Source organism: Syntrophobacter fumaroxidans MPOB (assembly GCF_000014965.1).
Lineage (GTDB): Bacteria > Desulfobacterota > Syntrophobacteria > Syntrophobacterales > Syntrophobacteraceae > Syntrophobacter > Syntrophobacter fumaroxidans.
This window is the reverse complement of record NC_008554.1, coordinates 1484386-1945758: the sequence shown is the minus strand read 5'-3', so window position 1 is coordinate 1945758 and position 461373 is coordinate 1484386. Positions and strand designations below refer to the sequence as shown.

At 59.8% G+C, this 461373-nt stretch carries 387 protein-coding genes, 6 tRNA genes, 3 pseudogenes and 1 CRISPR repeat array (2 of these 397 cut by a window edge); of the genes and pseudogenes, 153 read left to right on the top strand and 243 right to left on the bottom strand.

The annotated features are described in order from the left end of the window. Both SFUM_RS08255 and SFUM_RS08250 read right to left on the bottom strand, forming a co-directional pair. On the bottom strand, window positions 1-114 hold the start of the coding sequence (locus SFUM_RS08255) for a ribonuclease J (protein WP_011698454.1). Its footprint begins 1572 nt before the window's first position; only the first 114 of its 1686 coding nucleotides appear in the window; the start codon lies at window positions 112-114; its stop codon lies off the left edge, out of view. 33 nt (window positions 115-147) lie between these two features. Further along, a complete protein-coding gene (locus tag SFUM_RS08250; protein ID WP_011698453.1) occupies window positions 148-882 on the bottom strand; it encodes a lysophospholipid acyltransferase family protein in 735 nt (244 codons plus the stop codon). A 570-nt stretch (window positions 883-1452) separates the two neighbouring features. On the opposite strand from SFUM_RS08250, the gene SFUM_RS08245 reads away from it, so the two are divergent. Next, complete coding sequence (locus SFUM_RS08245) at window positions 1453-1953, top strand: single-stranded DNA-binding protein (protein ID WP_041440172.1); 501 nt, start codon at window positions 1453-1455, stop codon at window positions 1951-1953. Window positions 1954-3545: 1592 nt separating this feature from the next. Next, entirely contained in the window at window positions 3546-4058 is a 513-nt protein-coding gene (locus tag SFUM_RS08240; protein WP_041440170.1) for a hypothetical protein, read from the top strand. A 323-nt stretch (window positions 4059-4381) separates the two neighbouring features. On the opposite strand, the gene tatA is transcribed toward SFUM_RS08240, so the two are convergent. From tatA to SFUM_RS08200, 8 genes are all read right to left on the bottom strand, one after another. Continuing rightward, a complete protein-coding gene (tatA, locus tag SFUM_RS08235; RefSeq protein ID WP_011698449.1) occupies window positions 4382-4576 on the bottom strand; it encodes a twin-arginine translocase TatA/TatE family subunit in 195 nt (64 codons plus the stop codon). A 16-nt stretch (window positions 4577-4592) separates the two neighbouring features. Beyond that, window positions 4593-4997 carry a hypothetical protein gene (locus SFUM_RS08230; RefSeq protein WP_011698448.1) on the bottom strand — a complete coding sequence of 135 codons (405 nt, stop codon included), beginning with the start codon at window positions 4995-4997 and terminating at the stop codon, window positions 4593-4595. After that, the gene (hemA, locus tag SFUM_RS08225) at window positions 4982-6367 is read right to left on the bottom strand and encodes a glutamyl-tRNA reductase (protein ID WP_011698447.1); all 1386 of its coding nucleotides are present in this window, start codon (window positions 6365-6367) and stop codon (window positions 4982-4984) included. The genes SFUM_RS08230 and hemA overlap by 16 nt, the downstream gene beginning before the upstream one ends. 8 nt (window positions 6368-6375) lie before the next feature. After that, window positions 6376-7197, bottom strand: coding sequence for a cytochrome C assembly family protein (locus SFUM_RS08220; RefSeq protein ID WP_041440169.1), 822 nt, complete (start codon window positions 7195-7197; stop codon window positions 6376-6378). After that, window positions 7134-7907, bottom strand: a complete 774-nt coding sequence (locus tag SFUM_RS21625) for a precorrin-2 dehydrogenase/sirohydrochlorin ferrochelatase family protein (RefSeq protein WP_011698445.1) — start codon at window positions 7905-7907, stop codon at window positions 7134-7136. The genes SFUM_RS08220 and SFUM_RS21625 overlap by 64 nt, the downstream gene beginning before the upstream one ends. Window positions 7908-8234: 327 nt before the next feature. Continuing rightward, entirely contained in the window at window positions 8235-9206 is a 972-nt protein-coding gene (locus tag SFUM_RS08210; protein ID WP_011698443.1) for a polyprenyl synthetase family protein, read from the bottom strand. 216 nt (window positions 9207-9422) lie between these two features. After that, entirely contained in the window at window positions 9423-10757 is a 1335-nt protein-coding gene (gene rimO, locus SFUM_RS08205; protein ID WP_011698442.1) for a 30S ribosomal protein S12 methylthiotransferase RimO, read from the bottom strand. Window positions 10758-10997: 240 nt separating this feature from the next. After that, window positions 10998-11927: a hypothetical protein gene (locus SFUM_RS08200; RefSeq protein WP_011698441.1), complete on the bottom strand. Its 930-nt coding sequence runs from the start codon at window positions 11925-11927 to the stop codon at window positions 10998-11000. A 430-nt stretch (window positions 11928-12357) separates the two neighbouring features. Here SFUM_RS08200 and SFUM_RS08195 point away from each other — a divergent pair, with 430 nt between their 5' ends. Next, on the top strand, window positions 12358-12582 hold the full coding sequence (locus tag SFUM_RS08195; protein WP_041440167.1) for a hypothetical protein: 225 nt from the start codon (window positions 12358-12360) through the stop codon (window positions 12580-12582). 103 nt (window positions 12583-12685) lie between these two features. Here SFUM_RS08195 and rplQ read toward each other — a convergent pair whose 3' ends face one another. The 46 genes from rplQ to SFUM_RS07980 form a co-directional block, all read right to left on the bottom strand. Then, on the bottom strand, window positions 12686-13141 hold the full coding sequence (rplQ, locus tag SFUM_RS08190; RefSeq protein WP_011698440.1) for a 50S ribosomal protein L17: 456 nt from the start codon (window positions 13139-13141) through the stop codon (window positions 12686-12688). Window positions 13142-13143: 2 nt separating this feature from the next. Then, window positions 13144-14151 (bottom strand): DNA-directed RNA polymerase subunit alpha, encoded by a 1008-nt coding sequence (locus SFUM_RS08185; protein ID WP_011698439.1) that lies wholly within the window; start codon window positions 14149-14151, stop codon window positions 13144-13146. A 123-nt stretch (window positions 14152-14274) separates the two neighbouring features. Beyond that, complete coding sequence (gene rpsD, locus SFUM_RS08180) at window positions 14275-14901, bottom strand: 30S ribosomal protein S4 (RefSeq protein ID WP_011698438.1); 627 nt, start codon at window positions 14899-14901, stop codon at window positions 14275-14277. Between the two features lie 63 nt (window positions 14902-14964). Continuing rightward, window positions 14965-15357: a 30S ribosomal protein S11 gene (gene rpsK / locus SFUM_RS08175; protein ID WP_011698437.1), complete on the bottom strand. Its 393-nt coding sequence runs from the start codon at window positions 15355-15357 to the stop codon at window positions 14965-14967. A gap of 12 nt (window positions 15358-15369) precedes the next feature. Continuing rightward, window positions 15370-15744: a 30S ribosomal protein S13 gene (gene rpsM / locus SFUM_RS08170; RefSeq protein WP_011698436.1), complete on the bottom strand. Its 375-nt coding sequence runs from the start codon at window positions 15742-15744 to the stop codon at window positions 15370-15372. 14 nt (window positions 15745-15758) lie between these two features. Beyond that, on the bottom strand, window positions 15759-15872 hold the full coding sequence (rpmJ, locus tag SFUM_RS22460; RefSeq protein ID WP_083763990.1) for a 50S ribosomal protein L36: 114 nt from the start codon (window positions 15870-15872) through the stop codon (window positions 15759-15761). A gap of 41 nt (window positions 15873-15913) precedes the next feature. Then, window positions 15914-16135 (bottom strand): translation initiation factor IF-1, encoded by a 222-nt coding sequence (gene infA / locus SFUM_RS08165; RefSeq protein WP_011698435.1) that lies wholly within the window; start codon window positions 16133-16135, stop codon window positions 15914-15916. A gap of 90 nt (window positions 16136-16225) precedes the next feature. Continuing rightward, window positions 16226-16972, bottom strand: coding sequence for a type I methionyl aminopeptidase (gene map, locus SFUM_RS08160; RefSeq protein WP_011698434.1), 747 nt, complete (start codon window positions 16970-16972; stop codon window positions 16226-16228). A gap of 14 nt (window positions 16973-16986) precedes the next feature. Next, window positions 16987-17628, bottom strand: coding sequence for an adenylate kinase (locus SFUM_RS08155; RefSeq protein ID WP_011698433.1), 642 nt, complete (start codon window positions 17626-17628; stop codon window positions 16987-16989). Window positions 17629-17725: 97 nt separating this feature from the next. After that, window positions 17726-19033 carry a preprotein translocase subunit SecY gene (gene secY, locus SFUM_RS08150; protein WP_011698432.1) on the bottom strand — a complete coding sequence of 436 codons (1308 nt, stop codon included), beginning with the start codon at window positions 19031-19033 and terminating at the stop codon, window positions 17726-17728. A 3-nt stretch (window positions 19034-19036) separates the two neighbouring features. Beyond that, window positions 19037-19495, bottom strand: a complete 459-nt coding sequence (rplO, locus tag SFUM_RS08145) for a 50S ribosomal protein L15 (RefSeq protein ID WP_041442085.1) — start codon at window positions 19493-19495, stop codon at window positions 19037-19039. Window positions 19496-19535: 40 nt separating this feature from the next. After that, a complete protein-coding gene (gene rpmD, locus SFUM_RS08140; protein ID WP_011698430.1) occupies window positions 19536-19718 on the bottom strand; it encodes a 50S ribosomal protein L30 in 183 nt (60 codons plus the stop codon). 93 nt (window positions 19719-19811) lie between these two features. Then, a complete protein-coding gene (gene rpsE / locus SFUM_RS08135; protein WP_011698429.1) occupies window positions 19812-20312 on the bottom strand; it encodes a 30S ribosomal protein S5 in 501 nt (166 codons plus the stop codon). A 32-nt stretch (window positions 20313-20344) separates the two neighbouring features. Continuing rightward, window positions 20345-20716, bottom strand: coding sequence for a 50S ribosomal protein L18 (gene rplR / locus SFUM_RS08130; protein ID WP_011698428.1), 372 nt, complete (start codon window positions 20714-20716; stop codon window positions 20345-20347). A gap of 20 nt (window positions 20717-20736) precedes the next feature. Beyond that, a complete protein-coding gene (gene rplF / locus SFUM_RS08125) occupies window positions 20737-21276 on the bottom strand; it encodes a 50S ribosomal protein L6 (RefSeq protein WP_011698427.1) in 540 nt (179 codons plus the stop codon). A 67-nt stretch (window positions 21277-21343) separates the two neighbouring features. After that, on the bottom strand, window positions 21344-21742 hold the full coding sequence (gene rpsH, locus SFUM_RS08120) for a 30S ribosomal protein S8 (protein ID WP_011698426.1): 399 nt from the start codon (window positions 21740-21742) through the stop codon (window positions 21344-21346). A gap of 28 nt (window positions 21743-21770) precedes the next feature. Next, window positions 21771-21956, bottom strand: a complete 186-nt coding sequence (locus tag SFUM_RS22455; protein ID WP_011698425.1) for a type Z 30S ribosomal protein S14 — start codon at window positions 21954-21956, stop codon at window positions 21771-21773. A 14-nt stretch (window positions 21957-21970) separates the two neighbouring features. Next, on the bottom strand, window positions 21971-22510 hold the full coding sequence (gene rplE / locus SFUM_RS08115) for a 50S ribosomal protein L5 (protein ID WP_011698424.1): 540 nt from the start codon (window positions 22508-22510) through the stop codon (window positions 21971-21973). A gap of 40 nt (window positions 22511-22550) precedes the next feature. Then, on the bottom strand, window positions 22551-22880 hold the full coding sequence (gene rplX, locus SFUM_RS08110; RefSeq protein ID WP_011698423.1) for a 50S ribosomal protein L24: 330 nt from the start codon (window positions 22878-22880) through the stop codon (window positions 22551-22553). A gap of 19 nt (window positions 22881-22899) precedes the next feature. Then, a complete protein-coding gene (rplN, locus tag SFUM_RS08105; RefSeq protein WP_011698422.1) occupies window positions 22900-23268 on the bottom strand; it encodes a 50S ribosomal protein L14 in 369 nt (122 codons plus the stop codon). Window positions 23269-23320: 52 nt separating this feature from the next. After that, a complete protein-coding gene (gene rpsQ / locus SFUM_RS08100; protein ID WP_011698421.1) occupies window positions 23321-23584 on the bottom strand; it encodes a 30S ribosomal protein S17 in 264 nt (87 codons plus the stop codon). A gap of 11 nt (window positions 23585-23595) precedes the next feature. Next, window positions 23596-23796: a 50S ribosomal protein L29 gene (gene rpmC, locus SFUM_RS08095; RefSeq protein WP_011698420.1), complete on the bottom strand. Its 201-nt coding sequence runs from the start codon at window positions 23794-23796 to the stop codon at window positions 23596-23598. Next, complete coding sequence (gene rplP / locus SFUM_RS08090) at window positions 23793-24209, bottom strand: 50S ribosomal protein L16 (RefSeq protein WP_011698419.1); 417 nt, start codon at window positions 24207-24209, stop codon at window positions 23793-23795. Before rplP ends, rpmC begins: the two co-directional genes overlap by 4 nt. Before the next feature lie 113 nt (window positions 24210-24322). Beyond that, window positions 24323-24949 carry a 30S ribosomal protein S3 gene (gene rpsC, locus SFUM_RS08085; protein ID WP_041442082.1) on the bottom strand — a complete coding sequence of 209 codons (627 nt, stop codon included), beginning with the start codon at window positions 24947-24949 and terminating at the stop codon, window positions 24323-24325. Window positions 24950-25072: 123 nt separating this feature from the next. Beyond that, a complete protein-coding gene (gene rplV / locus SFUM_RS08080) occupies window positions 25073-25405 on the bottom strand; it encodes a 50S ribosomal protein L22 (RefSeq protein ID WP_011698417.1) in 333 nt (110 codons plus the stop codon). Next, window positions 25405-25692, bottom strand: coding sequence for a 30S ribosomal protein S19 (gene rpsS, locus SFUM_RS08075; protein ID WP_011698416.1), 288 nt, complete (start codon window positions 25690-25692; stop codon window positions 25405-25407). The genes rplV and rpsS overlap by 1 nt, the downstream gene beginning before the upstream one ends. A 130-nt stretch (window positions 25693-25822) precedes the next feature. Next, complete coding sequence (gene rplB / locus SFUM_RS08070) at window positions 25823-26644, bottom strand: 50S ribosomal protein L2 (protein ID WP_011698415.1); 822 nt, start codon at window positions 26642-26644, stop codon at window positions 25823-25825. 150 nt (window positions 26645-26794) lie between these two features. Continuing rightward, entirely contained in the window at window positions 26795-27088 is a 294-nt protein-coding gene (locus SFUM_RS08065) for a 50S ribosomal protein L23 (protein WP_011698414.1), read from the bottom strand. Continuing rightward, window positions 27085-27708, bottom strand: a complete 624-nt coding sequence (gene rplD, locus SFUM_RS08060) for a 50S ribosomal protein L4 (RefSeq protein ID WP_011698413.1) — start codon at window positions 27706-27708, stop codon at window positions 27085-27087. The genes SFUM_RS08065 and rplD overlap by 4 nt, the downstream gene beginning before the upstream one ends. A gap of 40 nt (window positions 27709-27748) precedes the next feature. Continuing rightward, complete coding sequence (gene rplC / locus SFUM_RS08055; RefSeq protein ID WP_011698412.1) at window positions 27749-28381, bottom strand: 50S ribosomal protein L3; 633 nt, start codon at window positions 28379-28381, stop codon at window positions 27749-27751. A gap of 41 nt (window positions 28382-28422) precedes the next feature. Then, complete coding sequence (gene rpsJ, locus SFUM_RS08050) at window positions 28423-28731, bottom strand: 30S ribosomal protein S10 (RefSeq protein ID WP_041442080.1); 309 nt, start codon at window positions 28729-28731, stop codon at window positions 28423-28425. 72 nt (window positions 28732-28803) lie between these two features. Further along, window positions 28804-29997, bottom strand: a complete 1194-nt coding sequence (gene tuf, locus SFUM_RS08045; protein ID WP_011698399.1) for an elongation factor Tu — start codon at window positions 29995-29997, stop codon at window positions 28804-28806. Between the two features lie 211 nt (window positions 29998-30208). Continuing rightward, window positions 30209-30679, bottom strand: coding sequence for a 30S ribosomal protein S7 (gene rpsG, locus SFUM_RS08040; protein ID WP_011698410.1), 471 nt, complete (start codon window positions 30677-30679; stop codon window positions 30209-30211). 93 nt (window positions 30680-30772) lie between these two features. Further along, the gene (rpsL, locus tag SFUM_RS08035) at window positions 30773-31144 is read right to left on the bottom strand and encodes a 30S ribosomal protein S12 (RefSeq protein ID WP_011698409.1); all 372 of its coding nucleotides are present in this window, start codon (window positions 31142-31144) and stop codon (window positions 30773-30775) included. Between the two features lie 274 nt (window positions 31145-31418). Next, window positions 31419-35474: a DNA-directed RNA polymerase subunit beta' gene (gene rpoC, locus SFUM_RS08030; RefSeq protein ID WP_011698408.1), complete on the bottom strand. Its 4056-nt coding sequence runs from the start codon at window positions 35472-35474 to the stop codon at window positions 31419-31421. A gap of 98 nt (window positions 35475-35572) precedes the next feature. Further along, entirely contained in the window at window positions 35573-39685 is a 4113-nt protein-coding gene (rpoB, locus tag SFUM_RS08025) for a DNA-directed RNA polymerase subunit beta (protein ID WP_011698407.1), read from the bottom strand. A 195-nt stretch (window positions 39686-39880) separates the two neighbouring features. After that, window positions 39881-40264: a 50S ribosomal protein L7/L12 gene (gene rplL / locus SFUM_RS08020; protein WP_011698406.1), complete on the bottom strand. Its 384-nt coding sequence runs from the start codon at window positions 40262-40264 to the stop codon at window positions 39881-39883. Window positions 40265-40288: 24 nt separating this feature from the next. Beyond that, on the bottom strand, window positions 40289-40810 hold the full coding sequence (rplJ, locus tag SFUM_RS08015) for a 50S ribosomal protein L10 (protein ID WP_011698405.1): 522 nt from the start codon (window positions 40808-40810) through the stop codon (window positions 40289-40291). 254 nt (window positions 40811-41064) lie between these two features. Next, window positions 41065-41769 carry a 50S ribosomal protein L1 gene (rplA, locus tag SFUM_RS08010; protein WP_011698404.1) on the bottom strand — a complete coding sequence of 235 codons (705 nt, stop codon included), beginning with the start codon at window positions 41767-41769 and terminating at the stop codon, window positions 41065-41067. A 52-nt stretch (window positions 41770-41821) separates the two neighbouring features. After that, window positions 41822-42244, bottom strand: a complete 423-nt coding sequence (rplK, locus tag SFUM_RS08005) for a 50S ribosomal protein L11 (protein WP_011698403.1) — start codon at window positions 42242-42244, stop codon at window positions 41822-41824. A gap of 43 nt (window positions 42245-42287) precedes the next feature. Next, entirely contained in the window at window positions 42288-42818 is a 531-nt protein-coding gene (gene nusG / locus SFUM_RS08000; protein WP_041442078.1) for a transcription termination/antitermination protein NusG, read from the bottom strand. Window positions 42819-42880: 62 nt separating this feature from the next. Continuing rightward, complete coding sequence (gene secE, locus SFUM_RS22450) at window positions 42881-43228, bottom strand: preprotein translocase subunit SecE (protein ID WP_011698401.1); 348 nt, start codon at window positions 43226-43228, stop codon at window positions 42881-42883. A gap of 151 nt (window positions 43229-43379) precedes the next feature. Next, window positions 43380-43529: a 50S ribosomal protein L33 gene (gene rpmG / locus SFUM_RS22445; protein WP_011698400.1), complete on the bottom strand. Its 150-nt coding sequence runs from the start codon at window positions 43527-43529 to the stop codon at window positions 43380-43382. 30 nt (window positions 43530-43559) lie between these two features. After that, entirely contained in the window at window positions 43560-44753 is a 1194-nt protein-coding gene (tuf, locus tag SFUM_RS07990) for an elongation factor Tu (RefSeq protein WP_011698399.1), read from the bottom strand. A gap of 145 nt (window positions 44754-44898) precedes the next feature. Next, window positions 44899-44975: transfer RNA gene (locus tag SFUM_RS07985), tRNA-Thr, on the bottom strand. Between the two features lie 165 nt (window positions 44976-45140). Continuing rightward, a tRNA-Tyr gene (locus SFUM_RS07980) sits at window positions 45141-45225 on the bottom strand. A 417-nt stretch (window positions 45226-45642) separates the two neighbouring features. Between SFUM_RS07980 and SFUM_RS07975 the strand changes: the two genes are divergently transcribed. The 5 genes from SFUM_RS07975 (at window position 45643) to SFUM_RS07955 (ending at window position 49958) form a co-directional block, all read left to right on the top strand. Continuing rightward, window positions 45643-46350 (top strand): transglutaminase-like domain-containing protein, encoded by a 708-nt coding sequence (locus SFUM_RS07975; protein ID WP_011698398.1) that lies wholly within the window; start codon window positions 45643-45645, stop codon window positions 46348-46350. Beyond that, on the top strand, window positions 46347-47231 hold the full coding sequence (locus tag SFUM_RS07970; protein WP_011698397.1) for an SDR family oxidoreductase: 885 nt from the start codon (window positions 46347-46349) through the stop codon (window positions 47229-47231). Before SFUM_RS07975 ends, SFUM_RS07970 begins: the two co-directional genes overlap by 4 nt. 290 nt (window positions 47232-47521) lie before the next feature. Next, on the top strand, window positions 47522-48379 hold the full coding sequence (locus tag SFUM_RS07965) for a DUF3592 domain-containing protein (protein WP_011698396.1): 858 nt from the start codon (window positions 47522-47524) through the stop codon (window positions 48377-48379). A gap of 335 nt (window positions 48380-48714) precedes the next feature. Next, window positions 48715-49092: a hypothetical protein gene (locus SFUM_RS07960; RefSeq protein ID WP_011698395.1), complete on the top strand. Its 378-nt coding sequence runs from the start codon at window positions 48715-48717 to the stop codon at window positions 49090-49092. Window positions 49093-49241: 149 nt separating this feature from the next. Next, window positions 49242-49958 (top strand): M48 family metallopeptidase, encoded by a 717-nt coding sequence (locus SFUM_RS07955; RefSeq protein WP_011698394.1) that lies wholly within the window; start codon window positions 49242-49244, stop codon window positions 49956-49958. Window positions 49959-50032: 74 nt separating this feature from the next. Here SFUM_RS07955 and SFUM_RS07950 read toward each other — a convergent pair whose 3' ends face one another. Continuing rightward, on the bottom strand, window positions 50033-51157 hold the full coding sequence (locus SFUM_RS07950) for an acyltransferase family protein (RefSeq protein WP_011698393.1): 1125 nt from the start codon (window positions 51155-51157) through the stop codon (window positions 50033-50035). A gap of 320 nt (window positions 51158-51477) precedes the next feature. Continuing rightward, window positions 51478-52668 carry a citrate synthase gene (locus SFUM_RS07945; RefSeq protein ID WP_011698392.1) on the bottom strand — a complete coding sequence of 397 codons (1191 nt, stop codon included), beginning with the start codon at window positions 52666-52668 and terminating at the stop codon, window positions 51478-51480. A gap of 886 nt (window positions 52669-53554) precedes the next feature. On the opposite strand from SFUM_RS07945, the gene SFUM_RS07935 reads away from it, so the two are divergent. From SFUM_RS07935 to SFUM_RS07925, 3 genes are all read left to right on the top strand, one after another. Then, window positions 53555-54478, top strand: a complete 924-nt coding sequence (locus tag SFUM_RS07935; RefSeq protein WP_011698390.1) for an AEC family transporter — start codon at window positions 53555-53557, stop codon at window positions 54476-54478. Between the two features lie 178 nt (window positions 54479-54656). After that, window positions 54657-55337, top strand: a complete 681-nt coding sequence (locus tag SFUM_RS21620; RefSeq protein WP_011698389.1) for an HAD family hydrolase — start codon at window positions 54657-54659, stop codon at window positions 55335-55337. A gap of 436 nt (window positions 55338-55773) precedes the next feature. Beyond that, a complete protein-coding gene (locus tag SFUM_RS07925; protein ID WP_011698388.1) occupies window positions 55774-57285 on the top strand; it encodes a cation:proton antiporter in 1512 nt (503 codons plus the stop codon). 298 nt (window positions 57286-57583) lie between these two features. Here the strand turns inward: SFUM_RS07925 and SFUM_RS07920 are convergent, their stop codons facing one another. The 4 genes from SFUM_RS07920 to SFUM_RS07900 all read right to left on the bottom strand — a co-directional run bounded on the left by SFUM_RS07920 (window position 57584) and on the right by SFUM_RS07900 (window position 61389). After that, the gene (locus SFUM_RS07920; protein ID WP_011698387.1) at window positions 57584-57973 is read right to left on the bottom strand and encodes a cache domain-containing protein; all 390 of its coding nucleotides are present in this window, start codon (window positions 57971-57973) and stop codon (window positions 57584-57586) included. A 451-nt stretch (window positions 57974-58424) separates the two neighbouring features. After that, window positions 58425-59600: a CaiB/BaiF CoA transferase family protein gene (locus SFUM_RS07915; RefSeq protein WP_011698386.1), complete on the bottom strand. Its 1176-nt coding sequence runs from the start codon at window positions 59598-59600 to the stop codon at window positions 58425-58427. Between the two features lie 262 nt (window positions 59601-59862). Continuing rightward, window positions 59863-60483, bottom strand: coding sequence for an arylesterase (locus SFUM_RS07910; protein ID WP_011698385.1), 621 nt, complete (start codon window positions 60481-60483; stop codon window positions 59863-59865). A 360-nt stretch (window positions 60484-60843) separates the two neighbouring features. Then, complete coding sequence (locus SFUM_RS07900; protein WP_011698384.1) at window positions 60844-61389, bottom strand: Ros/MucR family transcriptional regulator; 546 nt, start codon at window positions 61387-61389, stop codon at window positions 60844-60846. 215 nt (window positions 61390-61604) lie between these two features. On the opposite strand from SFUM_RS07900, the gene SFUM_RS23115 reads away from it, so the two are divergent. Next, window positions 61605-61766, top strand: a complete 162-nt coding sequence (locus tag SFUM_RS23115; protein ID WP_153307207.1) for a hypothetical protein — start codon at window positions 61605-61607, stop codon at window positions 61764-61766. Window positions 61767-62236: 470 nt separating this feature from the next. On the opposite strand, the gene SFUM_RS07895 is transcribed toward SFUM_RS23115, so the two are convergent. After that, on the bottom strand, window positions 62237-63154 hold the full coding sequence (locus tag SFUM_RS07895) for a bile acid:sodium symporter family protein (protein ID WP_150109463.1): 918 nt from the start codon (window positions 63152-63154) through the stop codon (window positions 62237-62239). 380 nt (window positions 63155-63534) lie between these two features. Between SFUM_RS07895 and SFUM_RS07890 the strand changes: the two genes are divergently transcribed. Continuing rightward, window positions 63535-64272, top strand: a complete 738-nt coding sequence (locus tag SFUM_RS07890; protein ID WP_011698381.1) for a FadR/GntR family transcriptional regulator — start codon at window positions 63535-63537, stop codon at window positions 64270-64272. Window positions 64273-64334: 62 nt separating this feature from the next. Continuing rightward, a complete protein-coding gene (locus tag SFUM_RS07885) occupies window positions 64335-65096 on the top strand; it encodes a sulfite exporter TauE/SafE family protein (RefSeq protein ID WP_011698380.1) in 762 nt (253 codons plus the stop codon). 319 nt (window positions 65097-65415) lie between these two features. Here SFUM_RS07885 and SFUM_RS07880 read toward each other — a convergent pair whose 3' ends face one another. Then, entirely contained in the window at window positions 65416-65697 is a 282-nt protein-coding gene (locus SFUM_RS07880; RefSeq protein ID WP_041440158.1) for a hypothetical protein, read from the bottom strand. 649 nt (window positions 65698-66346) lie between these two features. Here SFUM_RS07880 and SFUM_RS07870 point away from each other — a divergent pair. Beyond that, on the top strand, window positions 66347-66685 hold the full coding sequence (locus SFUM_RS07870) for a hypothetical protein (protein WP_011698377.1): 339 nt from the start codon (window positions 66347-66349) through the stop codon (window positions 66683-66685). Window positions 66686-66846: 161 nt separating this feature from the next. Beyond that, window positions 66847-67107, top strand: coding sequence for a hypothetical protein (locus SFUM_RS22925; protein WP_011698376.1), 261 nt, complete (start codon window positions 66847-66849; stop codon window positions 67105-67107). Window positions 67108-67112: 5 nt separating this feature from the next. Here SFUM_RS22925 and SFUM_RS07865 read toward each other — a convergent pair whose 3' ends face one another. The 5 genes from SFUM_RS07865 to SFUM_RS07845 all read right to left on the bottom strand — a co-directional run bounded on the left by SFUM_RS07865 (window position 67113) and on the right by SFUM_RS07845 (window position 71076). Then, window positions 67113-68171 (bottom strand): diguanylate cyclase domain-containing protein, encoded by a 1059-nt coding sequence (locus tag SFUM_RS07865; protein WP_011698375.1) that lies wholly within the window; start codon window positions 68169-68171, stop codon window positions 67113-67115. 540 nt (window positions 68172-68711) lie between these two features. Then, window positions 68712-69056, bottom strand: a complete 345-nt coding sequence (locus SFUM_RS07860; RefSeq protein WP_011698374.1) for a hypothetical protein — start codon at window positions 69054-69056, stop codon at window positions 68712-68714. 8 nt (window positions 69057-69064) lie between these two features. Continuing rightward, window positions 69065-69568 carry a MauE/DoxX family redox-associated membrane protein gene (locus tag SFUM_RS07855; RefSeq protein ID WP_011698373.1) on the bottom strand — a complete coding sequence of 168 codons (504 nt, stop codon included), beginning with the start codon at window positions 69566-69568 and terminating at the stop codon, window positions 69065-69067. Beyond that, window positions 69565-70491, bottom strand: a complete 927-nt coding sequence (locus SFUM_RS21615; protein WP_011698372.1) for a cyclic nucleotide-binding domain-containing protein — start codon at window positions 70489-70491, stop codon at window positions 69565-69567. The genes SFUM_RS07855 and SFUM_RS21615 overlap by 4 nt, the downstream gene beginning before the upstream one ends. Before the next feature lie 6 nt (window positions 70492-70497). Next, window positions 70498-71076 carry a TlpA family protein disulfide reductase gene (locus SFUM_RS07845; protein WP_011698371.1) on the bottom strand — a complete coding sequence of 193 codons (579 nt, stop codon included), beginning with the start codon at window positions 71074-71076 and terminating at the stop codon, window positions 70498-70500. A gap of 694 nt (window positions 71077-71770) precedes the next feature. Between SFUM_RS07845 and SFUM_RS21610 the strand changes: the two genes are divergently transcribed. Both SFUM_RS21610 and SFUM_RS07835 read left to right on the top strand, forming a co-directional pair. Continuing rightward, window positions 71771-72661, top strand: coding sequence for a hypothetical protein (locus SFUM_RS21610; protein ID WP_011698370.1), 891 nt, complete (start codon window positions 71771-71773; stop codon window positions 72659-72661). A 98-nt stretch (window positions 72662-72759) separates the two neighbouring features. Beyond that, window positions 72760-73587: a hypothetical protein gene (locus SFUM_RS07835; protein WP_011698369.1), complete on the top strand. Its 828-nt coding sequence runs from the start codon at window positions 72760-72762 to the stop codon at window positions 73585-73587. Between the two features lie 193 nt (window positions 73588-73780). On the opposite strand, the gene SFUM_RS21605 is transcribed toward SFUM_RS07835, so the two are convergent. From SFUM_RS21605 to SFUM_RS07820, 3 genes are all read right to left on the bottom strand, one after another. Continuing rightward, the gene (locus tag SFUM_RS21605; RefSeq protein WP_011698368.1) at window positions 73781-74080 is read right to left on the bottom strand and encodes an NfeD family protein; all 300 of its coding nucleotides are present in this window, start codon (window positions 74078-74080) and stop codon (window positions 73781-73783) included. Window positions 74081-74173: 93 nt separating this feature from the next. Continuing rightward, window positions 74174-74719, bottom strand: a complete 546-nt coding sequence (locus tag SFUM_RS07825) for a hypothetical protein (protein ID WP_150109462.1) — start codon at window positions 74717-74719, stop codon at window positions 74174-74176. 535 nt (window positions 74720-75254) lie between these two features. Further along, the gene (locus tag SFUM_RS07820) at window positions 75255-75740 is read right to left on the bottom strand and encodes a peroxiredoxin (protein WP_083763987.1); all 486 of its coding nucleotides are present in this window, start codon (window positions 75738-75740) and stop codon (window positions 75255-75257) included. Between the two features lie 581 nt (window positions 75741-76321). On the opposite strand from SFUM_RS07820, the gene SFUM_RS21600 reads away from it, so the two are divergent. The 3 genes from SFUM_RS21600 to SFUM_RS07800 all read left to right on the top strand — a co-directional run bounded on the left by SFUM_RS21600 (window position 76322) and on the right by SFUM_RS07800 (window position 80373). Then, a complete protein-coding gene (locus tag SFUM_RS21600) occupies window positions 76322-77539 on the top strand; it encodes an STAS domain-containing protein (RefSeq protein ID WP_011698366.1) in 1218 nt (405 codons plus the stop codon). A 3-nt stretch (window positions 77540-77542) separates the two neighbouring features. Continuing rightward, window positions 77543-79465, top strand: a complete 1923-nt coding sequence (locus SFUM_RS22440; protein WP_011698365.1) for an ABC transporter substrate binding protein — start codon at window positions 77543-77545, stop codon at window positions 79463-79465. A gap of 95 nt (window positions 79466-79560) precedes the next feature. Continuing rightward, window positions 79561-80373 (top strand): ABC transporter ATP-binding protein, encoded by an 813-nt coding sequence (locus SFUM_RS07800; protein WP_041440155.1) that lies wholly within the window; start codon window positions 79561-79563, stop codon window positions 80371-80373. 196 nt (window positions 80374-80569) lie between these two features. Here SFUM_RS07800 and SFUM_RS21595 read toward each other — a convergent pair whose 3' ends face one another. The 18 genes from SFUM_RS21595 to SFUM_RS21585 form a co-directional block, all read right to left on the bottom strand. Next, on the bottom strand, window positions 80570-82198 hold the full coding sequence (locus tag SFUM_RS21595) for an AAA family ATPase (protein ID WP_011698363.1): 1629 nt from the start codon (window positions 82196-82198) through the stop codon (window positions 80570-80572). A gap of 444 nt (window positions 82199-82642) precedes the next feature. Next, window positions 82643-85501, bottom strand: coding sequence for a hybrid sensor histidine kinase/response regulator (locus tag SFUM_RS21590; protein WP_011698362.1), 2859 nt, complete (start codon window positions 85499-85501; stop codon window positions 82643-82645). A gap of 155 nt (window positions 85502-85656) precedes the next feature. Next, window positions 85657-87546 (bottom strand): tetratricopeptide repeat protein, encoded by a 1890-nt coding sequence (locus SFUM_RS07770; protein WP_011698361.1) that lies wholly within the window; start codon window positions 87544-87546, stop codon window positions 85657-85659. A 40-nt stretch (window positions 87547-87586) separates the two neighbouring features. Further along, window positions 87587-88546, bottom strand: a complete 960-nt coding sequence (locus SFUM_RS07765; protein ID WP_011698360.1) for a type II secretion system F family protein — start codon at window positions 88544-88546, stop codon at window positions 87587-87589. Between the two features lie 133 nt (window positions 88547-88679). Continuing rightward, entirely contained in the window at window positions 88680-89645 is a 966-nt protein-coding gene (locus tag SFUM_RS07760) for a type II secretion system F family protein (RefSeq protein WP_011698359.1), read from the bottom strand. A 20-nt stretch (window positions 89646-89665) separates the two neighbouring features. Next, the gene (locus tag SFUM_RS07755) at window positions 89666-91072 is read right to left on the bottom strand and encodes a TadA family conjugal transfer-associated ATPase (protein WP_011698358.1); all 1407 of its coding nucleotides are present in this window, start codon (window positions 91070-91072) and stop codon (window positions 89666-89668) included. Between the two features lie 80 nt (window positions 91073-91152). Further along, on the bottom strand, window positions 91153-92322 hold the full coding sequence (locus SFUM_RS07750) for a CpaE/TadZ family protein (RefSeq protein ID WP_011698357.1): 1170 nt from the start codon (window positions 92320-92322) through the stop codon (window positions 91153-91155). A 69-nt stretch (window positions 92323-92391) separates the two neighbouring features. Next, window positions 92392-93675 (bottom strand): TadG family pilus assembly protein, encoded by a 1284-nt coding sequence (locus SFUM_RS07745; protein ID WP_011698356.1) that lies wholly within the window; start codon window positions 93673-93675, stop codon window positions 92392-92394. A 40-nt stretch (window positions 93676-93715) separates the two neighbouring features. Continuing rightward, complete coding sequence (locus tag SFUM_RS07740; protein ID WP_011698355.1) at window positions 93716-94198, bottom strand: TadE/TadG family type IV pilus assembly protein; 483 nt, start codon at window positions 94196-94198, stop codon at window positions 93716-93718. 326 nt (window positions 94199-94524) lie between these two features. Further along, window positions 94525-94866 (bottom strand): hypothetical protein, encoded by a 342-nt coding sequence (locus SFUM_RS07735; RefSeq protein ID WP_011698354.1) that lies wholly within the window; start codon window positions 94864-94866, stop codon window positions 94525-94527. Between the two features lie 56 nt (window positions 94867-94922). Beyond that, complete coding sequence (locus SFUM_RS07730) at window positions 94923-96371, bottom strand: type II and III secretion system protein family protein (protein WP_011698353.1); 1449 nt, start codon at window positions 96369-96371, stop codon at window positions 94923-94925. 51 nt (window positions 96372-96422) lie between these two features. Continuing rightward, window positions 96423-97301 carry a Flp pilus assembly protein CpaB gene (cpaB, locus tag SFUM_RS07725; RefSeq protein ID WP_011698352.1) on the bottom strand — a complete coding sequence of 293 codons (879 nt, stop codon included), beginning with the start codon at window positions 97299-97301 and terminating at the stop codon, window positions 96423-96425. A gap of 53 nt (window positions 97302-97354) precedes the next feature. Continuing rightward, window positions 97355-97918, bottom strand: a complete 564-nt coding sequence (locus SFUM_RS07720; protein WP_011698351.1) for an A24 family peptidase — start codon at window positions 97916-97918, stop codon at window positions 97355-97357. A gap of 435 nt (window positions 97919-98353) precedes the next feature. Next, entirely contained in the window at window positions 98354-98569 is a 216-nt protein-coding gene (locus SFUM_RS07715) for a Flp family type IVb pilin (RefSeq protein WP_011698350.1), read from the bottom strand. A gap of 171 nt (window positions 98570-98740) precedes the next feature. Next, a complete protein-coding gene (locus SFUM_RS07710) occupies window positions 98741-98914 on the bottom strand; it encodes a Flp family type IVb pilin (RefSeq protein ID WP_011698349.1) in 174 nt (57 codons plus the stop codon). Window positions 98915-99158: 244 nt separating this feature from the next. After that, window positions 99159-100553 (bottom strand): sigma-54-dependent transcriptional regulator, encoded by a 1395-nt coding sequence (locus SFUM_RS07705; protein ID WP_011698348.1) that lies wholly within the window; start codon window positions 100551-100553, stop codon window positions 99159-99161. Continuing rightward, window positions 100546-102021, bottom strand: coding sequence for a two-component system sensor histidine kinase NtrB (locus SFUM_RS07700; RefSeq protein ID WP_011698347.1), 1476 nt, complete (start codon window positions 102019-102021; stop codon window positions 100546-100548). Before SFUM_RS07700 ends, SFUM_RS07705 begins: the two co-directional genes overlap by 8 nt. Before the next feature lie 867 nt (window positions 102022-102888). Further along, window positions 102889-103554, bottom strand: coding sequence for a methyltransferase family protein (locus SFUM_RS21585; RefSeq protein ID WP_011698346.1), 666 nt, complete (start codon window positions 103552-103554; stop codon window positions 102889-102891). A gap of 795 nt (window positions 103555-104349) precedes the next feature. On the opposite strand from SFUM_RS21585, the gene SFUM_RS07690 reads away from it, so the two are divergent. The 3 genes from SFUM_RS07690 to SFUM_RS07680 all read left to right on the top strand — a co-directional run bounded on the left by SFUM_RS07690 (window position 104350) and on the right by SFUM_RS07680 (window position 106292). Next, complete coding sequence (locus SFUM_RS07690; RefSeq protein ID WP_011698345.1) at window positions 104350-104730, top strand: PilZ domain-containing protein; 381 nt, start codon at window positions 104350-104352, stop codon at window positions 104728-104730. Window positions 104731-104751: 21 nt separating this feature from the next. After that, on the top strand, window positions 104752-105492 hold the full coding sequence (locus tag SFUM_RS07685; protein WP_011698344.1) for a tetratricopeptide repeat protein: 741 nt from the start codon (window positions 104752-104754) through the stop codon (window positions 105490-105492). Window positions 105493-105719: 227 nt separating this feature from the next. Then, window positions 105720-106292, top strand: coding sequence for a J domain-containing protein (locus SFUM_RS07680; protein WP_011698343.1), 573 nt, complete (start codon window positions 105720-105722; stop codon window positions 106290-106292). A gap of 424 nt (window positions 106293-106716) precedes the next feature. Here SFUM_RS07680 and SFUM_RS07675 read toward each other — a convergent pair whose 3' ends face one another. The 17 genes and pseudogenes from SFUM_RS07675 to SFUM_RS07600 form a co-directional block, all read right to left on the bottom strand. Then, complete coding sequence (locus tag SFUM_RS07675; protein WP_011698342.1) at window positions 106717-107559, bottom strand: bile acid:sodium symporter family protein; 843 nt, start codon at window positions 107557-107559, stop codon at window positions 106717-106719. Between the two features lie 39 nt (window positions 107560-107598). Beyond that, window positions 107599-107958, bottom strand: a complete 360-nt coding sequence (locus SFUM_RS07670; protein ID WP_150109460.1) for a SpoIIAA family protein — start codon at window positions 107956-107958, stop codon at window positions 107599-107601. Window positions 107959-108083: 125 nt separating this feature from the next. Then, window positions 108084-108989, bottom strand: a complete 906-nt coding sequence (locus SFUM_RS07665) for a DUF1269 domain-containing protein (RefSeq protein WP_011698340.1) — start codon at window positions 108987-108989, stop codon at window positions 108084-108086. Between the two features lie 30 nt (window positions 108990-109019). Next, complete coding sequence (locus SFUM_RS07660; protein ID WP_011698339.1) at window positions 109020-110774, bottom strand: aldehyde ferredoxin oxidoreductase N-terminal domain-containing protein; 1755 nt, start codon at window positions 110772-110774, stop codon at window positions 109020-109022. Next, a complete protein-coding gene (locus SFUM_RS07655; RefSeq protein WP_011698338.1) occupies window positions 110771-111214 on the bottom strand; it encodes a 4Fe-4S binding protein in 444 nt (147 codons plus the stop codon). Before SFUM_RS07655 ends, SFUM_RS07660 begins: the two co-directional genes overlap by 4 nt. 185 nt (window positions 111215-111399) lie before the next feature. Then, a pseudogene (locus tag SFUM_RS22435) lies at window positions 111400-111540 on the bottom strand (histidine phosphatase family protein); the annotation flags it as partial. A 139-nt stretch (window positions 111541-111679) separates the two neighbouring features. Further along, window positions 111680-113272, bottom strand: coding sequence for an aspartate:alanine exchanger family transporter (locus SFUM_RS07650; protein WP_011698336.1), 1593 nt, complete (start codon window positions 113270-113272; stop codon window positions 111680-111682). A gap of 170 nt (window positions 113273-113442) precedes the next feature. After that, window positions 113443-114888, bottom strand: a complete 1446-nt coding sequence (gene pyk / locus SFUM_RS07645) for a pyruvate kinase (RefSeq protein ID WP_011698335.1) — start codon at window positions 114886-114888, stop codon at window positions 113443-113445. A gap of 70 nt (window positions 114889-114958) precedes the next feature. Then, window positions 114959-115507, bottom strand: coding sequence for a GNAT family N-acetyltransferase (locus SFUM_RS07640; RefSeq protein WP_041440143.1), 549 nt, complete (start codon window positions 115505-115507; stop codon window positions 114959-114961). 104 nt (window positions 115508-115611) lie between these two features. Beyond that, window positions 115612-116847, bottom strand: a complete 1236-nt coding sequence (locus tag SFUM_RS07635; RefSeq protein WP_011698333.1) for an acetate kinase — start codon at window positions 116845-116847, stop codon at window positions 115612-115614. Continuing rightward, window positions 116844-118943 carry a phosphate acetyltransferase gene (gene pta, locus SFUM_RS07630; protein WP_011698332.1) on the bottom strand — a complete coding sequence of 700 codons (2100 nt, stop codon included), beginning with the start codon at window positions 118941-118943 and terminating at the stop codon, window positions 116844-116846. Before pta ends, SFUM_RS07635 begins: the two co-directional genes overlap by 4 nt. Before the next feature lie 76 nt (window positions 118944-119019). Further along, the gene (locus SFUM_RS07625; RefSeq protein WP_011698331.1) at window positions 119020-121071 is read right to left on the bottom strand and encodes a glycogen debranching protein; all 2052 of its coding nucleotides are present in this window, start codon (window positions 121069-121071) and stop codon (window positions 119020-119022) included. 122 nt (window positions 121072-121193) lie between these two features. After that, entirely contained in the window at window positions 121194-123692 is a 2499-nt protein-coding gene (locus SFUM_RS07620; protein ID WP_011698330.1) for a glycogen/starch/alpha-glucan phosphorylase, read from the bottom strand. A gap of 317 nt (window positions 123693-124009) precedes the next feature. Next, the gene (fbaA, locus tag SFUM_RS07615; protein WP_011698329.1) at window positions 124010-125044 is read right to left on the bottom strand and encodes a class II fructose-bisphosphate aldolase; all 1035 of its coding nucleotides are present in this window, start codon (window positions 125042-125044) and stop codon (window positions 124010-124012) included. 57 nt (window positions 125045-125101) lie between these two features. Next, window positions 125102-126115, bottom strand: coding sequence for a type I glyceraldehyde-3-phosphate dehydrogenase (gene gap / locus SFUM_RS07610; RefSeq protein WP_011698328.1), 1014 nt, complete (start codon window positions 126113-126115; stop codon window positions 125102-125104). A gap of 15 nt (window positions 126116-126130) precedes the next feature. Further along, entirely contained in the window at window positions 126131-126691 is a 561-nt protein-coding gene (locus SFUM_RS07605) for a GAF domain-containing protein (protein WP_011698327.1), read from the bottom strand. 226 nt (window positions 126692-126917) lie between these two features. Then, window positions 126918-127163 carry a hypothetical protein gene (locus tag SFUM_RS07600; protein ID WP_011698326.1) on the bottom strand — a complete coding sequence of 82 codons (246 nt, stop codon included), beginning with the start codon at window positions 127161-127163 and terminating at the stop codon, window positions 126918-126920. A 967-nt stretch (window positions 127164-128130) separates the two neighbouring features. Between SFUM_RS07600 and SFUM_RS21580 the strand changes: the two genes are divergently transcribed. The 12 genes from SFUM_RS21580 to SFUM_RS23490 all read left to right on the top strand — a co-directional run bounded on the left by SFUM_RS21580 (window position 128131) and on the right by SFUM_RS23490 (window position 146422). After that, a complete protein-coding gene (locus SFUM_RS21580) occupies window positions 128131-131370 on the top strand; it encodes a sigma 54-interacting transcriptional regulator (protein WP_167321326.1) in 3240 nt (1079 codons plus the stop codon). A gap of 326 nt (window positions 131371-131696) precedes the next feature. Continuing rightward, window positions 131697-132035, top strand: coding sequence for a putative quinol monooxygenase (locus SFUM_RS21575; protein WP_011698324.1), 339 nt, complete (start codon window positions 131697-131699; stop codon window positions 132033-132035). A gap of 370 nt (window positions 132036-132405) precedes the next feature. Beyond that, complete coding sequence (locus SFUM_RS07580) at window positions 132406-133710, top strand: DUF3300 domain-containing protein (protein ID WP_011698323.1); 1305 nt, start codon at window positions 132406-132408, stop codon at window positions 133708-133710. Between the two features lie 92 nt (window positions 133711-133802). Continuing rightward, a complete protein-coding gene (locus SFUM_RS07575; RefSeq protein WP_011698322.1) occupies window positions 133803-134819 on the top strand; it encodes a DUF2950 domain-containing protein in 1017 nt (338 codons plus the stop codon). A gap of 248 nt (window positions 134820-135067) precedes the next feature. Then, window positions 135068-136312 (top strand): cation:proton antiporter domain-containing protein, encoded by a 1245-nt coding sequence (locus SFUM_RS07570; RefSeq protein WP_041440133.1) that lies wholly within the window; start codon window positions 135068-135070, stop codon window positions 136310-136312. 44 nt (window positions 136313-136356) lie between these two features. Next, window positions 136357-137100 carry a potassium channel family protein gene (locus tag SFUM_RS21570; RefSeq protein WP_011698320.1) on the top strand — a complete coding sequence of 248 codons (744 nt, stop codon included), beginning with the start codon at window positions 136357-136359 and terminating at the stop codon, window positions 137098-137100. A gap of 157 nt (window positions 137101-137257) precedes the next feature. Beyond that, window positions 137258-138526 carry an efflux RND transporter periplasmic adaptor subunit gene (locus tag SFUM_RS07560; RefSeq protein WP_011698319.1) on the top strand — a complete coding sequence of 423 codons (1269 nt, stop codon included), beginning with the start codon at window positions 137258-137260 and terminating at the stop codon, window positions 138524-138526. A gap of 5 nt (window positions 138527-138531) precedes the next feature. Then, window positions 138532-141699, top strand: coding sequence for an efflux RND transporter permease subunit (locus SFUM_RS07555; RefSeq protein ID WP_011698318.1), 3168 nt, complete (start codon window positions 138532-138534; stop codon window positions 141697-141699). 2 nt (window positions 141700-141701) lie between these two features. Continuing rightward, complete coding sequence (locus SFUM_RS07550) at window positions 141702-143144, top strand: efflux transporter outer membrane subunit (protein WP_011698317.1); 1443 nt, start codon at window positions 141702-141704, stop codon at window positions 143142-143144. A 163-nt stretch (window positions 143145-143307) separates the two neighbouring features. After that, a complete protein-coding gene (locus SFUM_RS07545) occupies window positions 143308-144750 on the top strand; it encodes a patatin-like phospholipase family protein (protein ID WP_011698316.1) in 1443 nt (480 codons plus the stop codon). 95 nt (window positions 144751-144845) lie between these two features. Beyond that, window positions 144846-145673 (top strand): DUF2092 domain-containing protein, encoded by an 828-nt coding sequence (locus SFUM_RS07540; protein WP_011698315.1) that lies wholly within the window; start codon window positions 144846-144848, stop codon window positions 145671-145673. Further along, window positions 145670-146422: a hypothetical protein gene (locus tag SFUM_RS23490; RefSeq protein ID WP_011698314.1), complete on the top strand. Its 753-nt coding sequence runs from the start codon at window positions 145670-145672 to the stop codon at window positions 146420-146422. The genes SFUM_RS07540 and SFUM_RS23490 overlap by 4 nt, the downstream gene beginning before the upstream one ends. 745 nt (window positions 146423-147167) lie before the next feature. On the opposite strand, the gene SFUM_RS07530 is transcribed toward SFUM_RS23490, so the two are convergent. From SFUM_RS07530 to SFUM_RS07515, 4 genes are all read right to left on the bottom strand, one after another. Next, window positions 147168-148583: a DEAD/DEAH box helicase gene (locus tag SFUM_RS07530; RefSeq protein ID WP_011698313.1), complete on the bottom strand. Its 1416-nt coding sequence runs from the start codon at window positions 148581-148583 to the stop codon at window positions 147168-147170. Between the two features lie 96 nt (window positions 148584-148679). Then, window positions 148680-148901, bottom strand: coding sequence for a hypothetical protein (locus tag SFUM_RS07525; protein WP_011698312.1), 222 nt, complete (start codon window positions 148899-148901; stop codon window positions 148680-148682). 17 nt (window positions 148902-148918) lie between these two features. After that, window positions 148919-149203 (bottom strand): RNA recognition motif domain-containing protein, encoded by a 285-nt coding sequence (locus SFUM_RS24115; RefSeq protein ID WP_049766320.1) that lies wholly within the window; start codon window positions 149201-149203, stop codon window positions 148919-148921. A gap of 185 nt (window positions 149204-149388) precedes the next feature. Beyond that, window positions 149389-149589: a cold-shock protein gene (locus tag SFUM_RS07515; protein WP_011698310.1), complete on the bottom strand. Its 201-nt coding sequence runs from the start codon at window positions 149587-149589 to the stop codon at window positions 149389-149391. 592 nt (window positions 149590-150181) lie between these two features. Between SFUM_RS07515 and SFUM_RS23110 the strand changes: the two genes are divergently transcribed. The 12 genes and pseudogenes from SFUM_RS23110 to SFUM_RS07475 all read left to right on the top strand — a co-directional run bounded on the left by SFUM_RS23110 (window position 150182) and on the right by SFUM_RS07475 (window position 163139). Then, entirely contained in the window at window positions 150182-150328 is a 147-nt protein-coding gene (locus tag SFUM_RS23110) for a hypothetical protein (RefSeq protein WP_153307206.1), read from the top strand. Between the two features lie 238 nt (window positions 150329-150566). Further along, the gene (locus SFUM_RS23105) at window positions 150567-150725 is read left to right on the top strand and encodes a hypothetical protein (protein WP_153307205.1); all 159 of its coding nucleotides are present in this window, start codon (window positions 150567-150569) and stop codon (window positions 150723-150725) included. 247 nt (window positions 150726-150972) lie between these two features. Continuing rightward, window positions 150973-154059, top strand: coding sequence for a PAS domain S-box protein (locus SFUM_RS21560; protein ID WP_011698309.1), 3087 nt, complete (start codon window positions 150973-150975; stop codon window positions 154057-154059). Beyond that, window positions 154059-154520, top strand: a complete 462-nt coding sequence (locus SFUM_RS07505) for a response regulator (protein WP_011698308.1) — start codon at window positions 154059-154061, stop codon at window positions 154518-154520. The genes SFUM_RS21560 and SFUM_RS07505 overlap by 1 nt, the downstream gene beginning before the upstream one ends. A gap of 258 nt (window positions 154521-154778) precedes the next feature. Continuing rightward, on the top strand, window positions 154779-156260 hold the full coding sequence (locus tag SFUM_RS07500) for an FAD-dependent oxidoreductase (RefSeq protein ID WP_011698307.1): 1482 nt from the start codon (window positions 154779-154781) through the stop codon (window positions 156258-156260). A gap of 18 nt (window positions 156261-156278) precedes the next feature. Further along, complete coding sequence (locus tag SFUM_RS22430) at window positions 156279-156623, top strand: cytochrome c3 family protein (RefSeq protein ID WP_011698306.1); 345 nt, start codon at window positions 156279-156281, stop codon at window positions 156621-156623. Window positions 156624-156991: 368 nt separating this feature from the next. Continuing rightward, window positions 156992-157265 (top strand): annotated as a pseudogene (locus tag SFUM_RS24185) (IS1634 family transposase N-terminal domain-related protein); the annotation flags it as partial. 136 nt (window positions 157266-157401) lie between these two features. Continuing rightward, entirely contained in the window at window positions 157402-157740 is a 339-nt protein-coding gene (locus tag SFUM_RS07490) for a type II toxin-antitoxin system RelE/ParE family toxin (RefSeq protein WP_041440127.1), read from the top strand. After that, window positions 157733-158848 carry a helix-turn-helix domain-containing protein gene (locus SFUM_RS07485; RefSeq protein ID WP_011698303.1) on the top strand — a complete coding sequence of 372 codons (1116 nt, stop codon included), beginning with the start codon at window positions 157733-157735 and terminating at the stop codon, window positions 158846-158848. The genes SFUM_RS07490 and SFUM_RS07485 overlap by 8 nt, the downstream gene beginning before the upstream one ends. A 282-nt stretch (window positions 158849-159130) precedes the next feature. Continuing rightward, a complete protein-coding gene (locus SFUM_RS07480; protein ID WP_041440122.1) occupies window positions 159131-159331 on the top strand; it encodes a hypothetical protein in 201 nt (66 codons plus the stop codon). Beyond that, entirely contained in the window at window positions 159328-159909 is a 582-nt protein-coding gene (locus SFUM_RS24110) for a SprT family zinc-dependent metalloprotease (RefSeq protein WP_011698301.1), read from the top strand. Before SFUM_RS07480 ends, SFUM_RS24110 begins: the two co-directional genes overlap by 4 nt. Next, on the top strand, window positions 159906-163139 hold the full coding sequence (locus tag SFUM_RS07475) for a DEAD/DEAH box helicase family protein (RefSeq protein WP_011698300.1): 3234 nt from the start codon (window positions 159906-159908) through the stop codon (window positions 163137-163139). Before SFUM_RS24110 ends, SFUM_RS07475 begins: the two co-directional genes overlap by 4 nt. Before the next feature lie 489 nt (window positions 163140-163628). On the opposite strand, the gene SFUM_RS07470 is transcribed toward SFUM_RS07475, so the two are convergent. The 5 genes from SFUM_RS07470 to SFUM_RS21555 form a co-directional block, all read right to left on the bottom strand. Next, window positions 163629-163700: transfer RNA gene (locus tag SFUM_RS07470), tRNA-Thr, on the bottom strand. A gap of 1007 nt (window positions 163701-164707) precedes the next feature. After that, a complete protein-coding gene (locus SFUM_RS07455; protein WP_011698298.1) occupies window positions 164708-165247 on the bottom strand; it encodes a GNAT family N-acetyltransferase in 540 nt (179 codons plus the stop codon). Window positions 165248-165941: 694 nt separating this feature from the next. Beyond that, window positions 165942-167837 (bottom strand): B12-binding domain-containing radical SAM protein, encoded by a 1896-nt coding sequence (locus SFUM_RS07450; protein WP_011698297.1) that lies wholly within the window; start codon window positions 167835-167837, stop codon window positions 165942-165944. Between the two features lie 5 nt (window positions 167838-167842). Next, window positions 167843-170287, bottom strand: coding sequence for a replication restart helicase PriA (priA, locus tag SFUM_RS07445; protein ID WP_011698296.1), 2445 nt, complete (start codon window positions 170285-170287; stop codon window positions 167843-167845). Between the two features lie 4 nt (window positions 170288-170291). After that, window positions 170292-171668 (bottom strand): M23 family metallopeptidase, encoded by a 1377-nt coding sequence (locus SFUM_RS21555; protein ID WP_049766318.1) that lies wholly within the window; start codon window positions 171666-171668, stop codon window positions 170292-170294. A 347-nt stretch (window positions 171669-172015) separates the two neighbouring features. Between SFUM_RS21555 and SFUM_RS07435 the strand changes: the two genes are divergently transcribed. From SFUM_RS07435 to SFUM_RS07400, 7 genes are all read left to right on the top strand, one after another. Then, window positions 172016-172291 (top strand): YHS domain-containing protein, encoded by a 276-nt coding sequence (locus tag SFUM_RS07435; RefSeq protein WP_011698294.1) that lies wholly within the window; start codon window positions 172016-172018, stop codon window positions 172289-172291. Window positions 172292-172583: 292 nt separating this feature from the next. Further along, a complete protein-coding gene (locus SFUM_RS07430; RefSeq protein WP_011698293.1) occupies window positions 172584-174410 on the top strand; it encodes a hypothetical protein in 1827 nt (608 codons plus the stop codon). 772 nt (window positions 174411-175182) lie between these two features. After that, on the top strand, window positions 175183-175455 hold the full coding sequence (locus SFUM_RS07420; protein ID WP_011698292.1) for an HU family DNA-binding protein: 273 nt from the start codon (window positions 175183-175185) through the stop codon (window positions 175453-175455). A gap of 49 nt (window positions 175456-175504) precedes the next feature. After that, a complete protein-coding gene (locus SFUM_RS07415; protein WP_011698291.1) occupies window positions 175505-176299 on the top strand; it encodes a nucleoside phosphorylase in 795 nt (264 codons plus the stop codon). A gap of 163 nt (window positions 176300-176462) precedes the next feature. Then, on the top strand, window positions 176463-178490 hold the full coding sequence (gene ligA / locus SFUM_RS07410) for an NAD-dependent DNA ligase LigA (RefSeq protein ID WP_041440114.1): 2028 nt from the start codon (window positions 176463-176465) through the stop codon (window positions 178488-178490). A gap of 34 nt (window positions 178491-178524) precedes the next feature. Beyond that, a complete protein-coding gene (locus SFUM_RS07405) occupies window positions 178525-178818 on the top strand; it encodes an acylphosphatase (protein WP_011698289.1) in 294 nt (97 codons plus the stop codon). A 2-nt stretch (window positions 178819-178820) separates the two neighbouring features. After that, on the top strand, window positions 178821-179150 hold the full coding sequence (locus tag SFUM_RS07400) for a hypothetical protein (protein WP_150109459.1): 330 nt from the start codon (window positions 178821-178823) through the stop codon (window positions 179148-179150). 120 nt (window positions 179151-179270) lie between these two features. On the opposite strand, the gene SFUM_RS07395 is transcribed toward SFUM_RS07400, so the two are convergent. From SFUM_RS07395 to hpt, 4 genes are all read right to left on the bottom strand, one after another. Further along, entirely contained in the window at window positions 179271-179561 is a 291-nt protein-coding gene (locus SFUM_RS07395; RefSeq protein ID WP_011698287.1) for an HU family DNA-binding protein, read from the bottom strand. Window positions 179562-179598: 37 nt separating this feature from the next. Beyond that, window positions 179599-180870: a serine--tRNA ligase gene (serS, locus tag SFUM_RS07390; RefSeq protein WP_011698286.1), complete on the bottom strand. Its 1272-nt coding sequence runs from the start codon at window positions 180868-180870 to the stop codon at window positions 179599-179601. A gap of 190 nt (window positions 180871-181060) precedes the next feature. Further along, window positions 181061-181807: a DUF3426 domain-containing protein gene (locus SFUM_RS23485; RefSeq protein WP_011698285.1), complete on the bottom strand. Its 747-nt coding sequence runs from the start codon at window positions 181805-181807 to the stop codon at window positions 181061-181063. Between the two features lie 77 nt (window positions 181808-181884). Beyond that, window positions 181885-182412, bottom strand: coding sequence for a hypoxanthine phosphoribosyltransferase (gene hpt / locus SFUM_RS07380; RefSeq protein WP_011698284.1), 528 nt, complete (start codon window positions 182410-182412; stop codon window positions 181885-181887). Between the two features lie 273 nt (window positions 182413-182685). Between hpt and SFUM_RS07375 the strand changes: the two genes are divergently transcribed. Continuing rightward, complete coding sequence (locus SFUM_RS07375) at window positions 182686-182904, top strand: NifU family protein (RefSeq protein WP_011698283.1); 219 nt, start codon at window positions 182686-182688, stop codon at window positions 182902-182904. 50 nt (window positions 182905-182954) lie between these two features. On the opposite strand, the gene SFUM_RS07370 is transcribed toward SFUM_RS07375, so the two are convergent. The 21 genes from SFUM_RS07370 to fadR form a co-directional block, all read right to left on the bottom strand. After that, a complete protein-coding gene (locus SFUM_RS07370) occupies window positions 182955-183428 on the bottom strand; it encodes a 23S rRNA (pseudouridine(1915)-N(3))-methyltransferase RlmH (RefSeq protein WP_011698282.1) in 474 nt (157 codons plus the stop codon). Between the two features lie 29 nt (window positions 183429-183457). After that, the gene (locus tag SFUM_RS07365) at window positions 183458-184210 is read right to left on the bottom strand and encodes a TlyA family RNA methyltransferase (RefSeq protein ID WP_041440112.1); all 753 of its coding nucleotides are present in this window, start codon (window positions 184208-184210) and stop codon (window positions 183458-183460) included. After that, the gene (dxs, locus tag SFUM_RS07360) at window positions 184167-186107 is read right to left on the bottom strand and encodes a 1-deoxy-D-xylulose-5-phosphate synthase (RefSeq protein ID WP_011698280.1); all 1941 of its coding nucleotides are present in this window, start codon (window positions 186105-186107) and stop codon (window positions 184167-184169) included. Before dxs ends, SFUM_RS07365 begins: the two co-directional genes overlap by 44 nt. 102 nt (window positions 186108-186209) lie before the next feature. Continuing rightward, entirely contained in the window at window positions 186210-187103 is an 894-nt protein-coding gene (locus SFUM_RS07355; RefSeq protein ID WP_041440110.1) for a polyprenyl synthetase family protein, read from the bottom strand. A gap of 222 nt (window positions 187104-187325) precedes the next feature. Beyond that, window positions 187326-187580 carry an exodeoxyribonuclease VII small subunit gene (locus SFUM_RS07350; RefSeq protein ID WP_011698278.1) on the bottom strand — a complete coding sequence of 85 codons (255 nt, stop codon included), beginning with the start codon at window positions 187578-187580 and terminating at the stop codon, window positions 187326-187328. 145 nt (window positions 187581-187725) lie between these two features. Beyond that, window positions 187726-189138, bottom strand: coding sequence for an exodeoxyribonuclease VII large subunit (gene xseA, locus SFUM_RS07345; protein WP_049766317.1), 1413 nt, complete (start codon window positions 189136-189138; stop codon window positions 187726-187728). Window positions 189139-189206: 68 nt separating this feature from the next. Beyond that, on the bottom strand, window positions 189207-190250 hold the full coding sequence (locus SFUM_RS07340; protein ID WP_208597121.1) for an ABC transporter permease: 1044 nt from the start codon (window positions 190248-190250) through the stop codon (window positions 189207-189209). A gap of 78 nt (window positions 190251-190328) precedes the next feature. Beyond that, complete coding sequence (locus SFUM_RS07335; protein WP_011698275.1) at window positions 190329-191327, bottom strand: ABC transporter permease; 999 nt, start codon at window positions 191325-191327, stop codon at window positions 190329-190331. Window positions 191328-191505: 178 nt separating this feature from the next. Beyond that, complete coding sequence (gene nudC / locus SFUM_RS07330) at window positions 191506-192525, bottom strand: NAD(+) diphosphatase (protein ID WP_011698274.1); 1020 nt, start codon at window positions 192523-192525, stop codon at window positions 191506-191508. A gap of 108 nt (window positions 192526-192633) precedes the next feature. Next, window positions 192634-194313, bottom strand: a complete 1680-nt coding sequence (locus SFUM_RS07325; RefSeq protein WP_011698273.1) for a peptide-binding protein — start codon at window positions 194311-194313, stop codon at window positions 192634-192636. 576 nt (window positions 194314-194889) lie between these two features. Further along, the gene (locus SFUM_RS07320) at window positions 194890-195132 is read right to left on the bottom strand and encodes a hypothetical protein (protein WP_150109458.1); all 243 of its coding nucleotides are present in this window, start codon (window positions 195130-195132) and stop codon (window positions 194890-194892) included. A gap of 193 nt (window positions 195133-195325) precedes the next feature. Beyond that, complete coding sequence (locus tag SFUM_RS07315; protein WP_041440109.1) at window positions 195326-195637, bottom strand: hypothetical protein; 312 nt, start codon at window positions 195635-195637, stop codon at window positions 195326-195328. 172 nt (window positions 195638-195809) lie between these two features. Next, window positions 195810-196157 carry a hypothetical protein gene (locus SFUM_RS22910; protein ID WP_011698270.1) on the bottom strand — a complete coding sequence of 116 codons (348 nt, stop codon included), beginning with the start codon at window positions 196155-196157 and terminating at the stop codon, window positions 195810-195812. A 399-nt stretch (window positions 196158-196556) separates the two neighbouring features. After that, window positions 196557-196745: a hypothetical protein gene (locus tag SFUM_RS07310; RefSeq protein WP_041440107.1), complete on the bottom strand. Its 189-nt coding sequence runs from the start codon at window positions 196743-196745 to the stop codon at window positions 196557-196559. Window positions 196746-196916: 171 nt separating this feature from the next. Beyond that, window positions 196917-197348, bottom strand: coding sequence for a type II toxin-antitoxin system VapC family toxin (locus tag SFUM_RS07305; protein WP_011698269.1), 432 nt, complete (start codon window positions 197346-197348; stop codon window positions 196917-196919). Then, window positions 197348-197587 (bottom strand): type II toxin-antitoxin system Phd/YefM family antitoxin, encoded by a 240-nt coding sequence (locus SFUM_RS07300; protein ID WP_011698268.1) that lies wholly within the window; start codon window positions 197585-197587, stop codon window positions 197348-197350. The genes SFUM_RS07305 and SFUM_RS07300 overlap by 1 nt, the downstream gene beginning before the upstream one ends. Window positions 197588-197880: 293 nt before the next feature. Then, a complete protein-coding gene (locus tag SFUM_RS07295; RefSeq protein WP_041440106.1) occupies window positions 197881-198669 on the bottom strand; it encodes an SAM hydrolase/SAM-dependent halogenase family protein in 789 nt (262 codons plus the stop codon). A 249-nt stretch (window positions 198670-198918) separates the two neighbouring features. Beyond that, entirely contained in the window at window positions 198919-200964 is a 2046-nt protein-coding gene (locus SFUM_RS07290) for a 3-hydroxyacyl-CoA dehydrogenase NAD-binding domain-containing protein (RefSeq protein ID WP_011698266.1), read from the bottom strand. Window positions 200965-200990: 26 nt separating this feature from the next. Next, complete coding sequence (locus tag SFUM_RS07285; protein ID WP_011698265.1) at window positions 200991-202184, bottom strand: thiolase family protein; 1194 nt, start codon at window positions 202182-202184, stop codon at window positions 200991-200993. 289 nt (window positions 202185-202473) lie between these two features. Next, window positions 202474-204333 carry an acyl-CoA dehydrogenase gene (locus tag SFUM_RS07280; protein ID WP_011698264.1) on the bottom strand — a complete coding sequence of 620 codons (1860 nt, stop codon included), beginning with the start codon at window positions 204331-204333 and terminating at the stop codon, window positions 202474-202476. A gap of 92 nt (window positions 204334-204425) precedes the next feature. After that, window positions 204426-205013: a fatty acid metabolism transcriptional regulator FadR gene (gene fadR, locus SFUM_RS07275; protein ID WP_041441987.1), complete on the bottom strand. Its 588-nt coding sequence runs from the start codon at window positions 205011-205013 to the stop codon at window positions 204426-204428. Between the two features lie 203 nt (window positions 205014-205216). Between fadR and SFUM_RS07270 the strand changes: the two genes are divergently transcribed. Then, on the top strand, window positions 205217-206824 hold the full coding sequence (locus SFUM_RS07270; protein WP_011698262.1) for an MBL fold metallo-hydrolase RNA specificity domain-containing protein: 1608 nt from the start codon (window positions 205217-205219) through the stop codon (window positions 206822-206824). 37 nt (window positions 206825-206861) lie between these two features. On the opposite strand, the pseudogene SFUM_RS07265 reads toward SFUM_RS07270, so the two are convergent. Beyond that, window positions 206862-208040: pseudogene (locus SFUM_RS07265) on the bottom strand (MFS transporter). Between the two features lie 750 nt (window positions 208041-208790). Here SFUM_RS07265 and SFUM_RS07260 point away from each other — a divergent pair. The 6 genes from SFUM_RS07260 to SFUM_RS07240 all read left to right on the top strand — a co-directional run bounded on the left by SFUM_RS07260 (window position 208791) and on the right by SFUM_RS07240 (window position 214769). Continuing rightward, window positions 208791-210455, top strand: coding sequence for an FAD-dependent oxidoreductase (locus SFUM_RS07260; RefSeq protein WP_011698260.1), 1665 nt, complete (start codon window positions 208791-208793; stop codon window positions 210453-210455). Window positions 210456-210562: 107 nt separating this feature from the next. Further along, window positions 210563-210910 carry a cupin domain-containing protein gene (locus SFUM_RS07255; RefSeq protein ID WP_011698259.1) on the top strand — a complete coding sequence of 116 codons (348 nt, stop codon included), beginning with the start codon at window positions 210563-210565 and terminating at the stop codon, window positions 210908-210910. A 3-nt stretch (window positions 210911-210913) separates the two neighbouring features. Next, complete coding sequence (locus SFUM_RS07250) at window positions 210914-213079, top strand: PocR ligand-binding domain-containing protein (protein ID WP_011698258.1); 2166 nt, start codon at window positions 210914-210916, stop codon at window positions 213077-213079. Between the two features lie 61 nt (window positions 213080-213140). Then, window positions 213141-213926: an enoyl-CoA hydratase/isomerase family protein gene (locus SFUM_RS07245; RefSeq protein WP_011698257.1), complete on the top strand. Its 786-nt coding sequence runs from the start codon at window positions 213141-213143 to the stop codon at window positions 213924-213926. 88 nt (window positions 213927-214014) lie between these two features. Then, a complete protein-coding gene (locus SFUM_RS23915) occupies window positions 214015-214143 on the top strand; it encodes a hypothetical protein (protein ID WP_279614598.1) in 129 nt (42 codons plus the stop codon). A gap of 272 nt (window positions 214144-214415) precedes the next feature. Next, the gene (locus tag SFUM_RS07240) at window positions 214416-214769 is read left to right on the top strand and encodes a hypothetical protein (protein WP_011698256.1); all 354 of its coding nucleotides are present in this window, start codon (window positions 214416-214418) and stop codon (window positions 214767-214769) included. A gap of 163 nt (window positions 214770-214932) precedes the next feature. Here SFUM_RS07240 and SFUM_RS07235 read toward each other — a convergent pair whose 3' ends face one another. Beyond that, window positions 214933-215733, bottom strand: a complete 801-nt coding sequence (locus SFUM_RS07235; protein WP_011698255.1) for an inositol monophosphatase family protein — start codon at window positions 215731-215733, stop codon at window positions 214933-214935. A gap of 429 nt (window positions 215734-216162) precedes the next feature. On the opposite strand from SFUM_RS07235, the gene SFUM_RS07230 reads away from it, so the two are divergent. From SFUM_RS07230 to SFUM_RS07220, 3 genes are all read left to right on the top strand, one after another. Further along, window positions 216163-216867, top strand: a complete 705-nt coding sequence (locus SFUM_RS07230; RefSeq protein WP_244148105.1) for a flavodoxin family protein — start codon at window positions 216163-216165, stop codon at window positions 216865-216867. 166 nt (window positions 216868-217033) lie between these two features. Beyond that, window positions 217034-218830 (top strand): ABC transporter ATP-binding protein, encoded by a 1797-nt coding sequence (locus SFUM_RS07225; protein WP_011698253.1) that lies wholly within the window; start codon window positions 217034-217036, stop codon window positions 218828-218830. Between the two features lie 77 nt (window positions 218831-218907). Then, window positions 218908-220716, top strand: a complete 1809-nt coding sequence (locus SFUM_RS07220; protein WP_011698252.1) for an ABC transporter ATP-binding protein — start codon at window positions 218908-218910, stop codon at window positions 220714-220716. Window positions 220717-220927: 211 nt separating this feature from the next. Here the strand turns inward: SFUM_RS07220 and SFUM_RS07215 are convergent, their stop codons facing one another. Both SFUM_RS07215 and SFUM_RS07210 read right to left on the bottom strand, forming a co-directional pair. After that, window positions 220928-221626, bottom strand: coding sequence for a DUF554 domain-containing protein (locus SFUM_RS07215; RefSeq protein ID WP_011698251.1), 699 nt, complete (start codon window positions 221624-221626; stop codon window positions 220928-220930). After that, window positions 221623-222930 carry a M48 family metallopeptidase gene (locus SFUM_RS07210; RefSeq protein ID WP_011698250.1) on the bottom strand — a complete coding sequence of 436 codons (1308 nt, stop codon included), beginning with the start codon at window positions 222928-222930 and terminating at the stop codon, window positions 221623-221625. Before SFUM_RS07210 ends, SFUM_RS07215 begins: the two co-directional genes overlap by 4 nt. 250 nt (window positions 222931-223180) lie before the next feature. Here SFUM_RS07210 and SFUM_RS07205 point away from each other — a divergent pair, with 250 nt between their 5' ends. Together SFUM_RS07205 and SFUM_RS07200 are read left to right on the top strand one after the other, a co-directional pair. Next, window positions 223181-223378: a rubredoxin-like domain-containing protein gene (locus SFUM_RS07205; RefSeq protein WP_041440102.1), complete on the top strand. Its 198-nt coding sequence runs from the start codon at window positions 223181-223183 to the stop codon at window positions 223376-223378. A 457-nt stretch (window positions 223379-223835) separates the two neighbouring features. Then, complete coding sequence (locus SFUM_RS07200) at window positions 223836-224258, top strand: hypothetical protein (protein WP_011698247.1); 423 nt, start codon at window positions 223836-223838, stop codon at window positions 224256-224258. Window positions 224259-224435: 177 nt separating this feature from the next. Here SFUM_RS07200 and SFUM_RS07195 read toward each other — a convergent pair whose 3' ends face one another. From SFUM_RS07195 to SFUM_RS07110, 18 genes are all read right to left on the bottom strand, one after another. After that, window positions 224436-225245, bottom strand: a complete 810-nt coding sequence (locus tag SFUM_RS07195) for a FliA/WhiG family RNA polymerase sigma factor (protein WP_208597118.1) — start codon at window positions 225243-225245, stop codon at window positions 224436-224438. Between the two features lie 22 nt (window positions 225246-225267). After that, window positions 225268-226170 carry a MinD/ParA family protein gene (locus SFUM_RS07190; RefSeq protein ID WP_150109455.1) on the bottom strand — a complete coding sequence of 301 codons (903 nt, stop codon included), beginning with the start codon at window positions 226168-226170 and terminating at the stop codon, window positions 225268-225270. A 1299-nt stretch (window positions 226171-227469) separates the two neighbouring features. Beyond that, the gene (gene nusB, locus SFUM_RS07185; RefSeq protein WP_011698244.1) at window positions 227470-227925 is read right to left on the bottom strand and encodes a transcription antitermination factor NusB; all 456 of its coding nucleotides are present in this window, start codon (window positions 227923-227925) and stop codon (window positions 227470-227472) included. A gap of 112 nt (window positions 227926-228037) precedes the next feature. Next, a complete protein-coding gene (gene ribH / locus SFUM_RS07180; protein WP_011698243.1) occupies window positions 228038-228502 on the bottom strand; it encodes a 6,7-dimethyl-8-ribityllumazine synthase in 465 nt (154 codons plus the stop codon). Further along, on the bottom strand, window positions 228489-229727 hold the full coding sequence (locus SFUM_RS07175; protein ID WP_011698242.1) for a bifunctional 3,4-dihydroxy-2-butanone-4-phosphate synthase/GTP cyclohydrolase II: 1239 nt from the start codon (window positions 229725-229727) through the stop codon (window positions 228489-228491). The genes ribH and SFUM_RS07175 overlap by 14 nt, the downstream gene beginning before the upstream one ends. 245 nt (window positions 229728-229972) lie before the next feature. Then, window positions 229973-230635, bottom strand: coding sequence for a riboflavin synthase (locus SFUM_RS07170; protein WP_011698241.1), 663 nt, complete (start codon window positions 230633-230635; stop codon window positions 229973-229975). A 20-nt stretch (window positions 230636-230655) separates the two neighbouring features. After that, window positions 230656-231783: a bifunctional diaminohydroxyphosphoribosylaminopyrimidine deaminase/5-amino-6-(5-phosphoribosylamino)uracil reductase RibD gene (gene ribD / locus SFUM_RS07165; protein ID WP_049766315.1), complete on the bottom strand. Its 1128-nt coding sequence runs from the start codon at window positions 231781-231783 to the stop codon at window positions 230656-230658. Window positions 231784-232022: 239 nt separating this feature from the next. Beyond that, window positions 232023-233258 carry a serine hydroxymethyltransferase gene (gene glyA, locus SFUM_RS07160; RefSeq protein WP_011698239.1) on the bottom strand — a complete coding sequence of 412 codons (1236 nt, stop codon included), beginning with the start codon at window positions 233256-233258 and terminating at the stop codon, window positions 232023-232025. Between the two features lie 256 nt (window positions 233259-233514). Next, a complete protein-coding gene (rpiB, locus tag SFUM_RS07155; protein ID WP_011698238.1) occupies window positions 233515-233955 on the bottom strand; it encodes a ribose 5-phosphate isomerase B in 441 nt (146 codons plus the stop codon). 41 nt (window positions 233956-233996) lie between these two features. Next, entirely contained in the window at window positions 233997-235253 is a 1257-nt protein-coding gene (gene fabF / locus SFUM_RS07150; RefSeq protein WP_011698237.1) for a beta-ketoacyl-ACP synthase II, read from the bottom strand. A gap of 83 nt (window positions 235254-235336) precedes the next feature. Continuing rightward, complete coding sequence (gene fabG / locus SFUM_RS07145; protein WP_011698236.1) at window positions 235337-236080, bottom strand: 3-oxoacyl-[acyl-carrier-protein] reductase; 744 nt, start codon at window positions 236078-236080, stop codon at window positions 235337-235339. Window positions 236081-236593: 513 nt separating this feature from the next. Next, a complete protein-coding gene (locus SFUM_RS07140; protein WP_011698235.1) occupies window positions 236594-237793 on the bottom strand; it encodes an electron transfer flavoprotein subunit alpha in 1200 nt (399 codons plus the stop codon). Further along, complete coding sequence (locus SFUM_RS07135) at window positions 237790-238581, bottom strand: electron transfer flavoprotein subunit beta/FixA family protein (protein WP_011698234.1); 792 nt, start codon at window positions 238579-238581, stop codon at window positions 237790-237792. Before SFUM_RS07135 ends, SFUM_RS07140 begins: the two co-directional genes overlap by 4 nt. A 28-nt stretch (window positions 238582-238609) precedes the next feature. After that, window positions 238610-239779: an acyl-CoA dehydrogenase family protein gene (locus tag SFUM_RS07130; protein ID WP_011698233.1), complete on the bottom strand. Its 1170-nt coding sequence runs from the start codon at window positions 239777-239779 to the stop codon at window positions 238610-238612. Between the two features lie 68 nt (window positions 239780-239847). Next, the gene (plsX, locus tag SFUM_RS07125) at window positions 239848-240909 is read right to left on the bottom strand and encodes a phosphate acyltransferase PlsX (protein ID WP_011698232.1); all 1062 of its coding nucleotides are present in this window, start codon (window positions 240907-240909) and stop codon (window positions 239848-239850) included. Between the two features lie 32 nt (window positions 240910-240941). Beyond that, window positions 240942-241124 (bottom strand): 50S ribosomal protein L32, encoded by a 183-nt coding sequence (gene rpmF / locus SFUM_RS07120; protein WP_011698231.1) that lies wholly within the window; start codon window positions 241122-241124, stop codon window positions 240942-240944. A gap of 232 nt (window positions 241125-241356) precedes the next feature. Next, on the bottom strand, window positions 241357-241911 hold the full coding sequence (locus SFUM_RS07115) for a YceD family protein (protein WP_011698230.1): 555 nt from the start codon (window positions 241909-241911) through the stop codon (window positions 241357-241359). A gap of 99 nt (window positions 241912-242010) precedes the next feature. After that, complete coding sequence (locus SFUM_RS07110) at window positions 242011-242520, bottom strand: hypothetical protein (protein WP_011698229.1); 510 nt, start codon at window positions 242518-242520, stop codon at window positions 242011-242013. Window positions 242521-243292: 772 nt separating this feature from the next. Here SFUM_RS07110 and gltX point away from each other — a divergent pair. Then, window positions 243293-244699, top strand: a complete 1407-nt coding sequence (gene gltX, locus SFUM_RS07105) for a glutamate--tRNA ligase (protein WP_011698228.1) — start codon at window positions 243293-243295, stop codon at window positions 244697-244699. Window positions 244700-244915: 216 nt separating this feature from the next. Here gltX and SFUM_RS07100 read toward each other — a convergent pair whose 3' ends face one another. After that, a complete protein-coding gene (locus SFUM_RS07100; protein ID WP_011698227.1) occupies window positions 244916-245332 on the bottom strand; it encodes a hypothetical protein in 417 nt (138 codons plus the stop codon). Window positions 245333-245830: 498 nt separating this feature from the next. Then, on the bottom strand, window positions 245831-245989 hold the full coding sequence (locus SFUM_RS23100) for a hypothetical protein (RefSeq protein ID WP_153307204.1): 159 nt from the start codon (window positions 245987-245989) through the stop codon (window positions 245831-245833). A 54-nt stretch (window positions 245990-246043) separates the two neighbouring features. Between SFUM_RS23100 and SFUM_RS21550 the strand changes: the two genes are divergently transcribed. Next, window positions 246044-246865, top strand: coding sequence for a TorF family putative porin (locus SFUM_RS21550; protein ID WP_011698225.1), 822 nt, complete (start codon window positions 246044-246046; stop codon window positions 246863-246865). 290 nt (window positions 246866-247155) lie between these two features. Here SFUM_RS21550 and SFUM_RS07090 read toward each other — a convergent pair whose 3' ends face one another. Beyond that, on the bottom strand, window positions 247156-247476 hold the full coding sequence (locus SFUM_RS07090; protein ID WP_011698224.1) for a hypothetical protein: 321 nt from the start codon (window positions 247474-247476) through the stop codon (window positions 247156-247158). A gap of 486 nt (window positions 247477-247962) precedes the next feature. On the opposite strand from SFUM_RS07090, the gene lepA reads away from it, so the two are divergent. The 4 genes from lepA to SFUM_RS07065 all read left to right on the top strand — a co-directional run bounded on the left by lepA (window position 247963) and on the right by SFUM_RS07065 (window position 256277). After that, entirely contained in the window at window positions 247963-249759 is a 1797-nt protein-coding gene (gene lepA / locus SFUM_RS07085) for a translation elongation factor 4 (protein WP_011698223.1), read from the top strand. Then, window positions 249752-250867: a radical SAM family heme chaperone HemW gene (gene hemW / locus SFUM_RS07080; protein WP_011698222.1), complete on the top strand. Its 1116-nt coding sequence runs from the start codon at window positions 249752-249754 to the stop codon at window positions 250865-250867. Before lepA ends, hemW begins: the two co-directional genes overlap by 8 nt. Before the next feature lie 558 nt (window positions 250868-251425). Next, a complete protein-coding gene (locus SFUM_RS07075) occupies window positions 251426-252997 on the top strand; it encodes a class I adenylate-forming enzyme family protein (RefSeq protein ID WP_011698221.1) in 1572 nt (523 codons plus the stop codon). A gap of 925 nt (window positions 252998-253922) precedes the next feature. Beyond that, window positions 253923-256277 carry a DUF6600 domain-containing protein gene (locus tag SFUM_RS07065; protein WP_011698219.1) on the top strand — a complete coding sequence of 785 codons (2355 nt, stop codon included), beginning with the start codon at window positions 253923-253925 and terminating at the stop codon, window positions 256275-256277. A 313-nt stretch (window positions 256278-256590) separates the two neighbouring features. Then, window positions 256591-261633: direct repeats of the CRISPR family, unit length 36 nt; unit sequence GTCTCAATCCCCTCAAATCGGGGCTCTGTCTCCGTC. 566 nt (window positions 261634-262199) lie between these two features. Here the strand turns inward: SFUM_RS07065 and cas2 are convergent. From cas2 to csx20, 6 genes are all read right to left on the bottom strand, one after another. Further along, window positions 262200-262478, bottom strand: a complete 279-nt coding sequence (cas2, locus tag SFUM_RS07060; protein ID WP_011698218.1) for a CRISPR-associated endonuclease Cas2 — start codon at window positions 262476-262478, stop codon at window positions 262200-262202. Between the two features lie 47 nt (window positions 262479-262525). Continuing rightward, complete coding sequence (cas1, locus tag SFUM_RS07055) at window positions 262526-263578, bottom strand: CRISPR-associated endonuclease Cas1 (RefSeq protein WP_011698217.1); 1053 nt, start codon at window positions 263576-263578, stop codon at window positions 262526-262528. Window positions 263579-263727: 149 nt separating this feature from the next. Beyond that, window positions 263728-265353: a CRISPR-associated primase-polymerase type A1 gene (locus tag SFUM_RS07050; protein ID WP_011698216.1), complete on the bottom strand. Its 1626-nt coding sequence runs from the start codon at window positions 265351-265353 to the stop codon at window positions 263728-263730. A 64-nt stretch (window positions 265354-265417) separates the two neighbouring features. Further along, a complete protein-coding gene (locus SFUM_RS07045; protein WP_011698215.1) occupies window positions 265418-266875 on the bottom strand; it encodes a tetratricopeptide repeat protein in 1458 nt (485 codons plus the stop codon). A gap of 298 nt (window positions 266876-267173) precedes the next feature. After that, window positions 267174-268520 carry a TIGR02221 family CRISPR-associated protein gene (gene csx2 / locus SFUM_RS07040; RefSeq protein ID WP_041440094.1) on the bottom strand — a complete coding sequence of 449 codons (1347 nt, stop codon included), beginning with the start codon at window positions 268518-268520 and terminating at the stop codon, window positions 267174-267176. Then, window positions 268510-268902 (bottom strand): CRISPR-associated protein Csx20, encoded by a 393-nt coding sequence (gene csx20, locus SFUM_RS07035; RefSeq protein WP_011698213.1) that lies wholly within the window; start codon window positions 268900-268902, stop codon window positions 268510-268512. Before csx20 ends, csx2 begins: the two co-directional genes overlap by 11 nt. A gap of 512 nt (window positions 268903-269414) precedes the next feature. Between csx20 and cas6 the strand changes: the two genes are divergently transcribed. The 10 genes from cas6 to SFUM_RS06980 all read left to right on the top strand — a co-directional run bounded on the left by cas6 (window position 269415) and on the right by SFUM_RS06980 (window position 281628). Then, complete coding sequence (gene cas6, locus SFUM_RS07025; protein WP_049766313.1) at window positions 269415-270446, top strand: CRISPR system precrRNA processing endoribonuclease RAMP protein Cas6; 1032 nt, start codon at window positions 269415-269417, stop codon at window positions 270444-270446. Window positions 270447-270465: 19 nt separating this feature from the next. Continuing rightward, window positions 270466-273012 (top strand): type III-A CRISPR-associated protein Cas10/Csm1, encoded by a 2547-nt coding sequence (gene cas10, locus SFUM_RS07020; RefSeq protein ID WP_011698211.1) that lies wholly within the window; start codon window positions 270466-270468, stop codon window positions 273010-273012. A gap of 17 nt (window positions 273013-273029) precedes the next feature. After that, the gene (csm2, locus tag SFUM_RS07015) at window positions 273030-273542 is read left to right on the top strand and encodes a type III-A CRISPR-associated protein Csm2 (protein ID WP_011698210.1); all 513 of its coding nucleotides are present in this window, start codon (window positions 273030-273032) and stop codon (window positions 273540-273542) included. 14 nt (window positions 273543-273556) lie between these two features. After that, window positions 273557-274282 (top strand): type III-A CRISPR-associated RAMP protein Csm3, encoded by a 726-nt coding sequence (gene csm3, locus SFUM_RS07010; RefSeq protein WP_011698209.1) that lies wholly within the window; start codon window positions 273557-273559, stop codon window positions 274280-274282. A 4-nt stretch (window positions 274283-274286) separates the two neighbouring features. Next, window positions 274287-275225 carry a type III-A CRISPR-associated RAMP protein Csm4 gene (gene csm4 / locus SFUM_RS07005; RefSeq protein ID WP_011698208.1) on the top strand — a complete coding sequence of 313 codons (939 nt, stop codon included), beginning with the start codon at window positions 274287-274289 and terminating at the stop codon, window positions 275223-275225. Next, window positions 275222-276394, top strand: a complete 1173-nt coding sequence (gene csm5, locus SFUM_RS07000) for a type III-A CRISPR-associated RAMP protein Csm5 (protein ID WP_011698207.1) — start codon at window positions 275222-275224, stop codon at window positions 276392-276394. Before csm4 ends, csm5 begins: the two co-directional genes overlap by 4 nt. Before the next feature lie 407 nt (window positions 276395-276801). Beyond that, window positions 276802-277263: a hypothetical protein gene (locus SFUM_RS06995; RefSeq protein WP_011698206.1), complete on the top strand. Its 462-nt coding sequence runs from the start codon at window positions 276802-276804 to the stop codon at window positions 277261-277263. Continuing rightward, window positions 277263-278327: a hypothetical protein gene (locus SFUM_RS06990; protein ID WP_011698205.1), complete on the top strand. Its 1065-nt coding sequence runs from the start codon at window positions 277263-277265 to the stop codon at window positions 278325-278327. The genes SFUM_RS06995 and SFUM_RS06990 overlap by 1 nt, the downstream gene beginning before the upstream one ends. Window positions 278328-278560: 233 nt before the next feature. After that, window positions 278561-279511 (top strand): hypothetical protein, encoded by a 951-nt coding sequence (locus tag SFUM_RS06985; RefSeq protein ID WP_150109454.1) that lies wholly within the window; start codon window positions 278561-278563, stop codon window positions 279509-279511. After that, on the top strand, window positions 279508-281628 hold the full coding sequence (locus SFUM_RS06980; RefSeq protein WP_011698203.1) for a hypothetical protein: 2121 nt from the start codon (window positions 279508-279510) through the stop codon (window positions 281626-281628). The genes SFUM_RS06985 and SFUM_RS06980 overlap by 4 nt, the downstream gene beginning before the upstream one ends. A 227-nt stretch (window positions 281629-281855) precedes the next feature. On the opposite strand, the gene SFUM_RS06975 is transcribed toward SFUM_RS06980, so the two are convergent. From SFUM_RS06975 to SFUM_RS06940, 7 genes are all read right to left on the bottom strand, one after another. Beyond that, on the bottom strand, window positions 281856-283184 hold the full coding sequence (locus SFUM_RS06975) for a CaiB/BaiF CoA transferase family protein (protein ID WP_208597117.1): 1329 nt from the start codon (window positions 283182-283184) through the stop codon (window positions 281856-281858). 42 nt (window positions 283185-283226) lie between these two features. Further along, the gene (locus SFUM_RS06970; protein ID WP_011698201.1) at window positions 283227-284561 is read right to left on the bottom strand and encodes a CoA transferase; all 1335 of its coding nucleotides are present in this window, start codon (window positions 284559-284561) and stop codon (window positions 283227-283229) included. Window positions 284562-285049: 488 nt separating this feature from the next. Then, the gene (locus tag SFUM_RS06965) at window positions 285050-285571 is read right to left on the bottom strand and encodes a peptidylprolyl isomerase (protein ID WP_011698200.1); all 522 of its coding nucleotides are present in this window, start codon (window positions 285569-285571) and stop codon (window positions 285050-285052) included. 282 nt (window positions 285572-285853) lie between these two features. After that, window positions 285854-288457, bottom strand: a complete 2604-nt coding sequence (locus tag SFUM_RS21545) for a PAS domain S-box protein (protein WP_049766312.1) — start codon at window positions 288455-288457, stop codon at window positions 285854-285856. A 26-nt stretch (window positions 288458-288483) separates the two neighbouring features. Further along, on the bottom strand, window positions 288484-289464 hold the full coding sequence (locus SFUM_RS06955; RefSeq protein ID WP_208597116.1) for a transporter substrate-binding domain-containing protein: 981 nt from the start codon (window positions 289462-289464) through the stop codon (window positions 288484-288486). Window positions 289465-289543: 79 nt separating this feature from the next. Continuing rightward, entirely contained in the window at window positions 289544-290461 is a 918-nt protein-coding gene (locus SFUM_RS06950; RefSeq protein ID WP_011698197.1) for a hypothetical protein, read from the bottom strand. Between the two features lie 321 nt (window positions 290462-290782). Then, window positions 290783-291979, bottom strand: coding sequence for an SAM-dependent methyltransferase (locus SFUM_RS06940; RefSeq protein ID WP_011698195.1), 1197 nt, complete (start codon window positions 291977-291979; stop codon window positions 290783-290785). Between the two features lie 211 nt (window positions 291980-292190). On the opposite strand from SFUM_RS06940, the gene SFUM_RS06935 reads away from it, so the two are divergent. The 16 genes from SFUM_RS06935 (at window position 292191) to SFUM_RS06865 (ending at window position 317102) form a co-directional block, all read left to right on the top strand. After that, window positions 292191-293663 (top strand): fused MFS/spermidine synthase, encoded by a 1473-nt coding sequence (locus SFUM_RS06935; RefSeq protein ID WP_011698194.1) that lies wholly within the window; start codon window positions 292191-292193, stop codon window positions 293661-293663. A 186-nt stretch (window positions 293664-293849) separates the two neighbouring features. Further along, window positions 293850-294833: a DUF6599 family protein gene (locus tag SFUM_RS06930; protein ID WP_011698193.1), complete on the top strand. Its 984-nt coding sequence runs from the start codon at window positions 293850-293852 to the stop codon at window positions 294831-294833. 9 nt (window positions 294834-294842) lie between these two features. Beyond that, complete coding sequence (locus tag SFUM_RS06925) at window positions 294843-295841, top strand: DUF362 domain-containing protein (protein WP_011698192.1); 999 nt, start codon at window positions 294843-294845, stop codon at window positions 295839-295841. An 18-nt stretch (window positions 295842-295859) separates the two neighbouring features. Then, on the top strand, window positions 295860-297797 hold the full coding sequence (locus tag SFUM_RS06920) for a 4Fe-4S binding protein (RefSeq protein WP_011698191.1): 1938 nt from the start codon (window positions 295860-295862) through the stop codon (window positions 297795-297797). A gap of 49 nt (window positions 297798-297846) precedes the next feature. After that, window positions 297847-299073, top strand: a complete 1227-nt coding sequence (locus tag SFUM_RS06915; protein ID WP_011698190.1) for an aldo/keto reductase — start codon at window positions 297847-297849, stop codon at window positions 299071-299073. A gap of 271 nt (window positions 299074-299344) precedes the next feature. Then, window positions 299345-299953 (top strand): sigma-70 family RNA polymerase sigma factor, encoded by a 609-nt coding sequence (locus tag SFUM_RS06910; protein ID WP_011698189.1) that lies wholly within the window; start codon window positions 299345-299347, stop codon window positions 299951-299953. A 1-nt stretch (window position 299954) separates the two neighbouring features. Beyond that, the gene (locus tag SFUM_RS06905; RefSeq protein WP_011698188.1) at window positions 299955-301352 is read left to right on the top strand and encodes a DUF2275 domain-containing protein; all 1398 of its coding nucleotides are present in this window, start codon (window positions 299955-299957) and stop codon (window positions 301350-301352) included. A 314-nt stretch (window positions 301353-301666) separates the two neighbouring features. Then, a complete protein-coding gene (locus SFUM_RS06895; RefSeq protein WP_011698187.1) occupies window positions 301667-304105 on the top strand; it encodes a VIT domain-containing protein in 2439 nt (812 codons plus the stop codon). Window positions 304106-304549: 444 nt separating this feature from the next. After that, on the top strand, window positions 304550-305626 hold the full coding sequence (locus SFUM_RS06890) for a DUF1786 domain-containing protein (protein ID WP_041441947.1): 1077 nt from the start codon (window positions 304550-304552) through the stop codon (window positions 305624-305626). Between the two features lie 272 nt (window positions 305627-305898). Beyond that, a complete protein-coding gene (locus SFUM_RS06885; RefSeq protein ID WP_011698185.1) occupies window positions 305899-307947 on the top strand; it encodes a hypothetical protein in 2049 nt (682 codons plus the stop codon). 527 nt (window positions 307948-308474) lie between these two features. Beyond that, on the top strand, window positions 308475-309764 hold the full coding sequence (locus SFUM_RS22420; protein WP_011698184.1) for a DNA cytosine methyltransferase: 1290 nt from the start codon (window positions 308475-308477) through the stop codon (window positions 309762-309764). Next, window positions 309761-311347, top strand: a complete 1587-nt coding sequence (locus tag SFUM_RS06880; protein ID WP_011698183.1) for an ATP-binding protein — start codon at window positions 309761-309763, stop codon at window positions 311345-311347. Before SFUM_RS22420 ends, SFUM_RS06880 begins: the two co-directional genes overlap by 4 nt. Next, window positions 311295-313460 carry a Z1 domain-containing protein gene (locus SFUM_RS06875; protein ID WP_049766311.1) on the top strand — a complete coding sequence of 722 codons (2166 nt, stop codon included), beginning with the start codon at window positions 311295-311297 and terminating at the stop codon, window positions 313458-313460. The genes SFUM_RS06880 and SFUM_RS06875 overlap by 53 nt, the downstream gene beginning before the upstream one ends. Beyond that, window positions 313429-314433, top strand: a complete 1005-nt coding sequence (locus SFUM_RS22415) for a PD-(D/E)XK motif protein (RefSeq protein WP_083763979.1) — start codon at window positions 313429-313431, stop codon at window positions 314431-314433. The genes SFUM_RS06875 and SFUM_RS22415 overlap by 32 nt, the downstream gene beginning before the upstream one ends. A gap of 3 nt (window positions 314434-314436) precedes the next feature. Beyond that, a complete protein-coding gene (locus SFUM_RS24105) occupies window positions 314437-314883 on the top strand; it encodes a very short patch repair endonuclease (RefSeq protein WP_083763978.1) in 447 nt (148 codons plus the stop codon). A gap of 131 nt (window positions 314884-315014) precedes the next feature. Continuing rightward, entirely contained in the window at window positions 315015-317102 is a 2088-nt protein-coding gene (locus SFUM_RS06865; protein WP_011698181.1) for a molybdopterin-dependent oxidoreductase, read from the top strand. Between the two features lie 69 nt (window positions 317103-317171). Here SFUM_RS06865 and SFUM_RS21540 read toward each other — a convergent pair whose 3' ends face one another. The 13 genes from SFUM_RS21540 to SFUM_RS23095 all read right to left on the bottom strand — a co-directional run bounded on the left by SFUM_RS21540 (window position 317172) and on the right by SFUM_RS23095 (window position 336631). Further along, complete coding sequence (locus tag SFUM_RS21540; RefSeq protein WP_011698180.1) at window positions 317172-318947, bottom strand: DVU_1551 family NTP transferase; 1776 nt, start codon at window positions 318945-318947, stop codon at window positions 317172-317174. After that, entirely contained in the window at window positions 318944-319984 is a 1041-nt protein-coding gene (locus SFUM_RS06855) for an XdhC family aldehyde oxidoreductase maturation factor (RefSeq protein WP_011698179.1), read from the bottom strand. Before SFUM_RS06855 ends, SFUM_RS21540 begins: the two co-directional genes overlap by 4 nt. Next, the gene (locus SFUM_RS06850; RefSeq protein WP_011698178.1) at window positions 319981-321309 is read right to left on the bottom strand and encodes a DVU_1553 family AMP-dependent CoA ligase; all 1329 of its coding nucleotides are present in this window, start codon (window positions 321307-321309) and stop codon (window positions 319981-319983) included. Before SFUM_RS06850 ends, SFUM_RS06855 begins: the two co-directional genes overlap by 4 nt. Next, window positions 321306-322718, bottom strand: coding sequence for a radical SAM (seleno)protein TrsS (trsS, locus tag SFUM_RS06845; protein WP_011698177.1), 1413 nt, complete (start codon window positions 322716-322718; stop codon window positions 321306-321308). Before trsS ends, SFUM_RS06850 begins: the two co-directional genes overlap by 4 nt. Beyond that, the gene (locus tag SFUM_RS06840) at window positions 322715-323161 is read right to left on the bottom strand and encodes a DVU_1555 family C-GCAxxG-C-C protein (RefSeq protein ID WP_011698176.1); all 447 of its coding nucleotides are present in this window, start codon (window positions 323159-323161) and stop codon (window positions 322715-322717) included. The genes trsS and SFUM_RS06840 overlap by 4 nt, the downstream gene beginning before the upstream one ends. A gap of 26 nt (window positions 323162-323187) precedes the next feature. Next, window positions 323188-323982 (bottom strand): DVU_1556 family methyltransferase, encoded by a 795-nt coding sequence (trsM, locus tag SFUM_RS06835; protein ID WP_167321324.1) that lies wholly within the window; start codon window positions 323980-323982, stop codon window positions 323188-323190. Then, on the bottom strand, window positions 323969-324181 hold the full coding sequence (locus SFUM_RS23290) for a DVU_1557 family redox protein (protein ID WP_041440082.1): 213 nt from the start codon (window positions 324179-324181) through the stop codon (window positions 323969-323971). The genes trsM and SFUM_RS23290 overlap by 14 nt, the downstream gene beginning before the upstream one ends. Further along, window positions 324178-326508, bottom strand: a complete 2331-nt coding sequence (locus tag SFUM_RS06825; protein ID WP_011698174.1) for a pyridine nucleotide-disulfide oxidoreductase/dicluster-binding protein — start codon at window positions 326506-326508, stop codon at window positions 324178-324180. The genes SFUM_RS23290 and SFUM_RS06825 overlap by 4 nt, the downstream gene beginning before the upstream one ends. A 301-nt stretch (window positions 326509-326809) precedes the next feature. Next, entirely contained in the window at window positions 326810-329548 is a 2739-nt protein-coding gene (locus SFUM_RS06820) for a molybdopterin-dependent aldehyde oxidoreductase (RefSeq protein WP_011698173.1), read from the bottom strand. 502 nt (window positions 329549-330050) lie between these two features. Next, complete coding sequence (locus tag SFUM_RS06815; protein WP_011698172.1) at window positions 330051-331484, bottom strand: aldehyde dehydrogenase family protein; 1434 nt, start codon at window positions 331482-331484, stop codon at window positions 330051-330053. A gap of 36 nt (window positions 331485-331520) precedes the next feature. Next, window positions 331521-332765, bottom strand: a complete 1245-nt coding sequence (locus tag SFUM_RS21535; protein WP_011698171.1) for a Calx-beta domain-containing protein — start codon at window positions 332763-332765, stop codon at window positions 331521-331523. Between the two features lie 215 nt (window positions 332766-332980). Continuing rightward, complete coding sequence (locus SFUM_RS06805) at window positions 332981-333880, bottom strand: M28 family peptidase (RefSeq protein WP_011698170.1); 900 nt, start codon at window positions 333878-333880, stop codon at window positions 332981-332983. A 231-nt stretch (window positions 333881-334111) separates the two neighbouring features. Continuing rightward, window positions 334112-336631, bottom strand: coding sequence for a DUF6600 domain-containing protein (locus tag SFUM_RS23095; protein WP_049766308.1), 2520 nt, complete (start codon window positions 336629-336631; stop codon window positions 334112-334114). A gap of 581 nt (window positions 336632-337212) precedes the next feature. Here SFUM_RS23095 and SFUM_RS06795 point away from each other — a divergent pair. Next, window positions 337213-338601: a D-alanyl-D-alanine carboxypeptidase family protein gene (locus tag SFUM_RS06795; RefSeq protein ID WP_083763975.1), complete on the top strand. Its 1389-nt coding sequence runs from the start codon at window positions 337213-337215 to the stop codon at window positions 338599-338601. Between the two features lie 366 nt (window positions 338602-338967). Here SFUM_RS06795 and SFUM_RS22400 read toward each other — a convergent pair whose 3' ends face one another. Beyond that, entirely contained in the window at window positions 338968-339207 is a 240-nt protein-coding gene (locus tag SFUM_RS22400; RefSeq protein ID WP_244148103.1) for an FmdB family zinc ribbon protein, read from the bottom strand. A gap of 323 nt (window positions 339208-339530) precedes the next feature. Here SFUM_RS22400 and SFUM_RS06790 point away from each other — a divergent pair, with 323 nt between their 5' ends. After that, entirely contained in the window at window positions 339531-340406 is an 876-nt protein-coding gene (locus tag SFUM_RS06790) for an Mrp/NBP35 family ATP-binding protein (RefSeq protein WP_011698166.1), read from the top strand. A gap of 18 nt (window positions 340407-340424) precedes the next feature. After that, the gene (locus SFUM_RS06785) at window positions 340425-342386 is read left to right on the top strand and encodes a transketolase (protein ID WP_011698165.1); all 1962 of its coding nucleotides are present in this window, start codon (window positions 340425-340427) and stop codon (window positions 342384-342386) included. Here the strand turns inward: SFUM_RS06785 and SFUM_RS06780 are convergent. From SFUM_RS06780 to amrB, 4 genes are all read right to left on the bottom strand, one after another. Continuing rightward, window positions 342340-343173, bottom strand: a complete 834-nt coding sequence (locus tag SFUM_RS06780) for a zinc dependent phospholipase C family protein (protein WP_041440079.1) — start codon at window positions 343171-343173, stop codon at window positions 342340-342342. The two genes, SFUM_RS06785 and SFUM_RS06780, sit on opposite strands and share 47 nt — an antisense overlap. 224 nt (window positions 343174-343397) lie before the next feature. Continuing rightward, window positions 343398-343940: a hypothetical protein gene (locus SFUM_RS06775; RefSeq protein ID WP_011698163.1), complete on the bottom strand. Its 543-nt coding sequence runs from the start codon at window positions 343938-343940 to the stop codon at window positions 343398-343400. A 176-nt stretch (window positions 343941-344116) separates the two neighbouring features. Continuing rightward, entirely contained in the window at window positions 344117-344680 is a 564-nt protein-coding gene (amrA, locus tag SFUM_RS06770; protein ID WP_011698162.1) for an AmmeMemoRadiSam system protein A, read from the bottom strand. Window positions 344681-344702: 22 nt separating this feature from the next. After that, on the bottom strand, window positions 344703-345620 hold the full coding sequence (gene amrB, locus SFUM_RS06765; RefSeq protein WP_244148102.1) for an AmmeMemoRadiSam system protein B: 918 nt from the start codon (window positions 345618-345620) through the stop codon (window positions 344703-344705). A 280-nt stretch (window positions 345621-345900) separates the two neighbouring features. On the opposite strand from amrB, the gene SFUM_RS06760 reads away from it, so the two are divergent. Beyond that, window positions 345901-346674 carry an RNA methyltransferase gene (locus SFUM_RS06760; RefSeq protein ID WP_011698160.1) on the top strand — a complete coding sequence of 258 codons (774 nt, stop codon included), beginning with the start codon at window positions 345901-345903 and terminating at the stop codon, window positions 346672-346674. Between the two features lie 4 nt (window positions 346675-346678). On the opposite strand, the gene SFUM_RS06755 is transcribed toward SFUM_RS06760, so the two are convergent. Both SFUM_RS06755 and SFUM_RS06750 read right to left on the bottom strand, forming a co-directional pair. Continuing rightward, window positions 346679-346870 carry a CooT family nickel-binding protein gene (locus tag SFUM_RS06755; protein WP_011698159.1) on the bottom strand — a complete coding sequence of 64 codons (192 nt, stop codon included), beginning with the start codon at window positions 346868-346870 and terminating at the stop codon, window positions 346679-346681. Window positions 346871-347036: 166 nt separating this feature from the next. After that, the gene (locus tag SFUM_RS06750; protein WP_167321322.1) at window positions 347037-349616 is read right to left on the bottom strand and encodes a DUF3536 domain-containing protein; all 2580 of its coding nucleotides are present in this window, start codon (window positions 349614-349616) and stop codon (window positions 347037-347039) included. Between the two features lie 368 nt (window positions 349617-349984). On the opposite strand from SFUM_RS06750, the gene SFUM_RS06745 reads away from it, so the two are divergent. After that, the gene (locus SFUM_RS06745; RefSeq protein ID WP_011698156.1) at window positions 349985-351151 is read left to right on the top strand and encodes a DegT/DnrJ/EryC1/StrS family aminotransferase; all 1167 of its coding nucleotides are present in this window, start codon (window positions 349985-349987) and stop codon (window positions 351149-351151) included. A gap of 48 nt (window positions 351152-351199) precedes the next feature. Here SFUM_RS06745 and SFUM_RS21525 read toward each other — a convergent pair whose 3' ends face one another. Next, complete coding sequence (locus SFUM_RS21525; protein WP_011698155.1) at window positions 351200-351778, bottom strand: SAM-dependent methyltransferase; 579 nt, start codon at window positions 351776-351778, stop codon at window positions 351200-351202. Window positions 351779-352205: 427 nt separating this feature from the next. On the opposite strand from SFUM_RS21525, the gene SFUM_RS06735 reads away from it, so the two are divergent. Both SFUM_RS06735 and SFUM_RS06730 read left to right on the top strand, forming a co-directional pair. Continuing rightward, complete coding sequence (locus SFUM_RS06735) at window positions 352206-352607, top strand: RrF2 family transcriptional regulator (protein ID WP_011698154.1); 402 nt, start codon at window positions 352206-352208, stop codon at window positions 352605-352607. 217 nt (window positions 352608-352824) lie between these two features. After that, the gene (locus SFUM_RS06730) at window positions 352825-353766 is read left to right on the top strand and encodes a universal stress protein (RefSeq protein WP_011698153.1); all 942 of its coding nucleotides are present in this window, start codon (window positions 352825-352827) and stop codon (window positions 353764-353766) included. A 122-nt stretch (window positions 353767-353888) separates the two neighbouring features. On the opposite strand, the gene SFUM_RS06725 is transcribed toward SFUM_RS06730, so the two are convergent. Continuing rightward, complete coding sequence (locus tag SFUM_RS06725) at window positions 353889-354344, bottom strand: CoA-binding protein (protein ID WP_011698152.1); 456 nt, start codon at window positions 354342-354344, stop codon at window positions 353889-353891. 522 nt (window positions 354345-354866) lie between these two features. Here SFUM_RS06725 and SFUM_RS06720 point away from each other — a divergent pair. Beyond that, the gene (locus tag SFUM_RS06720) at window positions 354867-356531 is read left to right on the top strand and encodes a DNA recombination protein RmuC (protein ID WP_011698151.1); all 1665 of its coding nucleotides are present in this window, start codon (window positions 354867-354869) and stop codon (window positions 356529-356531) included. Between the two features lie 159 nt (window positions 356532-356690). Here SFUM_RS06720 and SFUM_RS06715 read toward each other — a convergent pair whose 3' ends face one another. Continuing rightward, window positions 356691-356891, bottom strand: a complete 201-nt coding sequence (locus SFUM_RS06715; RefSeq protein ID WP_041440075.1) for a hypothetical protein — start codon at window positions 356889-356891, stop codon at window positions 356691-356693. Between the two features lie 408 nt (window positions 356892-357299). Here SFUM_RS06715 and SFUM_RS06710 point away from each other — a divergent pair, with 408 nt between their 5' ends. The 4 genes from SFUM_RS06710 to SFUM_RS06690 all read left to right on the top strand — a co-directional run bounded on the left by SFUM_RS06710 (window position 357300) and on the right by SFUM_RS06690 (window position 362997). After that, window positions 357300-358562: a CoB--CoM heterodisulfide reductase iron-sulfur subunit A family protein gene (locus SFUM_RS06710; protein ID WP_011698150.1), complete on the top strand. Its 1263-nt coding sequence runs from the start codon at window positions 357300-357302 to the stop codon at window positions 358560-358562. 5 nt (window positions 358563-358567) lie between these two features. After that, entirely contained in the window at window positions 358568-360784 is a 2217-nt protein-coding gene (locus tag SFUM_RS06705; protein ID WP_011698149.1) for an FAD-dependent oxidoreductase, read from the top strand. Between the two features lie 146 nt (window positions 360785-360930). Continuing rightward, window positions 360931-362088: a 4Fe-4S dicluster domain-containing protein gene (locus SFUM_RS06700; protein ID WP_011698148.1), complete on the top strand. Its 1158-nt coding sequence runs from the start codon at window positions 360931-360933 to the stop codon at window positions 362086-362088. Between the two features lie 681 nt (window positions 362089-362769). Next, window positions 362770-362997 (top strand): transcriptional coactivator p15/PC4 family protein, encoded by a 228-nt coding sequence (locus SFUM_RS06690; RefSeq protein WP_011698147.1) that lies wholly within the window; start codon window positions 362770-362772, stop codon window positions 362995-362997. A gap of 371 nt (window positions 362998-363368) precedes the next feature. On the opposite strand, the gene SFUM_RS06685 is transcribed toward SFUM_RS06690, so the two are convergent. The 9 genes from SFUM_RS06685 to fdnG all read right to left on the bottom strand — a co-directional run bounded on the left by SFUM_RS06685 (window position 363369) and on the right by fdnG (window position 373812). Next, window positions 363369-363608, bottom strand: a complete 240-nt coding sequence (locus SFUM_RS06685; protein ID WP_041440071.1) for a MoaD/ThiS family protein — start codon at window positions 363606-363608, stop codon at window positions 363369-363371. Window positions 363609-363897: 289 nt separating this feature from the next. Continuing rightward, the gene (gene minE / locus SFUM_RS06680) at window positions 363898-364176 is read right to left on the bottom strand and encodes a cell division topological specificity factor MinE (RefSeq protein WP_011698145.1); all 279 of its coding nucleotides are present in this window, start codon (window positions 364174-364176) and stop codon (window positions 363898-363900) included. Window positions 364177-364192: 16 nt separating this feature from the next. Beyond that, on the bottom strand, window positions 364193-364984 hold the full coding sequence (gene minD, locus SFUM_RS06675) for a septum site-determining protein MinD (protein WP_011698144.1): 792 nt from the start codon (window positions 364982-364984) through the stop codon (window positions 364193-364195). 71 nt (window positions 364985-365055) lie between these two features. Next, complete coding sequence (gene minC, locus SFUM_RS21520) at window positions 365056-365718, bottom strand: septum site-determining protein MinC (protein ID WP_011698143.1); 663 nt, start codon at window positions 365716-365718, stop codon at window positions 365056-365058. Between the two features lie 295 nt (window positions 365719-366013). After that, window positions 366014-366628 (bottom strand): 5' nucleotidase, NT5C type, encoded by a 615-nt coding sequence (locus SFUM_RS06665; RefSeq protein WP_011698142.1) that lies wholly within the window; start codon window positions 366626-366628, stop codon window positions 366014-366016. Then, complete coding sequence (locus tag SFUM_RS06660; protein ID WP_011698141.1) at window positions 366625-368529, bottom strand: bifunctional acetyl-CoA hydrolase/transferase family protein/GNAT family N-acetyltransferase; 1905 nt, start codon at window positions 368527-368529, stop codon at window positions 366625-366627. Before SFUM_RS06660 ends, SFUM_RS06665 begins: the two co-directional genes overlap by 4 nt. Before the next feature lie 417 nt (window positions 368530-368946). Continuing rightward, the gene (locus tag SFUM_RS06655; protein ID WP_011698139.1) at window positions 368947-369849 is read right to left on the bottom strand and encodes a formate dehydrogenase accessory protein FdhE; all 903 of its coding nucleotides are present in this window, start codon (window positions 369847-369849) and stop codon (window positions 368947-368949) included. A 156-nt stretch (window positions 369850-370005) separates the two neighbouring features. Next, on the bottom strand, window positions 370006-370737 hold the full coding sequence (locus SFUM_RS06650) for a 4Fe-4S dicluster domain-containing protein (RefSeq protein ID WP_011698138.1): 732 nt from the start codon (window positions 370735-370737) through the stop codon (window positions 370006-370008). A gap of 3 nt (window positions 370738-370740) precedes the next feature. Further along, entirely contained in the window at window positions 370741-373812 is a 3072-nt protein-coding gene (fdnG, locus tag SFUM_RS06645; protein WP_150109450.1) for a formate dehydrogenase-N subunit alpha, read from the bottom strand. A gap of 960 nt (window positions 373813-374772) precedes the next feature. Here fdnG and SFUM_RS06635 point away from each other — a divergent pair. Then, on the top strand, window positions 374773-375120 hold the full coding sequence (locus tag SFUM_RS06635; RefSeq protein ID WP_011698135.1) for a hypothetical protein: 348 nt from the start codon (window positions 374773-374775) through the stop codon (window positions 375118-375120). Between the two features lie 307 nt (window positions 375121-375427). Here SFUM_RS06635 and SFUM_RS06630 read toward each other — a convergent pair whose 3' ends face one another. The 3 genes from SFUM_RS06630 to SFUM_RS06620 form a co-directional block, all read right to left on the bottom strand. After that, the gene (locus tag SFUM_RS06630; RefSeq protein WP_011698134.1) at window positions 375428-376717 is read right to left on the bottom strand and encodes an adenylosuccinate synthase; all 1290 of its coding nucleotides are present in this window, start codon (window positions 376715-376717) and stop codon (window positions 375428-375430) included. Window positions 376718-377326: 609 nt separating this feature from the next. Further along, on the bottom strand, window positions 377327-378175 hold the full coding sequence (htpX, locus tag SFUM_RS06625) for a zinc metalloprotease HtpX (RefSeq protein WP_011698132.1): 849 nt from the start codon (window positions 378173-378175) through the stop codon (window positions 377327-377329). 176 nt (window positions 378176-378351) lie between these two features. Beyond that, window positions 378352-378813: an Hsp20/alpha crystallin family protein gene (locus SFUM_RS06620; protein ID WP_049766306.1), complete on the bottom strand. Its 462-nt coding sequence runs from the start codon at window positions 378811-378813 to the stop codon at window positions 378352-378354. A 424-nt stretch (window positions 378814-379237) separates the two neighbouring features. Between SFUM_RS06620 and SFUM_RS06615 the strand changes: the two genes are divergently transcribed. Both SFUM_RS06615 and SFUM_RS21515 read left to right on the top strand, forming a co-directional pair. Continuing rightward, window positions 379238-380983 (top strand): proline--tRNA ligase, encoded by a 1746-nt coding sequence (locus tag SFUM_RS06615; protein WP_011698130.1) that lies wholly within the window; start codon window positions 379238-379240, stop codon window positions 380981-380983. A gap of 216 nt (window positions 380984-381199) precedes the next feature. Then, entirely contained in the window at window positions 381200-381703 is a 504-nt protein-coding gene (locus SFUM_RS21515) for an EF-hand domain-containing protein (RefSeq protein WP_011698129.1), read from the top strand. 24 nt (window positions 381704-381727) lie between these two features. Here SFUM_RS21515 and tilS read toward each other — a convergent pair whose 3' ends face one another. Together tilS and SFUM_RS06600 are read right to left on the bottom strand one after the other, a co-directional pair. After that, the gene (gene tilS, locus SFUM_RS06605; protein ID WP_011698128.1) at window positions 381728-383140 is read right to left on the bottom strand and encodes a tRNA lysidine(34) synthetase TilS; all 1413 of its coding nucleotides are present in this window, start codon (window positions 383138-383140) and stop codon (window positions 381728-381730) included. A 104-nt stretch (window positions 383141-383244) separates the two neighbouring features. Further along, entirely contained in the window at window positions 383245-384060 is an 816-nt protein-coding gene (locus SFUM_RS06600; RefSeq protein WP_011698127.1) for a hypothetical protein, read from the bottom strand. Window positions 384061-384334: 274 nt separating this feature from the next. Here SFUM_RS06600 and SFUM_RS06595 point away from each other — a divergent pair, with 274 nt between their 5' ends. The 6 genes from SFUM_RS06595 (at window position 384335) to SFUM_RS06565 (ending at window position 390595) form a co-directional block, all read left to right on the top strand. Further along, complete coding sequence (locus SFUM_RS06595) at window positions 384335-385240, top strand: phosphoribosylaminoimidazolesuccinocarboxamide synthase (RefSeq protein ID WP_011698126.1); 906 nt, start codon at window positions 384335-384337, stop codon at window positions 385238-385240. Continuing rightward, entirely contained in the window at window positions 385224-386222 is a 999-nt protein-coding gene (locus tag SFUM_RS06590) for a ParB N-terminal domain-containing protein (RefSeq protein ID WP_083763971.1), read from the top strand. The genes SFUM_RS06595 and SFUM_RS06590 overlap by 17 nt, the downstream gene beginning before the upstream one ends. Window positions 386223-386256: 34 nt before the next feature. Then, window positions 386257-387369, top strand: a complete 1113-nt coding sequence (locus SFUM_RS06585) for an SPL family radical SAM protein (RefSeq protein WP_150109449.1) — start codon at window positions 386257-386259, stop codon at window positions 387367-387369. Between the two features lie 218 nt (window positions 387370-387587). Then, window positions 387588-388772: an acyl-CoA dehydrogenase family protein gene (locus SFUM_RS06580; RefSeq protein WP_011698123.1), complete on the top strand. Its 1185-nt coding sequence runs from the start codon at window positions 387588-387590 to the stop codon at window positions 388770-388772. Between the two features lie 264 nt (window positions 388773-389036). After that, window positions 389037-390089 (top strand): hypothetical protein, encoded by a 1053-nt coding sequence (locus tag SFUM_RS06570; protein WP_011698122.1) that lies wholly within the window; start codon window positions 389037-389039, stop codon window positions 390087-390089. Then, window positions 390086-390595 (top strand): DciA family protein, encoded by a 510-nt coding sequence (locus SFUM_RS06565; protein WP_011698121.1) that lies wholly within the window; start codon window positions 390086-390088, stop codon window positions 390593-390595. The genes SFUM_RS06570 and SFUM_RS06565 overlap by 4 nt, the downstream gene beginning before the upstream one ends. 564 nt (window positions 390596-391159) lie before the next feature. Here SFUM_RS06565 and uvrC read toward each other — a convergent pair. Continuing rightward, the gene (gene uvrC, locus SFUM_RS06560; protein WP_011698120.1) at window positions 391160-393193 is read right to left on the bottom strand and encodes an excinuclease ABC subunit UvrC; all 2034 of its coding nucleotides are present in this window, start codon (window positions 393191-393193) and stop codon (window positions 391160-391162) included. A 1004-nt stretch (window positions 393194-394197) separates the two neighbouring features. Here uvrC and SFUM_RS06550 point away from each other — a divergent pair. The 5 genes from SFUM_RS06550 (at window position 394198) to SFUM_RS23735 (ending at window position 399403) form a co-directional block, all read left to right on the top strand. Continuing rightward, window positions 394198-394274: transfer RNA gene (locus SFUM_RS06550), tRNA-Pro, on the top strand. Window positions 394275-394753: 479 nt separating this feature from the next. Next, window positions 394754-395389, top strand: a complete 636-nt coding sequence (locus tag SFUM_RS06545; RefSeq protein ID WP_011698119.1) for a hypothetical protein — start codon at window positions 394754-394756, stop codon at window positions 395387-395389. Window positions 395390-395640: 251 nt separating this feature from the next. After that, the gene (locus SFUM_RS06535; protein ID WP_011698118.1) at window positions 395641-396060 is read left to right on the top strand and encodes a VOC family protein; all 420 of its coding nucleotides are present in this window, start codon (window positions 395641-395643) and stop codon (window positions 396058-396060) included. Between the two features lie 491 nt (window positions 396061-396551). Further along, entirely contained in the window at window positions 396552-398090 is a 1539-nt protein-coding gene (locus tag SFUM_RS06530) for an SDR family oxidoreductase (protein WP_011698117.1), read from the top strand. 404 nt (window positions 398091-398494) lie between these two features. Then, window positions 398495-399403, top strand: a complete 909-nt coding sequence (locus SFUM_RS23735; RefSeq protein WP_011698115.1) for a cache domain-containing protein — start codon at window positions 398495-398497, stop codon at window positions 399401-399403. A 90-nt stretch (window positions 399404-399493) separates the two neighbouring features. On the opposite strand, the gene SFUM_RS06515 is transcribed toward SFUM_RS23735, so the two are convergent. From SFUM_RS06515 to SFUM_RS06470, 10 genes are all read right to left on the bottom strand, one after another. After that, window positions 399494-400693: a hypothetical protein gene (locus tag SFUM_RS06515; RefSeq protein WP_011698114.1), complete on the bottom strand. Its 1200-nt coding sequence runs from the start codon at window positions 400691-400693 to the stop codon at window positions 399494-399496. 453 nt (window positions 400694-401146) lie between these two features. Next, window positions 401147-401692 (bottom strand): hypothetical protein, encoded by a 546-nt coding sequence (locus tag SFUM_RS06510; protein ID WP_011698113.1) that lies wholly within the window; start codon window positions 401690-401692, stop codon window positions 401147-401149. Window positions 401693-402015: 323 nt separating this feature from the next. Then, window positions 402016-402963 carry a PdaC/SigV domain-containing protein gene (locus SFUM_RS21505; RefSeq protein ID WP_011698112.1) on the bottom strand — a complete coding sequence of 316 codons (948 nt, stop codon included), beginning with the start codon at window positions 402961-402963 and terminating at the stop codon, window positions 402016-402018. A 239-nt stretch (window positions 402964-403202) separates the two neighbouring features. Continuing rightward, window positions 403203-403715, bottom strand: a complete 513-nt coding sequence (locus tag SFUM_RS06500) for a deoxycytidylate deaminase (protein ID WP_011698111.1) — start codon at window positions 403713-403715, stop codon at window positions 403203-403205. A 289-nt stretch (window positions 403716-404004) separates the two neighbouring features. Beyond that, on the bottom strand, window positions 404005-404631 hold the full coding sequence (locus tag SFUM_RS06495; protein WP_011698110.1) for a metallophosphoesterase family protein: 627 nt from the start codon (window positions 404629-404631) through the stop codon (window positions 404005-404007). Between the two features lie 367 nt (window positions 404632-404998). Beyond that, a complete protein-coding gene (gene cysQ / locus SFUM_RS06490; RefSeq protein WP_353743163.1) occupies window positions 404999-405814 on the bottom strand; it encodes a 3'(2'),5'-bisphosphate nucleotidase CysQ in 816 nt (271 codons plus the stop codon). Between the two features lie 36 nt (window positions 405815-405850). Further along, entirely contained in the window at window positions 405851-406819 is a 969-nt protein-coding gene (locus SFUM_RS06485; RefSeq protein WP_011698108.1) for a class I SAM-dependent methyltransferase, read from the bottom strand. Between the two features lie 45 nt (window positions 406820-406864). Then, window positions 406865-407986 carry an Sfum_1244 family protein gene (locus SFUM_RS06480; RefSeq protein ID WP_011698107.1) on the bottom strand — a complete coding sequence of 374 codons (1122 nt, stop codon included), beginning with the start codon at window positions 407984-407986 and terminating at the stop codon, window positions 406865-406867. Window positions 407987-408233: 247 nt separating this feature from the next. Further along, window positions 408234-408557, bottom strand: a complete 324-nt coding sequence (locus tag SFUM_RS06475) for a 3'-5' exonuclease family protein (RefSeq protein ID WP_011698106.1) — start codon at window positions 408555-408557, stop codon at window positions 408234-408236. A gap of 12 nt (window positions 408558-408569) precedes the next feature. After that, window positions 408570-409034 carry a hypothetical protein gene (locus SFUM_RS06470; RefSeq protein WP_011698105.1) on the bottom strand — a complete coding sequence of 155 codons (465 nt, stop codon included), beginning with the start codon at window positions 409032-409034 and terminating at the stop codon, window positions 408570-408572. 725 nt (window positions 409035-409759) lie between these two features. Here SFUM_RS06470 and yajC point away from each other — a divergent pair. From yajC to secF, 3 genes are all read left to right on the top strand, one after another. After that, the gene (gene yajC, locus SFUM_RS06465) at window positions 409760-410104 is read left to right on the top strand and encodes a preprotein translocase subunit YajC (protein WP_011698103.1); all 345 of its coding nucleotides are present in this window, start codon (window positions 409760-409762) and stop codon (window positions 410102-410104) included. 194 nt (window positions 410105-410298) lie between these two features. Then, window positions 410299-411900 (top strand): protein translocase subunit SecD, encoded by a 1602-nt coding sequence (secD, locus tag SFUM_RS06460; RefSeq protein WP_011698102.1) that lies wholly within the window; start codon window positions 410299-410301, stop codon window positions 411898-411900. Between the two features lie 32 nt (window positions 411901-411932). Next, a complete protein-coding gene (gene secF / locus SFUM_RS06455; RefSeq protein ID WP_011698101.1) occupies window positions 411933-412988 on the top strand; it encodes a protein translocase subunit SecF in 1056 nt (351 codons plus the stop codon). A gap of 167 nt (window positions 412989-413155) precedes the next feature. Here secF and SFUM_RS06450 read toward each other — a convergent pair whose 3' ends face one another. The 14 genes from SFUM_RS06450 to SFUM_RS06390 form a co-directional block, all read right to left on the bottom strand. Beyond that, window positions 413156-414097: a universal stress protein gene (locus tag SFUM_RS06450; protein ID WP_011698100.1), complete on the bottom strand. Its 942-nt coding sequence runs from the start codon at window positions 414095-414097 to the stop codon at window positions 413156-413158. Between the two features lie 336 nt (window positions 414098-414433). Further along, window positions 414434-415216, bottom strand: a complete 783-nt coding sequence (locus SFUM_RS06445) for an MBL fold metallo-hydrolase (protein WP_011698099.1) — start codon at window positions 415214-415216, stop codon at window positions 414434-414436. A 243-nt stretch (window positions 415217-415459) separates the two neighbouring features. Then, window positions 415460-416680 (bottom strand): M16 family metallopeptidase, encoded by a 1221-nt coding sequence (locus SFUM_RS06440; RefSeq protein ID WP_167321321.1) that lies wholly within the window; start codon window positions 416678-416680, stop codon window positions 415460-415462. A gap of 196 nt (window positions 416681-416876) precedes the next feature. Next, window positions 416877-418976: a polyribonucleotide nucleotidyltransferase gene (pnp, locus tag SFUM_RS06435; protein ID WP_011698097.1), complete on the bottom strand. Its 2100-nt coding sequence runs from the start codon at window positions 418974-418976 to the stop codon at window positions 416877-416879. A 58-nt stretch (window positions 418977-419034) separates the two neighbouring features. Further along, on the bottom strand, window positions 419035-419298 hold the full coding sequence (gene rpsO / locus SFUM_RS06430; protein ID WP_041440055.1) for a 30S ribosomal protein S15: 264 nt from the start codon (window positions 419296-419298) through the stop codon (window positions 419035-419037). Between the two features lie 158 nt (window positions 419299-419456). Next, entirely contained in the window at window positions 419457-420455 is a 999-nt protein-coding gene (gene truB, locus SFUM_RS06425) for a tRNA pseudouridine(55) synthase TruB (protein WP_083763967.1), read from the bottom strand. Further along, entirely contained in the window at window positions 420452-421432 is a 981-nt protein-coding gene (locus SFUM_RS06420; RefSeq protein ID WP_011698094.1) for a DHH family phosphoesterase, read from the bottom strand. Before SFUM_RS06420 ends, truB begins: the two co-directional genes overlap by 4 nt. Continuing rightward, window positions 421425-421778, bottom strand: a complete 354-nt coding sequence (gene rbfA / locus SFUM_RS06415; protein ID WP_011698093.1) for a 30S ribosome-binding factor RbfA — start codon at window positions 421776-421778, stop codon at window positions 421425-421427. The genes SFUM_RS06420 and rbfA overlap by 8 nt, the downstream gene beginning before the upstream one ends. Before the next feature lie 87 nt (window positions 421779-421865). Further along, entirely contained in the window at window positions 421866-422159 is a 294-nt protein-coding gene (locus SFUM_RS06410) for a DUF503 domain-containing protein (protein ID WP_041440053.1), read from the bottom strand. Between the two features lie 19 nt (window positions 422160-422178). After that, the gene (gene infB / locus SFUM_RS06405) at window positions 422179-425067 is read right to left on the bottom strand and encodes a translation initiation factor IF-2 (protein WP_011698091.1); all 2889 of its coding nucleotides are present in this window, start codon (window positions 425065-425067) and stop codon (window positions 422179-422181) included. A gap of 168 nt (window positions 425068-425235) precedes the next feature. After that, entirely contained in the window at window positions 425236-425481 is a 246-nt protein-coding gene (locus SFUM_RS24100) for a YlxR family protein (RefSeq protein WP_353743162.1), read from the bottom strand. 21 nt (window positions 425482-425502) lie between these two features. Then, window positions 425503-426852 carry a transcription termination factor NusA gene (gene nusA / locus SFUM_RS06400; RefSeq protein WP_011698090.1) on the bottom strand — a complete coding sequence of 450 codons (1350 nt, stop codon included), beginning with the start codon at window positions 426850-426852 and terminating at the stop codon, window positions 425503-425505. 71 nt (window positions 426853-426923) lie between these two features. Then, window positions 426924-427430 (bottom strand): ribosome maturation factor RimP, encoded by a 507-nt coding sequence (rimP, locus tag SFUM_RS06395; RefSeq protein ID WP_011698089.1) that lies wholly within the window; start codon window positions 427428-427430, stop codon window positions 426924-426926. Window positions 427431-427653: 223 nt separating this feature from the next. After that, window positions 427654-427729 (bottom strand) — tRNA-Gly (locus SFUM_RS06390). A 577-nt stretch (window positions 427730-428306) separates the two neighbouring features. On the opposite strand from SFUM_RS06390, the gene dnaE reads away from it, so the two are divergent. The 4 genes from dnaE (at window position 428307) to SFUM_RS06370 (ending at window position 435816) form a co-directional block, all read left to right on the top strand. After that, window positions 428307-431801 carry a DNA polymerase III subunit alpha gene (gene dnaE, locus SFUM_RS06385; protein ID WP_011698088.1) on the top strand — a complete coding sequence of 1165 codons (3495 nt, stop codon included), beginning with the start codon at window positions 428307-428309 and terminating at the stop codon, window positions 431799-431801. A 157-nt stretch (window positions 431802-431958) separates the two neighbouring features. Next, entirely contained in the window at window positions 431959-432417 is a 459-nt protein-coding gene (locus tag SFUM_RS21500; RefSeq protein ID WP_011698087.1) for a DNA polymerase III subunit chi, read from the top strand. Window positions 432418-432917: 500 nt separating this feature from the next. Next, window positions 432918-434471, top strand: a complete 1554-nt coding sequence (locus tag SFUM_RS06375; RefSeq protein ID WP_011698086.1) for an acyl-CoA carboxylase subunit beta — start codon at window positions 432918-432920, stop codon at window positions 434469-434471. A 163-nt stretch (window positions 434472-434634) separates the two neighbouring features. Continuing rightward, window positions 434635-435816 (top strand): M20 metallopeptidase family protein, encoded by a 1182-nt coding sequence (locus tag SFUM_RS06370; protein ID WP_011698085.1) that lies wholly within the window; start codon window positions 434635-434637, stop codon window positions 435814-435816. Between the two features lie 71 nt (window positions 435817-435887). Here SFUM_RS06370 and SFUM_RS06365 read toward each other — a convergent pair whose 3' ends face one another. Then, complete coding sequence (locus SFUM_RS06365) at window positions 435888-436178, bottom strand: Dabb family protein (protein ID WP_041440047.1); 291 nt, start codon at window positions 436176-436178, stop codon at window positions 435888-435890. Between the two features lie 29 nt (window positions 436179-436207). Beyond that, a complete protein-coding gene (gene selB / locus SFUM_RS06360) occupies window positions 436208-438136 on the bottom strand; it encodes a selenocysteine-specific translation elongation factor (protein ID WP_011698083.1) in 1929 nt (642 codons plus the stop codon). 270 nt (window positions 438137-438406) lie between these two features. Between selB and SFUM_RS06355 the strand changes: the two genes are divergently transcribed. The 20 genes from SFUM_RS06355 to SFUM_RS06255 form a co-directional block, all read left to right on the top strand. Next, complete coding sequence (locus tag SFUM_RS06355) at window positions 438407-439594, top strand: aminotransferase class I/II-fold pyridoxal phosphate-dependent enzyme (protein ID WP_011698082.1); 1188 nt, start codon at window positions 438407-438409, stop codon at window positions 439592-439594. A gap of 208 nt (window positions 439595-439802) precedes the next feature. After that, window positions 439803-441125, top strand: a complete 1323-nt coding sequence (locus SFUM_RS06350; RefSeq protein ID WP_011698081.1) for a homoserine dehydrogenase — start codon at window positions 439803-439805, stop codon at window positions 441123-441125. A gap of 24 nt (window positions 441126-441149) precedes the next feature. After that, the gene (locus SFUM_RS06345; RefSeq protein WP_011698080.1) at window positions 441150-442373 is read left to right on the top strand and encodes a cofactor-independent phosphoglycerate mutase; all 1224 of its coding nucleotides are present in this window, start codon (window positions 441150-441152) and stop codon (window positions 442371-442373) included. 101 nt (window positions 442374-442474) lie between these two features. Further along, window positions 442475-442900, top strand: a complete 426-nt coding sequence (locus SFUM_RS06340) for an acyl-CoA thioesterase (RefSeq protein WP_041441878.1) — start codon at window positions 442475-442477, stop codon at window positions 442898-442900. Window positions 442901-442996: 96 nt separating this feature from the next. Beyond that, window positions 442997-443767, top strand: a complete 771-nt coding sequence (hisA, locus tag SFUM_RS06335) for a 1-(5-phosphoribosyl)-5-[(5-phosphoribosylamino)methylideneamino]imidazole-4-carboxamide isomerase (RefSeq protein ID WP_011698078.1) — start codon at window positions 442997-442999, stop codon at window positions 443765-443767. Further along, on the top strand, window positions 443764-444213 hold the full coding sequence (locus SFUM_RS06330; protein WP_011698077.1) for a GatB/YqeY domain-containing protein: 450 nt from the start codon (window positions 443764-443766) through the stop codon (window positions 444211-444213). Before hisA ends, SFUM_RS06330 begins: the two co-directional genes overlap by 4 nt. Window positions 444214-444448: 235 nt before the next feature. Then, on the top strand, window positions 444449-446254 hold the full coding sequence (gene dnaG, locus SFUM_RS06325; RefSeq protein ID WP_011698076.1) for a DNA primase: 1806 nt from the start codon (window positions 444449-444451) through the stop codon (window positions 446252-446254). Window positions 446255-446266: 12 nt separating this feature from the next. Further along, a complete protein-coding gene (gene rpoD, locus SFUM_RS06320; RefSeq protein WP_011698075.1) occupies window positions 446267-448066 on the top strand; it encodes an RNA polymerase sigma factor RpoD in 1800 nt (599 codons plus the stop codon). Window positions 448067-448328: 262 nt separating this feature from the next. Further along, window positions 448329-448401, top strand: a tRNA-Ile gene (locus SFUM_RS06315). 201 nt (window positions 448402-448602) lie between these two features. After that, entirely contained in the window at window positions 448603-449442 is an 840-nt protein-coding gene (locus SFUM_RS06310) for a Nif3-like dinuclear metal center hexameric protein (RefSeq protein ID WP_011698074.1), read from the top strand. A gap of 92 nt (window positions 449443-449534) precedes the next feature. Beyond that, on the top strand, window positions 449535-450281 hold the full coding sequence (locus tag SFUM_RS06305) for a zinc ribbon domain-containing protein (RefSeq protein WP_011698073.1): 747 nt from the start codon (window positions 449535-449537) through the stop codon (window positions 450279-450281). Window positions 450282-450442: 161 nt separating this feature from the next. Further along, on the top strand, window positions 450443-451396 hold the full coding sequence (locus SFUM_RS06300; protein WP_011698072.1) for a ribose-phosphate diphosphokinase: 954 nt from the start codon (window positions 450443-450445) through the stop codon (window positions 451394-451396). Between the two features lie 108 nt (window positions 451397-451504). After that, a complete protein-coding gene (locus tag SFUM_RS06295) occupies window positions 451505-452815 on the top strand; it encodes a uracil-xanthine permease family protein (protein ID WP_011698071.1) in 1311 nt (436 codons plus the stop codon). Beyond that, on the top strand, window positions 452812-453276 hold the full coding sequence (locus SFUM_RS06290) for an NUDIX domain-containing protein (RefSeq protein WP_011698070.1): 465 nt from the start codon (window positions 452812-452814) through the stop codon (window positions 453274-453276). The genes SFUM_RS06295 and SFUM_RS06290 overlap by 4 nt, the downstream gene beginning before the upstream one ends. Then, the gene (fdhD, locus tag SFUM_RS06285) at window positions 453273-454184 is read left to right on the top strand and encodes a formate dehydrogenase accessory sulfurtransferase FdhD (protein ID WP_011698069.1); all 912 of its coding nucleotides are present in this window, start codon (window positions 453273-453275) and stop codon (window positions 454182-454184) included. The genes SFUM_RS06290 and fdhD overlap by 4 nt, the downstream gene beginning before the upstream one ends. A gap of 18 nt (window positions 454185-454202) precedes the next feature. Continuing rightward, window positions 454203-455348, top strand: a complete 1146-nt coding sequence (locus SFUM_RS06280; protein WP_011698068.1) for a cysteine desulfurase — start codon at window positions 454203-454205, stop codon at window positions 455346-455348. Window positions 455349-455460: 112 nt separating this feature from the next. Further along, window positions 455461-455916, top strand: a complete 456-nt coding sequence (locus SFUM_RS06275; protein ID WP_041440039.1) for an N-acetyltransferase — start codon at window positions 455461-455463, stop codon at window positions 455914-455916. A 177-nt stretch (window positions 455917-456093) separates the two neighbouring features. Beyond that, a complete protein-coding gene (gene secA, locus SFUM_RS06270) occupies window positions 456094-458616 on the top strand; it encodes a preprotein translocase subunit SecA (protein WP_011698066.1) in 2523 nt (840 codons plus the stop codon). Beyond that, window positions 458561-459817 carry a bifunctional glutamate N-acetyltransferase/amino-acid acetyltransferase ArgJ gene (gene argJ, locus SFUM_RS06265; protein ID WP_083763963.1) on the top strand — a complete coding sequence of 419 codons (1257 nt, stop codon included), beginning with the start codon at window positions 458561-458563 and terminating at the stop codon, window positions 459815-459817. Before secA ends, argJ begins: the two co-directional genes overlap by 56 nt. A 408-nt stretch (window positions 459818-460225) precedes the next feature. Then, window positions 460226-461373: the 5' portion of an ArnT family glycosyltransferase gene (locus SFUM_RS06255; protein WP_011698063.1), read on the top strand. The gene runs 640 nt beyond the window's last position; only the first 1148 of its 1788 coding nucleotides appear in the window; the start codon lies at window positions 460226-460228; its stop codon lies beyond the right edge, outside the window.

The window sequence follows — 461373 nt, the reverse complement described above, 5'->3', positions numbered from 1 at the left end:
GACGATGGTGTCCTCGTATTCCAGCACCATCATATTGAGGCCGATTTCACCGAGTCCTCCGAGGGGAATGATCTTGAGAGCGGATGGTTGCACGTCTTCCTGCTTCTGCATCATGATGTTTCAGTCACTCGTAAAGGATAGGGCTCCCTAAAACGTCGCGGTACCTCCCTCTTCGGTGGTCAGGTATCGACGGATGGCTTCTCTGACCTCCTCGATCAACAGGTCGCGTTCCTTGGTCGTCGCGCCGGCCGTCGGGATCGGATCTCCGATGGTCATCCGGACGACCCCCGGATGAATGACCCACTTGTCCTTCCTGGGAACCACCCGGTGCGATCCGCTGATGCTGATGGGAACAATCGGCTGCTGGGATTTAATGGCGAGGATGAAGCCTCCTTTCTTGAAATCCTTCAAGACACCGTTCTCACTCCGGGTGCCCTCAGGGAAGATCACGATGGAAACCCCGCCTCTGACCTTGTCCGCAGCCTGGTTGATGCTTTCGAACGCCTTGCGGTGATCGGAACGATTGATGGGGATGTACCCGGTGGCTTTCATCGCCCTTCCCATGACGAAAAGGCGAAACAGCTCTTCCTTGGCCAACCATCGAAATTGCACGGGGAGCTTCCCCAGAACGACGAAAATATCAAACAGGCTTTGATGATTGGCGGCATAGATGCACGGCCGCTCGGGTCTGAGGCGCTCCAATCCGTGCACGTCGACCTCCACTCCGGCTACCCGCAGATTCAGATTGCCCCAGAACCTGGCGACGAGATGCGACCAGTTGCCCGTTCTGTCGAGCTTGGAGCAGGCGATGGCCGCCAGGCCGAGCACGATCGTGTCCACAAACAGTAAGACATGGAAGAATATGGACCTGATCCTCTTCATCGATCGGATTGCCCTACTTCCCGGTGGATTCCCGCTTCCGGAACAGCGCCCCGGCCCCTCCAACGGCCTGCGTAGAGTGCACGGCAGTCCCGCAAAATGCGGAGTCGCCAGGGATCGTCATTGAAAACAAACACTTGCAGCGCATTGCCCAAGGCAATGTAAGCTTTCTTCCGTTTCGAGTCAACAAAACAATTTCACAATGCACGCCGGCTTCCCTCAACCCCTTCACGCGAGCGAGCCGTATGGCTTCCGGGTCCTGTTACGCCCGCGGGGGCATGCTTGCCTTCTCTGCACGCCGAGCAGTGAAGCTCCGGTGCTGCGAGGGAGCAGAATCTCGCGATGGGAGTGCAGGCTTTCCGCCTCGCTCCGCGCAGAACCACGATCGTTTGATGTCCTTAATTTATCATGGATCTCGCCGACCCGGTATCATCAATTACCGGCAGACCTTCTCACGACAAATCGGAGGGCTAAAATCTTGTCCCGTGTTCGGAGCTTGTGCTATAGGTAAAAATCGACTTGCTTCGATTGCCCATTTGTGCGGGTTTGAACGCTTTGGAGAAAGGGAAGAAAATGGCAAAGGGAACGGTCAACAAGGTTATCCTGGTAGGCAGACTCGGAGGAGATCCCGATGTCCGGTATACTCCCAATGGGATGGCGATCGCAAAGTTCAACCTGGCGACGAATGAACGAGTGCCCGCGGGCGAAGGAAACTGGGAAGACCGTACGGAATGGCACCGTATCGTGGTCTTCGGAAAACTCGCCGAGACATGCGGCAACTATCTCAGCAAGGGGCGCCTGGTGTATATCGAGGGCAGCCTCCGAACGCAGCAATGGGAGGATGCCCAGGGAGTGAAACGCTACACCACGGAAATCGTCGCCCGTGATATGACGATGCTTGGCGGAGGAGCCGGAGAGGGGCAGCAGTCACAGGGACAGTACGGCCAGGGCCAGCAGGCGCAAGGCCAGAGCCAGGGAAAACCTCAGTCGAGTCAGGGCGCAACGGGTCGTTCCCGCGCGGACGAGCTTCCGCCGCATCCCGGAGGGGGGCCGGACGACGACATCCCCTTCTGACAAGCGATGCCACGGCATTCATGAGCTCCAAGCCGAGAATCCTAAGGGTTCCCGGCTTTTTTCGTTAATCCGTGGTTGAGGTCAAGGGCTGCGATCGTCTTTTCAGCGTAGGCGGGAATCCGGATGGTCAAACGCGTTGCGGGGGCAGGCTCGATAACGGGGCGATGAACCGGGGCAACCAGGTTCGTGTGACGGCAAAACCATGAAGGTCAAAACCCGAGCTTTTCGATGAGAATTCCCAGGCCCGGGAACACGACAAAGCCGCATAAGAACAGGAGTAGCAGCGCGGCAGCCGAAGAGAATACGGATCGGATCATGCTCACCCGGAATTCTTCATTCAATATCAGAATAAAACATATTATTGAATAAATACTGCATAAAATATCCAGAAGTGTGTAATTGATTTCACTATATATAAGAAACATTCTTATTATACGAACTAATATTATTACAAATGATAAATTTATAAATGGAATTGAAAAATCAACAAAGGATATTTTTGATTTAATCTTTGAAATATTATATATAGTATATAAAAATATAGCTGTAATAATTAACGAATTTACAGGATGTCCTAATGGTACATATATAAGTTTGAACAAGTATGTTTGGATCGGTAGGGATGAATGTTCAAACAATTCGAATATATTATAGGGATCAATGGTGTCGCGCTTATAGATTGAATAAGAAATAATATAAAGAATAAAAACGGAATAGGTTATTATTTTATTATTATAAGCAGTGCGACTGAATTTGTGAATGGGAAACAAGATAGTCATGGGCTGTCTCTTAATGGATCGAAAGAATCCGGTGAATGAATATCGGCAGATCGCCGGGGAATCCGTCGCCCGCACAGACACGAGTGAAGCTCTGCGCGTGCGGATTCCGGGGAACGGTGGCGAGCGGCGTCAAAGCAACGGCACACCGCTAGGTTGAACCCGCGCACACTGGTGCGTAACCGGCGGGAGGCCTACACACGGAACCTGCGGAGCGATGCTGCCGAGGCCGCTTCCTTCTCCCAAGCCATTCTATCACGAAAGCGTTCAAAAACGGTTCCCTTGTCGGTCGGGATATCGAAATGATCCTGGTATTGACTCATTTTTCCGGCCTTTAGCTCTCCATCCGGATGTCGCCGGTGACCGGCGAATACCGGCCGCCCCGCTCCTCCGGCATTTCTTCCAGCCTTACGGGGGTATCTTGCCCGGCCCATGAGGTGCGGCCGACCGGCGTGCATCGCACGATGCCCATGGCCGGAGCGAAGCGTGTTCCATTACAGGCGGAAGTCGGCAGATTTGTGAACAAGCTTTAATTGTTGCTTTGCACGGTCGGCTGCCGTTAAATGATGAGGATCAAAAGGCGGTATGCGCCACGCCGTCTACGGGCGTCGGAAACCGGTCCGGGCGGACCGCTGGAACGGACGACGGCCCCGTGCGCGGCGAGAGTGTCGTTTCGGGCGTTTCCTGAGAAAATGACGGTCCGATGATGCACGGGGGATGTCGCGCAGTGCAAATCGTCTCGGACGGCGGAATCAGCGTCAGGCGGGGAGACGGATGCAACGACTGCAACACTCAAATACTAAAGGGAGACCGATCATGATTCGACTGCCGAGGGGTTTCAAGTCTTTGCTGGTGGTGTCTTTTCTGTCTTTGACCGTGCTGTGTCTGGCGGGAACCGCGCACGCCACATGGTACTGGACTCACGGCCACAGCGGCCATGTTCAGGACCCGAGCACCGTCACCACGGCTGTTCCGCGCGCCACGGGACTCGAGATCAGCATGTACGACAGCACGGCATGGGTGCACTATGCGGTTCCGACCGTGGGTGACACCACGCAAGGCGCAAAGAAGATCAGGGTCCGGTTCAACATCGTCGGTGGAATGGACAGCAGAATATCCGCAGTCAAGGTCTACAACGGCAATGAATTGATCAACACCTTCACGGTGAACTGGCACACGCCCGGCTGGCAGACCATGACGCTCGATCTGGGTGCGATCAGGTTGTTCCCCTATGGAATGGGTATATCGCTGCAGCTCTCGGCAGGTCCGGATTCGCTCACGGACAGTATCATCATCGGCGGTGCGGGAGCTAATTTCGTGGCGAAGTAGGGGATACACGAATGGAAGCCGGAAGGTGAGCCGGTCGTGGAGGCCCGACCCGACCAGGCATCGGGGGGCGTGGCGGCGACGGCGAATGGATGCCGGCCCGCGGGAGGAAAGTCGGCGGGTCTTCACGCCGCCTGCACGGGCAGCCTTTCTTCCGTCTGGCTGTATCCCTCATCAGCGGTATGTGAACCGTTGTCTTGGGACGGGTCGGATAGCCCCCGGGCGCATCGGGGCGGGGAAACCCGGCGTATTGCGGCTCCCTCCGGTCGATATGACTTCCCCCGGCGCGTCGGGACAGGGCGCACAACAGTATGGAACCGGCAGAGCTATTTCTTCTCTTCCAGCTCTTCCGGTTTTTTTTCGCCCGTTGCGGCCGATTCCAGCTCGCTGGTCGCCTTTCTGAAATTCTTGATGCCCTTTCCGAGACCCGCCCCCAGTTCCGGAAGCCTTCCGGCTCCGAAGATAATGAGCACGATCACCAAAATGACGATGAGTTCCGGCATTCCGATTCCACCGATCATAACACTGCTCCTTTTTTCATTTTCTCAGCAACTCTTCCACTTCCTCGAGGAGTTGCAGAAATTCTCTGGACTGCCTGTACTGGTCCAGGCACTTCTGGTGTTCGAGCCAGCTTCCCCAAGCCTTCATCCAGACTTCGTTGTGCCAGTAATACCGGGGGGTGGTCTGCTTTCCGCTCTTGCGTTCCCGGTATTCTTCATATTCCTCCCGGCAGTTCACGCAGAATCCGTAGGGAGTCGCATACCTGCCGGCTTTCTCGCCATGCGTTTCGGCCAGTTGCGCCCCACACTTAGCACATTTGAGCATACAACGGGTACACTGAAAAACCTTCTTGAGGGCATCGATTTTTCGCTGGCGCAGACTCAAATCCCGCACCGACTTCAAGTCCTGCGCCTTCTTGCCGAACTCTATGATTTCCGCCATGGGGATTCCTTATCCGGTTCAAAGGTTTTCAGCAGAGTGCCGTCATTGCCGGCCGATGCCATCTGGACAGTGACGGCGGGCGCTTCCTCGCCGTCGTCACCATCGGCAAGGTTGAACAACTGTTGCGTGTAATCGACATACATGTCCTTGGTGCTGCGGTCGGCTTTTTTCTTCAGAAACACGATGGGGTCGTGCAGCAGCTTCTTGACGATCGCCTCCGTGAGCGCCTCGACGGCAAGCCGATCCTTTTCACTCATGTGGGGAAGGTGCGAGAGGGTTCTCTGAAGCTCGGACCGCCGGATCGTCTCGGCTTTCTCACGCAAAGCGACGATGGTCGGGACCACGTTGAGCGTGGCCATCCACTCCTGGAACTTCAACGTTTCCCCGGCAATGATGTGTTCCGCTCGTTCGGCTTCTCTTTTGCGTTCCTCGCGATTGAGGTCGATGACTCCCTGCAGGTCGTCGATGTCGTACAGGTACACGTTGTCGATTTCGTTGATTTTGGGATCGATGTCCCGCGGTACCGCAATGTCGATGAAAAACAAGGGCTTGTTGCGTCGCTCGCGCATCCTTGCCCTGACATCATTGTATTTGAGGATCGGTTCCGGCGCTCCCGTGGAGGAAAGCACGATGTCCGTATTCTTCAACGCGTTCAGAATGTGGTCGAAAGGCGTGGTTTCGGCCCGGAAACGTTTTGCCAGATCGACCGCCCGCTCGAGGGTGCGATTGGCGACCACCATGTGCCGAACCCCTTGGGCGAGCAAGTGTTCGGCGGCCAGTTCCGCCATTTCGCCGGCGCCGATGAGTAAAACGCGTTTATCCTGCAGGCTGCCGAAGATCTTCTTGGCCAGTTCCACGGCGGCATAACTGATGGACACGGCGTTTGAACCGATGCAGGTCTCCGACCGAACTCTCTTGGCCACCGAAAAGGTCTTGTGGAGCAGACGATTGAGTATGACCTTGACGGTGCGCCATTCCGTCGCTTCCCGGTAGGCGCTCTTGAGCTGTCCGAGAATCTGGGGTTCTCCCACCACCATGGAATCGAGGCTCGAGGCAACCCTGAAGACATGGCGCACCGCTTCCATGCCTCTGAATGCGTACACGTGGTTTTCCACGCCTTCGGTGGAATCCAACCCAAGATAGGTTCGAAGCAAAGCCGTCACCTCCCTGAGCCCTCCATCCCGGTCCCTGCAGGTGAACAGGAACTCGACACGGTTACAGGTCGAGAGGAACAACAACTCATCGACATTCTCCAGGCGCGGCAGCAGACGAAGCGGGTTGACTTCCTGCCGGCATGCCACGGCAAGCCTTTCCCGCATCTCCACGGGCGCCGTCTTATGGTTCATGCCTAGAAGGATAATGTGGCACATCTCTCAAACTACCTGACCGAAGCGGAATGGTGTCCCGCCAGGAGCAGATTCGCTCCCAGAAAAGTGACGAGCACCGCTGAAAAACCAAAAATCGCCAGCCACGCGGCCTTCCGCCCTCTCCACCCGACGGTCAGCCGTTCGTGCAAGAGGAACGCGTAAATGCACCACGTCACCAGCGAGAGAATCTCCTTCGGATCCCAGTTCCATGGAGAGTTCCAGACCATGCTGGCGTAGGCGAACCCCGCAACGAGACCGCACGTCATCAGGGGGAACCCTGCGATGAGGCAATAGTGGCTGATGGTGTCGAGCCGCTCCAGCGAAGGGAGCCTCGGATACAGAAAGCCGAAGCTCTTGCTCTTGATCTGCCGTTCCTGCAGCAGGTACATGACCCCGACGCTGAAGGCGAGGGCGAACAGCGCATTGGCCACGAAAAGGCAAGTTACGTGAAGAATCACCCAGCCGCTCTTGAACAGCTCGCTTTTGGGAACCATGCTCGCGGGCAGGAGCCTGGACGCCATCATGAAAATAACCGCCAGCGGGGACACAAAGGAGCCGAGGATCCGGAGTTGAAGCTTCAACTGGATGGCGAGGTAGACGACCACCAGCATCCAGGCAAAGAACGAGAGGGCTTCCTGACTGCTGGTCACCGCCAGTTGGCCGATCTGATATGACCGGAGCAGGATTGCGGCCCCGTGAAACATCGCCCCCACGAGCAGCGTGAACCAGCACACCCGGTGGATGACTTCCCTGTCCCGGAAAAGATAGATCAGGTAGCCGATGGTTCCGGTGGCGTAGCACAGGGTTGCGATGACGAGGAAAAGGGTTTCCATAACTCATCCAGCAGTGCGTTCAGCCCTTCGATGCCGAGCCGGGGGCCGCATACGTCCTGAAGGCCCCGAAGTATTTCTCCACGCCGCCCCTCCTGAATCCAGCTCAATATCGGGAGCGCGGCAATCGCCCGAAACAGCCTCTGGTTCTCGGAGCTTTCCAAGCCCATGGACTGTATGACTTTTCTCAGATATCCCATCAACCGGATGTAGGGGCCCCATTCCGGGCCGAATTCCTTTTCCAGTTTTTCCCTGATTTCCCTCGCGAGGGCCGGGCTGGCGCCTCCGGTGCTCACCGCCAGATTCAGCGCCCCGCGCGTGACCATCGACGGCACGATGAACGTCCCCATCTCCGGATCGCTCGCCATGTTGCACCACAGCTTCCTTGCCCGGGCATCCGCGGATATGCGGCGGTTGAGCTCCACATCGCTCGTGGCCGCAAAAACAAGGTCGACGGCGTCAAGACATCCGGGCTCATAGTCCCTGCCGATCCATCGCACCCGGGTCCCGTCGCAACGCTCCTCCAGCCGGCAGGTCAAATCCTTCGCCACGATGCGAATCACCGCCCCAAAACGCAACAACCCGGCAACCTTGCGTTGAGCCACTTCGCCCCCGCCGATCACCAGGCACACTCTGTCCTCGAGAGACACAAAAATCGGATAAAACCTGTTCTCGTCGTCTATCTCCGTCCCCCGCTCCACCCGGATTCGCATCGAGTCGTCTCAACCACGCATCGGACCGGGCAATATCCATTCATCAATTTGCATGGGATATCGCCGAGCTTCAGCCCGGCAGGCCCGCTCGACCCACGTGGTCTCAAACGCGCACCGTCAATTTAACATCAAACCCACTCCGAAACAAGGTTGCAGGGCATTGCACAAGATACTGTTCTGCGGGGGAATGTATCCGGGGGATGGGGGATATAAGGCCGGACGCACCGTTGCCTGGAACGGAGCTTTTCCTGCACGCCGGAAACCAGGCATGCATCCATTGGCGTGCGGAACGCTGCGAGATGAGATGGCCCGGCTCGACCGGTACTTTCACATGCGCCGACAGATCACATAATCGGCAATATCCGACAACAGGTCACGAGTCGGGTGAGGGGGAAATATGTCGAGCGCCTGCTTTGCCGTCTGGATATGCCGGGAAGCCAGACGCAACGTGTAATCCAGTCCCCCGGACCGGGTGACCAGTTCCTTGATTTCGGCAAAGTCCTCTTTGCGGAGCTGTTCGGAACTGAATACTTCGCGCAGCCTGGCCCTGTCCCCGGGTTTTCCGTTTCTCAGGGCGCAGATCAGAGGGAGAGTCGCCTTTCCCTCCTGAATGTCGTTGCCGACGGGTTTCCCCAGTTCCTTCACATCTCCCGTGTAATCCAAGGTGTCGTCCACCAGCTGGAATGCGATCCCTAAATTGTGCCCGTAGGTCTTGAGGGCTTTTTCGCGCTGCACGTCGTTTCCGCCGAACAGCGCCCCGATCTGGCACGCAGCGCTGATAAGCACGGCCGTCTTGCGTGTGATGACCTCGATGTATTCCTCTTCGGATATCTCGATATTGTCCGCATGGACCAGTTGCAGGACTTCGCCTTCGGACATCCTGGTCGTCGCCTCGGACAAGACTTCGAGCATTCTCAGGCTGTTATATCCCACCGTAAGGTGGATTGCCTTAGAATAGAGGAAATCTCCCACCAGCACGACCGCCTGGTTCCCCCAGACCGTATTGGCAGCGGGACGGTTGCGGCGGAACTTGGCGTGGTCCACCACATCGTCGTGCAACAGACTTGCGGCATGAATGAACTCGAATACGACCGCCAGGGAGGCATCGTGACTGCCCTGGTAACCACACAGCCGAGCCGAGAGAACCAGGAGAAGGGGGCGCAATCGCTTCCCGCCGCTTCCCATGATATAACGGCCCACCACCGAGATCAAAGGTACACTGGTGGTCAGCAGAAGCTCGATTTCTTCTTCGATCCTCCGTAGATCCGGTTGAATTCGCGAGATAATACTTTCTTTCATGCTCACAAGGTTCGGGGGAAATTCGCTGGAGGCAGCAGAAGAATTCACAGTTGGTATGCTCGCTCGATCCATAGGAATGATGAATTTCCGTAAACGATGGACGTTATCCATCCATGACAAAAGATATAGTAGAAACACTCGCTTAATAACGAAAAATTGCGCCGTTGTCAAAGCGTTTTACTCGCCGCCCACAGGGTCCGGGGATGTCACCCGGATCTATGACGCCGAAAGAAGCTCCGCTTCAACATCATAATCGTGAGCGGCAGTCACCCGGCATCGCATGATTTCTCCAGGTGTGCCGATTCCGTCGGTGATCAGCACGGTGCCGTCCGCTTCCGGCGCCTGAACCGCCAGGCGGCCGGTCAACAGCAGATCGGTTTCGGGATGAAACCCTTCAACCAGGACGGGCAGCACCCGCCCCACCAGCGATTCGAGGCGACGGCGGGAGATGCCTCGCTGCAGCTCCAACAGGACCTTGCGTCGCTCCTGTGCAACATCCGGCGGGACCCTGTCCGGCATTCTCGCGGCACGAGTGCCCGGCTCGGGTGAAAAGGCGAAGACTCCAAGGTGCTCGAACCCCGTGCATTCCACAAAGGCGGTCAACGCCTGGAAATCCGCCTCGGTCTCGCCCGGAAATCCAACGATCAACGAGGTGCGAAGCGCCACCCCCGGAATCCCGCTTCGGATGGCGTCCACGATGCGTTCCGGATCGGTTCCCGATCGGCCCATGCTCGCCAGTATCCTCGGCACGCAGTGCTGCAGCGGAATGTCAAGATAGGGAACCACCTTGCGTGACTGAGACATCGTGCGAATCAACTCGGGAGTTATCCTGTCCGGATAAGCGTAGAGCAGCCGCACCCATTCCAACTTCTCGATCTCTTCGAGGGATTCCAGGAGACTGACGAGGGCGTGCTCCTCACCCCTGTCACTGCCGAATGCCGTCGTGTCCTGGGCGACAATGTTCAATTCCTTGGCGCCGCAGGCAACGAGTCGATGCGCTTCCCGGAGAATGTCGACCGCCCGCCGGCTTCTGTATGGTCCCCGAAGTCGGGGTATCAGGCAGAAAGCGCAACGGTTCCCGCAACCCTCGGCAATCTTCACGTAAGCCGAGCTGCGTCCCTCCACCAGATGACGGTCGGCGCCGTTGTCCACATGATCCGGGAAAGCGATTCGGAGCCGCTCGGAGCTTCCGGCTTCATGGTCGCGGATGAAGGACTTCAGCGCATGGCAGTGGGACGTGCCCAGAAACAAATCGACTTCCGGCAGCAGTCCGAGCAGCTTCTTTCCGTACCGTTGTACCATGCAGCCCGCAACAACGAGTTTTTCGCAGCTTCCGGAGGCCTTGTATCCGGCCAGTTGCAGAACGGTGTCGATGGATTCCCGGACCGCGCTTTCGAGAAAGCCGCATGTATTGACCAGGATCAGTGCCGCCTGCGACACTTCCGGGGTCATTTCGTAGCCCAGCTCAATAAGCTGCGAGACCATGGATTCACTGTCGACCAGATTTTTTGCGCAACCCAGGCTGACCAGTGCGGCAGACTTGCTCACCATTTCCGACGGTTGTCCTTCCCGAAAACACCAGCGGCGCAATTCCCACATAAGCCATGGAGCCGGCCAGGAACCCGGCGGTCGTTCCGACTCCCTGAACGCATGAAAAACGCTTCCTTTCCTCTTCAACGGAAGGCGCGCAGCGGGGCGAACCCTATTGCGGGGTAGGGCGCATCACCTTTCCCCGGCGCAACGCCGGAGGTCACGTCACCCTTCGGTACCGACAAACCGTGCCGGTCCAGGCTATCCGGAAAATGAAAGCACCGTGAGACGATCGATTCCATAGAAGACGAGCAGATCGAACGCCGCGACCCCGAACGCCAAACCGACCTTTCGGGCCGGTCCGAGCTTCGCCCATGTCGCAACCGTGAAGCAGTACATAGCATAACATTCCACGGCGAACGGCGGAAAGCCCAAAAAACCCAGCAAGGGCATTTCGAACACTTTGAGGCCGCCAACAAACGGAACCGTGTACACCCACCTGGAACCCGCCCAGTAATTCCACAGCTCCCACAGCAGACCGCACAACAATCCCGATGCGAGCAGGAGAAAAAAGTGCCGCGGGGATCCGTTTTCCCAGTCCCGCAAGAGTGAACCCGCGCCGGTGCGATGATTGCGAGGTTCCAAGAGAAATATGAAAGCACCCCAGACGAGCGGAAAGAAATACCTGGGCCAGAGGAGGGGCAGAATGCCGCAGGCGAGCCCGAGGGCCGTGAGCGTCCGGTAGAGTTTCTGCGGGGCCCGTAGCGGACGACAGCGCAGATTCTTCCACAAGCCGCAGCGCTCAAGGAGATCTCGTGCCGTGAACAGTCCCGGCAGGACTGTGGCATAAGCGATCGTATAACCCAGCAGGCGAACCGTGGTCATGGAGGGAAGATTCTCATAGTGCCAGTTCTGAAGACGGAAGTTGAATGCCTCAAAGATCAGCCAAACCGTGACGGAAACCGGCAGCAGCCGGACAAAATCCAACGGGTTGTCGAAGAGGATGGCGCGTCCCCATCGACGATACAGGACTGACTGAAAAAACAGAATGACGCTCCACCAGGCGAACGAGTAGTACCAGGTATGAAATGGTTCCACATTACGCAGCATCTGGCACGTGGCCAGAACAAAGACAGCCGAAGCGCAAAGCATCACCATTCCGGAAACAAGCTTTTTCGTGACGACTGCCATCCCTGCCGACCTCCCACGAAGGATTGGGCCGGTATCCGCAGTGGGGAACAACGGCACAAACCGGTGGAATGACCCATGAAAAAAACCGTCGGAGAACTGTAATCTCTTGTGCGACGGGATCCGATCTTTGCAGTGGGCAGGAAAAGGATGCTCTCCTGCACGGGCTCGGAACCGTCGGCCGGAGAATCCCCGGCACGGGCCGCTCGATTAGCCGAAACCGTTTGATTTCGCCTGCCGTAATGTTTAATCTTATAAGGTTAAGAAGGCAATATTCCAAGATGCAGTGTCGACCAGCCCGGGGGGGACATCCGTCTGTGTAGGGTGAGTTCTTATTCGGAGAATTCAGGCTTGCTCCCGATCCCACGAACATGGTCTGTCAACGGGGAACATTCTCCTGGAACGTTATTGGCTTGTCAAGGAGATGATCAGCATGGCAAGAGATAGAGTTGCTCGCGGACACATGGCGCAAACGGAGAAGAACGGCAAGAATTCTCCATCTCCGGCACAATGCAAGGAAGGGAAGGGCGTGCGCAATTTTGCCTGCCAGAACTACGATGCCTGCCTCGACAAGGCTGCCAAGGGGATGTGGAGTGGTTTTACGTGCAGGGAGTGCCCCCAGTACTCTCAGAAAGAGGACGAGCCGTCCCCGCAGTAAACGGTTGAGAATCCGCGAAACGCGAGACGAAATAACCCGGTGGGTCTTCCCACCGGGTTATTTCGTTTTGATGCTGCTCAAAAGCGCCTGCCGCGGAAATCCGCTAGTCTTGCGCCTTTTCTTCTGAAGCCGGGGTGGCGGAAGCCTCTTCGGCCTGGACCGGAGCGGGCTTCTTGGCCTTCTCCTTCCTTGGCGGCTGCTTTGCTTCCGTGATGAGCTCGATGAGACACATCGGCGATGCGTCGCCACGCCGGTATCCCGCCTTGACGATGCGCGTATATCCACCAGGACGGCTCTGATAACGGGGACCCAACTCGGCAAAGATCTTCTGGACGGTTTCCTTCTCCCGGACGCACGCCATCACCTGGCGTCGCGCATGAAGATCTCCGCGTTTTCCAAGAGAAATCATCCAATCGGCCCATCGGCGCAGTTCCTTGGCCTTCGGCAAGGTGGTGAAAATGCGCTCGTGCTGCAACAAGGAAGTCACCATGTTTCTGAACATGGCAAGGCGATGGCTGGTCGCACGGTTGAGCTTTCTGCCGGAAACTCCATGACGCATGGCTATTCCTGTTCCTTTCTTCTGTTCTCAATGTCATCTCGACTGGGGAAATTCTCCAGCTTCATGCCCAGCGAAAGACCCATTTCCGTGAGAATTTCCTTGATTTCGTTCAAGGATTTGCGACCGAAATTCTTGGTCTTGAGCATTTCCGCTTCGGTCTTCTGGACCAGCTCTCCGATATAGCGGATATCCGCATTCTTCAAACAGTTGGCGGACCGCACGGAAAGCTCCAGTTCGTCGACGCTGCGGAAAAGGTGATCGTTGAACACGGGCTCCGCGCGAACCTCCTCCTCGGTCGTTTCCATTTCCTCTTCAAAGTTGATGAAAATCGTCAACTGGTCTTTCAGGATTTTGGCAGAGTAGGCAAGCGCATCGTCCGGTTTGACGCTCCCGTCCGACCATATCTCCATGGTGAGCTTGTCGTAGTCGGTAATCTGAGCGACTCGAGCCTGGGTCACCGTATAGCTGACCTTTCGGATGGGGGAGAAAATGGCGTCGATGGGGATGGTGCCGATGGGTTGATTCTCTTCAATGTTGCGGTCGGCAGGCAGGTATCCCTTTCCTTGCTTGACCGTGAGCTCCATGCGCAGCCTGGCGTCTTTTTCCAGCGTACAGATATGTTGTTCCGGGTTGAGCACCTCGACGTGAGGCCCCCCCTGGATGTCTCCCGCGGCGACTTCACCTTCGCCGTCCTTTTCGATGACCACCAGCCGCGGGCCGTCGGAATGCATCTTGAACCGCACTTCCTTGAGGTTGAGGATGACATCGGTGACGTCTTCAAGCACCCCCGGAATCGTGGAAAACTCATGCAGTACGCCGTCCACCTTGACACTGGTGATGGCGGCACCCTGTAGCGAAGACAGGAGCACTCTCCGGAGAGCGTTCCCCAGCGTAATGCCGAACCCTCGTTCCAGCGGTTCGCATTCGAACTTGCCGTATGTGTTGGGCAGGCCTTTTGTTTCAACTTCCAAGCGCTTTGGTTTTATGAGTTCGCGCCAGTTCCTTTGCATAGTTTGTCCTCGTCAAGAGATGGCACTGCGGAGTTATCCCTTTCAAGGGAAAGCGAAAACCGGTTCAAAGACCCTCTCTCGAAGCCCCTAACCGGTCAACGCCAACGGACCACATCCACGGTCTTACTTCGAATAGAATTCGACGACCAGTTGCTCCTGCACGGGCAGATTCATCTCTTCTCTGGTCGGGAGGGTCTTGAATACGCCCTCATACTTCGCCTTATCAAGTTCCAACCAGGGCGGAAGCCCTCGACGGGGCATGGCTTCCATGGCTTCATTGATCATCTGCAACTGCCGGCTGCCTTCGACGACACTCACCGAATCGCCGGGACGAAGCAGGAAAGAAGGAATGTTGACCTTCTTGCCGTTCACCAGAAAATGGCTGTGCCGAACAAGCTGCCTCGCCTGAGCACGGGAGCTTGCGAATCCGAGTCGATACACCGTGTTGTCGATTCGCCTTTCCAAGAGGGTCAGGAAGTTGGTCCCGGTGACCCCTTTCTGCCGGTCCGCGTGCTTGAAGTAGGTCTTGAACTGCTTTTCAACAAGGCCGTACATACGCCTGATCTTCTGCTTTTCGCGCAACTGAAGCCCGTAGTCGGAGAACTTGCCCCTCCCCTGACCATGCTGACCGGGAGGATAGTTGCGGCGTTCGACGGCGCACTTGTCAGAATAACAACGGTCGCCTTTCAAATAGAGCTTCATGGTTTCTCGTCGACAGATCCGACAAGATGAGTCCGTATAGCGAGCCAAGTTGAGTTCCTCCTCTTCTCTTCTATGATGAGAGTGACAAACACCTCGCCAGTGAAGGGATCCTTACACTCGACGCCGTTTGGGAGGACGGCAGCCATTGTGCGGAATAGGGGTGACATCCTTGATGACGGTGATATTGAAACCGGCTGCCTGCAGAGCCCGAAGCGCAGCCTCGCGGCCGGACCCGGGGCCTTTGACGTAGACCTCGATGTTCTGCACGCCGTGCTCCATGGCCTTCTTGGCGGCGATTTCGGCCGCCACCTGGGCGGCAAACGGGGTGCTCTTACGCGAACCCTTGAAACCCTGGCTGCCTGCGCTCGACCACGAGATGGCATTCCCGCTCGCATCGGTGATGGTCACGATGGTGTTGTTGAACGTCGAACGGATATGGGCAATGCCATTCAGAATATTCTTGCGCTCCTTCTTTTTCCGAGAAGCCGCTTTCTCCCTGGCCATGATTCCTCCCTGCTATGCCTTCTTGCGTTTGCCCATGACGGACCGGCGCGGGCCTTTCCGGGTGCGGGCGTTGGTATGGGTTCTCTGTCCGCGAACAGGCAGACCTCGGCGATGCCTCAGGCCGCGGTAGCAGCCGAGGTCCATGAGGCGCTTGATGTTCATGGACACTTCGGTGCGCAGATCGCCTTCCACCTTGTAGTGGCTGTCGATGACGTGACGGATGCTGTTGATCTGGTTTTCGGTCAAGTCATCGCTCTTGGTGTTCCCATCGATGTTTGCCTGCTCCAGGATCTTCTGAGCCGTGGGGCGACCGATACCGTAGATGTAAGTCAGAGCGATCTCGATGCGCTTGTTCTTGGGTAGGTCGATACCTGCAATGCGTGCCAATGCCCGTCCTCCGATTAACCTTGTCGTTGCTTGTGTCTGGGGTTTTCGCAAATCACCCTAACATTGCCGTGGCGACGAATGATCTTGCACTTTCGACAAATTCGCTTGACCGACGCTCGGACTTTCATGCCAATCTTCTCCCTTCCGCACCACACCGGCAAAAGAAGCGCTAGGACTTGGACCTGTACGTGATGCGGCCACGATTCAGGTCATAGGGCGAGAGTTCCACGGTAACCTTGTCGCCCGGCAGGATGCGAATGAAATGCATGCGCATCTTCCCGGAAATGTGGGCGAGAATTCGATGACCGTTCGGCAACTCAACACGAAACATGGCATTGGGAAGCGTTTCGACCACGGTGCCTTCGACTTCAATCGCGTCTTCTTTAGCCATGTACTTAGTCTTCTCCTTCCGAATCCGCCTCGGAATGCTCGTAGAACTATTTAATATATCTCTTTTCCGCCCTCTTGTAAAGAAATTATTCTATTGAGTGAGGATCTCGGGCCCGTTGTCCGTGATCACAATCGTGTGCTCGAAATGCGCCGACAACTTCCGGTCCAGCGTCACCGCCGTCCACTTGTCCCGCAATATCTCCACGTCCGGGCATCCCGCGTTGATCATCGGTTCGATCGCCAACACCATCCCCGACTTCAACTGTACCCCCTTGCCCGGAGGCCCATAGTTGGGAATCTGCGGACTCTCGTGCAGATTCTGACCGATGCCGTGCCCCACGAACTCACGCACCACCGAAAATCCCCGTGTCTCCACGTATTCCTGAATCGCATGAGAGATGTCCGACAGGCGGTTGCCTGCTATCGCCTGTCGGATTCCCGCATAGAGCGACTCCTCAGTCACCGTGCACAATCGCTCGGCCTCCTGACTGATGGTTCCCACGGCCACCGTCACCGCGGCATCGCCGTAATACCCGTCGTGGACGACCCCGAAATCGATGCTGATGATGTCGCCCTCCGCAAGATGCCGCTGCCGGGACGGCATCCCGTGAACCACCTCGCAGTTGATCGAAGTGCACAAGGCGAAAGGATAACCCTGGTACCCCTTGAATGCAGGCACAGCCTTCTTCCTGGCCGCCAAATCCTCACTCAAGGCGTTCAAGTCCCATGTCGTGGCCCCCGGCCGAACATGTTCCTTCAGGTGTTGGAGGATCTCAGCCACTATCTTGCATGCCGTTCTGATCTTTTCGATCTCCCGCTGAGATCTCAGTACGATCAAAGTCCGTCCTCTTTCTATCCGAGAATGGCCGTGATCCGGCCAAAAATCGCATCCATGCTCCCCACGCCGTCGATCCGGCGCAGCTTGCCCTGCTTTTCGTAGTAATCGATGAGCGGCTTGGTCTGATCTTCATATACCTTCAGGCGCGACGACACCGTCGCCTCGTTGTCGTCGTCACGCTGGTACAACTCCCCTCCGCACTTGTCACACTTGCCGTCCGTTTTGGGCGGATCGAACATCACGTGGAAGCCGGCGCCGCAACTGCGACAGGTGCGCCTTCCCGTGAGACGTCCGAGCAGTTCCTTGTTCGGAACCTCGATGCACACGACGCCGTCGATCCGCTGCTTGAGCTCTCCCAGCATCATGTCGAGCGCTTCAGCCTGGCTGACATTGCGAGGAAACCCATCCAGCATGTAACCTTTCGAACAGTCGGGCTTCTGGATGCGTTCTTTCACGAGACCAATCACCACACTATCGGGTACGAGCGCCCCCTGGTCCATGTACTTCTTGGCTTCCAACCCGAGCGGTGTTCCTTCCTTGAGTGCGGCCCGGAGCATGTCGCCCGTCGAAATCTGCGGTATCGCATACTTGCCGATCAGACGGCTCGCCTGGGTTCCCTTGCCGGCTCCCGGGGGGCCTAACAGTATGATGTTCATAACCTTTTCCTCCATTGTCAAGCTGCGCTGGTCAAATGTTCAACTCCTTCCAAACGCAACGAATGTCCCGGCATCATGGTGGGGGGGGGAATGCCGATCATCTTCGACCACGAAGGCGTCCTTTTTTCAGAAAACCTTCGTAGTGTCGCGAGAGCATGTGTGCTTCAATCTGAGCCAGGGTATCCATTGCCACACCGATGACGATGAGCAGGGCCGTGCCGCCGAAATAGAAGGGGACCGCAAAGCGCGAGATGAGTATCGTGGGCAGCACGCAGACCGCCGAAATGTAGACGGCGCCTCCAACGGTGATACGGCTCAACACCTTGTCGATGTATTCGGCCGTGGGCCGACCGGGACGTATTCCCGGAATGAACCCGCCGTATTTCTTCATATTGTCGGCCACGTCAAGGGGATTGAAAACGATTGCCGTGTAAAAAAAGCAGAAGAACACGATCAACGCGACATACAGAATCGAATGGAGCCACTGGCCCGGGCCCAGGGCGTTGGCGATCCACTCCATCCAGGGAGTCTTGATGAAACTGCCCACGGTTCCCGGGAACATCATGATCGAGGAGGCGAAAATGGGTGGAATGACACCCGAGGTGTTGATCTTGAGGGGGATGTGCGTGTTCTGCCCCCCGTAAACGCGCCTTCCAACGACGCGCTTGGCATATTGAACCGGTATCCGTCGCTGCCCGCGCTCCATGAAAATGATGACGGCCACCACCGCGAGCATGAAGGCCGCCAGGCCAAGGAGCAGGAATGCGCTCATCTCACCCATGGTCACCATTCGGACGGTGTTCTCCAAGGCGTTGGGTATGCCCGCGACGATGCCGGCGAAGATGATCAGAGAGATGCCGTTTCCTATGCCGCGCTCGGTGATCTGTTCGCCCAGCCACATGATGAACGCGGTACCGGCGGTGAGCGTGAGAACGGTCGTCAAGCGGAATCCCCAGCCGGGATGGAGCACCACGATTTCGCCGCCCGGTCCGGTCATCCCCTCCAGGCCGACCCCGATGGCGAAACCCTGGATCACGCTCAGAATCACCGTCCCATAGCGGGTATACTGAGTGATCTTGCGGCGCCCGGCATCCCCTTCCTTGCTCAGTCGTTCCAGGGTGGGAATGACCACGGTCAGAAGCTGCAGGATAATCGAAGCGCTGATGTAAGGCATGATGCCGAGCGAGAAAACGGAGAGCTGACTCAAGGCGCCCCCCGAAAACATGTCGAAGAGCCCGAGCAAGGTTCCCGAAAGCTGTTTGAAAAATGCCGCCAGGGCGTCGCCGTTGATGCCGGGAGTCGGAATGTGCGCTCCAACGCGGTAAACCGCCAGGAGAGCCAGTGTCACCAAGATCCGACGTTTCAGTTCGGGAATTCGACCGATATTGGCAAAACCGGTTAGCACCGCTTAGTTCCCCTTTTGTGAAGGAATCAGCTCCACGCGGCCCCCTGCCGCTTCTATCTTCCGGACCGCAGAATCACTGGCCTTATGCACGCGGATGGTGAGCGGAGAAGCGATGTCGCCATCGGCGAGGAGCTTGATCCCATCGCGAATTTTCTTGACCAGCCCGACCTTTCTCAGTTCGTCCGGTCCGACTTCGGACCCGCTCGGAAAGCGCTCCAGGTCACCGACATTCACGACCTCGTATCGCGTCTTGAAGATATTCGTGAAGCCACGCTTGGGCACCCGGCGCTGCAGGGGCATCTGGCCGCCTTCAAACCAGGGTGGAGTGCCGCCGCCGGACCGGGACTTCTGCCCCTTGTGGCCTCGTCCCGCAGTTTTCCCCAGTCCCGAGCCGGACCCACGTCCCAAACGCTTCCTATTGGTTTTCGCTCCGGGAGCCGGAGCCAGATCGTCAAGTTTCATGAAAACACCCATTCCTGTCGGATAGAGGTAGACGGAGCGCCTAAAGCTCCTTGACTTCAACCATGTGGATCACCTTCTTCACGGCCCCGGCGACGGCAGGGGTGGCATGAAGGTTCACCGTCTTGTTGAGTCGTGTGAGCCCCAGGGCCTGGAGCACCTTGCGGTGTTTCTCAGGGCGGCCGATGGGGCTTCGAACCAATTTGACCTGGATAGACTTTGCCATGAGCTGAGTTCCTTGTAACAAAAATTCGCGGTTCGGGCCTCCCCGCCAACCGGTGAGGTCATCCGGCCCGCCGGAAGATCCCCTCAGGATCCGCTAATCTCGAATCTCGTGCACTTCACGCCCGCGCAGCTTTGCGACCAGTTCCACGTTGCGGAGCCGGCGCAGACCCTCGAGCGTGGCCTTGACGACGTTATGAGGGTTCCTCGATCCGATGCACTTGGTCAAAATATTGTGAATGCCCGCCGCTTCCATGATGGCACGGACCGCGCCCCCTGCAATCACCCCCGTGCCCGCCGAGGCCGGCTTGAGCACCACCGAAGCGGCTCCAAAACGCCCGAGCACCTCATGCGGGATGGTGGCGTTGACCAGCGGCACTTCGAACATGGTGCGCTTGGCGGATTCCATGCCCTTGCGAATGGCTTCCGGCACTTCATTGGCCTTGCCAAGGCTGAACCCGACCCGGCCGTTGCCGTCACCGACGACCACTATGGCACTGAACGAGAAACGACGGCCACCTTTGACCACCTTGGCCACTCTGCTGATGTGGACCACTTTGTCTATCAGTTGCAGTTGGCTTGATTCCAAAGCTATCAATTGTCTGTCTCCTTATGAGCGGCACAAAGTCCCTAAAAGTCCAAGCCCGCCTGCCGGGCGGCGTCCGCCAGGGCCTGCACGCGGCCGTGATAAATGTAGCCGTTGCGATCGAAGACAACCTTTGTGATGCCTTTTTCCAGGGCCTTGCGTGCAATCAGCTCTCCAACTCGTTTGGCGGCTCCGACCTTCCCCTTCAAAGCTTCCATTTCCTTGTAATCGGGGGACAGGGTGCACGCGGACACGAGCGTGGAGCCGCGCGTGTCGTCCACGATCTGGGCGTAGATATGCTTATCGCTTCGGAAAACGGTGAGTCTCGGACGTTCGGGAGCTCCCTGGAGCTTCTTCCGGATCCTTTTCTTGCGCTTCAGGCGGGCCGTTTCCCGTGGGTTCGTCTTGTCAGCCATCTGTCTTTTCTCCCCTGTGCTTACTTCTTGGAGCCGGTCTTGCCGACCTTGCGGTGAATGTGCTCGCCCGCATAACGAATGCCCTTGCCTTTGTAAGGTTCGGCGGGGCGAAGAGCGCGAATGCGGGCGGCCGTCTGGCCGAGCAGCTCTTTATCGATTCCTTCGAGCCGAATGGTGTTGCGATCGACGGCGCCCTTGATGCCTTCCGGCAGGACGAACTGGATCGGGTGTGAATACCCGAGGCTCAGGTTCAGCACATTGTTCTGAGCGTCGGCACGGTAACCGGTCCCCTGGATTTCGAGAGAGATCACGAAACCCTCGCTGACACCGTGCACCATGTTGTTCACCAGTGCTCTCACCAATCCGTGAAGCGAACGAGACTTATTGGACTCGTCCTTGCGCCTGATCAAGACGGCACCCTGTTCCAGGTGGACCTCGACGTCGCCGGGCATCCGGCGGGCCAGGGTACCCTTTGGACCCTTGATCGTCAACAAAGGTTCATCCAGGGAAACATCGACTCCCTTGGGTATGGTGATGGGCAGTTTTCCCACGCGTGACATGCCGCTACTCCTTATGGTCCTGACTTTCCGTAATATTCGAGCTGCCGGCAACGGATTGCCGAATCATCTACCAGATCGAGCAGAGCAATTCACCGCCAATACCCTCTTTGCGCGCCTGGCGATCGGTCATGATCCCCTTGGATGTGGAGACAATGCCGATGCCCATGCCGTTCATGACGCGAGGTATCTCATCGTGTCCCACATAGACGCGGCACCCGGGCCTGCTCACGCGCTTTATGCCGGTGATCGCTCCCTCCCGGTGCTCACCGTACTTGATCTGGACCCGGATAATGCCCTGCTTGTCGTCTTTGATGAGCTTGAAATTCTTGATGTATCCCTCTTCCTTCAAAATGCGGGAGAGACTGGCTTTCATCCGCGATGCGGGGATATCCACCTTGTCGAACCGCGCCTTCTGTCCGTTCTTGATGCGGTTCAAAAAATCGGCGATCGGATCGGATACGGCCATAACAACAGACTCCTTTTCTTTCCCTTGCTCACCAGCTGGATTTCACCACACCGGGAAGTTCTCCCTTGAGTGCCATGCTTCGAAAACAAATGCGGCAAATGCCGAATTTGCGCAGGTAAGCCCTGGGTCTACCGCAAATCGGGCACCGGTTATACGTGCGGACCCCGAACTTGGGGGTGCGTTTCGCCTTCGCAATGAGAGACTTCTTAGCCAATGGTGCGTCCTCCTCTACTGTTTGAACGGCATGCCCATCAACGCCAGAAGCGTTCGCGCTTCGTCGTCGTTCTTTGCCGTCGTCACGATGGTGATGTTCATGCCTTTGATCTTATCGATCTTGTCGTAGTCGATTTCCGGGAAAATGATATGTTCCTTGATGCCGAGGGTGTAGTTCCCGCGGCCATCGAGGGCTCGCGAAGAAACTCCCCGGAAGTCACGAACGCGGGGCAGGGCGACATTCACCAGCTTATCGAAAAACTCGTACATCCGGTCCCCTCTCAGGGTAACCATGCAGCCGATGGGCATTCCCTTGCGAAGCTTGAACGCGGCGATGCTCTGACGGGCTCTCGTGATCACGGGCTTCTGACCGCTGATCATGCCGAGCTCCTCGGCCGCGGAGTCCAGTATCTTGATGTTCTGAATCGCATCGCCCAAACCCATGTTCAGGATGATCTTGCTCAACCTGGGTATCTGCATCGGGCTCTTGTACTTGAACTGTTCGGAAAGCTTGGGAGCTATCTCGTTCCGGTATGTTTCCCGCAGTCTTGCCATGTATTGCCTCCACTCCGGCCCTTGGTGAATGGACGTCCCGCTAGTCGATGACCTCGTTGCACTTCTTGCAGAAGCGCACCTTCTTGTTGTCATCGAGCACCTTATAGCCCACTCGGGTCGGATCCGTGCACTTCGCACAGATCAACATCAGGTTGGAAATGTGAATGGGACTTTCCTTTTCGAGGATCCCCCCCTGTCGGTTCTGTTGACTCGGCTTCATGTGTCGCTTGATCATGTTGAGCTTTTCGACGATCGCCCGGTCTTTCTTGTAAATCACGCGCAATACCTTGCCGCTTTTTCCCTTATCCTTGCCGGTGACGACCATGACCGTGTCGTTTTTCTTGATGCGATAGCTTTTCTGACCTTTCATTGGACAAGTCCCTTATGTTCTAGAGCACTTCCGGAGCCAGTGAGATGATCTTCATGAACTGCTTGGCCCGCAGTTCCCGGGCGACAGGCCCAAAGATGCGAGTGCCGATGGGTTCCTTAGCCTGATTGATGAGCACGGCGGAATTGTCATCAAACTTGATGTAGGAGCCGTCGGGGCGGCGCACTTCCTTCTGGGTGCGAACGACCACCGCCTTCAGGACATCGCCCTTCTTGACCTTGGCGTTGGGAATGGCTTCCTTGACGGAAACCACGATGATATCGCCAACCGAGGCGTACCGCTTCCTGGTTCCTCCCAGAACCTTGATGCAGTAAAGGCGTTTGGCGCCGGAATTGTCCGCGGCGTTCAGCTGCGTTTCCGCTTGAATCATGGTCTTACTCCGTTACTGGGCTGCCTGATCCGGAACGGCACGGGCAGCTCTGTTAGATGACCGCCTTGTCGAGAACCTGCACGACCACCCATCGCTTGTCCTTGCTGATCGGCCGGCTCTCTTCGATAATCACGCGGTCGCCCACCCGGCATGCATTCTGCGCGTCGTGGGCCTTGAACTTGTTCTGGCGACGGATAAACTTGTGATACTGAGGATGATGGATAAGCCGTTCCACAACAACCACCACGGTCTTGTCCATTTTGTTGCTCAGTACCCTGCCGACGCGCGTCTTTCTTCCGGACTTCTGCTCTTCCATACGTCTCTTCCTTATGCCGCCGTCTTCTGCTCGCGCTCGTGAAGAATCGTCAAGATTCGGGCGATGTCTTTCCGATTCTTGTTGATTTGAGCGGTGTTCTCCAACTGTCCCGTCACATGCTGAAAGTTGAGATTGAACAGCGCCTGTCGGATTTCCGCGAGCTTCTGGAGCAGCTCGTCATTCGTCATGTCTCGCAGCGCATTGGTTTTCATAGCACATCCTGCCTCGATACGAAGCGCGTTGGAATCGGAAGCTTGTGTGCGGCGAGGTTCAGAGCCTCACGCGCGATCGTTTCCGGAACGCCCTTGATCTCATAGAGTACCCTGCCGGGCTTGATGACCGCATGCCACCCTTCCGGAGACCCCTTGCCCTTGCCCATACGGGTTTCAGCAGGCTTCTTGGTGAACGGCTTGTCCGGGAAAAACCGGATCCAAACTTTGCCGCCACGCTTCACGTGACGCGTGATGGCAATACGCGCCGCCTCGATCTGCCTCGAGGTGATGTAGCCGCATTCGAGGGCCTTCAAGCCGAAGTCGCCGAAACTGAGCGTGCTTCCGCGGAAGGCCGTGCCCCTCATGCGACCCTTCTGTTGCTTTCGAAATTTCACTCTCTTGGGCGCTAACATCAGAATTTCTCCTGTCCGTTACCGACCGCCGACGCTCTCGTGAAAAAGGGCGGGTTCCCGCCCGCGCAGTGCCGCGCATCCGGATTCCGGCCGGTTCGAATCCAAGTTCAGCCTCAGGGCAACACTTCACCCTTGAATATCCAGACCTTCACACCGATCGCGCCGTAAGTGGTGCGCGCGATGGCGGTGCCGTAGTCGATGTCGGCTCTGAGCGTATGGAGAGGCACGCGTCCCTCGCGGTACCATTCCCGCCTGGCCATTTCCGCGCCTCCCAGTCGCCCGGCGGACGCGACGCGCACGCCTTTGGCGCCGAATTTCAACGCGGCGCTAACGGCCCGTTTCATCGCGCGGCGGAATGCCACGCGCCGGACCAGCTGCAAGGAGATGTTCTCGCCCACCAGGGTGGCATCGAGTTCGGGGCGGCGCACTTCCTGGATGTCGATAAGGATTTCGCGTTTGAATTTCCGTTCCAGGTCGCGGCGCAGGGTTTCGATTTCCGCCCCCTTCTTGCCGATCACGATGCCCGGACGCGCCGTGAAGATACGAATTTTCACCTTGTTGGCGGCCCGTTCGATCTCGACCTTCGCAATGCCGGCATGATAGAGCCGCGCTTTGATATAGTCGCGGATCTTCCGGTCTTCGTGGACCAGCTTCGCATAATCCTTGGTGGCGAACCACCGTGAATCCCAGGACTTCAGAATGCCCAGACGGAACCCGGTTGGATGTACCTTCTGTCCCAAACTCCACCTCCGCAGATCGCTCTCGGTTCTCCACGCCTTCAAATCTGAAAAACCGATGAATAATAATGATTGCATCCCTGGTGAACAACCCGCTCCGTCAAGGAACGGGCCCGACCGATATCGCTATTTCTCAGCCAGTATGATCGTAATGTGACTCGACCCCTTCAGGATCTTGGTCGCACGCCCCATCGCACGCGGCCGCCAGCGCTTGAGCTGCGGGCCTTTGTCGACGAAAATGGACTTGACGAAAAGGGTCTCCACGTCCATCGACTTGGTATTCTCGGCGTTGGCCACCGCCGAGCGCAACGTCTTGTTGATGAACCGGCCGCTTTTCTTGGGCGTGAACTTGAGGATAGTCAAGGCATCGCTGACCTTCTTCCCGCGAACCAGGTCCGCGACCAGGCGAGCCTTATGCGGCGAGACACGCAAGAACTTGCTCACGGCTCTGACTTCCATTATTTCTTCCCTTTCACCTTGGACTTCTTGTCACCGGCATGACCGTAGAAAGTCCTGGTAGGAGCGAATTCCCCCAGCTTGTGACCTACCATGTTCTCCGTAATGAAAACGGGGATGAACTTCTTGCCGTTGTGCACCGCCACCGTTATCCCCACAAACTCGGGCACGATGGTGGACCGCCTGGACCAGGTCTTGATGACTTTCCGATCGCCGGTCTCCTTGGCCTTGTAAATCTTTTCAAACAAATGGCCATCAACGAATGGCCCCTTCTTAAGAGAGCGAGGCACCTTTTTCTCCTTCTATCGCTTGACCTCCGGTCCACAACCCGCCGTTTTCATTTTTACACCCCCGCCCGCATCATCGGACCCCCGGCAACGCAGCCATCGTGCGGGGCCGCCGAGGAGCCGAGCCGGGCGGCTACTTCCTTCGATGGACGATGAGCTTGTCGCTGCGCTTGGACTTGCGCGTCCTGTAGCCCTTGGTGGGCACACCCCAGGGCGTGCAGGGATGCCGCCCGCCGGAGCTTCTTCCTTCGCCGCCGCCCATGGGATGATCGACCGGGTTCATGGCAACGCCGCGAACGTGAGGCCGCTTGCCGAGCCACCGCTTCCGGCCCGCCTTTCCCAGGGACAGGTTCTCGTGATCGATGTTGCCGACCTGACCCACCGTCGCTTTGCAGGAAATCGGCACCATACGCATTTCACTCGACGGAAGCCGCAAAATTGCGTGCGTGCCCTCCTTGGCGATCAACTGTATGCTGGACCCCGCCGAACGGGCCAGTTGCCCCCCCTTGCCGGGCTTGAGCTCCACGTTGTGGATGATGGTGCCCAGGGGCATGTTGGCCAACCGGAGGCAGTTGCCCGGCTTGATGTCGGCTTCGGCGCCGGTAAGAACGGTGTCGCCGACGGACAGGCCGACGGGTGCGATGATGTATCGCTTCTCACCGTCGGCGTATTTCAGCAGGGCGATGTGCGACGAACGGTTGGGATCGTATTCGATGCTCGCGACCGTTGCCGGGATGTTTTCCTTGTTGCGCTTGAAGTCGATGATGCGATAGCGGCGCTTATGTCCGCCGCCCCTGTGCCATGACGTCACGCGGCCGGAAGCGTTGCGGCCTCCCGACCGGCGCAGAGGCTCCAGCAGGCTCTTTTCCGGCTCAACGTTGCTCAATTCCTCAAAGGTGGCATATGTCTGGAACCGGCGGCCGGCCGATGTCGGATTTACTTTTCGAATGCCCATTGATCATCCCCTCTAACAGCCTGTTGCAACAGCTCCCGAACCCCCCTGTTCGTCATTTCCGCCACGGCCGGACCGGCGTTCCCCGGTCTTTCCGACCGACGGTCCCGGACGGTGGGCCTTCGGGGCAGGTCGTCCAACACGCTCCTAAGCCTATACACCTTCAAAGAATTCAACGCGCTGACCGGGCTTGATCGTGACCATAGCCTTTTTCCGGTCGGCTCGTTTCGTAAAGTAACGGCCGACGCGCTTCTTCTTCCCCCGGACATTCATCGTCGCCACATCCAGCACATCCACCTTGAAAATCTGCTCCACCGCCTCCTTGATCTCGATCTTGTTCGCCCGGCGGTCCACTTCGAAAAAGAGCTTGTTGTGCTCATCCTTCTCGGTGGTGCTCTTTTCAGTGACTAGAGGACGCTTGAGAATCCGGTACGATTTCTCATTCATGATCCTAGTGTCTCCTCTATTTTCCCGATCGTTTCCCGGGTCAAAAGCACGCTGCGATGATTGAGCAGATCGTACACATTCAAGCCCTCCGTCCTCAGAACCTTGACGTTGGGGATGTTCCGGGCCGATTTCTGCAGCTTCTCATCGGGTTGAGCGATCACAACGAGCGTCTTGCTGAGCTCGAAACGATCGAGGATGGCCGCGAAATCCCTGGTCTTGATCTGCTCGAGCTGGAGCTGGTCCAGAACCGTCAGCTCCCGGTCGATCAGTTTCTGACTCAACGCCATCTTGACGGCCAGGCGCCGGACCTTCTTGGGGATGCGCATTTCATAGTCCCGAGGCTGTGGCCCGTGAATGGTTCCCCCGCCGCGCCAGATGGGTGAACGGCTCGTGCCCGCGCGAGCCCTGCCGGTGCCTTTCTGGCGCCACGGTTTCTTGCCGCCCCCGGCAACGTCACTGCGCCCCTTGGTCTTGACGGTCCCGGCGCGGCGCTTCGCGAGCTGGTAGAGAACCACCTCGTGCAGGACGTGTGGTCTCAGCGGGACGGCGAAGACGGCGTCGCTGAGCTCAAGTTGCCCCACCACATCACGATTGGTATTGAAAATATCCACTGTTGGCATGACGATCCTCAAATTCTCCCGGAACGAACGACCCTTGGCTCTACTTGGCCCTGTTTGTCTTGCGGATGAGCACGATCCCGTTTTGCGAACCCGGGACGGCACCTTTGACGATCAGCAGATTCTCCTCGGGGCGCACGTCGATGATGCGCAGGTTCATGACGGTGGTGCGCTTGTTTCCCTTTTGCCCCGGCATCTTCTTGCCCTTGATCACTCGGCCGGGGAAGGTGGCGTTGCCCGTCGAGCCGGGTTCCCTGATGTTCTTGGAACCGTGGCCGGAAGGTCCGCGCTGAAATCCCCATCGCTTGATCGTGCCGGCGTAGCCCTTTCCCTTGGTCGTTCCGATAACGTCGATGCGCTCGCCGATTTCGAAAACGTCAGCGGCAAGGTCCTCCCCGACCTCGTGATCGGAAGCGTTCTCCATGCGGATTTCCCGCAGCACTTCGAAATACCCCTTGCCGACCTTGTCGAGATGCCCTTTCATGGGCTTGTTGACGTTCTTGGGCTTACGGCTTCCGAAACCGATCTGAAGGGCGGAATAGCCGTCCCTCTCGGGCGTCTTCACCTGAGTGACGGTACATGGTCCCGCCTGGATCAGCGTGATCGGGACAGCCGTCCCGTCCTCGGCGAAAATCTGGGACATTTGCAGCTTGCGTCCGACAATTGCTTTGATCATGGCAGATTGCTCTCTTTCGGATAAACACACCGCTCGAAGCTCTAGAGCTTGATTTCCACATCCACCCCGGCGGACAGATCCAACTTCATCAATGAATCGACCGTTTGTTGAGTCGGTTCCAGTATATCGATCAGACGTTTGTGGACGCGAATCTCGAATTGCTCCCGCGATTTCTTGTCGACGTGCGGGGACCTCAAAACCGTGTACCTGTGTATCTTCGTGGGAAGAGGAATGGGTCCGGCCACTCGCGCGCCCGTCTTCTTGGCGGTCATCACGATTTCACTCGTCGACTGGTCGAGCAATTTATGATCGTAAGCTTTCAAACGGATGCGAATTCTTTGATTCGTCATCATGATTTCTCTGTCCCCGTAACATTAAGACCGGCGCACCCTCAGGAACGACCGGCCGATATCCTTGGCAGATCACTCGATGATCTCGGTGATGACGCCTGCGCCGACGGTGCGACCGCCTTCACGGATGGCGAAGCGCAGTTCCTTTTCCAGAGCCACGGGCGTGATCAGGTGGACCTCGGTGCTGATGTTGTCTCCGGGCATGACCATCTCCACCCCCTCGGGCAGCGTCATGATCCCCGTGACGTCGGTGGTGCGGAAATAAAACTGCGGCCGGTAACCCGGGAAAAACGGCGTGTGCCGCCCGCCTTCCTCTTTTTTCAACACGTAGACCTCGGCCTTGAACTTCGTGTGCGGCGTGATGCTCCCCGGCTTGGCCACCACCTGCCCGCGCTCCACCTCGTCGCGCTTGGTGCCCCGCAGCAGCACCCCCACGTTGTCGCCCGCCTGCCCCTGGTCCAGGGTCTTGCGGAACATCTCCACACCCGTGCACACCGTCTTGAACGTCGGCCGGAAACCCACGATCTCCACATCCTCGCTCACCCGGATGACCCCGCGCTCCACACGCCCCGTCACCACCGTGCCGCGCCCGCTGATCGAAAACACATCCTCGATGGGCATCAAAAAGGGCTTGTCGATATCGCGCACCGGGTCCGGCACATACGCGTCGATGGCTTCCATCAACTCGAATATGCACTTGGTGTCCGGATGCTCGGGATCGTCGGCCTCCAGCGCCCGCAACGCCGAACCCTTGATGATGGGCACGTCGTCGCCCGGAAAACCGTACTTGCTCAGAAGCTCCCGCAACTCCAGCTCCACGAGCTCGATCAGCTCCGGATCATCCACCATGTCCACCTTGTTCAGAAACACCACGATGTAGGGAACCCCCACCTGACGCGACAGAAGAATATGCTCGCGGGTCTGCGGCATCGGACCGTCGTCGGCCGCCACCACCAGGATGGCTCCGTCCATCTGAGCGGCTCCGGTGATCATGTTCTTGATGTAATCCGCGTGCCCCGGGCAGTCCACGTGAGCGTAATGCCGCTTGTCCGTCTCGTATTCCACGTGCGCCGTGGCGATGGTGATGCCGCGCTCGCGCTCCTCGGGTGCCTTGTCAATCTGATCGAACGGCACGAATTCGGCCCGGCCGCGCTTGGCCAACTGCTTGGTGATGGCCGCCGTCAACGTCGTCTTGCCGTGATCGATGTGACCCACCGTGCCCACGTTCACATGCGGCTTCGTCCGCTCAAATTTCTTCTTGCCCATCGTACTTCCTCCTTGCCGAACTCGATACCGTTCTTCGCTCCGGCCCGCACCAGCCTTGAGGCGGGTTCGAGCGCTGCGTTCCGTGTCTGACCCGAGCTTCTTTCTGTCGAATGTCACTACCGCGATTCTTGCGGGAGGGAAATTCAGCGACCGGCCGGCTCCGGGACTCGCTATGGCTGCTGCTCACAGAAGGTCTGTGGAGGAGGGCAGACTACCACCGATAATGCGCGAATGCCTTGTTTGCCTCGGCCATGCGGTGAGTATCCTCTCTCTTTTTCACTGAGCCGCCGCGATTCTGGGCCGCATCCTGGAGCTCACCGGCAAGCCTCTGGATCATCGTCTTTTCGGTACGCTGCTTGGCGTAGTTGATGATCCATCTCATGGCCAACGCGTCCCGACGTTCGTGACGAACCTCCACCGGAACCTGGTAGGTGGCGCCGCCCACTCGTCTGGACTTCACCTCGACGACGGGCCTCACATTTTCCATGGCTTTGTGAAAGAGGTCCAGAGGGTCCTGCTTGGAGCGCTGCTCGATAAGGTCCAGTGCCCCGTACAGAACGTGCTCCGCCAGACTCTTCTTGCCCCGGCGCATGAGGTTGTTGATGAATTTGGCCGCCAACTTGCTGTTGTACTTCGGATCCGGCAAGACATAGCGTTTCGGAACTTCTCTTCTCCTTGGCATCCGTTCCCTCAACCCTTATGAATTATTCAAAACAAAAGAGAGGCCATGACCGAAAACCCTTAGCCATGGCCCCATAGCTAATCTCTGTCCAGCTTACTTCGGCCTCTTGGTGCCGTACTTGGAGCGTCCCTGCTTTCGGTCAGCCACCCCAAGCGCGTCCAGAGTGCCGCGGATGATATGATAGCGTACGCCCGGCAGATCCTTCACACGCCCCCCCCTGATCAGCACCACCGAGTGTTCCTGCAGATTGTGCCCGATACCGGGGATATAGGACGTCACCTCGATGCCGTTGGTCAGGCGCACGCGCGCGATCTTGCGCAAAGCCGAATTGGGCTTCTTCGGCGTGGTCGTGTAAACGCGCACACACACTCCCCGCTTTTGCGGACAGCACTGAAGGGCGGGGGTGCTCGATTTCTTCCGAATCTCTTCTCTGCCTTTTCGAACCAACTGGTTGATTGTGGGCATTTGCGCTTCGTCTCCGCTCAAATTCTGATGTTCCCAAATACCAAATAATGCTCGACCTCTCCAAGCAGACAGGCTTGGAAATCTCCTCTATTTATAGGCGGGCACTGATTTTGTCAAGCCCTTTCTGACAATGCGAGCCGAAATCGACCGTTCCGTCCGGCAGGCCGAGATGAGCGGCCTGCCCCGGGCAACCGCCGCCGGACCGAGTGGAACGCCACGGATGGAGATGCCGCGAAGCTTCTCCCCAGGCACACGCCCTCGCACGCGCAGCCTTTTACTTACGCACCTCCCGGTAGGTCCTGAGGCCCGACCCGGCCGGGATCAGCCGCCCCATGATCACATTTTCCTTGAGGCCGAGCAGGTAGTCCACCTTGCCGGCAGTGGCCGCATCGGTCAAAACCTTCGTGGTTTCCTGGAAGGACGCCGCGGAAATGAAACTCTGCGTGCTCAGCGAGGCCTTGGTGATGCCGAGCAGCAACGGTTCAGCCGCCGCCGGGCGCTTGTCTTCCTCGGTCAGCTTGCTGTTGATCTCCTCGAAAATCGGCTTCTCCACGTGTTCACCCATCAGGAACTCGGAATCCCCCGGGTCCGTGATCCGGACACGCTTGAGCATCTGGCGCACGATCACTTCGATATGCTTGTCGTTGATCTTGACGCCCTGCAACCGATAAACCTGCTGAACCTCATCCACCAGGTACTTGGCCACTTCCTTCTCCCCGAGAACGGTGAGAATATCGTGCGGGTTGGGAGAACCGTCCATGAGCGGTTCGCCGGCGCGGACGTAATCGCCCTCGTGAACGCTGATGTGCTTGCCCTTGGGGATCAGGTAGTCCCGCGCATCGCCCACTTCCGGGCTGACGATCACCTTCCGCTTGCCCTTGGTGTCCTTGCCGAAGCCGATCACCCCGTCGATCTCCGTAATGACGGCGTGCTCCTTGGGTTTGCGCACCTCGAACAATTCCGCCACGCGGGGAAGACCGCCGGTGATGTCCTTGGTCTTGGTGGTTTCCCGGGGAATTCTTGCGAGAACGTCTCCGGGAAAGATGGCATCGCCTTCGTTCACCATCAGGATGGCCCCCACGGGCATGAAGTAGCGCGCAAAACCTCCTTCGCCGACCCTTGCCGTCTTTCCCTTGTCATCCTTGATGGAGATGCGGGGCCTGACGTCTGATTCGCGATATTCCACCACCACCTTGCTGGACTTGCCGGTAACCGGGTCGAGCTTTTCCTGCATGGTCTGACCTTCCACGATGTCCCCGAACTTGGCGGCTCCCGCGACTTCGGTCAGAATCGGCGTCGTAAACGGGTCCCACTCGGCCAGCAGCGTATCCGGTTCCACCGGCTGGCCGTCGGTGACCTTGAGCTTGGCGCCGTAGATGATCACATATCGTTCACGTTCACGACCGGACTCGCTGATAATGCTTATCTCACCGTTGCGGTTCATGGCGATCAGATCGCCGTCCCGGTTGTGAACGGTGTTGAGATTGAGAAACCGAACCGTGCCCGCGTAACGGTTGTTGATGGATGTTCTCTCGATGCTCTTGCTGGCGGTGCCGCCGATGTGGAAGGTCCGCATGGTGAGCTGCGTTCCCGGTTCACCGATGGACTGAGCGGCAATGATGCCGATCGCCTCTCCGATCTGCGCCAGCTTGCCCTGCGCCAGGTCGCGTCCGTAGCACATGGTGCACACGCCACGCAGGCTGCGGCAGGTCAGGGCCGAGCGAATATTGACTTTCTCGATGCCGGCATCCTCGATGAGTTGCACTCTCTGCTCGTCGATCTCGGTTCCCATCGGCACGAGGACTTCCGCCGTCACCGGGTCGAGGATGTCTTCCTGCGCGATGCGGCCAAGAATGCGATCGCCCAGCCGCTGAATGATTTCTCCGGCCTCCAGAAGCGCTTCGACCTCGATGCCGTCCATGGTTCCGCAATCGGGTTCCGAAATGATCACGTCCTGGGACACGTCGACAAGGCGACGGGTGAGATACCCCGAGTTGGCCGTCTTGAGGGCGGTGTCGGCGAGGCCCTTGCGCGCACCGTGCGTGGAAATGAAATACTGAAGCACCGTCAACCCCTCGCGGAAGTTCGCGGTGATCGGGGTCTCGATGATTTCCCCCGAAGGCTTGGCCATCAGACCGCGCATCCCGGCAAGCTGTCGCATCTGGTCCTTGCTGCCGCGAGCGCCCGAATCCGCCATCATGAAAATCGGGTTGAACGCCTCCACCACCCGGGCTTCGCCTTCCGGTCCCCCAACCTCGGTCGTGGCGATCTCCTTCATCATCTCCGCCGCGACGTCCTCCGTGGCCTTGGCCCAGATATCGACCGCCTTGTTGTACTTCTCGCCCTCGGTGATCAAACCCTCATTGTATTGCCGTTCGATCTCCTTCACCAGGTCGAACGCCTGGTCGAGGATTTCCGACTTGCGGTGCGGAATGGTCATGTCCTTGATGGAAATGGAAAGACCGGACCGGGTTGCGTATTCGTACCCGAGGTCCTTGAGCCGGTCCGCCAGCAACACGGTCGCCTTGATTCCCGCGGTCCGGTAACACATGTCGATCAACCCGGCCAGCACCTTCTTGTTCATGACCCGGTTTACCGCCGAGAAGGGCATTTCCTCCGGCAGGATTTCGGACAGGAGCACGCGTCCCACGGTGGTCTTCACCCGCTCGTCTCCCATACGGACATGCACCCGGGCATGCAGATCCGCTTCGCCCGCGTCGAAGGCGCAACGCACCTCCTCGCGGCTCGAGAAAACGCGGTCCTCGCCCTTGGCGAAAGGCTTCTCCCTGGTCATGTAGTATATGCCCAGAACGATGTCCTGCGACGGAACGATGATGGGATCCCCGTGGGCGGGGCTGAGGATGTTGTTCGTGGACATCATCAGAATCCTCGCCTCCGCCTGGGCTTCTATGGACAGAGGCACATGCACCGCCATCTGGTCCCCGTCGAAATCCGCGTTGAAGGCCGTACAGACCAGGGGATGGAGCTGAATCGCCTTTCCCTCGATCAGGATCGGTTCAAACGCCTGGATACCGAGACGGTGCAGAGTGGGAGCCCGGTTGAGCATGACCGGGAATTCCCGCACCACTTCGTCCAGAGTGTCCCAGACCTCCGGCGTTTCCCGCTCCACCATCTTTTTGGCCGCCTTGATGGTGGTCACGTAGCCCTTTTCCTCCAGCTTGTTATAGATGAAGGGCTTGAAGAGCTCGAGGGCCATCTTCTTGGGAAGGCCGCACTGGTGCAGGCGCAGGTTCGGCCCGATGACGATAACGGTCCGGCCCGAGTAATCCACGCGCTTTCCCAGCAGGTTCTGACGGAAACGCCCCTGCTTGCCTTTCAGCATGTCGCTCAGGGACTTGAGCGGGCGTTTGCTGGCGCCGGTGATGGTCTTGCCGCGGCGGCCGTTGTCGAACAGCACGTCCACGGCTTCCTGGAGCATGCGTTTCTCGTTGCGGATGATGATATCGGGGGCATTGAGCTCCTGAAGCCTTTTCAGACGGTTGTTTCGGTTGATCACCCGGCGGTACAGATCGTTGAGGTCACTGGTGGCGAACCGTCCGCCGTCGAGCGGCACGAGCGGCCTCAGGTCGGGCGGCAGGACCGGAATCACGTCCATGATCATCCATTCCGGACGGTTTTCGGATTCCCTGAATGCGTCGATGATCTTCAACCGCTTGGCCAGCTTCTTGCGCTTGGCCATCGAATTGGTCTTGGACATCTCTTCACGCAGCTCCACCGCCAGCTTTTCCAAGTCGAGCCCGGCGAGCAACTGCTTGATGGACTCCGCTCCTATGCCGGCGACAAACCCGCTGCCATGCTCCTGGACCATCTGCCGATACTTTTCCTCGGTCAGAAGCTCACCCTTGGTGAGAGGGGTGTCTCCCGGGTCGAGCACGATATAGGAGTCGAAGTAAAGGACCTTTTCCAGCTCCCTCAGAGTCAGGTCCAGAAGGTTGCCGATCTTGCTCGGCAGACTGCGAAGAAACCAGATGTGAGCCACGGGGGACGCCAGTTCGATGTGTCCCATCCGTTCCCGGCGGACCTTTGACTGGATGACTTCGACCCCGCATTTTTCACAGACGACTCCCCGGTGCTTCATGCGTTTGTATTTGCCGCAATTGCATTCGTAGTCCTTGATCGGCCCGAAAATCCTGGCGCAGAAAAGCCCGTCACGTTCCGGCTTGAAGGTCCGGTAGTTGATCGTTTCGGGTTTCTTGACTTCCCCGTAAGACCATTCCCGGATCCTCTCCGGCGAGGAGATCATGATCTTCACGGCATTGAAGTGCAAAGGATCCTTGGGTTTCATGAACAGACTGTACAGCTCTTTCAAAGGAGCCTCCTTGTAAATCACGAGCTTATTGAACGGTCAAACGGAACCCGCGGACGGTTTCGACCCGCGGCGCTTTCCGCAATCATGACCGATGCCGGTCAATTGCCTTCCTCTTCTTCCAGGAGCCGCACGTCCAGGGCGAGGGCCTGAAGCTCCTTAACCAGAACGTTGAAAGATTCGGGCAGCCCGGCTTCGAGAGTGTTATCCCCCTTCACGATTTTCTCGTACATGCGCGTGCGGCCGGCCACGTCGTCAGACTTGACCGTCAGGAATTCCTGGAGCGCATAGGCGGCGCCGTAGGCTTCCATGGTCCAGACTTCCATTTCGCCCAGCCGCTGCCCGCCGAACTGCGCCTTGCCTCCCAGAGGCTGCTGGGTCACGAGAGAATAGGGGCCGATGGATCGCGCGTGGATCTTGTCGTCCACCAGGTGATGCAGCTTGAGCATGTACATCACGCCCACCGTGACCGGCTGGTCGAAAGGCATGCCCGTTCTGCCGTCGTAGAGGACTGATTGCCCGGTTTCCGACACCCCGGCCTCACTCAGGAACGCTCGGATCTCAGCCTCTTCCGCGCCGTCGAAAACCGGGGAGGCGACATGTATGCCTTCCTTGAAGTCGGGAATGAGCCCTCTGAGCTCCCGCTCCGATGCGTCTTTGAAGTAGGTTCCGAACTCCAGCTTGTTGTAAATACGCTGGAGCTTTTCGTTCATCGTTTCCCGCTCCCTGCATTCCTCGAGCATCTGAGCCAGCTGCATCCCGATTCCCTTCGCGGCCCATCCGATGTGGGTTTCCAGCACCTGGCCCACGTTCATACGGGAGGGCACGCCAAGAGGATTCAAAACGATGTCGACCGGCGTTCCGTCGGGGAAGTAAGGCATATCCTCGGCCGGGAGAATCCTCGAGACCACGCCCTTGTTTCCGTGGCGGCCGGCCATCTTGTCTCCGACCTGGAGCTTCCGTTTGACGGCGACATAAACCTTGACCATCTTGATGACGCCGGGAGGCAGCTCGTCTCCGCGTTTGAGCTTGCCGATCTTTTCTTCGAACAACGATTTCACCAACTGAACCTGTTCCCGGTAGTTGGCGAGAATGTTCTCGATTTCCATGGACACGGTCGGATCCTTGGCGACCGTCAATTGATCCCAGTGTCCGCTGGGCAGGTTCAGCAGAATCTCCTCGGTGAAGACCTCGCCCTTCTTGATGTAGACTTTCTTCCCGTCCTTTATGGCGCTGTCGCTCACCTGGTTTTCCAGGAGCTTTGCCAGCCGCTTGACCGTCGACTTGAAGATGATCTCCAGCTCATCGCGCTGATCTTTCATCAGGCGGGAGATTTCCTGGTCCTCGATGGTCTTCGTGCGCTCGTCCTTCTCCACGCCCTTGCGCGAAAACACCTTGGCGTCGATGATGATCCCCTCGACCCCGGGCGGTACGCGCAACGACGTGTCTTTCACGTCGCTCGCCTTCTCGCCGAAAATGGCCCGCAGGAGCTTTTCCTCCGGGGTCAGCTGCGACTCGCCCTTGGGAGTCACTTTGCCCACCAGGATGTCGTTGGGCTTGATGTAAGCTCCCACGCGGATGATGCCGCTTTCGTCGAGGTTCTTCAGCGCCTCCTCGCCGACGTTGGGAATGTCGCGCGTGATGTCCTCCTTGCCCAACTTCGTGTCCCGAGCCACCACTTCAAATTCTTCGATGTGAATCGATGTGAACACGTCTTCCTTGCCGATCCTCTCGCTCACCAGGATCGAATCCTCGAAGTTGTACCCTCCCCAGCTCATGAACGCGACCATCACGTTTCTTCCGAGTGCCAGTTCGCCGTGGTCGGTCGAAGGGCCGTCGGCGATGATCTGACCCTTTGTCACCAGGTCACCGTGCTGCACCAGCGGTTTCTGGTTGATGCAGGTGTTCTGGTTCGATCTCTGAAACTTGATGAGCTTGTAGATGTCCACTCCACTGCCCATCTCCCCGTTATCCTCGATGGCTCGAATGACGATCCGGGTGGCGTCCACGTATTCCACGACTCCGGTTCGCCTGGCAACGATGGCCACGCCGCTGTCCTTGGCCACGATCCGTTCGATCCCGGTGCCGACCAGAGGAGCGCGGGTCTGAATGAGAGGGACCGCCTGGCGCTGCATGTTGGAGCCCATGAGGGCGCGGTTGGCGTCATCGTGCTCCAGAAACGGGATCAGGGATGCGGAAACACTCACCAGCTGGTTGGGGGATACGTCCATGTAACGGATTTCATTGGGCGGGACCATCACGGGCTCGCCCGCCACCCGCGCGGACACCAGGTCGAGCAGAAAGCGTCCCTTTTCGTCCAGGGGCGCGTTGGCCTGGGCGATGGGGTACTCCTTCTCGTCCATGGCCGTCAGATAGCTCACATCCTTCCGGGCGCTCGACCCGTCAACCTTCCGATAGGGCGTTTCGATGAACCCGTAAGGATTCACCCTGGCGTAAGTCGACAGCGAAACGATGAGACCGATGTTCGGACCTTCCGGGGTTTCGATGGGGCAAATCCGGCCGTAATGCGTGGGATGAACGTCCCGGACCTCGAATCCGGCCCGCTCCCGGGTGAGGCCCCCCGGGCCGAGCGCGCTCAGGCGTCGCTTGTGCGTGATTTCGGAAAGAGGGTTCGTCTGGTCCATGAACTGCGAGAGCTGGCTGGTGCCGAAAAACTCCTTCACCACCGCCGATACCGGTTTGGCGTTGATGAGGTCGTGCGGCATGAGCGCCTCGACTTCCTGGAGCGTCATGCGTTCCTTTATGGCGCGCTCCATGCGCACAAGTCCGATCCGGTACTGATTCTCGAGCAATTCGCCGACGGCGCGCACTCTCCGGTTGCCAAGGTTGTCGATGTCGTCGACGGGCCCCTGTGAGTCTTTGAGCCGGATGAGCTGGCGGACCGCCATCAGGATATCGTCCTTGCGCAGAGTCCGGTAGTCGAGCGGCACTTCCAGGCCAAGCTGCAGGTTGAGCTTGAGGCGGCCGACTTCCGACAGATCGTAGTGGTCGGGGTTGAAAAAGAGGTTGTTGAAGAATTCGGTCGCCACTTCGAGAGTGGGCGGATTGCTGGGCCGCAGCCTCCGATAGATTTCGATCAGGGCGTCTTCCTGCGTGTTGACCTTGTCCATCAGGAGCGTGTTGCGGAACGACGGGCTGACGTCCTGTCCCTCCAGGTGCAGGAGCTCGATCTCTCCAACGCCGCGCTCCACGAATTCCTTGAGCATGTCCGCGTCGATGCTGTCGTTGCACTCGGCGACGATTTCGCCCGTGCCGTAGTCGATCACATCCTGGGCGAGCACCTGGCCGATCAGTTCGGTGCTCTTCATGGGCAAACGGTTGATGCCCACTTCCTGGAGCCGCCGGAGGGCCTGCTTGCCGAGCTTCCTGTTCTTCTTGATCAACACTTCGCCGGTTTGCGGATGCAGGATGTCTTCCGGGGCGCGGCTTCCCATCAGAATATCGGGGTTCAATTCCTTCTCCGACTGGGCCTCGCTTTTCAAAAAGATCTTTTCGCTGGGATAGAAGTAGTTGAGCAGTTCTTCCGTGGCATATCCGAGAGCTTTGAGGAGAACGGTGACCGGAAACTTGCGGCGTCGATCGATCCGGATGTACAGAATGTCTTTCGGGTCGAATTCGAGGTCGAGCCAGGAGCCGCGCAGGGGGATGATGCGCGCGGAATACAGGATCTTTCCACTGGAGTGGGTCTTCCCGCGATCATGGTCAAAAAAAATACCGGGAGACCGGTGCAACTGGCTGACGATGACGCGTTCGGTGCCGTTGATGATGAAAGTCCCGTTGTCGGTCATCAGGGGGAGGGTGCCGAAGTAGATTTCCTGCTCCTTGATGTCCCTTATGGACCGGGTTCCCGCTTCCTTATCCACATCGTAGACGACCAGGCGGACGACGATCTTCACCGGGGCTTCGTAGGTCATGCCCCGGGCAAGGCACTCTTCCACCTCATACTTGACCTCGCCGAAACTGTACTGCACGAATTCCAGGGAAGCCGTTCCGCTGAAGTCCTCGATGGGGAAAACGCTCTTGAATACCTCCTGCAGACCGCGCTCGCTCCTGGCTTCCGACGGGACATCCCTCTGCAGAAACAACTCGTAGCTTTCCTTCTGCATCTGGATGAGATTGGGGATGTCGATGATTTTGTGGATCTTGCCAAAATTCTTTCGCACCCGGTATTCATGGGTCAAAGCCGTAGGCATGGTCTCTCCTGCAAACTCAAAAAGCAAAGAGTGACGGGGGCTTGTCACGAGTCCGACCCGGTGCCGTGGACGCTCGAAACTCATTACCCATGCGCATCACTCATCACTTGGAATCAAGGTGCTGCAAAAATCGAAAATCGGAAATCGCCCCTATAGACCAGGCCGATTTCCGATGTCCAGATCCATGAGGTTGATCTATTTGATTTCGACAGTGGCACCCGCCTCGGTCAACTGCTTGGCAATCGCTTCGGCTTCATCCTTGGGAATTGCTTCCTTCACCACACCGGGCACTTTCTCAACCAGGTCCTTGGCTTCCTTGAGCCCCAGATTGGTGATGGCCCGGACCTCTTTGATGACCTGTATCTTCTTGTCGCCGACACCGGTGATCACCACGGAGAACTCGGTTTGCTCCGCCACCGGCGCCGCTTCCGCCGCGCCCGCCGGCATGGCCGCCATGGCCACGGGGGCTGCAGCGCTCACGCCGAAGCGCTCTTCGAGTTCCTTGACGAGCTCACTGAGTTCCAAAACGGTCATGTTTTCAATGAATTTGATCACATCTTCTTTACTGATCGTAGACATCTACCGTCTCCTCCATAAGAAATATCAGGCTTCTTCTCTTTTCCGTTGAATAGCCGCCAGCACACCCACAAACGCTCTGGGCACTCCGCTCAGCACGGTAACCAACCCGGTCGGCAGCGCATTGAGGGTCCCCAGAAGTTTGGCCAAGAGTTCTTCGCGCGGCGGCAGCTCTGCCAGGGCGGCCACTTGATCCGAATTCAGAAGGCGTATGCCCAGGGCTCCGGCTTTGATCGCGAGCTTTTCATTGGTCTTGTTGAATTTCTTGATGATCTTCGCCGGAATGCTGGGGTCGCCGTACCCGATGGCCACCGCGCAGGTCCCCTTGAGTATGGGCACCAATGCTTCGGCACCGGTGTCCTTGCTCGCGAGGCGCATCAGGGTGTTCTTCACCACCTGATACTCGACCTTTTCCGCGGCGAGCGCACCGCGCAAATCCGTCATTTCGGCCACGGTGAGCCCTTTGAAATCGGTCAGAATAGCGGCACTGGCGCGCTGCAGTTTTTCATGCAGTTCCGCAACCACTTGCTCTTTCTTGGCTCGGTTCAAAGTCTGTCAAACCTCCTTTCCTCTGCCGGCGTGCTTTCGACTGCTGCCTTCCATCTTATGGTGGATGACTGGTCTCGTGAGTCCGTGAGCCTGCCTGGTTCCTTCATGCATCTCGGTAGGCTCCCCCACGGAGGAGGGGATTTAGACGCCTTGCGAGGCGTACCTACGGTCTCAGATGGGTGAAAACACCAAACGGCAGTTAGCGATGTTAATATCTCCCTCAAGTCCGGATGATCCGTCGGGACCTCCGAACGTCAAGCCACGATCGTCTTTACCGCCAGCGGGTCGATCTGGATCCCAGGCCCCATGGTGGTGGAGATGGCGATCCCCCGCACGTAGGTTCCCTTGGCCGCCGTCGGTTTGAGCCGAATGAGCGTGTCGATGAAGGCGGAAATGTTTTGGATCAGCTTCTCCTGCCCGAAGGAGACCTTGCCCATCGGAGCATGTACGATCCCGGTTTTTTCCACCCGGAAGTCGACCTTTCCGGCCTTGATCTCCTTGACCACCTTCTGCAGATCGAAGGTGACCGTTCCCAGCTTGGCATTGGGCATGAGGCCGCGGGGGCCGAGCACTTTGCCGATCTTGCCGACCGCACCCATCATGTCGGGGGTTGCGACCGTCTTGTCGAATTCGAGCCAGCCTTCCTTGATCCGATCGACCAGTTCGTCGCCGCCCGCGTGGTCCGCACCGGCGTCGAGCGCCTCCTTGACCTTTTCGCCCTTGGCGAACACCAGGACTCGGACGGGCTTTCCCAGCCCGTTGGGCAAAACCACGGTGCCGCGCACCATCTGGTCTGCATGCCTCGGATCGACGCCCAGGCGGACTGCGATATCAAGTGTCTCGTCAAACTTGCAGAAGATCGACCCGGTTGCCAGCTCCAAGGCCTCCTGGAAGGTGTAGCGCTTTGCAGGGTCTATCGTTGCGCGAGCGGCGCGATATTTTTTCCCGTGTTTTGCCATCTCTAACTCTCCAAAACCTTGCTTGTCATGTCATCCGTGGCGGCCACAATTCCTATTCGACCTCGATCCCCATGCTGCGGGCGGTTCCCATGATGGTGAGAACGGCTGCATCCAAGTCCCTGGCGTTCAGGTCGGGCATCTTCAACTTGGCGATTTCCTCCACCTGGGCCCTGGTCACTTTGGCCACCTTGGTCCGGTTCGGCTCGTTGGAACCCTTGGCGATCTGGGCCGTTTTCTTGAGCAGCACGGCGGCCGGAGGGGTCTTGGTAATGAACGTGAAAGAGCGATCAGCATACACGGTGATCACGACCGGGATGATCATTCCTTCCTGTCCCTGGGTTCTGGCATTGAAGGCCTTGCAGAACTCCATGATATTGACCCCGTGCTGGCCGAGCGCGGGGCCGATGGGAGGCGATGGATTCGCCTGTCCTGCCGGTACCTGCAGCTTGATGTTGGTGACTACTTTTTTTGCCATTCTCGCTTCAACTCCTCAATGTCTCAATCTTAAACCCGCATGCTCAGATTCGGTTCACCTGCACGAAGTCCAGCTCCACCGGCGTGGAGCGGCCGAAGATGCTCACCAGAACCCGCACTTTTCCCTTGTCCGGCATGACTTCGTCCACGATCCCGTTGAAACTGGCGAAAGGACCGTCCACGACACGAACCTCGTCTCCTTTTTCGAAACGGAATTTCGGACGAGGTTTCTGGGCGCCTTCCTCCATTTGCAGGATGATCGTCTCCGCCTCCTCGTCCGAAAGAGGGATGGGGCGTTCCTGACTGCCTATGAAACCCGTGACCTTCGGGGTATGCCGCACCAGATGCCAGGTATCGTCGTTCAGTTCCATCTGTACGAGAATGTAACCGGGATAGAACTTTCGCGAGGAGGCCTTGCGCTGCCCCTTCACCAGTTCGATCACTTTCTCGGTGGGCACCAGGATCTGACCGAACAAAGACCCCTTTCCTTCGGCCTTGATACGTTCTTCCAACGCCGATTTGACCTTGTGCTCAAAACCCGAGTACGTATGGACTATGTACCATGACTTGGCCACGAAAAACCCCATTCAATAGCGTGTAAGAATCGCCCCGAAAACCGATATCGGCGCGTTCGCCGTCAGCCGATGAGCATGCGGACCAGAAGGCTCAGAACCTGGTCTACGATTCCCAGGAAAACGCCGCAAACGGCAACGATCACCAGCACCACGGCGGTGGAACCGACGGTCTCCTTCCGGGACGGCCAGACGACCTTTTTCAGCTCGGAAACCACTTCCCGAAGATACTGTCGGGAAGCATGCCACCAGGCGAGTCGCGATTCCTCCGGTTTCCTGGAGGGACGCTTGGAGGTTTCGGTCTTCTTCGGTTTGACCGCCCTGAGACTTGCCTTCCTGGAGCTTTCGGCCTTCGGTGATTTCGCGGATCGCTCCGCTTCATTCTTCTTCGTGAATAGCTTCGGCAGATTCATTCACATCCAGCCTGTTCAATGTCAGTTCCCTGACAGGTCGATGAACCGTTAGACAGAAGCCATCGAGGCAGGCGATCCAAACTCGCCGCGCCCCTTCGGACAGGGCATGCGGCATTTCGAACGGTCGGAACGCCTGCCGGCGGATTCCCGTCTATTTGGTTTCCTTATGCTCGGTATGAGCATGACAAAATCTGCAATACTTCTTGAAGCTCAACTTCTCAGGTGTCGTCCGCTTGTTCTTCGTGGTCGTGTAGTTGCGACGCTTGCATTCCGAACAAGCCAGGGTGACAAGAGTTCGCATGATCGCACACCTTATATGCTTTGAGTCGCGTTACTCGATGATCTCGGTGATGACGCCTGCGCCGACGGTGCGACCGCCTTCACGGATGGCGAAGCGCAGTTCCTTTTCCAGGGCCACGGGCGTGATCAGGTGGACCTCGGTGCTGATGTTGTCTCCGGGCATGACCATCTCCACCCCCTCGGGCAGCGTCATGATCCCCGTGACGTCGGTGGTGCGGAAATAAAACTGCGGCCGGTAACCCGGGAAAAACGGCGTGTGCCGCCCGCCTTCCTCTTTTTTCAACACGTAGACCTCGGCCTTGAACTTCGTGTGCGGCGTGATGCTCCCCGGCTTGGCCACCACCTGCCCGCGCTCCACCTCGTCGCGCTTGGTGCCCCGCAGCAGCACCCCCACGTTGTCGCCCGCCTGCCCCTGGTCCAGGGTCTTGCGGAACATCTCCACACCCGTGCACACCGTCTTGAACGTCGGCCGGAAACCCACGATCTCCACATCCTCGCTCACCCGGATGACCCCGCGCTCCACACGCCCCGTCACCACCGTGCCGCGCCCGCTGATCGAAAACACATCCTCGATGGGCATCAAAAAGGGCTTGTCGATATCGCGCACCGGGTCCGGCACATACGCGTCGATGGCTTCCATCAACTCGAATATGCACTTGGTGTCCGGATGCTCGGGATCGTCGGCCTCCAGCGCCCGCAACGCCGAACCCTTGATGATGGGCACGTCGTCGCCCGGAAAACCGTACTTGCTCAGAAGCTCCCGCAACTCCAGCTCCACGAGCTCGATCAGCTCCGGATCATCCACCATGTCCACCTTGTTCAGAAACACCACGATGTAGGGAACCCCCACCTGACGCGACAGAAGAATATGCTCGCGGGTCTGCGGCATCGGACCGTCGTCGGCCGCCACCACCAGGATGGCTCCGTCCATCTGAGCGGCTCCGGTGATCATGTTCTTGATGTAATCCGCGTGCCCCGGGCAGTCCACGTGAGCGTAATGCCGCTTGTCCGTCTCGTATTCCACGTGCGCCGTGGCGATGGTGATGCCGCGCTCGCGCTCCTCGGGTGCCTTGTCAATCTGATCGAACGGCACGAATTCGGCCCGGCCGCGCTTGGCCAACTGCTTGGTGATGGCCGCCGTCAACGTCGTCTTGCCGTGATCGATGTGACCCACCGTGCCCACGTTCACATGCGGCTTCGTCCGCTCAAATTTCTTCTTGCCCATCGTACTTCCTCCTGAAAATTTGTCTCAAATGCCGCACAAGCGATATTTCTTCCTGATCTTGACTTGTATTCAGGTGCCGAGTAGAGGCCGAATTCGAAGGGAGCATCGTGATTCGGCGTGCTCTCTCGATTAACGAGAAAAAAACTGGAGCCCACGACCGGGATCGAACCGGTGAACCTCTTCCTTACCAAGGAAGTGCTCTACCTACTGAGCTACGTGGGCCTGCGAGAAAGCAGCCAACAAGAATGATTGGTGAAGGTTCACACGTGATGTGGGAACGTATGCATGAAGCCTGCGATAGCTCTTTGCGGTCCCAAGACACCCTGTAGTCCCAACGACAATGACTCGCTGCTCGGCTGCCACCATCTCCTACACATCATGAAAAAGTGGTGGAGGGGGGAGGGTTCGAACCTCCGAAGGCTTCGCCGGCAGATTTACAGTCTGCTCCCTTTGGCCACTCGGGAACCCCTCCACACATGCGCTTCGCCTGGGTCGCATCAACCCAAGCAAGCTGTATCAAATACCACATGATAAGCACAATGACAATGATTTTTTCAGCCTGGAACAAGGATTATTTTGCCCAACCGCAAATCGCGCCGGCCCGCCGGCGTCCGCGGCCGCAACGCGTCCGTGAGCCCTTCGGGAAATCGGCATTGCCCTGTAGCACACTCTCGCAAACGTTGTCAAGCTCACAGCCGGCCCGGCTTTCCGGGACTTTCGTCAATGGACCGGCCGGTGACGCAAAATCGAGCGGAATTCGATGGAAAGAAGCGGAAAACCTTGAATGGGAAGCTTTCGTCATGATAATAGAAGGCATCGTTGAATTCATTGCCAATGGAGAATGCCCATAGAGAAAAGCCCGGCGCGCAGCTTGAAGAGACAATGACTCATGATGGACGCGGATCCCATTTATCTTCGGCCGACAGCCATCATCGACAGCGATCATCCCTCCGTGCGGGATTTAGCCGAAAAGACCGTGCGCGGCTGCGGCGATCCCAGACAGATGGCGGTCAGGCTGTACCTCGCCGTTCGGGACGGCATCTGGTACAGTCCCTATCTTCCGTTTGAAGAACCACTGTACTATCGCGCCAGCTATGTCCTGTCCTGCGGCAAGAGTTTCTGCATTCCGAAGGCTTCGCTCCTGTGCGCCCTTTCGAGGGCCTGCGGCATTCCGTGCCGGCTCGGATTCGCGAATGTGCGCAATCATCTTGCCGGCGAACGGTTGACCGATAGGCTCGGCACCGATGTGTTCGTATATCACGCTTTTGCGGAGTTTTTCCTCGGCGGCGGCTGGGTCAAGGCCACGCCCGCGTTCAATCGGGAGCTCTGCGAATGGTACCGTGTTCCCCCGCTCGATTTCAACGGCCGGGATGATTCTTTGTTTCAAGCGTTCAACAGCGAACATCAGAGGTACATGGAATATATCGAGTTCATCGGGAGTTATGCGGACGTTCCGGTGGAGGAGATCGTGAACGCGTTCGTGAAGACCTACGGTGAGAGGCGCGCCGAAAGCTGGGCCCAACGGCGCCGTGACGGCGGTTGCGATTCGGGTGGTCGGCCCGTCGTGGAGAAGAACTCCGCGGGTGACAACCGGTGAAGCGGTTGCTGTTGACGGGGGCGAGCGGGCTTCTGGGCTGGAATGTCTGCCGGCTGAAAAGGGACCGGTGGGAAATCCACGGGGTGGCCCACCGACATCCCATCGCCATTGACGGGGTCCGGGGCCACGTCGTCGATCTCACCGATCGCGCGCAAACCGCCGACATGTTCCGGAGGCTCAAACCCCGGGCCGTCATTCACGCCGCCGCGGCGACCAATGTCAACTGGTGCCAGGAAAACCGGGCGGAGTCGTATAGAATCAATGTCGAGGCGCCGTTCCACATCGCCGCGCTTTGTGCCGAATCAGCCATCCCTTACCTATTCATATCATCCGACATGGTTTTTGACGGGTTGAGCCCCCCGTACGGGGAACGGGACCCTGTTTCTCCGGTCAACGTTTATGGCGAACAGAAGGCGCGGGCCGAGGAAATGGTCGCCGCGGAATATCCGAACGCGGTCATCTGCCGCCTGCCCTTGATGTTCGGGGAACCGGGGCCTTTCTCGTCCGGTTTCGTTCAGCCCATGATCGAGGCGATGCGGTCCGGACGCGAGCTGCCGCTGTTCACGGATGAGATCAGGACTCCGGTGAGCGCTGAATCGGCGGTGGAGGGAATTTTCCTCGCGCTGCGGCAAACCGGAGGGATCCTCCACCTGGGGGGCCGGGAACGGGTCTCGCGGTACGCATTCGGTCTTTTGCTGGCGCGCCTGGCGGGTTTCGGGGAGGCTGGGCTGCGGGCCTGCAGACAGCGGGACGTCAAAATGCCCGCGCCACGCCCACGCGATGTTTCCCTGGACAGCACCAGGGCCTTCAGCCTCGGGTATTCGCCCGGCAGGATCGAGGACGAGCTGCGGAGGTTGCTCGCCTCCAGCCCGTTGCGATGAAGTCTTCTCCTCGGCGCGACTCCGGGTTTGATGGATTCGACCGCAACGTGCAAGCCTCCGTCGGGATTCCTTGCGAATATGCGGAGTTCCCTTCCCAACCGGACGGTTTTCTGCGATCGTGTATGGAGCGTGCACGACGCTGCCGGTCGAGCGCGGTGAGCGGGCGATTTCCCGCGTCCGGTCCCGGGAGGAGGGTTTCCGGAGCAGAGCGCATCGCGGCGGGGCGGGGTGCTGCGGGGATTGCCGAGTGTGAGAGAACAGCCTGAATCTCAGGAAAAGGAGTCGTGACGATGTCCGAGCCCCAGTCTGCAAGTTTCCCCATCGACCTCGTTGCCCGATTTGTTGGAAGGCTTTTTCAGATGATCATGCTGGCCGGCATGGGTCTCATGGTGTTCGGGGCAATGCCGGTGATCGAGGTGATATCGGCGGCCAACTGGCCTTCCACGAGGGGAGTGATCCTCTCATCCGGCGTCAAGGCCGGGACACCCGGGGGAAAGAGGTTGCGGACGCCCAAGGTCGTCTACCGATATGCCGTGAAGGACGTTCGATACCAAGGCGAGAGAGTTCGGTTCGGACCCGACTACATTCCGGGACGCCCGTCCGCCGCGGCCGTGGCCGCCGGTTATCGGGAGGGGGATGCAGTGGAGGTGTTCCATGACCCTGCCGATCCAGCGAAATCCGTGCTGGACAGGGCATTCCATCCAGGGATGTTCGCCATGCCCCTAGCGGGTTTCTTTCTCTTTTTAGTGGGCGGTGCGGTCAACCGCAAAATCACGGAGGTGACGAACGCTGTCCGGCAAAAGATTCCCCTGCCGGTGCCCCGGGGTGACGGGACCTTCCCGGACGGGAAGATCCGGGCTTCTTCGCCGCGCGTGGGAAGGGATGAAGATCCGGGAGGAAAGGCTTCGGTCGAGGGGTTTCCCGCCGGGGACTTCCTTGCCGGGGGGGCGCCCCGCGCGCGGAAGGTGGAAAAAACGATGTTCGGAAGGGACGCATCCGCCTGGTCGTCTCCCGGTCCCGCATTTCCGGACCCGGGGATCGGGTCGGCCCTCTCCTGGAGGACAATACTGATACGAGTGCTGTGGCTCGTCCTCGGGGTCCTGATCATCCTGTACCTGATCCGGGAAAGCGGGCTGCGCTTCGGATAAAACGGCGGCGACGCCCGGGGTGGTTCGATGGCTGCCGGCGCATAATCTTTGTTGGAGTCGTCAGGACTTCGGTATAGTATGCGTTGCCTGAGGGACGGACCGGCCCATGCGGATACCGCCCGGCCTTATGCTGCAACGTAGGCTGAGGCGTCGAGGCGATTCGAACCGGCTGACGGCTTTTGCCGCCGGCAAGAGCCCGTGTGTTTTCGGGTGACGAAGACGGGCGTTCGCCCCGGCCCGATCGTGGGATTCGGGGCGAGCGCCGCCTGAGCTCGCAGGATGGAAGAGGAGACTCTTGAGACAACCCGGTGTGGAATAAAGGGAGGTGGATTGTGATGAAACGTGCTCTTGCACTCTTTGCATCGATAGCTCTTGTCCTGTCTTGCGCCGGACTTTCGTCCGGTCAGCAAACCGGCGTGGCAGGTACCTATATCAGCAAGGATAACCCCAGGGAATACTTGAAGCTCAACCCGGATGGGACATTCTTTCTCAAGCAGAAGGTCAAGTCTTCCGGGGTGGAAGCGAAGTACCAGGGCATCGAGGGCAGGTACGCGCTCAGCGGAAAGGATTTGAAGCTCAAGCTGCAGGATGGCGGCGAGGCGACCGGGACGCTGGATGGGACGACCTTTGTGGACAGCGCGGGCACGCCCTGGCCGAAGGAAGGAACCGGTGGCCCCAAGATGAACAGAGAAGTCCGAAAGGGAAACAAGTAAAGGATGCTCGGGAAGCCTTGAAAGACGGGTGATCCGCGTTCTTGTACCTCCATGTCCCCTTGGACGGAAATGACGATGACGAAGGTCGTTTTTCTCCGTGAGCCGCCGGCTCACGGAGGTTTGCAGGATGGTGCCCGGATGGTCCCCCGATGAAAGACCCGGATACGGTTCCGCCCCATACCGTGCGTGTGAGCAAGAAGGCGAAGCGAATCATCCTGAGGATGCTGCCGGGCTGCAGGCTCGAGGTCGTTATTCCCCCCGGTTTCAATCGGGAAAAAGTGCCGGAGATTCTCGACCGGAAGAGGGACTGGATCGAGTTGGTCGCCGGGCGAAGCCGGTTGCATGAAAACAGCTCGGAGTCCCGGTTGTTTCCGCCGCGGACCATTCATCTTCGTGCGGTGGATGCCGAATTCGATGTTTTGTGTGTTCCCGGGCCGGGGCGAAGTGTCCGACTGGTTCGGACGGCCCCCGCGCGCCTCGAGTTGAGTGGAGACTTGACGGACCCCGAAACATGCCGCCACTTGTTCAAAGAGTGGCTCAAGCAAGAGGGACAGCGTCACCTTGTCCCCTGGTTGGGGAGGGTCGGCGCCTCCGCGGGAATTCCCTTCCGCAAGGCACTGGTTCGGGGGCAGAAGAGCCGGTGGGGGAGTTGTTCGCTCAAAGGCACCATCAGCCTCAACTACAAACTTCTGTTCCTGCCTCCCGAATTGGTTCGATATATTCTGATCCATGAGCTTTGCCACATGGAGCAGATGAATCATTCCCCCCAGTTCTGGGCCCGCGTCGGCTCTCTGGAACCTTCCTACAGAACGTTGGACGCCGCCATGAGCAAGGCGCGCCGATTTGTCCCCGAATGGGCCGACTGAAGCGAACCCGCGGGCGAACGAGGGCTCGTCCGCGCCGTCCTCCAGGCGCCTGCCGGCTCATCCGCCCTGCCATGTCAGGCCTTCAGGAACCAACGCCTCCTCCACATGAGCCACAGGGGCAGGAATGTGACCAACAGGAGGCCGACCCCGAACAGCAGGGACGCGGCCTTGGGATTCCCCACCTGGATGAGTATCCAGTCGTAGCACAGTCTCCGTATCTTGACCTGCGAGCCGTCGGAAAACGTCCAGTCGATGCCGCGCGCGGCTATCAACAGGAACATGGACAGCATGTAGGCCGTGATGGCGTTCGTGCCGAAGATTTCGAAAGGGATCGCCCAGCGTTTGCGGTCTTTCACATCGATGAGCCAATAGAACACCGCCAGCCCGGCCAGTGAGAGGCCGGTCATGAAGATGCTGTACGAACTGGTCCAGATGTTCTTGTTGATGGGGAGCCAGATACTGCAGAACCGGCCGAGCGCCAGCAGCGCCGCCCCCGCACCCAGCATCCCGGCGGTCTTCGCTTTTGCGGAAAACGTCGATCTCAGGAAGTGTCCCGTGAGGACTCCGAAAAGGGTGGAGGAGACGGCGGGGATCGTGCTGATGATTCCTTCCGGGTCCCAGGTTCGGTAGTGCGACCACATGTGCCCGTCAAGAAGCAGGGAATCGACGTAGGAGGCGAAGTTTCTTCCCGGTTCGAGAACCCCCGCGCCGATTCCGGGCACGGGGTAGAACTCCATCAGCAGCCAATAGAGGGCAAGAAGGCCCAAGGCCCAGATCGCCTGGCCCCGGAAGCCGGTTCCCAGCACAATCAGCGACGCGACGAAATAGCAGGCGGCGATTCTTTGGAGTACCCCGGGGATCCTCAGGTTGGAGCCATGGAAGTCGAGCATCACGTTGAGCAGGAGTCCGAGGAGGAAGATGAGCGACGTTCGTCTGAAGACCTGCAGCACCAGCCTCCAGGCGGGTTCTTCGCATTCTCTCCGGCGGGAAAACGAGAAAACCATGGAAACGCCCACGACAAACAGAAATGCCGGGAATATCGTGTCCGCGAAAGTCCAGCCGTTCCACTGGGCGTGTTTGAGCTGCGAATAGGTGTAGACCCACCTGCCGGGTGAGTTCACGAGGATCATCCCGGCAATGACGGCTCCTCGAAAGGCATCGAGTGAAGCAAGCCGGGTGTTCGTCGTTGGACTATTCATCGTCGTGAAACCGGCATGTCGTGTCCGTGGGACGTCCGAACCGGTCAAGCGTCGTGCTTTCGCGCCGGTCGCCCATCGGACGAGACCATGAAAGAAATGATACGGTCGAGTATCGTGGTTTTCCAAAACACGACCGCATGGGGCTGAGCTGCCGGATAGTCGTTGTCAGGGCGATGAGCGGGATGGACGAATGGGGCGAAGATTCCGTCTCGGAGTGGTCCGGGACGGCGGGGCGGCGGCCGGGCCCGTGTGAGAGAAGCGGAAAGAGTCCCCCGGCGGTGAAAACCCGCCGCGGGGCCAAGCCGGACGACGGCATGCGTCTACCGTTGCTCGATGGGCAGATAGGTGCAGCCGAACTGGCCGCAATAATGGCCGACATACTTGGATTCCGGACGGTACAATACGGGCTTCCCCTGCGCATCGCCGAATTTTTCCTCGATGATGTGCGAACACCAGCCGACCGCAATCGCCATCGCGAATACGGGAGTCATGATATCGAGCGGTATTCCGAGCATGGCGCAGAGCAGACCGCTGTAAAAATCGACGTTGGCCTTGATCTTCCTCTTGCCTCTTTTTTCGAATTCCCGGATGCATTCGGTTTCTATCGCCCTCAGGAAGTTGAACCACTCCTCGCGCTCGGTCTTTATGGCCACGTTTTCGCACAGGCCCTTGAGGATCTCGGCCCTGGGATCGGTGGTCTTGTAAACCGCGTGGCCCATCCCCATTATCTTCTCGCGCCGGTCAAGCTTTCCTTTAACCCAGGCGCCGATGTCCTTCGTGGTCATCCCCTGGTCGATCATGTCGAACATTACCCGCATGACCAAGGCGTTGGAGCCCCCGTGGAGGATTCCTGAAAGAGCTCCCACCCCTGCGGTGACCCCGGCATACAGGTGCGCCCGGGTGGACACCACTTCCCTGCAGGCGAATGTGGACGCACTGAAGGCATGGTCCGCCTGTAGAATCAGAGAGACTTCGAAGGCTCGGGCCATTTCCTCCTCGGGTTTCTTCCCGGTGAGCTTCCAGAGGAAGTTCCCGGCGTGACCGAGTTTCGGATCATGAGGCAGGGGCTGAAGACCGTTTCGCATTCTGTGCCAGGTGGTGATGATTTCAGGCAGTCGGGCGATGACCCGTATCGCTTTGCGCAGGTTGGCTTCTCTGGATTCGGCTGCGAGCTCCGGATCGATCATGGCGAGGATGGGAACCGATGCCTGAATGATGTCCATGGGATCGGACCTGCGGGGCCACAGCTTGAAGCTTTCGGAGATTTCGTCGGGGAGCCGGCCGGCTGCGGTGAGCGCGTCCCTGAAAGCGGCCAGTCCCTCTTTGTCGGGCAAACCACCGTTCAACAGCAGGTACGCGGTCTCCTCGAAAGAGGAAATCTCCGCCAGATCCTCGATACGGAATCCGCGGTATATCAGAATTCCGCGCACTCCGTCGATGTAACTTATTTTGGTGTCGGCCACGGTTATGCCGCGAAGACCGATATTCTTGAAGCTGACGTCAGTTTCCATCCGGCTCTCCGCAAGTTGCAGAAAAGGCCCGGGCTTCACCCCGTCCGGCCATCGTGCGACCACGGTTCGATCACGTCTCCGACAGGCCCGGCGGAGCTCCCTTTCGATCTGCTTCGCCGGGGAACGGGGTGCTTCCGAAAAACGGTTGGACCGTCGGATTCTCCCGGAAGTCCGAACCCGTCCGCCCCTGCAGAGCCGAGGTCATGACTGAAAAAGAACGCTCCCGCTGTTCCATTGACAAGGAAGACCCCTCGTACACTGCAGTCCTGAAAACGATGGGCCGCATGTCGACACCGCGACGAACCGAAGGCCCGGATCATGCCTCGAACGTTACAATAATCAAAACACTCTCAACAGGCAAGAACGCAGATTCACCCCGGGCGGGGTGCGTATCGACGATCCGGGTTATCCGGCATGTCCCGCGGCAATTCCGCGCGGAACCGTGTCGGATGGGCAGGCCGCGGGTATCCCACGTGCCTTCGCGCAACGCCTCCCGTCGCTCGACAATTCCAAACCGGCGGCGGCCCCGCGCCTTGGAAGCCGGACATTGGGAAACGAACAACCTATCTGCTGAGGGCTTTGCCTCTGACGGTCGATTCGACGCCGTTTCGCGACGCCCTGCCACCTCCCGTGCCCCGGCAACGCTGGGAATCCAGGAAGAAGCACAGGCTCCCGGCTTTCGCCAAGTTGAGGTTCGGGGCGGCCTGTTCCGCGTGCTCCCAGGGGGCCGAGCCGGCGGCCCATGTATCGGCAGGTCTTGTGTCGCCGCGCGTCATTCCTTGAGCTACCCCCTTGAATTTCCGCGATTTCACCGTATACTGCAGTCCTTTTCGACGCACCCGAAAAACTCGCAATGATTTCCGGCAAAGCCGATACAGGTGGATTCATGATCGCGGTGATCGACAGCATTTTCCCGGTTTGTGTCATCATCATCATGGGGAGTCTGCTGAGATGGTTTCGCCTGACGGACAACGAGTTCTTCCGAGTATCCGACAAGCTGATCTATTTCGTTTTTTTCCCCGCCATGCTGTTCTGGAAAATCGGAGGCTCCGGTTCCGGCGCCGATCTCGACTGGCAACTCGGGGTCGCCTGCGTCCTGGCGGTGTTCGCGTTGTGGGCGATAAGCCTGATCTTCATCAGGGCGTGGGGGGCTCCGGACTTCAAAGTGGGATCGTTCTCGCAGTGCTGCTACCGCTTCAACACGTATGTGGGAATGGCGATCGTGCTGAGCGCATGCGGTGAGGAGGGAGTTCGGCATTTCGGCATCGTCCTGGTTTTCACCATCCCTTTCATCAATCTCCTTGCGGTTTCGACGCTGATCTGGTTTTCAGAAAAGGAATTCGCACCGGGGCAGCGAAACCGGTTCCTGCTCAAGGCCATCGTTTCCAACCCTTTGATCCTCGCCTGCCTGCTGGGATTGGCTTTTTCCGGAACGGGGGCCCGTTTTCCCTCCTTCCTGGAAAACACTTTCCGCTTGCTGTCCTCGGTCAGCCTTCCCATGGCGCTCCTGTCCATCGGAAGCTCCCTGAGTTTTTCGATGCTGCGGGGACATTTGGCCCCGGCGCTCTGGGCATCCGTGCTCAAACTGTTCCTGCTCCCCGTGACGGGCTATCTGTTGCTCGACGTCTTCGGGGTTTCCGGCTTGCCCCTGAAGGTGGCCATGATCTACTTCGCGCTGCCGACCTCGACGGCCATCTACATCCTTTCGTCTCAGCTGGGCAGCGACACGGACCTCGCTTCAGCCGGCATCGTGCTGTCCACGATGTTGTCCCTGGCCTCGCTGACGGCGGTCCTGCTTGTCTTCCCGTAAGGGGCGTGCTTACCGTATTGTCCGCCGTGATCCTCCCCGAGAACGGATCCGGTCTGCCCGGGGATGTCAGGGGGCGGCATGGACCTTATCTTGAATCCTGGATGGTGGCCTCTGCCGATCGGCACCGGCCGTCGTTACGGCGGTTTCGAAAAGGTGATGACTGCATAAAGGCGAAAAAATGGAACCGGCGCGAATCAAAGTGTGCATATTCGATGTCAACGGCGTACTGATCGATTCCAACGCAGCCAACGCTCAGGCCATGGCGCAGGCGTTCACCGAGGACCCGGAACTGCAGGGCCGCATCGTGGACGTGTACCTGCAGCTCACCGGAATCGACCGTGGAAGCAAGATGCGCATCGTTCAGGAGCGGGTGGTGGGCAGACCCTTCACGGAGAACGAGTTCGAGCTCCGCTGGGAAGGATTCAAACGGCTCGGGCGCATCTCCATGCTCCGCGCTCCGCTGACGACCGGGTGCCGCGAGGTCCTCGCCGAACTCGGCAGGCTGAAGATCACACGAGTCGCCCTTTCGAATACCCCGCTGGAGGAACTGAGAGAAACCCTTGTAAATCGCGGCCTGAACGTTCTTCTGGATGAGATCCGGGGAGGGGGGGACTGGCCGAAGTCGGAGACGCTCGCCCGATTCCTCCGCGATTGCCGGATCGAGCCCCGCCACTGCCTCTTCCTGGGCGACGGCAAAGGCGACCTCGATGCGGCCAGGCGAAACGGCGTACCGTTTGCGGCAATCGATCCCGGCACGGGAGAATTTCGGGGCGAGACTGGATTCGACGGTCCATACCCCAACATCGCCGAGTGGTTGCGGAGCGTCTCGAGCCGGCTGCCGCAAGACGAACCGGCCTGAGGGGTCCGGGCCGTGTCTGCAAGTGCCCGTCCCCGCCGAAACCGGGTCCCCCGCCGGGAATGCATTACGGGTCCAGGCGGATGAGCGGCGCTTCGCGAAGGCGGAGCAGGGCCGCGCTTCTTCTTGACTTATCCTACGGATTTGCAGAGGGTTGTTCGAACAACCTCCTGGTCCCGAGGGTCAAATCGACCTGCTGTCGCCGTTCTCAGACCATTTCCACCGTCATTGGCCCGCGGCGCGATACGAGACGCTCTTTCAGGGCTTGAACCGGACTTCGTCGCCCGTACGGATTCGGTTGAACGCGTTGGAGTTTCAGGTTTTCGAGATCACAACGGAATCAACCTTCCCAACACCGTGAACGGCCCGGTGCGGGCGGGTTCCGCCTCCCACCGGAACAGGCGCACGGGGTGCCGCAATCAAACGCGACAGAGGACTTATGGCGTTCAGCATCGGGTTGATCATTCTCATGGGACTGGCCGCGGATCTGGTGTTTCGTCGCCTGAAACTGCCGGGCTTCATGGGCATGCTGCTGGTCGGCATGACGGTGGGTCCTCACGGCCTGGATCTGATGGCTCCGGAAATGGTCGGCGTTTCCGAGGATTTTCGAGAGATCGCCCTCGTTGTCCTTCTCCTCCGCGCAGGACTCGGGCTCAACCGTTCGACGCTGCGCAGAGTGGGGGCACTCACCATCGGCATGAGCTGCCTGCCCAACCTTTTCGAGCTGGCGGCGGTTGTTGTGACGGCCCATTGGCTGCTCGGTTTCGGTTTAGTCGAAGGCGCGATCCTCGGCGCGGTTCTGGGCACGGCATCCCTGTCCGTGGTGGTTCCGAAGGCTCTGGACTACATCGACCGCGGCAGGGGAGCGCTCAAGGGGATCCCCACTCTTCTGCTGGCCTCCTGTCCCCTGGACAACGTGTTCATGATCGTTTTGTTCACTTTCTTCGCGGGCATGTACGGGGCCGCGCAGGTGAGACTGCTGAGCGCTTTGGCGCAGATCCCGGGTGCGATCGTTCTGGGAGTCCTGTCTGGCGTGTTGCCGGGGTATGTTCTCTACCGGCTCTTCGGAAAATACGACCGGTGCGCGCAGAGAGGGGCGCTTGCCCTGTTGGGGGCCTCCATTCTCCTGGTCTGGCTGGAAAACGCTCACCAGGGGATCGTCACGTTTTCGAGTCTCTTCGGTGTAATGACCATGGCGTTCATCCTGCTGGAGAAAGCCGAACCGGTCGCCTTCGTTATTTCCCAGCGGCTGCAGAAACTCCGGGTCTTCGCCGAACTGCTTCTGTTCGTTCTCCTGGGAGCCCGGGTGAACATTCCGGTGATCGGGCAAGTGGGTTTCGAAGCGATTGCCGTGATAGTGGGCGGCCTGGCGTGCAGAAGCCTGGGAGTCGGCCTCGCTTTGCTCGGCTCGGGGTTTGACGGGCGAGAGAAGCTGTTCTGCGCGGTGAGCTGGCTGTCCAAGGGTACGGCTCAGGCAGCCCTGGGCGCGATTCCGCTCGCTGCCGGGGTGGCGTTCGGAGAGGAAATCCTGGCGATCGTCGTGCTCTCGATTGTGATGACTGCTCCCGTGAGCGCCATCCTCATGGGATTTCTCGGCGAACGGGTGCTGGACAAGGGCGAACCGTCTCCGTACCGGTTCAAGGAGCTACGGCTGAAGCTCGGCCTGCCCCGGGTAGGGGCCCGGGTTCGCAGCAAGCGCTACGGTACGGTGTGGAAGGTGATCGAGGAGAAGGAGACCTGGATCGAGAAGCCGCGGCTCCCGGGAAACGTGCAAGACAGCCCGGTGCTGCTTCCGGCCATCTCGCTGCGCTATTGGCGCCGGGATGCCGACGGGGAGGATGCCGCGGGGAAAACGATTTCTTTTCGCTACAGCCAATTCGATCCTTCGTTTAACGATCATTGGGAGATCGTTCATGACTGGCGGGATTCACCAAGGCACAGGGGGGTGTAGCCGGGGACCTCCTGTGGCGGTTCGCTCAAGTCGATTGTACGAACATCCCCCCGGGGCAGGTCACAAGAGGACCTTGCCCCGGGCGGGTCTGTTCCGGTCTTTCGACTCTTCCCGTGGTTCGGAAGGCTGATAGGTCGATGATCGTTGAAACGCCGATTCCTGCCGGTTGCGACTGCTGTGAGGATGAGTGCCCGAAGACCGCGAGGATAAGTAAGACGAACCGTGGAAAAAGAATAGGCCGTGCTCCGCAACGGCGGTCCCGACGACCGGGGAGTTCGGTCGTGTTTATGAAGCCGTGCTATTCCTCGTAGACACCGCTGCAAAAGATCATGTCGTCGATTTTGTCAAAATAGACCACTTTGGGAACCACTTTTCGGCTGGTGGGATGGTACCACCTGTATTGCACCCACCCGCTGCCCTGGGAGTTGGCAATATCGACGATTTCCCGGATGAACGGCTTGTCGTCGGAGTCCTTGAGGTTGATGAAATCCTTGCCCACGAATTTTTCGTTGACCCCGTGGGCAAGCATCGTGCCGGCGGAATCCAGCACAAAGACGTACATTTCATCTTCGACAAACTGTCCCCGGGGGTTCATGTATTCGGCCAGGGCGATCTCCCGGCCTGCGGATTTGTAAAACGAGATCGCCCTGTCCACCCAATCCATCGCGTCTCTTCGCCTTCTCGCCATTTGCCGCTCCTTGTCGGTTTGGAGTGATCACAACAGTCCTGAACCATCGGCCCATTTTCTGTCTTACACCCTCAATCCTTTGCACGCACTGCGGCTTTGTCAAGGTTCGCGGCGCGATCGCCGGCCCGATCCGGCCGTTTCGTACAATCGCATTCAAGAGGGGTGCATCGGGCGGGAGGGCATAAAGCCCTCCCCTACGTTTGATCGGCGTAACAGTCCGTAATGGCAAGGTTTATCCCCACCCGCGTCCCCTACCGCCACGTCTGACCGGCACATCGGTCCGTACAAGGGCGGGATTCATCCTCAGCCGCCTCACCCCGCGCGATCCCTCATGCCGCGGTATTGAGAGCGAACCGGAATCGCTCGAAAAGGGACGATGCAAGACGCAGCCGCACGCCCACCTGCCTGGCGATCGCTCGTGCGGCGGCATGTGAAGTGCGCATGACCGGGATCAGACGACGCCTTGCCGTCGCAGCCTTTCGATCTCGGTCGAATCGTAGCCCAGGCCGCAAAGGATCCGGTCCGTGTGTTCGCCGAGCTCGGGGGCATGTGACCGAATGCCCCCGGGGGTGCTCGAGAGTCGGGGGCATATGCCGAGCTGCCGGTAGGCTCCCCAGCTGTCATGGATCAGATCGACCACCATTTCTCGCGCCCGCACCTGGGGATCGTCCATGACCTCGGCAAGATCGAGCACCGGTTCACAGCAACAGTCGGCATCCTTGAAGACCTCCACCCACTCGGCACGGGTCCTGCTCGCGAACAACGCCTCCAGCCGGTGCTTCAACTCGACCTGGTGGCTTCCCGGTTCGAAATACTGTGGAGTGTCCCATTCCGGGTGTCCCACACGCTCGCAGAAGGCCTTCCAGAACTGCGGTTCCAGCGCGCCAAGGCTCATGTACCGCTTGTCCCGGGTCGAATAAAGATTGTAGCAGGCAAAGCCGTGGTTCAGCATGTCGTCCGCTGGAGCGGGGACGGCTCGGTCGCCGAGAAGTTTTCCCCAGCGCAGGCAATTCCATAGCAGTGAGCCGTCCGTCATGGAAACATCCACGAACTGGCCTTTGCCGGTGCGTGTCCGGGCGAGCAGGGCGGCCAGAATGCCGAAAGCGGCAGGAAGACCGCCGCCGCCCAGATCGGCGATCTGAACCCCGGTCATGGTGGGTGCACGCCGGCCGCTGTAGGAAAGCACACCGCTGCGGGCGAGGTAGTTCACGTCATGGCCGGCCTTGAGCGCCATCGGGCCGTAGGCCCCGTACCCGGAGATCGCACAAAAGACGATGCCGGGATTGACGGCTGCGAGCCGTTCATAGCCCAATCCCATCTTGTCCATCACGCCCGGACGGAAACTCTCCAACACCACGTCCGCATTTTTCGCCAGGCTTCTGAAAATGTCCTTCCCTTCGGGTGCCTTCAGATTGAGGGTCAGAGACCGTTTGTTGCGGTTGAGGACGACATGGTAGCCGCTGCCGCCGCCGACCCTGGGAGGCCACCAGCGAATGTAGTCGCCGCGTCCGGGCTCCTCAATCTTGATGACGTCGGCCCCGAGGTCCGCGAGCAGCATGGAACAGAACGGGCCCGGAAGGAGTCGGGACAGGTCCAACACCGTGAAACCGCAGAGTGCTCCTTGCATCGTTTCCTCCTCTTGCACTGCCGTGCCGGGAGAACCGGGAAGACGCCCGTTCGAAGCCCGGCCGTCGCCGACGGGGCCAACCGGTTTTCAAACTGTCGGCGAGCGCTGGAAGAGCGGACAGGGGGGAAGCTCCATCGGTGAACTGCGGGGTCTGCCGGCGGAGCATACGGAGAGACGACGACGCCGATTCCGGCCGGGCACGCTCGTTCCCGAACCCGCCCGAACGCCTCCGCTCCTCGTTACGGACGCACGTTTCCGGCCATCAAAGGTAAGGTTTCAGCGCCTGGTGGAATTTCTCGGCAATCAATTCATAGCCCTCGCCGTTGGGGTGAATGGCGTCGCTCATCAGTTGTCGGTTGCCGAAGATGCCTTCGAAAATATTGGGGACGAGCACCGCGCCGGTCTCCCGGCAGGTTTGCCTGTATCCGTCCTCGAAACCGCGCCCCCAAACAGGCACGTCGATGCCTCCGACAATCACCAGGGCGCCCATGTCCTGGATTGACTCGATGATGACCCTCAGGTTTCGGAAAGCAATGTCTTTCGAAATGCCGTTTTTCAAATCATTTCCACCCAGCGTGATCAAAACGATACGGGGAGACTGCGACAGTACGTCCTTGTCCAATCGGTCCAGTGCCCGGGCCGTCGTGTCTCCCGGGACGCCCTTGTTCATAACAGGCCCGGAAATCATCCGGGACAGCCGGGTTGGGTAATCCTTTCCTTTGGGAGCACCAGTGCCGTACGTAAGGCTGTCCCCAAAGCAAATGATGTTTTCACCGTTTGGACGATCGTTCCTGATCGTCGGCCCGGGACTCGAGGCAAGCAACCGGTATCCCAGAAGACCCAGCAGACCGATGACGACAACTACGACGGCTTTCCTGATCATGGGTCATCTCTCTTCACGGCAACACGAACGATTTGCTGAACGAAGACGGTCCGTCGTTGCCGCGAACCGTCGTGAGCAGCGGGTTCGAAACGATACAGAGGAGCCGTCGTCGACGGCTTGTTCGCAGGCCGTTCCGAAGGTTTTATCCATCCAAACGCAACGGGGCAACGTTCGAGGATGACCGGCCGGCCGGGTTCTCGCGAAAGGGGTTCGAAACAAAAGGCAAGAAGGCCCGGCGAGGGATCCCGCAAGGTCTTCTTGCCCGGGGTTTCGCAAACGGACGGCCAATCCCGGCCGGCGACCTGCCGGGAAGAGTCCGATGCCGCGCCGGCTTTGAGTAACAGTGCTCCCCCGGGGTGGTCAGGGAGCGCTTTTCTTTCTCCTGGGGATCTTGGACGCCTTGTCCGTCAGGGAGTCTTCCGCGGGTGAGCCTTCCATTACCGCCGCGGCCTTCTGCTGCTTCTTGGCCTCGAGGAACTGCACCAGTTTCTCCGGCAGTCCCCGCTTCTTGGCGGCCTTGCTCCTCGCCTTGGTCAGAGACTTCGCCGACAGGGGAGTCCGCATCGTGAACCCGTATTTCTTTCGGTATTCTCGCGGAGTCAACTCGTGTGAAACCAAATGCCTGGCCGTCAACTGGCGCATCTCCGCCCCGCATTCGAGGCACACGATCTTGTCCTGCTGAATGGATTCGCGGGGTGAAAGCTGCGGCGGGCCGCTTTCTTCAGAGCCCTCTTCCAATGGTCTGGCCAGATCCAATACTGTTCCGTCCGTCTCCGACTTCTGCATGTCCTGAAGTGCCCTAAAAACCTTCTGCAAGGACAATACTAGTTCATCAGGAGACATCGGAGTTGTGGATACCTGGTTTTGGATGATGTCCGCACTGATTTCCACCAATTTTCTCGTCATCGGCACGCTCCTAAGTTCCTTGATTTAATAAAAATTTCCTGGACTTTCAAGTCGTTCCAACGACCATTATAGATAAAATCTATTTTTCTGCAAATGATATTATCAAGTTTAAGTGAAATAATATTAGGATTAGTATGCATCGAGAATTTGGCGACGGGCAGTTTTGAATTTATTTGACAAGCCTTCCGGGAAGCGACTTGAAAGGATTTGTTTGCTTGATGAACTTTGCTGAGAGAAAAACCGGCGAAGCTGCGTTGATCACCGCAAGGGAGGAAATAGGCGGTCGGAACGATATTGCATTGGAAACAATCCTGCAAATTCTGTGCATCATCTATCTTGAGGCTTTTGTCCCAGATGAAGGCGACAATTCTCGCTAGATGGCTTCCAGTATCGAAAAGTTCTTGGTGTCCGGACCAGTAATGTGCAATGCCCACCAATCTTTAAAATATTTTAAGGTACTTCATGCTCCCTTTCGGGCAACTCTTGCCGAATTCCCATCGAACCGCCTTTGTCCTCTGAACCGGCCAGGCCTTCCGGCATTGCCGTTCCGGAGTGGAATGTCCGTTCCTTCATAAGACGCCTCGGTCATCCAGATGGAGGAATCCCGAAAACATCATGTCTTCCTGGCGCCCTGCCGTGTTTTCGAATCAGCGGGGCGGCAGGTCGCGACAATCGGATCTGGAGGGACCGAATCTGCGTTTCGGATTCGTGCGGCGCGATGCCGCTCACCGGCTCATGCGGGTGGTGATTTGAGGAGTGCCGTGTTGTCGGAAGCTCCTCGGAGGTCGATCTCCATTTTCATCGGGACACGCAGGGGAGGAAAGGGGCGGCTCGGAAGCTGCGGGATTCAGGAACTTCGGCGCATGGCCCATTTCTGGTAGAAACGCAACGGGATGATCAGGCTGAAGAAAGGAACGTTGTACATGGCGGCGACCGTGGGCTCGAGAGGACCGAAAAATTCCGAGCTGAACACGAGGACAAGCACGTTATTGATGAGGCCGAAGCTGACGACCGCCGCCAGGCGGTCGGCCGGAGGCCGGTTATGCGCTACGAGGGTTCCCGCCACAAAATAAAAACCGGCCAGAACCGTTGCCACACCGAAAGCGACCGCAACGGTTGACGGCTGCTCACGCAGGAACGATGCGTACTTTGAAAAAATACCGAGATTCGTGATGACAAAGCACAACAGCGAGGCAGGATAACGGATTTCCATGAGCCGCGTCGACACGGCCGGCGTGAAACGCTTCAGGACTTCCGCAATGAAGAGGGGGACGAAGATCACCATGCCCAGGAGGTAAGACATGGCCGCAAACGGTATCGACATCTCCCTGCCCATGAGCACGTGTACCAGCGTGGGAAGCGTGAACGGGACCAGAATCGAACTCATGACCACCATGCCGAGCACGATCGCCATGTTGGCCTGCACCAGGACGGCGAAAAAGGGTGAGGCGACCCCGCTGGAGACTCCGGACAGCAGCAAAGCTGCAAGAGCGTACTCCGGAAGCAGGCTGTGAAAAGCGACGAATACCAGCACGGGCAACAGGACGAGCTTGAAGAGCAGGCAGTGGAGCGTTCCGGCCCAGGAAGCCCTGAGGGCGTACAGCATGTTGCTGAATCGGATGGGAAGAAAACTGAAGAAAAGCAGCACCATCATACAGTACATGGGGTAGGGCTGGAAGGGGGCTCCAAAGGTGGGAAAGAGAACGCCGGCAAGAATTGAGGACAGGGTAAGGACGAGCATGAGCCCGTCTCGCAGGGTGAACATGATGCACCGGACCTTCTCGTGTTTCGCGGGGAACGAAGGGAGCCCCCGCATCTTCGATGCCGGACCCGTTCCGTCCCGCTTGTTCTGGATTGCCGGTCTTATAACCGGTTTTTCGTCGCCGTCCCAGTGGAAACGAATTCGAGCCTTCACTTTTTCGCCTTGGACATCACCGTTTCGCAGGTGAACCCGGAACCCTCGGGCAAGGTTCGCCGAATGCCCACTTTCACCGCGGGTGGTGACTGAGCTTTTTCACGCCGGGCATGTAGATGCTAAACCAATTATATTGAAATCTCCATAACGATATGTTATTGGTCCTACCAATTAATCTTTAGCCTGAAATGAGTTGATGGAATGGCCCCATGGGCGGGGAGGAAGGGTACATGGCGGACGAAGTCGCTTCCCCCGGGAAAAGGTATCTCTACAACGAAGTCGTCGAGCGGATCAAAGAAATGATCCGCCTCGGTGAGCTGCGGGTGGGCGGGAAAATCCCTCCGGAGCGGACTCTGGCCGAGCGTTTCAAGGTGTCGCGCAACTGCGTCAGGCAGGCGATCCAGGCGCTTTCAGAAAGAAAGATTCTCGAAAGCCGCCGGGGCGACGGCACGTATGTGCGTGCCGCGGAAGAATCCGCTGTGATCGACTCGTTTGCGATGGCGATCCAGGCCCGTAAGGACTTGATCCGGGAGATCCTGGAATTCCGGTTGCTCGTGGAACCCCAGATTGCGGCTCTGGCGGCCAGGAACGTTACTCCGGAAGAATTGGACCGTCTCAAAGTCATCGTCTGTGATCAGGAGAGGAGGCATCTGGCGGGGATGGAGGATTCCGAGCTGGATGCGGCGTTCCACCTGCTGTTGGCCGAGGCGTCGAAGAACAGGGTCGTGAGGGAGGTGATGGAAACGGTGAACGGGATACTTGCCGAGAGCCGGTCGGAATCCCTCAGGACTGCGGCCCGAAGGCGTGTTTCGGTGGTTGGGCACCTGAGGATCATCGACGCCCTTGAGGTTGGAGACCCCGGCCTGGCATGTACGGCCATGCGGGAGCACTTGGAATCGGTGGAACGGATCATTATGAGCGGCGTCGGGGAAGACCGGAGCGGAGACGGGGGGAAGACCGGGCGCTGAAACACGGGAGGCCCGGCGCGCAGCGGGCCGTGAGCGGATGAGAAGAAAGGACGGCGAGGAAGATGGGCGAGTTGGAACTGCTTCTTGTGGGACTGGCGGCTGTTGCGGGAGGTGCTGTGAACGCCCTGGCCGGAGGCGGAACCCTGATCACGTTTCCCATGCTGACAGCGGTTGGCGTGCCGGCGGTGGCGGCCAACGTGACCAATACGGTGGCCCTGTGCCCCGGGTACCTGGGAGGGAGCCTGGCGCAGCTGAACGATTTGCGCGGAAACGAACGAAGGATGTGGCTGCTCGTTCCCGCCGGCATGATCGGAGGGATCGCGGGCGGCATTTTGCTGTTGAACACGGGCGAACGGGTCTTTCGGAGCCTTGTGCCTTTCCTGATACTGCTTGCCGCGGGCTTGCTCGCCGCGCAGGACTCGGTGCGCGCCTGGCTCACGCGTCGTGCGGAGCACAAAGGATCGGCGCCGCCGCATGAAATGTGGACGGTGTTGCCGGTCGGCATAGCCGCCGTCTATGGAGGCTATTTCGGCGCAGGGCTGAGCGTGATCGTACTGGCCGTGCTCGGGCTCGTCATCGATGAATCCCTGACCAGGTTGAACGCGATCAAGCAGGTCATAGCCCTCGTTGTCAACATCGCCGCGGCGGCCTTCTTTCTCTTCTCCGATCAGGTGATGTGGTCTGCCGCGGCGGTGATGGCGGTGGGCGCGCTGATCGGGGGAGCAGTGGGAGGCCGCCTTGCGGGAAAAATCCGACCGGCCGTGCTGCGGCGAATCGTCGTGGCCATCGGCGTGGTGGTGGCGGGGGTCTACCTGGTCCGCTAGGAGTCGGTCGGCAAAGGCCTTCTCTCAAAGGACCTTTCCCGAAATACAGCGCGACGGCCCAACCGATCCCGACTCTGCGGGGGAAGGCTCGCATTCGGACGCTTCGCCAAAACCCGGAGGCGGAAGTCCGACTCTCCTGGCTTCCTCTCCGCCGGGTTCCCGGAGGCAAGCCGAGCGGTGCGCTCAGAGAGCCGATTCGGGTTGTGGAACGGCAACGGAACAAGGCTATCCCCCGGACGGCCCGGAAAAACCAGAGCCCGCAAGGGCCGTCCCGCCGGCTCGACGAAAGGGGCAATTCTGCTTATGCATCCGGCTTCGGCTAGCGCCTTCGAGATTTTTGCCGGGCGGGTCTCGAGCCGGGATGGCCCCTTCTCTCGCGTTCCCGGTCGAACATGGGCTTTGCCGAGCGGTTGGGAGTGACGGCGGCGGGATTGTACTCGTTTTTCATTATTTGGCGCCATTGTTCCTGGAGCTGGCGCAGTGATTCGTCCGTGCGGGCCTGCTCCTGACTCTGTGCCCGTGCCGGTGGAGCCGACCAAAGGAAAAAGGCCGCTGCCGACACGAGGAGGGCAAGAAATATCAGAACTCGCTTGCCGGGCATATGCAAAGGACTCCTTCCATTCTACACCTTACCGATTTGGAATGTGGCCGAACAATTCGCCACACGCCGTGACGTCGCCCATCGGGTTGCCCTTCGGACGGGAGACCGGCGCCTTATAGCACAGAAACCACAGCAGAAAAAAGGAAGAACGGGAAATCCCAGTCGTATCTGATGGTTCCGGAGGGAGAGCGCTTGCGCGCGCGATGCGAGGCTCGCGACGCGAAGCGGTTGTGCCTGGCTTTCGCCGTCAGGATCACCTTACCGGCCACCGCGAAGCCCTCAACTCGCCCGGGCATCCGCCGGCCACCCTTGAAGTTCCGTCGGCGGACGGCAAACGGAAGTGGGATTCCCGGAGCCCGTCCGTCCCGAGGATAAAGGAAGGCGTGGTCTTTCCCCGCCCGGAGCCTGCTCAAATGAGGGAACTTTTCGGTACGTTCGTCAAATTGTGGAATATTGTTTCCGTGCGACAAAAATACTGTCTCGACCCGATGGCAAAGTAGGGAATGAAGAATTAATTTTATAAATAGGTCGACGAGGCAGTCCGCCGCTATACCTTCCTGAATGTTCCCCAGCTCTTTCGCCAATGTCAATGTGCTGCTCTTGGAAAGGCTTGGCGGGCTTTGACGCCACAAAAACAGGAGGAGCAAAGATGGAATGGTTTGTCCCGGTTATCTTTGTCCTGGTGATAGGTTTCATCGGGGTCTGGTGGCACATTTTCACGGCAGAGAAAAAGGCCGATTTCGAGCTGGAATGGCTCAAGCGCACCAGGAAAATACGAATTCCCGACCAATCGTTTCACACCTCGGTGTTCAATCTTCAGTTGTGTGTTTCCTGCGAGGAAGTTCACGCCGATGAAGTCTGCCCCAAGTGTGCCAGCGAAGTCTGCATTCCTCTGAGGAGGATCGTCCGATCCACGAGGGGGGTCGAGTTCCCGATCAAGGCAGGTGAAAAACCGGACAATATCATCAAACTGCGCATGGCAAACTGAGTCGTGTAAAAGGTGCCGATCCGGCGTCGCGTAGTGTCCCTTTCGCGGTTTGCGTGGCTGCATGGGCACGCCGCTCTTCCCATCGGGCGAGGTGGTGTAGACGGCCCCCAGGGATTGGAGGCGGATGACGCGCCGGAAATCGGTTCGGAATTCACGCTCCATTGGACGACCGCCGCCCGTTGCGCGTCCTGCGCGAGCCCGTCCATCGCAGCCTGCGTGAATCGGTGATGTCGCATTTCGAACAGTACTGCAACGTGGAACGTGAAATGACGTTGCGGCGCCATACCCTGCCGCTCGATCTCATATCGAGGTGCGTTCAAGACGACACAACACCTGCCCATCGGGAGTTGACGCGGGCGGGATTGTGCGGCGCCAACGAAGCCGGTCTTTTCCGACCTTCACAAGAGCCTGGAATGGTCTGATCCGTCTACCGCCCTCGATCCTTCAAAACGACTCGGTTGCGCCCCTGCTTCTTGGCTTCGTAAAGCGCTTCGTCCGCTGCGGCGACGAGCGCCTCGGGAGTACTTTCCTCGCGCGGGACCATGGCGGCGACCCCACAGCTCAGGGTCAAGAATTCACCCGTGGAGGATTCCGGGTGACGAACGCGCAGGTTCTCGACCTCCCGGCAGATGGTCTCGGCGATGTGGACGGCTCCGTCCGCATTGGTGTTAGGCAAGACAACGGCGAATTCCTCGCCTCCGTAGCGTGCGACGAGGTCCATGGGACGTTTCGCACATTCCTTGATGGCGGTGGCCACCGCCCGCAGGCAGTCATCCCCGGCGAGGTGGCCGTACGTGTCGTTGTAGAGTTTGAAATGATCGATGTCGCTGAGGATGAGCGCCATGGGTGCCCGCTCGCGCCGCGTGCGCCGCCATTCCAGGTCAAGGAACCGGTCCAGGCTGCGCCGGTTGGCCACCCGGGTCAGGCCGTCGAGGGTGGCAAGACGCTCCAGTTTCCTGTTCAGTTCTCGAAGCTTCGCCTCCATTTTCTTTCGCCGCGTGATGTCGGTGAGAATTCCAACCGACCCGATCACCTGTCCGGAGCTGTCCCGCAACGGGAAGGAATGGTCCCCCAGCCACTTTTCTTCGCCGCTCTTCGTTTGCACCCGGTAGTCCGCGTGGTACTCGCCGGTCTTGCCGTCCTGCCGGTTCTTGGCGATTGCCTCCATGGAGAGGTTTTTCTCTCCATGATCCTCGATGCTGACGATGAGCTTCCTGAACCCGACGGCATCGATTTCCTCGGGCGAATGGCCGGTGAGTTTTACAATGGAGGGACTCATGTAGTCGTATTTCATGGAGTCGTATCGGAGCTGGTAGAGCACGTCTCCCGTCGTTTCCGCCATGAATCGGAAACGTTCCTCGCTTTCCCGCAATGCCTCTTCCACTCGTCTGTGGTTTTCCTGCAGGTTTTCCAACTCGATGACGCGCCGACGCAGCAGGGCGAGTTCCTCCACCAACTCCCGCCGGCTCTTCTTTTCATCGCTCATCCGCCGCCCTCCGTCAGGAATAAGCCGGGCGGCGGCATGGAAATGCCGCCCCGGCGCGGAGGTCCGTACCCTCGGCCGTCCCGGGAATGGAATCGTTCGACAGGGTGTCGGCAACTGCAGGCGGGGACGCTTGCCGATCGAGCGATCCTCCGCCCTTGTCCCCGCGAAGTGGTTGGAATCATGTGTTTCCGGGAAAACGCCCCGGCCATTTCTACCATAGCTGCCCACCGTTCCCCAATCCGAATACAATCGAGACGCTTCGATTTCGCAACACATAGTGAATCGGCAAAGTGCGGGCAGGAGTTCTGACTATTCTTCGATTTTGTTCCTGGGAGGGGCTTTCAGGGTCCGCAAGGCTGCCGGACCTCCTCTGCGAACAGAGTTCCTGGGGCGCAGCCAGGGAAGTACCTTGGCGGTCTTGATCGGAAAACGATGACGCTGGACGGCCGATCGGGAGGAAAACCAGCGGAATGCCCCGCAGCATGCGAATGGGGCGACGGTGAAGGCCCTGCGGGGCAGAAATGAGCGAATGCGCCGGGGTCAGTGGATCTTTTTGAACGATACCAGCTTGGAACCCGGAAGCGTGAGGCTGAGCATCTCTTTTTCGATCCTGCCGACGATTACTCCCCCGCCTTTCGTGTTCACCCGGAGCTCATCGTGTTTCACTTCCCAGGAAAAAGGTATCTCATCATCGCCCACCCTCCAGACACCGTCTCCGTTCTGTTTCAGCTCGAGGGTCGTTTCGTCTTGTCTGGGGGAGTCGTTGGCACTGGCCTTGTAGATGCCCACATAGGAATCGTTGGAACCGCACGCGAGCAGCAGGGGGAAAAACAGGCACAGAAAAACCAGCCGTACGATAACCAGGGATTTTGATTTTTTCGACATAAGACAGCCTATCGCGACGAGGCGGGAGCGGCTGCTCCGCTCTTGTCGTAAACAATCGACTTGCGCCGTCGAAAGACGGACAGCCCGTCAAAGAAATAGATCTGCACGGTGAAGAGCAGCATGGCGGCGTTCTCCAATATTTTCCTCCAACCGATGGGCTCGCCCACCGTATCGTAGCAGCCGCACGAGATGGGAGCGCCCCAGTACATGTTGATCAGCACCATGACGTTGAATGCGATCAGCATGAGGCCGATCAGGACTGCGGAAGCTCTCGACATGAAGCCGATGATGAGAAACAGCCCGCAAACGAACTCGAGCCACGGCAGAATGACGGCCCCCAGGTTGAGAAACAGGTAGGGTATCAGGCGGTAGTTCGCGGTCGCCTCGGCGAACTGCGCGGGATAGGGGATCTTGCTCAGGCTGGCGTATATGAAGAAGTATCCGACATAGATTCTCAGCACGAGAGCCACGTATTCGCTCGAGATCAGTCGTTTCAGAAATGAGCGGATCATTCTTTCGCCTTTCCTTCAACGGGGTAGCCCTTCGCTTCCCATTCCGCCAGGCCCCCGTTCAGAATGCCCACGTTCGTGTGGCCTCGAGCGGCCAGCTTCTCCGCGACTTCCAGGTCGTACGGCTTGCTTATCGTCGTCCCGTAAACGACGATCTTCCTGGCCTTGTCTTCCTCGTCGAACGTCATGGTGTAGACGATGTCAAAAAGAGCGAGAGGCATATTGATCGCGTTCTTGATGTGGCGTTTCTGATAAAAGTTGGAGGGCATCGCGTCCACGATGAGGGCGTCTCCCCGCTCCAACTCCTCCATGGCCGTGGAAACGGTGACGGCGGGAAAGGCGTTCCGGTCGGGCATCGAGGGAAACAAAGGGATTCCGTTGGGATTCGAGCGATTGAACGACAGCGCGAGGACGACGGTCACTGCAATGATCAAAACGAACTGGTACCAGGAAAGTCGCGAGGCCTGGTAGGCCTCCTCGGCTTCCTCGAAAATCACCTCATCGTCCTTGAGCAGCCACTGCCGCATTTCCTTGACGAATTTCGTGTAAATATAGGGGAACTCCGTCAACAGGGCGTCAAACTGCTCTTTTGAAAAGACCATGCAGCGCGTCTCTTCCAGGGCGACCACATCCGCCGCCCTGGGCTCGCCCGTGAGCAGCGCTATCTCGCCGAAGTTGTCCCCCGGGCCGAGGAAGCCGAGCTCTCGCTCCATTCCCCGTTCGTTCTTCTTGGTCACCCGGACGCGGCCCGAGGCGATGACGTAAAAGACGTCCGCGGCATCGCCCTGCCTGATCACAAAGCCATGCTGCGGCACGATCCGGTTTTGAGCGGAGCGTGCGATCTCCGCCAGCCTGTCTTTGGGGATATCGCGAAAAAGCGGGCTCTTGGAGAGGCTGTTTATATTCTCGATTTCGTACTCGGTCATGGCAGTCTATTGCTTCTTGCTGAGTTCCCTGAGTTCCTTCAGAACCGCATCGAAATCCGTAATGACTCCAACATGGCAGGCGAGCACCTTGCTGTCGGCTGTGGCCAGGACGAGCATGGTGGGTGTGTCGACGCCTCCCAGGGGGCCGGTGATGCCGTACTCCTCGTCGAGAAACACCGGGAACGGAACCTTGTACGTCTTTCTGAATGCGTCAGCCTGCTTCTTGTTGTTACCGACGGCTATCCCTATTAATTTAACATCTTTCGAGAGCCGGGCGTCATCCTGAATCGCTTTGTAGAGCCTGTTGACTATGGGGGCGTTCGTTTGGCAGTGCGGGCACATGGCACTGAAGAACTCGATCACGACGATCTTCGCGCCAATCTTGGAAATGGTGAACGGCTGGGCCGAAGCCAACTCGAGATACTTCTGAGCCTGAGCGTTTTCGGGGGCCGGCAGGGTGAACGAGGGAACCCGGGTCCCGACGGTGAACTGCTCGTCCTCGGCGCCATGGGTTGAATAGCATTGCAGGAACAACAAGAGGAGAGTCAGCAGCTGGAGATATTTCAGAAATGGTTTGTGCCTCATGTTGCAGTCCTCCATTGATGATCTGTTAATCAACTGTCAGCGTTCAAAGAAATGTCGAACCATCCCGCCGAAGCTCACCTAACGCCGCGGACACCCTCCGAAAAGGGCCCGGGCCGCCCAGGTTCACGAAACAGCGCAAACCCTCGCACAACAAGACTCGGCCCGGCGCAGCCAAGAAAAAGCCCTGCGTCCCGTCTGGGGATGCAGCCGACGATACGAATATTATCGGCGCAGTCAACCACAAAATCCATAACCGATCAAGTAATTTGCGGTCTCATGATGCATTCGCGCCGTTATCGCCGCATGGAAAAACCTGGGGATGCTCTTTTCCCGCATTCAGGCGGTCCGTCATGAATCGAGGGTTGACAAGGCAACAGGAAACCCGCCGACGTCATTCCCGCCCATACGTGAATGATGCTCATGCGGGTATATTATACAACGGGCGACGGCCTCCGGGCAGCAGCGCCGGCCGGGGATGGGGGCAGAAGGTCTTGGGCGTTGCGGCTGCCTTTCTCACGAGAAATGAGGTTGCGCCTGTGGCGCAAACGGGAAGGGCTTCGGCCGTCCCATGAACGAACGACCGATTCGGCAAAGCGTGGTTCGGCTTTGCGTTCGCCGATAAACTTCGCTATGCTGCGAAAAATTGGGGGAAGTTCCGGGAGGAATCGTCGCGCCGAGCCATGAGGAGAACGACATGCGCTGGAAATCTTGCAGCCTGGTGCTGATCGCGATTGTGAGCCTTGTTTTCCTCGCCGCTCCAACTCCCCTTGCCGCCGGTTGCAGGGTGAGTTGGGCGGGGGTTCGCTCGTCTCCTTACGGTATATCGCCTTTTCCCGGACCGGCAGGTTGGAAAAGAGCCATCGATGCCATGACCGGCTACTTTCCCGGTTCCAGGGGAGTTGCCATATGGCTGGTCGGCGAGATCTATTTCAAGGGCGAGAACAGCGGGATGGAGATGGGATTCCCCAATCCCGGCGGAACATACGATCCCCGGATTCGCTTCTCCCCGACCGACAAGCACGAAAGGTATCTGAAGTACTTCGACACTCACGGCATAAAGGTGTTTCTTCAATTCGAGCCCGGCTATGCGAAGGTTGCGGATTTGATCGCGGTCACCCACAAACGTTACGGACATCATCCCTGCATCGCCGGTTTCGGTGTGGATGTGGAATGGTATCGGAGCCGGTGTGACGGGTGCGCCAATGCTAAAGTGACGGATGCGAGGGCCAAGGCGTGGGAACAAAAGGTCAAGTCGCTGAGTAGGAAATATCGGCTGTTTCTCAAGCATTTCGCCAAGTCCGACCTGCCTCCGACGTATCGCGGGAAGATCATTTTCATCAATGACAGCGCGCGGTTTGCAAACGAGCGGGAATTCTTGGATGAGTTTAGAGAGTTTAGTGAAACTTTTTACCCGAATACCGTCATGTTCCAGATCGGCTATGACGAGGACAAGGCTTGGTGGAGCCGCCTCCCCAAGCCGATCCCGCAGACCCTGGGCGAAGACCTGGCGGCGCAGACGCGTCAGGGAAACTGTGGTATCATCTGGGTCGATTTCACCTTGCGGGACGTTCTGCCCACCAAATGACACGGAGCCTGCCTGTCCGGACGGCACCGCGGGGGAGCACCCTTCACCACAGCTCCGGTTCGCGTTCCGGGGCGCAAGAGAGATGGGAATCCGAAACGATGAATCGTGCATGCAAAATCTTCCTGATGGTTCTGGGCCTGGTGGTCGTGTCGGTCACTGCGGCCCGCGAGACGCCGGCCGCGGAGGTTGCGCCCCTCCTGAAATACTACGCCAAGGATTATTGGGTGCTGCTGGGCGGTTCCCACGGCGACAAGTGGCTCACGCCCGAAGCGGTTGCGCCGAAGCTGATGGGCGGCGAGGAGTATCGCGTCTACGCCCCGTTCACCTTCCTCCGGAAGGCGACGGGCGGCAAGGCCGGACCGTGGGGGGAGGCGGACCCCGAATTCCTTGTGCGCATGAAACCGGTCGACAAATCAGGCAAGGACGTTTTGGCCGTCGGGGGCTCGTGGGATGCGATGCCTCGGCGGCCGCGCATTGTGGAGCGCAATTTCGAACCCTATGTCAATGCGGCTCGAGACATTCTGAAAACCAGGGCCATCCATGCCCCCAAGGTGAAGATCACCCGGGTCGCCGAGATCGACCTTGACGGTGACGGTGAAAACGAGGTGCTGGTGAGCGCCGAACACTTCTCCGGCAGGAGTGCGCTCGACAGTCCGAAGCCCGGGGATTTTTCCATGGTGTTTCTGAGGAAAACCGCCCGGGGCAGGGCGAGCGACACCCTGCTGGACGGCTTCTTCCGGACCTCGACCGAAACGGACGAAGGTCCCTCGACGACCTGGCGGATCGTGAACGTGCTGGACTGCAACGGCGACGGGGTGATGGAGATCGTCGTCGGCTATGCCTACTATGAAGGCGGCGGGGCCGCTGTCTACCGGATCAAGGGTGACGCGGTGGAGAAGGTGCTCGGCGTGGATTGGGGCCTCTGAAGGCAAAGCCGAGCCGCTCGAGTGATGCGGATTCCGGTTGCCCGGCTCCGTTTCGCTACGCGGTTGTCCATGTCCGAATCCGGGTGGCGCGTTTTCGGATCTCGCCGCGTTCGGGTTGGCGAAATACCCGGGCACTCCTTTCTGATCGCTACGCGAGCAGTTCCGGAGAAAAGGTCTCTTCTCCGAACACTCTTCAGCCGGTGTCCTCGGATTTGACCTTCAACAGCAGCCCATCCACGTCTTCGATGACGACTCGTGAGCCGGGAACGATGGGAGCGTGACTCGTCGCGTTCCATAGTTCACCGCCGAGTTCCACCTTCCCCTTCTTGCCTTTCCACTGCTTCACTTCGGCGGTTTGCCCGACCATGCTTTGCACATCACACATGGAAACTTTCCTCCGTTTGAGGAGCAGCCACATCAGCGGAAGAATCACGTGCTCGGCGAGCTCAAAAACCAGGACTCCTATCAACAGGCTTGCGATCAACGTCTTCATTGCGTTTGCCGGCCGGTTTCCATCCAGTTGAAATTTGCCCCCGCGGGTTTGAGGGACGAAATGACGAGTCAATGTCGAACAGATTGACTTTTCTCAGTCAACAATCGAGTGTCCGATCAGGAGAATCAGGAGAACCGCCGGTATCGATATCGGGTTGGTGTGCAGTCTGTAGACCGGCTTTCTCATCGAAACGGGAGCGAGCTTGAGTTTCATGACCAGCCCGAGAGCACCCACAGCGATCATGATGCCAAGCCCCCACTCCGGTAGACCGGTCGACCTGCAGTGAGACAGCGTCCAGTGTGAAACGGCGATCACGATGGCGACCGGATTCAGCCAATAGTGGAGCTTCATCAGGTGATGTTTCTGAAGGCGGTTGAACCTTGTCAGGCGGTCCCTGGACGCGGGCTTCAACGGCACCACTTTGTCCGCGGTTTTGAGAAGCTGACTGAGCAGGACCGGAAAATTGGCTATTCCCAGAATCCATGCCGCTGCCTCTCCGGTGGCTTCATTCCCGTGATCGCCCCTGTTGAATTGGTGTTTGCCGAAGTGACGGTGCTTGTCCGCCATCGCCCCACCGGCAAGAACGATCGCGATAATCAGGGCAGTCAATACGACAGCCGGATTAACCTTCATTACCATCCGCATCATTGCCTCCTCTGTGCGGGAATGCACGGCCATCCATCCGACGCAAGCCGATTCCGGGGGAACTCATCCGTATTCCGCCCGAACCGCGATGACGGTAGTGACCTTCATGCGCTCTTGTGGGTATCCATGCAGGGCCGGGACGGCGGTTTCGATACCCGATGTCCGAGCCCGGGAGCCCGACGGCGGGCAAAGTGGGTTCATGTGCAGCACAACAATCGGCCCATCCTCTGCTGTCCGGAAGGACCTCTGACCGCTGACGCCCTCCGTCGGGTCACGTTTCGGCTTCATTTACCGAGTGCCCGCTCGAAAACGATAGACACCCCGATGTCATCCCGCCGGATCGGGTTGCCCTTCCTGCCGCTTGGCCTCGGAGACTGGGCAACGATCGACGGAATCATCCGGCGGGGAGGGCTGAACCGTCACAGTGCCGAAATTCCCGTTTTCTACACAGGGCGATCAACCATGAGGTTCCTTCGACGATCCGGGTCGATTCTTCGCCCGTCAACATTCGAACCACCTCGGAATAGCGCTATTCCACCTTATTCCTCAACGCTTCGAGTACATCGAAGGCGTGCCCGGCCGCTCTGGACACCTTGGGCCAAGCTCCGGCGATTTTCCCTTCGGGGTCGATCAGGACGGTGCTTCTCACCACACCCCATGATTCCTTGCCATACATCTTTTTTATCTGCCAGGCCCCATAGGCTTCGAGCACCTCCTTCTCCTCGTCGGAGAGCAGGGTTATCCGGATATCCCGCTGCTCGATGAATTTCCGGTGGGATTGCATGGAATCCTTGCTCACGCCCAAAACCACGGCGCCCAGCCGCGTGAAGTCTTCCTTGAGCCCCGAAAACTCCAGGGCCTCGGTCGTTCACCCGGATGTGCCGTCCTTGGGGTAAAAGTAGAGAACGACCCATTTGCCCCTCAGGTCCGAGAGGCATACCTGGGCTCCATCGGAGGAAGTCAGGCAAAACTCGGGGGCATCTTTCCCCGGTGTGAGGCGAACCGGCTCGCTCATCGCATTCTCCTGGTGAAACATATTCCATGGGCTTTTGGATCACATACACGGAATTTACCACAGGCGCCCGCGATGTGGGTGGAAATTCGGGTTCCCGCATGTCCCGGCGCGGTCTCGGCAAGCCCGGGAGGCATTGCCGGGGCGAGTCCGCCGGAGGATCCGGCCTGCCCTCGCTCTGCCGAGGCCGAAAGTTGCTGCATTCGCATTTGCCGGGTTCGGTCGAAGGCGCTCTCACGGGGCGGCGGCGATTCCCCGGGGAAGGCACGTGCTGACCGGCATAAGATAACCTATTGAATATAAAGAGAGTTTTTGCAGTCATTGGAGGCTCGGCTCAATTTTTCATTCAAACCCGGTCGGACTGAGTTATCATGGGGCTCGCGGCGGGGGGTGTCTCAAAGACGGACAAGAAAATCTCCAGGGAGGAATTGCTTTTCTCATTCGGATGCTTCACGTGCGAACTCGGCCCGGGAGCTTGTTTTTCCACCGGCTCATCGTTTCCGAATCCCCGCCCGTGAAGCCGGGACGCATTCAAGCGATGCGCCGCGCGTGGGGCGGGGGCGCGCGGCCGGCGGGAACGGACCATGCTGGACGTGACGGTAAGTGAAGATTCCGGATTCAAACGGGTTGCTTTGAAGGGGCGCATGGACGGGATGAGCTCGCCGGACTTGGAACGGCGGCTCGAAGAACTGATCCGTGGCGGGGAGAGGGTGCTGGTCGTCGACCTGGGTGCCGTGAGCTTCATAAGCAGCGCGGGGTTACGCGTGCTGCTCCTTGCGCAGAAGAGCCTCGGGAAAGTGCATGGCGAGGTTTTGCTCTTGAGGGTGCCCGACGTCGTGCTGGGCATACTGCGGGCGAGCGGGATGCTCGACTATTTTCGATTCTTTGCCGATGAAGCGGCAATTTGCACTCACGCCGCCAAGGGAACGGCATCGACCTGGATCGAGACCCTTGAAGCGGACGGAGTCTCAATTCGATGGCTGGATCGGGGCGGTGCTCCGGGATCGTTGAAAGTGCTGGGTTCCCTGGAGCCTCTGGCCCTTGCCGCCTATACGGAAAGGGACGTGGTCAGCGTCAGGGCCGGTGAGCTCCGGTTCGGCGCGGGGTTCGCCGCGATGGGGGAGCGCTATGAAGAGTACAGCCTGGTTTTCGGGGAATCGGTCCTTGTCGACGGCCATTTCTATTGCTACCCGGCAGTGAGACACGCCGCCGTCGATTTCATGCTCGCCACGGAGCAGGGGGCGGGTCTCGAATACAGGTTTCTTCACGGTTTCGGGTTCACCGGGGAATACCGGGGCATTGCGGCGTTCGAGAGCGCGGAGGGCTTCATCGATCTGAACCGGCTGATAGGGCTCGCCTGCGATCGGGTCCAAGCCAATGCACTCGGCCTGGTCCTGCTCGCCGAAAGCAAAGGCCTGTGGGGGATGCACATGAAGCGGATCCCCACGACGGAGAACACCCCCGGCGACGGCGGCGAAATCTTCGATGCCTCGAATTTCGCCGCGTGGATGAACTTTCCTGTGGAACCGGCGGATGCCGATTGCATCGTCATGGGAGCCGGCATCGTGATAAGGGACAGGGAGCTCGAACGGTCCGAGGTCCATCGGATCCTGCCCTCCGGAAGCAATTTCCACATCCACGCGGCGGTTTTTTCCAGGGAGCCCCTCAGCAAGAATCCCGAGAGCTTTGAAGCCGAACTGAAGCGCGCCGCGACGGAGCTCGAAGTCTTCAAAGTGCAGCACCTCCTGGGACGGAGTTGCTTCAGTCGGGGAATGCTGGGCATCATCGAACTGAAGGGATGACGGATGGAACTCTGGATAGGAGCCCTCAACCTCGGGTTGCTGTACGCGTTCATGGCCATGGGGGTTTTCATAACCTTCCGCATCCACAACTTTCCCGATATTACGGTGGACGGCAGTCTCACGACCGGCGCCGCCGTAGCCGCCGTGCTCCTCGCTTCGGGCGCCGATCCCTTCCTGTCGATGCTTGCGGCGTTCGCCGCCGGCGCTCTTGCGGGAAGCATCACGGCGCTCATCCACACACGCCTCGAAATCAACGGCCTGCTTGCGGGAATCCTGGTCATGACGGGGCTGTACTCCGTCAACCTCCATATCATGGGGCGTTCCAACATCCCTCTTCTGCAGCAGACCACCTTCGTTTCGCTCCTGAATGCAATCAATCCCGGTCTGAATCCCGAGGTCTTCATCTCCGTCGCTCTTCTAATCGTCATGCTGATGTTCTGGCTGTTCATGTCGCTCTTTTTCAGGACCGATCTCGGGATCGCCATGCGGGCCACGGGGGACAACGCCGTGATGGCCGCCGCGGCCGGCTTCAACGTCGGGAGGATGAAAGTCTTCGGTGTGGCTCTGGCCAACGGCATGGTGGCGCTGTCGGGGGCCCTCGTGGCCCAGTACCAGGGATTCGCCGACATCGGCATGGGGGTTGGGACGGTCGTGACGGGGCTCGCCGCGGTCATCATCGGCGAATCCATCCTCAAGATGCGCTCGATCTACGCCCATGTTTTCAGGGTAATCCTGGGCTCGGTGGCGTTCAGGCTGATGATCTCCTTTGCGCTCTACGTCGGAATGGACCCCATCGATCTGAAGCTTCTCACGGCGGTCTTCGTCCTCGTCACCCTCGCGGCGTCCAGAATGGCCGACGCGAAAGGCGGTGCGGCCCGGTTTCGATCGGGTCTTTTCGGCGTTCTTTTCGCGAAGCGGCGCAATGCGGTCGCGTTCGGCTGCGCGCTGGCGATCGTCGTGGGGGTGGCGGCATACGGCTACAGGAATTCAGGGCAGTCCCGGGGGACCGTCGCCGGGCAACGCGCCATCGGGCTCGTCCAGGTGGAGGACAACGGCCTTCTGAACATCACCCGAGACAGCTTCGTTGCCGAAATGGACAGGCTTGGCTACAAATCCGGGAAGAACTGCCGGATCGATCTCCAGAACGCAAACGGCGACCTTCCCACGGTGAACGCCATTCTCGACAAGTTCGTCCAGGATGGGTGCGAGGTCATCGTCCCCATCTCGACTCCTTGCGCGCAGGCTGCAATCCACAAGATCAAGGACCGGCCGGTGGTGTTCGCCACCGTTGCAAACCCTTTCATCATCGATGCCGGAAAATCCGATACCGAGCACCTTCCCAATGTGACCGGCGTGTACGGATGGGCACCAATGGACAGGCTCATGGACATCGTGCGGCGGATCAAGCCGGGGAAGATCACCATCGGGTGCGTCTGGAATCCCGCTTTCGCCAACTCCGTTTTTAACGTCGAGATGCTCCGCAACTCGCTGACGCCCTTCAATGGCGAAGTGACGCTCGTCGGCGCCACCGTCAGCAATTCTTCGGAAATCCACCAGGCCGCTCTGTCCCTTGCTCAAAAGAACATAGACGCCTTCGTGCTCGTGCCGGACAACATCGTGTACTCCGCGTTCGATTCGGTGGTGAAGGCGGCGGGACCGAAGAAGATCCCCATATTCATGTGCGATGTCGAGCGGCTGGGCGACGGGGCGCTGAGCGTCCTGGGATACGACTACACGAGCAGCGGGATCCAGGCGGCTCGTCTCGTCGATCGGGTCCTGAAAGGCGGGAATCCGCGGGATATTCCCTTCGAGCGCTACACCAAGCTCACGATGGGGATCAACCTCAAGGCTGCAAAAGAGCTTGGAATCGTCATTCCGCCCGAGGTCACGGCCGTCGCCACGGTGACGATTCCGGAAAAGAACTGAGGCCCAGGTGCGATGAGGTGCGATCGGCGGACACGCAAGGATGGTGTACCGCCGGAGAGCTCCTCCGTCGCGAGACACGATCGCGGGGAATCCAGATGATCGAGATAACGGATCTTCACAAGCGATTCAACACCGGCACTCCCAATGAGGTCTATGCGCTTCGGGGCATAAACCTCACAATAAAGGAAGGCGACTTCGTCACCATCATCGGCACGAACGGATCGGGCAAATCCACGCTCCTCAACGCCATTGCGGGAACCTTCCTGCCGGACACGGGCAGGATCCGAATCGCCGGCGAAGACGTGACGAACAGGACCGATTTCCAGAGGGCGAAACACATCGCGCGCGTCTTTCAAAACCCGTTCATGGGAACCGCCCCGGGAATGACCATCGCGGAGAACCTCCACATGGCGTACCTCAGGGGGCGGAAGGTCTATCCCGCCATCCGGCTCGATGCAGCGCGCAGGCAGGAATATGGAAAAGAAGTGGAACAGCTCGAAATGCAGCTCGAGGACCGGCTGGACAACGTCATCGGGGCTCTCTCGGGGGGGCAGCGCCAGGCGCTCACGCTTCTGATGGCTGTTTTGAACCGGCCGAAGGTTCTGCTGCTCGACGAGCACACCGCGGCGCTGGACCCCAAGTCGGCCGCTCAGGTGATCAAGCTGACCCGCAGATTCGTCGAAAAAGGGAACCTCACCACGTTCATGGTCACCCACAGCATGCAGCAGGCGCTGGACCTGGGATGCCGCACCATCATGATGCACAGGGGCGGAATCATCGACGATCTCACCCTCGACGAAAAGCGCCGAATGACGGTGAACGATCTCCTCGCCAAGTTCGCCGAGCTCCGCCAGGCGGAACGGCTCACCGACGAGATGCTCGTCGCGCTCCGGCGGGATTACCTCTAGCGGGAACAGCCCCGCTGCTTGCAGAGCCGTGAGGCCGGACGGGCATCGATCCGCGTTCAGGATCGCCGACCCAGGGACCGGCGGAGGGCGAGGCGGGCGGGATAAACCCGCCCCCGCGAACCGTGCAATTACAGGACGAGGCTATAACGTCCCGCTTAATGCTGCCGTTTTGCACGCAAGCCGGCGGAGAACGCGATCAAGCGGAAAGAGAGGAGCAGGGAGGGGGATATCCGGCTCTCGGAGAACCGGCATCGATCCTGCTGGTTCTGGGTATTTTCAGGGCCTGTCCCGCCCGAATCCGGTGCTTGTCCCCGAGCTTTGGATTGGCCCTGATGATCAACTTCTCTCCGAGCTTCGGGTCCTCGGGAAACCATTGCGCCGCAATTCTGCTCAAGGTCTCTCCCCTTTTCACGACCACTTCGAACGTCTCCGAGAATTCCACCGTGCTTCCCTCAGGCTTTGAATTTGCCGGCCCGGGGGCGGAATTCCCCGAACCGTCGGCAGCCGCGGTTCCTTGAACCTGCCCGGATTCCTGATCCGTATCGGATTCCCGGCCGACGCCGGGCGCCTGCGGGTCTTGAGCCACATTCGGACCGGTTTCAGGAGCAGAGGAGGCCGCGGCGGGCGAAGGAGCCTCTTTGCCCGGCATGGGGCTGGCCGAGCCTTTCTCGGGGCTTTCATCGAGAGGCTCCGTCACCAGGGAGGACGGAGACGGGGAAGGGGATCGAGGTTCGTTCGGGGCTGACGGCGCCGGGTCCGGAGCGATTTCCTGTGGTCCGGCAGGGATGCGGGCGGTCTTCATGTGTCCGGGAGGCGCGACGGGCAGGGAAGCCCGTTCCGAGGGAGAATCGGAGGATGTGACGCGATACAGGCTGTGAATCCATTCTCCGCCGATCTTTCGCAGGTCGTGCGGATACTCTGCCACGAACAGCCCCACGGCGACCGCAAGAGCCCCCCCGAGGAGCCCCATCCTGAGGTTCCTGCCGAAGGCCGCGCCCGCCCGCTCCGGCACGGGGCCGACATTGCCGTGCACGGCTTTACAGGCCTGCCTGAGCACCCTCTTGTTGACCTTGCGGAGCTTTTGAATGCTGCACATGCGGAGGGCTACGTGGCACAGCTCATTGATATTGCGCGGGACCCCTCCGGTCATGCGATGGATCGTTTCGGCGACGCCGCCCTCGAAACACTCGTCGAAGCCTGACCCCGCCACTTTCAGCCGGTGGTCCACGTAGCCTTTGGTTTCCGAAGCCGTAAGCGGGGGAATGTATCGGTTGATGCTTATCCGCTGCCGAAGCTGGCGCATTTCTCTGCGGTTGAGCTTCCGGCAGATTTCGTCATGCCCGATGAAAAGGATTTGAAGCAGCGCGCACTTGTTCGTTTCGATATTGGAAAGAAGCCGGATATTCTCAAGGCAACCCAGCGAAAGACGGTGAGCTTCATCGATGATCAGCACGAACTGCCTGCCTTGCGCGTGCCCCTCCGTCAGCCCCTTCCTGATGTCGTTCAGCAGTTCGTAGTCTTCCTTCCACTTGGGGTCGACGCCCAGGGTCCTGGCTATGTAGCGCAGAATCTCGATGTATTCCACGTCCGGGTAGGGAACCAGGATGGGATGGACCGAGTCGGGCAATTTGCCGAGCAGATGCTGGAGTATCTTGGTCTTGCCCGTTCCCGCATCCCCGCGGACCAGCGCGAAGCTCTTTCTCTGCTCGACGAAGCAGAGCAGGGCCGAGGTTATTTCCGCATGCTCTTCGGCGGCAAAAAAGAATCGCCGGTCCCGGGTGCCGTCAAACGGGGAGAAGGCGAAACCGAAGTATGAACGGTACATTGTGTGGAACCTCTGAAATTTATGCAAACGCCATGCGGCAGGAGGGTTCTCTGCATTTCGAAACGGCGTCGAAGCCTTCGGGTGAACGCAGCATGCTTTTCCCCGCACTTCAGCCTGGTCCGCGAAGGGTGCTTGCCTTTTTAGCCTTCACGTCTTTGAACCCGCCCGTGGATGACGTGATTGAAGCTCTCGTGAAACCGCACGGCGAATCGGCGCCCGGGACTGCTTCGATCCTGCCGGCATCCCGCCCGGCGTGCACTCCATCACCGACCTGTCGACGCGGCGCACCACGACCCTCTCCTCTTCGGTAAGCACCCGTTCCGACGAGGTTTCCCCGTGGGGTATCGGTCAATCCGGAAGTTGTTGCGTGAAGGGGGTGTCTATCGAATCAACTGAACCGAGAGGGTCCGATGCAACGGGGAAAGCTCGTTTCTTCCCGCGCCGTCAATGCATGATCGATTTCAGAACCTCTCGCAGCTCGTTCATTCCAAACGGCTTAAAAATGCAGGGGATCTTCTTTTCCCTCAGCATGTTGTAAATGTCCTGGTTCACGGTATCCCCGGTTATGAACACGAACTTCTTCATGAAGGCCGGGAATTCGCTCTCGATGTTCGAAAGAAAACCCTTTCCGTCTATCCCCGGCATCCGAATGTCCGAAATAATGGCATCGACCTTGTATGTTCTCAGAACCTTCAGGCCTTCTATTGCATCGCCGGCAAGGATGGCCTGGCAGCCGTACTGGGCGAGGAACTGCTTCAGGAGCTCCAATGTGAAGGGCTCGTCGTCCACCACGAGCACGACCTTGGTCTCGCCCATGCCCGGAGGCCTGGGAAGTGATGCCGTTTCGGCGCGGCGTGCCTCCATTGCCTCGCTTTGCATGATCGGAAGACGGACCTTGAAGGCGGTTCCCTTGTCGAGGTTGCTCTCGACGAGAATCTGTCCCTGGTGCTCCTGCACGATCCCGTAAGAGACGCTGAGCCCGAGCCCCGTACCCTTTCCCACCTCTTTCGTGGTGACGAACGGGTCGAAGATCCGGTTCTTCATTTCATCCGGTATGCCCGAGCCGTTGTCCGTGATCTCGACTTCGATTACCTTACCGTCCATCATGAGCCTGCTGGAAACAGTCAGGATTTTGTCCCCGACGTTTTCGCCCATGGCGTGCTCCGCATTGTTGATGATGTTGAGGAACACCACCTGGAGTTGGAAAAAGTCGGCATGGGTGGGCGGCAGTTGGGAATCAAGGGTCATGACGAGTTGGATATTCCTGACCTTGAAATCATAGAGCCGGAGGCCCAACGTCCTCTCGAGGACCTCATTGACCTGGATCATCTGTTTTTCGGGTTTGCGTTCCCTGGCAAAGGTGAGCAGTCCCTTCACGATGGCGGACGCCCTCAACGCTTCGTTCTTGATGATTTCCAGGTGCTTCTTGTCCTTTGCGCTCGCCTGGCCCGCCTGCACCAGTTCCGAATACCCCACCACGCTGGCGAGCGGATTGTTGAGCTCGTGGGCGACCCCGGAGATGAGCTGTCCCAGTGCGGCAAGCTTTTCCGACTGGAGCACCTGCGCTTCCAGGGCTTTCCGTTGCGTCAGGTCCAGCAGGACGATCAGTATTTGAGAAACTCCCGGCATTTCGGTCACCCGGATTTCCACCTGGCGAACGGTGCCGTCGGGTCTGACGAGCTCGGACTCCCAACGGTCCAAGGGTATCGGAGGGGGAGCCTGGGTCTTGTCGACGTTGAAGAATCCTATCTTGTCGCAATCCGCTTTTCGCAGAAAGTTTTCAAGTGACAGAAACCCTTCGACCGCGTTGCGGCGAACGCCGCAAAGCCTGCAGAATTCGTCGTTGGCATGCGCGATGGTCTTGTCTTTCTCGACAATGGCCATGGCCGTGCTGACCGTGTTGAAAAGGGCCCGGTATTTCGCTTCGGAGGTCCTGATGGAATCCATGGCCCTTTCCCACTCCCCGATGTCCCGTGCCAGGGTGAGAATGCACTCGTGACCCTTGTAGAAAATCAGTTTCGCCTTCACCTCCACCGACTGGAGGCGACCTTCCTCCGATCGCCGGGAGACTTTGAACACGGTTTCACCACCCGTGAAGACCTCCGAGAACACCTTGTCGGGGTGCGCCACATCGTATATCTCCCACAACTTCTTCGTCCGCATCTCGACCGGCCCGCAGCCCGTCACGCGATAAGCGGTTTCGTTGGCCTCGATGATGTTGCCCTGCATGTCGCTGATGCAAACCGCATCGCTGACACTGTCGAAGAATTCCTTATAGCGGCTCTTGTTTTCGTATTCGTCCAGCTTGACGAGCAAGTGGTCGAAAGCCTCGTTCAACCCTTCGAACTCGGCGAACTGCCCTCCATCGGGAGGGGTGAAATCCACCTTCACGCCTCTCGATACCGCCGAGGCGCGGCCGACGAGGTACTCAAGCGGACCGACGATTCTCCGGGCGATCAGCAAAGAGAGTGCCACGAACAAGGTGAGCATGGCGAGGCCCAGCGCCCCGACGATGGCAAGGGCCTTCAGCCGAAACTCCCGCATCTTCGCGTAGGGCGCGAAGTAGACGTGCAGGGGGGAAACGGTGCTCCGGGAGACAAGGCCGTCACTCCCGCCGACCCGGCCGTCCCGGATGTCGCCGGGCTTCAGGCTCCCGAGGTCGTCGGGAGCGGGGGAGGGCGCCTCTTTTTGTCCGCCGACCCTGGCGAGACCCTCGCGGGTGGGTACGAAGACCTGCCCCCAAATCTCCCGGTCCAGGATCTGTCCGATGGAATGGTCGTCGATGGGAAGGTAGACGCAATATGCGGTCCCGATCCGTCTGTTCTGGCTCAACACGATACGGGAAAACACAACGCGGCCCGTCCCGCTCCGGTATTCCTCGTTATCGCTTGTGTCCGCGCTCCCCTTCTCGAACTCCCGCAGGGAAGCGATCACTTCTTTGGATAAATCGCCGGGCAGGAATTCGTCTTTCTGCGCGTCCCTGACGGCGAAGTAAACCCCGCTCGCGCGGGCGTACCGTGCGTTCAAGGTTGCGGTCAGCGCCGCCCTGTCGCTTGAAACCAGGCCGGCGACAACGTTCTTGTCGGAAGAGAGGGCTCCCAGTCGCTCTCGAAGTTCCCTGATCCGCTCGGAGAGAACGGCGTCCCCGCGGGCTCTGTCCGCCAGGGCCTCGGATCGAAACCCCGCTTCATCCTGCTTGCCCGCAAAAAACAGGAAAGCCGCGCAGGCTGCCGCCGTGAAACAGAGGAAGATGACGGCCAACCGGCTGACCAGGTAGAACCTGAGGCTTGAACTGTTGAACATGGCTCCGCCTTCCTTTGCGTCTTACCACCGTATTGCATGGGTGCCGCGATCACCCTTCATTTTCCGCGCGGCCGGGAACTTCGAATCCCCGGTGTCCACGACGTTCCTTGCCGGATCGAAAGGACACCGACACCACGGAAATGCGGACGTGTTTGTCACGGGTTGGCTGCAACCCCCGGGGGAGCCGGTGGGGATGGTGCCCCGACCGCTCCCGATTCCGCACCCCCCGACTTTTTCAGGTCTGACGCAGGTGCAGCGACATTCTTTTCCCGGACGGCGGTTTCCTTCGCCTCAGCGTCAGGCTTCTCTTTGCCGGTCCCGGCAGCCGGTTCGACGGCGCTCGTTTCTTTCCCCATCGTCACGGGATTGGGAGGAGCCTGCTCCCGCGGTGCCGGCGCGGGTTCGGGGGAACTCTTCGCCTTCGCGGGATCCTCCGTTTTGACGGGGTTCGTTTCCTTCCCGGTCGTCGGTTCGACGGCGCTCGTTTCTTTCCCCGTCGTCACGGGATTGGGAGGAGGCTGCTCCCGCGGTGCCGGCGCAGGTTCGGGGGAACTCTTCGCCTTCGCGGGATCCTCCGTTTTGACGGGGTTCGTTTCCTTCCCGGTCGTCGGTTCGACGGCGCTCGTTTCTTTCCCCATCGTCACGGGATTGGGAGGAGCCTGCTCCCGCGGTGCCGGCGCGGGTTCGGGGGAACTCTTCGCCTTCGCGGGATCCTCCGGTTTGACGGGGTTCGTTTCCTTCCCGGTCGTCGGTTCGACGGCGCTCGTTTCTTTCCCCATCGTCACGGGATTGGGGGGAGCCTGCTCCCGTGGTGCCGGCGCGGGCGTGGAGACGCTCTTCACCTTGGCGGAGTCCGCCGGTTCGGCGGCTTTCGTCCCTTTCACGGCCGTGACCGGTTCGATGAGGTTCTGCTCCTTGATCGGCTCGCGTTTGAGTTCCTGAAGAATCGGGGTCCTGGAAACCGCCGGGGCGCCGGACACGGGCACCGGAGAGCCGGGGGGCGGCGTCTGCCGGCCCAGGGCACCACTGGAATGCAGGGCCATTTCGGCTTTCTTGAGGTTGTCGCTGGCCTGGGCATAATAGGTGGTTCTCAGACTGACGGCTCTCTCGAACGCCCGCGCCGCTTTTTCGAATTCGCCGTCCATCATGTAGGCGCATCCCAGGTTGTTGTAGGCCTGGGCTTCATCACCCGCCTTTCCGAACGCGGCCAAAGCTTCGGACTGCCGTCCGAGCCTGCACAGTATAATGCCGAGGTTGTTGCTGATTTTCGGGTTCGTGGGCCGTTTCTGCATCGCTTCCTGGAATGCGGCGGCGGCTTTCTCGAAGTCCCCCATCATCGCGTAGGATATTCCCAGGTTGTTGTAGAGCAGTCCCTCGTCGGGTCGGACGGCGATGGCCGCCTGGTATTCCGGCACGGCCAGCTCGGGACGCTGTTTGTAGTCGTAGACGATGCCCAGGAAGTTGTGGGACATCCACAGGCTGTTGTTCAGCTTCACCGCCTCCCGGAAGTTCTTTTCCGCCTCATCGTAACGCCTGCGCTTGAAGAGCGCGTGCCCGATCCCCTCGTAGGCCTGGGCGTTGCCGGGTTCCTTCGCCAGGACCTGTTGAAAGTCCCTGATCGCCTCATCGTTCATGTCCCTGGCAAGAAACATCATGCCTCGCTTCAGACGGACCCGGGTGAGATCGGGCTCCTTGCGCAGGACCTTCTCGTAGCTGATGAAAGCCTTGGTGGTTTCCCCCTGCCTGGCAAACGTGTCACCCATCCTCTCGTAGTCGGCCTCGCTCATTTCCGGCAGCTTTTCGGCTTTTTTTATCTCCTCGGGGATGTTTGCATTCTGCTTCTCGATCTGCTTGGCATAGTGTTTCTGAAGGGAAACGCCGTCGCCCGCGTTCTTTGAGGAGCATCCCGGAAGTCCCCACGCGCAGAGGGCCACCGCAACGGCAAGGAAAGCGCCGCAGGCGCGGGGATTGCGGCGCGCCGCGCCCCGCCTCCGGCCTGTCCCCAATATTCTCGATGTGAAAACTCCGATCCGGTAATCGATCATTTGTCGGTCTGCCTCGCTGTAGAAGACAATGCAGTGAAGATCATTTCATGAACGTCCGAAACGCCCGGATCATCGCCGGTCCCATGATCACCACGAAAAGCGAAGGAAAGATGAAGAGAATCAGGGGAAGCACGAGCTTCACCGGCAGCTTGGCCGCGAGCTCCTCGGCCATCTGGTGCCTTTTGGTCCTGAATGAATCCGAATGCACTCTCAGGGCCTGGGCCACGCTGGTGCCGAACTTGTCCGTCTGAATAAGCAGGGTGGTCAGGGAATTGACGTCCTCGAGGTCCGTCCTCAAGGCCAGGTTCCTCAGCGCGTCGCGTCGCGCCTTGCCGGCCCGGAGCTCGAGATTGAGATATTTCAGTTCGTCGCTCATGGGCGCATTGGTGAGTTTCATCTCCTCGGACACGCGGTAGGTTGCGGAATCGATGCCCATCCCGGCTTCCACGCACACGACCATCAGGTCCAGGGCGTCGGGGAGGCCTCTTCGGAGTTGCTTGCGGCGCCTGGAGGTCTTGAGCCTGAGCCAGAGGTCGGGGAGGTAGAAGCCCACCAGCGCGGTCGCACAGGCGGCCACTGCGGTGAGCCGTGCGCTCATGAGCGAGAAAAAAACGGTTTTGAGCAGCAGGAAACCGAAGGCCAGGCCAAGGCCGCCCAGGCACTTCGCCCCCATGAAGACGGCCGGCGCGTTTTCCATGCGGATGCCCGCCCTCAGGAAGCGGAGCTGTTGCGCGCGCAGCTCCGACGGTTTCTCGGTCTTCATCCTCTTGCCCACTCTATCGAAAAAACTGACGATGGGGCCGCGCTTTGCACCCGTGATTTCCTGGACGGCGGGTTCGGCTTCGACGCCCGAGAGCTCCAGGCCGTCCTGCCTGATCTTTTCCATGATCCGTTTGCGGGTTTCCCGGTGGCGCCAGTAAAGGGCCACGCTCAAAACGAGCAGGCAGGCAATGACAAACACCATTGCAGCGACGATGAGAGCAAGGTTTTCTTGTGGCATCGTTCCCGTCCCCTTGAAGGGCTTGCGATTGTATGCAGAAATCGGGTCGAAACGTCGCCCCGGCGCAACCCGGAAGCCGCCGGGGGTTGTCCCCCGGGACGCGGAATGCCCTCGCCCCCTTGTCCATCCGGGGTCAAACATCGATTCGGATCATTTTTCTCATGACCACCACTCCGAAGATCATCATGCAGACGGCTATGCCGATAAGGACTCTCCCGATCCGGTCATCGGCCAGCGTCGTGATGTAGCTCCTGCTGACGACAAGGAGCGCCGCCGCGACAAATATCGGGATCGCGATCAAAATGATCGCGGAGGCCCGGCCCTCGGCCGACAGCACGCGAATCCGCCCGTACAGCTTGAACCGCTCGCGGATCAGGTGGGTGATGCTCGCGATGAGGTCGGCAAGGTTCCCGCCGGACTCCCGCTGAATGAGCACGGCCACCACGAAATAGCTCAGGTCGGGGCAGGCCACTCTCGCCGCGAGGTTCTTGAGCGCGTCCGCCACGCTCACCCCGAAGTTGATTTCATCGAGGGTCTTGTCGAACTCGGGACCGATGGGATCGTCCATTTCATCGGCCACCATTTTCATGCCCCCGGAAAAGGCATGCCCTGCCTTGAGCGCCCGGGACACGAGATCCAGGGCTTCGGGGAGTTGCCGCTGGAATTTTTCCATTCTTTGCTTGCGCCGCGACATGAGAATGAGAACCGGCACGAAGAACAGCAAAACGGCGCACAGCAAGCCGGAGTATGGGATCTTCAAAAGGCTCGTCCCGATCAGGTACCCGACGGCCGCCAGCACCAGGGCCAGCAGCAGGTAGAATCCGGCCGGATGTCCCGTGTTCGCCTGCCTGACCAGCAGGTTGAATCTTCGCACCCCGGGGATGGTGAGAAGGAGCCGGTTCAGCCAGGGAATGTCGCTGAGGTGCTCCCGCCGGACGATGTCGGGCGCCGGGGCTTCGTCCACGTATGCGGGCATCGATTTGAGGCGCTCGCGGACCTTGACGGCCTCGGGGTTTCTGATCGCGGACAGGGCGTAGCGAAGCGTTTCCAGGATGAGCAGGAAAAGGACGAACAAGACGACGGTAAACATGGCATCCATGGAAAGCCCCTCCGGGAGATTCAGATGTCGTTGACTCTTCGGGGATCGAAAATGCCTTTGGGGAGGGCGATGCTCATGGCGTCCAGTTTCTCCACGAACTTCGGCCGGATGCCGCACGCCTTGAATCTCCCCTTCACCTTGCCCTCCGCGTCGATCCCCGTCTGCTCGAAGGTGAAGATTTCCTGCATGGTCACCATGCTTCCTTCCATGCCGGTGATTTCCTGGAGACTGACGAGCTTGCGGCTTCCGTCGGCCAGGCGGGAAAGCTGGCCCACGATGTTGATGGCCGAAGCGATGTACCTTCTCAGAAAGTCGCCCGGAATCTCCAGCCCCGCCATGGCCACCATGGTCTCCAGCCTCATCAGGGCATCCCTGGGCGAGTTGGCGTGAATGGTGGTGAGCGACCCGTCGTGACCGGTGTTCATGGCCTGGAGCATGTCGAAAGCTTCCTGGCCCCTGACCTCGCCGACGATGATCCGGTCGGGACGCATTCTCAGCGTGTTCTTCACCAGTTCACGCTGGGTCACTTCGCCCTTTCCCTCGATATTCGGCGGGCGGGTTTCGAGCCTGACCAGGTGAGTCTGCTTGAGCTGAAGCTCGGCCGCGTCCTCGATGGTGACGATCCGTTCCTCCTCGGGGATAAACCGCGACAGAACGTTCAGAAGGGTCGTCTTCCCGCTGCCGGTTCCCCCCGAAATGAGGACGTTGAGCCGCGCCTTGATGATGGCCTTGAGCACTTCGCCGATTTCGGGCGTCAGGGTGTTCAGGGTGATGAGGTCTCCCATCTCGAGCGGATCTCTCGAGAAGCGGCGTATGGAAAGCGCCGGGCCTCCGAGGGAAAGGGGCGGGATAATGGCGTTCACGCGCGAGCCGTCCGGGAGGCGCGCGTCCACCATCGGCGAGGACTCGTCGATGCGCCGTCCCACGGCCGAAACGATTTTGTCGATGATCTTCCTGAGGTGCCCGTCGTCCTTGAACCTCGCCTCGGTGAGCTCCAGCTTTCCGAAGCGCTCCACGTAGATTTGCCGGTACGTGTTCACCAGGATGTCGGACACCGTCGGGTCCTGCAGGAAAGGCTCGAGGGGGCCGAATCCGAAGACTTCGTCCTGGATTTCCCGGAAGAGATGATCCCTCTCGTTGAGGTTCAACGGGATTTGATTCTCCTCCTCGAGGAGTATTCTCTCCACCAGCTTCCTGATTTGAACCTTGAGCACGTTGACGTCGAGGGAGTCGAGCAGCGAAAGGTCGATCAGGTCGATCAGGCGGTCGTGGATTCGAGTTTTCAGCTCGTAGTACTCGTTGGGAATGATGCTGCGCTTCCTGGTTCTCCTGCGCATGAGCTCTTCCGGCGCTTCGGCCCGGACCATGGCCGCGTCGTTCTCTTCCCGGGAAGACGGCTCGGGTTTGCGGTTCATAAAGTTGAACATGTAAAATCACCTCCGCGGTGTCGGTCCATTCAGGAAAAACAAACGGCACGGGCGGTCGCGCCCGGCGGATCGGCCGGGGCCTAGTGGCTCCGGCGAAAGAGTTTTAGCCCCCAGCCGGCTCCGTCATCCCTGGATTTCTTCCCGAGCAGGGTGACGGCAAGATCGTCGATACTGGCGGTGACGGGCGATCTGGGAGCCACCACCGACAGCACCTTCCCCTGGTTCATGGACGACATGGTCGCCTTGTAGTCGTTGGGGATGGTCCAGAATATCTTCTTGTTCAAACTGCGCTCGGCGTCTTTCAGGGACACGTCGGTGTTCTTGACGTACCGGCTGACGATCACCTTCACGTTGTCCTCGTGGGGGTATCCCAGGTCGAAAAAAAGTCTCAGCAGCCGGTTGACGTTGGCGAGACAGGGAAGGCTCAGCACGGAGACGAGAAAAACCGTGTCCGCCATTTCCAGGACCTTCAACGAGACGTCGTCCGCGGTCTGGCCGGCGTCGATGACCACGAAATCGAAAACCCTGCGCATCAGGGTGAGAAGCTGTTCCATAACGTCCGGCGTGGCCGCGTGCTGTCCGGCGAGCTGGCTGGGCGAGGAGAGCACGTAGAGGCCCGAGGAGTGCTGGTGCAGCACGCTCATGAGGAAGGTGGCGTCGAGCCGGGTGATGTTCCTGGCGATTTCGCCCCAGTGGTAGGACGGAGTGATGTCGAGCAGGAGGGGGATCTCCCCGAACAGGAGGTTCATGTCCATAAGGGCCACGGATTTCAAATGGTCGTTCCGGATGATGCTGCCGGCGAGGTTCACCGCAATGGTGGTGGTCCCGACCCCGCCCTTGCTTCCCACCAGGGAGATGATCCGGCCGCTTTTCGAGGTTTTCTTCTCCTTGAGGCTGAGCCGGCGCCGCTCGATGAACTTCTCCAGAGACTGCCGGAACTCCTTTTCCTGGATGGGCTGAGACAGGAATTCCCTGGCTCCGGCTCTCAGCGCCTGCACCAGGATGTCCTTGTCCGGCTTGGAGCTCGTGAGGAAGACTTCTCCCACCGTCCCGAGGCTCAGAAGCGACTGCAGGGCATGGAACTCCTTTTCGGGCTCATACCCGATCTCCATGACCAGGAGATCCGCCGGACCCGAGTCGTCAGGATTGCCGATCGCAAATCCCGGCACCGATTTGAGCACGCGCTCCAGCGCCGCCCGGGTGGGAGTGTCTCTGACGTCCAGGACCACCGAAATCAAATCCTGAGTCATCTTCGCTCCTTGATGGGTTCCATTTTCAGAGACATCCCCCTTTCAATCGTTTATCCAGCCGGGCCGGCATCACCGGACGAGCACCGGGATCTTCGCAAGGATGCCGAAATTCTTCCCGCCCGTGCCGCCCTCGGGATCGTGGGGGGTGCAGCTCGGCAGCATGTAGATGGAATTCTTGGCGATCGGCGCATTCTGGTTGTCGGCGTTCTTCAGATTGTAATAGCTCACGAACTCGTTCCAGCACTGGTTGATCTGGGCCTGCGTGGAGTCCTTGGTGAGAGGAACGCTGCACGCCCATGGGGCTTTTTCCGCCGTGTTCATCATCGACGGCACCTCGTCATAGTTGAGCTTGTTCGTGTTGATCACGTCCGTTATCCAGACCACGGTGACCTCGACGGCCCCCACCACCTTCGAGCAGGGCCCGGGGTTGTTCCCGGGGCATTCCACGACGGGAAGAACCAGCGGGAGGGGATTTCCGGCGCGAAGCGAATCGATCCAACAGCTGAAGATGCTCTTGCGATAGGTGCTGTCCTGCATGCCGCCGCTGGTTCCCATCCCCGTGCCCAAAATGATGGGTGTGGGGTTGGAGCCGCCGCAACCGGCCAGCAGTTGGGCCATGTCGTTTGCATTGGCGGTTTCGCACGGCTGGCTGTAGTTCGTCCACGCCGCGGTGTTGTGCCCGGCGCCCGAGCCGCTGTTGATCATGCGCCCGATGGAGCAGGAGTAGTTGCCCTCGGCATCGAGAAGACTTTCCTGGCACATGGCGATGGGCTTATCCACGTTAAGGGGATACAGCGTTCCCGCAAACCCGATGTATGCCACGGCTTCGGCCGCCAGGGCGAAGGAATCGTAGCCGAAAATCCTCGAGAAGAACGACGGCGCCGCCGGAGCGCTCCTGTGGGTGGTCACCTTCACGGCGTTGATGAAATCGGTATTGGCGTCGAGCTCTTCGGTGCTCACGTTCCAGAGGCTCACGGGCAGCAGCGAGGCATTGGGCGTGAACGTTCCGGTGGCGAATGAGTAGTGCCCCCGCTGCACGTCCCCCGAATTGCCGTTCAGAGTCACCTCCACCGCCGTTCGAACCGCAGTGTTGCGCATGGCCGCCTCTTGCCCGATCACGTTGGCCGTCGGTTGGACCGCGGTGCCGTCATTGTTGTAGAGTGCCGCCGCCCCGGCCAGCGCCCCGGCGTCGGCCGCGTTCTGCAGTTCGTTTCGGACCACGTACAGGTAGCCGATATCCACGGCAAAGGCGCCGAAACCCAGGAGCATCACGAGGGCAAGGGCGACAATGATCACCGTCGCTCCGTCCCTTTCGGAGAGCCTTGATTTTGAGAAAATCGCATGTTTTTTCATCGCACCAGCCTCCTTCCCCGCAGGTGAAGCCCTCTTGAATCTAGACTGCCGGGCCCTGGTACTCGTAGCGCATCACCGCGTTTGCCGACAGATTGATGTCCTGCCCCAGGCCGCCGCCGAAAAAGGACGTGATGAACCGGGGCAGCACGATAAACGTGTAGGGATAGCTGATCGTGACCCTGCGATAGTTTTGCCCGTTCACGGTTTCCTCGGCCACATTGATGTCGGCGTCCCCCAGCACCTTGGTCCCGAAGGTGATGAGATACTGCTGCGCGTAGTTGCGCACGACCTGCCTGACTTCCGCTTCACTCTTCGGTGTGGCGGTGCCGTCGGCTGCCGCGCCGTAGAGAATCCCGAACCGCGCGCCTTCCCTGCTGGCGTTGGTGATCACCGCCTGGTCGTAGAGAATGATCCCGAACTCGATGATGCCGAACAACAGGAGCACGAGCAGCGGCAGGATGAGCGCGAACTCGATGGCCGCCACGCCTTTGCGGAACCTGGGCACGACACGTTTCGTCTTCATTTTTGCAACCTCCTCCCGCCGTCATGCCGGTGCGGTCCGGCATCCGTGGAGTGGCCGTGGAATCACCGCGTGCCTGCGAAAGTGAGCCGGCACGGTACATCCTCGTAATTTGAAGCGATCCCACGGCGCATGACGATTCGCGGAAACGTCGAGCCGCGAACGCCTGAGCCGATTCTCCGGGCCCCCGGATTCCCGCCCCGGCGGGAATGACGGTGACAACCCGCGTTCTTCGTTGCGCGCCGCGTGGCGCGCATCCATTCGCGGGAATGGTGGATACCGGTTCCCTCGAGTCTTTCGGAAGACCCCCGGGAAGACCCGGTCCGGTCCTACTTCCCGCCTTGCTGCTTGATGAACGCCGCGGGCAAATAGCTCCCCCCCGTCTTGCCGGCCGACGATTCACCTTCTTTCCCGAAACTCTTGTAGTACTTGTCCATGACGAGCTCGGCGGCCCTCCCGTCCAGCCCTTCCACCGGCGCGAGGTCCCTTCCCGCATCCGGGTTCAGGGCCTGGTCCGCTCTTGCCTTCCTGAATGCGTCCCCGAAGGTGTCCTCCGGAGGCGGCGGGCCGCAGCAGTAAAGATCGAAGGGCCAATCGGGCTCGAAAGCCCGGGCGGAGCCGACCGTTGCCACAAGGAGCAAAACCGCGACCAAGAACAGTTTGAATTTCATCTATCTCCCTCCCTCACCAGGAAGTGCATGTTCGTAAGATTCGCAACCGCGCCCCGCTACGGCACGGTGTGGCCGAATTCCCCGTCGAACCCCGCTTTTTTGTCGGTGATCGGCAGCGGCGCGCGCGGCGCCGGCTTTGGGGCTCGCCCCTGCAACAGGCCCAGGAAGAAGAACTCCGAATCGCTGGGCTCGATGAACTTGTCCGTCGGCAGCGGCTGGGTGGCCACGTCTATGGGCTTCGCCAGCCGCGGCGTGACGATTACGATCAGTTCCGTCTCGTTTCTCTGGAAGGAAACGCTGCGGAAAAGCGCTCCCAGCACCGGAATGCTTCCCAGGATCGGGAATTTCTTCGCGTCCTCCCGGATGGTGTCCTTGAGCAGCCCCGCGATGGCGAAGCTCTGACCGTCGTTCAACTCGATGGCCGTGGAGACCTTCCTGGTGGTGAGACCCGGGACGGCAACCCCGGCTATGTTGATCGCCGTGGTGTAGTCGAGCTCCGACACCTCGGGGGCGACGATGATGTTCATCCGCTTGTCGTTGAGCACCGTCGGCGTGAAGGCCAGGCTGACGCCGAACTGCTTGTACTCGATTCCCACGGTCCCGAGCCCCTGCGGCACGGGGATGGGAAACTCCCCCCCGGCCAGGAAGCTGGCCGACTGGCCGCTCATGGCGATGAGCGTCGGCTCGGCAAGAACCTTGACGAGGCCGTCTTCCTTGAGGGCGTCGATGAACGCCGTCCAGGTGAACGGTCCCCCGAGGATGTGAAACAGCGAGTTGACCGTGGGCGCGAAGGTGAACTCACTGCTGGACCCGGAGGCGGACCCGGCGAACTTGTCCAGGGAAGCCAGGTTCCCGAGCAGCGAAGCCCCCATGCTCCCGTTCACGTTCCAGATGGAATTGATTCCCAGCCGGTTGGTGAGGGTGCGCGACATTTCCGCCACGCGCACTTCCAGCATCACTTGGTGCACGCCCGACACCTGGAGCAGGTTGATCACCTTTTTCCCGCCGCTGTACGCCTCGGCAAGCGTCATGGCCTGGGCGAGATGGGTCGAGCTGGAGATCGTTCCCGAGAGGGTCAGCGAGTCATGGGAGGCGGAAACCTTGATGTCCCGTTCTCCGGGAAGGACCTCGTGCAGCTTCTCCTTGAGCCGCATGGTGTCCGGGGCCACCTCGATGTCATAGATCGCGGACACCTTGTCGTCGCTCTGCCACAGAGTGAGGTTCGTCACCCCGGTGGCCTTGCCGGTAATATAAATCTGCGTCGGGGAGAGTGCCACGATGTCGGCGACGTCCGGGGAACCCAGGGTGGTGCGCACCACCGGGGCGCCGCTCCGCACGATGACCGACTTGCCCACCTGGAGGTGAATCTTCCTCGCGGCATGTTCCCCCGTGACCACCTTGACCGGCCCGGCGGCGTGGAGCGCGGAAGAAGAGATCAACACCAGAGAGAAGGCAAGGACCATGGATGCCTTCACGAACCCCACCAAACCCAGCCTGCTGCACATAGACAGGTATCCTTTCCTCTCCTCGGGTTTCTCCAGGAAGCGGTTTCCCCCTTACCGCCTGTTTTCGAAATCGACCTGCGAGACCTTGGAGCCCTTGATGATTTCCATCCGGGAAAAGGATCTCGCCTGTTCTTTCCTTGCTTCGGGTTCGGACTTCACGACGGGCTGGGCGGACACCATTTTCATGCGGGGCCGGTAGGCATCCAGCGCGTCGGCGATGGTCGTCCCCATGGTGTAAACCACCTCGGTGTCGGTCACGTTTCTCAGGGCGAAATGGAGCTTGCCCAGGGAAGCCGCGAACGCCAGCCGCTCCGCTTCCTCCGGCGTGACCTCGAGCGTGAAGACGTCCACCGGGCCCGGCTCGGTCCCCGCCTTCTTGTCGATCACCGTGCCGGTGGCGAGCACCTTAACGTTTTCCAGCACCACCTTGCTCGTGCTGGGGGTCTTTTCCTGTGTGTCCCTGATGGTGACCAGCACGTCGACGAAATTTCCGGGCTGGATGAAACCGGCCAGCCCGATGACTTTGTCACCCGCCACGGCGATGGCGCGCTTGCCCACGCTGACGACCGCCGACACCCCACCGGTCGTCACGCTGAGGGGGGCGAGCTTGGACTCCAGGAGCTGCTCACCCTGCTTGACCGGGGTTATGAGGACCCTGCCCTCGATCTTTGCCGGGTCCGAAAAATACCCGGCCGGCAGGTGCTTGGGAGGATATTCCGCCATCTTCACCATTTCCCGGGTCAGCTTGGTTCCCCAGGGGAGATCGGCGCTGGCCAGGGCCACCTGCACGCCTCCCGGCTCCGCCTTTTCCGTGACGACCGTCGTCTGCACGCCGGTCTTCATCTGAACCCATTTGTAGACGACAACGGAGGCCACCAGCGCCAATACGATCGCCAGGGCCAGCGGAAATATCGCTCTGAATCTCGCCATGTGTCACCTCGCCAGGCTGTTGCGGACAATACTGCGCCGAAGTTTGGGGCCGTTCAAGACCATAGAAGATGTGAAACGTCGTACCCGAGCCATTCCAGGGCCATGAACGCGATCGTGCCCGTCGCTATGGCCGCCCCGTAGGCAAGCCCGGGTCTTTTCAAATCCCCGCCGGGAGGCACGCCGCTCGCTCGACCTTCGGCCGGGAGCCTTCGTGCCGCGGCCCACGCGGCACTGAGCCGTTTCATCGTGTGCTTCGAATTCAGGACCATGAGAATGACTGCAAGAACACCACCGGCGACGCACGTCAACAGGAACGCGGCGAACACTCCCCGCGACCCCAGAATCGATCCGACCGCGCCCATGAGCTTGACGTCGCCGGCACCCATTATCCCCAGTAGATAAGGGAATATCAAAAACACGATCCCGAGGCCCAGGCCCTTCAGGCTGAATACCAATCCTTCCAGACCGCCGCTCAAGGCGTGAAACGAAAGCCCCACGGCAACCATCGGGAACGTGTACACATTCCTGATTCTGTGCTTGCGCATGTCTTCCACGGCGACCACGATCAGGACCACGCAGAGTAATCCTCCGAGGATGCCGTTCAGCGATGCCGCCATGAGAGACCGCCTCTGAATGTTGAAAGACCCATTGACCCGAACACGTCAAGAGCGAGCCAATGGTAAAGTTGCCCCGGTCCAGCGCCGTCACATAGATACCAGGACCGACATCTTGACCGCCTAAACCCCTATAAAATAATTGTTAACAATCAGACTTTCTACTGGCTAGCATTAATTATTGATTCACTGCTAGCACCTATCATTCCCCGAAGTCAATAGAAAAACTGTCAAAACAGTGAAATAGACGCCCAAAATCCCATGCGGGGCACGGTCGGCTACACAAGAACGGTGCGGGGGTATGAACTGAAGCGTATTGTGGATGAATTCCACTCTTGACATGCAAAGTCCGGAGTCCCGCAACTTCAAGGTTCCAGGGAAGACGGCACTGAACGGGGGAAGAGTCTGATTCTGCAATGCGGATTCCGACGCGGGATTTCATCCTCCGCTCAGAGCACTGACCACCGCATTGGTCCAGTAATTGAAAATGTTGATGACGCTGTCGCTCGTGGCCACCATGGCCGACGCCGCGGCGAGCACGATCAAAGAGGCGATCAGGGCATACTCGATGGCGGTGGTTCCCCGTTCTTCGCAGAGCAAGATGCGGAGGCCGGACAACAAACTCTCAAACCCGGAATTGTTTTCGCCTCTCATCGTAGGAACCTCTCGGCTATGAGTCCTGTTCAGTTATCCGTCCGTCGCTTTGGGCATCCCGCCTCAACAACCTGGGCGATCAAGAACCGGCGGTCGGAAACGGTTGCGGGTCCGGCCGTTGCGGCCGGACCGTACCCCCACACAAAGATACCCCCACAACGCTACGCTCCGCTAATTGAGCGCGCCTAACAACTCGGCGGCGACCCTATTGAAGACGGCCGTGAGATTCGTGCCCACGGAGGTAACCGCAACAATGATCGCGACGGCGATCAGGGCGGCGATGAGACCGTACTCGATCGCGGTCACGCCTTCTTCGTCTTTCAGGAACTTGATGAACTTTTTCATGTTGCACTCCTTTTTTGTCATTTGAATTTTTGGGTTCGGAGAACACCAAAACTGTTTTGCCCGATTAGAGTAGCAACAACCGTGCCATCGATTGCGATTGAGGCTGTGCGCGCTTTTGGCGCCGGGTGAGTCTACTATTGGTAGATCGTTCTCGAAGAAGAGGCAGTCCGCAATCGCGCATTTGGCGAAATGGAATCCGCCGGGCGGTATGAGCGTCGAAACAGGTTTGAGGCGCGGCGGGGTTTCATTGAGAGAATTCCTCGGTATGTCGTTCACCGTCATACCGTATGCCGTGCTTTTTCATCTTCTTCCAGAAATTCTTGGCGCTGAGGCCCAGCATTTCCGCCGCCCTGGTCTGCACTCCGCCGCATTTGCGCAGGGCGTCGAGAATGAGATTCCGCTCCAGCTCATCGAGCGTATCCCCGAGGGACATTGCCTGCCCCCCCTCTTCGGCCAGGGTGTTGGAATGCTTCTGCAGGGCGATGGTCACCGCCTCGGGCGAGACCGTGGTTCCCCTGTTGACGATGGCCACGCGCTCCAGCAGGTTGGCAAGCTCCCGCACGTTGCCGGGCCAGTCGTGGCCGAACAGCAGCTCCATGGCTTCCCTGGAAATCCCGGACAGGTCGGTGCCCAGTTTCACGTTGATTTCCCTCAGGAAATGCCCGACCAGGAGCGGCAGGTCCTCCTTGCGGTCGCGCAGCGGCGGCACGTGAATGGCGGCGACGTTCAACCGGTAGTAGAGGTCCGCCCGGAACTCCTTGCGGGTGACAAGCTCCAGGAGGTCGCGGTTGGTCGCGGCGACCACCCGCACGTCCACCTTCACCGGCTTCTTCCCGCCGAGCCGGTCCACCTGCTTCTGTTCCACCACCCGCAGCAGCTTCGCCTGGAGGCTCGACGGCATGTCCCCGATTTCGTCGAGGAAGATGGTGCCGGTGTGCGCCTGCTCGAATTTCCCCTGCCTGGAGGAGACGGCCCCGGTGAACGCCCCGCGCTCGTAGCCGAACAATTCGCTCTCGAGAAGTGTTTCCGGGATGGACGCGCAGTTGATCTTGATGCAGGGCGCGCTCGCCCTTGCGCTCAGCATGTGGAGCATGTCGGCCACCAGTTCCTTGCCCGTCCCGCTTTCTCCCGTGACGAGAACGGTGGTTTCGAGCGGGGCGATCCTGGCGACCATCGCTTTCACCCGTTTCATGCCCTCGCTCTGCCCGATGATCCGGTCGATGGGCTCCGTCGTCCCCGTGCGCTTGCGCAGCTCGCTGAGCTCCTTCTGGAGTCTTCTTTTTTCCAGGGCTCTGCGGATGACGACATCCATCTCCTGCAGGCTGAAAGGCTTGGTGAAATAGTCGTACGCCCCGTTTCTGACGGCTTCCAGGGCGACGTCCCGGGTGCCGTGGGCCGTGATGACGATGATCTCGCCCTGTTCGTCGAAATTCCTGATCCGGCAGATGGCATCGATTCCCGTCATGCCGGGGAGCCGCACATCCAGAAAAATCAAGTCGTAGGAGGCGTGTTTGACCCTGTCCAGGGCCTCCTCGGCGGAAACGGCGGAATCGGTTTCGTAGCCCCTCTTCTTGAGAAACTCGTTGAGGGCGATCTGCATGCCCGGATCGTCGTCGACAATGAGAATTTTCTCAGCCATGGTACTCCACCGGTTCGTCCAGCGGGGACTCGAGCGTGTGATTTTCCGGCAGGAGGATATGGACCGAGGCTCCGCCGGAAGGTCTGTTCGCGAATTCGATCCTGCCGCCGTGGGCGTTGATGATATTGTAGGTGCAAGCCAACCCGAGCCCCGTGCCGTGCGATTTCGTCGTAAAGAAGGGCTCGAAAACCTTCTGCAGATTGGACTCGGGGATCCCGGGCCCGTCGTCCTTGACCCGGATCCCGATCACGCTTCCGTTGGCCGTGCCGCCCCGCTCATACGTGGCGGAAACCTTGATGTGCCCTCCGGCGGCGCAGGCCTCGAACGCGTTGATGAGAACGTTCAGGAAGGCCTGGCAGAGTCTTTCCGGGTCGCACCAGACGGGCGGAAGCACGGGATCGTATTGTTCCTCGACGTTCACGCCCTTTTCGGGAAAACTGTGCCGGGCGAGATCGATCATCTGGGAAAGCAGGACGGGGAGCTCGGCTTTCTCCACGTTCAGCAGGGAGCTGCGGGAGAAGGAGAGAACGTCCTCGATGAGCCGGTCCAGCCTGCCCACCTGGTCCAAAATGACGTCGGCATATTTCGCCTGCGTCTCGTCCGGCCTCAAGTCCTCTCGAATCAACTCCGTTAGGGTTTTGATGGAACCGAGCGGATTGCGGACCTCGTGAGCGATATGCGCGGAGACCTTCCCCACGGCGGCAAGCCGTTCCAACTTCTGGATCTGGTTTCTCACCGAGACGATATCCGTCTGATCCTTGAACGATATGGTGACTCCGCGCTGCCCTCCGCTCAATTCCACCGGGCTGACACCCACCCAGAGCACAAGCTCCGCTTTGGCGTCCGTGGACAGGCGGATGAGGCTCGAATGGCTTTCGGTCCCCTCGAAACCCTTGAGCACCATCCGGTGGAAAGACTCGTTGCGGAGGCTTTTCGGGACGATCTCCTCCAGGCGTCTCCCCCTGATGTTCCACAACGCCGTGTTGAACAATCGCGCCGCCCTCCTGTTCAGCGCCCGTACCTCCCCCGCGGCGTCCACCGTGATGAGCGCTTCGGGAAGGTTTTCCAGGATGTAGCTGTCCTGAATGAAGCGGTCGAGGGTGACTTCGACTTCGTCGAGAATGATCCCCAGGGCCTTCATCTCGTTCGCGGCTTCGGACTTCTGCATGGATTCGGGCCCCACGGGAATCATGGAGCTTGCCTTGACCATGAGTCTCTTCAGGTTGCGGCTGATGAGAAAGGCGGCCAGGAGGTTGAGCAGAAACGACAGGATGATCGTGCAGAACACAGACAGCAGGATCACCGTCCTCAGGTCCGGCATGGAATCCTGCCCCGGCCACGGCAGCTGCTGGGGCATCAGGTAGGAGGTCAGGAGCGCTCCGACGAGCATCAGAATGGACGTGGCAACCGGCAGAGCCACGATGAGGCGCAAGCGCACTTTGGGCTTTGTTGAACCCTGCTTATCCATGGCATTCCCCGACAGGGCGAATTCTCGAACGTCCCGCCGATCGCGGTGGAAGGCACCGCTCCAGGGTGCCGGAGGCTGTTCCGCTCCCACAGTGGCTCGCGTGGGCGAAATAGCGGGCGTCTACTTTTTGGCGATTGCCCAGATTCCGGCCACCGGCTTGCGCCCATGAGGAACTTTGCGCCTTGTCTCAAAAGCCGGGGCCCGGGAAAATCGCACGAAGCCCTTTTTCACCCGTGCATGACATCCGGCGGAACCTTGCCCGCGTCAGTTTATGGAGACGTCTATAGTGAATCAACTACATGAAAAGTCACCAGGAATCACTTTCATTCGATTGTAATTTAGATTATCCGATAAAGCGGCATGCGTCCAGCCATTTTTTCTTATTGAGACGCCGCTCGAAGCGTTATCGGCGGCATTCCGAATAGAAGACGGGTCGCTCATGTCTTCCTGCAAACATTAAGCAAGAACCGTGTGAACATGAATCGCCAAAACCGGAAGTCGCGTAGCAAGGGTGGGTTGCGCGCCGGCGCGGCCCACGATTTTAACATCCTTGCCCCTGCCGTCCCGGCCACGTAGTCAGGGGCGGGCGGGCATAAAGCCCGCCCCTTGCTACGGACCGATGTGCCCGTCAGAACCCGCCCGTCAGGAGGTAACGCGGGCGGGATAAACCCCGCCCTCACGGACCGATGTGCCCGTCAGACGTAGCCGGAGGTGGCGCGAGCGGGATAAACCCCTGGGACCGTGCGGATCCGTAGGGTGGGCACGGTTCCTCCGTGCCCACGATCAGGCCGGGCTTCGTGCCCCCGCAAACCATGAAAACAGACTCACGCGGGAATGTATCTTCCACATATATATGACTCCCGAAAGCTAGAAAACTCCGGGCAGCAGGCGGGGGGTTCGGGAAGCATACCCTTCGTATTCCGGGAACATTGCCGCGAGGAGCTTTTCCTCCTGCAAGGCCCGATAAACCTGGCACGCCGCAAGCAGGACAAAGATGAGCACCTTGGCCGGCGCGACGCCCGCAAGCACGAAACCCGCCACCGTCACCAGTTCGCCGAGATAGAGCGGGTGCCGCACCAGGCGATAGGGGCCGTGCATCACCAGGCTTCGCGTCTGGGGGATAATGCTGAAGCTCCTGCCGAGGGCGAAAAGCGCCGCAAGCGCAAAGGCCATGCCCGAGGCCATGATCACGTTGGCGCCGAGCATCACCACCGGGCTCGCGTCTGAAGCGCCGCCGGCCAGAGGGATGGCGAAGGGAAGGAAGCTTGCCCCCACGGCAATGGACCTGGCAGGGATGGACCGGGTCGTTGAGCTCGCGGCGGTTCTCATGAAATAGAGAACGACAATCAGCACGTAGAATGCAACAATGAGCAGGCGGTGTACCAGCAGGAGTGCCTTCGCCGCATCCAGCGGGAAAAGCGAGCTCAGACCTCCGAGGAGCCCCCGGGCGCTGAAGAAGAGGAGAAGAGCAAACACCGGGGCCGCCACCAGCCTCCCGATGTCCATGCGTGACGTCTTCACTTGTGTTTTCATAAACCGTCCCTTCCGCACCGGCGAGACTCCGTGCACCCGGTGCGGGAAAACCGAACCGTTGGTACAGGCCATGCTCGAATCCGAAGCCCGGTTCGGGTGCATGGCCCGAAAGTGACGCGAAGATTTCTCGGCCCTGCGCCGCATCTATCAATGTTAAGCATGTTATGTGCCAAGTCACGAAAGCGGCGTGGGCGGCGGTGCCTCGTCGGGATCGAGCCCCGGCGCGCCTGACCGATCCGGGCGCCTGGAGGGTGTTCCCATTCGTCGAGGGAAAGCTCCGGGACGACCTCGATCTACCAGAAGTAGATCGCTTGGATGGGAAAGACGCAAAGGAGACCCTCGAGGCTTATCGTGGGGGCGAACGGGTATCTCGCCGCCCAAGCCGATGAAATCCTGTGTTTCGTACCAATTTTTTTGTGTAATATATTAAAATGTGATTAATTTTATATTGCATCTGCTTTGGAGACCAGTAAAATGAACGATTAGAGGGGTCTGGACGCAGAAAGGCGGGTGTCGGCTCCGGCGGGGCCGCGCAGGACCGCCCGTGCGCTAGAGGTTTATCCGTTCGAGCGAGCCCGGTCCTAGGGAGATAGGGGCTTGTAAGTATTCTTTTTTTCTGGAAAAGGCGGCGACTCGCCGGACAGTGGGGAGCCTCGCGGGAAGGCTCATAGCGATTTCGGTTGGTGTGGGTGCATCGGGCGCCGTAAGGCGCTTCCCCGGGCCGGAGGCCTCGAAAGACCTTCGCGATCGGCGGTGCGCTGGACACGAGGCAAGCGTGATTCGCGGGAGGGCGACATGGAGACCAGGCAATACAAGCGGTTCAAGGCTATGGATGGAGCACTCGCCGTTTTTTCGTCAACGCTCCAGCCGAACCTGCCGAAGCTGGGCCGGCTTCTCGACATCAGCGCGGGGGGACTCGCTTTCAGCTACACCGCCCGCGGCATTCAGACCGAAGGAGCGTCGAGTCTCAGGATTTCCTGGCATGACGACGAATTGTCGACGATTGAAGGCATCCCTTTCAAGATCGTGTACGATGTGGACCTCTCAGGCCATTACAGGCTCGGGCTCCCGGAGGACAGGCGTTGCGGTGTCCAATTCGGTGATCTCACGGCGGAACAGTCCAAACAGTTGGTCGCATTCATCCGCAATTACAGCCGCGGCGAAATCGCGGGGTAGCCCGTAAGCCGCGGCACCTCGATGAAGTCAAATCCGCAAACCTTCAGTGCAAACCCCATGCTGAACAGGGTGAGGGCTGCTTTTGCTCTTGCGCTGTGGCTGCTGCTTCTTGCGGTCATACCGGTCCATGCCGGCATGAAGTCCGGCATGGCGGCCTACAGGCGGGGCGACTACGGGACCGCTCTCAGGGAGTTTCGGGCCGGGGCCGCGCGCGGGAACACGGATGCCCAGAAGATGCTCGCCGCCATGTACGAAACGGGTACTGGGGTTACGCGCGATTACGGCGAAGCGTTCAAGTGGTACTCCGCGGCCGCTCGAAGCGGCGACAGTTCCGCGCAGTTCATGGTGGCGCAAATGTATTACGAGGGCAGGGGCGGGCCCAGGGACCTCTCCGAAGCGGTGACGTGGTACCGCAAGGCCGCCGAGGGCGGGTTCCCCGAAGCGCAGTACAACCTCGCCCTCTTTCATGAAATAGGCCGGGGAACGCAGCGGGACATGAACGAGGCCTCCAGGTGGTACCGCAAAGCGGCGGAAAAAGGCCTGCCGCAGGCGCAGGCCCGCCTCGGCCTCATGTATGTCAAGGGGGAAGGCGTCCTGCAGGACTACGTCCAGGCCCACATGTGGCTGAACCTTGCGGCTTCGAACGGCGAGGAAGGTGCCCGTAACGCCCTGGAAGCCCTCAGCGCCAAAATGACTTCGGATCAGGTGGCCAAGGCTCAGGAAATGGCACGAAAATGGCATGCGAAAAAGAGGGGGAGGTGAACGGGGAAGATCGCTCCGGATGCCGACCCGGTTTCCGCGACGCGACCGGCGCTTGACGAAAGCCTCGACGGCATTGAGGTGCCGACCCGGCCTCCGTGGAGTTGTCCGGTCAAGAGAAGAAGTTCTTTTTACGGTTGCGGGCTCAGATGCATCGACGGCGCAAACGCGATGTCCCGGCCCGTTGCCGTCAGCCCCGGCGTCACAGACGCGTTCCGAAGGAGGTACCGGTGCCCGCCTCATCCTTTGTCGACTATTATGAATGCATGCAGCTGAGCCCCAACGCAGACCAGGAAACCATAGAACGCGTGTACCGGCTGCTGGCCAAGCGTTACCATCCCGACAATCCGCACACGGGCGATCACGACAAGTTTTCGCGCCTGACGACGGCCTTCCGCGTGCTTTCGAACCCGGAGCAGAGAGCCGCCTACGATGCCGGGTATGAAGAATCCCGCGCGGCGCAGTGGAAGCTGTTTATCCAGGCCGATCCCGCGGGCGGCATCGATTCCGACCAGCTTATCCGGCACAGTATACTCAGCCTGCTCTACACGGCCAGGCGCAACAATGCGTCCAAGGCCGGAGTCGGCATACTCCATCTCGAGGATCTGCTCAGCTGTCCCCAGCACCTGATGGAATTTCACATCTGGTACATGAAGTCCAAGGGGTGGATCGTACGCACCGACACGGGCGAGCTCGCCATTACTGCGGAAGGGGTTGACGAGTTTACCTCCGGCGAGCGGCATTTCGTGAAGGACCGTCTTCTTCCCCCCGGACGCCAGGGCCGGGAGGAAGCCGAATCCTAGAGCCCTGCCTCGAAGACCACACCCGCGGAAGACCCTTTGCCCGGTCGTTCCCCCAGACCGGCCAGGGATTGGGAACGCATGTTAGAGCACCCCCTTCCATCAGAACCGTTTCCTCATACCGGCAAGGGATTGGGGTCGCCCTTGACCACGGAGCTCCTGGTCCCGCCCTTGTATGCGACTGCCCGGACCCGTAAGGTGAGCAAAGTTTCATCGTGCCCACGTTCGGGCCGGGCATTCCGGTTCCAAACCCTCGCACCGGGAATATCGTGATGCCCGGGCACGCCGCGCGCACGTCCGCGCCGAGCCCGGCTCCCACCCTTGCACCTTCAAATCGTGGTAAAAATTCGTGTCCCGGGGCGTGGGGGACCGCCGAAGATGGGGCCGTCCATGACCCGCCGGAGGCCCGAAGGAGGAAAGGGTCACGTCATGCCGAACCGCGAGGGCGGAACACCCATATCATTACAGGCAGGACGGGCAGCATGAGGATGAATATCGAAATGATCATGACGATCACTCTCGGGTCGTCGAAAGCCTGGCTCGCCACGACCATCGCGATGCTTCCGCTGCGCAGGAGGGAGCCCACCGCCAGGGCCGTTCGCGTGCCCGGATTCGGGCCGCCCAGCAAATACCCGACGATGAATGAAAGGGCAAGGTAGACGATCACGGTCAGGACCGCCTCGAAATGGAGGATGGCCAGGACCGCCGAGTAGTTGGCCGCGATGAAGAGGGCGAACATGAGAAACAGGGAAAACATGGAAACCTTGTGGAGCCAGTGCTCCAGGCGCACGGCCGCGGATTCACGGCGCGCTTTGAGCAGCAGCCCGGTCGCCAGGGGCAGGAAGACCAACACAACCAGCTTGGTCGCCAACTTGACGTGATCCACCGAGACTTCGGGCAGAAGCACCGAAATGAGCGATAAGACGTAGACCAGGGAAACGACCAGTTGCATGCACATGAGCCCCACGGCATAAGCCGTGTTCCCCTTCACGATTCCGGTAATCTTGGGGAGGCCCTCGGAACCGGCCGTCATGCTCAGCAGGATGAGACCGATCCGGAGCGGCCGTTCCAACGGGTGGATTCGCGTGAGGACCACGGCTATGAGCGGAACCAGGAGAAAGCTTGCCGCAAGGGATGAGATCACCAGGCGGATACTGCGCAGCGGCTCCAGAATCTGCCTCAGCGTCAGGCTCAATCCCGTGCCGAGAAGAGCGGACACGACGAAGAGCAGAAGCATCAGATTGGCCGCGGGTGCCAGGAAATCATTCATGGCAGGCATCCTTTTCGGCGGGGCCGGGCGTTCCGGGGTTCATGCCCGCACCCAGCGCTCGGCTTCCCCTTCCGACGACAACGGGAAGAACTCGACCTCGGTGTCCCTCAATCCTTTTCCGACAAAGGCGAAGATTTGGTCCTTCCACCTTTCATCGCCGACGATGGCCATCCTGGCCACGTCATTACCATGCGTCATGAAAAAGGCGATATCTCCCCAGTCCGCCCCCTTCCGCCAGCCCTCAAAATCATCGAGAGTGGCGAGAAGCCGCACCTTCAAGCCCTGAGCGATCAGGCTCGCGGCCACGGTCTGCAGGGACTCCTGGTCGGCCGGCTCCATGATGCCGGAGATCCTGACATGCATGAGCGCCCCATCGATTCGAATGATTTCGCAAGCCACAGGCAATCCTCCTCCATGCGCTGTCCGGGGACAGGCTTGCAGCCCGGTTTCAAGAGTCCCGGCTCGTCGTGTCGACATGCGGTTGCCATCGGTTCATGATAAATTCCCCCCCCGCGGCGGCTACGCTACTCCGTTTTCTCACCGGCCGCATCGAGGATCTCCTGCAAGACGGTCTCCCTTTCCTTGCTCACCGAGTTCACGAGGACCTTTCCCCCGAAACCCAGGAACGCCTCTCTCACGCGCTCGGGGTCCGCCTTGCGCACCAGGGTGAACAGGGCGGAGCACCCGGGCTTGAGCTTGCGAGACAGATCCTCGACGAACCGGTCGTCGATTCCGATGTCGGTGAGCGATGCGGAGAGGGCTCCTGAAACCGCTCCGAAGACCGCTCCGATCACGGGGCTGAAAAAGATGCTGCCGACGATGAGCCCCGTGATGCTCCCGGCGATCCCTCCCTTTCGCGTCAGCTTGTGCATCTGGTGATGCCGGACCGTGCCGTCCTGTCCCCTCACCACGACCACGGCATCCTCCAGTTCCACGAAACCCCCGCGCCGGAGTTCCAAAAGCTTCAGGCGCGCCTCTTCGGCCTTCTGTTCGTCATCGAAGATGACGACGGTGAGGCTGCTCTTGTATTGTTCCTTGAGCACGGCCCTCAGAAGCTCCGGGCCGATCCACTCCTCGAAGCTCTCCGCAAGCCGGTTTGCGGCTCCGAAAGAGTCGATCGCGTGGACGCTCCCCTCCCGGGTGTCCAGCATGAAGTATTCGTCGATTTCCTCGTACACCTTGTTGATGACGATGGTTTTGAGGCCGGCATAGCCGATCAGCACGTTCTCGAGGCGAAAACCGGGCAGCCTGGAGCGGAAGGCGAGGGTGGTCCCGACCACGAAATGCGCGGACCCAAGCCCCTGGAGCCAGCTCTGCGCACGGACGGGATCATCCGAGAGCTTCTTTCCATGAATATCCATGAACCGGGCGTAGTCTTCGGGAAGCCTGACCCCGAGTGCCCGGAGTGCATAATCCGCAAATCGTTCCATGATCGAAAATCCTTTCTGGTGGCCGATTCCTCACGCATCCTCCTCTCCGAGAGCGAGGATCGCCCCCGCGTAGGCGTCCTTGAGCGCATTCAGGTACGCCGAGTCGATCCGGCCCCTCCATGTCTCGACTTCCAGGAAGCGCTTGGGTATCGACACGGTTCGCGGGTCGAAGCCCGTGCGCAGGCGTGTTCGCCACCGCAGTTTCCGGACGTTGCGGGAGACATCGCCGAGGCCGTCGGCAAGGTTGAGGTAGCCGAGGGAGCGCAGGCAATCGGAGAGGACCTGGTCTCCGTACACGCCCCTGGCGAAGAGACAGCTCACCATGGAGGTGAGCAGCACCCTGGCCTGTTCGTCCTGGACCAGGAACCGGACCGCGCCGTCGACATCGGGCTCCTTGTCCTTCTGATCGTAGGAATAGCCGCCCGCGTCCAGGTGGGAGTGCCGAAGGCCGAGTGCCTGAGAGACGAAGAACACCTCGCCGGTGGCATAGCCGGCCATCTCCTGGCCGAGCACGCAGGCGAAGTCGGCTCCTCCGTAATGCTCGGCAGCCTTCATAGTTCCTTGCGCGAGGAGCCGGTAGAAATCGTTGGAAGCGGCGCCGAGGTGGTGGAACCCTTCCCGGTAGGCGGTTTCATCCCCGAATTTGAGGGGGACGATGGTCTCGCGGGTGGTGACGATCCCTTTTTCAAGGGCCTCCGTGGCCCACGCCAGGGCAACGCCGGCGGACATGATGTCGAGCCCCTCCCGTTCCACCGTATCGAGGAGGGTAAGCACGGAGAAGGCGTTGGTCACGTGGAGCATGGCCCCGGCGGCAAAGATCGGCTCGTGGTCGTAGGAGACCTGCCGGTAGAGGTAGCGGTTTTCTTCCATGAACCTCTCGCGGACGAACCCGAGGTGCACGCAACCCACGGGGCACCCGGCGCAGGCGGCATTGCGAAGCAGCGTATCCCGGGCGAAAGTTTCCCCGGTGATCCCTTCGATGCCGGGATCGCTCGTTTTCTGGAGGTTCCTGATGGGAAGGGCGCTGATACCGTTCAAGATCGCCATATTGATGGGGGTCCCGAAGTTGTGGTACTTCTCCATCATGTCCGTGTCGGTCATCTTCCGGTATACTTCGGTGAACAGCTTCGGATAGGCCTTCCCTTCGGGAAGCGGGGACGAACCGTCGCCCAGGATGACGATGCCCTTGAGGTTTTTCGCTCCCATGACAGCGCCGCAGCCGAGTCTTCCGAAGTGGCGGTACGTGTCCACGTTGATGCAGGCCATGGCCGAGCCGTTCTCACCCGCGGGACCGATCCGAAGGATGCTCCGGTGCCCCGACCCTTCGTACATGCGCCGCAACATCTTGCCGGTTCTGAGAAGATCCATGCCCCAAAGGAAATGGACGTCCTTGAGCTCGAGGTGACGCGAGCCCACTGACAGGCAGGACGGCGCGAGAGCCTTGCCCCGGATCACGAGGGCATCGAAGCCCGCAAACCTGAGCGAGAGGGCCGAACGTCCTCCGGCGTGGCTTTCGGCGTACTGATCGTGATAGGGGGACTTGAAGGCGCAGACGGTCTTGCTCATGAGCGGGAAGTAGCCGGTGAGGGGGCCGATGGCGAAGATGAGCGGCTGTTCCGGATCGTCCCACGGTCGGTCCGGGAGCCCGTATCTGTCGAAGAGCATGGCCGTCAGGCCGCTGCCGCCGGCCAGGCTGTCCCTGCCTTCGAGTGAGGTTATGGCGCCTCGCCCGGCGGGAAGGTCGACGACGAGCACTTTGAATTGTTCCCTGGTCTCTCCGGTCATGACGCACTCTCCCGAGCGTTGCTTTCTTCCGCTCCTTCGGTTCCGACGTCCGTCAGTTCGAGACAGTCGTGCGGACAATACACGACGCACCGTCCGCAATGGATGCACACGAAGGGTTCTCCGTCAGGGGCGAGAAAGACGGCGTCCACCGGGCAGGCATCGGCACACTTGCCGCAGCGGATGCAGAGGTTCTTCCTGACGATGACGCCCCCGCCCTTTCGTTGCGCGTAAGCGCCGGTAGGACAGGCGGCCGCGCATGGAGCAGGCAGGCAGGCGAGACAAGTTCTGGCTTCGAACCCCGTGGAGAGCCCCCCGGAGGAAGCGATCCGGATTCCCGCCATGTCCCACGAGAGCATCTTGTGCACCAACCGGGCACACGCCAGGGAGCAGGAGTGGCAACCGATGCACCTCTCCATTCTGGGAGCGGTCAGGATCTTCATGAGATACTCCTGTCTGTTTTGATCGAGTGGCTGAAACCGATCCGCGTTCGAGATCGCGCAATGGAGGATCGGCGGAAGGGGCGATAAACCCCGCCTCCGCCACCCGCGAAACCGGCGGACAGGGCACCACTCCCTTCCGCTCAATGTCGCTGTCTTCAACGCAAACCGACAAGACTCCCCCGAACGCCGGGAACCGGCAGGGTGCGCCCCGCATCCACGGCTTCACGGACCCCGTTTTCGTTGAGCGCCACGTCCGTCCAGCCGGTGAAACGATTCTCCCTGTTCCATTCACTCTCTCCGTGCCTCGACAACACGACTTTTTTCATCGGTCGAACCTTCTCGAACCGAATTCTTCCGTGTTTGTTCCTCCAACTCGAAAACCACGACGCTCGCGGGAGCGCGGAGGCGAAATCAACGGGCCCTCGACAGGGGCGGGGGCCCCAGGCAGTTTCGATGCCCTCGCGTTCATCCTCCCCAGATGGCGGCGGCAATCTGAACGAAAAGGATCTTCATCACGGTCGCTCCGGGGAAAATCATGGCGTAGCCGACGTCCGGTTTCTCCGTACCCGTCAGTTTGCCGGCGTACATCAGGATGGCCGGGTTTCCCGTCACTCCGCCGACCACGCCGCAAACCTCATCGAACGGCAGCTTGAAAACGACCATGCCGATGATCATGACGGGGAGCACAAGGCTCATGAGGACCAGGACCCCGTCGAAGACGAGCAGGAATCCGCTTTCAGCCAGCGCCTCCGCGAATTTCGGCCCGCACGAAATGCCCACCTGGGCCAGGAAGATCGTGAGCCCGAGGTTCCTCAGCACCAGGTTCGCCGACAGGGGCATGGTCCAGTGAAGACCGCCCGAACGCCGGAAGTAACCCAGCACCAGCGCCGTGAGCAGCAACCCCGCAAAGCCCAGCGTCAGTTTCCCGAGCCCCGGAATGGGCAGGGGGATCAGGCCGACCAGGAGACCGAGCGCCATCCCGAGCCCGATGGAGATATAGCTCAAGTCGGCCGTTCCCTTGATGGAGTCGCCGAAGAAGGCGCGGACTGCTTGAGCGTTGGCCCGGTTCACCAGGAGGCCGACCCGGTCCCCGAACTCCAGGATGAGATCCCGGCGAGGGAGAAGGTCACTGTCTCCGCGGGTCACCTGCACGAGCTGGTAGTCGAACCCTCCGGGGATTTTGAGGTCGCCGAGAGCCGTCCCCACCACGGCGCGCTTCGAGGCGAACACCCTGAAATAGTCCAAGGCGGAACGGTCCATGACGATCTTCCCAGGCGCCGCCTCGCCGATAATTTTCCGGGCCTCCTCCAGGCCGGCTTCGGTGGCGGAGGTGATCATCAGGACGTCGTCCGGACCGAGGACGAGGGCGGGGTCGGGGAACTTGTTCCGGCCTTCGTGACGAACGGCCGCGATTTCGGTTTGCGAGGGCAGCATGTGCAACACGTCCCCGAGTTTCTTCCCGAAGAGATCGGGGTTCCGTACGGCAATTTCCATGAAATCGAGCGCGGCGCTTTTGGGCACCTCGATCTTCGGTTTGAAGAGGAAGAAGGCCAGGTACATGACGAGGATCGGCCCGGCAACGCCGAAGGGATAAGTCGCCGAGTAGCCGACGGCGGGATCGCTGTTGCCGAGCGACGACATGGCTGCCTGCAGAGCGGGAGTGGAGGTCCCGGACCCGGCGAATACTCCCAGGACATAGCCCGGCTTCAGACCGAACAGGTTCATGGAGGCCAGTGCCGCGGCTCCCGCGACGATCAACCCGATAAGGGCCAGAAGGTTCGCCTTTCGTCCCGTGGGGCTGACGAGGCCCGTGAAAAACAGCTTGCCGTACTGGATGCCAACGCAATAGAGGAACAGGGCCAGACCGAGCGTCCCGACCAGGGGCGCCGGCGCCGATTTGGGGGCCAGCCATCCGACGAACAGGGCCACGAAAAGCACCGCACCGGCGCCCAGCGAAAAGCCCTTGATGTTCACTTCGCCCAGCAGGTATCCGAAAGCGACTACGAGAAAAAGGGTCATCAAGGGTTGCTGACTCAGCAGCGCGATCACGTATTCCATGGTCGTTCCTCCGGAGTGGGAAGGTTGCTTTTGCCTCTAAACGGGGAATCGAATGTCGGATGACGCCGTTTCGCCAGGGTCGGGAAAAGGGGCTCGGCAGTCCCTTTTCCCGGGATTTTCTCCCGTTGCGAAGGCGGCCGGCCGGACAGCGCTTTTTCGAACCGGTTCCTTCATCCGTCCATCTCTTCCGGCCAGGCCATGTTCACGATCTCGAGGCGGTTGTTGGCGTCGGGATAGCGCCTCGAAGGGCCTTCGGTCACCACAGCGAGATTTCCTTCCATCCCGTGAGCCTTGAGCCAGTCCGACACGTAGGCGTTCCAGTTGTCGGGGTGCCGGGCCTCGCATACGGGGTAGACACCCGAGGAAAACTGGAGCTGCCGGCACGTGGCTTCCTCCGAGCTGACGGCAATGATCCACGCCGGGAGGCGGAACCGGGCGATGCTCCTGGCCGTGTCTCCGCGGTGCGTGGGGACGAAGACGGCGGCCGGGTCGGCGTACTCCAGGACGGTCTCCACACTGAGGTCGATCAGCCTTGCCGCGGGCACCCTGCCCTTGAGCTCGATGCCCCTGAACAGGTCTCTGGCGCTGACCATCGGGCGGTGCGGCTCGATGGCGGCGGCGATCCTGGCAAGGGTCGCGACCGAGTCGACGGGATAGGCGCCCATGGCCGACTCGCCCGAGAGCATGACGCAGTCCGAGCCATCGAGGATCGCGTTGGCCACATCGGTCGCCTCCGCGCGGGTGGGGCGCCGGTTGGCCGTCATGGATTCCAGCATCTGCGTCGCGGTGATGACCGGCCTGGCGCGCATGTTCGCCGCGCGCGTGATCTGTTTCTGAACCACGGGGATCTGCTCGATGGGGAGCTCCACGCCCAGGTCGCCTCGCGCGATCATGACGGCGTCCGCCGCGGTGATGATGTCGTCGAGATGATCGAGCGCCCTGGATCGTTCGATCTTGGCGATGATGAAGGGACGGTAGCCCAGGGCCGCCGCCGCGTTCCTCACCGCCCGGATGTCCTCCGGGCTCTCGACGAACGACTGGCTCACCGCGTCGACACCGTTCTCGAGAGCGAATTTCAAGCAGTTGTGGTCGTGTTCGGTGAAGGCGCTGATGCCCAGGTCGATGCCCGGGAGGTTGAGCCCCTTGCACGAGCGCAGCTCACCGCCGACCACGACGCGGCAGTCGACGTCGCTGTCCCGCACCCGGTCCACATCCACCTGGATCAGGCCGTCGTTCAGGTAGAGCGTGTCGCCGGGTCTGACGACCCGGGGGAGAGGGGAGAAGCTGACGGAGACCTTGCGTTCGTCTCCGGGCACGTCGTCGGTCGTGAGGGTGAACAGGTCCCCCGGTTTCAGGTCGATCGGTTCGGAACCGAACCTGCCGATGCGCATCTTCGGGCCGGGAAGGTCCGCCATGATGGCAATGCGACGGCCGGTGGCGGCGGCCGCGGCCCGGAGATCTTCGATCACCCCTTTGTGACCCGAGAAATCACCGTGCGAGAAATTGAGCCGCGCGACGTTCATGCCGGCCAGCAGCAGCGACTGCATCACCTCCGGGGAACGCGAAGCGGGCCCTATGGTGCATACGATTTTGGTCTTGTTGAGCGGCAGTGTCATCGATGTCCTCCGTTGACGCGGCGGTGCATTGGGGTGGGTCGTTCCGCGGCCGAACCGCCGGGCGCTTCGTTCATGACGCCTGCGCCTGCAGGGAAAGGGACACGTACACCACACCCTCCTCCAGCGACGTTTTCATGGGAAGTCCGCTGTGGGCAAAGACCGTAAGCATCGCCCGGTTCTCGGCGAGCACCTCGGCTTCGAACCGCAGCACCCCCTGCTCCCGGGCGATATCAACGAGGTGTTTCAGAATGCGGCTCGCGATCCCCTGGCCCTGGTAGTCTTCCTCGACGGTAAAAGCAACCTCCGCCCTGCCCTGGGCGTCTGAGGGACCATATAGAACATAGCTTCCCGAGCCGATGACGGTTTCATCCTCTCCACCGGCCGGTATCGTGACCACCAGTGCAACGACATTCTTGAAATCAGCTTCCGTGAACGCGCGGAGCTCTTCATCGGTGAGTTGGCTCTTGTAACGAAAAAACCGCGAATAGATGGTTTCCCTCTCAAGGTGCCCGAACGCCTCCACGATCCGGTTCCTGTCGTCGGGGCGAATGGCCCTGATGGTCACAACGGCGCCGTTCTTGAGCTTGTCTTCCACTCTGTAGTTTCGCGCATCTATCATGTCAGGTCTTCCTCTTACCGGGTAGAGATCGTGAGCCGTCCGCCCGGCGGTATGGAGTTTGTGCCGGAGCATGGGTGGCGCTCCCGCGCCCGGCGCACCGGGAATCACTGGTTTCGGGCTCCACCCGCAACGCCTGCCCGGCGTATGGTCTGAATCGTCTGGCGCGCGATCTCACGCTCCTCGTCGGTCGGTATGACAAGAATCTTCACCGGACTGTCCTCTCTCTGGATTTCATGAAGACCGCTCCAGTCCTCTTCGTTCCTGCGGTGGTCGAGCACGACCCCGAGGTTCCTCAGCCCATCGCAGCATTCTCTTCGAACGGGGGCCGAATTCTCACCGATGCCCCCCGTAAAGACAATGGCGTCGACCCGGCCAAGCGCCGCGGAATAGGAGCCGATGTATTTCCTGATCCGGTAGCAGAACATTTCGAAGGCCAGTTGCGCCCGGGCATCGCCGTCTGCGGAGCGGCGCTGGATTTCCCGCATGTCGTTCGTGCCGCAGATGCCCTTCAGCCCGCTTTCCTTGTTCATCATGGCTTCAAGCTCTTCAGAGGACCGGCCGGTTTTCCGCGAAATGTAGAAATGAACCGCCGGGTCCAGATCTCCGCATCTCGTGCCCATGATGAGGCCTTCCAGGGGCGTCAGGCCCATGGAGGTATCGATGCTCCTGCCGCCCTGCACGGCGGTCGCGCTCGCCCCGTTGCCGAGATGCAGGGTGATCAGGTTCGCGTAATCCTCGGGCAGCCCCAGGTGGCGCGCGGCTTCTCCCGCAACGTAGCGATGCGAGGTCCCATGGAACCCATAGCGCCGCACGTGATGCTCGCGGTACAGCTCGTGGGGCAATGCGTATAGAAATGCTTTGGGCGGCATGCTCTGGTGAAAGGCCGTGTCGAAAACCGCCACGTTGGGCACATCGGGACGGATCAGTCGAAGCGCCTCGATGGCGGCGACATTGGCGGGGTTGTGGAGCGGGGCGAGAGGGATAAGGTCCTTGATCCGCCGGACGACCTCATCGTCGACGATCACCGGTTCATGGAATACCTCTCCCCCGTGGACGACACGATGGCCGAATCCGAAAAACGCTCCGGGGGCGACACGGGTGGTGGGATAGCGCACGGCCGCATCGAGGAGGAACCGGAAACCTTCATGGTGGTCCGCAATCGGTCGGGTCTCCTCCATTTCCTCCCAGTGGCCGGAATCGGTCAGCCAGCGGCGCTTGAACCTGGCGTTCCGGGTCCCGATCCGCTCGAGCAGGCCGTCCACCAGCGTGGAGCAGTCGTCCAGAGCGAACACTTCGTATTTGATCGAGGAACTGCCCGAATTGACGACGATCACCCTCATGTGGCGTCTCCTTCCATCTGGGCCTGGATGGCGGTTATGGCGACGGTGTTGACGATGTCGGTGACGGTGCATCCCCGGCTCAGGTCGTTGACCGGTTTGTTCAGCCCCTGCAGGACCGGACCTATGGCGACGGCATTTGCCGTCCGCTGCACCGCCTTGTAGGCATTGTTGCCGGCGTTGAGGTCGGGGAAGATGAAGACGGTGGCACGGCCCGCGACTTCGCTCTCCGGCAGTTTCACCCTGGCGACGTCCGGATCGACGGCGGCATCGTACTGAACGGGGCCCTCCAGCTTGAGGTCCGGGCAAAGCCGCCTGGCGAGCCGGGTCGCTTCCTTCACCTTTTCGACGTCGGCTCCCTTGCCGGATTCCCCCGTCGAGTACGAGAGCATCGCCACACGCGGCTCAATGCCGAAATTGCGGGCCGTTGAAGCGGAACTGATGGCGATGTGCGCCAGTTGCTCGGCATCGGGGTCGGGGTTGACCGCGCAATCGCCGTAAACGAGAACGCGGTCCGAAAGACACATGAAGAAGACGCTGGAGACGATCGGGCAGCCCGGCCGGGTCCTGATGATCTCCAGGGCGGGACGGATCGTGTGCTGCGTCGAATGGACCGCCCCGGAGACCATGCCGTCGGCAATGCCCCGGCAGACCATCATGGTCCCGAAATAGCTGACGTCGGACATGGCGTCCAGGGCCATCTGCAGGGAAATCCCCTTGTGTTGCCGGAGCTCGAAATAAGTCCGCCCGAAATCCTCGCGGAGCTCCGACGTCATTGGGTCGATGATCTTGACACCGGGGAGGGACAGGCCGAGGGAGGTGATCTTCTCGCCGACCTCTTTGGGGCTTCCGAGCAGCGTGATGTCAACGGCGTCCCGTAGCTGGAGGATCTCCGCCGCCCTGAGGATACGTTTCTCGGTGCCTTCGGGAAGAACGATGTGCCGGCGCTTGGCCCGCGCGCCGCTCAGAAGATCGTGCTGGAACATGAGCGGCGTGACGCGGGAGGAACGCATGACCGCGATCCGGCCCTCCAACCGGCTCACATCCACGTTGGATTCGAAGACCCCGAGGGCGCCGGCGATCTTCCTCTGATTCTCGGGGGAGAGGCCCGCGGGCACGGCGTTCACCTCTGTTACCGTCTCAAAAGTGTCGGCGTCCACATGGAGGATCGGGACGGGCGAACGCCTCAGGCCTTCGAAGAGACGCTGCACCTGCGGCGCGGGCTTGAAGCCCCCCGTGAGGACGACGCCGGCAATCCCCGGGTAGGAAGTGGCCGCATCCGCCGCCAGTGTTCCGATGAGGATATCGGAGCGGTCACCGGGCGTGATGACCATGCAACCTTCCACCAGGTGATCCAGGAAGTTGGGCAGTTCCATGGCCGCCACCCTGTACCCGGTCACTTCACGGTCGAGCCGGTTCGCGTCTCCGTGCACCATTCCCGCCCCGAGAGCCCTCATTATCTCGCCCACCGTGGGTTTGTCGAGCATTGGGTGATCCGGCAAAACGAACACGGGAATCCCCGCGGGTGCATTTTCCTCGAGTCGAGTCGCCGCCTCCTTCACATGGCCCGGTGCAACCCGGTTGACGAACACCGAAACAAGGTCGCACTTCCGTGCCTCCAGAAACTCCGCCAGGATTCGCACCGAATCCACGATCTCTCCCGGGGTTCTTCCCCGCCCCGCGACAATGGGCATGAGGGGCGTGCCGAGATTCCGCGCCACTTCAACGTTATACTCGAACTCCAGCGCCGTGTGCACGGCCCTGTAATCGGTGCCCACGCAGACCACGAAATCGCATTGCCGCTCCAGGGCCTCGTACTTCTCGATGATTCGACTCTGCAACTCGTCCATCTTGTCCCCGGCAATGAGGTCTCGAGCGGAGGCATAACTGGCGCCGAACATGCTCTCACCCGGGGCCGTGATGGCGTATCGGCTCGTGACGAGTGCCGCCAGCCGATCGACGCCGCCCCCTTCAACGGCGACGGGTCGAAAGAACCCGAGCTTTCGGCCGTGCTGTGCCAGCAACTCCATCATCCCGAGAACGATCAACGATTTCCCGCTCCCGGGCCCCGTGCCGGTGATGTAGATCCCCTTTGACATGCCCTTTCTCCCTTCCAGCCCGTTCTTCTCCGGGTTTCGAGTCTCTTCGTTGCGTCCGTCCGGACAGTCTCTGTTCTCATCGCTCAAAAACCACGATCGATCGGGCCTTCACGCGATACCGGAGACCGGAAACGGGGTGTCCTCGTCCCGTCTCCGCAATGTCGTCCGGGCTCGGAAGGGCAGTATCCGCAACACGGCGCCACTCCCCAGCCCGACCGACCTGGAGGGCGAAATCCAGGTCTTCCCAGTATGCATTGATCATCACGTAGAGGTCGCTGTCGCCGAGACCGGACCCGCGCAGAAAGTAGGCCAGAGACCTGGATTCCTGGGAAAGGTCCACTTCCCCCGTGCTTCCGTACCACCGGACGTCCTCGCGCCAGTAGCGGCCCCGACCGATGGACGGATGCGTTTTTCGGAATCGGATCATGCCCTTGAAGAAGCGCAGCATGTCCCGGTTGCGTTCGAGAAGCTCCCAGTCCAGCCAGGTGATCTCATTGTCCTGGTTGTAAGGGTTGTTGTTGCCTTTCTGTGTGTTCATGAATTCATCACCGGCGCAGAACATGGGGGTTCCGTTGGCAAGCATGAGCAGGCAGAAAAAATTCTTGACCTGCTGCCGGCGCAACGCCATGACTTCAAGGGGAACCCCGGAGTCGCCCTCCCAGCCGCAATTCCAGCTCCGGTTGTCGTTTGCCCCGTCCGTGTTGTGGTGGCCGTTGGCCGTGTTGTGCTTTTCGTTGTAAGCAACCAAATCGTAGAGACAGAAACCGTCGTGGGCGGTGATGAAGTTCACGCTCTGGTACGGGCGATACACCTCCACCGGCCCGTCCGGAAAAAGGTCATCACTCCCGTACAGGCGTTGCATCAGGGCTCCGACCATCGCTGCGTCCCCTTTGACGAAAGAGCGGATGTCGTCGCGGAATTTCCCGTTCCACTGGCGCCACATCAGGCCGGGAAAGCTTCGACCGAGCAGGTAACTCCCGATATCCCATGCCTCCGCGACGAGCCTCACGTCGCGCATGTATCCGAGTAGGCCGATCTCCGCGATCAGCGGCGGGTCCAGGGTGTTCATGGAGCCGTCGAGCGCGCGCGCGAAAATGGATGCCAGGTCGAAGCGGAACCCGTCCACATGCATGTTTTTCGCCCAGTGATGCAGGCTGGTCAGAACGAGTGCCCGAACGACGGGATGCGCGCAGTTCATTGTGTTCCCGCATCCGGTGTCGTTGAAGTACTCGCCGGTATCCTGCCGGGCGAGGTAGTAACTTTTGTTGTCCACACCGCGGTAGCTGTAGGTGGGACCGTTCTCGCCGCCCTCGCTGGTATGATTGTAGACGACGTCGAGCCATACCTCGATTCCCGCGGCGTGAAAGGTTCTCACCATCGCACGGAATTCCCGGTGGGGATCGCCTGATGCGTAACCGTGGTGGGGCGAGAAGAAGTTGAGGGTCATATAGCCCCAGTAGTTTCCCTCCCGGGGATCGAACTGATGGACGGGAAGGAGCTCCACGGCGGTGATCCCGAGATCCTTCAGGTACGATATCTTCTCCACGAGCCCGGCAAAGGTCCCTCGGTTTTCCGGGCTCACGCCCGAGTTGGGCCTTGCCGTGAAGCCCTTGACGTGCAGTTCGTAGACGATGAGATCGTGGGCATGGCGAGGGCGCGGGTCCTCGCCCCAGTCGAATGCGTTCGGATCCTTGGAGAGCCGCCCCAGGGGTGCCATGCCGTCCGTGGGGCCCGACCCCGAGGCCGAGGTTCGGCTGAACCCGGGCGGGAAATGGACGGAAAGGGCAAAGGGATCCAGGAGAACTTTCCCCGCGTCGAATCGATGCCCGTTGAGCGGGTCGTAAGGGCCGTCGATTCGGTACGCATAGAGGCAGGCGCCCCGCAGCTCCTCCTCCGGCACCGCGCAATGCCATATCAGGCCAGTCTTGTTGAAGACGGGGTCAAGAACACGGAATTGGACCGGGATGACTGGATCGTCCTCGGTGTAGAGCAAAAGGGTGACGCTCCGGGCGTTGCGCGAAAAGAGCGCGAAATTGTATGCCCGTTGCGACTCCATCCAACTCGCCCCAAGGGGCCATGGAACTCCCTCGCCTGGTATCCATTCGTCGATTGCGCGCATAGATCCCATGATTGCCTCACGACAAAAGGAAAACATCGTCAAACGATTTCGTCCGGCGCCAGGGTTTCAATCCGGTTGAACGGCTTCGCGCGGGACGGGTCATTCGGGTCGTCTTACGGACGTAACCCCCATCACTCCAGGAGGATGGGGACCGGTTTGACCTTCCAGATGTCCTCGCAGTATTCACGGATCGCGCGGTCGGAGGAGAACTTGCCCATCCGGGCGGAATTGAGGATGGACATGCGGGTCCAGTGTTCCCGGTCGCGATAGGCCTCGTCGACCCGGCCCTGCACATCCGCGTAGGAACCAAAATCAGCGAACAACATGAAGGTGTCGTGGAACATGAGAGCATCGACCAATGGTTTGAACAGCTCCCGGTCGCCATTGGAAAAATAACCCGAAGCGATGCGTTCGACGACCCGCTGCAGCTCCGGATTGGCCTGGAAATATTCCATGGGGCGGTATCCGTCTCTCTTGAGCGAGTAGACCTCCTCGGCCGTCAGGCCGAACAGGAAGAAATTCTCGGCGCCTACTTCCTCCCGGATTTCCACGTTGGCTCCGTCCAGGGTCCCGATGGTCAGGGCACCGTTCATGGAAAATTTCATGTTCCCGGTTCCCGAAGCCTCCTTCCCCGCAGTGGAGATCTGCTCCGACAGGTCGGCGGCCGGGTAAATGAATTTCGCGTTCTTGACGTTGAGGTCGGGGAAGAAGACGACCTTGAGGCGGCCGTTCACGTCGGGGTCCCGGTTGACCGTGTCGCCGACGGAGTTGATCAGCTTGATGATGAGCTTCGCCATGAAGTAGCCGGGCGCGGCTTTCCCCCCGAAGATGAAGGTTCGGGGACACAGGTCGTAGGAGGGATTGCGCTTGATCCGGTCATATAGCGCGATGATGTGAAGGACGTTCAGATGCTGGCGTTTGTACTCGTGGAGTCGCTTCACCTGGATGTCGAACATCGAAGCCGGGTCGACCTCGATCCCGGTGCGCTCCCGGATGACCCGGGCCAGGTTCTTCTTGTTCTCGAGCTTCACCCGGCGCCACTCCTCGCGAAAAGCGGGATCGTCGGCGCACGGCTCGAGTTTCCTGAGTTCCTCCGGCCTGCGGATCCAGGTATCGCCGATCTTGCCCTCGATGAGGCGGGTCAGGCCGGGATTGGCCAGAACCAGGAAGCGTCGCGGCGTCACTCCGTTGGTCTTGTTGCTGAATTTCTCCGGTGTCATCTCGTGGAAGTCGCGCAAGACATCTTCCTTGAGCAGCCGGGAGTGGAGCTCCGCCACTCCGTTGATGGCGTGGCTGCCGACGCAGGCGAGATGCGCCATGCGCACGAAGCGTCCACCGCTTTCGTCGATGAGGGACATCCTGGCCACCCGCGCCTCATCGCCGGGCCACCTGCGCCTGACCTCGTCGAGAAACCGCCGGTTGATTTCGTATATGATTTCCATGTGCCTTGGGAAAAGGCCGGCAAACAGCTCCACCGGCCACTTCTCTAGGGCTTCCGGAAGAAGGGTGTGGTTGGTGTAGCCGAAGGTCTTGCAGGTGACGTCCCATGCCGGTTCCCAGTCCATGCCTTCCTCGTCTACCAGGAGGCGCATCAGTTCCGCGACGCCCAGGGCGGGATGCGTGTCGTTGAGCTGTATGGCGAAGTGCCTGGAAAACCGGTCCAGCTTGCCTCCGCCCAGCTTGTAAATACGAAGCATGTCCTGCAGGGAGCAGGAAACGAAGAAATACTGTTGCTCGAGCCGGAGTTGTTTGCCCTGGACCGGTTCATCATTGGGGTAGAGCACTTTCGTGATGTTCTCCGAATAGATCTTCTCGTCAACGGCTCCGTAATAATCCCCGACGTTGAACGCCTCGAACTCGAAGGATTCGATCGCTTCGGCCTTCCAAAGCCTCAACAGGTTGCAGGTGTTCACGCGGTATCCCAGGATGGGGGTGTCGTAGGCGACACCCTTCACGGTCCGGTGAGGAATCCATCGAACGCGATACCGGCCCCGATCGTCTTGATAGGGCTCCGTGCGTCCCCCGAAGCTCACACGGCAGGTGATCTCCGGTCGCGCCAGCTCCCAGGGGTTGCCCAATCGAAGCCACTGGTCGGTGCGTTCCACCTGCCAGCCGTCCCGGATCTCCTGGTCGAAGATTCCGAACTCATACCGTATGCCGTACCCGATGGCCGGGACCTCGAGACTGGCAAGGGAATCGAGGTAGCAGGCCGCCAGCCTGCCCAGCCCCCCGTTGCCGAGTCCCGGTTCCTCCTCTTGATCGAAGATGACCTGGATGTCGAAACCCTCTTCCTTCGCAATCCCGAGGACGTCATCGTAGATGCCCAGGTTGATCAGGTTGTTTTCCAGGTGGGGGCCAAGGAGGAATTCGGCCGACAGATAGCTGACGATCTTGAGGTCCTTTCCCGCCATCTGCTCGACGGTCTTGATCCAGCGGTGCAGGAGTTGATCCCTCACGGTATAGGCGAAGGCCATGTACAGGTCGTTCCTGGTGGCGACCGAGGGGAACCGCCCCTGAGTGTAGAACACATGCTCGCGAAAAGTGCGTCTCAAGCCGTCGAGGCTCATGTCCGCGCGGCCCCCGGTGCACGAGACCGGTTCCGATTGTTTCAATTTCGGTTTCTTCGCCATCTTGCGACTCCATCGCTTTGTTGACCCGGGGTCACGGACCCCGGTTGTGAACGGGCGGAAAGCCCAATATGAGAAAGAACCCTGTCAACTCGATAAGAAGATCGGGGAAATTTCCGTTCCGTCAGTGCCGCCCGCGACCGCCATGAGCCGGCGGCTCGCAAGGATGCGTGAAGAATCATGCCGCAACGATTTGCAGGCCGGATCATGGGCACTATGAAACCGTGTCCGCCCCGCCGCTCCGTCACGTGTCCGGACGAACACCGTAACCCGGCGCAGAGGGCGCCGCCGCTACCTCCGAGGACTCCGGATCGAAACTGCTACCCGGTGCAGAGGGTGGTGCCGGTTCCCCTCAGGGCGGCGACCGCCGCCTTGACCCGCTCGGCCATGGCCGCTTCGGCCAGGGCGAGGTAGGATCGGGGGTCGTATTTCTTCTTGTTGCCCACTTCTCCGTCCACCTTGAGCACCGCATCGTAGTTCTTCATCATGTGGTCGGCCACTGCGCGCGTGAAGGCGTACTGCGTGTCGGTGTCGATGTTCATCTTCACGACGCCGTAATCGATGGCCTCATGAATTTCTTCCGGAAGCGAGCCGGAACCCCCATGAAACACGAGGTAAAACCGGGCGTCCCTGCCGTATGCTTTCTCCACGGCATCCTGGCCGTCTTTGAGAATGGAGGGTTTGAGCTTGACGTGGCCGGGTTTGTAGACTCCGTGGACATTGCCGAAAGTCGCGGCAAGGAGAAACCGTGCTCCCTTGACCGCACCGAAGCGGCGGGCAACCTCCAGCATGTCCCCGGGGGTTGTGTAGAGCTTCTCGGCGGGAGCCCCTTCCACTTTGATTCCATCCTCCTCGCCGCCGACCACCCCGGCCTCGACTTCCAGGATCATGTCGCTTCGGCGGCAGCGCTCGAGAAGCGGGACGGCGATATCCAGGTTCTCTTTGAGGGGCAGGGCGCTCCCGTCGAACATATGGCTGTTGAAGAGGTTGGGGAGCCCGGCCTTGCGACGCCGCTCCGTTTCCTCTACGAGGGGGATGAGGAAGCTCTCCAGCATCTGGGCCTGGCAATGATCCGTGTGCAGGGCGACGTAGACGTTGTAACGGTCGGCAACCCTGTGGACGTGCTCGGCGATGGATATGGCCCCCAGCACCATGTCCTTCACGGATGTTCCTGAAGCGAATGCCGCTCCTCCCGTGGATACCTGGACGATTCCGTCGCTTCGGCTTTCGGCCAGCCCCTTCAAGACGGCGTTGGCCGTGGTGAGGGAACTGACATTGATGGCCGGGTAGGCAAAACGGTTTTCTTTGGCTCGATCGAGCATTCTGCAATACGTTGCATAATCGGCGATGGGCATGGTCTTCTCCTGTCCGTCGGAGTTTCCCGGGGTTGTCACGCGCGTCGAATGTGCGTCTCAGAACCCTCCCTTGCGGCAGATATAATCGGCCAGGTCCGCCACGCGGCAGGAATATCCCCACTCGTTGTCATACCAGCAGACGACCTTGGCCATGTTGCCTGCCAGGACCTGGGTAAACTCGATATCCACGATGGAGGAATGAGGGTTGCCCTTGAAATCGCTGGAGACGAGGGGCTCCTCACAGCACTGCAGAATTCCTTTCAACTCTTTCTCGGAGGCTTCCTTCAGAACGGCCCTCAAGGTTTCGGTGTCGGTCTCCTTTTCGAGAACGGCCGTGAAATCGACCACGGACACCGTGGGGGTCGGGACCCGGAGGGAGTAGCCGTCGAACCGGCCCTCCATGCCCGGGATGACGAGCGACAAGGCTTTCGCCGCCCCCGTCGTCGTCGGTATGATGTTCTGGGCCGCTGCCCTTGCCCTGCGGGGATCCTTGTGCGGCAGGTCGAGGATCCGCTGGTCGTTGGTGTAGGAGTGCACCGTGGTCATGAGGCCCCTGTGTATGCCGAAACGCTCGTGGATGACTTTCACCGGGGGCGCCAGGCAATTCGTGGTGCAGGAGGCGTTGGAGACGATCCGGTGCTTTTCCGGGTCGTACTGTTCATGGTTCACGCCCATGACGATGGTTTGGTCGATCTGCTTTGCGGGCGCCGATATGATCACCTTTTTCGCGCCGGCCTCCAGGTGAGCCGCCGCCTTGGGGCCCGTGGTGAAAATGCCCGTGGACTCCACCACCAGGTCGACCTGCAGGTCATCCCACGGTATCATAGCCGGATCGCGTTCGGCAAAGGACCTGATGGGGGAGCCATTCACCAGCAGATCGTCTCCGCGCGCCTCCACGCTTCCTGCAAACAGGCCGTAGTTCGTATCGTGCTTGAAGAGGCGGGCGTTGGTCTGTACGTCGAACAAGTCGTTTACGGCCACGACCCGCAGTGTATCCGGATGTCGCTCCATGGCCGCCTTGATGACCTGGCGACCGATCCTTCCAAATCCATTGATTCCCACCTTCAGCATGGCGGTCGTCTCCTTTCAGTGTTCATCTATCCTGTACCGGTCGGCCACCAGGGTTTCGAAATCCATGCGAAGCGTCTGGTGCAGCCTGGCGTTCTCCAGCGCCAGGCCGCTCAGGCGGGCCATGGCCTCGAGAAACCGCATTTCGTCTTCGTCGAAACGGCGTAATTCGCCCGCGTATATCCTCAGTACTCCTACGGGCTTGCCCCCGGCGGTCAGCGGGGCCACCAGGACGGAGAAAATGCCCTCCTGTTTTGCCTTTTCGGGATATTGAAACCGGGGATCGGTCTGGGCGTTTTCCAGGTAGACGGTCCGGCCGTCCAGGGCTTCCCTGTCGAGGGCCGATTCTTCGATCAGAACCGGGCCCTTTCGGATGTAGCCTTCGCTGAGCCCGGTGGAGGAACCGAAGATGAGCTTGCGCCGCCTGCGATCGAGCAGCCGGAGACTGCACGCCTTCAAGCCCACGGCCGCAATCGTCGATTCCACGATGCTTTTCATCACTTCTTCGTGGTCGAGTGACCCGACGATTCTTTCCAACGCTTCGCACAGTGCCTCAAAAAAATCCCGTTTCACATTCATGGATTGCTCCTTTCACCTGGTCCTCAAGGGCATGCCGGGCAATCCCGGCCTAATGGCCGGCAGCCGAAGTGTTTTTGGCTCAATATGCTAATGTTAATGATTCGCATTCAAAACGCTAATCTCGAGGGAAGACGTCACAGCCTGCCGCAAGAACCGGCGAATCCACTTTGATGGGCCATCCCCGCGGATCCCCATGCCCCGAAGGCCACAACGGGCATGCAATCCATCACCGTACTTTCCGCGAAAACACGAATCCGGCAGGTACTCCGGCCCCCGGCTTGAGCCCGGGTGACGGCGAACGTTCTCTGGAAGGCGGGAGTCCAGGCCCGACAAAAGCTTTCGGGCTCCCGGACGTTGCCGGGAAGATGTTCCAGGCGGTTCTTCGGCACACTCCCAGGCGCGCGATGGTGAAATCCGGGTCGATGCCCTGCCGGTCGGCGAATTTCGTTTCCGGTTTCCGGTCTCCGATCATCGCATTCCTCCTTTATGGCGGTCGCATCGGACTGACCGGAAGCAGCGGACAATCCCCCATTCCCCGGAGGCACTCGACTTGAAAGATGTCGGTTCTCAGGCCCCCGCCGACCAATGGAAGAGGGGAAGGCATCGAACAACGACCGCGCATTCGACAGACCCCTCGTGCGGGGACGATCACGACCGCGTTGCTTGCCCGGCTCCACCGCGGGGAATTGTCTCATGTCTCCGGGGGATGTTCCGGATGATTCGCTTCAGTATCGAATTCCAATGGCGATGACAGTCGGGATAAGCGAGGTTCGTGCCAAACGGGAAAGTGAATAGGAAGGATTCTGCAACTTTTCGGAATGTCAGAGAAGTTTGCCGGGTCCGGGTGAAGCCTGATGGAGTTCGCCGGCTGAGGGGCATGCCGTATTTTGGGATGGTCCCAAAATATCGTGACCGCGGTCCGCGCGTGCAATCTCCGGGCGTCTTCGACCAAACCCCGGTCCCGCTTTGCCGTGCGACGATCCTCAGCCTTTCGCGAGGCATTCGAAGTCTGCAATTCACGAAAGTCTGGGCGTGGTTTCAATTGTTTTTTCCGGGATTTCTTATATATTGATCACACGAAGATACGAACTGTCGGCTGATAACCCAGCTCGATTTCGCGTCCCAGGGGACACGACTTGGCCCCCTCCGGTTCGACTGTTCCAGGCTTCAGCCACCGACAATCCGCTCACATTGCTTCACAAGAATGTAAAGACAAGCATTTTCCGGGTCATTCAGGGTGCCGGAAAGGGGAACGATCCATGCGGGGTTCATGTCTCGGGGGGGCGCTTCGTCGCATTTCCTGCAAGACTGTCCGGAAAAATAATGGCGAGAATGTTGTCGACCATTCGCGGAAAGCCGATCGAGCAGGGTCATGCAGCTCCCCCGCAATGAACCCTGCGGTTCCTCTTCTTGAGTTTGTCAATGATATCATAGTAATAGTGCTTGCCATCAACCTGCTGATCCTGATTCTGAGTCCCTTGCCGGCCCATTCCCAGTCCATGCCGCAGCAACATGGGTCCTCTCCCCAGACGATGAAATGGGTGCTGAGCCTTGACACGCATGGAGACGGTCACCCCGCATATCGGAAAACCGGCCCCGGTTTCCCGTGCGTCCTGACGGCGGGCGACATGAGCATCGAAGGTTCTCCCCCCCAACAACATGAGAGCTCGCGCAATAACGAATTGAAATACCGGGCGAAAACGGCCGGACCGTTCCGGCTCGGATATGCCGCGGACAGCGGGGCGGGGCCGCCGCCGGGGGACGATGTTTCAGAGGCCGCATCGAATGAGGAATCTTTTCGGTGGGAAGCTTACCGATGGCAGTTCATAGGCATCGCGGCAATCATTTTCATCCAGACGCTCTTCATATTGATTCTGGTCGTCAACCTGCGCAAACGACGCGCGGCGAACCTGGCCCTCCGCCATGCGGAATTGAAATACCGCACCGTCGCGGACTTCACCAGCGACTGGGAGTACTGGTCCGCTCCGGATGGTGTGCTTCATTACATTTCGCCTTCCTGCGAGCGCATTACCGGTTATTCTGGACGGCGCTTTGTCGACGACCCCGCGCTGCTTCGTGAGATCATCCATCCGGAGGATCGAGAGGTCTGGGATGGACATGAACGTGATGAGCACGGGAAAGCCGAATCCCGGGGGGTACGGTTTCGCATTCAAACACGCGATGGGGCCGTGCGCTGGATAGATCATGCCTGCCAGCCGGTGATTGGTGAGCAGGGCGAGTTCCAAGGGATTCGGAGCAGCAACCGGGACATCACGGAGGAAAAACGGGCTGAGGAAGCCCTGGCCGCACAGTTACGCTTTGAAACGCTGATTGCCCAAATCTCCGCGCGTTTCGTCAATCTGGCTCCCGATCAGGTGGACGCCGAAATTCAGGAAGCCCTGCGCCGTATCTGTGAGTGCCTGGGCTTTGACCGTTCCACCGTCTGGCAAGTCACCGGTGGAGCGGATGGCCCGATGGTGATGACGCACATCCATCAACCCGAGGACGGCCCGCCTGTTCGAAAACCGGCGGTCGAGAGCCGACTGTCGAGCGGTGAGCGGGCAGACCGGATGTCGGAGAGTCGGCTCAATCTCATGCACATGGAGGCGCAGGAGCATTTCCCCTGGCTAACAGAGCAGGCTCGGCAGGGTCGGATTGTGCTCATCCCGAGACTGGAAGACCTTCCGGCGGAGGCTTCCTTCGACAAGGAGATGCTCGGCCGCTGGGGTGCCAGGTCCACTTCGGTAATTCCTTTCATGGCGGGTGGAGTGGCCGTGGGAGCCATGACCTTTGCCATGATGCGGCAGGAACGGGAATTGCGGGAGGAACTCGTCAACAGGCTCAAGCTTTGCGCCCAGGTCTTCGCCAACGCAATCGCGCGCAAGCGCGCGGAGCAGAAGCTGCGGGAAAGTGAAGAGCGATTGAGCCTGGCGGCGGCATCGGCGAATGTGGGTCTGTGGAGCCTGGATCGGTGCACCGGGCGCATGTGGGCCACGGAGAAGACCAGGGAATTGCTGGGTTTTGCGCCGGGTGAGGAGCTTTCTTTCGAAAGGGTGCTCTCCGCGGTGCATGTCGAGGATCGAGAGAAGGTTCGCCGGACATTCGATCTCGCGATGCAGCCGGGTGAAGATGCACGTCTTGACTACCGCGTTGTGAATGGCGAAGGCGGCGTGCGATGGATCGCCTGGCGCGGCCGCTCCAGGCACAATTCTCCCGGGAGGCCGAATGGCCTCATGGGCGTTTCGGTCGACATCACCGATCGCAAGTCGGCGGAACTGTCCCTGCAACAATCGGAGGAGAAGTTTTCCAGGGCGTTCCACGGCAGCCCGGTCGCCATGTCGCTGGTGTCTCTGAGCGATGTGCAGTACATCGAGATCAACAAGGCTCACGAACGGTTCACCGGGTACGCACGCGATGAGGTGCTCGGACGCACTGTCGGGGACATGAGGCTATGGCTGGATCCACAGGAACTGGAAGCGGCCGTGGAAAAGATCCGCAGCGATGGAAGCCTTCGCGCCCTGGAAGCCCGGTTCCGCACCAAGGGGGGGGAACGGCGCATGGGGTGCTTGTCGGCGGATTTAGTCGAATTTTCAGGACAAAGGTGCATCCTTGCAGTGATCGAAGACGTCACCGAGCGCAAGCTCATGCAGGAGCAATTGCAGAACAGGCTTCTGGAAATCGAGAGGCTCAAGGGGCAGCTGGAACAGGACAACATCGCCCTGCGGGAGGAAGTGAGCCTGCTTTCCCCTCACGATGATATTGTCGCTCGCAGTCCGGCCATGCGGCAGGTTCTGCTCAGAGTCGAACAGGTGGCTCCGACGGACTCGACCGTTCTCATCACCGGCGAAACAGGCACGGGCAAGGAACTGATCGCCCGGGCCGTCCACAACCTGAGCGCCCGAAAAGGGCGACCGCTGGTGACGGTCAATTGCGCCTCACTGCCGCCAACCCTGATGGAGTCCGAATTGTTCGGGCGCGAGAAGGGGGCGTACACGGGCGCCCTGTCCCGAATGGCGGGGCGATTCGAGGTTGCCGACGGGGGGACCCTCTTTCTGGACGAGGTGGGTGAGCTTCCGCCTGAGCTTCAAGCCAAGATGCTCCGCGTCCTGGAGGAAGGCCGCTTCGAGCGCCTTGGATCCACGAAGTCCCTGCACGTAAACGTCCGCATACTCGCAGCCACAAACCGGGACCTTGCGCAATTGGTCCAGGCGGGCAGGTTCCGGCGGGACCTTTATTATCGTTTGAATGTATTTCCCATTGCGATTCCCCCCCTGCGCGAGCGTCCCGAGGATATTCCGCCGCTGGTCTGGGCTTTCATCCACCAATTCGAGAAGCGCATGGGCAAACACGTTCAGCGGGTCTTGAAGAGAAGCATGGATGCCCTGGAGCGCCATGCCTGGCCGGGCAACGTTCGGGAGCTCCGGAACGTCATAGAGCATGCGATGATTGTGAGCTCGGGTTCGACCCTCAAAGTGTTTCCACCGATGATCCGGGCGGAGGACTCGTCCGCGGAGGTGTTGAACCTCGAGGAATCGGAGCGGCGGCATATCCTGCGCGTGTTGACCCTGGCCGGGTGGCGCGTTGCGGGGAAGGGTGGGGCGGCCGAGATCCTGGGACTCAAGCCCACCACGCTGGAGGCTCGGATGAAGAAGCTCGGAGTTCGCAGGCCCAGGTCATAATCACGATATTTTGGGACTGTCCCGAAATACTGCGTGACCGTCTCATTTCACGCTTGCGCCGTTTCTCATCCCCTTGGAAGCAACATTCCCGATATTGCATACTTTTTGAAATCTTTGTTGCTCTGTTTTCTGCTTGGCACGAAGCTCGCTTAAGTCATGGACATGCTGCTTGTATCCGTTTCGGGGGCGAGTTCCTCCTGTCTTGGCGGCGTCCTGCCCGGCTTGCCGCAGGCGGTCGGGAAGGGGACCGATTGAGATGCGCTCTCGACGCCTGGAACTGCACCGGGCGACATCCATCGATCAGACCGTCAAGGGAGGGGTCGACCATGATTCATGCGAGCCTCCGCATGAAGTTCGCTTCCAACAAGTTGGCCGAAGCAAGAAAGACCTTGTGCGAGATGGTGGAGCGGACGCGGTTCAGTCAAGGGTGTCTCGGGTGCAACGTCTACCAGGGGCTGCTGGAGCGCAACGTTCTCCTGTTCGAGGAATGGTGGGAAACCCAGGCCGATCTCGAGCGCCATCTGCGCTCGGACCCGTATCGGCATGTGATCCTGGTGATCGAGATGGCGGCGGAATGCCCGGAAATCAGGTTCAGCGAGATCACCCATTCGAGCGGCCTGGAAACACTCGAAAAAACACGACGGAGCTACAGGGAATTGGCCTGAACCGGTTCATTTGTTTTCAGAACTGTCGGCAGCGGCAGGTCGATTCGGAACCGGCCGGCAGGTATCGAGCTGTCATGCGGGTCTCTTTTGGCATACAAAAAGATCGGCCGATGAAGAAATCGCCTGTCAGGGGGATGTTGCGGTCGCCGTGATCGGCCTGACGGAGGAATCGGATGCAGACGACGTCAAGACACTCGTGGAAAGATAGCCCGTTGTCCCGGTTGATACCCGCTTGGGCCGGGTTCTCGAAGCTCCGGGGCGCGATGTGGGGGAATCCCTCCGACGTGGGGGGCGCAACTCGGGATTGTGAAACAGACCAAATGATCGTCCTCTATATGAGCCTGACGGGACGAAGCATGGAGGAAGAATCATGATGACGAGATCAAAATTCAACCCCGTCCTGATCGGATTCCTTGTTCTTCTCCTTGCGGCTCCGTCCGTAGCCGTCGGACAGGGCGCGGGAGCGTCGGGGGGATTCAGCCAGGAAGAGCTGGACCAGATGCTTGCTCCGATCGCCCTTTACCCCGATTCACTGCTCGCCCAGGTGCTGGTCGCGGCGGCCTATCCCATCGAAGTGGTGCAGGCGGACCGTTGGGTCAAGCAGAACAGGAACCTCAAGGGAGAGCAGTTGAACGCCGCCCTGGACAAGATGGACTGGGACCTCAGCGTGAAGGCGCTCGTGCCGTTTCCGGAGGTCCTCGCCATGATGAGCGAACAGCTCGACTGGACCTCGAAACTGGGTGAGGCCTTCGTGGCGCAGCAGGCCGACGTCATGCAGACCGTCCAGAAACTGCGCGGCAGGGCCAGGAACCAGGGCAACCTGAAGACCACCAGGGAACAGAAAGTCGTCGTTCAGGACCAGGCGATCGTCATCGAGCCGGCCAACCCCACCGTGGTCTACGTGCCGACTTACAACCCGGCGGTGGTATACGGTTCCTGGTGGGCTCCCGCTTATCCCCCGTATGCATACTACCCGGCCGGTGCGGCCTTCGCCGCCGGTGCGTTCGGGTTTGCCGCCGGAGTGGCGGTCGGAGCGGCCTGGAACAACGGGTGGGGCTCGTGGAACTGGGGACATAATGACGTCAACGTCAACGTCAACCGGAACACGAACATCAACCGCAACAACATTTCCAATGTCCGAACGGGCCAATTCCAACCGCAGGCCGAGCATCGCAAAGGGGCGGCATACCGGAATGAAGCCAACCGGCAGAAGTACGGCCAGAGAGGGGCGGGTTCCGCGGACAACCGGCGGGATTTTCGCGGCCATTCACAGGCCGGCGCTGGTAGAGGGCCCGGCGATATCGGCCGTCAACAGGGGGTCGGGGCCGGCGACAGGGGCCGCCAGCAAGGAATCGGCGCAGGTGACAGGGGCCGCCAGCAGGCTGGGCAGCGCCCGTCCACAAGGCCCGGCGGAGAATCGATGCGCGGACCGGCGCAGCAGCGACCGTCCGGAGGAGCCTTCGACGGCATGGGGAACAGCAGGCAAACCCGAATGAATGCGGATCGCGGTCAAATGAGCCGCGGGATGGCCTCCGGTTCCTACCGTGGCGCCGGCTACGGCGGCGGCGGTCGCGGAGGCTCCAGCTTCAGCGGGGGCCGTGGCGGTGGCTACGGCGGCGGCGGCGGTCGGGCAGGCGGAGGAGGCCGGGGAGGCGGTCGTGGAGGTCGCCGGTAGCGGCTCGAACGCCCCGCCTGGATGCAGAGCATCTCGGGCAGCGGGGAGACAAAGCATCCTTGACATGTTCCGATCCGATGGAGGGTTATAAAATGCTTCTCTTCATTCAAAATATGAAACAACGCTCCAGGGTTCGCCGGGGGCTGACGGCTCTTGCCCTGGCTTTGCCGGCATTGGTTCTGTGCTGTGGCGTCGCGCTGGCCGCCGGCACAAAACAGAAGGTCCACCAGAGAACGTTCGCGTCTCCCGAAGCGGCGGTGAGGGCCCTCGTGGTCGCGGTGGAGGCCGGCGATATGAAGGAGTTGTCGGAGATTCTCGGGCCGGAAGGGCAAGAGATCGTCTCCTCGGGGGACGAAGTCGCCGACCGGAACGGACGCGAGCTTTTCGTCCGGCTCTACGAGGAAAAGAACGCCGTGAAGAGGGACGGGGAGAAGAAGGCGGTCCTCGAGCTGGGAAAAGACGGCTGGCCCCTTCCGATACCCATTGTGAGGGCCGGGAATGCCTGGCGCTTCGACACGAAGCAGGGCAAGCAGGAAATCCTGAATCGGCGCATCGGCAGGAATGAGCTGGGCGTCATCCAGGCTTGCCTGGCCTACTTCGACGCCCAGCGCGAATACGCTTCGATGACGGGAAAGGGCGGCGTCCTGCCTGAGTACGCTCAGAAGTTCTGGAGTGACCCCGGCACGAAGAACGGCCTCTACTGGGAAGCCAAACCGGGCGAGCCGCAGAGTCCGCTCGGACCGCTGGTCGCTGCGGCACAAAAGAGGGGCTACACGAGAAAGCAGCCGACCGACAGGCCCACTCCCTATCTCGGCTACTACTACAAGATTCTGACCGCACAGGGGAAGGACGCCCCCGGGGGTGCCTACAGCTACGTGGTGAACGGCAAAATGGTGGGTGGGTTCGCCCTGGTCGCCTGGCCGGATGAGTACGGAGTCTCCGGGATCACGACGTTCATGGTGAGCCATGACGGCGTTGTGTACGAAAAGGATCTGGGCAGGAAGACGGAGGCCGCCGTGCAGTCCATGACGGCCTTCGACCCCGACAGGACCTGGCGCAAAGTCGAGCGGAAGTACCTCGAGCCGGCCGCCGGGGGCGGCGGGGTGTAGCAGGTAAGGAAATGGGGCCGAGCACACGCGGGCATCAAGTCTTCCGACCGGCGTGATCGCCGACCCCTTGTAATGGAACCGTGCACCCGCCGGTGGCGAGCATGCGAGGCGTCACCTGGTCAGGGCCGTGCTCAATGCAACCGCGCACGCGCCGGTGGCGAGGCGTGCCGTAAGTCGTGATAATCGGTGGATTGGGGTTAATGCAACCGCGCAAGCGGGTGTCGAGTCTCCGGACGGGAAGTCGAATCATGATCATCGCCGCGGTCTTTGTTCTCCTGGTTTTCCTGTACAGCCTGGCGTCCAGGAGGCTCGAGCATACCATCGTCACGGCGCCCATCGTGTTCACTGCCGCGGGAATGCTGCTCGTCTCGACACTTCCCGTGCTGAATGAGCTGGAAGCGGACCGGAACGCGCTTCTCCTGCTTGCCGAGGTCGGCCTGGTTTTGACGCTCTTCTCGGATGCCACCCGCATCAGTCCGCGGGTCCTGAAGGAGAACGAGAGGCTGCCGGTCAGGCTGCTGAGTGCGGGCATGCTGCTGAGCATCCTGCTCGGGGCGGCGGCGGCGACGGTGGTGTTTCCCGGGCTCTCGATCTGGGAGGTGGGCGTCCTCGCGGCGATTCTCGCCCCCACCGACGCGGGACTGGGCGAAGTCATCGTGAACAGCCCGCGGGTGCCGGTGCGCATCCGCCAGGCGCTGAGCGTCGAGGCGGGTCTGAACGACGGGTTGTCCGTCCCGTTCCTCATGTTCTTCATCGCCCTGGCAAGCGCGGGCACGACCGGGACGGGCGGGACATTCATGCGGTACGTGGTGGAACAGATCGGCTTCGGCACCTTGGTCGGCGTCGGCGTGGGGCTCGCGGGCGGCCGGCTCCTGGGCCTCGCCGAGGACAAGGGCTGGATGGCGGGGTCGCTGCGGCAATTGGGACTGGTCGCCCTGCCCCTCCTGTGCGTCATGGGATCCAAGCCCGTCGGGGCGAGCATGTTCATCGCCGCCTATGTCGCCGGGCTTGCCGTCCAGATCGGGTTCAAGAGGGCCGGGGAGGAGAGTGTCGAGTTCACTGAGGGGTGGGGACGGCTCCTCGACTTCTTCGTGTTCTTCTTTTTCGGCATGCTGGTTGCCCGGGCGTTTGGCCGGTTCAGCCCGGCCTGCCTGGTGTACGGCGTCATCAGCCTGACGGCGGTGAGGATGCTCCCGGTTGCGGTCGCACTGGTGGGAACTCGTCTCAGCGCAGCGACGGTGCTTTTCATGGGATGGTTCGGACCGCGCGGGCTCGCTTCCATCGTGCTCGGGCTGGTGTACCTGGAGGAGGAGGCCCACCTGCCGGGGGAAACCACGATCACCCTCGCGGTGATGGCGACGGTCCTGCTGAGCATCTTCGCCCACGGCGTAAGCTCCCTGCCGGGGATCGGCCTCTACGCGAAGAAGATCGCCGCGATGGACGCCTCCGCACCCGAACATCTGAAGATTGCCGATTCCGAGCGGCTCTCCTGAGCCGGCGGGGAGGGCAGCCACTGTCCCAGGGGGAGCATCGACGAATGACCGATATCGCCAGCTTGACGAAAATCTACAGCCGGCGGCGTTTTGCCTGCCTGTTTTTCTCGCTGGTCGTCACGATGGTGACTGCGCCGGTGTTGCGGGCGATTGGACTCAACACCAGACCCCTGGAAGTCGTTCTCGCGCTCAATATGCTGGCTGCGGTCCTTGTCACCCTGTTTCGGTTCGGGACCTGGGTGGCACTCGGGCTTCTTGCGCTGCTTGTTGTCCCGAGGATAGGTTACACCCTGATGGGGTACCAGCCGCTCCTTGCGACGAGCCAGGGGGTCGGTGCGCTGATTTGCCTGGTATCGGTCGGCGTCATGTTTGGTTACCTCCTGCGAGAAGGTACCGTGACTTCGGAGCGCATCTACGCCGCTCTCAACGCGTACCTTCTGATCGGCATCATGTGCGGTCTGCTCTTCTGCATTCTCGAGGAACATTGGGCGGGCTCGTTGTCCCTCCAGGGGGAGCCTCTCGCCAGAAGCGGTGAGAGCCCGCTGTGGGATACGATCTACTTCAGCTTCGTCACGCTCGGGACCCTGGGCTATGGCGATATCGTGCCCGTCTACGGCCCCGCCCGGGCCCTGGCGGTGGCCGAGGCCATGTTCGGCCAGATGTACCTGGTCGTGATCGTCGCCCGGCTGGTCAGCCTTTACAAGGGGCAAGCCGACCGCAAAGATCTCGGTGCGCGGGACACCGCCGCCGGGGAAGACAAAACAGGCTCCCAGCCTTCACGGGAATGACGAATGGGATGGCCGCAGGTTGGGTAGAGCGAAGCGAAACCCAACATTCTGCTGCGGCTTTGCGGACCCAGGCCCTCGCCGTGCGCGGGGTCTGTTCCGGCTGGATTTTTCGAGACGGTTTTAACCTTTTCCATCCAATCTGTGCAGGAGTGGTCTCATGCGAGATGAAAAACGATTTGGAGTGCAACGCTCGGGGAATGTGCGGCGCCTGTTCCGTCTGTTGCTCGCGGGGAAGATGTTCCCGGGGGTCCTGCTGGCCGCCGCCGGGGCTCTTCTCGCTGCCGGGCTGGGGGAGAAGGTGCCGGCACAGACCGCTTCCGTCCCTGAGGTCGAGGTCGTGACCGTCATTCAGAAGGACGTGCCCGTCTTTTCGGAGTGGGTCGGCACCACCGAGGGGCTGGTGAACGCGAAAATCAGGGCCCAGGTGACCGGCTACCTCGCCGCTCAGAACTACAAGGAAGGCACATCGGTGAAGAAGGGCGATCTGCTCTTCGAGATCGATCCCCGGACGTTCAAGGCCGCCCTGGACCAGGCCCAGGCACAGCTGGCCATCGCTAAGGCCAGGCTGGGCAAGACCGAGCTGGATGTGAAGAGATACCGGCCGCTCGCAAAGGAAAGCGCCATCAGCCAGCAGGAACTCGATGACGCCGTGCAGGCCAACCTCGCCGCCAAAGCCTCGGTGCAGTCGGCAGAGGCGTCGGTCGAGCAGGCCAGGCTGAGCCTGAGTTTTACGAGGATTACTTCGCCCGTCGACGGCATCGCCGGCAGCGCCAACGCGCAGGTCGGCGACCTGGTCGGCCCGACACAGACGGGCGACCTGACAACGGTATCCACCGTCGATCCCATCAAGGTCTATTTCCCCATCAGCGAGCAGGAATACCTGTCGCTGGCCCGGGACATGATCAAGACCGGGGGCAAACCCGAGGGCCGCGCCAAGGATCTCGAACTGATCCTGGCCGACGGCAGCGTTTTTCCTCACAAGGGGGAGGTTTCCTTTGCCGAGCGGCAGGTGGACGTGAAGACCGGCACGATTCGGATTGCGGTCGTTTTTCCCAATCCCCGGAATCTCCTTCGCCCGGGACAGTTCGGCCGGGTTCGCGCCGTTTTGGACGTTCGGAAGGGAGCCCTAATGGTTCCCCAGAGGGCGGTCCTCGAGCTCCAGGGAAGCTACCGGGTCGCGGTGGTGGGGCCTGACAACAAGGCCGCCATTCGACCGGTCAAGACAGGCGAGCGCGTGGAGAACATGTGGGTCATCACCAGCGGCTTGAACCCCGGGGAGCGCGTCGTGGTGGAGGGCATCCAGAAGGTCAGGGACGGCATGCCGGTCACTCCCAAGGCCGTGGACGCCGAATTCAAGCAACAGCCGGGGTCCTCCCCTAAGCCTGAAACAAAGGCAGCGGAACCCGCGGCCCCCAGGAAGGATTAGAACCCATGGCCAAATTTTTTATAAACAGGCCCATCGTGGCCATGGTGATCGCCATTCTGATGGTCATCATCGGTCTGGTTGCGATGTCCGGGCTGCCCATCGCGCAGTTTCCGAACATCGTGCCGCCGGAGATCCAGGTCAAGACCACCTACACCGGAGCCGACGCGATCACCGTCGAGCAGTCCGTGGCGACCCCGATCGAACAGCAGATGTCCGGCGTCGACAACATGAACTACATGTACTCCCTCAATGCCAACAACGGGCAGATGACCCTCTACGTCAACTTCGACGTGAAGACCGACCCCAACACCGATCAGATCCTGGCGCAGATGCGCGAGGGTCAGGCGGAATCCCAACTGCCGTCGGACGTTCGCAACTACGGCGTGACGGTGCAAAAGTCCACTTCCGCCCCGCTCATCATGTTCGCCCTCTACTCGCCCAACGGCACCTACGACGGCATTTTTCTCGCCAACTACGCCTACATCAACATCAACGACCAGATGACCCGGGTACGCGGAATCGCCAGCGTCACGATTTTCGGGGCGGGTCAGTACTCCATGCGTTTCTGGGTGAAACCCGACCAACTCGCCAAGCTCAACATCACCATTCCCGAAATCGTCAACGCCATCCAGGCGCAGAACACCGTGAACCCCGCCGGCCAGATCGGCGCGGAGCCGGTGCCCCCCGGGCAGGAGTTCACCTACGCGGTGCGCGCCAAGGGCCGTCTTGAGACCGAGCGGGAATTCGGTGAAATCATCGTCCGGGCGCAGCCGGACGGGTCCTTCGTGCGCCTGAACGACGTCGCCCGCATCGAGCTCGGGTCTCAGACCTACAATCTCATGGGCCGTCTGAACGGCAAGCCCGCGGCGCTGGTCGCGCTTTACCAGCTGCCCGGCTCCAATGCCATCGAGGCCGCGGAAGGCGCCAAAAACCTCATGGCGCGGCTCAAGGAAAGCTTCCCTCCGGACCTCGAGTACGCGGTCGCCCTGGACACGACCCTCGCGGTCACCGAAGGCATGAAGGAAATCCGGAAAACCCTCGTGGAAGCCCTGGTGCTGGTCATCATCGTGGTGTTCCTGTTTCTGCAGGGCTGGCGCGCGACCCTGATTCCCCTGCTGGCGGTGCCGGTGTCCCTGGTGGGCACCTTTGCGCTGTTTCCCCTTTTCGGCTTCTCCATCAATACCCTGTCGCTCTTCGGCCTGGTGCTCGCCATCGGCCTGGTGGTGGACGACGCCATCGTTGTGGTGGAAGCCGTGGAGCACCACATCGAACACGGCATGACGCCCAAGGATGCCACGCTCAAGGCCATGGAGGAGGTGTCCGGGCCGGTCATCGCCATCGCCATCATTCTTGCGGCGGTTTTCGTGCCGACGGCGTTCATCCCCGGCATTACGGGGCGTCTCTACCAACAGTTCGCCGTCACCATCGCCGTATCGGTCGTCATCTCCGCTTTCAACGCCCTCACCCTCAGCCCGGCCCTGGCTTCGCTGCTGCTGCGGCCGAAAAAGGAGTCGCGGGGTCCCCTCGCCGTTTTCTTCCGATGGTTCAACCGGGTGTTCGACAAGGCGACGGGAGGCTACGTCAGCACCTGCGGTCTGCTCATCCGCAAGAGCGCGGTGTCGTTGCTGCTCCTCGCCGGCGTCACGGTTTTCACGGGAATTCTCGGGAAGGGGATTCCCACCAGTTTTCTTCCGGAGGAAGACCAGGGCTACATGTATGCGGGGGTGCAGTTGCCCGACGCCGCCTCGTTGCAGCGCACCGACGAGATCATGAGGCAGGCCGAAGAGATCCTGAAGACGACGCCGGGGGTGAAATACTACTCGTCCATCGTCGGATACAGCATGTTGAGCCAGGTGCAGAACACCTACAGCGGCTTTTTCTTCATCACGCTCGAGGACTGGGGAGAGCGGAAGAAGCCCGAGGAGAAGTACCAGGCCATCATGGCGCACGTGAACAGGAAGTTTCGTGAGATCACGGGGGCAATCGGGTTCGCCTTTTCGCCGCCGGCCATTCCGGGCATCGGTGCCGCCGGTGGCGTGACCTTCGTTCTCGAGGATCGCGCGGGCAGGGAAATCGGCTATCTGGCCGAGAACGCGGAGAAATTCGTCGCCGCCGCCCGGGAACGGCCGGAACTGGCTAGCGTGAGCACCACTTTTCGTCCCGTTGTGCCCCAGGTGTCCGTGGACGTCGACCGCGACAAGGTGTTGAAGCAGGGCGTGCCGCTCAGCGACGTCTACCAGACGCTCCAGTGTTTCATGGGCGGCATCTTCGTGAACTACTTCAACCGGTTCGGGCGCCAGTGGCAGATCTACGTGCAGGCCGAGGGGGACTACCGCACCCGGGCCGACGACATGGGGCAGTTTTTCGTGCGCAACGGCGACGGCAACATGGTGCCGTTGTCGGCGCTCGCGGGCATCAAGGCGGCGGCGGGCCCGGAATTCACCATGCGATTCAACCTGTATCGCTCCGCGCAGATCAACGCCTCCGCAAAGCCCGGTTTCAGCTCGGCCCAGGCCATGAAGGCCATGGAGGAAGTTTTCGCTCAGACCATGCCCCGCGAGATGGGGTTTGACTACCTGGGGATGAGCTACCAGGAGAAAAAGGCTCAGGAAGGGGTGTCCCCGGTCGTGATCTTCGGTTTTTCCCTGCTCTGCGTGTTTCTCATTCTTGCCGCCCAGTACGAGAGCTGGAGCCTCCCGTTCAGCGTGCTTCTCGGCACGCCGGTCGCGGTGGCGGGCGCCTTCGCGGGCCTGTGGGTCGGCCGGTTCGAGAACAACATCTACGCGCAAATCGGGTTGGTCATGCTCATCGGGCTTGCCGCGAAGAATGCCATTCTCATCGTGGAATTTGCAAAGATGGGGGTCGAGCAGGGCAAACCGCTCGTCGAGGCAACCCTGGAAGGCGCCCGCCTGCGCCTTCGGCCGATCCTGATGACGTCCTTCGCGTTCATCCTGGGCTGCGTCCCGCTGGCCAAGGCCAGCGGCGCCGGAGCCCTTTCCCGGCAGGTCATGGGGTTCGCCGTCATCGGCGGCATGCTGGCGGCGAGTTTCATTGCCATCTTCCTCATCCCCGTGACGTTTTACGTGATCGAGAAGCTGTCTCATCGCGGTAAGCGGCATGAAACACCCCAAACGGACGGACCGCCGACTCTGGGTCCGGGTGGAGGGCACTAGCGATGGAAAGGCTTGCAAGGAAACTGATCCTCGCGGTTCTTCTGGTCTCTTTCGCATCCGGCTGTGCGCTCGGCCCCAATTACAAGCGGCCGGCGGTCTCCGCCCCGGAAAACTTCAGAAGTGCGCTGACTCCGGCTGAGCAGGCCTCGCTGGCCGATCTCCCCTGGTGGACGATTTTCCAGGACGAGACCCTTCAGAAGCTCATCACCGAAGCGCTCGAAAACAACTACGACCTGCGCGTGGCGGTGACCCGCGTCGAACAGGCCCGCCAGATCGCCGCCCAGGCCCGATCCCTGTTTTTCCCGCAGATCGGCTACGACGGGGCCGTTGCGACGGGCAGAAACAGCTTTCTCACCTCCCCCAGCCCCAACGGGGGCCAGACAACGGATTCCGCCCTCCTGGATCTGAGCGTTTTCTGGGAAGTGGACCTGTGGGGCCGCATCCGCCGCCTGAACGAGGAGGCCCGGGCGCAGTTCCTTGCCACCGACGAGGCGCGCCGGGGAGTCGTGGTCTCTCTTGTGAGCAGCGTGGCACAGGCCTACTTCGAGTTGCTGGAACTGGACCTGGAGTTGGAGATCGCCAGGCGGAACACGAAATCCTTCGAGGATACGTTGACGCTCTTCAGCCGGAGGCTTGAATACGGTGTGGCCTCCAAGCTGGAAACGTCGAGCGCCGAGGGGTTGCTGGGCACGGTGGCCGCCAACGTTCCGGAACTCGAACGCCAGATCGTGATCAAGGAAAACCAGATCAACGTCCTGCTCGGGCGCAATCCCGGCCCCGTGGAGCGCAATGCCGACCTGCTCGATCAGGAAAGCCCGCCTGAGATTCCCGCGGGGCTGCCTTCGGCGTTGCTCGAACGTCGACCCGATATCCGGCAGGCGGAACAGAACCTGCGCGCCGCCAATGCCCGGGTCGGTGTCGCGGTGACGAACTTTTTTCCCCAGATCGGCCTCACCACGCTGCTCGGCAAGGTCAGCCCGGAGCTGTCGGCTTTTTCGGCCGGGACCGCGAATCTTTGGGCCGTCGCGGGGACCATGACGGGTCCGATATTCCGGGGCGGCGCGCTGGTCGCCGAATATCGGCAGGCCAAAGCAGCCTGGGAGGAAGCCCGGCTGACGTACGAGCAAACGGCGCTCAACGCCTTCAAGGAAGTGTCCAACGCCCTCATCTCCCGGGAAAAGCTCGAATTGGCCCGCGCTCAGCAGTCCCGCTCGGTGAAGGCATACGACCAGGCCGTCGGCGTCTCCCTCAAGCGCTACGTGGCCGGAAAGGCGAGCTACTACGAGGTGCTTCAGAACCAGCAGAACCTTTTTCCGGCTGAAACCACTCTTGCACGCACCCAGCTGAACCAGTTGCTCGCAGTCGTCCAGCTCTACAAGGCCCTCGGCGGCGGATGGAGGGAAAACGAGATCGCGGCCGCGCGGACGCAGGGAGGCCATCCGTAGCGGTTGCGGGCGATTCCCGGCTGTTCGGCGGCGGTGGGTGACGGGAGCCTGCGCGGCGACAAGGCACGCAGGTCCTTCTCCCACGTCGTGTAGAGGATGCCGGGGGGCCGGAGGCAATGGTGATGCTTTTTGGGGTTGCGTCTTTGCCTGGAGGACAGCAGTGATGAGGAACGAACCGGGAAGAGAGTCGGAGAAAGCCCTCATTCGGGTGGCGTTCAGGATCCTGATCCTGCTTTGCGCGACGGCGCTGCTCGCTGCGGCATCCGGCTGCGCTCACTACAGGGTAAACAAGGCACTGAAACAAGTCGATCCCCAGGCGGGTTATCGGGGCAGAAATTTCAGCGTGCATGACAAAGACGACCAGGTGCTCCTGCTTCTCAGCTTCTCCGGGGGAGGAACCAGGGCTGCGGCCTTTTCCTACGGGGTACTGGAAACCTTCAGGGACACCCGGGTTACGGTCGACGGCCAGGACCGGCGCCTCCTGGACGAGGTGGACTGGATCTCGGGAGTTTCCGGCGGGAGCTTTACGGCAGGCTTCTTCGGGCTTTTCCGGGATCGCATCTTCCAGGACTTCGAAGCCCGGTTCCTGAAAAAGAACATCCAGGGCGAGCTGGCGAAACGCACCTTCTTCCATCCTTTCAACTGGGGGAAATTGTTCTCGGCATACTACGACCGGAGCGACCTTGCGGCGGAATACTACGACAAGCACGTGTTCGACGGGGGAACGTTCGGTGACATCCTGGCGAACAAGAAGCCCATTATCCTCATCAACGCAACGGACATGGTTCACGGGACCCGCATTTCCTTTACGCAGGACGCCTTCGATGTGATCTGCTCCGATCTGTCCACCTTTCCCGTGGCCAGGGCGTGCGCCGCCTCCTCTGCGGTGCCCGTGATCCTGAGCCCCATCACTTTGCGCAATTACGCCGGCTCCTGCGGCTACGTCATGCCCAAGGCGTTGGCAGACGCGATGATTCCTCCCAGGGACGTTGCTTCGCGCCGCTTCGATCTCGCCAACAACATGACGCCTTTCATGGACTCGAAGAATAAACCATTCATCCACCTCGTGGACGGCGGGGTTGCCGACAACCTGGGCCTCCGGGCCGTGTTGGAGCGCGTTACGCTCGCGGGCAGCCCCTGGACCACCTTGAAACAGGCCGGGCTGGAGAATGTGCGCAAGATCATATTCGTGGTGGTGAACGCCGAGACGGAAAGCGACACCAAGTGGGACCGGACGGAGAGAGTGCCGACCTTCGGCGCCATGCTGAGCTCCTACTCCACCATAGCGATTGCCCGGTACAACGTGGAGACGGTGGCCCTGCTGCAGGAAAGCTTCGCCCGCTGGGCCGATGAAATTCGCAAGGGGCGTTGCGGCTCGGAGCCTTACCCCACGGGACCGGGTTCCTGCGGCGACATCGAATTTTACCTGGTGCAGGTGAGATTCGACGCCCTGGACGACGAAGCGCAACGAAAACACTTGAAACAGCTTCCCACTTCTTTCGTTCTCAAGCCGGAGGAGGTGGACGAACTGAGGATTGCCGCCCGTCGCATTCTCGAAGAGTCGAGGGAGTTCCAGCGGCTGCTGCGGGATTTGCAGCAGATGTGAAAGTCGGCATGTGATGCCGATCATCAACATCGGGTTCCTGAAGACGGGTGCGATCAGAGCACTGCGGCCAATAGCGCAATGGCAAAGGAGGACATATGATCAAAAGAAGAATTTTCAGGGGATTGTGTCTGGCGACGGGTCTTTTCCTGCTGACGGCGTGGCCGGCGATGGCGCAGCAGAAGGCGCCGGAGCCTTCCGCCGCGGGGGAGGATGCCGGGGTGCTGCTCAACAAGGCGGCCCATTTTCTCTCCACAGCGGGCCAGTTCAGTGTCGTCATCCGGTCCGGGTTCGACGTGGTGCAACTCTCCGGCCAGAAAATCGAGTTCGGGGAAGTGCGGAAAGTCACCCTCCGGCGTCCCGACCGGTTTCGGGCGGACATCGAGCGCAGTGACGGCCAAAAGGGGCTGGTGCTCTTCGATGGAAAGGACCTCACTATTTTCAGCGAAAAAGACAACGTTTACGCGAGAGTTTCGAAACCGGGCGACCTGGACGGCGCGGTGATCCATTTCCTCAAGGATCTCGGGATGCGTTTGCCATTGGCCATGATGTACGTGTCAACGCTGCCCCGGGAGATGGACAGGAGAGTCCGTTCGATCGAAACGGTCGAACAGACGACCATCCTGGATGTGCCGTGCGTTCACCTCGCGGCTCGAAGCGACGAGGTGGACTTCCAGATCTGGATCCCATCCAGGGGGGATCCGCTCCCACGCCGTGTCGTGATCACGTACAAGCTCGACAAGGGACAACCCCAGTTCCGGGCCGATTTTTCGGAATGGAACCTTTCCCCCAATCCGTCGGATGCAGTCTTCGTGTTCTCTCCGCCTCCGGATGCCCGGCAGATTCCTTTCCTCGCGCAGGTGAAAGCGGCCAGGCCCGAGCCGGCAAAAGCGAAGCCGGGAAAAAAGAAGGGAGGCAAGCAATGAAACGCAACACATATCGGATCATGACGTCCGTGGTCACGGTGTTTCTTTTTGTCCTGTTTCTCGCTGTTGACGCCGATGCCCAGCGGGGCGGCCGAGGCGGCGGAGGAGGCCGGGGAGGCTTTTCGGGCGGCGGTGGAGGTCGAGGCGGAGATTTTTCCGGTGGCGGTGGAGGCAGGGGAGGAGGTTTCAGCCGCGAGGGAGTGGCCGGCGGAGGCGGCTTTTCGGCGGGCGGCAGCGGCAGAATGGCCGCGGGAGCGGGCGCGAGAGGGCAGAGCATGCAAACGGGCCAGCGCCAGGCCGGTGCGACTGAACGGACCCAGGCCCGTCAGCAGGGTTCGGGGGACCGTCAGCAGAGCCGCCAGGACGCCACCGCGGGTCGCCAGGAGACTCGGCAGGACTCCGCAGCGAGTCGCCAGCAAAGTCGCCAGGATTACGGGCGAAGCGCCCAGTCCAGCCGGCAGGATTACTACGACGACCACTGGGACAACTACCGCGGACCCTATCCGTACGGGGCAGCCGTGGCCGCGGGTGCGGCCGGAGCGGCCGTAGGGTATGCCGCGGGCGCGGCAACCGGCTATGCAGCCGGCGGCGGCGCTGCGCCCGTCTACTACCAGGCGCCCCCGTGCACCCCCACGGTGGTGTCCGTGGGAGGGACCACCTACTACCAGTGCGGCCCCAATTGGTACACCCAGGCCTACTCGGGGTCGGGAGTCGCCTACATCGCCGTCCCGCCGCCGGGAGGCTATTGAGCGATCCCGGGCATCATTGCCGACCGCTATGCGGCCCGCAATGATACCTGATGGTCGTCATGCGCCGGGTCAACCCCGTGTTGACCCACGCATGGTGCAGGAGGGCCGGATTTTCGTTTTGGACTCAGCTCCGTAAGGAAACAGGCAATTGCCCGCGGAGGATGGGGGCATCGCCGCCGGTTTTGATTTCGGGGCTTTTCATGTGAAGCTTCCGTGCGTAGGCGAGTGCAGGAAGCGCTCACTCGCCTCCCTTATGGGTCGGCATTTCAGGGAAACCCGCGAGGCGGACCGCCGGGGCACTTTCCGTTCCTCCCGGCGGGGCATACGGCGGCGCTTCCCATCCGGTCCCGTGTGTCGCGACCGCGCAAACAGGTTTGATACGGATTTACCTAGAAAATAGATTCCCGGGTGAGTCTGTTTTCATGCTTCGCGGGTGTCGCAGGGGGCATGGATAATTGCGTTCAAAATGATACTCTCAAAGCGTGGGGGACGTATCCCCCACACCCCCTCGCCGCTTCGCGGCTCCGTGTGGCGCTGCGGCGGCGGCCTTCGGCCAGTCGCCGACAGCGCCGAGCACTCGGCCTCACGCGCTTGCGCGTGTGGCCGAAACTTGGGGGGTGCGGGGGAATCATTCCCCCGCTCTTTTGTGCTTGAAAGATCCATCTTGCGCGCAACTTCGTATGAAATGCCTGCACCGAACCTCTCTCGGCAAGGGGCCGAAAGGGAGAGAGATCACAAGCGAGTCTCAACGGCCGGCAGGGCGACCGCGTGTCGGTATTCCAAAGACATTGGGCGCGCGGTGTGCCGCCGCACCGTGTTTTCGCGAAGCATCCCCGGGGCCGCGAGTGGGGAGGCCTTCGTTTCCGTGGCCTTCATTGCGGCGCCCTTTGCCCGGGCTATATTGTCGATTGGCGCCGAGATCGGGGCTATCGGCGCTGCCCCTGAATCGGGAGGGCTTGGAATTCCCTGGCCGGCGCTGATTCGAATCGTTTCGTCCTCTTAAAATCGGCTCTGATTTTATCGACGGGTCGGGCTCGTATCCTTTGATGATTTCCCGGGGGATGGCGCGGTTGAGCAGACGCTCGATTTCTTTGAGTTGTTCGCGCTCATCGATACTCACAAGGGATATCGCCGTTCCGCTGCGTTCGGCGCGGCCGGTGCGGCCGATACGGTGCACGTAGTCCCGGGACACGCTGGGCAGTTCGAAGTTCACCACATGCGGTAGATGGTCGATATCGAGCCCTCGCGCCGCAATATCGGTTGCAACCAGTACCCGCACATCGCCATGCTTGAAGTCGGCCAAAGACCGGGTCCTCGTCGCCTGGCTCTTGTTGCTGTGGATGGCCGCCGCACGGATCCCGTCATGCTCGAGTTGTCTGGTGAGACGGTCGGCACCGTGTTTGGTGCGGGTGAAGACGAGCACCTGCCGCCAGTTATTGGAGCCGATCAGGAAAGAGAGCAGCTCGCGTTTGCGCACCCGGTCCACCGGATGGATCAGCTGCGCGACGCTCTCCGCGGGAGTGTTGCGGCGCTCGGTCTCGATCAGGACCGGCGATCGCAACAGGTCTTCAGCGAGCGTTTTGATCTCGTCGGAAAAGGTGGCGAAAAACAAAAGATTTTGCCGACGCACAGGCAGCAGCGCCAGTATTTTGCGGATATCCCGGATAAATCCCATATCGAGCATGCGGTCTGCCTCGTCCAGGACCAGTATTTCGACCGCGCAGAGATCCAGGGTCCGCTGCTGCACATGGTCCAACAATCGTCCCGGTGTTGCCACCAGGATATCAATGCCACGACGGAGCTTTGCGATTTGGGGGTTGATGTTGACGCCGCCGTGGACAACCGCTGCTTTCAAGGGCAGATATTTGCCGTAGGAAGCCACGCTTTCCTCGACCTGGGCGGCAAGCTCGCGGGTTGGGGTGAGAATCAGGGCGCGGACGCTGGTTTTCCCCTTCGTGCGAGGTCGCTTGCTCAGGAGTTGAAGCAGCGGCAGGGCGAAACCGGCCGTCTTGCCCGTGCCCGTTTGGGCTCCGGCAAGGACGTCCTTTCCGTCAAGAATTACGGGGACTGCCTGTTGCTGGATGGGAGTTGGGTGTTTGTAGTGTTGATCGGCAATAGCGCGAAGCAATTCGGCCGAGAGGCCGAGTGAATGAAAAGACATGCGTATGGATAGCTCCTTGATTGAGTACTGTTTTGGCCTCCCCATGGGAGGCGCTGTCGATGCCGGACCGGGCAACGCCGGGATGCGGGTTTCGGGCTACTTGCCGTTGACCCGCCCGGCATAACGCCATTGTTCGGGGAGAGGCTGCGGCCCGGGCTTGATTCCGGCAATATCCGGGTCTTCGCCGATCTTTACCGGTTCACGCTCCGCCTTGGCCTTTTTGGCTTCCAGGCGGCGGGCCTCCTTGTCCCTCTGTTTCTGTTGTTTCTCTTTTTCCCTTTCCCGTTTCTGAAAGGTGGCTTTTGATCTTTGGGCCATTCTTCAACTCCTCGGGTTCATCTTGAATTGGCCAAAAAGCGCCTCAGGCGCCGATATCCCGGTCCACGCCGCGATCGGTTCGCCGGGAGCTTGGCTCGACTCACCTCTACTGGCTGGTCTTTGAGCCGTTTCCCGTTCAAGGCCTTCATCGCTTTGTCCGCTTCCGAATCGGACGGCATTTTAACGAACCCAAACTTTTTTGACCGTCCCGAATGTCCTTCCTTGACGATGTTCGCGGAAGGTACTTTTCCGGAACTGGGAAAAAGTGCCGTCAAATCATCTTCTGTGACATTGCAGGCCATATTGGCCACACAAATACTCGCATAAGCGCTTCTTTGCTTATGGTTCATGTACAGCCTCGGTGATCTAAGGCCTGCAAAAGTTGTTGCTTCTCATAGAAGTGGCTGCTTCCCATAAATGAAAAAGCCGGAGATTTACTCCGGCTTGTCCTTCCATCGTAGAATAGACGAGAATGTTGCCGTCGCGGTTAAAGTTTTCTCACCTGGGCAGCCTGCGGGCCTTTCGCGCCCTGTTCCGCGACGAAGCTCACCCGGTCGCCTTCGGCCAGCGACTTGAATCCTTCGCCCTCAATAGCGGAATAATGAACGAATACATCACTCCCGCCTTCTCTTTCAATGAATCCGAAACCCTTGCTGTCGTTGAACCACTTTACTCGACCTTCCGCCATGTTAGATCCTTTTCTCTGGTTTGATAGTGTGGCGCCCGCGTTCGGAGCTACTTAAGAATCGTTCTAATCATGCGAAAGACCGACTCAGAGATCACTCAGGTTAACGAGACCGCTCGTATTTGTCCGGCTATGATAACCGATTCTTTCAAAAAAACAAGGCGTATCTCTGAATTAAACGAAAATGGATTAGATTTCAGTTATAAGGCATAAATTACAGTGCATTAGACTCAGAAGCGCTCACCAGCCAGATTGGGCCGAGGGTTTCGCAAGGGGGTGGAACCTCAGCCTGGAAGCTGAGAGGCGGCGGTGTGTGTCTCGATGAAGGGCGCACGCCTTTTCGGCTGCTTTTCTTTTTGTGCGAGGCCCACTGTAATCAGCGGCCACGCCGGCGTTGTTCGCCAGAGCCGTGGAGAGAATCGTCCGGAGCTTTGCGTTTGAAGTTCTTGGGGTCCGGATCTGGACAAGGTTGCTCCGGGTCTGGCCAGGGACTGGTGGCAAACAATCATGGAGGCTCCACTCACCAAACACGTCTCCCCCGGTGGGGTGAGGACCACCGACTCGAAGCGTCGGGAGCTGTCGAAGCGTCGGGGGCTTGCTCACCCACAAGCAAGCTGTCACTACGCAACGGTATGCCCACCTCAGCGACGTGGCCATGCGCCGAGCCGTGGAGGAGAGCGCGGAAGTGATCACGCCGAAAAGGAACGGGAAGGTCATCGAGTGGGAGATCGAATCGGCGTGACGGGCATTCCTGGGCTTTCAGCGGCTGGTATCAACATGTCGTGTTGCAGGGATGTCCGGACATTTCAGCGCATCAGGGGATGCAAGGGAGAACAGGGGGGGCTTCTTGCCACCCGTTCACCATGTGCTGACCAACATCTCAGCGCCTCTCAAAATATACTTTCATGTCCTGCCCCCATTGCCGGTCGCCGATCGGCAGTCCGATTCTCACCGGCTTGGGGATGATCGCGGAGTTCACCATGAGCTCCCGGGACACGATCCGGAAGTGGATCAAGGAACGTGACTTCCCTGCCGCGCAGTTCGACGGCGTTTGGACTTCCGACGTGCAGTCGGTTGTTGAGCGGCATCAGAAACAGGTCGGGACCCACCGGAAGCTGTGGACGGATCAGGTGCGATAGTGTTCTGTACGTAGAGGAGCCTTTCGAAAGGAGGCCAAACAGTAATAGTTCCTACATGCCTCCTTTTTCTTTTCAAAGAAAATTCTCCCGTATCGCCCGTGCAAGGTGAGCTGAAATGATTAATTTGCGCTTATTCTCCAGTCTTTTAGGAACAAACCGAGCAGTTGCATGAAAAGGTCTTTCGTAAGACGAGTCAGGAACCCGCGAACGAAGATGTGGTTCTTTCCGTTCAGAACAGGGGAACTTCATGATGTGGTACCGGACAGAACGACCGATATGGCTCCGCCTCGGGGTAGGAGTTCTTCTCCCCGTCATTGCTGCCGTCATCCGGTGGCACTTCCTCGAAACTCTCGGGTTCCGCGCCACCTTTACCACCTTTTACCCGGCCGTCGCAGTCGCTGCACTGTATGGAAGATTCGGCGCCGGTTTCATCGCGACAGCTGTCTCGGCCCTCCTTGCAGACTATTTCTGGATTGAGCCGGTTGGTCAGTTCGCCATTGCTCCCTTCGCAGACCGGTTGAGCGTTGCGGTCTTTTTAGCCAATGGGACCTTGATCTCCTGTTTGGCCGAAGCGGCATATCGTGCCCAGGCCCGGGCATTCAAAACGGAGCAGCAATCGAGGCTCTCCGCCGAGCGCGAAAAGGCGGCTGTCGAGCTCCAGCAAAGTGAGAGGAAGTACCGCGAGTTGGTACAAAATGCTAACAGTGCCATTGTCCGCTGGAACAGTGGCGGCACGATCGCCTTTTTCAATGAATACGCTCAAACATTTTTCGGCTATCGTGAAGATGAAATCCTCGGCAAGCACGTGAGTGTCCTGTTGCCTGAAACGGAGTCCGCCGGAACGGATTCGACTGCACTTGCCCTTGATGTGGTAAGATATCCGGAACGCTACGTTTCAATCATCAACGAGAATATCCGTCGGGATGGCAGCCGAGTATGGATGGCATGGACCCACAAAGCCATATTCGATGAGAGCGGCGCCGTTTCGGAAATCTTGGCGGTCGGGACTGATATCACTGCGCGCAGACAGGCCGAAGAGAAACTGAAACACGCCAGTGAGTTTGCCACGGCCATTCTTGATACAGTTGACGGACTGATCATAGTACTCGATCGGAATGGTCGAATCGTCCGATTCAATGCTGCCTGTGAACGCCTGACCGGCTGGCGGGTCGACGAGGTGATTGGGCGATGCTTTTGGGAATTCCTGGTTCCGGAGGAACAGCGTCGCGGTGTTCTCCAAGTATTTCAAGGTCTGACCACGGGGAAATTCCCCAGCCGTCACGAGAATGAATGGATTCTCCGGGATGGGAGTCGACGTTGGATAACCTGGGCCAACTCTTGCCTGTTGGATGCGAAAGGTGACATCGTGCATGTTATAGGTACCGGGATCGACATTACCGAACGCCAACGGGCTGAACAAGCACTGCGCGAAAGCGAGAGACTGGCGCGGGACCAGGAAGCTCAAATAATGGCAATCTTGGATGCAGCCCCCGCCATGATCTGGACTGCTCATGACAGGGAGTGCCGGAGCATATCGGGGAACCGGGCGGCACGTGAGTTGTCACGAGTGGACGAGACCGCCAATATGTCCAAAACCGGGCCGGAGCGAGAGCATCTTGCCCACTACAGCATCTACAAGGATGGCAGGGAGCTCGCTCCCGAAGAGCTGCCGATCCAGGTTGTTGCGTCCACAGGTCGGGAGTTCAGAGACTATTCCCTCGAGTTTGTTTTGAAGGATGGTCCACGATATTCGCTCCTGGGCAACGTCATCCCCCTCATCGACTCGGAAGGCAGCCCGAGCGGCGCGATCGCCGCCTTCATGGACATCACCGAACGAAAGCTGATGGAAGAGGAGCTTCGCAAATCGAGGGATGAGCTCGAAATCAGAGTCCGCGAGCGAACGGAGGAACTGGCGGCGGAACGGCAGCTGTTTTTCGATGTCCTGGAGACACTCCCGGTCTATGTTTGTCTTCTGACACCCGAATATCATGTTCCTTTCGCTAATAAAGTCTTTCGTGATCGTTTTGGCGCATCCAAGGGCCTTCGCTGCTTTGAACATCTGTTCGGGCGCAGCGAACCTTGTGAAATTTGTGATACATATGCGGTTCTGAAGACTTCCACTCCCCACCGTTGGGAGTGGGAAGGCCCCGACGGCCGCAGCTATTCCGTCTTCGACTTCCCATTCATCGACGCCAAGGGTTCCCAATTGATCCTTGAGATGGGAATTGACGTCACCGAGCGCAAGCAGGCCGAGGAAGCACTAAAAACCGAGAGGCAGCGGCTCTTTGACGTGCTTGAGACATTGCCGGTAATGATCTGCCTATTGACGCCTGACCACCATGTCGCTTTTTCAAACCGCAGCTTTCGCGAGAAGTTTGGCGAATCGCAGGGACGGCACTGCTACGAATACCGTTTCGGGCTTAACGAACCCTGCAATTTTTGCGAATCGTACAGAGTGGCGGAAACGGGCCGGTCTCACCACTGGGAAGTGACCGTCCCCGACGGCACCATAATCGATGCTCACGACTTTCCGTTCATCGACGTGGACGGCTCTCCCATGATCCTTGAAATGGACTTCGACATTACGGAGTTCAGGGAAGCCGAAAGGGAACTCAAAGCGACAGTGGCCAAGCTCGAACAGTTGAATCAGGAACTGCAGGAATTCGCTTTTATCGCTTCCCATGATCTTCAAGAACCCTTGAGAAAGATCCAGACTTTCGGAGAAATGCTTGTTAGAAGAAAGAAGGATTCCCTCGACGCCGAAGGCAAAAACCTCTTGGAGCGAATCATAAAGGGCGCAAACCGTATGGCTGAGCTTCTACATGCCCTGCGCACATACTCCAGAAGCGGCACAAGCCAGTTGATTCATAAGCCCGTGTCCCTTTCAGAGGTTGCCAGGGGGGCCGCGAGTGCCTTGGAATATTGGATTTCCAAGACCAATGCGAAGGTGGAGATTGGTGACCTGCCGACAGTCGATGCCGATGAGTCGTTGCTACATCAGCTTTTTCAAAACCTGATCTCGAATTCAATAAAGTACCGAAAGGAATCGGAACCCCCTGTTATAAAAATTTCCGGGAGTGTGATCGATCACCAATGCCGGATAAGCGTACAGGACAACGGCATAGGGTTCGATCCGTGCTACTCCGATCAAATCTTCAAGCCTTTCCAGAGGCTTCACGGCAAGGATTCGCCATATAGCGGCACCGGAATGGGTCTTACCATTTGCAGGAAAATTGTGGCCAGGCATAATGGCGAAATCACCGTCGAGAGCGAACCCGGGCGAGGCTCCACTTTCAAAGTGACCCTTCCTTTGAAGCAGCAGAAAAGGGCCTGATGGATAAAAAGCGAGCTCGTTTTCTTGTCCTTGTGGCCGATGATGACGAGGACGATTGCTTTCTTCTGGAAGCAGCGTTTCAAGAAATGGGCAACCGCTATGATTTGCGGTTTGTGGATGATGGGCGGGACCTCCTCGATTACCTCTACCACAAGGGGAATTTCGCAGACCCCGTAAGATATCCCCGACCTGATTTGATCCTTCTCGATTTGAATATGCCGCGAATCGATGGCCGCAGCGCACTGCGAATCATCAAGGCAGACCAAAAACTAAGCACGATTCCAATCTTGATTTTGACGACATCGAAGGAGCAACAAGACATCGAATTAACAAAGAAAGCCGGCGCTTCCTCCTTTCTCGCTAAACCGAACGGATACGACGCATTGAAAAAGATGCTTGAAGAGTTCTGCACGGCAATTCTTCACGATCCGAACATTCCCTTCCAAGTAGTCGGCTGTTGAGTTGATACCGTTTGACTGGGCAAAGACCCAAATCCCGAGAGCCGGACCGGGAGTGTGTCGAGATAAGTGGATTTTTCAGAAATTTTTCCTGAAAAGTGGGAATAGACATACATACTTATCCCATTTTCGATGTGAACACTCCTCTCCAATGGCCTTGGAAAGGCCAAGAAGTGGGAAGTCAGCCGCAATTGATCAATACTCCGTCAGCTCTTGCCAATAATTCGCGGACAAAAGATATGAAATGAAAGGAATATGCGAATGGGTCAGCAGATTACTCGCCGGGATATGATCAAAGGGTGCCTCGTGGCCGCTGCCGCGGGCGCGATGGACTCGGTGTCGACAACTGTGCGGGCAGCCGCCCCGGACCCTGCCGCCATGGATTATGACGCCGTCATTTTGGGCGCCGGCACGGCCGGGCTGGTGGCCGCTCTAGAAGCCTACGACCAAGGCATTAAGCCCGTCGTTCTCGAAAAGATGGATTTGCCTGCCGGCAACTCCATTTACGCCATGGGTGCTCTGTGTGCTTGCGGCACCCGCGTTCAAAACCGGGAAGGCGTCGTTGAGAGCAAGGACGATCTTTTTGCCGACATGATGAAGATTTCTGTTGACCAGGCCGATCCGGCTTTGATTCGCTCCTACGTCGAACATATTGGCGAAGACGTTGACTGGTTGGAGGACACCATCGGAGTGAGGTTCCGCAAGCTGGAGAAGTTGCCCTACCCGCTGCTCAGCCGTCTTCACTGTGTCGAAGGCGGCTCGATTACGGGCGGTGGCATGTTGATCCGTTGTCTGCTTGCAGCCTGCAGGAAGCGCGGCATCCCCATTCTCTACCACACCAAGGCTGTTGAACTCATCACTGATAAGAAGATTGCGGTGAACGGCGTGCGCGCTTTGACCGAAGACGGTCTGGTCGATTTCAAGGCTCGCGGCGGTGTGTTGATCGCTACGGGCGGCTTCTCCGCCAACAGGGAAATGCTCTGCGGCTACATAGGCGGAGTCATGTCGCGATTGCCTTTGCGTGGCTCCCCGACTGTCACGGGCGAAAACATCACGCTCACCAGGCCCCTTTTTGCAAAATTGGTACACATGGACCAATTCCATTGTGGCCCGATCGTCTCGGCGACGCACGTAAACCCTGAAGGGGCGTTGAATAGCGGCTACGGCATCATCGTGGATTTGCGCGGCAAGCGCATCGTCGACGAAGGCAGTACCTATGTGGCCAAAGCACGTGCTTTGCCGAACTTGACTCCGGAAAACAAGGCCTACCAATTGGTCGACAGCAACTGGACCGCCGTCGGGAAGATGGCTGACAAGTTCACGGGCATGAATTCGCCATTCTTCCGGGACGACACCGTCGCGGGTCTGGCCAGGAAAGCGGGGTTGCCCGTAGAAGCCGTTGTGGCTGCCGTCAACGGTTACAACGACGCGTTGAAAAAGCGCAAGTTGAAGGATTTGAATCCGCCGTGCACCCGCAAGGACCCTCACGCGATGGACAAGAGTCCGTTCTACGCCTTCCCGTTTGAGAGCGGCATGACCACCACCTTCGGGGGACCTAAGATCAACACCAATGCTCAAGTGGTCAACCTGGAAGACGAGCCCATAAAGGGCCTTTACGCTGCGGGCAATGCCGCGGGTGGTTTATTCTTTCGGGACTACGTCGGCGGCAGCCAGTTGGGCGGCGCTACGGTCTTCGGCCGTATTGCCGCTCGTCACATTGCTCAAGCCTGCAAGAAGGCCTGAAGAAGCCGAGGACAAACAATGATGAAAAAGTCGCTCTTAGCCTCTGTTTTGTTTGTTGCGGGCTTTGCGCTGGCCACGAGCGTTGTGGCCGGCAACAACCTCGCTGACCGTCATGCTCAAAACGGTTTGGAGTGCGCCCAATGCCATGTTGAAGAGGTGCCCTCCAAGGCTCCGAAAATGGATATGTGCCTGAAGTGCCACGGCGACTCTTACGAAGAGCTTGGCAAGGCCTCTGCGGGGAAAAAGCCCAATCCCCATTATACGCACGTGGGCGACAAGGAATGCGCGGTGTGCCACAAGGGCCACAAGGAGCCGGAATTCTTTTGCAATGATTGCCACAAGTTCAAGGTGCAAGTGCCCTGATGGGTCGCCGGCGATTTGTTCTTTGTAGTACATTCCATCCTGAGGATAGCGCCGAGAATCTGCCGCTGCTCTCCATCCAGTTCTCTTTATGAGGCCCGGACGGAGAGATCGTCTTCCAGCCAAATCCGGCTGGCGCTGTCAGCGGGAATGCAAAATTAACCCCCCATGGGAAACGAAAATTTACCCCCCTGTGACAAGGCCGACGTTTTTGCCGAATAGGCACATTTGGCCCCGATTTTTGTAGGTGCCCCTTTATTTCATGCGGATTTCCAGCCCCGCAACCTCACAAAAACTAAAAAAGCCGAAGGCACACGACCTTTGTGTTTATGCTTGGCTCTGTCATGTGGATACGTGCTAAACGATCAGGCCTGTATCTACAGACAACCAAACGCAATAACAGAGATGGATCGGTGGTCGAGTACTACCAACTCGCTCACAATATCCGCCATCCAGCGAACAGGGGAACCCGTCGCCGACATCATCCATAATTTCGGGAGGTCCGACGAGTTCGACCGGGATGATCTCGCGCGGCTGTGCCGCTCCATCGCCAGGGTTTGCTGCGTGGACATTCATGATCCTATTGAATCTGCCGCATGTCCTGCAAGCGGTGTGCAATCCTCCATCCTGCCTGAAGGGGTGCGGCAAGCCGGAGGCAAACGGAAGATGTTTCCCCTGCTCCATCGACCCCGAAATGACCAGAGTTTCCTCCAGAAAGCTCGAAATAATTCTTGATTTTATTAACGTATTACGTTAACGATATTGACCGCGAGGGCTGTTGATGGATATCTTGTTTCGTAGTAAGAAATTTGCGAAAGAGTGTAACCAGCAGGAGCTTTTGGTCAAACGCCACGGGGCGCAGAGAGCCAAACTGATCCGAAGGAGGCTCGACGAACTGAGGGCTGCCGCAAACCTTGAGGTCATGCGGGCCCTCCCGCAGGCGCGTTGCCATGAACTGAAAGGCAATCGAAAAGGCCAACTTTCGGTTGACCTTGATCATCCCTACCGTCTTCTCTTCAAGCCGGATCAGGACCCATTGCCGGAGAAACCGGAAGGCGGACTCGACTGGGGTAAGGTGAGTTCAATTGAAATTCTCGGTGTGGAGGATACGCATGGGTAGAACAATCCAAAATGAATACGTTCCGGATTACGTTTCCCCCCCCGGCGAGACCCTGATTGAGACCCTGGAGGCCCTTGGAATGTCACAGGCCGCTCTCGCGGAGCGAACAGGGCGGGCAAAGAAGACGATCAATGAAATCGTCAAAGGCAAAGCGCCCATCACTCCGAAAATATCACTGGAACTGGAGAACGTTCTGGGAGTTCCCGCGGAATTCTGGAACAGCCGTGAAAGCCAATACAGGGAATATCTTGCCCGGAAGGATGAGCAAGAGCGGTTCGAGAAGCATCTCAAATGGCTCGATCTGATCCCGGTCCGCACGATGGTCAAATTCGGATGGATACGGGAGTTCAAAGACAAGGTTCAGCAACTCAGGGAACTCCTGAGATTCTTCCAGATAAGTTCGCCGGATCAGTGGGAGAAGTACGCAAGATCCTATACGGATCAGGTCGTTTTTAGAAAGTCCGAGGCTTTTGAGACCAACCGATCGGCTGTGGTCGCGTGGCTGAGAAGAGGGGAAATACAGGCCAAGAATGTCGAATGCGCTCCGTATGACCAGAGCAAGTTCCGGGAGGTTCTGCGTTTGATTCGTGGCCTGACCAATGAATCGCCGGAAATCTTCTGTTCAAAAATGGTTGATTATGCATCTGCGGCCGGCGTCGCCGTTGTCTTTGTGCAGGAACTGCCGAAAACCCGCATCAGTGCGGCGACTCGCTGGCTGACTCCTTCAAAGGCCTTAATACAACTGAGCCTGCTGTACAAACGCAATGATCACTTCTGGTTTTCTTTCTTTCATGAAGCGGGGCACGTTCTTTTGCATGGAAAGAAAGACTTTTTCATAAACAACCCCAAGAACTACGAGGAAACGGGAGCTGGCCAGGAGAAGAAAGAAATGGAGGCTAACACTTTCGCCGCCACATCTTTGATTCCTGCGGCCGCTTTCAAAGCTCTGACGAGATCAGGGGCGCCATCCAGAGATACTGTGCTGCAATTCGCGTCGGAACTCGGGATCGCTCCGGGAATAATTGTGGGACGCCTTCAACGCGAGGGTATCATACCCTGGAGTCATTACAACGATCTCAAGGTCAGTTTTCGATGGGCTGGAAGCTAATCCATTGCACAGGGGCTAACTGGCCACGAGAAGAGCAGGAGTGCGTGTCGTGTTGGAACGCTTTTCCACTTACGATAAGTCAGTTATGCGTTTCGCAGGTCCTTGACCTGGTGGCACAGCCTCAGCTTGAGGGAATACCCTGACCGGGCGACGAAGGCATTGATCGGAGGTGTTTGCTCCCAAACAAGGTACTGGCGGATCCCCGCAAGCGAAAGGCCAAGGGATGCAAAAACGACTTGCTTGCCCGGGTGGGTGAGAAGAAGCTCAGGGGGAACTCGTCCGATGAAAGCTTTCCGGGATCATCTGGAGGAAAAACTGCACGATAGGGGATTCAGAGACATCTTTGATGAAGAAAGGGGGCTTGTCCGGATTGGCATCGAAGTCGCGGAGGCCAGGGCCAAGCTCGGGATCAGCCAGGTTGACTTGGCCAAACAGTGCTCGAGAACCCAAGCTTCTGCTGATTCCAGCATATCTGTGGTATGAGTGAAACATCCTGCAACGCAGCAAAAGGGTGCTTGATGTCTGAATCCGGCGAAAGACTTGAATTGCCCCCGCCACTTCGCTCTCTTCTGGAGCCCATGAGACGATGGCTCCACCTTTGGGGACTACCGGGGCTCGACCAGCATATTTCAATAGGTTTCAGTGCACGGCTTCGGCGTGCGCTCGCTCGATGCTATCCGAGGCGGCGCCGGGTCATTCTCGCCGCGAGCTTGCAGGAGGCCTCTCCTCTTCTGGAAGAGGTTCTCTGCCACGAGTGTGCTCATCTAGCGGCATACGAACTCTACGGCGACGCCTGCAAACCGCACGGTCCTGAGTGGGCCCGGCTCATGGAATCGGCAGGCTTCACACCACGTAGGCGCGTAGTGCTCAGCAAATCAGAAATTATCCCGGGAAAGGGCCGTCGCCAATATGTTTACATCCATTCCTGCCCGGTTTGTCAAACCCAGCGTACAGCCCGCCGTGCAGTCGGCACATGGCGATGCCCTTGCTGCACGGAATTGGGACTCGATGGTCTGCTTGAGATTTCAAAACGCTTGGTACGTGATGAGGGTGAATCATGACCGAGAAATCGTGTCCATTCTGTTCTCCCGATGATCATCGCGTGTTCTACGAGGGCAAGCTGGTATTTGCACTGTGGGATGGCTTCCCGGTTGCTCCGGGGCATGCGCTCCTCGTTCCCAAACGGCATGTGGCAACCTGGTTCGACGCAACCCCTGAAGAGCGGGAGGAACTCCTGGCTGCTACCGAGGTGGTTCGAGACCACATCCTCTCCCACTTCGAGCCGGCTGGCTTCAACCTGGGAATCAATATCGGCACGGCAGCCGGTCAAACCGTTTTCCATCTTCACCTGCATGTGATCCCAAGATACCACGGCGACGTTGAGGACCCCACCGGGGGTGTTCGCAATGTCATCCCGGCAAAGGCAAACTACCTGAAAAGACCCGTCGTGGAGATGGATGCCATTGCGAAGAGTGCTCACCGGGGGATAACCGGCCCGTTTCTCGACTTGGGTCGATCAGAGCATTTGGTTTCTGGTGGAGATGACCCATTGCTGCCTCATCTCCAGACCCACCTCGATGTCTCCGAACGTGCGGATATGGCCGTAGCTTTCATTCTCGAAAGCGGCATAGACCTTCTCGAGGAACACCTGCAGTCGCTTCTGGATCGCGGGGGGCGAGTTCGGCTTCTTACCGGGGACTACCTGGGAATCACCGACCCCATCGCGTTGTCCCGGCTCCTGGATCTGTGCGAAGGGGCTACAGGCCAATTCGAACTCCGGGTCTTCGAAAGTAGGGGTGTCAGCTTTCACCCCAAAGCCTATATTTTTTACATCGACACTGTACCAGGGGGTGGCGTTGCATATGTTGGGAGCTCCAACCTGAGCGGGCAGGCGCTTGCGGAGGGTATTGAATGGAACTACCGCATAGTCCCTGCCGAAAGTCACAAAGGATTCCGGGCGGTCACCGCCGCCTTCGAAACACTGTTTTGCCACGCACGAACCAGGCCCGTCGACCATGTGTGGATCCGACAATACCAGGAATCGCGAAGGCCGCCCTGCATCAACGTGCCGCCCTCGAACCAGGGCGAGGTCATTTTGGAAGAGGCCCAGAGGAACTGGGGAAGGCTCCCCGTTTCGGTGCCGGCTGAAATTGTCCCCGAGGATGCCAAACCTTCGCCTGAACCCCACAGAATTCAAAGGGAGGCTCTCGAAGCGCTGGCGAGGACCCGTGCCGAAGGCAACCAGGCCGGGCTCGTGGTCCTGGCGACTGGCCTTGGGAAAACGTGGCTCGCAGCCTTCGACAGCGTTCGGTTTGGTGCCGGGAAAGTGTTGTTTGTTGCCCATCGGGAGGAAATCCTTCGGCAGGCGCTGAAGACGTTCCGCCGGATTCGACCGTTTGCCGCCCTTGGGCTTTACAACGGCACGGAAAAGCTGCCTGGCGCGGATGTGCTTTTCGCCTCGATCCAGACGTTGGGGCGCACCAATCATCTCCGGTCTTTTGACCGTAATCTGTTCGACTACGTTGTGATCGACGAATTCCACCATGCCTCTGCCCGGAGCTATCAAAAGCTGATCGACCACTTTCAGCCGGCTTTCCTTCTTGGGCTTACCGCAACGCCGGAAAGGACTGACGGCGGGGACCTCCTGGCGCTCTGCGCAGAGAATCTCGTATACCGCTGCGATCTTGTTGAGGGAATCCGCGACGGGCTCCTCTGCCCTTTTCGGTACTTCGGTGTCCCGGATGAAGTGGACTACAGCAACATTCCGTGGCGTAGCGGTCGCTTTAACGAGGAAGCTCTGACCCGGGCCGTGGCCACCAAAAGGCGTGCCGTGAACGCCCTCGAGCAGTACCGGAGCCGTGCCGGCAGGCGCACCCTCGCCTTCTGCTGCTCCCAGCGTCACGCCGATTTCATGGCGGATTATTTCACCAATCAGGGGGTTCGGGCCGCTTCCGTTCACTCCGGACCGCAGACGGCGCCGAGAGGAGGTACCCTCAAGCGCCTTACCGACGGTGAACTCGATGTGATATTCGCTGTCGACATGTTCAATGAGGGTGTCGACCTCCCTAATGTGGACACCGTCATGATGCTCCGGCCAACGGAATCTCGAATCCTGTGGCTCCAGCAGTTCGGTCGCGGGCTTCGAGTTGCCGAGGGTAAGGACTACCTCCGTGTCATCGACTACATCGGCAATCACCGATCCTTTCTGCTCAAGCCCCGGACGCTGCTGGGTCTTGGGAGGGGTGACAATGAACTTTCGATGGCGCTGGAGGCAGTCCAAAATGGAACATTCGATCTTCCACCGGGATGCGAGGTCACCTATGAACTGGAAGCCGTAGACGTCCTGCGGGCGCTCATCAAGATGCCGCCGGCGCACGAAGCTCTGCGATTCTGGTATGAGGACTTTAAAGAGAACAACGACAGGCGGCCGACAGCTGTCGAGGCCTTTCACGAAGGCTACAACCCCCGCTCTGCCAGGAAGAACTATGGCTCTTGGTTTCGGTTTCTCGCTGCAATGGGCGATCTTTCGGCAGACGAACGCAATGTGTTGGAGAATTCTCGGGCAGGAGACTTCCTCGATATCCTGGAAACCACCCCCATGTCCAGGAGCTTCAAGATGCTCACGCTCATGGCCATGTTGAACGAGGGGCAGTTGCCCGGGCAAATCAAGGTTGAAAGGCTTGTGGAAGGCTTCGCACAGCTGGCCCTTCGCTCGGCGACACTCAGAACTGATGTCGGAGTGGACCTCCAGGACCGAGCAGCCCTTCGCCGATACCTGGAGAGGAATCCCATCGAGGCATGGACCGGAGGGAGGGGCACCAAGCGTAAGTCTTTCTTTTCCTACCGTGACGGAGTTTTCGGGGCCACTTTTACGTTAGAGGATGCTATTCGCGCCGCGTTTCATGAACTTGCACGGGAAATCATAGACTGGAGGCTGGCCGAATACCTCCAGCGACCTTCTCTGAGCAACCCCGTGACGAGCGATATCCTATGCAGGGTCAGTCACGCAAGTGGGCGGCCGATTCTGTTTCTTCCAGACAGAAAGATCCATCCACGCATTCCGCTCGGATGGACAGAAGTGCTTGTGGAAGGGGAGCCTTGTGAAGCCAACTTTGTCAAGGTTGCGGTCAATGTGTTACGTCGAAGAGACTCGGCAAAAAACGTCCTTTCAGAGATACTGAGGCGATGGTTTGGTTCCGACGCTGGTCGCCCCGGCACCAATTTTCAAGTCGTGTTCCGAGAGTCGGATGGAAGCCTGATTCTTGAACCCATCGAGTCGGAGCGCTTTTGAGCAGAAGCCGTTTAGGCTAAGCTTGGCTGAAGTCTGCACATAGTATGACTGGCAGGGATTGATGACGTGCGCGTGGTGCCGAAAGGCTGAGTTCCTTTGATCTTTTAGTTGAGAGAATGGATCACAGTAGTCTTCTTTCATAGATTACTGCGACAGCGTGTGCCTTTGAGGGCGTCGGAGACAGACCTCGCCTTGCTTTTTGGCAAGTGGTCGAGAAATTATGAGATTGGCAGATTGTGTCGGGGAGATGGGCGATGTGGAGGGGAATTCGGGGCCGAGCAAGTTCTTGTCTTGGAGACAGCTTTCTGGAGGCGGGCGGATGCCTGGGGTTGAGGGCAAGCTACCCCCTCATGGGTGCTTGCCGGGAACAATCTCAGTATTGCGAGTCATTGTCCTGATGCCCCCCCGGGAGAATCCCCTCGGGATAGCTTGGCTTCAATCCATGCACACTATATGCACACCCTAAAAATCGGATGCTTGTAAACTGAGAGCTGGCGATGGGATTTGAACCCGCAACCTGCTGATTACAAATCAGCTGCTCTGCCGTTGAGCTACGCCAGCCCGATGGTTGGAAAGGCTTATACCATGCGCCATTCCGGAGGGTCAAGAAACAAACCGGCGCCAGAAGCAAACCCGAGACGGTCGAGAGGGGACGAGAGGTGATTTGCTCCCTATGTGGGAAGATTCAACGCCGGCGTGTGCGTGAGATTCTATGTGTGTCAGCGTCAAGAGCCTCAATTTGGTCACTGGAACAGCGTATCAGGCGATCACAGCCGCGAACGGCTGTCAGGAATGGGTCCAACCGCAACCCGTCGGAGGCGGCTTGAAGCGGTGTCAGCTGTGGATTCGCCTGGAGCGAAGAGCCTTACGACTACCGCAACCCATCGGAGGCAGCTCGAACAGGCGCCAGGCAACATTTGCTCCATTCGACGGGTTTGCCTTCCTGCTGGGCACTCTGCCGTAATTGGCTGCGCACCATCGAGATCGAAGACGAGCCACCTGAGCCGATTCATGTCATCGCTACACACTCATAATGCACAGGTATTTGTCACGCTCAGCATATCTCTTGAGAGAGGCATATTGAGGGTGCGGCTCTCTTTAAGCCAACCTTCATGCGGATTCACAGCCTGTGACACTCCGTGGGCGAAGGTCTCGGAAAGACGCCGACACCCAAAGAATCCCCGATGGGAGCTCACACGAGAATTACCGTGTGAAACAAGCCGTCGCGCAGCGAATACCTCACTTCATAGCCAAGTTCCGCAAGCATGCGCCGCATGTTCTCGTTCCGAACATCGATGAGGCTCCAGAAACGGCGGATACCGTGCTCGCTTCCACGCGTCTCGGAAAGACGCCGGCACCCGAAGAATCCCCGGCGGGAGCTCACCCGAGAATTTCCGTGTGAAACAAGCCGTGGCGCAGCGAATACCTCACTTCATAACCAAGTTCCGCAAGCATGCGCCGCATGTTCTCGTTCCGAACATCGATGAGGCTCCAGAAACGGCGGATATCGTGCTCGCTTCCAGGCGCCTCGGGAACCCGCCGGCACCCAAGGAATCCCCGGCGGGAGCTCACACGAGAATCTCCGTGTGAAACAAGCCGTCGCGCAGCGAATACCTCACTTCATAGCCAAGTTCCGCAAGCATGCGTCGCATGTTCTCGTTCCGGACGTCTATGAGGCTCCAGAAACGGCGAATGCCGTGCTCGCTCCCGATCTCGAGGACTCGTCTCAGCAAAGCCCTGCCGAGCCCCAGGCGCTGCCAGTCGTCACGGACCGCAATGGCGAAGTCCGTATGCTCGTCATCGGGATTGTAACCGTAACGCCCCACGGCAATGACGGCATCTTTCCCGTCCTCTTCGACGGCGGCCACAAGGGCGAATTCGGTCCTGTAATCGACGTGCGTGAATCGATGAACCATGGCTTCGGGCAGGGATTGCAGGGGCCGCAGGAAACGAAAGTAGATGGAATCCGGAGAAATCTTGTTGAACAGGTCGACGAGAAGCGGCCCGTCCGTGTGACGAATGGGCCTGAGAAGCACCTGCCTCCCGTTCTTGAGCGTGAGTCGGCTCTCATATTGAGCGGGATAGCTATCGGTCGGAATGCTCGACATTGCCGTTGCTCCTCGCAATACTGACGTTCCGCCGGCTGTCGGCCTTCATTGGGTCTTGATGCCCCCGGGGAAGCCCGTGCCGGCCCAAGGCAGCGAAGAAGCGCCGGTCGTCGGTTTCCATTGCGGCTTGATGCCTCGGGGGAGGCCATGCCATCCGGAGGCGGAGAAAACCCGACGGCCGTCGCTCTGAGTCAGGCCGTGATGCCGAGTCGCGTTCAAGGCTGCGGCATCGGGCGGGAGAGGGTGGAAAGCCCGTCAATCGCCCCGATGTTTCGTCCATCACGGCTCGGCGTTCTCGCCGGATGGGCGTTCGCTTCCACCAGGCGCTGACCTTGGTTCGGCGCGTGACTCAGCTTGCCGCATACCCCGGCTCGGCGTGCGCCCCGGCCTTGCGTTCGCTGCCACCCGGCGCCTTACCGGTCTTGTTTGTCGAAAGGAATCTGTGAGCATAAGGAACGGCAGGCGCCTGCGACGAAATCATCCATGATGCCGCGCTTCACCCGCGAAGCATGAAAACAGGCTCACCCGGGAATCTATTTTCCAGGTAAATGACAATCATCGGGAACCGAGCTCGATCGGTCGAAAGAAACATGTCCGGACTGCGTCCGGTCAACTGGAGAATGGAAGAGGGGGAGGATTTGGAAATGTCAATCGCGCTGTCGCCGAGCCACGCAGGCCCAATGCTTGATTTTCCTTATACCATGCGGTTTTTCGGGCGGTCAAGGGAAACCCTCCCCGCCCCGATCCTCGACACACCCGCCAGGAATCTCTCGCAAAGGCGTTTTGACACCCTGTGCTCGTAAATCTCCCCGGCGGGCGTCATGCCGAGGATTTTGCCCTCCGCCAGGAAGGCACGGAGCAAGTCCTTCCCGACCTCGATGCGGTCGACGGGCTCGGCGGGCAATGCTCCCACGGCGGCTGTTTCCGAGCGGGATGCATCCCGCGCGCTGCGGGCCGTTGCCCCAGCGCCGTGCCGATCCTCCCGCTCCTCCAAGTCCGAACCGTTCACGCACGGGTTCGCTTGGGCAGACATCGCTCCCCGGCTCCGCTCCGCCATGACGTCCGCCGCGGCGCCGGCCGAGCACCGGTCCGCCTGAGCGCGGAATGACTCCCCGGTTCGCCCGCGACCCGCCCGTGCCCCGGCCTCGCGTCGCTCCTCCCGATTGCCCGCCACCACGGCACGCCCCGCCTCCTCCAGCAACTTCATGAAGTTCAGAATCCGCCCCAGGCGGAGCAATGTCGCCGATTCGTCCCGCGTGGTCGTGTCGGAAACGGGGAGGGCGGTCGATCGCATGAGCGAGAACTTCCCGGGCAGGAGCCCAGAGCGCGCGCAACGCGCAAAGTCCGCGCTGCCCGGCGCCGGGTAGTAGACGGAGACTCCTGCGACGACCGGGCGTTCCGCCAGGTAGAGCAAATCGTCCACGGAGTCGGCGGCGCTCTGCCCCGGCGCGCCCACGATGACGTAACCCACGGCGTTCAGCCCGACCTGCTCCGCCCAGGCCAGCGCCCGTTCGAACCCGTCCCGCACGTCCGGCCTCCCGAACCGCCGGGCCTGCTCAGGGCAGGCCGACCCCAGCGAGAGGTTCAGCGCCGTGAACCCCGCCTCCTTCATGGCGCTCACCATCTCCTCGTCGAGCGACGGCGGAAACAGGCCGTTCATGGCCCGCAGCTCGAGCCGCCCCGCCCCGAACCGGCCTGTGATCCCATCGAGCAGTTCCATGAACCACGGCTTGCGCAGCGAGAGGTTCTCGTCCTCGAAATCGATGAACCCGGCCCCGTATTCGTTCACCGCAACCTCGATTTCGCGCAGAACGGAATCCACGCTCCTCCGCCGGTACTTGAGCCATTCGGCCCCGCCGATGGAGCAGTACGAGCAACGGAGCGGACAGCCCCGGCTCGCCGTCACCACGGCCGCGCCCCTTGCCCCCCTGCGGTAGAACTTCCCGTCGATCAATCCCTGCGCCGGCAGGGGATAGCGGTCCAGATCGTCCATCACGGCCGGGTCCGCCGCGCGCAATCCGCCCTCGGCGGCGCGGTACACGATGCCGGGCACATGCTCTATCCCGCTCCCCGCCCGCACCGCCCGCGCCAGCAGCGGCAGCGACGCCTCGCCCTCGCCCCGGAGCACGAAGTCCACCGCGCCGCATTCCATAACGGATTCGTACAGTTCCGTCGGGTGATGGCCCCCCATCACGATGGTGCAACCGGGGGCGGCGTTCCGCACCGTTTCGGCCGTCCGCAGGGCCTCCCCGCAGTAAGCGGTGAAAAGCGATGAAATGCCCACCAGGAAAGGCTTCGCCCTCCGCACCGCCTCCGCGATCTTCCCGAAGCTCAGCCCGTAGTGCCGGTAGCGGTGAAACAACCCGAAAGGAGAAATGTCCGGCTTGCCGTACCAGGCTTTCAGGTATTCCATTTCGACGGGAAAGTCGATGGACTTCGACTTGCGGGTGGCGAGGCAGTCGAGGATTTCCACGGAAAAACCCTCCCGCATGAGCACCGCCGCCACCGAAGCCAGCCCATATGGGATGGTCCTTTTCGCGGTGAGATAGAAATCCCTGATGGGGGGCTGGATGAGGAGGATGTCCGCCATGCCGCTCACATGCTCATCATCGGGTCGCGGTCCACGGCCAGCTGAACGCGCCTCAACGCGGGATCGCTTCGCGCGCCGCTCAGAACGGTTTCCGTGAAATCCTGCAGGTCGCGGCTCGTCCAGGCCTTGACGAAAACGTGCCAGCGGTAGCGGTCCTTGAGCTTGAGCAGGGGAGCGGGGGACGGTCCGAGAACGGCTGCCGGGCGCCCCGAAGCGTCGAACCGTTCCGCCGTCTCCCGGCACAGGGCGGCCAGCCGTCGGGCGGCCTCGCGTGTCTGCGCCTCGCTGCGCGAAGTCACCAGGAATTTCAGGAACCTCGCGAACGGCGGGTACCGAAGTTGTTCGCGCGATTGCAGCTCGATGTCGCAGAACCTTTCGTAGTCGAGCGCCAGCACCGCTTCGAGGGTGTAATGGAACTGGTTGTAAGTCTGGAGAATCACCCGCCCGGGCTGTTCGCCGCGCCCGGCCCGCCCCGCCACCTGCATGAGCAGCTGCACCGTCGTCTCTCCCGCGCGGAAATCGGGGAACTGCAGCGCCGTATCCGCATTGATCACCCCGACCAGCGTAATGTCGGGAAAATCGTGCCCCTTGCCCACCATCTGCGTTCCGATGAGTACGTTGGCGCGCCCGGATCGAACGGCGTCGAGGCTTTCCACCAGGTCTTCCGGGCGGCTCACCGTGTCCCGATCGATCCGCACGATGCGGGCGTCCGGCAGCTCACGCCGCACTTCCTCCTCCACGCGCTCGGTCCCGAACCCGAGCGGGAACAAGCCTGCGTGGCCGCACGCCGGGCAGCGCTCGGGCACGGCCTCCTCCTTCCCGCAGTAGTGGCAGCGCAGGATCTTCTCCCGCTGGTGATAGGTGAGACTGACGCTGCACGAAGAGCACTGAAGCACCGCGCCGCAGACACCGCATAAGAAACAGGTGGCGAAGCCTCGCCGGTTGAGAAAGAGAAGGGCCTGGTCGCCCGCCTGCAGGGTTTCCGCCAGGGCCGTGCGCAGCCGATGAGAAAGGATGCGGGCGCGCGAGGACTCGCGGCGCATGTCCACGATCTCGAGGGTCGGCAGCGGGCGGTCCAGGATGCGCCGAGGCAGGAGGAGCGGGCGGTAGCGTTCCAGCCTGCTCTGGTGGATGGTCTGCAGGCTGGGGGTGGCCGATCCGAGCACCACCGGGATTCCCAGGAGCCGCGCCCGCACCAGCGCCGCGTCGCGCGCGTGGTAGCGCAGGTGGTCGTCCTGCTTGTACGACGGGTCGTGTTCCTCGTCCACCACGATGAGGCCCGGATCGCGAACGGGCATGAAGACGGCCGACCGGGCGCCGAGCACCACGGTCCTGCGGCCCGCCAGGATGTCCCGCCACTGATCGTGCCGGGCTCCTTCCGGGACGCCGCTGTGCCAGACCGCGAGCCGCTCGCCGAAACGCTGCCGGAAGAGGGCTTCGAGCTGGGTGCTGAGGCCGATTTCAGGCACCAGGACGAGCGCGCCGCGCCCCCGTTTGAGCGTTTCCTCGACCAGCCGCATGTAGACTTCGGTCTTGCCGCTTCCGGTGACCCCGAACAGCATGAACGGCTGGAAAGGCCCGCTTGCGAGATACGGGGAAACCGCGTCGAAAACCTCCTGCTGGTCCGGGGTGAGCCGCGGCGGCGGGGCTTCCGGCAAGGCCTGCGCGAGCCGGAACGTGCGTTCCTCCTCCCGCTCTTCCACCCGCACCGTTCCTGCGGCCGCGAGCTTGCGCAGCCAGTAGTCGGCGTTTCGCACTTCCCGGCGCACCACGCTCAGCGGGATACCGGCATCCGCTCCCCGCAGGAGCGCGACGAGCGACTTCAGGTTGGCGTTGTGCTCGATCGGCCCGGGATCCGGTTCACCTGCCAGGCGGACCACCTTGACCGTCTTCGGGCCGGGCAATCCGCATCGCCATTCATGGCACCGTTCCACCAGCCCCCGGTTTTCAAGTTCCCTGAGCTTTTGACGGAAGCCTCGCGGCGAGCCGCAGGCGGCTTCGAGCTCGGCAAGAGCCGTCGGCCCCCGGCGATGCAGCAACTCCCCGATTTCGTCCCGTTGCGTTTCGGCCCGTTCCTCCCCCGCGGGCGTAAGGCGCACGAAGACTTGCGGGGCGTTGGTCGCCCCGGAGGGAAGGGCCGTCTGGAGGACTTCTCCCACAGGATAGAAGTAGTAGGAAGCAAGCCAGCGGCACAGTGCGATGAGATCGGGAGTGAGCACGGGAGCGTCGTCCAGGACTGCCAGGATTGGCTTCAGGCGGACCTCCGGGGGCATGTCCGGGGGAGGGCAGTCGGCGCGGGCCAGGATGAGCCCGGTGGCGCTTCTTCTTCCCAGGGGGACCAGCACGCGCGCGCCGGGGCGCGCCCCGGCGTTCAGCTCGGAGGGAATCGCGTAGTGCAGGGTCTTCTCGAGAGCGCTGAAAATCGATACTTCCGCGAAAGGACCCGCCACCGGATCACCCGCTGGTCGGACCTTCGGCGGTATTCGCCGTGGGGGCGGAACTGCCGTCGAGGGCGGCCTGGCCGAGGTCGCGCTTTTTTTCAAAATCGAGCCGCAGCGTTTTCGGAATGGTGCGGGAGCGGGGGAAATCCGACTTGAGATAATTGACCGGTTTACCGTTACGGACGAAGCGGAAGTCGAGGTAGGGCGTCGTCGAGGCATCGGTGGAGCCCACCAGGCCGATGATTTCACCCTGAGTCACCTTCCTGCCTTTTGCGAGTCCTTTGCTGAAGGCGGACAGGTGACCGTAATGGGTCTTGTAGCCGCCTTTGTGCACGATCTGGATGAAGCGGCCCGCCTTGTCCGTTCTTCCCATGGCCGCGACCGTCCCGTCTCCCACCGCGCTGACCGGCGTTCCCTTCGGTGCCGTGTAATCCACGCCCAGGTGCGGCCGGTAGATCTTGAGAATCGGTTTCAAAGGCTTGTAGTTCGATGCGGCCATGATCCGCCGGTAGTTCAGGGGGCTCTTCAGAAAGGGTTTGCGAAGCGACGTTCCCTTGGCGTCGAAGTATTCCGTGGCCCCGTCCGGGAACTGGTAGAGGAAAGCCTGCAAGCGCTGCCCGGAAGCCGTGAACTCGGCCGCCAGGATGACCCCCGGCCGCGATTTCCGGCCGTCCTTCACCCAATCTTCGTAGTGGACGACGAAGGTGTCGCCTTCTTTCAGATCCGAGTTGAAGTCGACGTCGTAGGCGAAGATATCGGTCAGATCCGCCACGAGGGCCGCCGGCAGACCGGCTCCGATGCAAGATTCGTAGAGATCCTCGGCATAAACGCCCCGGACCGTGTTTCCGATGGGCAGAGGGCTGCTCCCGTCATCCCGGCAGTTCCATTCGGTGCCGACTCTGCGCAGCGTGTACGTGGAACCTTGAGCCGCGGACAGGATGAGCTTCACCGGCTGGTTGTCGCTGCGGCCCACGTGTATGATGAGCTCGTCGTCGGGCTTGATCTGGCTGAGCGCGGGGAAGTTGCGGCAGGATTTTTCCCACTGGCCGATGACCGCCGCGGGAAGGCCCGAGGACTCGACGATCCCGGAGAGGGATTCGCCGGCGCGAACGATGTGATGCCGTATGGCAAACCGCTCGAGATACTGGGAACGCACGGCGAAGGCATCGGGATAATCAAGGGAGACGGGGGTCGCGGGTTCGGCGGTCGTCGCGGGCGCGGCAGGCGTCGCCGGGACCTTCTCATCCGGTGTCTGGAGCAGGCTGTACGATCCGAAGGCAAAGCCGAGGACCACGAGCGCGATGAAGACGTGCTTGCCTCTCATCCATCGCGTCCTGGGAATTCGGTGGTCGGGTCTGCCGGGGATGGTTTTGATCACGAACTTCTTCATGGGTGCCCGCCGGGGGTAGCCGCCGCCTTCCGGATGGCGGCCGCGACCGAGTCGGAAGTGATGCCCGGATCTTGGCAAGCATGATCCGTCTACTGTGAGGTGAATCGTCCAAGGTTCATTTCTATCACATCGGCTGAGAACAGGTCAAAAGTAAAAAGGAAACGGGGCCGCGGAGGCACGCAGGGAGGCCGTTCCCGGCAGTGGTGGACAAGTTCGGTCAGGACGTCGTCGATAGGAGCGTTGGATGATTGACTTCACGAGAGAAGAAAATATCGAACGAGGGCCACCCAACAATTGCCGGTGCCGGGCCCGACCGGGTATACTCGATGCACCAGGGAGGAACGATTATGAAGAGGTTGTTGATTGTGCTCGTGCTTGCACTCGGACTGATGTTGTCCGGATTTGCATTCGCTCCGGAAGCCGCGGACGCGGGGAAAGCTCAGACGAACTGCCCTGTGATGGGTGGAAAGATCGACAGGACGGTTTTCGCGGATTACCAGGGGAAACGGGTGTATTTTTGCTGCACCGGCTGTGTCGAAGACTTCCGGAAAGATCCTGACAAGTACATCAGAAAGCTCGAGTCCGAAGGCGTGGAGCTTGAGAAAACCTCCGACGCCAAGTGATCGGTCCATCGCGGCTCGGCCGGTGACGTTGTCACCGGCCGAGCCGGTTTTTTCGTCCTGCTTCCCGCCTGTGACCATGCTTTACCCCCGTTCCTTGGTTGATTCATTGCCGGGTGCAATCCATTTTTCCGTGGTAATTTGATCATTTGACACAATCCGGCCGTTCCTGTAAGCTGAAGACATGTGTGCTGAAGCACGATCAATACAAGTTTTCCGTGGCGTCCGGGGGCTTCATCGGCCGCGTGCATCCCCCTGTATTGGCTGCAGCTCGAACAACCGGAGGCGCAATACAATGAAACCTGCATCCTTGCGCAATGTGATTTTTGTATTGATTCTTGCGATACTGACGATCCCGCGGGCCGTCGATGCCGCGGAAGTTTTCCAGTTCGCTACAGACGAAATCCGGATGGAGATCCTCTCCCGGGAGGTTTTTGAAGCCCGCTTCGGGGGCAACCCGGACGTTCCCCGCACGGACGAGGAAATCCTCGCGCTGGCCGCAAAGATCTATTCTCCCCTGGAAGTGGAGACGCCCCCCGCCCGTGAGGGGGAGGCGGAATGCGGGTACCCGCGAATAACCAGCCTTATGGCAGGGCTGCAAAACCCGGCAATCTCGGATGAGACGCGGCGGCGGGTGGACGATCTCATGGCGGGCGCGGTTCCGGAGTTGCCTCGCGAGGAGATTTTCGGGCACTTCAAGTTCAAGTGGACGGACAACGATTCCAACGAGCTGCACAACGTCACCCGCGAGGACATTCGAGCGCTGTCCTTGTATTTGAACCGATACTGGAATGTGTACACGGACATCTTCGGGATCGAACCTCAGTGTTACGAGGAGTACGGCGAGAAGTTGATCGACATCAAGGTGTTCTACTTCGGGGACATGGGATCGACGCATAATTCCTTGAAGTATATCAATTTGAACAGCAGGTCGGTGGCAAAGGATCCGTGTCGCAGGAGGTCGGTATCGGCCCACGAGCTTTTCCATCGCGTGCAGTTCACGTGCGGTCTCGAGGATCCGTACCCGGGCGTGATGTGGTTGGCGGAGGGCACCGCCGTCTGGGCGATGAAGTGGGCATTGGCGGCCGGAGACGTCTCCCCCGTTTACGATTATGTCAACCGCATGAACGAAGGGCTGGCCAACCCGGACAAGAACCTGTTGCTCAATCGGGCCTACGATTCGGCCCATTTTTGGGTTTATTTGGCTGACAGAGCCGGGTGGGAAGCCATCCGGGATGCGTGGAAAAGGTACCACTCCCAGGCGCAAAAGGATCCCCGCGCCGCCGTGGCTGCCGTGGTGCGGGCAAAGCTCGGGCTGGACTTCGATCACTTTCTTCACAAATGGCACAAGACCAATTACATCCAGGGTCTTGCCAATGCTCCTTCTGAATACGATTACGCGCTTGAAGGGACACCGCATGTCACGTGCGAAGCCACCCGCCAGCTGCGCCGCGTCCAGATCAATGCCGCCCACAAGATTTCTTCGAATTCGACGCGTTTCACCTTCAACGGCCGAGTGGCCCCGTACGGCGCCGATTACTATCGGTTCGCCCTGGGCGATCAGCTGACGCGCGTCCGCGTGAGAGTGACCGGGGAAGCCGCGGGCAACTTCAGTTACTTTTTCATGGGGGTCAGGTCGAACAAGGGGCAGGAGCCCGTCAAGCAAAGCTTTGCAGGGCAGTGTGAGTTCTACAAAACCCTGAAGCCGGGGGAGTGGGGCCAACTGATCATGATCGTCGCGGGACGGTCCGAGGGCGGCGATTACACGGTTCAGGTCATCCCGGCGCCGGGGGATGCCGACTGCATCAACGGTTACTGGCAGAAGGACGGTTCCATCGAGTTCTGGCATCTGGCTTACGACGAGGTCGAGGACATAATCAAAGGAAGTTACGTCGGTTTCCCGGGTTGCAACCTGCTGGTCCGGGGGACCTACTCGGCGCCCAACATTGAATTCACCACCACCACCGATCCGGCGCGCCAGGACTGTTACCGGGTGAGCATAGACGGAATTCTGGCGGGCTGCAGGTGGATCTACGCCACCAGGACCACGCGCTACGATTCGAAGGGCGCCTTTTATCTTCTGAAGAAGGTTACCGCGCCGTCCGCACCTCATGAGGAGTGATCCGGCGAAGGGCGGCTGAACATGCCGAGCTCGGCCAACTCGGGGACAAGGCCGACGTCGAAGACCCCTTTGTCGAAGTATTCGTCGACCTTGGGCATATAACGGTCTTCGACTCAGCGGCGGACGGTATCGCGCGCATTCCGCTCCTCGTCGTTCAACAGATGTTCGCTGTGGTGACAGTCGACGCCCTGGAACCGCTTCATAAAATCCACCCATCTCTCCTGACGAAGACAGGGTCCGGGGGAGGTATTCTCGTGCTGCGGGGTGCGCCGCGACCACATCACGGCCCTCATACCAAAAGGTTCCAGGGGCGAGGGACAACGTCCTCGGCCGCTTCGAAGGGACTCTCCTCGCCCGGTACACGGAGCCTCGCAGGAAGTGAATTTCATTAATAATGATTAATAATATTCGTGCCAAAGACGGCAATGGGCCGCGCTCCACACTCAGGTTCGACGGGTTCGCCGCATGGCGAATCACCCCAATGCCTTATGCATCAAGGAATAAGGGGCAATGACCACAACTCTGCCGCATCACGGGCATTAATGAAAAAACAGTGCGTAGTCATTAATGTGCGCCGGCCGAACGAGTTGTCAATCCGCGTAAAAAGATGGTCTGAGCCGATTCGTCGGCGATTTAGTGCTTGCTAAGGGCATTGAGGTAAGTATAATTGCCTACCGAAAGGGGCTGGAGTAAAGGTACTTTTGTGATTTAGGTTCATAATCCCGGGGCAATACATTGCGTATTCGTTAAACTTAAGGAGGAGGAGGTCCACATGACGAAAGCCGATCTGGTTATCAAAATGGCCGATGGAACGGGCATCACCAAAGCCGCTGCGGAAAAGGCTCTGAACAATCTTATCGCGGCCGTCAGTGCGGCACTTGCCAAGGGTGACAAGATCACCCTGGTGGGTTTCGGAACGTTCGACGTGGCCAAGCGGGCCAAGCGCGAAGGCCGCAATCCCCGAACCGGTCAGGCCATCACCATTCCTGCTTCGAAGGTGGTGAGGTTCAAGGCCGGCAACAAGCTCAGAGACGCGATCAAATAAGAGACTTCTTAAGGACCCCGTTACCCGGAGTTTTCCGGGAACGGGGTCCATGAGCGGGCTCGCAATTCCAACAGACGCTTCTGCCGCTGCAATGGAAACGGATGAGAACCTGGCCCTCATAGAACCTCGGAAGGGAAAGCGGGAAAAAGCTTTGCCGCCGGCGGCCGTGTTGATCTTTACCCCTCTTGACCTGGAAGTTTTTTCCAGTCGTTTTCCTCAACGTCCCAGCATGAACAACAGGATCTATCTCTCCGATGCATACGCGGGAGAATATGGAGGGGTGCCGATTGCACTGGTCGGGCCGATGCTCGGCGCTCCGCAGGCCGTCATGGTATTGGAGAAGATGATCGCATTGGGGGTGAGAAAGGTTTTTGCGGTCGGCTGGTGCGGGTCTCTTCAGGGGCGGGTGAGCGTTGGGGACGTGGTCGTCCCCGACACCGCGGTCAGTGAAGAGGGGACGTCCGATCATTATCCCCTGGGAGGCGACGCTTTACGGGGACCTTCCAATGAGCTTCGCGATTCGCTCATTGCGGACCTGTCGGCGAGGGGGGTCAAGGTACACGAGGGGTCTGTCTGGACTACCGACGCCCCTTATCGTGAAACTCGTCGGAAGGTGTTGCAGTACCAGAATTCCGGTGTCCTGGCCGTGGACATGGAGACGTCGGCTCTGCTCACCGTGGCCGCTTTCAGGCAGATTCGGCTGGCTGTGGTTCTGACCGTTTCCGATGAGCTGCATTCGATGCACTGGGTGCACGGGTACAGAGAGCCGAGGTTCCTGGAGACCAGGGAGAAAGTGGTGGACGCCGTGCTTTCGGTGGTTGCCCGGAGGATGAAAGAAGAGTGAGCCGTTTGCGTGACGGCCGTACCTGCCTTCAAGCATTTCCAACTCTCCCCGAAGCGGGTCGGTACGTGCCGGAGCGGGCGGGGACCGGCGGTAATGTGGTGCCGGCGTGCCTGCCGTGTTATCATATTCTTTCTACGACTTTCTTGTCGAAGGGGTAAGGGCGATGCCGGACCGCGAGAAAGCACATGCCAGGATTGAGGCCTTGAGGGAGGAAATCCGGCATCACAACTATCTCTATTATGTCCTCGACCGTCCGGAAATCAGCGATGAGGCCTACGACGGGCTGTTTCGCGAACTGGTCCGTTTGGAAGAATCCTACCCGGCGCTCATCACGCCCGATTCGCCGACACAGAGGGTGGGGGCGGCCCCGGCCGAGAAATTCCTGCCCTTTCCCCATACGATACCCATGTTGAGTCTCGAGAACGCGATGTCGGAGGCGGAAGTCTTCGAGTTTGCCCGTCGGGTGCGGAAGATCCTGGGAGACAGGGGCGACGTCGACTTCATGGCGGAGCCGAAGATGGACGGGCTGGCGGTTGAACTGGTCTATGAAAACGGTGAGCTGACCGGTGCCGGCACCCGGGGCGACGGGTATGTGGGAGAGGACGTGACACGCAACGCAAAGACCATAAGGGCGATTCCCCTGAAGCTCTACGCGGGTGCGGGGGGGGCTTCCCCGCCGGCTCGGATTGCCGTCCGGGGCGAAGTCTACATGGACAGGAAGGACTTTGCCGCCCTCAACAGGAGCCGCGAACAAGCCGGTGAGCCGCTTTTCGCAAATCCACGCAATGCCGCGGCGGGATCGTTGCGTCAGCTCGATCCTTCGGTCACCGCGGCGCGTTCACTGAAAGCTTTTTTCTACGGTGTGGGAGAAGTGTCGGGTTATCGCTTCAAGACCCAGGCACAGACCCTGGAGCAGCTCCGTCGGTGGGGTCTTCCCGTCAATCCTCTGTCCAGGGTCTGCCCGTCCATCGAGGATGCCGTGAGCTTCTACAATGAGATTGCGGCAGGACGGGACGCTCTGCCTTTTGAAATCGACGGCGTGGTCGTGAAGGTGAATTCCATCGAGTGGCAGGAAATGCTTGGTGAAAAATCCAGAAGCCCCCGATGGGCCATTGCGTATAAGTTTTCGCCCCACCAGGCGCGGACTCGGGTCCTCGACATCAAGGTGCAGGTGGGTCGGACCGGAGTACTGACCCCGGTGGCGGAATTGGAGCCCGTGACGGTGGGCGGCGTCACCGTCAGAAGGGCGACTCTGCACAATCAGGATGAGGTGGAGCGCAAAGACATTCGTGTGCGCGACCAGGTGATGGTGCGCCGCGCGGGGGACGTGATTCCGGAGGTCGTCGAGGTCATCGGGGAAGCCAGGACGGGTGGTGAGGAGGTTTTCCAGATGCCCGGGCAGTGCCCTTCCTGCGGGTCGGAGGTCGTGCGCCTGCCGGAAGAAGCGGTCCATCGCTGTCTGAATCGCAACTGTCCGGCTCAAATCAAGGCGTCCCTGCGTCATTTTGCGAGCCGGGACGCAATGAATATCGAAGGTCTGGGCAAGAACATCGTTTCGATGCTTGTGGACCGGGGCATCGTTGAATCGGTGTCGGACCTCTACCGGCTGAGCGTCGAGACACTGGAGCAGCTCCCGGGGTTTGCCGGAAAGTCGTCCCGCAACCTGGTCGAATCGATCGAGAGAAGCAAGAAGACCAACCTGGCGGATTTCCTCTACGCGCTCGGCATCTATCACGTGGGGAGCCACGTTGCCCGGTTGCTGGCGGAGCGATTCGGGACGCTCGATGCCGTACGCCGGGCTTCCGTGGAGGAGCTGATGAGCGTCAACGGCGTCGGAGAGGTGGTGGCCAGGAGCGTGGTCCATTATTTCTCGCTTCCCGCCAATCGGACGCTGGTCGAAAGCCTGCTGAGCGCGGGACTCGAGATGGCGGCCACCGAGCCTGAAGCCGGGCCGGTGGATGCATTCTGGAACGGGAAGACGGTTGTTTTCACCGGCGCGCTCAGCTCGATGACCCGATCGAATGCGGCGGCCCTGACGGCATCGAGGGGGGCCAGGGTGTCCGACAGTGTGAGCAGGAAGACGGACATCGTCGTGGCCGGTGCCGATCCGGGATCGAAGGTCGAAAAGGCAAGACAGTTAGGGATTACGATCCTGGATGAAAGGGAATTTCTCGAGCGACTCGGGATGTAATCGTCACAAGTTCCCTGGAGGGGAGAAGGGAATCATGGATAAACGGCGCGCCCACGTGTGGATATCGGGGCGGGTGCATGGTGTGGCCTTCCGTGCCTATACGCAAGAGGCGGCCTACCACCTGGGCATCGGCGGATGGGTCAGAAACCTCCCGGACGGCAGGGTCGAAGCCGTATTCGAGGGGGATGCCGACAAGGTCGCACGGATGGTCGAATGGTGCCGGAAAGGCAGTCCCATGAGTCGCGTGACCGAAGTGGAAGTGAGGGAGGAAGATTTCCGGGGAGAATTTGTCCGATTCGAAATAACCTTTGGAAGATGGGGGGCCTGAACGTGAAAGAATATTGGGACCACCTGGTGAAGTTCTTTGTGGCGTGGGATTTCCCGACTATTTTGAACGCTGTCCGCCAACTCGATCCCAAGGCCGTGATAAGGAATCCCTATGTGTGGTTGGTGGGGCTTCCGATCCTGGGGCTCCTGGTCTGGAAGAGACGCTTCCGCATTCTGCTGGCACTCGGGTCGTTTGTGGCTTTCCTGTTCCTGGCACAGGCGACGATTTCACCTCCGGGAGAAACCATGCCGCTCAGGGACATCCTCACGTTCGTGGGAGGAACTCTGGGTTTGTTGGTGGTGAACCTGTATTTTCTATTCGTGAGCGAATAGGTTGAGAAACCGGCATTTCGAAGGCTGAAGAGCTGGTGGAAACGCTACCGCCGCCCGAGGTTCCGTCAAACCTCGGGCGGCATGGTGTTTCATTGGACGCCGCGTCGTCGCAAGGCGTTTTTACGACTCGCCTTCGGAGCCGTTTACGCGCTCCTTGAGCTCCTTGCCCACCTTGAAGAACGGCAGCTTCTTGGAATTGACTTCTATGAGCTCACCGGTTTTGGGGTTCCTGCCCTTATAGCCTTCGTAGTTCTTGACCTTAAAGCTTCCAAAGCCGCGGATTTCCAGGCGATCCGACCGAATGAGAGCATTTTCCATGCTCTGGAATGCAACGTTGACGGCCGTCTCGGCAGCTTTCAGGGTGATTCCTTCGGCCTTGGCCAACGTTTCGATGAGTTCGCTCTTAGTCATGTTCCAAACTCCTTGAGGATTGGTGTATTCGACGATCTCAATCAATTCTTTCGATGTTTCCCAGGTATGGGCGCAATGCAGGAGGGATCGATACGCTGCCGTCGGCTTGCTGACCGTTTTCGAGAATCGCGACCAGTGTTCGTCCCACCGCCAACCCGGATCCGTTCAGAGTGTGAACGAACTCGGTCTTGCTCTGTCCTTTGCGCCGAAAGCGAATGTTCGCTCGTCGTGCTTGAAAGTCCTCGAAATTGCTGCAGGATGAAATCTCCCTGTACGTGTTCTGTCCGGGCAGCCAGACTTCGATGTCATAAGTCTTGGCGGAAGAGAAACCCATGTCGCCCGTGCAGAGCGTGACCACCCGGTAGTGCAGCCCCAGTTCCTGCAGGATCCGCTCCGCGTCGAGAAGCAGTTTCTCGAGCTCTTCGTAGGAAGACTCGGGTTTGACCAGCTTCACCAGCTCGACCTTGTTGAACTGATGCTGCCTGATCAGGCCGCGAGTATCCTTGCCGTAAGACCCCGCCTCCGATCGGAAACACGGAGTGAACGCCGTATAGAGCTTCGGCAGTTCCGACTCCTCAAGCGTTTCGTTCATGTGAATGTTGGTCACCGGAACTTCGGCCGTGGGTACGAGGTAGAAGTCCCTGTCCTCCAGTTTGAACAGATCTTCCTTGAACTTCGGAAGCTGCCCGGTACCGAGCAGGCTGGTGCTGTTCACGATGAACGGCGGCAGCACCTCGGTGTATCCGTGCCGCTTGGTGTGGATATCCAGCATGAACGCGATCAGGGCGCGCTCCAGAGCGGCGCCCATTTTCCAGTAGAGGGCGAACCGGGCCCCGGCGATCTTTGCCGCACGTTCGAAATCGAGGATCCCCAGCGCTTCGCCTATCTCCCAGTGGGGTTTCGGCTCGAAATCCAGCTCCGGTTTGCTCCCCCAGGTTTTCGCCACCGGATTGTCCTTCTCGTCCGCGCCGACGGGAACCGATTCGTGAGGCATGTTCGGAATCAGCAGGAGAAAATCCCGGAAATGCTCCTCGATGACCGTGAGTTCCTGGTCCAGTGTTTTGACCCGCCGGGAGACCTCCTTCATTTCCTCGATCAGAAGGGATGAATCCTTCTTTTCCCTTTTCAGGTTCGAGATCTCTTCGGAGGCTTTGTTCCGGCGAAACTTGAGTTCCTCCACCTCGCGCAGAATACGCCGCCTTTGGGTATCCAGCTCGATCAGGGGGGCAAGGCTCAAATCCATCCGGCGATTCCGCAACATCATGTCGATCTTGTCGACGTTGTCGCGGACAAATCGTAGGTCAAGCATGCAACCGTATCCTTCAGGGGCGAGGGTCTCGTTTCCTTACAGTTATCAAGAGGTTGAAATTAGAGTCTCTTTACCTTGAAAAAGTGCGTTTGTCAATTCCTTTGGGCAGTTCAATAAGTTGGCGAAGCAAAGAGAGCCAGACTCCTCTGTTTCCCGTTTCGGGAAACGAAAAAGTCAGGCTGGGGTTGGATCAATCGTACTTCGAGCTGACCACCTCAACGCTGTAATCTCCAAGGGTTGCCAACTCGGGAAGGTTATGGAAGACCAGCATGAATGGCACTCGATTGGATGCGGGAATCCGGACGTTCTTCAGGTTCTTGCCTTCCCGGTTCATCATTCTGTTCTGTATTTCCGTGAGCCCGAGGCGGGCGATTTCCTCGCGGCTCATGATGTTCCCCGAATAGCACCGCTGCTTTTGGACAACCTGGTTGTCGGTGGTGTAGAGTTTGCCCTCCAGCAGAACAAAGCTGACCGGTTTCTTCGATTCGTTGGTCACCTCTCCTTCCACCACAAAGACCTGCCCCGCATGGGCATTCTGAAGAAAGTACGCCTGCAGCGTATCCGATATGGTCACGTTGGGCTGTTCCGCTTCCTTGGAGACGCGCCCGCTTCCGGGGCCAGGGGGAACCTGTTGGTCCGTGAGCCAGTAGACTCCGCCCCCCAGGATCAACGCGATCACGAACCAGCCGACCAGCCGACGGAGCCGGAATCGTCTCACCGGGGGCGGAGGAGGGGCCGGCAGAGGCCGTTCCTCTACGGGGAAGTCCTCCTCGCTTTCACCATCCGTGAGCTGGGAGGGAATGAGATCATCCTCCTCGGGCCGCTCGACTGTGAAGGTATGGCCGCAGCGCGAACATCTGACCTTGGTCCTGGTTCCCTTCAGTTTTGTCGGATCCAGACGAAACTTCGTGCTGCAAGACTCACACACAACAATCATGCAGGTTCTCCCTTTCGCATTGTCGGTCGATCATTCATTAATTCCAATGCAGCCGGGACTTCCGCCCCCATTGCCGCCTATTCGAAACACACCTCGAAAATGCCGGGGAGGTTCCGGTGCTTCTCCGAGAAATCCAGACCATAACCGACGAGAAAGCCCTTTTCGACGGAAATGCCCACGTAGTCCAATGGGACTTCAACCTCGCGCCGTTCACGCTTGTCGATCAGTGCGCACACCCTCACCGACTCCGGCCGGTGTTCGCGGAGATGTTCCAGAAACCACTTCAGAGTGACGCCCGTGTCGATGATGTCTTCCACCACCAGGACGTGATGTCCCTGGACCGGCAGTTCGATACGCTTGGTGATCTGCACCCGCCCGCTCGACTCGGCTTTGTCTCCGTAACTCGCGAGCCGCACGAAATCCAGCTTCACGGGAAGGGATAACCTTCGCACCAGGTCGGCCATGAAGATGAAAGACCCTTTGAGGATGCCGATGACCAGCAGGCTCCGTCCCTCATAGTCCCGATTGATGCGATCGGCCAGTTCACTCACGAGCTTCGTCACCCCGTGGGGATCAATGCGTTCGACCAGTCGGTAGTTCTCCAACCTCCCCTCCCTGCTCATCTCCCGTTGAAGTATCAGACCGAACATCCGAAACATAATAGCGAAAAGGAAACGAAAGATCAATGCAGTTTAGCGTTAACTGCTCAGTATCAATATCAGTTTTGCCAACAGCCGAAGATCTCCCGACGACGTGCGGTCCGGGTGCGCCCGGCGGGAACCCGCGATGAGCGGTCCCAGTGCCCTTTTCCTTGATTTTGAAGCGGCAAGCGAATATAAACACTTGGATCGCTCACCTTAAAAACACAAGGAGCAGGTATGAGGAAGAAAGTGGAAGAAGCGCTGGCCAAGATAAGGCCGATGCTCGAGCGCGATGGCGGAAGCGTGGAGTTGGTCGACGTTCAGGGAACCGTTGTCAAAGTGCGCCTGACGGGAGCCTGCCACGGCTGCCCCATGAGCCAGATGACCCTGAAGGCCGGCATTGAGCGGGTGGTCAAGGAGAATGTTCCCGAGGTCACGGAAGTACAGTCCGTCTGATACTGTGGGGACGGCGGGCGTCGTGGCCGGTCGGGTGGAGCGCCGGGCTTTCATTTGTGATAGGGTTCGCCCCTGATGATGGTGAATGCCCGGTAAAGCTGTTCGGCCACGATAAGGCGGGCCAGGTCGTGAGGAAAGGTCATTTCAGACAAGGCCAGAACCAGGTTCGCCCTGTCCCTGAGTTCACGGGAAATCCCCAGGGGCCCGCCGATGATCATCCAAACCGCCCCGGTGCCCCCATTGCTCAATCGCTCGAGGACTCGTGCGAACTCCAGCGAGTCCAGGTGCTTTCCAGTCCTGTCCCACACGATCAGCTGATTGCTCTTCCCGCCGATCAGCTTCAAGATACGTTCACATTCCTTTTCCAGGACGGCGGATTCCATCCCCCGCGGAGGAATCTTCTCGGCCTTGACGTAGTGAATCCGGGTGGGCAGGTAGTGGTTGAGCCGGGACACGTAACGCTCGATGCCCGTTTCGACATCCGGAAAGACCGTTTTCCCGACAAACACGAGGTGGATCTGCATGATGCTCCGGTCTTCCTGTGCCGCAAGGCTCAGGGGGTGCCCGGGCTGAACAGGGCCGCCAGGAGAAACTCCCTGTTTCCCTTGGGACCCAGAACAGGGGAGGGCGTGACGTCGATGGCGGTGAAGCCCGATTCGCGACAGAACTCCGTGATGGACTCACATACCCGGCGGTGAAGCTCCGGATCCTTTACCACTCCCCCTTTGCCGACCTGAGACCGCCCGACCTCGAATTGAGGTTTGATCAGGGCGATCAATCGCGCACCGCGGGCGAGAAACGGGATCACGGCGGGGATCACGAGCTTGAGCGAAATGAACGAAGTATCCATCGTCGCCACCTGCACCGCTTCCGGCACCAGGTCGCGGGGGAGGAACCGGATGTTATGCTTTTCGAGGACAACCACCCTCGGGTCCTGCCTCAATTTCCAGGCCAGTTGCCCGTAACCGACGTCGACCGCGTAAACTCTTCTTGCGCCGCGCTGCAGCAGGCAATCGACGAATCCCCCCGTGGAAGCTCCGACATCCATGGCCACCATGCCTTCCACGCCGATCCCGAACGTCGCGATGGCGTGCTCCAGCTTCAGCCCCCCACGGCTCACGTAGGGCATGTCCGCGCCCGTCAACTCGATTTTCGAGTCGACGGACACCTGCTGTCCGGTCTTCGTCACTTTGCGGCCGTCCACGAGCACCCTGGCCGCAAGGATCAGCGCCTGCGCCCGTTCCCGGCTCGCGGTGAGACCCCTATCGACGAGCAACTTGTCCAATCGCGTGGAGGATTTGGCCATCGCGCGTGTTCAGCAGGTTCAATGCGGCGTTTTCTATACCGTCCGCATCGATTCCATAAAGGTTTCGAAGCGTGCTCTGCGGGCCATGGACCACGAACGTGTCGGGAATTCCCAGGCGCACGAAAGACTTCGGGGAGAATGAAATCTCCTGCAACATTTCCAGTACGGCGCTGCCGAACCCTCCCTGGAGCACGTTTTCTTCGATGGTCACGATCTTCCCGATCTTCCTGGCCCAATCGAAAATAAGGTCCTGGTCCAGGGGTTTGACGAACCGCGCGTTGATCACGGCCGCGCTGATTCCCTGACGCTCCAGTCGCTGCGCCGCTTCCATGGCGGGGTATACGGTCGTACCGATCCCGATCAGCAGAATGTCCTCTCCCTCGCGAAGAAGCTCTCCCTTGCCGACGGGCAGCGTTTCGGGGTTCTTGTCCATCGCGACGCCGTAGCCGTTCCCGCGGGGATATCGAACGGCTGCCGGTCCATGGTGATCGAGAGCCGTCTTCAACATGTGCTGCAGCTCATTCTCATCCTTGGGGGCCATGAGGATCATGTTGGGAATGATCCTCAGGAAAGACAGATCGAAAACCCCGTGGTGAGTCGGTCCGTCCTCGCCCACAAGGCCTCCGCGGTCCATCGCGAAGACCACGGGAAGGTTCTGAAGGCAGACGTCGTGGACGATTTGATCGAAGGCGCGCTGAAGGAAAGTGGAATAGACGGCGACCACCGGTTTGAAGCCTTCCGCGGCCATGCCGGCGGCAAACGTCACGGCATGCTGTTCCGCGATCCCCACATCGAAGAATCGATCGGGGAACCGTTCCGAATAGCATTCAAGGCCCGTTCCCTGGAGCATCGCGGCGGTGATGGCGACCACCTTGAAATCGTCGTAGGCAAGACGGGAGATCGTGTCGCCGAACACCTTCGTGTAGGACGGCGGGCTTTTCAGCTCCGATTTCAGGCTCTTGCCCGTGGCGATGTCGAAAGCGCCCACGCCGTGGAAGCTGGTCGGGTCGATCTCCGCCGGAGGATAACCCCGGCCCTTCTCGGTCATGACATGGATCAGCACCGGCCCCTCGATTTCGCGTGCCGTCCGGAGTGTCTCGATCAGCCGGTCCAGTCGATGCCCTTTGATGGGGCCGATGTAATGAAAATCAAGCGCCTGGAACAGCATGCCCGGGGTGAAGAAAGTGACGAGCGAATCCATGCTGCGCTTGACGATTTGGATGATGTTGGTGCCCAGGCCGGGAATTGTCCTGACGAATCGCTCCATCTCCTTCTTGAGGTTCATGAGGCTCTTGGTCGAAAGCTTTCTGCTCAGGAAAGCGGAAAGCGCTCCCACGTTCGGGGAGATGGACATCTCGTTATCGTTCAGGACGACGATCAGGTTCTTGGCCAGGTCGCCGGCATGATTGAGGGCCTCGAACGCCATTCCCCCGGTCATGCTCCCGTCTCCGATCACGGCGATGGCCCGGCACGGGCTGTCTTTCAACGAGTGAGCAGCGGTCATCCCGAGCGCCGCCGAAATCGAGGTGCCGGAATGTCCCGTGCCGAAGGCGTCGTACTTGCTTTCGGACCGCTTGGGAAAGCCGCTGATGCCGCCATACTGGCGAAGCGTGTGGAATTGAGCGCGCCGCCCGGTGACCAGCTTGTGTGCATAGGCCTGATGCCCGACATCCCAGATGATGCGGTCGCAAGCGGAGTCGAACACGTAATGCAGGGCAATAGTGAGCTCAACGACCCCGAGATTGGGAGCGAGGTGACCGCCGTTCCTGGAAACGGTTTGGATCAGAGTCTCGCGAATTTCCTGGGCGAGCTGCTGGAGCTGAGCAGGTGTGAGCTGCCTCAGCTGGCTCGGCCTGTCAATCTGAGAGAGCAAAGTGCTCGTTTGAAGTTCTGTCAAGGTTCCACCTTTCCGTGACGGGAGCTTCCGGGCTCAACCGGATCGGACTCCGGCCGCGCGGCATGCCGGCAGCCGGCCGTCACTTGTTGCCCATCATTCTGCTCAGGCTTTGCGCACCAACAAATAACGCGCGATGGCCCTCAAGGGTTCCGCTCTGTCGTCGAAGGCGGCAAGCGCCTGCAAAGCCGCATCGACATGTTCACGGGCGGCCTCCCGGGAACGGGTTATCCCCAACAGGGCGGGATAGGTCTTTTTATTCTTCGCGGCATCGGAACCGGGCTTTTTCCCCATTTCCCGAGCGTCCCCCTCCACGTCGAGGAGGTCGTCGGTGATTTGGAAAGCAAGACCCAGGTGGTGGCCGTAACGTTTCAGGCTCGAGACCTGTGCATCGGAACCGCCGCCCAGGAGTGCTCCCACCTCCAGGGAGGCGGAGAGCAGCGCTCCTGTCTTGTGAATGTGCATGTATTCAACAGTGGCGAGATCGACGGTGCGGTTTTCGCATTCGAGATCGATGACCTGTCCGCCGATCATCCCCCGGTAACCCGAGGCCCTCACCAGGGTGGCGACCACCGCGAGGATCTTTCGGGGAGGAATATCCCCGTCCATTTTGGACACGAAATCGAAGGCTTCCGTCAGGAGCGCATCTCCGGCCAGAACGGCGATCGCTTCGCCGAAAACCTTGTGGTTCGTCGGCTTGCCCCTCCTGAAATCGTCGTTGTCCATCGCCGGCAGATCGTCATGAATGAGAGAGTAGGTGTGGATCATCTCGAGTGCGCAAGCTGCGGGCATGGCCGCCTCCCGGCTTCCTCCCGCCACCTCGGCCGCCGCAAGACAAAGAATCGGCCTCAGCCTTTTCCCCCCCGCGAACAGGCTGTATCGTGCCGCCTCCAGCACGCTTTTCTCGAGCCCGGAAGGGACGGGAAAACAGTCCTCGAGAGCATCCTCAACGAGTTGCTTTCGTTCCGCAAGATAAAGCTTCAGATCGAAACCCACCATCAGCCCCTATGCATCGATTGTGACAAATCGATTTTCCAGTCTATCACGCATTCTTAACCATTTCCACCCATTAAATATGCAGAGTCGCCCGTGGCCGGCACCTTCCGCGCCTGTTGAACCGATACGCGCGAAACCCGTCCCGGCCTGCGCCGCCGTCGAACGTGGCCTCCGCTTCGGGCCGGGGCCTCACAACGAAGCATGAAATACCGTCTCCCCCGTGTTTCAACCTCCCGGAGGTTCTCCGGAGGCGGGTTCAAACGGCGAGGTCGTCCAGTCTCCCTCCTGTTCCTTGAGCAGTATCCGGACTTTCCGTTCCGCCTCCTCGAGTTTCCCGTGGCAAACCCGCGCGAGGCGAATGCCCTCGGAGAAGGCTTCCATCGCCTCCTCCAGGGGCATGTCCCCCCGTTCCAGTTTTTCGACAATGTCCTGCAGTTTCTTTAGTGCCTCTTCGAATTGGTCGCTTTTCTTTTTCGCCACTTCCGATATCCTCGCACAGTGGTTGGTTGTGATCCGCAAGAAGGGCGGTTCCGAACACTATAGCCCGGCCCGCGCGGGCAACCGAGCCCAAAAATCCCCAAAACGCCGAATGGTGAAACTTCAGCCCGGCCCACGCGGGCAACCGTCAGGGGTTGCGCTGACCATCGCGCCGGCTGACCGCACCGGCACCCGGCATTTCGTCGTCCCGCGCCTCGTTGACCGTACAGTCGAGCGACCCTCTGGACAGTCTGACAAGCACGCGATCCCCCGCCCCGACATCGTCCGAATGCACCACCACCTTCTTCATCGGGAGACGATACGTGATCGAATACCCCCTGGAAAGAACGCTCAACGGGCTGAGGTTTTCCAGCCTCGCGGCGGTGGCCTCCAGACGAAGCCGGTTTTGGGCCAGCTGTCGTTTATGGGCGAGCAGCAGTTCCTTGGTCCCCTGTTCCAACGCAGCGCGGTAGCCATCGATGATCCTGGCCGGGTGGACGGCCTGTAGCTTTTCTTCGAGCCGGCCGTACACGGCCCGGAGTTGCTCGATCCTTCGGGCCAGGCCCATCATAAGCCTTTCCATCCGGTCGTCCAGGTACAGGCGCAGATCTTCCAGCCGCCTCCCGGGATCGGGGAGCCTGTCCCGGACATAGCCGAATTGCATTCGGGCGGTTTGGACGGTCCGGACCGCCATCCGGGTGAGCCGCTCGTCAACCTGCCGAAGGTCCCGGTGAATCCTGTCGAGTCGGGTGACCACCCACTCGGCCGCCGCTGTGGGGGTCGGCATGCGCGCGTCGGCCACGAGGTCGGAGATGGTGAAGTCGATTTCGTGACCGACGGCCGAAACGGTGGGAAGCGAACAGGCCCAGAGAGCCCTGGCCACCACTTCCTCGTTGAACGGCCACAAATCCTCGATACTGCCGCCTCCGCGCCCCACGATCAGGAGATCCCATCCAAAACGGTCGGCCAATTGATCGGCGGCCGCTATGGCGGCGGCGATCTCCCGGGCCGCCCCCTGGCCCTGCACCAGCGCGGGCAGCAGAGTGACCGAAAGCGGATAGGGACTGCGCTGGAACACTTTCAGCATGTCGCGGACGGCCGCTCCGGTGGGCGACGTGACTATGGCGATGCGCTGCGGGCACACCGGCAGGGGCGTCTTGCGGGCGGGATCGAACAGTCCCTCGGCGGCGAGTTTTTTCTTCAGCTGCTCGAATGCGAGCTGAAGAGCGCCGATTCCCTGCGGTTCCATAACTTCGACGATCAGTTGGTATTCGCCGCGCGGTTCGTAGACGCCGACCCTGGCCTGGCAAAGGACCTGCATGCCCGATTCCGGATGGAAGCGCAGGTGCCGGTTGTGAGGGCGGAAGAAGACGGCTCGAATCTGACTGTTCTCATCCTTCAAGGTGAAGTAGAAATGCCCGGAAGCGGGGACCCTGAAATTGGAGATCTCTCCCATGACCCAGACCAGGGGGAAACCGGATTCCAGCACCGCCTTGATCTCGGCGTTGAGTCGCCCGACGGTGTAGATATTGCTGTCCTGTTCGAACGGCGCGTTGCGCATCTTTTTTGCCAGTTCAGGTACCGGGTCGTCGCCCGGGCGGGTCCTGCGACTCCGCCGGGGGCCGGGGCTCATTCAAACAGCTTCGGGTCCATCGCGTCACGGAGTCCGTCTCCCACCAGGTTGTAAGCGGTGATGCTCAAGAAAATGGCAAAGCCCGGAAATACCGTGAGCCACCACGCGAATTCGATATAATCCCGGCTCTGCGAAAGGATATCGCCCCAACTGGGAGTGGGCGGCGGAACCCCGAATCCAAGGAAGCTCAGGCTGGATTCCGTGAGAATCGCCCCCGCGATTCCGAACACGGCGGAAACCAGCACCGGCGCCATGGCATTCGGGAGCATATGAAGGAAGATGATGCGGTTGTTGGACGCTCCCAATGCCTTCAAAGCCATGATGAAGTCGAGCTGCTTGAGTTTCAGGAACTCGGCCCGCACGAACCGGGCGGCGCCGGTCCATCCCGTGATTCCGATCACCACCATGATGTTGTATATGCTCGGCGGCAGGAAAGCGATGATGGCGATGATGAGAAAAAAGGTGGGAATGGTCACCATGATCTCGATGAGCCTGCTGATCAGGATATCCCACCATCCGCCGAAGTAGCCGGCCAGAGCCCCGAGAAAGACCCCGATGACCACGGCGATTCCCACCGCGACGAAACCCACGGAGAGCGAAACACGGGCGCCGTGGATCATGCGGCTCAACACGTCCCTGCCGCTGTCATCCGTGCCGAACCAGTGTTGCCTGTTGGGAGATGCAAGAAAATCCAGGAGGTTGTACTCCGTGGGCGAATAGGGAACCGGAGGCCAGAGCGCAAAATTCCCGCTGCCCCCGGCGTTGTTCTGCAAAATGAAGGGGACTTCCTTCTTCAAGTCCTTCCACGCGGTCCCGTCGGCCTGTTCCATTCCGGAGAACAGGGGCCAGTGACACCTTCCCTTGGAGCAGAACAGGATGGGACGGTCGTTGGCGAGAAGCGGCGCAAAAATCGCCACCACGAACAGGAAGATGGTGATCCACAAGCCAAGCATGGCAAGGCGCTTCTTCCGGAAGTGATGCCAGACCATCTGCCGGTAGGTGCGGGAGACCTCCGCGTTGCCGTCCCTATTCGCGTCCAAGCGGACCATCCTCTCTGCCCGGATTGGATTTCCGGCTTTCCCCGGGGAAGACCCGAATGCTTCTCGTCGCTCTTGAGATCATTCCAGTTTGATCCTCGGATCCATGGCTGCGTAGAGCAGGTCGGAAATGAGCAGCCCGATGAGCGTGAGCATGGCCGAGACCGTTGTGATGGCCATGATCACGGGGTAATCTCTTCCCAGCACGGCTTCGAATCCGAGTTGGCCCATCCCGGGGATCGAAAAGATGCTCTCGATGATGACGCTCCCGCCGAACATTGACGGCAGCAGGAAAGCCAGCAGGGTGATGATCGGCAGCAACGCGTTACGGAAGGCGTGTTTGAAGATCACCACCCGTTCGCTGAGCCCCTTGGCCCTGGCCGTGCGCACATAGTCTTCCCGGATCACTTCCAGCATGTTGGCCCGGGTCAGCCGTGACAGGTATGCGAGCCCGCCGTAGGTGAGGCACGTCACCGGCAGCACAAGGTGCCAGACTCGGTCCAGGAGCCATTGCAGGGGGGACAGGGCCTCCGCCCCGATGGAGGAGATATTGTACGCCGGGAAGATGTCCCAGAAATCCCCCCCGCCCAGGAACATGATCAGCAGCACGGCCACCCAGAAGCTGGGGAGTGAATAGAGAAAAAAGAAAAACAACGTCAACGCGTGATCCCAGAACGAACCCGGACGCACGGCCGAATAAACCCCGAACGGAATGGCGATCAGGTAGACGAGGAAAATGGAGATCAGGTTCAGCTGCAGGGTGACGGGCAACCGTTCCGCGATCTTTTCCCAGACGTTGCGGTGGTCCTTGTAAGAGGTGCCGAAGTCCAGGGTGAACACCCGCTTCACCCAGAGCAGGTACTGCTCATGGAGCGGCTTGTCCAGACCGTAAAGCTTCTTGGTCTGCTCGATCACCTCGGGGGAGATCCCGCGATCTCCCAGTTGGCCCTGGCCCGACATCTGGAGTTTCAGCGTCGCGGGATTCCCGGGGGCAAGCTGTATGATCAGAAACGTGATGAAAGTGATACCCAGAAGAGTCGGTATGATCTGGAGCAGTCTTTTGAGAATGTAACCCTTCATGCGGTATCTTTCTCTTCCCAGCCCGGTTTTCCGTGCCGGAAGTCCTCACCCGGGCTCCCGAACGCCTGCGCGCTGAAACGCTCCGGTTGTCCTGCCGCCCATCCGCCAGGTCCTCGGCGGTTCCCGCAAAAGTGCGGTTTTGCATTCTAACGCCTGCGCCTCCGTCCGCGCAACCGTTTCAGGGAGATGTTTTCCCCCATGGTCTTTCGGGCAGCGGGACCCATGACGAACTGCCCAGGTCTCTCAGTCTGGCGGTCCCGCCTTCGTCGTACCAGCTTTCCAGCAGGCGGTACGCGATGGAGATCGGAGGCGGAAGGAGGAGCTTGCCCAGCTCGACCTCGCTTCGGAGCTCCGTGCGCGAATACCAGCGGGCGTCCTCGAGCTCTCCGTCGCCCAGGCGGATCGGGCCGCGTTCGGCCCTCGCCCTAAAACCGAGCATGATCGAGCACGGGAACGGCCAGGGCTGCGAAGAATGATAGTGTATCGTTCGGACCCGCACCCCGGTTTCTTCGAACACCTCCCGCACGACGGCGTCCTCGAGGGCTTCGCCCGGTTCCACAAACCCCGCAATGACCGAATACCTGCGTTCGGGCCACGATGGCTGCCTGCCGAGAAGGCAGGAATCCTCGGAAGCCACCAGAACGATGACGGCGGGATCCGTTCGCGGGAAAATGTGCCGGCCGCAATCCTTGCTGGTGCACAATCGGACGTGGCCCCCGCAGGATGAAACGGTGGGGGAGCCGCAATCCCCGCAGAAGCGGTGGCGTTGATGCCAGTACGTAATGGCCCGTGCATAGGCCAGGAGGCCGCTTTCTTCCGGCTCCAGCAGCGGGCTCATCGCCCGGAGATCCCTGAATTCCCCCCGCGCGTCCATTCCCTCGGGCGGGTCGGGTGCCCCCGGTTCCGTCAGGTCCAGGGCGAAATAAGCTTTTCCCTTGTCCAGGCCAAGAAAAACGGCCCCTTCGACGCTCAGACCCAGGTTCGAGATGTCCCGGCCGCGGAGAAGGACAGGGTGGGGGGTGTCGCCGCCGTCGAACAACTGCCGGCCCTGCCAGACGGGAACAAACAGCGTCGATGCGTCCAGAAGCAGGCTCCGGATCCACGCTTCATCGCCCCGCCGGTTGTGAACCCGGTCGATGAACTTCGCGGAAAGCCCGTTCAGCATGGAGCGTTGGTGATTGTCAAGAGTGTCGTTCATTGCCGATTCTCGATTTGCCCACACGGCGCGCTCGAATTCGTCACCACCGTAGCTGCAGGCCGCACGCGAGTCCCGCCTGCCGGTTCATGTTCCGTGAAATCCCCGGAGCTATTCCGGTTTCCTGACGATCGGGTACTTCTGAAGCGCCTTGGGCACCCACCATTCCTTGCGTTCCGGCCCCATTGCATAGACCTTCACGTTTTCGAAGCGCCGGGCCACGGCTGCAAGGGTCTCCGTCGTGAACAGAAAAGTGTAGGGCTGTTCCTCGTGGAGAATCTCCCCGAACCGATGATAGAGTCGGTAGCGTTTCTCGGGGTCGAACTCCTGGCGGGCCGCCTCGATGATCCGGTCTGCCTCTTCATTTCTGAATCCGACGAAATTCGATCCCTTTTCCGCCATGGAAGAGTGCCAGATCTGGTAGGGGTCCGACTCCCAGCCCAGGCTCCACCCAAGCGTGCAGGCATCGAAGTTCCTGCTGTCGATCTTCTGGATGAATACCGCCCATTCGAGCTTTCGAATCTCCATCCGGATTCCGACCTGCTTCAGGTTTTCCTGGAACATGGTGGCGATCTGCTCGCCGATTTTCGAGCCGGCCGGAAGAATGAACTCGAATTGAAACGGCGTCCCATCCTTTTCCAAAGGCCCGTTGCCGTCGCGCCGCTTCCATCCGGCCTGCTCGAGCAGTGCCAGCGCTGCCGCGGGATCATACGGCCAGGGCTTGATGTTCCTGTTGTACTCCGGGCTGTTGACGTAAAACGTGCCCGACACCACGGTGCCGAATCCAAAGAGGACTCTCCTGAGGATCGTCTCCCGGTCGATCAGCATGGTCATGGCCACCCGCACCCTGCGATCGGCGAACAGGGGCCGTTTCATGTTCCAACCGACATAGTTGTACCTCGGCGTATAGTATTTGAGTTTCCGGAACATCTCCTGGAAACGTTCGCTCTGAGTCTGTTTGACCCACTGGATGGGCAGCAGACCGGACACGTCCAAACCGCCCTGTTTGAGCACGTGCAAAGCCACGGTCGGATCAGGGATGATTTTGAAAACGAGTCTGTCGAGATGAGGTCTCACTCCCCAATAGGCTTCGTTGCGCACCAGCACGATTTCCTCCCCGGTTCGCCAGTGCAGGAGCCGGTAGGGGCCCGTGCCGACCGGACTCCGGGCGATGGGGTGCTTGTTGAAGTCCTCTCCCGGCTTGAACAGGTGGACCGGAACGATCGGAATGCCGCCGCAGAATTGGAGCGCCAGGAAATAGGGAATGCGATAGTGGAATCGCACGGTGTGGTCGTCCAGGACTTCCAGGCGCTCTATGTCCTGGTAGTAGTTCCTGAGGTGGGCCGCGTCCACGGCAGGGTCGCGGATGCGGTCGAAGGAATAGCGGATGTCTCTTGCGGTGAACGGTTGCCCGTCCGCCCAGGCGATATTTTTCCTCAAATGAAACGTGTAGGTGAGGTGGTCTTCGGCGACTTGCCAACTCTCGGCCAGCAGCGGTTCGAGCTTCATTGTCTCGGGGTTTCGACGTATCAGGGTTTCATAGATGTACTCCTGAATCGTCGATGCGGACAAGTCCGTGGACGTGATCGGATTGAGGGTCGGCGGCTCGCTGCCGAGGTTGCCGATCACCCAGTCGCCGTCGACCGGGACCGGATCGGCTGCTGCCGCGACATCCCCGGAAACGGCCTGCCAGGCGAAAAGGAGCAGCAGACTCAGAAAGATCGCCATCCGACCCGCGATCGTCCTGCCGTCACGCGATGCGTGGATTTCCCGTCGTTTCGATTTCTTCACGTCAACCTCGGAACAAGTATCGCGGTGCCGGACCCGCCCTTCCAATACTGAAAAAACAACCCGAGAGGCACCGCCATGGACAGCATGCTATATAACGCATCTTTGGAGCGGGAGTAAATCAGGGAAATGCGGCCCCTCGGGCAAGAGAGAGCTCAGAGGGTTGCCGGCGCGAGGGCTCTTCAAGAAGTGAGGTCTCTTTTTCCGTCGTTATTCGCACCCGGTTCCACCCAGGGGGTGCGACAGGCCGATGAGGCGGCCCCGAAGGGGATACCCCGTGGGATACGTTGGACCATCGCAATCCAACTGCGGCCAGGTCACATGGGCAGCGCGATACCTCCCCCGGGGGCGCCGCCCGGCGAGACCCTTCTGCGCGCAAGGGGCTTCAGCGCTGTTCGCTCGAAGCGCAAAACCCCCGGCACGCTGCGCCGCCATCCACTGCCGGCGGAAAACGAAATTGCACGGTATCCGCCGGGCCGCCACGGCACGAGTCCCATGTCGCGGCCCGCGGAAACAAAAAACCCCTCTCTTCCGGAAGATGAGCGGGGCTCTTCGTGCGAAAATAGGACGATCGCTATATCAGAGGCTCTGCACGTCAATATTGCGGATAAAGGCTTTGATGTCGTTCATCCAGGTCTCTATCCACTCAGCGCGCGCGCCGGCGTCGGGCTCAGGGGTCTCTTTCACGGCCGGGGCACCTGCCTGGACATTGTTGCCCCCGGGAGCCTCCATTCCCTGTTCAGCCTCCATTCGGCCGGGAGGAAGCTCTCCACCCCTGTAGAAATCCAGTAATTCCATTTTTTGCTTTTCGTATCCGTTCATGGTGTCCTCCTTCATACCCTCTTGTTCCAGTCCGTCAGAAGATAATCACATCCGAATTCCGTGTAAAGGTTAGAAATTATTTTCCTTCGGGACAAGAAACACACACCGGAGGCAAAGGCGGAAGAAAGGATGGGAGGATGCGGCAAGGACGAGACACCGGGGATCTGCCTGAGGAACAAGCCCGCGGCAGCGATTACATGATCCTGGTCACGGAACCGTTCGCAAAAGTGATCTTCAACAGGACGGCGCGGCCGTTGATGCCGGCAACTGCGGACCACAACCCCAGAGCGAACTTCTGTCCATCGGTGACCGGTATGTTTCGGGCAAGAGCGCAAAGACTGTATTCCCAGACGCCCTCCGCGCAGCCGTTCGCGACGATGTCCCTGGCATGAGTCGGAGGTCCGAGCAGTTGCTGAATCTCATCCTGCGACATGCCGACGGCAACCCGGCTGATTCTGCTTTCGATGATATTCATTGGGTTCTGCGGCTTCAGTTTCGTGCACATGCGGCCCATCCGGAAACGAGGCGTACCTTAACAAGAACAATGTCAAATCGTTGCATCATCGGTTCTCCGTTAACGTGCTGATCGCGACGCGGTCCGACCATCTCCTCCACGATGGGACGGCCCCCGTGAGCCCGCCCCCTTGCCGGCCGTTGGCCGGCACTTAACGCTGCTTTCAGAACCACACCCGGGGGGGACCTGCGATCGATGGAAAACTCCGCCAGGGGAATCCTCCTTCCCGGGCGCGTCTCGCTCCGGAAAGGGAGGCAACGCCGCGGTCCATTTTCCCTGGGATTCGGCTTGAACTGATCGCATAATCAATATTGATAACGAAATTGTCATGAACGTGAGCGATACGGATGCACCTTATCACACCAGAGACAGGCATCGGCTTCTTGCAGCGCGCAATTGCATTTCGATATCTCAGGCTGATAACCGGAGCTTTTTCACCGTCATCGTTTGAAATCCATTCAGTAACATTGAATTTGGTTTGATTGTCAATCACGATTATTGCCAATTCCATCGATAATACTCAGGAAAAATATCACCATAAGTGATGTACAGCATGTCATAAACACTGTGCTAATAATAGATGTAAAAAAGTTTTTTTCAAATTAAAAATACAAATCGATTGATTTTTCTTGAATATCAAGAACTAAAAGAGACCATCCTTCAAGCGGTCATGGATAGGTGCCGGTTCCGTACAGCGCGTTTGGTTTTTTCGGTGTCAAGGATTTGAAGCAGGCTTGCCATGCAGCAATTTGCGGGAGTCGCCCGGGGAGTCGACATTTTTGCGGACGGCGTGCAGGCGTGGCTTATGCTCATTTTCTACGGTGTGCAGATAGTTTATTAGCAATTTCAATATAATAGACATACACTAATGCGTCTTGGCACTTCCGGTGCATATTTCTGTGCGAAATGGTCAGAGCACACGGATCGTGTGAGGCACGGAGGCCCAAACCACCTGGAAGACCTTTCCGCAAGTTCCCCGGCGCCGGCTGCGTACCGACAGGCTCAAGGCCCATATGGCGGGTGAGAGATGCAGGACGGTGATCGACGCCTTCAAGGAGCCGCTGACGTAGGTGGAAGGTGGCGCCGACTGATCTCGCATCGCCGTTCTCCGGACCGATCTGTCCACTCCCCGGGGCGAGCTTCACCGATGGAGTCCTTTCACGATGCTTCCTGAATGGCGTTCGTCCGGCGCGCGACCTAATGTCAATACGAGTTGAGAATATACCCTTCGTACGAATTGAATTTTTACCCCCCGCCCGGTTTTATGATGTCACCAGGCGCGGGCCGGCTCAAAGGTCGGGACTTTGCATTTCTTCGCGGCCTTTGCGAGGGATGTGTCACGTGTGGCGAGGGGAAGATCGACCCTCATGGCGAGGTCCAGGTAGGATGCGTCATAGGTGGAAAGTCCGTGCGCCCGTGCGAGCGAAACGATTTCTTTGAGCATCCGTTCCGGAGTCTCTTGTTCCACAGTGATGGGCAAGCCGCCCAAAAGAGCCAGAAAGCGGACGACCGCAGCCTGACTGAGGCGTTTTTTCCTTTCAGCCACAAGCAGGACATTGCCCACTTCAAGAGGCCAAATGGCGGGCGCGATGGCCTCCGCGGATTCGAGGCTTTCGAGGACGGCCTCCGCGTAACGGTTTCCCTCGTCCTCGAAGCACCACGACATGACGATGGAATTGTCGATCACAAACCGCGCAGGCATCAGCGCCTTCCCTCCTCGATCATGTCACGGATGGAAAGCCCGTCGAGACGGTGACCGCTTCGAAACCGTTTCAATTGATCGATGATCTCGCGCACGGGCATTTTTTTCGAGGAATCCGCGGGTTGCAGGGTCGCCACAGGTATGCCGTGTTTGGTAATCGTTATTTTCTCACCCTTGGCGACACGCTTCAGGAGTTGGGTGAGGTGTGTCTTGGCTTCATAGGCTCCGACGGTTTCCATAAAACACCTCCATATAAACCAGTTTGAAACTAGTCTAATTCATGCCGCCCAATCAAGCAAGCGGGTTTTCCTCTTTAGCTGACTTTTCTTTGCAGTGATCACAGGATGACCTCCCGATTCCGCTGCAGGCCCCGCATCTTTTCAATGCCGATCCGAAGCATCTCCGCGCCGTCGCAACGGCGGGCGGTGCAGGGAGGGGCGTGGGGCGTGGGCAATTCGGGACGGGTTCCGGCAATCCGATACTGAAGGAGCCGGGTGAAGGCCATCCTGCAACCGTTCGGGGGGAGATGTCATTATTGATCGAGGAAGACCCGGAGCGGTTCACCGGGGGCGATTCGAAATCTGTCGGCGGCGCTGCCCCGGTTGACGGCGATTTCGAGATGTCCGCCGCCCCCGATGAGGGCCATCGCGGCCCCGGGTTCAAGGTCCCCGTAGGTGCTCACCAGGGGAAGGCTTTGCCCGCGGATCTGCGCCCGTGCCCGTCCTTTCGCGGCAAACTCGCGCAGCATCCCTTCGTCGATGTTGCTTATGGCGTTGCCGAAGCGGTCGATGTGGATGACTTCACCGCGCAGTTCGTCGCCGATTCTCGTGGCCCGGCTCCATCGAGCGACATGGGGCGTGCAAACCGGGCCGAATTCGGCAAAGGCCGCTCCGGAAGCGAGATGGGCCGCCGCCGGCGCAAAAATGTCCCGACCGTGGAAGGTCATGCTGACCCTGGAATGCCTGAAGGCCGGATTCTCGATGGCACGGGCTTCCGTCGGGGTTTCCTTTTCCAGGACCAGTGAGAACAGACCGTTGTCGGGCCCGATGAGAAAACCGCGGGGCGTCATGATGACGAGAGGCATGCGCCCGGTGCCGACGCCGGGATCCACCACGGCCAGATGGACTGTGCCCCGGGGGAAATCGGGATACGCGGCAGCCAGCAGGAAAGCGCCGGCACGGATGTCCCCCGGCGGGACCAGGTGCGTTATGTCCACCAGGACGGCGTTTCGGCAGATCTTCAGGATCGCGCCTTTCATCCCGGCAACGTACCCGTCGCTCAAGCCGAAATCGGACAGAAGTGTGATAATCGGAGACTTCACACCGCTCCTGTTCTCTTGCAGAATCCGTGGGGGCACACCGGCACGCATCGTTTTGGACCTTGGCTCGGGGGAGGGTGAGGTTCTCGCCCCCCTCTCACGCCCGCTCCATGCCGGTGCGGCATCCGTCAATTCCCGTGACGCCGGGGCTAGACCAATCCGCTTCAGTTGACACGGGTGGTTCCGCTCCGTGATGCACAACCTGCCGTCGGTCGGGACGGCGGATCGCCAGGCCCTTTCCGCGCCACAACCCTAGAAACTGAAAAAGACTTTCTGCAGCACACGCGGAGTGATCCCGGCCAGATCCAGGTACATGGTCAGCCCGCCCATGAAAAACGGCCATCCGGCACCCATGATCATGGCGAGATCGATGTCCTTGGAACTCCCGACAACCTTTTCCTTCAATATGAGATCGGTTTCCCGGGCGAGGCTGCTGAGCACTCTCTCCCGGATTTCCTCGGGATGGAAGGCGGTTTCGCCGGTCTTCGCCCACAGGCGTTCCAGGTCGGGATCGACCCGCTTGGGCTCCACTCCGGGCAGGTACACGAACGTCTTCTTCGCTTCGACGATCCTGCTGAAATTGGCGTTCAGAGGGAAACGGTCGGGTCCCAAGGCATGGTTGAGGGTTTCCATGACATGAAGGGCGACGGGCATGCCCACCATGGCCAGCAGGTCGAAGGGGGCCATGGGCAGGCCCAGAGCCAGGAGTGCGTCGTCCACCTCCTGAAAGGAGGCGCCTTCGTCCACCAGAGCCAGGCAATCGACCAGCATCTTGACCAGAATGCGATTGACCAGGAAGGCAGGGGCGTCTTTGACGAGCACACCGGTCTTGCGCAGTTTGCGGGCCAGGTCGAAAGCCGTGGCCAGGGCTTCGCCGCTCGTCTGGGCGGTCCTTATGACTTCCACGAGCGGCAGGACGGCGACCGGGTTGAAGAAGTGAAATCCGAGCATCCTGCCCGGAACTCTGAGGACGGATGCCATTTCGGTGACGCTGAGCGAGGAGGTGTTGGTGGCGATGACGGCGTCGGGTCGCAGCAATGGTTCGAGCTCGCCGAGGACCTGCTTCTTCACGGCCATTTCCTCGAAAACGGCTTCGATGACGAAGTCGCAATCGGAGAAGTCCCGAAAATCAAGCGTCCCGCTCACCAGGCCGGCGAGGTGGCGTGCCTTGCCTTCGGTCAGCTTGCCTTTCTCCCCCAGCCTGCGAAATCCTTCGACCACCTGGCCGCAGCCTTTTTCCAGGGCTTCGGGGCTGATGTCCTTCATCACCACCGGCACCTCGAGCCGTTCGATGAAGAGCTGCGCGAGCTGCGAAGCCATCAGTCCGGCGCCGACAATGCCCACCTTGGCGATCGCCCCGGGTTTCGCGTCGGGAATGCCCGCCGGTCTTTTCGCGTATCGGTTCACGAGGTCGAAGGAGTAGATGGACGCCTTGCACTGGCGCGACTTGATCAATTCGCCCAGGGCTTTGTTTTCTTCCTCGAATCCCTGCTCCACGCTTCCTTTCAGGGCCCCTTCGATAAGCTCGATCGCCTTGTAGGGAGCGGGTGCGGCGCCGTGGACCCTGCCGTCGACAAAAGCGCGCGCCCTGGCGAGGGCGGTCCCGGCGTCGACGGCGGGTGGAGGGGTTCTTTCCACCTTGACGCCGCCGGAAATGACGTCCATGAGAAAGCGCAGGGAATCATCCAGGAATTCGGCCCCGTCGAACAGGCGGTCCGCCAGTCCCAGTTCGTATGCCTGGGGACCGTTGATCATCCGGTTCTGGTTCAGCGCGTTGTAGATGATGAGCTGCAGGGTCTTTTCCGGTCCGATCAGCCGGGTTGCGAGGGTGCAGCCTCCCCATCCGGGAACGAGCCCCAGGAAACACTCCGGGAAGCCGATGCCCTGGGCGCTTTTCGATACGGTGCGGCAGGTGCAGTAGAGTGCAATTTCCAGTCCTCCGCCCAGGGCTACTCCGTTTATGGCGGCGAGCGTGGGGAAGGGGAGGTCCATGATGCGCTTCATGGCGGTGTGGACGAGCTTGCCGATCTGATAGCCCTGCTCGAACGTCGTGATGAAAGGAATCTCGCTCAGGTCCGCTCCAGCCGCGAAAATGTATGGTTTGCCGGTGAGCATCATGCCCTTGACACCCGGCGTTCGAACGACTTCGTCCAATGCCTGGTTGAGCGACATCATGGCTGCTTCGCCGAAGGTGTTCGGGCGTTTGTAGTCTTGACCGTTGTCCATGGTCAAAATGGCGATTTTGCCCACGGGCGAGTCATAAATGCGATTATGGAAACGGGTTGCCGGTTCGGCCATGGTTTTCCCCCTCGTTTTCTCCAGTCTTATCTGCCTTCGGTTTGCATGTTTTCCCAAATGGCGGATGCGCCTTGTCCAAGTCCGACGCACAACGCGGTCAGGCCGTAGCGCGCCTCGGGGTGCTCGGCGAAATGGTGCAACAGGTGCAGAACCAGCCTGGGACCGGAACCGGCCAGCGGATGGCCGAAGGCGATGGCGCCGCCGAGCGGGTTGAGGCGTTCGTCATCCATCAATTTCATCCCGAATTCCTTCATAAAAACAAGACACTGCACGGCGAAGGCCTCGTTGAGCTCGACAAAGCTCATGTCGTCCATGGAAAGCCCCGTCCTGGCGAAGAGCTTCTTCGTGGAAGGGATCGGACCGTAACCCATGATTTCGGGTTTGACCCCGGTGTAGGCGTAGCCGACCAGGCGCATCTTCGGCGCAAGGCCAAGCTCTTTGGCTTTCTCGAGGCTCGTGAGCAGCAGCCCGGAGGCGCCGTCGTTCAACCCCGATGAGTTCCCCGCGGTGACTCTGCCCCGGGCGCGGAAGAGCGTCTTGAGATCGCGCAGCGCCTCCATGGTGGTTTCGGGGCGGGGCTGCTGGTCCCTGTCCGCGACATCCCACCCTTCCCTGGTGTACACGGTCATCGGCACGATCATCTTGCCGATCTTGCCGGCCGCATAGGCGCGGGCGGTCTTGAGCTGGGAGCGGTACGCATATTCGTCGGCCATTTCCTTGGTGATCTCGGGAAACATGTCGTGAAGACATTCGGCCGTCCTGCCCATCACCAGCGCGTCTTCGGAGACGATTTTCTCGGCGAGGAAGCGCGGGTTGGGGGTTGCGGTCGCAGCGATGGGATGGTGTCCCATGTGCTCGACCCCGCCCGCAATGGCCACATCGCAGGCTCCAAGGGCGATTTCCGACGCCGCCGCGGTGACCGCGGTCAGTCCTCCCGCGCACATGCGGTCCACCGAAAAGCCGGCGCAGGAATCGGACAACCCCGACAGAAGCACCGTGGTGCGTCCCATGGTAAGGCCCTGGTCTCCCTCCTGGGTGGTGGCGGCCCAGACGTTTTCCTCGACCATGTCCGGAGTCACCAGGGGATTTCGCCTGAGCAGCTCCCGTATCAATTTAACCACCAGATCGTCGGCCCGCGTCAGCCAGAAATAGCCTTTCTCGCCGGCCCGACCGAACGCGGTCCTGATTCCGTCAATGACCACCACATCCCTCGCCTGCATGAGAGTCTCCTTCGCGTAGGCTCGTTCGTCAACAACCCGGGGGTCAAGCCCGGATTCCTTTCACTGGCATGATTTCACCACGTCTTTTGGCGGAAGAACCGCCCCTGCCGATCCGTAGAGAACGTCCAGGTCGGCCTCGTTCCTCGATTGCCCTGGAGCCGCCGGGAGCCGGCGGCTCGCAGGATTGCATGAAAGCCGGCGGGGGAGGGGGACTTCCATCGGGCAAAATTCTCTGTCTTCCCCGGCCTCCTGCTCCGCCGTCGCAGGGGCGGCTTGCCCCTCGCGCTTTTTAACCGAGCGCGAATCCGTCGTCCGGAATTTCGAGAGCGGACCTGTCGTTGTTCATGATCGCTCGCGCTCTGCCGCCGGCCTGGGTCAGGACCTGGTTGATGAAGAACCGGGCCGATGCGATCTTGCCGAAGTAGAATGCCGCACTGCGGTTCTCATTGACCACCCTGGTCCGGGATGGCTGGTCCGTCGCATTGTGATCCCGGTAAATCTCCTGCAGCCGCTGATCCGCGATGTTGGCCTGCCAGAGCAGCAGGAACCCTATGGCGACGTCGCCGCACAGGTCCAGATAAGGCTTGGCATAGAGCAACGGGGACTCGAATTCGTCCGTCATCCCCTTGAGAGCAAAAAACTTGGTCACCTGAACGGTGCTCTCCTGGGCTTCCTCGTATATCCTGACGAGGTCGCGGAGGCTGAAGTTGCGCCGAATCCTGGAGAGGATGTTTTCGATGGCGTTCAGTGCGTTCTTGACGAGCAGGCCTCGCCTGTACGTGAGCTTCCTCCCCACGAGATCGAGGGCCTGTATCCCGTTGGTGCCTTCATAGATGGACGCGATCTTGCAATCCCTGAGGAACTGTTCCACGGGATATTCGGTGACATACCCGTAGCCGCCGTACACCTGTATGGCGGTCTCGCACACGCGGAAGCCGAGGTCGCTGCCCACCGATTTGCAGAGCGGGATCAGGAGGTCGGCATAACCTTGGAAAAGCTCTTTTTCCTCCTCCGCCTCCGCGGCTCGAGACCGGTCGATACAATACCCGCCCAGGTGCATGAGTGCTCTCAACCCCTCCGTGCTGCTTTTCATGAACATCAGCATCCGGCGGACGTCGGGGTGCCTGATGATGGGCACCCTCGGGGTTTCGGGGTGTTTCATGTGCTGGATGAGCGCGCCCTGGCGTCTTTCCTTCGCATAGTTGAGCGCGTGCAGGTAGGCAGCACTGGCGTGCCCGAGCCCCTGCAGCCCGGTGAAAAGACGCGCCTCGTTCATCATCTCGAACATGATCCGCATGCCCGTATTTTCTTTCCCGAGGAGATACCCGACGCAGCGCTCGTTTTCGCCGAAGTTCATCGTGCACGTGGCAGCCCCGTGAATGCCCAGCTTATGCTCGAGGCCGGTGCAAACCACGTCGTTTTCCGCCAGTTCGCCCGTTTCCGTGACGCGCAGCCTGGGCACGGCGAATATCGAGATGCCCCGCACGCCTTTGGGGGCACCCTCGATCCGGGCGAGCACCATGTGGATGATGTTGTCCGTCAGGTCGTGCATCCCGCAGGAAATGAAGATTTTTTGACCGCGGATGGAGTAGGTGCCGTCCGGCAGTCTCTTTGCCCGGGTGCGAAGATTGCCGACGTCGCTCCCGGCGTCGGGTTCGGTCAGGCACATCGTTCCCGACCATTCCCCCGCGTACATCTTGTAAAGATAAGTCTCCTTGAGCTCGGAGGTGCCGTACTTCTCCAGCAGACGCGAGGAACCGTGAGTCAACCCCGGGTACATGAGCAGGGCCCAGTTTGCGGCCGCGAAGTACTCGACGCAGGCATTGGCCAGCACGAAAGGCATTCCCTGGCCGCCATAGTCCGTCGAGTCCGAAAGACTCAGCCACCCGCCCTCGCGGTATCGCGCATAAGCACGGTGAAAAGACTCCGGGACCTTGACCATCCCGCCCTCAAACCTGCATCCTTCGAGGTCGCCCGTCCGGTTGACGGGCAAGAATTCATTCTCGGCAAGCTTTTCGGCCTGTTCCAGAATCATGTCGGAGAGGTCGCGGGAAAACTCGGAGAACAGAGGGAAATGACTCAGTTCGTCGATGCGCAGCTGTTCGTAGAGAACAAACTTCTGGTCCCTGTCGTCCACAAGGAGTCTCATCTTTCATCTCTCCCTTCAATCACCGTGCCGTCACGGGGTTTGTTTCCTTCGGGGAAAAAGGTTCCGGACCCGGCGATACGCCGGATTCGAGTTCAGTTCCGGCCCATGCCGTGGAGCAGAAGGTTGAGCACCGGATCCACCATGGAGCCCAGGTCGTATTGCATTCCGGCCAGGACCCACGTGGAGACGAGCTCGTCCAGCGTCCCGAACACGAAACGTTTTGCCAGGCCCACGGAAATATCCTGCCGAAAGACACCTTCCTTCCGCCCTTGTTCCAGGATTTCTCCGATGAGATCGAGGTACTGCCGCAACTCTTCCTTATTGTATTCGCGCATGAAGCGGCTGCTCTGACGCAGCTCCACCTGGAAGACGGCGGCCAGCTCCGGGTAGGACTGGAAACCCGCCAGGTGCATCCTCACCAGGCAGCGCAGGCGGGACGCGGCATCGTTTTCGAGTGCGATGGCGTCACGGAACCTGCATATGATTTCCTGCATCTTGACGGCAAATATGGAAATCAGCAGGTCGTCTTTGTTCTTGAAATAGAGGTAGATCGTTCCGTCGGCCACACCGGCCTCCCGGGCGATTTCCGACACCCTCGACTGGAAGAATCCCTTGCGGGCGAAAACTTTCACCGCCGCATCCAGGATCGCCTGATGTTTGTCCGCCGCTTTGCTTCGCATTCCGTATTCTTTCCGATGGTTCGCGAGTTCGGGATGGAGTTTCGAGCCGGCAGTGGGAAAATTGAATGAGCAATCATTCATTTTCTTACTCAATTCATATTGTGTTTGTCAAGTGGTTTCATCTGGACAATAATTGCACGCGTTCCATTCACTTTTGCCCCTGTCGGCAATGATGTTCCTCTACCTACAGAAAGGGTCGGCACATGCACATCACCTGTCTCGGCGCCTCCGGCTGCGTCACCGGCTCCTCCTTTCTCCTCGACAACGGCAGCAAGTACCTGATCGACTGCGGCCTGTTCCAGGGCGGCAAACAGATGGAGGCCTTGAATCGGAAGCCCTGGCCGTTCAACCCCGCCGATGTTTCGGCGCTTTTTCTCACGCACGCTCACATCGATCACTGCGGACGCATCCCGAAGCTGGTGAAGGACGGTTTTCGCGGCCGAATCTACACAACGCTCCCCACCGCGGAGCTTTGCAAGATCCTTCTCCTCGATTCGGCGCACATCCAGGAAATGGAAGCCGAATGGCAGACACGCAAGGGGCGCAGAGTCGGCGAACAGGATGTGGAACCGCTCTATACCGTTGAAGACGCAACCGCATGCTTCCCGCTCTTCAGCGTGGTCGACCAGAACGAACCCATTACGGTCAACGACGATCTGAAGGTCTGCTACCGCAATGCGGCCCACATTCTGGGGGCCTCCATGCTGGAAGTGTGGAACGGCGGGCAGCCGCAGCCCTACAAGGTCGTGTTTTCCGGGGATATCGGGTACCGGAGGCAGCTGATCGTGCGCGATCCCGAGCCGATTGCCGACGCGGACATGCTTTTTGTGGAATCGACCTACGGGAACAGGAATCACAAGTCGTTCGACGAGAGCCGGAAGGAGTTGCTCGAGGCCATACAGTTCAGCTATCGCCACCGCGAGAAGGTCATCATTCCCGCCTTTGCGGTGGAGCGCACCCAGGAGTTGCTCTACGTGATCGGGGACTTCTTCCGGAAGAAACTCATCCCCTCGATGCCCCTTTACGTGGACAGTCCGCTGGCCATCGCCGCCACCGACATCTTCCGCCGCATGAAGGACTTCTACGATATCGAAACGCGCGCCATCCTGGACTCGGGCAACGATCCGTTCGATTTCCCGGAACTGGTGCTCTCCCGCTCTTCACAGGAATCCATGGCGATCAACCAGGCTGCGGGACCGGCCATCGTCATAGCCGGGAACGGCATGTGCACCGCCGGCCGCATCAAGCATCACCTGAAGCACAACCTGTGGCGTGCGGGATCGTCGGTGGTTATCGTCGGTTTTCAGGCTGAAGGCACTCTGGGGCGCAGACTCGTGGAAGGCGCCGAATCGGTCAAAGTGCTGGGCGAAAAGGTGGTTGTGAAGTCGAAAGTGCATACCATCGGAGGTTTTTCAGCTCACGCCGATCAGCGTTCTTTGCTGGAGTGGCTCGGTCATTTCAGGAATCCGGCGATGCGGGTTGTCGTCATCCATGGTGAAGAGTCGACCAGCACGGAATTTGCCGAGATCGTAAACAAACGTTTCGGTTTTCCCGTCCACGTGCCTGCCATCGGGGACGTGATCACGCAGGAGGCGATCGAGTCGCCGGCCATACGCGAAAAACTCATGGAAGTGGCCGCCGGGCCGCCGCTCGCCGGGATCATTCAGACGGCCGAACAGATCAAGAGCCTACTTGGAGAGGCTCCCGAGAGGTTGCCTCACACAACCCTGCAACACCTTGCACTTGATTTGACCGATGCCGAGAATCGCCTGCGGGAAATTTTGCAGGAACTCCAGAAGGAGAAAAGGTAGGACAGCGATCCGGGTTCGCGGACACGCACCGGCCGGCTCATGAGGGAGCCCTGATGCTCTCGAAGGTGTCGATCCTGCGGATCTCGGGGAAGAGCCGCATCCAGAGGAGTGCGATGAGGATGGTTCCCACGCCCCCGATCAACACGGCCGGAATTGTGCCGAAAAGTGCGGCGGTGACGCCCGACTCGAATTCCCCGAGTTGGTTCGAGGTTCCTATGAAAAGGGCGTTCACCGCACTCACCCGCCCGCGCATGTGATCGGGTGTGGCGAGCTGGACGAGGGTCAGCCGGATCACGACGCTGAACACGTCGGCGGCGCCCAGCACGCAGAGGGCGGCGAGCGACAGGACCATGGAGGAAGACACCGCGAAGACGACTGTGGCCGCGCCGAAAACGATGACCGCCGTGAACATGGTTTGGCCCACACGGCGTCCGACCGGGCGGCGGGCCAGGATGACGGACATCACGAGGGCGCCGGCCGCCGGGGCGGAACGTAGCATCCCGAGGCCCCAGGGGCCGGTGTGGAGGATGTCCCGGGCGTAGATCGGCAGCAGCGCCGTGGCGCCGCCGAGCAAGACGGCGAAAAGGTCGAGGGAGATGGCGCCCAGGACGGCACGCTGGTTGCGGATGAAGGCGATGCCCGTGAAGACCGACCTGAAGCCTCGAGACTCCGAGGGGGACGCCGGTGAGCGCGAGGTTCGGATCAGCGTGGACAGCACGCCCGCCAGCAGGAAGAGGGAGGCGGCGCAAGCGTAAGGCGCCGTCGGTCCTGCCGCGTAGAGGAGCCCTCCGAGGGCCGGGCCCACGATGAACGCGGTCTGCATCGCCGAGCTCGAAAGCGCCGCGGCCCGGGGAAGCAGCGAAGCCGGGACGAGCCCCGGCAGCAGCGCGGCCATGGTCGGGTTCTCGAAGCTTCGGGCCGCCCCCACGAAAGCCACCGCAACAAAGATTCCCGCGACCTGCAACCAGCCTGCGTGGCTGCCCAGGGCGAGCGTTGCGACGGCACATCCCTCGATGACCTGGCAGGTTCGTACGATGGAGCGCCGGTCACGGCGATCTGCGATGTGCCCCGCGGCGAGAGTCAGGATCACCATGGGGAGGAACTGGGCCAGCCCCACCAACCCCAGGTTGAAAGCGCTTCCGGTCAGCTCGTAGACCTGTCAGCCCACCGCGACTGCCGAAACCTGGAACGCGACGGCGGAAAACACCCGGGACATCCAGAACAGCAGGAAAGGGCGATGCCCGAACAGGGAGCGAGCGCTCGGATCATCCTGAGCGATGCTCGATGGAGCGTGAAGTGAAGTCATTCATACCAACCAGGAGAGACGCCGGGCGCCTCGAGTACCCTGCCGCTCACTCCCGGACCCCTTTGAACCCGCGGCGACGGTTCACGGACGCCATTCCCGCCCGGAGGAGGCGGCAAGGGCGGGGTGCGGTCTCATCGTGCCCACGCACATATCGAGCCCGGCGCCCGCCGTGCCCGGTTTGCGGCATTTTGATATAAACCTGCGGGAGCCGGGCGATCACTATAAACGATCGGGCTGTCCCAAGCCGGAGCATTATCCCACAAAGTAGGAAATCCAGGCGTACGTTCCAGAGTGCCTCACCGGTGTTCCCATCAGCGGGTCACTCGGCCGGGTTGCGTAACCCCTTCTAACTGCTCGTGACGGTCAAGTCAATTCACGATGTGCGCGAACCAGGTCGCGCCCGAAGGGGATATTCCTTCCCGGCCTCGGGGCAATGCGGAGGGGACGGATGTCGCGCCGCTCTCGATGGGGGGCGGACCCGCTTCCGCCGCGCATTGCCTCACGGGAGCGCGCAAGGCAGGCAAAACGGATTTGCACTTTGACGTGTAATGCCGGAGAATGGATCTTCACAGGTTTGCGGAACCGCTGGGGATCAGCCTGCGGGCAGCAGCGTTTCCGTTGAATAAGTCGGCTCACTCATAGACTTCGGGGAGTATGCAAATGGCGTCCGGAAAACGTATCCTTATCGTTGGCGGTGTGGCTGGAGGCGCTTCGTGTGCGGCACGGGCGAGAAGACTGTCGGAGGAAGCGGAAATCATCATGTTCGAGAAGGGGCCGTTCGTTTCTTTCGCCAACTGCGGCCTGCCCTTCCACATCGGGGACGTCATCGAGAAGGAGGAGGCGCTCATGGTGGCCTCGCCGCAACTGTTCAAGGAGCGCTTCAACGTCGATGTGCGCGTCAATTCCGAAGTCGTATCGATCGACAGGCGGAACAGCGAAATCGCGGTGAAAGACCTTTCGTCGGGTGAGACCTATACGGAGAAATACGATGCGCTTGTTCTTTCCCCGGGTGCCGCCCCGGTGAGGCTCCCCATCCCCGGGATAGACCTGCCCGGCGTCTTTACGTTGAGGAATATTCCGGATACCAGGCGGATCAGGGAATGGGTCTCGGCGAACGGTTCCAACCGCGCCCTGGTGGTGGGCGGCGGCTTTATCGGGCTCGAAATGACCGAAAATCTGGTCAAGCGCGGATTGACCGTAACCATCGTGGAGGCGCAGTCCCACGTTATGCCTGCGCTGGATCCGGAAATGGTTTCCCCGGTGCACAGCGAGCTGAAACGCTGCGGGGTTTCGCTGCGCCTGGGAGAATCGGTCACCGGATTTCAGTCGATGCCCGACGGGTCCATTCGCGCCGGTCTCGCATCCGGGGGAGAGGAACAGGCCGATATCGTTATTGTCTGTGTTGGCGTGCGGCCTGAAACGAAGCTCGCCCGTGAGGCCGGGCTGGAAATCGGCGAGCTTGGCGGCATACGGGTGGACAGCCGGATGCGCACCAGTGACCCCGCGATCTGGGCGGTGGGAGATGCCGTCGAGGTGCGTGATTTCATCACCGGCGGGTGGACCCTCATCCCGCTTGCCGGGCCCGCAAACCGCCAGGGCCGTGTCGCCGCCGACGTCATCCTGGGCAGGGACCGGGAGTTCAGGGGAGTTCAGGGAACGGCTGTCTGCGGGGTTTTCGATGTAACCGTCGCCTCCACCGGTCTCAGCGAAAAAACGCTGAAACGCCTGGGCCTCTGGAAACAGGATTACGAGAAGATCTACCTGCATCCAGGGCACCATGCGTTGTACTATCCCGGAGCCAGGACAATCAGCCTGAAGCTGATCTTTTCCAAAAAGGACGGGCGGATCATCGGATGCCAGGCGGCCGGGAAGGAAGGGGTGGAGAAGCGGGTCGACGTCATATCCATGGCGATCCAGTCAAACCGGACGGTTTTCGATCTGGAGGAAGCGGAGCTTTGCTACGCGCCTCAATACGGTTCCGCGAAAGATCCGGTCAATATGGCGGGAATGATTGCCGCCAACGTGCTGCGCGGTGATTCGAGCATCGCCCAGTGGGATGAGATCGCCTCGGCGGCCCCCTTTGTTCTCGACGTCCGGGATGTCAAGGAATTTGGCAAGGGCCATGTCGAGCAGGCGGTTAACATCCCGTTGGACCAGCTTCGGACAAGGATGAACGAGGTGCCCGGGGACCGCGATGTCTGGGCATACTGCCTGGTGGGGCAGAGGTCCTACTATGCGATGAGGCTGTTGTCCCAGAACGGGTTCAACGTCAAGAGCATTTCCGGGGGGTACCGGACCTTCCTGGCCGCAAAGGGGGGCAAATAGCGTTCGCGCGACGCCGGCGAACCGTCCGGACAAGGCGATCGGAAAATCTGGCGGGAAACGAGCCGACAACGCTTCCCGCCGGGAAATGATGAGGAGGGAATAACCGTATGAAAATCGTCCACTACTCGGAGGTTGAAGAAAAGGTGTTCGGCAGTCCGGCGAAGGGTGCGAGCGGACGGGTGGTTATCGGCAAGGCGGACGGCGCGGACAATTTCTGCATGCGCGTGATAGAGCTGGCCCCCGGCGGATACACTCCACGTCACTCCCATCCCTGGGAGCATGAACAGTTCGTGCACGCAGGGCGGGGGACCATCCTGATGGACAACCGGTGGTTTGAGTTCGGCCCGGGGAGTGTCGTTTTCGTCCCCGCCAACGAGGAGCACCAGTTGAAGAACACGGGGGAGGAACCTCTGGTCGTTGTCTGCCTGGTTCCACCTTTTGCCCCGGAGATCTGAGACGTGACCGAACGGCCTTTCGGTTCCAAAGCCGATGCTCTTCCTGCCGCCGATGGGGATATCGAACGGCCGGAGCTTGCCGACATCCTGGATGTCCAGGAGGTCCAGGCGCTCGTGGATGATTTCTACGAGCTGACACGCTTTCCCGTGAGCATTGTGGACCGCAAGGGCAAGGTCCTGGTCGGCGTCGGATGGAAAGACATCTGCGTGCGGTACCACCGGGCCCATCCCGAGGCGTGCATGCATTGCACGGAAAGCGACCTGGAGCTCTCGCAAGGCGTTTCACCGGGGGATTTCAGGCTCTACAAGTGCAAGAACAACATGTGGGACGTTGCGACGCCCATCATTGCGGGCGGCCGACGTCTGGGGAATGTCATCTCCGGGCAGTTCTTTTTCGAAGACGAACCGCCGGACCGCGAGGTCTTCCGATCGCAGGCCAGGCACTACGGGTTTGATGAAGAAGCTTACCTCGCCGCGGTTGACGATGTCCCGCGTTTCGAAAAGGACTTCGTGAGAAAGGGCATGGCGTTCCTGGTCAAGCTCGCCCGGATGCTGTCCCAGTTGAGCTACAGCAACATGCGGCTGGCCCGGTTGTTGACGGAACGCGCCGCGCTGACGGAATCGGTGCGCGAGAGCGAAGAGCGGCTCAATCTTGCTCTGGCCGCATCGCGCATCGGCGCCTGGGAATGGGATGCACGAACCGACACCGTGTACTGGTCGCCGGAGAGTCGAGCCATACTGGCCCTGGAAGGGAAAGGGGGGGCTCTTGAATCCTTCAGGAAGGTCATCCATCCGGAGGACGTTGTCCGCGTCATGGCAATGGCCGAACGCGCACTGGCGGAAAGAACGCCTTTCGTGGAGGAATTTCGGGTCATCCACCCCGCAGGCGGGATCCGCTGGGTATCCAACCGCGGACGGGCCGAATATGACAGAGCGGGGAAGCCGTTGCGGATGGTGGGCACAATCCAGGACATCACTGAGCGCAAGCGTGCGGAAGAAGAGCAGATCCGCGTCGAGGCGCGACTGAGGCAGGCTCAGAAGATGGAAGCCCTGGGCACCCTGGCGGGGGGGATCGCCCACGATTTCAACAATATTCTCGGAATCATCATCGGCTATTCGGAAATGGCCCATTGGAACGCGGAAGAAGGAAGTCCGATCCGTGAAGACCTGCAGCACGTTTTCAAGGCGACCACCCGGGCACGGGAACTGGTGCGGCAGATTCTGGCCTTCAGCCGCCGCGGCGAACAGGAGAAAAAACCCGTTCAGATCGGGTTGATCGTGAAGGAGGCGATGCTGATGCTCCGCGCCTCGCTTCCATCGACCATCGACATGAAGATGGACATCGCTTCCAAATCGGTGGTGCTGGCCGATCCGACACAGGTTCACCAGGTGCTGATGAACCTGTGCGCCAATGCCGCCCACGCCATGCGCGAAAACGGCGGCGTTCTGCAGGTGAGCCTCACCGATGTCTCCATCGGGCCGGATTCGGTCCATGTTCCATCGGACCTCCGACCCGGGCCTCACGTGCAGCTCACCGTGATGGACACCGGGCCGGGCATTCTTCCATCCGCTCTCGACCGCATATTCGATCCCTTTTTCACGACCAAGGAACTGGGAGTTGGAACGGGACTGGGCCTTTCCGTGGTGCATGGGATCGTCAGAAGCCATGGCGGGACGGTCTCGGCGGACAGCATCCCGGGTGAGGGGGCCGCTTTCCGCGTGTTGCTTCCCGCCATGGAGAGCGTTCCGGGCCAGGATGCCGTGGCGGTTGCGTCCCCACCCCACGGTCGGGAACGGGTCCTCATCGTGGACGATGAACCGGAACTGGCCATAGTTACGAAGCGAATGCTCGAATTTCTCGGATACGAGGTGGAATACCGCACGAACGGCATCGAGGCGCTGGAGGCGTTCCGGCATCGGTCGAAGGAGAACCCTTTCGATCTTGTGGTCACGGACCTGACCATGCCTCATCTGACCGGAGAGGACTTGGCACGGGAGCTTCTGCGCCTCCAGCCGGATCTTCCCGTCATCTTGTGCACGGGTTTCAGTGAACGGATGGACGCCCGGAGAGCTCAACAGCTCGGGATTCGGGGCTTCATCATGAAACCCGTGGTTGCCGGCGAGCTTGCCGGAACGATCAGGCGAATCCTGGACCAGCGGACGCAGTGAGCCTGAAGTGCCCGACGCGTGAGGGTTTGACGAAGACCGGGCTCAGGAAGGAGAAGGAAAAATGAGTGAGGTGGTGAAAGTTGCGATGGATGGTGAAGTGGCTTGCCTCCTTCTGAACAGACCGGACGCCTTCAACGCGATCAATCCGGAGCTGGTGGAGGCCCTGGCCGAGCGCCTCATTTCTCTTGCATCGGACGACAATGTGCGTGGGGTGGTGGTTTCCGGGGAAGGCAAGGCCTTCTGCGCCGGGGGTGACCTGAAGAGGACGTTGTCGGCTCCGCAGGGCCCCGGGGCGATCTTCCACATGCTGGTTTCCCACTTTCACCAGGCGGTCCTGCAAATCCGTCGGATGAGCAAGCCGGTGATCGCGGCAGTAAACGGGGTTGCGGCGGGAGGCGGCTTTTCATTGGCGCTGGCATGCGATTTTCGGGTCATGGCGGAATCCGCCGTGCTCGTCCAGGCTTATACCTCGTCCGGTCTCTGCCCGGACGGCGGCGGCACCTTCACGCTCCCGAGAATGGTCGGATTTGCCAGGGCTCTCGAAATCCTGGCTTTCGACAAGCCCATCACGGCTGAGCGTGCGTTGGCCTGGGGACTCGCGACGAGGGTTGTAGCGGACGGCACGGCACTGGAAGAGGCCGTCGGCATGGCCCGGGAACTGGCGCGAAGATCGCTCCACTCGTTCGGATGGGCGAAGAGACTCATCACCGATTCGTACAGCAACCCGTTCGAGGCGCATCTCGAAATGGAGCGGACGGGACTGGTGAGCTGCGTGGAGCATCCGGACGGCCGGGAAGGATTGAGGGCTTTCACCGAGAAACGCAAGCCGGTGTTCACGTCCGGGTAGGCAAGCCTGCCGGGGCTGCCGTGGTGCGTTGTTTCGCCGGGACTTCCACCGGTTATTGTGCTCGCGACGATGCATTGAAAGAGACAGGATGAACCTGTTGAAATTCAAGGAATTCCGGACGTTTTGCCGCTGTTTCGGAGCTTCCGCCCGGCGGTTCGCCGCAATCGATCAACCCGGAAAAACGCTGGTGCGCATACACTGGCGCGTGATGGCGTGAGTGGGCCCTGCGCACGTTCGCAGCGGCAATCATCGCGGGTGCGCGGCTGGAGACCGGGGCGCGGTATCCGAAGCGACGCGGGAGGCCCCGGGCGGCTTGGACCGCGAAGCCCGTTTTAACATGCGCTTTGTGGCCGGCCGGAGCTTTTTCCGGACATCCCTTGGACAGTCCCGGGGTGGAGAATTATACTATTTTCCAGCAGAAGCGAATTGTGCGGTACACGGGCCGTCGAGCCGACCGGCCCGACCATCGGGGGAGTATCCGGAACGATCATGGGAAGAAAGCCCAACCCTTTGCTCGAGGAATTCCTGGACAGGAGCATTCCTCTTCCTCCCGTGCGGTGGGAAACCGTCCCCGCCGGCGTGGACCCGCATATCGTCTGGGAGGCTTACGACGAAGGCATCGAGGGTTGGGTGCCCGTCTGGTTTCCCACGCACGAGCCGGTGAGCGGGAGGACTTACGGGGAGTTCGAGCGGGCGCATCTGTTCAACGAGGATCTCGAAAGGATTCTCAAGGCAATGCATCGCTGGCCCCTGTGGGGAACCCCGGCGCACAGGAAGCATGCCGTCGCTATTGCGCTTTTGCAGTTGTTTTGCGAGCTCGAGGGGCTCTGTGAAAAAGTTTGAAAAACCCGAGCCCCGCGGGGTTTCCCCTCCGCCCCCAAAAGCACCGGGTCCATAGCGGAGGAGGTGTCTTTGGCGGGGATCAGTTCCACGCCTTCACACCTTTCCGGGTCCGGGCGGGGGAGAAGAGGGGACGCCGCGGTCGATGCCGTTTGGCGACAGAGCTCTATTCGGCTTCCTTGAGGTACATTTTGAGTGGCTTGAACGATCCTTGAGGGGCGGCGATGAGGTGTTCCTCGATTTTCTGGCCTCCCAGGTAGTCACTCAGGTGGAACTCGGTTCCGTCCATCCTGTAGAGCTTCCCGCCCGCGGCGGTGAGAATGATCTGGGCGGCCGCCAGATCCTGGTAGGAGACGTGCGCGAGCAGCGCGCCTTCCGCTCGTCCCCGGGCCACCAGGCAGATGTGAGCGCCGGTCGAACCCAGGTTCCGGATCTTGCCCGGGAAAGTGGACCGATAGTGGTTGTGGAATCGGGAATAGGTCAGGAGCACGCTCTCATTGCTGATTTCGCCGGGGTCGGGGATGCGCACCACTTCTTTGCCCAGATAGGCTTTCTCTCCTGCACGGGCAAAGAAGAGATCCCCGGTAACCGGCATATAGAAGACTCCGAGCACCGGCCAGAAGTTCTCGAAAAGCGCCAGGGAGATCCCCCAGATCGGGATGCCCGCCTGGAAATTGGCCACTCCATCGAGCGCGTCGTAAATCCACAGGAACCCTTTTTCTCCGTGCACGTAGTCCTGACCGGGCATGGAGTCGCCGAATATCCCGTGCTCGGGATATTTCTCGGCGAGCCGAGCCCTGAAAAAATCCACCAGGCGTAACTCGGCTTCCGTGACCAGGTCTTCATCAAACTTCACCTCGGGGTTGCCCTTTCCGTAAAACTTCATGGCTTCCGCTCCGGCCCCGCACACCATGTCCGTTGCGAACCGGATCAAGTCCTCGATGTTGGGATTCCCTGGGTCAACCATTTCCCCTCCTTCTGTGAAAGTAAAATAGTCGTGCAGTTTCCTGGCCGTGCATTCAAAGGGGACACGCCACGCAATCGCGACGGATGCCTCTCTGTGCTAACGCTCCGCCCCGGCGGCCCGTCCACGTTTCCTGCCGGGAAAGAAACCGAAAAGCCTTCGTCGCGTTACGGGAAGCTTCCTCCCGCCTGCGGCGACACGATGGTGGCTGAAGGGTGAACGCCTGCTCGCGGTACGATCGCAGGAATCGATCTTCGCGTTGGCGTACATGTTAGCAGAGCGCCGGGAGGCGAGAAAGCAATATTCGAATTACCCCGGCAAATAAGGGATCGCCCCGCGCGTAAAGAAAGTATGGTTGCGGCCGGGAACGGGGCGAAGAAAAATGAAAAGCTCCTCACGGGTGTTTTCCAATTCCCGATGGTGGCATATACTATGAGTCCATCGGCTGGATGGGTGCGAACGCGCCTGTGGGAAATCATCCCGTTGTTTGTCTTATTGGAGGAGCGGTGCCGCTCCGGAAACGGTCCGACCATGAATGCAATTCTGGCGATTCACGGCAGTCCCCGGCGCGGGGGCAATACTTCGACCCTGCTGAACCGCGCGATCGAAGGGGCGAGGGGCGGCGGGGCGGAAGTCGAGGAGGTGGTGCTGCGGGATCTCAAGATGTCGCCCTGTCTTGAGCTCTACGGATGCAAGAAGACGGGGCGCTGCGTCATCCGGGACGATTTCCAGGAGTTGTGCGACAAGCTCGTGAACTGCCGGGGCCTGATGCTGGCTTCCCCGATTTTCTTTTACGCGGTGAGCGCGCACACGAAGATCCTCATGGATCGCTGCCAGTCCCTTTGGGTCCGCAAATATTGGATCGACGGCGTTCCCTTCGGGGAACGCAGAGGCTCCCGCAAAGGGCTGTTCATCTCGGCCGGGGCGACCAGGGGCAAAAAGCTTTTCGACGGGGTGCTGCTCAGCATCAGGTATTTCTTCGACGCCCTGGACGTGGAGGTATGGCGGACACTGCTCTACAGGGGGTTGGACCTGGAGGGGGATGTCCTCTCCCATCCGGATTATCTTGAAGAAGCATTCAGGACCGGTCAGGAACTGGCTCGCGCGGTCCTCGGGACAGATAAGGAACCAGGCTGAGCGATTCCGTGCACAGGGCGGGAAAGGACGATTATGCGCGGGCGCGGACAAATTCAGCTCCCGCCCGACGGGTGGAGCCCCCGCTCGCAGGGGCGGGCCTTGCGTCCGCCCGAATCGGCGCTCCGAGCCACAGGATCGCACAATTCAGGAAGGAGTAACCGCCCCGGTGCGAACGGCAGGATCGATTCCGAGCAGGCGCGCTGCCGGTGCTCCCGACAGGGACGCCGATTTCCGGGGAGCGGTCGGCCTGGTCGCCCCTTATTTCAGGAAGTATGCCCTGCGCCTGTTCGTCGGTTTTCTGGCCCTGGTTTCAGTGGATTTCCTGCAACTGGTGATTCCCAGGATCATCAAGTTCGCCGTCGACGCCCTGCAGAAAAAGACGGCTACCCAGGCGCTGCTCCTGGAATACGGCGGGTACATCGTGGGGCTGGCGATGATGATCGCCGTCCTCCGGCTCTTCTGGCGGAACATGCTGCTGGGGTTCTCGCGTCTCCTGGAAACCGACCTCAGGAACCGGCTGTTTTCCCGCCTCCTGGTCCTGGACAAGGCGTTTTTCCAGAGACGCACCACCGGGGAAATCATGGCCCTGGCGACCAACGACCTGTCTTCGGTGCAGCTTGCCTCAGGCATGGGAATGGTGGCGTTGGTGGACGCCGTTTTCATGGGGGTCGCCGCCTTCCTTTTCATGGCCTACATCAACCCCACGCTCACACTTATCGCCGTCGCCCCGACCCCGGTGCTCGCCCTGCTCACCCGGTTTCTGTCGGCCAGGCTGCACCGTCGCTTCAAAAAGGTCCAGGAACAGTTTTCGGTGCTCACCGAGTTCGCGCGGTCCACGTTTTCCACCATTCGCCTGATCAAGGCCTACAACCAGGAAAAGCCGCAGGCGGCGCGGTTCAACGAATTGGGCGAAACCTACGTTCGGGACAATCTGCGGCTCGCCGTGATCTATGGCACGCTGTTCCCGATCTCCGGCCTCATCGGGAACGTCAGCATGCTCCTCGTCCTCTTCTTCGGGGGACGCATGATCATCGATCAAACCATTACGGCAGGGGATTTTGTTGCCTTCATCAGCTACCTGTTTCTGATGACCTGGCCCATGATGGCGATGGGGTGGGTGGCCGACCTCTTCCAGCGCGGCGTGACTTCCCTGGGCAGAATACGGGGACTGCTCGAGGAAACGCCGTCTCTGCAGGATTCGCGGGATTCCGTTTCCGCGGGGATCGTCCGGGGAGAGATATCGATCCGGGGACTTTCCTTCAGCTACCCGGGCCGGCGGCAGCCCGCCCTGGATCGGATCGACCTTGACATCCCGCCCGGGCGGTTCCTCGGCATCGTGGGAAGGACCGGCTCGGGCAAGACCACCCTGTGTCACCTCATCGCGAGGCTATATCCCATACCGGACGGCACCATCTTTCTCGACGGGAAGGACGTCAATGGGCTGACTCTTGCGGCGGTGCGCGGGGCAATCGCATACGTTCCCCAGGACGTGGTGCTTTTCTCGGACACGGTGGCTTACAACATCACCATGGGACGGCCTGACGCACCCATGGAGGAAATCGAGGCCGCGGCCCGCGCCGCGTCGATTCACGACGAAATTGTCTCTATGAAGGACGACTACGAAACCCGCATCGGCGAGCGGGGCGTGAAACTCTCGGGCGGGCAACGCCAGCGGCTGGCCATCGCCAGGGCCCTGCTGCTGAACCGCCCGATCATCATCATCGACGATGGGCTTTCCGCCGTGGACATGGAAACCGAGCACGCCGTCATCCGGTCCATCGCCGAGTACCTGGCGGGCAGGACGTGCATCGTGGTGTCCCACCGGGTGGCTCCCCTGGCGGATGCCCACGAGATCCTCGTGATGGAGGGGGGACGCATCGTGGAGCGAGGCGGCCACGAACACCTTTTGAGCCGCGGCGGCTTTTACGCGACCATTTACAGGCAGCAGACCAACCAGCGCTAACGGCCGGGGAAAGCGTTTCGCGCCGCCGCTCAGGGAGATGTGCGGCGGCAAAGCGCCGGCTGTCGACAGGTGCGGCAATGCAGCACGATCACGGGTATTTCGAAGGGGATCAAATCGGCAGTATCGGCGACTTGCGCCTGTGGCAGCGCATCCTGGCCTTCATCCTTCCCCAGTGGAGATGGGTCGCCGGGGCGGTGCTGCTCTCCTTCGTCGTCACCGGCGCAGGCCTGACCCTCCCCCGCCTGGTCCAGGTCGCCATCGACCGTTACCTCATCGACGAAACGCTTCCCATCGAGCAGCGTCTGGCAGGGGTGGCCGAACTGGCGTCAATCTTCCTCCTGTTCGTCGTGATCGGTTTTATCGCAAACTTCTTCCAGGTCACCGTGCTGGAATGGACCGGGCAGAGGATCATGCACGCGCTGAGGCAGAGGCTGTTCACTCACGTCGTGCGCCTCGATCTCGCCTTCTTCCACTCCCATCCCGTCGGGCGCCTCGTGACGCGCCTCACCAACGACATCCAGAACATGTACGAGATGTTCACCTCGGTCATCATCACCCTGTTCAACGAAGGCGTGAGGCTGGCAGCCATTCTCGTCATCCTGTTCTGGATGAATGCGGGCCTCGCCCTGATTCTGAGCCTCACCTTTCCCGTCATGCTCGTGATCACGTACTGGTTCGGGCGCCTGAGCCGGGACGTGTTCCGCGAGATCCGCTCGCACCTGGCAGGGATCAACGCCTTCATCCAGGAAGCGGTGGGGGGCATGTCGGTGATCCAGCTTTTCCTGCGCGAATCGGACATCCGCAAGCGGTTCGGGAGGCTCAACGACCGGTACTACCGTGCAGCGTATCGGCAGATCCGGATATTCGGAATCTTCGTCCCGCTCATCGAAGTGATGAGCTCGATGTCGATGGCGTTGATCGTCTGGTACGGGGGCAGGGAAATCCTCGACGACCGGATGACCATCGGCATCCTCACCGCGTTCATTTCCTACATGAGGCTTTTCTTTCAGCCGATCCGGGAACTGTCGCAGAAGTATTCCATCGTGCAGTCGGCCATGGCGTCGGCGGAGAGGATCTTTCATCTCCTGGAAGTGAAGGACGCTCTGCCCGCGGCGTCCGCTCCGGTGAGGATCGCCGACGTTCGCGGGGACATTGCCTTCACGAACGTGGAATTCGCCTACGAACCGGGGCGTCCCGTGCTCCGGGGTCTCTCCTTCCGCCTCAGGCAGGGGGAGACCCTGGCCATCGTCGGGGCGACGGGGTCGGGCAAGACCACCGTCATCAGCCTGCTGGAGAGGTTCTACGATCCCATTTCAGGGCGGATCGAGCTGGACGGAACGGACCTGCGGCGCCTCGACACGCACTGGTTGAGAGAGCAGATCGGCCTGGTGATGCAGGACGTATTCATCATACCGGGCACCCTGAGGCAGAACGTGCTGCTGGACCGCGAGCTTCCGGAACGGGAACTTCAGGAGATGATCCGCCTGTCGCAGCTTTCGGGCGTGGTGCGGGCGCTTCCGGAAGGACTCGAAACGAAAATCGGGGAAGGCGGGTCGGATCTGTCGGCCGGTCAGAAGCAGCTGCTCGCGCTGGCCAGGGTGCTGGTGCGAAATCCGCGTATCCTGGTGCTCGATGAAGCCACGGCAAACGTCGACACGCAGACGGAAATGCTCGTGGAACAAGCCATCAGCGCCGTGCTGTCCAACCGGACGAGTATCGTGGTGGCACATCGACTGTCCACGATCAGGAGAGCCGACCGCATCCTGGTCATGGACCAGGGGCGGATCGTGGAAGAAGGGTCGCACGAAGATCTGATGCTGCTCGGCGGGCTTTACAGCCACCTCCAGTCGCTCCAGAACGGCGTGCCGTTCTCCCAGCGGTCGTAGCCGTGGTCGGGCGGTCCTGCCCGGGCAGCCTGATTCATGCACCGATGACCGCGACCACCAAACCGTTTCAGCAGGTTTCGTTCCTCACGTCAGCCGTATTTCTTCGTCGTTCGGACGGCAGGGCCAAGGGCATCAAAGCTGCGGGCCGCCCTGCCGCCCCGCCCGCACCAGCCGTTCAACTCCATGCTTCGGCCGGGACCCGCGCCACGCGCTAGAACAGCCCTTTTACCCACGGGATGGCCCACACGATGAGCGGAGCGATGACCAGGGCCGGCAGGAATCCGGCCAGGCGGATATCCTTCAGTTCGAGCAGCTTGAGACCGATTCCGAGGATGAGCAGACCCCCGGTGGCGGTCATTTCGACGATCATGGGTTCGGTCAGTATCCGGGAAAGGACGTTGGCAAACAGCGTGATGCCCCCCTGGTAGGCCAGGAGAGTGACGGCCGACAATGCCACTCCCCACCCCAGGGCGGCGGAAAAGGCGATGGACGCGAAACCGTCGAGCAGTGCCTTGATGGACAGAAGCCGGTAATCCCCCGTAAGGCCGTCTTCGATGGAGCCGAGAATGGCCATCGGGCCGATGCAAAACACCAGGCTGGAAGTCACGAAGGCTTCTCCGAAGGTCCTGCTGCGTCCTCTTGAGAGCAGCGCCTGCAGGGTGGAGCCGAGCCGCTCGAGTCCCTCCGTGATTCTCATTGCCTCCCCCAGGACCCCGCCCAACAGGATCGCACCGAGCACGATCAGGATGTTTTTCGTTTCGAGGGCCATCTGCAGCCCGATGAGGATCGTGAGCAGTCCCAGTCCGTGGAGGACGGTGGTGCGGATTCTCTCCGGCAGCCGCGTCCCGAGGCAGACCCCGACGGTCGTGCCCGCCAGCACCGTTGCCATGTTGATGTATGTCCCCGTCATGAACCCGTCTCCAGGCGGGGGGGCTCCGAAGATACGGGGCCGTTTGTCGCGGCTTCGGCTTTCTCCATCCGTGCCGTTCTCTCCAGCAGGGGAGGGTGGGAGTAGTGGAACCACACGTAGAGCGGGTGCGGCCTGAGGTTGGACAGGTTGTCTGCGGCCAGTCGCTTGAGAGCGGCAAGCAGCGGGCCGGGAGAGCCGATGAACCGCAAAGAAAAATCATCGGCCTCTCGCTCGTATCGCCTCGCAATGGCCATGTACAAGGGTTTGAGAAAGAATCCCGCCTTCTGCCACACGACTCCGAGAAGGAAAAGCCCCACGTAAGGTCGAGCCGACTCGAAACCGAAAGTCGTGTAAAGCTCGGGCCGATTGATCAACTGGTGCGTGGCGAAAAGCGCCGCCAACAGGGAAGCCTCGAACAGGAGCAACTGCTTCGGGATGTGCATGCATTTCAGGTGGCCCAGTTCGTGGGCGAGCACCGCGAGGATTTCCTGGTGGCTGTGCGATTCCAACAGCGTATCGTAGAGCACCACCTGCTTGGTCCTGCCGAGGCCCGTGAAATAGGCGTTGGTGTGGCGGCTGCGCATTTGCGCGTTCATCTGGAGTATTTTCTTCACCCTGACGCCGTGGTCCTCCATAAGGGTCTTGATTTTCTTCGCCAGGAGCTCGTCCCGGACGGGTTCGAACTTGTTGAAAAGCGGGGCGATGAATAGGGGATAGAGCACCACCAGGAGCACCTGGACGGCCGAGACGACGAGGAACCCCCAGAACCACCAGGTGTCCGGAGCCGTATCCATGATCCGGATGAGCGGCGATACCAGGACGACAAAGAGGACCAGGGCGATGGCGGCCGACTTGACGTGATCCGTGACCCACAGCCTGACCGTTGAGCGGTTGAAACCGTACTTCTGTTCGATGACGAAGGTCTCATGGTAGTCGAAAGGGAGATCGGCGACGGCTGAGATCAACGCGGGAACCAGCAGGAAGAGGAGGCCTCCGGCGATATTGCCGAGCTTCCACTGCTGGATTTGTCCTTCCAGCCCGACCAGGAATCCCGACACGATGACAGCCAGGAGGACGGTTTGCCCCACGACCTCCTGCACGGTTCCGAGACGGCTCCTGGCCGCAGCGTATGCGTTGCTCCGGGCCAGGGTGGCCTCGTCGATGAATCCTTCGAAAGAAGTCGGAACCCCGCTGCCGTGTTTTTTCATGAACCGCAGGTTGAGCCGTTCCATCACCACGGCGCACACAGTCTGGGAAATGTAGAGCGTCAGGAAGGCAATGAAAAGAGTATTGACCTGGATCATGCCGATTCGAGACCGATCGCTTTGCCTGAATGGGTTGATTTGCGCCTGTCCGTGCAGTTTTCTCCTGCTCGGCTAAGATAATTCAACCCTGCGTGCCTGAAAAGGGAAAACGGTCCGTTGTTGGCGGAAAGGGGTGCCCGCCCGATTGATTTTTGCCCGGCGGAACACTATCATCATCGTTGATGGATAATCCAATGAGAATTATTACCGTAATCAGTCGCGAAACCGAGCTCGAACAGGAGGTATGAAGATGGCCGTCTGGAAATGCAACAACTGTGGCAACACCGTCGATCTGACAGCCCCGCCCGACGTCTGCCCTTCCTGCAAGGAGAAGTGCGAATTCGTCGACGTGTCCTGCTATATCCCGGAATGCGGGGGCCCTGGATCGGGAAACGTCAATGAACAGGTCTTTCAGGAAAGCTACGGAAAAGGAAAAGGAAAGAAATAGGGCATGCCTGCCATCCGTTCCACGTGTTGGTCCCATTCCGCGCTTCGCCTGCAAGAATTCCCGGCGGAAGCCGGCGAATAGCCGGCTTCCGCTTCCCGCTCATCGTGTGGTCGACCTCTGCATTTCGTGCTCCATTGCCCGACCGGGTGCGCGGGCGTCGGGTTCCCCTTCGCCTTGCTTTGCCGGACAAAGGGTTTGTGGGGTCCCATATTCCTATGAATCCAAACGTCTTTTTGCACACGCTTGAATTTGGAATCCGGTATCCGTAACTTGAATTCATGTAAACGGACCTTCCGGAAAGGCCGCTGCGGCGGGCTTTGGCGGATGGGGCAACGAGTCGCCGGGCGGCAACGATCGACCGCCCGGGCGTCTCATGCCCACGGACTCCGTTTTGGCCCGGCCGGTAGGATGCTCCGGCCGCGTGACGTTCCTCATTCGATCGAAGGAAGAGACACCCATGTACGACAAACGAACCCTGCACTTGAAGGTCCAGGAACTTTGCGATTGCTACGCAACCACGGACCCTTTGAAAGAGATGTCCAAACTGGCACAGGAGCCGGCCACCGAGGAAGGTGCCCTGAAATGGATCGCCCTGGCCGTCCTTCACGGAATCAACGGCAACGCCAGGAAAATTACCCTGACCAGGACCGGCGACGGGCGGGTGAAGGTCACGGCCAAGTACCGGAAGTCGGGTCTGCCTTCCCCCGGAGGTGAAATCGGACAGAAGGTCTTCGACGCCGTGAAGGGCATCACCCACCTCGAGGAGGAGAAAGGCAAGATGCCCGTGGCCTTGGGGATTCGGGACAGTAGCATCGAAGTCGTGGTGAAAACCGAAAAGGGCGAGGAGGGAGACGAGCTTTCCATCACGTTTCCCGCCTGACGGGCAGGTTCGGGTGTGGCATCAATCTGCCCGGAGAAATGGAAACCGCCTTCCGTCGGGTGCCGCTCCGGGATCGCAATACGGATTTTTCGGCTTTTCAGGGAGAGTGTACCCGCGCGCCGCGCCCGATTGGACAGGCGATGCGCTTTCAGTGGCCCCGGTAAGGAAACCGGGGCCTTACTTGGGAGAACCGGCCGAACACGTCTCCCTGGACCCGATGTAGGGCGGCAGATCGTCGGCGGTGAGCCTCTTGGCAAGCCGGCTGCGCAGCTTGATGATGGCCTTGGTGTGGATCTGCGAAATGCGTGATTCCGTGTAGCCGAGCGCCGTGCCGACTTCCTTCATCGTCAGTTCGTCGTAGTAATACAGGGACAAGACGAGTTGCTCCTTCTCGGTCAGGGTCCGGATGGCGTCTGCGAGATGGCGCTGGATCTCCTGCCGGTAGGCATGCTGAAAGAGCTCCTCGGAATCGGACGCCAGAGAACCCGACTCGCCGTTCTCCAGGAGCGCCTCGTTGATGTTCTCGGGAAGAAACGAAATGCCCTTGATCTCGTCGAGCAGCCGGTGATAGTCCTCGATCCCGATGTTGAGCTCGCCCGCAACCTGCTCGTCGGAAGGACAGCGGCCCAGCTTCTGCTCCAGGGCGGAAAACGTTCTTTCAAGAACGTTGCCCTTCTGACGCAAGGACCTCGGGACCCAGTCCATGGCGCGAATCTCATCGAGCATCGCTCCGCGAATCCTGATCTTCGCATAGAACTTGAACGGGATGCCCTGGCCCGAATCGTACTTGTCCACGGCGTCGATCAGTCCGATGACGCCCGCGCTGATCAGGTCGTCGATGGAAACGTGGTCCGGCAGCCTCGAGAACAGCCTCAGGGCCATGTGTTTGACCAGGTCGCTGTGTTTCAATATGACCAGTTCCTTGGTCTCGCCCCCGGCGTCTTCAATGGGACATGGGTTTTGTGTCATGCTTCTCATCGGTTCCATGGCATCTCTTTTTCCTGCTGAGTCATGCATTGAGAATATGTTTCCTGAAAAAACGGATCGTTCCGTGGTTCGTATTCGGCGCAGCTTTCCGGATGCCTTCGGCAACGCGCATGAACGCGGCGGCGGAAGGGGCTTCGGGAAAGGCTTCCATCACGGGACGCTGTTCAATTACAGCTTGGTGTATGCACGGATCGTGAGGGATACTGCCCAGGTAATCCAGTGACAGGCCGTCCAGAAGATGGTCCGCCGCTTTGCAGAGCCTGGAAAAGATATCCTTTCCGGCTCTTGCACCTCGCACCCCGTTGGCCAGGACTCCGAAGTGGCGTTCCCGATACTTGGTGTAAAGCGTTTCGATCAGTGTGTATGCATCGGCGATGGAAGCGGGGTCGGAATTGACCACGATGATCTTTTCCTGAGCGGCGAGATTGAAATAAAGGACCGTATCGGAGATCCCCGCGCCGGTGTCGATCAACAAAACGTCGATCTCTGTCTCGAGACCGTCGAGCATTTCCAGGAAAATGAGCTTCTGTTCGTCGGTGAAGCGAGTGAGCGTGCGCTTTCCCGAAATCGCGGGCAGGATCCTGATCTTGCCCGGACCGGCGATCAATACTTCCTCCAGGGTCCTCCTTCCCTCCAGCACATCCCTGATGCTGTACTGCGGACTCAGGCCCAGGAGGACATGAATGTTGGCGAGGCCGAGGTCGCCGTCGATGATCAGCACTCTCTGGCCCAGACGGTCGAAAGCGATCGCCAGGTTGACGACGACGCTGCTCTTCCCGACGCCGCCCTTCCCACTGCTCACCGATATTGCCCGGACGGAACGACGGTCTTTGGAGGAAGCCTGGGACGCCGCATTCTTCGATGCCGCTTTGAGCGCCCTGCGCATCCCGATCTTCACTGGTGGCTTCGCGTTGACCTTTTGCATCCCATCGTTCCAAACGGAGTGGAAAGCGACAAATCCCCCCGACCCTGCATCGGCCCTCCGGCGATCTCTTCCTTGAAAGCGATTGCCGACCCGAATCACCGGGCCCTGAGGCGAACAACACCCTCCGACTCGCGGACGACATCGGCGGCACAACCAACTTCCGGTCGTCCCGCAGACCGCTGCCGGTGTCTATACTTTCCTGGTTTTGCGCTCTGTTATGTGAATAAGTCAGGTGCCGAAAAACCGACGCCCTCGCCCTATGTTGCCTGTCCCCGCAGCGGGCATCCCGCCGCCTCCGCCGGGGTACTCTCGTTCCGCTCGTGCCGCATTTTTTTACAACCAGAACAATGAAAAATGTTTAGTGAGTTTGCCGAATAGATATTCACAAGGTGTGCCAATATGTGTGAAATATGGATCAAGTTTGCAGAAATAATGTCCAGAAATTCATTAAAAGTTGACAATAAACCTGTTTTTTCCCTTCGATGCACGTTCAGCCGGAAAACAGGGATGCCGTTCCGAGCGCACCGTGGTGACCGGTGTCCTTGTGTACGTAAAGGGTACAAGGATTCCTATGGATGCAATTACAGGCAATTGAGAAAATTCGGATACAGACATTCCAGTTTAATGTTTGAAAGACCCGATGCACGAGCAGGTTGCTGATGTGTCAACGCATTGACGCTGTCAGAATATTGACGTCTTCGAGGGGAGGGATGGTCGGGATTGCCGTCATTGAAATGACGCGGAAAGCATGCCAGTGGGACGAATTGCAAGATGCAGAGCCGATTTGGAATGATGAGAGCGATCGGCCGGACCGTCTTGTGAACGGTGCCTGCCCCGGACGGGCGTTGGGTGGGGGTTGAGCATGTCCGCAGGGATTCGAAGAGCGGTCACGTTGCGCTCAGGTATCCGTGAGGCAGCTTTCAGTGGGGGTTGAACTCCGGCGATGGGGATGTGTCAAACTTTCGACATCCCATGATCGAAGGCTGGCGGGAACGGTGGGCGTCCTTTTTTCCCGGCTGGTCGCCGGGGGTTGATGGTTTTGCCCGGATGGGGCGAGACTTCGGGAGGAGACGGTCGCTGTTGGTGAAGAGGACGCTTGCCCGTGCGCCCGCCCCCCGGTGTGTCGGCAACACCATTGGCGACAATGTCGACCCGTGACGATCGGACAGGGGATAAAAGCCGCGACGGTTGTCGTCTGCGTAAGCGGCCGTTCCGTGGCATGAAGCACGGTCCTTTGTGCGCCGACGGCGCGTGCGTGGCGATTTCGGATCCGGCATGCCCGTGCGGGCGGGTGGCGATTCAGGCGGAATCGCGCCGGTCGATGCGGCCGTTGGCTTCCAACAGGGGGAGGATATGGTCGAGGATCCCGTTGATGAAAGCCCCGGAATCCGGGCTGCCGAAAGTCTTGCCCAAGTCGATGGCTTCGTTGATGGAAACCTTGGGGGGGATATCGAAGCAGAAAAGCATCTCGAAGACCGCAATCCTCAGGATGTTCCGGTCCACCAGCGACATGCGGGCCAGCCTCCAGTGTTCGGACGCGGACGTGATCATTTCGTCGATCCTGGCGCGGTGCAGGCTGACCCCCCGGACGATTTCCTCGGCGAAGGGTCGCACCTCCGCGGGTACGCGGTGTTTTTCATCGTCGTCAAACAGTTGATAGTAAAGACCGAGTGCCTCTTCCGGAGGCAGCACGGCCATTTCCATCTGGTACAGCACCTGCAGTGCCATTTCTCGAGAACGCCTGCGTCGACCCATTCTTACACTTCACCCGTGTTCAGTCGGAATTCGGATGCGTGGCCATCCGTCCGCCCATGGGGCGCAACGGCCCATGAAGACGGGAGGCTACGCTGAAGGGACCCGGCCCGTTTCAAGACATCTGCTTGATCAGGTTCGCCATTTCGATGGCGGCGACCGCCGCGTCCCATCCCTTGTTGCCTGATTTCGAGCCCGCCCGTTCGATGGCCTGCTCGATGGTGTCCGTGGTCAAAACCCCGAAGGAAATGGGCACCCCTGCTTCGAGTCCGGCGTGCGCGATGCCTTTGGAGACCTCATTGGCGACGTAGTCGAAATGCGGGGTCGCGCCTCGGATAACCGCACCCAGGCAGATCACCGCGTCGTAGCGCCCGGTCGAAGCCGCCTTCTTCGCAACCAGGGGAATTTCGAACGCACCCGGCACCTTGAACACGTCGATGTTTTTTTCTTCGGCGCCGCTTCTCTTGAGCGCGTCGAGCGCGCCGCCGAGGAGCCGTTCGCCGATGAAATCATTAAAGCGACTCACCACGATTCCGAACCTCAACCCCTGAGCCAGCAATTTCCCTTCATAGATTTTCATCGGGTTCTTCCTTTTGCGTGACGCAACTCATGATGTGCCCCATTTTCGCGCACTTCGTGGTCAAGTACCTGATATTCTCTTCATTTGGCGGGATTTCCAGGGGGACGCGCCCCGTGACCGTGATCCCATATCCCTGCAATCCGACGATCTTCTTCGGGTTGTTGGTCATCAGGCGCATCTTCTTGATGCCCAGGTCCACGAGCATCTGGGCGCCTATGCCGTAATCGCGCAAGTCGGGCTCGAAGCCGAGCGCCACGTTCGCTTCCACCGTATCGTAGCCGTCTTCCTGGAGGGCATAGGCCTTGATCTTGTTCACGATGCCGATGCCTCGTCCTTCATGGTTGCGCATATAGAGGATGACACCCTTGCCTTCCCGTGCGATCTGGCCCATGGCAGACCGAAGCTGCCCGCCGCAGTCGCACCGAAGGGAACCGAACACGTCGCCCGTGAGGCACTCCGAATGGACTCTCACCAGGACTTCGTCCTGCGGGGTGAGATCGCCTTTGACCAGGGCGAGGTGACAATGCTCGTCGATCTCGTTCGTGTAGGCAATCACCGTGAATTCTCCGCCAAAAGAGGTCGGCAGGTTGGCGACCGCCGCCCGGTGAACGAAAATCTCATTGGCCATCCGGTACCGGATCACGTCCGCAACGGTCACGATCTTCACGTCATGCTCGCGAGCGAAGACCTCGAGGTCGGGCATGCGGGCCATGGTCCCATCGTCTTTCATGACCTCGCAGATGACGCCGGCCGGCCTCATCCCGGCCAGGCGCGCAAGATCCACCGAACCTTCCGTTTGGCCGGTCCGTACCAGCACGCCCCCCTTTTTCGCCCGAAGAGGAAAAACATGCCCGGGGCTGACGATGTCGTCAGGCCTGACGTCGTCGGCGATGGCCGTGAGAATGGTGTGGCAGCGGTCCGCGGCGCTGATTCCCGTCGTAACGCCCTTCCTGGCTTCGATGGATACGGTGAAGGCCGTCTGAAACTGCGACAGGTTGTGGCTGACCATCATCGGCAGGCGCAACCGGTCGACCATTTCAGGAACAAGGGAAAGGCAGATCAGGCCGCGTCCGTACTTGGCCATGAAATTGATCGCTTCAGGGGTCACCATTTCGGCAGCCATGCACAGATCCCCCTCGTTTTCGCGATCCTCGTCGTCCACCAGGATGACCATCTTGCCCTGACGAATGTCCTCCAAGGCTTCAGGGATGGTTGAACAAGGCATCTAGAGAGCTCCTTTTCGAGAAGAAATGCAGATGCTCAGCGCGATGTGGATGCATCCGGACAGTCTTTATAACATTCGCTTTTGTCATTCTCAAGTTCCTGAAAGCAGGATGCTTTCACAACCCTGAGAACGGCATGTTCGCGTTCTTTCGAGCGGACCGGCTCCATACCCAGCCCGGAGCCGCCCCTGTAGGGGCCGAATGGCGCCCGCCCGCGGGAGACAAGCCGGATGGAACCGCATTCGCATCACAAGAAACCGTGCCGGCGGAGAAAATCTTCGTCGATGCGGCTTGAGTCGGCAGGCGTGCCGAGCTTCTCGGACCAACCGCCGAGCATCCGTTCGACGTATTTCCCGATGAGGTCGGTCTCGATGTTCACTTCATCACCCTTTTGCATGTCGTCGATGGTGGTCTCGGCCGCCGTGTGAGGGACGATGTTCACGTCGAACCGCCCCCGGGAGCAACCGTTCACGGTGAGGCTTATGCCGTTCACGGCAATGGAGCCCTTGGCGATGACGTAGCGGGACAACGCTTCGGGGAGCTCGAAGAAAAGCCGCCAGGACCGTCCTTCGCGGACCCGATCCCGAAGAATGCCGATGCCGTCCACATGGCCGCTCACGATATGTCCGCCGAGCCGGTCTCCCATGCGGAGGGCGCGCTCGAGGTTCAATCGCCTGCCCGGCTGTTTGGACCCCAGCGTGGTGCGGCTCAGCGTCTCGGCGGAGACGTCGGCCGTGAAAGTTTCTCCCTGAAAAGCGACCACCGTCAGGCATGCCCCGTCGACGGCGATGCTCTCCCCCAGCGAAAGCCCGCCCATGGAATACCGCGGCTTGATGACCATCCCGGCATCAACCCCGTGACGGTCCAGACGCAGCAGGATTCCCGTTCCTTCGATGAGTCCCGTGAACATGTGCTCTCTTCCCGGTCCATTCAGTAAAGGTGTTCGGTCAGTCTTCCGGATAGCATGACATCCTCTCCGAAACGCCTGACACGCACGTCGAATACGGGCACGGCGTCCGCCATGCGTTCGCGGCCCCTGCCGCGGACCATGGGAGTTCCCGCCGGATCGCCCAGAACCTTGGGGGCGTAGAAAAAATGGAAATCATCCGCCAGGCCGTTGTCCAGAAAAGCGCCGAGCACCGTGGCGCCTCCCTCCACCAGCAGGCTGCAGAGTCCCTTCGACCCGAGCGCCCTGAGCAGTTCGGGGAGATGAATCCCTCCCTTGCCGGAAGACAGGCGCATCACCTCGGCGCCCGCATCCACGAGAGCCTTTTCCCTCGTGGGCGGAGCATCCCGTCCGCAGACCACCATGAGGGGGAATTCCGCGGCGGTGCGCACCAGGGCGCTTTCCAGAGGCAAACGCAAGCGGGAGTCGAGGACGATGCGCACGGGCTGCCGGCAGGCGGGTCTTCGCTTGATTCTTGCGGAAAGCAGGGGATCGTCCGCGAGGGCCGTCCCGATGCCGATCAGGACCCCGTCGGAAATGCAGCGCAGGTGGTGTGCGAACTTTCTGGACCGCTCGTTGCTGATCCATTTGGAATCGCCCGAGGAGGAGGCGATCGCTCCGTCGAGGGTGACCGCGGCCTTGAGGGTCACGTAGGGAAGGCCGGTGGTGACATGCTTGATGAAGGGCTGATTGAGCGCGCGGCATTCCTTTTCGAGAATGCCCGCGTGGACCCGCAGACCGTGAGACCTGAGAAAGGAAGCTCCGCCTCCCCGGACTCCCGGGTTGGGATCCTCCATGCCGATCACGACCGTGGCGACGCCGGAATCGAGAACCGCCCGCGTGCACGGCGGCGTCCTGCCTTGATGATTGCACGGCTCGAGCGTCACGTACAAGGTTGCGCCTCTTGCTTTGTCGCCCGCCTGCCGCAGTGCGTTCACTTCGGCATGGGGTCCTCCGACGAATTCATGGAAACCTTCCGCGACCGTGGTTTCTCCACGCACCACGACCGCCCCGACCATGGGGTTGGGACTCGTGCGGCCGGCGCCTTTTGCCGCCAGGCGCAACGCCCGTTTCATGAAGAAGCGGTCCTCGGAGGAATCGTTTCGGCTCATGTTGAAATGCTCGCCTCAATCCGGGAGCGCGCGGAACAACCCGCCTCCGAGCGTCGCTCCGAAGAAAGCCGGGATGCGGATGGCCACGAAAACGCCGGATTCGCCCCGGCCCGTATGAATCAACCGTCGCACCAAAACGAGTCGCGAGCTCCCATCCAGCATCCGGCGCATGGGGATCGGTAGTTGCGCCGCGCCCGGCCCTCAGCGTGACTCAACCCGCCTCCATGGTCGCGCGGGCGTCACGAAAACAGGGGAAACGCCGAACAGAACTCGGCAACTTCGGCCCGGAGGCGCGCCAGAGCCGGTTCGTCTCCCGCCGATTTCAGACCCCGGTGCATGAATCCGGCCACCGCTTTCATGTGATGGGGCAAAATTCCCCTCGTAGCCAGAGCCGGAGTCCCGATGCGGATACCGCTGGTGACCTGGGGTTTCTGCTGATCGAACGGGATGGAATTTTTGTTCACGGTTATTCCGGCCTTGTCCAACGTTTCTTCGGCGACCCTGCCGGTGACGCCCTGAGGCGTGAGGTCGACGAGCATCAAGTGATTGTCGGTGCCCCCGGAAACCAGCCGGTACCCCAGCGCCTTCAGCTCTTGCGCCAAGGCCGCGGCGTCGGCCACCACCCGCTGCTGGTATTCCTTGAAGGAGGGCTGGAGTGCTTCGCGGAAGGCAACGGCCTTGGCCGCAATAACGTGCATCAGCGGGCCGCCTTGGATACCGGGAAAGATCTGGCTGTCGAGAAGCCTGGTGTAATTCGAATGGGAAAGGATCAGTCCTCCCCGGGGTCCCCTGAGCGTCTTGTGCGTGGTGGAAGTCACGAAGTCGGCGTGCGGCACCGGGCTGGGATGAAGACCGGAGCAGACGAGGCCTGCGATGTGGGCCATGTCGACCATGAGGTACGCGGCGATTTCCTTGGCGATTTGCCCGAAGCGGGCAAAATCGATGATGCGCGGATAAGCGCTGGCTCCCGCAATGATCAGCTTGGGGCGGTGCTCGCGCGCCAGTCGCGCGACCTGGTCGAAGTCGATCTGTTCGGTGTCTTTCCGGACGCCGTACGACACGACGTTATAGAGTTTGCCCGAGAAGCTTACAGGGCTTCCGTGCGTGAGATGACCTCCCTGACGAAGGTCCATGCCGAGAACGGTATCGCCGGGCTGGAGGACGGCGAAGAATATGGCCATATTGGCCTGGGAACCGGAATGAGGCTGCACGTTCGCATATTCCGCGTCGAAGAGTTTCTTGGCTCTTTCCTGCGCCAGTCTTTCGGCCATGTCCACGAACTCGCAGCCGCCGTAATATCGCTTTCCGGGGTAACCTTCCGCGTATTTGTTCGTCAGGACTGAGCCCTGAGCTTCACGAACCGCCTCGCTGACGAAATTCTCGGAAGCGATGAGCTCCAACTTGCCGCGCTGTCTCTTTTCCTCCTCACAGATCACATCGGCAATTTCAGGATCGATGCGTTCGAGCGTGGACATGATCTTCCCTTCCCTGTGATGAATCCTATATAAATTTCAAGCCCTTAAGGTTGAGCGCAAGGCAATGGGGCAACCCTGCTGCGAAAGGTGACGAAAATGGTCCGGACAAGCGTGTTAAATGTAACCTTGAACCGTCCCGCGGCATAGAGGGGCGCAAAGGTTTTTGCCCACATCGACCGGGGTTCCCGCTCCCACGCCGTCGCCCGCAGTCCGCCGCCGCGGCGCGGGAGGGACGGAGGCCGAAGAGGTGCCGGTATCAGGCATCGACCAGGCGGTCGATCAGCTCGATCCGCCGCTGATGGCGTCCGCCCTCGAAGGGCTCCCGAAGCCAGACGTCCACAATCTGCAAGGCCATGTCCAATCCCGTGAACCGGCCTCCCATGCACAGAACGTTGCTGTCGTTGTGACGCCGGCTCATGATGGCCCCGTATGGCTCGTACGCCAGGACCGCCCGGATGCCGGAGACGCGATTCGCGGTCATGTTCATGCCGATGCCGCTCCCGCAGACCAGAATCCCGCGGTCGGCCTCACCCCTGGCGACCGCCCGGGCCACTTTCATTGCATAGTGGGGGTAATCCACCGATTCGAGGCTGTTCGTTCCGGCGTCCACCACCTCGTGACCGAGAGTCCCAAGGTGCGCGACGATCTTCTCCTTCAATTCGAAACCGCCGTGATCGCATCCCACCATTATCTTCATGACCCAAGCCTCTCCCGTGCCGGCTGATCCGAACGCCGACTTCATTTTCCGGTCCATCTGCGGAAAACCAGGGTGCCGTTGGTCCCGCCGAATCCGAACGAATTCGACATGGCCACTTCGATGTGTCCCGGCCTCGCCTGGTTGGGCACGTAGTCGAGATCGCAGTCGGGGTCCGGATTTTCGTAATTGATGGTGGGCGGCATGATCTGCCGTTCCAGTGTGAGCGCCGTGTAGGCGGCCTCCACTCCCCCGGCGGCGCCCAGCAGGTGCCCGGTCATGGATTTGGTCGAGCTGACCGCCAACTTCGAGGCATGCGCTTCGAAAATGGTCTTGATGGCCTGCGTCTCATACTTGTCGTTGAGGTCGGTGGAGGTGCCGTGGGCGTTGATGTAATCGACCGCCGAGGGCTCGATGCCCGCGTCGTCCAGGGCCATCTGCATGCAACGCGCCGCTCCTTCGCCGTTGGGTGCGGGCGCGGCCATGTGAAAAGCGTCCCCCGTGGCCCCGAAACCGATGACCTCGGCATAAATTCGGGCGCCCCGCGCCAACGCCATTTCCAGCTCCTGCAGGATGAGCACCGCGGAACCTTCGCCCAGCACGAAACCGTCGCGGTCGCGATCGAACGGGCGGGAGGCTTTCTCCGGCTCGTCGTTGCGCGTCGAGAGGGCGCGCATGGCGTTGAACCCTGCGACGCACAGGGAGGTTACGGTGGACTCGACTCCGCCGGTGATCATGATGTCGGAGATCCCGGACCGGACCATGTGAAAAGCCTCTCCCACGGCATGAGTGCCGGCGGCGCAGGCGGTCTGGATGGACAGGTTGGGGCCCTTGGCCCCGTGATAGATGGAGATCAAACCGGGAGCCATATTGCCGATGAGCATCGGAATGAAGAAGGGGCTGACCTTTCTCGGCCCCAGGTCCAGAAGGACCTTGTGGGACTCCTCCAGCGTCAGCAGTCCCCCCAGCCCGCAACCCATGACCACCCCGGCACGATGAGCAAGCTCAGGGGGAATTTCAAACCCGCCGTCTTCAAAGGCGAGCCGGGAGGCTCCCAGGCAGAGCTTGAGAAAAGGATCCATCTTGCGGAGCTCTTTCTTGGGGATGAAGTCTTCCGGATGAAAATTCTTCACCTCTCCGGCGATTCTGGTCGCGTAGGCGCTTGCGTCGAAACCGGTAATCGCCCGGATCCCGGACTTCCCCTGGATGAGGTTCGTCCAGTTCTCTTCGATCCCCACACCCAGGGGTGACACAAGGCCGATTCCGGTGATCACCACGCGTCGATTCTTCCTCGATTCCATTTCCTTCTTCTCCATGACTTATAGCGGGGCAAACGATCCGAACCGCGTGCGAGCGGGTCCTTTCTCAAAAGGAGCTTTGCGCATCAGCCCATAAACATTCCACCGTTGACGTGAATGACCTGCCCGGTGATATATCCGGCCGCCTCGGATGCCAGAAAAACCACGGCGGCCGCGATGTCCTCGGGCGTGCCGCAGCGTCCGGCGGGTATCTGCTGAAGCAGGCTTTGCCTGGCCGTCTCGGGCAATGCCAGCGTCATGTCGGTTTCGATGAAGCCGGGAGCCACCGCGTTGACGGTAATGTTTCTCGACACCAGTTCGCGGGCGATGGACCGCGTGAATCCGATCAGCCCGGCTTTGGCGGCGGAGTAGTTGCATTGGCCGGCGTTGCCGATCACACCGACCACGGAGGTTACATTCACGATCCGGCCGTATCTCTGCCGCAGCATCTGCTTGACGACCGCCTGAGTGCACAGGAATGCCCCCCGGAGGTTGGTGTCCAGTACTTCATCCCACTCCGAAGCCTTCATGAGAACGAGCAGGTTGTCGCGGGCGATCCCCGCGTTGTTGACCAGGACATCCACTCTGCCGTAGGTCTTGATGATTTCCTTGAACGCTTCCTTGACCGAATCCGCGTCCGCGATATTGAAACGGTGCAGGTGGGCGGAACCTCCCCGGGCGGCGACCGCGGCCGCCGTCTCTTCGGCGGGTCCGGGGCTGGCGTTATAGTTGACGATGATGTCATATCCCGGTCGAGCCAGCGCCACGGCAATGCCCCTGCCGATTCCCCTGCTCGCGCCGGTCACGACGGCAACGCGCTTTTCGCTCATTCCTGTACCCTCTCCAATCGATATGGGTTCGCATAACCGGCGGCCGGTGCATCGCGGCCGGGCCCACATCGGCCGGGCCGCCCTGTAAAACCTTCCCGAGGCCGCGCCGATCGTTTCAACATCTCCCGGAACGTCCGGGAGGAGCATGCGGGTGCCTCTCCCCGCTCACCGTTTTCGGGAACTGAGCTTCCGGAACCCGAACCGACTTTCAATAGCATGCATGCGATTCGGGGTCAAACCTACACTTTTCACATCACCCCCGAGCACGGGGAGAACTGGATCTCTCCCTGCGGTCGAGATGACACTGTAAGCCATCACTTCCGTCAGCGCGGGGAGGTCGCGCCTCTGTACGTAATGGAACCCGGCCGCCCGCTATGACCTCCGAGCGCGGGGAGGACGGTCACCCTGAAAAAGCAAGGCGCCTATTTCGCGCCTATCACCTCCGCACGCGGCGAGGACGGACCGGAGATCGATCGGCATTACCGAAGTCCAGGGAACCTCGGCGAAGGGACGCTAGCTGCTTTCCCCTCGTTCGGTCCTTATCCGCTTGATGAACTCGGGAACGAATTCGAAAAGATCGGCAACGACTCCGAAAGAGGCCACATCGAAGATGGGAGCCTGGGGGTCGCGGTTCACCGCCACGATGATCCTGGAGCCCTGCATGCCGACCACGTGTTGGATCGCCCCTGCCAGGCCCACGGCCATGTAAAGAATGGGGGCCACGGTTCGACCGGTTTGTCCCACCTGGTGCGACGGCGCGATCCAGCCTTCCTCCACGGCCCCGCGCGACGCTCCGACCGCGCCGTTCAAAAGGCCGGCGAGGTCTTCGAGCAGCTTGAAGTTTTCGGGTTTTCTCAATCCACGACCACCCGAAACAATGACGTCCGCTTCGGTCAGTTTGGCCGTTTTGTCCGCCTCGGGGATCACCTCCAGCACCTCGACCCTGCTGCGCAGCCACTCTTCGGGTGCGGTGACGAGCTCAACACTTCCCTTGTGTCCCGGAACGGGCACCGGCTTCATGACTTTGGGCCGGACCGTCGCCATCTGGGGACGGCTGTTGGGACAGACGATCGTGGCCATGACGTTGCCGCCGAACGCCGGCCTGGTTTGCAGCAGCAGGCCGTCCTCGCTGATGTCCAGGTCGGTGCAGTCCGCCGTCAACCCCGTCCTGACGGATGCCGCCACGCGCGGAATGAAGGAGCGGCCTATGCTGGTCGCCCCGGCGAGAAGGATCTCCGGACGCTTGCGGCGGATCAGTTCCACCAGGATGTTGGCGTAAGTGTCGTCGCGGAATCCGGCCAGCTCCGGATGGTCGACCACGTAAACCACGTCGGCGCCATAGGAGATGAGCTCCTCCGAGATCGCGTCGTCCAGCCGGTGCCCCAGCAGCACGGCCGCCAGCGGAACGCCGCGTTTGTTCGCCAGGACCCGGCCCGCGCTCAGCAACTCGTGGCTGACCTTGTGGATGGTTCCGGAACGCCATTCGGCGAAAACCCATACGCCGCTGTACGCGGCGATGTCGGCGGCGGGGCCTGTGCCCACCTGCGGAAGCGAGAGCGCCCCGAATTCGCACGTGTCCACACACATGCCGCACAGCGAACAGTCGTCGGAGATTTCGATTTCGGTTTCCTTCAGAGAAATAGCCCCCATGGGGCATACATCGGTGCACACGCCGCAGACGGTGCATTTCTTGCGATCGACGATGGCTTTCATATCCCTGGTACCTTGGCCTGTTTGAGGTGTCGATAGAGCTGCTCAGCCTGTTCCTGCACGGTGCCCGAAAGTTGGATGCGGTTCGTGCGGCGCGGCGGGCTGAAAACGCGGACCACCTGGGTGAAGGAGCCGCAGAGCCCCACGGAATTCGGATCGAGGCCCAAATCCGCGGCGCCCCAGACGGGGATTTCAGCCTTTTTCGCGCGCATTTTATGCCGCAGCGAAGGCACCCTGGGCTCGCCCATCTCCTTTATGACGGTGATGAGCATCGGCAGGGGCACTTTCCAGACTTCGACGCCCTCGTCCGTCTGCCGGGTCACCTTGAAATGGCGCTCGTCGAGCTTTTGCATGCTCTTGACGTAGGTGGCGTAGGGAAAATCCAGAAGAGCGGCCATCTCAGGGCCGACCTGGGCTGTATCGCCGTCCACCGCCTGCTTGCCGCAGATGACCAGGTCCACGTCGCCGATCTTGCGTATGGCGGCGGAAAGCGTGGTGGCGGTAGCCCACGTATCGGACCCCGCGAACGCCCTGTCGCTCAACAAAACGGCGTCGTCCACTCCCAGGGAAAGGGTGTCGCGCAAGGCGTCACCCGCCTGCGGGGGGCCCATCGTGACGGCGGTGACCGTCGCCCCCAGCTTGTCTTTTAGCTGCAGGCCGGCTTCCACCGCGAACAGGTCGAACGGATTGATGATGCTTTCCACTCCCTGGCGGACCAAAGTGTGGGTGTCCGGGTCTATCCTGACGTTCTTCGTATCGGGAACCTGCTTGATGCATACGACGATGTGCATGGATATCGGATTCCTCTTATTGTCGGGGCTAGAAGAATGACTCCTTCAGCCTGCTGTATTCCTTGTTCAATTCCTGACCGATGATGTTGCGCTGGATCTCGTTGGTTCCTTCGTAAATCTGGAGGATCTTGGCGTCCCGCATCATCTTTTCCACCGGATAGTCCTGCATGTAGCCGTATCCTCCGAGAATCTGCACGGCCTCGGTGGCCGCGTAGAGCGCCGCATCGCCGGCGAACACCTTGCACATGGCGGCCACTTTGCTCGAATCGGGCGGGTCGGTGTCCATATAGCGGGCCGCGGCGTAGATGAGCGCACGCGCGGCTTCCGTTTTGATGGCCATGTCGGCGAGCTTGTGCTGGATTGCCTGGAAGCTGATGATGGGTTTCCCGAACTGCATTCTCTTGCGGGCATATTCCACGGAGATGTCCAGAGCGCCCTGGGACAATCCGACGCCGAGCGCTCCAATGCCGGGGCGCGACTTGTCGAAGGTTTTCATGGCAACAATGAAGCCCGTGCCTTCCCTGCCGATCAACCGTTCTTTTGGGATCCGGCAGTCCTGGAACACCAGTTCCCGGGTGGCCGAGGCGCGTATGCCGAGCTTCTTCTCTTTCTTGCCGAAAGAGAAGCCGGGATCGTCTTTTTCCACGACGAAAAAGCTGGCGCCCCTGGGGCCCTTGGAACGGTCGGTTATGGCGAGCACGGAGTATATTTCCGCCTCTCCGCCATTGGTGATCCACTGCTTGGCCCCATTGAGAACATAGTGATCGCCGTCGCGCACCGCGGTGGTTTGTATGCCGGATACGTCGCTGCCCGCTCCGGATTCGGTCAGTCCGAAAGCCGCAAGGCGTTTGCCTGAGGCGATATCGGGAAGGTAGGCCCGCTTCAGTGCCTCGCTTCCGAAAAGAAGGATCGGGTAAGCCCCCAGGCCGCTGGCCGCAAAAGAGGTGGCGATGCCGATGCACGCCTCGGCAATTTTTTCGATGGCGAGGCAGTTTTCGAGAATGCCGCCCCCAAGCCCGCCATACTCTTCAGGAATATATAGACCGAAAAGGTCGGCCTGCGCGCATATCTTCATGATTTCCCATGGGAACTCCTCCTGTTCGTCCAGTTGCGCCCGGACCGGCCTGATTTTCTCACGCGCGATCTGGCCCGCCAGTTCCTGGATCATGACCTGTTCTTCAGTCAAGAAATAATCCACGATGGTGCTCCTTTCCTCCGGCCCATGGCCACGGGGGCAAAAGCATGGTAGTGAAGCCGTGATTGGTTCTATCGATGGGCAAATCCCCACTTATCTTTGAGTTGGTCGATCATCAGCAGGGTATTCTGGTGTCTCAACTCGGTCAGTGCCCCATCCTCCTCGACGATCCCCGCAAGACGTTCGAACACCCTTGCTTCCTGCAGCCGGCAGGCCAGCCGGATGGCGTTGGCAATGGCTGTGGCCCGGGATCGTCCGTGCGCCGCCACCACCGTCTTGCGGATCCCGAGCAGGGGCGCGCCACCCACGAATTCGTAATGATAGTCCCTCCGAAAACGTTCCAGAATCCGTCCCGCCCCTCCGGAGAAGTCCCGACCGTCGTGATTCGCCAGGGACTCCAGGAAACGACAGACGGTTTCGGAAAACCCCTCGTACATCTTCAGCAGCACGTTTCCGACGAAGCCGTCGCATATCACCGCATCGACCTTTCCGGCAAAGAGGTCGTTGGGTTCCACGTTGCCCGTGAATTCGAGACTGCATCGCCTCAAGAGAGCGAAGGCGCGCTGGACCGCCCTGTTGCCCTTGGCCGGTTCATGCCCGATGTTCAAGAGTCCGATGCGCGGGCGGTTCAAGCCCTCCTCGATCTTGAGATAGCAATGCGCGAGCACGGCCGACTGGGCCAGATGAATGGCAGTGGCTTCCGCGTGCGCTCCCGCATCGAGCAACAACAGTTTTCCGGAGGGGGTGGGCAAGGGCACCGCCATGGCAGGACGCCTGAGTCCAGGGATCAATCCCACCAGGTGCCTTGCCGCCGAGACGACGGCCGAGCTGTTTCCGGCGCTCACGACGGCATCGACTTCGTTCTCGGCCAAGAGGCGCATGGCTATGGTCAGGGACGCTTCCCGCTTCCTGCGAAGGGCCATGGGTCCGGCCTCTCCCATGCCAATGACCTGCGGGGCGTGAACCACTTTTAATGAGGTGCTGTCACCGGAGTGAGCCAAAAGACTGGAGAGTCGTGCTTCGTTGCCGATCACGAGGATATCGGCGGAGCATTGCGGTCCGGCCAGGAGCGCCCCTTCAATGAGCGCTTCGGGGGCATGATCCCCGCCCATGGCATCCACCGCAATCTTCATAAACCAGACCTTCCGACGACGGACCGCTCTGCCTATTCTTCCTCAAATTCCAGTACCGCTCGATCCCGGTAGTAGCCGCAGGCCGGGCAAACCCGGTGAGGCAGGCGCATTTCGTTGCACTGCGGGCACTTGGCCAGGGCAGGGCCGCTCAGGGCCAGATGGGCACGTCTTTTGTCGCGCCTGCCTTTGGATGTCTTTCTCTTAGGTACTCCCATTTTCGATTCTCCTTGGAAACCTCGTCCGATCCGCAATCCCGCGTGAGCTTCACGCGCGTGAAGGTGCGGCGGTTGTTTGACGTCCCCCCGGGCTCCCGGATGTCTCCGCAATCCGCTGAAAGCATGCAAAGAATCCCGCTGGTGCGGGATTCCGGTGCTCCTTACGAGCGAGGAGGACTGATACGAAAGACCCGCAACGGCGCGGGCCGGTTGATTCGATTGTCTTTCGTCCCTATTCTTCCCTCCAGCCCGGCAGCCGCGACTTGATGGCCTCGAGCCGGGAGAATGCCGAAGGTTCCTTCTCCATCGCGCAACGGCATTCCTCATCGTTCAGATTGACCCCGCACCGGGGGCAGATGCCGCGGCAGTCCTCGGAACAGAGCACCTTGAACGGCAACGCCAGGAAGATCTGTTCGGCCACCAACTGGTCGATCTCGATGATTTGACCGTCGAAGAATTCGAAGTCGAGCTCTTCGTCTTCCAGCTCGAGCTCCTCCTCCTGAGGAGCCTTTTCTTCCTCGAGGAGAAAGACGTCCACGGTTTCATCCATGGACCACTGGAAAGGTTTCAGGCACCGATGGCAACCCAGCCGCAAGACCCCCCTGATGGTCCCCGTGATGCGGATGTGGTCGATTCTTTTCTGAATTTCAAGGTCCACATTGACCGGCCGCACCAGCTCGATCTCGAAAGGATCCTCCGGAGGCAGGAACTGGCGCAGGTGGTCTTCATCCCAGTGGAAATGAAGAAACCTCCCCGATTCCGGTATTTCGTCGACTCGAATCCGCATGCCGCTTCCCTTCAGGATGTCAAAACAACTTAGTATACAGATCCGTGTCAAGTTGTCAATCAATTTGACAGGTCATCATCCCGAAGAAGCCGACGCCCATTACATGGGCCGCACCACCTTGCTCACCAGTTCCTCCCCGACGGCGGAAAAAACCTTGCGCCATCCCCCGATCGCGATCCCGCCGTGACCGAGGGAAACGCTCTGCTTCGATTCGGCCGACGCGATCACCCGGTCGCCTTCCTTGAGCTCGCATTTGGCCACGAGCACGGTGTTCCCCCAATAGGGCACCAGCATTCCTCTTGCAACGGCGCTTCCCTTTCTGTATTTCACCACTTGTGCTTCGATGGTGAGCGGAGGGTTGGGGGAATCCGGAGTCCAGAACATGCCCCGCTTCTTCAACGCATCGTCGAGGCCGCTCCAGAGCAACCCGATCACGTCCACGTCAAACAGTTCCCCCGTGCTGTTGGAAACGTCGACCACCCTGATCTTGGTCGGAGAATTCGGGGGAGGCCCGGTTGCGGTCGATGCCGCCGGTTCCTTGGACGATCCGCACGCACACAGAGAAAGCAGTACCAGACAACATGCCAGAACACGGATGATGCTTTTCATGCTTCCATTCCCTTCAGCCGGATGGTTCAGCAGAACTCTGAAATCCCAATTCCATTCGGCCTGCCCGATGCAGGCAGGCCGTCCTTTCCGTCAGGCGTTGCGACATACTGCCAGATGAGTGCCGAATGAGCAAGATTTCTGTTGCGCGGCGACCGGTTTTTCAAATGATTCCGCGAAGCGCCGAGCGGCCTGGAGCTTTTCGCGGCAGCGCGTGATTGAGTTTAGCCCGGTCCTGTGTTAAGCATTATTGCCCGGTTTTCGGCTGCAAGCCGAAATTTGGCGGTGCATACGGCAGGATGGAACGAAACATCCGGAGCGCAAGGTGTTTTCCCCCTCCTGCAAATCCGCTTCATACCGGGGTGCGTTCAAGATTACACAACACCCGCATGGCGGGAGGCGACGCGGGCGGGGATATACTCCGCCCCTTGCTACGGACCGACAGGCCGGTCGGGTTTCTGTCAGAGGTAGCAAGGGTAGGTGGCGCGGGCGGGGATAACCCCCTACGGACCGATAGGCCGGTCAGACGTAGCAAGGGGAGGGCTTTATGCCCTCCCGCCCGATGCACTCCTCTTGAACGCAATTATCCATGAGGCTGCGCTTCACCCGCGAAGCATGAAAACAGACTCCCGAGGGAATCTATTTTCTAGGTAATTCCCCATGTCGCCGGCGTCACCCGCGAAGCATGAAAATAGTTTCGGCCGGGAATCTATTTTCTAGGCAACCTAGTATCAATCGAAGCGGCAATCGGCATATTTCAAGGAGAACATGGTTTATGGAGCCCGTAATCACTCGATTCCCGCCAAGCCCAACCGGGGATCTGCATATCGGAGGGGCAAGGACGGCCTTGTTCAACTGGCTCTTCGCCCGCCATTTCGGCGGCAGATTCATCCTTCGCATTGAAGACACGGACCTCGTCCGGTCGACGGAATCGTCCATCAAGGCCATTCTCGACGCCATGGAATGGCTCTCCCTGGACTGGGACGAGGGACCGTACTATCAAACAAAGCGACTCGATGTCTACAAGGATTACCTTCAAAGAATGGTCGACGGCGGTGCCGCCTACTATTGCGACTGCGCGCCCGACGATCTCGAACGACGGCGCAAGAGCGCCATGGCAGAGGGGCGAAAGCCCAAGTACGACGGCAGGTGTCGGGATCGCGGGCTCGGTCCCGGGCCGGACAGAGTGCTCCGGTTCCGGTGTCCGGATTCGGGCACGACGGTGCTCAACGATATCATCAAGGGACCGATTTTTTTCGAGAACGCCGAGCTCGACGACCTCGTCCTCCAGCGCAGCGACGGCATGCCCACCTACAACTTCGCGGTGGTGGTGGATGACGTCACCATGAACATCACCCACGTCATTCGCGGGGATGACCATGTGAACAACACCCCGCGCCAGATCCTCATCTACCAGGCTCTCGGTGCCAGGCTGCCGTATTTCGCGCATGTTCCCATGATCCTGGGCGAGGATCGGGCGCGCCTGTCCAAGCGCCACGGGGCCACCTCGGTCATGGCCTACCGGGACATGGGGATCCTTCCGGAAGCGCTGATCAACTACCTGGTCCGACTCGGATGGTCTCACGGAGACCAGGAGATCTTCACCCGGCGGGAACTGATCGAAACCTTCAGCCTGGAAAACGTCGGCAAATCCGCCAGTGTGTTCAACCCGGAGAAGTTCTTGTGGCTGAACGCCCACTACCTGAGGGAAAGGAGCCCGGAGGCGCTGGTTCCCCTTTTGCAGCCGTTCCTTGACGCGAAGGGCTATCCTGCCCGGTCGCCCGAATACGTGGCCCGAGCGATTCCGACGCTGCAGCCCAGAGTGCGGACGCTGGTCGAGATGGCGGAGCAAATGCGGTTCTACCTGGTGGATGAAGTGGAATACGATCCGGAGGCGGCCCGAAAATTTCTGGTTTCCGCCATGCGCGAACCCTTCAATCGGCTTCTTGCGGAGCTGGCCGCACTGGACGGGTTTTCCCACGAGCGCCTGGAATCGGTTTTTCAGCAGATCGTTTCGGAACTGGGACTGAAGCTGGGAAAGGTCGCCCAACCCGTTCGAGTGGCCTTGACGGGAGGGACGGTGAGCCCCGGCCTGTTCGAGATCATCGACGTTCTGGGCAAGGACGCGGTGCTCAAGCGTCTGAACAACGCATTGCGGTTCATCGACCGGCAGGCAGGCTGACATTCGGGCGGCCGAGCCGCGGTGTCGATGCCGGGAAGCCGCGGGGGCGGGGGCGTCAATCACGGGAGGCCGGGTTTCCTCCCCCCGCCGGCGCGCGGGCGTCAGAGCCGATCTTGTATTATTGACCGAACTTCGTTCCTCCCCACCCGCCGGCGCGCGGGCGTCAGGCCGGATTCGGCGTGGCCGATCAAGTCGTAATCTCCCCCCCCGCGAGCGTCAGTGAATGGAGCTGTCCGGGACCAGTTTGTGCCAGAGAAGAAAGGACGCGTCCTTGACGGCTTCGAGCATGAGGCGTATGGAACGGGCAAGGTCCGCCCGGCCGCTTCCCCGGGTGATCTGGTAGTTCACGATCTTGGCCTGGTACCTCTCCGACACGCCGTTCAGAGTCTTCATCCCCCGGGTGTCCTTGGAAAGATCGATGCCGTGGGAAAACAGGAAGTTGAAGACCTCTCCCCCATCCGTCACCAGGAATAGATCCTCCCGCTCGCCGACCGTTCGCACAAAGATCTCGATGCGTTCATTGTTGGGCAGGCGCCAGTCCGTGGCGACCAGAAAACCGGTGCCCGTGGAAGTGACCTCCCACTCGGACGTCATTGCCTGCTCCATCAGCTGCTCCAGTTCCTTTACATTCATGCTCCGGCCACCTCCGGAAAGATTGTCCGCGGACAGCAACACCGTTCTCTGAAATGACATGAAAGCTCGACATCGGTCGAGCTCCCTGGAAATTCACGAAAGTTCGATCCACACTTCATACATGAAATCGCGAACTGGATCAACCGACTCCATCCGGTTGGGCCGCTTCTTTTACAGCGAGCTGCACATGCCCGCCACCCGCCTCACCGGGCCGGTTCATGAGATCGTGCATCCCTCACGCCGGCGCGACCACGCGGCGCAAAGGGATTCCCGGGTCCTCGCCGTGCCGGGGGAGAACCGACCATCACGGCGGCGAAATTCCGGCACATGACGAGAGTGTCGGTTTTGTTGCAATCGGAAGCTCCGCAGCCATGAAATCAACAAAAATGTGTCAAAGTATGATCCATTTCAATGAGATCAAACCTCCAATCCGCCTGGAGCAATCGCGCCGGCTGTTGACGGCAGGGTTTTTCGTTCAAAACCAATAATATATCAAAATCAATCTGTTAGCTCCGGATAAACGAGGGCTTCAACGCGCTGTGCGGTCTTCTCGATCCGTGCGCCAATGCCTGTTCGATCTCCAATGGCAAGCTTCCTGCTATTTGCCACTTCACGGGTGGAATCGAACCCGGTTCGGATGAGGTGTGCGGTCTTCATTCGTCTTCCGCGTGATGGGGTTTTCTTCGAGCATTCAACGAGGGGCTGAAAAAAATGAAAAAGCTGAGGTCAAGAGGGGTTGGCGCACTACTGGTTTTCTTCTTTGCATTCATGGGGTTAATGTGCGGGACTGCGCCGGCGGGAGCCGACGAACAGGGCGCGTGTGAGGACGTCAAGCTGACGGGAAGCGGGTCGGTCGATTTCCTCAGCCAGTATATCTGGAGGGGGTATGCGCTCAGCGCGGGCAGTGCGGTCATGCAGCCCTCGTTCACGCTGGGCTCGCATGGCTTCTCGTTCAACGTGTGGGGCAATTTCGATACCGCCCAGGAGTTGTTCTCGCGAGGAGCGAAGTGGAACGAGACCGATTTCACGGGTTCCTACTCGCGCGAGCTTTTCAAAAACTTCACGGGAACCGTGGGGACCATCTACTACAATCTGCCCAACGGCCGGTTCGACGCGCTGGAAGTGTACGGCGGGGTGTCGTACGCCTTTCCGTGGTTCACGGTTGGATTCACGACGTATCGCGAAGTGACCCACACGCCCGGGTGGTGGATGCAACTGGACCTTTCGCGCAATTTCCCGCTTCCTTGGTGCGGAATGAGCGTCGACCTGGGGATGACTTTCGGGTACCTGGTTCTGCTCGACGACGACACGCTGGTCCACCCCTCGGGCAGGCTGGATTCCTATTCCGCGTTCCATTCCGGGACGCTGAACGCCGGGCTGCGCATCCCGGTTCTCAAGTGGCTGACGCTCACTCCCAAGATCGGCTTCGCGTTTCCGCTCACCGGCGAAGCGGCGGACATCATCGAGGCGAATTCCTGGGACGGCGAGTCCAGCCACGTGTTCGGCGGTCTCAATATCACCGCGGCGTTCTGATTCCGGGCAGACTCCGGGTTCGATACAAAAAAGACCCGGTCCCGCCAAGGCGGGGCCGGGTCTTGTGCGTTCATCCGAGTTGTTTTCCACACATCCACGGCCGGGAGGTGATGCGGTCGGGGATAAACCTTGCCATTACGGGACTGTTACGCGGATCATACGTACAACGGGCGGGCTTTATGCCCGCCCGTCCGATGCACCCACCTCGAACGCAATTGCCCATGGGGGCTGCGACACCCGCGGAGCATGAAAACAGGCTCACCCGGGAGTCTATCTCCCAGGTGATTGCTCTATTTCGCTTTCTTGTACTTGACGGCCTGTCCCTTGGCGTCGGTCAGCGTCAGCGTGTCTCCGGCGACCTCCGCTCCGACCACAACCGTTCCCAGCCCTCCCAGGTTGAGCTGCAAATGTTTTGCGTCAAGCACGGTGTACGGAGCGGTTACGGAAGTCTCCCCGCTCACCAGGACCACCGTGCCCTTGGCGGTGAATTCGACCGTTTCGGCGCCCTCGATTTTCTGCCATTTTCCCGCCAGGTCCCAGCCTTGCTTGAGAGAACACGACGCGAGAGCGCACAGAACACTCAGGGCAATCAGGATACGAACCGTTTTCATTGAATCTCCTCCATAGATTGTGGTTTGAAGAGCGGAAAGAAACCGGATCGCGGACGACGGAGCCTGACGGGGCGATCCGCGCTGCGGCCTCCTCTCCGGAACCGCCCGGATGCGTTCGTGCGCGGGTGAGGGGGTGGATTGTCGCAGACGGGCGGTGAATGACGGATGATCCCCGTTTACACTTTTTCGGCGTCGGTGTCCATCCGGAAGTCCGACGCGGCAGACGACTTCGGGGCGAGAACGCCTCGATTTTTCCGGGGGTGGCGCCGTGTTCGGCATCCGGCTTTCAGGGGGCGGGAGTTTCGTGAGGATTTACCGGCGAAGGCATATAGGATATAAATCAATTTTCCCCGGGAAGGGACACGATCGGAGCTCGAGCGTGACCCGGGACCCGGGGCGCGGTAGCCGGGGCGGCCTTGAGGCACCGACGGGCGGTGCCCCCGCCATTGATCCTTCCCTCAAATTTGTTCAGGGTACCTGGTGTCTATGACGAAAATAAGGAATTTCAGCATCATCGCTCACATAGACCACGGAAAATCCACGCTGGCGGACCGGTTGATACAGCGTGCGGGCCTCGTGACCGACCGACAGTTCCGGGATCAGATTCTCGATAACATGGATATCGAGCGGGAACGCGGGATCACCATCAAGAGCCAGACGGTCACGCTGCCGTACCGGAGCCGCAACGGCGAAGAAGTCGAGCTCAACCTGATCGATACCCCGGGGCATGTGGATTTCTCCTATGAGGTGTCCCGCGCCCTGGCCTCCTGCGAGGGGGTCCTGCTGCTGGTGGACGCTTCGCAGGGAGTGCAGGCGCAAACGCTCGCAAATCTCTACGCCGCCATGGAACACGATCTCACGATCATTCCGGTGATCAACAAGATCGATCTGCTCTCGGCCGACATCGAAAACACCAGGGCGCAGATTGAAAGTGAGCTCGGTCTGGATTCAAGCCAGGCGGTGCTGTGTTCCGCAAAGGAGGGCAGGGGGATCGACGACGTCCTGGAGGCCGTCGTCGATCGGATCCCGCCTCCGTCGGGGAAGCTCGATGCCCCGCTTTCCGCCCTCATTTTCGACGCGCACTACGACTCCTTTCGGGGCACTATCGTGGCCTGCCGCGTGTTTGACGGGTCGGTTCGTCCCGGGGACGTCATCCGCTTCATGTCCAACGGGGCGACCTACAAGGTGGAGGAAGTCGGCGTCTTTCGGTTGTCGAGAGAGCCCAAGAAGGAGTTGCGGGCCGGAATGGTCGGGTACGTCATATCGGGCGTCAAAACGGTGAGCGACACGAGGGTGGGCGACACGATCACCCTGGATTCCAACCCGGTCCCGGCGCCTCTTCCCGGTTTCAAGGAAGTCAAGCCCGTGGTGTTTTCCTCGATTTACCCGATTTCCTCCGACGATTATCTCTCCCTGGCTGATTCCCTCGAGAAGTACAAGCTCAACGACGCCGCCCTGATCTACCAGAAGGACTCATCGGTTGCCCTGGGGCAGGGGTTTCGCTGCGGCTTCCTGGGACTGCTGCACCTCGAGATCGTCCAGGAGCGCCTCGAACGTGAATACGACCAGTCCATCATCATGACCTTCCCGAGCGTGCAGTACGTGCTGACCCTTGAAGACGGCAGCACGACGATGGTCGACAACCCGCAGTACTACCCGGATCCCATCAGGATCCGAACTTCGGCCGAGCCCTTCATCAAGGCCTCGATCATCATTCCCGAACGGTACATGGGCGCCGTGATGAAATTGTGCCTCGACAAGCGCGGAGTGAACCCGCGTTTCAACTACCCGACCCCCGGGCGGATCGAGATCTCCATGGAAATGCCCCTGGCCGAGGTGGTTTTCGATTTCTACGACAAGCTGAAGACGGTCACCCAGGGATACGGCTCCTTCGACTACGACCTGATCGAACACCGGGTGAGCGACCTGGTCAAGCTCGACATCCTGGTGAACAGCGAGAAAGTCGATGCCCTGTCGCTGATCGTCCACCGGGAACGCGCTCGGGAATGGGCCGTGCAGGTTTGCGACCGGCTCAAGGAGGAAATCCCCCGGCACCAGTTCAAGATCGCCATCCAGGGTGCCATAGGAGGGAAGATCATCGCGCGGTCCACGGTCAACGCCTTTCGCAAGGACGTGACCGCAAAGTGCTACGGCGGCGACATCTCTCGGAAGAGAAAGCTGCTCGAAAAACAGAAGAAAGGCAAGAAGCGGATGAAAATGGTGGGGTCCGTGATGATCCCCCAGAGCGCCTTCGTTGCCGTCCTGAAAGCCGACAATGAGTAGTGTCGAAGCAGCCGGCCTGTACGTTCACATTCCCTTTTGCCGGTCCAAATGCCCCTATTGTGATTTCTATTCCACGACGTCCCTGGAGCTCCTGCCGCTCTGGCTGGAAGCCGTTGTAAAGGAAATCGACGGATACCGGGGACGGTTCGCGCTCTTCGATTCCCTCTATCTCGGCGGCGGGACCCCCTCGCTCGTCGATGCGGCCCGCCTGGGAGCGCTCATCGACCATCTTCGTCGTGCTTTTTCCTTTTCCGACGACACGGAAATCACCCTCGAAGCCAACCCGGACGATATCACTCCCGGCAGGCTCCGGGAGGTTCTCGACCTCGGAGTGAACCGGATCAGCCTCGGAGTGCAGTCCCTCGACGAAGGAGAGCTCCGCCTCCTGAAACGAAGGCACACCGCCCTGCAGGCGGAAGAAGCCCTGGCTATCATCCGGTCCGCCGGTTTCGAGAACGTCGGCATCGACCTCATCTATGGTCTCCCGGGGCAAACCGTGCCGGGATGGCTGAAGACCCTCGACCGGGCGCTCGGGTTCGGCCCCGAACATTTGTCCTGCTACCAGATGACCTACGAGGAAGGAACCCTTTTCGGGAAAAAGCTGAAGAAAGGCACAATGCGCCCCCTCGGCGAAGACGTGGAAAGAGCGTTCTTTCTGCGGACTTCGCGATTCCTGGAAAAGCGCGGCTACCTGCACTACGAAATCTCGAATTTCGCCCGAGCGCCGGAATTCGTCTCGCGGCACAACCGAAAGTACTGGCGCCGCGTCCCCTGCCTCGGGCTGGGGCCGTCGGCGCATTCCTTCGACAATGATTCAAGGTGGTGGAACGTGAGGTCGGTCTCGGACTATGCGCGCAGGCTGATGTCCGGGCAATCGCCCGTCGCCGGTCGCGAGATCCTGACCCCGGAGCAGGTTCAACTGGAGCGGCTCTCCCTCGGCTTGAGGACCAGCGACGGCGTTCCCCTGGAAACGTTTGCTTCGTGCGCGGACTACAGCGGGGTTCTGACCCGTTTGAGCGATTCGGGATTGATCGAGATCAGGGGCGGTTCCGTCGTGCCGACCAGGAAGGGGTTCCTGGTTGCCGACGGGCTTGCCCTGTTGTTCTGATACGGATTTACCTAGAAAATAGATTCCCGGGTGAGTCTGTTTTCATGCTTCGCGGGTGTCGCAGGGGGCATGGATAATTACCTAGAAAATAGACTCCCGGGTGAGTCTGTTTTCATGCTTCGCGGGTGTCGCAGGGGGCATGGATAATTGCGTTCAAAATGATACTTTAAAAGCGTGGGGGACGTATCCCCCCCACCCCCACGCCGCTTCGCGGCTCCGTGTGGCGCTGCGGCGGCGGCCTTCGGCCAGTCGCCGACAGCGCCGAGCACTCGGCCTCACGCGCTTGCGCGTGTGGCCGAAACTTGGGGGGTGCGGGGGAATCATTCCCCCGCTCTTTTGTGCTTGAAAGATCCATCTTGCTCGCAACTTCGTATGAGGCAGCGGCGGGCCGGGCGGGAGCGCTGGGGATGCCGCCGTCGCGAATGAAGCGCGAGGCTCGGAACGTCCAGGGTGTCGGGCGTCCGGCTGGGGCCGGCGCCGGGTTGGCCTCAAGGAGGCCGACGGGGTGCATTCATCGATTGCCGCCGTGAAGGAATCGGGAATCACAGGGAGAAAATCATGCTGATCACTGAGATGCTGGCCAGGAACGCCCGGCTGTACCCCGACGAGGTCGCCCTTGTGGAACGGGATCCCGCCCAAAAATCGCGCAGGGAGATCTCCTGGAGGACGTTCGACGAGCAGGCCAACCGCGTCGCCACCGCGCTGCTCCAAAGAGGGGTGGGTAAGGGCGACCGGGTCGTGCACCTGCTGATGAATTGCCTGGAATGGCTGCCCATCTACTTCGGGATATTGCGCACGGGCGCCTTGGCGGTGCCTCTCAACTTCAGATTCGACGCGGCCGCCATCGAACGCTGCGTCCAGGTGACCGAGGCCGGGACCTTCTTCTTCGGTCCCGAGTTCGTGGACCGCGTGAACGCCGTCAGGGAAAGACTCGACACCGTGAAGAGCTACGTGTTCGTGGGACCCGACGAGGTCCGGCCGGACTACGCCGAAGACTACGGCGCTTTCCTCGCGTCCGGCTCCGCGCTCGATCCCCGGGTCGACCTCAATACCCTGGACGACGCGGCCCTCTACTTCACCTCGGGCACCACCGGCAGTCCCAAGGCGACCCTTCTCACGCATCGAAACCTGGAATTCGCCTGTTACGCCGAAAACAGCCACCACCATCAGACGCATGCGGACAACTTCCTGTGCATTCCTCCCCTCTATCATACGGGCGCCAAGATGCACTGGTTCGGAAACCTCATCGTCGGCGCCAGGGCCGTCGTGCTCAGGGGCACGGAACCCCGGTGGATCCTGGAGGCGGTGTCCGAGGAAAAAGTGACCATCGTGTGGCTCCTGGTGCCGTGGGCGCTGGACATCCTGTTCGCCGTGGAGAACCGGGACGTCAAGCTCAGTCACTACAATCTGCGGCAATGGCGCCTGATGCATATCGGCGCCCAGCCCGTCCCGCCGAGCCTGGTCAAGCAGTGGAAAAAAGTGTTTCCCCACCACCAGTACGACACCAACTACGGCCTGACGGAATGCACGGGACCGGGGTGCGTGCACCTGGGGGTGGAGAACATGCACAAGGTCGGGGCCATCGGCGTTCCAGGCTTTGATTGGGAAATCAAGATCGTGAGCTCCGGGCGCGAACCGGTGGCAAAGGGTGAAATCGGCGAGCTGGCGGTCAAGGGGCCGGGGGTCATGAAGGAATACTACCGCAATCCCGAAGCCACCCGGGAGGTGCTCGACGACGGGTGGCTGTTCACGGGCGACATGGCCCGCCAGGACGAGGACGGGTTCATCTGGCTGGTGGACAGGAAGAAGGACGTCATCATAACCGGTGGAGAAAACATCTACCCGGTGGAAATCGAGGATTTTTTGCAGGCGCACCCCAAGATCCGGGATGTTGCGGTCATCGGCCTTCCCAGCGCGCGCCTGGGGGAGTTGGCCACGGCGGTGGTCCAGGTGAAGACGGGGCAGGAGCTCACCGAGCGGGAGGTCATGGACTTTTGCGAGGGGCTGCCCCGGTACAAGCGGCCGCGCAGGATCATCTTTGCGGCGGTGCCCCGCAACCCGACCGGAAAAATAGAGAAACCCCTGCTCAGAAAACGGTATGCCGGAACCGAGCAGAGCTTCAGCCTGTAACGATGCCCGGCGGGTTTGGGGGACGCGGGGATCCGTTCGCCGTACGTTTTCATTAAAATGACGCTATTTCGTTATTTTCCGGGTTCGCGGTCGCATGGTCATCCAAAAAGATGAGTGATGAACGGCTGGACCTTGTGCAACAAATGTAACCGAGTGCAGATTTTGTAATCGGGATTCGCGGCGGTCGGCGATGACGCGGGGCCTCGACGCGCCCGGCCCGGCGTCCGAGAGCCGGGCCGGGGAGCGATCCCGGCGGGCTCATGCGGTGTTTGCGTTCAAAATGATACTCTAAAAGCGTGGGGGACGTATCCCCCACACCCCCACGCCGCTTCGCGGCTCCGTGTGTCGCTGCGGCGGCGGCCTTCGGCCAGTCGCCGACAGCGCCGAGCACTCGGCCTCACGCGCTTGCGCGTGTGGCCGAAACTTGGGGGGTGCGGGGGAATCATTCCCCCGCTCTTTTGTGCTTGAAAGATCCATCTTGAACGCAATTATCCATGCCCCCTGCGACACCCGCGAAGCATGAAAACAGACTCACCCGGGAATCTATCTTCTAGGTAACTTCGTATTATGCGGTGTTTGCGCCGGTTCGGGGCGGAGTGCGGCGTGTCGGCTGGATCGGCGCTCGAAATCCCGGAAACCGGAGCGGTTTTTCAGGGCTTTGCGCCCGCGGGATGATCTTTGAGAATCGGGGCAGGGCAAGATGGAACGCTTATTGCTTTCATGAGTTCACCCGAAAGAGGATGTATCGCTGCGATGAAACCGGAGCCTCCGGTGGAGGAGCGAAGTCCGTTTCACAAGGGGATGGAAGGAAGTCGCGGACGAACGGGCGTTCGCCGGGATGATCCCTTGGATGAGCGGCTCCTTTTTCGATGCGGAGAGGAATTCCGTGTAACTGGATGTCATTGGACATACAAGGAGAGGGTACATGAACAAACTGAAGTGGTTAGGATTGATCCTGGTTTTTCTTGTTGCGGCGGCGCCTGCCGTCCACGCCCAGCCTCAGGCTTCCGAGGACGACGAGGCCGTGCTGGTGGGGAGGATATCCCACGTGGAAGGCCAGTTGCTGCGATATGTTCCGGACGAGAAGGACTGGGTGGCCACGGTGCAGGATGCGCCGTTCGGGCTGGACGACGCCCTGTATTCGGATCAGGACGGCAAGGCGGAGTTCATCATGCCCAACAACAGCTGGGCGAGGATCAGCGGGGACACGCAGATCCAGCTGATCACGCTCAAGCCCGACGCGACGGTCATCGACGTCGCTTCCGGCGTCACGCGCTTCTATGACAAGAGCTCCGAGGCCGTGATCCAGGCGACGACTCCTTTCGGCTACGTGATGGCGCAACCCGGAGCGGTATTCGACCTCTACGTGGGGGATCAATCCGCCGAGGTGATTGCGATCAAGGGTGACGTGGACTTCGTTCACAACGCGACGGGGACCAAGTACGAGGTCCTTCCCGGCGCGTCCTCCATCGTTGCGGACGAGCGGGAAGTGGCATCGGGCGAAGGCAATGTGGATGCCGACTGGGACGACTGGAACGCGAACCGCGACGCCCTGTGGTCGAAGCGGATGACGGTGCGCGGCGATTCCGTCAAGTACCTGCCGCCCGCCATTCAGGACGATGCGTACGCCCTGGACGAGAGCGGGCGTTGGGAGGAAGTCGAGTACGAAGGCCGGCGCCAGAGGCTCTGGAGGCCCGTGCGCGTCGAGCGGGACTGGGCTCCTTTCACGGCCGGGCGCTGGACGGTGTGGAACGAGGACAACACCTGGGTTCCTGAAGAGCCGTTCGGATACGTCACCCATCACTACGGCAACTGGGTGATGGTGGGCAATGCGTGGTTCTGGGCGCCTCCTGTGGTGAGAGTCCGCGTGACGCCGGGCGTGGTCGGATTCGGGTGGTATCCCGGACGCGTGGCGTGGATCGGCACCGGGGCGCAGGTCGGCTGGATTCCGCTGGCCCCTATGGAGCCGTACTATTGTCATCGGCGCTGGGGACCGCGGGCGGTCGTGGTGACCAACGTGGCCGCTGTCCGCATCAACATCGGAAGCTACAGGTGGTACAACCGCGCCGTGGTGGTGAACCACAATAATTTCTACGGCGTGAGGAACTACCGGAACGTGAGGGTGACGAACATCAACCATACCACCATCATCAACAACTTCCGGGGAGCTCCGGTGGTGAACAACACGGTCGTCAACAACTACAATACCGACCGCAGGCGCTACAACTTCAGCAACGTCAACGTGGTGAGGAAGCCTCACCAGACGGTGGTGAACCGGATCGTGCAAAACGAGCGGCTGGCGAAGCAGGAATCGCCGCGGATGAACGCCGCCCTCATCCGGCAGAACGCCGCGAACGCAAGGAAGGCCGCTCCGGTGCAGAAAGCCGTGGTGGAACGGCCAAGGATCACCAACAAGGTGGTTTCGGCCGGCGAAGTGAACAAACCGGCTTCCGAGGTGCGGTTCCAACAAAGGGAAATCAAGCAGAGGGTCCGGCCGGCCGCGGAAGTCAGGGGTCGGGGATCGGATGCTCCCACGGCGGGTCCGCGAACGGTACCCGGCCAGGTCCAGCCGGCCAGGCCCGGTGACGGAGGGCCGGCAGGCAGACGGGAAGTGACGAAACCCGGCGGGCAGCTTCAACCGGCCAGGCCCGGCGAGCAGGTTCAGCCCGGCAGACCGGGTACGGGACGAGAGGTTTCGGAACCGAGGGGTCCCCGGCAGCCCGAGCAGAGAATAAAGCGGGACGAGCCTTCGCAGCAGGGCCCGGGACAGCGGCCGCAGCTCCAGGATCAGCGACGCCCGCCGGCACAGGATGACCGGAGGACGATCAAGCCTCAGGAGCAGCAGCCGCAGCGCAGGCCGGACATGCAGGAACAAAAACGGCCCGGCGTGCAGGAGCAAAGAAGGCCGCAAATGCAGGAACAGCGACGCCCGGAGGTGCAGGAGCAAAGAAGGCCTCAGGTACAGGAACAGCGGCGGCCGCCGGCGCAGGACGATCGGAGGACGATCAAGCCTCAGGAGCAGCAGCCGCAGCGCAGGCCGGAAGTTCAGGAACAGAGACGGCCCCAGGTGCAGGAACAACGCAGGCCGCAAATGCAGGAACAGCGACGGCCCCAGGTTCAGGAACAACGCAGGCCCCAAATGCAGGAACAGAGGCCCGGGGCTCAGCAGCCAAGACAGCAGCAGGGCGTTCAGCAGCCAAGGCCTCAGCAGGGGCAGCAGCCCCAGCATGGGCAGCAGCAGGGCCCAGCCGGCAAGAAAAAGGCTGATGAGAAACCTTGACGGCATGCGAGCGATAACGCGGCTCTGAACGACAGTACGGCTGCGGGTGATAACGCGGGTGTTAGCGATAACGCGGCCACAGGTAAGTTGAAACGACAAACCCCGACCTGATAGCGGGCCCTCCCCGGGAAGCACAAGACTTTCCGGGGGAGGGCTCATTTTTTGAATCCCACCACATTCGTTCACGCCCATGAGCCCGGGTTCGTTGCCGGGTGTTTCCAAGCAAGGCCCGCGCGGTGTTTCGGCTGAACCCCGAACCCGGAAACATTTACTCTACATTCCCGTGAAGCTGACAACGAGCCGAAAGGGCTTGCTTACGGTCCTCTCAAATCGGGACTCTGTCTCCGTCCCGTGATCCTGCGCCAGCCCCATCGGATTACCGGGAAGTCTCAATCCCCTCAAATCGGGGCTCTGTCTCCGTCAAAGCGATTGCCAACTTCGAGCGGGCCTACGCCGCGTCTCAATCCCCTCAAATCGGGGCTCTGTCTCCGTCGCAAGAACCAGTTCGATTGGGACAAGGCTATTCGCGCGTCTCAATCCCCTCAAATCGGGGCTCTGTCTCCGTCACAAGAACCAGTTCGATTGGGACAAGGCTATTCGCGCGTCTCAATCCCCTCAAATCGGGGCTCTGTCTCCGTCACAAGATTAAAGGTGTTGCCAAATCTCAATTGCAGAAGTCTCAATCCCCTCAAATCGGGGCTCTGTCTCCGTCGCCAATGCCTTTAAAGTAGATCAGGAAAAAATCAAAGTCTCAATCCCCTCAAATCGGGGCTCTGTCTCCGTCCTGAACACCCCGAAGGAGGTCGAGCATGACGAAGCAGTCTCAATCCCCTCAAATCGGGGCTCTGTCTCCGTCCTGAACACCCCGAAGGAGGTCGAGCATGACGAAGCAGTCTCAATCCCCTCAAATCGGGGCTCTGTCTCCGTCTTTAAGACTTTGGACCCGTTCTCTTTTCGGATCAGTCTCAATCCCCTCAAATCGGGGCTCTGTCTCCGTCTTATTGGGATAAAGAACGCGTTCGGGATGCCATGGAGTCTCAATCCCCTCAAATCGGGGCTCTGTCTCCGTCAGATTATTACACCGGATCGGGGCACAAACAGGCCAAGTCTCAATCCCCTCAAATCGGGGCTCTGTCTCCGTCACTCTCGAACGAGTCGAGCCCTGCCGAGCGTTGGGAGTCTCAATCCCCTCAAATCGGGGCTCTGTCTCCGTCGGACGTCATGGCCGCCCTGAGAGCGGCCGGAATTATGTCTCAATCCCCTCAAATCGGGGCTCTGTCTCCGTCGATGCCGATCGGTTCTTGACGAGGCTCGACTCTCTGTCTCAATCCCCTCAAATCGGGGCTCTGTCTCCGTCTATTAATTATGATGGTGATCTTGATGACATCAATCAAGTCTCAATCCCCTCAAATCGGGGCTCTGTCTCCGTCCAAGCCTTCACAGTCAGAAACGAATCCGTCCTGGAGTCTCAATCCCCTCAAATCGGGGCTCTGTCTCCGTCAAATATGCGTTCTTTCACAGTCAGAAACGAATCCGTCATGTCTCAATCCCCTCAAATCGGGGCTCTGTCTCCGTCAGACGGCACTGGTTTGCGACGGTGAATCTGGGGCACGTCTCAATCCCCTCAAATCGGGGCTCTGTCTCCGTCCTCGCGCCCTCGTGGATTTGTACGTCTACGAGGGGTTGTCTCAATCCCCTCAAATCGGGGCTCTGTCTCCGTCCAGTTGACAATAGACCATGTGCAACCGCAGGAGTGTCTCAATCCCCTCAAATCGGGGCTCTGTCTCCGTCAGGACAGCCACACAGATCATGTCCTTCCGAGGGGTTAGCCGGGGTCTCAATCCCCTCAAATCGGGGCTCTGTCTCCGTCTCACGAGGCCGTGAGCCTCACGAACTTCGGAAAAATCCTGTCTCAATCCCCTCAAATCGGGGCTCTGTCTCCGTCACTGACCAGGATCAGCTAACCAGATCGGGAGCAGTATGTCTCAATCCCCTCAAATCGGGGCTCTGTCTCCGTCAACAAGGCCGGTCGACCGATGGATTGTTCCCGATCTTGTCTCAATCCCCTCAAATCGGGGCTCTGTCTCCGTCAGAGTACACACAACTATCAAGATCATTTGATGCTGCATGTCTCAATCCCCTCAAATCGGGGCTCTGTCTCCGTCGTTCGGTTTAACCCGGAGAATTGGGTCTCGTCGGAAAGTCTCAATCCCCTCAAATCGGGGCTCTGTCTCCGTCCGAAGGCGGATTGAAGACCGCCTTCGGAAAACAAATGGTCTCAATCCCCTCAAATCGGGGCTCTGTCTCCGTCCCATAGACCGCTCAACGGACGTGATCGAGGAAATCCGTCTCAATCCCCTCAAATCGGGGCTCTGTCTCCGTCCATGACGATCACCACTAGGCGCGTTGAGTGTCCCAAGTCTCAATCCCCTCAAATCGGGGCTCTGTCTCCGTCGGCGGACAAGATTGCTCGCCGACACGGCGCGTCGCTGGTCTCAATCCCCTCAAATCGGGGCTCTGTCTCCGTCTCGTCCACTGGCACGCCGCGTGCCCCGAACACGGAAGTCTCAATCCCCTCAAATCGGGGCTCTGTCTCCGTCAGGAGAATAGGTCTCATTTCGTTTTTTGTACGGATAAGTCTCAATCCCCTCAAATCGGGGCTCTGTCTCCGTCACACTTCGATTGAGTACACGCAGTTATCAAGATCATGTCTCAATCCCCTCAAATCGGGGCTCTGTCTCCGTCTGAAAATCAATTGAGTGCTCTCATTGATGTCATTAATGTCTCAATCCCCTCAAATCGGGGCTCTGTCTCCGTCCAAATGCACACCTGTATGGTGTGCCACCGGAGCATGGTTGTCTCAATCCCCTCAAATCGGGGCTCTGTCTCCGTCGGAATTCTTCTGGCAGACGATTGCCGAATTCGCGGATGTCTCAATCCCCTCAAATCGGGGCTCTGTCTCCGTCCCACGGAACCGCAGATAGCGTCCGTCGTATCGTCAAGTCTCAATCCCCTCAAATCGGGGCTCTGTCTCCGTCTCTTGAAGGAAATGAGAAAGACTATCCAAGAGGCAAGTCTCAATCCCCTCAAATCGGGGCTCTGTCTCCGTCCGAAAGGAGAGACCATGAGTAAATACACCGACCAGTTGTCTCAATCCCCTCAAATCGGGGCTCTGTCTCCGTCTCAGAGTGGGATCCGAGTGCCAGACATGTGATTGCAGTCTCAATCCCCTCAAATCGGGGCTCTGTCTCCGTCATGGGACGGGACATCCCGTCTCGGGTGGGAGCGGGGCAACAGTCTCAATCCCCTCAAATCGGGGCTCTGTCTCCGTCTCGAAGCACGCCGGAGCAGAGTTGCTCATGGACGCCTGTCTCAATCCCCTCAAATCGGGGCTCTGTCTCCGTCTGCAGGAGGGAGGAAATAATGCCAAAAATCACCCCTAGTCTCAATCCCCTCAAATCGGGGCTCTGTCTCCGTCAGTGATGGGCACAACCGAAAGGAGAGACCATGAGTGTCTCAATCCCCTCAAATCGGGGCTCTGTCTCCGTCGTACTCGCTGCAATTCGTCAAGCGACCAGCAAACGCAGTCTCAATCCCCTCAAATCGGGGCTCTGTCTCCGTCCCGGTCCAGATATCGTATGCCTTGAGCCGCCATGTGGTCTCAATCCCCTCAAATCGGGGCTCTGTCTCCGTCACGCCCCGGAGGCACCCGAGGCGGGCTAGGCGAAAGTCTCAATCCCCTCAAATCGGGGCTCTGTCTCCGTCTACCGGGTTGACCTCGGATTCCAGGGTGACGCGATGAGTCTCAATCCCCTCAAATCGGGGCTCTGTCTCCGTCTCAACCTCTCCTGATTTCCCCCTGCCCGTCAGCAATGGTCTCAATCCCCTCAAATCGGGGCTCTGTCTCCGTCCCGAAAGGGGCAGAAAGGGGTCTCCGATGAGAAGGGAGTCTCAATCCCCTCAAATCGGGGCTCTGTCTCCGTCCATGGACGAGATTTTGGACAGATTTTATGGAAAGGAGTCTCAATCCCCTCAAATCGGGGCTCTGTCTCCGTCAGTACCCGGAGAGCATCGAGATGCTCGACCGGGACATGTCTCAATCCCCTCAAATCGGGGCTCTGTCTCCGTCACCAGTTGTGACACTCACAACTGGTGAGGTCGTAGTGGTCTCAATCCCCTCAAATCGGGGCTCTGTCTCCGTCCGAGGCCAAGCGCCTCGGATGGGACGGGAAATCCCGTCTCAATCCCCTCAAATCGGGGCTCTGTCTCCGTCGAGGCGATGACAACAGAGCCCCGATCGGCTTGAGACGTCTCAATCCCCTCAAATCGGGGCTCTGTCTCCGTCGCCCCGGGAAGGGGCACAACCAAAGGAGAAGAAAAGTCTCAATCCCCTCAAATCGGGGCTCTGTCTCCGTCAACGCGACGGATTTTTCGGAGAAAGGCACACAACCCAAGTCTCAATCCCCTCAAATCGGGGCTCTGTCTCCGTCTCAACGAAATCGGAGCAAACGAACGAGCCATGACCGGTCTCAATCCCCTCAAATCGGGGCTCTGTCTCCGTCGGAAAATCCAGCCGGGATAGTGGTTTCCTGGGTTGAGTCTCAATCCCCTCAAATCGGGGCTCTGTCTCCGTCCGATGACTACAGAGCCCCGAAAGGGGCACAACCAAGGTCTCAATCCCCTCAAATCGGGGCTCTGTCTCCGTCCCACAGACGTTGGAGAATAGCGCGGCATACATCCAAGTCTCAATCCCCTCAAATCGGGGCTCTGTCTCCGTCTGTATGAAGCTGGAGGCAGAGGTCGAGGAGTGGCAGGGTCTCAATCCCCTCAAATCGGGGCTCTGTCTCCGTCCCGAAAGGGGCACAACCAAGAAGGAGAAGGAACCATGTCTCAATCCCCTCAAATCGGGGCTCTGTCTCCGTCGAAAAATGGAACGCGACGGTTTTTTCGGGGAAAGGCGTCTCAATCCCCTCAAATCGGGGCTCTGTCTCCGTCCAAGATGAAAGGGTTGATGGTCAGATTACCGGATGAAGGTCTCAATCCCCTCAAATCGGGGCTCTGTCTCCGTCAATTTTTTTTCTGGAACATGAATCAGTAGTACGCAGTCTCAATCCCCTCAAATCGGGGCTCTGTCTCCGTCTGAAGAGACTGAGGGAAGCGGCCAGGAAGAAGGCGACGGTCTCAATCCCCTCAAATCGGGGCTCTGTCTCCGTCGAAGAGACTGAGGGAAGCGGCCAGGAAGAAGGCGAGTCTCAATCCCCTCAAATCGGGGCTCTGTCTCCGTCCTGACGATGAAAGTACAGAGACTGAACGCGAAAGAGTCTCAATCCCCTCAAATCGGGGCTCTGTCTCCGTCTCTTGCACTGCAAACCGCGGCTGCTCAAGGGCTTTCGAGGCCGATTCCGACCATATCCCCGTTTTTCTGACGCCGAGTACAAGAATACGCCTTCCGGTGTCGCCAGCGAAGTGAAAAGTATTGGATCATTCAACATCTTCTCGAATCCGCGCATGTGTTTGCCCGCCGGTGAGTAAAATCAACAGGTTGACCTTTGCATGGTTCGCGAACGCCAGGTGGGCGGAAATGCGGTCGCGGAACCACGCACGACACGGCCGGGGAAAGCGCCGGGGGAAGCATTCTCCTATTTTTGCCGGCATTGTTGTTGTGGAGGATGGTTGCGGTTTCTTTCGATGGTGTAAAGGAAGGGTATGAATTGACACTCTGTTCCATATCGGGGTGTCTACGAGAACCCGGCGACAGGCGCTCGGCCCAAAGGCAAGGCACAAAACGACGATCGATAGCATCGCGAAGTGCTCCGTTGATTGATTCCATGCCGGAGAGACCAGACCCCCAGTCACGGCCAAAACAGCCGGAAATCCCGAAGTGCTTCATCCGTTAGTCCCATGCCGCAGAGGGGCGGATGGTCATACGACGGAAAACTTGGTGGTCGCCGGAAGCTCCCCCGCACCCGAAACCTCGCATTGGGCAAGGCATCCGCGGCATTGACGGTAGTAGCGGACGCTGTCCGTGGTGAAGTCGATCAAGGCCTCCAGGCGGTCCTTCATCTTCAGGAACCTCTTTTCGGTCAGGTCCGGGCACTCGAAAACGGATTTTTGCACCCTGACGCCGTAAGCTTTGAGGACCTTTGCGACCCTGTAACGCACCCGGTCGTCACTTATGTCGTAAGAGACCACGTAAAACATTCGCGACGAACTCCCCGATCAGGTTGCCCCGCGTTCAACCCGTCTCCTCAGGAGACCTCCGACCAGATGAACGGCTCATAAGAGTCGCGGTCCCCCACGAGATAATGACAGAATTTCCAGACCTGGCGCTGAATGAGCCCGCGATAGTCCGTCCTTTCCCTCGAACCCGGGTCCAGAATACGGCTTGCCATCCACTTCTCATAAGCTTCGATGAATGCCCGGGCGATCTTCGGTTTCATCTCCACCGGCCGGCGATGCTTCAGCTCCTCTTCGTCTACTGCGTCCGCGCACGGGGTGGGACGGTAGACGAAATCGTCGAGGCCGATGACGCGACGGTTGACGAGCGCCAGCACGAGCCGGTCGCCCAGGAAAGTGCGCCATTCCTCCACCAGGTCGCAGGCCAGCGAGGGCCTGCCGTAGTCGACCGCGTGAAGGCAGCCGAGGTAAGGGTCCAACCCCACGACCTTGATGGCCGTCAGGACCTCCTGCGTGAGCAGGGTGTAGACAAACGAGAGAAGCGCATTGAGCGGGTCGAGGGGCGGACGCCGGTTGCGGCCGTTGAATTCAAAACCCGGGACCCGGACGAGGAGCGGGAACACTTCGAAGTACAGGTTCGCCGCATGCCCCTCGATCCCGCGCAGCAGGTCCATGTCTTTCTGTCGATCGACGAGAGCCGACAGTCCCTTGATCTGTGCCGCCGCCCGGTGGAGCGCCTCGCTCCCGTACCTGCTTCCTCGCAGTGCCAGAAAGCGGGCCGTGTTTCGCAGCTTTCCCCGGACGATGCTCTGAGTGGTCCTCAGTGCGAAATCGGCCCCGGAAAGCTTGACGTACTGACCCTGCCGTCGTTGGACGTGCTTGTGTTCATCCACCATGAGCCTGGCGCGAAACTGTCCCCTGGGGCTGAGCAACACCGTTTCGATGCGGTGGCGGATGAGCACTTCCAGGACCGCTCCGCTGAGGGAGGAAAAGCCCACCAGGGTGAGCTGGCTGAGGCCTTCCAGCGGGATCTCCGCTATGATCTCCCGGTTCTTGGTCACGACCAGGTGATTGCCCGCTTTGCGCAAATACGCTCCCTGCTCCAGGATGTACGTTCTTTCCATGCTCAACCCCCGCGGTTTGTCGTTTTCCTTGCATTCCCACCCGATTGAGGCGATTCGTCACCCGTCGGCTCGATACCCGGTAAGGGAAGGGCGGGACCCTGGTCTCCGAGGTTCCGCACGGCGCCCGTTTTCCGGTTTCGTTCTTTCCTCTACGAGTTCGCCCCATCCCCGAGGAATCGCTCGACGACGCCGATCGCTTCCTGCAGGCGGTCGAGCGCATCCCTCAAGTTGCCCACTCTTTCCCCCTTCTGCTCTTCGGCGCCTTGCTTCCACTGCGGCCAGTGAAGGAGGGGATGCGGATAGGCGGAGCCGTCGGGGAACGTGCACTGGTCGCATGCGAGGTCCAGCAGGCCGTGGATGCGCTTGCAGCCGAGAGGGGACCCGCGAACGCGGGACAGGCGGTAGTCCACCAGGTGGGGATTGTACTCGGGAAGGTTCCGGAAAAGGTGGTGCAGCAGTGTCTTGGCGCGCGGCAAGAATCCGATGGTCCCCAGGAGCACTTTCTCCTCCCGAACGGAAAGGCTCCGTGACTGCCGGCAATTTGTGACGATCTGGGCGAGTGCCGTGCAGCGGTCCACAAGGAAGGCGAGCTCCGGTACTTCCTTCGCCCACATTTCTTCCCTGGGATGTACCACGACTTCTCCCGCCTCCCTGGACGAAGAGGCAGCCAGGAAAGGTTCCCTGCCAATGGAATTCACCTTGGAAAGGGCCTCCAGTTGCGCCCACGGGGAACGATCCGGTATGTGGAGAAAAAAGGACGGCTTGCCCGTCACCCGGTGAATGCCGAGAGGGAGCTTGACAAGGTTCCCCAGTCCTTTCCCGGCGAGCCGGTCCTGCTTGGGAAACACCTCGAGGTTGAAGCAGCTCAGATCGGGGGCGATCCGTTTGACAAGCCCCTGGAGCACCTGGCGAGCCTCCGTTGCGGGCACGGGCTCCTCGAAGAGGTACCAGAAATGGAAACCCTTTCCTCCGCTGAATTCCACGAGGCAGGGAAGACCTTTTTCCCTGCCGATCTCGGGAAGGCGGCCGAGCAGGTAGTTCTTTTCCCTGGAAACGAGCTCCTTGTCCCGCGATGTGACCGGCCCCGCGCGGAGCCGCGATGCAAGGTCCGCATCGACCACCGCGACTTTCACGTGGCTGTCCCGCCGCAGGAGATAGATCCCGTAGGTCCTGTGTCCCCCGATGTGCTCGAGAGCATCTTCGGAAGTCATGGGACGACGAACGGGTATGTACCCCTGGGTTCCCGCCTTTCTGTCCGACCATTGGCGGGCGAAACAGTCCTCCCGACCGCTGAAAAGATCGAGGTAGCGCGCTAGAGCCGCCTCGCGCGAACGCATGGAGGTGAACGGCGTTTCGACGACCTCCTCCCATGGTGCCCCGTCTTCCCTGGAAGGGGTACCGGGGGATGGACCGGAAGCGTCGGCGTTCTCGGAGCGAACGGCGCAAGCGGCCGCTTCCGGGCCGGCCTGTTTTCGACCAAGTGTCTCCAGGAGATCGACCCGCTGCTGCCAGGCTTCGACGCAACCGGGTTCGCTTTGGGTCACCCAGGAGAGAACCTGCAGGCTCAAGTCGGGCAACCCCGCCGCCTGGGCGAGCCTTGCCCACCGGAGCGCCTGGTCCGGGGGGAGGGTTTTCCAGATGGACTCCCGTCCCAGGATCTGGACCGCCTGCTCGGTTTGCGAGCCCGTAAGAAGGCGCTTCTCGATCTGCTGGAGGAGAAGCGCGAAATCCGGTGAACCGGTCTTTTTGGGAAGCGGAGAGGTTTCGGCGTTCATGCCGGACGCTCCTTCCATGCCGGAGGTTATGCGAAATGAAGCTTCGGCAAACGTTCAGGCGCTCTCATGCCGGCCCTGCCGCGGTCGCCTTTGCGATGAGATCCCGAAGCCTCCCCAGGTGGGGATGGCGCGGCATGTATTTCGCGAGCTTGCGGGCGGCGTTTTCCGCTTCATCCAGGCGACCCAGGCGCAGGAGAGCGGCGGCCTGCCAGAACAGGCCGTCCCCGCAGGGGTTCTGAAACTGGTTGCGGAAAAAGTTGTCCGCATCCTTCGCCCACTTGAGGCATTGATCGTAGCGGCAAAGGCGGAACTCGAGGCGCGCGAGGCGGAGCAGGGCCTTGTGGCGTCCTCTTCGGTCCCGTTCGGCCGCTTCCGCCAGCACCTTCCTCGCACGCTCCCACTCGCCCCGCGCGATGAGCACCTCCGCCTCGGTCCAGCGGAAATAGGGGCGCCTGCGCTTCAAAGGGACGCGGTTCACGGCTTCCCATGCCTTGTCGCCGTTTCCACGGCACAGGTGAACACGGGCCAGGAGCTCGAAGACATAGTCATCTTCTTCCGGGACCGCCTGCGAGGCTGCAAAGCTCAGCGCCTGGACGGAAGCCTCCATGTCCCCCAGCTCGAACCGGACCTTTCCCAGGGCGAAATACTTGTGCACCGTCGAAAAAAATCCCGACTCCTCGTCTTCCAGCAGGCACCGGTTGAGTGTCTCGAGGGCCCGAGAGGGTTTTCCCGCGTCGAGTTCGCACGAGGCCAGCTGGTAGAGAGCCTTCACGTAGTTTTTCCGCTCCTGGTGGCGCGCTTTCATCTCTTCCGCGCTGTAGGCCTCCCAGTTACGCACCGCCGCGGCAAAGAGGGGCAGGGCCTCCTCCTTTTTCCCCTGGATCGACTTGTACAGCATCCCCTGCCGGTAGTAATTGGTCACCCGGTTCGGGCGCAGGGATTGAGCAACCGCGAAATGGCGGTGCGCGAGTTCTATCCTCGCCTTGCGCTCCTCGGGATGGAGCACGATCTGCCTTCCCCTGGCGGCGTACAGGCTGTCGTAGGCAGTGTAGGCCAGACCCGAGTGGTGGTGGAAGTTGTCGGGCTCCTCCTCCACACAAAGGTGATAGAGGGCGATGGCTTCATCGAACCGGCCCAGGTGGCCGAGGGCGAACGCGACTTCGCCGCGGATGGCCGTAGCGCGCCCCGCCGCAAGAAGCTCCGGGTTCTTTTCCTCCACGGGATGAAAAAGCGAGAGGATGTCCTCCCACCGGTTTTCGGCCCGCAGGGCGGAAATCTCGCCAAGGGCGCGCCTGCGTTCGGCTTTGAGCCGCTCTTCGTTGACTCCGAGCGCGGCGAGGGAAGTCAGCAGGTCCGCCTCGGAGGAAGCGGCTTCGGCGGTTTGCTCCACGGAAGGTGTTCCCGGGCTGGACGCATTCGGGTCCGGCGGGATTTCCCGCACAGGTTCGCCGTCATGCGTCGCCTGCTCGGAGTTTTGGATGTTTGCCGGGTGGTGCAGGATTTTGGCGCCTGTCGTTTCCATGGCTTTTCTCCTCGATGATGTGCGGAATCGGGGCTTGCGGGCTTTTCACCCTCCCCCTGCAACATGTGAATACGGCCATGGAAAACGCATTTACAAAATTTGGCGGCGTTTCGAGGGGAAATGTGACGACGGGGGGGGCAACGCAGCAGCCCAAAGAAGCCCAGGATGTCCCGCCGCCTCGTGTTGGGATGTTGTATTCGTGGGAGTGAATTCTCGATTTTGTGCCCGCCCAGCGTTTGCTGGAGCGGGCTACAGAGAAGACAAGCGCCCAGGCCGATGCCTGTCGAATAGAAAATGGCTAGAAGTCGCTTGTCAGGGCCGCTTCGATTCTTCCCAACAGTCTTTCCAAATCCTCTGCAAAATCACCGGCCTTCTGTAAAGACACTTGTTTTTCAATGAATCCGGCGTGGTTCAAGTCGTTGCGACGGGCACGCAATGTCGCCACCGCGCTACGGAGGTCCTCATGCCCGCGAATGAAATCGATCATTCGTCGAGTGTACTCCTCTTCACCTCTGGCCGGGCTTTCCCATTCAACCGGGTTGTCGTCCAAATTCCGGCTCACGATGGTGTATGCTTGTGAAGCCACATACCGCAGTCTCGTGTCCGATGCATCGAGGCCGACCCCGGAGAGGGTGTGGCTGAATACGATCTCTTCAAGAATTGTGAAACCCTGCTGGACAAGATTATGATCGACACACCACCGCACTGCCGCCAGACCGTCCAGAAGAGAGTCGCCTTTAAAGGCTTCAAGGCGTTTTTCGATCATTTCGAAAAGGGGACGAAAAGGCTTTGGCAGTTTCAAATTCCTGCATTCCTTGGCCCGCTTCTTCAACTCGGTTGATGCCTTCGATATCTCCCTGCCTCTGCACGTGTAAAGCATCTTACTGAAATCTTCCAGGCCACACCCGAGGCTCCTGATTGCCTTTGCCGCTTCGTCCTTGCCGCGGGTCTTCTTCAACTCCCTTTCCGCTTCCGCCTTGGCCAATGCTGCAGCCGAGCGTGCATCGCCGCCTTGCAGGAATCGATCTGTGGCCATGGTCCAATCCATCAGTTTGTCGAGATCTGTGAGGTCCAGGACTGGTGCCCTGCGTTCCTCAACGGGGCGCGCCCGCACATCCGCAATGCTACCCAAAGCCTCGAATGCTCCATAGTAGATGCCTTTCAGCGATACTCGCTTGAGGACCTTGGCATAGTGCAGCACGACAATAGCCAGCAGCGGGATGGAACGGAGGGCGTGGGTGATGTCGAAGACAACTTCATCTCTCTCGTTGAGAGAATCAAAGACCTTCTGAAAAATGTCCCACATCTCCTCCGTGCTGTGACCGTCCGGAATGTGCACATTGGCAAACGGGGCGGTAAGTTTCAGTTCCTCAAGACACCTTTTCAGCCCCTTACATTCTTTGTATCGCTTGTTATCCTTGTCGTAGTGCCCGTTGTCCTCCCAGTTCTTCTTCTCCGCGTCCGTTGTGGTGAATATCGTAATACGGTCTCCAGGCCCCCAGCCACGGCAAATAGTGCCAATCGTTGCCTCCTGAACGAAACGAACGGGTTCTGGTGTATCGAACTCATCGAGATAGCGGCATTCGACATAGTCATTCGTGCCAAGGAAAGAAATGTAGACTCTGGCCATGTTTTTATCCTCCATACTTCCTGAATCGTTGGTGCCGGAACACATGGGTCAGCTTTATCGAACCGTCGGGCTGCACTTCCTCGGCGGCTTCCCTCCGGCTGGTGGAATACACGGCGGTGAGTCCCCGCCCCCGAATGAAATTGACCATGATGTAGGTGGCGCCGAAATCTCCCTGGATGAGAACCTGATCGCCCGGCGAGGCGTTCGTTTCGAGCCAGTGCTTTACCGGCGCGAGGTATCCATCGATCTCGGGGAGGTCCGGCGGGACGTTCGCCCACCGTTCACTGATCGCGGCAGGCGGCTGCACGACGGTCGACACCCCCAGGTTCCTCCTCGCGTCGAGTTCCTGTTCCGGGGTCAACCGGTGATTGAAGAGCACAATGAGTGAATGCGGCACAACGCCTCCCGATGTGCGGAACGGTTCCGCGTAAATTCGGATACCTCAATGCGGCACACGGCCCGCAAGGTCCGGTACGGCCAGGTCTGGAATGACCGGTTCCCGGAATTGCGGGGCCCCTTTTTGAGTGAAACCGGGCACAACCCTCTGGCATCGGACATGCTGACTATGGTATACGGTCAGAAAGCATCTTTTTCAAGGAAACGGTTGCTCACTTCCGTCGTGCGCTTGGACCTTCACGTGAATGAGTAGTGCCGGCATGGATTTTTGCGCTGTGAAAATCATTTCGTTCCCCACTCTCCGTTTCTCGCCGTTTCTGCAAGAAACCTCACAAAAAAATCTCAAGATTTTTCTTTCTGAAAAAAAACCTTTCAAGGCCGTATGTTGGAGGCAGTGGTCGAAATCGTCTTTCGGCCGGTGCAACGCCGATGGAAGCCCCCGTGGAAACGTGGAGTCGGTTTCGGGGATTCCGGGAATGTCTTTCGTCGATCGGGAGGTATGGACACCCTGCAATGGAACAGCACAAGCGGGCGGAGAAAATCACGAAGGAGCAGACGGACTTTCTTGAGCCGATGCGGGCGTTTCGTTGCCTGCGTTTGAAAGTCGAAGCCAAAGCGACGGGGCACATCTTGCTTCCGCCCTACCTGGGGAGCACGTTGCGGGGGGCTTTCGGCATGGCCCTGTTACGGAGCGCGTGTGCCCTCCGGCGCCAGAAATGCCCGACGTGTCTGCTCCGGGCAAGGTGCATCTACAGCTATACGTTTGAAACCAGCCCCATGAACGGTTCGGAGGCTGACCGCCGGTACGGGACGGCTCCACATCCTTTCGTTCTCAACCTGGAAACGGGGCGGGAGGGGGTCCAGGAGGCGGGAAGTACATTTCATTTCGGCATGACACTCGTGGGGCGGGCCATCGATTTTCTTCCTTATTTCGTCTTCGCCTTTCAGCGGATGGGCGAGCTCGGCATCGGAAAAGGGCGCGGGACCTTCGAGGTTGTGCGGGTTTGGAGCCTGGGCTCGCGGGATGACCCACAGGAAATTCTGTATGAGAACGAGGTGCTGCGCATGCCGGGTGAGGTTCCCGGGCTCGACCATGCCCTGGCGTTGAGCGGGAGTCTTTCTTCGCGCAAGGTTCGCCTGCGTTTTGTCACGCCCCTGCGGCTGGTTTACGAGGGAGAACTGTGCACCGATCCCCCCCGGTTCCACGTCCTGGCGCGCAACCTGCTGAGGAGGCTGAACAACCTTGTGGCCTTCCACTGCGAAGGGAATGAAGGGCTTTGCGTCGGGCCGCTGCTGGACCGGGCGGAGACGGTGAGGCTTACGGACCGGTCCACCGCGTGGTACGACTGGGAACGCTATTCGAAGAGACAGGATAAGCGAATGAAGATGGGAGGGTTCGTCGGGGATATGACTTTCGAGGGCGACCTCGAGCAATTCCTGCCCCTGCTCGTCCTGGGCTCATGGGTCAACCTGGGCAAAGGGACCAGCTTCGGGTTGGGGCGGTACAGCCTTGCACCGTTGGAGGGGCATGCTCTTGCAGACTGAAAATTGCGAGGAGAAGGTGATGGCATACACGATGCACGAAGTGGTTGTTGGGGCTCTGCTCCATGACGTGGGCAAGTTCCTTCAACGAGCGTATGACCGACTATCGGACGTCACTGGACAGCATCTTGATCTGGAATCAACGTTGTGCCCCCAGCAAAAAAGCGTTTACACTCACAAACACGTTCTCTTCACCAATGCTTTTTTTGACCTCATGAGCAAAGAAGAGGTCTACTTTCCCGCGGGAATCAATGCAAAGACCGTTGAGGACATTTCGAGCTATCATCACAAACCGGATGCTTGCCCCATCCCAGGTGCTTCGTGGCTCTGCGCGCTGGGAGATAGGTTGTCCGCAGGTATGGATCGCCGCGATGATGAAGAGACGAGCGAACGGGCTTCGTCGCGAAGCACGTTTAAGAAAACGCCGCTCCGTTGCATCTTCGATGAGGTCATCCTCGATCCGAAAGCCCTCGGAATGCCGCAAGCCCATGCATACAGACTGGGTGTGCTGAATCCTGAGGATGCGGAAAGCATGATACCCATAGCGTGGCCATCGAAGGGTGAGGTGCCGGAGCTTCCGAAACGTTACCAAGAGGTGTGGCAACAATTCTGGGGTGAGATAAAGGTGCTGGGACGAGAAGCACCGAGGCTTTCCTTCGATCTTTTCGAGGAAGCGTTATTAGGATTGCTCGAGCGCTACACATGGGCTATCCCGTCGAGCACAGTGAATTCCCCTGACATCTCCCTCTACGACCACGCACGCACAACTGCGGCTATAGCCGCATGTCTCTATCGTTACCATGATGCAAAAGGACAACTGGAAGACGTAAAGGCAATTAGAGACGAGCAGCAAATGAAGTTTCGTCTGCTTGCGGGAGACCTCTCGGGCATTCAAAATACCCTTTTTTCCCTTCAGACACAGGGCGTCAAAGGAGTGAACAAGATATTAAGGGCTCGTTCATTCATGATGAGTGGGGTCTCTGAGGCTGCAGCCCTACTTTCTATCGAGTTGCTTTCTCTTCCCATTTGCACAGTGCTGCAACAGGCTGGCGGCCGATTTCTCATTCTTGTGCCCGCACTCGGTGATACCGAAGATCATGTTGACGGTCTGCGGGAACGGTTCGACAAGTGGCTTGTAGAACACTACACGGGGAGCCTGGCTTTGAACCTTGTTCTCTCTCCGCCGTTTTCGGCATCCTCTTTTAAGCCCCATCCATTGAGGGAAATCATGGCAGGTTTGGGTCAGGCGATCGAAGACGGCAAGCAGCGCCCCCTTTCGAAGTGTTCCCAAGGGGTACTGAAGCGCGAATACCCTTTGGATGCACTCTGTTCCGCCTGCGGGGTGCGACCGGCGGTCACAACCGGTGCTGCCGAAAGTGGATACCGCTGCCTGACTTGTCACGATGAGTTTCGGATCGGGAGAGACCTTGTTGGTGCAACGGTTATGGTGTGGGGGCGTTCTCTGCCGCGCGAATGGAATCCGGTTGACGTAATAGGCCTCGAACTGGCTCTTCTTCGCAATCACCCGGAGAATCTACCTGGAGAAGCTCTATCCGTTCGCAGAACTTCGCCTCTTCACATGCCGATCCCTTGGGCCGTGAGGAACCTAGCCAACCACATTCCGGTCTTTAAAGACCATTATGAAACGCAGGATCCGCGCTACGAGGGAAGCTGGGATGACGATGTGGTTCCCAGGATCGGTGAACCCAAAAGTTTCGCACACATTGCAGCGGATGCTTTGGAACCGGAAAAGGATAGTGGGGCATTTCGAGGCAAGGCGTTCCTGGCACTTCTCAAAGCAGATGTCGACTATTTGGGCTTTCTCTTTAACTTCGGTTTGAAGCGTACGGAGGCTGAGGAAGATCGATTTACCCTGTCACGCATAGCCCAGCTTTCGCGAATGGTGGACCTTTATTTCACCGGCTACCTGAAGGGTTTGCTTCACAGGGAATTCCCGGACACTTACACTATCTATGCCGGAGGAGATGATCTGCTTTTCATTGGCCCTTGGAGGCAGACTCTTGCTTTGACCTCACGAGTCAATGAAACCTTCCGGGCATACACGGGCCATAACCCAAACATTACCCTATCGGCAGGTGTATCGTTGCTCAAGCCGAATTATCCTGTCAACCGGGCTGTTCTTGAAGCCCAGGAGTATCTCGATGAATGCAAGTACCATGGACGCAACCGAGTCTGTGCTCTGCTGGAGAAACCCGTTTCATGGGAATGCTACATAGCGCGGCTGAAGGATGCCGAATGGGTTCATCAAAGAATGCACGATGATTCGCCTGTGAGCACGAGTTTCATCTACCGGCTGCTTGTGATCGCCATGGATGCGGAGGCTGTTGCAATCAAGGCCAATGTGCAAAAGGCCGGATGGCGTGCACGCCTTGCATATCATCTGGCCCGAAACATCAAGGCTCGCAACAACCAAGAGAAAGAAAAGATGATTGTTGAGTGGTTGGAGCATTTGGGGCTGGACGATCAACTCAAGTTGACTACCAAGCATACCAATATCATAGATTGGCGTCTGCCACTAACAGTTGCCTTGTATCGAAACCGAACTTAGCAAAGGAGGGTAGCAACATGTCCCAGTACAGTCACTCCGGTTATGGCCGTTCCGGTCAAGGCCGTTACGGTCAAGGAAGCTCCCGTCAAGGGGCGCGGGGAGGGCAGCAAGGGGCCGTCGGAGAACAACTGCCTACTCCGACTCCTGTCAAGTACTTCACAGATGAGGAAAAACGGAAATTGGATCCGAGTTTAGTGGATGCTAGAGCGGCAAGCTGGGCAAGCTCATTTCGAGATCTCAAATCTACCCAAATGCGAAGATTCTATGACGAGTTTAAGGCCATTGAGCGAAAGATACTTCGCGGCAAGGTGGAGGAACAGGTGGCGAACTTCGAGCGTGACATGGCGCTCGTGATGATGTTTAAGGCCAAGGCGGTCTACGCCGAAAAACGCAAAGTTTCACCCAGGGAGTTCACTCAGTTCATTTTTGACCACATGGCCTCTATCAAGGACCTGAAGGACTTCCAGGCATTTATTAAGGTGTTTGAGGCGGTTGTGGCATTTCACCGCTTCTATGCTAAAGACAATTGAGGGAGGGACTGATCATGAGGCTCGTCGCCAGTAAAATCCTCACAGGTCATATTCGTGTGCTTACCGGGTTACACATCGGTGCAGGCAAGGACGCAATAGAAATCGGCGGGGTCGACAGCCCTGTCGTAAAGAACCCGTACACAGATGAACCATACATCCCAGGGTCCTCTCTCAAAGGCAAGCTTCGCTGTCTAATGGAATGGGCTACAAACCGGGTGGAAGAAAGCGGCAAGACTTGGGAAGGAGGAGGGGAGAAAGATCCGGTTCGGTTGGCTCAAGACCCGGTGTTGCGCATCTTCGGGACTACAAGCAAACAGTGGGTTGCGGGTCCGACACGCCTTGTGGTGCGTGACTGCTCACTAAACGAGCAATGGCGGGACAGCCTCATCGGGCGAGGACTTCCATTCACAGAAGAAAAGTTTGAAAACAACATCGATAGAATTCAGGGTAAAGCCGGTGTAGGGATACGAAAGACTGAGCGGGTTCCGGCTGGGGCTGTTTTCGATCTGATGATGGTTTATCGTGTATTCGATACAGGGGATCAGGGAGAGCAGGACAAGAGACTTTTCAAGGAATTTCTACGAGTAATGCGATTGCTTGAGCATGATGCCCTAGGCGGATCAGGCTCCAGGGGATACGGCAGGATCAAGTTTGAGAACTTGCGTGTGGATGGTGAGGATTTCCAACAGCAATTTTTGGCAATTGCGCCGGAGGAGATCATCCAGCATAGCAGGAGCTAGCGATATGCCGACTTACCGAATCACACTCAATTTGAAAGGCCCTCTCGGGACAAAGATGGTCTCTGGTACATTTTGGGGACATCTTGCCTGGGCTATTTGTTACATCGAAGGTGAGAAATCACTGACGAGGTGGTTGGAAGAACAGGAGACTCGTCCATGGGTTCTTTCAAGCCAGATGCCATTGGGCATGCTTCCGAAGCCTCTTCTGAGACCAACCTTGAGGATGGATGCCCCTCCCACTCTCAAAGAAATGCAGCTGGACAAGGACGTCAGAAAGGTCTCCTTCATTCCCGAAGGACTCTTCCTTGATTTGAGGGAGGGGATGAACGATGTCGTCCTGAATCAGGCACTAAAAAGTTGCATTAAACAAATTGGCGTTATGAGGGGTCCTAAAGGACATGGACTCAAGGCCCACAACCACATTGATCGCCTCGCCGGCACCACTCCGGATACGGGCGGTCTTTTCTTTGAAGAAGTGTTGTTTTCAGGAGAAACTCGCCAACAGGTTTTCCTTCTTGCTCCTGAGGCGTGCAAGGCTCGCCTAGAGGCTTTGTGCGGCTATGTGGGCGCGAGCGGCTTTGGCAGTAATGCGAGTACGGGCAACGGTCATTTTGTCTGCACAGTCGAGGAGGAAACAACACTCTTTGCAGCCAGTGGAAACAGGGCTATGAGCCTGTCCCACGGTGTGATTTCGGCCAACATGAGGCGTGCGCGCTACAAACAACATGTTCACTTCGGGAAGCTAGGGGGCGATTTAGCCAAAGGTAGGCACAGTCCATTCAAGTATCCTATTCTCATGGCGAGCCCTGGTGCCACTTTTGAGCCAGGCGATGGAGGACCTTACGGGGCTTTGCTCCGGGATGTGCACCATGACCCTCTTTTAGTGCATGTCCGACATCACGCGTTTCATCTTCCCCTCGCCTTTACGGAGTTAAATCCATGAGCGCATATCATTTCAAGGCTCAGGCACTGACGCCAATTCACATTGGTTCAGGAAATGAAATTGATCCCTTGGAGTTTATCCTTGAAGGGAACAGGTTGGTCCGTTTTAACCCGGCTGATGTCGTCAATGGGTTGTCTGGGGAAGAGCTGCGTCGATACTCGCAATTGGTGGAAAGGGCGGATCTCAAGGGAATCCAAGCCTTCTTACGAACGCATCTCGACGCGGCGCATCACGACCACGTTTATGTGGACGTCTCAAAGGAATTTAAAAGGCTGTTTGAGGAGAAAGCGAGCAATCCTAGCAATCAATTCCGAGTGGACATGATGCCGCACAATCCTCATTCCGGCGCAGTATATCTACCCGGTTCCTCCATTAAAGGTGCGATTCGCACTGCCGTAATCAATTACTTCGCCAATATTGAACCGGCTACGAAGTCAACCGTTCACCAGACCGTCGGGGCTGAACAAAATCTCAGGAACAAAGCACGGATCTTGGAAGAATCCGCGCTTGACCGCCGTCACAGCCAAACGGAGCGAGATGTTCTTAGGCTCTTGGATGTGCAGGATGTCGACCTTCCAAACGACGCCACTCGCATTGACCGTGCGCTGAACTATAACCCTCAAAAACAGGGCTCACAAGAGATCCAAATTTGGGTAGAGAGGGTCAAGGCCTTGGCGGATGGAGGCGGAGCGCCTCAGTTTGAGGTCACTTTGCACCTGGACACAGCTGCCATGAAACATCCAGGGATGAAGGCTACTCTGGGGAGAACACTTGACTTTGACACCATCCTTAGAGCGTGCAACCTTTTTTACTGGGGGAGAATGACAGCCGAAGGAGAGAAATTCGACCAAAAGAAGTCCGGTGGGAAATCCTGGAAAGCTCTGCACGAGTTGTTTCCCAAGGGGAAGACCCCAGATGGCCAGATAGTAGCCATTGACCCGTCTAAGAACTACTGGTGTTACCCCCAAAGAAAACGCATGTTGCTCCGGGTCGGCCGATTCTCTCATTTCGAGTCGCTCTCCGTTGATGGTTTGAGGGAGGGGTACAATATTCAGGCAAGAACCCCTATCGAAGACATGGGAGCCACACGCACCCGATGCTCCATGGAGAATGGCAGGCCAGCCATGCCTTTTGGGTGGCTAATCCTCACTTTGGAAAGAACCCTGTAGGAACAAGCACAACCATTAAGTCAAGTGGAAGAAATCATCATTCGAGGAGTCAATGGAGCCCAAACTGCAACTTTATACTCGGCTAAATGCAGGTACGATTTGAGAGCCACTCAAGAGATTGCACAGAGCACGTGATCCCGGGACCCTGGCAATGACAGAGGTAATATGGATCCGTCCAGGGATTGAAACCGTGGCCAGTGACCCGTATGTCCTGCTCGGCATCAGGTCCTTCCTGAGGAACCCTCTGTTCCGACGGTGGCCCATTTAATTTGCGCATAAAACCCATCTTTTTGAACCCGCCTTCCGCAAAGACGGCCGACATCCGTCTTGCGCTCACGGCTCATTTCTAATAATCTATCGTGGTGATGGCAATCCCTGACGAGATCGTGGAGGGACATATTCCTGCTATGAGCCGTGCCTTCACTCACACCGAAACCGTCTGGCCCCGCAAGGAAGAGATTCCGCCGCGTCGCGTCGACCTGGGGATTCTCGGAGGGGCGATCCGCCGCCTGCCCCCCGCCTGCTGGCAGCCGGGGATGTTGTTTTCGGGCGCACCCGACGGGCGCCTCAAGGACCTTACGGGCGAGTTTCCCGCGACGTTTCGGACTGACAAGGTCTCCCATCCCATTTTTGTTCTGAAGGCCCTGTCCCATCTCGGCCACAAGGTGTGCCCGTGTTCTTCGAAGAAGCGAGGGCCCGCCCGCTTCATCAGGAAGGGATGCGTCCTGGAAATCACCGGAATCGTCACGGACAGGGACACGTACCTCGTGGAAGGCTGCGCCTTCAACCTTCCCATGGATCCCGCTTTCAGCGAACATCTTCGTTTCAGGGGGCTGGTCCCGGACACGTGCATGGAGCGCTGTGACTGATGGATTCCTTTTCCCGGTGGACACAGTGGCTTTCCTCCCCCGATTGCCGGGCGGCGCTCGAAGGAACGGCCCGTTTCATCTACCGGGAGGCCCTCAGGATTTCCATGCCCTCGGAACTACTTCCCTGCCCGGATCCCTGGAGGTTGCCCCCCGATGAGAGGGCCGACTGCCTGCAGGCCCTGGCCGATGATCTCTGGCTATTCCTCCGTTCCCGTTCCGAGGACTGGTACCGAAGAATGGGAGCCATCCCGGCAGTTGGGCGCGGCACGCGTTTCGTGATGCTCAGGGTCGCGCAGCAGTTTCTCAATGAGCTCAAAGACAAGGCAAGAACACTCGCCTACGATCCCAGGCGGGCATTGTACAGGCGCCTTCGACTGATTCTGCGGGAGGAGGCGGAAGTGTCCTACCGTGCCACCGACCAGGGAGCCTTCTACAGCATGGATCTCCGGGCAGACCCCTGCCCATCCCTGGCGACTCTGAGGTTGGAACCCTACGGGCAATGGGATTCCCCCATCATGACAGTCGGCCTCAAAGGCATGGAGAAGCGCTCATCCCTGCTCACCCTGGCAAAGCTCTTCTGGGACGAGGCGTGCCGCCGTCTCGGGCGACCGTGCTATCTCCCGGTGCGGGAGTTGGCGGGATTCATCGTCGCGCACTATCCGGAGGCGAACGCAGCCGTCAGGGTGTCTCTTGACCTCTGCGATGAGGACGTCTCCGGCAGTTCCCGCGTGGGGACGGACAATGCCGCGGACGGGGGTTCCGTGGAGGTCTCCTACGTGGGAATGCGCCTGGAGGAGTTGGCTCGACAGATGGCCGGTGCATGGTCGGACACACAGCGCTCCACTTTTCTCCTGGTCCAGGGGGAGGGACTGACACTGGCCGAGGCCGCGCGGCGTCTGGGGTATCAAAGCGCAGCCGGAGTTTCCTACGTGTACAGGTCGGCCCTCGACAAACTGCGGGATTTTTGCCTCCTGTGGCCGGGGCTTTCACCGCCCGACCTTGACGAGAGGCTTTTCGAGGCTTTCATCCTGGCGCTTGTCCGGGTTTGTAAAACGACCGGTTAGGACCGTATGTATTTCATACAGCATTCTGATTCTGGAGCTAGGTGATCATGTCCGGATACGATTCCTGGGAGATTCGTATGGCTTGGCGCATCGCGCGCCAGGTTCGCGGATGCCCTCCCGACTCCCGGTTGTTTTCGGAGACCGCCGACCCGCATCTCTCCGAACATGTCGCCATTTGCGATTTTTGCAGCGAGCTCCGGCGGAGAGGCTCACCGGTCGGGGGAGCGGATGAAATGACCCGACACCTGATGCCGCAAGACGAACGCGCCCGGTCGGAGGAGCGGTGCAGGGAAGGGCAGGTGTGGACCCTGAGGGAATCCCTTGCGGGATGGGGACCCGGAAAGCTTTATTACCAGCCTCCGCTGGTCCTGGTGATCGGATTGGAGACGGGAGTGGGCGGTGCCGTGAGAGTGGCCCAGGTTTATGACGATCCGAGACTTATGGGCCCGGGAGATGTGCTCATTGGCGACGGCCTTTTTGCCGAGGCATGGAATACATACACCCTTCGGACTTCCGACCTGGAGCGATTGATTCGGGTGGTTCCGGAGAACATTCTCTCAGAGGTCCTTCAGCTCGAGAGCGCAGAGGTCGAACCGCTGGAGGAACACTCGCCGACGGCGGCATTTAGGAGGCTTGAAATCAGAGTGGGAGCATATTTTTCCATCCAGGCGGTTGCAGAACTCATGGGGCGCCTCGACCCCTCCCCGACCAGGCTTCTCCTGGACACATTCCCAGAGCCTGAGCGTATTTTGCAGCAGGTGAGAAGAAAGAAACCCGGAATCGCCTGGCCCGAAGGCGAGCTTTCAACCTTGAAAAGGTTGGCTTTCGCCCGGTTTCCGGCCGACGAGGCGCCTCTTGCCGCGTCCGGTTCGCAGAAGACGGTTCCCGTTAACATCCTGGAAATTTTTCCGCTGGAATACGGTGTGAATTTCAGGGCTTCCATTGCAACCATTTCCGTTTGGCGCGAACACGCAAGCGGGTTTCTGGCCGGGGGGCGAATACTGGGAGCTCTCCTGGGGGAGGCCGATGTGCTCGCCTGCCTGGAACTCCCGGACGGGTCGGTCCTGGATGCGGAAGAGTCCCTGGTTTCTCCCCGGGACGGATACTTCCGGGCGTTCTTTCCGGACGTGGATCCCGAGATGGCGCGAAACGGCCGCCTGGTGCTCCTGGTGTGTACGGCATGACCAATCAATGCTGGACTGTCCTTGAGTTGCGAAATTGGGCCGAGTGGGGCTTCCTCGAAGATCGAATCAGGGATCTTTTGCGGCCGCAAGAGCTGCTGTGGACCCTCGACGAATCGAGCTTCGCCGGCTCCTACACGACCATTCAGCACAGCTTTCCTCCCGAACGGAGACACCTGCTCCCCCAGGCGGTGATCGCCGCCGTGCTCTCCGATCCCGAAACCGTCCCTTTGTGGTTCCCCGGCTGGATGGCCTCCGAGCTGGACCTGAGAGAGATGGGCATTCCGCTGACCGTCGAGACGGCTTTTTCCATGAAATGGTCGCTGATCCCCCTTGCCCTGGCGGATGACAGGCGGGCAAATCTTTACTGGGTGCTCGTCGGACTTGCCCGGTCCGGCAGCGTCGAGTCGAATTTTCCGACCTGGTGGCCGGTGGTCGCGGACGAAGTCGCGGTTCGGAGCGCGGCCGCCGTCGTCGAAACGCTTCGGCCGGGCACTGACGAAGGTCTCTTCTTCTGGCCGCTTCTTCCATTCATCGATCGGCGCCTCATTCACGGACCATCCCTCGGTCTCCCTTTATACCTTGCCGCCCGTGGCCTGAGGACCGGACACACACCTCTTGCCCTCCTGGCCACCGGCGAGGTCCGTCAGAGCGGTTCTCTCGTTCCCGTAGGAGGACTCGAGCTCAAGGCGGCCGCTACGGCGCAGGAGGGATTAACGGGAATGCTGTATCCGAGACCGGGTGACGGGAAGGCCCACGGGTTCGAATCGCTGGCAGGACTCGCGGTGGATACGCTTGATGAGGCCTGTTACCTGTGGGACCTGTACGGATCCGGAACGGCTGCCGACCTTCGCATCGATTGGACATGCCTGGATGACCCGGCACGCCTCTCCTCCAATGCCCACCTTCTCTCCGACTCCACCCTCCGATGGGATGGCTTTGAGGATCGATATTCCCGGCAACTTTGGGCTGTTCTCCAGAATGGACGATACGCGAGGGCTTTCCTGGACAACCTGGAAGCTGAAATGGAAAACCCGGATTGTCCGGCATGGCGGATTCAGACCCTCCTCACGCCGCTCACCCCCGCGAAGGTGAACGACATCGCAGCGGGTGACCCTCTGACGGCTTTTCGGATCGCGCAGGTCCAAACGACGAGTTGCAGCCGTCGGGGCGATGTGGAGCCGGCGGCGTCGTGGGGAAACCTGGGGGGTGGACTCCTTGACCGGATCATTGCGGGGGAGCACGTATCGAGTCTCAGAGCGGGGCAACTCAACAGGGATTTCGTCCTGAATCGTCACGGGCGGTACGACTTCCGCCCCGATCCGCCTCGGCCACTTGTTGAGGCGATTGATGTGCTCAGCGAGGTGCATCGTGTTTTGAAGCGGTTTCAGCCGGGGACCCTCCCCGTGATCCTGGGGAAACTCCATGGGTCGATTGCCCAGAACTATGGCTTTTGTGGACCGCGGCACCTGCATGATGTGGAAAAGTATGTCGCCTTGGCGCAAGAAGCATTCGGGAATGGAAATTACAGCGATCACGTACAAGACTGGAGGCGGCAATTCTGCTACCTTTTTTACGCCTGCCTGGATGCAGGCGAATTGGAGCGGGCGGGTGAGATTCTGGAGGACTACCTTGGGCGGCCTCCACTGGACATCGGGGAGCGGGAATTCGAGGGGCTGAATCCGTACCAGCATGCCGCGCTGGCGCGATACCTCGCCGAATGCGGAATCACGGAGGCACGGTATGTGCCGTGGTGCCGGCAGCGTCTGCACGATCCCTTTTGCCAGCATCCCTGGCAGCTGTGGTTCCATAACGTGGGACATCTCATGGCGGACAGGGCTGCGATGGGTGCCGCATGGTCCCGTTCCGTAGAGCTTTGCCTGAAGCTTGGAATCACCGCGAGACCCATGGCGCTGCTTTCCTTGTCGTGCATCCGGCGCGAAGGTTTGTGGGATGAGGAGACGCTCCAAAGAAGGACATGGGAAGCGATGGCTGCCGTCAACTCCCCGGTGCTCTGCAAAGAGCACTTTCTCCCCATTGCGGAGTATACCTCTTGCGAGGCGATTTTGCGGGAGGTCTCAGCGGCGAAGACTCGTCTTTTCCCTTTTACGTATCGTTGAATAACCAGGTGAGCCCGGTGGGTCGCTGCAATCCCTCATCCAGCGCCACAAGGGCTGGAAGGGAAGCGACGGGGGGCGATTTCGGTGCTCGGTGCCCGACGTATCCCGTGGTTTCTCCTCCCGCAGGTCCTAGCGTTAAACGCAAGCCCACCTGGGGCCGCGCCTTTGGCCCTCAGTCCCTCGATCTCCTCAAACCACGCCCCTCGGCCCTGAGCCCCTCGATCTCCTCAAATCACGCCCCCGGTCCTCAGCTCCTCGAGCTCCTTTTCGCTCAACCCCAGGTGGCGCTCGTAGATGAACGCGTTGTCGGCTCCCACGGGACGGCAGACCCACTTGATCCTTCCCGGCGTTCGGGACATCGACTTGAAGGTGGAATTCTGCACGAGGACTTCGCCGTAGTGGGGATCGTCGGTCTTCACAAAGGTATTCCTTGCCGCCCAGTGCTCTCCCCGCAGGACATCGCGCGGCGTCTCCAGGCGGCCGGTAACGACGACCCCCTTCCTGTCCGGCCTGTTCCTGTATGCCGTGACCATTTCCAGGAGCTCGTCGGTGGTGTGGCGCGTGGTGAACGCCTCGATCTCGCGCCGGATGACCGGCTGGTTGGGAGGGTCGAGCCGCTCCCGGATGCTCGGGAACCGCGAGATGAGATCGGGCCGTTCAATGATCTCGCAGAGGGCCGTCCAATTAGGATCCGCGGAACCGGAAATGAAAGCGTATCCGTCCTTGCATTTCACGTAGGTGTAGGGAAACACGGCGTAGTCGTAATTGCCTGCGCGCGGCATGAGCCGGCCTGTCAGGTGATAGAAAGGGATGGCGTAGTTTGCCATCGCCCCGAGACCTTCCGGGGGGGAGCAGTCGACGAGCTGCCCGACGCCGGCGCGCCTTCGGTGAAACAAGGCCAGGAGAATGCCGAAAACAGCCCAGGCTCCCCCGGCGTACCAGCCCATCCAGTTGCCCTGCTTGAGCGGCCTCTTGAACGTCTCGGGAACATCGGCGTCCAGCTCCGACTCGCCGGTCACCGACATGACGAGGCCTCTGGCCTGGTCGACAATGTCGTAGTCGGGCTGGTTGCGGTTTCGCTCGGCCTCCTGCCCGAACTGGCCGCAGGTGTGTATGGAACAGCACACGATTCCCGGGTTGACCGCGGACAACTGCCGGTACCCCAGGCCGATGGAATCCATGTGGCCGGGCTTGAAGGTTTCGATAACCACGTCCGCCTTGCGGGCCAGCCCGGCAAACAGCCGCCGGCCCTCGTCCCGGTCGAGGTCGAGGGTGATGTGGAACTTGTTCCTTCCTTCGACGATGTAGCCGAGCCCGGTCCCCTGGATCATCATGCCGTACGGGCTCATCCGCCTGGCCGGATCCCCCTCGGGAGGCTCGACCCGAATCACTTCCGCGCCCAGCTCGGCCAGCAGCGATGAGGCGTAGAGTCCGGCGAAGCTTCCCCGGCCGGCATCGAGCACGAGCAGGTCGTCGAGGGCTTCGGGTTTCTCGAAAACGTCCGCGGGATTCGTTTCCCGGAAGGCCCATTCGGAGTAATCAGCGTTTTCCGTCATCCCGGAGGTTTTCTTTTCCGTCATGATTTTCGATTCGAAAGGCTATGGGAACCTCAAACCGCTCTCGCCGTCCCAGTCCGGCGGCGGGCAGTGGGACGGAATGTCCGGGTTCCACTGGAAGATGACCCCCTCGTCCTCGAGCTTTTTCACCGCTTCCTCGGACATGCCGAGGATCCCCGAGAGCACGTGGCGGTTGTCGAAGCCGAGGGGCCGGGAGCTCCACTTGATGCGGCCGGGTGTCCCGCTGAGCGCGGGCGGGCAGCAGTGCTGCACCATCGGGCCGTAGAGAGGATCGATATGTTCCTGGACGGTCGAACGTTCCCGGAAGTGCTCGCCGTGGTAGACGTCCCCGGCTTCGAGGACTCGAGAGGCCGCGAAACCGTGGAGACGGCCCAGGTCTTCCACCTCGTCCACGGTCCTGGAGGCCGCCCACGCGGAAATCGCGCCGAGCAACTCCCGGGCATTCTCGTCTTTGAGCCGGTCGCGCGGCGATGCGAACCGGTCGTAGAGGGGGAGCCGTTCCATCGCTTTGCACAGGCCCCTGAACTCGGGCTTGCTGAAGGCCGCTATGGCGACCCATCCGTCGGCGCACCGAAAGAGATCGGACGGGCACACGGCCAAATCCCGGTTGCCGGACCGAACCCGGTTTTCCCCCGTTTTCCAGGTGTAGAGCCACGTCCAGTCCAACCACCGGATGACGTTTTCCACCTGGAGATAATCGATGAACTGGCCCTCGCCCGTCCGCTCCCTGTAATTCAAGGCCGCGGTGACGGCAATGGCGCACATGAGCGCGGTGATCCAGTCGGCGATCCAGGAGCCCGATTTGATGGGACCCCGCTCCTCGAATCCCGTTATGGCCGATAGCCCCCCCATGCTCTGGGCCGCGGCGTCGTACGAATTCCTTTTCGCCCACGGCCCCCAGCTGCCGTAGCCGGACACGTGGAGCTGGATGATCCGGGGGTTGATTTCCCGGAGCTCCCTGTAGCTGATTCCCCACTCGGCCGTGCGGCCGGGAGTCAGATTGTCCACCACCACGTCGGATTTCTTCACCAGGTCGAGGAAGATCTCCCGGGCCCCGGGCTCCCCCAGGTGCATGCCGACCCAGTACTTGTTGCGGTTCTCGATCTCCAGCCCGGGAGACATGTTCTTGTAGTAGAAGGCGTAGGGAGTGACGAACCTCATGAGGTCCCCCTTGCGCCCCTCGAACTTGATGACTTCGGCTCCGAACTGCGCGAGAAATTCGCAGGCCGCCGGCCCGAGGTGCACGTAGCCGACTTCGAGAACCCGGATTCCTTCGAGCGGTTCCGGTTTATCGAAAAGCCGTCCCGGATCGTAGATGCGCTTGAGGTAATCCCGGTATGATTCCTGGTCGTCCATTGAAGGGCCCTGAATCTTGAAGGAAAGACCCCGGTCCCCCGACTCGGGCGACCGCTTTCATGGGCGTGACGCCTGGCCGGATGCCCCGGTTGATGCATTCGAGAACCCGGGCACCCGGAAAATCATTTGTCACGGGTTTGAATCGCCCCTGCCGCCAAAGGCCGAAGCCGGGCAATGGTTTCATACGGATTCGCGTTCAAAATGATACTCTAAAAGCGTGGGGGACGTATCCCCCACACCCCCACGCCGCTTCGCGGCTCCGTGTGGCGCTGCGGCGGCGGCCTTCGGCCGGTCGCCGACAGCGCCGAGCACTCGGCCTCACGCGCTTGCGCGTGTGGCCGAAACTTGGGGGGTGCGGGGGAATCATTCCCCCGCTCTTTTGTGCTTGAAAGATCCATCTCTTGAACGCAATTATCCATGCCCCCTGCGACACCCGCGAAGCATGAAAACAGACTCCCGAGGGAGTCTATTTTCTAGGTAACTTCGTATCAGGAGGCGTCGCAACGCGAGACGTTCACGATCCGGATCTGCGTCGAGGGAACGTCCTGGTGGGGGCCGAAAGAAGTGGTCTTGACATTCCTGATCTTATCAACCACTTCCATCCCTTCGACGACCTTCCCGAATACCGCGTATCCGAAACCCGTCGGGGTCGTGTTCTTGTGGTCGAGAAAATCGTTGTCCACGACATTGATGAAGAACTGTGACGTGGCGCTGTGAACCAGGTTCGTCCTCGCCATGGCGATGGTTCCGCGAACGTTCTTGAGCTCGGGGGAAGCTTCGTTCTTGATGGGATCCCTGGTCTTTTTCTCTTTCATGTCGGGAGACAGGCCGCCCCCCTGGATCATGAAATCGCTGATGACCCGGTGAAAGATGGTGCCGTTGTAATGACCCGCCTCCACGTAGCGGAGGAAATTGGCGACGGTGAGCGGAGCCTTGTCCGCCCAGAGCTCGATCTTGAAGGTCCCTTCGGAAGTCTCCATGCAGACGATCGGATTCGTTTCGCTTTTCATGTTTTCCCCAAGATGTCTGAAGTCATGGTCATGTGCCGGTTCATCGGATTCTTCACACTGATTGGCAAACGATAATTTATATTCCATTCAAGCGCTTTCTGCAAGCCATTTCCGGGGAGTGCCGTTTCCGGGAAGTGCAGGAGAGGATGTCGGTCAAGCCGGTTCCCGGGGCAACGAACCCTGCGCCGCGCCTGCCGCCACGGCGGTGACGGGTGCTCGCGTCCGTACCCTCGGAGGCACCGTCGGCGCGGAACGTTTCGGCGGTTTTCCCCGGCAAAGCGGCTATTCGTCCTCCATGCCTTTGGGGGCCGCCATCACTCCCTGGATCACCCTCAGCAGCTCCCGGATTTCATAGGGCTTGTGGACGAATCCGCGTGCCCCGTTTTCGAGCATCTGGATCGTCTGGCCGTCCGGCGAATATCCGCTGGCGATAATGACCGGAACATCCGGGTTGACCTTGAGCAACTCCTTGAGGCATTCCTTTCCGCCCATGCCGGGCATGATCAAGTCGAGGAGAACGACGTCCATGTCTTTCCAATGCTCCCTGAAGGCGCGCAGCCCGCTGTCGCCGTCGACGGCGATCATGACGCGGTAGCCGAATTGTTCGAGCATTTGCTTGCAGATATTCCTGATGGAGGCTTCGTCCTCGATCAGCAGCACGGTTTCGGTGCCGCCCCGCAATTCCTGGGGCGAGCGCTTCTCCTCGGGGCGCACGGCCGCGTTGGTCGGGGGCAGGTAGATGTCGAATCGGGTGCCTTTCCCGGCTTCGCTGAAGCACAGGATGCACCCCGCATGGCTCTGGACGATCCCGTAGACCATCGCCAGCCCGAGCCCCGTTCCCCTGCCTACCCCTTTGGTGCTGTAAAAGGGCTCGAAGATATGCTCCAGGGTCCCGGCGTCGATCCCGTGACCGTTATCGGATACGCTGAGCATCACGTATTCGCCGGGACTCACTCCCACTTGTCCCATGCAGAACAGCTCGTCGAGCACGACGTTCCTGGTCTCGATGGTGAGAACCCCTCCCTCCGGCATGGCGTCCCGGGCGTTGACGGCCAGGTTCATCAGAACCTGTTCGAACTGCGCGGGATCGGCATTGACGGGGCGCAGATCGGTCGCCAGGTTCAGCTCGATGGTGATCATCTTCGGGATGGTCCGTTCCAGGAGCTTCCTGGTTTCCACGATTTGACGGTTCAGATGAATGGGGCGGGGCTTGCTTTCGATTCTCCGGCTGAAGGTCAGCAACTGCCGGGTGAGCTCGCCACCGCGCTTGGCGGCGAAAAAGATCTCCTCGAGCTCCTTCTGGAACGGATCGTCCTGCTCCTTTCCAAACAACAGCATTTCCGCATAGCCTTGTATCACCTGCAACAGGTTGTTGAAATCATGAGCGATCCCTCCGGCCAGCGTGCCGATGGCTTCCATCTTGTGAGCGTGGAACAGCTGGGCCTGGAGCTTCTTCTGAAGAGTGATGTCCCGGATGAAGTTGAGGATGGCCGGTCTTTCCTCCCAGGTGCTGGGCACCGAGTTGGCTTCGAGCCACAGTTCCTCGCCGTTCTTTCTGAACGCTCTGAAGGCGTATCGGCTGGTCGAGTTTGATTCCAGCGTGTTGGCGTGTTCCTGCAGGACGGTCTGCCGGTCTTCGCTGTGAAGGAGCTCCGCGAGGTTGGCCGAGGTCAGCTCGTCCGTGGTGAATCCGGTGAGCGAGAGGGTCTTGGGATTGGGGAATTTGATGACTCCGTCCTGGGTGATGAAGATGGCTTCGTTGGCGTTTTCCACAACGAGCCGGTACTTCTCCTCGGACTCGCGCAGCGCATCCTCCACTTTCTTGCGCTCGGCGATTTCCCTTTCGAGTTGAAAGTTCTTTCCTTCGAGCTCCAGCCTGTTCCTGGCGGCCTCTTTCAGACCCGTCTGCAGGACAAGATTGCGGCCGTTGATGTGCCATGCGACGGCTGTTCCGCCCAGGACCAGGATCGACAAGGCCCCCATGGCCAGGAGCAACTGCCACGGCGCGGCCGTGCCGAAAAGCTCGGAAACCGGAGAGATGTTGACCAGGTAAAAGGGAGTGTTCTTGACCTCGACGCAGTTGATCACGAATTCCTCGTGCAGCTCTTCCCGGGAGAATTCGTCGAACGCCGGCGAATCGGCATCCTGGAGCGACTTGAGGTCGGAAAGCCGCGCGGTTACGAAATCGGGGTCGGGAACGGCCGTCGGGGGACGGCTGCACTCGCCCGTGATCACTGAAACGGCACGCTTGGAATAGCCCCCGACAGCCTTGATGAGGTGCGTCTGGACGGCCTGGGTCGACACCTCGGCGACGATCTGGCCGGAATATTTCCCCTTGAAGAAATAGGGGGCGGATATCAGCACCTGCCGGGCGTCATCCTTGATCTCGCTAAGAATGAGGGCGTCGGACGATCCGGGGGCGAGAAACCTCTGCCAGGCACCCGCCGAATCCGCTTCGGGTGAGGGCCTGGTGTCCACCAGCACCGTGCCCTGATCGTCCAGGAAGACGATCCTCGTGTAGATGGGGTCTTTCCCGAGCGCCCGGTCTCTTTGCACCCGCTCGAGCTCTTCCAGGATTCCGAGCAGGCTGGCTTCAAGGCCGTATTTCATGGACATCCCGAGCGCCCGGTTCTGGAAGAAAACGGAAATCGCCCGGCTTTCGCGGATGTCCCGCATGTCGTTCTTGCGCTCGGAATAAAAGTAGCTGAGGGCATCGGCCCGCTTCTCGGTGTCGTGGCGGAGCCGCTCCACGGTGGCTTTCCGCAGTTCCACCTGGGATAGGTAGTTTGCGATCAGGAGAATTCCGGTGAAAACGGTCAGGAGTACTCCCGCCGCGGCCGCGGTCAGATTCCAGCCCGTTCTGATCAGCTCGCGTCCAGTTCCCATACACGTGCTCTTCGATGCGTCGCCCGCTATTCTTGCGAAAAGAACTCCGGGTAATATTTCGGAATGGCAGGATAGTATTTTCGCACTATGCCGATATACGTCCCGTCCTTCTTGCATTGTTCGAAGAACTTGTCGAATGCCTCGCGCAGTTCCGGAGATGTCCTGGAAAAAGCGTATCCCATGCGCTGCATGGATGAGACGGGACCGATCACCTTGATTTTCCCCGGCCATTTGTCCATGGAGGCCAGGGCGTCCGGCACGTCTTGAAGCGCGCACTCGGCCCTGCCCTCGATCACGGCCGGAACGAGCTCGTTGACGCTGCCGTCGAATTTCCTGACGTCGGCTTGCGCCCTGTCCAGGGTATAGTACCGGGGGTCAAGACAGGTGTCGAAAATGCCCAGCACCCGGACTCCCCGAAGCTGGGACCTGACGGCTTCGACGTCCTGTTCCACACTGCCGCTGGGAACGATCGGCTTGAGACCCGCATCGGCACGCGCCACCAACCAGACCTGGTTGGGAAGCGTCGGAGTGGAGAAGTTGACGAGCTTCGTCCGCCAGGGCAATATCGTCAGACCGCTTGCAGCAATGTCCCCCTTGATGAGAGCATTTCCCACGACTTCGAAACCGTGCCCGCTGGGTCTGACCTTCCTGCCGGACAGGTCGGAGAAAACGTCGTCCCAGGTCGTTTCCACGAATTCGTACCGAACGCTCAGACTCTTCGCGAACAGCCTCACCATCTCGACGTCCAGCCCGTCACCGCTCCCGGTGACGAAGTTGGCGTAGCGGATGCCGAGGTGGCGCAGAACCCCTTTTGCCTTCACTTCCTTCAAATCAGCGCAGCACGCGGGGGATGTCAGCCAGAACAGAGACATTACCAGAAGAATCGTCATCTGCCTGTGCACCCATAATGAAAGAAGCGTCAAGGTCCCCACTCCGATGAGGTTCTGCAACACGGCGGGGCCGGAAAAATGACGGCGCGAAAAGCCGCCCGATTCTTTTCCCTTCATGCCGCCGTCCAAACGCGTCGAACGATCACGAGAGCGAATCCCGAAGGCTCCTGGACCGCCCGGTTCATGCGTCTGAAGCTTACCCGTCTTCGAGCAGCGCCATGCTTTTCGCCCGGTTGCCCCGCCTCAAGTGCGCCCGGTAGTCCGATTCATGATGCTCGATGACGTGCGTCAAATACCGCATGTTGTTTTCGATCGCCTCCTTGTAACAATCTCGGTCAATCCCCCACCGGCTCTTGAAATGATTGATCATGTACCGGTCGACCCCGCCCAGTTGCGTGCGGAAGCGATTCTTGGTGAATTCCCAGAATTCGGGCGTTTTCTTGATCAAATCCAGTTCGTCGGCGAAACCGGGAACCCCTCCCTCGCGAAATTCATGGAACAGCAGGGGCAATCTTTCCAGGTAAGTGCGATCCGCCATCTGGCCCAGCAAATCGGCACTCCCCAGTGCTTTGCCCAGGAATTCATGCTCCATGGATTCAAACGGGATTTCGGCGATCTTCACGTCGAGCCCGGTGCATCTCAAGCACCTGTGGCAAAAGCGCGCATCCCTCGACGAATATCCGTTTTCACGCAGATAACGTTCCGCGAAGAAGATGCTGCGTTCGACATGGGTCAGGGTGTACTGCGCACCGGTGCCTTTGGTTTCCTTTGCTTCCTGGATGTATCCTGTGTCGTGGAGAAGCGAGGACACGAGGCCGAGGACGGCCTGCTTTTCCGTGAGCCGCAGACCGGCGAGGAGCGCGCCGTGAATGAGCCTCGCCATGGCCAACAGGCAGTCCGTGGTGTGTTTGAGGTCATGGTAGTGGATGTTGCATTTTCGATATCCCGGGTAGTTGCCTTCAAAGAGCGATCGAATGTCCAGGCAGACCTTGAGGAGCGGGGAGTAGTCCCCGTTGGGAAACATCACCCTCACGATCAGTCCGACCTCGGAGAAAACCGCCTGCGGGTTGTCCATGTTAACCAAGTCTTCGAGCTTCACACTCTCGGGACCCATTCATGCCCCCACGACACAGTGACCGGACCGCACATCGGAATCGCCGGCGGACGGCGTTCCCTTGCCCGTTCCCGAAAATCGGAACGATCGACATCTTCAATTCTTGAAACTGAACGCCGGGCGAGCCGGCACGAAAACATACGGGGCGGACTTTTGCCGGTCCGCTGTGGACCATTTGCTCGGGGAAAACAGCATATATGCCTTGTTGACAAAGGCAAGAAAAAAATCCGGAGCGCGCCCCGGCCGCCGCGCGCGGCGCAACGGTACCGGGACGGATACGCGCCTCCGCCGAGGCGTGTGGAAGAGGCGCGACATCCGCGGCTAACGGTCATCGTCACTGTATACGAACTCACGCGTGATCGGCAGATCATTGTTCAAACCATTACTGAACAAAAATTGAAAAACCCTGTTGTCACCGTACTTGAACCCCGCGGATGAGGAGTAGAGGTAGAGCTTCCACATCCGTGCAAAAGCATCGCCGAACATTCGCCGGATCTTCTCTTCGTTTCTCTCGTAGTTCTCGATCCAGCGGTCGAGAGTATAAGCGTAGTGCAGGCGAAGGTTCTCGACATCGATGGTGGAAAAGCCGACCCGACCCATTTGGTGGAGCACCTCATCGATCCTGGGAATATAGTTTCCCGGGAAGATGTAGGTTTCGTGCCAGGATTTTCCTTTCAAAACCCGCTCGAAACCGATGGTGTGCAGTAACCCGAGCCCCCCCTTTCTCAGGAGGCTTGCCACCTTTTTCATGAATGCCGGGATGTATTCCCGCCCCACATGCTCGAACATGCCGATGGAAACGAATTTGTCGAATTCGCCCTTCAGGCTCCTGTAGTCTTTGAGGACCACGGAGACTTGTCGATCAAGGCCGAGTTCCTTGAGCTTTCTTGTCGCATATCGGCACTGGTTCTCGGAAAGAGTGTTTCCGACTCCGGTGATTCCGTAATTCCGGGCCGCGTGGATGAGCATTCCCCCCCAGCCGCACCCGATATCGAGCAGCCGCTCCCCAGGTTTGAGCATCAACTTCCTGGCGATGTGATCGTACTTGTTCAACTGTGCCTGCTCGAGGGGTTCGGCGAGATCCTTGAAATAGGCGCAGGAATAGGTCAGGGTTTCATCCAGGTAAAGCCGATAGAATTCATCCCCGCGGTCGTAGTGGTGGGCGATGTTCTTTTTCGCTCCGCCGGGGGTGCCGCGCGTCTTGAGGTAAGCGCGAATCCCGCGTATCGTATCGAGGAAGCCCGGCACAAGATTGTCGAAATTGATGTTCAATCCGAGGCGAAGGAGTTCCCGCAAATCGCCTTCCACTTCGATTTCCCCGGATGTGTAGGCTTCCCCGAATCCGAAAAACCTCTGAGCCATCAATGACCGGCCGCTCGCCTCCGATCTAAAGTGCAGGGTGAACCTGGGATGCTTCCCGAACCTCACTTCGTCACCGTCCCAGAACCTGAAGGCGAAATCAACGGACGGATCGGCGCGATGAAGGGTTTCAGCCAAAGTCTTCAGAATTGCTTTCACAGCCAGGCCTCCTTTTGCCGCAAGTCGATTTCTCAGGCCTTCCAAGCTTGGCTTCATCAAATAGGTCGGCAATGTGTGGGAAAACGAACAGCTTCTATGTTACCCTGAACAGGTTACCCGGAGAAACGGGAACCGCGGGTGGCGCATAGGGCACAGTTGATTGGGAATATGATAAGTCAACTTGAAACGATATCCATACGGGAAGACGAAAATGCTGGAATTGATTGTGTTTGTCTGTGGCGCCGTGGTGATGGTGCTGGAAATGACCGGATCGAGAATTCTGGCCCCCTTTCTCGGGACATCCATCGTGGTTTGGACGAGCCTGATCGGCGTCATCCTGGGATCGCTCAGCGCGGGATACTGGTGGGGCGGCCGCCTCGCCGATCGAAACCCGAGTCACCGAACACTGGCCGGCATCATACTCGTCGCCGGCTTTTGTATCGCCGGAATCGCGCTGAGCAAGTCGTTCGTGCTCGATTTTGTCCAGTACCGGGCGGGGAGCGTGCATCTCGCGGCCGTGCTCGGCACGGTCGTCCTGTTCGCTCCGTCGAGCGTCCTGCTCGGCATGGTTTCCCCGTACGCGGTGCGCTTGAAAATGAGAGCCCTCGAGGAGTCGGGGAGAACGGTGGGAAACCTTTACGCCATATCCACGGTGGGGAGCATTGTCGGGACCTTTCTGGCGGGATTCTTCCTGATCGGGTTTTTCGGCAGCACCAACATCATCATCATTCTATCCGTCGTGCTGGCGATCACCTCTTTCCTGGCGTATGCCGGAGACCGGATGGTGAAGATTTCCGCCTTGAGCTTGTTCGTCCTTCTTCTCCTCGGTTCCCAATCCTACAGCGGATACCTGGCGGGGCTCGATTTCCACGATATCGACACGCAGTACAACCGCATCCTCGTCTACAACACGATCAGCATGAGGACGGGCAAGCCCATGCGGGTGATGGTCACCGGTCCCGAGGGAACCCAGTCGGGCATGTTTCTGGATGACCACACCGAGCTCGCGCTCCGATACACCCAGTTCTATCCTCTTGCCGCACACTTCAATCCCCGGATGAGCAAGGTGTTGATGCTGGGAGGCGGGGGCTATTCCTTCCCCAAGTACGCCCTGCGCTTCTATCCGCGGATCGAGATGGACGTGGTGGAGCTCGACCCGGGAGTGACGGCCGTGGCACGAAGACTCTTCGCGCTGCGGGACGATCCCCGGCTGCGGATTCACCACGAGGACGCGCGGATCTTTCTGAATCGGGCATCCGGCAGCTACGACGTCATCCTGTGCGACACGTTCAATTCCCACTATTCCATCCCTTTCCATCTCAGCACCGTGGAGACCGTGAGAAGGCTTTTCGATCTGCTGGCGGACGACGGAGTGGTGCTTGTGAACACGCTGAGCGCGATCGAAGGTGACAGGGGGCGTTTCCTGAGGGCGGAAGTCGCGACCATCAAAGCCGTTTTTCCCCAGGTCTTCCTGTTTCCCGTGGATTCGTCGACGCCCCCGGAGCGATGGCAGAACGTCATGATCGTGGCGCTGAAATCTCCCGGTGCGCCGCGGCTGACAAGCGCCGACCCGGCAATCGCCGAGCTTCTCCGTCATCGATGGATCGGGCCGGTGAAGGAGGATCTCCCGATTCTCACCGACGATTACGCCCCGGTGGACCGGTACGTGACTTCCTTCCCATGACCCCGGTTCCGTCGGGCTCCCGCCTCACGGGCTCACCTCCACCGCCGCCTTGCCTGGGCGGGGCTTCCCTGATATGATTTGCCGTCGCACCCGCGGAGACCCCGGCTCCGGGGTGTGGCCGATCCGATCGGTGCCCGCCCTTTGCGGGATTCCCTTGGTCCTTTCATCCTCGTGGGGAGACCTCGCTTGGACAGCCGGCCAGCCAGAACTGAAACATACGTCGGCTTGGTGATCCTGTTCACTCTTGCCGTCATTGCCGCCGGTATTTTCCTGAAGCAATTCCATTACGACGCGGCCTTGTTCGCGCCCGCCGTTCCCGAAACCGGTTCCGCTCCCGCGTCCTCCGCCGGCTCCTCGGACGGACCCGATCTCAGCGACTACGCCACGGCGGGTCTCTCCCCCATGTCCGGAGTCGAGGTGTTCGGTCCGGAGACGCTTTCGGAAAAAATCGACGGCAAGGCGGAGATGTACCTTTCCGCCGGTTTCAAGGAATTGCGATGCCGGCGTTTCGGCAGGAGCGACCGGCCGAATGAGTGGCTGGAACTGTTTGTCTACGACATGGACAACCCGAGAAACGCCTTCGCGGTTTTCAGCCTGCAGAAACGGGCGGATGCCGAGGAGCTTTCCATCGTCCGGTTTTCCTACCGTACGTCCAACGCCCTCTACCTTGTGCATGGGCGGCATTACGTGGAAATCGTCGCATCGGTCGAGAGCATGGCGGAAGACGTGCTGGCGGTCGGCCTGAAATTCATCCAAACGATGCCGGCCGAAGGTGCGAACGTCGGTGAAATCGGGCTGTTTCCGCCCGAGGGTCTCGATCCGTCCTCCGTTGCACTTCATGTTTCGGACGTCTTCGGCTTCAGCGAGCTGGACAACACGTTCACCGCCTCCTACAACGTCGACGGCGTCACGGTGACGGCTTTTCTCTCGCGGCGCAAGAGCCCGGAGGATGCCGCGCGAATGGCCGAAGCCTATCGCCGGTTCCTGGTGGAAAACGGCGCGACGGTGACCGATGCGAACCTGGGAATCGAGGGCGCGAGGGTTCTGAAGGTGTTTGACACGTTCGAAGTGGTATTCAGCAAAGGCAGCTTCCTGGCCGGAGTCCACGAGGCCGACGACGGGGACGTGGCGGGCAGGCTTGCCGTCAGGCTGCATCAAGGAATCAGGTGAGGTCGCACAGTGAAACGGGACTCTGATGAAAAGGAGCTGAACCGACGGGATTTCCTCGTCCGGTCGGCCAGGGCGGGTGGTTTCATCGCCGCCGCCGGGCTCCTGGGCTACCGTCTCCACGATGACACGGGCGCTCGCGGATTGTCGTCGGACGAGGAGAGACAGGCCGTTCTGGCGGACTATTCAGTGCCCGGAACGAGTCGGAAGATGAGCATCGTTACGGGGCAGGACCGGGTGACGTCGGTCCGGCTCGGCCTGGAGGCGATGGGTGGAATCGAGTCTTTCATCAAGCGCGGCGACAAGGTGCTCATCAAGGTGAACGCCGCTTTCGCCACCGCTCCCGCGCTGTCGGCGACGACCGATCCCCGGCTGCTGTCCGAAGTGGTGCGGCTGTGTCTGAAGGCCGGGGCTTCCGAGGTGGCGGTCACCGACAATCCCATCAACGATCCGCAGAGCTGCTTCGCCCTGACCGGCATCGGGGAGGCCGCCCGTTCCTCGGGGGCGAAGGTGATCTATCCGAAGCAAACCTTCTTCAGACCCGTCACCTTGCCGGGCGGCAACCTGATCAGGAAATGGCCGGTGCTTGTCACCCCTTTCGAGGGTGTCGGCAAAGTGATCGGGATGGCACCCGTCAAGGACCATCACCGCAGCGGTGCATCCATGACCATGAAAAACTGGTACGGCCTGTTCGGCGGTCGGCGCAACATTTTTCACCAGAACATCCATGAGTTCATCATGGAGCTTGCCATGCTGGTGAAACCCACGCTCGTCATCCTGGACGGCATCACCGCCATGATGACCAACGGTCCGACCGGCGGGTCCCTGGCGGATCTGAAGCAGACGAACACCCTGGTTGTCGGCACGGACCAGGTGGCCGTCGACGCGTTCGGAGCCACGCTGCTCGGCAAGTCGGTGCACGATCTTCCCTACATCATGAAGGCCGAGGCTGCCGGAGCGGGCACAGCGGACTTCGAGTCACTCGGACCGGCGCGCGTCACGGCCGGCTAACCGTTTTCGAAGGGTCTCATGAAGATCGTTATCGTCAGACGCATCAGCCAGGTCTTCTTTTTCGTCGTATTCCTCTGGTTCTGCATTGTTAGCTCCCTGGGGACCGAATGGTGGCGGCTCAGGGGTTGGCCCGTGAACTGGTTCCTCCAGCTGGATCCGCTCGTCGCCCTGGGGACCGTGCTGACCACCGGCACGCTTTACTCCGGGCTGTCGTGGGCCCTGGCGGTTCTGGTCCTCACGGTCCTGTTCGGCAGATTCTTCTGCGGCTGGGTGTGTCCTTTCGGCAGCATTCATCACTTCGTGGGATACCTGGGCCGACGCGGAAAACCGTTGTCGCGCAGCCTCGAGCTCAATCGGCCGCATGCCGGTCAGGCGGTCAAGTATTACGTGCTCCTTTTCCTTCTCTGCGCGGCATCCGGGGTCCTCGCGGCGCGCATCCTGCGCCTCGTTTTCGACACTCCGCCCATATTCCTGGCCCTGGCCGCCGTGACAATCGTCGCGGCCGTGTTGACGGTGCGCGGGCTTCGTTCCAATCGCAGGAAAGCGTACGGCATCTTCCTGCTGATGCTGGGCTTCTGGACCGCGGCGGCTTTCGTCATCCCGCTCGAACAAGTGATCCGATCGTCCCTTCAGAGCGGGTTGCTGGACCCGATTCCCCTGGTGTATCGTTCGGTGAACCTCGTGCTTCTGCCTCTCCTGGATTCGAGCACGCGGACCCTTTTCGTCGGGCAGCGCTACTATGAAGGGGCTTGGCTCATCGGCGCGGTCTTCCTGGTCGCGGTGCTGCTGAATCTGAAAACGCCCCGGTTCTACTGCCGCTATGTCTGTCCCCTGGGAGCGCTCTACGGTGTGCTCGCCCGTCTCTCACTCTGGAAAATCGGCAGGGTCGCCGACGAATGCACCAACTGCCGTCTGTGCGAGGCGAACTGCGAAGGCGCATGCGAGCCGGCTGGGCGCATCCGCGTCCCGGAGTGCGTCCTGTGCATGAACTGCCTCGACGAGTGCAGGCACGATGTGATCGCCTATCGCACCGCGCCCTCGGCCTCCGGGGAGGTCCTCGTGCCGGATATGTCCAGGCGGGGTTTCGTCCTTGCCGGCGTGTCCGGGCTGGCGGTGATCCCCCTCGTGAGGCTCGGAGGCGGCATGAGCCACAGTTGGAATCCGGAGGTGATCCGTCCGCCGGGAGCGTTGTCCGAAGCGGATTTCATCGCCCGGTGCCTGAAGTGCGGCCAATGCATGCGCGTCTGCCCGACGAACGTCGTTCAGCCGTGCGGGTTGCAGGCGGGGTTGGAAGGATTGTGGACCCCCGTGCTGGATTTTCGCATCGGCACGAGCGGCTGCCAGTACAATTGCACGGCCTGCAGCCACGTCTGCCCGACGGCGGCCCTAAGGCCGATCAGCCTCGATGAAAAGCTCGGGCGCGGCGGTTTCGCCGGGAAAGGGCCCATCCGGATCGGCACGGCGTTTGTGGACCACGGCCGGTGCCTTCCCTGGGCCATGGACAAGCCGTGCATCGTGTGTCAGGAAAACTGCCCGGTCAGCCCGAAAGCGATCTTCGTGCGGGAGCATTTCGCCACCGTCAGGGACGGTGTGGTGGAAGTGAAATCCGCCGAACCGCTCTCGATCCGGATTGGAGGGACCGTTCTGAAACCCGGCAGATATGCCGCGGGAGACCACTACCTGAAGGTTTCGTCCGAGCCAGAGCACCAGCGCCGGCGCATCGTCGCGAACGGCGAATACACGGTGTCGCTGAGCCCCGAGCATCGGTTTGCCGAGCTTCCGGCCGCAGGCACCCGCGTTGAAATCCAGGTTCGCCTTCAGAGACCCCAGGTGGACTTGGAACGCTGCACAGGGTGCGGCGTCTGCGAACACGAATGCCCGGTCACCGGGAGGAGAGCGATCAGGGTCACGGCGGAAAACGAGTCGCGAACCAGGAAAAAATCTCTCCTCCTGTAAGGTTTTGCACCGGTCGGCTTTACACTCATTCAACGAAAGGACGGACAAGATGTCCCACGGAAAAGGACTTTCCAGACGTGATTTCATCAAGACCGCCGGAGCCATGGGGAGCGGATCCCTGCTGGTCGGGAGCCGTGCTTTCGCGCAGAGCGGTGCCCCTGCGACCGAAACGCCCGGGGCGGATGCCGGGGAAATTCCCACCAGGCCGTTCGGCAAGACGGGGATACGCGTCTCATGCCTTTCGCTGGGCGGGATGTTCGACATCCCGTCCAATCAACTTCTCCTGAAGCAGGCCGTGCGGTGGGGCGTCACCTACTGGGATACCGCCGATTGCTACGAGGGTGGAAGGAGCGAGGCGGGTTTCGGCCAGTTCTTCAAGAAATACCCCGAGACGCGCGGCAAGGTATTCCTGGTCACCAAGTCCGACGAACGGAATCCGGAGGGGATGACCAAGCTGCTCCAACAGTCCCTGGAAAGGCTCAACACGGACTACATCGACCTTTATTTCATTCATGGCACGAGGAGCATCAAGGAGCTCAACAACGATACCAGGGCATGGGTGGAGAAAGCCAAAAAAGAAGGGAAGATCAAGCTGTTCGGATTCAGCACCCACAGCAACATGGAGGAATGCATGCTGGGCGCCGCCGGGCTCGGCTGGATCGACGGCATCATGATGACGTACAATTTCCGCATCATGCACAGCGACAGGATGAAGGCGGCCGTGGATGCTTGCGTGAAGGCGGGAATCGGCCTCACCGCGATGAAAACCCAAGGCGGCGGTTCCGTCAGGATGGACAGCGAAGCGGAACTGGCTTTGGCCGGCCGTTTCCTGAAAATGGGATTCACGGACAAGCAGGCCAAGCTGAAAGCGGTCTGGGAGAATCCCGACATCGCGAGCATCTGCTCCCAGATGCCCAGCTTGACGGTCCTCATGTCCAACGTCGCGGCGGCGCTCAACCGGGACAAGCTCTCCGCACCGGACCTGGAGCTTTTGAACCGTTACGCCCTCGAAACTTCGTCCGGGTATTGCGCCGGGTGCGCCGACCTGTGTGAATCGGCCATCGATTGCAGGGTGCCCGTCGGCGACGTGATGCGTCATCTGATGTATTTTCACAGCTACGGTGAGCGGGACCGGGCACGGGAGTTTTTCGCCGGCCTCGACCGGGACGTGAAAGACCGGCTGCGTGAGATGGACTTCAAACAGGCGGAAAACAAGTGTCCCAACCATGTCCGGATCGGGCGACTCATGAAAGAGGCCTCGACCCTGTTGGCCTGAGCGGTGTCATTCCGGCATGCCGGCGCTGTAAAGGCTGCTCATGATAACGATTCGCGTTCGGGATCGCGCCATGACGATTCAGCGGAAAGTCAAGCGGTCGGGGATAAACGCCGGTCCTTTTTGCGACGCGTGGAATTGCGGGGCAGGGTGTCCCGCCCTCGCCCGAACTTGCCGTCCCGAGCGCAAGCCGGTCTCGGACGGGGGCCCGGCGAGCGATGGACGGAGGTGGTGTCCGATGGGAACGGAACTTTTGAGCGCGGAAGTTGTCTGAATGAATGAAGACCTGAAACCGCGCGACGCAGATCGGGAGCAGGATCTGGCCTGGGTGGGCGCCTTCCTCGAGGGCGACCGAACTGCCTTCGATCGTCTCGTCTTGCGTCACAAGGACAGGGTCTTCAACTTGTGTTGGCGGTTGCTGGGGGATCGCGAGGAGGCCAATGAGCAGGCACAGGAGGTGTTCGTAAGGGTATTCCGGTCGATCAAGGATTTTCGATTCAAGTCGAGCTTCTCGACGTGGCTCTACGCTATTGCCGTGAATACCTGCCGGAACAGGCTGAAGTCTTCGGAGTACCGGCGCAGAAGGCGTATGGTTTCCATCGACGCGCTCCAGGATCCCGACTGTGATCGGGCGGTACCGGAGCTGAGGGATCCTTCGCCCTCCGTGCTCGATCGCATGACCGACAGGGAACGGGACGGCCTGATCCAGAGCGCCATCGACAGCCTGCCCGAAGAGTCCCGGACAATTGTGGTCCTGCGGGACATCGAGGGCATCGCCTACGAGGAAATCGCCGCGGTGACGCGCCTGAACCTCGGCACGGTGAAATCGCGGCTCGCGCGGGCGAGGCAACAGCTCAGAGACAAACTGAAGGGACTGATCTGAAATGGACTGCACCCGCATCATCGACTTGCTGCCGGAATACCTGGAAGGAACGCTCGACGGTTCCGAGAAGAGCAGGGTTGAGGAGCATCTGGCCGGGTGCGAGGCGTGCAGCGCCGAGCTGAAGCTGATCCAGCGCTACTTTCAGACGATGGCCGGCCTCGAGCGGCACGAAGCCCCGGCTGATTTTCTCAGGAACGTGCACGCGCGCATCGAGCGGGAGCCTTCCTGGAAAAGTCTGTTGAGCCGACTTTTTCTGCCCCTGAAGATCAAGCTGCCGCTGGAGGCGTTGGGAGTCGCCGCCGCCGCGCTGCTCATCTTCACCTTCTATTACAGTGCGCCGGAAACGAAGATGGACCTCCCGAGGGAATCCCCGGTGGCCCGGGCTCCCGCCACCGCCGAGGCTCCGATGCCGCCCGGGACAGTGGCGGGGCTTCCCGCTCCCGCCCAGCCTCCGAGCCGGGCGGCGACTTCGGTTCCAGCCCCGGCCCCGACGGAGATTCATCCTCGGCCCAAAGCCGCGGCTCCGGCTCAGGATCGTTTTGCCGCGCAGCCCTCCTTTCCGGAAGAGGAACGCGGAGCGGGCCGGGCGAAACCGGAGGCCGAAGCGCCGGCCGGCGCCGTGGAAGCGGGCAGGGCGGGACCCGTTGAGCGGGCGGCGACGGGGATCCCCGCGCCGAAGCCTGAAGCCGGGCCGTCGAAGCGTGCCGACCGTTCCCAGGCAATTCTCCCGGCCCCTTCGGCGCCGGCGGTGCAGCGTCGGATGTCCCCCCGGGTCGTCCATGACGAGCTGACGCTCTCGGTTGAACTGCGTGCCGCCGTGGGCGGACAGGTATCCGGAGCCGTCGGCCGCGCGTCGCCGGGCGCGGCGGAAAGGGCGGATTCGGAAGTTTCGATGCGGGAAGCATCGCCCGTGCCCCAGGCGGCTCCGACGCAGGAAGAAGCCCGAGGAGCCGGACGAGCGGGAGCAGGAGTCGGGACATCCGAACCCGCGAAAGCGCCCGCATCTCCGGGAGCCGTCCCGCGGGCCGGCACTGCTCAGCCCCGCGCAAAAGCGGGCAAACCCGCGAAGTCGCCGGCTGCCGGGCCCCCGAGTGAGACGGTGTCTGGAACGCCCGAGGAGTTGCCGCGCTCCCTTTCGCAACCCGTCGATGCGGCCGCCGAAGTCTCCAAGGCGGTGCGTTCCTCCGGGGGCGTGGTACTGGCCGAAGATTTCGACCGGAAGACCGGACTGCTGAAGACCATTGTCGCTGAAATCCCGGCCGAGGGCTACTCCGCCGTGGTTTCCGGCCTTGAGCGCATCGGGGCGGTCCGCAAACGTTCCGGCCTCCCCCCGGGCGTCGGGCCTGGAGCGCGACTCCGGCTGCGAATCGAATTCTCGACGCCCCCGACCGCACGATGACTTTCGCCGCATGGGGGCGTCCATCCGTTCTCCGGGCAATCCGGTGTGGAGCACGATCCCGGGCAACAGAGCAAGGGGTCAAACCTACACTTTTCACATTTCGTTTCTGCTCCGCCCCGCCCGCGCGGACAACAGGCCCTTGCCCGCAGGTTCATCGCGCACCTGGTGTTTCTGCCCCGCCCGCAGGGGCAGCGTTTTCCCCGCCCGCACGCAGGAACGCTCCCGCCGGGTGAAAAAAAATTCTTTGGAACTTTTCCCGCCCCTTTCTGTCAAATCCAGTAACAGGTCGGCACAAACAACAAAGGAGGCGTGACATGGCAGAAATGAATCCGATCAAGGTTGTGAGCGTTGCACTCGTATTTGCTCTAAGCTTCTTGACTTCCATTCATACGGGGCAGGGGAAACGTGCGGGAAACGGAATCGCAGTGGGGGGAATCCCCGGCCCGGCCTTGGCGGAGCAGGGGTTGCCCGACACGGGCGACAAGACGCTGTCCCCCTACTTTTTTGTGAAAAGCGAAGATTCGGATGTCGATCGATTGCCGATGAAGTCGACTTCGGCGGAGGTCGAAATCGCGGGAGTCATCGCCAATGTGAAAGTCGTACAAACCTATCGCAATGAGGGCAAGCGGCCCATCGAAGCGATCTATGTTTTTCCGGCCTCCACGCGTGCGGCGGTGAGTGCGATGAAGATGACCATCGGAGAAAGGACCGTCACGGCGGTGATCCGAAAGCGCGAAGAAGCCAGGCGGGATTACGAACAGGCGAAGAGCCAGGGGAAGAGCGCCTCCCTGCTGGAGCAGCAGCGGCCCAACGTGTTCCAGATGAACGTGGCCAACATCATGCCCGGGGACGAAATAAAAACGGAGCTCACATACAACGAGCTTCTCAGCCCCACCGAGGGAGTCTATGAGTTCGTGTACCCCACGGTGGTCGGCCCGCGCTATTCGAATCAGCCTGCCGCCGGCGCTCCCGCGTCCGAAAAGTGGGTCCAAAACCCCTACCTTCACGAAAAGGAACCGCCGACCTATTCGTTCAACATCACGGCCAGGCTGAACGCCGGCCTGCCCATCCGGGAGATCACCTGTCCTTCGCACGAAACGGCGATCCGCTACGAGGGGCAAACCCGTGCTTCGGTTGACCTGGGCGCCAACGAAAAATTCGGCGGCAACCGCGACTTCGTTCTGAAATACAGGCTTTCCGGCGAGAGCATCGATTCGGGGCTGCTCCTCTATCGGGGAAAGGACGAAAACTTCTTCCTGTTGACGGTGCAGCCTCCCAAAAGGGTTGTTGAAGCTGCAATCCCGGCCAGGGAGTATATCTTCATCGTGGATGTTTCGGGTTCCATGCACGGCTTTCCTCTGGAGATTTCCAAGCGGCTGCTGACGGACCTGATCGGCGGGCTCAAGCCGACCGACTGCTTCAACGTCATGCTGTTTTCGGGGGATTCCACGGTCATGGCGGAACGATCGGTTCCCGCGTCGGCCGACAACGTTCGCCGAGCCGTCGAAATGATCGGGCGCCGACAGGGGGGTGGCGGGACCGAACTGTTGCCGGCCTTGAAGAAAGCGCTTTCCCTGCCCAGAAAAGAGGGGGTGTCTCGATCCATGGTGATCGCCACCGACGGCTTCGTGACCGTCGAGGAAGAGGCCTTCGAGTTGATCCGCAGTCACATAGGAGACGCGAATTTTTTCCCCTTCGGCATCGGGACGAGCGTAAACCGGATGCTGATCGAAGGCATGGCAAGAGCGGGCGCGGGAGAACCCTTCGTGATCACCAGGCCTGACGAGGCCCCGGCGGGTGCCGAGAAGTTTCGCCGCTACATTCAGTCGCCGCTGCTGACCAACGTCAAGGCCGATTTCGGCGCATTCGGCGTCTACGACGTGGAACCGGCGGGAATTCCGGATGTGTTGGCGGAACGCCCCGTGGTGATTTTCGGCAAATGGCGGGGCGAGCCTTCCGGCAAGATCACCGTCAAGGGCTCGACCGGAGCGGGAGAATTCGCCAAAACGGTGGACGTGGGCGGTTCCAGGCCCGAGGAGGGCAATTCGGTGCTGAAGTACCTCTGGGCGCGGGCGCGAATCACCGCTTTGACGGATAGAAACCAACTGCGCTCCGATGCAACCCGAGTCGGTCAGATTACCGAACTGGGATTGAAATACGGCCTGCTGACGTCCTATACGTCCTTTGTGGCCATCGACACGCTGGTTCGCAATCAATCGGGGTCCGATACCGTGACCCAGCCTCTGCCGTTGCCTCAGGGGGTTTCAGACCTCGCGGTGGGCGCGCCCTCGCCGGGACTGAGGATGTACAAGTCCATGGCTGCGCCGAGAAGCGCGGGTCGCGGTGAGGTGAGCAGCCGGGAATCTGCCGGGTCGGGCAGGCCGCAGGCGTCGCCCGCTCGCGAAGAAAAGGAGAAGGCTCCCGTGAAGAGCGACCTTCGGATCGCGGTGCGCAAGGTCGAGGTCCGCGGGAGCCTGGCGGAGACAGATGTGCGATCCGTTGTCGACAGCCGGGCGCAGGAGTTCCTGAACTGTCCGGAATGGTCTGCCGGAAAACACAAACCGGGAATTGAGACCATCGTGATCGAGTGGGCTGTCGATCGTTCCGGCAAGGTCGGGAATGTGCGGTTCGTGTCGAGCTCGAAGCGGTTGTCGGCCCATCTCGAACGATGCCTGATCAAAATCGTGAAGAACTGGATATTCCCGAGCGGCGGGAACAAGGGTACAGTTGTCAGGGTCACTATCGAGTACTGATACGAAGTTGCGTTCATAAGAGATGGATCTTTCAAGCACAAAAGAGCGGGGGAATGATTCCCCCGCCCCCCCCAAGTTTCGGCCACACGCGCAAGCGCGTGAGGCCGAGTGCTCGGCGCTGTCGGCGACTGGCCGAAGGCCGCCGCCGCAGCGCCACACGGAGCCGCGAAGCGGCGAGGGGGTGTGGGGGATACGTCCCCCACGCTTTTAGAGTATCATTTTGAACGCAATTATCCATGCCCCCTGCGACACCCGCGAAGCATGAAAACAGACTCCCGAGGGAGTCTATTTTCTAGGTAAATCCGTATGAGAAGGACCGGCTTTCGATGCGATGAAGATTTTTACCCCGCGCGGATCCGCCGGGGGGAGGGCATGGGGCCCTTCCCCCGGCGCCTTCGTATTTCCGACCGGCCGCGGGGCGGGCGACTTCAGGGGGTAGAGCGGATGAGCAGGTACTTGTTGATCGATGTCGGAGCGGGGACTATGGACGTCCTGTACTTCGATGATGATTCGGGTGTCCAGTACAAGTCGGTGGCCAGATCTCCCGTCCTGTACACGGCGGAGAGCATTGCGGGGATTCCCGGCAACCTCCTGGTCACGGGAAAGGAAATGGGAGGCGGACCCGTTACCGATATCCTGAAGCGGCGGGCTCGGGAGGCGCGTGTCGTCATGTCCGTGTCGGCCGCCCGCACGCTCAGCCATGACATGGGAAAAGTCAGGTCGTGGGGGATCGTGGTGGTCGAGGATGAGGAAGCCGAAGCCATGCGAAACGATGAGCTCTATCACGCCGTTTCCATCGGAGATCTTGACATGGAGCGGTTGAAATCCATCGTCGCCGGTTTCGGGGTCGACTTCTCCTTCGATATTGCGGGCATTTGCGCCCAGGATCACGGAATGCCGCCCTCCGGAGTATCCCACCTCGACTACCGTCATTCGATCATGAAGCTGAAACTCGATGAATGCCCCTTCCCGCACGTCCTGCTCCACGACCGCGACGAAGTCCCGCCGACCCTGAATCGCTTGAAATCCATCGCCGATTCGGCGCGGGGGATTCCGGCGGCGGAGGTCTATGTCATGGACAGCGGCATGGCGGCGGTGCTCGGTGCGTCCATGGACATCCACGCGCTGGGCAAGAACAGGATCCTGGTCCTGGACATCGCAACCTCCCACACAGTGGGTGCGGCTCTGGATCGGGGGGAAATCGCCGGGGTGTTCGAGTATCACACGCGCGACATCAGTCTCCCAAGGTTGGAACAGCTGCTCCGGGACATGGCGGACGGCAGGCTCGACCACGAGCAGATCCTGCGGGAGGGAGGACACGGGGCCTACCTGCGTCGGCCCTTCGGTTACGACTCCGTGGAAGTCATCGTGGCCACGGGTCCGAAGCGCGCCCTGGTGCGGGAATCGAACCTTCCCGTCAAATACGGCGCTCCCCTGGGCGACAACATGATGACCGGAACGGTGGGCCTCCTGGAGGCCATTCGACGTCGCAAGGGAATCGGGCCGACCTGGTACGTCTGATTCTCACGGAGCGGAATGCTTCCCCGCGACGTCCGCAAACCGCTCGGCGCCCCGGGAAGGCCCGGCCCCGGAAGCCGTCCGGAGCGAAACGAATCAAAAGCTCTTCATGCCTGGACTTATGTGCTAGAATGCCCGCGATTTATTCAACCGTCTCCAGCGGGTTTCCGAAGGCTCGCCCGTCGAATCGCCGTGAGCCGAAGACCGCGCGGAGCGGTGCGGCGTTGGGCTGCGTTCGATCCGAATTCGAACCAACACTTGCAGGTCTGATCCGTATGGCACCCCTTATGTCCTCGCTGTCCTCGGACAAGCTGGAGTTTCGCCGGATCAACGGGGTCTGGCTGCTGGGACCGGATTTGTTCGCCAGGGACAGTGACGGCAAACCGCTGAGCCCGATCGCATCCGCTTTTCCAAGGTACGGGACCGTGATCAGCGGGCGCGGAATCCACGCCATGCAGGCGGCTCTCATGGTCGAATTCGCAAGAAAGCTCTCAGCCGATGAGGGCCATACCCCTTCCGATGCCGAGCTCGCGGAAGGAGTCTACGGAGACTCCGTGGCGCTGCTCATCAGGGACCCGATTCTGCTGATTCGCTCGAATCCGGGGGCCATGGACAGGGTTTTCGAGGCCGACGAGCTGGTCCAGCGCATCGTGCCGAAGGACCGCATCCAGTTCACGGGCATTCATCTCCCGGAGGTCAGAAGAAGACTCCGAGGCAATGGCGAAATCTGGCGTTTTTCGCCTCCACCCAGGTCCGTGGCGGAGATAGGGGAGCACGTCAGGTCCAGCCGGGTGCGCGTCGGCACGGGCCTGAATTACTACTACAATGCCCCGACCGGCGGGCGGTTCCTGACCTATGAGGAATACACGCGCATCCGCCCGCTGATTCGCGAAGATCGTGACGAGGCCTTGCGCATGATCCGGGAGATCATCGATCTTGCGCAACTCGTGAACAACCAGGGCAATCGCGAGTTGAGCCTGTTTCTCCCGGCCGGCGCGACCCTGTCGGTCGCCTATCTCACGCGGGTGGCGATGATTCTCGATGAAGCGCCGTACCCGGAACAGGCGAAAGACGCGGAGGAGTTGTTCGACCGGTTCGCCTTCTTCTTTTCGCGGGCGGCGGGTCCCGAGCTCACCCGGGACGACGAGCACTGCGACGGGTGGCGCACCACCATGTTCTGCCGCCTCTACGATCTCGATGAGCATTGCCTCGAGGAGTTTGCGCTGGGGTTGAGCCCCGAATTTCATTTGAACGTCCGCTGGCTGCCCGGGGCGCGTATTCGAGAGGGAAACCTGACCTTCGAGGTCAACACCGACCACCATACCCGCAACATCATCGATTACTACTGGAAAAACCACGGCGATATTCAGTACATCAATGTCGGCAGAGTGGAACTGCCCCTGACCGACAGGGACACCAGCGATGAGGATCGCGAAGTCCACCTGGCGGTTATCGGGCGGGCCGACGGCGAGGAGGAAATCCGCCTCGCCAGGTTGATGAAATGGAGCGTGATGCACCGGATGGGGCAGGATGTCTCCCTCGATCACGCCATTCGGGAAACCGTCCTCTACCGCGATTACATCTTCGACCGGCTGAGAGCCATTCGCGCCCTCGGGTGTCCCATCGTCACCTACCGGGAAATCCGCTTCGAGGAGGAAGTGCATGGCGTCGGAACCATCCCGGTGTTCTTCTTCGAACGCAGCTACGTTCCGGGCATCGTGAGCCACAGGATTCCGCCAAGGCTCTACGGGCTCCGGGGGTTCGTCGTTCGCCTGGCGCATTTTCTCGGAACGGCCGCCGCAATGAGCCTGGTTTTGGGGCGAGTGAGCCGCAAAGACGGGCGGCTCTATTTTGACGACGGTGACGAGGTGATCCAGCTGGGAGAAGACGAAATGCCGGAGAAGCTCGTTATCGTGGAAACGACCGGTTCCTTTGCCGACTGGGCTTCATCCCTGGAGATGCTGCTCCCGGATTGCCTGGTCCGCCTGGCGGTGCATCTCGGCAAGGCCCTGTCCCAGGGGCGCGACAAGGATGAGACGTCGGCCGCCGTGGAGGCCTTTGCCGAAGCGCTGTCGGAGGAGGTGCGCCGTATGCGCGGTCTTGTGCGTGACCCGTCCTCGACGATCCGGAATCTGTTTGCGGACAGGTCGGTCGAACCCGGGGGAATACGGTCCAGGTGGGAGGGAATACTCAACCGGATGGACTCGACCGATCCCGACCGCCTCCGCATCCTCGCGCGCGACAGCCGGATACTCGCACCTTTTATCTCCGTCGTCCAAAGTCCCCCGCCGCAAGCTTCCTTGAGGGAATCCCCCGATAATTGACGTGCCGATCGGCTCAAGCTTCATCAGGCCGGTTTGTGAATGCGGAGCCGCAGGCGGATTCGTTGCCTGGAAAATAGGTTCCCGGATGAAACTGTTTGCATGCTTCGCGGGCGCGGTGAGCATCATGGATGATTACCTAGAAAATAGATTCCCGGGTGAGTCTGTTTTCATGCTTCGCGGGTGTCGCAGGGGGCATGGATAATTGCGGCCATTATGTCGGGGTTGACACAATGGCCGAATTCCTGTTAATCCTCGCTGGAAGCGGGCCGGGCGATGCTGTCGGCGCGCCTCGGCCGGAAGCCTCTCGCGACGGGAGTTTCAGCCTGGGCCGATGGAATCCGTTCCCCCCTCGGAGTTGAAAATGGCGAAGAAAATCTGGGGCAGCACAGAACGATGCTACACGAGGGCTGAACATACTCGGGTTTTCGCTTCCTGATTACCTCAGTGGAATGGGACAATCCCTCGGACACTGCACCGGTATCTTGAGTGATCTTAGTCATCATGCTATCATAGAACGAAGTTTTTAGATGAAAATGATTTGGCCCCCAATTGAAGTGATAACGATGAAGAATACAGACGAGAATCTTTTGAAAACAGCCACAATAAGTCTCTTTACTGGTGCAGGAGGACTTGATCTTGGACTTGAGGCGGCGGGTTTCTGCATTTCAATCTGTGTCGAGGTGGCGAAGGATGCTCAAGAAACACTGAAGGTAAACCGACCCCACTGGAAACTCGCTGAACCGGGACATATTCACCAGATCTCCCCCCCTGAAATTCTTGAACAGTCTAACCTTCGGAGAGGAGAGCTGGCTCTCCTTTCCGGCGGGCCTCCTTGCCAGCCATTTTCGAAATCTGCATACTGGACTGGTGGCCGACAAGGTCTTCGTGACCCTAGAGCTTCTGGCTTGCGAGCTTATTTAGATGTTGTTGAAGTAGCATTACCGAAGGTCATTCTGCTTGAGAATGTTAGAGGTCTAGCACCCAACGGAAATCGTGACGGGGGGTTGAAGCTCCTTGCAGACGGAATTCGAGACATTAATCGAAGGCTTGGCAGTGCCTATAAACTGCAGGTATTTCATCTTAATGCTGTCAACTATGGTGTACCACAATCGCGCGAACGGGTGTTTCTCCTCGCAAGTATCGACGGGACGACCTTTCAGATTCCGCCTGTGACGCATGGGTGTGGTGACCGGTTGGAGCCGCGTGTTACTGCATGGGATGCGATAGGTGACCTTGACTCCCCGGAATGGCCGTCTGAGCTTGAGCCTGCTGGTAAATGGGCCGGATTGCTGAAAAGCATTCCTGAAGGAAAGAATTACCTGTGGCATACCAAGCGAGGTGGAGGCGCACCATTGTTCGGATGGAGAACCAGGTATTGGTCCTTCCTTCTGAAGCTATCAAAGCGCCAGCCTTCGTGGACTATTCAAGCTGAGCCCGGGCCGGCTACTGGCCCATTTCACTGGCGCAACCGGCGCCTCTCTATCCGGGAACTCGCACGGCTCCAAACTTTTCCCGACAATTATCAATTCGTGGGGAACAGGCATTCAGTCCATCGCCAGATCGGCAATGCCGTCCCCTGTGCCATTGGGGAGCTTCTGGGGCTTGAGATCAGACGGCAGTTTCTAGGGGAGCAGAATATCCATCGCCAGCTCAGAATGATACCTTGTCGTCGTGAAAACTGCCCAGGGGAGTATCCCGTTCAACCGGTCCCCAATTCCTATGTGCACCTCCTTGGCGAGCATCCGGATCATCCCGGGAGAGGACTTGGGCCTGGAAGGGTTTGGAAGGACACAATCAAGGATGAGTCTGTGAGATGATTCTAATCCGACCAGAAGTGAGGATGTACGCCGCCTTTGCCAGGCTGAACTATAAGCCGTGGTATGCTCTCGCCGAGTTTGTCGACAATTCGCTACAGAGCGCACTGTCAAACATGGATAGGCTTCGAGTAGTCTCTCAAGGACCGTATAGGCTACAGGTTGACATCGACATTGGGACTGACAGCATTGAGGTGCGGGATAATGCAGCTGGAATTCACGAACATGAGTACGCACGTGCATTCTTGCCTGCCTCCCCTCCCGCTGATACCTCCGGCTTGTCTGAGTTTGGGCTAGGCTTGAAGGCGGCTGCAAGCTGGTTTGCCCGCCAGTGGTCAGTTCGCACGAGTTCACTAGGCGAGCCGATTGAACGAACGATCACGTTCGACATCCCCAAAATTGTCGAGACGAATTCCGAGCATTTGGAGCCGGTCGAAAGGACCGTTTGTGCCAACGACCATTTTACAACAGTATCTCTTCGAGACCTCCAAGTGCGACTGCGTGGACGGACTATCGGAAAAATCAAGGACCATCTGCAAAGCATTTACAGAGTTTTCTTGCGCGATGGACTTTTGGAGCTGCGGCTAAATGGAGAGACTCTCGCATATGATCCTCCTACATTTCTTCAGGCACCTTTCTATGCGACGCCGACGAACGAACCTGTGACATGGCGTAAGGAAATCGAACTTGATTTGGGCGATGGGCATCGGGTAAGAGGCTGGGCAGCGATTCTTGCGCGGGCTAGCGTGGCAAACGCTGGATTTGCGATGTTCCGTCGTCGCAGACTCATTCAAGGCAGCCACGGCGACGGATATCGGCCGGAGGTAATCTTTGGAAAACCGAATAAGTTTATCTACCAGCGACTCATCGGCGAGTTCGAGATAGAAGGCTTCTCAGTCAGCCATACGAAGGATGGGATTCAATGGGAGGACTGGGAGGAGGACATTCTCAATTGGCTAAAGGAGAAACTGGATGACGAACCTCTGCCACTGCTCGACCAAGCTGCAAACTACCGTGCAAGGGCAAGCATTATCCAGGATATGGTGCAGGAAGCCACCTGGGATACCAGGCAGGCAATTGCCCAACACCTGCCCCCCATCATCGACGAGCAGATCAATGCGGCGCCAAATGAAGCGCCTCTACCCCGAGCGCTCGACGAGTTAGAAAGCGAGCTTGCCCGAAGCGAGCAAGTCGAACTCCATCTTGATCACGCGCATCGTCATTGGGTCATAAACGTCGAGCTTATGTCTGATATCAGCCGAGAAGCCTGGTTTGAGATAGCTGAAAATGTGACAGACAGCGACAGCACAAGGATTCACATACGAGTGAATCTAGCTCACCCGTTTATGGTGCGATTCATTTCCCCGGATGCAGATGAACTTGTTCCTTTCACACGGTTGGCTGCCGGGCTTGCCATCGCGGAAATAACCGCCCGAGAAGTAGGTGTCAGACAGGCGGGAACACTGCGCATGAATTTTAACCAGATTTTGCGTTCAGCCCTCTCTGGACCCATTCAACGAGGAGAAATTCGCCATGCCGAACAACGGCAACCATCTGATCCAGATAATCGAATCGCATCCAGATGATGCCATGTGGCAACCAGTTGTGGGGAAGGTAACTTCAAGATTGCGCGAGTACTTTGTAGCAAAGGGAGTGTTGCCGACCGATGAAGCTGCTCATCGCGTGATAAATGAGGCATGCCGTGTGCTTTCTCAGTGCGCACCGGTCACAGGCAGAACTGCCGCGCGTACCGGTCTGGTATGTGGCTATGTCCAGAGTGGCAAGACCGCATCGATGACAGCTGTCTCGGCACTAGCCAAGGACAATGGTTATCGAATCATTATTCTCATCGCTGGTACTACAACGAATCTGGTGGCGCAGAACCGGGAGCGCTTGGAGACACATCTCCGCAAAGCAGCCCCCGAGTGGTCTTGGCTCATGCTTACCAACCCCCGACTTCGAAGGAATAGACAGGACATTGAGCCGCTCGCCCAGGAGTGGCGGAGTGAGTACTATGAGGAGGATGATCGCCGGACGCTCTTTATTAGCGTAATGAAAAACCACACACACCTCCAGAAGCTTGCAGAGCTTCTGGAGGCCGTAGATCTCTCAGGTTTTCCTGCCATCATATTCGACGACGAGGCCGATCAGGCCAGCCTCAATACGCAGCCATTAGAGCTCACTGCAAGCTCAACCTACCGCACCATCGACGAACTTAGGCGGTCGCTCCCGTTTCATACTTATCTGCAATATACTGCAACACCTCAAGCCCCGCTCCTCATAACTAGGATCGATTCGCTATCGGCTGATTTCGCTGAGTTGGTATCACCTGGAGAAGGATACATCGGCGGACGAGAGCTTTTTCAGAGTCCTTCTTCTAACGTAAGAAGGATACCCCAAAGCGAGATTTATTCAGACGGAAACCTTCCTGTTGAGCCCCCCAGGAGTCTCATTAGTGCTATGCAGGCTTTTTTCGTAGGTGTTGCAGCAGGACGCATGGGACCTATGAACGAGCATCGTTCAATGCTGATTCACCCGTCGAAGGCGACAATGACTCATCGTCAATATTACAATTGGGCTAACGGACTGAAGAGCTATTGGCATCAAGTTCTACTTACTTCCGGCCCCGACCGTGAGGAACTCCTGGAAGAATTTCATGGAGTGCACCAAGATCTCGCTGACACTTGCGATCAACTTCCAGTGTTTGAAGAGGTCCAGGCTAAATTGCCCGTGGCGATCAATCAAACATTCATAACACTCGTGAACTCCGTAGATGGCCGGGAGGTCCCTTGGGGAAACGGATACTCCCATATACTCGTGGGCGGGGAGAAGTTGGGCCGCGGATATACAATCAAGGGCCTTACTGTGACTTACATGCCGAGGTCTCCAGGTGGATGGACCGCAGATACAATCCAGCAGCGGGCACGATTCTTCGGGTATCACAGCAGGTATTTGGGATACTGCCGGATCTACTTGCATCCGGACGTCCATACGGCCTATTCCGCCTATGTGAGCCATGAGGAAGACATGCGTTCCCGTCTTGCTGAACATGCTGGGCGTTCACTCAAAGAATGGCGACGCATGTTCTACCTTGACAGTAGGCTGGAACCCACTCGGAGGAATGTTTTATCAAGCCCGTACTTCCGTCCGCACCTTCCCGATGGCTGGTTTTCACCCAGAGCTCCACACTTATCGCCTGGGAATGGCCTCCATAATCAGGAAATCGTTGCGCGACTTCCCGGTAAGCTGTTCATGCCGCACTCAATTTATCATCAGCACCATCACGCGAGAGTCTATCTTCAAGAACTATTCAGGCAAGTTCTTGCTCCCCTCTCTTATCTTGATGAGGAAGACGCGCTTGGCCTCTGCGTAGTCAATTGCAATTTGAAAACCGTCATTGATCGAGACCCCGAAGCTCAATGCGTGATTTATCTCATGGATGGAGGACGCGAACGATTAAGACGGCTTAACAAGGGGTTCATCCCTCAACTGTTCCAAGGTCGCTCTAGCGCTGGAGCAAAGTCCTACCCAGGAGATCGGGCATTTTTCCAAGATGACATCCCTACAATTCAAATCCACATGTTGCGTGTAGAAGGGGACGGACAGACACTCAATAACGTTCCAGCGGTAGCCATAAAGTTTGCTCAGCAGAAGGACATGCTTATCCATGACGAACAACAAGATAGAAGACCTATTTGAGCTATACAATCATTTGACTGTTCCATCAGGCACCGGTGATCTTTACACGGCAAGAGCGATAAATGGACACCCTCGCTGCCGAATCGCGAAAGATCCACAAGGCAATCCGGCACTCCTCTTCACTGCACGAACTGTCTCCCGTAGCATCGTCGATCCTCCTTTTGACCTTAGGAACCTGTCATTTCTGCCCAGATGTGTCTGCCGAGTTCAGGTTCAAGATGAGAGGGAGTCGTTAGAGACCCTTGCGGTGCTCAAATGCTTGAGTGAGGATCAAATGCTGAGGCAATACTTCCTACGCTCGATGTCAGGCTTCATCAGCACCCTTCCTATTGCTCCAACCGAGGGAGACGTAGCAGTGGCAGTCAGGAAATTAGTCGATTTGTTCCGAGCCCTTGAGGCCCCTGCGCGAAAGTCCCTCCAAGGGATCTGGTGTGAGTTATTTCTGATCTCACGATCACACAACATTCGCCAAGTTGCGACGGCATGGCATCCTGACCCGCACGCCCTTTATGATTTTGTTGCGGGTTTGCAGCGAGTGGAAGTTAAGTCCTGTAGTAATTCCCTGCGAGCCCATTATTTCAGCTTAGATCAGCTCCTGCCCCAAGAGGGAACCGTTACTGTGATAGCTTCGTTCGTCCTTAATGAGACTGGGCGAGGTACCTCTATTGCGGATCTTTGGGAGGAGATATCAGGGCGTCCAGAGCTAACAGTAGAAATTCGCGAGCGGCTTTCTCTGATTTTGGCCCTTACCCTGGGACGTGATTGGCGAAAAACACGGCGAGTTGCTTTTGATACAGGATTGGCTGCAAGGCAACTCCGACTTTTTGACTCAACATCGATTCCGAGGGTAGACCCTTGCCTGCCTGCCGAGGTTACAGATGTTAAATTCAAGGCCGAAGTCACCAATGTGAAGCATTTGTCTCCCATTGCTGTCGCACAATGGGGCGGCCTTTTTGCTGCAATGTTTGGATAGGCAATGGCACAGAGGCCCTGCTACAAAGGTCTAATCCCTCGCTCTGAGGGGGCATCGGCAGCAGCCCGTGGGGCAAGCAGAAAATCCAATACAAAGCCGGAGTTGCTTCTACGCCGAACGTTGTGGGGCCGCGGTCTGCGGTATCACACAAACCGATTTGATCTTCCAGGTAAGCCTGACATCGTTTTCCAAAGAGCACGAGTCGTTGTATTTGTTGACGGGGATTTTTGGCATGGTAACAACTGGATCGAGCGCAAGGCCAAGTTGAGTAGAGGGCATAATGCAGATTATTGGGTAAAAAAGATTGAACAAAATATTGAGCGAGATCTAGTGGTTAGCCAGAAATTGTGTGCAGAGGGATGGCTCGTGCTGCGCATTTGGGAGTCAGAGATTTATTCCGATATCGATCAGGTCGTCCATCGCATTGGGGTGCTTCTTAACTTCCATTAAATGTAATGATTCCTGTTAATCCTCGCTGGAAGCGGGCTGGGCGATGCAGCCGGCGCGCCTCGGCCGGAAGCCTCTCGCGACGGGAGTTTCAGCCTGGGCCAATGGAATCCGTTCCCCCCTCGGAGTTGAAAATGGCGAAGAAAAAGGTGTTCAGTGTTTGCGGGATGTGCAGTGTCCGTTGTCCCATTGAAGTGGAGTCGGAAGATGGCGTGTGCACGTTCATCCAGGGAAATCCTCACGCGGCGGGGATCGAGAAAGCGCTCTGCGCGCGCGGGGGCGCCGGAATCGCCCTGATCGACGACGACGAGCGCCCGCGGCACCCGCTCATCCGTGCCGGGAAAAGAGGGGAGGGCAAGTGGCGCGGCGTCTCCTGGGATGAGGCGCTCGACCACGTTGCCGGTGCTCTGAAACGGATCATGGAATCGCATGGCGGCCGGAGCATCCTATTTTCAGACCGCGGGGGGCCCTTTCGGGACCTGCACCAGGCTTTCGTGAGAGGTCTGGGTTCTCCGAACTATTCCAATCACGACGCCTCGTGTGCGCGCAACGTGGAGCACGCGGCGCTTTCTCTTTTCGGCCTTTCGAGAAAAGACCTGGTCTACGATTACAGAAACGCCGGGCATGTCGTTTTGCAGACCCGCAACCTTTTCGAATCGATCAACGTCAAAGAGGTCAACGACCTTGTCGCGGCGATTTCCCACGGCTGCAAACTGACCGTCGTCGACATCCGGCACACCCGCACGGCCGCCAAGGCGGACCGCTTCTTCATGATCCGCCCCGGGACGGATTACGCGTTCAACCTGGCGGTCATTCACGTACTGCTCCGGGAGCGACTCTACGACGAGGATTTTGCCGGGCGGCACATCAAGGACCTGGATCGACTCGAAGCGTTCGTGCGCCCCTACACGCCGCGGTGGGCGGAAGGGGAAACCGGGATTCCCGCGGAGGAAATCGCGTCGCTGGCCCGTTCCCTGGCGGAAGCCGGGCCCGCCGTTTTGTGGCATCCCGGCTGGATGACCGCGAGGTACACGGATTCATTCTACGTCTGCCGGTCCGCGTACATCATCAATGCTCTGCTGGGGGCAATCGGAGCGAAGGGAGGCCTGCCCCTGGCGAACACGCCCGGCGCCGTCGGCCGCAAGGGCCTGAAGAAACTCGTGGATCTTTTTCCCAAGCCCGGCGAAAAAAGAGCGGACGGAGTCGGCTGGCGCCACCCTCAATTCGATCCCGGCGCCGGGCTGCTGCATCTTGCCTTCAAGGCGATGCAAGCCGGGGATCCCTATCCCTTGAAAGCCTATATTGCCTATCGGCACGATCCGCTGATGGGGTTTCCCGATCCGGAAGCCTTGAAGGGAATCTTCGAAAAGCTCGACCTTCTCGTCTCGGTCACCTTCAGCTGGTCCGACACGGCGTGGTTTTCCGACGTCGTCCTGCCGCTGTCTCCCTACCTCGAACGAGAGAGCATCCTGGCGTGCAAGAATGGGCTCAAGCCGTACTTTTTCGTGCGGCAGCGAGCGGTCGAACCTCGGTTCGATACCCGCGCCGACTGGGAGATCCTGGGGGGCCTGGCAAAAAGGCTCGGTATGGTTCCCCTGTGTTTTGAGACCATCGAAGACCTGTGGAATTATCAGCTCCAGGGAACGGGAGTGCGCATCGAGGATTTCGCGGCCACCGGAATGGTTCCTCTTGTCGACAAGCCGCATTACCGGGAGCTGGATGAAACGGCGCTCAAGACTCCCTCGGGCAGGATCGAGCTGGTGTCCGACAGGCTGGAAGGTGCGGGGCTGCCGTCGCTGAAACCTTATGAACCGCCGAAGAAGGCGGAAAAAGGGAAATTCAGGATCACGTTCGGCCGCTGCCCCGTGCACACCCAGGGACATACGATGAACAATCCCCTGCTTCACGAGCAGATGCCCGAGAACGTCCTTTGGATGAACAGGGAGGCAGGGGAGAACATGAACCTTGAAAACGGCGAAGAGGTGGAAGTGTCCGGCAGCGGGTACCGAGGCCGGATCAAGGTCAGGCTGACCGATTTCATCCACCCCGAAGCGGTTTTCCTGGTGCATGGTTTCGGGCACTCTCTCCCCGTGGAGACCAGGGCGTTCGGCAAAGGTCTCTCCGACAGCCTGTTCATGCGCGGCGGCCTGGAAGTTTGGGACGAGGCCGGAGGAGGGGTCGCCATGCAGGAGCACTTCGTGACCGTGACGAAGATCGCCTGATGCGGTCTTGCGTCATGCACCACCGCGAGGTGTCCGTCGGATGGGGCGAGACGTCCGTGTGCCGGGAAATCAGGGAAGGGCCCCGGATGTTTCTTCTTCCAGGTGCGGTTTTTCGTTCAATGACACGAGCTCGAAGGCAAATCCATCCTGCCTGATGACGTTCACGCAACCGTAATCCTGTTCGATCGCGAAAAGGTCCGCCAGGGGTCTGCCGAGGATTTGGCAGAGTATTATCCGGTTGACGCCCGCATGGCCTATGACGGCGAGGTCCCCGCGGGTCTCCCGGATGATGGAAGTGAAGGAGGGGATGACCCTCAGGCAGCAATCCATGAAGCTCTCACCACCCGCCGGGCGAAAATGAACGATATCCCGGCCGCGTTCCGCGAAGGCCGCCGGGTGCTTTTCGCGAACCTCATCGAACGTCAGGCCGTCCCATTCTCCAAGGGCGATTTCCCGCATTTCAGGACGTGCCTCGGGGCAAAGCCCATGGGGCCGGGCGATGATGGCGGCGGTCTCCCGGGATCGCGCCAGGTCGCTGCAGAATACGGCCGACAGGCGGACGTGCCTGAGTCGTTCGCGCAATTGTTCCGATTGCTCGATGCCGCGATCGCTCAACGCCAGATCCAGTTGGCCGACAAACCGCTTCGGTTTCTCAGGCAACCGGATCGCCCCGTGCCGGATCAGGAAGATGTTGCGGCGCTGCGCGACGAGCATGCGCAAAGCATTCGAGTGTCTCACGAGGAGCTCGTCCACGGAACATTCCAGGGTGCTTTGCACCCGTTCCCGGATGAGCGCGGCGTGTTCGAAGCGGCGCTTGACGGCCTCCCGAATCTCCGGGGAATTCGCATATTTTTCGAAGGATTTGCGGAATCGTTCATCGAGAGACACGAGCTCGTCGCCGTCGACCAGCTTATCGGCGAGATAGACCAGGTCCTCTTCCCTTATGGCCTGAGTGTCGGGCACAATGTCCGTGTGAGCGGCCACTACCCGCGCCACCCGCCGGTAGCCCGCGTCCTCGAGGATTGCGGCGCCCGCGACGGCGTGGCGTGGTTGCCCCTTGGCAAGATCGTGCAGTTTCCCGGCCGCAAGGACCAGGTCGAGGTCCAGGTCGAGACCAAGCCGGTTCAGGGAGACGGCCAACAGCCGTGCCGCCTCGGCGACGACGTCGGAATGGGACCGGACGTCCAGCGGCACGTCGTATCGCTCCCAGAACGCCCGGCACTCGCGTTCCGTCGGTATATCCTCCCTCGATGCATAGGCCCGTAACTTGCGATAGTCCTCGGGGGTGTCGCAGTCCATGAGAACCCCCTCGTCCGTCACCGCCACCTCCACGGCGCGTTCCTCGTGAGCGCGCAGGTGTTCCCGCATTCCCCCTTCGCGGGTTGCGGCAAGTCCCGCGGTGCAAGCCCTTGAGATCAGGGGCGGATGCCCCCGCAGTCCCAGGAAAACGGGGTAGAGGACCGGTGCGGCGTGGAGGCGGTATGCGCGCATGAGGGCCCGCAACGTGCCGGGCTTGATGAGCGGGATGTCCGCCGGGAGCAAAAAGAAGGCTTCGACGTCGGGTTGGAGACGTTCAATTCCGGCCAGGACGGAAGAGAGCATTCCCCGGTCGAAATCGGCGTTGAGCACCCATTTTACCCCGATGCGATCCAGAACGGGGGTGATTTCGTCGGCGCGGAAGCCCACGACCACCGTCAAGTCTTCGACGCCGGCCTCACGGAACCGGCTCACGGCCTGTTCGATCGCCGTCATTGCGCCAAGGCGCAGCAGGGGCTTCGACGTGTCCATCCTCGTCGAGCGGCCCGCGGCGAGAATCACCGCGGCGATCCCGGCCGTGCTCGTCATCCGTTCTTCCCCGCCCGGACCTGAATCAGCTCGGCCACGATGCTCACCGCGATTTCCTCGGGGGTCTCGGCGCCGATATTCAACCCGATTGGGGAATGGACTCTCTGGAAATCGCTCGATGTGAAGCCCTTTCGAGCCAGCTCGGCATAGATCGCATCCCGCTTCCGCCTGCTGCCGATCATGCCGATGTAGCCGGCTTTGGTTCTCAATGCCTCGCCGAGGAGCATGCCGTCGTAGTGGTGCCCACGGGTCACCAGCACCAGGTAGCTGTTCTCGTCGATGTCCAGCTGCGGGATGACGGAATCGAAGCCGGTCGGCACGACGATCCGGTCGGCGTCGGGGAACCGCTCCCGGTTGGCGAATTCCTCACGGTCGTCCAGCACGACGGTGTGAAACCCCACACGCTTTGCCAGGGGAGCCAGTTGCCGTGAAATGTGCCCGGCCCCGAAAATGAAGACGACGGCCTCGTGGCACAAGGGCTCGACGAGATAGCTGCGCCCTTCGCAGCAGACCGATTGAGGCGGGCCCGTGCCGGCCAGAAGGACGACCTTTCGCAGGGTCTCTTCATCGAGATTTCCAACGCATGGGCCATCCGTGGGACATAATCCCATTCCCACGGGGTCCGCGTTCTTGTCTTCCGTTGGGACTTCAAAAATCAGCCAAGCCTGCCTTCTGTTCTCGAGAGTGGACCGCACCGCCCGGAACAGCTCCAGGTGACGAGCCTCGGCCGGGTGGATGAGCTGGACGAGCACGCGGACCCGACCGCCGCAGGTCATACCCATCTCGCGGGCGTCGGCGGAGGTGAGGTTGAACGTCCCGATTCGCGCTTTGCCATGTTCGAAACAGTCTCCGGCCAACTCCAGAACTCCGGCTTCCAGGATCCCGCCTCCGACGCTTCCCTCGACGGCACCGTCCGCAAGGACGATCATTCGGGTGCCGGGGGCGCGCGGGGCCGAGCCGGACCGGGAGACGATCGTGGCGAGGGCGAATGGAGTGTTCGCCTCCAACAGCTTGACCATGGTCTTATACAGGTTCATGAAACACGCTCCGGGTTGCGATTGTCGACAAGAGTTCGCTTGGCGGTGCTTCCGGTCGCCGGCAACGCGGGGGCACGCAGGGCCAGGGTCACGAGGAGATCGCCTCGAAGCTCTGCCGAACGAATTGCCGGGACGGTTCGCAGGGCATCCAGCGCCCGGTCCCGAGCTCCCCGTTTGCCGGCGTCTCTTAGGCTCAGCTCGATGCGCAGCAAGTCCCTATTGCCCCCGCGGCTGATTGAGGCCTCGAAATCAAGGAGATCGTCCATCGGGAAAAGCGCCTCGTCCAGTTCCGCGATCGTGAGCACCGATCCGCCGGCGATGGGCACCCGGCCGTCGATGCGGCCTTCGATCCGGTCCATGGTCTTCAGGACGGTACCGCAGGGACAGGCATCCGGCAGGAACCTGCCCAGGTCTCCCGTGCGATATCTTATCAGGGGCATCCCCACGCGGGTCAGCGTCGTGAACACCACTTCTCCCATCACTCCGTCCGGCTCCGGTCGCCCGGTTTCCGGGTGCACGATTTCAAAGCAGAGGTCGGCTTCCCGCATATGATAGCCACGATGGGCGCCACATTCCACACCGCCTCCGTAGCCCATCTCGGTCATACCATAATGGGTAAAGACCTCACAATTCCATATGTGCCGGAGGGCCTCGACAATCGCTGCCGGGACATGGTCGGTGCTGAGCAGAATGCTCCTCGGGGCCGACTTCCCATCACTTTGCCGTGCCAGGGACAGCACCTGCGCGGGCGCTCCCACAAGCACTCCGATGTGTTCCCGGGCCATCCTCTTCAGGGTGCCCGGGACGTCATTGACCGGATCATGAACGATTCCCTGCGCTCCGATGCGCCGCAGCGCTTCGCGCAGCAAATCCCCGACACTCCCGGGACGCTCGCCCGGCAACAGGATGAGCACCCGGTCGCCTCGCTTCGCGAGGATGGACATTCCCTGCCGAAAGAAGTCGATGGTCGATTCGAGGTCTTCAGAGGTGAAAAAAACGCGCTTGGGTTCTCCGCTGGTGCCGGAAGTCCCGAGCGTCACCACGCGACTGATATTACCCTGAGAAACGCACAGAAATGAATAGGGATTCCGTCTGAGGTCCCGCGCGGTCGTGAAAGGGAAACGGTGCAAGTCATCCAGGGAGTGGATGTCGGCCTCCGACAGCTGCCCCAGATGCGCGGAGTAGAAGCGGCTTTCCGCCGACGCGCGGCGCACGGTTTCACGCAGCCCCAGCAGTTGGCGGCGCTCGACATCGGCCCTGGACAGGCGATGCCCGTGCGTTCCCATTCTTGCCGCGATCCAGTCCTGCAGGGGAGTGATCTTCATGAATGCGGCCCGGGCGGGGAGGGTCGGACGTCGTCGTCGGACAGGGGAGCGCGCGTCCGTTCCCGGTGGATCGATGTTCCGCCCGCATCCGTCAGGTTGTATGCGCAGAAGGGCACAAGTCTGCCGTCCCGGGTCACCACGTGGATACAGCAGTCCCGAAGCCGCTCGAGATCCAGGTTCCATGCGTCCTGGAATGCCATCCCCGAAATGGAAAGCGAATGGGACTTCACCCGTTCCAAAAACGCTTCCCACTCCCCCAGGCCGGGCCAGACGGCGGGAGCCGAGGAGAGCGACTCCGGCGCCGACCAGAACCGGGCGACGAAGCGCCTTGCCCTGGCGGCTCCTTCTTCGGCGCATTCCATTTCCGGGCAGCACGACCCGGTTCTTTGCGTCGCCCTGGACTTGAGCGATCCGTCGGGGAGCAGAACGAAGCTCCCGTTGAAAGAGCAATAAGCATTTTCGCAACCGGGGGGCTTGAAGTGCTCGATCGCCATCTTGCCGGAAGTCTGGGCCGCTATCTCGCGAATGATCTCGGGAATGGTGATCCGGTCTTCGGCGCGCGGCGGCCCGGGGTATCTTCCGAAGTAGCTCACGGGCTGGAAGTGGACCCCTCGAACCACTCCGAGGTTCTCCACGGCGTATTGGATGATCTTGCCGATCTGTGCGACGTTCGCTCCGGGGACAAGCGTGGGGACCAGCACCACGCCGAGGCCGTTTACGCCGCAATGCTCGACGGCGCGCTTCTTCTCGCGCAGAAGCCGGCGCCCCCGGATTCGCTCGTAGACGGAATCCTCCATCCCGTCGAACTGAAGAAACACCGAAGCGAGCCCGGCGTCCCTGAGTTGCCTCGCATAGGAGGGATCGCCTGCCAGGCGCATTCCATTGGTGTTGACCTGGATGAAGGAGAATCCGAGCGAGCGCCCAAGGGCTATGATGTCGGGGAGGTCTTCCCGGATCGTCGGTTCACCTCCTGAAAGCTGGATGTTGCAGCGGTTACCGGCGCGCAACAGCCGCTCGAACATGCACCTGAGGGCGTAAAGGTCCGGATCCGGGAAATCAGCCGTGCCTGAGTCAGCGTAACAGTAGGCGCAGGACAGGTCGCAGCGGTGGGTCACCTCAATGAGCGCCGTGCAGGTCTGTTGACGATGGTCGGGGCAGAGGCCGCAATCCTTCGGGCAGCCTTGTTCGGTGCGGGTGGCGGGAGGATCGGGAGAAGCGCAGGTTTTGGGCCTGTTCCAGGACTGGTAGGACGGTTGTCCCTGCCAGACCTCCGTTTCAAACGTTCCGTGCCGGGGGCAGGTTTTGCTGAGAAACACCCGATCCCCGCGCATGATTCTGATCGCCGGGGTCACGGCCAGGCACTCCGGGCAGACGCTCCGCGTGGTGGAGAGAGTGATTCCTTTACTCATGGGCGTCCCGTGGCAAGATCGAATCCATTTTCCACCAACAGGGCATTGACCTTCTCGTATACACCGAGCACCAGCGACGGGCACCTCGCGGTCCGGTTTCGTGGGTCGTTCCCCAAAATCGTTTCACATCGCGTTCCCCCGAACGCTCGGCCGTATTCCCCGGCAAACCATTCCACGAGCTCGACGATCATCAGGTTGAGACGGGGGTCTTCCTCTTCGTTCACCTCTCCCCGTCCGGCGTACAATCCCAACAGGCAGGCGCCGCCCGTCAGCGCCCCGCACGTGTCGCCGGAAAACCCGAGACCTCCTGCCAGGCCCGATACGGACCTGACCAGATCGGAGTTCGTTTTTCCCTGGTTTATGAGCCCCATAATCACAAGAATCTGACTGCATTGGAATCCCTGTTGCGCGAGCTCGATCATTCTCACCGTCTGGTTGAGCACCGACTTGCCCTCCTCGTTGTCGATCTTCAGAATCCGGCGGCCTTCTTCATTCTTTTTCCGGCAATGAGCAAAAAGTATCCGGGTCTGACCCTGGAGACGGCCTGCCGCGTTTTTTCGGGGTTCCGGCCCTCGCCGCCGCATTCTCCCCACAGGCACCGGAAATCGGCCGCGAAACCGCCGGAGAGGATGAGCCGCGCCGCAAACAGCTTGAGTTCCGCTGAGTGATCCTCCCAGTGGAGGATCTCGAAACCGGAAGCGCCAAGGCTGAAAGCCAGCTCCTCCATGGACTTGATTCCGCCGAGGCAGCCGCTCAGGCCAATCCGGCGCAGCTCCGGCAGGAATTCGGGATTGCGTGCGTACACATCGCTCATGAGGAGTTTTCCCCCCGGGGTGAGGGTGCGATGAATCTCGCGTACAACACGGTCCGCAGCGCGCGTCACGGAAAGGCTGCACTCGGCCAGGACGCCGTCCAGGACGTCATCGGCGAAGGGCAAGGCTTCTCCCCGGGCTCTCATCAGCCACAGACCGGGGTATCGCCTGCGTCCCGTCTCGATCATGAGCGCGGAAGGGTCGATGCCGGCCGCCCGGTGTCCGTGGCGGTCGGTCAGGTATCGGACGGTGGTGCCGACGCCGCATCCGACGTCCAGCAACCGGGACCCCGGGGGGAACGGGCACAGTGTCAGAGCGCGTTCCGTCAACGGCAGACCTCCGGGGCGGATCGCGTCCGCCGCCGCTCCACTCGCTGCGAGCCTCTCATACAGGAGCCCCGCGTGCCCTGTCGGCGGTCCGGGAGCCAGGCAAGCGGGATCACTTGTCTTCAAGGAGTCTCTCCACTTCGGCCATCCTGCCCAGAGCGAGCTCCTCGGGGACGAAGACAAGGCCGCAACGCGGGCATTTGAGCAGGTCCACCGGAAATGAGCTGCCGAGATACGAGACATTCACTTTACCCATATCAAGGGGCACCCGGCATTTTCCGCACCACCATTTTTCCCCTTCGGGACTTGCCGCCTGCGCGTTCACGATTTGAACTCCTCGGCGATTTCCATCCTGTGGCTGTACGCATTGTGAATGACGAACCGATCGCCCTCCGCGGAATACTCGACCCAGTAGGTCACGCTTGCCGGTTTGTGATGTGCCAGGGTGTGGCCCGTTTCCCGGTTCAACAGACGGTTTCCCGTTCTTTCGGCGTATTCGATGACCTCCAGGACGTCCTCGACGAGAATCAGCCTCTCCTCCATGATGTCCCGCATGCGGTCGGACACGCTCAGGGCGATCTTCCCGCAGCTTTCCCGCTCGGGCGTTCCCTCTCCCCAGAGCTCCGCAAGCAGGGAGGTTTTCAGTCGCGCCCTGTTTTCGTGGCGTTGAGAGTATACCGGGACCCCGCGGCCGACGGCCTCTTCCATGGAAGCTCCCAGAACCAGGTCCAGAAGGTGGGCGACGCGCTTGCCGCGTTTGGCCAGATAGTCGCGGCACATGGCGCAGTAGGCGACGTAGTCCAGGGAGCTCCGGGCGTTCCGCCGATCGATGACCTTTCCGGCGAGCTCGGCATTGGCGAAAAACATCAGGCCCCCATAGCCGCAACACTCGGCACGGTCTCGAGTCAAAGGCAGCTCTTCCACACGCATGCCAAGGCGCCCCAGGATATTGCGCACGCTTTCGTGTATGAATGGTTCATGCCGGGTGGAACAGGCGTCGTGAACGGCCACCGCCGGCGACTCCCCCGGCCTTCCGGTTTGGGGCAGGCCCAGCCGGTCCAGTATTTCCCAGAGCGACGAAACGGCGGTGCCGGGAAGGCGGGTCTTGAATGTCTCAAAGCAGGTGGAGCAGGCCAGGATCAGTTCCGGGCTTCCCATCTCGCGCCATGACTCGGTGAAGCTCTCCATAACTTCCCGGAACAGGTCATCGCGCCCGGACCAGTCCGCGGGTGCGCCGCAACACCTCAGCATGAGCCCCACGCCTCCCGTAAGCTTTTCCCGCAACAGCGAGTAGACCCGCTTCACCTGTTCGGGGTAGGACGCTGTAAGCTGGCATCCGGGGAAAAAAAGGAACCGGCCCGTGACGACTCCAGGCTGCCGGCGGACCAGGGCACACTTGTCGCTGTTGCTGAAAAGCATATCCCGGATCGGAAAATCGTGGGCCGAGGGGGGCATCCTGCCCTGCCTGACCAGGGTCTGTCGCGCCTCCCTGCAAACCACGCCCATGTGCAGACCCCCCGGGCAAACCTCCCGGCACAGGCCGCAGAGACTGCACGAGTTGATCAGCTTATTGGCGTGGCGGTGTCCCATCACGATGGCGAGGTTGTTGTAAATCTGCCTGACGTACTGCCTGGGGTAACTTCCGAAGCTCTTGAGATATTCGCACACCTTGACGCATTCGAGGCATTGGCACTGAATACACCTGGCGGCCTCTTGCATCGCTTCGTCCGCGGAATAACCCTGACGAGCATCGGCCATGGGCACTACGGGAAGGGGAACGATGCCTTCCGTGACCGTATGGAGCCTTGTGGTGTAGGACCCTTCCCCCGCGCGGCCGGCGGTGAGCGAGACCTGCTGGAAATAGCGGTCCATGGAGATGGCGGCCCGCCTCCCGTCGGCCATGGATTGGATGGGGGAACGGTTTGTATCACGCCTGAGCATGCCGCCTCCGGCGAATACTCCCGCTCGCGAGGTGGAAAAGGTCGCGGGATCGACGTCCACTTTTCCTTCCCGGTCGACGGCGAGGGCGAAGCTGTCCGGAGGGTTCTCGCCCAGCCCCAGGCAAACCGTTTCGAACCCGGCGCACAGCTCGCCGAAGTCGATGTCTTTCCCGACGGTGGTTCCCAGTCGGATTTCCACTCCGACCTCTTTCAGGATCAGAAAGTCGTCGGCCGCCGTTCGAAGCGGGAGATCCTCCCCGGAGAAGCGCCACAGGCTTCCCCCCAGCCGGTTTTCCCGCTCGAACACAACCACGGCGTATCCCTTCCTGCCGAGGTCGAAAGCCGCCGTAAGGCCGCTCAATCCCCCCCCGACTATGGCGGCGCGCCGGTCTTTGCGGGGCAAGGCCTGAATCTTTTCCTGCAGGCTGGATGAGCGGTCAAGGCACGCGCGTTCAAGCGCCCGGATGGAAACGGCATCGCCGGCTTCACGGCGCTTGCAGACCGCCTGGCAGGGGTGATCGCAGACCCGGCTGATGATTCCCGGGAACGGCACGGTTTTCTTGAATATTCTTGCCGCGGCCGCGAAATCTCCGCGGGCCGTCTCCGCAGTCATGGCCCGTACGTCGACATGGAGGGGGCAGGCGGCGCTGCAGGCGGGTGCGTGCTCCTGAATGCAGCGGTCTTCCAGTCTGCGCAACTCATCCTGTTCCATACCCGGTCCCCGTGTCTTGCGGTCCGTATCGCTCTACGGCCGGTCGGGCTCCATCCCCTCGCGGTCGAATCAAATCATGATGCACGCGCGGCAACAATCGACCTCCCCAATTCAAATGTCAGGCCGGTTCCACCGCATGCTGCCTCCTCATCCCCGCCTTGAACGGGACAGGGGGCCGAGCGGCCCCCAGAACTGCCCCCGCGGGATCGGTTTTCATCGTTTGAGAATGTCCCGGGTACGAAGGTCTGTGTCGAGATACCCTCGGCCCGGGAAATGTTCATGCTCCGTTGCGCGCCCCCGACTAACGGAGATTTGTGAAAAGTGTAGGTTTGACCCCGGCCAGCACTTTCTCCGGAAGCGCCGGCAGCCTGGTGATGCGCACTCCGCAGGCGTTGCGGATGGCATTGATGACGGCGGCGTGAGGCGAGGTGAGCGGCAGCTCCCCCACTCCCGCCGCCCCGAAGGGGCCGTTGGGACGCTGCGTTTCGAGGTAGAGGATGTTTATGGTGTCCGGGGCGTCCTTGATGTACGGGAGGCCGCAGCCGATGAGACTGGCGTGTTTTTTCAAATCCTCGAAATCCTCGCTCAACGCCAGCCCTATGCCCTGCACGATCCCTCCGTACATCTGCCCGTCGACGACGAGCCTGTTGGCGATGGAGCCCACATCGGCGGCGCAGGTCATTCCGGTGACCTGTGTCTTGCCCGTGTTCACGTTTACGTCCACTTCCGCCATGAAAACGCCATACATGTAGACGGGGAAAGGGTTGCCCTGGGCGTTCCCGTCACATGCCACGCAGGCCGCGGCAGTCCATTTCCCGGAATAGCGCAACGGGATCTTCCCGGCCACCATTTCGTCGTAGGTGCGGAAGGTCCCGTCCGGTTTTTTCATGGCGTTCACGAGCATCTCGCACCCGACCCTGATCGCCTGGCCGGTAACGACCTGGGAACGGCTTCCGCCCGCGGGGCCGCTGTTGGGCGTGATTGCCGTGTCGTTCATCACCAGCTTGATCTTGTCGGGGCCGATCCTCAAAGGGCGCAACCCTTCGTGCGCCGTGGCCAGGCACCCCATGTCGGCGCCCTGGCCATGGTCCTCCCACGAGCTGAAAACGGTCACGCCGTCGGGAGTCAGCTCCACGGCGATCTCCGAGGAGTCCGGCCCGTCGAGGCCGCAGCCGTAGATGCCGATGGAGATGCCGACCCCTTTCCTGCAGTCGCGGGTCGATCCCTGACGGGCTTTCTCCAGCGCTTCCCGGTAACGGGGCCGCAGGAGATCGATCAACTCCGGGAGGCAGTAGACGTCGGGAGGGCAGCCGTTGGGCGTCGTGTCCCCCGGACGGTAGACGTTACGATAGCGGAGCTCGAGCGGATCGACGCCGATTTTTTCGGCGAGCTCGTCCATGAGGACTTCCGATGCGAATTCACTCTGGGGCGATCCGTAGGCCCGGAACGCGGACCCCCAGGCGTGATTGGTGCACACGGTGCGCCCCGTGCCGCGAATGTTGGGTATTCCATAACCCGCACCGATGAATTGAGCTCCACGCAGAGTGAGAAGATCCCCGAATTCGGAATACGGCCCGTGATCGACCGTCCAGTCGCTCTCCATGGCAATGATCCTGCCGTCCTTGTCCGCGCCGTACTTGAGCTTGACAAAGAACGGTGAGCGCTTGCCCGTGTAAGTGATCTGCTGATGGTAGTCGAAGTTGAGAAACACGGGCCTACCCGTGGCCATGCAGGCCACGCCCAGCAGTGCCTCGATAGTGGGGCTGAATTTGTAGCCGAAGGTGCCTCCCGCGGGGTTCTGCACGAGCCGCAGTTTTTCCGGCTCGATACCCAGGCCGGGGCAGATCATGGCATGATGGAGATGGATGCCGATGCTCTTGGAATGAATGGTGAGCCGGCCTTCATCATCGAAATAGGCGAAGCCCACGTCGGGTTCCATGGGCAGGTGCGGTTGACGTCCCACATAGAATTCGTCCTCGACCGTTACGGCCGCCTTTTCCATAAGCGGTCCGGTATCTTCTCCCTTGGCGATTCTCTGTTCGAAATAGACGTTGGGCGTTCCGGGATGAATTTCGATGGCGTCGTCGGCCATGGCCGCGGGCGCGCTCATGTATGCCGGCAGCACCTCCAGCTCGACCTTGACTTTCTCCGCGGCGGCCCTTGCGTGGTCGAGGGTGTCGGCGCATACGACGGCTATGGCGTCTCCGTACTGGTACACCTTCGTGTCACAGAGGATGGGACGGTCCCAGCCATCCCCTTTGTTCGTGGGGAAAGTGATGAGGCCGGTGATGCGGTTCTTTCCTTTCACGTCCTTGTGAGTCAACACCTTGTATACGCCGGGCATCTTCCCGGCTTCCGTCGTATCGATGCTCAGAATATTCGCATGGGAGACCTTGGCCTGGACCAGCGCCATGCGCAGCGCATCGGGCGGGAGCTTGATCCCGAGGTCCGCACCGAAGTCGCAGGTGCCGGTGACTTTGGCGAGAGCACTCGGGCGCGGGAATTTTCCTCCCCACACCTTGCCGTCCGGCGGCAGCTTGAATTTGAGTGTCTCCAGGCTCATCTCGCCGCGGAGCACCCTGGCGGCATCCATGACCGCGTCCACCAGGGGCTTGTAGCCCGTGCACCGGCAGGCGTTCCGGTGCTTCTGGAACCAGTCGCGTACGTCCTGCCGTGTAGGATTTGAATTCCCGTCGAGAAGCCCCTTGGCGGAGACGATGAATCCCGGCGCGCAGAATCCGCATTGGGCACCGCCGTGCACCATCCAGGCAAGCTGGATCGGGTGCGGGTTTTCCGGCGTCCCGATTCCTTCGATGGTGGTGATTTCCGCCCCGTTTTCAACCTTTCTCATTTTGGTCGCGCAGGAACGGATGACCTTTCCGTCCATGATGACCGAACACGCCCCGCATTGGGCCATTCCGCAACCTTTTTTGGTGCCGGTCAACCTCATCTGCTCCCGGAGAACGTCCGCAAGAGAGGCTTCAGGGTCCGCGATCACCGTCCTGTTCATTCCGTTTACCTTGAGGTTCTTCTTCTCCATGGTCTTCTCCTCTGCTTCGTTGAAAGGCCGGCAGGTTCGTGAGTCCCGGCCGGAACCGGAAGCCGGGTGCCTTCGTTCCGAGTATTGAAGACACATCCCCCCGGGAAGCGGTGCAGGATGTTCGTACCGGAGATGATTCACACAAGGTTGCGTTCAAGATGGGTGCGTTGGGCGGGAGGGCATAAAGCCCTCCCCATGCAAACTCAAAAGCTGACAAAGAACAGAGTTGCCGCGTCCGACCGGCACATCGGCCCGCGGGGGCGGGTTTATCCCAGCCCGCGTGACCCCCGGCCGGGCAGGCGTTGTGAAATCTTGAACGCAACCTGGTGTCAATCCCAAAACGACAATCGGCTGCGAAGATTGTACCCCATGTGCAGGGACTGGTGTCAACATTGATATAACGCGGAATGCTGTTTTTCGGACGGGTCCGGCCGACCGGCGACGGCATCCGGTTAAAGCGGGGATGCGGCCGTCGCTGTGCGGCCGGACCGTATTGTCGGGGTCAGGGTTTGATGACGACCATCTTGATGTTCGTCATCTCTTCGATGGCGAACCGAACTCCCTCGCGGCCCAGGCCGCTTTTTTTGTTCCCCCCGTAAGGCATGTGATCCACCCGGAAAATCGAGGTGTCATTGATCATGATGCCGCCGGCGTTGATCTGGTCGACGGCGTAGAGCGCCTTTCGGATGTCCTTCGTGTAGATGCCGGCCTGCAGGCCGTAGGCGGATTCGTCAACCATTCGCACGGCATCTTCAAACCGGTCGTACGGACAGAGTGAAACGAGCGGCGCGAAAACCTCCCCGCACGAGACCTTCATATCGGGCCTGATGTCGGTGAGCACGGTAGGGTAGAGCACGGCACCGTCCCGCCTGCCGCCGATCAGAACCCTGGCGCCTCCGGCTGCCGCTTCGGAGATCCAGGATTCGGCCCTGATCGCCTCGGCCTCGCCGATCATGGGACCGATGTCGCAATCCCGATCCAGCGGATTGCCGACTTTGAGCCTGGCGGTCGCATCCAGGAAACGTTTCGTGAATTCTTCTGTGATGTCCCGGTGAAGGTAGAGCCGTTGCAGCGAGATGCAGACCTGGCCGGAGTTGGCAAAAGCGCTCATGACGCAGCGCGCAACCGCCTCATCCAGATTCGCGTCGGGTTCGATGATGGTCCCCGAGTTGTTTCCCAGCTCCAGGGTGACTTTCTTGAGGCCCGCCTTGCGGATGATGGCTTCGCCCACCGGCGGGCTGCCGGTGAACGAGACCTTGGCCACTCGCGGGTCGCTTACGAGCCGGTCTCCCACCGTGCCTCCGGGTCCGGCGACGATGTTCAGGACGCCGGGCGGCAGCCCGGCCTCCTGGATGATTTCACCCAGGCGGAGGGCCGTCAGCGGAGTGGTCGACGCGGGCTTCAAGACGACGGCATTCCCCGCGGCCAGAGCAGGCCCCACCTTATGGGCCACCAGGTTCAGCGGAAAATTGAAGGGCGTGATTGCAGCGACGACCCCCACCGGGCTTCGCAGGTAAAACCCCATGCGTCCCTCCCCGGTGGCGCTCGCGTCCATCGGCACGGTCTCGCCGTGTATCCGTTTGGCCTCTTCCGCTGAAAACCGAATGGTCTCGATGCTCCGGGAAACCTCGCCGATCGAATATTTCCAGGGTTTGCCCACCTCCCGGCAGATCAGGGCGGCGATCTCCTCGCTGTTGCTTTCGAGCAGGGAAGCCGCTTTCTCCAGGATGCGCGAACGCTCGTGTGCCGGGGTCCTCGAATAGACCGGGAACGCTTCGCAGGCCGCGGCCACGGCCCTGTCCACAGTCTCTGCGGAAGCCACGGGCACCGCGGCGATCGTTTCACCCGTGTACTTGTCGATGACCGGCATGGATTCGGCGTCGGTGACCCATCGTCCGGCCACCAAAAGGCGACGGGGTGTTTCCGGTGTGTGCATGAGACGGTCCCCCCTCCAATTTCGCGTTGGCTTAAGTTAGTGATCCGTGATGGTGACCGTGGCTTTCGACCGCGCCCCCCGGTTGTAGTACCGATTCGCGGAAAGGTTCACTATAACGGTCTCGTTGGAATCGGCGATACCGTCTGAGACGGGAATCACCGTCAAAGTCGCGGACTTGACTCCAGCCGCGAGCCTGACCGAGCCGCTGAGCGTTGTGTAATCGTCCCCGGGTGTGGCGGTGCCGCCGACCGTGTATCTCACGGTCACGGCCCGGTTGGAAGGGCCGGTCCTGGTGATTTTGAACCGTCCCGCGGCCCTCGGTTGTTCGTGAGCCACGGGGACGACAGCCCTGATGGTGAACGTTGGAACTGGAATACCATCCCAACCGGCGAGCCTGGCCATCATCCACCAGAATGCCCGTCCTTTCAGCACGCAGTTCAAGGTCTGAGAATGGGCGCAGTCGCCGCAGTCGGCGGCGATTCGCGCGAGCTCCGAGTCCGGGTGGTGTGCGATCCAGGCTTGTGCCCAGTTGCGGTCCGGGATCTCGTCGCCGTTGCTGTCGTAGTCGCAGTTGTCATTGGCGAACAAAACCATGAAGTTCGTATCCGAGGTGGGATTGAAACTCTCAATATCCGCAAAATCAAACAAAACTTTTTTATTCAACGTGCAAAAATTTCGGATCTGCTGATTTCGCTTGTGGAGATTGCCCGCCGCACCCGATCCGTCCAGGTGGCCCGTCATGTAAATGAACCGCACTCCCGGATAGGCGCTTTCAAGCGCCGCCAAGGCGTTGAGATAAGTGTTAATGCCGCCTGGGGTATTGTCGGAGACGCCTCCGCACCACGACCACATCACCACGTTCCGGTCATTGGCGGGAAGATCGAGCATATCGACGGTCGCATCCCTCCATGCCAGATCCCCGTTGTGCCCGAGGTCTTCACCAGCCCAGTAGTCGTTGAAAAAAACCCCCCGGTGCAGCCCTGAGCCCGTGTAGCTGTAATAGTACGCGGAACCGGGCTCGCCCCGGAAAGCCTCGATCCCGCTCACCAGTTGGCTTCCGTGGGATGTGTGGCCGTAGCCCAGGCGCAGATTCTTCTTTGCCTGGGTGATCCAGTAGGTGGGGACTACGGCGAGGTTCGTGTGATTGTGATTGATGATGACGGACGAAGCACTCGGAGCGGTTTCCGCCCGCGCCGTGTCGCCGGCCCCCTGAAACGAACACAACGGGAGCAGCGAGACGACGATCAGAATGCACAGACTCTGAGCAAGCCGAACGTTCATGGTCATCCCTCCTTGATTGCAGGAAATACGCGAGTGCCTTCATGCACTCCGGCTTTCGAACCGGACGGGCGCGCCGAGCATTCCACAGGCTCGGGCCCCGGGGCATCCGCCGGTACGATCTTCCGACGGCGCTCAAGGTGCGCTTCGCACACCCGACACCGATAAATCGGCATTCCCATCGGATCGGCACAGTGATCCTTACAGGCACACGCCGATCACTTCTCTCCCCGGGACGCGAAGAAGGCTACGAGACTCTTCACCAGTTCGGCCATGAATTCGTAGTCGAGCGTGTCCATTGTATCAGATGTACGATGATAGTTGGGATTTCGAAAAAAGGCGGTGTCCGTGATCATGACCGCCTTGTATCCGAGATCCCAGAAAGACACATGGTCGCTTCGCCTCACCGAGGGCAGTATCCAGCCGTTGAACGGAACGCTCAACCCGATGGCCGGAAGGCGCGGATTGTTGCCGAATGATTGGAGCAACTCCCGAGTGAATTGCCTCGATCCGGAATTCCCTACAATGGCGACAAAATCTCCCTGCTTCGGGTAATCGGCAAGATTGAGCGGAAAAGGGTAGCGTTGGGAGTTGGGCCGGCGCGAACGGAAACCCACCATCTCGAGGCAGATCATGCCGTCGATGCACTCCCCGGTCCTCTTCGCCTTCTCGGCGTACACCCTGCTTCCGCGGCCTCGAGATCGAAATCCGGGGGGCTCCTCCAGGGTAAAGGAAACGAAACTGACCGACAAATCGAGGTCTATTTTGTCCCGGAGTTTTTTCAGTTCTCGGAGCGTCTCAAGCTGAACGGCAATGGAACTGGCGTTGTCGTCGGCCCCCACCGTGCCCCGCAGCGAATCGTAGTGTGCGCCCAGCACGAAGTTCCGGGAGGGATCGGGACGGAAATCGATCCTGGAAGCGACGTTGGTGACGGGGACATCTCGAAACGTATAGAAGTCGACCAAGGGTTCCAAACCCTCGGCACGGTGAACGGATGCGATGTACGCGGCGGCCTTCAGGAGATTGTCGGGCCGGTAGATGCTTCGCTCCCCGATCTCCACGGTGAGTGCCCGGAGATGGGTTCTAAGGTTTTCCGACGTCTTTCCGATGTCCAGCATTTTCAAAACTCCCGACAGCGGTTCCGCCTCTTCATAGATAAATCGAAGCCGGCGAGCGGAAGGTTAAACGAAAGCGACAACTTGCCCGCGGACGCAGAGGAATTTTTCCCGCTCCGCCGTGAGAATAAAAAAACCCCTCCTGGAATGGCTTCCAGGAGGGGACGACGATCAGGGAGGACTTGGAGCGGACGGTCATCGCCATGGGATGCCGGCCGCCCCCTATGCGCATCGTTAGCGCCTGTGTTGCTGCTGCTGTTGTTGTTGTTGTCTTTGCTGTTGCAACTGCTGCTGACGCTGCTGCTGCTGCGCCCTTTGCTGCTGCTGCTGTTGCTGGCGTTGCTGCATCTGCTGTTGTCTCTGCTGTTGCTGCTGTTGCTGGCGTTGCTGCATCTGCTGTTGTCTCTGCTGTTGCTGCTGTTGCTGGCGTTGCCTTTGCTGCTGCATCTGCTGCTGTCTCTGCTGTTGCTGTTGCTGGCGCTGCTGTTGCTGACGCTGCATCTGCTGCTGACGCTGTTGCTGTTTTTGCTGTTGCAATTGCTGCTGGCGTTGTTGCTGCTGTTGACGTTGCTGCTGGCGTTGTTGTTGCAACTGTTGCTGACGTTGCTGCTGTTGTTGACGTTGTTGCTGCATCTGCTGCTGTCTCTGCTGTTGCTGTTGCTGTCTTTGCTGCTGCAACTGTTGCTGGCGTTGTTGCTGTTGCTGTCTTTGCTGCTGCATTTTCTGCTGGCGCTGCTGCTGCTGTTGCTGTTTTTGCTGTTGCAACTGTTGCTGGCGTTGCTGCTGCTGTTGCCGTTGCTGCTGCATCTGCTGTTGGCGCTGCTGCTGCTGTTGGAGGCGCTGTTGCTGTTGCTGCTCCCTGCGCTGTTTCTGCTGCTCCATCTGCTGCTGGCGCTGCTGCTGGCGTTGCTGTTGCTGCTGGAGGCGCTGTTGCTGTTGCTGCTCTCCGCGCTGTCTTTGCTGCTGCATCTGCTGCTGGCGTTCTTGCTGTCTTTGCTGCTGCAACTGCTGCCTGTCCCCTCTCTGCTGAGGAGTCGCCGGTCCGCCGATTCTGTCACCCCGGTCACGAGGCGACCGGATGCCTTGCCTGCCTTCCCGCGTGCCGGTCCTGTCGGTGGGCTGTCTGCCCGGCATGGAAATCTGACGCGGGGATTTCACGTTCCCCTTGAGATTCCTTTGCTGCCCGGGGGTGCCGGTTCGAGGTTTGTTCCTCTCGTTTGCGGAGACGAGCCTGTTCGTGGCCTTCGGCTGTTGGATCCTTCCCGCCTTGCCGGCCTGAGCGGTCCTGATCCTGTTTGTCCTGTTTTCCAAGGTTCTTGCGTTGAGACGCTGGGACTGCTTGGCAATCTGCCTGTTGTTGTTGATTCTTCTCACGATGTCGTTGTGAGGCTTGTTGTGGACAAGCGCCTTGTTGTTGAAATTGTACTTCTGCTTGTTGTTGGCGTAATTGTTGAGGATCTTGTTGTTGACCACCGCCGAGCCATGGTAGTTGTTGATGATGGTGTTGTGGGTGATGTTCGTGACGCGGACGTTGCGGTAGTTGTTCACGCCGTAGAAATTGTTATGGTTCACGATGACGGCACGATTCCACCAGCGATATCCTCCGATATTGATATTGATTCCCGCAAAGCCTACGCCGCCGACCACGCTGACGCCCGGTCCCCACCATCTGTGGGTGTAGTAAGGTTCAAACGGCGCGAGGGGGAACCATCCGATGTCCACGCCAGTGCCTATCCATGCGACCCTGCCCGGATACCAGCAGGTACAGGTATCCCAGACCGGTCCGACCGCGACTCGACGAACCACGCGCACCGGTGGTGTCCAATACCAGCATCCGCACGCATCGGGGCGGACCCAGTTGCCGTAGTGGTGCGTCGTGTAGCCGAAGTCTTCCTCGGGAACCCAGGTCTGGTCTTCGTTCCATTCAGTCCATCGGCCTTCGGTGAACGGTTCCCAGTCTTCCTGGACCTTGGTCGGACGCCACATGGTTCTCTGCTGGCCTTCGTACTCGACGGTGTCCCATCTGCCGTTTTCATCCAGGTCATAAGCGTCGTCCTGGAGTTCCGGCGGCATGTAGCGGACGGAGTCCCCCTTCACGTTCACGCGCTTGGTCCACAAGTCATCGCGGGCCGCATTCCAGTCATCCCAGTCGGAATCCACCGTGCCGGCGCCCTCTTCGACGTCCTTTCCATCGCACAGAATGGAAGATGACCCGGCTGAAACCTGGTACTTCGCCGTCTCGTTCTGCATGACGAAGTCTACGGTCCCGGTGATGCAGATGACTTCCATGGATTCGTCCCCGACGTATATGTCAAAAATGGTCCCCGGAGGTGCCATGACGTATCCGAAAGGAGTGGTGGCCTTAATCACGGCGTCCGAGCTCTTGTTGTAGGCTCGAGTGACCCCTGAAGCCACGTCGCATTCGGTGACGTCCGGGCGAAGGGCGATGAGCTGAACCTGCGTGGTCGCCCCCACTCTGAGCCAGGTCTGGTTGGGCATGATGAACTCACCCTTGCCATCCTCGCTGGAATAAAGAGCGTCGTCCAGGCCGAACGGAGCGTCCTTGACCGTTGCGACCCAGTCCTGGTCGTCAGGGACATAGCGCAGGAGTTCACCCTCCACATGCGATATCCGCCCCACCATCACGGGCTCTTCGCCGGCCTTCGATCCCGGCGGGGACTGGGACATGGCGACGCCCACCCCCCACAGTGCGAGGACGAGTGTCAGTAGAGAAATGGTGCCGTATCTTCTCATTGTGCAGCTCCTTTTTGTGGATGGCATTCTGAATCACCTCGGGATGACCTCATTGCGCTCGCACGCCAATGCAATGCTTATCTCCGTACAACCCGGAGGACACTGCTCGGCCTGGAAAACAGCAATCGCCCCCCCTTTTTCCCGCCGTGCTTCTTTAAATAATTCGATATGTAAAGAGATCAAGAATACTCTCTGCTGATTATTGTAAACTCGTCCCCATGTCAACCACAATGACGAATGAGTGTGAGCGAAAAGTCTACAACATAAAAATAGTATTTTCGGGGCGCCCCGGAGTGCTCCCGGGCGAGGGGCCGACGGCGCTTTGAAGATGAGTTCGGTGGACCTTGAAAAACCGGGCTATTGGCAGTATAAGTTTGGCGGTTTTGTCGAAAAGGTTCGGATTCATGCCCCTGCAGGGAAAAAAACAGGGATGTGCGTGTGTTGACGTGGAATCCTGTCCGCCCGGATGGAAAGCACGCTTGATTTTTGCTGCTTCATGACAGAAACTGCCTCATGGCTTTGTTGGGGCTCTTTCCGCCGTGGAATGGATACTCGGGTTGCTTTACTGCGAGAGGATATGCATGCATAGAAATCGTTTCGGTTGGTGTTCGATGGTTGTTGCGTTGCTCCTGCTGTTGTCGGTCCCCTGGGCCGGGGGTGCGGCGGAACAGGCAGCCGGAAGGAAAATCAAGGTGCAGCCCATGCCCGGGAAAAAGGCGACCCCTGCCGCGTCGGCGCCGGCTGCAAAGGGTGTCGAGCCGCCGTCTGCAAAGGCGGGGGGCGCGGAACTGTCGCCCGGGCAGGTCAATGCCAAGTCGGCGATCTTAATGGAAGTATCCACTGGGGCGATTCTGTTCGAGCAGAATGCGGATGAAGTCATCGAACCGGCGTCGTTCACCAAGATCGCGTCGCTTTATCTTGTCTTTGAAGCGCTGCGGCAGGGGCGAATTCATCTCAATGACGAGATATGGATCAGTGAAGCGGCGTGGCGCACGGGCGGATCGAAAATGTTCGTGGGTGTCGGGACCAAGGTTCCCCTGGAGGAGTTGCTCAAGGGAATCGCCGTGGTTTCGGGGAATGACGCGTGCGTTGCGGCGGCGGAACATGTGAGCGGCAGTGCCGAGACCTTTGTGGAGGCGATGAACCGGAAGACTCGGGAGTTGGGGATGACGCACAGCCGGTTCCTCAATCCCCACGGCCTGCCCGTTGAAGGGCAGACCACCACTGCCAGAGACATGGCGATCCTGGATTCCGCGTACCTGAGGCAGTTCCCCGAGTCGCTCCAGTACCACTCGATGCGCGAATACACTTACAATAACATCGTTCAATACAATCGGAACCATCTGCTTCTCAAGGATCCGAGCGTCGACGGTCTCAAGACGGGATACGTGGCGGCGGCCGGATACCATTTGGCCGCCACGGCCAAACGTGACGGGATGAGGCTTCTTGCGGTGGTGATGGGGGCGGGCACCCCCGCCGTTCGGGAACGGGAGGCTCTCAAGCTGCTCAATTACGGTTTCCGGTACTACACGCTGGTGCAGCCTTTTCCCCAGGGGCAGCCCGTCACCACGGTGAAGGTCTGGAAGGGTCAGAGGGATCAGTTGGGTCTTTACCCACAGGAGGCGGCGGGTTTCCTCGTCAGTCAGGCGCAGAAGGCCCAGTTGAGATGGGAAATTCAAGCCCCCGCGGAGATAACCGCACCTGTGCAGGCCGGTCAGAAGGTGGGGGAAGTCGTTTTCTACATTGGCGATCAGCCCAAGCGGACCGTCTCGCTATTCAGCCAGGAAGACCTGCCCCTGGGCGGCTGGTTCAAGAGGGTCTGGCAATCGTTGCTGATGATCCACCTGATCGATTGGAAGCTGCTGACGGCCATCTTGGGTTCCATTGCCGCGGTGGTGATTTTGGTGATATTCTTGTTGGGTCGCAAGTCATCGCCCCAGCGGTCGAGGTCGACTTACGGCAGAAAGTGACGAAAAGGCCCGGGACAGCTTGCAGGGTCTGCCCCGGGCCTTTGAGCAGGCATCGAGCGGACATCGCCTGCCGGGGCGCAGAGACTATCCCGAACAAGCGATGACTCTCTCAGGGGGATGGGTCTTGCGATTTCTTTTTGGAATCACCGATTCCACAAGAAGGCGCCATTCAGGTAGGCACCCCGAGCTTGGGCAATATCCACCGGTTCAAAACGAACCATCCGATCACTCCCGCAACCAGCAAAATCGCTTCCCACGACATTGGTTTCTCCTGTTGATGACTTGATGCGTCGAATGCCAAAGGGGCCGGGGACCCGAAGAACCCACCGAAGCGCTCGTGCGGCGACCGCCCGCATCCGGTCAGGCTCAACCGAAACGGCTGCCGGGCTTCGGGGCACACTGCGCCCCACGGTCGGATGCCGAGGCGTGTGACGTGGAAAACCAGGAAAGCTGCTTCTCCACATCCGTTCCCCCGCATCCCGGGCAGCACAACGACACTTCGTCCGCGCGGCCGAACACCAGGGATTCGAACCCGGTCCCACACTTACGACAACGATACTCGTAGATCGGCATGGTCGAGACCTCATTGAGTGGACGTCGCTGCAACGGAATACTCCGTTCAAATAGCCATGATCCGCCGAAAAAGAAAGGGGAGAAAAGATTTTCCCGCCCCTTCGAGGCACATACCCGTCTCCGTTGCGATGGCGGCCGGCTTTTCCCGGGACAACCCCGGTTTCCGTGCGGTACGTTCGAGTTGGCTTTTGTCGGATCGAATCAATACAATTAATAAGACGGAAGAGAACGGGAGTCTACGTCCACGATGGCGATTTGTGCGGCGCCGCCTTTGCGGAAGTTGACAACTCGGCGGATTGACTCTAAGGTAACCGCGTTCTTTTTTTGCGAAATCAGACCGTACAGGAGCATGGATCATGAAGTGTGACGAGAAATCGTGCGCGAGCTGTGTCGGCGCAGGCAAGAAATCCAAGGAAGAAGCGATTCGGTGCAAGCTCATGCGAATCAGGCACAAACTCCTCGTGATGAGCGGGAAGGGCGGGGTCGGGAAGAGCAGTGTGGCGACCTACCTTGCATTGGGTCTGGCTCGGAAGGGTTTCCGGGTGGGCCTGATGGACATCGATCTACACGGTCCGAGCATCCCCAGAATGCTCGGTTTGCAGGGGCTCCTCAATATCACCTCCGAACAGGAGATCCTCCCTCACCAGTACATGCCGAACCTCAAGGTGGTCTCCATCGAGTCCATGATCGAAGACACGGATGCGGCGATGATCTGGCGCGGTCCGTTGAAACACAATGTGATCCAGCAGTTTCTCAGGGACTGCAAGTGGGACGATCTCGATTTCCTGGTGATCGACAGTCCGCCCGGGACGGGGGATGAGCCTTTGACCATCTCCAGGCTGATCCCCGAGGCAAAGGCCATTATTGTGACCACGCCCCAGGAAGTCGCGCTTTCCGATGTGCGCAAATCGATCAATTTCTGCCGTAAGGTCAACCTGGACATGCTCGGCCTGGTTGAAAACATGTCGGGCCTTTTCTGCCCTCACTGCAACGAGTTCATCCCGATCTTCCGAACCGGCGGAGGCAAGCGCACGTCCAAACTGATGAACATTCCCTTCCTCGGAGAGCTTCCTTTCGATCCTCGAGTGGTGGAGGGCGGCGACAAGGGCCGTCCGGTTCTCGAAGAGGACGGCGATTCTCCCTTCAAGAAGGCGGTGCTGGCGTTTGCGGATGCGGTCACCGCCCGTCTGAATGTCAAGGACGAACCGACAAGAGTCGAATCTGTTCACTAGGAAGGATCGATCTCCGCCATGTTCAGCATCTCCCTGCAACAAAGGTCCCTCACCGATGCGCAACGTGAAACCCTCCACCAGATGTGGCTCCGTTGCATGCGCAGGATCATTCTCAGCACGACGCTCGCCGGGAGCGGGCACCCGGGCGGCTCCATGTCGTCTCTGCATTTGGTGCTCATGCTTTACTGCACGCTCGAACACCGCCCGGACGATCCCTGCTGGCCCGAACGGGATCGGGTGGTCGTCAGCATGGGGCATATCAGCCCGTGCGTCTACAGTGTGCTGGCCGAATTCGGGTACACTCCCGAGGACAACTTCATCCTCGAATTCCGGCAGGCGGGATCATCCTATGCGGGCCATGTCGAATGCTGCGTGCCCGGGGTCGAATGGAATACGGGGAATCTCGGCCAGGGGTTGTCCGTCGGCGCGGGAATGGCCCTCGGGCTCAAACTGAGAGGCAGCCGAGCCTCCACGTTCGTGCTCATGGGCGACGGGGAGCAGCAGAAGGGGCAGATTGCCGAGGCACGGCGGTTTGCCGTCAAGTACGAGCTCAATGACCTGTGCTGCGTCATCGACCGGAACCACCTCCAGATCGGCGGAGACACGGACTCGGTCATGCCCCAGGAAATCGAAGCGGAATACGCCGCCTCCCAGTGGAATACGATTCGTGTCGGGGACGGCCATAATTTCGACGAGATCTTTCAGGCTCTCAGGCAAGTTCGCTCCAGCGAGGTGGATGATCCCCGGTACCCTTCCGTTATCATAGCCGAAACGGTGATGGGGAAGGGGGTTTCCTTCATGGAAAACAAGGCCAAGTACCACGGATCGACGCTCAAAGACGATGAAGCGGCCGCAGCCCTGAAAGAACTGGGCCTCGATAATCCGCTTCCGGCGCTCCGGGGAAGGCGTAAAACCCTGCGCGTCTTCCACGCCCCGTTTTGCCCGGCGCTCGATCACTCCAAAATCGAACCCGGTCAGCCCAAGACGTACGCAATGGATGTGACGACCGACTGCCGTTCGGCCTATGGGGCGGCCCTCGAGGATCTGGCGCGACTCAACAATGCGGGCGAACACCCGAGAATTCTGGGGTTCAGTTGCGACCTGGAAGGATCGGTAAAGATGGACGCTTTTCACCGGCAAAATCCCGGATGTTTCTTTGAAGGAGGGATCCAGGAACACAACACCGCCACGCTGGCGGGAGCGGCCAGCAAGGAAGGCTTCGTGGTTTTTTTCAGCACTTTCGGCGTGTTCGGCGTATCCGAAGTTTACAATCAGCAGCGGCTCAACGACATCAACCACACCCATCTCAAGCTGGTTTGCACGCACCTGGGGCTCGATGTGGGAGAGGACGGTCAGACGCATCAGTGTATCGATTACATCGGCCTGGTGCAGAACCTCTACGGGTTTTCAATCTTTATGCCCGCGGATCCCAACCAGACGGACCGGATTGTTCGGCATGTCGCCTCCCATCCGGGGAACCATTTTGTGGGGATGGGAAGGTCCAAGATGGGCATCATTTCGGACGAATCCGGCAAGCCGTTTTTCGGGGGGGATTACCGGTTTGTGCCGGGGAAGGCGGATTGGCTGCGGCGGGGCGGTCACGGCGCGATACTGAGCTGCGGGCCGGTGGTGCACAATGCCCTCCGGGCGCGCGAAGAATTGGCCGCGCGCCACGGCATCGAGATGAGCGTCCTGAACCTGGCATCGATCAAGCCGCTCGATGCCGACGCCGTTTTGGAAGCCGCGGGTACCGGGTTCGTGATCACAGCTGAAGACCATCACATCGACACGGGCCTCGGCGCCAGGGTTTCGACCGTGCTGGCCGAGGCGGGAGCGGCCTGTCGGATGATCCGCCTCGGGGTTCGAAGCTACGGGCTTTCCGGTCATCCCGAAGTTCTTTATCGCCTGGAAGGACTGGACGCGGAAGGTATTGTCAAAACCGTGCTGCAAGCTCGCTCAGACGGCCGGATAAGAGGTTGACCGCGGAATCGAAGAATTCATCCGAAAAAAGAGCGAGCAAGTCCGGTTCGGCACGCCCTGTGCGCTCGAGAATGGCGGGAAGCACCGGGAGAGGAGGGACGATCAAGGCTCCCGCATAAGTTGTGGCCCGGTGCCTCGTCAGCAGTGATTTGTTTCGGCCCGCGGCCACATGCGCGAATACCCTCAGAAGCGAGGCTTGCCAGAAAAAGCAGCACCTGATCCTGCCCGCGCCGGGGATCCGAGGCGCCGCGCCCCACCATTTCAGGAACTCATGGAGGAAGCCGCTGATCCGCGCGACCGCGGAGCGGCGGGTCGCCTTCCGAAGGAATGCGGCATAGCCGTCCGGCGGTGCCGAGAGGGAGAGCCGCGCCGCCTCCATCTCACTTTCCACCCAATGATGACAATCCCCCGCGGAGAGCTTTGGGGGACAGAAACCGCGTTCCGGATGCGCCAGTCGATTGATGACCGGGTGATAGAGCTCATCCGCAAGAAAGTGAGAGGCCATTCCGAGCACCCACGCCAGGCCTTCGTCCCGCAGAGACGTCTGCCTGCCGTCCAGCCGGGCGGCAAATGCTCCAATCGATGCTCGTGCTGCAAATCGATGGAGGGCGCGGCCCGTATCGGAGAAGAAGAAAAAAGGCAAATCGTAGAACAGGGTGTCAGGAGAAATCGAGCCCAATCGGAATGCGAACCGATGGGCGTCGAGCGATAAGGGCAGGGTTTTCGAAGCGCGCATCGCGTCGAAGCAACGGTCCGCTATCATCAGATGGTATCGTTCTTTGGGCACGGGGTCGTCTTTCCGGCGACTTGGGCTCCGAGCAGACTGTGGGTCTGTTCCGGTGGTGAGAACCGGCGTGATCGGGTCTGTATGAAAACCCGGCCGTCACCCCGGAAGGGATTGAAAGTCCGGCGGCTTTTCGCGGATTTGCGCCTGCCCGGAAATGACACGGATGATTTTCATGTTTCGTTATGAGCTTCCGACTCATGACGGTTTGCGGGGGGCTCCGCGGCTCACGCGTCCGGGGCATACCGCTTCAGGAACTCCTTGATGGCGTCCGGGATCAGTCTACGGACATAGGCTCCGCGATCTCCTCCAATCGTTTTTTCGTATTCTTCGAAGCCTGGATGACTCCGCGCCAGCGTCGGCGTGTCATATATCTCCCCCGGGGAAGTGTCCCGGAAGAAACTCACCAGATCAACCATCGGAACGTGCAGGCCGGGGTGGTCTTCGAGCCATCCGAGCCTTTTCATCGCTTCAAAACGGAGCTGATCCAGCAGGAAGAAGGTCAGATCCATCACCGACATTTTCATTGTGTTGTCGAGGAAATGGAATCGCAGTCCCTGTCCCAGCCCCATCACCCCCATGACGAAATCGTGGAGGCACAGGGAGGCTTCCTCGTCGCCCCGGATCAACACCCCCAGGGTCGGGTCGCTCAAGTCGGCGATGGTGGTTTTTTCGTCAAAAGATTCGGCAAATCTCCGGCTCCAGTTGGCGTATCCCTTGCCGGCACAAAGGCGGCGCCTGTGATCCTGCAAATCCAATATCTCTGCCACCGCGCACCCTCACTTGACCGTGTTGCGGTTCCATGGCCCCGCACATACCATTCCGCGCCGGGTCCCGATTCCCACGTGACGTTCCGCGGACCTGGCGACGACAAGCTTTTCGCCCGGGAAGCCGAATTGGCCGTCCATCGGCAAATCGCGTGTGGCGCGGTGCCCGGAGCGGTCCGTTAGAAAATGTCCGCCGAAAAAATGTAGATCTCGGTATCGGGATCCTTCCATGCATCCGACGGGATTCCCGCCTTTCGGCAGGTCCATTCCAGGAACTCCCGGGTGTCCCAATGATTGTCCGTTGCAACCTGGGGCAGCAGCAGGCCCGTCTGGTAATTCTTTCGGATGTAGATGCCGTGTTTCCCGATTTCTATGCGTTCCGTGTCGGAGATCCGCTCGAGGCGAGTGAGAACGGATATTTCGATGTCGACCCTGTCGAGCTCGTCCGATTGGAGAGCGCAGAAGCGCGGATCGCCGAAAGCCGCTTCGACGGCCATGTTCCGTACCGTCTTGTACAGGGGTTCGATCGGTTCGATCATGCCGATGCAGCCCCTGAGCTCCTTGCCTTTGTGCAGGCATACGAAAGCGCCGCGCCGTTCTTTGAGCCCCGGCGATTCCGGGGAAGGTTCGGGCAGGGGCTCGCCGAAACAGCGGCTGCGAATGGCCTGGAAAGCAATCTGCCTGAGCGTTTGCTTTTCTTCCGCGGACAGTCCCAGATCAACCCCCACTTTGCCCCTGTGCATACTGCGGTCCTCGCCCTTCGGATTACTCCCTGTAGAAAGCCGCCGCCATATAGCCGACCACACCACTGCGTTCTCCCGTGACATCGCCGGAGTTGGCGTAATGCAAAACCCTCGACACATTCGCTCCCAGCTTCCCGGCTGCAAGCATGACTGCGACCATCGGACCGGCGCCGCACGCCTCGCAGGCCCCGTCGTTCAGGTCCCGGAAAAGACCCTGGCAGTCGAATGCCGCGACTCTCGCGGTCACTATCCCGTCCAGTTGTTTTGCCTCACGGTACGAGTGATAATGGGACAAATCGCTGCTGGCGATCAGCAACACGTTCTTGTTCCTGCACAGCTTCTCGATGAGCTCCGCCAGCTCTGTGCAATGCTCGTAAGTCTGGTTGCCCATGATGATCGGCACCAGTTTGAACTCGCCGAGCACAACCTGCAGGAACGGCAGCTGAATTTCGAGTGAATGCTCCTGGTCTTCCGCCTGGGGATAATATCCTCTGAGCTGCGGGTGTTCCAGGAACGCCTGGACGAGGTCGACATCGAGCGGGACCACCCCCAGGGGAGTCCGGAAGCCTCCCAGGTGGTAAATGGTTGACGATGGAAAACGGGTTCGATGACTTGGGGCCACAATCAGCACGCGCTCGAAGCGGCTGCCCTCCAATTGCCGGTACGCGTGAGCGGCAACCTCGCCCGAATACATGTATCCCGCGTGCGGGGCCACGAGGCCGATCAGGTTCTCCCTGCCGGGGTGCGGCCGGGCCCGCTTGAGATAGCCCGCGATCTCGTTTCTCAAGGCACCGGGGTTGTCGGGATACCAGCTCCCGGCTATGACCGATTCTCTTATTCTCTCGGCGCACATATGTCCCTCACCGCAATTGAAAATCAGCTTCCCGCGGAGCCGATCTCCCGAGGAATCGTCATTGCACTGCCGTTCATTCGTATCCACCCGGAAAGCCTGTCGCAAAAGGGAATGGGCAATTCCGACGCGCCTTGCCGCGCCATGCCTTCGATTTCCGGGAGGAAACCGAAGCCCATGATTCTATTTAAACATCGGCTAAAATGAGTGTCAACGGCGATCTCGGATGGTCTCGACATGAATGGTTGACGGGCGCGCTTGATCCGGTTCGAAAAATCTTATACCTTTCCCCATTCCGATCGTTATGATCGAATGCGCCCCGATTCGGCAGGCTGCGGCAATGCAAATGCAGAGCGGAGTAAACAACCCGATGAGAGTCAACCTCGAAAACATCGCGATCGTTCTCAATGAGCCTCACTACCCGGAGAACATCGGAGCGGCGGCACGGTCCGCAAAGAATATGGGTATTCGGCGGCTTCTCGTGGTCAATCCGCTGGATTTCGATCTCGACCGTGTTCTGAAGATGGCGACTCACGCCGCGCGAGACGTGGTGGAAGCCATGGAGATATACGACGACCTGCGCAACGCCCTGGCGCCTTTCCGGCACGTCGTGGGCACCACGGCGCGCCTGGGTTCGCGCCGGCAAAGGGTCAGGAATCCACGACAGATGGCCGATGAGCTGGTCTCCATCAGCCGGGAGAACGAAGCGGCCATCCTGTTCGGAACGGAGAGCAGCGGGCTCACCAATGAGCAACTGAGGTTTTGCGATTTCCTGGTCACCATTCCCACGGCGGATTTTGCCTCCATAAACCTCGCCCAGGCAGTGATGATCGTGGCTTACGAACTCTACACGGCAAACCGGGAGGAGCCGCAGCGCTTCGTGCCTCGGCTCGCCGCGCGCAGAGAGCTCGAAGGCATGTACGACCAGCTCCGCGATACGCTGGCCAGGATCAATTTCATCAATCAGGATAATCCCGACTATTGGATGCTGAGTGTCCGGCGATTCTTCAGTCGAATAGGGCTCCGTGCCGGAGAAGTGAAAATCGTGAGAGGCATTTGCAGGCAGATCGACTGGTACTGTGACCGGAAGGATGAAGACGGTCCCGCTTCCGTACCGAATGGGAAGCATTCGCCCAACCGGTGACCGATCAGGTTCGCTCCTCGAGGACGATCTTGTGTTCGACCAGGGACATGCTTCTGATCCTGGCTTTCACGACCTTCTGTTCCCCGAAAATGCTCTGGACCCTGATCTGGCTTCCCTCGTCCTCCAACACGTCCACCGATTCCATGAACAACAGTTCTTTCCCGTCTTTGAGCAGGTACGCATTGGCTTCACACATCGCCTGTTCCACCTCCCTTGAGTCGTGGGGACTAACAATTTGTCTATAATGTTACACTAAAACCTTCCGCACCGCAATGCCCGAGAAATCGCGACATGCCCGAGAAATCGCGCGTGAAATCGTCGCATGTATCCGGACCGTCGGCCGAAAAGGATTACGCCCGCCGTCAGGGTACTCTCGACACCGCCTTTGTGCTCACGAGCGGGACGATGTCCCGGGAGAGCGACTCGGGAAGCGCGTCGAGGAATTCCCCGAAACGGCACCCGAGCCTCTTGTCAAGCCCACCGCAAAATTTCCTGGCGTTCAAAAGCTCCGCGAACCAATCGGGATCGGTCAGCCCCCGGCGAACCATACCGAAGTACAACGTTTGCAGCTTCCACAACTCGGGGGTCACTCCCAGCACCCGGCACACGTCCAGCAGCCGCACCGCTCTCCCCGCCGCACGGGAAGACGGACGCCTGTCGAGTTGCTCGAAGGCCTCGACGAGGGCGCCGCCCAGATCGATCGATGCGGCTTCCAGTTGCAGCGCCGTCCCCCACGACTTCGCGTCCTGGATGAGCGACTGGAGATGGCTGACATGCGCCCGGAAGCTGAAGTCGGTGGCTTGCCAGTCGTATTCTTCGCGGCTCGCATCGTTTTCGGCCTTGATGATGTCCCGGATGAGATCCTTGACTTCATCGGTGAGCACCCGCCTCACGGCGACCCGCAAATCGGCGGGTATCCTGATGCCCCACTGTCGGAGCGAAGTCAGCAGGGGTTGATGGGCCTGGTACAGGGTGCGCTGCAGTTCGACAAAGGAAGCAAAGGTCTTGCGGCTTACCTGGAGTGCGATGGACGTCCTCAAGTCTCTGGAAACATCGTGCAGACTGTAATAATCCGCTCCGAACCGCTCGTCGAGGATGCGCACCATAAGGACCGTATGATGTCCTTCGACCGCCTGCTGCAAGGCTTTCAGAATCGATTTGAATTCGGAGTCGTCTTCGTACCGCTTCACCGAGCATCGGAAATCCAGGCCTCCGAAATGCAGGACCGCGTAAAGAAAATCCTCCTCTTCCAACGTTCGGCCCGCCTTGATCTTTACATGGCCGAAGCGACAGGGAACGGGGCTGCGGCCCAGGTCTTCCTCCTGCTGCGGCAGGACGTCGCAGCCGAAAAAGCTGAATCGCCGCCGGGACGATCCGGCCAACGACTGGATGGCGTAGTTTGCGGCGATGCGATCCTTCCGGAGGATGCCGGGCTTGACGGTGTTCAAGTAGATGTCCGCCCCGTTCCCGTGCTCGGGCAGGTTGCTGTGGGCCTGTTCGAGCGTGTGCAGAAACGCGGCCTCCGGGGACGCGGCTCCGGTTTCTTCCGCCAGGTGGATGGCGCGCGCGGCATGACGCAGAATCAATAACGATTCCAGGCCGCTGATGTCGTCAAAGAACCATCCGCAGGAGGTGTACATGAACATGGCGTGACGCTGCATCTCCAGGAGCCGCAGAAAGCGGTGGATGGAGCTGAAGTCCGAGCTGAGGCGCATGTGGCGCTCGATGAACGCCTCCAGGAGATGTTCCTGGTCGAGATATGCGTCGATGTATTCATCACGGGCCTTCCACGGATCCGGGCAGAGGGGCTGCATCTGGTGCTCGTAATGCCGTGCCAGCGTGTCGCGCAGCTGATCCAGGGCCTTCCGAAGCGGCCCGCGCCACCGCTGATGCCATCCCGGTCCGCCCCCGATGTGACAACCGCAGTCCCGCTCCCATCTGCCCACCCCATGAGCGCAGCTCCAGGCGGTGTTTTCGACGATCTCCACTTCGGCCGTCACCGGAAATGAGGCGAGGAAGGTCGCATAGTTCACGATTCGGGTAGAGGGGTCCTGGTCCATTTTTTCGAAGGCCGCGGCCAGGGCCATGTCCCCGAACTTGAAATGATGTCCGTAGGATTCTCCGTCGGTGGCGGTATGCACGAGCCATGGCTCACCGGGTTTCCGGTCGCGATCCGCGAACGCGGCATCCATTCTCGAAAGAAGGCTGCTGCTGTGCCCGAGCAGTTGTTCGAAAGCGATTCCACGGGAAATGGCGGCGTCGAAAAAGAACAGATGGATGTGTTTCCCGCGGCCGCACAGGCATCGGTAAGCGCGACCGGTCGGTATCTTTCCGTTTGAGGCATCCGTCCAGTCGGACCCGCTTCCGATGAAGCGCCATCGCGCCGCCTGGGAAGGTGACAGAATAGTGAATTTGATGCCGGCATCCGCCATTATTGCCAAAGTCTCGCGGTCAACCGCCGTTTCCGGCAGCCACATTCCCTCCGGATGGCGGCCGAAGCGCCGGCTGAAGTCGCGAATTCCCCACAATACCTGGGTGAGCTTGTCGCGACGATTGGCCAGGGGCATGATGATATGATTGTATGCCTGGGCGATGGCATTGCCGTGTCCGCCGAACCGTGCCGCACTCTCGCGGTCGGCATCGAGAATGGTCCGGTAGACCCACGGATCGTGGTTTTCGAGCCAGTTGAGCAGTGTCGGTCCGAAGTTGAAGTTGAGGCGGCCGTAATTGTTGTACAGGTTCAGGATGCGGTTCTTTTCGTCCACCACGCGCGCGGCGGCGTTGGCGCGGTAGCATTCCGCGTTGATCCGTTCGTTCCAATCGTGGTGCGGGGCCGCGCTGTCTTCCCGTTCGATCTCCTCCAGCCAGGGGTTTTCGCGGGGCGGCTGATAAAAATGGCCGTGAATGCACACGTGCTTGATCTCGGAGGGGTCTCTCATCATCGGATCTTTTTTTTCAAAAAAAGGCGGTGCAGACATCAGTGCACGCAAGCCGGCCGACGACTCGTCCGGTCCTCAACGCGGGTCCGGGCGTTTGCGTCGCAATCCGGGCGGCGCGCGAACGATCGACTCCGCGGTGAGGAGGCTTGCCTGCGGTTCCGTTGTGTTTTTGCGTTGCCATTATACCCCATTGTGTCTCGATTGACTTGTCAAAGTGGCGGAGCGACCCGTTCGGAATGTGTTGAACTTCTTTCACAATGCAGGTATAGCAACTCTTGTCGCCGGACGGCATGTTCGTTCCCTGTTCCGCCGCGCGCCTTTTCCGATTGTTGTTGTTCACTCACCAAGCCCCGGGGCGAAACGAGGTCCGCATGAGATTCATCGATTTGGGAGCTCAGCAAAAACGCATCAGAAAGGCAATCGAAAACCGTATCCATGCCGTCCTCGATCACGGTCAGTACATCATGGGGCCGGAAATTGCCATGCTTGAAAAGAAGCTGGCCGAATACGTCGGGGTGGCGCACGGCGTCGGCTGTTCCTCGGGTACCGATGCGCTTCTTCTGGCGTTGATGGCTTGCGGCGTCGGTTCCGGGGATGCGGTGATCACTTCGCCTTTTACGTTCACGGCCACCGCCGAGGCCATAATGCTGGCCGGCGCCATCCCCGTTTTCACGGATATCGATTCGCTCACCTTCAACATGGACCCTGCCGCCCTGGAACGGGTGATTCGAGCCGCAACGGAATGGGATGCATCCCTTCATCCCTTGCCGGCCGGAGACTACGCCAAGCCTCCGCGGTTGAAGGCCGTCATGCCCGTAGACCTTTTCGGCATTCCAGCCGACTACGACCGGATCAATGCCCTGGCCGCGGATGGGGGGCTCGTCGTGATCGAGGACGCCGCCCAGTCCTTCGGAGGGGAGTACAAGGCCCGGAAAGCATGCGCGTTGGCCGAAATCGCCTGTACGTCCTTCTTCCCCGCCAAGCCCCTCGGAGCATACGGGGACGGCGGTATGATCTTTACGGGCGACGGCCGGCTGGCTGCACGGATGAGGTCCCTGCTCGTCCACGGACAGGGCAGGGACAAGTACGAGAACCTTGAGATCGGCCTCAACGGGCGTCTCGATACGCTGCAGGCGGCCGTGTTGCTGGCGAAATTCGAGATTTTCCCCGAGGAACGGATTATGAGAGAAAGAGTTGCCGGCCAGTACTCGTTTTTCCTCGACCACGATTCCTCCGGGGTCCGCGTACCCAAAGTTCCCGCGGACTGTTGCTCCGCCTGGGCGCAGTATTCCGTCCTGGCCCGGGACGCGTCGCACCGGGCGCTCCTTCAGGAGAACCTCGGGAAAGCCGGGGTTCCCACGGCCATCTACTATCCCAGACCCCTGCATCTACAGCCCGCCTTCAGCAGCCTCGGTTACCGGGAGGGCGATTTCCCGGTCAGTGAAGCTTGCTCAAGAAGAATTTTCAGCCTGCCGATGCACCCCTATCTCGAACCGGAAGACCAGGAACGGATCGCGCGGGTCATCCTCTCCGCCTGACATCCAGGCGATGGCGCAGCGCGGGGTTGAAGGGAGAATCGGCGGCGCTCAGAGCGGCCGCCGGTAGACCGTTAATGTTTCTCTGCCGCAGCGGAGCCTGCGCACCGCGGCGAATTCTTCCGGTGGAAGATGCGGGCCGTTGACGAGCAGGCTGCCCCTCCAGCCGCCCAGGAGCCGTTCGAGGCGCGCGATGGGCTTGTCGGGATAGATGTACAGGCAGTCGGCCCGGCTGATTCGCAGATCGAGATAATCCGCGCAGATGAATTCCACGCGCGTGCTTATCCCGGCGATTCGAGCGGCCTTGCGGGCGGCCCCGCACAGATCGAGGTCCACTTCGATGCCCACCGCCCTGGTGAAAAGGGCGGCGATGCAGGCGACGATTCCGTCGCCGCTCCCCAGGTCGATGAACAGGCGGTTCCGGCCGAGGTCGAGCGTCCTGAAAAAGGCGTAGACGTGCGGCGCGCGCGAGGTCGCCCAAGCCCCAAGGGCAGTGAGCCGGTAGGGGAGGACCGCGTTTTGCCGCATATCCCGATAGAAGCTCCGATAGTAACGGGAGATCTTCGCGAAATCCCGATTTCTGGCGTGCGTTGCAGCACCCGGTTGCAGAAGCGATCGGTTCGGGCTCATGGTGCTCCGCTTTCACGGATGTGACGGATTGAACCGGAGAGCCTCCGCCCGAGACAAACCGCCCATGGGAGGGTCTTCCGGAAACGCGATACGCCATGGAATCTAATGTGAATCGGCCTGCGGCGCAACCGGTTCATCGACCCATCTTCGTTCGTCTACAGCCGTTACGGTTGCAGCGCGGGTTCCTCTTTCGACGGAACAAAGGCGCCGGGGAGGGGAGAAGACGACGGGGGATCGCGCTCTGATGCCGGGAATGCGTTTGTTTCATCACGAAGGGAAAAAACTTGACTGAATCGATCGATCCTACTAGTTTAGTAATCTTATAGAGATTGAGTTTGGATCCCCATGATATTCGAGCGGGGTGGCACGGGAGGGGCGGGTTGCACCGAAACGACGCAACGGCTTGAAAGGCGACCGGGGGAAAATCATGAGGCTGACATGCCGCAGTGAGTACGCTCTGCTGGCGCTGGTTTACCTGGCGCGTCACCAGGGCGAGACATTCATCCCGGTGCCGGCCATCGCGGCGGCTCAGGGCATTCCCCCCAAGTTCCTGGAACAAATCCTGTTGTCGCTCCGGCTTGCCAAGTACCTGCACAGTTCCAAGGGCAAGAACGGAGGTTTTCGACTGGCCAAACCCGCGGACACGATCACTCTTGCCGAGATCATCCGGCTTTTCGACGGCGCACTGGCCCCGACGGAGTCCGCGAGCAAGTATTTCTACGAACCCACGCCCATTGAGAAGGAAGGCAAGCTGCTGGCTCTTTTCAAGGAAGTGCGGGATTATCTTTCGGACAAAATGGAGCGCACGACCATCGCCGACGTAGCATAGCGCCTTCTTTTTTTTGGAATAGAACATGACTAAAGAAATAGGCATAATCATATAACTCAAACAAAGTGTAATGTTTTCAGGTGAACAGCCAGCAGTCAAACCGGTAGCCCTCACTCACGGCGTGAACCCTGGAACGATTGCGTGGAGCAGACCCCGGGCCGGTCTTTCCGCCGGCTTTCCGGGACTGTCTCGCCGAACACGAAAAGAGGAGAAAACAATGAGTCGGAACGGAAAGAGCATCCTGTTGGCGTTGGATGGGTCGAAGCAGGCGTTGGAAATGGTCAGGTATGCGGCGCGGTGCCTGCCGCGCGAGAATGAAATGGTGCTGTTTCATGTGATGAGCAAAGTGCCCGAACCGTTGCGCGACCTCGGATTCGATCCCGGATGGCACGGTGAGGACAAAGGCCTTGCGGAGTGGGAGAAACAGCAGGAAGAGACCATCGAGGAATTCATGGAAACCGGGCGTCGAGCTTTACTGAGCGCGGGTTTTGCATCGAGTGCGGTCAAGATCAAAGTCAGCGAGCTCAAAGAAGGCTTCGCGCGGGATATCGCCGCGGAAGCCGTGAACGGGTATGAGGCGGTCGTGCTCGGACGCAGGGGCCTGAACCCTCTCCAGAACGCTGTTTTGGGAAGCATCGCGTCCAAGCTTGCCGTCAAGCTGTGTAAAATACCCGTGTGGCTGGTGGGCGGCAGACCCGCGAGGGGAAAGGTGCTGATTGCCGTGGATCGCTCGGACAGTGCCATGCAGGCTGTGGATCACGTGGGGAAGGTGCTCGGTGGAACGGGCACTGCGATCGAGCTTGTTCACGTCGTCAGAGGACTGGACGGCACGCTGGCAGGATACCAGAAGGTCTTCATGGGTGAATACATGCAAAGGCTGACCCGGGAGGCCGAGGAGCGGATCCGGCCCACTTTCGAGGAAGCGATCGACCATTTGGAGGCCTTCGGGATTTCGGCGGGCAGAGTGACCACCAAAGTCATCAACGGAGTGAAAAGCCGTGCCGGCGCAATTCTAGAGGAAGCGGAAACCGGGGACTTCGGAACGATCGTGGCGGGCCGGAGAGGGTTGACCCGGACGGAGAATTACGACATGGGCAGAGTGATCGCCAAGCTCCTCCAAATGGCCCGGCGTCAGGCCGTCTGGATCGTGGGATGCTAGCCCGGATGAGAGACAAAGAACGGGTTGCCCCCCCGGATCGGGACCGATCGGTTTTGTCGCGCAGAGCCATGATCCGGGGGGGGGACACGCAAACGCCGCTTCCCGAGTTCCCCTACGGATCGTCAGGCGCTTGAATTGGGACGGCATCCGCCGTTGAGGCGGATGTGCGTTTCCATCATGCACTCGTCCATGACCACGACAAGGCCCGCGGATCGAGCTCTTTGCGCGGCCTTTTCGTGAAGAAGGCCGCGTTGCATCCAGACGGCATCCGCACCCACCGCAACCGCCTCATCCACGATTCCGGGGATCATCTCGACGTTCCTGAAGATGTCCACCACGTCGATGTGTTCCGGCACCGCTTTCAGATCGGGATAGCATTTCTCGCCCAGAACGTCGCGGTACTTCGGATTCACGGGAATGATCCTGTACCCGTGATCCTTCAAATATTTCGCAACCCTGTGGCTGTCTCTGTCCGCTTTGTGAGATATTCCGACGACGGCCACGGTCTTGCTTCGGCCGAGAATCAGCTTTGCTTCTTCATTCGTAACGTTGGATTTCCCATCGGGGCATTCAATCATCGGTTCAGCTCCTCTCGATAAGATAGATCACAGGTTGAAGATAGCCCCGGATTTCGCGTCGGTCAAGGAACGCCCGGTGATCGCCGCGTGTCCGGACGGCGATGATCGTGCTGGACATTCACGCCGCGTGGGTATTTAGTGAGCGCGGTGCGGCACTCATCCCGGAAACGGCCTTGAGCCCGGAGCTCACAGCAAGGCTCTGAATGATCGTCGCCGTTCCCGCGGACCTTCATGAGCCGGAGGCCGGCAACGAGCGATGGGAGCGTGTGAAGCCGGGGTGTTCTAATGGGAGGGTTCGCATCCGGGAAAGAGCCCGATCCGGGCTTCCCGCAATGAAGGATGGACGGGGGTATTCAGTGCGGGAGAGAATCGGGGTTCCTCGAGGCGTTTCCGACTCCGATTTTCACCGGCATGGCGTCGGCGCATACTCGGCGAAAGGGGAGAGCGGGTCGGCGAGCTGCGACGGCGGTCGGCGGATGAGTGAGCGGAGCGGTCGGATCACTGGAAAACGAGGGGAAGACGATGACGGACTGGATTGCGTACCTGATGCCTTACCGGGAGGTGATCCTCGGTGTTCTGGGGGGTATCGTTCTGGGCGGGCTCTGCTTTCGGCTGAGGATACAACGTGCGTATGAGAAGGTGACGGCCGAGCTGGAAATGGAGAATGCCAGGCTGGGGGAACGGCTTTCCGGCACGGAACGGCGAGTGGAGGAATTGAACGTTTTGCTCGGCAGGGCCGCGACGGAAACCGATATGCTTCGAGCCGGGCTTCAGGCCGAATCGGCGAGAAGAGCCGCCGCGGAGGAAAAGACGTCCCGCATTCCGGAGTTGGATGCGAAGCTCAAGGAGCGGGACGAGCGGCTTCGAGTGCTGGCCGACGAGCAGGTTGGATTGCGCGCGCGGCTGGCGGAAGTGGAAACGAGGCTGGGAGAGGAGCGCAAGGCGTCGCACGAGAAATTGAGCCTGCTCCATGAAGCCCAGGCGCGGCTCTCGGATGCGTTCAAAGCGCTCTCGGCGGACGCACTGAAAAGCAACAACCAGTCCTTTCTCGAGCTCGCCCGGGCGACCCTCGAGAAATTCCAGGAAGGCGCGCGCTGCGATCTCGACAGTCGCCGTCAGGCGATAGGGGAGTTGGTCGGGCCGTTGCGGGAATCGCTGGTCAAGGTGGATGAGAAGATCGCCGAAATGGAAAAGGCGCGATCCACGGCTTACGTCGGCTTGCACGAACAAATGAGAATGCTGGCCCTGACGCAGGACAGGCTCAATCGGGAGACGTCGGCCCTGGTGCAGGCGCTGAGAACGCCCACCGTGCGCGGCCGCTGGGGGGAGATACAGCTCAGAAGAGTGGTCGAGATCGCCGGGATGCTCGAGTACTGTGATTTCGTGCAGCAGGAATCGACCTGCGGGGAGCACGGGCGGCTGCGGCCCGACATGATCGTCAAGCTGCCCAATCGCAAGAACGTGGTGGTGGATTCCAAGGCGCCTCTCCAGGCCTACCTGGAAGCCTTGGAGACGCGAGAGGAATCGGCCAGGATCGAAAAGCTGAAGGAGCACGCCCGCCACATCCGCTCGCATTTGAACCAGCTCGGCGGCAAGGCCTACTGGGAACAGTTTTCTCCGGCCCCGGAATTCGCCGTGCTGTTTCTGCCGGGGGAGACGTTTTTCAGCGCGGCGCTGGAACAGGACCCGGCATTGATCGAGTACGGCGTCCAGAAGAAGGTCATCCTTGCGACACCCACCACCCTGATCGCTCTGTTGCGCGCGGTTGCCCACGGTTGGCGCCATGAACGGATCGCGGAGAACGCGATGGAAATCAGCGAATTGGGGAAGACGCTCTATGATCGAATACGCTCTTTGGCGGGGCATCTTTCCGATTTGCGCAAAGGGCTGGATCGGGCGGTGGACGCCTACAACCGAACGGTCGGGTCGGTGGAGGGGCGCGTCCTCGTCGCCGCAAGGAGATTCAAAGAGCTCGGCGCTTCCACGGGAGAAGACATCGCTGTCTTGGAAAGACTGGACAGAACGACTCGAAAAATGGGTGGAGACGCGCAGGCGGAAGGCGCCGACCCATCCGGGAGCGATCGTGCGGAAGATGAGGGGAAAGATATGGAGCGCGGCCGGGGAGAGGGTGAGGGCGGGCAACCGCCAGCGCCGGCTCGAACGGAGCTAAGTTGTCACAAACAATGAACTATGGTATAGACACACACCGGTTCTTGCAGTAATTTACAATTTTGGAGTTGCAGTGAAGAATGTTTTTGAGGGTGCGCCGGCTCCCTCGGGAGCCGGTTTTTGTTCGCGGGTGGTCCGTATCGGACCGGAGCGCTTGCGGATCTGGTCGCCCGACGGCTACTGAAGGAACCTCTCTTTGAGTTTCTCCCAGGGGGCAAAGATGGCGACGAGTGCTGCCGATATCAGGTAGAGGGCCACGAGGGAGGCCGGAAAAGTCACAAAACCGATCGCATAGAAGGGGAACAGTGCCGCAAGCGAGAGTATGAATTTGACTCCCATCTCAGTCCATTTGCCTTTTTGATCCTGTCTATCGTTCATTGACCCGCTCCATTCCTTTTTCATGTTGACAATTGTGCCTTGTTTACCTGGTGAAGACGGACGAAAAGCGTGGTTTAGGCTTTGCCGGAGCCTGTAAATTTAAGGCAAGACACCCGTCTTGGCAAGGGAAATGGGCCGTGCGTAGTGAGCATCTTTTCACAACCGCGGGTAAAGGGTTGACGTTTTGCAGATAAATCATATAAGAAGCGCGTTGAAATCTCAGATTCCGTCATTTTTCGGTCATTTGACTGTATGGAATGTCCGCCTTGTGCATGGATGCGCGCGGGAAGCCGGTCTTATCGGCGCAAGTTCTGCACCAAATCCACCCAAATCGTGATCTTCGGAGATTGCACCCGAACGCTGGTGGGGGTTCTCGATATTTTTTCAATCAGCCTAGGAGGATGAAGAATGGCAAACGCAGTAACACAGAGTATTCTGGTGGTCGGAGGCGGCATGAGCGGGCTCACCGCCGCCATCGAAGCAGCAGAAGCGGGGCACGAAGTCTACCTCGTGGAGAAAAATCCGTATCTGGGAGGCCGAGTGGCTCAGCTTCATCAGTATTTCCCCAAATTGTGTCCCCCCTACTGTGGTCTGGAGATCAACTTTCGCCGGATCAAGAACAATCCCAGAGTCCGCGTCCTGACGCTTGCCGAGGTCGAGAGAGTGTCCGGCCAGGAAGGCAACTGGGACGTGTCCGTGAAGATCAACCCCCGTTACGTCAACGAGAACTGCACCGCGTGCGGCAAGTGTGCCGAAGCCTGCGCCATGGAAATCGAGAACGCCTTCAACTACGGCATGGACAAGATCAAGGCCGCGTACCTCCCCCACGACATGGCCTTCCCCATGCGTTTCGTTCTCGACCCCGCACTCGTCAAGAGCGGCGAGGCACAGAAGGTGCAAGAGGCATGTGCCTACAATGCCATCGAGCTGGACATGCAGGCGAAATCGCTGAACCTGACCGTCGGTTCCATCATCTGGGCCACGGGTTGGCAGCCTTACGACGCGACCAGGCTGGACACGCTCGGCTTCGGGAAGTACCCCAACGTCATCACCAATGTGATGATGGAACGGCTGGCTTCCTTCGGCGGGCCCACCCAGGGCAAAATCGTTCGGCCTTCGGACGGGAAGGAACCTCAGACCATCGCTTTCGTTCAGTGCGCCGGCTCGCGGGATGAAAACCACCTCCCGTTCTGCTCCTCCATCTGCTGCATGGCCTCCATGAAGCAGGCCACTTACATTCGGGAGCAGTATCCGGACGCCAAAGTCTACATCTTCTTTATCGACATCCGGGCGACGGACAGGCTTGAAGATTTCTACAGGAAGGTCAAGGAAGACCAGAATGTGGTTTTCTTCAAGGGTAAAGTGGCCAAGATCGAAGAAGACGGCGCCACAAAGAATCTGACGCTGCGTGTCGAGGACACCACGGCCGGGTCGTTGCATGAAATCACCGTTGACATGGCGGTGCTGGCGACGGGCATGCAGCCGACCACTTCGGTGGCCGGCGCGCCGAACGGCATTCCCTTGGGCGACTACGGTTTTGTCGGTTCCGAAGGCGGGAAGCCGGGGATTATCGGCGCCGGTTGCACGAGGACGCCCGCGGGTGTTTCCGAATCGGTTCAAGATGGAACGGCAGCAGCACTCAAAGCCATCCAGTCCATTGCCAGGAGGTAGACTCAATGGAGAAGAAGGTAGCAGTTTACATTTGTTCGGGATGTGGCATCGGCGATGCCCTCGACATAGAGCAACTGAGCAGCGTTGCCACATCGGATTGCAAAGCCCCGATCTGCAAGACCCACCCCAACCTCTGCAACCCGGACGGGGTGAAGCTCATTCAAGACGACATTGCCAACGAAGGGGTGAATTCGATCGTCATCGCCGCCTGTTCGCTGCGGGTGATGTACGACGTGTTCAACTTCCAGGGCGTGGTGCTGGATCGGGCCAACATTCGAGAGCAGGTGGTCTGGTCGCATCCGGCCAACGATGAAGATACTCAGATGATGGCCGAGGACTACGTTCGCATGAGCGTCACGCGTGTGAACAAGTCGGAATTGCCCGATCCTTACAAGCCGGAACAGGAAATGTCCAAGGACATCCTGGTGGTGGGCGGCGGCGTGACGGGTATGACCGCTGCCGTGGAGGCGGCCGGGGCCGGCTACTCGGTGATCCTGGTCGAGAAGGAGGCCGAACTCGGCGGCTTCCAGAAGAAAGTCACCCACAAAGTGACCTTTCCCTACAAGGAGATCACGGCCAACGACGTCGACCGACTGATCGCAGATGTGAAGAAAAACGACAAGATCAAGACCTATACCGGTGCCAAGGTCGAGAAGCTGGTGGGCGGGCCCTGCGTGTTCACCGCGTCGATCAAGCAGAACGGGTCCGTTGCGGAGCATCCCATCGGCTCGGTGATCCTTGCGGCCGGCTGGCAGCCCTATGATCCGGCCAATCTGGACAAGAAGCTCGGGTTCGGGGCTTCCCCCAACGTCGTCACCAACGTAATGTTCGAAGAGCTGAGCCAGTCGGGTCAAATCGGGCGTCCGAGCGACGGCCGGGCGGTGAGAAACGTTGCCTTCCTGCAGTGCGCCGGGCAGCGTGACCCCCAACACCTGCCCTACTGTTCGTCGGTCTGCTGCTTCACCGCGCTCAAGCAGGCGATCCAGGTGAAGCAGAAGAACCCCGGCTCCAACGTTTTCGTGGTGTACAAGGAAATGCGCACTCCCGGTCAGGGGGAGGATTTCTACCGGAAAGCCCAGCAGGAAGGCGTGATTTTCGTCCGCTGCCAGGATCCCGAAGTCAAGGTGAGCGGCAGGGAGCTCATGGTGGAAGCTCACGATGAGTTGCTGGGCGAGAAGATCGTCCTGGGCGACCTGGACATGGTGATTCTGGCCACCGGCATGGTTCCCGTAACGGCATTCGGGGAAGATTTCAAGGCGAAGGAGAAGAAGGAGGGGGAGGAGGAGAAGAGCGATGTGCCGGCCGACGCCATCCTCGTTTCCGACGTACTCAACCTGGAATACCGCCAGGGGCCTGAGCTTCCCGGCCTGCAATACGGTTTCCCCGATTCTCATTTCATCTGCTTTCCTTATGAAAGCCGCCGCACGGGCATCTATGCCGCGGGTCCGGTGCGACGCCCGATGGGCACTGCCGGCGCCGTTGAAGATGCCGCGGGCGCCGTGATGAAGGCGATTCAGTGCGTGGAGCTGACGAGCCAGGGCATGGCCGTGCATCCCAGGGTGGGGGACTTGAGCTATCCCGAATTCTTCATGCAGCGTTGCACCCAGTGCAAGCGATGCACCGAGGAATGTCCCTTCGGGGCGATCAACGAGGATGAGAAAGGCAACCCGCTGCCCCAGCCCACCCGCTGCCGCCGGTGCAGTGTGTGCATGGGCGCCTGCCCCGAGCGTATCATCTCCTTCAAGAACTACTCGGTGGCAATGATCGGCGACATAATCAAGTCCATCAACGTTCCGGACGAGTACGAGGAGAAGCCCCGCATTCTCGTTTTGTGTTGCGAAAACGACGCCTACCCCGCACTCGACATGGTCGGCCTGCGCCGCATGAACTACAATGCGTGGGTGCGCGTCATCCCCGTGCGCTGCCTCGGTTCTCTGAACCTCGTGTGGGTGGCCGATACGCTTTCGAAGGGCATCGACGGCGTGCTTCTGCTCGGATGCCGTCACGGCGACAACTATCAGTGCCATTTCGTGAAAGGCAGCGAGCTGGCCAATATCCGTTTGAGCAAGGTCAAGGAGACGCTGGATCGATTGGTTTTGGAGTCCGACCGCGTTCGTTTTGAAACCGTTGCCATCACCGACTACGACAAGCTCCCCGCTCTACTGGACGAATACGCTGAAAGACTCGTCGAGGTTGGTCCCAACCCGTACAAGGGCTATTAACGGTCTGTCGTGTTCGTCCGGGCATCGCCGGACGCCGCAGAATTGAGAGTGCGGAGCCGGAGGCCGGAACCGGGCTTCCGGCTCCTGCCTCCGTCCGGCAATGCTTCGAACATATTCACACAGTGAAATGCCAGGAGGTGAAAGGCATGAGCAATCGAGTTGACCCCAACTTGATGAAAGATCTGGAGGCCTTCGGACTGAAGGATGCCGCCAAGTGTTATAATTGCGGAACCTGTACGGCGGTGTGTCCGCTATCGACGCCGGACAATCCTTTTCCGAGGAAAATGGTCAGGTATGCGCAACTTGGGCAGAAGGACAAGATCCTCGCGTCCCCGGAACCCTGGCTCTGCTACTACTGCGGCGACTGCTCCACTCGATGCCCGCGAGGCGCCGAACCGGGCGAAACAATGATGGTCATGCGCCGTTATCTCACTTCCCTGTACGACTGGACGGGGTTCGCTCGCAAGTTCTACACTTCCGAGAAATTCGAAATCATGGCGGTCTCCATCGTCGGATTGCTGGTCGGAATCGGCCTTCTGATTTTCAACACGGGCAAGCCCAACTGGGAACATGCCTACCTCAATTCCTTGTGGCCGGCGCACAGTATCGAAATCGCAGACCTTGTCATGGCCGCGATCTTGTCGTTCCTGCTTCTGAGCAACGTCTTCCGATGCTTCAAAGCCGTAATGGGGGATCTGGCGTTCAAGATTCCCCTGAAGATGTACGCCGGCGAGGTCAAGGAGCTCTTGATTCACACCTTGACCCAGAAACGCTTCGGGCTTTGCACGGATAAGAAACAGTGGTTCGTGCACCTGATGATCATGACCGGGTATGCTTCGGTGTTCCTGCTGGTTGTCGTCTTCATTCGGTGGTTCCAGCGGGATGCGGAAATCTACCCGATCTGGCATCCCATCAGGCTCGTGGGATACTACTCGACCTTTGCCATCATGTACGGCACGACCTACGCCATCATCGGCCGTTTGAAAAAGAGCAAGCCCCCGTACAAGAATTCCCATGGAACCGACTGGATGTTCCTGATTCTTTTGCAGCTGACCACAATGACCGGTATCTTCATCCACTTCACCCGCCTCCTCGACTGGCCCTTGCCCACCTACGCCCTCTACATCATCCACATGATGGTGGCCATCCCGATGCTGGTCCTGGAAGTGCCGTTCGCCAAATGGGCGCACCTTGCCTACAGGCCCGTGGTGCTCTTCCTGCTGAAAGTGAAGGAAAAATACCTGGCGGCGGAACCGGTTGCGGCCCCCGCTCTTGCCGTGGACAAGGCGGCAGTGGCGGAATAACCGTTGGGAAGGCGTCCGGGCGCCTGAATGAAGAGTATTGGCCCACGAGAGTTGATGACCGGCTTTCGTGGGCTTTTTCGCTTCATCGGGTCCTTTCCCCTGAGGGCGGGTTCCGTTCAGGATCGTGAAGCAAACGCCCGGCAGGAAACGACGCGGTCGTGGGCGGCCGTCTGTTGACCCGGTCAATAACGGTTCGCGCTCGACACGTTGGCCGGGAGCGCACAACGTCGCCCCGGTGATTGCATGAGGAGGGGCGGGTCTGTCCCTACCCCCTCACGTGCCGTCGGCACCGCATGTGGCGATCATGCGCCGCCTCGGCCCGGTGTCGGAGCCCACAGTATGAGCGCACCGCCGATTTTCTCCTTGTCAAGTTAAAGGAGAGTAATTTAATGTGCCACTTTCGGGCGGTCCGATGAACGAGCTTTAATTGATCCTTTGGTCTTGAAGTTTCGACTTGAAGGTCAGACACACAATTCCTCCATCCGTCAAAAGGATCGGATTTCTTTTTCCTCTCCCGTCCCCTTCCCAGGAAGGGGGCGGGAGAACTCTTCTTCCTTCTCGGGATGATTCAAGCCGGCGGTGCGGCGGCATTCCCGAACGGAATCTTTCACTGGATGGATTCTCTGTGCCCGAAGCTGCTTTTGGAACCCGATTTCCAGAGTCTTAAGCAAGGATGCGATCATGGCGAAAGAAGCGAAGACGGTCTACTCGTTCCCCAAGAATCCCCTCGAGGAGGTTCGCGCCTCCCTGACGGTCTTCAAAGGCAAGGACTACGTAGACCTGAGGATTTATTACAAGGGAGACGACGGCGAATACCATCCTTCCAAGAAAGGCCTGACGCTTTCCCTGGACCTGTTCTCGGAGCTCGAGGAGAGCGTGCGCAAACTCGCAGAGGCCATAGGCGAGTGACCCCGCGTCCTCGCCCGCAGGGGGAAGGCCGTGCTTTCGGCTTCGTTGAAATGAAGAAGAGGGCGGTAGGATCGTTTTGAAGCAGTTCGGGAGCAACCCGGGCTCCAGTCTTGATCGGGGGTGGACGTTCTTGCCCTTCCCGGGCTGTTCACGTTTCAGCGTCCTTCGATGAGATTCCGACGGGTTGCTTTTGTTTGGCGCGAATCGCGGGACGCATTGAAGCACGGAGTGTCGTGGAAAAGGGTGTCTCCCCGTGGCGGCAATCGGGAAGGATCGCCTTCGCCCGGCAAGCCGAACAAACCGGGGATCGAGCGGCATCCGTTTCATGACTGCCGGGAGGGGTGTCGAGCTCGGCCGCCCGGGTGTGTGAATCAGCCGCCGCCGACCGGCGGAAACAGGGCCACCCGTTCGTCGCCTTCGAGAACGGTGTCCCAGTTCGAGCCGATGCCGTTCACAAGGATCAGTTTCACCTCATCCTCGGGTACACCGAACGCTTTTGCCACATCCCGCACGCAGGAACCCCGACGAATTTCCAGGGCACATCCGACGGCACCGTCATATCCGGGAACGTACCTGCGCAACGTTGCGGCAAGAAAGACTCTGAGGGCCATGCTGGAGTCTCGGTTCGTCGTGCGGCCGTGCCGGAGCTGCAATGACGCGCGGTATCCCGGTTTGCGGCAACACGCTGATCATTCTTCGGTTTCTTCGCGCGACGGCGAGGGAACCGATTCGGGAAAATCCCCCGTATTGTGCGTCACAACCCATTAGAGGCGCCTTCGTCTTCGTCCCGGTGCCTGTCAAAACGGCCTGAGGAACCATGTCCTCCCTGGGGGAAGCGCCTCATTGCCGGCAGCCTTGCCGGGTTCATCTTCCGGAAGACCTTCAAAATCGGGCGTTCAACTAGGATCGAATGTCAGGGGCGGCCTTCCGGTAGACGCGCTTTATTTGGATGTTTGAAACGAGAGCCATATATTCCTTGCCCTGCTCGAGGTCCACCCGGATGCTCCGGCTGTCGATTTCCATGTACCTCGAAATCACCGCCAGGATATCATTGCGCAGTGCTTCCATGATATCGGGTGTCAGGTCCATCCGGTCGTGCATGAGAACCACCTGCATGCGTCGGCGGGCGACCTGACCGCTAGCCTTTTCCCCAAAGAACCTCCGGATTGCTTTCAGCATCAGATAATCCTCCCGTCTAGCTCCAGATGAATCGCTTCATGCGGGAAATGAAACCGTTTCCATTCTCTTCCTCGATGGGAATCTGCTCCCCATTGAGTCGAGCCGCGATTTTCTGGAAAGCAATTCCGGCCCTGCTCCCCCGATCATGTACCAGCGGCACGCCGCGGTTGGTGGAAATCACCACCTCCTCGCTTTCCGGAACCACCCCCAGCAGCGGCACCGCGAGGAGACTCACGATATCGGCTGTCGACATCATGTCGCCTTTTTTGACCATGCGTTGATTCAACCGGTTGACGATCAGGTGAATGTCCCGGAGAAGTCCCGCCTCGAGCAGCCCGATGACGCGGTCGGCATCCCGAATGGCCGAGACCTCCGGCGTGGTGACGATCAAAGCCGTCTGAGCCCCCGCCACGGCATTTCGGAACCCCTGTTCGATACCCGCGGGACAGTCGATGAGAACGTAGTCGAATTCCTCGGCCAGTTCAGCGCACAGGCTCTTCATCTGCTCCGGTTGCACCGCGTTCTTTTCGCGCGTCTGTGCCGCCGGGATGATGTAGAGATTGGCCAGTTTGCGGTCGCGGATCATCGCCTGCTGCTTGCGGCATTTTCCCTCGATGATGTCCACCAGATTGTAGACGATGCGATTCTCGAGTCCCATGACGACGTCCAGGTTGCGCAACCCGATGTCCGCATCGATCATGACGACGCTGTGTTTCTTCTTCGCCAGCGTCGTTCCTATATTGGCAACGGTAGTTGTCTTGCCGACGCCGCCTTTGCCGGAGGTCACGACAATCACTTTTCCAGCCATGATTTGTCCCATCCGTTATTGAAGTTAACAGAAAAGAATCTCGAATCGTCCCGTGTGAGCGGCGCGAACGCCTACATCGTGCTCACTGCGATCTGGTTCTCGCGAATCTCGGCGATCTCGTATCTCTTGGGAACCGGCTTGTTCCCACGGGGCGGGACGGCGACGAGGTCCGCAATACGGAGCTGATTCGGTTCGATGCTCAGCGCCCAGATCCGCGCGGAACGGTCCCCCGTGGCCCCGGCATGGGCCAATCCCCTGAGGTTGCCGAACACGATGATGTCACCGGCGGCGATGATTTCAGCTCCCGGGTTCACGTCTCCCAGGACCACGCAATCCGTGGCTGATACCACTCGGGCCCCCGATCGACAGGTATTGCGCACGATGACCGGTTCCACGTCTTTCGGCACCGACCGCCGTTTCGCCGGGGCCGCCTCTTTGGCCGCACGGCTTCTGTCCAGCGAAAACCGGACCTCATCGCTCAATCGCACTTCAACCAGTTTCAGTTTCGAGCTTTTCGTCAGCAAATCGCAGAGCGCCGCGATTTCATCGGTGCGCAACGGCCTCGACCGAAGATCCAGGGATATTTCGGACTGACCGAAAAAGTCCTGGGATTCCGACATCCGCTGCGTCATGTATTCCAGAATGGACTCGAAAGGAGCCGTCTGGTGAATCACGAGGGTAAAACCTTCGCGACCGGCTTTCACCTGTATGGGAAGAGATTCATTCTTACTCATGAAATTCGATCAATCCAGCGGTTTTCGGTCCCGGTTCCTGTCGGGATCAAAACGCCCGACATGTGCGAAATGCCCCAATATGCCGTCGTGAGAGTCGGTCCGGGTTCAGTGCCCCAATTTCTTCAATCTTTTAATTTTATCTTCTCCGAGTGGTCTTTGCGAGATCAAAATGCTCGAAGGAACTCGTCCGGTTTGACAAGGAGACCTCACGGGGTGTAATCGATCAACCCAACGATTACACTGGAAAATTTTCAACCGAATGCACAGGGCCGGTTTCTCCTGAAGACATTGCACTCTACAACAGTTCTCCGTTCCGGGGCAAGACCCATTGCCGCAACTGCGACCAGTTCCTGACGCGGGGGAACTCGTCGTCCAGGAAAGTTCGGTTCCAGGGCTGGTCAAAAACGAGGGGTTGAATGCCTTCATTGGCCAGCATTCTGCAAGTTTCAAGGCGATCTTCCACAAAGCACCGTACGCCGAGATCCTTGAGAACTTTCAGCTTGGCTTCGGGGGTGCCGGTGGCGACAACCTTTATATCGTTGGCGCTCACTTCGGAAAGGGTCATGTGGAGCCAGCGGATGATGCTTTCCGGCCAGATCCGCGCGGTGACGAACCGCAGGGGTCCATGCCTGGACAATTCGGTCAGGACCTCGGGCGCGTCGCTCACGGGAGGAATCTGGAGCGTGTGTTCGTCATCGAGGGTGAGGCAAATCAGGTCGTCGATGACTTCCTTTTCGAGATCGAGGCACTGATACAGGTTGTAACACCCGAGATGTTCCTTGGTGAGATAGGTCAGCCCGTAACGGCCGTGAGCGAGCCGCACGAAGACCTCCATCGTGTCGGCGACAACCCCGTCGATATCGAAGGCGAGTTCGGACGGTGAAAAGCGGATTTCAGAATGGCCGGTCATGGTGGGCAATCCACCGGGCAGGTCGAGGCCGGTTCGTCGAAACGGAACGAAATCTCGTAGACCCCGTCTTCCAGGGTGGTATGAATGAAATAGCCGACTTTGTGGAATACCGAAAGCATCTTCCGGTTGGCGGCCAGAACGTAGGCCGTGAATCCCGTGATCCCCTTGCTCCCGGCGATTTCACAAAGATAGTGGAGCAGGAAGGTCCCGATTCCGATACGCTGCCATTCGGCCGCCACCGCAAAGTCCACTTCGGCGATGTTGGTCTTCTGATCCAGGATGTACCGGCCGAGGCCGATGATGGTTTCACTGCCGATCTCGCCGGTGACGCCCACAATGGCCATCTCGTGTTCGTAGTCGATGTTGCACATGCCCTGCGTGTTCCGATGAGGGAACACTTTCATGGCGGAAAGGAAGCGGTAGTAAATGTCCTGGTCGGGAAGGGAATAGAAGAATTCCTGCACGCCTCTTTCGTCGGTGGGCTTGATGGGCCGGAAGAAGATGTTCCTGTCTCCGGGAAAAAGCCGATGCGTTTCCCACTGGCCCGGATACAGCGGTTCGTAGATCGGAGGCAGGATCTGGTCGTCATAAACGTACCGGAGTCGTTTCGCTTCCCCGAGCAGGCGTTCCCTGAACTTCGGGTGGGCAATATTGATAAGGGCCAGGGCACGCTCGCGAATGGTCTTTCCATGCAGATAGGCGATGCCGAACTCGGTGACCACGTACCGCACCATGCTCCGGGAACTCACTACTCCGGCGCCGCTTGCCAGATGGCTGACTATGCGCGATCGGCGGCCGTCCGTGCTGGTGGACGGCAGCACGATGATGCTCTTGCCGTGACGGGCGGTTGCAGCACCGTGCGTGAAGTCCACGAAACCGCCGATCCCGCTGTGGATGGTGTGACCGATGGAATCCGAGCAGACCTGCCCGCTGAGGTCGATTTCCAGGGCGGAATTGATGGCGACCATCTGATCGTGTCGGCTGATCAGCCTGCGGTCGTTGACGTACTCGATGGGGTAGATCTCGACCTCGGGGTTGTTGTGAACGAAACTGTAGAGATCCGCGCTGCCCGTACACGCGCTGGTCACAATCCGGCCCGGGTGCACCTCTTTTCTCAGACCGGTGATGACGCCCTTCTTGACCAGATGCAGATGCGCGTCCGTGAGAATTTCGGTATGGACTCCCAGGTCCTTCTTGTCCTCCAGGTAGGTGAGCACGGAATTGACGATCCGGCCGACACCGACCTGGAGGGTGGAGCCGTCCTCGACGAGCAGCGAGACGTACTTGGCGATCCGCTCCGTGATGGCGCTGCGCTCTCGAAAAACCACCTCGATCAGAGGTTCTTCGTACTCCACGAAGTGGTCGATCTGGGAAACGTGCAGGAAGGAATCGCCCAAAACCCGCGGCATTCTCGGATTGACCTGGGCGATGACGATCTTGGCCGCATCCGCGGCCGACTTCGTTATCTCGACGGCGATGCCCAGCGAGCAGAAGCCGTGTTCATCGGGCGGCGATACCTGTATCAGGCATATGTCGACCGCCCACAGGTTGTCTTCGCGGATCAAGCCGGGAATGGCCGAAAAATAGGTTGGAATATAGTCGGCAAAGCCCTCGTTCACCGCTTTGCGCACGCGGGGCCCGACGAAGAAAGTCTTCAGGCGGCAGTGATCCTTCAACTCACTCCAGTCTTCCGGCAGTTCCCCCACCGACAGATTTTGCACCAGTTCCAGGTCCCGGTAACGCGGGAGCAGCTCCACAAGAGCACGGACGAGATGCTGCGGCTCACCGCAGGCGGATGCGATGAATATCCGGTTGCCGTCTTTGATCGCCGCTTCGAGTGTGGACTTCGCGGTGTCGAGGCGTTCGCGGTAGTGAGTCTTCCAGTGCTCGTCGAAAACCATGATGTCGGGGACCTCGCCTTGAGACTCCTAATGTTTACTCGAAATCGCGAGTGAAGGAAAGAACCTTCCATCCGGCAAGACCTCATGGACGGGGGACTCGCGTCGCAAAGCCGCAAGACCCTTGTTGCCGTCCCTGGAATACCGATTGTCGTTCACAATCACGGAACGGGGGATCGGCGGATGGTGAGGCGGGCGGGGCCAGGCCCGCTTGAGGGACCCGGATAAGTTGCACCGGAAGGCTTCACGCCCCCCGCCCAATCTCGGCGTCCCGCGGGCGAGCCGGAACAAAACGCCATGGCTGGGCCGTTCGCAACAAAACATCGACAGGTGCCGAGCCGGGGGCTTTCGAAAGAAAAGCCCAGAGCGAAGGTGACGGTCGATCAATCCTTTCGTCCATGAGGTCTGCCGGATGTCTCGCTACGCCGGGGCATCTCCATAGACCACTGGGGAGGGGGAGGGAGGTTGCTTAAAACCGGCGCGCTGGGCCAGAAGATCAAGATGAAGCGTCGTCCATTCCTCCAGCGGCAAATACGGCGGGTACAGCAACTCACCCGTGAGGACGAGCTTGAAGTAGTACTTGCACAGATTGCAGTACTGGATGTGGTAATGAGTCTCGGCCTCCGCGTACAGATAGCCGAGCGATTCATGGAAGCGGTTGTCGCAATAGCAGCACTGGAGGCGGTTGAGTCCCCAGGACGTGCCGCACCAGGAACAATACCCGTTTCGTTGGCCGTCTTTTTCGAGGAAGAGAAGCGATGGGAGCGACCCGCAGACCGGGCAGTATCCTTTCAGCCACTCCTTCGGGATGGGGAAGCGTTGCAGCAGATCTTCGGCCACCAGTTCCACCGAAGGCCTGAGGCAGTTCCTGGCCAGGAAGAGCAGGGACGCCGTATCCACTCCCGCCACATCCAGCCATTCCTCCCAGGGTTCCATTTCATGCTGGAGGAAACTTCTCCAGATGGCCGTTCTCTGCTCGGGATGGTTCGCCAGGGCGCGGGAGAGGGACTCATGGGCTCCCTTGAGCTGCACGTTGTCTTCCGGGAGGCTTCCGGCAATCATTTCGAGGAGGCTTTCCGCCGCCTCCGTGTCGAGCGGAAACTCCCAGCGCCTGAGCAGTGGGAAGGAGCCTTCCCAGCGGGCCCGCGCGTGCTCGGCGCTCAACTCGAACCGCTCCGGACGCGCGGCGCTCTTGCCGCCCGCCCTGAGCAGGAAAAGCGTTTCGAGGAAAGGATAGAGATCGGCGTAGGCCGGTTTCTCGGCTCTGGCCAGGGCAAAGGCCTGCCCGATACGGTCTTTCTCCGGGTTGTGCTGATTGTCCAAGATCGTCCTTTACACGTTGAAAAGGGGAAGCCGCCTCGAGGCGGCTTCCCCGGCATTGACCTTCAATTCCCTACGGACCGGAAACCGTTTTTCCCGATGCGCCCGTCGCTGGGACGCGGAACAACCATTTCCGGCAGAGTCACGTACAATCCTGCATCACACACCCAGGACGGTCTTGAGCACCCTGCGGGCGGGTCCCGCAAGCGTGCTCTTCCCGGCCGGTCGCTGAATACCGGGGCTCAGGCTCGCGACGGCCTTCTTGTGATACTTTCTCGGGTCATCGACCACCAGGAAGATCACACGAACTTCGTTGGCATCCAGCAGTTGCGCCTTCGGGTACCTGGGTTTGAGTTTCTCGACGCGATCCTTGGCCATGGCCAGTATCTCGTCCCGATCCCCGAAGTTCATCGCCCCGGTCGGACAGATCTTGACGCAGGCCGGCACCAGACCGTTACTCACGCGGTCGATGCACATCGTGCATTTCACGAACGGGCCTTTGTCCTTCTTGCGCGGCACATCGTAGGGACACGACTCGCGAACGTCGTCAAGAGGGGCTTCAGCGGTTTTTTCCGTGTAAACCACCGCTCCCGTGGCCTCGTCCTGAATCACGGAGTCGGGAACGGTGCCTTCGATGACGTCCTTGCAAGGAGGAACGAGACAATGGCGGCACTGATCCGCAAAGAAGTACCATGCCACCTTTCCTTCGTTTTCCACCTCGCTGAATCGGACCAGCTTGAAGGTATTGGCATCGAAATCAGGAGGGTTCTGGTGGCTTCCCGTGTTTTTGGTCAACGACCCCTCGTTCCTGTTCCAATTCTTGCAGGCTATCTGGCAGCCTCGACAGGCCGTGCACCGAGTCGTATCGATAAAAAAGCTCTTTCCCGCCATGGCTTATCCTTTCTTCCGCACATTGACCATGAATGCTTTGGATTCCGGAATACGGGTATTCGGATCTCCCACGGAAGGAGTCAGCAGGTTGGCGCTGTCACCCCCTTCAGGCGGCCAGACCCATCCGAAATGCCATGGCAGACCGACCTGATGCACTTCCTGGTCTTGTATTTGGAACGGCTTCCACCGCTTGGTGACGATGGCCACCGCTTCGACGCTCCCTCGAGGAGACTCCACAATGACCTTGTCGCCGTTCTTGATTTCCTTGAGCTTGGCGAGCTCTTCGCTCATTTCCACGAACAGCTGCGGTTCGGCTTCGAGGAGCCACGGGAGCCAGCGGGTGAGAACACCCGTCTGCCAATGCTCGGTGACGCGGTAGGTTGTCCCCACAAACGGGAATTTCGGGTCGCACGACTTGATGATGTCTTTTTCGGTGCCGAATACCGCCGCCACCGGGTTGGTGATCCGGGAACTGAACAGGTTTTTCTCCACCGGGCATTCCAGGGGTTCGTAATGCTCGGGGAAAGGACCGTCGGCCAATCCCGGACCATAGATGGAAGCGTATCCGTCCGGCTTCATGATGAATGCCAGCTTGCCGTCTTCCCTGGCGGATCCGTCGGGGTTCTTGAGCGGATACCACGGTCCGTCGGGAACGTCGCCCTTCCATTTCTGAGTGGTGTACTTTCCGTCCTTGACCTCTCCGACGAACTCGATGACCGCCTTCTTCGGGTTCCACGGCTTTCCGGCAGGATCCACGGAGGCGCGGTTGTAAATGATCCTGCGGTTGACCGGCCAGGCCCACGCCCACTTCGGGTAAAGGCCGATGCCGCTGTCGTCGGTCTTGTCGCGGCGGGCCATGTTGTTCCCATCCTGGTTGTAGCTCTGGCAGTAGATCCAGTTGCCGCAGGACGTCGAACCGTCATCCTTGAGCATGGCGAAAGCGGGGACGAGATCCCCCTTCTTGAACGTCTTGTCGCCCACGGTGGTGTCCTTGAGCCAGTACCCGTTGATCTCCTTTGCCACCAGGTGGGGATCGAACTTGTGGTTGGCGGCGTAATTCCACTGGAGCTTCAAAATCGGGTCGGGGAACTTTCCTCCGGGTTTCTGGTAAAGCTTGCGGATTTCCAGGAACAGCTCGTAAATGATGTCGCCGTCGGGCAGCGATTGACCGGCGGGTTCCTGGGCCTTGTAACGCCACTGCGCCCAGCGACCGCTGTTGGCAATCGACCCTTCCTTTTCGAGAAACGCGCAGCACGGCAGGAAGAATACCTCCGTCTTGGTCTTCTTCGGGTTCATGCCGGGGCCTTTCCAGAAAGACGCCGTTTCGTTCTCGAACAGGTTGACGACGACCATCCAGTCCAGGTTGGCCATGGCTTGCCGGGTCTTGTTCGAATTGGCGCCGCTGCAGGCGGGGTTCTGCCCCCACGAGAAGAAGCCGGTGAACTCCTTCTTGTACATGGCGTCGAAGAGATCGAGCCAGCTGTATGCCTTGCCGTCATCGATCTTGGGAAGCCAGCCGTAGGCGAATTCGTTTTCCGGTTTGGCGGCATCGCCATACAGCGTCTTGAGGAGGCTTACCAGGTACTTGGGACGGTTCTGCCACCAGTTGGCGCTCAACGGATCCTTGCTGACGGGAGTGTTCTTCTTGTTGTAATCCGCGAGTGTTGCCAGCGAAGCCGCCGGGGTCGGCAGGTAGCCGGGCAGGATGTGGAAAAGCAAACCCTGGTCCGTCGACCCCTGCACGTTGGATTCGCCACGCAGGGCGTTCACGCCGCCGCCGGCAATCCCCATGTTCCCCAGGAGCAGCTGGATGATGGACATGGTCCGAATATTCTGGACCCCCACCGAATGCTGGCACCAGCCCATGGCGTACATGATGGTGCCGGCCTTGTCGGGAACACCGGTGGCGCTGTAGGCTTCGTAGACTTTCGTGAGATCGTCTTTCGGAGTTCCGGTCACCTTCGAGACGGTATCGAGGTCATACCGGCTGTAGTGCTTCGCGAGCAACTGGAACACACAACGCGGGTTCTGGAGCGTGAGGTCCTTCTTGGGGACGCCCTTCTCGTCGAGCTCATAAGCCCAGGAAGACTTGTCGTAGGAGCGTTTTTCGGCGTTGTAGCCGGAAAACAGGCCGTCCTTGAAATCGAATTTCTCTCCGACAATGTATGAGGCGTTGGTGTAGTTGATCACGTAATCATTGAAGAATTTCTTGTTTTCGAGAATATGTTTGATCATGCCGCCCAGAAAGGCGATGTCTGTTCCGGACCGCAGGGGTGCGTAGATGTCGGATTTTGTCGAAGTCTTCGTGAAGCGCGGATCCACGTTGATGACCACGGCCCCCTTGTCCTTCGCCTTCATCACCCACCGGAACGAAATGGGATGGTTCTCCGCCGCGTTGCTCCCCATGATGAGGATGCAGTCCGCGTTTGCGAGGTCGATCCAGTGGTTGGTCATTGCGCCGCGTCCGTACGACTCTGCCAGAGCCGCTACAGTGGCGCTGTGTCAAATGCGGGCCTGATGTTCGATGTATACCAGCCCGAGGGCGCGAAGCATGGCCTGGTATATCCAGCACTCCTCGTTGTCCATGGCGGCGCTGCCCACCGATGCGATTCCCATGCAGCGGTTGACGATCTGGCCCTGGGCGTTCTTCTCGACGAAACTCGCATCCCGGCTCTTCTTGACCCGTTTGGCGATTTCCTGGAGCGCCCACTTCCAGTCCTTGGCGACCCACTTGTCACTGTTCGGCGCACGGTAGAGGACCTTGGTGACGCGCTTGGGGTTCTGGGCGAGTTGATACGATGAAGCTCCCTTTGCGCAAAGGGATCCTCCGTTGATGGGATGGTCTGCATCCCCTTCGGTGTAGATGACTTGACCGGTCTTCTTGTCGGTGTGGCAGATGATTCCGCATCCCACCGCACAGTAGCAGCAGATGGTGGGGGTTTCCTTGGCGTCCTTGGTGCGCAGTTCCCACGTGTAAGCCTGTACCGGAGTGAGATTGAATCCCATCCCGCTCAAGGCGAGACCCGCAGTGGCTGCGCTAGAGATTTTGAGAAAATCTCTCCGTGTCAGCTTCATACTCTGCGTCCTTTCTCTTGAACTGCTCTTGCCGCGCATCACGACCGTCCGAATCCCGCAGTCATGCCGCGACGCGGTCCCCCCCGATGAGGCGGTGCCCGGCGCAGGCCCCGTCTTCAACAGGTTTCTCTCCTGTCATGAACAGGAGAGGATCAACGGGAGGCGCCCCGCCTCACGGTCACGACCGCGGCAAATTCGTCCGAACGGGATGCAATCAATCAGCTTTACGCAATCAGCCCTATGCAATCAACTCTACGCAATCAGTGCTCTGAACACTTGTAACTTCGATTCACAAACCTGAAACCGAATCATCCCTCCTTTTCTAATGTTGGATTTTTCTCAACCGTGACACCAGTATTCAATCTGCCGAAAACCTGGAATTTCAGTGCCGCAATTGGCAAATTTCGCCAAAAGGAAACGCGACAACCATGCCCGGTGGGCTCTCGCTTTCCCGAGGCCGAGACGATGCACAATTGTTGCCGGTGAAGTGCGCGTGGCGTGCCTGTTTTATCAAAGTCACCATACTTGAGACCCGCAGCGGTGTCAATCCTTTAGGCGGGCGAAACCGCCGAGTGGGCACAAACAGCCGTCACGCAAAGCCTGTCCCGCGCACGCACGGCGACCGCGGCGTTGAACTGATGGTTTACTGGTGGGGTACGCCTGTCCCGCGCACGCACGGCGACCGCCAAAGATCGCGGGCGGGCAGGTGAAGAAAGAGACACGGGGAACACGCGACGAACGGAACATGCAGGCAGAGGGGACCCGTGAATTGCGTGGTGCATATCCGCGCGTCCCCGCCACTTTGACGTCGATCATCATACCCTTTGCTTTCAGCCTGGTGTAAGGTATGGATCAGACGGGGTATCCGTTCTTTGGGCGGGAAATGAACCTCGATATGGGCGCCAACGCAACGCATCGGCTCTTCGAAGCAGGTGCCGCACGACATGTGAAAGGGAAAAAATGAGCAAGCTCATGCAGATCGACGTCCGGATCCAGGCCGTCTACGGCTCGGCCGGGCTGCGCGGCAATCTCCCGAACCTATCGAAGCTTCTGAAAGACCACCGGTACGACCGGGTGCTCGACGAAGAGCCCTCTCTCTACCAGATGGCGGAGGTTCTTTCAAGAATTGCAAAAGACCCGGCCATCCCCGAAGGCGAAAAAAGACCGGTGCTCAAAATGATGGGCCGCATCGTCGAGATTCGAGACACGGCCCGCGAATTACTCCTCGCCCGGAGGCTCGACGAATTGGACAAGGCGCTGTACCGGATGGAAGACTGTTTCAAGGACCTGGAACAGGAGCTCGACTAGAACTTCACGGTTATTCCCCCCGGCGGCTGAACCGGTCGGCTGTCCGGCCGTTCCGCATGCCGGCGGGGACCGGCGGCTCACGGTGACGCCCGGAGATCATCGGCCATGGATTTTCCGGATGATCGCGGGCACGATGAGACCAAGCCCGCTCTCGAACGGGACTCGATACCGGGTCATGTGGGTCGGTTGTCTGCCGGTCACTCCCGCGCGGGAGAAGGTCCGGATTTCAAGGGTTCTCCGGATACCGGTTCCCGCGGGGGTGGCGCGCGGTTACGATTTGAGCGCAGGGGACCCGCGAAGCGTCCCGCTAGAACGGATATTCGAGGACAATGGTCTCGTCGCGTGCCGGTCCCACCGAAACGACCATGAGCGGAACGCCTGCCATTTCCTCCAGGGCTTGCAGATATCGCCGCGTATTGACCGGCAGGTCGGTGAATTTCCGGACTGAGCCGATATCTTCCTCCCATCCGTGGAATTCTTCATAGACCGGTTCGCAGGCCTCCAATGCCTCCAACTCGGGAGGCATGAATTCGATCTTCCTGGGGCCGCATTTATAGGATGTGACGATTTTCAGCTTCGGTATTCCCGTCAGGACGTCGAGCTTGGTGATCAGCAATCCGGACAGGCCGTTGAGGCGAATCGCCGTCTTTACCACGACCATGTCCAACCACCCGCAACGCCTTGGCCGGCCGGTTGTGGCCCCGAATTCTCCGCCCCTGGTGCGCATTCGTTCCCCGGTTTCGTCGAGCAGTTCCGAAGGGAAGGGACCTCCGCCGACGCGGGTCGTGTAAGCCTTTACCACTCCGAGCACCCTGTCGATTCTCGTCGGGCCGATTCCCGAACCGCATGCGGCGTTCCCGGCGACGGTGTTGGATGAAGTCACGAATGGATAGGTTCCGTGATCGATGTCGAGGTGGGTTCCCTGCGCTCCTTCAAAAAGGATGTTCCTTCCTTCACGGACCGCTTCCTGCAACCGTTCGGAAACGTTGTCCACCAGGGGCGCGAGCCGCTCGCCGTAGGCCAGGTATTCCTGTTCCATGGCGGCGGCATCGAGCGGCTTTTCGCCGAAAAACCGTTCCAGGAGGAAATTCTTCTCCTCCAGGTTGCGCCGGATCTTTTCCCCCAGCGTTTTGGGATCGGACAAGTCGTGAATCCTCACGCCGCATCGCGCCACTTTATCCTCGTAACAGGGGCCGATTCCCCGGCCCGTGGTTCCGATCTTCGTTTTTCCCTTCCGGTTTTCCCGGGCATTGTCCATGGCGCGGTGATAAGGCATGATGACGTGGGCGTAGCGGCTGATCAGCAGGTTCTCCCGCGTCACGGGGATCCCGGCTTCGTGCAGCCTGTCCATTTCCCGGATGAGCACACCGGGGTCGACCACTACCCCGTTGCCGATCATGCAGACTTTCCCCTTGTGCAGGATACCCGAAGGAACGAGGTGAAAAATATGCTTCTCACCGTTTACGACCAGGGTATGGCCGGCATTGTTCCCGCCCTGGAAGCGAACGACGTAATCCGCCTTCTCGGTGAAAAGGTCGACGATCTTCCCTTTCCCTTCATCTCCCCACTGGCTTCCAACGATGACTACATTCGCCATGGCATTCTCTCTCTCCAGGAACACGACGTCTGCGGTTCGCCGCCGCCGGCCTTCCGCGGCATCGGCGATCCATCTTCTGCGCGCTCAGCTCCGAGCGCAATCGAGGTCCCCTGAAACTGCTTCGGATAGGCAAAGGGGGCCGGGAATGACGGACTCGGGAAGAGTTGGGCGGCAGAACTTCCTACCAACAATCGAATTGCGGGGGCCGGCAACCGCAAAACCGGCTTTCTTCGGTCGCATGCGCCGAAGCGGGCTGAACAACATCCTCCATCACGGCTGACAAAAGGTTTGCAGGACCGGTCCACAGAACTGTGTAGCGGAAAAACACCCTGCTGTCAAATAAAGTCGCAGTTCCGCAGCCGATCCGACGGCGGCACACATCGCAAACCCATGACAACCAGGAAAACCTGAGAATGCCGTCGAAACGAAGATTCTCCGCCCTTGTCCGGGCCGAACCCCCGGGAAGCGAAATGCCCGTCACACGAGGCGTGTCAAAAGCACGCACCTCGCCTCTCGATTCCCATTCCGGTGCAATCGGTCGTCGAGTCGGGTCCCCGTGCGCCGGTCAGACGGTCCGGGGACCCGAGGAACGGGAACGGGCGGAAGGGATCACATGGAGCGCAGTCGCCGTATGCGCTCTTCGATGGGGGGATGAGTGCTGAAGAGGTTGGCGAGTGACCGTCCGGAAAGAGGATTCACGATGAAGAGATGCGCCGTGGACGGGCTGGCGTCCTCCATGGGGTTCTGGTGCGAGGCCATGGCCAGTTTTTCCAGCGCCCGCGCAAGGGATTCCGGGTTGTGCGAGAAGGCGGCCCCGGTCTCGTCGGCGAGATATTCGCGCGACCTCGAAATGGCGAGCTGTATCAGCATGGCCGCAATGGGTGCCAGGATCGCAGTAACCACCAGCCCGAGCATCCCTCCGCCGCTGTCTTCGTCACTGCTGCTGCGCCCCCCGCCGAACAAGGCTCCCCACTGCGCCATCCTGGCGAGAATCATGACCACACCGGCCAGGGTCGCCGCGATTGAGCTCACCAGGATGTCGCGATTTTTCACATGAGCCAGTTCGTGTGCGAGCACCCCTCGAATTTCATCCGGGGTGAGAATGCGCCACAGGCCTTCAGTCACAGCAATCACTGCATTTTCCGGGTTTCTGCCGGTCGCGAAAGCGTTCGGCGCGGATTCCGGAATCAGGTAGACCCTCGGCATCGGCAGGTTGGCCGACGCGGAGAGCTCTCTGACAATCCGGTAAATCTGCGGGGCGTCGGCCTCACTCAACGGCTGCGCCCGGTACATGGCCAAAACGATCTTGTCCGAGAACCAATAACTGCCCACGTTCATGACGAGCGCCAAAACGAAGGCTATCATCATGCCGTGAGAACCTCCGACCGCACCCCCGATCCATATGATCAACGCGGTGAGTGCCGCCAGGAGAACTGTCGTGCGAAACCTGCTTCCCATATGGAAAACCTCCTTGAGCGACGGCGTCCTGCGAGCCTGAGGCTCCTGCCGGGACACCGGGCGGAATCCGCCCGTCTGTCGTTCGATCATCGATCCCCACGGTCCGGGAAAACACCCGGACGATCCTCCCGGTTCCGAACTTGGCAAGAGGGGATTCCCGCAACCCCCGGTCGGCGTCACTCCGAACGAACTTCAACCTTGTGAGCGGAGCCGCGGTGCGGGGCCTGCCTGGGGATCTCGATGGACAAGACCCCGGCTTTCAGCTCGGCGCCGATGGATTCGGTGAGGCAATCGCCGGGAATGGCAAACACCCTGCGGAAAGACCCATAAGGCCGCTCCCGATGACACCGGCAGGCTGATGCCGGCGCGTCCTCAATCGGAATTTCCCGCTTTCCCCTTACCACCAGCCTGTTATCGGCAACTTCAACCGTGAGCTCCGACTCGAGCACTCCGGGCAGGTCGATGAAAAATCGGACCGCGTCTTCCCGTTCCGTAATGTCCGCCGACGGCTCCCAATCCACGGCAGCGGTTTCCACATCCGCAGATTGCTCATTCTCAGGCTTGAAGCTCTCCGCATAAAGCGCGTCCATTCGTCGCTTCATTTCAGCAAGCTTGCTCAGCATCGTGTCTCTCACCACATCACTCTCCCGGGACAATCACACTCACGTGCGGGCTTCCGTGCGTCCGGCTCCGCCCGTGACGTCAGCGGTGAATCCGTGACCATGCGACGACCTGCAACCGCCGGAGCCCGCCCTCCAAGTAAGACTCATTAATGTTTATATATACCATACCCAACAATAGAGGAACACCGCGTCAATTGCCCCGCAAACCCCGGTTCATGTACAAACTAAGAGAGCGCCTCGGGGCTGTCAAGACGGGCCGAACGGCCTTGATGCCTTGCCGGGAAAGGGCTCGGCGACCATGCTTCCATGCGCGGCGTCCCCGATTTATTATTGTGGTCGGAATGCCGAACGTGATAGTGTCGCAAGGTCAGTGGCCACGCGTGTCGAGGATCGATAGTGCTTCAATAATACAGAGGATGGCAGAAAGGCGGCGGAACCGATGCGTTATTCGAAATACTTTATCCATACGCTGTTCGAAGTCCCCAAGGAAGCGGAGACCCCATCGCATATCCTGCTTCTGCGCGGCTGCTACATTCACCCCGTGGCGGCGGGAGTCTATTCATTGCTGCCCCTGGGGCACCGGGTCGCCGAGAAGATAAAGGCCATTCTGCGTGAAGAACTGAACGCCATCGAGGGGCTTGAGGTCACCATGCCGGTTCTCAACCCTGCCGAGCTTTGGAAGAAATCGTCACGGTATTACGATATCGGCCAGGAGCTATTCCGGATCAAAGACCGCAAAGACAGGGAATTCGTTCTGGCCATGACTCACGAGGAAGTGATCACCGATATTGCGAGGCAGTTTCTGCGCTCATACCGTCACCTGCCCGTGATGCTCTACCAGATCCAGACGAAAATCCGCGATGAGGCGCGTCCGAGGGCCGGGTTGCTCCGGGTTCGGGAATTCTTCATGAACGACGCCTACAGCTTTCATCCCGATTTTGCCGATCTGGACGCCTACTATCCGAGGATTTTCAACGCCTACCTGAGGATATTCACCCGGTGCGGGCTGACGACCGTGCCCATCGAGGCCGATTCGGGCATCATGGGCGGAACGGGTTCGCATGAATTCATGCTCGAATCCCCCAACGGCGAGGACCGGTTCGTCGTGTGCACGCAGTGCGACTATCGGGCCAACACCGAAAAAGCGCAGGGCCTGATTCCCCCGGTGAAGTATTCGGGCGATGCTCCGCCCCCGATGGAAGCGGTTCCCACGCCGGGGATAAAAACCATCGCGGACCTGATGCGCTTTTTCGACTGTCCCGAAGACCGCCTCCTCAAGACCGTGGCCTATGAAGCCGACGGCGAGCTGGTTTTGGCGGTCATAAGAGGAGATTTTTCCGTTTCCGCCACCAAGCTCGCCAACCACCTGAAGGCCGTCAAGGTGGATTTTGCCCCTGAAAAAAGTCTTTCGGCCAGGGGGCTGCATGCCGGGTTCCTCTCTCCGGTGGGCCTGCACGGTGTGAAGATCGTGTGCGACGCCTCGGTGACGGGGCCGGCTCCCTTTGTTGCGGGTGGAAACGCGCCCGACGTCCACTACAGGAACGTCGTCTGCGGGCGCGATTTCACGCCCTTCGATGCGGCCGATCTCGCGGAGGTGCGCGACGGCGACCGCTGCACCCGGTGCGCCGAGGGGATTCTGCGTATCCGGCGGGGGATCGAGCTGGGGCACACGTTCAAACTGGGCACGAAATACACCGCCGCGGAAAGCATGGACGCCACGTATCTCGATGCCGCGGGGAATCAGCAGCGTGTGGTCATGGGATGCTACGGCATAGGCGTTGAGCGGCTGATGGCGTCCGCGGTTGAGCAGTGGCACGACGAGGGCGGCATGAGCTTTCCATACAGCATCGCGCCATTCCAGGTGATTCTCTGTTCACTGGGCAGGAAACCCGAAATCCTGGAGGCGGCGCAAGCACTCTATGAACGACTTGGCGCCCATTATGACACCATCTATGACGATCGCGACGAATCCCCGGGAGTGAAACTCAAGGATGCGGACCTGCTGGGGGTCCCCATTCGGGTCGTCGTGAGTCAGAAGTTGCTGCAAAAGGGTGAAGTGGAAATCAAGGTCAGGCGAACCGGCGTCGTGATCGTTTGCCCCCGGGATGAGCTGCTGGAAACCTTGGAGCGGATCGTCGCCGACCTGCAGCCTTCGTTTGAAGGCTTGCCGTTCATGCCGGAATAGTCCGCGCAGGTTCTGGAGTGACCCTCGGGAGCGGCTTTTCCGCCCGGTTTCAAGTGTAGTTTCGGTTCTTTTTCCGTTCCATGGATTGCGGGTCATCTCGCGGTCATCGGGAAAACCGGGACGCTCACGATGCGGCCGGTGGCCGCGTATTTGCGGAATGCGCCGCGTTGTTCCCGGCCATGCGGCAAATGAAAACCCCGATCGGGAGCCAGACCAATGAGTCGATCAATCGGATTTCTTCAGCTTGCGGTCGCCATGACCATAATATTCGCCGCCGGAGCGGCGGGTGCGCAAATGAGCGGTCCGGACCGCCAGGCGCGATTCGATGCCCTGGATACCGACTACGACGGCAGGGTCAGTCACGACGAATTTGTTTCGGATGCGAAGGCACGGGCGGAAAGGCTTTTCGGCAGGTTGGACACCCACGGTGACGGGTATTTCACCGGCGATCAAGTGGACAAAGCCCGAAAAGACGCCGCGGAGCGCCGGGGCGGAGCGCCCCCCAGAGGGGCGCAGCCCCGGTTCCAGGGTATGGATGCCAGCCGTGACGGCAAGGTGTCTCATGACGAGTTCATGTCCGGCTCAGCGGTGCAGGCCGAACGGCGGTTCCGGCGGATGGACGTCAACGGCGACGGGTACCTCAGCCGGGAGGAGTTTCTGGGGGCGCGCACGCAGAAGCCGAAACGGCTGGATGACCGCTCGGAGCCGCCGGTGCGATAAACACGCCTGACCGTGCCGAGTCGGTCAGATCAATTCAGCCACGATGATTTCTTTGGTTTGCGGAGTCACCTTGACCCGATCGTCGAGCCTGCGGCCGACCACCCAGCAGATCTTCTCCCCGTCGCACAGAAGGGGAATCCGACGGCGCTCGGAACGGGGGATCTTGGAATCGGTGAAGAAGTCCTGGAGCTTCTTTGTGCCGTGCAGTCCGAGCGGGCGAAAACGGTCGCCGGGTTTCCACGATCTGATGGTCATCGGCCAGCGGATTGCGTCCGCGTCCATGTGAGCGGCGTTCGGCACCGGGGTCGGCAAGGCCCCGCTCCCCGGTTTGGCGGAAACCTCCTTCCGGATATCGATAGTCATCCCCGCGTAATCGTACCGTCCCGGAGCTGGGACGATGAGACGCCCTGCCGCCGGCGCCACAGGACCGGCGGCTTCCGAAGCGAGTGCCAGAAAAATGCGGTGCCCCTCCGCCACGGCCCTCAAGCCGCCCGGAAGATGGATTTCCTTCCCGGACGCATCGGTTGCGGCAAGCCTGCACAGGGCCAGAACGTGCGCCGTGGAAATCCCCATGAGATGCCCCTGGAACCGCTCGACGGCGTGGCGGAACACCCGCCTTTGCAGGGCGGGATGAAGCGTGCGGAGCGCCTCGCGATCCAGTTCGACGCGGCCGGAGGTTTCGGACGGGCAGATTTCCGGCCACATGGCGCGCATGCGGTCCGACCACCAGGATTCCTCTTCGGCGACCAGTCGGGCGTGGCGCGAGAGCGTCCTGACCAGGCGGGGATGGAAGTGCTTTTCGAGGAGCGGGAGCACTTGAAGTCTCAGCACGTTGCGCCGGCAAACGGGTTCCAGGTTGGAGGAATCTTCACGGAACGGGATTTTCAGGTCGTGAAGGTATTCCAGGATTTCCGCCCTGCCGGCAAACAACAGCGGCCGGATCACCCCTCCAGGCCCGAGAGGGCGCATCCCCTCCATGCCCGACGGCCCGACCCCCCGCAACAGCCGGAGCAGGACCTCCTCGGCCTGATCGTTGGAGGTATGCCCAAGGGCGATCCTCTGTGCGGAGTACTGGTCGAGGGACCGCCGGAAAAAACGGTGCCGGCGCTCCCTTGCCGCCATTTCCATGGAAATCGTGCGTCCCTGTCGATACCGACGCACGTCTTCTTCTCCACAGACGACCGGCAACCCCATCTTCTCGGCCACGGACCGCACGAAGACGCAGTCGGCGTCCGATTCCGCGCCGCGCAGCCGGTGGTTGAAGTGTAGGACGGAGATTCGGCCGATGGCGAGGGATTCCCGTTGGTGAGCCAGCAGGTGAAGCAGGGCGATGGAATCCGGGCCTCCGGAAACGGCGACGAGCACATGGTCGCCACGGGAAATGAGGTGGTGCCGAACGACGAAGTCGGACAGGCGATGGGGAAGCGGATGCTGCACGCCGGCTCGCTTTGGAAAGTGGTGCCAGACTCAATGAGGGGCGGGGTACCCCAGCCCCGGACTTGCGGAGGCTGCCGTCTCCGATGGAGACAAACGACTCGATGTCAGGTCGTCTCGCAGTCGATCGTCCTGGGGGGGTGTCCTCCGACCTCGGGTTCCGCGCCCGCGGATCGGGGAGGTTCGGACGTCAGCAGCGGAACGCTTTCCTTCCATTTCTTGCCGTTGATCAGCAGCTTGCCTTCGCTGTTGAGGACCGTGTTGTCGTCCAGGATGATAAGGCCAAACCGCTCGGCGACGTCGGCCCGGTACTGGTATTCCATGGAGCGTTTCCGCAACTGGAAATTCAGGACGATGAGAATCAACGCGAAAATGGAAACCACGCCCAGCAGAATGGCCGCCGAAATGAGAAATACCTTGACCGACTTCTCTCCAACGCTGCCCACGAAGGACATGATCACGTCCAGCTTGTAAAAAAACCCGACCGCGACTCCCAACAACAGCAGCAGGGCGAGGAAGGGGAGTTGGCGCAGCAGGGTCACCATCCTGTTGAGCTTGTAGATGCGGTCGGATTTTTCGTCGGTTTCGTCGGTCGCTCCGCCCGGGACGACGGGGGCCGAGTCCTTCGGGTCCCCGAAATACTTGTTGAACCCGACGATGACCACTCCGACCAGAAAAGTGACGGCCACGGGCACAAGGAAGGCCACCACGAAATAGACCCTCCAGGGGAAGGTCGCTTCGACGTTCCCGAACCGATCCCGGGCTCCGTCTCCCAGTTGGTACAGCCAGCAGATGATGAGAATGAGCAGCTCGATCCATCCAAGAAAGTAAAGATATTTCCTGAACAGCTCCTTGCGCTCGGCGTCATCGAAGAGTGCAGCGATACCCCCTGATGACCGGTCGGTGCTCTCGGCCTTTTTCATGCTTCCGTTCCTGCCCGCATTTTCTTTTATTTTGACATCTGCTCAGAAATACTTGATATCCAGTTGCAGGCAGGATAACAAATGCCGCCACGAGGGTCAACCGGGTTATGCCCCGTTATGGGGCGGTCCGGCGGTTCTTCGTTCCTGAACATGTCATTGAAGCGCAAGTATCGAAGGAAACGTTTCGGATCGGCTTGCACTTGCGGCGCCGTCGTTTTTTTGCCGGGGTGCGCGGCAGCCCGTCTCGTTCGGAATGCAGAAACAGGAGGAAGCGATGTCCGGCAGTCCCGATCTGGTCCTGGAAACCGATTTCCCGGGTTTGAAACTGCTCAACCGGGGGAAAGTGAGAGACATCTACGACTTGGGCGATTCTCTCCTGATTGTCGCCACGGATCGCATTTCCGCGTTTGACGTGATCATGCCGAATCCCGTGCCGGACAAGGGCAGAATCCTGACTCGAATCACCGAGTTCTGGCTGCGTTTTTTGAGTGATGTGACGGAAAACCACCTGATCAGCAGCGACGTCTCGCGGTATCCGGAGCAGTGTCGGCCCTATGAACGGGTGCTGGCGGGACGCAGCATGTGGGTGAAGAAGGCCCGGGTCTTCCCCGTGGAATGCATCGTGAGGGGATACCTCGCCGGCTCGGGGTGGGAGGACTACCGGAAAACCGGACAGGTGTGCGGCATTGCCCTGCCCGCCGGGCTCCAGGAAGCGCAGCAGCTTCCGGAGCCTATTTTCACCCCATCCACGAAAGCGACCCTGGGCGAGCACGACGAGAATATCTCTTTTGACGCGATGGCGGCGGCTATCGGCGAAGAAATGGCGCAGGGGGTTCGGGACGTCACCATTAAGGTATATTTGAAGGCTTCCTCCTACGCGAGGCAGCGCGGGATCATCCTGGCCGACACCAAGTTCGAATTCGGCCTGGTGGAGGGACGTTTGACGCTGGTGGACGAAGTCCTCACGCCGGATTCGAGCCGTTTCTGGCCTGCCGATCGGTACCGCGTCGGGAGCAGTCCCGAGAGTTTCGACAAGCAATACCTGAGAGACTACCTGGTCCGCAGCGGATGGAAGAAGACCGATCCGCCGCCGGTGCTGCCGCCGGACGTCGTCGAGAACACCCGCAAGCGTTACCTGGAAGCGCTGGAACGGCTGTCCGGCCATGGATTGGAAGGCTGATATGAGGGGTTTCCACTCGCCGGTGGAGCTCGAGAGCGTGGATTTTTCCGAGCGCACCTTCGCCATTCGCCGTTTCAGTCCCTCCGATGCGCTTCATCGGTCCCTGGACCGTCACGGCATTCTGAATCCCCCATGGGTTCTGAGCGAACGGGCCGGCCGGTTCATCATCGTGGACGGCTTCAAACGGCTGGAATGGGCTCGGGATCGTCGGCTGCAAAGTGTTGAATGCATGGTCTTCCCGGCGGATTCGGACCGCGCGGCGCTCATGCTGAACCGAATCGAAGCCCGGCTTTTCGGACCTTCGCTCAATGCCGCGGAGAAAGCGCAGATCGTTTCCAAGCTGGCGTGCCATGTGCCGGCGGAACGGCTGCCCCGCGAGCTTGGGGGAATGCAGGGGATCGTGTCGCGTCCGGGCGCGGTTGAAGCCTGGCGCCGGGCGGCCGATGCCGGCGGGGCGCTTCTGCCGGCGCTCGGCGCCGAGGAAATCGGCGAGCGGGCGGCACTTGAAATCGTGAAATGGGACGAGGCGGACCGGGATGCGATGATCGCGCTGCTCAAGATATTGCGTTGCAGTTCGAGCATCCAGTTGGAGATTGTCGAGCGAGTGGATGAGATCTCGCGGCAGCAGGGTCGTAGCAGGCGTGAAGTCCTTCATGAAGGCGAGCTCACCCGGATTGCGGCCGATCCCGGGGCAAACCGCCGGCAGAAAACTCAGGAAATCAGGGAAGTGCTTCGGCGTTGGCGATTTCCGCGTTTGAGCGCGAGGGCGGACCGATTCGCCGAGGAACTCGTGGATGCCTCGCTCCCCGGGGGGATTGAAGTCGTGCCCCCGCCGTCGTTCGAAGGGGAGGACTGGCAGCTCAGAATCGACTTTTCGGACCCGGAGCAGTTGCGCTTACGCCTGGAGGCGGCGGAACGGTTTGCCCGGTCCCCGAACCTGGTTCGACTGATGCGCCACGATGTCCCGGGTTGCAGGAAATGAACGGGGACGGCCCTGCCGTCGACGAAAGAGGTCTGTGTCCGAATCCATGAAATCCATGGCCCTCAAGCCGCCCGGAAGAATCGTGATCGAAGCGGACGTCGCCCATAGCCCGCTGGTTGAAACCCTGAGACGAAACCTGCCCCACGCCGGGGTGAGCGTCGTGGACCGCGTGCAGGAGAAGGCCGTCCACGATCCGGATGTGCTGGAAGTGGTCCGGTTCAGGGGCCGGTTCCTCAAATCCTGCCCCGGAACCCGCCAGTACAACTGCTGCGGGTATCGCATCCTCCACTTCGGCCTGCAGTGTTCGCTGGACTGCACCTACTGCATCCTGCAGGCCTATCTCAATCAGCCGAACCTGAGGCTTTTCGGGAACACCGATGATCTCTTCGAGGAGCTCGCGGCGGAAATCGACACGCATCCCGGACAGCTCTACCGGATCGGGACCGGGGAATTCACGGATTCGCTTCTGCTGGACCCGTGGACCGGCTTTTCCCGGCCGACGGTACGGTTTTTTGCCTCGCGCGCCAACGCCGTCCTCGAGCTGAAGACGAAAACCGATTACATTGGAAATCTTCGGGACCTGGATCATCGTGGACACACCATCGTGGCGTGGTCCCTCAACGCCGAAAGCGTGCGTTGGCGCGAAGAAACCAAATCGGCCACGCTGCGGCAGCGCTTCGACGCCGCGCGAACCTGCGCCGAGCTTGGATACGCCCTGGCTTTCCATTTCGACCCGATGCTCGAATTTCCTCGCTGGAAAGAAGAGTACGGCGAGACGCTGGCGCGGTTGTTCGACGCGGTCGACCCGGCGCGCGTCGTGTGGATCAGCCTCGGCGCCTTCCGGTTCATGCCGGAGCTCAAGTCCTCCATCCGTTCCAGGCATCCCGACAGCCGCATCACCTGCGGTGAATTCATCCCGGGGCTCGACGGAAAGATGCGCTACTTCAGGGACATACGTGTGGAGATGTATTCTTTCATGGTGGATCGCATCCGGGCGTTCGATCCCGAGCTGTGCACGTACCTGTGCATGGAGGGAAACGACATCTGGCGGGACGCCTTCGGTTTCACGCCGGCCGAGCGGGGCGGTCTGGGTGCGATGCTCGACCGGGCCGTGCTCCAGCGGATGAAAGTCGGGGCGACCTTCTGATTTCCCGGCGAAATACAAGCTTTTGTTTTCCTTTTGAGCGCAACTTTTGTTATGAGAATTGCGCATTTTGTGACAATGATTGGCCAAGGATTGTGAATGACGGCGGACGGGCTGTGCGGCGTCGGCGCGGGCCGGTGACCGGCGGGCCGTTGCGAGTATCATGGCGCCCACCGGCATGGGCGAGGTGGCTGGAGTGCAAGGGCGAACGGAGGAACTTCATGGATTTTCAATTCACCGATGAACAACGCATGATCAAGGAAACGGTTTACAAATGGGCTGTCAACGAGCTCGGACCGCTGCAGGAGAAAATCGACGACGAAGACTGGTTCCCACCGGATTTTTTCAAGAAGTGCGCGGAAATCGGGATCCTGGGGATCACCATTGACGAAAAATACGGAGGCCTCGGCGGCGACGTGCTGATGCAGACCCTGGCGGTCGAACAGATGAGCCGCATTTGCCCGGCGCTCGGCATGACCTACGGCACGCACTCCAATCTCTGCATGAACAACATCCACAGGAACGCCTCGGAAGCATTGAAGGAAAAATATTTGCCGTCCATGGTGGCGGGCGAGAAGATCGGCGCTCTGGGCCTGACCGAACCCAACGCGGGGTCGGACGCCATGGGGCTTCGCACTCGCGCGGTGAGAAAGGGCGACAAGTACATCTTGAACGGGACCAAGATGTTCATCACCAACGGGCCGGTTGCCGACGTATTGTTGGTTTATGCGAAGACGGACCCGGAAAGAGGGGCCAAGGGGATCAGCGCCTTCATCGTGGAGAAGGAATTCCCTGGCTACAAGGTGTCGCGAAAACTCAAGAAATGCGGCATGCGCGGCTCGCCGACCGGGGAACTGGTGTTCGAGGACTGCGAGGTCCCGGCCGAGAACCTGGTCGGGGAGGAGAACAAGGGAGTGAACGTGGTGACCAGCGGCCTGGACATCGAACGCATCGTGCTGGCGGGGGGGTCTCTGGGCATGGCTCAACAGGCCCTGGACTATTCCATCCGGTATTCCGTGGAACGCGAGCAGTTCGGCCGGCCGATTGCGAGCTTCCAGATGATCCAGCAGAAACTGGCCGACATGTACGCTCGCACCGAAGCCGCGAAGCTGCTGGTTTACAAAGCCGCCCAGGTGGCCCGGAATTCTCCGCGAGGCGGGAAGGGCACCGAATTGACCAAGCTGGCGGCCGCCGGCATCCTGTTTGCGGCCGAGACGGCCACGTGGGTTTGCGATCAGGCGGTGCAGATACACGGCGGGTATGGGTACTGCCTGGAATTCCCGGTGCAGAAGCTGTGGCGCGATGCGAAACTCTACGAAATCGGCGCGGGAACGAGTGAAATCCGGCGCCTGATCGTGGCGAGGGAACTGACGCGGGAGGAGTTCGCCCGCAAGTCGAGCCGGTAGGAAGGACTCGAGCCGGGATGCCGTCGGCTGGATGAGCCTTCCCGGCGGGCCACCGAAGAGCCGGGTTGCGGAGCGATGCCCGCTCCGTCGATTCCGCCATAATTCTTTGACGTTACGAGAATAATGGTGTAGATGTTTTTCTCCCGCACCGCCCTGCCGGTCTGCGGCTGGGAATAGACCCCGCCCGTCCCGTCCATGACGGAGGAAACAGGTTACTTGACCGTACGCGGCTTGGCATGACTCGATGGGGAAGAGGCAAACAACATGGAATATGGACTGAGGCGGTACGAGGCGACTCGAAGGCTTACCTGGTTCGTTTTCTTTCTGCTCTGCCTTGCATTGGCGAGCTCCATGGCCGACTGGTACGAAGCCAACCATCCGCAGGCGAGTCCATCGCTTCAGTCCCCGCCTCCGCAGACGGAACGGCTCGGAGCCGGCTCGGGCGCCCGGGACAAGGCGGCTCCCGCGGTCCCGGCCGTGCGTCCCGAGGAGCTCAAATCGGCTGACTTCTGGACCCGGTGCCGTTGGATCGGGCTGGAGCCGATGGGCTGGCTTTTGACCTACATCGCCTGTGTGGCGGTGCTCTTTCTGGCGGGCCGATTGCTGTGGCTTCTGGTTCAATTCGGCGGAGAGATCATGGTCAAGAGGATGCTGACCGGGACCATCCGGCCGGGCGCCTCCAAGCCGAACCCGTTGACCTCGAAGCTGCCGCCCAGCCCGGAGCGGCTTTTCCCGGCCGAGCGCCTTCGGAGCAAGGTCGACTTTCTACCCCTGCAATTGCTTTTCCACCCTTTCCAGCGCCTGAAGCTCATGCTTGTCAAGACGCCCCGTTCCACGCTCTCCTCCGCGGAGTTGATGGAGAAGGAACGAAGAATCGTCGAAACCGACTGGCAAATCCTCTACAACTCGTGGGCGCCGTTCCGGTGGCTTCTGTGGTTCCTCCCCGCTCTGGCGCTGGCCCAGACCTGCTGGATGCTCTATCTTTACCTCCAGCCGGCGTTGACGGGGCAGAAGGAAATACAGGAGATTTTCGGCTACGTGCTGCACAGCCTGGTGCCCCTGATCCAGGCGATCCTGCTGGCCGTCGTTTTGAAGCTTGCATCGACCCTGCTGGTGCGGATCGAGGATCTCTACCTCTCCAACGTGGACGCCATGCTCTACGACCAGTTCATCTCTCAACTGCCCTTTCAGAGCAGTGACACCGTCATCATGCTGGAGGCGTTGCAGCATCATTTCAACGAAATAAACGCCACATTGCGGCGCATCGAGCACTCGTTCATTCCTGAAGAGAAGGAAGCCCCGGAGGAAAGCACGTGAAGCCGGGGGACAAGGCGAATCTGATCGGGCCGGTGGTGCGCGGGTGGCTCGAACGCCATCCCGCTTTCTCCGCAAGTCCCCTGGGCGACTGGGGAGAACTGGTCGGGGAGCAGGTGGCCAGGTATTCGCGGCCCAAATCGCTCAAGGACAAAGTTCTCGTCGTGATCGCATTCGATTCCATCTGGAAACACCACCTGGAATTGAATCGCCATGCGGTGATGGAGAAGATCAACGAGAACCGCCGGGAGCCTTTGGTCGAGGAGATGATCGTTCGGGTCGGCGGGGTGCCCGAATCCGACCCGGTACTGAATCCGGCTTACGTGCAGCTTGCCAAGCTGAAGACCAGGCGCAATCGGGGCAGGAAATACGAAAAAACGCCCGTCCGTCCGCTCGCCCCCGAAGAAAAAGCCCTTCTGAAGAAGCTTCCCGATCCCGATCTGCGGACCATCGGTGCCCGTCTGCTCAAACGCATCCCGGTCGAAAACACCCCTGAAGACGACGAATAACAGGGCGTCGTGCCCCGGCTCATTATACGAAGTTACCTAGAAAATAGATTCCCGGCCGAAACTATTTTCATGCTTCGCGGGTGTCGCAGGGGGCATGGATAATTGCGTTCAAGAGATGGATCTTTCAAGCACAAAAGAGCGGGGGAATGATTCCCCCGCACCCCCCAAGTTTCGGCCACACGCGCAAGCGCGTGAGGCCGAGTGCTCGGCGCTGTCGGCGACTGGCCGAAGGCCGCCGCAGCGCCACACGGAGCCGCGAAGCGGCGAGGGGGTGTGGGGGATACGTCCCCCACGCTTTTAGAGTATCATTTTGAACGCAATTATCCATGCCCCCTGCGACACCCGCGAAGCATGAAAACAGACTCACCCGGGAATCTATTTTCTAGGTAATTATCCATGCCCCCTGCGACACCCGCGAAGCATGAAAACAGACTCACCCGGGAGTCTATTTTCTAGGTAAATCCGTATTAAAAGATGTGCCGCCGGGTTTCACGACGATCATGGCGAGCGTGGGGGCGCGAGGTTCGGGCCTGATCGCGGGCGCGAAAAACCGCGCGCGGCGGTCTATTCCTCGCCGCTGCTCCGCAGAATGTTGAAAATGGTTCGAGCGACGGTCGGAGGGACCCCCGGCACCTGCGCGATATCCTCCACGCTCGCCTCCCGCAGGGCTTTCATGCTGCCGAAATGGCGAATGAGCAGCCGGCTCCGCTTCGGACCCACTCCGGGAACGGCATCCAGGGCGGAGGCCAGGAGATCGTTTCGATGGAGGCTCTTGTAATGGGATATGGCAAAGCGGTGAGCCTCGTCGCGCAGCCGCTGCAAGAGGTGCAGAATGTCCGGATAGTGGTGGAGAAATAATGGGTTCTTGCGTCCCGGGAGGTATATCTTTTCGTAGAGGCCGCGGCCCTTCTCGCCGCGGTCGGTTTCTTTCTCCTTGGCGATGGAAATGAGCGGAAGTCCCTCGGCGGCTCCCAGTTCCTCCATGAGTCGGCGAATCCGGTTGAGCTGGCTCTTGCCGCCGTCGAGCACGAGCAGATCCAGGCTTTCAGCCAGGGGTGCATCGTTCTTCAGAAGCCGTTCGATCACTTCCGCCATCATTGCGGGATCGTCGGGCTCCGTCTTGCCGTGGATGCGGTAGCGGCGGTAGGAGTCCTTATCCGGGGAGCCTTCGGAGAACACCACCACGGCACCGACCGCGTGCCGTCCCTGGATGTTCGAGATGTCCACGCAGGCCATGCGCAGAGGGGCACGCGGGAGTTTCAGAATGCGCTGCAGGTTCTGGAGCATGGTGACGTCCCGTTTCTGCCACTTTCGCCGGCTGGTGTACCGTTCCCGGGCGTTCTTCCCGGCGATTTCCAGCAGCTCGCGGCGATCTCCGCGCCTGGCGGCCCAGACCCGGACCCGCTTTCCTTTCAATTCGGTGAGCCACTCCTCCAGGAGCGCTTCGGCCTCGACGGGGGCCGGTACCACGATTTCATCGGGGATGTAACGGTCTTCCCGGTAGAATTGCTGAATGAAGGCGGTCAGCAGCTCCATGGGCTCGCCCTGGGCGTCCCGGAGATCGAAGTCCCGCTGGCCGGTGAGAGTGCCCTTGCGCACGAACAGGATCGCCAGTTCGGCGCCTTCTTCCCCGACATGAAGGCCGATCACGTCCTGGTTGAGAAATCGGTCGGAGACGATGTGCTGCTTTTCCAGCATGGAAGCAATGCCCTGGAGGCGATCCCGGTAGTAGGCGGCAAGCTCGAAGTTCAGGGCTTCGGCTGCGTCGGCCATGCGCCGGCGCAACTGCTGCTGGAGCACGTCCGTTTTGCCCTGCAGGAACAGGACGACCTCGTCCACCATCTTGTGGTAGTCTTCCGGGGAAACTCTCCCGGCACAAGCCCCGAGGCAGCGGCCGAGCGAGTAGTTGAGGCAGGGGCGTTCGCGGGCGAGCAGCCGTTTTCCCTTGCAGAGACGCAGGGGAAAGAGCTGGTGCAGGAGCCGCAGGGTTTCCCGGAGTGCGTACGCGGAGTGGTATGGGCCGAAGTAGAGTGCCCCGTCCCTCTGGAATCGGCGGACCACTTCGAGTCGCGGGAAAGGTTCGCGGGGGTCGATGCGCAGCGCCGGGTAGTTCTTGTCGTCGCGCAGGACCACGTTGTAACGCGGTCGGTGTTTCTTGATGAGGCTCGCCTCGAGGAGCAGGGCTTCCTTCTCGTTGGAGGTGACGACGTATTCCATGTCCGCGGCTTTCCCCATGAGCGCGCGCGTCTTCACGGGGATCGGACCGGTGCTCTTGAAGTAGCTGGCGATGCGCTTGCGCAGGTCGATGGCTTTCCCGACGTAGAGCACCGCGCCGGAGGCGTCCTTGAACAGGTAGACTCCGGGCAGATGCGGGAATGAAGCCGTTTTGGAGAGCAGGGAAGGGGAGTCGTCGCAAGGGACTGCGCCGTCGGGCGCCTGGGCGTCGGCTGTGAGCGGGCCGGGGTCGAACGCGGCTGAGCCGGGTTCGGTTGGAGGCGAGCCGGGATCGGCAGTGTGCGGCTCGCGGACGGTTGCGGATGATCCGGGTCTACCCGCAGATGAGCCGGAATCCGGGGTGGGTGACTTGGGATCTCCCACGGATGATCCGGGTTGAGTTGCGGCTGAGTCGTGCCCGGTTTCGGGTGAGTCGGAACCGGGAGTGGATGACCCGAGGGCAGCTGTTTGCGAGGCGGGTTCGGCCGCGGCCGAAACGGATTCGGCAGAGGGGGAGTCGGGTTCGGCACCGCGTGGGATTTCCCTTCGGATCATCCGGTATCCTCGATTTGCACGTGTCGGGAGCCGCGATCGTCAGGCTCCGCACATTCCCGTGAGCCCACGGCCCGCAACGCGACATGAAAACGTGAACCGCATTCCCGCATTGGCGGAGGCTCCGGCAAAACGTCGGCGCGTCTTCAGCGCCATGGCCCATCATTCCCGCTCAGGCGGGGACTCAGGTTCGCGAGACGTCCTGCGTGTTACAAACCGTGGGTCGTTCCCGCTCCGGCGGGACTCCCGGACGAAACCCGGCTTCCGTGCCCTTGCCCCCAGGTCCCGGACTCTGGGAACGCCGGAGTCACGTTCAAAGTCGTTGGAGCAAACGCGCTTTTCGACCTGCGAACGGGCGAGGTCGCACAAGGTGGGCACGGTCTTGCGGGCCCACGATCGGGGCAGGGCCGGACTCCCCTTGGCCTTCCCTGCACGGCTCCGGTCACGACGAACCACTGCGTCGCGTAACCTCCGCAAGCCCGTGGCGATATAGGAGCGATCCGGCCGGGGGTAACCCCGGGCAAGCGGCTATCCGAATCCGCAAAAGACGAAGACCGAGACCCTCGAATCGCCTGATTCCACCGGCCCGGATTGCATTTTCACTGATCCGGGGCTCCAAATCAACACGGAACGAAAAGGGGTGACGACCGTCCGATCTGAAAATATCGAACATCCCGCGCATGTGAAGAACATGCATTCCCCCGGTAAGGAAGCAGGAAGTCGGGCTGCAGGCACCCGCTCCGGAAAGGGTTCAGTGTGAAAGAACGGTGTGAAACAAACGGTGTGAAACAACTGGACAGGGAGCGGGTTTTTTGTTAAATCATCCAAGTTCGGGTCGGGACGTGGCTCAGCCTGGTAGAGCGCTGCGTTCGGGACGCAGAGGTCGCTGGTTCGAATCCAGTCGTCCCGACCAAACAAATTCAACAGCTTATAGAATGGCGGAGAGTACATTGACTGCCAAGAGGTGTCACTGATAGTGATACCATAGATAAAAAGCCCGGGAGGTTCCTCCCGGGCTTTAGTCATTTTTAGCCGGCAACTCCTTTATGCCGATACGTTATTGGCCGGCTTATTCGGGTTAATGCGCCCGCCTCGTGGAGCGAGGCCTTTGCTTTCGCGGAAGGCGATCCCGGGCTTTCCGCAACCCCTGGCATATGCGAATTCAGGCGGGCGATGGACGGCGGGCGGGCAATGACCGGCGGGCGGGCGATGGCCGGCATATCTCATCGTGCCGGAATTGTGAGGCGTGCCCTCGTGGTTGGAATATTCGTCGCCGGGGGCCGGTTCTTTTGAGGGTGCTTGTGGAAAGTTGCACCCGGTCGACGTGCCGCGACGGACCATAGCGGTCTGTCCCCGGATGCGCATGAAAACGCGCGGGAGAAACCCAGCACCATGATCGAGTCTACGAATCAGGCAATCTATCGCATTCGCAAATTCTCTCGTAAAGGAGGCGTGGCGGAGAACTATCGAACCACCCGCGAGATCGTCGATGAGCACACCCAAGACATTATGGCTCATTGCGATGTCTTGGGGCACGCCACTTTCTCCCTGGTCTCGATCATCGACAAAGACCGGGAAACATGGACCATGAATCCAAATCGCAAGATACTGCCTACCCGTTGGATTCTTACCGGTCCGAATCGATCCCTCGCCGTGCAGTTCGACCGGAATCTTTCGCGTAAGCTGATGAACCCGGTCCACCGAGTCATCCTCACGCTGTCGGATGGCCGGGACAGGGAGCTTTGCCGCGTGGTCGATCCCCGAAAAGGTCTAATCGATCGGGTACTGGGCGTCGGGCCGGATGATTGGGCGCTTATGGAAGGCGATGAGGTCGTGGGAAAGATCACTGACCTTGCACGCCATGAAGGACAGCCCAAGGGCTTGTGGCAGAAGCTCAGGGCTTTTCTCACCCCTGTGGACAAAGCCCTTGTCAGTTTCAAGGGCAGTCATGTTCTGTCAGCGCCGGTCGCGCTCGGCATGTTGTTGATCCTCGAAGAGTTGACGGCCGGAGCGAGCAGCGGCGATTGATTCTGTCACAACGGGACGCCGCACCGAGTATCCGCTCCGCGGCGGCGAGAGCGCCTGATCGAGAGCTGATAACCTGCTTTCGACCGGCCATCCGGCTGAAGATGTCCGGCATCGTCAGGGTCGTGGAAGATGTGATGCGGCTCCCGGCACTGAAACGAAAGCCGTGGAAAGACAAAGAAGCGTGACCGCACGCCGGAGCGTGTGACTTGAGCTCCGGCTCAACCTGGGAGCATATTCGAAGGAGGCGGGTGATGAAACCGTTCATCAGCATGATCACGCTCGGTGTTGCCGACATGGCAAGAGCGGTCCGGTTCTATGAGGAAGGGCTCGGCTTTCCCCGCATGCCGTTTGAAGGGGGTGCCGCCTTTTTCATGCTGAACGGCTCGTGGCTGTCATTGTACCCGTGGAACGACCTCGCCGAAGATGCCGCCGTCGATGCAAACGGGGCCGGTTTTCGAGGAATCACGCTGGCCCATGTGGTGTCGAGCAGAGAGGATGTCGCGAAGATACTGGGTCAGGCCGTCCAAGCCGGTGGAAAGCTCATCAAGCCGGCCGCGGATGTGTTCTGGGGCGGCCATTCCGGGTATTTCGCCGATCCCGACGGGCATTTGTGGGAGGTGGCCTGGAACCCCCATTTCCGGCCCGGGCCGAAGGATGACGACGAGGCATGACGACAACCCGCGGCAATCCGACTGAAGGCGTCGAAATGGGTTTGAGCTCGACGCCGTCTTTTCGTCGGAAAAGGTTGTCGGGTCACGCTATAATCCGGATTTCACGTCGCTTGTCAACCGAGGGCACGCCTGCGCGCGCGGTTACGGGGTCAAACCTACACTTTTCACTTCCGATAGCTCGCCTGCGCGCGCGTAACGGACGGGCCCGGCTGCCATGCAGACGCCAGCCAGGGAACCAGCACGCATACCCGCGCGCAACGGACGGTTTTATACTTCACCACATTGCTATCGGGATTCGAACCAACGTGCGCACGCGCGTAACGGACGGCCTCAACGGACAGTTCCCGACGAACCCCCGACAGCATTTCCCGGAAGCGTTCAAAATGATATGATTCTTTTGTTCCGAAACCAATCCGGCATAGCCATGCTCAGACTTTCCGGTTGATGCACGGTCATTTGAGGCGCAAACCGTTCACCGGCAGAGAAACGATATGTCCGACCCGAGAAAGACGAGGCCTATCCTGGTCATCGGCGCAACCGGGTACATCGGGGGCCGCCTGGTGCCGAAGCTGCTCGAACTGGGGTATACGGTTCGGGTGATGGGCCGGTCCCTGTCCAAGCTGGAATCGCGGCCGTGGGCCACTCATGCGAGGCTCGAAGCGGTGCGGGGGGACGTACTGGACGTCCGGTCCCTCAAGAGAGCGGTGCGGGGGTGCTGGGCGGCATTCTACCTGGTCCATTCCATGAGCACGTCCCATCGGGATTTTGCCGATTTGGACCGTCTTGCGGCGTGGAACATGGTCGAGGCGTCGGGCGGCTCAACGCTTGAGCGCATCATTTACCTCGGGGGGCTGGGGGACGAGAGCGACCCGATGCTCAGCAAGCACCTCCGCTCCCGGCTGGAGGTGGCGAGAATTCTGCGCACCGGTCCCGTTCCGGTCACCACCTTGCGGGCTGCGATGATCCTCGGGTCGGGGAGCGCCTCGTTCGAAATACTGCGTTACCTTGTCGACCGGCTCCCCGTCATGCTCACGCCGCGCTGGGTACACACCCCCGTCCAGCCCATCTGCATCAGGAACGTGCTCAACTACCTTGTGGGCTGCCTCGAAAAGGAAGAAACGATCGGGCAGACCTTTGACATCGGGGGACCGGAGGTGGTCACTTACGAGCGCCTGATAAGGATCTACGCCTGCGCGGCGGGCCTGCGCGAGCGGGTCGTCATCCCGGTCTCGTTCATATCCCCGCAAATGAGCGCGCTCTGGATTTCCTTCGTAACCCCCGTTCCGGCCCCGCTGGGGAGGGCTCTGACCGAAGGGCTCCTCAACGAGGTGGTGTGCAGGGATGAACGCATACGCCGGATCATCCCGCAGGATCTCATGACGTGCCGGGATGCGATCGAGCGCGCCATCGAGAAAATCGAGCGTCATCGGGTCGAAGCCTGCTGGACCGATGCGGGCCGGCTTCTGCCTCCCGAATGGACCTACTGCGGGGATGAGCCATACGCCGGCGGAACCGTCCTGGCTTGCGCCTACAGGATACGGATCGAGGCATCGCCCGGGGAGATCTGGGAACACATCGTCAGGATCGGAGGGCGAACCGGGTGGTACTATGGCGGGCCGCTCTGGAGAATCCGCGGATGGCTGGACAAGCTGTTCGGCGGAACCAGTCTCCTGCGCGGAAGGCGGGACCCAAGGAACCTCTACGTCGGCGATGCCCTGGACTTCTGGAGAGTGCTCGAAGTCTCCGCCCCTTTCCGGCTGCTTTTGCTCTCGGAGATGAAGCTCCCCGGCGAGGCCATCCTGGAGTTCAGAATTTGCCCGCTCGGTCGGAACGAATGCGAGCTCCAGCAGGTGGCGCGCTTTCTCCCCAAGGGTTTTCTCGGTCTTGCCTACTGGTACAGTCTGTACGGCGCTCATCGGATACTTTTCAAGGGAATGCTTCGCACCATTGCGCGGGAAGTTGGAAAGCCGGTGACAAGAGGTCCCGAGCGATTCGAGCCAGGGCTCAACCTTGTTTGCCGCATAGACTAGAAGCCCGTTGCACCTTTCATCTCGCTCGTCTCCCGGCGGCGGTGGCCCGGAGGGCCTGAACAACCCTGTTGGATTCCGGTCTGCGCGGAAACGCGGTTGATGATTTTCATGCATCGTTGTATGCATTGAAGCTCAATGGCCGGTTGCATCAAAAGACGCCGGGTTTCGACAGAATTTCACGATTTGTCGTGACCCGCAGCTTCCGGCCGCTTGCGGGAGCGGCGAAGAGGGGGTTTTCTCGGGTTTTTTCCCGCGTGCTGCCGGAATTCGACGCGATTGTTCAGGAGCCGGGTTCCCCGATGAGAGTCGGAGGCCCCTTGGAAAAGCTCCATTCCAACCGGAAGCAGAGAGGGATTCCTGTGTGAACCGCCCTGCTCCCTGCCCGAATCCGAAAAGGGGAACTCATGAGAGAGCTCGATATCAAGCCGCTCCTGGATAGGGCGAGGCGCCTGGTGGAGGAGGGAGTGGCCTTTTACAAAAGGATGCCCAAAGCGATTGCCTTGGCTGAATTCTCCAGCCAACGCGGGCGCTTTGTCAAAAGCGACCAGTATATCTACGTGTTGGATTCCACCGGGGTCATGGTTGCCCACCCGATCAACGAAACCTTTGTTGGCCAGGATTTCTATTACGTCACGGATTGTGACGGCAAGAGCTTCAATAAGGAGATCGTCGATACCGCCAACGCCGAAGGTTGCGGCTGGGTGGAATACAAGTGGCTCGACCCCGTAACCAGGACGGAACGGCCGAAAATCGTGTACTTTGAAAAAACCCACGGCGTTATCATCTGCAGCGGGGTTTACGGGGACAGCCCCGCCTGCGTCATGCCGGAACACCCGCACAATGAGGATGCGTATCCCGCCGCTCCCGCGGATGTTTTTCCCCCCGGAGACTCGAGGATGGAGACGGAAGCGGAAGAGCGGGGGGACGAACTGGTGCCCGATGACGCCAGGCGTTTTGTGGAGCAGTCTGCCGCATTTATCAGGGCCAACGGCACGGCGGCCGCTCTTGCCGAATTCTCGAACCCGCGCGGACGATTTGTCAGAGGCGAGCAGTATATTTTTGTGCTGGACCCTGCCGGCGTGATGCTCGCTCACGGGGTAAACAGCAGATATATCGGGAAGAATTTCTATCACATCCTCGACGCCGACGGCAGGCAATTTGTCAAGGAAATTGTGGACACCGCCAACGCTGAAGGTTCCGGCTGGGTGGAATACAAATGGGGAGACCCCTTGACCAGGACCGAGCAAACCAAGGTCCTGTATTTCGAGCTGACGTTCGGCGTCATCATTTGCAGCGGTATTTACCGGCACTGAGATTGTCTCACGATGAGCAGCCGGTTCCGTCTTTCGTCCGTTTCCTCCGGTCGCGGCGGCGGCACCGCCACGGCCGGGTCCGGCGATCCGTCACCGGTTCATGCTGACACTCATATTCGTGCTCTCGCTATCCGGTTCACTCGCATTGAGGGCGGAGTCACTCTCGGGCTGGCTTGAGGCATCCTCGAGGCGTGCCGTTTCGAAGCCTTTGCGCTTGGCAACGATCCGGTAGGCGAATTTTGCACCGGGATCGCCTGTGTTCAGGCTGACCTCAAAGCCCTCCGGGGTAGTCCTGCTCACGTACAGTTCCGCCTTGGCGTAGGGCTGCAAAAAGACAAAGTAGTCCAGCTGCAGATTCACCGTTTCCGCAAACAGGGGATCGATGGGGATGAATATTCGACCGTTTTCGAGTCTGCCGAAGCCATAGTCGGTGAAGAAGACTTCGCTGGCCTCTTCGGCATACAGTGCCCGCGTTCCCCGGGAGGTCGGCACCGCGGCGCTCTTGGTGCCCCCCACTACCGTGAGCCCCTGACCGCCCTCGGTCTTGATATACACTCCGCGGCCCGCGGGGTTGGTGGCGGCAAAGCTTCCCGCCCAACCAGTGCCTGCCGTGACTGCCCTGACGGCGGCTGCCGGATTGTCGGCCTTCTTTATCTCGAAAAAACCGGCCCGGCCTTTACCATAGTTGACGCCCCACAAGGCGCTGCCGAAACTCGAGGCATTCAATATCTTGAAATGCCCCCCCGGGCCGGTCCCAGAGGTTTCAGCCCGGATTACGGCGCTTTTGTTGGCTGCCTCGGTGATCTGGAATCCCCCGGCATTGCCGTATTCACTGGCGGCGAAGACACCGGCGCCTTTGCTGGTGAGGCCGTGCACGCCCGGTCCGTTGATACTCGAGCCCCGGACGCCGACACTACCGGCCCCCAGCACTCCCACACCGTCGGCTTCAGGACTGTATCCATACACACCCACCGAACCGTTCCCGGAAACCCCGGTGCCCGTTGCGCTGTGACCCCAGACCCCCGCTCCTCCACCGAGGTTCTCGCCTCCGACGCCGGCCTGCATGGAACTGGCGCCGCTGGTGGTTCGGCCGAAAACCCCCCAGCCGTGACCGAGGTTGTAGCCATAGACCCCGCTCTTATCCACGTTGCCCGACCCGGCCCGAACCGCATCGCCCACGTCACAGTAGTAGCTCACCTGATCGCACGCGGTCCAACCGGTTGCTGTCATGGCCGGCAGGGAGAGAATCAGGCACAAAATAGTCGGCATCAAGCGTTTTGCCTTGCTCATGATTGCACTCCTTTGCTTCTTGCCGGAATACCTGCTTTGGGCCGTTGAAGGGCAGTTGTCCGCAACCCTGACGGGACGGGTGTTGATGAGACGGCTTTCCAACCGGAATTGAGCATGGAATGCAGGGCTGAACGTGAAGAATCGGTTCCGATCGTTCGTTGCCGAGCCGGAAATGTCTGAATGCAGCGGGTGTGGCGATTTGCGCGAACAGCGCCTTTCTTTATATTATAACACGGAGCTCGACGCCCCCCTTGGGTTTTTTTGATGCGGGAATCACCGCCCGGTCGATGAAAAACCCGGAATGCCGTATGCCCGGATACCGTCTGTGGCTGCGACGCGGGTGACGGGGCAGGCTCGCTTCCGACACGGAAGCCCGTGAAATCGTCAATGCGGTTTGGGGGCCGTCCGCGCCCGGACATTCCCCCGCCGTCACGAAGATGCAATCCGCCTCGTTCAGTAAAGTTGGAGCCCTGTTGCTTTGCCGAGGGTGTCGACGATCGAGCTGAAACGATGCACGTGGAAATGATGCACGCCGACATTGTGCGTCTTGGCGTCCGCGGTGACCGAGAGGGTGCGGTAGCCGCCGTCCCTGATCCGCGGATTGCTGTAGCCGCGGTTCAGCTCAAAAAAACCGCAGGCGATGACCTGTGCGTAGATTCGCTTCACCTGGTCTTTGGAGATCTTGCGCTGCTTCAGTGGAATCTCGGGAGGCTTGCCCTTCGTTCCGGACGCGCTGCCGACGAAGTACTTGACCACCCCGCTTGCATCGACCGTGACATGAACCCGCCGTCCGGGCCAGTTGGCATGGCTGGGACCGGAATGGTAGCCGATGGTGAAATCGGGCGGCACGCTGATTCCCTTCGTGTCCACTTCGGTGCATGGCGTCATGTCCGAAGGGGGCACATGCGGCGTGCGGGAAGGTTTGTTCTGGGCGGGAAGCGCTCCCGCCTCGAGAAGCAGCAGGATTGCCGACAGCACTATCAGGGACTTCGGTTTCATGACATGCCTCCATTGTTTCGTTGCGCCCGGCGGCAAGTTACCCTGGCCGATGGGCAGGCCGTCGGATAGAGGAATAGAATCGGCGGCGCGGTCGCCGTGTTGACAGTCCGTTATCCGCGGCCGACCCGGAATTCGAGCCGCCCATGTCTGCATTCACCCGTCAAGGAAGCCACGTGGTCACCTCCCCGGAGGGCGGTCTTTCCGACGGCCCGGAGAGGTTGTCCGGCATAACCGACGGCACAGCCTATCAAATTCCACCCTCCGGGTTTCAGGCTGCGCGGGAATGGCGAAGAAGGGTTTCCACGCGTCTTTTCCACGCACTCCTAGGGCTGCTCGATCGCGACGGTGAATTCGGGGATGCCCGAGGAGTACGGGGCGATTTCGTACTGCTGGAAGAACACGACCACGCCCCTGGGTGTCAGGTAGAACTGAGCGGGATCGATCTCAAACCGGCCCTGCCTCGATTCATCGAAGAAGTCTTCGGACCGGGCATTAATTTGCGGAACGATCGCGCTTTTCGCGACGGATTGCCAGTCCGGCCCCAGGAAATCCCCAAGGGCTCGGTCCCTGCCGCTCTTGAGATCGAACGTGTACCCGGTCCTGACGGTGCTGCCGTGAGCGCCCCCCGTGAAGGTGTAGATGTCCGTATACAGACTGACGATCCCTCGCACATTGTACGTGAGCCTGTAGGCCGCGGACAATCCGTTCTTTATTCTCTCCCCTCCGATATCGGGCGGCTTCACCTCGGCCGTTTCCTTCAAGAATTCCCTATGGGCCTTGTCGATATCGGCCTGGATCCGTTTCGTGAGGGCGGCCGCGGCCTGTGGATACTCATCGGAGTGGATTTCAGGCCAGGACAGATCGATAGACAGGGTTTGCGTCTCCCTCGTGAGTTTTTTCTCCCGCACGGCGGTTCCCGGGGCGGCGGAAGCACCGGCGGCGGGAGGGGCCTGCCCGGCGGCGAGGAGGGAATTCAGTTGTCCCAATCGTTTTTCGTACCGGCTTTTCAGACAGCGCACGTCCCGACAGGCATCGCGCTCCGACTTGAGCCATTGTCTTTGCTCCCTTCTCAACGGCCCGGGGTCCGGAACGACGGCCAATGCCTTGTCATAGGCCTGCTGCATGGAGTCGTCGAGGCCGGAGAGCTCCCGGTCGGAACAGACGGTCTTTTCGACGAGGGTGAAAGCCTTGCCGCAGTCGAAGCTCGCGGCACCGGCGGCACCCGGAAGAACCGCGACAAGAATCGCCATGATGGAGACGCTTCGTTTCATGGATGACACTCCCCTTGCGCATAGGTGTCCGTATCTTGGGAAGGGTCGTTTGGCGGTTTTCCATGTGCCGCGGCGACCCGCACTTTCGATGGGTTGTTCCGTTGCCCTGCATCGTGTATTGCCATCGAAGTCCCGCCTCGCCAGGAACTGCTGCATCCACGGCGTTCGGAATACGCGCGCCGCGCCGCCTCATCGTCTTCGTTCAAAGGTGTGTCACGCCTGGAACCCTTCCCATGGATTCAGCCGAGCTTGTACGTCCTGATGGACAGGTCGCTGTGCTCCAGGATAAACAGGCTGGTCGGGTCGTATGGCTGAATCTCCCGAACGACGATTTCCTTGATTCCGGCGTTGATGATCTCGCAAAGGCAGTTCTTGCAGGGCAGGAACGCAGAAGAAAGGTACAGGGTGCTGCCGAGGGTGCATATTCCGTTCCTCGCCGCGTTGTTGATGCAGTTCACTTCGGCATGCGATGCGATGCACAGGTGCAGTCCTTCTCCCGACTTGTAGCCCAAAGCTTTGCGCGGGCATAGATCCATTTCTTTGCCCATCATGTGAGTCGGCATGATGGCGCTCACACTCGGATCGATGACGTAACGCCGGTTGCAGTGCGGAACGCCTCTGGGCGGCCCGTTGTACCCCGTGCTGATGATGGATTTGTCGCGGACCAGCAGAGCGCCGATCTTGCGCGAGAGGCATTTGCTGTTGTTTGCCACGGCCGTGGCAATCTCCAGGAAATAGCGGTCCCAATCCATGCCGGCCCCCTTGTGAAAGCATTTGACGCGCAGAAGACCGGGAAAGGAATCCCGGCTCCGGCAAAACACTTCTGACAGCGGCAGCCTGTGAACGGGATTATTTCTATCACAAAACACCCGCAAACACGACACGTGACCGCAATACTTGCGCCCGGTCAGCGCACGCGTCCACCATACGGCAATCGCATGGCTTTGCGACGCATCCTCCGCGCCCTTTCCCGGAGCGTGTCCCGCGCTCAGGCGACGGCCTGACTGTTGCGGGTAACCCGCCTCCTTCCGGCCCGCTCCCTCATACCGACACGAAAGTCTCGTCCGGCAGACAAAGGCAGGTCAATTGCCCGCCGAAGACCGCACCGGTGTCGATCCCGATCTTGTTCGGCTGCACCAGGGGGCCGTCGCGTTGCGGAGTGTGCCCGAACACGATCTTCTTGCCCCAGTCGTAAGTGGAGCTCAGGAACGGTTCGCGGATCCATAGGCAGGCGTTTCTATCGGGATTTTCCAGGTTGCGGTTCGGAAGGAGCCCGGCGTGGACGAAGAAATGGGATTCCGTTTCGTGAAACAAGAGGAGGTCGCCGAGGAAATCGAGATGTTCACGCGGGAAGACAACCCGTCCCTGGTCGGTTGCATAACTCCTGAGAGTCGCCCGGCCGCCGTTATACAACCACATAACGCCGTCTTCCCGGCCGGCCAGGTAATCGAGCAGCATCTCTTCATGATTTCCCTTCAGGGGAAGAACGCGATAACCGTCTGCGATAAGACGGAGCAACAGGTCGATGACGGCCTTGGGGTCGGGACCGCGGTCGATGTAGTCGCCAATGAAAAGGAGAGTATCGTCATGCGTGGGCTGCAGGATATCGAGGAGCTTTTCCAGTTTGTGGATCATGCCGTGGATGTCCCCGATGGCGTACGTTTTCATGCTGAACCTCGCGCGGAGCGGCAGCGTTGCAAACCGTCACATCTCAAATCCAATTGCGTTATAACCGAAAAATCGGGATCAGGCACAACGGCCGGGCGCCGAGCGCATCGGCACGCCTTCGGAGGGGCCTTCATCAAGGCGGCGGCCCGGCCGGGCACAGGGATGAACAACCCGCCGTCATCCAGTGCGCCGGGACGGCACGCATGGAATGCCTCCGCGGCCGGGCGCGCGTCCGAAGCGGACGAGCGGGATCGTCGGGATGAGGCTCCAGCCGGGCGCGCGTCGTTCACGAAAGCCGGGCAGGGGGCCTTGGGATTCCGGACGGGTCCTTCCGGACGCTTCGGCCCTCACCGTTGCGGAACGCGCGTCACTTCGCCGAATCGAACCGCGACACGGCCTCGAGGATTCCGGTCGCCCGGGCCCAATGCAGGCTGGGGATCGCGAGAAACGGCCCGTTGACGAGATTTTCCTTGTTGTAGACGAACGGCTTTCCCTTGAAGTCGATCACCGTTCCACCGGCGGCGGTCACGATGGCCTGTCCCGCTGCCGTGTCCCATTCCCACGTCGGGCCGAAGCGCGGATAGAAGTCGGCTTCACCGGCAGCGACCGAGCAGAATTTCAAGGCACTCCCCCTGGACACGATTTCATGGGCCGGAAGGAGTTTTAGAATGGGCTCCAAACCGGGAGACGGATGCGAGCGGCTTTCCACGATGCGCACCGTTCCGTCGGGGACGGCAGGGATGCGGAGGGGACGCCTGCGACCTTCGACGATTTCCCAGCACCCCCGGCCGACATCGGCGAGGAAAAGCCGCTTCAGGACCGGCACAAGGATCACGCCGACGACGGGGTTGACTCCGTCTATCAAGGCAATGTTCACGGTGAACTCGCCGTTTCGTTTCACGAACTCCTTTGTGCCGTCGAGCGGATCCACCAGCCAGAACCGGCTCCATTCCCTGCGGACCGCGTACGGAACTTCCCTGCCTTCCTCGGACAGTACCGGAATATCGGGATACCGCGAACGGAGGGCATCCACGATGATCCGGTGGGAACGCTTGTCCGCCAGGGTCAAAGGGGACTTGTCTTCCTTGGATTCAACGCTGAATTCCGTGCCGTAGATTTCGAGAATGGCCTCGCCGGCCGTGACTGCCAGTTCGGACAAATGGTCGAGATCAATCAATGTCACCTCCATGGCATGAATGCGCCGTCATAAGGCTCCATTTCAACCGGTCGCGGGTGCGAGCGGAATCGGAGGGCGCACGGCCGTAACGTACCGGCTGCGGATCAGTTCGAAGTGGTTGCAATGGTTGCGGATCTTCCACCAGACGCTGCCCTGGCCCTCGATCGTCCAGGGCGGGCGAAGCCCCCCGCGCTCCCCCTTGAGGATCGACGTGACGTTGTCGATGCCTCTCCCCGAAAACACCCCTCCGGGCAGGCCTCCCAGCCAGTGTTCCCGGGCGGCGGCTTCCGTGGACCAGGAAAACGGATCGGTGAAAAGCAGCCGGGAACCCGACGATCGGGCCACCCTGCCGAGTTCGAGCAAATGGACGAGCGGCCTGGGGACCTTGTCCACCAGGTTCAGAGACGAAAGGCAGGAAAACGTCTCCGACCGGAAAGGCAAAGCCTGGGCGTCGGCGACCAGGAATTCAACCCTGTCGGTATTCCAGGCGCCGGGAAGCTCGAAGCGCCGATTTTCGCGCAACTCTCCTTCGAGGACAAGGCCAAAATCGATGCTCCGGTTCTTCAGGAGCTTCCTGGCTGTATGAATGAAGCTTTTCGAGTTGTCGATGCCGATCACGAAATGACTCTTCTGGCTCATTTCAAAGCTGAACCGGCCCACCGCGCAGCCCGCATCCAAAAAAACACCCTCCGTCGGCGGGATCAGGGACGCCCATTCACGATAAGCGGTGCAAGCTTCCGCATCGCCGAAGAGATCGGCGTAGTGGCTCCAGAGATAGGCGGACAAGGCGCGGGAAGATTCATAGCCGGTCCGCGACGGATCGTCCGGTTCGCCGGTCGGCAGGATCACCGCCGTACCCTCGGCGATGGGGAAGATTTCCCGGCAGGACGGGCACGCAAGGGAGCCGCGGATCACCTCTTCGTCGTCGGCTTCCACCGTTGTGAGGCACAGGCCGACCTCCTCCGGGAGGCAGCTCGGGCAAACGAGCATCTCAACGAGAAATGGCTTCATGCAATCCATCCCGTGCCGGTGCAAAAAGGCCGCGTGCGTCTTTCATCAATCGTCGTCCTGTTCGCCTTCGCGCAACGCGCCCTTGATGCCGAGGGGTTCGATCAGCTCGGAGACGATGCGATCCCGCACTGCTTCCGTATTGCCGCCGGCGCCGGACCGATGGAGGCGGATGAGCGCATGGGCGAGCCGATGGGCCTTGTCATGCCCGGCCTTGCGGACGTCTTCGATCTGAGACCAGTCGGTGTTCGTCTTGAAACGGTCGAAAGCCGGGCGGAATTCAGGAAAGACGGCCCGCATGAAAGGGCGCATGAACGCCAGGTAAAAACCCAGTGAGGATTTCTTGCGCCGCCGGATGATATGGCCCAGCAGCCCCTGCGCATGGGTATCCGCCAACAGGTCCTTGACCACCCGCGCGAAGATTTCCACGGGGCTGTTGGTGTAGGTCGCGACGATTTCGTGCCAGATTTCCCCTTCAAAACCCTTTTCGCAGACTTCTCCCACTTCGTGGTAAACCCAGGTGTCGAGCTCGGCCTCGGCCACTTCCTTCAAGCGGGGCCCCTGAGTCCCGGCGTTGCGCCGCATCGTCTCCGGTTCCAGGCCGTATTCGGCAAGCGCGTAGGCGAGCGGTTCCCTGGCCGACGGCCGCGACTCCAGTATCTGGTCCCAGAGAAAAAAGAGCATGGGCAATTGCCGCGCGAAAATTTGTCCGCCTCGCCGCATGGCCGGGGTCATGAAGATGTCCCTGGCCAATTCCTTCTCGATGCGATCGATCGTCATTGTGCCGATAACTGTGGAATCCTTCACCTCCGCCAGAAAGAAGGTCGGTTTCATGCCGACGGCATACCCGGCCCCGTAAACGAGGCCGTGAGGGCGAAGCAGGCCGTTGATCGAATCCATTTCAAAAGGGTCGAAGACCGCTCCCGCCATCGAAATCGGCTGAAGGCTCCGGGACGCGATTTCTTCCCAGTAGGTTTCCCGCGCGTCGACCCATTCCAGGAGAACGTGCGGTTCCGGTTCCTCCCAGGGGGCCATGCCGCGTTCCCACTTGTGCAGGTCCCGCAACCGCAGCAGGAGGCCGCATAAGGAAAACACCCCGGCGTAATTGGCGTCGGAGATGTCGCAGTTCGCCTGGACCTGGCCTCTGAGCTGGACGATGTCGATGTTCAAGCGATCAACCCCGGTGATTGGTGTGGCGCCCCGTAAATCCCACGGCCCCCGAAAGGCCGCACGATAACTGCATATTACGGGAAATCCCGCCGTTTGGAAAGGCAAAGCGCGCGGGACGCCGCCACGAAGCACTCCTCCACGGGCAGATCTTGCGGGCGGCACAACAACGCATCGATGCCCGGAGGGCACCCCACCGTCATGGCCGTCCGGGCATTCAGCATGCGCCTTGCCGGAAGGTCTCCTTGACTCAGCTCACCACAAGGAAGAATCCCGCGATTATCGAAGCACTCGCAAGGACGGTGCCGACAACGACTCCGGTCAGATTCCCAAACGGTTCCTTCGTGGCCGGACTGCGGCTCATGGCCGCGAAAAGAAATCCCAGCACGACGAAAGCCACCAGGTTGAAAACGCCGTGAGTAACCCAGTGGTGGCCGGTGGCCTGCTTCATCCAAGCAAGGACGGTTCCCTCGTTCAGTTCCTTGATCACCACGAGAAGCGCGCTCAGCACGCTCGTGACAGCCAGGGACAAACCAAATGACAAGCTGTACTTTCCAAGCCCCTTGCTTTCCATGTGTTGTCACCTCTACTTCGGCAGCAATGCAACTTTGGCTCCCATGCCGATGATCGCGCCCGAGCCGTCCATCACCACTCCAAGAACCACGGTCAACCCCGCCACCCAAAGCACAAGGCGGCGCGCGGCTGAATTCGACACCAGGTCGTTCGATGCCGCAATGGGAAGATACGTGACCAGCAAAAGCAGTATCAACGCGACGTGCTCCTTCATTTCCATGAAAAACTTGTGCGCGAATGGCCAGGGCCCTTTAAGGATGAACGCCTTATCGGCGGAGTAGGCCGCCACATACCAATACCCGCCGATGAAAAAGGCGAGCCACATGAACACGGCAGCCGCCAGGCTGACGCTCGCGATCCTGCCCCGATTTCCCTCCCCGGCGTTGAGGGTGTCCACAAATACCCAAAGGGCTGAAACGATGCAGAGCATGCCGAATCCAACGTGCGTCATCAAAAGTATCTCAGACATGTTGGACATAGTGATCTCCATTTACTACAAACAGTTAGCAGCGATTTGCTTTCACTTTGCAAACAAGTGGTACTACTTAATAATAATAGTCCTTTCAAGGGTGGAGGCAAGTGCGTTGGTTGGTTTTTTTTAATAATTATTTCGCTAAGTTCTTTCGTTTGAAAGACAAGGAATGCCTGCAAAGTCGGCTAAGAAAGAACCGGCCAAGGAGAGCAAGGCTTTTTCCAGTCCTTTTCTCCGGCGCTCGGGAGAAGGGGATCGGATGCACGGATTTCGGCAGCCCTGAAGCAAGGCCCGCGTGGCGGGAGACGCAAAGCCGTTGCCAGGGCATCGATTTGCACTTTCGTGCGGGTCCCGGGGTATCGCCCACGGATTGCCGGTTGATCGAGGTGAGCCGCGCCGGGCTGTTTCTCAACTCTGCGGGTGCAAGCGAGGAAATCTCCGGCGGCCCGAACGGGCTCGTCAGTCTGGACGAAGCTCCTTTTGCCAAGGCACGAAAATTTCATAGGGTTAGCGTTTCTTCAACGGGGCGGTCTTGCGCGAAACTCCGTCGAAGCCCGCGCCGCACGGCTCAAGACCATTGACAATTTTCACAAAATATCGTTTATATAACGCTTTCGTTTGGATGCATGGAGGTTACCGGATTGGGAATCGGGAGCTCGGCACGGCCTATGTTCCGGAAAGGCAAGGGGATTTCCGGTTCGGCAACCTAAAAAGGCAGCATGGAGGACCAAATGGATTTGACCGGTATTGCTTATGCAATGGGCACGACTGGCCAGGGCGGCGCCGCGGAAGGCGCAGGCGGCGGTCTGGCGGCTTTCGCACCATTGATCATCATGGTCGCGATTTTCTACTTTCTCCTGATCAGGCCTCAGCAAAAGAAACAGAAAGAACACCGGGCCATGCTGGGCAACCTGAAAAAGGACGACGTCGTCCTCACGCAAGGAGGACTGCAGGGCAAGATCACCGGTTTGACCGACACGGTGGCGACTATCGAAATTGCCGACAAGGTTCGAGTCAAGGTGCACAGAGGATACATCGCGGCCTTGATTTCCAAGGGTGAGACTCCCGCCGAATAGGCGCCCTCGGGCCATCGGCGGCCTGACATGCGGGCGGGTGCGGGCGGAAACGTCGGGTGCCCTTTCCCGTTCCGGTCACAGCGGGAAAACATGTTCCGGCCGAGTGGCGTTGCGTTCCCGTGCCGTGCGCGATGGAGAGGGAGGGCCCACTCGGATTCAGGGAAAGTCTCGATTGAGCTTCGGGAGGAGCGAACTTGAGCAATCTTAAATGGCGAGCACTTCTTGTGGTTGTGGTCCTCATTGTGGGGGTCGTTTATCTGGTGCCGACTTTCGTCTCGACCTTGCCTCCGGGATGGAGCAAATTCTTGCCGAAAGACAAGATCAGACTGGGACTCGATCTCCAGGGCGGCATGCATCTCATCCTGGAGGTTGAAGCGGACCAAGCGGTGAGCAACACTGCGACGCGCTTGGCCGAGGACCTCAAGGACGCTTTCCGGAAAGAGAAGATTGCGTTCAACAAGATCGACAAGACCGGCAAGTGGGATATAGAGGTTCAGCTCCCGGGGACCGAGCAGCAGAGTCAAATCGGCCCGCTCGTGGAGAAAGAATTTCCCACACTGAAATGGGTCAGCGCCGAAACGCAGCCCGAAGGAACCGTCAAGGTCATGCTGACGGTCCACGAGAAAGAAGTGGAACGGGTCCAGAAGGCGGCCATAGCCCAGGGTCTGGAGACCATACGCAATCGCATCGATCAGTTCGGCGTCAGCGAACCGGACATCAGGCCGCAGGGCGAGGATCGCATCCTGGTGCAGCTGCCCGGCATTCAAGACCCGCAGCGCGCCGTGGAACTTATCGGCAAGACGGCCCAACTGGAATTCAAGCTGGTGGCGGAGGGCGTGAGCCCTCAGGACGTGAAGTCGGGCAAGGCGCCGGCGGGGACCAAAATCTATCCCATGAAGCACACGGACCGGACAACCCGGCAGAGGACGGAAAGTCAAATCGTGCTCAACGACCGGACCCTCATGAGCGGCGAATACATCACCAACGCCCAGGTGGAAATCGACCGCCAGCACAGCAGTTCATATGTCGCCCTGGATTTCGACGCCCAGGGGGCCAAGTTGTTTGAAAAGATCACTGAAGCCAACGTGAAGAAGCAGCTTGCCATCGTGCTGGACGGGGTCGTCTACTCCGCTCCGGTCATCCAGGAGACCATCGGCGGCGGCAAGGCGACCATCACGGGATCATTCACCGACCAGGAAGCTCGCGATCTGGCCATCGTGCTGAGAGCGGGTGCGCTTCCCGCGCCGGTGAAGATCCTCGAGCAAAGGACGGTCGGGCCTTCCCTTGGGGCCGATTCGATCAACAAGGGGGTGCTTGCATCCATCGTGGGCGGCATCGGAACCATTCTTTTCATGCTCATCTATTACCGGTTCGGAGGTGTCGTGGCCGACCTCGCCCTGGCGCTCAACGTGCTCCTGGTGCTGGCGGGCATGGCGGCGTTCGGGTTCACCCTGACGCTGCCCGGCATTGCGGGTATCGCCCTCACCATCGGCATGGCCGTCGACGCGAACGTACTCATCTATGAACGAATACGGGAAGAACTGCGATTGGGCAAGACGCCGCGGGCAGCCTTGGAAACGGGCTATGACAGGGCTACCTTGACGATTCTCGATGCGAACGTCACCACCATCATCGCCGCCCTGGTGCTGCTCCAGTTCGGCACCGGTCCCGTGAGGGGATTCGCGGTCACCCTGACCGTGGGTTTGGCGGCCAACATGTTTACGGCGATCTTCGTCACGCGCGTCATCTTTGACTACCTTCTCGTCCAGCGGCGGATCAAAACTCTGAGCATCTAGTCCGTCACGGACGCCAAAAGGGGTGAGCGGTAATGGAACTGATCAAGCCCGGTATCAATCTGAATTTTGTGGGGATGCGCTACAAAGCGTTCCTTGCGTCCGTCGTCGTTCTCTTGATCGGATTGGCGGCGTTCTACTTGAAAGGCCTGAACATGGGCGTCGACTTTGCCGGCGGAACCCTGCTCCAGGTGAAATTCAGCCAGCCCACAAACCCGGACGCGATTCGGGAGGCGCTCAAAGAAGAGGCCGCCAACAGCACCATCCAGCAAGTCGGTTCGAAGGAGAACAACGAGTACCTGATCCGAACCGATGCCATGCCGTCCGAGCTGCAGGCCCTGTCGCAGAAGTTCGATCGCGATCTTGCCAAAGCTTTCGGTGAAGGCAAGGCCACCGTGCTCCGCGTGGAGATGGTGGGTCCCAAAGTGGGCGAAGATCTGCGGCAGAAAGCGCTCAAGGCGATGTACTACGCGCTGCTCTTCATCGCCATCTACATTTCCGGCAGGTTCGAATTCAAATGGGTTACCAGTGCCGTGATGGGCGGCGTGTTGATGGTCGGGATCTACTTCATGGAGGCTCTCCAGACGAACGTCACCTACCTTGTTGTGGCGGCGCTGTGCGTCACGCTCGTTCTGTGCTGGATCCTCAAGTTGCCTTACGCGCTCGGGGCACTGGTGTCCCTCGTGCACGACATCCTGATCACCATAGGGATTTTCATCATTTTCGACAAGGAGTTCACCATCGAGGTGTTCGCCGCCCTGTTGACCCTTGCGGGCTACTCGCTCAACGACACGATCATCGTCTACGACCGTATCCGGGAAAACCGCAACAAGGACAGGAAACAGAAATTCGATGTGATGGTCAACGATGCGATCAATCAAACCCTGAGCCGCACACTGCTCACCTCGACCTGCGTGCTTTTCGTTCTGCTGTGCCTCTTTTTCCTGGGCGGCGCGGTGATCCATGATTTCACCTTCGCCATGTTGATCGGCATCATCACGGGAACCTACTCGTCCGTCTTCGTGGCGAGCCCGATTCTGATCATCTACGAGGATTTGACCAAGAAAGGACTGAAGCCCAAGCGCGCCTGACTTTCGGTGCCCCGCTGAATTTCGAGTTCGATCCCTGCCGCCTCCCGAAAGGCGTCGAGGCGGCGGGATCGACGTGTGCGCTCTGTGCGCGTGACGTTCCCCATCCACTGCGCGGATACCCCCGAGGGTCATTCACGCCGAGTCGCCGCACTGGATGCCGCTCAGCCTCACTGATTCACCCACACCGCCATGTTTTTGAATTCGGAGAGAACCTTCCGAGTCACCGAGTTCTTGAAGAACCCCCACGTCCCAGCAGGTTCGGAGTGGCCGAGGGCAACGATGCCGATCCCCTGTTCCCGGCAGTGGGAGAGGATCTCCATGGCGGTGTTGCCCTTGTCGGGAATGAGCGTCACGCGAACCCTGGATTCGTCGATTCCCGCCGTGCGCAGGATTTGACGGGATTCCGCCAGAAAGGGCTCGATGACTTGCCCGGCCGGCGTTTTCAGCCATGAGCCGAGCTCTTCTCCCATTACGCCGGCCGGATGCGCGGAGATCATCCGGGGTACCGTTCTCGACGCATGCAGGAGCGTGATCTCCACGGTCGTATCGGCAAGCATGAAGGCCGCATGATCGGCGATCCGCAACGATGCGTCTTCGTTGAGAACGCAAATGGCGGCACGCTCGGGATCGACTTGTCCCTCGGTGAACCAGATCGGGCTTGCCAGGCAGTGTCGAAGCAGGTCCGAAGTCGGGTCCCCTCGCAGGAAACCTTCCAGGCTGCTGCTGACCCGCTTCTGAACCAGGACCGCGTCCACCTGCCTGATATCGGCGAGCAGGCATGCATGGCGTCCTGCGCTGGATTGTTTCTCCTCCGCACACTCCTGGACCGTCTCATCGGAAAACCCCGCGCGAATGAGGTGTCTTCGCGCATTCTCAAAGATCGCGCGAGAGTTCCTCTCCCTGGCGGCGAACAACTCTTTTCTTTTTTCCAGCAACGGCACGGAATCCGCTTTTTCCTGGTAGAAAGGGGACAGCGGAGGTCGCAAGTAGAAGAGGATCACGCTGATGTTCCGCAAGTCAGGGTACAGGCGCTTCAGGAACGAAACCGGCCTGAGACATTCCTCGCTTCCGTCGATGGGAAGCAGCAGGCACTTTTGCAGAGTCTCCACGGAATCATCCTTGCGATCGTAGTTTCATACCGAGATGCGTTCATAAGAGATGACACAACACCTGCCCGTTGGGAGGTGAAGCGGGTGGGCATAGAGCCCGCCCCTTGCTACGGACCGATGCGCCCGTCAGACGCAGGGAAGGGCTTTATGCTTTCCCGGCCAATGCACTCGTCTTGAACGCAAAATTGTATCAGCCGGGGCTTGCGCGCGTTCCCCGAAGGGGCGGCGGCAGGTCCCGGGCCGGCACAGGTCAATCCGTGTTTTGCGATACCGGGCGGAAAACCTGATGAGCGTCCGGATTCGGGGCATGGAGCGAAGGACGCCGGATGGGCGGCGTCACATCAGTTCGACGGGCGGCGTGACGTCATGCTGTTTTCCAACTTGGAAACGGACCTTCTCCCACCGGGGATTGTTGACCAAATCCCTGGAGTTTTCAAGCACGAGTTCGGGGTGGTTGTTCGTTTCGCTCAGGTGGGCGAACACAACTGAACGCAAGCATTCGTTGTAGAGGCATTTCAGCAGCTCCAGGCTGTCGATGTTGGACAGATGCCCGTGCCGGCTCCTGATGCGCTGTTTGAGGTGCCACGGATAGGGGCCGTTGATCAGGAGGTCCGGATCGTGATTTGCTTCGATGACCAGGCCGGAGCATCCCTGCAGTCTTGCCTTGACAAGCTCGGTGACGACCCCGAGGTCGGTGCAGATGCCTAGCCTCACGCCGGCGTGCTCGACAACGAAACCGGACGGTTCCCGGGCGTCGTGGGAAATGGGAAAAGGATGCAGCCGAAGGTCGCCGATGTCGAAAGCCCGGCCCGGCTGAAAGACCTGGTGGCCGGCCAGACGGCCGATCTGCGGGTCCAGGCCTTCCAGGGAACCCTGGCTGAGGTGGACGACCAGTTCGAACCGGCGGCTCAGCACTCCGACGCCCCGAACATGGTCGGCGTGCTCGTGGCTGACGACCACCGCGTCCAGTTGCCGGGCGTTCACGGAAGTCTTTTCGAGCCGGCGGACAAGCTCTCTCGCGCTCAGCCCGGCATCCAGGAGGATGTGCGTCCGGGGGCTTGAAATCAGGATCGAGTTTCCCTTGGAACCGCTGGCAATGACCTGAAACATGAGCGACATGGACGTGTCCTCGGGAGTGCGCGGAACAATCCGCTCCGGGCTTCACCCCGGCTGAACCCAACTTCCCGCCATCACCTTGAAAATGCGGCAGCCGGCCCGCCGAGAGCGGCGCCCTGGGTTTCCCACCGGGTTTCCGCCTAGGGGTCGCGGAAGACGAGGGCAGCCCGCTCACTTCGACGCGGCCCTGGTCGCGTCCTTTCCATGGACGGCAAAAAGCATCTCCCTGGCTCTCTTCACGGGCTGTCAGGAGAGTGCCTTTTCCACATCGGCGCGGTCCATCTCCACCGGTCCCATTAGCAACACCGTCAACTCCTGCGGTGTATAGACTTCCCGGAACCAATCCCGGATCTGCTCCGCGCGGACACCGACAATCTTCTCCTCGATTTCCGAAAAATCGACAAAGCGACCGAAAAGAAACTCGTTCTTGGCCATCCGGTTCATTCGGGAGTCGGTGCTTTCCGCATTCAGGTACATGCTTCCCCTCAGGTATTCCTTGGCGGCATTGAGCTCCTCGTCGGAGATGAGTTCATCGGCCAGTAGGGAGAGCTGTTCCCGGATGAGCTCGAGTGTCTCTTGCACGTTCCGCGCGCCGACTCCGGCGTAAATTCCAAGGATGCCCGCGTCCACATGACTGTGCGAGAATGAATAGACCGAGTAGGCGAGGCCTCGTTTTTCCCTGATTTCCTGGAACAGCCTGCTGCTCATGCTGCTTCCCAGTACCACGTTCAAAAGATGCGAGGCGAACCGGTTTTCGTCCACCTGGGAATTGCCTCTCATTCCGAGACAGACGTGGACCAGTTCCAGGTCCTTGGGAATGATCCTGACAAGGGGGTGGTTCTTTGGAACGACCCGCCGGCCGGGCAGCGCGGGATGGTTGAGACCTTCCATGGGGGGGCCGATGAGCTCCAGGAAACGATCGTGATCCAGGTTGCCGGCCGCGGAGATGACGATCTTGTCGGAGTGGAAATGCCGCGACAGGTAACGAAGCACCTTTGTCCTGTCGAGCGACTCCAGGGCCTGTGCCGATCCATAGATCGGCAGCCCCAGGGGGTTGTCCTTCCAGAACATCTCCTGGAAAAGGATGTGAACGTACTCATCCGGAGTATCTTCGATCATCCGGATTTCCTGGAGGATCACCTGTTGTTCCCGTTCGATTTCGTTGTCCGAGAACACGGAATTCAAGAAGATATCCGAAAGGACGTCCACCACCAGGGGGAGGTGGGATGCCAGAACCTTGGCGTGAACGCAGACGTGTTCCTTCGATGTGAAGGCGTTGGCGAACCCCCCGACGGAATCGAACTCTTTGGCTATGTCGAGCGCGCTTCGTCGCTGAGTTCCCTTGAACAGCATGTGCTCGATGAAGTGAGTGATCCCCCTCTCATCCTCTTCCTCGTCTCTTGATCCCACGCCGACCCAAATCCCGGTAGATACCGAATGCGCAAAAGGAATCTTTTCGGTCAGCACACGAATACCGTTGCGGAGAACCGTTTTTTGATGCAATGTTCCCTCTCTCCCACTGAGGATGCCGATCAGCACGGATAACGAGCGTCAGGTCGAAACGGCGCGGCGCCGCTTCAGACGCCGAACCGGGGAGTTTCCACGGCCACGGGGCACAGGCCGGTAGTGAAGAGCGTGCGCCCTCGTGTGCGTTCAATACCCTCTATTGGCCGCCGCCTTCAGGTTTTTCGAGGGCAGCTTTCCGACTCAGGCGGATTCGCCCGTCCTTGTCGATTTCGATGACCTTGACAAGAACCTCGTCCCCTTCCTGGACCACGTCGGTGACCTTGCGCACCCGCCTGTGCTCGAGCTGGGAGATGTGTATCAGACCTTCGATGTTGGGCAGGATTTCCGCAAAGGCTCCGAAATCGGTGACGCGTACAATGCGGGACATGTAGAGCTGCCCCACCTCGGGTTCCTGCGTCAGCCCCCGGATCCGCTCCACCGCCTTGTCGCAGGCGGCGCCGTCCGGGCTCATGATGACGACTTTTCCGGAATCTTCGATATCGATCTTGGCCCCCGTTTCGGCAACGATGGAACGGATGACCTTCCCTCCCGGTCCGATCACGTCGCGGATCTTTTCCGGGTTGATCATGATGGTGATGACGCGGGGGGCGTACGGGGACAGTTCAGGCCTCGGGGCCGACAGCACTTCCTTCATTTTCCCCAGGATGAAGATTCGGCCGGCGCGCGCCTGTTCCAGTGCGCGCTGCATGATGCCGCGGTCGATTCCGGCGATCTTCACGTCCATCTGGATCGCAGTGATGCCCCGTTCGCTGCCCGTGACCTTGAAATCCATATCGCCAAGGTGGTCTTCATCGCCAAGGATGTCCGAGAGAACGATGATTTTGTCCCCTTCCTTCACCAACCCCATGGCGATGCCCCCGACCGGTTCGGTGATGGGAACCCCTGCGTCCATGAGCGCCAGCGAAGACCCGCAAACGGTGGCCATGGAGCTCGATCCGTTGGATTCCAGGACCTCGGAGACCACCCGGATGGTGTATGGGAATTCGCCGTCCCTGGGAAGCACGGCTTTCACCGATCGTTCAGCGAGAGCCCCGTGTCCGATCTCCCGACGTCCCGGCCCGCGGAGCGGACGGACTTCGCCTACGGAAAACGCGGGGAAATTGTAGTGGAGCATGAACGACTTGAAGGTTTCACCCGCCAGGGCCTCGATCTTCTGCTCATCCGAAGAGGAGCCGAGCGTCACGACGGCCAGCACCTGTGTTTCGCCGCGGGTGAAAACCGCCGAACCGTGAGTTCTCGGCAGAACGCCCGCCTGGATGTTGATGGGGCGGATCTCGTCGAACCTTCTTCCGTCGATCCGGCGGCCTTCCTCCACCATCATGCGCCGAACCACTTCCTTTTCCAGGTCTTCAAGAATATTGTCGATCTGCTTCGGGCGATCGGGATCATCGGAGACCAGTTCCGCCTGGATACGTTCTTTCAGGGCTTTCTTCCGATCGCGACGCGGGTGCTTTTCCGGCGTGGTCATGACCGCGCGCATTTCCGCCGCGGCGGCGTCCCGGACAGCCTGGACCAGGGATTCATTCCTCACCACCTCGGGAGGCGCCTCCTTTACCGGTGCGATCCTGCGCTGAAGCTCGTCCTGGGCGTCCAGGATGGGGAGAATGGCTTTGTGCCCGAAGTCGATGGCATCGACGAGATCGTCTTCCGAAACGAAATCCGCGCCGCCTTCGACCATCACCACCGCGTCGCGTGAGCCGGCCACCACGACGTTCAGGTCGCTCTCGAGGAGTTCCTTCGCGCTGGGATTGATGGCGAAGGATCCGTTGATTCTGCCGACGCGTACGGCCGCCACCGGTCCCTGGAAGGGCACCGGGGAAATATGGAGAGCCGTCGAAGCTCCGGTCAGCGCCACGACATCAGGTTCATTCTCCATGTCCACCGAAAGGACTGTGGCGACCACCTGAGTCTCGTAGCAGTATTTTTTCGGAAAGAGCGGACGGATGGGCCGGTCGATCAGGCGGGAGGTCAGAGTTTCCTTCTCGCTCGGACGGCCGATCTCGCGGCGGAAGAACCCGCCCGGAATTCGCCCCGCGGCATAACTCATCTCCTGATAGTCCACCATAAGAGGCACGAAATCGATTCCTTCCCGAATTCGGTCCTCCTTCGTCGCTGCAATAAGCACCACCGTGTCTCCGTAACGCATGAGCACGGAACCGCCGGCCTGGCGGGCAATCTCCCCGGCTTCGAATACCATCGGGCGACCGCCGACTTCCACTTGAACTGAATGCTTCATAGGTCATTTCCTTATTTTGAACGATATCTCGCCCCGAGGGAGAGATGACCAGGCGCGGCTAGCGGCGCAGTCCCAAACGTTCGATCACGTTATTGTAACGTTCGGCGTTCTTCTTTTTGAGGTAATTGAGGAGCTGCCTGCGCTGTCCAACCAGCTTCAGGAGGCCCCGGCGTGAATGATGATCTTTCTTGTGCATTTTAAAGTGTTCCGTCAGATAGCTGATTCTCTCACTGAGCAGGGCTATCTGCACTTCCGGGGACCCGGTATCGGCCGAGTGCACTTTGAATCCTTCGATGATTTCCTTCTTCTTTTCAGGGGTCATTACCACGGCTTGATCCTCCTTGAACGTGATAAAGTATTGTGTGTTGACTGATTGCGACCCAGGTCGCCCGGTCGTCAGTCTCTGGATGTCAATCGCAAGACCTGTGGACCATTCTTGTTTGCGTTCCTCTGAATTCAGTCATGGACTGAAACCTCTCCTCAAAGTTGAAACACGCGTAAACGGCGTTGGTGCTCCGATTCCGGCCACGGCCACCAGAGTGCCGCCAGGCGTCCGTCGGCGGTGACGATACGCACCGGTCCCACGCGCCGGGAAAACCGTCCGGAGTGTTCCGCCTCCCAGTCTGCGTCAAGCTGTCCGTACCGCAAGCGACTGAGAACCTGCCCGTCCTCGATCGTCAGCGCGGGCAGGTGCGAAAGCGCGTCGGCCATGGGAACGAGCTTCGCCAACCAGGAGCCGTCCGAAGCCCCGTCGTGCATCTGCTCCAGCGAGCTTGCCCGCTCCAGGCCGAAGGGGCCGCACGCGAGCCGCCGCAGATGCATGACGTGAGCCCCGCATCCCAGGCGCCTCCCCAAATCCGCCGCCAACTGACGAACGTACGTGCCCTTCGAGCACTTCGTTTCCAGAACAACCTCGGGGTAACGGTAGGAAATCAAGTCGAAGCGATGGATATGCACTTCCCGCCTGGGCAGCTCGACATCGATTCCCTTTCTCGCCAGCTCGTACAGCCGTTTTCCCTGAACCTTCACGGCCGCGTACCGAGGAACCTCCTGCACCTGTGTCCCCTCGTGCAAGCGCACCGCCTCCAGCAGTTCCCGTTCGGACGGGACCACGTCATCGCGGGTGCGCACCACCGTGCCGGTCCTGTCGAGCGTATCCGTTTCGATGCCCAAGCGCGCGGTGAAACGGTAGACTTTGGTCTGGCCGGTCAGCTGCTCGGCGAATCGAGTGGCCTGGTTCACGCATACAAGGAGCACACCCGTGGCGAAAGGGTCCAGCGTTCCGCAGTGGCCTGCCTTGCGAAGGCCTAACAGCCTCTTGACCCTGGTGACGAGGGTCGAGGACGTCATTCCTTCAGGCTTGTCGAGAACCAGGAGCCCGCTCGGCTCCTTTTCGCGCATGGCGAAATCGGGGCGGGAGGGGTTACCGCCCGTGGATGCCGTGCTCGATTGCGCGGTTATGGGAAACATCTCTCTCATGCAATATAGCTCAACGCTTCAGTGGTAAATGCAGACCGGACCTCCTCCAGGTTCCCGGCGACACGAAACGCGGCCGCCTGCCGATGACCTCCTCCGCCGTATTTGTGGGCGAAACCGGCGACATCGACATCCCCCTTGGACCTCAGACTGACGTGCACCATTCCGTTGCGGCCTTCCCGGAAGAGCATGGCCAGCCTGACCGGCCGCACCGAACGCAGCTCATTGATGAACCCTTCGCTGTCCAGGTGGGAGGTTTCGGTTTCGGCCAGCATTTTCTGGCTCAGTTCCGCCGCGGCGAGGCGGTTGTCGGCGTGAAACGTCACGGTGGCCAGGACTTTGGCCAGCAGCCGCAAACGCTGGGGCTGGCCGGAGTCGTACACGTATTGGGCGATCAGTGACGGCTGCGCCCCCGATGCGACAAGCCTGGAGGCGATTTCCAGCACATCGCGGTTGGTGTTGGAAAACCGAAAAGACCCGGTATCCGTCAGGATTCCCGTGTAGAGCTGGGAAGCGATGTCGGCGTCGAGCGGCACTTCGAGCATGGAACTCAGGCGATACAGCATCTCGCATGTGCTGCTCGCCGAAGTCTGCACCCAGTTGATGTGCCCGAAGACGGATTTGCCGACATGGTGGTCGATGTTGATCAGCAAAGGGATACGGGCAATCGCTTCCGCAAGCTCGTCCCCCACCCGCTGGAAGTCTCCGCAGTCCACGGTTATGGCTACATCATAAGAAGAGGGATCGGAAACGTCGTGCCTGATGTCCTCTGCTCCGGCCAGGAAATCGTACCCGATGGGAAGCGGGTCGGCGCAATACGCATCGGCTTTCCTGCCCAGTTTGCGCAGCATGAAAGTCAGCGCAAGGACCGACCCGACGGCATCGCCGTCGGGCCTGACGTGGGTGACCACGAGGAATCGCCGGCCGGCCTTCACGGCCCTGACGATTTCCGATAAGATTTCGAGCTGCGACTCATTCATTCTTATGCAATTCTTTCAACAGGCGTTCGATCTTGTCCCCGTACTCGAAGGAGCTGTCGTAGTGGAAGGAGAGTTGCGGAAGATATCTCAGATGCAACCTCTTCCCGAGTTCCAGGCGCATGAAACCCTTGCCCCTGTTCAGCCCGAGGGCCGCCGAACGCTTTTCCTCTTCGGTTGCCGCGCCCATGAGGCAAAAGAATACTTTGGCATTCTGCAGGTCGTCGGTCACTTCAATCGCGGTGATGGTGACCTTTGAGACCCTCGGATCCTTGATCCTGCGCAGGAGCAGATCCGCCATCTCCCTGCGCAGCAAGTCTGCAACCCGGTCAGCCCGTTTGTATTCCATGGTCGATCACCTCAAAATCCGGCATTGCGGCGGTATTGAACCGCTTCCCGGCTTTCGATCCGTATTCCCGCACGATTTCCCAAATCACTATTCCCCGAGAGGAATCAGCTCGATCTCCTGCGCTACGAGCTCCGCAAGGCCGAGCGACTCCATGAAAGCCATGATGCGGTCCAAAACCGAATTGATCACCCGTCCGTCGCTGCCGATGACCGCGATGCCGATCGTCGCCTTCTGGTGGAGGTCCTGGTCGGCGACTTCCGCAACGGACACGTTGAACCTGTGCCGGCTCTTCTCAACCAGGCTCTTGACCACGCTGCGCTTGTCCTTGAGCGACTGATTCCCATGGAGCCTGAAGACCACTCGAGCAACTCCCACCGTCATGGCTGCGCTTCAATCCCGATCATTTGTCCCCCGGCGGGGATTCCAGGACGGGCTTCATCTCCTGAAGTTCATAGACTTCGAGGATATCACCCACCTTGATGTCGTTGAAGTTTTCGACGCCAATTCCGCATTCGAAGCCCGCCTTCACTTCCTTGGCGTCATCCTTGAATCGCCTCAGCGAACTGATTTTTCCGTCATAGGTGACCACGTGATCCCGGAGCACGCGGCATTTGGCGTTTCTTTCCACGCGCCCTTCCAGGACGAAGCTGCCCGCGATCATGCCGATCTTGGGAACCTGGAAGGTCTGTCGCACTTCGGCGCGGCCGATCACGTTTTCCTTGAAGACGGGTTCGAGCATGCCGACCATGGCGTCCTTGACGTCGCTCAGGAGTTGATAGATGACATCGTAGTAGCGCACATCCACGTTCTCCTGATCCGCCAGTTCCTGCACCTTCGTCTCCGACCTGACGTTGAAACCGATCACGATGGCATTGGAGGCGGATGCGAGCATCACGTCCGTTTCAATGACGGCACCGGTACCGAAATGGATCAGACTGACCTTGACTTCCGGGGTGGACAGCTTGAGCAGCGAATCCGTGATGGCCTCGAGAGAGCCATGCACGTCGGCCTTCAGGATCAGGTTCAGTTCCTTGATTTCGCCTTCCTGGATCTGTTCGAACAGACTCTCCAGGGTGACTTTGCTGGTCCGCGACAGCTCCTTTTCGCGGAGCTTGACGAGGCGGTGTTCCGCGATCATCTTCGCCTGCCTCTCGTCCGGCAGGGTGATGAAATCGTCTCCGGCATTGGGCACGCCCGACAGCCCGAGCACTTCCACGGGCATTGACGGTCCCGCTTCATCCAGCCGTTGCCCGCGGTCGCTGAACATGTTCCTGACACGACCGGAATTCACGCCGCACAGGTAGACGTCGCCGGTGCGCAGGGTGCCTTCCTGGATCAGGATGGTCGCGACGGGCCCTCTTCCCTTGTCCAGCTTCGCTTCGATCACCCGGCCGCGCGCCGGCTTTGCAGGGTTGGCCTTGAGCTCGAGCAGCTCGGCCTGGAGCAGGACCATTTCCAGCAGTTCCTCGATACCCGTGCGTTTCTTGGCCGATATTCCCACCATGGTGACGTTTCCACCCCATTCTTCCGGGATCAGCCCGTGCTCGGCGAGCTCCCTCTTGACCCGGTCGATGTTGGCGTTGGGCTTGTCCACCTTGTTGATGGCGACAATGATGGGCACTTCCGCCGCCTTGGCGTGATTGATGGCCTCGATCGTCTGCTGCATGACGCCGTCGTCTGCGGCAACCACCAGAATCACGATGTCCGTGACCTTGGCCCCGCGGGCCCGCATGGAAGTGAACGCTTCGTGGCCCGGAGTGTCGAGAAAGACGACGTTCCCGTTGGGGAGCATCACATAGTAGGCGCCGATGTGCTGAGTGATGCCGCCGGCTTCCCCGCCGATCACGTTCGTATCGCGAATGGCGTCGAGCAGAGAGGTCTTGCCGTGATCGACATGGCCCATGACGGTAATGACGGGTGGCCTTCGGATGAGGTCTTCGACCCGGTCCTCACGGACCTGGAGGAGTTCCTCTTCCTCGAACCCGGTCTTCTCGACTTCGAATTCAAACTCCGAGGCCAGCAGGGCGGCCGTGTCAAAATCGACAGCCTGGTTGATGTTGGCGGGCAGGCCCAGCAGCAGGAGCTTCTTGATCAGTTCCGTGGCCTTTATCCCCATCTGTTTGGCCAGGTTCGCCACGGTTATGGCTTCGTCGACCCGGATTTTACGCTTTCCCGGCTTCACGACGGCGATTTCGGGCCGCGCCGGCTCCTTCGCAAAAGGTCGTCTCTTGTCCCCCTTGAGCCGACCGCGATCGTCCTGGGCGGCGATCTCCTGTTTCGAGTAAAGGTCTTCGCGCTCGAAAACCTCCTTGCGCCGGGTGCCCTTGGCCTTGCGTTCGGCAGCCTCCTTCTCGAATTCCTCGGGACGGGGCCGCTTCTTGCGGGGAGCTTCCTTGACCTCGACCTCTTCGGTCTTGACCTGGATGCGGGTCGCCAGGTGAGCGGGCAGGACCGCTTCCTCTTCGGGTTCCTCCGGGATGATCTCCGGGAGCTTGATGATCCGCGCAGGCTCATCCTTGCGCACCTTCTTGCGCCGTCTCTTCTTAGCCTTCTTCGGTCTGGCCTTGTCGTCTTCCTCTTCTTCCTCGTCGGTTCTTTCGGCAACCTGGCCGGCGGCAGACTCGGCAGGCACGAGGGTGAGCTCAACGGGGGCGGGGGAGGGCAGCGGTTCAGCGAGCGATTCGGGTTCAGCGTGTTTCACCTTCGTTTCCTTCTCCTCGGGGGGTTTGCGTGCCGGCGCAGGCGCCTCCATCGGCGGACGGGCCGGTTTGACTTCCGCCGCGGGCGCAGCGACCGGGGGAACGACTGTCTGGGGTTCCACGGCGAGTTCCGAGGCGGCGGCCTCTTCGGGTTTTACTGCCGGAATGAGGGGCTCAGGTGCCGGCTCGGGTTCTTCGGGGAGTTGCGGCTGGGCGACGCCCACCTCGGGGGGAAGCTTCGAGATGGGTTCCGCGATCAACTCCGGCGCCTCCACCGGTTGAGCGGGCATCTCCGCCTCCACGGGCAACGCCTCGGACGCGACGCGTTCCTCACCTTCGGCGGGCGCAGCGGCGGATTCTCCTTCGGTCAGCTTCTTTCTTCTTCGGATCACGGCTCTGCCGATACGCTTTTCTTCAACGGTCTCGGTCTTCGCCTCGGAAAACTGCTGACGGATCTTCAAGACGGCGGAGTCGGTCAGAGTGCTCATGTGGTTCTTGACCTGTATCCCCAGCTTAAGGATGCGATCGATCAGGTCTTTATTGTCCATGTTGAGTTCTTTCGCAAGCTCATGCACCCTCATTCGCGTCATCAATACTTCCCCCTTGTAGTACTATCGCACAGTACGTGGTGATCTATTTCGAACCTCCTCCCCGTCGGTCGATCGAGCCGTCCGGAGAACCCGGAGCCGGAAAGCCCGGCTGCGGTCCCTGGGGAAAAGAGGTGAACATTCCTTTTCGATTCAGGAATCCGGACCGGTTCAAACACGGCCGGTTCCCCGACCAACGTCTGGGGCCAATCCTTTCGCTTTGTTGCGGAAAGCCTTCTGGACCCGCTTCGTGAAGCTCAATCGGGGCAGGCATTCCGGGCAGACGTAACCGCCACGTCCTCCCACACATTGATCGCGATCCACCACCACAGACTTCTCTTCGAAGCTGAGGGCCACACGAACAAGGTAGCGTTTCGGTTTCTTGACCGCGCAAACCAGACAAGTTCGAATGGGCACATGACCCCGTTTCAAAAGCGGTTACTCCCCCTGAACCTGTTCCTCGGAAACCTCGACCAAGGACTCCGGGGACTCGGAAGCCTCCCCGTCCTGTTGCGTTTCGTTTCCCTCGGAAGCGGCTTCCGCCGTCGTTTCATTTTCCAGTACCAATCGTCCCGCCTCGGCCTTCATCTCCTCGATGACGGGTCCTGCCAATTGGGTGAGTTCCTCCAGCTCCGAGCCGCTTGCATCGATGAATTCCTGGAGTGAAGTGATCCCCGCTTCGTAGAGCCGGTCGGCAAGTTGTGCCGTCAGACCATTGATGCGCAGCATGGATTGGTATCCGGTCTGCTTCTGACGTTCGTGCCGGCTTTCGTTCTTAACGTCTATCCGCCAGTTGGTGAGGCGCGATGCCAGGCGGACGTTTTGCCCTTTCTTGCCGATGGCCAACGACAGTTGATCGTCGGGTACGATGACTTCCATGCTGCGGTTGGCCTGATCGATGATGACCTTCGAAATGATCGCCGGGGCCAGCGCGTTCACCACGAACTTCGCCGGGTCCATGTTCCAGGGCACGATATCGATCTTTTCCCCCCGCAGTTCCTGAACGACGTTCTGCACGCGCGTTCCCTTCATGCCCACGCAAGCGCCCACGGGATCCACGTCCGTGGCTTTGGAAATCACGGCGATCTTGGCGCGCGAGCCCGGTTCCCGGGCCGCGCTGATGATGCTCACGATGCCTTCCACAATCTCAGGCACCTCGCCGTGAAACAATTGAATCAGAAAGTGAGGATGAGTCCGGCTCAGGACGATCTGAGGTCCCTTGCTGATCTTCTTCACGTCCAGCACGTAAGCCCTGACCCGGTCTCCCTGGCGAAAGACTTCCCTTGGAATCTGCTCCTTGGGCGGGAGAATGGCTTCCGCCTGTCCCATGTTCACCACGATGCCGCTCTTGTCCACGCGCTGGACGACTCCGTGTGCGATCTCTCCCTTGCGACTCTTGAATTCCTCGTAGACGACTTCGCGCTCGGCGTCTTTCATCTTCTGAATGATGACCTGCTTGGCGGATTGCGCGGCAATACGGCCCAGTGTCTCGGTATCCATCCGGATACCAAGCTCGTCCCCAATTTCGCTTTCGGGATCAAGCTTGATCGCTTCCGCCAGGGAAACTTGTTTGTCCGGATCGGTCACGGTCTCGACCACTTCCTTGAACTGAAAGGCCTCGAGCTCACCGTATTCTTCGTTGTAGGTGACGTCCAGGTCCTGTCTCGTCCCATACTTCTTCTTGATAGCCGATTTGATGGCCTCCTCGAGCGTATGGATCAACGTCTGGCGGTCGATTCCCTTCTCGCGGCTCACCTGGTCGATCAACCGCTTAAGTTCACTGGCCATGGTTTCTCGTCTCCTCGCGTGGTCTCATGACATAAACGCCGTATCTCTGTGGCAGCTTATTCCGCAAATCCCTAATCCTCTTGAGAATCGAAATAGCGCAAGCGCGCGCGGTCCATGTTCGAGAAAGGGATTTCGAACAACTGGTTGTCGCAATCCATCCTGATCCGTTCGACGCCGACTTCCTTGAGAATCCCCTTGAAATTGCGGCGCGTCCCAAATGGAACCAAAGTTTTGACTTCAATCACCTTACCGACGACCTTGGCAAATTGTTCCCTCTTGCGCAATGGCCTGTTCAGCCCCGGCGAGGAGACTTCCAAATGGTAAGGATAGTGAATGATATCAGCCACATCAAGGAGGTCCCCCACGACGCGGCTGATTCTGGCGCAATCATCCACGGACACTCCGCCTTCCTGGTCCACGAACACGCGCAACACCCAGCCGGGAGATTCCCGTCGGTATTCAATTTCGATGATCTCCATCCCTTCCGCCCGAATCACGGGTTCCGTCAGGTCCCATACCTGCCTGACGATACGGTCGACCTTTTCCTCACCACCGGGCGCGGGATCACTCTTTTTCATGCCTGCATCGCCTTCCAAAAACAAAAAAAGCGGGCCGGTAAACCCACTTCTCTTAGCAGACGCGACAATAATCTAATGTTAGCCAGAACAGGTTTCTCCAGCTTATCGCCGGAGAACCCGGAAGTCTTGTCATCCACTGATCGAAGTAAGCCTGCTACCGGGATTGGACTGCAGCCACCTCAAAAAGGGAAGCCTTCTTTGTCAAGAAGGGATGCCTTTACCCTGGAGCGGGCGACGGGATTCGAACCCGCGACCCCAAGCTTGGGAAGCTTGTGCTCTACCAACTGAGCTACACCCGCCTGAGCCCAGAACAGAGGAATAGTAGCCGATGTAAAAGCATGAAGTCAAGCCGATTCTGCATCGGACGGGCGCTCAGCAAGCGCGTCGCGTCGATAAGGATACCCCCGGACAAACCGAAAGCCGGGGCCCTCCTTCACCCGGCTTTCAGTGGAGTTAATGTAGGCAGGCAGTTGAGTAGAGTCTATGGAAAAGATGCGAATATGAAATGGGGTGAACCCTGTATTTTCTCATGGGGAACCACAGTATATTGACCGGAAGGGAAAGCTCCTCACGGATTCCTGGAGCTTCGGCCCGGGGGTAGGGGCGGCCGCCTTTCCGCGTCCGAATGCCCCTTGCGGGGGTAGGGCGGCAGTTCAATTTGCGGATGGAAACCGCCTCGATTTGATGTACGATAAACGGGTGATTCGGGACACCTCCGGACTCGTCCCGCCGATGCAAAAGGAACCTTTGGCCCGGGACTGCCCGTGCGAGAGACGGCGCGTTTTCGCATTCGAGGGCGGCCTGCCGCGCCGGGGGGCGGGAAGAACGCGCCGCGCCGTCCCTTTATTTTATTGCCGGGAGGAAGGAACAGCCTGCATGAATGCCTTCGTTCATCTTCACGTTCACACTCAATACAGTCTTCTCGATGGGGCCATACGCCTTACGGATTTGATTGAAACGGCACGGAGCATGGAGATGCCGGCGGTGACCATGACGGACCACGGCAACATGTTCGGGGCACTCGAGTTCTACGAAAAGGCCAAGGCGGCCGGGATCAGGCCGATCATCGGTTGCGAGGTCTACCTCGCTCCGAGGAGCCGGCACGATCGCCACGGCAGAGCCGAAGGTTCGGGGACGGGCGAAGAGGACAGAAACTACCACCTGGTGCTGCTCGCAAAGGACGCGACCGGTTATCAGAACCTGATGAAACTGGTGAGCGCCGGCTACCTTGAGGGCTTCTACTACAAGCCCAGAATAGACAAGGAGATTCTCCTTCAACACCACGAGGGATTGATCGGGCTTTCCAGCTGCCTCAAGGGAGAGGTGGCGACGCTCCTGTCGCGGAATCAGGAGAGCGCCGCGCGGGATGCCGCCCGCGAGTATGCCGGCATCCTCGGTCCGGATCACTTCTACCTGGAATTGCAGGCGAACGGGATGCCCGAACAGGCGAAGGTCAACGAACGGCTGATCGTCATGGGCAAAGAGCTCGGCCTGCCCCTGGTCGCAACCAACGACTGCCACTATCTGCGCAAGAGCGATGCCCGCGCCCACGAAATCCTGCTCTGCATCCAGACCGGGAAGACCGTGCTCGATGAAAAACGCATGAAGTTCCAGACGGATCAGCTCTACTTCAAGTCCCCGGAGGAGATGGCGCGGGAATTCGCCCATGTTCCCGAAGCGCTGGAGAATTCGGTGGCCATCGCCGAACGCTGTCGATTGGAGCTGAAGCTCGGGGACTATCATTTTCCGGTGTTTCCGCTCGATGAAGGGGAGAGCGTCGAAGACAAGTTTGAAAAAACGGCGCTAGAGGGGTTCCGGCGGCGACTGCGGGAACTCGAAAAGAGACGCTCCGGGTTCTCCGAGCAGGACCGCGGGGAGTACGAAGAGCGGCTCCGCAGCGAGTTGGCCGTCATTCGGGAGATGGGCTTTGCCGCCTACTTTTTGATTGTCGGCGATTTCATCAACTACGCCAAGAGCCACGGCATACCCGTCGGGCCGGGGCGCGGATCGGCGGCGGGAAGCCTGGTCGCCTACGCCATGAACATCACCGACCTGGACCCCATCGAACACGGGCTGATCTTCGAGCGCTTCCTCAACCCGGAACGCATCAGCATGCCGGATATCGACGTGGATTTCTGCATCCGCGGACGGGAGGAAGTGTTCAATTACGTTTCGGAAAAGTACGGCAAGAACCGTGTCGCCCAGATCACCACCTTCGGAACCATGCAGGCCCGGGCCGTGATCCGGGACGTGGGCCGCGCCCTGGCAATGCCTTACAACGAGGTGGATCGCATCGCCAAGCTGATCCCGTCGTCGCTGGGAATGACATTGGAAAAGGCCTTCCAGGCGGAGCCCCGCCTGGCCGAACAACAGCGGGAAGATCCGCAGATCAGGGAGCTTTTTGAAATCGCCTTCGCCCTTGAAGGACTCACCCGGCACGCCTCCACTCACGCCGCCGGGGTGGTCATGGCGGACAGGCCCATCGTGGAGTACATGCCTCTCTACCTCGGTCAGGACGGCGAGGTCGTGACCCAGTACCCCATGAAGTACGTGGAAAGGGCCGGCCTGATCAAGTTCGACTTCCTCGGGCTGAGGAACCTCACCGTCATCGATGACGCGGTTCGTCTCATCCGGGAAACCCACGGCCTGGAATTGGACATGCTCGCGCTGCCGCTCGATGACCGGGATACGTACGCCTTGCTCAGCCGGGCCGACACCACGGGCGTTTTCCAGCTGGAAAGCTCGGGAATGAGGAACATCCTGGCTCGCCTGAAACCCGAGAACTTCGCGGATATCGTCGCTCTGGTCGCCCTCTACCGCCCGGGCCCGCTCGAAAGCGGGATGGTGGAGCTTTACATCCAGGGAAAGCACGGCCAGATCGAGATCACGTACGATCCGGAGATTCTGCGGCCCATCCTTGAGCCGACCTACGGGGTTATTCTCTACCAGGAACAGGTCATGAAGATCGCCAGCGTGATGGCGAGCTACACTCTGGGCGAGGCGGACGTGCTGCGCCGCGCCATGGGCAAGAAGAATGCCGAGGCCATGCGCGACCAGCGCGCCCGGTTCGTGGAGGGGTCCAGGAAGAACGGAATCCCCCTCGCCAAGGCCAACCATATTTTCGACCTCATGGAGAAATTCGCCGGCTACGGGTTCAACAAGTCCCACAGCGCGGCATACGCGCTGGTGGCCTACCAGACCGCCTATCTGAAGACGCATTACCTCGTCGAGTTCATGGCCGCCCTGCTCAACAGCTTTCTGAGCAGCTCGGACCAGGTCGTGAGGCTCATCAGTGAATGCCGGGAGAAGGGCATCGACATTCTGCCGCCGGACGTGAATGCGAGCAGCAGGGACTTCACGGTGGTCGGCGGAAAGATTCGCTTCGGGTTGGGGGCGGTCAAGAACGTCGGAGAGGCGGCCATCGAGGTGATATTGAACACGCGGGTCGAACGCGGCCCGTTCAAGTCGATCCACGACTTCTGCCTGCGCGTGGACACGCAGCGAGTGAACCGCAGGGTGCTCGAACAGTTGGTGAAATGCGGCGCCTTCGATTCGATTCATTCCTGCAGGGCCGGAGTCATGGCGGCGCTCGACGACGCTCTGGACAAGGCCCAGGCGGTCCAGAGGGATCGACAGTCGGGCCAGATCAACATGTTCGACCTGCTCAAGCCCCGGACAAAGGCGGGAGCGTCCGCTCTGCCGGAGGTGCCCGAATGGGACGGGCGGCAGACGCTTCAGTTCGAGAAAGAGGCCCTCGGGTTCTATATTTCAGGCCATCCCCTGGATTCCTACGCGGCGCAGATCTCGCAGCTGTGCACCGCGGACACCCAGGCCGTGAAGGAAAGGAAGGAGGGGGCCGAAGTCATTCTGTGCGGAATGATCAGCATCGTGAAGGAACTCACCACCAAGAAGGGGGATCGCATGGCCTTTCTTGCCATCGAGGACAAGGAGGGCGTGCTCGAAGTGGTGGCCTTCTCGGAGACGTTCATGCAGTCGCGGGACCTGTTGCAGACCGATGAACCGCTGGTGGTCGTCGGCAAGGTTCAGCACGATGAAAAAGGGAGCAAGATCATTGCGAATCATGTTCTTTCTCTGGAGGACGCCCAGGTTCAGACCGTTGAAGAGGTCCGCATCCGCCTGATGGCGGATGCCCTGGACCGGGACGGGCTGACGCGGCTCCGTCACCTGTTGATCAGCCATCCGGGCGGATGCAGGATCCTCCTGCATCTGCAGGTTGCAGACACGGGAGAGGCGGTGATCGCCGTCAGCGACAAGCTGACGGTGAGCCCTACCAAAAACTTTTTCCAGGACATGAGCCTTCATTTCGGACCGAATTCCGCGGAGCCGGTGTACAAGATCTGCGCCGCGTGAAAAGGGCCTGATGAGCATTCCCGTTCGGGTTTTGAAACAAACGGGCGCGCGACGGACCGGTTGGTGAACCGGCCGGGCAGGTCGCGGCCGCATTCGCCCGGTTTGGGCAACACGGGAAAAAACCCACGACGGCAGTCCATTTGACGTGTCGAGGCATATGGCTGAATCGCGAATTCTATTCGTGGAAACCGTTGCCGCGGAGCAAAGAAAGCTCCTGTGCAACATCGTCGAGCACTTCTACGAGGCCGGGCGGAAAGTGCAGGTGGTCGCCGACTCCACGCTCGGCGCACAACACATCGACCAGATGCTCTGGACCTTCTCCGACCGCAGCTTCGTTCCGCACCGGATTCTCGATCCGGGGCGAGGCACGCCGCTTGAACCGGTGGTCATCACCGTGGGGGAACGAATTCTGGACGGGTTCGACACCGTCGTTTGCGACGCCGAATGCCGCCTTGATTTCATGACGGCGTTCGAAACGGCGGTCCACTTCGTCATCAGGGATGACGTCGACCGGCGTCTGCAGAGCCGACGCATGTGGACGGAGGCCCGGGACCGCGCGCTTGCGGTACGGCACGTGCCGTATGCCACCGGCATGGATTTGAAAGGTCTTGTGTAGAAACAGGAAGGGGGAGGGCGGTGGCGGCCTTGGTTCCCGGGGGCGAAGCCTCGGCGCCCCGCGCGTATGCAAGACGGTTCCGCGCCATGAGGGGGGGAACGGGAGGTGGGGGTGTGACTTTTTTCACCAGGCTTGAACAGGGCAACGTTCCGGGGTTCGGACTTTTCCGGGTCGCGGTTTGCCGGTGGCACTCATAAGATGCATAAATCCGCCCCATCTCTGAAGCCTCACCGAAATGGGTCTGCCGTAGCGATTTTTGCTTTCGGCGGGAGGTCGCTGTCGTTGAAGATTGCTCAAATAGCTGTGGAACCAGGGGCGATTCTTGTGCTAAAGTCGACTTCGATCGAATTCCGGGAAACTTCTGAGCGGATAATGTGAATCTTTGGACGAATTGGCGGGGAAAGCGCTTGACATGTTCTATTGAACCGCTAGAATGTTTCAACTTGTCAAGTGGATGCTAACCAGGGGTTCTTTCATCGTGAAACGGAGGAGAAGCGGATATGGGAAGGGTTGCAGACAAGCTAAAGGAACTGCGTGAGCGGGAAGCGAAAATCAAGGAAATGGGTGGCGCCAAGGCTGTCGGCCAGCAACATGAGCGTGGCAAGCTGACCGCTCGTGAGAGGATAGACCTCTTTTTTGATCCCGGTACCTTCCGTGAAATCGACATGTTCGTGAAACACAGAGGGACCCTGTTCGGGATTGATAAGGTGGACATTCCCGCTGACGGTGTCATCACGGGATACGGTCTGGTCAACGGACGCCAGGTGTTCACGTTTGCGCAGGATTTCACGGCGCGGGCCGGAAGCCTCGGCGAAATGCACGCGAAGAAAATCACGAAGGTCATGGACCTGGCGCTCAGAGCCGGCAAGCCGCTCGTCGGTTTCAACGATTCCGGCGGCGCCCGCATCCAGGAAGGTGTGGATTCACTTTCCGGTTACGGCCAGATCTTCTATCGCAATGCCATCGCATCGGGAGTCATTCCCCAGGTTTCCGCCATCATGGGCCCCTGTGCCGGCGGTGCGGTGTACTCCCCCGCAATGACCGATTTCATTTACATGGTGAAGAAGACCGGCCTCATGTTCATCACCGGTCCGGACGTCATCAAGTCGGTTCTGGGCGAAATCATCACCCAGGAAGAGCTCGGCGGCGCCATGACCCACAACTCCAAGAGCGGTGTCGCCCACTTCGCCTGTGAGAGCGATGCCGACTGCATCGAGCAGATCAAGAAGCTGCTGGCCTATTTCCCCGACAACAACATGGAAGACCCGCCCATGGTTGCCACCGGGGACAATCCCACCAGGCTCTGTCCCGAGCTGGACACCATCATTCCTGAAAACCCGATGGGCGCCTACGATATCAGAGACGTCATCCGGTCTATCGTCGACGACGGCGAATTTCTCGAGGTGCATGAGCATTATGCCCCGAACATGGTGGTGGGATACGCCCGCCTGAACGGCAGGAGCCTCGGCATCATCGCCAATCAGCCCAAGTTTTTGGCCGGCTGCCTGGACTGCGATTCCTCCGACAAGGCGACCCGCTTCATCCGGTGCTGCGATGCCTTCAATATCCAGATGCTGACCATCGCCGACGTGCCGGGCTACCTCCCGGGGAAGGTGCAGGAATGGGGCGGCATCATCCGTCACGGCGCCAAGCTTCTGTGGTGCTACTCGGAAGCCACCGTGCCCAAGATCACCCTGACGACCCGCAAAGACTACGGCGGATCCTACCTGGCCATGTGCTCCAGCGATCTGCGCGCCGATTTCGCGTTTGCCTGGCCGACCGCCGAAATCGCGGTCATGGGTGCTGAAGGCGCCGCAAACGTCATCTTCAGGAGAGAAATCAGCGAATCGGCGGATCCCGTGGCCAAACGGCAGGAAGTGATCGACAATTACCGGAATGCCCTCTACAATCCGTACATCGCGGCATCCAGAGGGTACATCGACGCGGTGATCATGCCGTCCGAGTCGCGCGCTCGCCTGATCGAGGCTTTTGAGATTCTGGCTTCGAAGCGTCAGGCTCTGCCGCCGAAGAAGCACGGCAACATTCCCGTGTAGGCTCGCTGGGACCTAAAACTGGACGAACCAGGGCAGGTATCGAGGGCGGTGCCCTGCGATCCTGCCCTTTTTCGGTTTCAGGGCCAGGGTTGGCTTATGAGGAAAAATCAAGCCCGATTTTCCCTTGCCGGGGGAGGCGGGCTTTTTTGTTCGGAGAGAGAAGATGCCCGTCAGCGGTCTGCCGCCCATGCATGAATGGCTCGTGGAATTGAGAAGACACTTCCACCGGTATCCGGAACCGGCATTCGGGGAGGAAAAGACGGCCGCGAAGATCTGCGAGGTTCTCGACGCGCTTGGAGTGCCACACCTCAGGGAGGTTGGAGGCACGGGGGTGATTGCCGCCCTGGGATGTCGGAGGCCGGGGGGAACGCTGGCGTTGCGCGCCGACATGGACGCTCTGCCGTTGGATGAGGCCGGCGATGTGCCCTACGGCTCACTCAACCCCGGCATGATGCACGCCTGCGGACATGACGGGCACATGACCGTGGCGCTCGGCGTCCTGCGGCTGCTGCTCGAGAACGATTGGCCGGAACGGGGCGGCGGGAAGGTGCTTTTCATCTTTCAACCCGCGGAGGAGGGCGGGCGCGGGGGCGCGCTGGCCATGCTCGAAACCGGGCTGTTCGACCCGGAGCGGATCGACGCGATTTTTGCGGTGCACATGTATCCGGAGCTGCCCGTCGGAAGGATCGCGCTTGCCGCAACCACGAGCAATGCGGCATCCGACAGCATCTCCGTTCGCATCGTGGGAAAAGGAGGACACGGGGCGCACCCCGAGCTGTGCGTGGACCCGATCGTCGCAGGGTCCTACTTCGTCGCTCAACTGCAAAGCATCGTCAGCCGCAGCGTGCCGCCTCTGGACAGTGCCGTGCTCACCATCGGCAGCTTTCACGGGGGGACGGCGCGCAACATCATTCCCGAGGAAGTGCGAATGGAGGGGACCCTGCGGACGTTCCGATCCCAGGTCCGGGACCTGGTGTTGCGACGCGTGGAAGAGGCGGCGCGAGGGCTCGAATCTTCCCATGGCGTGGTCGTCGAACTGAAAATCGATTCGGGATATCCTCCCGTGGTGAACCATCCGTCCGTGGTCGAATATGTCGTGGACAGGGCGCGGGGACTACTTGGCGCCGAATCCGTTCTCCTGGAGCCCCCGTCCATGGGGGCCGAAGACTTTGCCTATTTTCTCCAGCGGTGGCCCGGGGCATTGATACGTCTCGGCTGCCACGATCCGGCCAAAGGGTTTGCGCACGGGCTCCACTCGCCGCACTTCGATTTTGACGAAAGCGCCCTGGATGTAGGGGTGAAGCTCGTGGCGGACCTGCTCACCCATTTTGCCCAAACGGGCTGAACGACGGTGCCGTGATTGCCCGGAAAGAAACGATCCCGGAGTCGCGGGCGCGGGGCGAATCTCCTGACCGCCTAGTAGGTGAAATCCACGGCCAGCAGACCTTCGGCGACCTTTTTCACTTTTCCCACCACTTCCACGTGACTGGGGTGAACCTGGTAGCGTTTCATGGCGTCGAGATCGGCGAAAGCCGCAACCAGGGCGAAATCGTAGGATCGCTCGGCGCGCACCACGTCCCGCCCGAATTCGAATCCCTTGATTTCGGGGATGATGGAAGGGAGCGCGCGCAGGCCCTTCTCCATATCGGCGATTTCGGCTTCCGTGGCGTCCTTCTTGAACTTGATGAACACGATGTGCTTGAGCATCAATTTCTCCTCTGTGCGGCCGGCTCCGGTCACTGGCCGGCCTTGCTTTCCCGCAGCCTGCGCATGTCTCCGATGCGAATGGTCACCTTCTGCGAATCGAAGTATTCGAGCAGCGGAATCGTGTATTTTCTGCTGGCCTGAGTCATTTCCTTGAATTGAGGGGTTGAAATCTCGCCGTTCTCCTTGAGAAACGCCACCAGTCGAGCTTGCAGCTCGGCCATGGCCGCGGCATGAAAATAGATGTCCTCTTTTGCCTTGACGAGGATCCCCTGGGACACCATCCATTCGAGCACGTCCTGGTGTTGCCGCGAAGTGCCGGGCAGGTCGGCGGCGATCTCTTTGACGAACGGCGGTTGAAGGCCCGCGGCGCGAAAGACCTGCTCGATCTTTCGCCGAATGACATCCTCGTCCCCGGAAAGATCGATCTTATGGGACTTCAGACGCACCCACTCCATTTCCTGTGCGATGCGGTCCTCATCGGTGAGACTCCTCAAGGCGAAATTATACAGCTTGACTTCAACCGGCTTGCCGAGCTGTGCCGAAAGCTCCTCCTTGGGCATGCCCGTCTTCAGGGGAAAGCGTTTGTGGTACTCGGCAAGGGTGCTCAGGACGGCCTGGCGGAGTTCTTCCAGGGCTTGCCGGTCGATGAGGCGCCGGTTGTCCTTGTCGAACAGGGTGACGGTCTTTTGGCTGATCAGCCGGTGCAGCTCTTTTTCAGTGGTTTTGGGGGACACATTGGCGCGAACCTGCAGTTCGTCCTGGGACAGGCCGGCCCATCCGGCGGCCCGGATATGCCATACAAGAATCTCGGCGTCGTTGCTATTGGAGAGGGTCTCGAGGGCCTTGGCGGCTTCGCGTTTTTCGTGGCCCTTGTGTTTTCGGGGCAGCGGATTCAGGATGCTCCCCCCTCCGATGGTCTGGACAGGGGAGTAGGACCTGACCACGAAACGGTCTCCGCGCAATGCGGCAATGGGCTGATCCAGGCGGATCTGGGCGAAGGCTCCTTCTCCCGCGAGCAGTTCCACCCGGTCGAGGAGAACCACGGTGGCGATGTGTTCGGCGGTGCCGGTATGAAACCGGACCTTTGCCCTGTGCTTGAGAGGGCGCGGCGCCGCGGCCAGGAGCTCCATTTGCACGTCGACCATATGGGTTGCCACGACGGCCCCCGGGGTGGCCACCACATCCCCCCGCTGGATCAACGCCCGTTCCATGCCTTGCAGATTGATGGCGGTTCGCTGTCCGGGAAGGACTTCCTGGACTTCCTTGCTGTGCACCTGAAGCCCCCTCACTTTCGATTTCAGCTCCGAGGGGTAGATCATGACCGGATCACCGATGCGCAGCCGGCCCGACATGCTCGTGCCGGTGATGACGGTCCCGAATCCGCGCATGGTGAACACCCGGTCCACAGGCAGGCGGAACGGTCCTTCGACGCTCCGGGGTTCAACTTCTTCATAAAGGCGGGTCAGTGCCTGCTTGAGCTCGCCGATCCCCTCTCCGGTGGCCGCCGAGACGGAAAGGATCGGCGCCCCTTCCAGGAAAGTGCCCTTGAGAAAATCCGCGACGTCTTCACGCACCATCTCGAGCCAGTCGGGATCGTCCACCAGGTCGATCTTGGTGAGTACGACCAATCCCTGCTTGACGCGAAGCAGTTCGCAGATCTCCATATGTTCCCGGGTTTGGGGCATGACCCCCTCATCGGCGGCAATAACGAGCGCAACCAGGTCGATCCCGGTCGCGCCGGCGACCATGTGCTTGACAAACCGCTCGTGGCCCGGGACGTCGACAATGCCGAGCCGGTTTCCGTCGGGGAGATCCATGTGGGCAAACCCGAGCTCGATGGTGATGCCCCTGAGCTTCTCTTCCTTGAGGCGATCCGTGTCGATGCCGGTAAGCGCTCTGATCAATGAGGTTTTGCCGTGATCGATGTGTCCCGCCGTGCCTAAAATGACCTGCTTCATTGGCTTGCCTTATCCGATCAACGTTTATAGAATTACCGAATTCAGTCCGGGCCGAAATGGCCGTACCTTAACAGAACGATCCCGCCGAATACAAGGGGTTTCCGTCCATCGCGGCGCGTTTGAGCATTCCGGAAGCGGCATTGCCGGCTCATGTCCGGAGCTTCCGCCGGTTCATGTGCGCAATTCCCGACATCGGGGTGCCTGAAAGATTTTGACAATGGAAAACCTCTCGTATAAATTTCTAAAGTTTAAAATGGAGGAAGAGAAGCCATGAATTTCAACATTGCACAGCGCAGTCGGATGTACCGGCTGCCGCCGTACGTCTTTGCCCAGGTCAATGCCTTGAAAATGGAACGGCGAAGGGCCGGTGAGGATATTATCGACCTCGGAATGGGAAACCCGGACCTTCCCACTCCCAAGCACATCATCGACAAGCTGGTCGAAGCCGTCCGCAAGGCGCACAATCACCGCTATTCAGCTTCCAGGGGAATCACCAAGCTTCGCGAGGGCATCGCCACATGGTACCGCCGCCGCTACAATGTAGAGATCGATCCGGAGCGGGAGGCAGTGGTCACCATCGGCGCCAAGGAGGGGCTTTCTCACCTGGTGCTGGTGCTGGTCAGCCCCGGTGACGTGGTTTTCTCTCCCAATCCCACTTACCCCATTCACCCCTATTCCGCGATCATTGCCGGAGGAGACGTCAGGTCCATCCCCATCGGGCCTGACCGGAATTTTCTGGAAGATCTCGAATCCGCCACGAAGCAAACCTGGCCCAGACCGAAACTGCTGATCATTTCCTTTCCTCACAATCCGACCACGACCGTGGTGGACCTGGATTTCTTCCGGAAGATCGTGGACTTCGCAAAAGAACACCACATGATGGTGATTCACGACCTGGCTTATGCCGATCTTGCCTTTGACGGGTATGAAGCGCCCAGTTTTCTGCAGGTGCCGGGCGCCAAGGACGTCGGAGTCGAATTTTTTTCCATGTCGAAAAGTTACAGCATGGCGGGGTGGCGGGTCGGGTTCTGCGTGGGAAACGAAGAGATGGTTTCCGCGCTCACCCGGATCAAGAGCTACCTGGATTATGGTGTGTTCCAGCCGATCCAGATCGCGGCGACCATCGCGTTGCAGAGCGACCAGGACTGCGTGGACCGCATTGTATCGGTCTACCAGTCCCGGCGTGACGTGCTGGTGGACGGACTGAACCGCATCGGTTGGCCTCTGGAGAAGCCCAAGGGAACGATGTTCGTCTGGGCGCGAATTCCGGAACGGTTCAGAGCCATGGGTTCGGTGGAGTTTTCCAAGCTCCTGATCGAGGAGGCCAAGGTTGCCGTCTCTCCCGGCTTGGGTTTTGGAGAATACGGCGATGAATACGTCCGGTTCGCCCTGGTCGAGAACGAGATGCGGACTAAGCAGGCGATAAGAGGATTGCGGCGGGCGTTCAACCACAAGTAGGCAAAGATGGAGGACGGCGCGGCGGCTTGACGCTGTCGGCCATTTGCACGCACACGAGCCAAAGACCCGCGCCGGCGATTCATTATTGAGACGGGGAGGCGTCCCGAATGGGACGGAGACCCTGCCCCCGGCCGGCTCGCATGTCTTCGGGCGCCTCCGTGTTCCGGGGCGCTCGGTTTTTTTGGCCATTTCGAAATTCGAGGGTGAGATGCGCTCTATCAGAGTTGGACTGATCGGTTGGGGGACGGTGGGTTGCGGGGTCATCCAGGTGTTGCGCGAAAATGAGGCGGACATACGGAATCGCCTTGGAGTGCCGCTCGAATTGCGGCGCGTGGCCGATCTGGATATCGACCGACCGAGGCCCGTGTCGGTGCCGCGGGACCTGCTGACCAACCGTATTGACGACATTCTCAACGACCCGGACATCGACATCGTGGTGGAATTGATCGGAGGGCTGGATGCGGCGCGGGAGGTCATTCGCCGGGCGATCGATTCCGGCAAGCACGTGGTTACGGCGAACAAGGCGCTGCTGGCGCATTCCGGCAACGAACTGTTCCGGGTTGCGGCCGAGCGGGGGCGCGCCATCGGCTTCGAGGCTTCCGTGGCTGGAGGAATCCCGCTCATCAAGGCTTTGCGCGAAGGGCTCGCGGGAAACCGTATCCAGACGATTTTCGGTATCCTGAACGGCACGGCCAACTATATCCTCACCCGCATGGCGGAAGGGGGGCTTTCCTTCGAAGACGCTCTGGGCGAGGCCCAGCAGATGGGGTACGCCGAAGCGAACCCGGCGCTCGACGTGGAAGGAATCGACACGGCACACAAGCTGGCCATAGCGAGCGCCCTGTCCTTCGGCACTCCCATTCGTTTCGACGAGGTTTACACGGAAGGCATCTCGCACATCGACCCTGACGATATTCAATTCGGGGAGGAATTCGGCTACAGTCTGAAATTGCTCGCCATCGCGCGCCACATGGACGGACGCATCGAAACCCGGGTGCATCCGACGCTCATACCGCGTCATCATGTGCTCGCCAGCGTAAAGGGGGCTTACAACGCCGTGCATGTTCAGGGCAATGCGGTGGGGAATATCATGCTCTACGGCATGGGGGCGGGCATGATGCCGACGGGAAGCGCCGTGGTCGGCGATCTGATCGACCTGGCTCGCGACATCCTCGGCAGCACCCCGGGACGAGTCCCGGCGCTCGCTTTCCAGCCGGATCGATTGGCCGAAATCGCGATAAAGCCGATAGCCGATGTCTCCACCTGTTACTATTTCCGTTTTTCCGCCCTCGATCAGCCCGGAGTCCTGTCGAAGGTCTCGGGGATTCTGGGGAAATTCCACATCAGCATCGCCGCGGTGATCCAAAAGGGTCGTCGGAAGGCTTCTTCGGTACCCATCGTGATGCTGACTCACGAAGCGCTGGAGAGTAATGTGAGGGCGGCACTGGCCGAAATCGACCAGCTCGATATCGTGACGGCTCCGACTCAGATCATTCGGATCGAAAACCAGGAAACGAACAATTTCTTCTGACGACCGTCGGTCTTCATCGTCGAGATGCAAATGGAAAAGAAATACGTGATTCTGGTGGGCGACGGGATGGGCGACTACCCGCTTGCGGAGCTGAACGGCAGAACACCGCTGGAGGCGGCTTCCACCCCACACCTGGACCGGCTCAGCTCCCGTGGTCGATTGGGGATGGCCAGGACCATCCCGGACTGCATGGAGCCGGGCAGCGATGTCGCCAATATGAGCCTGCTCGGTTATGATCCGCGGATCTATCATACCGGACGGGCCCCGTTGGAGGCCGCTTCCATGGGGATTCGCCTGGAGGAGCGGGATCTGGCCTTTCGTTGCAACCTGGTGAACCTTCGGCGCGATGCCTCGGGGGTCATGCGGATGGCCGACTACTCGGCGGGGCACATCTCCACGCCCGAATCCCGGGAGCTGATCTCGGCGCTCCAGGAGGCGACGGCCGGCAGTGTTTTGAGGCTGTATCCGGGGGTGAGCTACCGCCATTTGCTGGTTTGGCCGGAGGGGCCGCAAGGCTTGCCGACCACACCGCCCCACGACATCACCGGCGAACCGAGCGACCCTTATGGCGCGGTCTATCTCACCGATCCGGTGCTGACGGCCTTCATCCGGAAGGCCGAGCAAATCCTGGCCGGGCACCCGGTGAACCTCAACCGCCAACGGGAAGGCAAGCTCACCGCCAACTCGGTCTGGCTCTGGGGTCAGGGCAGGGCGCCCGCAATGCCCACCTTGAAGGAAAGATTCGGCCTCAACGGCGCGATGATCTCCGCGGTGGACCTCTTGAAGGGCCTCGGCGTCTACGCCGGGCTCGAGCCCATTGCGGTGCCGGGTGCAACCGGTTACCTCGACACGAACTACGCGGGGAAGGTGCAGGCGGCTATCGAGGCGCTGAGGCGCGGACAGCTCGTATTCATCCACGTGGAGGCGCCGGATGAAGCCGGCCACGAAGGCAGCCTGGAGAAGAAGATACGGGCCATCGAGGACCTGGACGTAAAGGTCGTTGCCCCACTGGTGGACGGCCTGCGCGAGTTCGCGGCGGTGCGCATGCTGATCGTCACGGATCACCTGACTCCCATCGAAAAGAAAACCCATGTGGCCGACCCCGTGCCTTTTCTGCTGGTCGAGGATCTGAACGGGGGGAACGCGGGTTCTTCCGATGCTCCCGCTTTCTGTGAAAAAACCGCGCGGGAATCGGGATGGCGTGTCGGGGACGGAGTGGATTTGTTCAAGGTTTTTATCGGAACCTGAAAAGACCGCATGATGGCGGGGAAGGGGGCATCTCCGGGGCGGGGCCGTGAAAGGACCGTGTCCGGGTTGTTCCCGGCAGGTTGCGGAACAGGATGGCGCTGATGCAAGTGAGCAGCCGGGTGCGGGTCATCTATGGCGATACCGATGCCATGGGGCAGGCCTACTACGGGAACTATCTGAAGTGGTTTGAGGTCGGACGTGCCGAGTGGTTTCGCAGTCGCGGTCTGACCTACAGGGAAGTTGAAAGCAGGGGAGTCTATCTTCCGGTGGTCGAGGCCCATTGCAACTACCGGAAGCCGGCCTTCTACGACGATGTCCTTACCATTGCGACGCGTTTCGCCTTCTCCGGGCCGGCACGCCTGAGGTTCGAATATGAAATCGCCAGGGACGGGGAGGTCCTCACCACCGGCTACACCATCCACGTATGTGTCACCAGGGACCGCAAGGTGCTCAAACCCCCCGCCTACCTTAGGAACGTGCTGGAGGGAGGCGGCGGTGCGGACGGGGCGGAGGATCGAGGAGCGTGATTTCCGCCGCGGATGAAGCATGAATGCGCGGCAGGCCTCGATTGCTCCGGGAGAATCGTCGGGCGGCGGTGTGTTCGCCGGGGAGCGGATTAAAGCATGATCATATTTCCAGCGATAGATATCAAGGATGGCGTATGCGTTCGCCTCATGCAGGGGGACCCCGACCGGGTGACCGTGTACGGTAAGGACCCCGTGTCGGTCGCAAAACGATGGGAAGGGGAGGGGGCAGGCTGGCTGCACGTTGTCGACCTGGATGGCGCGTTTCTGCGGAGGCCCGCGAATCGTCAGGTTGTTGCTTCCATTGTCAAGGCCGTGAGCATTCCCGTGCAGGTCGGCGGGGGCATTCGCAATCTCGAGGCGATCCGGGATTACCTGGACTCGGGAGTGGAAAGAGCGATCATCGGCACCGCCGCCCTGCGGCAGCCCGAAATACTGGAACAGGCCTGCGGTTTGTATCGTTCTCGGATCGCTCTCGGTATCGACGCGCGCGACGGGCTGGTGGCCATCGAGGGGTGGAAGGAGACTTCCGGAACGGATGCCGTCGCTCTGGCGAAGCGTTTTGAAAAACTTGACTTGGCCGCGATCATTTATACCGATATTCATCGTGACGGCATGCAGTCCGGCGTGAACATCGAAGCGACGAAGCGGTTGCTGGAATCCTGTTCCATTCCGGTGATCGCATCGGGTGGGGTACACACCCTCCAGGACATAGAGGACCTCCTGCCCCTGGTTCCGCTCGGATTGCTCGGCGTCATAACGGGCAAGGCCATTTACAGCGGAACGCTGCGGTTTAAGGATGCTCTGGCCAGGGTGCGGGAAAAATGCGGGGGCGCAACGCCTTCTCCGAACCCGAGAAGAGGTGAATGATGGCACTCCTGCAGGATATCGAGCAGGCATTGAAAGACGGCATAAGGGAAAAGGACGAGAACAAGCGGAATGCTGTCCGGCTTCTGTTGACCGCCGTCAAGGTGAAGGAAAAGGAACTCCGGCGTCTTCCCAACGACATGGAAATACAGCAGCTGATTTCCACGCAGATCAAACAGCGCCGGGAGTCCGCGGAGCAGTATTCGAAGGCGAACCGGCCGGACCTGGCGGGGGTGGAGGAAGCGGAAATTGCGGTGCTTCAAGCCTTTCTCCCCGAGGCGCTGTCTCCGGAGTCCCTGGAACGGCTCATCGACGAAGTGGTCGCTGAAGTCGGTGCTCAATCCGCCAGGGATATGGGGAAGGTGATGAAGGCGCTCATGCCTCGTGTCGGGGGGCGCGCCGAGGGGAAAGCCGTCAACGAACTGGTGCGCCGCAAGCTTTCCGCGTGAGCCTCCGGCAGGAACGCCGATACGATATGCGGGCGGCCGTGGGTTGCTTTCCGGCTCAAGGGGGATATCGCCGGGGTCGGCGTCGGTCCGTCCGGGTCATGAAAAGAAATGCCTTGATTTGACGTTTTCCGCCGGATACAAATCAAAAGTTTCGCGCTCAGGGACGCGTTTACGTTGTCGTATCGTTATCAGGCATTACGGGGATTACGGGCTGTCACACGTGAATAGTTCCGGAATGGCCACTCTTGTGAAGCAGGCCGTTGACATTGTCGACGTGGTCGGACAGGTCGTCCAGCTGCGGCGCTCGGGCAACAGGCACCTGGGACTGTGCCCGTTTCATCAGGAGAAGACCCCATCGTTCCATGTCGATGCCGAAAACCAGCTTTACTACTGCTTCGGGTGCGGCAGCGGAGGGGACGTCCTCAACTTCGTGATGAAGCACAGGAACGTAGCGTTCGGGGAAGCCATCCGGTATCTGGCGGAAAGATATCACATCGCCCTCCCGGAACGCGACCATGTTGAAGGCGCCACGCCGGGCGCGATTGAGAGTGCCCGGAAGGAACGCGAAGAGCTCTACCGGATCCTCCGCTCGGCGGCGGATTTTTTTTATGACCAGCTGCATCACAGCCCGGAGGGAAGGATCGCGAGGGAATATATTGCGCGGCGCGGCCTGCCGGCGGAGGTCGTCGAAACGGAGCGGATGGGATTTGCTCCACAGAGCTGGGACAGCCTGTCCCGTCACCTGGCGAATCTCGGATATGATGTCGAACCGGGGATCGGGGCGGGGCTGCTGGCCCGGAGCACCGGTAAGGACAGAGTCTATGACCGGTTTCGCAACCGTCTCATATTTCCCATCCGGGACGAGGGAGGCCGGATCGTGGCTTTCGGCGGTCGAAGCCTCTCCGCGGACCTCAAGGACGAGCCGAAGTACCTCAACAGCCCCGAAACCGCCGTGTACCACAAGGGACGGTTGCTCTACCAACTGGCGAGAGCCCGCGAAGCATGCAGGCAGGTGCGGCAGACGGTCCTGGTGGAAGGCTACATGGACTTGCTGGCGTTCCACGCGCGAGGGTTCTTCCGCGTGGTCGCGACCCTGGGAACGGCCCTTACGCCTCACCAGGTTCGGATATTGTCCCGGATGTCCGACGAAGTCGTTATGGCCTATGACGGAGACGAGGCGGGAGACAAAGCGATGCTGAGAGGGCTGCCGCTTTTTCTGCAGGAGAACGTGGCGGTCAGTTGCGTGCGCTTTCCCGACGGTATGGACCCCGACGATTTCCTCAGGAGGGACGGGCTGGAAGGTTTCGAGAAACTGCTCCGAAGCAGGCAGGAACTGGGCGCTTACGCCGTCAAGAGAATCCTTGACGGCTGGGATGGAAGCGCAAGCGCGAGGCTGAAAATCGCTGCCGAATTGAGGCCGATTTTCGACGCCGTGCGCCAACCCCTGCTGAAGTCCGAGTATCTGAGGCTGGCGGCCGACCGGCTCTGCGTCTCCGAAGAAGTGTTGAATCAGCAGTTGCGCCACGACCGCCGCACGCCGGAAAGACCTTACTCCCGCTCCTACCGTACCCCCGTTCTTCCCGGAATCTCCGAAACGCAGACCCTCGAGGAAAAAATCCTTCGATTGCTCATCAGATACCCCGATCTCATCGAGCAAGCCGACAGCTCGGGCGCGCTGGAGTACTTCCAAGAACCGAAACTGCGTGCCCTGGCGATGGTGCTCGTTGGAACACCTCACGCTCCGGAGAGCGAATTCAATGCCTCCATCGTCTACGACGAGCTTGCCGATCCGGAATCCAAGGAGATGTTCACACGGTTCATGCTTGAATCCGCGGAACTTGCGGAACCGAGGGTGCAGCTTAACGACTGGTTGATCGCGCTGACGAGACGGGAGCTCAAACAGAGAAGCCTGGACCTGGACACCGCCCTTAAGGCGGCCGTCCGGGAAGGCGACTCGGATCGGGTCAGACACATCCTGGTGGAGATTCAGAACCTGAACTCCGCCAAGAAGAGGGATAAAGATTTACCGTACAACCTGTAGGAGAGAGAACCGATGACGGACAAGGAAACAAAGCAACGACGCGATCCCGCTTTGAGCAAGCCGGAGATGGACGATATCAAGCGTCTCATTACGGTGGGCAAGGAAAAGGGCTATCTCACGTACGATGAAGTCAATGAGGCCTTGCCCGAAGATCTGGTCTCTCCTGAGAAACTGGACGACATGATGATGATTTTTGATGAGATGGACATCGAGATAGTCGATTCGGAGCAGCAGGTCCAGGTGGTTCGGGAGACCTCGGGCGCGGATTCCGACTCCCTGCTGGAGGAAGAAGAAGATGAGCTGCAAATAGAGGCCGACGTCACGAGCCGTGTCACCGATCCGGTAAAAATGTATCTGCGTGAAATGGGACAGGTTTCGTTGCTCACACGCGAGGGAGAGGTTGAAATCGCGAAACGCATCGAAGCAGGAGAGCGGGAAATCTTCAACGCGATCATGGAATCTTCCATCGGCATCAAGGAAATCATGAACCTCAAGCACAAGCTCGAGGACGACAACGCCAGGGTCAGCGATGTTCTCCGGGAGGTGGACGACGAAATCACGGTGGAGGAGGAGACGGCCCAGAAAGAGCGGGTCGTCGGCATACTCCGTGAAGTCCAGAGTCTTGATGAGTCGAACAAGATATTGCAGACCAGACTTTTGAGCGACAGCCTCACAAGGGATGAGGAGTTCGTGCTGAAGAGCCAGGTGCAGCAGAACAAGGAGCAGATCGTGAGCCTCCTCAAGGGGCTTCAGCTCAGCAAGCGCCATATCGACAGCATCATCGACAAGTTGCACTTGTGCCTCGACGTCATCGAGCGGTCCGAAGACGAGTTGAGGAACTGTCTGCTGCTGTCCGGTAAGCCTTTGCAGGAATTGAAGCCGCTTTATGAGACGGCGATCGAGGACAGGGGGAAGGCTCGGGCCTGTGCCGATCAGGTCAACATGGAGGAGAAGGATTTCCTGGAATTGGCCAACAAGGCCATCGAGGCGAAGCAACGGATCGAAGAACTGGAAATCGAGGCGAAGATGGATTCCCGGTCTCTGCGCCTGATCCTCAGGCGGGTGGAGGATGGGCTGATCCGGGCCAAGCTGGCGAAAAGCGAGCTGATCGAGGCGAATCTGCGCCTGGTGGTGAGCATCGCCAAGAAGTACACGAACCGGGGACTCCAATTCCTTGATCTCATCCAGGAGGGCAACATCGGATTGATGAAGGCCGTGGACAAGTTCGAATACCAGCGTGGCTACAAATTCAGCACGTATGCCACGTGGTGGATACGCCAGGCGATCACCCGCGCCATTGCCGACCAGGCCCGGACCATCAGAATTCCCGTTCACATGATCGAAACCATCAACAAGCTGATTCGCACTTCTCGCTATCTCGTCCAGGAGTTGGGACGGGAGCCGACTCCCGAGGAGATCGCCGAAAAGATGGAATTTCCCGTCGAGAAAGTGCGCAAGGTATTGAAGATCGCCAAGGAACCCATCAGCCTGGAAACGCCGATCGGTGAGGAGGAGGACAGCCATCTGGGCGATTTCATCGAAGACAAGCGTGTGGCATCGCCCGTGGATGCGGTGATCAACCTCAACCTGAGCGAGCAGACGCGCAAAGCCCTTGCAACGCTGACGCCGCGCGAGGAGAAAGTGCTGCGGATGCGCTTCGGCATCGGCGAAAAGGCGGATCACACCCTCGAGGAAGTGGGGCAGGATTTTGCCGTGACGCGGGAGCGCATCCGGCAGATCGAAGCAAAGGCACTGCGGAAGCTCCGGCATCCGAGCCGCAGGAAGGAGTTGAAGAGCTTCATCGAAACATGAGGCGTCGCTTCACAAGCGTTGTGAACCGCCCGGAGCTTTCGATTCCGCTCGGGACGGTTGAACGGGCCCGCGCAGACCGCGACGGCTTGAGGAGTTCTCTCCCGGGTGATTCGGCGCCGGACCGGCGGGCGGAACGGATCGCGCCGTCGATGGAGCGGTTGCGCAAGCTCGATACAAGTCGGGCCGTCGCAGGGAGAATTGACTTGACAAAAAATGAGACAACTCCTTATATAAAATGTTGCCTATTTGATTGGAGGTCATGGGGCCCATAGCTCAGTTGGTAGAGCCACCGGCTCATAACCGGTCGGTCCCTGGTTCGAGGCCAGGTGGGCCCATTCGCAATGCCCATGGTGAACGTTCAAGCGGTGATTACAAAGACAGCACGGAAACGAATAATTTTGCCCGGAGCGGCCAGGAGGGAGATCCGCACAGTCACCTGGAGACGGCAGACCCGCGCCGGCCGCAACCCGCAGGAGCAAGTACCGAGGGGTGTTCTCTAACGAACACCCCTTGTTTTTTTGGGGGGAGCCCCTTAGATGCCGAAAGTAAAAGATGTCATGGACTGGGTGGATGCTTACGCCCCCTTTCGCTTCAGTGCCGGGTGGGATCGTTGCGGTCTTCAGGTCGGCGACCCGGAAGCGGAACTGAGCCGGCTGCTGGTGGCGCTGGACCCCGGTTCGACCACCCTTGGGGAAGCCTTGAGCCTGAAATGCCAGTGCGTGGTCACGCACCATCCTCTGATCTTCCAGCCCCTTGAGTCCGTACGAGCGGATGTCTTTCCCGGCAAGCTGATCATGACCGCGGTGAGGGAAGGAATCAGCCTGATTTGCGCCCATACCAATCTCGATGCCGCACGAGCAGGCACCAACGAACAGTTGGCGCGGGTCTTCGCGCTGCAGGGCGTGACCCCGCTCGAAATTGACGCAGCCTGGCAGGATGAGCCGCGGTATGCGGGAATGGGGTGTGTCGGAGAATTGCCTGCGGAGATGTCACTCGACGGCCTGGCTTCCTTTGCAGCCGCGGCGATGGGCGGTGGTGCCGTTCGGGTCGTGGGAGAACCGGGTCGCTCGGTGCGACGTGTCGCCGTTTGCACGGGGAGCGGGGGCGGGCTTCTCGACGCCGTGATTACCGGGAGAGCGGATGTGTACATTACCGGCGACGTGAAGTATCACGACGCCATGCGCGCCGAAGAGCACGGTCTTGCCGTGATCGATATCGGGCACTTCTCCTCGGAACGGGTCGTGCTTCAACCCCTGGCGGAGTATCTGCGGTCCCGTGCAGTGGGACAGGAGGCCGGGCTGGAGGTTTTTGTGGCGCGCAGGGAAAAGGATCCCCTGCGCATTGTGGGAAGTGCCGTTGAGCCGTTGTCGCCCTGAGCCGGCCAGGGCCGGTGTGCCGGTCCGGATCAAGGGCGTTTGGAATATCGCGTGGCTGAACCGACAAGAGTCTTAGACAGGAGGTTGATCCCTTGCTTAGCCAACTCAGATGCCTGATTCAATACCAGATACTGGAGAACAAGAAGAACCTGCTTGTCCGCGGGTGCGAGGAAACACCCCGGCGTGTTTCCGAAATCGAAAAGGAGTTCGAGCATTTTGAAGCCGAGTACCTGGCGAGGAAGGCCGAACACGAGCTCGCCTTGAAGAACCGCAAGTCGCTGGAACAGAATATCGCCGACCTGGAAAACAAGATCGCCAGGAGCAAGTCCCGGATGAGCGAGGTCAAGACAAACAAGGAATACCAGGCCATCCTCAAAGAGATCGAAGATATCAAGAAGGATATTGCGAGCAAGGAGGACAGCGCGCTCGAGCAGATGGAAAAGATCGAGGCGCTTGGCCGGCAGGTCAAAGACCTGGAGAAGGATCTGGCCGCCCAGAGGCAGAAGCTCGAGGAAAACAGGCAGAAGCTCGAAAGTGAAAGCGCACAGCTGAAGGAACGGCTGGATTACCTCGAGGGGCTGCAGCAGAAAGTACGCGAGAAGCTTGAACCGGAACTGGTGAAGCGCTCCGACTTCCTGTTCAAGAAGCAGGCGGGCATTGCGGTAGCCGCGGTGGAGAACGGGGTTTGCCAGGTATGCCATCTGAATATTCCCCCTCAGAAGTTCATCGAGCTTCAGCGGGACGATGCCATCCTGCAATGCCCTCATTGCCACCGGTTCCTGTATTGGCCCGGCCACGAAGGATACTGCGTCAGGGAAGAAGAGCTCGAAGACCTGTGATTGGAAGGCGGGACGCATCGATTGAGCGTGCTCGAAAAGCCGCGTGGTCGGCCTGCGTGCCCGCAAAGATGAAAAAGGGTTGCCATTCCTGCTTGCGTATAATAAGAAGAGGGCACTTCTTCGTTTGTGCCGGAGGCAAGGGAGACAAGGGATAGATTCAAATGGCGACGTACGGTTTGAAGATTTTTGCCGGGAACAGCAACAGGGAACTGGCTCACCAGATTTGCGACTCGCTGGAGATGCCCCTTGGCAGGGCCATGATCAGTACGTTCAGCGACGGGGAGATCCGGGTCGAGATAGGGGAAAACGTCAGGGGGGCCGATATTTTCGTAGTGCAGTCAGGGGCTCAGCCGGTCAATGACCACCTGATGGAACTCCTGGTGATGATCGACGCGTTCAAGCGGGCCTCGGCCAGGAGAATCACCGCGGTCATCCCCTATTACAGCTACGCGCGCCAGGACCGCAAGAACAAGCCCCGTGTGCCGATCACGGCGCGGCTGGTGGCCGACCTTATCGCTCGCGTCGGAGCGCAGCGAATCCTCACCATGGATCTTCACGCAGGTCAGATCCAGGGATTTTTCGACGTTCCCGTGGACAATCTGTACGCCTCACCCATACTGCTTCCCTATATTCGGGAACACTTCAACGGCGACATGGTGATCGTTTCCCCGGATGCCGGGGGCGTGCCGCGAGCCAGGGCGTACGCGAAGATCCTGAAAGCGGGACTCGCGATGATCGACAAACGCCGCTCCGATGTGAACAAGGCCGAAGCGCTCCATATCATCGGGGAAGTATCGGGCAAGGCGGCAGTCGTTCTCGATGACATGGTGGACACGGCGGGGACCCTGGTTGAGGCGACCAAGAGTCTCCTGGACAAAGGCGCGACCGAGGTCCATGCATGCGTGACACACGCAGTTTTGTCAGGACCGGCGATCGATCGGATCGAAAACAGCGCGCTGAAGAAACTCGTCGTGACGGATACGCTGCCCCTGAGACCCCAGGCCGCGCACTGCCGGAAGATCGAGGTCGTTCCCTCGTGCAGGCTGTTCTCTGCGGCCATCCGCAACATTCACAACGAAGACTCGATCAGCACCCTGTTTGAAATCCTGCACTGAGCGGCCTGCGGTCTGAAGGCGCGGTTCGTTTGGGCGGCCCCGGTCGGCCTCCCGCTCCCCCGGGAACTGCAATGATCCTGTTCACCGAAAGCCGGCAAAAAGCGCCCAATGGACAAGCCCGAATATATTTATGACATAGACGACAATCCTCCCCTCAGATATTCAGCTCTGTACGGCCTTCAGTGGGCCATCATCATGTTTTCCTTCCTGATCATTTCCGCCGCGCTGGGGAGCAAGGCCCTGCATCTCGATGCCGCCGGGGCCGTGCGGTTTTTCCAGCTTATCCTGCTGACCTCGGGGTTGTTCACCACGGTGCAGTGCCTGGTCGGCCATCGGTATCCGCTCATGGAAGGTCCTTCCACCGCCGTCCTGTTGACCTTCATCGTGCTGACCCCTTATGGGATACAGGAAATCCAGGGGGGTATGATGGTGGGAGGAGGGCTTCTCATGGCCGCCGTTCTCATGCGCCGAGTGAAGAACATCAACGCCTGGGCGACTCCCAACGTGGTCGGCGTCATTCTCATGCTGATCGCCTTCTCGCTCCTGCCGTTCCTCACGCGCATCATGAGCGGTCTGGAAAACGCGGGTTCGCGCAACGATATTCATGTCTTCCTGTTCAGCCTGGGGCTCGTCCTGGTCATGGCCACGCTTTCCCATTGGCTGCGCGGTTTTTGGAAAACCATCGCGCTCCTGCTGGGCATGGGGATCGGTTCCGTCTTCTATTTTCTGATGGAGGGGGTCGACTTCCGGCCGTTGATGGCTGCCCGCTGGCTCTCCCTGCCTCCCGATCCGATCCCCGCGGTTCCGGTTTTCCGCTGGCCGGCGATACTGGCGTTTGCGGCATCCTACCTGGCCGTCACGGTCAACAGCCTGGGAAGCCTGAATGGCATCGCCGCCGTTACGGATCCCGAGCGGTTGCCGACCGGCGTGTCCCGGGGGCTTTTTTTTAACGGCGCTGCCGGAGTCCTGTGCGGGCTGATGGGAGTCGTGGGGCTGGTCAGCTACAGCATCAGCCCGGGCGTGGTGGTGGCCAACCGGGTTGCCAGCCGTTACGTCACGGCCTTATGTGGATTGATGCTGGTGGTCGCGGCATTGGCTCCGAAGTTTGCCGCATTGCTGGCAATGGTTCCCTCGGCCGTGGTCGGAGCAGCGCTCGCGGTGGCGATGGGGGCGCAGATCGGGACCGGGCTGGACATCATTTCCGCCGGGGGGATGACGTCGCGGGATTATTTCGTGGTGGGTCTGCCGGTGATGCTGGGCACGGTGGTGAGCATCCTGCCCGACGCCCTGATCGCCTCGGTTCCCACGCAGATTCGGGCATTCTTCGGTAATGGCCTTATTTTCGGAATTTTTCTGGTATTATTATTGGAACACGTGTTGATGCGGGATCAGCAATTCAAAGGGGAGGCCCACGGATGACGAGCTCCGACACCGTTTATTGCCCCGCCTGCGGGACTGCCGTCAGGACCTATCGAAATCCGCTCCTGACGGTGGACGTCATCATAGACCTGGGGAGGCGCGGAATCGTTCTCATAGAGCGGAAAAACCCTCCGTTCGGGTGGGCGTTGCCGGGAGGATTCGTCGACTACGGTGAATCCCTGGAAACGGCTGTCCGGCGGGAAGCACTGGAGGAGACCGGATTGCGGTTGAAGCATTTGCGACAATTCCGAGCCTACTCGGAGCCCGCGCGGGATCCGCGCCATCACACGGTTTCAGTGGTGTTCACCGCCGCGGGCGTTGGGGAGCCGCGGGCGGCCGATGACGCGCGAAGTCTCGCCGTTTTTGCCGCCGGGAGCCTGCCTGCCGTTCTGGCCTTCGATCATGGCCGGATTCTGGGAGATTACTTCGCATCGATTGTTAAAACGGGGAGAGTCTGTTGATTCCGGGTTCGGGTTCGGACACGCAGGGCAAGGTTCAGGCAGGCGGAACGCAGTCCGGGGAAGGCGCCGCGCGGGAGGAAGTCGCTTCGGTTCCGGCCTGGGTCTTCGCCGGGGATGAGGGACCGGTCGAGCGGCGGCAGTGGGTAATCAAGGAACGCCCGGTCACCCTCTACCTGAACGGCGGGGAGATCGTCACGCTCCTCTGTGCGGGGCATCACCTCGATGAACTGGCGGCGGGGTTTTTCTACGCGGAAGGATTCATCGGGGTTCGGGAAGACATTCTCCGATTCGAAATCGACGAATCGGCCGGAAAGGTGGATGTGATCACCCGGGAGGTCTCGACCCCCGCAAATCGAATGTGGATGAAGAGAACCATTACTTCGGGGTGCGGCAAAGGATCGTTGTTCTATTTTTCGCTGGACGCCCTGCTCAGCAAACCGGTTGAAAGCAGGCTCCGGGTCTCGCCGCGGCAGGTGCAGGCGAGAATCGAAGATTTGAATCGCTTGAGCGATACGTATCGACGTACACATGGTGTCCACAACACCATTCTGGCCACTCCGGACGAAGTGGTTCTTTTCAGGGATGACATCGGCCGGCACAATGCCGTGGACATGATCATAGGCCACGCGGTCCTGCACGGTGTGCTCCTCGACGATAAAATGCTCGTCACGACCGGAAGGCTCACCTCGGAGATCCTGATCAAGATCGCCAAGGTGGGGATCCCCATCCTTGTGAGCCGCAACACCGCCACGACCCTCGCCGTGGAGCTCGCCGAGGCCCTGAATATCACGCTCATCGGCTATGCGCGGGCGGGCCGGTTTACACTTTACAGCGGCCGGGACAGGGTCGCTGAGAATCCACGGATGCAGCCGGGAAACCCCGGGGAATCGGGTCCCGTGGAATCATGAACCTCGCGCTTGAACGCTATGACTCTCTATCTCGATAACGCCGCAACGTCGTTTCCCAAGCCGCCGTCGGTGTATGAAGCCGTACGGCACGCCCTGACGGAAGTCGGAGCGAGTCCCGGCAGGGCCTCTCACCGGCATGCCAGGCTGGCCTCTTCGATGGTGGGGGCCGCACGCGAGAAGGTGGCCTCTTTCCTGGGCATCGGAGATGCCGACCGGGTGATTTTCACGAAGAACGCCACCGAGAGCATCAATATCGTCTTGAAGGGGTGGTTGAAAAGGGGGGATCGCGTGCTGATCTCGGCCATGGAACACAATTCCGTGGTCCGTCCGCTGAAACGACTGAGTGAAATCGGCGTGAGCACCGAAATCGTTCCCTGCAGCGGCAGCGGAGCCATCGACGTGGATGAGCTGCGGCGGAGGCTGGAGTCGCGTCCCCGGCTGATGGCGATGACCCACGCTTCCAACGTGAACGGCGCGCTCCTTCCGGCGGAAGCAGTGGCGCAAATGTGCAGCGAATTCGGCGTCCCGCTTTTGCTCGATGCGGCCCAAACGGCGGGCGTTCAGGCCATAAGGGCCGATAAATGGCGCCTGGCGATGCTGGCGTGTTCCGCCCATAAGGGGCTGCTTGGTCCTCCCGGGGTCGGCGTGCTTTTCATCCGTTCGGGGCTGGACGTGGAGCCCTTGTTGGAGGGCGGAACGGGGAGCCGGTCGGAGGACGCGATACAGCCCGAAATCTGCCCGGACCGCTACGAGAGCGGCACTCCAAACCTGCCCGGGATCGCGGGACTTGCCGCGGGCATCGATTACATCCTGAGCAGCGGTCTTGAAACCATTCGCGATCACGAACTGGGGCTGGCGGTTCGCCTTGAAGAGCAATTGCGGGCTATTCCCGGAATTACTGTCATCAGTCCCGAAGTGCGGGGAACGGCGACGGTCTCGTTCACGATGGCGGGGATCAATCCGGCCGATGCGGGACACCTGCTCGACGAAGGATACGATATTGCGGTGCGGACGGGATTGCACTGCGCTCCCCTCGCTCACCGGACATTCGGGACGTTTCCGGAGGGCACCGTTCGCGTTTCGCCGGGGTATGCGACGACCGCGGCGGATATGGAGCGGCTTGCCGAGGCGATACGGGACCTGGCGTTGCTTCGCCGCCGATGAGCGGGAGTCGGGTCCGGTCGCCCGATGCCACGGTCTGTGTTTCTCCATCGTGACCATGAATACGCAGGCTCGCACCGCGTGTGAAATGTGCAGCGAAAGGATTGTTCCTGAAATGATACGCAAGGCAAGAATTGTCGATGTGCCCAACATCCAGAAGACACTGGGGGTCTTCGCACAGAACGGGAAGCTCCTGGCCCGTTCGCTGAGCGAGTTGTACACGAATCTGCGCGACATGTTCGTCGCCGTGGACGAGGAAACCGGGGAGGTGGTGGGGAGCTGCAGTCTGCACATCATCTGGGAAAACCTGGCGGAGATCAGGTCGCTCGCCGTGTTGAATTCTCACCAGGGGCGCGGGATCGGTCGGGGGCTCGTGCAGGCGTGTATCGACGAAGCCGTTGAGCTGGGGCTGAAGCAGCTTTTCACCTTGACCTATGAAGTGGAGTTCTTCCAATGCCTGGGTTTCCAGGTGGTGGACAAGAACATTTTCCCCCAGAAGATATGGGCGGATTGCCTTCATTGCCCGAAGTTTCCGAATTGCGATGAGGTCGCACTGGTCCTGGACCTGTGACGGCCGCGCCGGGGGCGCGCAAGTCGTCCGTTTTCCGATGGATTTGCAAAGTCGGGGAACGTGGGTTATATAAGCGGTTGTCATCCGGGTGGATGGACATGGGCACGCGCGGCGTGCCTTTGTTTTGAATGGCGATGGGTATGAAACGATTGTGTTCCGGGAGGAAAGTGCGGCGAAATGCTAACGGACATCCTCAAGAAGATATTTGGCAGCCAGAATGAGAGAATCCTCAAGCGGATTGCTCCTCTGGTGGATGAGATCAATTCGTACGAGCCCGTTATGCGCAAGTTGAGTGACGCGGCGCTCAAGGCGAAAACTCCGGAATTCAAACAGCGCATCGCAAACGGCGAACCTCTGGACGATCTCCTGCCCGAGGCGTTTGCGGTGGCCCGCGAGGGCGCGGTGCGGACCCTCGGGATGCGTCCGTTCGACGTGCAGATGATCGGGGGCATCGTGCTGCACGAGGGCATGATTGCGGAAATGAAGACGGGCGAAGGCAAGACGCTGGTCGCGGTCATGCCCATCTATTTGAACGCGCTGACCGGGCGGGGAGTGCACCTGGTTACGGTCAACGATTACCTGGCGCGGCGTGACAGCGAATGGATGGGCCAGGTTTACAAGTTCCTGGGGCTTTCGGTGGGGTGCATCGTTCACGGACTGGACGATCCCGAGCGCAAGGAAGCTTACGGCGCCGATGTGACTTACGGGACCAACAACGAGTACGGATTCGACTACCTGCGGGACAATATGAAATTCCGCATCGAGGATATGGTTCAGCGGGAGCTGAACTATGCCATTGTGGACGAGGTCGACAGTATTCTCATCGACGAGGCCCGGACCCCGCTCATCATCTCCGGTCCGGCGGAGAAGTCCACGGCGCTCTACTACAATATCAACAGGATCATCCCCCAGCTCAAACCCGAAACTCATTACACCAAGGAAGAGAAAAGCCGCACCGTGGCTCTGACTGAGGACGGGGTGACCAGAACGGAGAAGCTGCTCGGCGTCGACAACCTCTACGATCCGAGACAGATCGACATCCTGCATCACGTTCAACAGGCTCTGCGCGCCCATGTGCTGTTCAAACGGGACGTCGACTACATCGTGAAGGACGGCAAAGTGATCATCGTCGATGAATTCACCGGCCGGCTCATGCCCGGTCGCCGTTACAGCGAGGGGCTGCACCAGGCGCTGGAAGCCAAGGAAAACGTGCACATCGAAAACGAGAACCAGACCCTGGCCTCCATCACCTTCCAGAACTACTTCCGAATGTTCGACAAGCTGGCGGGCATGACCGGCACGGCGGAAACCGAAGCCGCCGAGTTCGCCAAGATATACAAGCTCGAGGTTGTCGTCATCCCGACGCACCGGAAGATGATCCGGGAAGACTATGCCGACTGCATCTACAGGACCGAGGCCGAGAAATTCCGAGCCGTGGCCGAGGAAATCAAGGAAGCATACGCCGTCAAGCGCCCGGTCCTGGTCGGCACGGTCAACATCGCGAAGTCCGAGAAACTGAGCGGCATACTGAAGCGGCAGGGCGTTCCCCACCAGGTGCTCAATGCCAAGCACCACGAGAAGGAAGCGGAGATCGTGGCTCTGGCCGGGCAGCCGGGGGCGGTCACCATCTCCACGAACATGGCCGGTCGAGGAACCGATATCGTGCTGGGGCCCGGCGTCGTGGATGTGGGAGGGCTCCACATCATCGGAACCGAGCGCCATGAAGCCCGCCGCATCGACAACCAACTCAGAGGCCGGTCGGGCAGGCAGGGGGATCCCGGGTCGTCACGGTTCTACCTGTCCCTGGAAGACGATCTGATGCGGATCTTTGCGGCGGACCGGCTGTCGGGCCTCATGCAGAGAATCGGAATGAAGGAAGACGAGCCCATCGAACATCGCCTCATCACCAAGGCCATCGAAAACGCCCAGAGCAAGGTGGAAGCTCAGAACTTCAGTATCCGCAAACAGTTGCTCGAATACGACGATGTCATGAACCAGCAGCGCGAGGTGATCTACCGCCAGCGCCGCGAGGCCTTGCAGGGCGAAAACCTCAAGCCGGTTGTCCTCGATATGATCGAAGACCTGCTGGAGGGGATCCTGGCGGAAACCGCGGACGAGAAGCACTATGCGGAGGACTGGGACCTGGAAAAAATCAATTCCGAGGTCTTGCGCCTGTTCGGGCTCCAGATGAACCTGACGGTCGAATCCCTGGGCGACATCGAATACGAGGAGTTTCGGGATTCGCTGCTGGAAAGGCTCACGAAACGCTACGAAGCCCGCGAGCAGGAATTCGGCGAGTCCATGATGCGGGAGCTCGAAAGCTACCTCCTGCTCCAGACGGTGGATACTTACTGGAAAGACCACCTGCTCAACATGGATCATCTCAAGGAGGGCATCGGTCTGCGCGGTTACGGGCAGCAGGATCCGCTCATCGCCTACAAACGGGAAGGACACGCCCTGTTTGACGAGATGATCGAGCGGATCAAGGAGGAGACGATACGGCTGCTTTTCCACATCCAGATCCAACGCGAGGAACAGCTGGATGAGCTCCGGAAGGAGCAGGAAGACCAGCCGATGTTTTTCGGACCGGCCGAGGGGGCCGGGCAGAAGCCCCAGACCAGGAAAGATCGAAAGGTGGGACGAAATGACCCCTGTCCATGCGGAAGCGGAAAGAAGTACAAAAAGTGTTGCGGTAAGTAGTCGGCCGTTCGTCGTGCAGGGCTTCAAAACAGCGGCGGCCGCGTGCGGGATGCGCTACCGGGGCCGTCCCGATCTGGCTTTGATCATGGTGGATTCCGAGGCGGGGGGAACAGCCGCCGGCGTCTTCACCACCAACCGGTTCACCGCCGCTCCGGTGGAGCTGTGCAAGAACCACCTGGAATCCCCCTCCATTCGGGCCATCCTCATCAACGCCGGGATTGCCAACGCCTGCACGGGAGAAGAAGGGTACCGAAGAGCCCTGGAGATGGCGCGCGCGGCCGGTGAAGCCATGAAAGCCCCCGCAGGTTCGGTGCTCGTCGCATCGACCGGCGTGATCGGAATGCAGGTGGATCCGGAGCCCGTGCGCCGGGAAATGCGCGGGCTGGTGGAATCCGCGCGCCCGGACAGGTGGGATGAGGTGGCCCGGGCCATCATGACCACCGACACGGTGCCCAAGATGTCGAGCGCCACGGTGGAAATCGGCGGACGGCGGGTCACCGTCGGCGGCGTGGCCAAGGGTTCCGGAATGATCGCCCCGAACATGGCCACCCTGTTGGCATTCGTATGCACCGATGCCGCGGTGGAACGACGGGTCCTGGACCACTGGCTGCGGTCCGGGGCGGAACGGTCTTTCAACTGCATCACCGTCGACGGGGACACCAGCACGAACGATTCGCTGATCGCCCTGGCGAGCGGAGCGGCGGGAAACCCCGTGCTGGCCGACGTTGCCGGCCCCGAGAGTGTCCTTTTCGGGCAGGCGCTGGAAGCAGTGCTCGTCGATCTGGCCAAAAAGGTCGTGATCGACGGGGAGGGCGCCACAAAGTTCATCGAAATCGAGATCGTGGGTGCCCCGGACGAACGAAGCGCCAAAACGGTGGCTTTGACCGTCGCCAATTCGCCACTGGTGAAGACCGCCTTTTTCGGTGAGGATGCCAACTGGGGCAGAATCGTCTGCGCCGCCGGAAGAGCCGGTGTCGATTTGAACCCGGATCGGGTGGCGCTGTACTTTGACGGGCTGTGCGTGTTTCGAGAGGGGACCCCGGTGCCCGGCGCGGAGGTGGAGGAACGCGCGGCGTCGGCTTTCCGCCGGAAGGACATCAAGGTTCGCCTGGATCTCGGCATGGGGACCGCATCCTTTGTCGCCTACACCTGCGATTTCTCCTACGATTATGTAAAGATCAACGCCTCCTACAGGTCGTGAGGCTTCGCGGTCGTGGTTCGCACGGCTCCCGGCATACTCCAGGCAGGCCCCGTTTCGTACCGTTTGCGACGCGTTGCGGCTTTCCGGAACCCGATGATGTTCCATGGAGGACTCCGGGCTTTCGGCGACAACGATCCGACCGCGGGGCACATCGGTTTCTGCGGGGAAACATCCCGCCGTCTGCTTTGCGAATGCGCCTGCCGTGGAGCCCGGGCGCCGTTTCATCCGTGGTCCCGGTCGCGTCGGGGTTCCCCGCGCATTCGGTTCCGCCGGGGGGCATCGATCGAGTCGGTTTCGGGCGTGCGTTGACGTGAAGTGAAAGAATCCCACGGTGACGGTCTCGACCGCAAGTACCGGGATACTCTGGCGGCGGGGCCGCGACGACTTTCCCGCTCTCCATGATTTGAAATGGTGCGGATGAAGAACGAGGACGAGCTCGAAAGACAGCCGGTTCCAACTCCGGCGGCCGGGGCGGGCAAAGACCATGGCGTCCGGCTGGCCATGGCGGTGCTGATCCTGGTCGTGATTGCGGTCGTGATGGTTCGCCTCAAGGCCGCTCCCGTGCCTCTGGAACGCGATGAGGGCGAGTATGCCCTCATGGGCCAGTTGATTCTCGAGGGCGTGGCACCCTACCGGGAGGCGGGAAATATGAAACTTCCCGGCACCTACTATGCTTATGCCGCAATCCTGGCCCTTTTCGGGCAAACCATCACCGGCATTCATGTCGGGCTCATGGTGGTGAATCTGCTCACGGCCGGCATACTCTTCCTGATTGCATCGCGCCTGCTCGGTCGTGTCGAGGCGGCCCTGGCCGTAGCGGCCTTTCTCATCATGTCGGTTGACCTCTCGGTGCTCGGTCTTTTTGCGCATGCGACCCATTTCGTGATCATGTTCGGCCTGGCCGGAGTCTGGCTGCTCCAGGAAAGCTCCGGGTCGAAAAGAGAGGTGTTGCTGCTTTGGGGCGCGGGTCTTTGCCTTGGTCTGGCGGTACTCATGAAACAGTCCGGGGCGCTTTTCGCGCTGTTCGGCTGTCTATGGGTCCTGTTTGACGGACGCCGGACCGGATCGTGGAAACGCTCCCTCGTCAGGTCCGGGGTCCTTGCGTGCGGAATCGTCCTGCCCTATGCGGCTTTCCTGGTTGTGACGGTCGTCCGCGGCACATTCGACAGATTCTGGTTCTGGACCGTCGACTACGCGCAATCCTACGTATCTCTCGTGGGCTACGGGTTGGGTCTTGAGCTCTTCCGGGTGGGAATCGTTCCCATCATCCGAAGCAACCCCGCGATATGGTCGATGGCTCCGGTGGGCATGATCGGTCTCTGTGTGGCGAAGGGCAGTCGCAGAACGGGACTCTTTCTGATAACGTTTTTCCTGTTCTCGTTCCTGGCCGTGTGCCCGGGCCTGTACTTTCGGCAGCACTATTTCGTGCAAATCCTGCCGGCAGTGGCGCTGGGCGCCGGCGCCGCATTGCGGATCCCGCGGGGACTTTTCGCAAGAGTTACAAGGCGGCCGCTGACCGCGGAGGCCGTCGTCTTCCTGGCGATCGCCGCGTTTTC

Bases quoted from the DNA above. Each gene is read 5' to 3' on its own strand.
- SFUM_RS07430 (WP_011698293.1), top strand. From the start codon at position 172,584: ATGAAACCTGCATCCTTGCGCAATGTGATTTTTGTATTGATTCTTGCG.
- SFUM_RS06980 (WP_011698203.1), top strand. From the start codon at position 279,508: ATGACCAATCAATGCTGGACTGTCCTTGAGTTGCGAAATTGGGCCGAG.
- SFUM_RS07750 (WP_011698357.1), bottom strand. From the start codon at position 92,322: ATGACTCAGGATTTGATTTCGGTGGTCCTGGACGTCAGAGACACTCCC.
- rpsH (WP_011698426.1), bottom strand. From the start codon at position 21,742: ATGGCCGTATCCGATCCGATCGCCGATTTTTTGAACCGCATCAAGAAC.
- SFUM_RS07290 (WP_011698266.1), bottom strand. From the start codon at position 200,964: ATGGCCGAACCGGCAACCCGTTTCCATAATCGCATTTATGACTCGCCC.
- SFUM_RS06295 (WP_011698071.1), top strand. From the start codon at position 451,505: ATGGACAAGCCCGAATATATTTATGACATAGACGACAATCCTCCCCTC.
- SFUM_RS07475 (WP_011698300.1), top strand. From the start codon at position 159,906: ATGACCGAGAAATCGTGTCCATTCTGTTCTCCCGATGATCATCGCGTG.
- rpmJ (WP_083763990.1), bottom strand. From the start codon at position 15,872: ATGAAAGTCCGAGCGTCGGTCAAGCGAATTTGTCGAAAGTGCAAGATC.
- fabF (WP_011698237.1), bottom strand. From the start codon at position 235,253: ATGGAATCGAGGAAGAATCGACGCGTGGTGATCACCGGAATCGGCCTT.
- SFUM_RS23105 (WP_153307205.1), top strand. From the start codon at position 150,567: ATGAGCTCCCGGGACACGATCCGGAAGTGGATCAAGGAACGTGACTTC.
- SFUM_RS06745 (WP_011698156.1), top strand. From the start codon at position 349,985: ATGAGATTCATCGATTTGGGAGCTCAGCAAAAACGCATCAGAAAGGCA.
- SFUM_RS06700 (WP_011698148.1), top strand. From the start codon at position 360,931: ATGAGCAATCGAGTTGACCCCAACTTGATGAAAGATCTGGAGGCCTTC.
- SFUM_RS08210 (WP_011698443.1), bottom strand. From the start codon at position 9,206: ATGAAAGAAAGTATTATCTCGCGAATTCAACCGGATCTACGGAGGATC.
- SFUM_RS07730 (WP_011698353.1), bottom strand. From the start codon at position 96,371: ATGTGCAGCAGGCTGGGTTTGGTGGGGTTCGTGAAGGCATCCATGGTC.
- SFUM_RS07910 (WP_011698385.1), bottom strand. From the start codon at position 60,483: ATGATCAGGAAAGCCGTCGTAGTTGTCGTCATCGGTCTGCTGGGTCTT.
- SFUM_RS06535 (WP_011698118.1), top strand. From the start codon at position 395,641: ATGAAACCGTTCATCAGCATGATCACGCTCGGTGTTGCCGACATGGCA.
- SFUM_RS06850 (WP_011698178.1), bottom strand. From the start codon at position 321,309: ATGAAGATCACTCCCCTGCAGGACTGGATCGCGGCAAGAATGGGAACG.
- SFUM_RS22420 (WP_011698184.1), top strand. From the start codon at position 308,475: ATGAAAATGATTTGGCCCCCAATTGAAGTGATAACGATGAAGAATACA.
- SFUM_RS07600 (WP_011698326.1), bottom strand. From the start codon at position 127,163: ATGATCGGAGACCGGAAACCGGAAACGAAATTCGCCGACCGGCAGGGC.
- rplB (WP_011698415.1), bottom strand. From the start codon at position 26,644: ATGGGCATTCGAAAAGTAAATCCGACATCGGCCGGCCGCCGGTTCCAG.
- truB (WP_083763967.1), bottom strand. From the start codon at position 420,455: ATGAGAGAGATGTTTCCCATAACCGCGCAATCGAGCACGGCATCCACG.
- rimP (WP_011698089.1), bottom strand. From the start codon at position 427,430: ATGAAAAAGAGTGATCCCGCGCCCGGTGGTGAGGAAAAGGTCGACCGT.
- glyA (WP_011698239.1), bottom strand. From the start codon at position 233,258: ATGTCCACGCTCGAACGCATCGATCCTGAAATTGCCGATGTGATCTGT.
- SFUM_RS07770 (WP_011698361.1), bottom strand. From the start codon at position 87,546: ATGATCGATTACCGGATCGGAGTTTTCACATCGAGAATATTGGGGACA.
- cas2 (WP_011698218.1), bottom strand. From the start codon at position 262,478: ATGTTTTACGTGGTCTCTTACGACATAAGTGACGACCGGGTGCGTTAC.
- SFUM_RS07920 (WP_011698387.1), bottom strand. From the start codon at position 57,973: ATGGCGAGAAGGCGAAGAGACGCGATGGATTGGGTGGACAGGGCGATC.
- rplV (WP_011698417.1), bottom strand. From the start codon at position 25,405: ATGGAAGTCAGAGCCGTGAGCAAGTTCTTGCGTGTCTCGCCGCATAAG.
- SFUM_RS06825 (WP_011698174.1), bottom strand. From the start codon at position 326,508: ATGGAACAGGATGAGTTGCGCAGACTGGAAGACCGCTGCATTCAGGAG.
- SFUM_RS08200 (WP_011698441.1), bottom strand. From the start codon at position 11,927: ATGGCAGTCGTCACGAAAAAGCTTGTTTCCGGAATGGTGATGCTTTGC.
- SFUM_RS08250 (WP_011698453.1), bottom strand. From the start codon at position 882: ATGAAGAGGATCAGGTCCATATTCTTCCATGTCTTACTGTTTGTGGAC.
- SFUM_RS07885 (WP_011698380.1), top strand. From the start codon at position 64,335: ATGGGCGAGTTGGAACTGCTTCTTGTGGGACTGGCGGCTGTTGCGGGA.
- SFUM_RS06755 (WP_011698159.1), bottom strand. From the start codon at position 346,870: ATGTGTGAAGCCAATGCGTACCTGCTCAAAGACGGGAAAGAACTGTTG.
- SFUM_RS06805 (WP_011698170.1), bottom strand. From the start codon at position 333,880: ATGCTGGACATCGGAAAGACGTCGGAAAACCTTAGAACCCATCTCCGG.
- SFUM_RS07450 (WP_011698297.1), bottom strand. From the start codon at position 167,837: ATGGCGGACATCCTCCTCATCCAGCCCCCCATCAGGGATTTCTATCTC.
- SFUM_RS21595 (WP_011698363.1), bottom strand. From the start codon at position 82,198: ATGTACCGTTCATACTTCGGTTTCGCCTTCTCCCCGTTTGACGGCACC.
- SFUM_RS07895 (WP_150109463.1), bottom strand. From the start codon at position 63,154: ATGTTCACCCTGCGAGACGGGCTCATGCTCGTCCTTACCCTGTCCTCA.
- amrA (WP_011698162.1), bottom strand. From the start codon at position 344,680: ATGCACAGGGGCAAAGTGGGGGTTGATCTGGGACTGTCCGCGGAAGAA.
- minD (WP_011698144.1), bottom strand. From the start codon at position 364,984: ATGGCTGGAAAAGTGATTGTCGTGACCTCCGGCAAAGGCGGCGTCGGC.
- SFUM_RS06965 (WP_011698200.1), bottom strand. From the start codon at position 285,571: ATGAAAAGCGAAACGAATCCGATCGTCTGCATGGAGACTTCCGAAGGG.
- SFUM_RS08185 (WP_011698439.1), bottom strand. From the start codon at position 14,151: ATGCAAAGGAACTGGCGCGAACTCATAAAACCAAAGCGCTTGGAAGTT.
- SFUM_RS07140 (WP_011698235.1), bottom strand. From the start codon at position 237,793: ATGAAAGCCATCGTCGATCGCAAGAAATGCACCGTCTGCGGCGTGTGC.
- SFUM_RS07705 (WP_011698348.1), bottom strand. From the start codon at position 100,553: ATGGCTGAGAAAATTCTCATTGTCGACGACGATCCGGGCATGCAGATC.
- SFUM_RS06915 (WP_011698190.1), top strand. From the start codon at position 297,847: ATGTCCCACGGAAAAGGACTTTCCAGACGTGATTTCATCAAGACCGCC.
- tuf (WP_011698399.1), bottom strand. From the start codon at position 44,753: ATGGGCAAGAAGAAATTTGAGCGGACGAAGCCGCATGTGAACGTGGGC.
- SFUM_RS07455 (WP_011698298.1), bottom strand. From the start codon at position 165,247: ATGTCGAGCATTCCGACCGATAGCTATCCCGCTCAATATGAGAGCCGA.
- SFUM_RS07115 (WP_011698230.1), bottom strand. From the start codon at position 241,911: ATGCGGATTCGAGTCGACGAAATACCGGAATCGGGGAGGTTTCTTCAT.
- SFUM_RS07490 (WP_041440127.1), top strand. From the start codon at position 157,402: ATGGATATCTTGTTTCGTAGTAAGAAATTTGCGAAAGAGTGTAACCAG.
- SFUM_RS08240 (WP_041440170.1), top strand. From the start codon at position 3,546: ATGATTCGACTGCCGAGGGGTTTCAAGTCTTTGCTGGTGGTGTCTTTT.
- csx2 (WP_041440094.1), bottom strand. From the start codon at position 268,520: ATGGAGGATAAAAACATGGCCAGAGTCTACATTTCTTTCCTTGGCACG.
- rpiB (WP_011698238.1), bottom strand. From the start codon at position 233,955: ATGAAGATAATGGTGGGATGCGATCACGGCGGTTTCGAATTGAAGGAG.
- SFUM_RS06510 (WP_011698113.1), bottom strand. From the start codon at position 401,692: ATGAAACCGAAGTCCCTGATAGTGCTGTCGGCAATCCTGCTGCTTCTC.
- SFUM_RS22415 (WP_083763979.1), top strand. From the start codon at position 313,429: ATGACGAACAACAAGATAGAAGACCTATTTGAGCTATACAATCATTTG.
- rplA (WP_011698404.1), bottom strand. From the start codon at position 41,769: ATGGCAAAACACGGGAAAAAATATCGCGCCGCTCGCGCAACGATAGAC.
- rplC (WP_011698412.1), bottom strand. From the start codon at position 28,381: ATGATCAAAGCAATTGTCGGACGCAAGCTGCAAATGTCCCAGATTTTC.
- rbfA (WP_011698093.1), bottom strand. From the start codon at position 421,778: ATGGAATACAAACGGGCTGACCGGGTTGCAGACTTGCTGCGCAGGGAG.
- SFUM_RS07110 (WP_011698229.1), bottom strand. From the start codon at position 242,520: ATGAAAAGCATCATCCGTGTTCTGGCATGTTGTCTGGTACTGCTTTCT.
- pta (WP_011698332.1), bottom strand. From the start codon at position 118,943: ATGTCAAAGGGGATCTACATCACCGGCACGGGGCCCGGGAGCGGGAAA.
- SFUM_RS06785 (WP_011698165.1), top strand. From the start codon at position 340,425: ATGTTCAGCATCTCCCTGCAACAAAGGTCCCTCACCGATGCGCAACGT.
- SFUM_RS07555 (WP_011698318.1), top strand. From the start codon at position 138,532: ATGGCCAAATTTTTTATAAACAGGCCCATCGTGGCCATGGTGATCGCC.
- SFUM_RS07580 (WP_011698323.1), top strand. From the start codon at position 132,406: ATGATGACGAGATCAAAATTCAACCCCGTCCTGATCGGATTCCTTGTT.
- SFUM_RS07365 (WP_041440112.1), bottom strand. From the start codon at position 184,210: ATGGCCAAATCCTCCACGCGATTGGACAAGTTGCTCGTCGATAGGGGT.
- SFUM_RS06995 (WP_011698206.1), top strand. From the start codon at position 276,802: ATGAGCCGTGCCTTCACTCACACCGAAACCGTCTGGCCCCGCAAGGAA.
- SFUM_RS07825 (WP_150109462.1), bottom strand. From the start codon at position 74,719: ATGGTAATGAAGGTTAATCCGGCTGTCGTATTGACTGCCCTGATTATC.
- SFUM_RS06710 (WP_011698150.1), top strand. From the start codon at position 357,300: ATGGCAAACGCAGTAACACAGAGTATTCTGGTGGTCGGAGGCGGCATG.
- minE (WP_011698145.1), bottom strand. From the start codon at position 364,176: ATGCTGAAAGCAATCCGGAGGTTCTTTGGGGAAAAGGCTAGCGGTCAG.
- gap (WP_011698328.1), bottom strand. From the start codon at position 126,115: ATGCTGAAGGTGGGAATCAATGGATTTGGAAGGATCGGTCGCCAGGTC.
- nusB (WP_011698244.1), bottom strand. From the start codon at position 227,925: ATGGGTCGACGCAGGCGTTCTCGAGAAATGGCACTGCAGGTGCTGTAC.
- tatA (WP_011698449.1), bottom strand. From the start codon at position 4,576: ATGATCGGTGGAATCGGAATGCCGGAACTCATCGTCATTTTGGTGATC.
- rplK (WP_011698403.1), bottom strand. From the start codon at position 42,244: ATGGCAAAAAAAGTAGTCACCAACATCAAGCTGCAGGTACCGGCAGGA.
- SFUM_RS06875 (WP_049766311.1), top strand. From the start codon at position 311,295: ATGCCGAACAACGGCAACCATCTGATCCAGATAATCGAATCGCATCCA.
- SFUM_RS07635 (WP_011698333.1), bottom strand. From the start codon at position 116,847: ATGAGGGTGATCGTCGTCAATTCGGGCAGTTCCTCGATCAAATACGAA.
- SFUM_RS07640 (WP_041440143.1), bottom strand. From the start codon at position 115,507: ATGATAGATGCGCGAAACTACAGAGTGGAAGACAAGCTCAAGAACGGC.
- rpmF (WP_011698231.1), bottom strand. From the start codon at position 241,124: ATGGGAGTACCTAAGAGAAAGACATCCAAAGGCAGGCGCGACAAAAGA.
- SFUM_RS07550 (WP_011698317.1), top strand. From the start codon at position 141,702: ATGGAAAGGCTTGCAAGGAAACTGATCCTCGCGGTTCTTCTGGTCTCT.
- csm2 (WP_011698210.1), top strand. From the start codon at position 273,030: ATGTCCCAGTACAGTCACTCCGGTTATGGCCGTTCCGGTCAAGGCCGT.
- SFUM_RS07260 (WP_011698260.1), top strand. From the start codon at position 208,791: ATGGCGTCCGGAAAACGTATCCTTATCGTTGGCGGTGTGGCTGGAGGC.
- dnaE (WP_011698088.1), top strand. From the start codon at position 428,307: ATGAATGCCTTCGTTCATCTTCACGTTCACACTCAATACAGTCTTCTC.
- SFUM_RS07285 (WP_011698265.1), bottom strand. From the start codon at position 202,184: ATGCAGGCGAGGGATGTGGTGGTCATTGACGGAATCAGGACCGCGTTC.
- SFUM_RS23915 (WP_279614598.1), top strand. From the start codon at position 214,015: ATGAACCTGTTGAAATTCAAGGAATTCCGGACGTTTTGCCGCTGTTTC.
- SFUM_RS21625 (WP_011698445.1), bottom strand. From the start codon at position 7,907: ATGCGAATCCGGGTGGAGCGGGGGACGGAGATAGACGACGAGAACAGG.
- rplE (WP_011698424.1), bottom strand. From the start codon at position 22,510: ATGGCAAGACTGCGGGAAACATACCGGAACGAGATAGCTCCCAAGCTT.
- rpsJ (WP_041442080.1), bottom strand. From the start codon at position 28,731: ATGACGAATCAAAGAATTCGCATCCGTTTGAAAGCTTACGATCATAAA.
- SFUM_RS07925 (WP_011698388.1), top strand. From the start codon at position 55,774: ATGGCGTTCAGCATCGGGTTGATCATTCTCATGGGACTGGCCGCGGAT.
- SFUM_RS23490 (WP_011698314.1), top strand. From the start codon at position 145,670: ATGAAACGCAACACATATCGGATCATGACGTCCGTGGTCACGGTGTTT.
- SFUM_RS07955 (WP_011698394.1), top strand. From the start codon at position 49,242: ATGAAAGACCCGGATACGGTTCCGCCCCATACCGTGCGTGTGAGCAAG.
- SFUM_RS07655 (WP_011698338.1), bottom strand. From the start codon at position 111,214: ATGAAGATCCTGACCGCTCCCAGAATGGAGAGGTGCATCGGTTGCCAC.
- SFUM_RS07865 (WP_011698375.1), bottom strand. From the start codon at position 68,171: ATGAGCGATGAAAAGAAGAGCCGGCGGGAGTTGGTGGAGGAACTCGCC.
- SFUM_RS07525 (WP_011698312.1), bottom strand. From the start codon at position 148,901: ATGGCCCAAAGATCAAAAGCCACCTTTCAGAAACGGGAAAGGGAAAAA.
- SFUM_RS06340 (WP_041441878.1), top strand. From the start codon at position 442,475: ATGCAAGTGAGCAGCCGGGTGCGGGTCATCTATGGCGATACCGATGCC.
- SFUM_RS21605 (WP_011698368.1), bottom strand. From the start codon at position 74,080: ATGAAGACGTTGATCGCAAGCCTGTTGATAGGAGTCCTGGTTTTTGAG.
- SFUM_RS06795 (WP_083763975.1), top strand. From the start codon at position 337,213: ATGCATAGAAATCGTTTCGGTTGGTGTTCGATGGTTGTTGCGTTGCTC.
- SFUM_RS06635 (WP_011698135.1), top strand. From the start codon at position 374,773: ATGAGCAAGCTCATGCAGATCGACGTCCGGATCCAGGCCGTCTACGGC.
- SFUM_RS07045 (WP_011698215.1), bottom strand. From the start codon at position 266,875: ATGGAAACGACAGGCGCCAAAATCCTGCACCACCCGGCAAACATCCAA.
- SFUM_RS07420 (WP_011698292.1), top strand. From the start codon at position 175,183: ATGACGAAAGCCGATCTGGTTATCAAAATGGCCGATGGAACGGGCATC.
- SFUM_RS08195 (WP_041440167.1), top strand. From the start codon at position 12,358: ATGGCAAGAGATAGAGTTGCTCGCGGACACATGGCGCAAACGGAGAAG.
- SFUM_RS07235 (WP_011698255.1), bottom strand. From the start codon at position 215,733: ATGGTTGACCCAGGGAATCCCAACATCGAGGACTTGATCCGGTTCGCA.
- SFUM_RS08230 (WP_011698448.1), bottom strand. From the start codon at position 4,997: ATGGCGGAAATCATAGAGTTCGGCAAGAAGGCGCAGGACTTGAAGTCG.
- secE (WP_011698401.1), bottom strand. From the start codon at position 43,228: ATGAATCTGCCGAAGCTATTCACGAAGAAGAATGAAGCGGAGCGATCC.
- SFUM_RS06660 (WP_011698141.1), bottom strand. From the start codon at position 368,529: ATGGTTTTCGACGAGCACTGGAAGACTCACTACCGCGAACGCCTCGAC.
- SFUM_RS06970 (WP_011698201.1), bottom strand. From the start codon at position 284,561: ATGGACGACCAGGAATCATACCGGGATTACCTCAAGCGCATCTACGAT.
- SFUM_RS07480 (WP_041440122.1), top strand. From the start codon at position 159,131: ATGAAAGCTTTCCGGGATCATCTGGAGGAAAAACTGCACGATAGGGGA.
- SFUM_RS21550 (WP_011698225.1), top strand. From the start codon at position 246,044: ATGAAAAAGCTGAGGTCAAGAGGGGTTGGCGCACTACTGGTTTTCTTC.
- SFUM_RS07660 (WP_011698339.1), bottom strand. From the start codon at position 110,774: ATGACCGGAGAGACCAGGGAACAATTCAAAGTGCTCGTCGTCGACCTT.
- SFUM_RS07700 (WP_011698347.1), bottom strand. From the start codon at position 102,021: ATGGATAAGCAGGGTTCAACAAAGCCCAAAGTGCGCTTGCGCCTCATC.
- SFUM_RS06895 (WP_011698187.1), top strand. From the start codon at position 301,667: ATGGCAGAAATGAATCCGATCAAGGTTGTGAGCGTTGCACTCGTATTT.
- infB (WP_011698091.1), bottom strand. From the start codon at position 425,067: ATGACGCGAATGAGGGTGCATGAGCTTGCGAAAGAACTCAACATGGAC.
- rpmD (WP_011698430.1), bottom strand. From the start codon at position 19,718: ATGGCAAAGTCTATCCAGGTCAAATTGGTTCGAAGCCCCATCGGCCGC.
- rpmG (WP_011698400.1), bottom strand. From the start codon at position 43,529: ATGCGAACTCTTGTCACCCTGGCTTGTTCGGAATGCAAGCGTCGCAAC.
- SFUM_RS07545 (WP_011698316.1), top strand. From the start codon at position 143,308: ATGAGGAACGAACCGGGAAGAGAGTCGGAGAAAGCCCTCATTCGGGTG.
- serS (WP_011698286.1), bottom strand. From the start codon at position 180,870: ATGCTTGACCTACGATTTGTCCGCGACAACGTCGACAAGATCGACATG.
- rplO (WP_041442085.1), bottom strand. From the start codon at position 19,495: ATGAAACTTGACGATCTGGCTCCGGCTCCCGGAGCGAAAACCAATAGG.
- SFUM_RS23095 (WP_049766308.1), bottom strand. From the start codon at position 336,631: ATGAGAAGATACGGCACCATTTCTCTACTGACACTCGTCCTCGCACTG.
- SFUM_RS07935 (WP_011698390.1), top strand. From the start codon at position 53,555: ATGATCGCGGTGATCGACAGCATTTTCCCGGTTTGTGTCATCATCATC.
- SFUM_RS07880 (WP_041440158.1), bottom strand. From the start codon at position 65,697: ATGCCCGGCAAGCGAGTTCTGATATTTCTTGCCCTCCTCGTGTCGGCA.
- cas1 (WP_011698217.1), bottom strand. From the start codon at position 263,578: ATGGAAAGAACGTACATCCTGGAGCAGGGAGCGTATTTGCGCAAAGCG.
- SFUM_RS06905 (WP_011698188.1), top strand. From the start codon at position 299,955: ATGGACTGCACCCGCATCATCGACTTGCTGCCGGAATACCTGGAAGGA.
- SFUM_RS07320 (WP_150109458.1), bottom strand. From the start codon at position 195,132: ATGAACGGATACGAAAAGCAAAAAATGGAATTACTGGATTTCTACAGG.
- rplP (WP_011698419.1), bottom strand. From the start codon at position 24,209: ATGTTAGCGCCCAAGAGAGTGAAATTTCGAAAGCAACAGAAGGGTCGC.
- SFUM_RS06580 (WP_011698123.1), top strand. From the start codon at position 387,588: ATGGATTTTCAATTCACCGATGAACAACGCATGATCAAGGAAACGGTT.
- rpsQ (WP_011698421.1), bottom strand. From the start codon at position 23,584: ATGGAAGAGCAGAAGTCCGGAAGAAAGACGCGCGTCGGCAGGGTACTG.
- SFUM_RS07890 (WP_011698381.1), top strand. From the start codon at position 63,535: ATGGCGGACGAAGTCGCTTCCCCCGGGAAAAGGTATCTCTACAACGAA.
- SFUM_RS07315 (WP_041440109.1), bottom strand. From the start codon at position 195,637: ATGTGCACGAAACTGAAGCCGCAGAACCCAATGAATATCATCGAAAGC.
- SFUM_RS06865 (WP_011698181.1), top strand. From the start codon at position 315,015: ATGGCGAAGAAAAAGGTGTTCAGTGTTTGCGGGATGTGCAGTGTCCGT.
- SFUM_RS06475 (WP_011698106.1), bottom strand. From the start codon at position 408,557: ATGGAAAGCAAGGGGCTTGGAAAGTACAGCTTGTCATTTGGTTTGTCC.
- SFUM_RS07200 (WP_011698247.1), top strand. From the start codon at position 223,836: ATGTACGACAAACGAACCCTGCACTTGAAGGTCCAGGAACTTTGCGAT.
- SFUM_RS07965 (WP_011698396.1), top strand. From the start codon at position 47,522: ATGTCCGAGCCCCAGTCTGCAAGTTTCCCCATCGACCTCGTTGCCCGA.
- rpoB (WP_011698407.1), bottom strand. From the start codon at position 39,685: ATGCCTACGGCTTTGACCCATGAATACCGGGTGCGAAAGAATTTTGGC.
- cas6 (WP_049766313.1), top strand. From the start codon at position 269,415: ATGGAACAGCACAAGCGGGCGGAGAAAATCACGAAGGAGCAGACGGAC.
- SFUM_RS07860 (WP_011698374.1), bottom strand. From the start codon at position 69,056: ATGTCGAAAAAATCAAAATCCCTGGTTATCGTACGGCTGGTTTTTCTG.
- SFUM_RS06630 (WP_011698134.1), bottom strand. From the start codon at position 376,717: ATGGCGAATGTAGTCATCGTTGGAAGCCAGTGGGGAGATGAAGGGAAA.
- SFUM_RS06330 (WP_011698077.1), top strand. From the start codon at position 443,764: ATGATGGCACTCCTGCAGGATATCGAGCAGGCATTGAAAGACGGCATA.
- SFUM_RS07945 (WP_011698392.1), bottom strand. From the start codon at position 52,668: ATGGAAACTGACGTCAGCTTCAAGAATATCGGTCTTCGCGGCATAACC.
- SFUM_RS06275 (WP_041440039.1), top strand. From the start codon at position 455,461: ATGATACGCAAGGCAAGAATTGTCGATGTGCCCAACATCCAGAAGACA.
- SFUM_RS07530 (WP_011698313.1), bottom strand. From the start codon at position 148,583: ATGTCTTTTCATTCACTCGGCCTCTCGGCCGAATTGCTTCGCGCTATT.
- rplQ (WP_011698440.1), bottom strand. From the start codon at position 13,141: ATGCGTCATGGAGTTTCCGGCAGAAAGCTCAACCGTGCGACCAGCCAT.
- SFUM_RS07175 (WP_011698242.1), bottom strand. From the start codon at position 229,727: ATGCCTTGTTCAACCATCCCTGAAGCCTTGGAGGACATTCGTCAGGGC.
- SFUM_RS06990 (WP_011698205.1), top strand. From the start codon at position 277,263: ATGGATTCCTTTTCCCGGTGGACACAGTGGCTTTCCTCCCCCGATTGC.
- SFUM_RS08065 (WP_011698414.1), bottom strand. From the start codon at position 27,088: ATGAATGAGAAATCGTACCGGATTCTCAAGCGTCCTCTAGTCACTGAA.
- rplN (WP_011698422.1), bottom strand. From the start codon at position 23,268: ATGATTCAAGCGGAAACGCAGCTGAACGCCGCGGACAATTCCGGCGCC.
- SFUM_RS21545 (WP_049766312.1), bottom strand. From the start codon at position 288,457: ATGGGAACTGGACGCGAGCTGATCAGAACGGGCTGGAATCTGACCGCG.
- SFUM_RS06615 (WP_011698130.1), top strand. From the start codon at position 379,238: ATGCGTTATTCGAAATACTTTATCCATACGCTGTTCGAAGTCCCCAAG.
- trsS (WP_011698177.1), bottom strand. From the start codon at position 322,718: ATGAGTAAAGGAATCACTCTCTCCACCACGCGGAGCGTCTGCCCGGAG.
- SFUM_RS21610 (WP_011698370.1), top strand. From the start codon at position 71,771: ATGCGCTGGAAATCTTGCAGCCTGGTGCTGATCGCGATTGTGAGCCTT.
- cas10 (WP_011698211.1), top strand. From the start codon at position 270,466: ATGGCATACACGATGCACGAAGTGGTTGTTGGGGCTCTGCTCCATGAC.
- SFUM_RS06815 (WP_011698172.1), bottom strand. From the start codon at position 331,484: ATGCACACACCGGAAACACCCCGTCGCCTTTTGGTGGCCGGACGATGG.
- SFUM_RS22430 (WP_011698306.1), top strand. From the start codon at position 156,279: ATGATGAAAAAGTCGCTCTTAGCCTCTGTTTTGTTTGTTGCGGGCTTT.
- SFUM_RS22910 (WP_011698270.1), bottom strand. From the start codon at position 196,157: ATGGAATTGGCAATAATCGTGATTGACAATCAAACCAAATTCAATGTT.
- SFUM_RS07845 (WP_011698371.1), bottom strand. From the start codon at position 71,076: ATGAGGCACAAACCATTTCTGAAATATCTCCAGCTGCTGACTCTCCTC.
- rplD (WP_011698413.1), bottom strand. From the start codon at position 27,708: ATGCCAACAGTGGATATTTTCAATACCAATCGTGATGTGGTGGGGCAA.
- rpsL (WP_011698409.1), bottom strand. From the start codon at position 31,144: ATGCCCACAATCAACCAGTTGGTTCGAAAAGGCAGAGAAGAGATTCGG.
- SFUM_RS07335 (WP_011698275.1), bottom strand. From the start codon at position 191,327: ATGAAGGGTTACATTCTCAAAAGACTGCTCCAGATCATACCGACTCTT.
- SFUM_RS21555 (WP_049766318.1), bottom strand. From the start codon at position 171,668: ATGAAGAAGTTCGTGATCAAAACCATCCCCGGCAGACCCGACCACCGA.
- SFUM_RS07765 (WP_011698360.1), bottom strand. From the start codon at position 88,546: ATGCCACAAGAAAACCTTGCTCTCATCGTCGCTGCAATGGTGTTTGTC.
- SFUM_RS21620 (WP_011698389.1), top strand. From the start codon at position 54,657: ATGGAACCGGCGCGAATCAAAGTGTGCATATTCGATGTCAACGGCGTA.
- SFUM_RS07190 (WP_150109455.1), bottom strand. From the start codon at position 226,170: ATGCAAAAGGTCAACGCGAAGCCACCAGTGAAGATCGGGATGCGCAGG.
- xseA (WP_049766317.1), bottom strand. From the start codon at position 189,138: ATGCGCAACGCGCCGTTCGAACAGGACAGCAATATCTACACCGTCGGG.
- SFUM_RS07485 (WP_011698303.1), top strand. From the start codon at position 157,733: ATGGGTAGAACAATCCAAAATGAATACGTTCCGGATTACGTTTCCCCC.
- SFUM_RS07900 (WP_011698384.1), bottom strand. From the start codon at position 61,389: ATGACGAGAAAATTGGTGGAAATCAGTGCGGACATCATCCAAAACCAG.
- SFUM_RS07665 (WP_011698340.1), bottom strand. From the start codon at position 108,989: ATGGAACGATTTGCGGATTATGCACTCCGGGCACTCGGGGTCAGGCTT.
- ribH (WP_011698243.1), bottom strand. From the start codon at position 228,502: ATGAAAATCTATGAAGGGAAATTGCTGGCTCAGGGGTTGAGGTTCGGA.
- SFUM_RS06665 (WP_011698142.1), bottom strand. From the start codon at position 366,628: ATGACCGGCCATTCTGAAATCCGCTTTTCACCGTCCGAACTCGCCTTC.
- SFUM_RS07975 (WP_011698398.1), top strand. From the start codon at position 45,643: ATGATGGACGCGGATCCCATTTATCTTCGGCCGACAGCCATCATCGAC.
- SFUM_RS06735 (WP_011698154.1), top strand. From the start codon at position 352,206: ATGAGGCTGACATGCCGCAGTGAGTACGCTCTGCTGGCGCTGGTTTAC.
- SFUM_RS23735 (WP_011698115.1), top strand. From the start codon at position 398,495: ATGAGAGAGCTCGATATCAAGCCGCTCCTGGATAGGGCGAGGCGCCTG.
- htpX (WP_011698132.1), bottom strand. From the start codon at position 378,175: ATGGGAAGCAGGTTTCGCACGACAGTTCTCCTGGCGGCACTCACCGCG.
- hemW (WP_011698222.1), top strand. From the start codon at position 249,752: ATGAGTAGTGTCGAAGCAGCCGGCCTGTACGTTCACATTCCCTTTTGC.
- SFUM_RS07310 (WP_041440107.1), bottom strand. From the start codon at position 196,745: ATGCGAGATCAGTCGGCGCCACCTTCCACCTACGTCAGCGGCTCCTTG.
- fbaA (WP_011698329.1), bottom strand. From the start codon at position 125,044: ATGCCCATCGCCGATTATGCAACGTATTGCAGAATGCTCGATCGAGCC.
- SFUM_RS21570 (WP_011698320.1), top strand. From the start codon at position 136,357: ATGACCGATATCGCCAGCTTGACGAAAATCTACAGCCGGCGGCGTTTT.
- SFUM_RS07835 (WP_011698369.1), top strand. From the start codon at position 72,760: ATGAATCGTGCATGCAAAATCTTCCTGATGGTTCTGGGCCTGGTGGTC.
- SFUM_RS06570 (WP_011698122.1), top strand. From the start codon at position 389,037: ATGGAATATGGACTGAGGCGGTACGAGGCGACTCGAAGGCTTACCTGG.
- SFUM_RS07255 (WP_011698259.1), top strand. From the start codon at position 210,563: ATGAAAATCGTCCACTACTCGGAGGTTGAAGAAAAGGTGTTCGGCAGT.
- rpoD (WP_011698075.1), top strand. From the start codon at position 446,267: ATGACGGACAAGGAAACAAAGCAACGACGCGATCCCGCTTTGAGCAAG.
- SFUM_RS07135 (WP_011698234.1), bottom strand. From the start codon at position 238,581: ATGCACATCGTCGTATGCATCAAGCAGGTTCCCGATACGAAGAACGTC.
- SFUM_RS06720 (WP_011698151.1), top strand. From the start codon at position 354,867: ATGACGGACTGGATTGCGTACCTGATGCCTTACCGGGAGGTGATCCTC.
- SFUM_RS07675 (WP_011698342.1), bottom strand. From the start codon at position 107,559: ATGAATGATTTCCTGGCACCCGCGGCCAATCTGATGCTTCTGCTCTTC.
- infA (WP_011698435.1), bottom strand. From the start codon at position 16,135: ATGGCTAAAGAAGACGCGATTGAAGTCGAAGGCACCGTGGTCGAAACG.
- SFUM_RS06375 (WP_011698086.1), top strand. From the start codon at position 432,918: ATGGGAAGGGTTGCAGACAAGCTAAAGGAACTGCGTGAGCGGGAAGCG.
- SFUM_RS06715 (WP_041440075.1), bottom strand. From the start codon at position 356,891: ATGAACGATAGACAGGATCAAAAAGGCAAATGGACTGAGATGGGAGTC.
- SFUM_RS06290 (WP_011698070.1), top strand. From the start codon at position 452,812: ATGACGAGCTCCGACACCGTTTATTGCCCCGCCTGCGGGACTGCCGTC.
- SFUM_RS06370 (WP_011698085.1), top strand. From the start codon at position 434,635: ATGCCCGTCAGCGGTCTGCCGCCCATGCATGAATGGCTCGTGGAATTG.
- hisA (WP_011698078.1), top strand. From the start codon at position 442,997: ATGATCATATTTCCAGCGATAGATATCAAGGATGGCGTATGCGTTCGC.
- pyk (WP_011698335.1), bottom strand. From the start codon at position 114,888: ATGACACTGCCGCTCAACAAGACCAAAATCGTATGCACCATAGGGCCC.
- SFUM_RS06470 (WP_011698105.1), bottom strand. From the start codon at position 409,034: ATGTCCAACATGTCTGAGATACTTTTGATGACGCACGTTGGATTCGGC.
- SFUM_RS07515 (WP_011698310.1), bottom strand. From the start codon at position 149,589: ATGGCGGAAGGTCGAGTAAAGTGGTTCAACGACAGCAAGGGTTTCGGA.
- SFUM_RS07540 (WP_011698315.1), top strand. From the start codon at position 144,846: ATGATCAAAAGAAGAATTTTCAGGGGATTGTGTCTGGCGACGGGTCTT.
- SFUM_RS06790 (WP_011698166.1), top strand. From the start codon at position 339,531: ATGAAGTGTGACGAGAAATCGTGCGCGAGCTGTGTCGGCGCAGGCAAG.
- SFUM_RS07650 (WP_011698336.1), bottom strand. From the start codon at position 113,272: ATGGAATACGTGATCGCGCTGCTGAGTCAGCAACCCTTGATGACCCTT.
- SFUM_RS07375 (WP_011698283.1), top strand. From the start codon at position 182,686: ATGAGGAAGAAAGTGGAAGAAGCGCTGGCCAAGATAAGGCCGATGCTC.
- SFUM_RS06595 (WP_011698126.1), top strand. From the start codon at position 384,335: ATGTCCGGCAGTCCCGATCTGGTCCTGGAAACCGATTTCCCGGGTTTG.
- SFUM_RS07500 (WP_011698307.1), top strand. From the start codon at position 154,779: ATGGGTCAGCAGATTACTCGCCGGGATATGATCAAAGGGTGCCTCGTG.
- SFUM_RS07435 (WP_011698294.1), top strand. From the start codon at position 172,016: ATGAAGAGGTTGTTGATTGTGCTCGTGCTTGCACTCGGACTGATGTTG.
- SFUM_RS06855 (WP_011698179.1), bottom strand. From the start codon at position 319,984: ATGAACCTGTATAAGACCATGGTCAAGCTGTTGGAGGCGAACACTCCA.
- SFUM_RS21560 (WP_011698309.1), top strand. From the start codon at position 150,973: ATGATGTGGTACCGGACAGAACGACCGATATGGCTCCGCCTCGGGGTA.
- SFUM_RS07090 (WP_011698224.1), bottom strand. From the start codon at position 247,476: ATGAAAACGGTTCGTATCCTGATTGCCCTGAGTGTTCTGTGCGCTCTC.
- SFUM_RS06485 (WP_011698108.1), bottom strand. From the start codon at position 406,819: ATGAAGCCATTTCTCGTTGAGATGCTCGTTTGCCCGAGCTGCCTCCCG.
- SFUM_RS21500 (WP_011698087.1), top strand. From the start codon at position 431,959: ATGGCTGAATCGCGAATTCTATTCGTGGAAACCGTTGCCGCGGAGCAA.
- secF (WP_011698101.1), top strand. From the start codon at position 411,933: ATGGAACTGATCAAGCCCGGTATCAATCTGAATTTTGTGGGGATGCGC.
- SFUM_RS24115 (WP_049766320.1), bottom strand. From the start codon at position 149,203: ATGGCCTGCAATGTCACAGAAGATGATTTGACGGCACTTTTTCCCAGT.
- SFUM_RS07245 (WP_011698257.1), top strand. From the start codon at position 213,141: ATGAGTGAGGTGGTGAAAGTTGCGATGGATGGTGAAGTGGCTTGCCTC.
- SFUM_RS06690 (WP_011698147.1), top strand. From the start codon at position 362,770: ATGGCGAAAGAAGCGAAGACGGTCTACTCGTTCCCCAAGAATCCCCTC.
- SFUM_RS07800 (WP_041440155.1), top strand. From the start codon at position 79,561: ATGATCGAGATAACGGATCTTCACAAGCGATTCAACACCGGCACTCCC.
- SFUM_RS07205 (WP_041440102.1), top strand. From the start codon at position 223,181: ATGGCCGTCTGGAAATGCAACAACTGTGGCAACACCGTCGATCTGACA.
- SFUM_RS07575 (WP_011698322.1), top strand. From the start codon at position 133,803: ATGCTTCTCTTCATTCAAAATATGAAACAACGCTCCAGGGTTCGCCGG.
- SFUM_RS24110 (WP_011698301.1), top strand. From the start codon at position 159,328: ATGAGTGAAACATCCTGCAACGCAGCAAAAGGGTGCTTGATGTCTGAA.
- SFUM_RS24105 (WP_083763978.1), top strand. From the start codon at position 314,437: ATGGCACAGAGGCCCTGCTACAAAGGTCTAATCCCTCGCTCTGAGGGG.
- SFUM_RS07755 (WP_011698358.1), bottom strand. From the start codon at position 91,072: ATGTTCAACTTTATGAACCGCAAACCCGAGCCGTCTTCCCGGGAAGAG.
- SFUM_RS06420 (WP_011698094.1), bottom strand. From the start codon at position 421,432: ATGAATGAGTCGCAGCTCGAAATCTTATCGGAAATCGTCAGGGCCGTG.
- argJ (WP_083763963.1), top strand. From the start codon at position 458,561: ATGACCCCTGTCCATGCGGAAGCGGAAAGAAGTACAAAAAGTGTTGCG.
- lepA (WP_011698223.1), top strand. From the start codon at position 247,963: ATGACGAAAATAAGGAATTTCAGCATCATCGCTCACATAGACCACGGA.
- SFUM_RS21590 (WP_011698362.1), bottom strand. From the start codon at position 85,501: ATGTTCAACAGTTCAAGCCTCAGGTTCTACCTGGTCAGCCGGTTGGCC.
- ligA (WP_041440114.1), top strand. From the start codon at position 176,463: ATGCCGGACCGCGAGAAAGCACATGCCAGGATTGAGGCCTTGAGGGAG.
- SFUM_RS06950 (WP_011698197.1), bottom strand. From the start codon at position 290,461: ATGGGTCCCGAGAGTGTGAAGCTCGAAGACTTGGTTAACATGGACAAC.
- SFUM_RS23100 (WP_153307204.1), bottom strand. From the start codon at position 245,989: ATGAAGACCGCACACCTCATCCGAACCGGGTTCGATTCCACCCGTGAA.
- SFUM_RS06890 (WP_041441947.1), top strand. From the start codon at position 304,550: ATGAGCAGGTACTTGTTGATCGATGTCGGAGCGGGGACTATGGACGTC.
- SFUM_RS06300 (WP_011698072.1), top strand. From the start codon at position 450,443: ATGGCGACGTACGGTTTGAAGATTTTTGCCGGGAACAGCAACAGGGAA.
- SFUM_RS06350 (WP_011698081.1), top strand. From the start codon at position 439,803: ATGCGCTCTATCAGAGTTGGACTGATCGGTTGGGGGACGGTGGGTTGC.
- SFUM_RS22440 (WP_011698365.1), top strand. From the start codon at position 77,543: ATGGAACTCTGGATAGGAGCCCTCAACCTCGGGTTGCTGTACGCGTTC.
- SFUM_RS07220 (WP_011698252.1), top strand. From the start codon at position 218,908: ATGCAGCACGATCACGGGTATTTCGAAGGGGATCAAATCGGCAGTATC.
- SFUM_RS07745 (WP_011698356.1), bottom strand. From the start codon at position 93,675: ATGAAAAAACATGCGATTTTCTCAAAATCAAGGCTCTCCGAAAGGGAC.
- SFUM_RS07740 (WP_011698355.1), bottom strand. From the start codon at position 94,198: ATGAAGACGAAACGTGTCGTGCCCAGGTTCCGCAAAGGCGTGGCGGCC.
- SFUM_RS07855 (WP_011698373.1), bottom strand. From the start codon at position 69,568: ATGATCCGCTCATTTCTGAAACGACTGATCTCGAGCGAATACGTGGCT.
- SFUM_RS07355 (WP_041440110.1), bottom strand. From the start codon at position 187,103: ATGGTGGGTTTCGATCTGAAGCTTTATCTTGCGGAACGAAAGCAACTC.
- SFUM_RS07100 (WP_011698227.1), bottom strand. From the start codon at position 245,332: ATGAATGTAAAGGAACTGGAGCAGCTGATGGAGCAGGCAATGACGTCC.
- SFUM_RS06910 (WP_011698189.1), top strand. From the start codon at position 299,345: ATGAATGAAGACCTGAAACCGCGCGACGCAGATCGGGAGCAGGATCTG.
- SFUM_RS07050 (WP_011698216.1), bottom strand. From the start codon at position 265,353: ATGAACGCCGAAACCTCTCCGCTTCCCAAAAAGACCGGTTCACCGGAT.
- rplR (WP_011698428.1), bottom strand. From the start codon at position 20,716: ATGGCTGACAAGACGAACCCACGGGAAACGGCCCGCCTGAAGCGCAAG.
- SFUM_RS21600 (WP_011698366.1), top strand. From the start codon at position 76,322: ATGCTGGACGTGACGGTAAGTGAAGATTCCGGATTCAAACGGGTTGCT.
- SFUM_RS06500 (WP_011698111.1), bottom strand. From the start codon at position 403,715: ATGGATTGGGACCGCTATTTCCTGGAGATTGCCACGGCCGTGGCAAAC.
- SFUM_RS07230 (WP_244148105.1), top strand. From the start codon at position 216,163: ATGAGTCCATCGGCTGGATGGGTGCGAACGCGCCTGTGGGAAATCATC.
- SFUM_RS06705 (WP_011698149.1), top strand. From the start codon at position 358,568: ATGGAGAAGAAGGTAGCAGTTTACATTTGTTCGGGATGTGGCATCGGC.
- csm4 (WP_011698208.1), top strand. From the start codon at position 274,287: ATGCCGACTTACCGAATCACACTCAATTTGAAAGGCCCTCTCGGGACA.
- SFUM_RS07760 (WP_011698359.1), bottom strand. From the start codon at position 89,645: ATGGATGCCATGTTTACCGTCGTCTTGTTCGTCCTTTTCCTGCTCATC.
- SFUM_RS21585 (WP_011698346.1), bottom strand. From the start codon at position 103,554: ATGAAAACACAAGTGAAGACGTCACGCATGGACATCGGGAGGCTGGTG.
- rplX (WP_011698423.1), bottom strand. From the start codon at position 22,880: ATGAAAGGTCAGAAAAGCTATCGCATCAAGAAAAACGACACGGTCATG.
- SFUM_RS07170 (WP_011698241.1), bottom strand. From the start codon at position 230,635: ATGTTCACGGGACTCATCGAAGGAACGGGAATCCTGCTGCGTCTGGAC.
- SFUM_RS06445 (WP_011698099.1), bottom strand. From the start codon at position 415,216: ATGTCGCTCATGTTTCAGGTCATTGCCAGCGGTTCCAAGGGAAACTCG.
- hemA (WP_011698447.1), bottom strand. From the start codon at position 6,367: ATGTGCCACATTATCCTTCTAGGCATGAACCATAAGACGGCGCCCGTG.
- SFUM_RS07690 (WP_011698345.1), top strand. From the start codon at position 104,350: ATGGAGACCAGGCAATACAAGCGGTTCAAGGCTATGGATGGAGCACTC.
- SFUM_RS06760 (WP_011698160.1), top strand. From the start codon at position 345,901: ATGAGAGTCAACCTCGAAAACATCGCGATCGTTCTCAATGAGCCTCAC.
- SFUM_RS06685 (WP_041440071.1), bottom strand. From the start codon at position 363,608: ATGGCCCTCAGAGTCTTTCTTGCCGCAACGTTGCGCAGGTACGTTCCC.
- SFUM_RS06345 (WP_011698080.1), top strand. From the start codon at position 441,150: ATGCAAATGGAAAAGAAATACGTGATTCTGGTGGGCGACGGGATGGGC.
- SFUM_RS07405 (WP_011698289.1), top strand. From the start codon at position 178,525: ATGGATAAACGGCGCGCCCACGTGTGGATATCGGGGCGGGTGCATGGT.
- SFUM_RS07560 (WP_011698319.1), top strand. From the start codon at position 137,258: ATGCGAGATGAAAAACGATTTGGAGTGCAACGCTCGGGGAATGTGCGG.
- SFUM_RS06355 (WP_011698082.1), top strand. From the start codon at position 438,407: ATGAATTTCAACATTGCACAGCGCAGTCGGATGTACCGGCTGCCGCCG.
- SFUM_RS07240 (WP_011698256.1), top strand. From the start codon at position 214,416: ATGGGAAGAAAGCCCAACCCTTTGCTCGAGGAATTCCTGGACAGGAGC.
- SFUM_RS06750 (WP_167321322.1), bottom strand. From the start codon at position 349,616: ATGATGAGAGACCCCTCCGAGATCAAGCACGTGTGCATTCACGGCCAT.
- nusA (WP_011698090.1), bottom strand. From the start codon at position 426,852: ATGGCCAGTGAACTTAAGCGGTTGATCGACCAGGTGAGCCGCGAGAAG.
- yajC (WP_011698103.1), top strand. From the start codon at position 409,760: ATGGATTTGACCGGTATTGCTTATGCAATGGGCACGACTGGCCAGGGC.
- SFUM_RS21575 (WP_011698324.1), top strand. From the start codon at position 131,697: ATGATTCATGCGAGCCTCCGCATGAAGTTCGCTTCCAACAAGTTGGCC.
- SFUM_RS06515 (WP_011698114.1), bottom strand. From the start codon at position 400,693: ATGAGCAAGGCAAAACGCTTGATGCCGACTATTTTGTGCCTGATTCTC.
- ribD (WP_049766315.1), bottom strand. From the start codon at position 231,783: ATGAGCCGAAACGATTCCTCCGAGGACCGCTTCTTCATGAAACGGGCG.
- SFUM_RS23485 (WP_011698285.1), bottom strand. From the start codon at position 181,807: ATGATTGTTGTGTGTGAGTCTTGCAGCACGAAGTTTCGTCTGGATCCG.
- SFUM_RS07415 (WP_011698291.1), top strand. From the start codon at position 175,505: ATGAGCGGGCTCGCAATTCCAACAGACGCTTCTGCCGCTGCAATGGAA.
- selB (WP_011698083.1), bottom strand. From the start codon at position 438,136: ATGAAGCAGGTCATTTTAGGCACGGCGGGACACATCGATCACGGCAAA.
- SFUM_RS06885 (WP_011698185.1), top strand. From the start codon at position 305,899: ATGGCACCCCTTATGTCCTCGCTGTCCTCGGACAAGCTGGAGTTTCGC.
- SFUM_RS08155 (WP_011698433.1), bottom strand. From the start codon at position 17,628: ATGAACATCATACTGTTAGGCCCCCCGGGAGCCGGCAAGGGAACCCAG.
- SFUM_RS06730 (WP_011698153.1), top strand. From the start codon at position 352,825: ATGAGTCGGAACGGAAAGAGCATCCTGTTGGCGTTGGATGGGTCGAAG.
- rpsK (WP_011698437.1), bottom strand. From the start codon at position 15,357: ATGGCCAGGGAGAAAGCGGCTTCTCGGAAAAAGAAGGAGCGCAAGAAT.
- SFUM_RS06820 (WP_011698173.1), bottom strand. From the start codon at position 329,548: ATGGAGAAGAAGAACCTCAAGGTAAACGGAATGAACAGGACGGTGATC.
- SFUM_RS07685 (WP_011698344.1), top strand. From the start codon at position 104,752: ATGAAGTCAAATCCGCAAACCTTCAGTGCAAACCCCATGCTGAACAGG.
- SFUM_RS07300 (WP_011698268.1), bottom strand. From the start codon at position 197,587: ATGGAAACCGTCGGAGCCTATGAAGCCAAGACACACCTCACCCAACTC.
- rplL (WP_011698406.1), bottom strand. From the start codon at position 40,264: ATGTCTACGATCAGTAAAGAAGATGTGATCAAATTCATTGAAAACATG.
- SFUM_RS21615 (WP_011698372.1), bottom strand. From the start codon at position 70,491: ATGACCGAGTACGAAATCGAGAATATAAACAGCCTCTCCAAGAGCCCG.
- pnp (WP_011698097.1), bottom strand. From the start codon at position 418,976: ATGAAGCATTCAGTTCAAGTGGAAGTCGGCGGTCGCCCGATGGTATTC.
- SFUM_RS21525 (WP_011698155.1), bottom strand. From the start codon at position 351,778: ATGAGCCCGAACCGATCGCTTCTGCAACCGGGTGCTGCAACGCACGCC.
- minC (WP_011698143.1), bottom strand. From the start codon at position 365,718: ATGAGTAAGAATGAATCTCTTCCCATACAGGTGAAAGCCGGTCGCGAA.
- csm3 (WP_011698209.1), top strand. From the start codon at position 273,557: ATGAGGCTCGTCGCCAGTAAAATCCTCACAGGTCATATTCGTGTGCTT.
- dnaG (WP_011698076.1), top strand. From the start codon at position 444,449: ATGGCCACTCTTGTGAAGCAGGCCGTTGACATTGTCGACGTGGTCGGA.
- SFUM_RS21515 (WP_011698129.1), top strand. From the start codon at position 381,200: ATGAGTCGATCAATCGGATTTCTTCAGCTTGCGGTCGCCATGACCATA.
- SFUM_RS06495 (WP_011698110.1), bottom strand. From the start codon at position 404,631: ATGAAAACGTACGCCATCGGGGACATCCACGGCATGATCCACAAACTG.
- SFUM_RS07605 (WP_011698327.1), bottom strand. From the start codon at position 126,691: ATGAATGTGAAACGGGATTTTTTTGAGGCACTGTGCGAAGCGTTGGAA.
- SFUM_RS07370 (WP_011698282.1), bottom strand. From the start codon at position 183,428: ATGCAGATCCACCTCGTGTTTGTCGGGAAAACGGTCTTTCCGGATGTC.
- SFUM_RS07710 (WP_011698349.1), bottom strand. From the start codon at position 98,914: ATGAAAAAGTTCATCAAGTTCCTGAAAGACGAAGAAGGCGTGACCGCG.
- SFUM_RS21535 (WP_011698171.1), bottom strand. From the start codon at position 332,765: ATGAACGTTCGGCTTGCTCAGAGTCTGTGCATTCTGATCGTCGTCTCG.
- tuf (WP_011698399.1), bottom strand. From the start codon at position 29,997: ATGGGCAAGAAGAAATTTGAGCGGACGAAGCCGCATGTGAACGTGGGC.
- SFUM_RS07950 (WP_011698393.1), bottom strand. From the start codon at position 51,157: ATGAATAGTCCAACGACGAACACCCGGCTTGCTTCACTCGATGCCTTT.
- SFUM_RS06280 (WP_011698068.1), top strand. From the start codon at position 454,203: ATGACTCTCTATCTCGATAACGCCGCAACGTCGTTTCCCAAGCCGCCG.
- SFUM_RS06545 (WP_011698119.1), top strand. From the start codon at position 394,754: ATGATCGAGTCTACGAATCAGGCAATCTATCGCATTCGCAAATTCTCT.
- SFUM_RS06650 (WP_011698138.1), bottom strand. From the start codon at position 370,737: ATGGCGGGAAAGAGCTTTTTTATCGATACGACTCGGTGCACGGCCTGT.
- SFUM_RS07625 (WP_011698331.1), bottom strand. From the start codon at position 121,071: ATGGGATCTATGCGCGCAATCGACGAATGGATACCAGGCGAGGGAGTT.
- SFUM_RS07960 (WP_011698395.1), top strand. From the start codon at position 48,715: ATGAAACGTGCTCTTGCACTCTTTGCATCGATAGCTCTTGTCCTGTCT.
- SFUM_RS07715 (WP_011698350.1), bottom strand. From the start codon at position 98,569: ATGAGAGGCGAAAACAATTCCGGGTTTGAGAGTTTGTTGTCCGGCCTC.
- SFUM_RS07720 (WP_011698351.1), bottom strand. From the start codon at position 97,918: ATGGCGGCATCGCTGAACGGCATCCTCGGAGGATTACTCTGCGTGGTC.
- SFUM_RS07305 (WP_011698269.1), bottom strand. From the start codon at position 197,348: ATGCCTGCGCGGTTTGTGATCGACAATTCCATCGTCATGTCGTGGTGC.
- SFUM_RS08245 (WP_041440172.1), top strand. From the start codon at position 1,453: ATGGCAAAGGGAACGGTCAACAAGGTTATCCTGGTAGGCAGACTCGGA.
- rimO (WP_011698442.1), bottom strand. From the start codon at position 10,757: ATGGTGAGCAAGTCTGCCGCACTGGTCAGCCTGGGTTGCGCAAAAAAT.
- SFUM_RS07215 (WP_011698251.1), bottom strand. From the start codon at position 221,626: ATGACGGGGACATACATCAACATGGCAACGGTGCTGGCGGGCACGACC.
- secA (WP_011698066.1), top strand. From the start codon at position 456,094: ATGCTAACGGACATCCTCAAGAAGATATTTGGCAGCCAGAATGAGAGA.
- SFUM_RS07870 (WP_011698377.1), top strand. From the start codon at position 66,347: ATGGAATGGTTTGTCCCGGTTATCTTTGTCCTGGTGATAGGTTTCATC.
- SFUM_RS07270 (WP_011698262.1), top strand. From the start codon at position 205,217: ATGCACATCACCTGTCTCGGCGCCTCCGGCTGCGTCACCGGCTCCTCC.
- SFUM_RS06955 (WP_208597116.1), bottom strand. From the start codon at position 289,464: ATGAAGGGAAAAGAATCGGGCGGCTTTTCGCGCCGTCATTTTTCCGGC.
- fabG (WP_011698236.1), bottom strand. From the start codon at position 236,080: ATGAGCGAAAAGCGCGTTGCCGTCGTGACCGGCGCGAGCAGGGGAATC.
- SFUM_RS21505 (WP_011698112.1), bottom strand. From the start codon at position 402,963: ATGAAACGAAGCGTCTCCATCATGGCGATTCTTGTCGCGGTTCTTCCG.
- fadR (WP_041441987.1), bottom strand. From the start codon at position 205,013: ATGCGAAGCAAAGCGGCGGACAAACATCAGGCGATCCTGGATGCGGCG.
- SFUM_RS07195 (WP_208597118.1), bottom strand. From the start codon at position 225,245: ATGGAACCGATGAGAAGCATGACACAAAACCCATGTCCCATTGAAGAC.
- SFUM_RS08220 (WP_041440169.1), bottom strand. From the start codon at position 7,197: ATGGAAACCCTTTTCCTCGTCATCGCAACCCTGTGCTACGCCACCGGA.
- SFUM_RS06975 (WP_208597117.1), bottom strand. From the start codon at position 283,184: ATGACGGAAAACGCTGATTACTCCGAATGGGCCTTCCGGGAAACGAAT.
- SFUM_RS07395 (WP_011698287.1), bottom strand. From the start codon at position 179,561: ATGACTAAGAGCGAACTCATCGAAACGTTGGCCAAGGCCGAAGGAATC.
- rpsG (WP_011698410.1), bottom strand. From the start codon at position 30,679: ATGCCAAGGAGAAGAGAAGTTCCGAAACGCTATGTCTTGCCGGATCCG.
- SFUM_RS06590 (WP_083763971.1), top strand. From the start codon at position 385,224: ATGGATTGGAAGGCTGATATGAGGGGTTTCCACTCGCCGGTGGAGCTC.
- SFUM_RS07735 (WP_011698354.1), bottom strand. From the start codon at position 94,866: ATGAAATTCAAACTGTTCTTGGTCGCGGTTTTGCTCCTTGTGGCAACG.
- SFUM_RS07620 (WP_011698330.1), bottom strand. From the start codon at position 123,692: ATGGCGAAGAAACCGAAATTGAAACAATCGGAACCGGTCTCGTGCACC.
- SFUM_RS07570 (WP_041440133.1), top strand. From the start codon at position 135,068: ATGATCATCGCCGCGGTCTTTGTTCTCCTGGTTTTCCTGTACAGCCTG.
- SFUM_RS06985 (WP_150109454.1), top strand. From the start codon at position 278,561: ATGACCCGACACCTGATGCCGCAAGACGAACGCGCCCGGTCGGAGGAG.
- nudC (WP_011698274.1), bottom strand. From the start codon at position 192,525: ATGAACGACACTCTTGACAATCACCAACGCTCCATGCTGAACGGGCTT.
- SFUM_RS06920 (WP_011698191.1), top strand. From the start codon at position 295,860: ATGAAGATCGTTATCGTCAGACGCATCAGCCAGGTCTTCTTTTTCGTC.
- cpaB (WP_011698352.1), bottom strand. From the start codon at position 97,301: ATGGCGAGATTCAGAGCGATATTTCCGCTGGCCCTGGCGATCGTATTG.
- plsX (WP_011698232.1), bottom strand. From the start codon at position 240,909: ATGAAGATTGCGGTGGATGCCATGGGCGGGGATCATGCCCCCGAAGCG.
- SFUM_RS07210 (WP_011698250.1), bottom strand. From the start codon at position 222,930: ATGATCCAGGTCAATACTCTTTTCATTGCCTTCCTGACGCTCTACATT.
- gltX (WP_011698228.1), top strand. From the start codon at position 243,293: ATGGAGCCCGTAATCACTCGATTCCCGCCAAGCCCAACCGGGGATCTG.
- SFUM_RS07505 (WP_011698308.1), top strand. From the start codon at position 154,059: ATGGATAAAAAGCGAGCTCGTTTTCTTGTCCTTGTGGCCGATGATGAC.
- rpmC (WP_011698420.1), bottom strand. From the start codon at position 23,796: ATGAAAACCAATGCGCTGCGAGACATGACGAATGACGAGCTGCTCCAG.
- SFUM_RS06365 (WP_041440047.1), bottom strand. From the start codon at position 436,178: ATGCTCAAGCACATCGTGTTCATCAAGTTCAAGAAGGACGCCACGGAA.
- SFUM_RS07075 (WP_011698221.1), top strand. From the start codon at position 251,426: ATGCTGATCACTGAGATGCTGGCCAGGAACGCCCGGCTGTACCCCGAC.
- SFUM_RS07065 (WP_011698219.1), top strand. From the start codon at position 253,923: ATGAACAAACTGAAGTGGTTAGGATTGATCCTGGTTTTTCTTGTTGCG.
- rpsO (WP_041440055.1), bottom strand. From the start codon at position 419,298: ATGACCCCTGAAAAGAAGAAGGAAATCATCGAAGGATTCAAAGTGCAC.
- SFUM_RS07280 (WP_011698264.1), bottom strand. From the start codon at position 204,333: ATGAGACTCCTTGTGGACGACAGGGACCAGAAGTTTGTTCTCTACGAA.
- SFUM_RS06725 (WP_011698152.1), bottom strand. From the start codon at position 354,344: ATGATTGAATGCCCCGATGGGAAATCCAACGTTACGAATGAAGAAGCA.
- rplF (WP_011698427.1), bottom strand. From the start codon at position 21,276: ATGTCACGCGTGGGAAAACTGCCCATCACCATACCCAAGGGAGTCGAT.
- SFUM_RS21540 (WP_011698180.1), bottom strand. From the start codon at position 318,947: ATGACGAGCACGGCCGGGATCGCCGCGGTGATTCTCGCCGCGGGCCGC.
- SFUM_RS06600 (WP_011698127.1), bottom strand. From the start codon at position 384,060: ATGAAAAAGGCCGAGAGCACCGACCGGTCATCAGGGGGTATCGCTGCA.
- SFUM_RS06310 (WP_011698074.1), top strand. From the start codon at position 448,603: ATGCCGAAAGTAAAAGATGTCATGGACTGGGTGGATGCTTACGCCCCC.
- SFUM_RS06410 (WP_041440053.1), bottom strand. From the start codon at position 422,159: ATGACGGTGGGAGTTGCTCGAGTGGTCTTCAGGCTCCATGGGAATCAG.
- SFUM_RS06880 (WP_011698183.1), top strand. From the start codon at position 309,761: ATGATTCTAATCCGACCAGAAGTGAGGATGTACGCCGCCTTTGCCAGG.
- SFUM_RS06935 (WP_011698194.1), top strand. From the start codon at position 292,191: ATGCTGGAATTGATTGTGTTTGTCTGTGGCGCCGTGGTGATGGTGCTG.
- csm5 (WP_011698207.1), top strand. From the start codon at position 275,222: ATGAGCGCATATCATTTCAAGGCTCAGGCACTGACGCCAATTCACATT.
- SFUM_RS07915 (WP_011698386.1), bottom strand. From the start codon at position 59,600: ATGCAAGGAGCACTCTGCGGTTTCACGGTGTTGGACCTGTCCCGACTC.
- SFUM_RS06530 (WP_011698117.1), top strand. From the start codon at position 396,552: ATGTCCGACCCGAGAAAGACGAGGCCTATCCTGGTCATCGGCGCAACC.